Source organism: Pseudomonas sp. LBUM1663, assembly GCF_059695905.1.
Window position 1 is genome coordinate 1,711,716 of sequence record NZ_CP166792.1, and the last position, 458,059, is coordinate 2,169,774.

General features: G+C 58.2%; 411 protein-coding genes, 5 tRNA genes, 28 pseudogenes and 1 riboswitch (2 of these 445 only partly in view). Of the genes and pseudogenes, 260 read left to right on the plus strand and 184 right to left on the minus strand.

Annotated elements, in window-relative coordinates; translation table 11 throughout:
* The 4 genes from lapD to ACA075_RS07655 all read right to left on the minus strand — a co-directional run.
* A protein-coding gene (gene lapD, locus ACA075_RS07640; RefSeq protein WP_497297968.1) for a cyclic di-GMP receptor LapD crosses the window boundary here: on the minus strand, window positions 1-612 show its 5' end (the start). Its footprint begins 1,362 nt before the window's first position; only the first 612 of its 1,974 coding nucleotides appear in the window; it begins with the start codon at window positions 610-612; the stop codon falls past the left edge of the window.
* Between the two features lie 22 nt (window positions 613-634).
* Window positions 635-1,342, minus strand: coding sequence for a cysteine protease LapG (lapG, locus tag ACA075_RS07645; RefSeq protein ID WP_497297970.1), 708 nt, complete (start codon window positions 1,340-1,342; stop codon window positions 635-637).
* A gap of 269 nt (window positions 1,343-1,611) precedes the next feature.
* Entirely contained in the window at window positions 1,612-2,007 is a 396-nt protein-coding gene (locus ACA075_RS07650; RefSeq protein ID WP_497297971.1) for a YbaN family protein, read from the minus strand.
* 10 nt (window positions 2,008-2,017) lie between these two features.
* Window positions 2,018-2,605, minus strand: coding sequence for a UPF0149 family protein (locus tag ACA075_RS07655; protein ID WP_010461974.1), 588 nt, complete (start codon window positions 2,603-2,605; stop codon window positions 2,018-2,020).
* 409 nt (window positions 2,606-3,014) lie between these two features.
* Between ACA075_RS07655 and recQ the strand changes: the two genes are divergently transcribed.
* From recQ to ACA075_RS07675, 4 genes are all read left to right on the plus strand, one after another.
* Window positions 3,015-5,141 carry a DNA helicase RecQ gene (recQ, locus tag ACA075_RS07660; protein ID WP_131062539.1) on the plus strand — a complete coding sequence of 709 codons (2,127 nt, stop codon included), beginning with the start codon at window positions 3,015-3,017 and terminating at the stop codon, window positions 5,139-5,141.
* 120 nt (window positions 5,142-5,261) lie between these two features.
* Window positions 5,262-5,696 carry a MarR family transcriptional regulator gene (locus ACA075_RS07665; RefSeq protein ID WP_497297972.1) on the plus strand — a complete coding sequence of 145 codons (435 nt, stop codon included), beginning with the start codon at window positions 5,262-5,264 and terminating at the stop codon, window positions 5,694-5,696.
* Window positions 5,697-5,824: 128 nt separating this feature from the next.
* The gene (locus tag ACA075_RS07670) at window positions 5,825-7,609 is read left to right on the plus strand and encodes a motility hub landmark protein FimV (RefSeq protein WP_497297973.1); all 1,785 of its coding nucleotides are present in this window, start codon (window positions 5,825-5,827) and stop codon (window positions 7,607-7,609) included.
* A 45-nt stretch (window positions 7,610-7,654) separates the two neighbouring features.
* On the plus strand, window positions 7,655-7,942 hold the full coding sequence (locus ACA075_RS07675; RefSeq protein ID WP_497297974.1) for an Rdx family protein: 288 nt from the start codon (window positions 7,655-7,657) through the stop codon (window positions 7,940-7,942).
* Here the strand turns inward: ACA075_RS07675 and ACA075_RS07680 are convergent.
* Window positions 7,936-8,826 carry a DMT family transporter gene (locus ACA075_RS07680; protein ID WP_497297975.1) on the minus strand — a complete coding sequence of 297 codons (891 nt, stop codon included), beginning with the start codon at window positions 8,824-8,826 and terminating at the stop codon, window positions 7,936-7,938. The two genes, ACA075_RS07675 and ACA075_RS07680, sit on opposite strands and share 7 nt — an antisense overlap.
* 72 nt (window positions 8,827-8,898) lie before the next feature.
* Window positions 8,899-9,663 carry a helix-turn-helix transcriptional regulator gene (locus tag ACA075_RS07685; RefSeq protein WP_497297976.1) on the minus strand — a complete coding sequence of 255 codons (765 nt, stop codon included), beginning with the start codon at window positions 9,661-9,663 and terminating at the stop codon, window positions 8,899-8,901.
* A gap of 129 nt (window positions 9,664-9,792) precedes the next feature.
* Here ACA075_RS07685 and ACA075_RS07690 point away from each other — a divergent pair, with 129 nt between their 5' ends.
* Window positions 9,793-10,608 (plus strand): UDP-2,3-diacylglucosamine diphosphatase, encoded by an 816-nt coding sequence (locus ACA075_RS07690; RefSeq protein ID WP_283190225.1) that lies wholly within the window; start codon window positions 9,793-9,795, stop codon window positions 10,606-10,608.
* Window positions 10,609-10,752: 144 nt separating this feature from the next.
* Here the strand turns inward: ACA075_RS07690 and ACA075_RS07695 are convergent, their stop codons facing one another.
* Window positions 10,753-11,343, minus strand: coding sequence for an HD domain-containing protein (locus ACA075_RS07695; protein ID WP_497297977.1), 591 nt, complete (start codon window positions 11,341-11,343; stop codon window positions 10,753-10,755).
* Window positions 11,344-11,442: 99 nt separating this feature from the next.
* Entirely contained in the window at window positions 11,443-11,754 is a 312-nt protein-coding gene (locus ACA075_RS07700; RefSeq protein WP_497297978.1) for an Mpo1-like protein, read from the minus strand.
* A gap of 163 nt (window positions 11,755-11,917) precedes the next feature.
* On the opposite strand from ACA075_RS07700, the gene ACA075_RS07705 reads away from it, so the two are divergent.
* Window positions 11,918-12,979, plus strand: coding sequence for an AraC family transcriptional regulator (locus tag ACA075_RS07705; RefSeq protein WP_497297979.1), 1,062 nt, complete (start codon window positions 11,918-11,920; stop codon window positions 12,977-12,979).
* On the opposite strand, the gene ACA075_RS07710 is transcribed toward ACA075_RS07705, so the two are convergent.
* Window positions 12,936-14,390 carry a TrkH family potassium uptake protein gene (locus ACA075_RS07710; protein WP_497297980.1) on the minus strand — a complete coding sequence of 485 codons (1,455 nt, stop codon included), beginning with the start codon at window positions 14,388-14,390 and terminating at the stop codon, window positions 12,936-12,938. The two genes, ACA075_RS07705 and ACA075_RS07710, sit on opposite strands and share 44 nt — an antisense overlap.
* A gap of 122 nt (window positions 14,391-14,512) precedes the next feature.
* On the opposite strand from ACA075_RS07710, the gene ACA075_RS07715 reads away from it, so the two are divergent.
* A complete protein-coding gene (locus ACA075_RS07715; RefSeq protein ID WP_497297982.1) occupies window positions 14,513-15,079 on the plus strand; it encodes a nitroreductase family protein in 567 nt (188 codons plus the stop codon).
* 107 nt (window positions 15,080-15,186) lie between these two features.
* Here the strand turns inward: ACA075_RS07715 and ACA075_RS07720 are convergent, their stop codons facing one another.
* The 6 genes from ACA075_RS07720 to ACA075_RS07745 all read right to left on the minus strand — a co-directional run bounded on the left by ACA075_RS07720 (window position 15,187) and on the right by ACA075_RS07745 (window position 19,603).
* The gene (locus ACA075_RS07720) at window positions 15,187-16,527 is read right to left on the minus strand and encodes a sensor histidine kinase (RefSeq protein ID WP_497297983.1); all 1,341 of its coding nucleotides are present in this window, start codon (window positions 16,525-16,527) and stop codon (window positions 15,187-15,189) included.
* A 202-nt stretch (window positions 16,528-16,729) separates the two neighbouring features.
* Window positions 16,730-17,179 carry a Spy/CpxP family protein refolding chaperone gene (locus tag ACA075_RS07725; RefSeq protein WP_497297984.1) on the minus strand — a complete coding sequence of 150 codons (450 nt, stop codon included), beginning with the start codon at window positions 17,177-17,179 and terminating at the stop codon, window positions 16,730-16,732.
* A gap of 318 nt (window positions 17,180-17,497) precedes the next feature.
* On the minus strand, window positions 17,498-18,175 hold the full coding sequence (locus ACA075_RS07730) for a response regulator transcription factor (protein WP_010461945.1): 678 nt from the start codon (window positions 18,173-18,175) through the stop codon (window positions 17,498-17,500).
* 7 nt (window positions 18,176-18,182) lie between these two features.
* Window positions 18,183-18,596 carry an SH3 domain-containing protein gene (locus ACA075_RS07735; RefSeq protein ID WP_497297985.1) on the minus strand — a complete coding sequence of 138 codons (414 nt, stop codon included), beginning with the start codon at window positions 18,594-18,596 and terminating at the stop codon, window positions 18,183-18,185.
* Window positions 18,597-18,705: 109 nt separating this feature from the next.
* A complete protein-coding gene (locus ACA075_RS07740; protein WP_008156126.1) occupies window positions 18,706-19,005 on the minus strand; it encodes a YciI family protein in 300 nt (99 codons plus the stop codon).
* A 1-nt stretch (window position 19,006) separates the two neighbouring features.
* Window positions 19,007-19,603 (minus strand): septation protein A, encoded by a 597-nt coding sequence (locus tag ACA075_RS07745; protein ID WP_219095129.1) that lies wholly within the window; start codon window positions 19,601-19,603, stop codon window positions 19,007-19,009.
* 87 nt (window positions 19,604-19,690) lie between these two features.
* On the opposite strand from ACA075_RS07745, the gene ACA075_RS07750 reads away from it, so the two are divergent.
* From ACA075_RS07750 to ACA075_RS07785, 8 genes are all read left to right on the plus strand, one after another.
* The gene (locus ACA075_RS07750) at window positions 19,691-20,554 is read left to right on the plus strand and encodes a PHP domain-containing protein (RefSeq protein WP_497297986.1); all 864 of its coding nucleotides are present in this window, start codon (window positions 19,691-19,693) and stop codon (window positions 20,552-20,554) included.
* A gap of 13 nt (window positions 20,555-20,567) precedes the next feature.
* Window positions 20,568-21,197, plus strand: coding sequence for an L-threonylcarbamoyladenylate synthase (locus ACA075_RS07755; RefSeq protein WP_219095127.1), 630 nt, complete (start codon window positions 20,568-20,570; stop codon window positions 21,195-21,197).
* Complete coding sequence (locus tag ACA075_RS07760; RefSeq protein ID WP_497297987.1) at window positions 21,198-22,019, plus strand: segregation and condensation protein A; 822 nt, start codon at window positions 21,198-21,200, stop codon at window positions 22,017-22,019. It abuts the gene before it with no gap.
* Window positions 22,020-22,030: 11 nt separating this feature from the next.
* Complete coding sequence (scpB, locus tag ACA075_RS07765) at window positions 22,031-23,017, plus strand: SMC-Scp complex subunit ScpB (protein WP_497297988.1); 987 nt, start codon at window positions 22,031-22,033, stop codon at window positions 23,015-23,017.
* 144 nt (window positions 23,018-23,161) lie between these two features.
* Window positions 23,162-23,353, plus strand: coding sequence for a DUF1289 domain-containing protein (locus tag ACA075_RS07770; protein WP_497297989.1), 192 nt, complete (start codon window positions 23,162-23,164; stop codon window positions 23,351-23,353).
* Window positions 23,354-23,510: 157 nt separating this feature from the next.
* On the plus strand, window positions 23,511-24,809 hold the full coding sequence (gene rluB / locus ACA075_RS07775; protein ID WP_497297990.1) for a 23S rRNA pseudouridine(2605) synthase RluB: 1,299 nt from the start codon (window positions 23,511-23,513) through the stop codon (window positions 24,807-24,809).
* 857 nt (window positions 24,810-25,666) lie between these two features.
* Entirely contained in the window at window positions 25,667-26,500 is an 834-nt protein-coding gene (locus ACA075_RS07780; RefSeq protein ID WP_094467956.1) for a glycosyltransferase, read from the plus strand.
* Between the two features lie 60 nt (window positions 26,501-26,560).
* Entirely contained in the window at window positions 26,561-27,364 is an 804-nt protein-coding gene (locus tag ACA075_RS07785; RefSeq protein ID WP_497297992.1) for a 2OG-Fe(II) oxygenase, read from the plus strand.
* Window positions 27,365-27,489: 125 nt separating this feature from the next.
* Here the strand turns inward: ACA075_RS07785 and ACA075_RS07790 are convergent, their stop codons facing one another.
* Together ACA075_RS07790 and ACA075_RS07795 are read right to left on the minus strand one after the other, a co-directional pair.
* Window positions 27,490-28,455, minus strand: a complete 966-nt coding sequence (locus ACA075_RS07790; protein WP_497297993.1) for a M29 family metallopeptidase — start codon at window positions 28,453-28,455, stop codon at window positions 27,490-27,492.
* Window positions 28,456-28,524: 69 nt separating this feature from the next.
* Window positions 28,525-28,662, minus strand: coding sequence for a hypothetical protein (locus tag ACA075_RS07795; protein WP_010461921.1), 138 nt, complete (start codon window positions 28,660-28,662; stop codon window positions 28,525-28,527).
* Window positions 28,663-29,593: 931 nt separating this feature from the next.
* Between ACA075_RS07795 and ACA075_RS07800 the strand changes: the two genes are divergently transcribed.
* On the plus strand, window positions 29,594-31,009 hold the full coding sequence (locus ACA075_RS07800) for an amino acid permease (protein ID WP_497297995.1): 1,416 nt from the start codon (window positions 29,594-29,596) through the stop codon (window positions 31,007-31,009).
* Window positions 31,010-31,232: 223 nt separating this feature from the next.
* A complete protein-coding gene (gene arfB / locus ACA075_RS07805) occupies window positions 31,233-31,646 on the plus strand; it encodes an alternative ribosome rescue aminoacyl-tRNA hydrolase ArfB (protein WP_201201699.1) in 414 nt (137 codons plus the stop codon).
* Here arfB and ACA075_RS07810 read toward each other — a convergent pair.
* The 7 genes and pseudogenes from ACA075_RS07810 to phhA form a co-directional block, all read right to left on the minus strand.
* Window positions 31,643-32,842: an MFS transporter gene (locus ACA075_RS07810; protein ID WP_497297996.1), complete on the minus strand. Its 1,200-nt coding sequence runs from the start codon at window positions 32,840-32,842 to the stop codon at window positions 31,643-31,645. The two genes, arfB and ACA075_RS07810, sit on opposite strands and share 4 nt — an antisense overlap.
* Window positions 32,843-32,943: 101 nt before the next feature.
* Window positions 32,944-33,129, minus strand: coding sequence for a hypothetical protein (locus tag ACA075_RS07815; RefSeq protein WP_094468531.1), 186 nt, complete (start codon window positions 33,127-33,129; stop codon window positions 32,944-32,946).
* Window positions 33,130-33,205: 76 nt separating this feature from the next.
* Entirely contained in the window at window positions 33,206-33,337 is a 132-nt protein-coding gene (locus ACA075_RS07820; protein WP_010461912.1) for a hypothetical protein, read from the minus strand.
* A gap of 295 nt (window positions 33,338-33,632) precedes the next feature.
* Window positions 33,633-34,016 (minus strand): annotated as a pseudogene (locus ACA075_RS07825) (DUF6124 family protein).
* Window positions 34,017-34,574: 558 nt separating this feature from the next.
* Window positions 34,575-35,768, minus strand: a complete 1,194-nt coding sequence (locus ACA075_RS07830; protein ID WP_497297997.1) for an amino acid aminotransferase — start codon at window positions 35,766-35,768, stop codon at window positions 34,575-34,577.
* Window positions 35,768-36,124: a 4a-hydroxytetrahydrobiopterin dehydratase gene (locus tag ACA075_RS07835; protein ID WP_008030478.1), complete on the minus strand. Its 357-nt coding sequence runs from the start codon at window positions 36,122-36,124 to the stop codon at window positions 35,768-35,770. Before ACA075_RS07835 ends, ACA075_RS07830 begins: the two co-directional genes overlap by 1 nt.
* 104 nt (window positions 36,125-36,228) lie before the next feature.
* Window positions 36,229-37,017 (minus strand): phenylalanine 4-monooxygenase, encoded by a 789-nt coding sequence (gene phhA, locus ACA075_RS07840; protein WP_497297998.1) that lies wholly within the window; start codon window positions 37,015-37,017, stop codon window positions 36,229-36,231.
* A 376-nt stretch (window positions 37,018-37,393) separates the two neighbouring features.
* Between phhA and ACA075_RS07845 the strand changes: the two genes are divergently transcribed.
* From ACA075_RS07845 to flhB, 50 genes are all read left to right on the plus strand, one after another.
* Window positions 37,394-38,959: a sigma-54-dependent transcriptional regulator gene (locus ACA075_RS07845; protein WP_497297999.1), complete on the plus strand. Its 1,566-nt coding sequence runs from the start codon at window positions 37,394-37,396 to the stop codon at window positions 38,957-38,959.
* Between the two features lie 368 nt (window positions 38,960-39,327).
* Complete coding sequence (locus ACA075_RS07850) at window positions 39,328-40,068, plus strand: flagellar basal body rod protein FlgF (protein WP_010457018.1); 741 nt, start codon at window positions 39,328-39,330, stop codon at window positions 40,066-40,068.
* 45 nt (window positions 40,069-40,113) lie between these two features.
* Window positions 40,114-40,899: a flagellar basal-body rod protein FlgG gene (gene flgG, locus ACA075_RS07855; protein ID WP_219097700.1), complete on the plus strand. Its 786-nt coding sequence runs from the start codon at window positions 40,114-40,116 to the stop codon at window positions 40,897-40,899.
* Window positions 40,900-40,950: 51 nt separating this feature from the next.
* On the plus strand, window positions 40,951-41,646 hold the full coding sequence (flgH, locus tag ACA075_RS07860) for a flagellar basal body L-ring protein FlgH (protein ID WP_219097699.1): 696 nt from the start codon (window positions 40,951-40,953) through the stop codon (window positions 41,644-41,646).
* 27 nt (window positions 41,647-41,673) lie between these two features.
* A complete protein-coding gene (locus tag ACA075_RS07865) occupies window positions 41,674-42,762 on the plus strand; it encodes a flagellar basal body P-ring protein FlgI (RefSeq protein WP_219097715.1) in 1,089 nt (362 codons plus the stop codon).
* A gap of 11 nt (window positions 42,763-42,773) precedes the next feature.
* On the plus strand, window positions 42,774-44,072 hold the full coding sequence (gene flgJ, locus ACA075_RS07870) for a flagellar assembly peptidoglycan hydrolase FlgJ (protein ID WP_497298000.1): 1,299 nt from the start codon (window positions 42,774-42,776) through the stop codon (window positions 44,070-44,072).
* A 23-nt stretch (window positions 44,073-44,095) separates the two neighbouring features.
* Complete coding sequence (gene flgK / locus ACA075_RS07875; RefSeq protein WP_497298001.1) at window positions 44,096-46,162, plus strand: flagellar hook-associated protein FlgK; 2,067 nt, start codon at window positions 44,096-44,098, stop codon at window positions 46,160-46,162.
* 13 nt (window positions 46,163-46,175) lie between these two features.
* The gene (locus ACA075_RS07880; RefSeq protein ID WP_497298002.1) at window positions 46,176-47,741 is read left to right on the plus strand and encodes a flagellar hook-associated protein 3; all 1,566 of its coding nucleotides are present in this window, start codon (window positions 46,176-46,178) and stop codon (window positions 47,739-47,741) included.
* A gap of 93 nt (window positions 47,742-47,834) precedes the next feature.
* The gene (locus tag ACA075_RS07885) at window positions 47,835-51,407 is read left to right on the plus strand and encodes a glycosyltransferase (protein WP_497298003.1); all 3,573 of its coding nucleotides are present in this window, start codon (window positions 47,835-47,837) and stop codon (window positions 51,405-51,407) included.
* A gap of 1,147 nt (window positions 51,408-52,554) precedes the next feature.
* On the plus strand, window positions 52,555-53,328 hold the full coding sequence (gene rfbF / locus ACA075_RS07890; protein ID WP_461957774.1) for a glucose-1-phosphate cytidylyltransferase: 774 nt from the start codon (window positions 52,555-52,557) through the stop codon (window positions 53,326-53,328).
* Window positions 53,310-54,392, plus strand: coding sequence for a CDP-glucose 4,6-dehydratase (rfbG, locus tag ACA075_RS07895; RefSeq protein ID WP_497298005.1), 1,083 nt, complete (start codon window positions 53,310-53,312; stop codon window positions 54,390-54,392). Before rfbF ends, rfbG begins: the two co-directional genes overlap by 19 nt.
* On the plus strand, window positions 54,389-54,949 hold the full coding sequence (locus tag ACA075_RS07900) for a dTDP-4-dehydrorhamnose 3,5-epimerase family protein (protein WP_497298006.1): 561 nt from the start codon (window positions 54,389-54,391) through the stop codon (window positions 54,947-54,949). Before rfbG ends, ACA075_RS07900 begins: the two co-directional genes overlap by 4 nt.
* On the plus strand, window positions 54,946-56,172 hold the full coding sequence (locus ACA075_RS07905; RefSeq protein WP_497298007.1) for a methyltransferase domain-containing protein: 1,227 nt from the start codon (window positions 54,946-54,948) through the stop codon (window positions 56,170-56,172). Before ACA075_RS07900 ends, ACA075_RS07905 begins: the two co-directional genes overlap by 4 nt.
* The gene (locus ACA075_RS07910) at window positions 56,169-57,026 is read left to right on the plus strand and encodes an NAD-dependent epimerase/dehydratase family protein (RefSeq protein WP_497298008.1); all 858 of its coding nucleotides are present in this window, start codon (window positions 56,169-56,171) and stop codon (window positions 57,024-57,026) included. Before ACA075_RS07905 ends, ACA075_RS07910 begins: the two co-directional genes overlap by 4 nt.
* Window positions 57,016-58,086, plus strand: a complete 1,071-nt coding sequence (locus ACA075_RS07915; protein WP_497298009.1) for a class I SAM-dependent methyltransferase — start codon at window positions 57,016-57,018, stop codon at window positions 58,084-58,086. The genes ACA075_RS07910 and ACA075_RS07915 overlap by 11 nt, the downstream gene beginning before the upstream one ends.
* Window positions 58,087-58,103: 17 nt before the next feature.
* Complete coding sequence (locus ACA075_RS07920; RefSeq protein WP_094471212.1) at window positions 58,104-58,841, plus strand: cephalosporin hydroxylase family protein; 738 nt, start codon at window positions 58,104-58,106, stop codon at window positions 58,839-58,841.
* 51 nt (window positions 58,842-58,892) lie between these two features.
* Window positions 58,893-61,826 (plus strand): TIGR00180 family glycosyltransferase, encoded by a 2,934-nt coding sequence (locus ACA075_RS07925; RefSeq protein WP_497298010.1) that lies wholly within the window; start codon window positions 58,893-58,895, stop codon window positions 61,824-61,826.
* A gap of 103 nt (window positions 61,827-61,929) precedes the next feature.
* Window positions 61,930-63,099 carry a UDP-4-amino-4,6-dideoxy-N-acetyl-beta-L-altrosamine transaminase gene (pseC, locus tag ACA075_RS07930; RefSeq protein ID WP_497298011.1) on the plus strand — a complete coding sequence of 390 codons (1,170 nt, stop codon included), beginning with the start codon at window positions 61,930-61,932 and terminating at the stop codon, window positions 63,097-63,099.
* A gap of 37 nt (window positions 63,100-63,136) precedes the next feature.
* Window positions 63,137-63,832 (plus strand): pseudaminic acid cytidylyltransferase, encoded by a 696-nt coding sequence (pseF, locus tag ACA075_RS07935; protein ID WP_497298012.1) that lies wholly within the window; start codon window positions 63,137-63,139, stop codon window positions 63,830-63,832.
* A complete protein-coding gene (gene pseG, locus ACA075_RS07940) occupies window positions 63,829-65,334 on the plus strand; it encodes a UDP-2,4-diacetamido-2,4,6-trideoxy-beta-L-altropyranose hydrolase (protein ID WP_497298013.1) in 1,506 nt (501 codons plus the stop codon). The genes pseF and pseG overlap by 4 nt, the downstream gene beginning before the upstream one ends.
* Window positions 65,327-66,379 (plus strand): pseudaminic acid synthase, encoded by a 1,053-nt coding sequence (pseI, locus tag ACA075_RS07945; protein ID WP_497298015.1) that lies wholly within the window; start codon window positions 65,327-65,329, stop codon window positions 66,377-66,379. The genes pseG and pseI overlap by 8 nt, the downstream gene beginning before the upstream one ends.
* Window positions 66,380-66,607: 228 nt before the next feature.
* Window positions 66,608-67,534 carry a ketoacyl-ACP synthase III gene (locus ACA075_RS07950; protein WP_497298016.1) on the plus strand — a complete coding sequence of 309 codons (927 nt, stop codon included), beginning with the start codon at window positions 66,608-66,610 and terminating at the stop codon, window positions 67,532-67,534.
* A gap of 96 nt (window positions 67,535-67,630) precedes the next feature.
* Complete coding sequence (locus tag ACA075_RS07955) at window positions 67,631-68,923, plus strand: motility associated factor glycosyltransferase family protein (RefSeq protein ID WP_497298017.1); 1,293 nt, start codon at window positions 67,631-67,633, stop codon at window positions 68,921-68,923.
* Window positions 68,920-69,189 (plus strand): hypothetical protein, encoded by a 270-nt coding sequence (locus ACA075_RS07960; RefSeq protein ID WP_497298018.1) that lies wholly within the window; start codon window positions 68,920-68,922, stop codon window positions 69,187-69,189. Before ACA075_RS07955 ends, ACA075_RS07960 begins: the two co-directional genes overlap by 4 nt.
* A gap of 253 nt (window positions 69,190-69,442) precedes the next feature.
* Window positions 69,443-70,294: a flagellin domain-containing protein gene (locus ACA075_RS07965; RefSeq protein WP_461988420.1), complete on the plus strand. Its 852-nt coding sequence runs from the start codon at window positions 69,443-69,445 to the stop codon at window positions 70,292-70,294.
* A gap of 74 nt (window positions 70,295-70,368) precedes the next feature.
* On the plus strand, window positions 70,369-70,734 hold the full coding sequence (locus ACA075_RS07970; RefSeq protein ID WP_497298019.1) for a flagellar protein FlaG: 366 nt from the start codon (window positions 70,369-70,371) through the stop codon (window positions 70,732-70,734).
* Window positions 70,735-70,816: 82 nt separating this feature from the next.
* A complete protein-coding gene (fliD, locus tag ACA075_RS07975; RefSeq protein ID WP_497298020.1) occupies window positions 70,817-72,220 on the plus strand; it encodes a flagellar filament capping protein FliD in 1,404 nt (467 codons plus the stop codon).
* 128 nt (window positions 72,221-72,348) lie between these two features.
* Window positions 72,349-72,744, plus strand: coding sequence for a flagellar export chaperone FliS (gene fliS, locus ACA075_RS07980; RefSeq protein ID WP_094471224.1), 396 nt, complete (start codon window positions 72,349-72,351; stop codon window positions 72,742-72,744).
* A gap of 10 nt (window positions 72,745-72,754) precedes the next feature.
* Window positions 72,755-73,051, plus strand: coding sequence for a flagellar protein FliT (gene fliT, locus ACA075_RS07985; RefSeq protein WP_094471225.1), 297 nt, complete (start codon window positions 72,755-72,757; stop codon window positions 73,049-73,051).
* Window positions 73,052-73,224: 173 nt separating this feature from the next.
* Window positions 73,225-74,700, plus strand: coding sequence for a sigma-54 dependent transcriptional regulator (locus ACA075_RS07990; protein WP_131061623.1), 1,476 nt, complete (start codon window positions 73,225-73,227; stop codon window positions 74,698-74,700).
* A gap of 128 nt (window positions 74,701-74,828) precedes the next feature.
* On the plus strand, window positions 74,829-76,034 hold the full coding sequence (locus ACA075_RS07995) for a sensor histidine kinase (protein ID WP_497299211.1): 1,206 nt from the start codon (window positions 74,829-74,831) through the stop codon (window positions 76,032-76,034).
* Between the two features lie 5 nt (window positions 76,035-76,039).
* Window positions 76,040-77,419: a sigma-54-dependent transcriptional regulator gene (locus ACA075_RS08000; RefSeq protein ID WP_497298021.1), complete on the plus strand. Its 1,380-nt coding sequence runs from the start codon at window positions 76,040-76,042 to the stop codon at window positions 77,417-77,419.
* Between the two features lie 289 nt (window positions 77,420-77,708).
* A complete protein-coding gene (gene fliE, locus ACA075_RS08005) occupies window positions 77,709-78,038 on the plus strand; it encodes a flagellar hook-basal body complex protein FliE (RefSeq protein WP_010456962.1) in 330 nt (109 codons plus the stop codon).
* Window positions 78,039-78,052: 14 nt separating this feature from the next.
* Entirely contained in the window at window positions 78,053-79,840 is a 1,788-nt protein-coding gene (fliF, locus tag ACA075_RS08010; protein WP_219095685.1) for a flagellar basal-body MS-ring/collar protein FliF, read from the plus strand.
* Window positions 79,833-80,852 (plus strand): flagellar motor switch protein FliG, encoded by a 1,020-nt coding sequence (fliG, locus tag ACA075_RS08015; RefSeq protein ID WP_007894195.1) that lies wholly within the window; start codon window positions 79,833-79,835, stop codon window positions 80,850-80,852. Before fliF ends, fliG begins: the two co-directional genes overlap by 8 nt.
* Window positions 80,853-80,859: 7 nt before the next feature.
* Complete coding sequence (gene fliH / locus ACA075_RS08020; protein ID WP_497298022.1) at window positions 80,860-81,669, plus strand: flagellar assembly protein FliH; 810 nt, start codon at window positions 80,860-80,862, stop codon at window positions 81,667-81,669.
* Window positions 81,659-83,017 carry a flagellar protein export ATPase FliI gene (gene fliI, locus ACA075_RS08025; protein ID WP_077748627.1) on the plus strand — a complete coding sequence of 453 codons (1,359 nt, stop codon included), beginning with the start codon at window positions 81,659-81,661 and terminating at the stop codon, window positions 83,015-83,017. The genes fliH and fliI overlap by 11 nt, the downstream gene beginning before the upstream one ends.
* A 6-nt stretch (window positions 83,018-83,023) precedes the next feature.
* A complete protein-coding gene (fliJ, locus tag ACA075_RS08030) occupies window positions 83,024-83,473 on the plus strand; it encodes a flagellar export protein FliJ (protein WP_403099448.1) in 450 nt (149 codons plus the stop codon).
* A 216-nt stretch (window positions 83,474-83,689) separates the two neighbouring features.
* Window positions 83,690-83,995, plus strand: coding sequence for an STAS domain-containing protein (locus ACA075_RS08035; RefSeq protein WP_219095681.1), 306 nt, complete (start codon window positions 83,690-83,692; stop codon window positions 83,993-83,995).
* A gap of 5 nt (window positions 83,996-84,000) precedes the next feature.
* A complete protein-coding gene (locus ACA075_RS08040) occupies window positions 84,001-85,707 on the plus strand; it encodes an ATP-binding SpoIIE family protein phosphatase (RefSeq protein WP_497299212.1) in 1,707 nt (568 codons plus the stop codon).
* 30 nt (window positions 85,708-85,737) lie between these two features.
* Window positions 85,738-86,085: an Hpt domain-containing protein gene (locus tag ACA075_RS08045; RefSeq protein WP_497298023.1), complete on the plus strand. Its 348-nt coding sequence runs from the start codon at window positions 85,738-85,740 to the stop codon at window positions 86,083-86,085.
* A gap of 105 nt (window positions 86,086-86,190) precedes the next feature.
* On the plus strand, window positions 86,191-87,567 hold the full coding sequence (locus ACA075_RS08050) for a flagellar hook-length control protein FliK (protein ID WP_497298024.1): 1,377 nt from the start codon (window positions 86,191-86,193) through the stop codon (window positions 87,565-87,567).
* A 210-nt stretch (window positions 87,568-87,777) separates the two neighbouring features.
* Window positions 87,778-88,275: a flagellar basal body-associated protein FliL gene (gene fliL / locus ACA075_RS08055; RefSeq protein ID WP_403099460.1), complete on the plus strand. Its 498-nt coding sequence runs from the start codon at window positions 87,778-87,780 to the stop codon at window positions 88,273-88,275.
* Between the two features lie 9 nt (window positions 88,276-88,284).
* Window positions 88,285-89,253, plus strand: coding sequence for a flagellar motor switch protein FliM (gene fliM, locus ACA075_RS08060; RefSeq protein ID WP_219095679.1), 969 nt, complete (start codon window positions 88,285-88,287; stop codon window positions 89,251-89,253).
* Window positions 89,254-89,318: 65 nt separating this feature from the next.
* Window positions 89,319-89,777, plus strand: a complete 459-nt coding sequence (gene fliN / locus ACA075_RS08065; RefSeq protein ID WP_497299213.1) for a flagellar motor switch protein FliN — start codon at window positions 89,319-89,321, stop codon at window positions 89,775-89,777.
* Entirely contained in the window at window positions 89,778-90,224 is a 447-nt protein-coding gene (fliO, locus tag ACA075_RS08070; RefSeq protein ID WP_497298025.1) for a flagellar biosynthetic protein FliO, read from the plus strand.
* Complete coding sequence (gene fliP, locus ACA075_RS08075; protein ID WP_010456947.1) at window positions 90,224-90,982, plus strand: flagellar type III secretion system pore protein FliP; 759 nt, start codon at window positions 90,224-90,226, stop codon at window positions 90,980-90,982. Before fliO ends, fliP begins: the two co-directional genes overlap by 1 nt.
* Window positions 90,979-91,248 carry a flagellar biosynthesis protein FliQ gene (gene fliQ, locus ACA075_RS08080; protein WP_219095676.1) on the plus strand — a complete coding sequence of 90 codons (270 nt, stop codon included), beginning with the start codon at window positions 90,979-90,981 and terminating at the stop codon, window positions 91,246-91,248. The genes fliP and fliQ overlap by 4 nt, the downstream gene beginning before the upstream one ends.
* A gap of 3 nt (window positions 91,249-91,251) precedes the next feature.
* Window positions 91,252-92,037, plus strand: a complete 786-nt coding sequence (gene fliR / locus ACA075_RS08085; protein WP_219095675.1) for a flagellar biosynthetic protein FliR — start codon at window positions 91,252-91,254, stop codon at window positions 92,035-92,037.
* A 3-nt stretch (window positions 92,038-92,040) separates the two neighbouring features.
* Window positions 92,041-93,180, plus strand: a complete 1,140-nt coding sequence (gene flhB, locus ACA075_RS08090; RefSeq protein WP_219095674.1) for a flagellar biosynthesis protein FlhB — start codon at window positions 92,041-92,043, stop codon at window positions 93,178-93,180.
* Between the two features lie 95 nt (window positions 93,181-93,275).
* Here flhB and ACA075_RS08095 read toward each other — a convergent pair whose 3' ends face one another.
* Window positions 93,276-94,556, minus strand: coding sequence for an Ig-like domain-containing protein (locus tag ACA075_RS08095; RefSeq protein ID WP_497298026.1), 1,281 nt, complete (start codon window positions 94,554-94,556; stop codon window positions 93,276-93,278).
* 310 nt (window positions 94,557-94,866) lie between these two features.
* Here ACA075_RS08095 and ACA075_RS08100 point away from each other — a divergent pair, with 310 nt between their 5' ends.
* From ACA075_RS08100 to ACA075_RS08170, 15 genes are all read left to right on the plus strand, one after another.
* Window positions 94,867-95,358, plus strand: a complete 492-nt coding sequence (locus ACA075_RS08100; protein ID WP_497298027.1) for a hypothetical protein — start codon at window positions 94,867-94,869, stop codon at window positions 95,356-95,358.
* Window positions 95,359-96,132: 774 nt separating this feature from the next.
* Window positions 96,133-98,262 (plus strand): flagellar biosynthesis protein FlhA, encoded by a 2,130-nt coding sequence (gene flhA, locus ACA075_RS08105; RefSeq protein WP_438662298.1) that lies wholly within the window; start codon window positions 96,133-96,135, stop codon window positions 98,260-98,262.
* 11 nt (window positions 98,263-98,273) lie between these two features.
* Entirely contained in the window at window positions 98,274-99,608 is a 1,335-nt protein-coding gene (gene flhF, locus ACA075_RS08110) for a flagellar biosynthesis GTPase FlhF (protein WP_497298028.1), read from the plus strand.
* Between the two features lie 116 nt (window positions 99,609-99,724).
* The gene (gene fleN, locus ACA075_RS08115; RefSeq protein WP_003222917.1) at window positions 99,725-100,555 is read left to right on the plus strand and encodes a flagellar synthesis regulator FleN; all 831 of its coding nucleotides are present in this window, start codon (window positions 99,725-99,727) and stop codon (window positions 100,553-100,555) included.
* Window positions 100,552-101,292: an RNA polymerase sigma factor FliA gene (fliA, locus tag ACA075_RS08120; protein ID WP_007894214.1), complete on the plus strand. Its 741-nt coding sequence runs from the start codon at window positions 100,552-100,554 to the stop codon at window positions 101,290-101,292. The genes fleN and fliA overlap by 4 nt, the downstream gene beginning before the upstream one ends.
* A gap of 167 nt (window positions 101,293-101,459) precedes the next feature.
* Window positions 101,460-101,831: a chemotaxis response regulator CheY gene (locus tag ACA075_RS08125; RefSeq protein WP_003183998.1), complete on the plus strand. Its 372-nt coding sequence runs from the start codon at window positions 101,460-101,462 to the stop codon at window positions 101,829-101,831.
* Window positions 101,832-101,853: 22 nt separating this feature from the next.
* Window positions 101,854-102,642 (plus strand): protein phosphatase CheZ, encoded by a 789-nt coding sequence (locus ACA075_RS08130; protein ID WP_497298029.1) that lies wholly within the window; start codon window positions 101,854-101,856, stop codon window positions 102,640-102,642.
* Window positions 102,643-102,697: 55 nt separating this feature from the next.
* Window positions 102,698-104,929, plus strand: a complete 2,232-nt coding sequence (locus ACA075_RS08135; RefSeq protein ID WP_497298030.1) for a chemotaxis protein CheA — start codon at window positions 102,698-102,700, stop codon at window positions 104,927-104,929.
* A 50-nt stretch (window positions 104,930-104,979) separates the two neighbouring features.
* Window positions 104,980-106,125 carry a protein-glutamate methylesterase/protein-glutamine glutaminase gene (locus ACA075_RS08140; protein ID WP_497298031.1) on the plus strand — a complete coding sequence of 382 codons (1,146 nt, stop codon included), beginning with the start codon at window positions 104,980-104,982 and terminating at the stop codon, window positions 106,123-106,125.
* A complete protein-coding gene (locus tag ACA075_RS08145) occupies window positions 106,125-106,865 on the plus strand; it encodes a flagellar motor protein (RefSeq protein ID WP_007946769.1) in 741 nt (246 codons plus the stop codon). The genes ACA075_RS08140 and ACA075_RS08145 overlap by 1 nt, the downstream gene beginning before the upstream one ends.
* Before the next feature lie 15 nt (window positions 106,866-106,880).
* Window positions 106,881-107,771: a flagellar motor protein MotD gene (motD, locus tag ACA075_RS08150; protein ID WP_497298032.1), complete on the plus strand. Its 891-nt coding sequence runs from the start codon at window positions 106,881-106,883 to the stop codon at window positions 107,769-107,771.
* Between the two features lie 43 nt (window positions 107,772-107,814).
* On the plus strand, window positions 107,815-108,603 hold the full coding sequence (locus ACA075_RS08155; protein ID WP_109628602.1) for a ParA family protein: 789 nt from the start codon (window positions 107,815-107,817) through the stop codon (window positions 108,601-108,603).
* A 1-nt stretch (window position 108,604) separates the two neighbouring features.
* Window positions 108,605-109,510: a CheW domain-containing protein gene (locus ACA075_RS08160; protein ID WP_497298033.1), complete on the plus strand. Its 906-nt coding sequence runs from the start codon at window positions 108,605-108,607 to the stop codon at window positions 109,508-109,510.
* Window positions 109,511-109,599: 89 nt separating this feature from the next.
* Window positions 109,600-110,085 carry a chemotaxis protein CheW gene (locus ACA075_RS08165; RefSeq protein WP_010456928.1) on the plus strand — a complete coding sequence of 162 codons (486 nt, stop codon included), beginning with the start codon at window positions 109,600-109,602 and terminating at the stop codon, window positions 110,083-110,085.
* Window positions 110,086-110,478, plus strand: a complete 393-nt coding sequence (locus tag ACA075_RS08170) for a DUF2802 domain-containing protein (RefSeq protein ID WP_219095664.1) — start codon at window positions 110,086-110,088, stop codon at window positions 110,476-110,478. It begins immediately after the preceding gene.
* Between the two features lie 114 nt (window positions 110,479-110,592).
* On the opposite strand, the gene ACA075_RS08175 is transcribed toward ACA075_RS08170, so the two are convergent.
* Both ACA075_RS08175 and fliK read right to left on the minus strand, forming a co-directional pair.
* Window positions 110,593-110,922: an EscU/YscU/HrcU family type III secretion system export apparatus switch protein gene (locus ACA075_RS08175; protein WP_497298034.1), complete on the minus strand. Its 330-nt coding sequence runs from the start codon at window positions 110,920-110,922 to the stop codon at window positions 110,593-110,595.
* Window positions 110,919-112,493, minus strand: coding sequence for a flagellar hook-length control protein FliK (fliK, locus tag ACA075_RS08180; RefSeq protein ID WP_497298035.1), 1,575 nt, complete (start codon window positions 112,491-112,493; stop codon window positions 110,919-110,921). Before fliK ends, ACA075_RS08175 begins: the two co-directional genes overlap by 4 nt.
* Before the next feature lie 197 nt (window positions 112,494-112,690).
* Here fliK and ccmA point away from each other — a divergent pair, with 197 nt between their 5' ends.
* The 10 genes from ccmA to ACA075_RS08230 all read left to right on the plus strand — a co-directional run bounded on the left by ccmA (window position 112,691) and on the right by ACA075_RS08230 (window position 120,059).
* On the plus strand, window positions 112,691-113,326 hold the full coding sequence (gene ccmA / locus ACA075_RS08185; RefSeq protein WP_497298036.1) for a cytochrome c biogenesis heme-transporting ATPase CcmA: 636 nt from the start codon (window positions 112,691-112,693) through the stop codon (window positions 113,324-113,326).
* Entirely contained in the window at window positions 113,323-113,991 is a 669-nt protein-coding gene (gene ccmB, locus ACA075_RS08190) for a heme exporter protein CcmB (RefSeq protein WP_219095660.1), read from the plus strand. The genes ccmA and ccmB overlap by 4 nt, the downstream gene beginning before the upstream one ends.
* A 76-nt stretch (window positions 113,992-114,067) precedes the next feature.
* Window positions 114,068-114,823 carry a heme ABC transporter permease gene (locus ACA075_RS08195; RefSeq protein WP_438662309.1) on the plus strand — a complete coding sequence of 252 codons (756 nt, stop codon included), beginning with the start codon at window positions 114,068-114,070 and terminating at the stop codon, window positions 114,821-114,823.
* Window positions 114,820-114,996 (plus strand): heme exporter protein CcmD, encoded by a 177-nt coding sequence (gene ccmD / locus ACA075_RS08200; protein ID WP_497298037.1) that lies wholly within the window; start codon window positions 114,820-114,822, stop codon window positions 114,994-114,996. Before ACA075_RS08195 ends, ccmD begins: the two co-directional genes overlap by 4 nt.
* Window positions 114,993-115,448, plus strand: a complete 456-nt coding sequence (gene ccmE / locus ACA075_RS08205) for a cytochrome c maturation protein CcmE (RefSeq protein ID WP_008026817.1) — start codon at window positions 114,993-114,995, stop codon at window positions 115,446-115,448. The genes ccmD and ccmE overlap by 4 nt, the downstream gene beginning before the upstream one ends.
* 3 nt (window positions 115,449-115,451) lie before the next feature.
* On the plus strand, window positions 115,452-117,440 hold the full coding sequence (locus ACA075_RS08210) for a heme lyase CcmF/NrfE family subunit (RefSeq protein ID WP_497298038.1): 1,989 nt from the start codon (window positions 115,452-115,454) through the stop codon (window positions 117,438-117,440).
* Window positions 117,437-117,973, plus strand: coding sequence for a DsbE family thiol:disulfide interchange protein (locus tag ACA075_RS08215; protein WP_497298039.1), 537 nt, complete (start codon window positions 117,437-117,439; stop codon window positions 117,971-117,973). The genes ACA075_RS08210 and ACA075_RS08215 overlap by 4 nt, the downstream gene beginning before the upstream one ends.
* The gene (locus tag ACA075_RS08220; RefSeq protein WP_129442231.1) at window positions 117,970-118,443 is read left to right on the plus strand and encodes a cytochrome c-type biogenesis protein; all 474 of its coding nucleotides are present in this window, start codon (window positions 117,970-117,972) and stop codon (window positions 118,441-118,443) included. Before ACA075_RS08215 ends, ACA075_RS08220 begins: the two co-directional genes overlap by 4 nt.
* Window positions 118,436-119,638, plus strand: a complete 1,203-nt coding sequence (gene ccmI, locus ACA075_RS08225) for a c-type cytochrome biogenesis protein CcmI (protein ID WP_497298041.1) — start codon at window positions 118,436-118,438, stop codon at window positions 119,636-119,638. The genes ACA075_RS08220 and ccmI overlap by 8 nt, the downstream gene beginning before the upstream one ends.
* A 13-nt stretch (window positions 119,639-119,651) precedes the next feature.
* Window positions 119,652-120,059, plus strand: a complete 408-nt coding sequence (locus ACA075_RS08230) for a hypothetical protein (protein WP_109628612.1) — start codon at window positions 119,652-119,654, stop codon at window positions 120,057-120,059.
* 63 nt (window positions 120,060-120,122) lie between these two features.
* Here ACA075_RS08230 and ACA075_RS08235 read toward each other — a convergent pair whose 3' ends face one another.
* Both ACA075_RS08235 and ACA075_RS08240 read right to left on the minus strand, forming a co-directional pair.
* The gene (locus tag ACA075_RS08235; RefSeq protein WP_497298042.1) at window positions 120,123-121,010 is read right to left on the minus strand and encodes a LysR family transcriptional regulator; all 888 of its coding nucleotides are present in this window, start codon (window positions 121,008-121,010) and stop codon (window positions 120,123-120,125) included.
* A gap of 130 nt (window positions 121,011-121,140) precedes the next feature.
* A complete protein-coding gene (locus ACA075_RS08240; RefSeq protein ID WP_497298044.1) occupies window positions 121,141-121,860 on the minus strand; it encodes an SDR family oxidoreductase in 720 nt (239 codons plus the stop codon).
* A 268-nt stretch (window positions 121,861-122,128) separates the two neighbouring features.
* On the opposite strand from ACA075_RS08240, the gene ACA075_RS08245 reads away from it, so the two are divergent.
* Both ACA075_RS08245 and ACA075_RS08250 read left to right on the plus strand, forming a co-directional pair.
* A complete protein-coding gene (locus tag ACA075_RS08245) occupies window positions 122,129-122,341 on the plus strand; it encodes a type II toxin-antitoxin system HicA family toxin (protein ID WP_497298045.1) in 213 nt (70 codons plus the stop codon).
* The gene (locus ACA075_RS08250) at window positions 122,341-122,745 is read left to right on the plus strand and encodes a type II toxin-antitoxin system HicB family antitoxin (RefSeq protein ID WP_497298047.1); all 405 of its coding nucleotides are present in this window, start codon (window positions 122,341-122,343) and stop codon (window positions 122,743-122,745) included. Before ACA075_RS08245 ends, ACA075_RS08250 begins: the two co-directional genes overlap by 1 nt.
* Window positions 122,746-122,855: 110 nt before the next feature.
* Here the strand turns inward: ACA075_RS08250 and ACA075_RS08255 are convergent, their stop codons facing one another.
* Window positions 122,856-124,061: an MFS transporter gene (locus ACA075_RS08255; protein WP_497298048.1), complete on the minus strand. Its 1,206-nt coding sequence runs from the start codon at window positions 124,059-124,061 to the stop codon at window positions 122,856-122,858.
* 234 nt (window positions 124,062-124,295) lie between these two features.
* Between ACA075_RS08255 and ACA075_RS08260 the strand changes: the two genes are divergently transcribed.
* Window positions 124,296-124,925 (plus strand): hypothetical protein, encoded by a 630-nt coding sequence (locus ACA075_RS08260; RefSeq protein ID WP_497298049.1) that lies wholly within the window; start codon window positions 124,296-124,298, stop codon window positions 124,923-124,925.
* 185 nt (window positions 124,926-125,110) lie between these two features.
* Here ACA075_RS08260 and ACA075_RS08265 read toward each other — a convergent pair whose 3' ends face one another.
* The 8 genes from ACA075_RS08265 to gcl all read right to left on the minus strand — a co-directional run bounded on the left by ACA075_RS08265 (window position 125,111) and on the right by gcl (window position 134,738).
* Window positions 125,111-126,109 (minus strand): sulfate ABC transporter substrate-binding protein, encoded by a 999-nt coding sequence (locus ACA075_RS08265; RefSeq protein WP_150702741.1) that lies wholly within the window; start codon window positions 126,107-126,109, stop codon window positions 125,111-125,113.
* A 106-nt stretch (window positions 126,110-126,215) separates the two neighbouring features.
* Window positions 126,216-127,040 carry an ion transporter gene (locus ACA075_RS08270; RefSeq protein ID WP_219095641.1) on the minus strand — a complete coding sequence of 275 codons (825 nt, stop codon included), beginning with the start codon at window positions 127,038-127,040 and terminating at the stop codon, window positions 126,216-126,218.
* Between the two features lie 21 nt (window positions 127,041-127,061).
* Complete coding sequence (locus ACA075_RS08275) at window positions 127,062-127,976, minus strand: urea transporter (RefSeq protein ID WP_497298050.1); 915 nt, start codon at window positions 127,974-127,976, stop codon at window positions 127,062-127,064.
* A gap of 186 nt (window positions 127,977-128,162) precedes the next feature.
* On the minus strand, window positions 128,163-129,578 hold the full coding sequence (gene pyk / locus ACA075_RS08280) for a pyruvate kinase (protein ID WP_219095640.1): 1,416 nt from the start codon (window positions 129,576-129,578) through the stop codon (window positions 128,163-128,165).
* Complete coding sequence (locus tag ACA075_RS08285) at window positions 129,568-130,848, minus strand: glycerate kinase type-2 family protein (RefSeq protein WP_497298051.1); 1,281 nt, start codon at window positions 130,846-130,848, stop codon at window positions 129,568-129,570. Before ACA075_RS08285 ends, pyk begins: the two co-directional genes overlap by 11 nt.
* Before the next feature lie 151 nt (window positions 130,849-130,999).
* Window positions 131,000-131,890, minus strand: coding sequence for a 2-hydroxy-3-oxopropionate reductase (locus ACA075_RS08290; RefSeq protein WP_497298052.1), 891 nt, complete (start codon window positions 131,888-131,890; stop codon window positions 131,000-131,002).
* Window positions 131,891-132,041: 151 nt separating this feature from the next.
* The gene (gene hyi / locus ACA075_RS08295; protein WP_010456880.1) at window positions 132,042-132,824 is read right to left on the minus strand and encodes a hydroxypyruvate isomerase; all 783 of its coding nucleotides are present in this window, start codon (window positions 132,822-132,824) and stop codon (window positions 132,042-132,044) included.
* Window positions 132,825-132,962: 138 nt separating this feature from the next.
* The gene (gene gcl, locus ACA075_RS08300; RefSeq protein WP_109628623.1) at window positions 132,963-134,738 is read right to left on the minus strand and encodes a glyoxylate carboligase; all 1,776 of its coding nucleotides are present in this window, start codon (window positions 134,736-134,738) and stop codon (window positions 132,963-132,965) included.
* Between the two features lie 267 nt (window positions 134,739-135,005).
* Between gcl and ACA075_RS08305 the strand changes: the two genes are divergently transcribed.
* Window positions 135,006-135,446 carry a GlcG/HbpS family heme-binding protein gene (locus ACA075_RS08305; protein WP_497298053.1) on the plus strand — a complete coding sequence of 147 codons (441 nt, stop codon included), beginning with the start codon at window positions 135,006-135,008 and terminating at the stop codon, window positions 135,444-135,446.
* A gap of 96 nt (window positions 135,447-135,542) precedes the next feature.
* A complete protein-coding gene (locus tag ACA075_RS08310) occupies window positions 135,543-136,610 on the plus strand; it encodes an alpha/beta hydrolase (RefSeq protein ID WP_497298054.1) in 1,068 nt (355 codons plus the stop codon).
* A gap of 63 nt (window positions 136,611-136,673) precedes the next feature.
* Here the strand turns inward: ACA075_RS08310 and ACA075_RS08315 are convergent, their stop codons facing one another.
* A complete protein-coding gene (locus ACA075_RS08315; RefSeq protein ID WP_497298055.1) occupies window positions 136,674-137,294 on the minus strand; it encodes a TetR/AcrR family transcriptional regulator in 621 nt (206 codons plus the stop codon).
* A 134-nt stretch (window positions 137,295-137,428) separates the two neighbouring features.
* Between ACA075_RS08315 and ACA075_RS08320 the strand changes: the two genes are divergently transcribed.
* Both ACA075_RS08320 and ACA075_RS08325 read left to right on the plus strand, forming a co-directional pair.
* Window positions 137,429-138,343, plus strand: coding sequence for a DUF808 domain-containing protein (locus ACA075_RS08320; RefSeq protein WP_497298056.1), 915 nt, complete (start codon window positions 137,429-137,431; stop codon window positions 138,341-138,343).
* A gap of 129 nt (window positions 138,344-138,472) precedes the next feature.
* A complete protein-coding gene (locus ACA075_RS08325; RefSeq protein ID WP_497298057.1) occupies window positions 138,473-138,835 on the plus strand; it encodes a DUF805 domain-containing protein in 363 nt (120 codons plus the stop codon).
* Between the two features lie 72 nt (window positions 138,836-138,907).
* On the opposite strand, the gene ACA075_RS08330 is transcribed toward ACA075_RS08325, so the two are convergent.
* Together ACA075_RS08330 and ACA075_RS08335 are read right to left on the minus strand one after the other, a co-directional pair.
* On the minus strand, window positions 138,908-139,696 hold the full coding sequence (locus ACA075_RS08330) for an MlaA family lipoprotein (RefSeq protein ID WP_497298058.1): 789 nt from the start codon (window positions 139,694-139,696) through the stop codon (window positions 138,908-138,910).
* Window positions 139,689-140,987 carry a serine/threonine protein kinase gene (locus ACA075_RS08335; RefSeq protein WP_497298059.1) on the minus strand — a complete coding sequence of 433 codons (1,299 nt, stop codon included), beginning with the start codon at window positions 140,985-140,987 and terminating at the stop codon, window positions 139,689-139,691. The genes ACA075_RS08330 and ACA075_RS08335 overlap by 8 nt, the downstream gene beginning before the upstream one ends.
* Before the next feature lie 224 nt (window positions 140,988-141,211).
* Between ACA075_RS08335 and ACA075_RS08340 the strand changes: the two genes are divergently transcribed.
* Window positions 141,212-141,580, plus strand: a complete 369-nt coding sequence (locus ACA075_RS08340) for a hypothetical protein (protein WP_497298060.1) — start codon at window positions 141,212-141,214, stop codon at window positions 141,578-141,580.
* A 123-nt stretch (window positions 141,581-141,703) separates the two neighbouring features.
* Here the strand turns inward: ACA075_RS08340 and ACA075_RS08345 are convergent, their stop codons facing one another.
* A complete protein-coding gene (locus ACA075_RS08345; RefSeq protein ID WP_497298061.1) occupies window positions 141,704-143,299 on the minus strand; it encodes a glycoside hydrolase family 17 protein in 1,596 nt (531 codons plus the stop codon).
* Between the two features lie 299 nt (window positions 143,300-143,598).
* On the opposite strand from ACA075_RS08345, the gene ACA075_RS08350 reads away from it, so the two are divergent.
* The 3 genes from ACA075_RS08350 to ACA075_RS08360 all read left to right on the plus strand — a co-directional run bounded on the left by ACA075_RS08350 (window position 143,599) and on the right by ACA075_RS08360 (window position 146,686).
* Window positions 143,599-144,450 (plus strand): glycine betaine ABC transporter substrate-binding protein, encoded by an 852-nt coding sequence (locus tag ACA075_RS08350; protein WP_109628631.1) that lies wholly within the window; start codon window positions 143,599-143,601, stop codon window positions 144,448-144,450.
* Window positions 144,451-144,719: 269 nt separating this feature from the next.
* Window positions 144,720-145,031, plus strand: coding sequence for a DUF485 domain-containing protein (locus tag ACA075_RS08355; protein ID WP_017337238.1), 312 nt, complete (start codon window positions 144,720-144,722; stop codon window positions 145,029-145,031).
* Window positions 145,028-146,686, plus strand: coding sequence for a cation acetate symporter (locus ACA075_RS08360; RefSeq protein WP_497298063.1), 1,659 nt, complete (start codon window positions 145,028-145,030; stop codon window positions 146,684-146,686). Before ACA075_RS08355 ends, ACA075_RS08360 begins: the two co-directional genes overlap by 4 nt.
* Before the next feature lie 751 nt (window positions 146,687-147,437).
* On the opposite strand, the gene gltA is transcribed toward ACA075_RS08360, so the two are convergent.
* Window positions 147,438-148,727: a citrate synthase gene (gene gltA / locus ACA075_RS08365; RefSeq protein ID WP_131062225.1), complete on the minus strand. Its 1,290-nt coding sequence runs from the start codon at window positions 148,725-148,727 to the stop codon at window positions 147,438-147,440.
* Between the two features lie 363 nt (window positions 148,728-149,090).
* Between gltA and sdhC the strand changes: the two genes are divergently transcribed.
* The 12 genes from sdhC (at window position 149,091) to ACA075_RS08425 (ending at window position 163,654) form a co-directional block, all read left to right on the plus strand.
* Window positions 149,091-149,465, plus strand: a complete 375-nt coding sequence (gene sdhC, locus ACA075_RS08370; protein WP_010456855.1) for a succinate dehydrogenase, cytochrome b556 subunit — start codon at window positions 149,091-149,093, stop codon at window positions 149,463-149,465.
* Window positions 149,459-149,827 carry a succinate dehydrogenase, hydrophobic membrane anchor protein gene (gene sdhD / locus ACA075_RS08375; RefSeq protein WP_007945134.1) on the plus strand — a complete coding sequence of 123 codons (369 nt, stop codon included), beginning with the start codon at window positions 149,459-149,461 and terminating at the stop codon, window positions 149,825-149,827. Before sdhC ends, sdhD begins: the two co-directional genes overlap by 7 nt.
* Before the next feature lie 3 nt (window positions 149,828-149,830).
* On the plus strand, window positions 149,831-151,606 hold the full coding sequence (gene sdhA / locus ACA075_RS08380; protein ID WP_497298065.1) for a succinate dehydrogenase flavoprotein subunit: 1,776 nt from the start codon (window positions 149,831-149,833) through the stop codon (window positions 151,604-151,606).
* An 11-nt stretch (window positions 151,607-151,617) separates the two neighbouring features.
* Entirely contained in the window at window positions 151,618-152,322 is a 705-nt protein-coding gene (locus tag ACA075_RS08385; RefSeq protein ID WP_497298066.1) for a succinate dehydrogenase iron-sulfur subunit, read from the plus strand.
* Window positions 152,323-152,582: 260 nt separating this feature from the next.
* Window positions 152,583-155,414, plus strand: coding sequence for a 2-oxoglutarate dehydrogenase E1 component (locus tag ACA075_RS08390; RefSeq protein ID WP_497298067.1), 2,832 nt, complete (start codon window positions 152,583-152,585; stop codon window positions 155,412-155,414).
* Between the two features lie 42 nt (window positions 155,415-155,456).
* On the plus strand, window positions 155,457-156,677 hold the full coding sequence (odhB, locus tag ACA075_RS08395) for a 2-oxoglutarate dehydrogenase complex dihydrolipoyllysine-residue succinyltransferase (protein WP_497298068.1): 1,221 nt from the start codon (window positions 155,457-155,459) through the stop codon (window positions 156,675-156,677).
* Window positions 156,678-156,787: 110 nt separating this feature from the next.
* Complete coding sequence (gene lpdA / locus ACA075_RS08400; protein ID WP_403099562.1) at window positions 156,788-158,224, plus strand: dihydrolipoyl dehydrogenase; 1,437 nt, start codon at window positions 156,788-156,790, stop codon at window positions 158,222-158,224.
* Window positions 158,225-158,424: 200 nt separating this feature from the next.
* Entirely contained in the window at window positions 158,425-159,591 is a 1,167-nt protein-coding gene (gene sucC, locus ACA075_RS08405) for an ADP-forming succinate--CoA ligase subunit beta (protein ID WP_008148602.1), read from the plus strand.
* Window positions 159,591-160,472 carry a succinate--CoA ligase subunit alpha gene (sucD, locus tag ACA075_RS08410; RefSeq protein ID WP_008148605.1) on the plus strand — a complete coding sequence of 294 codons (882 nt, stop codon included), beginning with the start codon at window positions 159,591-159,593 and terminating at the stop codon, window positions 160,470-160,472. The genes sucC and sucD overlap by 1 nt, the downstream gene beginning before the upstream one ends.
* Window positions 160,473-160,935: 463 nt before the next feature.
* A complete protein-coding gene (brnQ, locus tag ACA075_RS08415) occupies window positions 160,936-162,249 on the plus strand; it encodes a branched-chain amino acid transport system II carrier protein (RefSeq protein WP_219095625.1) in 1,314 nt (437 codons plus the stop codon).
* Window positions 162,250-162,515: 266 nt separating this feature from the next.
* Window positions 162,516-163,253, plus strand: coding sequence for a DUF599 domain-containing protein (locus ACA075_RS08420; protein WP_461957848.1), 738 nt, complete (start codon window positions 162,516-162,518; stop codon window positions 163,251-163,253).
* Complete coding sequence (locus ACA075_RS08425) at window positions 163,253-163,654, plus strand: MAPEG family protein (RefSeq protein ID WP_497298070.1); 402 nt, start codon at window positions 163,253-163,255, stop codon at window positions 163,652-163,654. The genes ACA075_RS08420 and ACA075_RS08425 overlap by 1 nt, the downstream gene beginning before the upstream one ends.
* A gap of 67 nt (window positions 163,655-163,721) precedes the next feature.
* On the opposite strand, the gene ACA075_RS08430 is transcribed toward ACA075_RS08425, so the two are convergent.
* Window positions 163,722-163,955 carry a hypothetical protein gene (locus tag ACA075_RS08430; RefSeq protein ID WP_064679026.1) on the minus strand — a complete coding sequence of 78 codons (234 nt, stop codon included), beginning with the start codon at window positions 163,953-163,955 and terminating at the stop codon, window positions 163,722-163,724.
* Window positions 163,956-164,112: 157 nt separating this feature from the next.
* On the opposite strand from ACA075_RS08430, the gene ACA075_RS08435 reads away from it, so the two are divergent.
* The 4 genes from ACA075_RS08435 (at window position 164,113) to ACA075_RS08450 (ending at window position 167,821) form a co-directional block, all read left to right on the plus strand.
* Complete coding sequence (locus tag ACA075_RS08435) at window positions 164,113-164,589, plus strand: PaaI family thioesterase (RefSeq protein ID WP_497298071.1); 477 nt, start codon at window positions 164,113-164,115, stop codon at window positions 164,587-164,589.
* Window positions 164,586-165,038, plus strand: a complete 453-nt coding sequence (locus ACA075_RS08440; protein WP_403101016.1) for a PaaI family thioesterase — start codon at window positions 164,586-164,588, stop codon at window positions 165,036-165,038. The genes ACA075_RS08435 and ACA075_RS08440 overlap by 4 nt, the downstream gene beginning before the upstream one ends.
* Window positions 165,039-165,119: 81 nt before the next feature.
* On the plus strand, window positions 165,120-167,024 hold the full coding sequence (gene htpG / locus ACA075_RS08445) for a molecular chaperone HtpG (RefSeq protein WP_497298073.1): 1,905 nt from the start codon (window positions 165,120-165,122) through the stop codon (window positions 167,022-167,024).
* A 68-nt stretch (window positions 167,025-167,092) separates the two neighbouring features.
* Window positions 167,093-167,821 carry a dienelactone hydrolase family protein gene (locus tag ACA075_RS08450; protein ID WP_497298074.1) on the plus strand — a complete coding sequence of 243 codons (729 nt, stop codon included), beginning with the start codon at window positions 167,093-167,095 and terminating at the stop codon, window positions 167,819-167,821.
* A 159-nt stretch (window positions 167,822-167,980) separates the two neighbouring features.
* On the opposite strand, the gene ACA075_RS08455 is transcribed toward ACA075_RS08450, so the two are convergent.
* Together ACA075_RS08455 and ACA075_RS08460 are read right to left on the minus strand one after the other, a co-directional pair.
* Window positions 167,981-168,841: a pirin family protein gene (locus tag ACA075_RS08455; RefSeq protein WP_497298075.1), complete on the minus strand. Its 861-nt coding sequence runs from the start codon at window positions 168,839-168,841 to the stop codon at window positions 167,981-167,983.
* 61 nt (window positions 168,842-168,902) lie between these two features.
* Window positions 168,903-169,319: an OsmC family protein gene (locus ACA075_RS08460; RefSeq protein WP_497298076.1), complete on the minus strand. Its 417-nt coding sequence runs from the start codon at window positions 169,317-169,319 to the stop codon at window positions 168,903-168,905.
* Window positions 169,320-169,461: 142 nt separating this feature from the next.
* Here ACA075_RS08460 and ACA075_RS08465 point away from each other — a divergent pair, with 142 nt between their 5' ends.
* The 3 genes from ACA075_RS08465 (at window position 169,462) to ACA075_RS08475 (ending at window position 173,170) form a co-directional block, all read left to right on the plus strand.
* The gene (locus tag ACA075_RS08465; protein WP_497298077.1) at window positions 169,462-170,472 is read left to right on the plus strand and encodes an amidohydrolase family protein; all 1,011 of its coding nucleotides are present in this window, start codon (window positions 169,462-169,464) and stop codon (window positions 170,470-170,472) included.
* A 146-nt stretch (window positions 170,473-170,618) separates the two neighbouring features.
* The gene (locus ACA075_RS08470) at window positions 170,619-171,995 is read left to right on the plus strand and encodes a pyridoxal-phosphate dependent enzyme (RefSeq protein ID WP_497298078.1); all 1,377 of its coding nucleotides are present in this window, start codon (window positions 170,619-170,621) and stop codon (window positions 171,993-171,995) included.
* The gene (locus ACA075_RS08475) at window positions 171,992-173,170 is read left to right on the plus strand and encodes a trans-sulfuration enzyme family protein (protein ID WP_219095616.1); all 1,179 of its coding nucleotides are present in this window, start codon (window positions 171,992-171,994) and stop codon (window positions 173,168-173,170) included. The genes ACA075_RS08470 and ACA075_RS08475 overlap by 4 nt, the downstream gene beginning before the upstream one ends.
* A gap of 64 nt (window positions 173,171-173,234) precedes the next feature.
* On the opposite strand, the gene ACA075_RS08480 is transcribed toward ACA075_RS08475, so the two are convergent.
* The 3 genes from ACA075_RS08480 to purM are packed head-to-tail and all read right to left on the minus strand — an operon-like array spanning window position 173,235 to window position 175,665.
* A complete protein-coding gene (locus tag ACA075_RS08480) occupies window positions 173,235-173,948 on the minus strand; it encodes a DUF3108 domain-containing protein (protein WP_497298079.1) in 714 nt (237 codons plus the stop codon).
* An 8-nt stretch (window positions 173,949-173,956) separates the two neighbouring features.
* Window positions 173,957-174,607 (minus strand): phosphoribosylglycinamide formyltransferase, encoded by a 651-nt coding sequence (gene purN, locus ACA075_RS08485; protein WP_219095614.1) that lies wholly within the window; start codon window positions 174,605-174,607, stop codon window positions 173,957-173,959.
* Window positions 174,607-175,665, minus strand: coding sequence for a phosphoribosylformylglycinamidine cyclo-ligase (purM, locus tag ACA075_RS08490; RefSeq protein WP_497298080.1), 1,059 nt, complete (start codon window positions 175,663-175,665; stop codon window positions 174,607-174,609). Before purM ends, purN begins: the two co-directional genes overlap by 1 nt.
* Window positions 175,666-176,049: 384 nt before the next feature.
* Between purM and ACA075_RS08495 the strand changes: the two genes are divergently transcribed.
* The 6 genes from ACA075_RS08495 to ACA075_RS08520 all read left to right on the plus strand — a co-directional run bounded on the left by ACA075_RS08495 (window position 176,050) and on the right by ACA075_RS08520 (window position 181,443).
* On the plus strand, window positions 176,050-177,111 hold the full coding sequence (locus ACA075_RS08495; RefSeq protein WP_497298081.1) for a DUF8605 domain-containing protein: 1,062 nt from the start codon (window positions 176,050-176,052) through the stop codon (window positions 177,109-177,111).
* 38 nt (window positions 177,112-177,149) lie between these two features.
* Entirely contained in the window at window positions 177,150-178,223 is a 1,074-nt protein-coding gene (locus ACA075_RS08500; protein WP_497298082.1) for an AI-2E family transporter, read from the plus strand.
* 230 nt (window positions 178,224-178,453) lie between these two features.
* Window positions 178,454-179,158 carry a DnaA regulatory inactivator Hda gene (hda, locus tag ACA075_RS08505; RefSeq protein WP_010456804.1) on the plus strand — a complete coding sequence of 235 codons (705 nt, stop codon included), beginning with the start codon at window positions 178,454-178,456 and terminating at the stop codon, window positions 179,156-179,158.
* Between the two features lie 214 nt (window positions 179,159-179,372).
* Window positions 179,373-180,011, plus strand: coding sequence for a C40 family peptidase (locus ACA075_RS08510; RefSeq protein ID WP_497298083.1), 639 nt, complete (start codon window positions 179,373-179,375; stop codon window positions 180,009-180,011).
* A 219-nt stretch (window positions 180,012-180,230) separates the two neighbouring features.
* Window positions 180,231-180,767, plus strand: coding sequence for a C40 family peptidase (locus ACA075_RS08515; protein WP_497298084.1), 537 nt, complete (start codon window positions 180,231-180,233; stop codon window positions 180,765-180,767).
* A 22-nt stretch (window positions 180,768-180,789) separates the two neighbouring features.
* Window positions 180,790-181,443 carry an O-methyltransferase gene (locus ACA075_RS08520; RefSeq protein WP_497298085.1) on the plus strand — a complete coding sequence of 218 codons (654 nt, stop codon included), beginning with the start codon at window positions 180,790-180,792 and terminating at the stop codon, window positions 181,441-181,443.
* 102 nt (window positions 181,444-181,545) lie between these two features.
* Here ACA075_RS08520 and ACA075_RS08525 read toward each other — a convergent pair whose 3' ends face one another.
* Window positions 181,546-182,859, minus strand: coding sequence for a PQQ-dependent sugar dehydrogenase (locus ACA075_RS08525; RefSeq protein WP_497298086.1), 1,314 nt, complete (start codon window positions 182,857-182,859; stop codon window positions 181,546-181,548).
* Window positions 182,860-182,926: 67 nt separating this feature from the next.
* A complete protein-coding gene (locus ACA075_RS08530; protein WP_497298087.1) occupies window positions 182,927-183,511 on the minus strand; it encodes a hypothetical protein in 585 nt (194 codons plus the stop codon).
* Between the two features lie 155 nt (window positions 183,512-183,666).
* A riboswitch (cobalamin riboswitch) is annotated at window positions 183,667-183,897 on the plus strand.
* An 81-nt stretch (window positions 183,898-183,978) separates the two neighbouring features.
* On the opposite strand from ACA075_RS08530, the gene cobO reads away from it, so the two are divergent.
* The 14 genes from cobO (at window position 183,979) to ACA075_RS08600 (ending at window position 195,516) form a co-directional block, all read left to right on the plus strand.
* Window positions 183,979-184,590 (plus strand): cob(I)yrinic acid a,c-diamide adenosyltransferase, encoded by a 612-nt coding sequence (gene cobO, locus ACA075_RS08535; RefSeq protein ID WP_497298088.1) that lies wholly within the window; start codon window positions 183,979-183,981, stop codon window positions 184,588-184,590.
* 10 nt (window positions 184,591-184,600) lie between these two features.
* Window positions 184,601-185,926 (plus strand): cobyrinic acid a,c-diamide synthase CobB, encoded by a 1,326-nt coding sequence (locus ACA075_RS08540; RefSeq protein ID WP_497298089.1) that lies wholly within the window; start codon window positions 184,601-184,603, stop codon window positions 185,924-185,926.
* On the plus strand, window positions 185,923-186,573 hold the full coding sequence (gene bluB / locus ACA075_RS08545) for a 5,6-dimethylbenzimidazole synthase (protein WP_497298091.1): 651 nt from the start codon (window positions 185,923-185,925) through the stop codon (window positions 186,571-186,573). Before ACA075_RS08540 ends, bluB begins: the two co-directional genes overlap by 4 nt.
* Complete coding sequence (cbiB, locus tag ACA075_RS08550) at window positions 186,570-187,478, plus strand: adenosylcobinamide-phosphate synthase CbiB (RefSeq protein ID WP_219095607.1); 909 nt, start codon at window positions 186,570-186,572, stop codon at window positions 187,476-187,478. The genes bluB and cbiB overlap by 4 nt, the downstream gene beginning before the upstream one ends.
* Complete coding sequence (gene cobD, locus ACA075_RS08555) at window positions 187,471-188,463, plus strand: threonine-phosphate decarboxylase CobD (protein ID WP_497298092.1); 993 nt, start codon at window positions 187,471-187,473, stop codon at window positions 188,461-188,463. The genes cbiB and cobD overlap by 8 nt, the downstream gene beginning before the upstream one ends.
* Window positions 188,460-189,911, plus strand: coding sequence for a cobyric acid synthase (locus ACA075_RS08560; RefSeq protein WP_497298093.1), 1,452 nt, complete (start codon window positions 188,460-188,462; stop codon window positions 189,909-189,911). Before cobD ends, ACA075_RS08560 begins: the two co-directional genes overlap by 4 nt.
* Window positions 189,912-190,057: 146 nt before the next feature.
* Window positions 190,058-190,579: a bifunctional adenosylcobinamide kinase/adenosylcobinamide-phosphate guanylyltransferase gene (gene cobU / locus ACA075_RS08565; protein WP_497298094.1), complete on the plus strand. Its 522-nt coding sequence runs from the start codon at window positions 190,058-190,060 to the stop codon at window positions 190,577-190,579.
* Entirely contained in the window at window positions 190,576-191,631 is a 1,056-nt protein-coding gene (gene cobT / locus ACA075_RS08570; RefSeq protein WP_497298095.1) for a nicotinate-nucleotide--dimethylbenzimidazole phosphoribosyltransferase, read from the plus strand. Before cobU ends, cobT begins: the two co-directional genes overlap by 4 nt.
* Window positions 191,628-192,203, plus strand: a complete 576-nt coding sequence (gene cobC, locus ACA075_RS08575; RefSeq protein WP_219095602.1) for an alpha-ribazole phosphatase family protein — start codon at window positions 191,628-191,630, stop codon at window positions 192,201-192,203. Before cobT ends, cobC begins: the two co-directional genes overlap by 4 nt.
* A 2-nt stretch (window positions 192,204-192,205) precedes the next feature.
* Window positions 192,206-192,937 carry an adenosylcobinamide-GDP ribazoletransferase gene (locus ACA075_RS08580; RefSeq protein WP_497298096.1) on the plus strand — a complete coding sequence of 244 codons (732 nt, stop codon included), beginning with the start codon at window positions 192,206-192,208 and terminating at the stop codon, window positions 192,935-192,937.
* 187 nt (window positions 192,938-193,124) lie between these two features.
* Complete coding sequence (locus ACA075_RS08585) at window positions 193,125-193,529, plus strand: MarR family winged helix-turn-helix transcriptional regulator (RefSeq protein WP_497298097.1); 405 nt, start codon at window positions 193,125-193,127, stop codon at window positions 193,527-193,529.
* Window positions 193,530-193,581: 52 nt separating this feature from the next.
* On the plus strand, window positions 193,582-194,790 hold the full coding sequence (locus tag ACA075_RS08590) for an MFS transporter (protein WP_497298098.1): 1,209 nt from the start codon (window positions 193,582-193,584) through the stop codon (window positions 194,788-194,790).
* Complete coding sequence (locus ACA075_RS08595) at window positions 194,787-194,909, plus strand: hypothetical protein (RefSeq protein ID WP_497298099.1); 123 nt, start codon at window positions 194,787-194,789, stop codon at window positions 194,907-194,909. The genes ACA075_RS08590 and ACA075_RS08595 overlap by 4 nt, the downstream gene beginning before the upstream one ends.
* A 55-nt stretch (window positions 194,910-194,964) precedes the next feature.
* Complete coding sequence (locus tag ACA075_RS08600; protein ID WP_497298100.1) at window positions 194,965-195,516, plus strand: glutathione peroxidase; 552 nt, start codon at window positions 194,965-194,967, stop codon at window positions 195,514-195,516.
* Window positions 195,517-195,605: 89 nt separating this feature from the next.
* On the opposite strand, the gene ACA075_RS08605 is transcribed toward ACA075_RS08600, so the two are convergent.
* The 3 genes from ACA075_RS08605 to ACA075_RS08615 all read right to left on the minus strand — a co-directional run bounded on the left by ACA075_RS08605 (window position 195,606) and on the right by ACA075_RS08615 (window position 198,008).
* Window positions 195,606-196,877 (minus strand): OmpP1/FadL family transporter, encoded by a 1,272-nt coding sequence (locus ACA075_RS08605; RefSeq protein WP_497298101.1) that lies wholly within the window; start codon window positions 196,875-196,877, stop codon window positions 195,606-195,608.
* A gap of 146 nt (window positions 196,878-197,023) precedes the next feature.
* Complete coding sequence (locus ACA075_RS08610; RefSeq protein WP_140670565.1) at window positions 197,024-197,506, minus strand: hypothetical protein; 483 nt, start codon at window positions 197,504-197,506, stop codon at window positions 197,024-197,026.
* Between the two features lie 277 nt (window positions 197,507-197,783).
* A complete protein-coding gene (locus ACA075_RS08615) occupies window positions 197,784-198,008 on the minus strand; it encodes a hypothetical protein (RefSeq protein WP_008031832.1) in 225 nt (74 codons plus the stop codon).
* A 940-nt stretch (window positions 198,009-198,948) separates the two neighbouring features.
* On the opposite strand from ACA075_RS08615, the gene ACA075_RS08620 reads away from it, so the two are divergent.
* Window positions 198,949-199,272: a sel1 repeat family protein gene (locus tag ACA075_RS08620; RefSeq protein ID WP_497298102.1), complete on the plus strand. Its 324-nt coding sequence runs from the start codon at window positions 198,949-198,951 to the stop codon at window positions 199,270-199,272.
* A gap of 175 nt (window positions 199,273-199,447) precedes the next feature.
* The gene (locus tag ACA075_RS08625) at window positions 199,448-200,812 is read left to right on the plus strand and encodes a DNA recombination protein RmuC (RefSeq protein ID WP_497299214.1); all 1,365 of its coding nucleotides are present in this window, start codon (window positions 199,448-199,450) and stop codon (window positions 200,810-200,812) included.
* 178 nt (window positions 200,813-200,990) lie between these two features.
* On the opposite strand, the gene ACA075_RS08630 is transcribed toward ACA075_RS08625, so the two are convergent.
* Both ACA075_RS08630 and ACA075_RS08635 read right to left on the minus strand, forming a co-directional pair.
* Window positions 200,991-204,461, minus strand: coding sequence for a hybrid sensor histidine kinase/response regulator (locus ACA075_RS08630; RefSeq protein WP_497298103.1), 3,471 nt, complete (start codon window positions 204,459-204,461; stop codon window positions 200,991-200,993).
* A gap of 181 nt (window positions 204,462-204,642) precedes the next feature.
* Window positions 204,643-205,182 carry a TetR/AcrR family transcriptional regulator gene (locus tag ACA075_RS08635; protein ID WP_497298104.1) on the minus strand — a complete coding sequence of 180 codons (540 nt, stop codon included), beginning with the start codon at window positions 205,180-205,182 and terminating at the stop codon, window positions 204,643-204,645.
* A gap of 91 nt (window positions 205,183-205,273) precedes the next feature.
* Between ACA075_RS08635 and ACA075_RS08640 the strand changes: the two genes are divergently transcribed.
* The 4 genes from ACA075_RS08640 (at window position 205,274) to ACA075_RS08655 (ending at window position 210,052) form a co-directional block, all read left to right on the plus strand.
* Window positions 205,274-206,467, plus strand: coding sequence for an MFS transporter (locus tag ACA075_RS08640; RefSeq protein ID WP_497298105.1), 1,194 nt, complete (start codon window positions 205,274-205,276; stop codon window positions 206,465-206,467).
* A gap of 42 nt (window positions 206,468-206,509) precedes the next feature.
* A complete protein-coding gene (locus ACA075_RS08645; RefSeq protein ID WP_010456760.1) occupies window positions 206,510-206,821 on the plus strand; it encodes a cupin domain-containing protein in 312 nt (103 codons plus the stop codon).
* Window positions 206,822-206,926: 105 nt separating this feature from the next.
* Window positions 206,927-208,078, plus strand: coding sequence for a TDT family transporter (locus ACA075_RS08650; RefSeq protein WP_497298106.1), 1,152 nt, complete (start codon window positions 206,927-206,929; stop codon window positions 208,076-208,078).
* 99 nt (window positions 208,079-208,177) lie between these two features.
* Window positions 208,178-210,052 (plus strand): MFS transporter, encoded by a 1,875-nt coding sequence (locus tag ACA075_RS08655; RefSeq protein WP_497298107.1) that lies wholly within the window; start codon window positions 208,178-208,180, stop codon window positions 210,050-210,052.
* 52 nt (window positions 210,053-210,104) lie between these two features.
* On the opposite strand, the gene sugE is transcribed toward ACA075_RS08655, so the two are convergent.
* The 3 genes from sugE to rdgC form a co-directional block, all read right to left on the minus strand.
* Entirely contained in the window at window positions 210,105-210,419 is a 315-nt protein-coding gene (gene sugE / locus ACA075_RS08660) for a quaternary ammonium compound efflux SMR transporter SugE (protein WP_497298108.1), read from the minus strand.
* A gap of 119 nt (window positions 210,420-210,538) precedes the next feature.
* Complete coding sequence (locus ACA075_RS08665; RefSeq protein ID WP_497298109.1) at window positions 210,539-211,504, minus strand: bile acid:sodium symporter family protein; 966 nt, start codon at window positions 211,502-211,504, stop codon at window positions 210,539-210,541.
* Between the two features lie 143 nt (window positions 211,505-211,647).
* The gene (rdgC, locus tag ACA075_RS08670) at window positions 211,648-212,568 is read right to left on the minus strand and encodes a recombination-associated protein RdgC (protein WP_219095593.1); all 921 of its coding nucleotides are present in this window, start codon (window positions 212,566-212,568) and stop codon (window positions 211,648-211,650) included.
* Between the two features lie 160 nt (window positions 212,569-212,728).
* Here rdgC and ACA075_RS08675 point away from each other — a divergent pair.
* The 4 genes from ACA075_RS08675 (at window position 212,729) to ACA075_RS08690 (ending at window position 213,258) form a co-directional block, all read left to right on the plus strand.
* Window positions 212,729-212,804, plus strand: a tRNA-Val gene (locus ACA075_RS08675).
* A gap of 18 nt (window positions 212,805-212,822) precedes the next feature.
* Window positions 212,823-212,899, plus strand: a tRNA-Asp gene (locus ACA075_RS08680).
* Window positions 212,900-213,086: 187 nt separating this feature from the next.
* A tRNA-Val gene (locus ACA075_RS08685) sits at window positions 213,087-213,162 on the plus strand.
* A gap of 19 nt (window positions 213,163-213,181) precedes the next feature.
* Window positions 213,182-213,258, plus strand: a tRNA-Asp gene (locus tag ACA075_RS08690).
* A gap of 85 nt (window positions 213,259-213,343) precedes the next feature.
* Here the strand turns inward: ACA075_RS08690 and ACA075_RS08695 are convergent.
* Both ACA075_RS08695 and ACA075_RS08700 read right to left on the minus strand, forming a co-directional pair.
* On the minus strand, window positions 213,344-214,477 hold the full coding sequence (locus tag ACA075_RS08695) for a catalase family protein (RefSeq protein WP_497298110.1): 1,134 nt from the start codon (window positions 214,475-214,477) through the stop codon (window positions 213,344-213,346).
* A complete protein-coding gene (locus tag ACA075_RS08700; RefSeq protein WP_497298111.1) occupies window positions 214,474-216,282 on the minus strand; it encodes a di-heme-cytochrome C peroxidase in 1,809 nt (602 codons plus the stop codon). Before ACA075_RS08700 ends, ACA075_RS08695 begins: the two co-directional genes overlap by 4 nt.
* Before the next feature lie 269 nt (window positions 216,283-216,551).
* Here ACA075_RS08700 and bamJ point away from each other — a divergent pair, with 269 nt between their 5' ends.
* The 6 genes and pseudogenes from bamJ (at window position 216,552) to ACA075_RS08730 (ending at window position 220,060) form a co-directional block, all read left to right on the plus strand.
* Window positions 216,552-217,265, plus strand: a complete 714-nt coding sequence (gene bamJ / locus ACA075_RS08705) for a BamJ family beta-barrel-assembly machinery protein (RefSeq protein WP_109628686.1) — start codon at window positions 216,552-216,554, stop codon at window positions 217,263-217,265.
* 293 nt (window positions 217,266-217,558) lie between these two features.
* Window positions 217,559-218,014, plus strand: coding sequence for a YkvA family protein (locus ACA075_RS08710; protein WP_497299215.1), 456 nt, complete (start codon window positions 217,559-217,561; stop codon window positions 218,012-218,014).
* 114 nt (window positions 218,015-218,128) lie between these two features.
* Complete coding sequence (locus ACA075_RS08715; RefSeq protein ID WP_497298112.1) at window positions 218,129-218,470, plus strand: helix-turn-helix domain-containing protein; 342 nt, start codon at window positions 218,129-218,131, stop codon at window positions 218,468-218,470.
* Window positions 218,467-218,838, plus strand: a complete 372-nt coding sequence (locus ACA075_RS08720; RefSeq protein WP_003223109.1) for a hypothetical protein — start codon at window positions 218,467-218,469, stop codon at window positions 218,836-218,838. The genes ACA075_RS08715 and ACA075_RS08720 overlap by 4 nt, the downstream gene beginning before the upstream one ends.
* On the plus strand, window positions 218,839-219,246 hold the full coding sequence (locus tag ACA075_RS08725; RefSeq protein WP_497298113.1) for an SEL1-like repeat protein: 408 nt from the start codon (window positions 218,839-218,841) through the stop codon (window positions 219,244-219,246). It abuts the gene before it with no gap.
* A 488-nt stretch (window positions 219,247-219,734) separates the two neighbouring features.
* Window positions 219,735-220,060, plus strand: a pseudogene (locus ACA075_RS08730) (hypothetical protein).
* A gap of 139 nt (window positions 220,061-220,199) precedes the next feature.
* Here the strand turns inward: ACA075_RS08730 and ACA075_RS08735 are convergent.
* Both ACA075_RS08735 and ACA075_RS08740 read right to left on the minus strand, forming a co-directional pair.
* On the minus strand, window positions 220,200-221,990 hold the full coding sequence (locus ACA075_RS08735) for a bifunctional diguanylate cyclase/phosphodiesterase (RefSeq protein ID WP_497298114.1): 1,791 nt from the start codon (window positions 221,988-221,990) through the stop codon (window positions 220,200-220,202).
* A gap of 120 nt (window positions 221,991-222,110) precedes the next feature.
* Complete coding sequence (locus ACA075_RS08740) at window positions 222,111-224,192, minus strand: carboxy terminal-processing peptidase (RefSeq protein WP_497298115.1); 2,082 nt, start codon at window positions 224,190-224,192, stop codon at window positions 222,111-222,113.
* A 140-nt stretch (window positions 224,193-224,332) separates the two neighbouring features.
* On the opposite strand from ACA075_RS08740, the gene ACA075_RS08745 reads away from it, so the two are divergent.
* The gene (locus ACA075_RS08745; protein ID WP_497298116.1) at window positions 224,333-225,295 is read left to right on the plus strand and encodes a zinc-binding dehydrogenase; all 963 of its coding nucleotides are present in this window, start codon (window positions 224,333-224,335) and stop codon (window positions 225,293-225,295) included.
* A 138-nt stretch (window positions 225,296-225,433) separates the two neighbouring features.
* On the opposite strand, the gene ACA075_RS08750 is transcribed toward ACA075_RS08745, so the two are convergent.
* From ACA075_RS08750 to ACA075_RS08775, 6 genes are all read right to left on the minus strand, one after another.
* The gene (locus tag ACA075_RS08750; RefSeq protein ID WP_497298117.1) at window positions 225,434-226,087 is read right to left on the minus strand and encodes an HAD family hydrolase; all 654 of its coding nucleotides are present in this window, start codon (window positions 226,085-226,087) and stop codon (window positions 225,434-225,436) included.
* Window positions 226,088-226,121: 34 nt separating this feature from the next.
* Window positions 226,122-227,111: an ABC transporter ATP-binding protein gene (locus ACA075_RS08755; protein WP_497298118.1), complete on the minus strand. Its 990-nt coding sequence runs from the start codon at window positions 227,109-227,111 to the stop codon at window positions 226,122-226,124.
* On the minus strand, window positions 227,108-227,908 hold the full coding sequence (locus ACA075_RS08760) for an ABC transporter permease (RefSeq protein ID WP_497298119.1): 801 nt from the start codon (window positions 227,906-227,908) through the stop codon (window positions 227,108-227,110). The genes ACA075_RS08755 and ACA075_RS08760 overlap by 4 nt, the downstream gene beginning before the upstream one ends.
* Window positions 227,895-228,731, minus strand: a complete 837-nt coding sequence (locus tag ACA075_RS08765; RefSeq protein ID WP_497299216.1) for an ABC transporter permease — start codon at window positions 228,729-228,731, stop codon at window positions 227,895-227,897. The genes ACA075_RS08760 and ACA075_RS08765 overlap by 14 nt, the downstream gene beginning before the upstream one ends.
* A 5-nt stretch (window positions 228,732-228,736) precedes the next feature.
* Window positions 228,737-229,543, minus strand: a complete 807-nt coding sequence (locus ACA075_RS08770; protein ID WP_497298120.1) for an alkaline phosphatase family protein — start codon at window positions 229,541-229,543, stop codon at window positions 228,737-228,739.
* Window positions 229,544-229,723: 180 nt separating this feature from the next.
* The gene (locus tag ACA075_RS08775; RefSeq protein WP_497298121.1) at window positions 229,724-230,788 is read right to left on the minus strand and encodes an ABC transporter substrate-binding protein; all 1,065 of its coding nucleotides are present in this window, start codon (window positions 230,786-230,788) and stop codon (window positions 229,724-229,726) included.
* 349 nt (window positions 230,789-231,137) lie between these two features.
* On the opposite strand from ACA075_RS08775, the gene ACA075_RS08780 reads away from it, so the two are divergent.
* Entirely contained in the window at window positions 231,138-231,851 is a 714-nt protein-coding gene (locus ACA075_RS08780) for a UTRA domain-containing protein (RefSeq protein WP_010456716.1), read from the plus strand.
* Between the two features lie 141 nt (window positions 231,852-231,992).
* Here the strand turns inward: ACA075_RS08780 and ACA075_RS08785 are convergent, their stop codons facing one another.
* The 8 genes from ACA075_RS08785 to minC all read right to left on the minus strand — a co-directional run bounded on the left by ACA075_RS08785 (window position 231,993) and on the right by minC (window position 239,925).
* A complete protein-coding gene (locus ACA075_RS08785) occupies window positions 231,993-234,161 on the minus strand; it encodes a mechanosensitive ion channel family protein (protein WP_497298122.1) in 2,169 nt (722 codons plus the stop codon).
* Between the two features lie 77 nt (window positions 234,162-234,238).
* A complete protein-coding gene (locus tag ACA075_RS08790; RefSeq protein ID WP_178082289.1) occupies window positions 234,239-234,415 on the minus strand; it encodes a hypothetical protein in 177 nt (58 codons plus the stop codon).
* Window positions 234,416-234,680: 265 nt separating this feature from the next.
* On the minus strand, window positions 234,681-235,970 hold the full coding sequence (locus tag ACA075_RS08795) for a M18 family aminopeptidase (protein ID WP_027922480.1): 1,290 nt from the start codon (window positions 235,968-235,970) through the stop codon (window positions 234,681-234,683).
* A 76-nt stretch (window positions 235,971-236,046) separates the two neighbouring features.
* Window positions 236,047-237,153 (minus strand): hypothetical protein, encoded by a 1,107-nt coding sequence (locus tag ACA075_RS08800; protein WP_497298124.1) that lies wholly within the window; start codon window positions 237,151-237,153, stop codon window positions 236,047-236,049.
* Window positions 237,154-237,203: 50 nt separating this feature from the next.
* Window positions 237,204-237,839 carry an RluA family pseudouridine synthase gene (locus ACA075_RS08805; protein ID WP_030131660.1) on the minus strand — a complete coding sequence of 212 codons (636 nt, stop codon included), beginning with the start codon at window positions 237,837-237,839 and terminating at the stop codon, window positions 237,204-237,206.
* 90 nt (window positions 237,840-237,929) lie between these two features.
* Window positions 237,930-238,184 (minus strand): cell division topological specificity factor MinE, encoded by a 255-nt coding sequence (gene minE, locus ACA075_RS08810; RefSeq protein ID WP_007898843.1) that lies wholly within the window; start codon window positions 238,182-238,184, stop codon window positions 237,930-237,932.
* A complete protein-coding gene (minD, locus tag ACA075_RS08815) occupies window positions 238,184-238,996 on the minus strand; it encodes a septum site-determining protein MinD (protein ID WP_219095579.1) in 813 nt (270 codons plus the stop codon). Before minD ends, minE begins: the two co-directional genes overlap by 1 nt.
* A gap of 191 nt (window positions 238,997-239,187) precedes the next feature.
* Complete coding sequence (gene minC / locus ACA075_RS08820) at window positions 239,188-239,925, minus strand: septum site-determining protein MinC (protein WP_497298125.1); 738 nt, start codon at window positions 239,923-239,925, stop codon at window positions 239,188-239,190.
* 118 nt (window positions 239,926-240,043) lie between these two features.
* Between minC and ACA075_RS08825 the strand changes: the two genes are divergently transcribed.
* Both ACA075_RS08825 and ACA075_RS08830 read left to right on the plus strand, forming a co-directional pair.
* Window positions 240,044-240,976, plus strand: coding sequence for a lipid A biosynthesis lauroyl acyltransferase (locus tag ACA075_RS08825; protein WP_010456694.1), 933 nt, complete (start codon window positions 240,044-240,046; stop codon window positions 240,974-240,976).
* 36 nt (window positions 240,977-241,012) lie between these two features.
* Window positions 241,013-242,185: a patatin-like phospholipase family protein gene (locus ACA075_RS08830; RefSeq protein ID WP_497298126.1), complete on the plus strand. Its 1,173-nt coding sequence runs from the start codon at window positions 241,013-241,015 to the stop codon at window positions 242,183-242,185.
* Window positions 242,186-242,301: 116 nt separating this feature from the next.
* Here the strand turns inward: ACA075_RS08830 and ACA075_RS08835 are convergent, their stop codons facing one another.
* The 8 genes from ACA075_RS08835 to puuE form a co-directional block, all read right to left on the minus strand.
* On the minus strand, window positions 242,302-243,087 hold the full coding sequence (locus ACA075_RS08835) for an outer membrane protein OmpK (RefSeq protein WP_497298127.1): 786 nt from the start codon (window positions 243,085-243,087) through the stop codon (window positions 242,302-242,304).
* A 376-nt stretch (window positions 243,088-243,463) separates the two neighbouring features.
* Window positions 243,464-244,249: an outer membrane protein OmpK gene (locus ACA075_RS08840; protein ID WP_497298128.1), complete on the minus strand. Its 786-nt coding sequence runs from the start codon at window positions 244,247-244,249 to the stop codon at window positions 243,464-243,466.
* A 161-nt stretch (window positions 244,250-244,410) separates the two neighbouring features.
* Window positions 244,411-245,769, minus strand: coding sequence for a nucleobase:cation symporter-2 family protein (locus tag ACA075_RS08845; RefSeq protein WP_497298129.1), 1,359 nt, complete (start codon window positions 245,767-245,769; stop codon window positions 244,411-244,413).
* Between the two features lie 171 nt (window positions 245,770-245,940).
* On the minus strand, window positions 245,941-247,233 hold the full coding sequence (locus ACA075_RS08850) for a urate hydroxylase PuuD (protein ID WP_497298131.1): 1,293 nt from the start codon (window positions 247,231-247,233) through the stop codon (window positions 245,941-245,943).
* A gap of 50 nt (window positions 247,234-247,283) precedes the next feature.
* Window positions 247,284-247,787: an ureidoglycolate lyase gene (locus ACA075_RS08855; protein WP_010456681.1), complete on the minus strand. Its 504-nt coding sequence runs from the start codon at window positions 247,785-247,787 to the stop codon at window positions 247,284-247,286.
* A gap of 144 nt (window positions 247,788-247,931) precedes the next feature.
* Complete coding sequence (gene alc / locus ACA075_RS08860) at window positions 247,932-248,927, minus strand: allantoicase (RefSeq protein WP_348123679.1); 996 nt, start codon at window positions 248,925-248,927, stop codon at window positions 247,932-247,934.
* Between the two features lie 90 nt (window positions 248,928-249,017).
* Window positions 249,018-249,533, minus strand: coding sequence for a 2-oxo-4-hydroxy-4-carboxy-5-ureidoimidazoline decarboxylase (gene uraD / locus ACA075_RS08865; RefSeq protein WP_497298133.1), 516 nt, complete (start codon window positions 249,531-249,533; stop codon window positions 249,018-249,020).
* On the minus strand, window positions 249,530-250,456 hold the full coding sequence (puuE, locus tag ACA075_RS08870) for an allantoinase PuuE (RefSeq protein ID WP_497298134.1): 927 nt from the start codon (window positions 250,454-250,456) through the stop codon (window positions 249,530-249,532). The genes uraD and puuE overlap by 4 nt, the downstream gene beginning before the upstream one ends.
* A gap of 419 nt (window positions 250,457-250,875) precedes the next feature.
* On the opposite strand from puuE, the gene uraH reads away from it, so the two are divergent.
* Window positions 250,876-251,229, plus strand: coding sequence for a hydroxyisourate hydrolase (gene uraH, locus ACA075_RS08875; RefSeq protein ID WP_010456673.1), 354 nt, complete (start codon window positions 250,876-250,878; stop codon window positions 251,227-251,229).
* Between the two features lie 156 nt (window positions 251,230-251,385).
* On the opposite strand, the gene ACA075_RS08880 is transcribed toward uraH, so the two are convergent.
* The 10 genes from ACA075_RS08880 to ACA075_RS08925 all read right to left on the minus strand — a co-directional run bounded on the left by ACA075_RS08880 (window position 251,386) and on the right by ACA075_RS08925 (window position 264,454).
* Entirely contained in the window at window positions 251,386-253,245 is a 1,860-nt protein-coding gene (locus tag ACA075_RS08880; protein ID WP_497298135.1) for a hypothetical protein, read from the minus strand.
* A gap of 109 nt (window positions 253,246-253,354) precedes the next feature.
* Window positions 253,355-255,244, minus strand: coding sequence for a hypothetical protein (locus ACA075_RS08885; protein WP_497298136.1), 1,890 nt, complete (start codon window positions 255,242-255,244; stop codon window positions 253,355-253,357).
* Window positions 255,245-255,476: 232 nt separating this feature from the next.
* Window positions 255,477-259,076 carry a calcium-binding protein gene (locus ACA075_RS08890; RefSeq protein ID WP_497298138.1) on the minus strand — a complete coding sequence of 1,200 codons (3,600 nt, stop codon included), beginning with the start codon at window positions 259,074-259,076 and terminating at the stop codon, window positions 255,477-255,479.
* Between the two features lie 208 nt (window positions 259,077-259,284).
* Window positions 259,285-259,914 carry a LysE family translocator gene (locus ACA075_RS08895; protein WP_497298139.1) on the minus strand — a complete coding sequence of 210 codons (630 nt, stop codon included), beginning with the start codon at window positions 259,912-259,914 and terminating at the stop codon, window positions 259,285-259,287.
* 72 nt (window positions 259,915-259,986) lie between these two features.
* Window positions 259,987-261,336, minus strand: a complete 1,350-nt coding sequence (locus ACA075_RS08900; protein WP_042932677.1) for an NCS2 family permease — start codon at window positions 261,334-261,336, stop codon at window positions 259,987-259,989.
* A gap of 335 nt (window positions 261,337-261,671) precedes the next feature.
* A complete protein-coding gene (locus ACA075_RS08905; protein ID WP_129436949.1) occupies window positions 261,672-262,043 on the minus strand; it encodes a glutathione S-transferase N-terminal domain-containing protein in 372 nt (123 codons plus the stop codon).
* Window positions 262,044-262,144: 101 nt separating this feature from the next.
* Window positions 262,145-262,690, minus strand: coding sequence for a GTP cyclohydrolase I FolE (folE, locus tag ACA075_RS08910; RefSeq protein WP_003204506.1), 546 nt, complete (start codon window positions 262,688-262,690; stop codon window positions 262,145-262,147).
* A gap of 77 nt (window positions 262,691-262,767) precedes the next feature.
* On the minus strand, window positions 262,768-263,325 hold the full coding sequence (locus tag ACA075_RS08915; protein ID WP_497298140.1) for a Smr/MutS family protein: 558 nt from the start codon (window positions 263,323-263,325) through the stop codon (window positions 262,768-262,770).
* Between the two features lie 87 nt (window positions 263,326-263,412).
* Window positions 263,413-263,733, minus strand: coding sequence for a hypothetical protein (locus ACA075_RS08920; protein ID WP_010456650.1), 321 nt, complete (start codon window positions 263,731-263,733; stop codon window positions 263,413-263,415).
* A gap of 130 nt (window positions 263,734-263,863) precedes the next feature.
* The gene (locus tag ACA075_RS08925; protein WP_497298141.1) at window positions 263,864-264,454 is read right to left on the minus strand and encodes a cysteine hydrolase family protein; all 591 of its coding nucleotides are present in this window, start codon (window positions 264,452-264,454) and stop codon (window positions 263,864-263,866) included.
* Between the two features lie 238 nt (window positions 264,455-264,692).
* Between ACA075_RS08925 and prmB the strand changes: the two genes are divergently transcribed.
* Window positions 264,693-265,601: a 50S ribosomal protein L3 N(5)-glutamine methyltransferase gene (gene prmB / locus ACA075_RS08930; protein ID WP_497298143.1), complete on the plus strand. Its 909-nt coding sequence runs from the start codon at window positions 264,693-264,695 to the stop codon at window positions 265,599-265,601.
* Window positions 265,602-265,761: 160 nt separating this feature from the next.
* Here prmB and ACA075_RS08935 read toward each other — a convergent pair whose 3' ends face one another.
* Window positions 265,762-266,553: a hypothetical protein gene (locus ACA075_RS08935; protein ID WP_497298144.1), complete on the minus strand. Its 792-nt coding sequence runs from the start codon at window positions 266,551-266,553 to the stop codon at window positions 265,762-265,764.
* Window positions 266,554-266,652: 99 nt separating this feature from the next.
* Window positions 266,653-267,606, minus strand: a complete 954-nt coding sequence (locus tag ACA075_RS08940) for an alpha/beta hydrolase (protein ID WP_497298145.1) — start codon at window positions 267,604-267,606, stop codon at window positions 266,653-266,655.
* 129 nt (window positions 267,607-267,735) lie between these two features.
* On the opposite strand from ACA075_RS08940, the gene aroC reads away from it, so the two are divergent.
* The 5 genes from aroC to mtnC are packed head-to-tail and all read left to right on the plus strand — an operon-like array spanning window position 267,736 to window position 271,912.
* Window positions 267,736-268,827: a chorismate synthase gene (gene aroC, locus ACA075_RS08945; protein WP_497298147.1), complete on the plus strand. Its 1,092-nt coding sequence runs from the start codon at window positions 267,736-267,738 to the stop codon at window positions 268,825-268,827.
* Between the two features lie 34 nt (window positions 268,828-268,861).
* On the plus strand, window positions 268,862-270,007 hold the full coding sequence (locus tag ACA075_RS08950; RefSeq protein ID WP_497298149.1) for an MFS transporter: 1,146 nt from the start codon (window positions 268,862-268,864) through the stop codon (window positions 270,005-270,007).
* A complete protein-coding gene (locus ACA075_RS08955; RefSeq protein ID WP_497298151.1) occupies window positions 270,004-270,630 on the plus strand; it encodes a methylthioribulose 1-phosphate dehydratase in 627 nt (208 codons plus the stop codon). The genes ACA075_RS08950 and ACA075_RS08955 overlap by 4 nt, the downstream gene beginning before the upstream one ends.
* A gap of 48 nt (window positions 270,631-270,678) precedes the next feature.
* Complete coding sequence (locus ACA075_RS08960) at window positions 270,679-271,224, plus strand: 1,2-dihydroxy-3-keto-5-methylthiopentene dioxygenase (protein WP_259150911.1); 546 nt, start codon at window positions 270,679-270,681, stop codon at window positions 271,222-271,224.
* A gap of 4 nt (window positions 271,225-271,228) precedes the next feature.
* On the plus strand, window positions 271,229-271,912 hold the full coding sequence (gene mtnC / locus ACA075_RS08965; protein ID WP_497298152.1) for an acireductone synthase: 684 nt from the start codon (window positions 271,229-271,231) through the stop codon (window positions 271,910-271,912).
* A gap of 142 nt (window positions 271,913-272,054) precedes the next feature.
* Here the strand turns inward: mtnC and ACA075_RS08970 are convergent, their stop codons facing one another.
* A complete protein-coding gene (locus tag ACA075_RS08970) occupies window positions 272,055-272,333 on the minus strand; it encodes a DUF3509 domain-containing protein (RefSeq protein ID WP_010456630.1) in 279 nt (92 codons plus the stop codon).
* Between the two features lie 344 nt (window positions 272,334-272,677).
* Here ACA075_RS08970 and ACA075_RS08975 point away from each other — a divergent pair, with 344 nt between their 5' ends.
* From ACA075_RS08975 to ACA075_RS09020, 10 genes are all read left to right on the plus strand, one after another.
* On the plus strand, window positions 272,678-274,504 hold the full coding sequence (locus tag ACA075_RS08975; RefSeq protein ID WP_497298153.1) for a long-chain-acyl-CoA synthetase: 1,827 nt from the start codon (window positions 272,678-272,680) through the stop codon (window positions 274,502-274,504).
* 96 nt (window positions 274,505-274,600) lie between these two features.
* Entirely contained in the window at window positions 274,601-275,119 is a 519-nt protein-coding gene (locus tag ACA075_RS08980; RefSeq protein ID WP_497298154.1) for an ankyrin repeat domain-containing protein, read from the plus strand.
* A gap of 244 nt (window positions 275,120-275,363) precedes the next feature.
* Window positions 275,364-275,894: a hypothetical protein gene (locus ACA075_RS08985; RefSeq protein ID WP_497298155.1), complete on the plus strand. Its 531-nt coding sequence runs from the start codon at window positions 275,364-275,366 to the stop codon at window positions 275,892-275,894.
* 64 nt (window positions 275,895-275,958) lie between these two features.
* A complete protein-coding gene (locus ACA075_RS08990) occupies window positions 275,959-276,150 on the plus strand; it encodes a PLDc N-terminal domain-containing protein (RefSeq protein ID WP_010456621.1) in 192 nt (63 codons plus the stop codon).
* 248 nt (window positions 276,151-276,398) lie between these two features.
* The gene (gene speE, locus ACA075_RS08995) at window positions 276,399-277,274 is read left to right on the plus strand and encodes a polyamine aminopropyltransferase (protein ID WP_094471407.1); all 876 of its coding nucleotides are present in this window, start codon (window positions 276,399-276,401) and stop codon (window positions 277,272-277,274) included.
* Between the two features lie 228 nt (window positions 277,275-277,502).
* Entirely contained in the window at window positions 277,503-277,736 is a 234-nt protein-coding gene (locus ACA075_RS09000; RefSeq protein ID WP_477793103.1) for a hypothetical protein, read from the plus strand.
* 213 nt (window positions 277,737-277,949) lie between these two features.
* Window positions 277,950-278,291 carry a ribonuclease E inhibitor RraB gene (locus ACA075_RS09005; protein WP_219095560.1) on the plus strand — a complete coding sequence of 114 codons (342 nt, stop codon included), beginning with the start codon at window positions 277,950-277,952 and terminating at the stop codon, window positions 278,289-278,291.
* A 399-nt stretch (window positions 278,292-278,690) separates the two neighbouring features.
* Window positions 278,691-280,100, plus strand: a complete 1,410-nt coding sequence (locus ACA075_RS09010) for a circularly permuted type 2 ATP-grasp protein (protein WP_497298156.1) — start codon at window positions 278,691-278,693, stop codon at window positions 280,098-280,100.
* A gap of 12 nt (window positions 280,101-280,112) precedes the next feature.
* Entirely contained in the window at window positions 280,113-281,063 is a 951-nt protein-coding gene (locus tag ACA075_RS09015) for an alpha-E domain-containing protein (RefSeq protein ID WP_131062458.1), read from the plus strand.
* Window positions 281,060-281,869 carry a transglutaminase family protein gene (locus tag ACA075_RS09020; protein WP_150630097.1) on the plus strand — a complete coding sequence of 270 codons (810 nt, stop codon included), beginning with the start codon at window positions 281,060-281,062 and terminating at the stop codon, window positions 281,867-281,869. The genes ACA075_RS09015 and ACA075_RS09020 overlap by 4 nt, the downstream gene beginning before the upstream one ends.
* A 152-nt stretch (window positions 281,870-282,021) precedes the next feature.
* On the opposite strand, the gene ACA075_RS09025 is transcribed toward ACA075_RS09020, so the two are convergent.
* Window positions 282,022-282,849, minus strand: coding sequence for a c-type cytochrome (locus ACA075_RS09025; RefSeq protein ID WP_497299217.1), 828 nt, complete (start codon window positions 282,847-282,849; stop codon window positions 282,022-282,024).
* 598 nt (window positions 282,850-283,447) lie between these two features.
* On the opposite strand from ACA075_RS09025, the gene ACA075_RS09030 reads away from it, so the two are divergent.
* From ACA075_RS09030 to ACA075_RS09040, 3 genes are all read left to right on the plus strand, one after another.
* Complete coding sequence (locus ACA075_RS09030) at window positions 283,448-284,653, plus strand: acetyl-CoA C-acetyltransferase (RefSeq protein ID WP_497298157.1); 1,206 nt, start codon at window positions 283,448-283,450, stop codon at window positions 284,651-284,653.
* Window positions 284,654-284,678: 25 nt separating this feature from the next.
* Window positions 284,679-286,823 (plus strand): 3-hydroxyacyl-CoA dehydrogenase NAD-binding domain-containing protein, encoded by a 2,145-nt coding sequence (locus ACA075_RS09035; protein ID WP_497298159.1) that lies wholly within the window; start codon window positions 284,679-284,681, stop codon window positions 286,821-286,823.
* Window positions 286,824-286,918: 95 nt separating this feature from the next.
* Entirely contained in the window at window positions 286,919-287,647 is a 729-nt protein-coding gene (locus ACA075_RS09040) for an amidotransferase (protein WP_497298160.1), read from the plus strand.
* A gap of 54 nt (window positions 287,648-287,701) precedes the next feature.
* On the opposite strand, the gene ACA075_RS09045 is transcribed toward ACA075_RS09040, so the two are convergent.
* The 3 genes from ACA075_RS09045 to ACA075_RS09055 form a co-directional block, all read right to left on the minus strand.
* Complete coding sequence (locus ACA075_RS09045) at window positions 287,702-288,673, minus strand: magnesium and cobalt transport protein CorA (RefSeq protein WP_497298162.1); 972 nt, start codon at window positions 288,671-288,673, stop codon at window positions 287,702-287,704.
* Between the two features lie 146 nt (window positions 288,674-288,819).
* Window positions 288,820-289,542, minus strand: coding sequence for a lysophospholipid acyltransferase family protein (locus ACA075_RS09050; protein WP_497298163.1), 723 nt, complete (start codon window positions 289,540-289,542; stop codon window positions 288,820-288,822).
* 214 nt (window positions 289,543-289,756) lie between these two features.
* Window positions 289,757-290,446, minus strand: coding sequence for a crotonase/enoyl-CoA hydratase family protein (locus tag ACA075_RS09055; protein ID WP_497298164.1), 690 nt, complete (start codon window positions 290,444-290,446; stop codon window positions 289,757-289,759).
* 308 nt (window positions 290,447-290,754) lie between these two features.
* Between ACA075_RS09055 and ACA075_RS09060 the strand changes: the two genes are divergently transcribed.
* The 8 genes and pseudogenes from ACA075_RS09060 to ACA075_RS09095 all read left to right on the plus strand — a co-directional run bounded on the left by ACA075_RS09060 (window position 290,755) and on the right by ACA075_RS09095 (window position 294,124).
* Window positions 290,755-290,844, plus strand: a tRNA-Ser gene (locus tag ACA075_RS09060).
* Window positions 290,845-291,172: 328 nt separating this feature from the next.
* A pseudogene (locus ACA075_RS09065) lies at window positions 291,173-291,354 on the plus strand (hypothetical protein).
* Between the two features lie 122 nt (window positions 291,355-291,476).
* Window positions 291,477-291,797, plus strand: a complete 321-nt coding sequence (locus tag ACA075_RS09070; protein WP_461957940.1) for a YbjQ family protein — start codon at window positions 291,477-291,479, stop codon at window positions 291,795-291,797.
* 187 nt (window positions 291,798-291,984) lie between these two features.
* The gene (locus ACA075_RS09075; protein WP_497298165.1) at window positions 291,985-292,170 is read left to right on the plus strand and encodes a hypothetical protein; all 186 of its coding nucleotides are present in this window, start codon (window positions 291,985-291,987) and stop codon (window positions 292,168-292,170) included.
* A gap of 336 nt (window positions 292,171-292,506) precedes the next feature.
* Complete coding sequence (locus tag ACA075_RS09080; RefSeq protein WP_010456583.1) at window positions 292,507-292,878, plus strand: hypothetical protein; 372 nt, start codon at window positions 292,507-292,509, stop codon at window positions 292,876-292,878.
* A 193-nt stretch (window positions 292,879-293,071) separates the two neighbouring features.
* Entirely contained in the window at window positions 293,072-293,500 is a 429-nt protein-coding gene (locus ACA075_RS09085) for a glycine zipper domain-containing protein (RefSeq protein ID WP_497298166.1), read from the plus strand.
* Window positions 293,501-293,625: 125 nt separating this feature from the next.
* Window positions 293,626-293,808: a hypothetical protein gene (locus tag ACA075_RS09090; RefSeq protein WP_438660683.1), complete on the plus strand. Its 183-nt coding sequence runs from the start codon at window positions 293,626-293,628 to the stop codon at window positions 293,806-293,808.
* 106 nt (window positions 293,809-293,914) lie between these two features.
* Entirely contained in the window at window positions 293,915-294,124 is a 210-nt protein-coding gene (locus tag ACA075_RS09095) for a hypothetical protein (protein WP_497298167.1), read from the plus strand.
* Between the two features lie 581 nt (window positions 294,125-294,705).
* On the opposite strand, the gene ACA075_RS09100 is transcribed toward ACA075_RS09095, so the two are convergent.
* Window positions 294,706-295,101, minus strand: coding sequence for a hypothetical protein (locus ACA075_RS09100; protein ID WP_497298168.1), 396 nt, complete (start codon window positions 295,099-295,101; stop codon window positions 294,706-294,708).
* Between the two features lie 2 nt (window positions 295,102-295,103).
* Complete coding sequence (locus ACA075_RS09105; protein ID WP_497298169.1) at window positions 295,104-299,960, minus strand: RHS repeat-associated core domain-containing protein; 4,857 nt, start codon at window positions 299,958-299,960, stop codon at window positions 295,104-295,106.
* 252 nt (window positions 299,961-300,212) lie between these two features.
* On the opposite strand from ACA075_RS09105, the gene ACA075_RS09110 reads away from it, so the two are divergent.
* A complete protein-coding gene (locus ACA075_RS09110; RefSeq protein WP_094471427.1) occupies window positions 300,213-300,908 on the plus strand; it encodes an HAD-IA family hydrolase in 696 nt (231 codons plus the stop codon).
* Window positions 300,909-301,026: 118 nt separating this feature from the next.
* Here the strand turns inward: ACA075_RS09110 and ACA075_RS09115 are convergent, their stop codons facing one another.
* From ACA075_RS09115 to ACA075_RS09140, 6 genes are all read right to left on the minus strand, one after another.
* The gene (locus tag ACA075_RS09115) at window positions 301,027-301,773 is read right to left on the minus strand and encodes a 3-oxoacyl-ACP reductase family protein (RefSeq protein WP_497298170.1); all 747 of its coding nucleotides are present in this window, start codon (window positions 301,771-301,773) and stop codon (window positions 301,027-301,029) included.
* Window positions 301,774-302,306: 533 nt separating this feature from the next.
* Window positions 302,307-304,268: a hypothetical protein gene (locus ACA075_RS09120; RefSeq protein ID WP_497298171.1), complete on the minus strand. Its 1,962-nt coding sequence runs from the start codon at window positions 304,266-304,268 to the stop codon at window positions 302,307-302,309.
* Window positions 304,265-305,236, minus strand: a complete 972-nt coding sequence (locus ACA075_RS09125; protein WP_497298172.1) for a TniB family NTP-binding protein — start codon at window positions 305,234-305,236, stop codon at window positions 304,265-304,267. The genes ACA075_RS09120 and ACA075_RS09125 overlap by 4 nt, the downstream gene beginning before the upstream one ends.
* Complete coding sequence (locus tag ACA075_RS09130) at window positions 305,233-307,122, minus strand: TnsB C-terminal domain-containing protein (protein ID WP_497298173.1); 1,890 nt, start codon at window positions 307,120-307,122, stop codon at window positions 305,233-305,235. The genes ACA075_RS09125 and ACA075_RS09130 overlap by 4 nt, the downstream gene beginning before the upstream one ends.
* Window positions 307,115-307,777, minus strand: a complete 663-nt coding sequence (locus ACA075_RS09135; protein ID WP_497298174.1) for a Tn7 transposase TnsA N-terminal domain-containing protein — start codon at window positions 307,775-307,777, stop codon at window positions 307,115-307,117. Before ACA075_RS09135 ends, ACA075_RS09130 begins: the two co-directional genes overlap by 8 nt.
* A 263-nt stretch (window positions 307,778-308,040) precedes the next feature.
* Window positions 308,041-309,168 carry a hypothetical protein gene (locus tag ACA075_RS09140; RefSeq protein WP_497298175.1) on the minus strand — a complete coding sequence of 376 codons (1,128 nt, stop codon included), beginning with the start codon at window positions 309,166-309,168 and terminating at the stop codon, window positions 308,041-308,043.
* A gap of 294 nt (window positions 309,169-309,462) precedes the next feature.
* Here ACA075_RS09140 and ACA075_RS09145 point away from each other — a divergent pair, with 294 nt between their 5' ends.
* Window positions 309,463-310,497, plus strand: coding sequence for a hypothetical protein (locus ACA075_RS09145; RefSeq protein ID WP_497298177.1), 1,035 nt, complete (start codon window positions 309,463-309,465; stop codon window positions 310,495-310,497).
* Window positions 310,498-310,774: 277 nt separating this feature from the next.
* Here the strand turns inward: ACA075_RS09145 and ACA075_RS09150 are convergent, their stop codons facing one another.
* Window positions 310,775-311,725 (minus strand): DNA-binding protein, encoded by a 951-nt coding sequence (locus ACA075_RS09150; protein WP_497298178.1) that lies wholly within the window; start codon window positions 311,723-311,725, stop codon window positions 310,775-310,777.
* A 114-nt stretch (window positions 311,726-311,839) separates the two neighbouring features.
* Here ACA075_RS09150 and ACA075_RS09155 point away from each other — a divergent pair, with 114 nt between their 5' ends.
* The 5 genes from ACA075_RS09155 to ACA075_RS09175 all read left to right on the plus strand — a co-directional run bounded on the left by ACA075_RS09155 (window position 311,840) and on the right by ACA075_RS09175 (window position 315,226).
* Window positions 311,840-312,763 carry a site-specific integrase gene (locus tag ACA075_RS09155; RefSeq protein ID WP_497298179.1) on the plus strand — a complete coding sequence of 308 codons (924 nt, stop codon included), beginning with the start codon at window positions 311,840-311,842 and terminating at the stop codon, window positions 312,761-312,763.
* A 333-nt stretch (window positions 312,764-313,096) separates the two neighbouring features.
* A complete protein-coding gene (locus ACA075_RS09160; protein WP_497298180.1) occupies window positions 313,097-313,315 on the plus strand; it encodes a BPSL0761 family protein in 219 nt (72 codons plus the stop codon).
* A 187-nt stretch (window positions 313,316-313,502) separates the two neighbouring features.
* The gene (locus ACA075_RS09165) at window positions 313,503-313,979 is read left to right on the plus strand and encodes an Xre family toxin-antitoxin system antitoxin (RefSeq protein WP_497298181.1); all 477 of its coding nucleotides are present in this window, start codon (window positions 313,503-313,505) and stop codon (window positions 313,977-313,979) included.
* Window positions 313,980-314,295: 316 nt separating this feature from the next.
* Window positions 314,296-314,463, plus strand: a complete 168-nt coding sequence (locus ACA075_RS09170) for a type II toxin-antitoxin system prevent-host-death family antitoxin (protein WP_497298182.1) — start codon at window positions 314,296-314,298, stop codon at window positions 314,461-314,463.
* Between the two features lie 574 nt (window positions 314,464-315,037).
* Window positions 315,038-315,226 (plus strand): AbrB/MazE/SpoVT family DNA-binding domain-containing protein, encoded by a 189-nt coding sequence (locus ACA075_RS09175; protein WP_497298183.1) that lies wholly within the window; start codon window positions 315,038-315,040, stop codon window positions 315,224-315,226.
* 792 nt (window positions 315,227-316,018) lie between these two features.
* Here the strand turns inward: ACA075_RS09175 and ACA075_RS09180 are convergent.
* From ACA075_RS09180 to ACA075_RS09225, 10 genes and pseudogenes are all read right to left on the minus strand, one after another.
* Window positions 316,019-316,603, minus strand: a pseudogene (locus ACA075_RS09180) (MFS transporter); the annotation flags it as partial.
* 21 nt (window positions 316,604-316,624) lie between these two features.
* Complete coding sequence (locus ACA075_RS09185) at window positions 316,625-316,864, minus strand: hypothetical protein (RefSeq protein WP_497298184.1); 240 nt, start codon at window positions 316,862-316,864, stop codon at window positions 316,625-316,627.
* A gap of 494 nt (window positions 316,865-317,358) precedes the next feature.
* Window positions 317,359-317,721, minus strand: coding sequence for a hypothetical protein (locus ACA075_RS09190; protein ID WP_497298185.1), 363 nt, complete (start codon window positions 317,719-317,721; stop codon window positions 317,359-317,361).
* 302 nt (window positions 317,722-318,023) lie between these two features.
* Complete coding sequence (locus ACA075_RS09195; RefSeq protein ID WP_497298186.1) at window positions 318,024-319,391, minus strand: DUF1329 domain-containing protein; 1,368 nt, start codon at window positions 319,389-319,391, stop codon at window positions 318,024-318,026.
* A 17-nt stretch (window positions 319,392-319,408) separates the two neighbouring features.
* Window positions 319,409-321,361: a DUF1302 domain-containing protein gene (locus tag ACA075_RS09200; protein ID WP_497298187.1), complete on the minus strand. Its 1,953-nt coding sequence runs from the start codon at window positions 321,359-321,361 to the stop codon at window positions 319,409-319,411.
* 135 nt (window positions 321,362-321,496) lie between these two features.
* Entirely contained in the window at window positions 321,497-322,051 is a 555-nt protein-coding gene (locus ACA075_RS09205) for a hypothetical protein (protein ID WP_497298188.1), read from the minus strand.
* Window positions 322,052-322,054: 3 nt separating this feature from the next.
* A complete protein-coding gene (locus tag ACA075_RS09210) occupies window positions 322,055-323,296 on the minus strand; it encodes a sterol desaturase family protein (protein WP_497298189.1) in 1,242 nt (413 codons plus the stop codon).
* A gap of 94 nt (window positions 323,297-323,390) precedes the next feature.
* Entirely contained in the window at window positions 323,391-324,410 is a 1,020-nt protein-coding gene (locus ACA075_RS09215) for an AraC family transcriptional regulator (RefSeq protein ID WP_497298190.1), read from the minus strand.
* Between the two features lie 84 nt (window positions 324,411-324,494).
* Window positions 324,495-325,190, minus strand: a complete 696-nt coding sequence (locus tag ACA075_RS09220) for an SDR family NAD(P)-dependent oxidoreductase (RefSeq protein ID WP_497298191.1) — start codon at window positions 325,188-325,190, stop codon at window positions 324,495-324,497.
* A gap of 234 nt (window positions 325,191-325,424) precedes the next feature.
* Window positions 325,425-325,760 (minus strand): hypothetical protein, encoded by a 336-nt coding sequence (locus ACA075_RS09225; protein ID WP_497298192.1) that lies wholly within the window; start codon window positions 325,758-325,760, stop codon window positions 325,425-325,427.
* A 234-nt stretch (window positions 325,761-325,994) separates the two neighbouring features.
* Between ACA075_RS09225 and ACA075_RS09230 the strand changes: the two genes are divergently transcribed.
* Window positions 325,995-326,585, plus strand: coding sequence for a c-type cytochrome (locus ACA075_RS09230; protein WP_497298194.1), 591 nt, complete (start codon window positions 325,995-325,997; stop codon window positions 326,583-326,585).
* A gap of 13 nt (window positions 326,586-326,598) precedes the next feature.
* Window positions 326,599-327,657, plus strand: a complete 1,059-nt coding sequence (locus tag ACA075_RS09235; RefSeq protein ID WP_497298195.1) for a c-type cytochrome — start codon at window positions 326,599-326,601, stop codon at window positions 327,655-327,657.
* 216 nt (window positions 327,658-327,873) lie between these two features.
* On the opposite strand, the pseudogene ACA075_RS09240 reads toward ACA075_RS09235, so the two are convergent.
* Window positions 327,874-329,245, minus strand: a pseudogene (locus tag ACA075_RS09240) (transposase).
* Window positions 329,246-329,411: 166 nt separating this feature from the next.
* Window positions 329,412-330,314 carry a LysR substrate-binding domain-containing protein gene (locus ACA075_RS09245; RefSeq protein ID WP_497298196.1) on the minus strand — a complete coding sequence of 301 codons (903 nt, stop codon included), beginning with the start codon at window positions 330,312-330,314 and terminating at the stop codon, window positions 329,412-329,414.
* A gap of 124 nt (window positions 330,315-330,438) precedes the next feature.
* Between ACA075_RS09245 and ACA075_RS09250 the strand changes: the two genes are divergently transcribed.
* The 8 genes and pseudogenes from ACA075_RS09250 to ACA075_RS09285 all read left to right on the plus strand — a co-directional run bounded on the left by ACA075_RS09250 (window position 330,439) and on the right by ACA075_RS09285 (window position 336,986).
* Window positions 330,439-331,752 (plus strand): polyamine ABC transporter substrate-binding protein, encoded by a 1,314-nt coding sequence (locus ACA075_RS09250; protein WP_497298197.1) that lies wholly within the window; start codon window positions 330,439-330,441, stop codon window positions 331,750-331,752.
* A gap of 118 nt (window positions 331,753-331,870) precedes the next feature.
* Window positions 331,871-331,988 (plus strand): annotated as a pseudogene (locus ACA075_RS09255) (hypothetical protein); the annotation flags it as partial.
* Between the two features lie 109 nt (window positions 331,989-332,097).
* Complete coding sequence (speB, locus tag ACA075_RS09260) at window positions 332,098-333,054, plus strand: agmatinase (RefSeq protein WP_497298198.1); 957 nt, start codon at window positions 332,098-332,100, stop codon at window positions 333,052-333,054.
* A gap of 372 nt (window positions 333,055-333,426) precedes the next feature.
* Complete coding sequence (locus ACA075_RS09265) at window positions 333,427-333,627, plus strand: rubredoxin (RefSeq protein ID WP_497298200.1); 201 nt, start codon at window positions 333,427-333,429, stop codon at window positions 333,625-333,627.
* 37 nt (window positions 333,628-333,664) lie between these two features.
* Window positions 333,665-334,414: a pirin family protein gene (locus ACA075_RS09270; protein WP_497298201.1), complete on the plus strand. Its 750-nt coding sequence runs from the start codon at window positions 333,665-333,667 to the stop codon at window positions 334,412-334,414.
* Window positions 334,415-334,439: 25 nt separating this feature from the next.
* Entirely contained in the window at window positions 334,440-335,021 is a 582-nt protein-coding gene (locus ACA075_RS09275; protein WP_497298202.1) for a tautomerase family protein, read from the plus strand.
* A 660-nt stretch (window positions 335,022-335,681) separates the two neighbouring features.
* Window positions 335,682-335,864, plus strand: coding sequence for a hypothetical protein (locus tag ACA075_RS09280; protein ID WP_497298203.1), 183 nt, complete (start codon window positions 335,682-335,684; stop codon window positions 335,862-335,864).
* A 24-nt stretch (window positions 335,865-335,888) separates the two neighbouring features.
* Complete coding sequence (locus ACA075_RS09285) at window positions 335,889-336,986, plus strand: metal-dependent hydrolase family protein (protein WP_497298204.1); 1,098 nt, start codon at window positions 335,889-335,891, stop codon at window positions 336,984-336,986.
* Between the two features lie 255 nt (window positions 336,987-337,241).
* Here the strand turns inward: ACA075_RS09285 and ACA075_RS09290 are convergent, their stop codons facing one another.
* Entirely contained in the window at window positions 337,242-337,424 is a 183-nt protein-coding gene (locus ACA075_RS09290) for a hypothetical protein (protein ID WP_497298206.1), read from the minus strand.
* Between the two features lie 677 nt (window positions 337,425-338,101).
* Window positions 338,102-339,496, minus strand: a pseudogene (locus ACA075_RS09295) (IS1182 family transposase).
* Window positions 339,497-339,714: 218 nt separating this feature from the next.
* Between ACA075_RS09295 and ACA075_RS09300 the strand changes: the two are divergent.
* Window positions 339,715-340,157 (plus strand): annotated as a pseudogene (locus ACA075_RS09300) (IS66 family transposase); the annotation flags it as partial.
* Between the two features lie 262 nt (window positions 340,158-340,419).
* On the opposite strand, the gene pruA reads toward ACA075_RS09300, so the two are convergent.
* The 3 genes from pruA to ACA075_RS09315 all read right to left on the minus strand — a co-directional run bounded on the left by pruA (window position 340,420) and on the right by ACA075_RS09315 (window position 346,996).
* Window positions 340,420-342,033, minus strand: coding sequence for an L-glutamate gamma-semialdehyde dehydrogenase (pruA, locus tag ACA075_RS09305; RefSeq protein WP_497298207.1), 1,614 nt, complete (start codon window positions 342,031-342,033; stop codon window positions 340,420-340,422).
* Between the two features lie 74 nt (window positions 342,034-342,107).
* A complete protein-coding gene (locus ACA075_RS09310; protein WP_497298208.1) occupies window positions 342,108-343,562 on the minus strand; it encodes a short-chain fatty acid transporter in 1,455 nt (484 codons plus the stop codon).
* A gap of 44 nt (window positions 343,563-343,606) precedes the next feature.
* Window positions 343,607-346,996 (minus strand): molybdopterin-dependent oxidoreductase, encoded by a 3,390-nt coding sequence (locus tag ACA075_RS09315; RefSeq protein ID WP_497298209.1) that lies wholly within the window; start codon window positions 346,994-346,996, stop codon window positions 343,607-343,609.
* A 122-nt stretch (window positions 346,997-347,118) separates the two neighbouring features.
* Here ACA075_RS09315 and ACA075_RS09320 point away from each other — a divergent pair, with 122 nt between their 5' ends.
* Window positions 347,119-347,805 (plus strand): GntR family transcriptional regulator, encoded by a 687-nt coding sequence (locus ACA075_RS09320; RefSeq protein ID WP_497298210.1) that lies wholly within the window; start codon window positions 347,119-347,121, stop codon window positions 347,803-347,805.
* 133 nt (window positions 347,806-347,938) lie between these two features.
* Here ACA075_RS09320 and ACA075_RS09325 read toward each other — a convergent pair.
* Window positions 347,939-348,199 (minus strand): annotated as a pseudogene (locus ACA075_RS09325) (transposase domain-containing protein); the annotation flags it as partial.
* Between the two features lie 770 nt (window positions 348,200-348,969).
* Here ACA075_RS09325 and ACA075_RS09330 point away from each other — a divergent pair.
* Window positions 348,970-349,160: pseudogene (locus ACA075_RS09330) on the plus strand (IS5/IS1182 family transposase); the annotation flags it as partial.
* Here ACA075_RS09330 and ACA075_RS09335 read toward each other — a convergent pair.
* Window positions 349,128-349,559, minus strand: coding sequence for a response regulator (locus ACA075_RS09335; protein ID WP_497299363.1), 432 nt, complete (start codon window positions 349,557-349,559; stop codon window positions 349,128-349,130). The pseudogene ACA075_RS09330 and the gene ACA075_RS09335 sit on opposite strands and share 33 nt — an antisense overlap.
* A 489-nt stretch (window positions 349,560-350,048) precedes the next feature.
* On the opposite strand from ACA075_RS09335, the pseudogene ACA075_RS09340 reads away from it, so the two are divergent.
* A pseudogene (locus ACA075_RS09340) lies at window positions 350,049-351,270 on the plus strand (IS3 family transposase).
* Between the two features lie 443 nt (window positions 351,271-351,713).
* A complete protein-coding gene (locus ACA075_RS09345) occupies window positions 351,714-352,058 on the plus strand; it encodes a hypothetical protein (RefSeq protein WP_497298211.1) in 345 nt (114 codons plus the stop codon).
* A gap of 96 nt (window positions 352,059-352,154) precedes the next feature.
* On the opposite strand, the gene treR is transcribed toward ACA075_RS09345, so the two are convergent.
* Entirely contained in the window at window positions 352,155-352,859 is a 705-nt protein-coding gene (gene treR / locus ACA075_RS09350; RefSeq protein ID WP_497298212.1) for a trehalose operon repressor, read from the minus strand.
* Window positions 352,860-353,095: 236 nt separating this feature from the next.
* Between treR and treP the strand changes: the two genes are divergently transcribed.
* The 21 genes and pseudogenes from treP (at window position 353,096) to ACA075_RS09455 (ending at window position 373,501) form a co-directional block, all read left to right on the plus strand.
* Window positions 353,096-354,538 (plus strand): PTS system trehalose-specific EIIBC component, encoded by a 1,443-nt coding sequence (gene treP, locus ACA075_RS09355; RefSeq protein ID WP_497298213.1) that lies wholly within the window; start codon window positions 353,096-353,098, stop codon window positions 354,536-354,538.
* 44 nt (window positions 354,539-354,582) lie between these two features.
* Window positions 354,583-356,229, plus strand: coding sequence for an alpha,alpha-phosphotrehalase (gene treC, locus ACA075_RS09360; RefSeq protein ID WP_497298214.1), 1,647 nt, complete (start codon window positions 354,583-354,585; stop codon window positions 356,227-356,229).
* 106 nt (window positions 356,230-356,335) lie between these two features.
* Window positions 356,336-357,559, plus strand: a complete 1,224-nt coding sequence (locus ACA075_RS09365) for a maltoporin (protein WP_497298215.1) — start codon at window positions 356,336-356,338, stop codon at window positions 357,557-357,559.
* 62 nt (window positions 357,560-357,621) lie between these two features.
* Window positions 357,622-360,156 carry a phosphoenolpyruvate--protein phosphotransferase gene (gene ptsP / locus ACA075_RS09370; RefSeq protein ID WP_497298216.1) on the plus strand — a complete coding sequence of 845 codons (2,535 nt, stop codon included), beginning with the start codon at window positions 357,622-357,624 and terminating at the stop codon, window positions 360,154-360,156.
* A 2-nt stretch (window positions 360,157-360,158) separates the two neighbouring features.
* A complete protein-coding gene (locus tag ACA075_RS09375) occupies window positions 360,159-360,443 on the plus strand; it encodes a PTS sugar transporter subunit IIB (protein ID WP_497298217.1) in 285 nt (94 codons plus the stop codon).
* A gap of 671 nt (window positions 360,444-361,114) precedes the next feature.
* Complete coding sequence (locus ACA075_RS09380; protein WP_497298218.1) at window positions 361,115-361,723, plus strand: response regulator; 609 nt, start codon at window positions 361,115-361,117, stop codon at window positions 361,721-361,723.
* 23 nt (window positions 361,724-361,746) lie between these two features.
* The gene (locus ACA075_RS09385) at window positions 361,747-363,492 is read left to right on the plus strand and encodes an ATP-binding response regulator (protein ID WP_497298219.1); all 1,746 of its coding nucleotides are present in this window, start codon (window positions 361,747-361,749) and stop codon (window positions 363,490-363,492) included.
* Between the two features lie 323 nt (window positions 363,493-363,815).
* Window positions 363,816-364,757 carry a sigma 54-interacting transcriptional regulator gene (locus ACA075_RS09390; protein ID WP_497299218.1) on the plus strand — a complete coding sequence of 314 codons (942 nt, stop codon included), beginning with the start codon at window positions 363,816-363,818 and terminating at the stop codon, window positions 364,755-364,757.
* A 70-nt stretch (window positions 364,758-364,827) separates the two neighbouring features.
* A pseudogene (locus ACA075_RS09395) lies at window positions 364,828-365,103 on the plus strand (type III secretion system major pilin HrpA); the annotation flags it as partial.
* A 66-nt stretch (window positions 365,104-365,169) separates the two neighbouring features.
* The gene (locus ACA075_RS09400; protein WP_497298220.1) at window positions 365,170-366,090 is read left to right on the plus strand and encodes a DNA-binding protein; all 921 of its coding nucleotides are present in this window, start codon (window positions 365,170-365,172) and stop codon (window positions 366,088-366,090) included.
* Between the two features lie 32 nt (window positions 366,091-366,122).
* A complete protein-coding gene (sctI, locus tag ACA075_RS09405; protein WP_497298221.1) occupies window positions 366,123-366,479 on the plus strand; it encodes a type III secretion system inner rod subunit SctI in 357 nt (118 codons plus the stop codon).
* A 9-nt stretch (window positions 366,480-366,488) separates the two neighbouring features.
* Window positions 366,489-367,283 carry a type III secretion system inner membrane ring lipoprotein SctJ gene (gene sctJ / locus ACA075_RS09410; RefSeq protein WP_497298222.1) on the plus strand — a complete coding sequence of 265 codons (795 nt, stop codon included), beginning with the start codon at window positions 366,489-366,491 and terminating at the stop codon, window positions 367,281-367,283.
* The gene (locus tag ACA075_RS09415; protein WP_497298223.1) at window positions 367,280-367,924 is read left to right on the plus strand and encodes a hypothetical protein; all 645 of its coding nucleotides are present in this window, start codon (window positions 367,280-367,282) and stop codon (window positions 367,922-367,924) included. The genes sctJ and ACA075_RS09415 overlap by 4 nt, the downstream gene beginning before the upstream one ends.
* The gene (gene sctL / locus ACA075_RS09420; protein ID WP_497298224.1) at window positions 367,875-368,477 is read left to right on the plus strand and encodes a type III secretion system stator protein SctL; all 603 of its coding nucleotides are present in this window, start codon (window positions 367,875-367,877) and stop codon (window positions 368,475-368,477) included. Before ACA075_RS09415 ends, sctL begins: the two co-directional genes overlap by 50 nt.
* A gap of 65 nt (window positions 368,478-368,542) precedes the next feature.
* Window positions 368,543-368,764, plus strand: a complete 222-nt coding sequence (locus tag ACA075_RS09425) for a serine kinase (protein WP_427632282.1) — start codon at window positions 368,543-368,545, stop codon at window positions 368,762-368,764.
* Window positions 368,751-369,158 (plus strand): type III secretion system chaperone, encoded by a 408-nt coding sequence (locus ACA075_RS09430; RefSeq protein ID WP_497298225.1) that lies wholly within the window; start codon window positions 368,751-368,753, stop codon window positions 369,156-369,158. Before ACA075_RS09425 ends, ACA075_RS09430 begins: the two co-directional genes overlap by 14 nt.
* Window positions 369,151-371,163 (plus strand): type III secretion system outer membrane ring subunit SctC, encoded by a 2,013-nt coding sequence (gene sctC / locus ACA075_RS09435; protein ID WP_497298226.1) that lies wholly within the window; start codon window positions 369,151-369,153, stop codon window positions 371,161-371,163. The genes ACA075_RS09430 and sctC overlap by 8 nt, the downstream gene beginning before the upstream one ends.
* A gap of 302 nt (window positions 371,164-371,465) precedes the next feature.
* Window positions 371,466-371,816, plus strand: coding sequence for a negative regulator of hrp expression HrpV (locus ACA075_RS09440; protein ID WP_497298227.1), 351 nt, complete (start codon window positions 371,466-371,468; stop codon window positions 371,814-371,816).
* A 99-nt stretch (window positions 371,817-371,915) separates the two neighbouring features.
* Complete coding sequence (locus ACA075_RS09445) at window positions 371,916-372,314, plus strand: type III secretion system chaperone (RefSeq protein ID WP_497298228.1); 399 nt, start codon at window positions 371,916-371,918, stop codon at window positions 372,312-372,314.
* Between the two features lie 147 nt (window positions 372,315-372,461).
* Window positions 372,462-373,175: a hypothetical protein gene (locus tag ACA075_RS09450; protein ID WP_497298229.1), complete on the plus strand. Its 714-nt coding sequence runs from the start codon at window positions 372,462-372,464 to the stop codon at window positions 373,173-373,175.
* Entirely contained in the window at window positions 373,172-373,501 is a 330-nt protein-coding gene (locus ACA075_RS09455) for an HrpW-specific chaperone (RefSeq protein ID WP_497298230.1), read from the plus strand. Before ACA075_RS09450 ends, ACA075_RS09455 begins: the two co-directional genes overlap by 4 nt.
* Window positions 373,502-373,559: 58 nt before the next feature.
* Here ACA075_RS09455 and ACA075_RS09460 read toward each other — a convergent pair whose 3' ends face one another.
* From ACA075_RS09460 to sctW, 13 genes are all read right to left on the minus strand, one after another.
* The gene (locus ACA075_RS09460; protein WP_497298231.1) at window positions 373,560-374,180 is read right to left on the minus strand and encodes an aspartyl/asparaginyl beta-hydroxylase domain-containing protein; all 621 of its coding nucleotides are present in this window, start codon (window positions 374,178-374,180) and stop codon (window positions 373,560-373,562) included.
* A 66-nt stretch (window positions 374,181-374,246) separates the two neighbouring features.
* Complete coding sequence (locus ACA075_RS09465; protein ID WP_497298232.1) at window positions 374,247-379,202, minus strand: AvrE-family type 3 secretion system effector; 4,956 nt, start codon at window positions 379,200-379,202, stop codon at window positions 374,247-374,249.
* A gap of 115 nt (window positions 379,203-379,317) precedes the next feature.
* Entirely contained in the window at window positions 379,318-380,409 is a 1,092-nt protein-coding gene (gene sctU, locus ACA075_RS09470) for a type III secretion system export apparatus subunit SctU (protein ID WP_497298233.1), read from the minus strand.
* Between the two features lie 49 nt (window positions 380,410-380,458).
* On the minus strand, window positions 380,459-381,259 hold the full coding sequence (gene sctT, locus ACA075_RS09475; RefSeq protein WP_497298234.1) for a type III secretion system export apparatus subunit SctT: 801 nt from the start codon (window positions 381,257-381,259) through the stop codon (window positions 380,459-380,461).
* A 1-nt stretch (window position 381,260) separates the two neighbouring features.
* Window positions 381,261-381,521 (minus strand): type III secretion system export apparatus subunit SctS, encoded by a 261-nt coding sequence (gene sctS, locus ACA075_RS09480; RefSeq protein WP_427632303.1) that lies wholly within the window; start codon window positions 381,519-381,521, stop codon window positions 381,261-381,263.
* 7 nt (window positions 381,522-381,528) lie between these two features.
* Window positions 381,529-382,182 carry a type III secretion system export apparatus subunit SctR gene (gene sctR, locus ACA075_RS09485; protein WP_497298235.1) on the minus strand — a complete coding sequence of 218 codons (654 nt, stop codon included), beginning with the start codon at window positions 382,180-382,182 and terminating at the stop codon, window positions 381,529-381,531.
* Window positions 382,179-383,249: a type III secretion system cytoplasmic ring protein SctQ gene (gene sctQ / locus ACA075_RS09490; protein WP_497298236.1), complete on the minus strand. Its 1,071-nt coding sequence runs from the start codon at window positions 383,247-383,249 to the stop codon at window positions 382,179-382,181. Before sctQ ends, sctR begins: the two co-directional genes overlap by 4 nt.
* A gap of 1 nt (window position 383,250) precedes the next feature.
* Window positions 383,251-383,715: a type III secretion system HrpP C-terminal domain-containing protein gene (locus tag ACA075_RS09495; protein ID WP_497298237.1), complete on the minus strand. Its 465-nt coding sequence runs from the start codon at window positions 383,713-383,715 to the stop codon at window positions 383,251-383,253.
* Between the two features lie 86 nt (window positions 383,716-383,801).
* Window positions 383,802-384,266 (minus strand): type III secretion protein, encoded by a 465-nt coding sequence (locus ACA075_RS09500; RefSeq protein WP_497298238.1) that lies wholly within the window; start codon window positions 384,264-384,266, stop codon window positions 383,802-383,804.
* Window positions 384,253-385,608, minus strand: coding sequence for a FliI/YscN family ATPase (locus ACA075_RS09505; RefSeq protein ID WP_497298239.1), 1,356 nt, complete (start codon window positions 385,606-385,608; stop codon window positions 384,253-384,255). The genes ACA075_RS09500 and ACA075_RS09505 overlap by 14 nt, the downstream gene beginning before the upstream one ends.
* The gene (locus tag ACA075_RS09510) at window positions 385,608-386,531 is read right to left on the minus strand and encodes an FHA domain-containing protein (RefSeq protein ID WP_497298240.1); all 924 of its coding nucleotides are present in this window, start codon (window positions 386,529-386,531) and stop codon (window positions 385,608-385,610) included. The genes ACA075_RS09505 and ACA075_RS09510 overlap by 1 nt, the downstream gene beginning before the upstream one ends.
* Window positions 386,532-386,543: 12 nt before the next feature.
* Window positions 386,544-388,637 (minus strand): type III secretion system export apparatus subunit SctV, encoded by a 2,094-nt coding sequence (gene sctV, locus ACA075_RS09515; RefSeq protein ID WP_497298241.1) that lies wholly within the window; start codon window positions 388,635-388,637, stop codon window positions 386,544-386,546.
* Entirely contained in the window at window positions 388,634-389,743 is a 1,110-nt protein-coding gene (gene sctW / locus ACA075_RS09520; protein WP_497298242.1) for a type III secretion system gatekeeper subunit SctW, read from the minus strand. Before sctW ends, sctV begins: the two co-directional genes overlap by 4 nt.
* A gap of 262 nt (window positions 389,744-390,005) precedes the next feature.
* On the opposite strand from sctW, the gene ACA075_RS09525 reads away from it, so the two are divergent.
* Both ACA075_RS09525 and ACA075_RS09530 read left to right on the plus strand, forming a co-directional pair.
* Window positions 390,006-390,563: an RNA polymerase sigma factor gene (locus ACA075_RS09525; RefSeq protein WP_497298244.1), complete on the plus strand. Its 558-nt coding sequence runs from the start codon at window positions 390,006-390,008 to the stop codon at window positions 390,561-390,563.
* On the plus strand, window positions 390,560-391,105 hold the full coding sequence (locus ACA075_RS09530; protein ID WP_497298245.1) for a GNAT family N-acetyltransferase: 546 nt from the start codon (window positions 390,560-390,562) through the stop codon (window positions 391,103-391,105). The genes ACA075_RS09525 and ACA075_RS09530 overlap by 4 nt, the downstream gene beginning before the upstream one ends.
* Before the next feature lie 166 nt (window positions 391,106-391,271).
* Here ACA075_RS09530 and ACA075_RS09535 read toward each other — a convergent pair.
* Window positions 391,272-391,382: pseudogene (locus tag ACA075_RS09535) on the minus strand (sensory protein TspO); the annotation flags it as partial.
* Window positions 391,383-391,392: 10 nt separating this feature from the next.
* Window positions 391,393-391,740 (minus strand): DUF6790 family protein, encoded by a 348-nt coding sequence (locus tag ACA075_RS09540; protein ID WP_497298246.1) that lies wholly within the window; start codon window positions 391,738-391,740, stop codon window positions 391,393-391,395.
* Window positions 391,741-391,795: 55 nt separating this feature from the next.
* On the opposite strand from ACA075_RS09540, the gene ACA075_RS09545 reads away from it, so the two are divergent.
* The 4 genes and pseudogenes from ACA075_RS09545 to ACA075_RS09560 form a co-directional block, all read left to right on the plus strand.
* Entirely contained in the window at window positions 391,796-392,317 is a 522-nt protein-coding gene (locus tag ACA075_RS09545) for a hypothetical protein (protein ID WP_497298247.1), read from the plus strand.
* Window positions 392,314-392,706 carry a hypothetical protein gene (locus ACA075_RS09550; RefSeq protein ID WP_497298248.1) on the plus strand — a complete coding sequence of 131 codons (393 nt, stop codon included), beginning with the start codon at window positions 392,314-392,316 and terminating at the stop codon, window positions 392,704-392,706. Before ACA075_RS09545 ends, ACA075_RS09550 begins: the two co-directional genes overlap by 4 nt.
* Before the next feature lie 129 nt (window positions 392,707-392,835).
* Window positions 392,836-393,657, plus strand: a complete 822-nt coding sequence (locus ACA075_RS09555) for an AAA family ATPase (protein WP_497298249.1) — start codon at window positions 392,836-392,838, stop codon at window positions 393,655-393,657.
* Window positions 393,658-393,778: 121 nt separating this feature from the next.
* Window positions 393,779-393,967, plus strand: a pseudogene (locus tag ACA075_RS09560) (IS5/IS1182 family transposase); the annotation flags it as partial.
* Window positions 393,968-394,023: 56 nt separating this feature from the next.
* Here the strand turns inward: ACA075_RS09560 and ACA075_RS09565 are convergent.
* From ACA075_RS09565 to ACA075_RS09625, 13 genes and pseudogenes are all read right to left on the minus strand, one after another.
* Window positions 394,024-394,377, minus strand: a complete 354-nt coding sequence (locus ACA075_RS09565) for a cupin domain-containing protein (RefSeq protein WP_497298250.1) — start codon at window positions 394,375-394,377, stop codon at window positions 394,024-394,026.
* 28 nt (window positions 394,378-394,405) lie between these two features.
* Window positions 394,406-394,726: pseudogene (locus tag ACA075_RS09570) on the minus strand (aldehyde dehydrogenase family protein); the annotation flags it as partial.
* Window positions 394,727-394,892: 166 nt separating this feature from the next.
* Window positions 394,893-395,942 carry an NAD(P)H-dependent flavin oxidoreductase gene (locus tag ACA075_RS09575; protein ID WP_497298251.1) on the minus strand — a complete coding sequence of 350 codons (1,050 nt, stop codon included), beginning with the start codon at window positions 395,940-395,942 and terminating at the stop codon, window positions 394,893-394,895.
* Between the two features lie 99 nt (window positions 395,943-396,041).
* A complete protein-coding gene (locus ACA075_RS09580; RefSeq protein WP_497298252.1) occupies window positions 396,042-397,160 on the minus strand; it encodes an acyl-CoA dehydrogenase family protein in 1,119 nt (372 codons plus the stop codon).
* Between the two features lie 16 nt (window positions 397,161-397,176).
* Window positions 397,177-398,430, minus strand: a complete 1,254-nt coding sequence (locus tag ACA075_RS09585; protein WP_497298253.1) for a CaiB/BaiF CoA transferase family protein — start codon at window positions 398,428-398,430, stop codon at window positions 397,177-397,179.
* Window positions 398,427-399,662 (minus strand): acyl-CoA dehydrogenase family protein, encoded by a 1,236-nt coding sequence (locus ACA075_RS09590; protein ID WP_497298254.1) that lies wholly within the window; start codon window positions 399,660-399,662, stop codon window positions 398,427-398,429. The genes ACA075_RS09585 and ACA075_RS09590 overlap by 4 nt, the downstream gene beginning before the upstream one ends.
* 339 nt (window positions 399,663-400,001) lie before the next feature.
* On the minus strand, window positions 400,002-401,204 hold the full coding sequence (pcaF, locus tag ACA075_RS09595; protein WP_497298255.1) for a 3-oxoadipyl-CoA thiolase: 1,203 nt from the start codon (window positions 401,202-401,204) through the stop codon (window positions 400,002-400,004).
* 53 nt (window positions 401,205-401,257) lie between these two features.
* Window positions 401,258-402,763 carry a 3-hydroxyacyl-CoA dehydrogenase PaaH gene (gene paaH, locus ACA075_RS09600; protein WP_497299219.1) on the minus strand — a complete coding sequence of 502 codons (1,506 nt, stop codon included), beginning with the start codon at window positions 402,761-402,763 and terminating at the stop codon, window positions 401,258-401,260.
* A gap of 2 nt (window positions 402,764-402,765) precedes the next feature.
* A complete protein-coding gene (gene paaG, locus ACA075_RS09605; protein ID WP_497298256.1) occupies window positions 402,766-403,551 on the minus strand; it encodes a 2-(1,2-epoxy-1,2-dihydrophenyl)acetyl-CoA isomerase PaaG in 786 nt (261 codons plus the stop codon).
* Window positions 403,552-403,555: 4 nt separating this feature from the next.
* On the minus strand, window positions 403,556-404,335 hold the full coding sequence (locus tag ACA075_RS09610; protein WP_497298257.1) for an enoyl-CoA hydratase-related protein: 780 nt from the start codon (window positions 404,333-404,335) through the stop codon (window positions 403,556-403,558).
* 23 nt (window positions 404,336-404,358) lie between these two features.
* Window positions 404,359-406,008: an electron transfer flavoprotein-ubiquinone oxidoreductase gene (locus ACA075_RS09615; RefSeq protein WP_497299220.1), complete on the minus strand. Its 1,650-nt coding sequence runs from the start codon at window positions 406,006-406,008 to the stop codon at window positions 404,359-404,361.
* A gap of 100 nt (window positions 406,009-406,108) precedes the next feature.
* Window positions 406,109-407,047, minus strand: a complete 939-nt coding sequence (locus tag ACA075_RS09620) for an electron transfer flavoprotein subunit alpha/FixB family protein (RefSeq protein WP_497298258.1) — start codon at window positions 407,045-407,047, stop codon at window positions 406,109-406,111.
* A 1-nt stretch (window position 407,048) separates the two neighbouring features.
* Entirely contained in the window at window positions 407,049-407,801 is a 753-nt protein-coding gene (locus ACA075_RS09625; protein WP_497298260.1) for an electron transfer flavoprotein subunit beta/FixA family protein, read from the minus strand.
* Between the two features lie 335 nt (window positions 407,802-408,136).
* Here ACA075_RS09625 and ACA075_RS09630 point away from each other — a divergent pair, with 335 nt between their 5' ends.
* The gene (locus tag ACA075_RS09630) at window positions 408,137-409,117 is read left to right on the plus strand and encodes a LysR substrate-binding domain-containing protein (RefSeq protein ID WP_497298261.1); all 981 of its coding nucleotides are present in this window, start codon (window positions 408,137-408,139) and stop codon (window positions 409,115-409,117) included.
* A gap of 64 nt (window positions 409,118-409,181) precedes the next feature.
* On the opposite strand, the gene ACA075_RS09635 is transcribed toward ACA075_RS09630, so the two are convergent.
* Entirely contained in the window at window positions 409,182-410,540 is a 1,359-nt protein-coding gene (locus ACA075_RS09635; protein ID WP_497298262.1) for an aromatic ring-hydroxylating oxygenase subunit alpha, read from the minus strand.
* Between the two features lie 393 nt (window positions 410,541-410,933).
* On the opposite strand from ACA075_RS09635, the gene ACA075_RS09640 reads away from it, so the two are divergent.
* The 3 genes from ACA075_RS09640 to ACA075_RS09650 all read left to right on the plus strand — a co-directional run bounded on the left by ACA075_RS09640 (window position 410,934) and on the right by ACA075_RS09650 (window position 413,408).
* Window positions 410,934-412,160: an NAD(P)/FAD-dependent oxidoreductase gene (locus ACA075_RS09640; protein ID WP_497298263.1), complete on the plus strand. Its 1,227-nt coding sequence runs from the start codon at window positions 410,934-410,936 to the stop codon at window positions 412,158-412,160.
* A 49-nt stretch (window positions 412,161-412,209) separates the two neighbouring features.
* Window positions 412,210-412,530: a 2Fe-2S iron-sulfur cluster-binding protein gene (locus ACA075_RS09645; RefSeq protein WP_497298264.1), complete on the plus strand. Its 321-nt coding sequence runs from the start codon at window positions 412,210-412,212 to the stop codon at window positions 412,528-412,530.
* A 194-nt stretch (window positions 412,531-412,724) separates the two neighbouring features.
* On the plus strand, window positions 412,725-413,408 hold the full coding sequence (locus ACA075_RS09650; protein ID WP_497298265.1) for a TetR family transcriptional regulator: 684 nt from the start codon (window positions 412,725-412,727) through the stop codon (window positions 413,406-413,408).
* A gap of 301 nt (window positions 413,409-413,709) precedes the next feature.
* Here ACA075_RS09650 and ACA075_RS09655 read toward each other — a convergent pair.
* Window positions 413,710-414,860 (minus strand): annotated as a pseudogene (locus ACA075_RS09655) (IS3 family transposase).
* 271 nt (window positions 414,861-415,131) lie between these two features.
* Between ACA075_RS09655 and ACA075_RS09660 the strand changes: the two are divergent.
* The 9 genes from ACA075_RS09660 to tnpA all read left to right on the plus strand — a co-directional run bounded on the left by ACA075_RS09660 (window position 415,132) and on the right by tnpA (window position 425,720).
* Complete coding sequence (locus tag ACA075_RS09660) at window positions 415,132-417,249, plus strand: oxidoreductase (RefSeq protein WP_497298266.1); 2,118 nt, start codon at window positions 415,132-415,134, stop codon at window positions 417,247-417,249.
* Window positions 417,250-417,299: 50 nt separating this feature from the next.
* Entirely contained in the window at window positions 417,300-418,409 is a 1,110-nt protein-coding gene (locus ACA075_RS09665; protein WP_497298267.1) for an S-(hydroxymethyl)glutathione dehydrogenase/class III alcohol dehydrogenase, read from the plus strand.
* Between the two features lie 95 nt (window positions 418,410-418,504).
* Window positions 418,505-418,888, plus strand: a complete 384-nt coding sequence (locus ACA075_RS09670) for a VOC family protein (protein WP_497298268.1) — start codon at window positions 418,505-418,507, stop codon at window positions 418,886-418,888.
* Between the two features lie 398 nt (window positions 418,889-419,286).
* The gene (locus ACA075_RS09675; RefSeq protein WP_497298270.1) at window positions 419,287-420,792 is read left to right on the plus strand and encodes an aldehyde dehydrogenase; all 1,506 of its coding nucleotides are present in this window, start codon (window positions 419,287-419,289) and stop codon (window positions 420,790-420,792) included.
* 108 nt (window positions 420,793-420,900) lie between these two features.
* Window positions 420,901-421,809, plus strand: a complete 909-nt coding sequence (locus tag ACA075_RS09680) for an ABC transporter permease (protein WP_497298271.1) — start codon at window positions 420,901-420,903, stop codon at window positions 421,807-421,809.
* Window positions 421,809-422,633 (plus strand): ABC transporter permease, encoded by an 825-nt coding sequence (locus ACA075_RS09685; protein WP_497298272.1) that lies wholly within the window; start codon window positions 421,809-421,811, stop codon window positions 422,631-422,633. The genes ACA075_RS09680 and ACA075_RS09685 overlap by 1 nt, the downstream gene beginning before the upstream one ends.
* On the plus strand, window positions 422,630-423,736 hold the full coding sequence (locus tag ACA075_RS09690; protein ID WP_497298273.1) for an ABC transporter ATP-binding protein: 1,107 nt from the start codon (window positions 422,630-422,632) through the stop codon (window positions 423,734-423,736). Before ACA075_RS09685 ends, ACA075_RS09690 begins: the two co-directional genes overlap by 4 nt.
* Window positions 423,737-423,923: 187 nt before the next feature.
* Complete coding sequence (locus tag ACA075_RS09695) at window positions 423,924-425,009, plus strand: extracellular solute-binding protein (protein WP_497298274.1); 1,086 nt, start codon at window positions 423,924-423,926, stop codon at window positions 425,007-425,009.
* 333 nt (window positions 425,010-425,342) lie between these two features.
* The gene (gene tnpA / locus ACA075_RS09700) at window positions 425,343-425,720 is read left to right on the plus strand and encodes an IS66-like element accessory protein TnpA (protein ID WP_497298275.1); all 378 of its coding nucleotides are present in this window, start codon (window positions 425,343-425,345) and stop codon (window positions 425,718-425,720) included.
* A 662-nt stretch (window positions 425,721-426,382) separates the two neighbouring features.
* Here the strand turns inward: tnpA and ACA075_RS09705 are convergent.
* Window positions 426,383-427,414, minus strand: a pseudogene (locus tag ACA075_RS09705) (IS110 family RNA-guided transposase).
* Between the two features lie 581 nt (window positions 427,415-427,995).
* Between ACA075_RS09705 and ACA075_RS09710 the strand changes: the two are divergent.
* Together ACA075_RS09710 and ACA075_RS09715 are read left to right on the plus strand one after the other, a co-directional pair.
* Window positions 427,996-429,252 (plus strand): annotated as a pseudogene (locus tag ACA075_RS09710) (IS110 family transposase).
* Window positions 429,221-429,481: pseudogene (locus ACA075_RS09715) on the plus strand (transposase); the annotation flags it as partial. The pseudogenes ACA075_RS09710 and ACA075_RS09715, both read left to right, overlap by 32 nt.
* Window positions 429,482-429,741: 260 nt before the next feature.
* On the opposite strand, the pseudogene ACA075_RS09720 reads toward ACA075_RS09715, so the two are convergent.
* Window positions 429,742-429,867, minus strand: a pseudogene (locus ACA075_RS09720) (IS110 family transposase); the annotation flags it as partial.
* A 15-nt stretch (window positions 429,868-429,882) separates the two neighbouring features.
* Here ACA075_RS09720 and ACA075_RS09725 point away from each other — a divergent pair.
* Window positions 429,883-430,782: pseudogene (locus tag ACA075_RS09725) on the plus strand (IS3 family transposase); the annotation flags it as partial.
* Window positions 430,783-430,788: 6 nt separating this feature from the next.
* On the opposite strand, the pseudogene ACA075_RS09730 reads toward ACA075_RS09725, so the two are convergent.
* From ACA075_RS09730 to ACA075_RS09755, 6 genes and pseudogenes are all read right to left on the minus strand, one after another.
* A pseudogene (locus ACA075_RS09730) lies at window positions 430,789-430,970 on the minus strand (TetR/AcrR family transcriptional regulator); the annotation flags it as partial.
* 116 nt (window positions 430,971-431,086) lie between these two features.
* A complete protein-coding gene (locus ACA075_RS09735; RefSeq protein WP_497298276.1) occupies window positions 431,087-432,442 on the minus strand; it encodes a Xaa-Pro dipeptidase in 1,356 nt (451 codons plus the stop codon).
* Window positions 432,443-432,478: 36 nt separating this feature from the next.
* Window positions 432,479-433,759 carry an OprD family outer membrane porin gene (locus ACA075_RS09740; RefSeq protein ID WP_497298277.1) on the minus strand — a complete coding sequence of 427 codons (1,281 nt, stop codon included), beginning with the start codon at window positions 433,757-433,759 and terminating at the stop codon, window positions 432,479-432,481.
* 201 nt (window positions 433,760-433,960) lie between these two features.
* The gene (locus ACA075_RS09745) at window positions 433,961-435,463 is read right to left on the minus strand and encodes a CaiB/BaiF CoA transferase family protein (protein ID WP_497298278.1); all 1,503 of its coding nucleotides are present in this window, start codon (window positions 435,461-435,463) and stop codon (window positions 433,961-433,963) included.
* Window positions 435,460-436,602 carry an acyl-CoA dehydrogenase family protein gene (locus ACA075_RS09750; protein ID WP_497298279.1) on the minus strand — a complete coding sequence of 381 codons (1,143 nt, stop codon included), beginning with the start codon at window positions 436,600-436,602 and terminating at the stop codon, window positions 435,460-435,462. Before ACA075_RS09750 ends, ACA075_RS09745 begins: the two co-directional genes overlap by 4 nt.
* 620 nt (window positions 436,603-437,222) lie before the next feature.
* Window positions 437,223-438,142, minus strand: a pseudogene (locus ACA075_RS09755) (acetyl-CoA C-acyltransferase); the annotation flags it as partial.
* On the opposite strand from ACA075_RS09755, the gene ACA075_RS09760 reads away from it, so the two are divergent.
* Window positions 438,102-438,599, plus strand: coding sequence for an NAD(P)/FAD-dependent oxidoreductase (locus tag ACA075_RS09760; RefSeq protein ID WP_497298280.1), 498 nt, complete (start codon window positions 438,102-438,104; stop codon window positions 438,597-438,599). The pseudogene ACA075_RS09755 and the gene ACA075_RS09760 sit on opposite strands and share 41 nt — an antisense overlap.
* Window positions 438,600-438,607: 8 nt before the next feature.
* Here the strand turns inward: ACA075_RS09760 and ACA075_RS09765 are convergent.
* The 4 genes and pseudogenes from ACA075_RS09765 to ACA075_RS09780 form a co-directional block, all read right to left on the minus strand.
* Window positions 438,608-439,597 (minus strand): annotated as a pseudogene (locus tag ACA075_RS09765) (IS30 family transposase); the annotation flags it as partial.
* A 188-nt stretch (window positions 439,598-439,785) separates the two neighbouring features.
* A complete protein-coding gene (locus ACA075_RS09770) occupies window positions 439,786-440,079 on the minus strand; it encodes an antibiotic biosynthesis monooxygenase family protein (RefSeq protein WP_497298281.1) in 294 nt (97 codons plus the stop codon).
* A 42-nt stretch (window positions 440,080-440,121) separates the two neighbouring features.
* Window positions 440,122-441,097, minus strand: a pseudogene (locus tag ACA075_RS09775) (zinc-dependent alcohol dehydrogenase family protein).
* A gap of 61 nt (window positions 441,098-441,158) precedes the next feature.
* Window positions 441,159-441,461 carry an ArsR/SmtB family transcription factor gene (locus ACA075_RS09780; RefSeq protein WP_123509004.1) on the minus strand — a complete coding sequence of 101 codons (303 nt, stop codon included), beginning with the start codon at window positions 441,459-441,461 and terminating at the stop codon, window positions 441,159-441,161.
* Between the two features lie 212 nt (window positions 441,462-441,673).
* Here ACA075_RS09780 and ACA075_RS09785 point away from each other — a divergent pair.
* Window positions 441,674-443,102 (plus strand): annotated as a pseudogene (locus ACA075_RS09785) (IS1182 family transposase).
* 247 nt (window positions 443,103-443,349) lie between these two features.
* On the opposite strand, the gene ACA075_RS09790 reads toward ACA075_RS09785, so the two are convergent.
* From ACA075_RS09790 to ACA075_RS09800, 3 genes are read right to left on the minus strand one after another with little or no spacing between them, the layout of a single operon-like run.
* A complete protein-coding gene (locus ACA075_RS09790) occupies window positions 443,350-443,916 on the minus strand; it encodes an SCO family protein (RefSeq protein ID WP_497298282.1) in 567 nt (188 codons plus the stop codon).
* 3 nt (window positions 443,917-443,919) lie between these two features.
* On the minus strand, window positions 443,920-445,056 hold the full coding sequence (locus ACA075_RS09795; RefSeq protein ID WP_497298283.1) for a hypothetical protein: 1,137 nt from the start codon (window positions 445,054-445,056) through the stop codon (window positions 443,920-443,922).
* 12 nt (window positions 445,057-445,068) lie between these two features.
* A complete protein-coding gene (locus ACA075_RS09800) occupies window positions 445,069-446,610 on the minus strand; it encodes a multicopper oxidase family protein (RefSeq protein ID WP_497298285.1) in 1,542 nt (513 codons plus the stop codon).
* A gap of 672 nt (window positions 446,611-447,282) precedes the next feature.
* Here ACA075_RS09800 and ACA075_RS09805 point away from each other — a divergent pair.
* A complete protein-coding gene (locus tag ACA075_RS09805; protein WP_497298287.1) occupies window positions 447,283-447,564 on the plus strand; it encodes a hypothetical protein in 282 nt (93 codons plus the stop codon).
* A 916-nt stretch (window positions 447,565-448,480) separates the two neighbouring features.
* Here the strand turns inward: ACA075_RS09805 and ACA075_RS09810 are convergent.
* Window positions 448,481-449,488, minus strand: coding sequence for a hypothetical protein (locus tag ACA075_RS09810; RefSeq protein WP_497298288.1), 1,008 nt, complete (start codon window positions 449,486-449,488; stop codon window positions 448,481-448,483).
* Window positions 449,489-449,687: 199 nt separating this feature from the next.
* Between ACA075_RS09810 and ACA075_RS09815 the strand changes: the two genes are divergently transcribed.
* On the plus strand, window positions 449,688-450,611 hold the full coding sequence (locus ACA075_RS09815) for a LysR family transcriptional regulator (RefSeq protein ID WP_497298289.1): 924 nt from the start codon (window positions 449,688-449,690) through the stop codon (window positions 450,609-450,611).
* 145 nt (window positions 450,612-450,756) lie between these two features.
* On the opposite strand, the pseudogene ACA075_RS09820 reads toward ACA075_RS09815, so the two are convergent.
* The 4 genes and pseudogenes from ACA075_RS09820 to ACA075_RS09835 all read right to left on the minus strand — a co-directional run bounded on the left by ACA075_RS09820 (window position 450,757) and on the right by ACA075_RS09835 (window position 453,978).
* Window positions 450,757-451,485 (minus strand): annotated as a pseudogene (locus tag ACA075_RS09820) (aspartate/glutamate racemase family protein).
* Between the two features lie 57 nt (window positions 451,486-451,542).
* Window positions 451,543-452,488: pseudogene (locus ACA075_RS09825) on the minus strand (cytosine permease); the annotation flags it as partial.
* Window positions 452,449-452,664 carry a hypothetical protein gene (locus ACA075_RS09830; protein WP_497298290.1) on the minus strand — a complete coding sequence of 72 codons (216 nt, stop codon included), beginning with the start codon at window positions 452,662-452,664 and terminating at the stop codon, window positions 452,449-452,451. The pseudogene ACA075_RS09825 and the gene ACA075_RS09830, both read right to left, overlap by 40 nt.
* Window positions 452,665-453,237: 573 nt before the next feature.
* Window positions 453,238-453,978 carry a phosphoadenylyl-sulfate reductase gene (locus ACA075_RS09835; RefSeq protein ID WP_010456562.1) on the minus strand — a complete coding sequence of 247 codons (741 nt, stop codon included), beginning with the start codon at window positions 453,976-453,978 and terminating at the stop codon, window positions 453,238-453,240.
* A gap of 173 nt (window positions 453,979-454,151) precedes the next feature.
* Between ACA075_RS09835 and thrH the strand changes: the two genes are divergently transcribed.
* On the plus strand, window positions 454,152-454,769 hold the full coding sequence (gene thrH, locus ACA075_RS09840; protein ID WP_033055708.1) for a bifunctional phosphoserine phosphatase/homoserine phosphotransferase ThrH: 618 nt from the start codon (window positions 454,152-454,154) through the stop codon (window positions 454,767-454,769).
* A 129-nt stretch (window positions 454,770-454,898) separates the two neighbouring features.
* Here thrH and pabB read toward each other — a convergent pair whose 3' ends face one another.
* The 3 genes from pabB to rloB form a co-directional block, all read right to left on the minus strand.
* Window positions 454,899-456,236 carry an aminodeoxychorismate synthase component I gene (gene pabB, locus ACA075_RS09845; protein ID WP_497298291.1) on the minus strand — a complete coding sequence of 446 codons (1,338 nt, stop codon included), beginning with the start codon at window positions 456,234-456,236 and terminating at the stop codon, window positions 454,899-454,901.
* 248 nt (window positions 456,237-456,484) lie between these two features.
* The gene (locus tag ACA075_RS09850) at window positions 456,485-457,471 is read right to left on the minus strand and encodes an alpha-L-glutamate ligase-like protein (protein WP_497298292.1); all 987 of its coding nucleotides are present in this window, start codon (window positions 457,469-457,471) and stop codon (window positions 456,485-456,487) included.
* Window positions 457,471-458,059, minus strand: partial view of an osmotic stress tolerance membrane protein RloB gene (gene rloB, locus ACA075_RS09855; protein WP_497298293.1) — the 3' portion only. The gene runs 947 nt beyond the window's last position; the window shows 589 of its 1,536 coding nt (coding positions 948-1,536); its start codon lies off the right edge, out of view; its stop codon occupies window positions 457,471-457,473. The genes ACA075_RS09850 and rloB overlap by 1 nt, the downstream gene beginning before the upstream one ends.

A 458,059-nucleotide genomic window follows, 5' to 3' on the forward strand; every position in this document is an offset into this window, starting at 1 on the left:
CAGTTCAGGGGTGCGTGGCAGTTTTGGCAGGCTGAGGAACTCGCGTTTACTGATGGCTTCAGCTTGCCGGACCATTTTATCGAGCGGGCGCAATTGCCGGCGTAACAACCATCCACCGAATACGGCGCTGAGCAGGCCGCAGATCAACAGCCAGATCAGGCAGCCGAGGGTGCTGTCCCAGAGTTTGGCCAGGGCGAACTGCGGATTGCTCTGAACTTCGACCCGCGCCACCTGCTCCCAACCGCGCATGATCAGCGCATCGCCACCTTCCGGGCGCAGGTTGACCAGACTCACAAACCAGCCGGGCACGCCTTCGATCTGCGCCGATGCGCTGCGCTCCACCAGCACCTTTTCATCAACGATATTGACGACGCGGATGCTGCGGAAATAGCCGCTGTCAAAAATCGAGCTGACCATCAATTCGGTCATTGCCGAGTCGTCGATCTGCGCGGTCAACGACAAACCCAAGGCGGTGGCAGCGTCCTGGGCGTGGGAGCGCAACTGGCCGAGCATCTGTTCTCGGGAGCTTTCCAGGCTGACAAAAAAACTGCCACTGAAGGCCACCAGCAAGAACAGGCAAATGGCGAGAAACAACTGTTTGCGCAGCGACATAAAACGCTCCTTGCGATGGCGGCTAGCCTTCGCCCACAGCGAACCCTTCGGCTTGCATCTTTTTCAATACGTCCTGCCACCGCGACAATTTCTTCGAGTCACTGCTGCGTTTGCCGCCATTGGCCCCAGGCAAGTACAGGCCTTCGGCATTGAAGGCGTACACCGGCAACAGGTCTTTGCGTTGGGAGGCAGGGCGAATTTCGCCGATCAGGTTGTCGAGCACCAGCGGCTCGGCCGTGGGGCTGCTGTAGAAGGTCAGCACCATGTGCGCCTGGTTTTGGGACAGTGCCTTGACGTAGGTAATGCGCAGTTTCTCGCTGGGAATCCCGAGTTGGCGCAGGCTGAAATATTTCGCCAGGGCGTAGTCTTCGCAGTCGGCAGCCCCCTTGATCAAGGATTCTTCCGGCGTGGCCCAGTAATCGATCTGACGCCAGATGCGCGTGTCGTCCTGAAAGTTCAGCTGTTGATTGAAGAAGCGATTGACCGCGTCCAGTTGTTCGCGCTCGGGTTGGTTGAGTTCGCTTTTAAGCATTTGACTCCAGGCCTCGATTCTTCCTTGGGCGGGGCCGAGCGGGCCGTAGCGCTTTTCGGCGATTTGCAGGATCTGCGTAAAGTTCCAGTCGGCCCAGACACTGCTGAGCCCGGTCAGCAGAAAACTCGCCAGCAGCAGCCATCCGCCGAGCCGAAGTCGGAGCGTTGGCCATCCTGGACTACGCCGGCGACGGGACATGTCTGGCTGCTCGGGTGCAGATGACTGAAGTCTAGGCGGTGTTTTCAGCGAGGCAGGACAAATTCTCGGAGGATGGGATGTTGGCAGGTTGCTTTTGTGGCGAGGGGACTTGTCTGTGGCGAGGGGACTTGTCCCCGTTCGGCTGCGCAGCAGTCGTCAAATCAGGCAATGCGGTGTTTCAGAGGGAAATGGGTTGCAGGCTTTGGGGCTGCTTCGCAACCCAACGGGGACAAGTCCCCTCGCCACAGAAGCTCCCTCGCCACAGAAGCTCAGGGCTTGCGCAGGGTTTTCTGTTTGAGGATGTAGATCGTCACCAGCACGGCGCTGGTCAGCATGAACCCCCGCGCCCATGGCAGGGGCACCAGGTAGCAGGAGAACAGGATGCTCACCCACATCAGGCCGATGGCGTAGACCTTGCCCCTGAGCGGGATGCCGTTGCCGTCGAGGTAGTCGCGAATCCATGGCCCAAGCCGTGGATGCCCCACCAGCCACTGATAAAACCGTGGCGAACTGCGGGCAAAGCAGGCGGCGGCCAACAGCAGGAAGGGCGTGGTGGGCAACACCGGCAGGAAAATCCCGATCACCCCCAGCGCTACGCTCAGCCAGCCGATGGCCAGCAGTACGTAACGCAACATCAGGGAGCGGTTGCCTATGGTTTTGTCCATAGGCAAAACCTTAGTGGTGACGTGGCTTGAGGATCGCCGGTTTTTCGTCTGGCGCCTGGCACAGCAGGTACAGCGCGGTCAGGGCTTCCGGGATCTGAACGATCATGTCGTCCATCAGGTTGGCGTCTTTGGCGATGTCTTCGAACTCAGGCTGTTCGTCGAACAGACCCGAACCGACCATGATCGGCAGCAGCATTTCGCTGACTTCGTCTTCTGCGGTTTCGAACCAGGCCGCTTCGCGCAGGAACACGCCTTCCATGAAACCGATGCACCAGCCGCGCAGGTCGGAATCGTCCGGCTCTTCGCCCAGGTCCAGGTCGCATGGCAGCTCGAACTCTTCATCGGAAGCCAGTTGGCGCGCGATGTGAGCCTTGAGGGCCAGCAGGGTGGATTCGATCGCTTCACGCTCGGTGTCGTCGGCGTAATGCGGTTCTTCGGCGAAGAGGGCGTCGATCCATTCACGATCCGGAACCTCTTCGGAACAGATCGAAAGCGCAGTGAGGTAGCCGTGGGCGGCCACGTAGTCCAGCGCCTCGTCATGCAGTTCGTCGGCGTCGAGGAAGACTTGCAAACGGGTTAGTTGCTCAGCGAAGGACATTAAAGGGCTACCTTGGGAATTAACAGATGCGGGAATTCTAGGCCTTCTTGAGCGCTCAGGCCAGCCGCGCGGGATATTTGCCCCCCTGGGGCCTCACAAACACCGCAATCCCTGTGGGAGCGAGCCTGCTCGCGATGAGGCCGGTACATCCAATACATTTATCGCCTGACACGCCGCCATCGCGAGCAGGCTCGCTCCCACAGGTTGTGCGGTGTTTGTCCTCATGTGTCTTCTCAGCGGTGCCCTTTGCAAGTGAGGCCTCGGGTATACTCGCGCGTTTTGTGATGCCCTGCTGGCGTCGCGGCTGAGATGTGAAGCGTCATGCAATGCGCACTTACGATTTGTCGGTGCAGCCTGCGTGGTTCTGAACCAGCCTTGCAGGGATGTTTCGGTGATTTTTGGAGTTTTTATGCTCGAACAGGCTCAACGCGTCCTCAAGGACATCTTCGGCTACGACAGTTTCCGTGGCCGCCAGGGTGCAATCATTGAGCGCGTGGCCAGTGGCGGCGACGCCCTGGTGCTGATGCCTACCGGTGGCGGCAAATCCTTGTGCTTCCAGGTGCCGGCGCTGCTGCGCGAAGGCCTGGCGGTGGTGGTATCGCCGTTGATCGCACTGATGGACGATCAGGTCGCGACCCTCGAAGAGCTCGGCGTCGCCGCCGCTGCATTGAACTCCACCCTGAGCGCCGAGCAGCAGCGCGATCTTGCCGCGCGGATCAAGCGCGGCGAAGTGAAGATGCTGTATCTGGCGCCCGAGCGTCTGGTCCAGCCACGCATGCTGGCGTTCCTGCAAAGCCTTGAAATCGCCTTGTTCGCCATCGACGAAGCGCACTGCGTGTCCCAATGGGGTCATGACTTCCGTCGTGAATACCTGCAACTGGGCCAGTTGGCGGAGCTGTTCCCCAACGTCCCGCGCATTGCCCTGACGGCCACGGCCGACAAGCGCACCCGCGAAGAAATCGTCGACCGTTTGCATCTGCAGAACGCCGAGCGCTTTCTCTCGAGCTTCGACCGTCCGAACATTTTCTACCGCATCGTACCCAAGGAGCAGCCGCGCAAGCAGTTGCTGGCGTTTCTTGCCGAGCGCCGCAGCGATGCCGGCATTGTCTATTGCCTGTCGCGAAAGAAAGTCGACGAAGTCGCAGTGTTCCTCAGCGAGCAAGGCTTTCCGGCGCTGCCGTACCACGCCGGGTTGCCCAACGATACCCGGGCCCATCACCAGAAGCGCTTCCTCAACGAAGAAGGCCTGATCATGGTCGCCACCGTGGCGTTCGGCATGGGCATCGACAAGCCCAACGTGCGCTTTGTCGCCCACCTCGATTTGCCGAAATCCCTTGAGGCTTACTATCAGGAAACCGGTCGCGGCGGTCGTGATGGCCTGCCGGCGGATGCCTGGATGGCCTACGGCCTGCAAGACGTGGTGATGCTCAAGCAGATGCTGCAAAACTCCGAAGGCGACGAGCGCCACAAGCGTTTGGAGCAGCACAAGCTCGACGCCATGCTCTCGCTCTGCGAAGAAACCCGCTGCCGTCGGCAAACCTTGCTGGCCTACTTCGACGAAGACATGCCCGAGCCGTGCGGCCATTGCGACAACTGCGTCGATGGCGTGCAGACTTGGGACGCCACCGAGCCGGCCCGTCAGGCACTCTCGGCAATCTACCGCACCGGCCAGCGTTATGGCGTCGGGCATCTGGTGGACGTGCTGCTGGGCAAAGACAACGAAAAGGTCCGCAGCTTCGGCCATCAGCACCTGTCGGTGTATGGCGTTGGCAAGGCCATGGGCGAGAGTGAATGGCGCTCCCTGTTCCGCCAGCTGGTGGCCCGTGGCCTGGCAGACATTGACCTTGAAGGCTACGGCGGCCTGCGCCTGAGCGACACGTGCCGGCCGCTGCTCAAGGGTGAAGTGACCCTGGAACTGCGCCGCGACCTCAAGCCGCAGACTACCGCCAAAAGCAGCAAGAGCCAGGCGAGCCAGCTGGTTCGTGGCGAAGAACGCGAACAGTGGGAAGCCTTGCGCGCCTTGCGTCGCAAGCTCGCCGAGGAACACGGCGTGCCGCCGTATGTCATCTTCCCCGACTCGACACTGTTGGAAATGCTCCGCAGCCAGCCGACCTCGCTGGCGGAAATGGCCACGGTCAGCGGCGTCGGCGCGCGCAAGCTCGAACGTTACGGCGAGGCCTTCCTCGAAGTGCTGGGCGGTCAGGTCGAGGCGCCGAAAGTCGTCGCCGACGTGCGCCACGAGTTGATCACCCTCGCTCGCGCCGGCATGACGCCGCTGCAGATCGCCGGTCAGTTGCAATGCTCGGAAAAGAATGTCTACACCATGCTCGCCGAGGCCATCGGCAAGCAGCAGTTGTCGCTGGAGCAAGCGCTGGACCTGCCCGAAGAGTTGATGGGCGAGGTGCAGGATGCCTTCCTCGATGGCGAGGGCGAGTTGCCACCGGTGTCGGAGATTGCCGCGCTGTTCGCCGGGCGAGTACCGGAAGGTGTCTTGTACTGCGTTCGGGCGGCACTGCAATCCGAATTCGAGGTTTAAATGACCTGTTACAGTGATGTAACGATTCACTACAGACCAGACCTTGCCTCAAGCCAACGGTCATGCTTAGCTGACTAATAATTAGTTTTTCTCTATTTTCAGTCTAATCATGAGTTTTTTATGCCGTTAACCGATCAACACCGTTTTGGCATGCAACTGGCCCAGATGTCGCGCGGCTGGCGTGCCGAACTGGATCGCCGTCTGGCTGGCCTGGGTCTGTCCCAGGCGCGCTGGCTGGTGCTGCTGCATCTGGCGCGCTTCGAAGAAGCACCGACCCAGCGTGAACTGGCGCAAAGCGTCGGCGTCGAAGGGCCGACCCTGGCCCGGTTGCTCGACAGCCTGGAAACCCAGGGCCTGGTCCAGCGCCAATCCGTGCTGGAAGACCGCCGGGCGAAAAAAATCGTCCTCTGTGCCCCGGCCCGTCCTCTGATCGAACAAATTGAAACCATTGCCAATCAACTGCGCCGCGAGCTGTTCGACGGCGTCGATGAGGCGGATTTGAAGGTGTGCATGCGAGTCCATGGGCACATTCTGGCCAACCTGGAAAAATCTTGAGGCATAACCGCGCGTCAGCTTTTTGAGATACCCCGTTGGGCAGACTATAAAGAACTACTAGGCAATATCGTGTTCGTACCGGATGTGCGAACGCGTACAGGTTGGTTCTGGTTATCTAAGGGATGCTCATGCTCGAGAGTTGGCACGTTGTATTGCGGTGTTGCGCCAGGCTGCTTCTGGTTGGTGGTGCTGTCACTTACTCGGCATTGGCCCCTGCGCTCGGATTGGGCGACATTGCCCTTCATTCCGCGCTGAATCAGCCGTTGCGCGCCGACATCGCTCTGGTGGATGTCGGTGGGCTGGAGGAGGATGAACTCTCTGTCAGCCTGGCGACAGCGGAGGAATTCACCCGCGCCGGCGTCGATCGGGTGTTCTTCCTCAACGACCTGAAGTTCACACCGATCCTGCGAGGCAACCGTAGCCTTATCCGGGTGACCTCGAACAAACCGGTCAATGAACCTTTCCTGAATTTCCTGGTGCAGCTCAATCAGCCCAATGGGCGCTTGCTGCGCGAGTACACGGTGTTGATCGATCCACCGGGTTCACCGGCGATCGTGCCGGCAGAAGACGAACCTGCCGCCAGTCCACAAAACTCTCCATTCCCGAGCGTCAAACCGGCCACTGCGCCGGCACCGGCGGCGAAGAAGTCCGCGCCGGCGCCGGCCGTCGTCCAACCCGCCGCGCCTGCGACCGATCCCTCTGCCGAACAACTGGCCGCCAGCGTGTTGCAAAACCAGCAGCTGCAAAAAACTATCGATGAGTTGAATGCAAAGCTTCAGGCTCAGGATGAACAGATCGCTGGCCAGAAGAAACAGGTGAGCGAACTGCAAACCCGGCTGTCGGAGGTCAACCAGGCGCCGCCGGTGACGCCGGTAGCGGTGGCACCTGCCCCCGTCGTTGTTGAAGAACCCGAGGCCAGCCATTGGCCGCTGATTATCGGCTTGCTGGCGCTGATCGCTCTGGTGTTGCTGGGGCTGTTTGTTCGACGTCAACGCCAGCAGGTTCAGGCGTTGCCCGAGTCTTCGCCCGTTTCACCCTCGAAACATGAGCCGGTACTTGAGCGTGCGGCGCACCCGTCGGTGCAACAGTCTATGCTGAAACCCGCTCCCGATCATCGTGAAGAGACGCCGCCAGGCGATGTGCTTGAAGGGGTCGGTATCTACTTGGCGTATGGCCGTTTTTCCGAAGCCGCGGGTTTGCTGCGAGAAGCGTTGGTCAAGGAACCGCAGCGCACGGATCTGGGCGTGCAACTGCTGGAAGTCCTCGGCAAGCAGGGGGATGTTCCCGCCTATGACGCGCAGGAAAAAAACCTGCGTGACGGCGGGTTCGACGAAGAAAAGCTTCAGGACATCCGCGCCCGCCACCCGAAACTGAACAATGCGGCACCAGCACCAGCACCAGCACCAGCACCAGCGGCAGCGGCAGCCGTGGCAGTCATCACCCCCGTGCAAGCGGCATCTGCCGACGAGTTCCAGTTGAATCTGGATGACCTGTCCATGGATTCCAGCTGGGACATGATCAGCCCTTTCGACAATGCTAAAACTTCAGACGAATCACCAAAGGCCGTAGAGCCGGTGTTCACCTCGAATCTGCACATGTCGCCCGATGTATTCGAGATGCCTGAAGAACCGACGCTGGATGAGCCAGAGCTTGAGTGGGTCGCCGAACCGGACTCACAGGCGCTGAGCGACGACTTCCTCGACGAGTTCAGCGATGCCGGCCCGTCACTGGAGCTTGAGCCGTTAAATCCGCAGCCGGCCGAGCCGTCCAGTGCCCGTAAACTGGAACAAGCCCAGACCTGTATCGATGACGGCGATCTGGACAGCGCCATCGAACTGCTCAACGAGCTGCTGAAGGAGGGCGATGAGCCGCTCAAGCAAACTGCCCGGAGCCTGTTGGCCGGAATCCGCTGAGCCACTACTATAGCGGCGCCCTCTGGCAAAGGAGTCTTGCCCATCATGACCACGCATAAAGCGGAAATCATCATCACCTATTGCACGCAATGCCAATGGCTGTTGCGTGCGGCCTGGTTGGCCCAGGAACTGCTCAGCACCTTCGGCGACGACCTGGGCAAAGTGTCGCTGGTGCCCGGCACCGGTGGGGTTTTTCATGTTTTCTGCGACGATGTGCAGATCTGGGAACGCAAGGCCGATGGCGGTTTCCCGGAAGCCAAGGTGCTCAAGCAGCGGGTCCGCGATCAGATCGACCCGGACCGCGACCTGGGCCACAACGACCGCACTCAGTGAGACGCAGCTTCTGCTGCCACGGTCTTTTTGCTTGAACCGGACAGCCTGCTGGAGACCACAATCGCGACGATGATCAAGGCACCGCCGAGCAGCATGCGCAACGTTGGGTTTTCATCGAACAACAACCACGCCACAGTGATCCCGTACACCGGTTCCAGAGCGAACACCACGGCCGCGGTGCGCGCTTTTATCACCGCCAGGCTGGCGACGAACAGGCTGTGCGCGACGCCGGTGCAGAACACTCCGAGCAAACCGATCCACAGCCAGTCGATGGCGCGGACGTCGCTCAACTGCGGCGCCGCCACCGGCAGCAGGCACAGCGCGACCACCACGTTCTGACACAGCGCGGCCTGCACCGGCGGGATTCTGCCGGAGCTGGCGCGGTTGGTCAGCGACAGCAGGGCGAACAGCAAGCCTGAACCGACCGCCCAGAGCAGGCCCGTGGTGGCGCCACTCGCCAGATCGAAGTCAGGCGTGACCAGCACCAGCCCGGCACTCACCAGCACCACCAACAGGATTTCATTGGCGCGGATCCGCTCACGGAATATCAGCCCTTCGAGGATCACGGTAAACGCCGGGAAGCTGGCGAAACCCAGGGTCGCGATCGCCACCCCGGCCACTTTCACCGCAATGAAGAAACTCACCCAATGCCCGGCCAGCAGTAAACCGCTGAGCAACAGACGGCGCCAGTCCAGCGCTTCGAGTGTGTACCAGCGCGTGTTGCTGGCGAACCGCGCGAACACCGCCAGGGCGAGCACGGCAAATGCCGCACGGCCAAACACGATGACCGCGGGCGAGGCGGCAGCGAGTTTGCCGAACACACCGGTCAGGCCGAACATCAATGCGCCAATATGCAGGGCGCCAAGGGCGGTACGGGGAGTCATTGCGATCCTTAACAACAAGACAAACAGAGGGGGACATTGAACCGCGCCATACTCGCTGAGTCTGTCGGCAAACTATCGACTTTTGTCGCCAGCCTCGCGCCGCAGTTTGCCCGGAGTCGCCCCAAACTCGCGCAACACTGCCGCTGCAAATGCACTCTGGGAACTGTAACCGACCCGGCTGGCAATCTCGCCGATCGGTAATGGCGAATCCCGCAACAGTCCCACCGCACTATGCAGCCGCCGACTGCGGATGTAATCCATAGGTGTCTGCCCGCATTCAGCGACAAACCGCGCATGCAACCGGGCGCTGGACAGCCCGGCAACACGCGCCAGATCGGCGACCTGCAATGGATAAGCCGCGTACTGATCGATATGCGCATTCAGCGCCGCATACGGCAGGCGCCGACCGCCCACGATGTCGGGCTTGGCGTTGTTGAGGTTGGCCAATAACAGCACCGCGCCCTGCTGGGCAATCAACGGGTCACTGACCTGGCTGCCCGCCAGCCAGCTCACCAATTGGCTTTGCCCAGCGTCCAGCGGCAGGCGCCCGGCGTTGTCGAGCAAACGGCGGCTGGCGTCGGCGTGATCCCCAAGGGACTGCGAAACCCATTGATCGCTCGGTATATCCAGCACCAGGCAACGGCTGCCATTGCTGCTGCCGCAGGCGTGATGAAAGCCCGACGGCACCACCACGAAACTCTGCTGAACCACCTGGCTGCCATGCCCGCCGACTTCAAAGTCCAGCGCACCCGACAACCCGAACACCAGTTGCGCGTGGTCGTGGCTGTGGACGATCAGGTCCTTGGTGTACTGGCGCAGCGTGAGGATCGGTCTCATCGCAGGTCTCCCGGTCAAGATGCGGCCAGTCTACACCGGCCGGGCGTTGTCACAGGATTGACTCGCAGCTGTCATGGGCCATTAACCCAAACCACGCAAGCTTGCCAAAACTTGTCCTGAGGGTTGCCCATGACCAGCGCCGAGCTCGCCAAACCCAGCCGTAAGCAACGTGTGCGGACCTTGTGGATTTCCGACGTGCATCTGGGCACGCGAGACTGCCAGGCCGAACACCTGTCGCAGTTTCTCAAGGGCTACCACGCGGACAAGATCTACCTGGTCGGCGACATCATCGACGGCTGGAAACTGCGCGGCGGCATGTACTGGCCTCAGGCGCACACCAACGTGATCCGCCGCCTGCTGACCATGAGCAAGCGTGGCACCGAGGTGATCTATGTCACCGGTAACCACGACGAATTCCTGCGCCGCTACTCGAAGCTGATCTTGGGCAACATCCAACTGGTGGACGAAGCGGTGCACGTGACCGCCGATGGCCGCCATCTGCTGGTGATTCATGGCGACCAGTTCGACGTGATTACCCGGTATCACCGCTGGCTGGCCTTTCTCGGCGACTCGGCCTACGAATTCACCCTGACCCTCAACCGCTGGCTGAATCACTGGCGCGCGCGTTATGGCTACGGCTACTGGTCGCTGTCGGCCTATCTCAAGCACAAGGTGAAAACGGCGGTCAGTTTTATCAGCGACTTTGAAGAAGCCATCGCCCACGAGTGCGTCAAACGCGAGTTGCATGGGGTGGTGTGCGGGCATATTCACCATGCCGAGATTCGCAAGGTCGGTGGGGTGGACTACCTCAATTGCGGGGATTGGGTGGAGTCGTGCACGGCGTTGATCGAGCATTGGGACGGGTCGATCGAGTTGTACCGGTTGGCGGATGCACAGGCGCGGGAGGCAGAGTTGAAGGCTATTAAAGTCGCAGAGCCGGCATAGTCTGTTAGCAATGTAGTGTCTGAGCTGGCCTCTTCGCGGGCAAGCCCGCTCCCACAATTTTCACCGTATTGACCTGAACGGACTCGGACACCTGTGGGAGCGAGCCTGCTCGCGATGGACCGCGCAGCGGTCCCCCCGGATCTATCAGGCTGGCGAATGTTCTTCCATCGCCGCCTTGTAGATCGAATGCTTGGGGTGCGCAAACAAGCGCTCCATCATCGGCTCAAAGAAACTCAGCGGTAATGTCTCGTAGGCCGGATCAAACGCCGCCGCGTCATATTTGGCGCAGAACTCGATGGTCGCCTGATACTGCGGATGCCCGCTGAATTGTTCGCGCAAATGCCGATCCATTCCCAGGTGATGGAAGAAGTAATACCCTTGGAATATCCCGTGTTTCTCCACCATCCACAGGTTCTCGGGGCTGACGAACGGCTTGAGGATCGCCGCGGCGATGTCCGGATGGTTGTAGGAACCGAGCGTGTCGCCGATGTCGTGAAGCAGCGCGCAGACCACGTATTCTTCATCCCGGCCATCGCGCCAGGCACGGCTGGCAGTCTGCAAGGAATGGGTCAGCCGATCCACCGGGAAGCCGCCAAAATCACCCTCCAGCAATTTCAGGTGCGCCACAATCCGTGACGGCAACTGCCTGGCGTAGGCACTGAAGTCGGCGGCGATGATCGCCCAGTCTTCCTGCGTGCCATCCTGCATGTGGGTGAATCGTGCATTGGCGTTCATCAGCTATCCTCTTGTTCTAATCGAAAGGGATGTCTTGAGTGTAGGACTTGGATCCAATGTCGCACTGGCTGCGCAGGACGCTTTGATGGCCAGTGGAGCCTAGAACGGCACGCGACCCAGGATCATGTCGCGATACATGACAAAGTCGCCGAGCAGGCTGTAAAGAGGATGCTGAAACGTGGCGGGACGGTTTTTCTCAAAAAAGAAATGCCCGACCCACGCGAAGCTGTAACCCGCCAGCGGCAAGGCGAGCAACATCAACCAGGCGCCTTTGCCGATGGTCAGCACCAGAATGAAGATGACCAGGCTGGTGCCGACAAAGTGCAATCGTCGACAGGTGCTGTTGCTGTGTTCACTGAGGTAGTACGGGTAAAACTCAGCGAAGCTGGTGAAACGTTTGACGTTTTCCACGACTGCGATCTCTGTGGTTGTTGTTCTGATTGCAAGTTGTTCTGCGGGTAGCCTATTTGAGTCTAGAGTGATCATTGGCATCAGCCAGTGACAATGGGCGCCACTTTAGTATCCTTCGAAAACTTGCCGCGGTAGACGGCTCACTAATCAGTAAGAAAACGCCATGAGCGAACGAACGACTTCTGCAAGCTGGGCGATGGGGATTGTCAAAGCTCTGGAGATGGACGGCCTGGATTGCCGGGTTCTGTTCAAGCAGCTGGGGCTCGACTACGCGTCTCTGAATGATCCGGATGCGCGCTTCCCGCAAGATTCCATGACACGCCTGTGGCAGCGCGCGGTCGAGCTGTCCGGCAACCCGGCGATTGGCCTGAACATGGGCAAGGTGGTGCGACCGGCATCCTTCCATGTCGCCGGCTACGCGCTGATGTCCAGCCAGACCCTGGCCGAAGGCTTTCAGCGGCTGGTGCGTTATCAGCGCATCATTGCCGAAAGTGCCGACCTGAGTTTCCGACTGCTGGATGAAGGTTATGCGCTGATTCTGACGGTGCATGGCGATCACTTGCCGCCGACCCGACAGAGCGCCGAAGCGTCGCTGGCCTGTGCGTTGGCGCTGTGCGGCTGGTTGACCGGGCGCACGCTGCAACCGCGCAAGGTGCTGATCCAGGGCGATCAGCCTGTCGATCTCGAACCCTATAAACAAGCGTTCCATGCGCCGTTGGTGTTCAACGCGGCCTATGACGCCTTGATCTTCGAACGCGCCGACATGGAAGCGCCGCTGCCGACGGCCAACGAGGCGATGGCGCTGTTGCACGACCGCTTTGCCGGCGAATACCTGGCGCGGTTTTCCGAGAGCCGCGTGACCCACAAGGCGCGCCAGGTGCTGTGCCGGTTGCTGCCCCAGGGCGAACCCAAGCGCGATACGGTGGCGCAGACGCTGCACCTGTCGCAACGCACCTTGCAGCGCCGTTTGCAGGAAGAAGGCACGAGTTTTCAAACCTTGCTCGACGACACGCGACGTGAACTGGCCGAGCAGTACCTGGCGCAGCCCACCATGACCCTGCTGGAAATTGCCTACCTGTTGGGGTTTGCCGATCCGAGCAACTTCTTCCGCGCCTTCAGGCGCTGGTTCGACGCCACGCCCGGCGAGTACCGGGCGCGGCTGATGGAAACGCCGGCGGTTGTCAGTGCCGCCAGAACGCAGGAATACACAGAACAAACACCGTAATGATCTCCAGTCGGCCCAGCAGCATGCCGAACGAGAGAATCCACTTGGCGGCGTCCGGCAGGGTGGCGAAGTTGCCCGCCGGGCCGATGGTCTCGCCCAATCCCGGGCCGACACCGGACACAGTGCTGGCCGCGCCGGTGAGGGCAGTCATCCAGTCGACGCCGAGCAGCGACAGCAGCAATGCAATCACGCAGATGGTGATGGCGAAGAAGAACGAGAAAGTCAGGATCGAACGTACGATCTCTTCGTCGAGACGGTGGCCGTTGTACTTCTGCTTGATCACCGCGCGTGGGTGAATCAATTGGTTAAGGTTGGCCTTGAGCAGGATATAGGCGACCTGGAAACGGAAGATCTTGATTCCGCCAGCCGTCGAGCCCGAACAACCGCCGACAAACCCCAGATAGAAGAACAACATCAGCGAGAAGTTGCCCCAGAGGCTGTAGTCCCCCAGTGCAAATCCTGTCGTGGTGACGACCGAGGTCACGTTCAGCGCCACATGCCGCAACGCCTCCAGCCAATGCAGTTGGGTGGTCCACCAGTACCAGGTGCCGAGCACCAGCCAGGTCACCAGCAACATGCCGAGCAAGCCTTGAACCTGCTGATCCTTGATCAGTGCCCGACGGTTGCCGCGCAAGGTCGCCACGTACAAGGTGAACGGCAGGCTGCCGAGAATCATGATGACAATCGCCACCCAGTGCACCGCCGGTTGCGTCCACTTCGCCAGGGACTGGTCCGAGGTGGAGAACCCACCCGTGGAGATCGCCGACATCGCGTGGTTGATCGCGTCGAACGGGCTCATCCCGGCCCACCAGAACGCCAGGCTGCCGAGAATGGTGATGCCCACATAAGCCGCGACGATCAAACGCGCCACCATGTGCGAACGGGGCATGACCTTTTCGGAGCGATCCGACGACTCGGTCTGGAACAGCCGCATGCCACCGATGCGCAGCAGCGGCAGAATTGCCACCGCCATGCCGATAAAGCCGATGCCGCCGATCCAGTGCAACAACGAGCGCCACATCAGGATGCCGGGGGACATGGTGTCCAGGCCCGTGAGCACCGTTGACCCGGTGGCCGTGATGCCGGACATGCTTTCGAAGAACGAGTCGGTGTAGCTGATGCGCTGGGTCAGCAGGAACGGCAGCGCAGCGAAGATGCACACCACCACCCAGCTGCTGACAGTCAGCAAGTACATGTCTCGCGGGCGCAGATGAATGTGTTCGGGACGGCCGGGGATGACCAGGGCTAATCCCGCGAGGAAGGTAATCATGCTCGCCCAGAGGAACGACGGCAGATCGCTCGTGCGCTCGAAAATCACCAGGGTGGCCATGGGCACGACCATGGCGATGGCCAGCGTGATCAGGAAGATGCCGATGATGAAACCAATAATCCGTAAGGTCGGCAACGCCATGAAGTCCGCTCGGGCTGAAGAAGGGAAGGCCGCCATTCTACCTGCGGGGCAGGGCATGTAAACCGGCACTGCCACGGCAGTTGAAGCTAGAATAGCCGCACATATTTTTCTGGAGGTGGCCGATGCAGGCTCTCGACGCTTTGCTCAACCGTGTTTCCGTTCCACGACTGCTCGAACCGGCACCTACCGCAGCGCAGCGTGAAGTGCTGTTTTCTGCCGCGATGCGTGCGCCGGACCACGGCCATTTGCAGCCTTGGCGTTTCCTGACAGTCGAAGGTGCGGCGCGCGAGCAAATGGGCGAGTTGCTGGCCGAAGCGGCGAAGCTGCAAGACAGCGAGGTGTCCGAGGCGGCGCTGGACAAAGCGCGTAACGGTCCGTTGCGCGCACCGCTGGTGGTTGTGGTGATCGCGCGATTGCAGGACCACGTCAAATACCCGAAATCCGAACAATTGCTGGCAGCGGGGTGTGCGGCTCACGGAATTCTGCTGGCCGCTTACGCGCAAGGCATTGGCGCGGTTTGGCGCACAGGGGATCTAGCCTATTCGGCGCATGTGGCCAAGGGGCTGGGGTTGGCGGAAGGGGAAGAGGTGATCGCTTTCCTGTACCTGGGCACGCCGCAGAAAGAACCGCGTGTGGCAGAGAAAGTTGACCTGGCCGAGTTCGTCAGCGCCTGGCCGGGAAGTAACTGAAGAAACGATTTCCCTGTGGGAGCGGGCTTGCCCGCGATAGCGTAATGTCAGGCACTGATATGTTGAAGGTGCCACCGCCATCGCGGGCAAGCCCGCTCCCACAGGGATTACGGCTGAACTACCGCTCCCGGCACCAACGGTAATTCCAGGCTGGCAATGAACCCGCCTTGCGGATGATTGGCCAGTACCAGACTCCCGCCATGCCGCTCTGCCGCGCGTCGCGCAATGGCCAATCCCAAACCATGCCCGGCCGCCGTCTGCCCGGGCGCCCGATAGAATGGCTCACCCAACTGAGTCAGATGCTCGGCATCGACACCGGGCCCATGGTCCCTGACGCTGACCACAATCCGCTCGCCCTGGCGCACCGCCTGCATTTCTATCGACTGCCCCACGGGGTTGAAGCGTTGAGCGTTGCGCAGCAGGTTGTCGACGGCGCGCTCGATCATCGTAGGCCAGCCCTTGAGGTTCAGCTGCGGTTCGGCGTTGAGGTGAACAGTCTGCTCAGGTGAACCCAATTGCGCATCCTTTTGCAGTGTATTGAGCAGCGCATTCAGATCCACTTCTTCAGCGCTGGCGTTGTCGGCATCGACCCGCGCCAATACCAGGATTTCGCTGATCAAGGCCTCCAGTCGATCGCATTCACGGGTCAAGCGTGGCGCGAGCTTCTCCCGTTCTTCGGGTGTGGCCCGTTCGGCCAGTGCCAGGGCAATGCGCAGTCGCGCCAGCGGTGAACGCAGTTCATGGGACACATCGCGCAGCAATTGTCGTTGGCTGCCGATCAGACTTTGCAGGCGCGCACCCATGCGGTTGAAGTCGTTGGCCAATACACCAAATTCGTCGCGCCGGTTGGCCAGTTTCACCAGGCTGTTCTGCTGATAGGTGGTTTGCCCAAGGTCATGCACCGCGCCGCGCAAGCGGTTCAGCGGGCGAGTGATGGAAAGGGTCACGAACAGGCTGAAGAGGGTCAGCACCACCAGCGCAATGCCCAGCGCACTCAGCGGCCAGAGCAGGCTTTCGCGGTGCCAGGCGTCCAGTTCCGGGTGCGGGATGCGGTAGATCAGCAGGTAGGTGTCGCCCGTCTTGGCGCTGGTGTATTCGTCGGTCAGACGTCGCCACGGCAGGCGACGATCATCGTTGTTCTGTCGTGCTTCGAAAGCGGCCGCACGCCGGGGGAAGGTGCCGCGCACCACCGGATCCCCACTTTCGTTGAGCACCTGAACGTCGATGTGATACTGGCGCTTGCGCTGTTCCAGAATGTCCTGGGCTGCTTCCTCTCCCTGGGCTTCGTAGGTTTGCGTCCACTGTTCGGCCAGGGTGTTGAGGCCCGGGTGGCGGCTGAGAATCCACGCGTCCTGGTTGAGCATATGCCCCAGCAGAATGGAAAGCCCTGCAACCAGAGCGATGGCCAGCCAGAAGCTGGCCAGGATACGCCAGAACAATGAGCGCACAGAAAATCCTCAAACAATCACAAATCCCATGGGGGAGCGGGCCGACCTGTAGGAACGAGGCTTGCCCGCGAAAACGATTTTATGATCAACAGAGGTGTTGAATGTTAAATCGCTTTCGCGGGCAAGTCGGATCGCCGCATCGCTCGCTCCTACAATGGCAAAAGACCCGACGGGGTTAGCCGTCGGGTCCGGGGTCAGCGCATTATTGCGCTTTTTGCGGTTGTTGCGCTTTCCACGCCTTGAACTCGGCCCATTCGGCGCGGCGTTCAGCCTGTTTCTTCTGGATCTCGTCGAATTTCTTCTGTTGATCCGGTTTCAGCAGGCCACGGACATCGGCTTCGGCTTTTTTGTGGTTGGCGGCCATTTCGTCCTTCATGGCTTTCTGGTCGGCTGGCGAGAGTTTCTCCAGGTACTTCTCGACCACTTGCTTACGCTCGTGCATCTGCTCGCCCATGATTTTGCGGATCTGCTCACGCTGTTCGCGGCTCAGGTCCAGCTGGCTGTACGGGCCTTTACCGTGCATGCCGTGCATCTGACCGCCGTGGCGCGGGCCGTCCATCGGGCCACCCATCGGGCCGGCACCTTCAGGCATGGCCATGGCAACGGTCGGCAGGGCGGCAGCGAACATCAGAGCGATAAGAGTCTTGCGCATGGTGAATCTCCTTGTCTCGTTCCCGGTACGTTCCGGATGAGTTCAGATTACGGAGATCAAGGTCAGCGGCGGTCAGCGGAGCGTAAAGCTTGGGTAAAGACGATTTCTCACCGAACTGACAAATCCCTATCCCTGACGAAACATGACCGTCGTAGCAGCTGTCGAGCCCCGGCGAGGCTGCGTTCGGCTGCGAAGCAGTCGTGAAATCAGGCGATGCGGTTTTTCAGGTAAACCTCGTGCTCAGGTTTTACGACTGCTACGCAGCCGAACGCAGCCTCGTCGGGGCTCGACAGCTGCTACGACGGACCGTATTCGGATTCAGAGGCTGTAGTAATAGCCGCGACTGCGCAGGGCAACGATGCGCGGGCGGCCGTCGGGGTGCGGGCCGATTTTTTTGCGCAGGTTGCTGACGTGCATGTCCAGGCTGCGGTCGTACAGGGTCAGCTTGCGGCCGAGGGCGATTTGCGCCAAGTCCTGTTTGTCCAGGGGCTCGCCTGGTTGCTTGAGCAGGGCTTCCAGCAGACGGCTTTCGGAGACGGTGAGGGTGAATTCCTGTTCGTCGATGCTGACCACTCCACGCACCGGGCTGAAGCACAGGTCGCCCAGTTCGAGCTGGCTGGACACCGCCGTCGGATGACTGCGGCGCAGTACGGCGCGCAGACGGGCTGTCAGTTCCCGTGGGTCGCACGGCTTGGCCAGGTAATCGTCGGCGCCGAGTTCCAGGCCGAGGATACGATCCAGTGGTTCGCCACGGGCAGACAGCATCAGCACCGGCAGGTCCGGGTGGTCGCTGCGCAATTGCTTGAGCAGTTCCAGACCGCTGCCGTCCGGCAGCATCACGTCCAGTACCACGGCGGCGGGGGAGGTTTCGGCCAGCGCACGGCGAGCACTCTGGCCGTCGTGACAGGCACGGACCTGAAAGCCTTCCTGGCTCAGCCAACTGCTCAGGAGCTCGCACAGCTCCTGGTCATCATCAATTAATAACAGCTCGCTCATCACTCACTCAATTTAGCCATTGCCGACGTTTTCTGGTGGCACCACTGGCGAAGATACCGCAGAGAAGGGCCAATAGCGCAACTCCACCACCGATTACAAACCATTGCTGCTGATCAGTCAGCAGACGTGGCAGCGGGTTGCTGGCCTGGGTTTCCTTAAGTTGCAGCTTGAGGCGCTGGTTCTCTTGGCGCAACCGGCCCAGCTGAGCGCTTTCACGTTCACTGTCGGTATTTTGCAGTTGTTTGCTCAGTTCTTCTCGTTGCTGCTCACTTGCCTTCAAGCGCTGCTGCAACTCAGTGATCTGGCTCCCGGCGCTCAGCGACAGCGGCGTCGAACTGTGGCCCTCGGCGCTTTCTTCACCGTGGGCAGGCGCCACCATCGACAACGTCACCAACATCAGACACAACGGACCTTTGCGCATCGCCACTCCTGATTCCAATACGAGTATTGGGCAGGTTGTCGGCCGGCAAACGAGAATAATGAGCGTTGAGCGCGCGATGAACCGGCAGGGTTCATCGCGCGGGCGCGATTTACGGCAGGACTTGCTTGAACGGCTTGACCGAAACGTTGGCGTAGACGCCCGCGGCGATGTACGGATCCGCATCGGCCCAGGCCTGGGCGGCGCTCAGGGAATCGAACTCGGCGACGATCAGGCTGCCAGTGAAGCCCGCCGCGCCCGGGTCATTGCTGTCGACCGCCGGGTGCGGACCGGCCAATACGATACGACCTTCGCCCTTGAGCACTTGCAGGCGCTCAAGGTGGGCAGGCCGTGCGGCCAGGCGGGCTTCCAGGGAGTTGGCGACGTCTGTGGCAATGATTGCGTAAAGCATGTCAGTCCTCGGTTTTTGGCGTGGTGGTATCGGCGTCGTGCAAGTGGCGGGACAGGTAAATGCCCTGGGCGACCAGGAACAGCAACGTCATGCCCAGGCTGCCGAAGACTTTGAAGTCGACCCAGTAGCTCTGGAACGTGAACGCGACGAACAGGTTGGCAGCACCGCAAAACAGGAAAAAACCGATCCAGGCGATGTTCAGACGCGTCCAGACCAGGTCTGGCAGGGTCAGTGCGTGGCCCATGATGCGCTTGATCAGCAGTTGATCACCGATGAAGTGGCTGCCAATGAACGCCAGGGCGAACAGCCAGTTGACCACCGGCGCTTTCCACTTCAGGAAGGTTTCGCTGTGGAACGCCAGGGTCAGGCTTCCGAAGACCAGGCAGGCGATGAGGGTCAGCCATTGGCTCTTTTCCAGCTTGCGCTGCTTGATGAACAGCGCACCGTAAACCACCAGGGAGCTGATGATCAGCATCGCGGTGGCGCTGTAAATACCGCCTACAGTCAATTGATGACCGCCGATGTCGACGACCCGTGGATCAATTTTGAAAACGATGAAAAACAGCAGGAGCGGGATGAAATCGATGAATTGTTTCACAGTGGCAGCCAGAAGCAGGATGTGGCGGCATAATAACAAACATATGGGCGCGCGATAGCGCCAGCTGATTTGAGGTAACACATCCCCGTGAATGTCGACTTGCACTGCCATAGCACCGCCTCTGATGGCGCTCTCGCGCCTGCTGTCCTGGTGGCGCGTGCGTTCGAAAAAGGCGTGCGAGTCCTGGCCTTGACCGATCACGACACCCTTGAGGGCCTCGATGAGGCCCGTAGTGCGGCGACCGCGCTGGGGATGCAACTGGTCAACGGCGTCGAATTGTCCTGCACCTGGGGCGGCGCGACCATTCATGTGCTCGGCTACGGATTTGATGTCAATGCCGAACCGTTGGTCGAGGCGATCGCCAAATTGCACGACGGCCGCTGGCTGCGGTCCGAAGAAATAAGCCGCAAGCTGGCATTGAAAGGCATGCCCGGCGCGCTGGAAGGTGCCCGGGCCGTCCAGCAGGAACTGGGCGACAGTGGCAATGCGCCGGCCCGCCCGCACTTCGCCGACTGGATGGTGCGTGAAGGTTTCGTCAAGGATCGCGCTGAAGCGTTCCGTAAATGGCTGGGTGCCGGCAAGCTGGGCGACGTCAAGCAGCACTGGCCGACCCTGGAAGACACGGTCGAAACCCTGCGAGCCGCGAAAGCCTGGGTCAGCCTGGCGCATCCGTGGCACTACGATTTCACTCGCAGCAAGCGTCGCCGCCTGATTTCTGACTATATTCAAGCCGGGGGCCACGCCATTGAAGTGGTCAATGGCCATCAGCCCGCCGAGCAAGTGGGCAGCCTGGCGATTCTTGCCCGCGAGTTCGGTCTGCTGGTCAGCGCCGGCAGTGATTTTCATGGCCCTGGAGGCTGGTCCGAGATCGGCGAGTACCGTCCGCTCCCGGAGGATCTGCCACCACTGTGGTGTCGATTCAAACATGACCCAATTATTGCCGCCGTCTGAACAGGTAGAGAATGTGAGTCAATTTTTCCAGATTCATCCGGAAAACCCGCAAGCGCGCCTGATCAAACAGGCTGTCGAGATCATCCGCAACGGCGGGGTGGTGATTTATCCCACAGACTCGTCCTACGCCATTGGTTGCCAGATCGGCGACAAGAACGCCGTGGACCGCGTGCGCCGTTTGCGCGGGCTGGACGACAAACACAACTTCGCACTGATTTGCAGCGACCTGTCGCAACTGGGGGTGTTCGCCAAGATCGACACCGGCACCTTCCGCTTGCTCAAAGCGCACCTGCCGGGGCCTTACACCTTCATTCTCAACGCCACCCGTGAAGTCCCGCGGCTGTTGTTGCACCCGAAAAAACGCACCATCGGTCTGCGGGTACCGAGCCATCCGATTGCCCTGGCGCTGCTGGAAGAACTCGGCGAGCCCTTGATGAGCGTGACCCTGATCATGCCCGGCGACACCGACCCGATGAGCGATCCTTACGAAATGCGCCAATTGCTTGAGCATCAGGTCGACCTGATCATCGATGGCGGTTTCGGCGGGATCAAGGCGTCCACCGTGATTAACCTCGCCGACGGCGAACCGGAAGTGATCCGCGTCGGTTGCGGCGACCCTACGCCGTTCATGGCCGAGGCGTAGATGTCTGCAGTAGAACCCGTTGTCGACAGTCAGGCCGGTGCCCAGCAAGAGCTGCCCTTCGCCATGGTCTATGGCCAAGCGGTCATGGAAATGCCGCTGGACCTTTACATTCCGCCGGATGCGCTCGAGGTGTTTCTCGAAGCCTTTGAAGGCCCCCTCGACCTGCTGCTGTACCTGATCCGCAAACAGAACATCAACATCCTCGACATCCCGGTGGCGGAAATCACGCGCCAGTACATGGGCTATGTCGAGCTGATGCAGTCGGTGCGGCTGGAACTGGCCGCCGAGTATCTGGTGATGGCCGCGATGCTGGCCGAGATCAAGTCGCGGATGCTGTTGCCTCGCGCCGAAACCATCGAAGACGAAGAAGACGACCCGCGCGCCGAACTGATCCGTCGCTTGCAGGAATACGAACGCTTCAAGGCGGCGGCCGAAGGCATCGATGGCCTGACTCGCGTCGGGCGTGACGTGGTGGTGCCCAAGCTGGATGCCCCGGAAGCCCGGGCACGCAAGCTGTTGCCGGATGTGCGTTTGTCTGAGCTGCTGCTGTCCATGGCCGAGGTCCTGCGCCGTGGCGACATGTTCGAAAGTCACCAGGTCAGCCGCGAGGCGTTGTCTACCCGCGAACGCATGAGCGATGTGCTGGAGCGGCTCAAGGGCGGCGGTTTCGTGCCCTTTGTCGAGCTGTTCACTGCTGAGGAAGGACGTCTGGGGGTGGTGGTGACCTTTATGGCGATCCTCGAACTGGTCAAGGAATCTTTGGTCGAGCTGGTGCAGAATGAGCCGTTCGCGGCGATCCACGTGCGAGCCCGAGCCGAATAACGAGTTGAATCATGAACCTGACTGAACCCCGCGAGCTGGCGCCATTGCTTGAAGCCTTTCTGTTGGCCTCGGGAAAACCGCAATCGCTTGAACGCCTGTTCGAACTCTTCGAAGAGGGCGAGCGCCCTGAGCCGCCAGTCTTCAAGAAAGCGCTGACGATTCTGGCCAAGTCCTGCGATGGCCGCGCCTTTGAGTTGAAGGAAGTGGCCTCCGGGTATCGCCTGCAGATCCGCGAAAAGTTCTCACCGTGGGTAGGCCGTTTGTGGGAAGAACGCCCGCAGCGTTATTCCCGCGCCATGCTCGAAACCATCGCCTTGATTGCCTATCGCCAGCCGATCACCCGGGGCGAGATCGAAGACGTGCGGGGCGTGGCGGTCAACAGTCACATCGTCAAGACTCTGCTGGAGCGCGAATGGATCCGCATCGTCGGGTACCGCGACGTGCCTGGCAAACCGGCGATGTTCGCCACCACCAAGGCGTTTCTCGACCACTTCAACCTGAAGAATCTCGACGATTTGCCACCACTGGCTGAGTTGCGTGAGCTGGAGCCTGATCCGGTACTCGATTTCGACGATGCGCCGGTGCCGGCAGGCTTGCAGGACCTGGCCGATGCCAGCGCCGAACCGGAAGAGCCCAAGGAGGAGACCAGTTTCCATACGCTGTTGCTGGAACTGGACAACATGGAGGAGGGGATCAAGACCGACTTCGATGACATCCTGCGCGATAGCGCGGTGACGGATTCCGAAGAGGTGCTGGATCAGCCTGAGCCTGAGATCGAAGTTGAACTTCAGGCCGAGCCCGAAGCCACAGTCGAGGAAGAGCCGGAAGAAGAGCTTGAGGATGACGTGCTTGGCGTCGCCGAAGCGCGCGAGAAACTCCTGGCTGCTGTTGCCGCTCTAGAACAGCACAGACATGAGCCCGAATTAAGCGACGAAGAAGCAGAAGCGCGCGCCCTGGCCGAAGCAATCGAAGCCGAACGCCGCGAATTCGACGACTGACCCCAACCCTGAGAACAAATGAGATCCCTGTGGGAGCGGGCTCGCCCGTGATGAGGATGTGTCAGTCGACATCATTGTTGTCTGATCCACCGCAATCGCGGGCAAGCTCGCTCCCACAGGGGAATGTGCGGTCTGGAGTGATTGATGAGTTCTACCAAAGACCCGTGCATCAGCGTCTGCAAATTCGCCGACGACATCTGCCTCGGCTGCGGCCGCAGCAAGCGCGAGATCAAGGCCTGGAAGAAGCTCGACAAGGCTGACAAGCGCACGGTGCTCGCGGAGTCGGCGCTCAGGCTGATCAAACTTGGCGCCACCGGTCGGCGGAAAGGCAAGTAAGTCTCCATTCATCAGCTAGTCTTTGATGCGCGAACGCTTCCATGAGCGTATGATTCGCGACCCTTTGGCGATCCCTTTGCCAAAGTACCCAGTTTTACATCGCTTCAGGACGCTCAATTCAGGGCCGCCTGAACAGACCACACCGGGAGGTGCCCAGATGAGTATCAACGACCAGAAAGACGACCAGGAAATCGGCCCAGCAGGCGAAAAACTGCAGAAAGTCCTCGCCCGTATCGGCGTCGGCTCGCGCCGTGACGTAGAAGCCTGGATCAGCCACGGCCGCATCAAGGTCAATGGCAAAGACGCCACCCTTGGGCAGCGCGTCGACATGCACGACGCCATCACCATTGATGGCAAGGTGATCAAGCGCGAAGAGGCCGCCGAGTCGGTCCGCCGCGTGATCATGTACAACAAGCCTGACGGCGAAATCTGCACCCGCCTTGATCCGGAAGGCCGTCCGACCGTTTTCGACAAGATGCCGCGCCCGAAAGAAGGTCGCTGGATCAACATCGGTCGTCTGGACATCAACACTACCGGCCTGCTGATGTTCACCACCGACGGTGAGTTGGCCAACCGCCTGATGCACCCGTCCTACGAAATGGACCGTGAATATGCGGTACGTGTGCGTGGCGAAGTCGATGACGAGATGATCGAGCGTCTGAAAGCAGGCGTCGTCCTAGAAGACGGCCCGGCAAAGTTCACCGACATCAAGCAAGCGCCAGGTGGCGAAGGTTTCAACCACTGGTACCACTGCGTGGTGATGGAAGGTCGCAACCGCGAAGTTCGTCGTCTGTGGGAATCCCAGGGCTTGGTGGTCAGCCGGCTGAAGCGCGTGCGTTTCGGTCCGGTGTTCCTCAACTCCGACCTGCCGATGGGCCGCTGGCGCGAAATGAGCCAGTACGAAGTCGACATTCTGAGTGCTGAAGTCGGCCTGACCCCAGTGGCCATGCCGCAGATGAACGCCAAGAGCAAAGACAAGCTCGACCGCATGCAGCGTAAATCGTCGCGTCCAATGGGCAAAACCGAGCGCGTGCGTTCGTTGCGTCCAGCCATCGGTAACCAGACCGCTGCTACGCCACGTGATACTCGTGAACCGCACATCGAAGGCGAGCGTCCAGCCCGCAAACCAGCAGCACCTCGTGCTGACGGCGAGCGCGGTCCACGCACGCCACGTCCGGCCAATGGTCGCACCGAGCGTGGCGAAGGCCGTGGTGCGCCAAGCGGTGGTCGCGGTGATCGCGGTGCTCCAGCCGGTCGTGGCGAGTCTCGTGGTGAGTCGGGTCGCGGTACGCCAGTGGCAGACCGTCCTTCCGACACCAAGCGTCCGGCCAAGGCGCCGGCGAAAAAGCGCCCAGGCATAGTTCTGGTCGACAAGGATGCGCCATCGGGCAAACGCCGTGGTGCGCCGGCCGGTTCGGGCCAGCGTCCGGGCTTTGGTCGTCGCAAGCCTGAGTAATCGGTAAGCGCCGCATAAAAAACGCAAACCCTCGGTTCTTTGCCGAACAATCGGTTATATAAGAACTACCAATAGCCCTCGCTCAGAGGGCTATTTTGTATTCAACATTTGTTGTATTTGACAGCTCTAGATCTACTACCTATACCGAACGGACGATTAGGCGAGGATTGCTTGATGCCCGTAGTGAATGCATACGCAAAGGTCGTAGTCGATGATTCAAGGTTTCGGAGTGAAATTCCCAGTCCTCTTGACCGAGATAGGGGGTGTCCTGCCCCAGCTGAACTATCTGCAGAACAAGCAAACCGAGCGCAGGCTTGCCAGGCAACACAATGTCGTCATCTCCTTGCGCCCCCGATATGCTTTTTTTAGGAAAAACCGGAGAGGCGACATCCTAACACCGGGGGTAACCTAGGATCCATTCAGTGATGTGGTCATCCCTACAAACTAACTCGCGTGCGCCCTCGAGTGCCGGATTGGTGCGACTACGCGACGTGTGACCTTCCTGATTGGGAACGCTCTGTAGGTGTCTGGATGCCGTATGACGAAACGAGTGTGCTGAATGCCTTACCGATACCCAGCTCATCACTACTCAAGAACCTTTGACTAATGAGTCTTTTGATGTAACGAATTATTTCAGCGAGGTTTACCTATAGACTAGCCCCTTATACGATGCAAACCGCATTTACTACTCTCCATTAGGTCTGAGTCAACGATGATTAGACACTGACTGTTAACGGTGTAACAAAACGATGATTTCTGGCCACGCAAAGTTTGCGCGTGAAAAAATAAACAGCAGCTGGATACAGGCGCGATTATTTTTAGCATCTATTTCCAAGCTATTATTGAGTGTGTGAACAATGGGTGGCACTGATTTTCTGGCTGAAAAAACTAAAGTTTTCAGTATTGTTGTAGTTAACTACAAGACACCCGAAATAACCAAAATATGCTTAGATCTACTGCATCAGCATGTGGGCAACAGCGGCGTCCCGATATGGGTGGTTGACAACTATTCCGCCGATGAAAGCACAGAGTATTTGCGTACACTTGACTGGATCAACCTGATCGAGCGAACCACTCCCGAACCAGAACAGGGCCATATCGCGCATGGTAAAGCACTCGACATGGCGTTGGAACGTATTGATACCGACTACGTATTTCTGCTGCACACCGATACGTTTATTTTTGATAAAAATGTGTTTTCGATGATGCTGAACAAATGCATGAAGAACCCGAAGGTCATAGCCGTTGGTTGTGTAGAACAATTAAACCGCGGCATCACTAGAACCCTCTGGCGCTTTAGTTCACGACTATTCAAACACCACTTCAGACGTACGAAACTTTCCCTTGGGCTACGCTCCAGAGAGCCAAAGCCGTACAGGGAAGTTTACCTGAAGAGCTTCTGTACGTTATGGAACTGCAAACTGATCAAACAGCACGACATGCATTTTTTGATGGATGATCGTGTGCCTGGCTATACCCTCCAAGACCGCATGACCGAGCTTGGTTATGTTGTTGAACTTTTGTCGCCGCGTAAGATATTCAGTTATCTCGATCACATTCAGTCCGGCACTGTAGCTGCAGCTGGAGGCTATGAAACGACTCATAGACGCACCAAGATGTACAACAACGTCCTGGAGCGTCTGAGCAAGGACGATAGCAAAGGTCAAACGTCGCAGGCACGAAACAAGTAGTGTGGGCAACACTACCAAAAGTCATCCATAGGTCTTTATGTTCAGGTTATTGGAGCGGTAATGACACCCATCACTAAAACACTACCCATCACCCTCTCCCCGGAGCTTGATTTCGACCAGAACGCCGCCAGCACTTTTGGTCACTCACTAGCCAGTTGCTATGTCCAGGCCACGCCATTTCCACACATCGTCATTGATGATTTTTTACCGGAAGACCTGATTGCGAGTATCTGCGCGCACTTCCCAGTCGAGCCAACCAACAACGAAATGCTCTACGAGCGTGGCTATAAAGGTCAGCACAAACGGCAAATCAGCCCCAACGAATGCGATCCCTATCTGAAGACGGTGTTCAATGCCTTTAACTCGGCACCCATGTTGCAGTTTCTTGAAAAGCTGACGGGCATCGAAGGTTTGATACCCGACCCATACTTTACCGGTGGCGGGCTGCATGAAACAAAAAAGGGTGGTTTCCTGGGTGTGCACTCGGACTTCAGACTTAACAAAAAGCTTAATATTGAACGCAGACTGAATGCCATTATTTATCTTAACGAAGACTGGCAAGAGGAATACGGCGGCAACCTGGAGCTTTGGGATGTCAACATGAAGACTTGTCTTAAAAAAGTCCTGCCGATTTATAACCGCTGCGTCATTTTCAACACAGACAAAGACAGCAACCATGGGCACCCAGAGCCTCTAACGACTCCGCAGCACATCACGCGCAGGTCTGTAGCGCTTTATTACTACACCGCAGCAACCGTGGCGGCCGATCCCGCACAAAGAAACAAAACCCATTACAAGCCAAGGCCCAAAGATCGTTTAAGCCTCAAGTACTATATGAGCAAGCTGATCAAGAAGAAAAACTAAACGCCAGGATGGGGTGTTTTTGCCGACCCCTTCGCGGGCAAGCCCGCTCCCACAGGTACGGCGGCGTCCCTGTGGGAGCGGACTGGCTCACATAGACATCAGTCGCATCACCACGAAAATGGTTGCTAAAACACAAACCGCCCATCAAACACCGGCTCATCATCCAGTGCCAATACGCCACTGGAGAAGATCAGGTCCAGATGATGGCTGCCCTTGGCCCCCCCACCCAACCCCAGATGCAGCCCGCAATGGCGCTCTTCGAACCCGGCATTTCTGGCATACAGTGCCTTCACACCTTCATTGGTGCCGATCCCCAACTCCTCAATGCGCCGGTTCGACGGATTAGCCTCCAGGTACTTGTTGAAATCATGTTCCAGCCCCGGCACATCCGTGGCGATCTTGTGGATGGTCGAGTTCTCGATCCATAACTCCAGAGGCGAACCCAGCACCCCGTACTTGCGGGCAAACGGAATCGTACTGAGGAACGTCCCCATGAACTTCACCCGGCCGTTGATTGCTTCGCTGTGCGTGGCAATTTCACCGGGGGCCAAATCAAAGTTGCCGATGCCGTTGATGTCGGTCCACTTCTTGATGCTGTTCAGCGGTGTTTCAAACCACGAGCCATGATCATCTTTGAAACTCAGCGTTGTCGCGTGAGACATGCGCTGGATCAAGTGGCTGTTCAACCCCGCTATGCGCTGTGGAGTGACGCTGAAAGTGTCGTAGAAGTAATCGCCGTAATCCTTGAACAGCAGCGACTTCTTCCAGTTCTCGGCCATCACACCTTGCAGCGCACGGACAAACTCCGGGCCGTCGGGGCGAGGATTGGGCAGGGTGGAAGAGTCGTAGAAGAAAATGTACAGATCGCTGTCGGCAATCGCCTGGGCCAGCTTTTCTGTCGGCTCAATGTCCAGGCGCATGGCGTTGAAACGGAAGGGCTGGCTATCACCGGCCTGTTCGGCGATGGCGCCGGTCAGTGCCTCGTAATCAGCGGTGTGGCCGAGCAAGACCTTTGCCGGGTTGATGCCGGCAACGGCAGGGTGGTGTTCGAGGTAGTAAAGGAAATGCGAAATGGCGCGTTGCTTATCCATGTAGTCCTCCCTGACAAACCGAGAAAAAGTGGCAGGCACAACCGGCCGGATCGTGCCTGCCGAGGTGCCTTACAGAGGCCACATCGCCGTGCCGAACGGAACAACCGCATCGGCTTGCATCATTTCAACGGCGGCTTCATGGGTCGGTGCTTCAAACCAATCGTCCAGTTGCAGTTCAGTTTCCAAGTCTTTTTCAAGTGCTTGCATTGTGAATCTCCTAGATGACTTTTTCGGTAAGTGCAGCGGCGTGTTTTTCAGTCATTGAATAACCCGCCAACTTGCCGGTCGATGCGTCTCGGCAAGTCGCTGAAAACCTAGTTCAGAGGTTTTTAAATTGCAAAAAAATAATCAAATTAGATTTAGTTGAACTTTTTATTCTGTTTTTTGGCGAGGCTTTTATCGATAAAAAACAGAAAACTAACTCGACCTTTTCCTTAGGAAGCTTCCTACCGTCAATTTGCAGTCGTCCTACAGATTGATCTGATTTGGAAAATATGCGTTACAGCTTGTAAAGAAAAGCTGACGGAATCGCGCCTCAAAGCGCTTGGATTGACGCATGCGGAAGGGGTGTAAGGAAAACCTGCCGAAAATACCCGGGTCGGCGATCCTGCAAGGCTCTGGCCCGCTTGTTTCAGCGGCGCTGGAAGGGTGAGATGCCCTCCATGCCTGTCGTGCAGGTGCATAACAAGAAGGAGGCGCAATGAACGCCGTGAATCATTTCCACTTCTCCCCAAGGGGCGATTTTTCCGTCGCCCTTATCGAAGACCCGCAAAGGTCTGACCCAGTTTTTGCAGCCGCCCGAGACCCTCGGGGCGGACACAGGCAATCCCGGCAAACGACGCGCTGATCCAGCGGTGTCTGGCAGCAGGGGGTTACAGGTGTACAATGCGCCGCGTTTTAACTGTGACCTCCTGCGCACCTGCGCAAACCTCAAGGCTATCCGCCTTGTTCACTCCGCCGCGCCACAAGCGTGTCGGGTTCGATTTCGTCACAGATAAAAACAAACAGGTGACGCATGACCGTTGTAAAAACGCTGAACTCCTTTTGCCTTCGCTGGGGTTTGATCGGCGCTGCTTGAAATCGCAACCGAGCAGCAACGTCTAACAAACATCATCAAACCTTGCGTGAGACCCTTTTCATGAGTGGACAAAACTCGCATTCAGGCGAGCTGAAACGCGGCCTGAAAAATCGCCATATTCAACTGATCGCCCTCGGTGGCGCGATCGGTACCGGGCTGTTCCTGGGCTCGGCCGGCGTACTGAAATCTGCCGGCCCGTCGATGATCCTCGGCTACGCCATCTGCGGCTTCATTGCGTTCATGATCATGCGCCAGCTCGGCGAAATGATTGTCGAAGAACCGGTGGCCGGTTCCTTCAGCCACTTCGCCCACAAATACTGGGGCGGGTTCGCCGGCTTCCTGTCGGGCTGGAACTGCTGGATCCTGTACATTCTGGTGGGCATGTCGGAGCTGACTGCGGTCGGCAAATACATCCACTACTGGGCGCCACACATTCCGACCTGGGTCTCGGCCGCCGGCTTCTTCGTCCTGATCAACCTGATCAACCTGGCCAACGTCAAAGTCTTTGGCGAGGCCGAGTTCTGGTTCGCGATCATAAAGGTCGTGGCGATTGTCGGCATGATCGCGCTCGGCAGCTACCTGCTGGTCAGCGGCCATGGCGGCCCGCAAGCCTCGGTGACCAACCTGTGGGCCCATGGCGGTTTCTTCCCGAACGGGGTGAGCGGCCTGGTAATGGCCATGGCGATCATCATGTTCTCCTTCGGCGGCCTGGAAATGCTCGGTTTCACCGCAGCAGAAGCCGACAAGCCGAAAACCGTGATCCCGAAAGCCATCAACCAGGTAATCTACCGGATCCTGATTTTCTACATCGGTGCGCTGGTCATTTTGCTGTCGCTGACGCCGTGGGACAGCCTGTTGGCGACCCTGAACGCGTCGGGTGATTCCTACAGCGGCAGCCCGTTCGTGCAAGTGTTCTCGATGCTTGGCAGCGACACCGCCGCGCACATCCTCAACTTCGTGGTCTTGACTGCGGCGCTGTCGGTGTACAACAGCGGCACTTACTGCAACAGCCGCATGCTGCTGGGCATGGCCGAGCAGGGCGATGCGCCGAAAGCCTTGGCGAAAATCGACAAGCGCGGCGTGCCGGTGCGTTCGATCCTCGCTTCGGCGGCGGTGACGTTGATTGCGGTGTTGCTGAACTACCTGATCCCGCAAAACGCGCTGGAACTGCTGATGTCGCTGGTGGTTGCCACCCTCGTGATCAACTGGGCGATGATCAGCTTCTCGCACTTCAAGTTCCGCCAGCACATGAACAAGACCCACCAAACGCCGTTGTTCAAGGCCCTGTGGTACCCGTATGGGAACTACGTCTGCCTGGCGTTCGTGGTGTTCATTCTCGGCGTGATGCTGTTGATCCCGGGCATCCAGATCTCCGTGTATGCGATTCCGGTTTGGGTCGCGTTCATGTGGGTGTGCTACGGCATCAAGAACAAACGTCGTGACCTGCATGCGTTGCAGGCTGCAAACGCGAAGTAAGCGCAGTATGCAGAAACAACAAACCCGGCCAATGTGCCGGGTTTGTTGTTTTGAGGGCTTACACAAATCCCTGTGGGAGCGTGGCTTGCCCGCGATTCAGGCACCGCGGTTCATCAGGCATACCGGGTCATCGTTCTTCGCGGGCAAGCCACGCTCCCACAGGGGCAGCATTCCTTCAGTCTATTCGCGGTATCCTGCGCGTTCTGAATACGGACGGTTTTCCATGCTGGTGATTTCCAACAACGTGCATCTGCCGGATGCCGAGATCGAGTTGACGGCCATTCGCGCGCAAGGCGCCGGGGGGCAGAACGTCAACAAGGTCTCCAGCGCGATGCACCTGCGCTTCGACATTCCGGCCTCGTCCTTGCCTGAGTTCTACAAGGAGCGGCTGCTGGCGCTGCGTGACAGTCGCATTACCAGCGAAGGGGTGCTGATCATCAAGGCCCAGCAATACCGCACGCAGGAAGCCAATCGCGCCGATGCGCTGGAACGGCTGACCGAGTTGATTCTCAGTGCCACCAAAGTCGAGAAGAAACGCCGCCCGACCAAGCCGACCCTCGGTTCGAAGAAGCGTCGGCTGGAATCCAAGACCAAGCGTGGCAGCATCAAGGCCGGGCGCGGAAAAATTGATTTCTAGCGAGCGTCGCGCTCTTCGCGATACTTCGGCGCCTGCCGGTACAAATAAACGCTCAGTGCCAAACCGCTCAATGCGGCAATGGCGGCAAACAGGAAGATCGAAGCAAAGCCAAATCCGGCAGCAATCGCACCAGCCAGCGGTCCAGTGATCCCCAGCGACAAATCGATGAACAGCGAGTAAGCCCCGACCGCAGCACCGCGACTGGAGGCGGGCACCAGGTTGACCGCTTCCACGCCCAGCGCCGGGAACACCAGCGAGAAGCCGAAACCGCTCAATGCCGCACCGGCCAGTGCCCAATGAGCATCCGGCGCCAGCCACAGCAGCAACAGCCCCAGGGTTTCCACCGACAGGCAGGCAATCGCCACGCGAAAGCCGCCGAGGCGGTTGATCAGGTTGCCGAACAGCAGTCGCGCGCCGATGAAGCTGGCGCCGAACAGGCTCAGGCACAGCACCGCGTTGTCCCAGTGTTGCGTGGCGTAATACAGCGTGATGAAGGTGGCGATGGTGCCGAATCCGATCGAGCCCAGGGCCAGGCCGCAACCATGGGGCAGCACCCGTCCCAATACATGCATGAACGGCAGCCGTTCACCGACCACAATCGGTGCGGCGGTTTTTGGCCAGGCCAGTGCCAGGCCGAGGACGGCCAGCAGCACGATGCTCACGCCCATGCTCCACAAACCCAATTGACTGACCAGCAACACGCCCAGCGGCGCGCCGACTGCCAGTGCGCCGTAACTCGCTATGCCGTTCCAGGAGATGACTTTGGCGGTGTTCGCCGCACCGACCCGGCCGATGCCCCAACCAATCGAGCCCGAACCCACCAGGCTTTCCGCGCTACCCAGCACCAGACGGCCGATCAGCAAGCTGATCAGGCTCAGCATCGGCAGGCTCTGGGTCCAGGCTGAAATCAGCATGAACACGCCGCTCAAACCGCAACCGGCGAGACCGTACATCACCGCGAGTTTGCTGCCCTTGTTGTCGATGATTTTCCCGGCATAAGGGCGACTCAGCAGGGTGGCCAGGTATTGCACGCTGATCACCAGCCCGGCGATCACGGCGCCGAAGCCGAGTTCGCTGTGGACGTAGCCGGGTAATACGGCGAGGGGGATGCCGATGTTCAGGTAGCCGATGAAGGTAAAGAGAACGATGGAAACGACTTGCAGCGTGACCGCCAGGGGGCGCTGGTTTTCAGACATGGGTAAAGGTCCACGGGAAAGCAGGATAGATAGGCTGCTTATGATAGCGGCGCGAGCGGCCGTGGGGCGTGGAAAAGTAAAACTATTTGCCGGGCGGGCGATTATTCAGGGTTTTGCGGGGCAACCAGTTGCGTCGTGACCAGGGCGGCCAAGGCGTTTTCTTCGGTGCCGAAACGGGCGAGCAACGCGGCTTGTTTCTCGGGGGAGAGGCGATTCCAGATCTCGATCATCTTCTCGGCGGTGCCGATCAGGACGCTGGCCTGGGTTTCAGAGAAGTCATCAGTCATTGTGTGGAACTCGGGGTTCAGGCGGTGTGGAAAGCGCATGTTAGCGCTTTCCACACGGTCTGGCATTGCAGGTGTTTCAGTCTTCGCTGTCGGCCTGGCGGCGTTCAGTGGCTTCTTTCGGCTCGGGCTGTTGGGCACCGGCTTGTTGCGTGGTTGTCTGCTCAGTTTCGTGCAGGCTTGGGAAGGGGAGATTAGGGATCTCGTGCATGTTTCGCGCTCCTCGCAAAGTCTGTTGATAGATCTGGTAGATCCGCGCTTTTAAAAAGCTTGGGCAGGATACAGCAGGAGAAATGACAAATAGACTTTTATATCCATTTGTTTCGACGGATGGAGTTGTCTAGACAGGACAGTAGCAGCACCGCAAAACAATTGTGGGAGCGAGCCTGCTCGCGATAGCGGCGCCACATTCGACAACAGTGTGGCTAATGAACCGCAATCGCGAGCAGGCTAGCTCACACCTTTCGTTACTTGCAGACTTTGGAAATTGCTTGAGCCTGCGGGTATTACTCAGTCGGTACCAGGTTATCCAGCACCTGATTAACCGCCAATTCTCCCAGCATGACGATTTGGGCGATCCCTAACAGCGTTTTGCGGTGGGTTCCCTCGAGCAGGGCGGCGAAGTCGTTGAGCATGACGTTGGCGGAGCCGAGGGTTTCGCTGGCGTCTACAAGTAGGGATTCGTTGCTGGACTTCGGGTTGGCCATGTAGAGGCGATTGGGGCAGTAGGGCGCCGCCATGATTTGGGCGGTTGGAGGGCTCAAGTAATAGTCGAGGGCGCGCTCGGCGGCTTCGTTGAATTATTTCGAGTCAGGGCATTCGTAGGGGGATGCTGGATCGGTGACGGAGGCCGGTTCGGTGACTGGCGGGTTTGGCGTTACCTTGAACATGGGTGACTAACCTCTGGTGAGGCTGCAGCCCTCTCGCCGCTAAGCAAAGGGTGGCAGCTGTGCGCAAGTTAGCGGACCGGTAGTCACCTAAAACCCGGTGCACCCGAAGGTGCCATGCGCACAGCCACCATCAAGTGCAGGCATGTGCCTGACTGGATTCGACATGTGCAACCGTAGACGACTAGCCGAGCCGCTAAGCTCGATCACTGGAATCAGTGACGCAATCAAATTACCCAGCAAGCACCAGGCGCACAAGCCAGCGGATTCTGGCGTAGCTGTAGGCAACGGCGCAAGGTTTTGTAGCCCTTGGGACGTATCACGGCGTGTCGATAAACAGACGTGGCTGATCGTGTTTATTGGCTTGAGATTTTTTTAGAAAGGTCTGACGCGGCCGGGCGCGACTTCAGCGATTGGCTCGCTGGAAGGGCCAACACAAAACAAATGTGGGAGTGAGCCTGCTCGCGATAGCGGTGTGTCAGTCAACAGATGTATCGACTGACTTTCCGCTATCGCGAGCAGGCTCACTCCCACAGGAGAAGGGCTTTGCAGGGCCTGAGGTTACTTGCAGACTGCGGCGATGGCCTCGGCCAGCAGATCAAGACGCGTCGCATCGATCCCGGCCACGTTCGCCCGGCCGGTGCCGACCATGTAGACGCTGTGATGATCACGAAGCTGTTTCACTTGCGCCGGTGACAGGCCGGTGTAGGAAAACATCCCGCGTTGCACACCGATATGCGCAAAACGCTCACGCAAACCATGGGGTTCAAGCGCTTCCACCAGGCCGCTGCGCAATTGCGCGATGCGCAAACGCATGGCTTCCACTTCCTCGGCCCAGAGGCTTTTCAACTCGGGATCGCCAAGAATCGTCGCGACTACGGCAGCGCCATGATCCGGCGGCGTCGACCACAGGTTGCGGGCGATGTTCGCCAGTTGGCTGCGGATATCCACCAGCTTCTCAGCGGTTTTCGCACAGACAATAAGCGCGCCCGTGCGATCGCGATACAGCCCGAAGTTCTTCGAGCAGGAGCTGGTGATCAGCACCTCCGGCAACTCGGCCGCGAACAGTCGGGTCGACCACGCATCCTGTTCCAGGCCATCACCGAAACCTTGGTAGGCAAAGTCAATCAACGGCACCAGATCGCGGCTGCGCACCACGTCCAGCACGCGGCGCCAATCGTCATGGGACAGATCGAAACCGGTCGGGTTGTGGCAGCAGGCATGCAGCAACACCACATCGCCCTTCGGCGCGTCTTTGAGCACTGCCAGCATGGCTTCAACGTCGAGGCGGTTGTCGCCGCCGACGTAGGGGTAATGACTGACCTTGACTCCGGCCGCCGCGAAGATGGTCTCGTGGATCGGCCAGGTCGGGTTGCTCAACCACACGCCACGGCCCGGCAGGCACTGGGCGATGAAGTCGGCGCTCAAGCGCAGCGCGCCGGTGCCGCCCGGGGTTTGGGTGGCGCCGGCCCGTTGTTCGGCGATCAGCGGGGAGTCAGCGCCGAGCACCAACGCATTGATCGCCTTGCCGAACGCCGGTTCGCCGTGACCACCGATGTAAGTCTTGGTGGTCTGACGATCCACCAGGCGCTGCTCGGCGAGCTTCACGGACTGGGGAATCGGCGTCAGGCCCTGAGCATCTTTATAGACGCCCACGCCAAGGTCGAATTTGCGCGGGTTTGGGTCCTGCGCATAGGCCTCCATCAGGCCGAGAATCGGGTCGCCGGGAACTCGACCTATGGCGTCGAAATGCATTATTTGCGGCCCTCGGCGTCCTTGGCCACTTCGTCAGTGCGAGCGGCCATGATGAAATCATTGCGGTGCAGACCCTTGATGGAGTGGCTCCACCAGGTCACGGTGACTTTGCCCCACTCGGTCAGCAGGCCTGGGTGGTGACCTTCGGCCTCGGAGATTTCACCGACTGCGTTGGTGAAGGCCAGGGCGTGCTTGAAATTCTTGAACAGGAACACTTTTTCCAGCTGCATCACGCTGTCGCGCACTTCGATGTTCCAGTCCGGGATCTGCTTGATCAATACCGGCAATTCTTCGTCGCTGACCTGGGGGGCATCGGCGCGGCAGGCTTCGCAATGGGCTTGGTTCAATGTGGACATGATGGGTTCCTGAAATCGAATTATTGGAAATCGGCCGTCAATGACACCACGCTAAACCAAAGCGTCGGTTCCTGACAGGCTCACTTGATTCTAAAAGCTGCGGATCACGCGGCTTTTTTGGGTGGAAATTTAGGCGCGTGCAAACCCATCTGCATGCCTTGCTTGACCATGGCCATGATGTCTTCATGAGCCACATCGAACAGGCGCTTGAGGTTCGGCAGGACAAAGTACAGCGGCTGCAGGATGTCGATGCGGTAGGGCGTGCGCATGCATTCCAGCGGATCGAAGGCCTGATGCTCAGGTTCGTCCGACAGGCAGTAAACGGTTTCTTTCGGCGAGGAGAGAATACCGCCGCCGTAAATGCGCAGGCCTTCTGCTGTATCGACCAGGCCGAATTCGATGGTCATCCAGTACAGACGCGCCAGGTACACGCGCTCTTCCTTGGTCGCCTGTAGGCCGAGTTTGCCGTAGGTGTGGGTAAATTCCGCGAACCAAGGGTTGGTCAGCAGCGGACAGTGGCCAAAGATCTCGTGGAAAATGTCCGGCTCTTGCAGGTAATCCAGCTCTTCGCGGGTGCGAATAAAGGTCGCCACTGGAAACTGCTTGTTGGCCAGCAATTCGAAAAAGGTTTGGAAAGGGATCAGTGCCGGTACCCGGGCCACTTGCCAGCCGGTGGTTTCACCGAGGACTTTGTTGATCTCGCCCAGTTGCGGAATGCGGTCGTGGGGCAGGCCGAGTTTTTCGATACCGTCCAGGTATTCCTGGCACGCACGACCCTCGATCACTTTCAGTTGGCGAGTAATCAGCGTGTTCCACACCGCGTGTTCTTCAGCGGGGTAGTCGATAAAACCTTGCGCATCGGGCTCGCGAGCCACGTACTGCGTCTGCTTCATGCTGCTCTCCTGCTAGGGGATTTCGTTCTTGTTATGTGCTGCTATGGACTTAGAAATACTCCAAGGTGTGCGGTGTTGCAGCAGGTGACCCGATCTTGTCGTAGGAAAATTCGCCAATTTTCGTAAAGTATTCGTTACGGATTAACGCCTGTGGCGCAGCTATTGAGATTTTCGGGGTTGAAATGGCGCGCAGGTGTCACATAATCTTGACGACTATCTGAGTGCCCCATCAGAAAAATCGGGCGCTAACCCTGTGGGAGCCAGCCTGCTGGCGATAGCGGTGTGTCATTTGACATCAACATCAACATCGCTTGATGCGACGCCATCGCCAGCAGGCTGGCTCCCACAGGTCAATCATCGTTTATCAGGCCTTTATATGCGTATCAAAGTCCACTGCCAGAACCGCATCGGCATCTTGCGCGACATTCTCAACTTGCTGGTCGAGTACGGGATCAACGTCGCTCGCGGCGAGGTCGGCGGTGAGCATGGCAATGCGATTTACCTGCACTGCCCGAACCTGATCAACATTCAGTTCCAGGCGTTGCGTCCGAAATTCGAGTCGATCGCCGGGGTGTTTGGCGTCAAGCGTGTAGGGCTGATGCCCAGCGAGCGTCGGCACATGGAACTCAATGCCTTGCTCGGCGCCCTGGAGTTTCCGGTGTTGTCGATCGACATGGGCGGCTCCATCGTCGCGGCCAACCGTGCGGCGGCGCAGTTGCTGGGTGTGCGGGTCGATGAAGTGCCGGGCATTCCGCTGTCGCGTTATGCCGAGGATTTCGACCTGCCGGAACTGGTGCGCGCCAACAAGTCGCGGATCAACGGTTTGCGGGTCAAGGTCAAGGGCGATGTGTTTCTCGCCGATATCGCACCGCTGCAATCGGAGCATGACGACAGCGAAGCTATGGCCGGTGCGGTGTTGACGCTGCACCGGGCTGACCGGGTCGGTGAGCGCATCTATAACGTGCGCAAACAGGAGCTGCGTGGGTTCGACAGTATCTTCCAAAGCTCCAAAGTGATGGCAGCGGTGGTGCGCGAGGCCCGACGCATGGCACCGCTGGATGCGCCACTCTTGATAGAAGGCGAAACCGGCACTGGTAAAGAGTTGTTGGCGCGTGCCTGTCACCTGGCGAGCCCCCGCGGCCAGTCACCTTTGATGGCACTCAACTGCGCCGGTCTGCCGGAATCGATGGCCGAGACCGAGCTGTTCGGTTACGGCCCCGGTGCGTTCGAAGGCGCACGGGCCGAAGGCAAGCTCGGGCTGCTGGAACTGACGGCGGGCGGTACGCTGTTTCTCGATGGCGTCGGGGAAATGAGCCCGCGCTTGCAGGTGAAACTGTTGCGCTTCTTGCAGGACGGTTGCTTCCGCCGTGTGGGCAGTGATGAGGAGGTTTACCTGGATGTGCGAGTGATCTGCGCGACGCAGGTGGACTTGTCCGAGTTGTGCGCACGCGGTGAGTTTCGCCAGGATCTGTATCACCGCTTGAACGTGCTGTCGCTGCACATCCCGCCCCTGCGTGAATGCCTCGACGGTTTGACGCCGCTGGTGGAGCACTTCCTCGATCAGGCCAGCCGGCAGATCGGTTGCCCTCTGCCGAAGCTGGCGCCGGCGGCGATGGAGCGGCTGAGTCATTACCATTGGCCGGGCAATGTCCGGCAGTTGGAGAACGTGTTGTTCCAGGCGGTCTCCCTGTGCGAGGGCGGGACCGTGAAGGCTGAGCACATTCGCTTGCCGGATTACGGCGTGCGTCAGCCGCTTGGCGATTTCTCCCTCGAAGGTGGGCTGGATGCGATTGTCGGGCGCTTTGAGAAAGCGGTGCTGGAGCGGTTGTATTCCGAGCACCCGAGTAGTCGGCAACTGGGCAAGCGGTTGGGGGTTTCCCATACGACGATTGCCAACAAGTTGCGCGAGTATGAAGTCGGTAAAGAACCCGGCAACACCTAGGTCCCTGTAGCAGCTGTCGAGCAACGCGAGGCAGCGTTCGGCTGCGCAGCAGTCGTAAGTCCGGTATGCAAGGTATTCCTGATACACCGCAGTGTCTGGTTTTACGACTGCTGCGCAGCCGAACGCTGCCTCGCGCTGCTCGACAGCTGCTACAAGGGTTCGGTTGAGCCCGAGGGGTCAACACTTGCCGTTAGCGGCATAACACCGCCGGTTTTTCGTCTCCGATACATTTCCCCAATCTCCGCAAAACCCCTCAAGTCCTTTGTTTGCCGGGCCTCGCGCCGTCAGAAAAAAGTTGGTCTGTAAATTGCTTATCGCTCAGCAGTACAGCGGTGGGCGGCAAACGTCCGGCATGCAGAGGAAAGAGCGTGGATAAGTACCTTTATGTGGCAATGACCGGCGCCAGCCAGAATGCACTGGCGCAGAAGGCTCATGCCAACAACCTGGCAAACATCTCCACCAACGGTTTTCAGAAGGACCTGGAACAGGCCCGTTCGATGCCGGTGTTTGGTGACAGCTTTCCGGCGCGTGCGTTTGCCATGACCGAGCGTCCGGCCACCGACTTCTCGCCAGGTTCGCTGGTTGAAACCGGTCGCGACCTCGACGTCGCGGTGCAAGGCAATGGCTGGATCGCCGTGCAGACCCCCGATGGCGCTGAAAGCTACGTGCGCACCGGCAGCCTGAACGTGGACGCCCTGGGCGTGCTGCGTGCCGGCAACGGTATGCCGGTGATGGGCAATGGCGGACCGATCGCCGTGCCGCCCGAGCAGCAAATCGAAGTGGGCGAAGACGGCACCATCAGCATCCGTGCGATGGGCGAAGGCCCGCGCGTGATGGCTGAAGTCGACCGCATCAAACTGGTCAACCCTGACCTCAAGAACATGACCAAAGGCCTGGACGGTTCGATCCACACCAAGGACGGCAAGCCGGCGCAAGCCGATGCAGGCGTCAAACTGGTGTCCGGGTTCCTTGAGTCGAGCAACGTCAATGCCGTGGAAGAGATGACCTCGGTGCTGGCCTTGTCGAAGCAGTTCGAGCTGCACATCAAGATGATGAACACCGCCAAAGACGACGACCAGGCCATGGCTCGGGTCTTGCAGATCAGCTAATTATCAGAACGTCGCGCCGTAAAACAGGCGCACGAGGAGAATCGAATGCTTCCGGCTCTATGGGTTGCCAAAACAGGTCTGTCCGCCCAGGACACCAACCTGACGACCATTTCCAACAACCTGGCAAACGTGTCGACCACGGGTTTCAAACGTGACCGCGCCGAGTTCCAGGACTTGCTCTATCAGATCAAACGCCAGCCAGGCGCTCAGTCGACCCAGGACAGCGAACTGCCGTCGGGTCTGCAAGTGGGTACCGGTGTGCGCATCGTCGGCACCCAGAAAAACTTCACCGCCGGCAGCCTGCAAACCACCGAGCAGCCGCTGGACCTGGCCGTCGACGGTCGCGGTTTCTTCCAGATCCTGCAGCCGGACGGCACCACGTCCTACACCCGTGATGGCACGTTCCACCTCGATTCCAATGGCCAGATCGTCAACGCCAGTGGCTTCGCCCTGGAACCGGCCATCGTCATTCCGAACGACGCGCAGACCTTCACGGTCGGTCGCGACGGCACCGTGTCCATCACCGTTCCGGGTAACCCGGCCAACCAGGTGATCGGCAACCTGCAAACCGCCGACTTCATCAACCCGGCCGGTCTGCAAGCCGTGGGTAACAACCTGTTCCTGGAAACCGCTGCCAGCGGCGCGCCGCAAATCGGCACACCGGGCCTCAACGGTTTCGGTACCACGCTGCAGAACACCCTGGAAACGTCCAACGTCAGCACCGTTGAAGAGATGGTCAACATGATCACCACTCAGCGCGCTTACGAGATGAACTCCAAGGTGATCTCCACCGCCGATCAGATGCTCTCGTTCGTAACGCAGAATCTGTAATCAGTCTATGAGGCGACCATGAGGTCGCCTGCAACACCGTGAGGTAGGGTCATGAATCGCTTTGTATCTGTTCTGGCACTGAGTGGGGTCGTCGTGCTCGCGGGCTGCGTCGCTCCGCCGCCCAAGCCCAATGACCCTTACTACGCCCCGGTGTTGCCGCGCACGCCGTTGCCGGCTGCCGCCAATAACGGCTCGATCTATCAGGCCGGTTTTGAACAGAACCTGTACAGCGACCGCAAGGCGTTCCGGGTCGGTGACATCATCACCATCACCCTGAACGAGCGCACCCAGGCCAGCAAGAACGCCAACTCGCAAATTGGCAAGAACAGCAAAACCGACATCGGTCTGAGCTCGTTCTTTGGCGGCGGTCTGAGCACCAGCGATCCGGTGGGCAGCGGTAGCTTGAGCCTGGACGTCGGTTACGAAGGCGACCGTGCGACCAAGGGCGACAGCAAATCCGGGCAGAGCAACAGCCTGACCGGCTCGATCACCGTGACCGTCGCTGACGTGCTGCCCAACGGCATCATCGCCGTGCGCGGCGAGAAGTGGCTGACGCTCAACACTGGCGATGAGCTGGTGCGGATTGCCGGCATGGTTCGCTCCGATGACATCGCCACTGACAACACCGTGTCGTCGACCCGTGTCGCCGATGCACGCATCACCTACTCGGGCACCGGTGCGTTCGCCGATGCGAGTCAGCCAGGCTGGTTCGACCGTTTCTTCCTCAGCCCGCTGTTCCCTTTCTAGGTGGCTACGTTGAATCTTAAACACCTGATGGTGGCCGCCCTGATGCTCTCGGCTGCGTTCAACGCGCAAGCCGAGCGGCTGAAGGATATCGCCAGTATTTCCGGCGTTCGTTCCAACCAATTGATCGGCTACGGCCTGGTGGTAGGGCTTAACGGCACCGGCGACCAGACAACGCAGACCCCGTTCACCCTGCAGACCTTCAACAACATGCTCTCGCAGTTCGGCATCAAGGTGCCGCCGGGTTCGGGCAACGTGCAGTTGAAGAACGTCGCCGCCGTGTCGATCAGTGCTGATTTGCCGGCGTTCGCCAAGCCGGGCCAGCAGGTCGACATCACCGTTGCGTCTATCGGTAACTCCAAGAGCCTGCGCGGCGGCACCTTGCTGCTGACGCCACTCAAGGGTATCGACGGCAACGTCTACGCGATCGCCCAGGGCAACCTGGTCGTCGGCGGTTTTGATGCCGAAGGCCGCGACGGTTCGAAGATCACCGTCAACGTTCCGTCGGCCGGTCGTATCCCCGGCGGTGCTTCGGTGGAACGTTCGGTGCCGAGCGGTTTCAACCAGGGCAACAGCCTGACTTTGAACCTCAACCGTTCGGACTTCACCACCGCCAAGCGCATCGTTGACAAGATCAACGACATGCTCGGCCCTGGCGTGGCCCAGGCCATCGATGGCGGTTCGATTCGGGTCAGCGCGCCGCTCGATCCAAGTCAACGCGTCGACTATTTGTCGATCCTCGAGAACCTTGAAGTCGACCCGGGTCAGGCGGTGGCGAAAGTCATCATCAACTCGCGCACCGGCACCATCGTGATCGGCCAGAACGTCAAGGTTTCACCCGCTGCCGTCACTCACGGCAGCCTGACGGTGACCATTACCGAAGACCCGATTGTCAGCCAGCCCGGCCCTCTGTCCAATGGCCAGACCGCCGTCGTGCCACGCTCGCGGGTCAATGCTCAGCAAGAAGCCAAGCCGATGTTCAAGTTCGGCCCGGGCACCACCCTCGACGAAATCGTGCGTGCGGTGAACCAGGTTGGCGCGGCACCGGGTGACTTGATGGCGATCCTTGAAGCACTGAAGCAGGCCGGCGCGTTGCAAGCCGACCTGATCGTGATCTGAGGACAGCAACCATGGATATGCGCAAGGGCGGTCTGGGTGTCAGCAGCAACGATTCGGGGTCCTATTCGGACCTGAATCGTTTGAACCAGCTCAAGGTCGGCGACAAGGACAGTGACGCGAACATGCGCAAGGTAGCGCAGGAATTCGAGTCGCTGTTCCTCGGTGAAATGCTCAAGTCCATGCGCTCGGCCACCGAAGCGCTGGGCAAGGACAACCCGCTCAACACCCCGGCGGCCAAGCAATACCAGGAAATGTACGACCAGCAGTTGGCCGTTTCCATGTCCCGCGAGGGCGGCGGTATTGGTCTGGCAGACGTGCTGATGCGCCAGATGTCGAAGAACAAACCGCTGGCGCCAGGCGAGGCTGCGGCCTTGTCCGCCGCCAAGCAGGAGGCGGCGAAAGCGGCCGTGCCAACACCAATTGCTGCGGGCACCGTGGCCACCGACGGCCCGCTGTCTCGGCTCAATGGCCAGCGTCCGTTGTGGGCTTCGCGTTCGGTGAAAGCGCCGACAGGCGAGGGTACCCATCACAATGACATGGAGCTGATCAACCAGCGCCGTCTGGCCTTGCCGCCGAAATTGGCCGATCGCTTGCTCGCCGGTCTGGTGCCTTCGGCAACGACGACCGTCGCGACAACTCCGAACAAGACCTTGCTGCCTGAACGCGCCGCGACGCCGGTAGTGACCGGTGCCGGGCCGCTTTTCAATGGCGACTGGCTGCCTTCGCCAACCGATAACAAATCGAGCGGACGCTTGCAGGTTTACGGCCGTGCGATGGCACAGATTCCACTGGCGCCGCCGAAGAAAGCCTTCAGCTCCGCCGACGAATTCGTCAACACCATGCTGCCGATGGCCAAGGAAGCCGCTGACCGTATCGGCGTCGATCCGCGTTACCTGGTGGCCCAGGCTGCCCTCGAAACCGGCTGGGGTAAATCGGTCATGCGCGCCCAGGATGGCAGCAGCAGTCACAACCTGTTCGGCATCAAGGCCAGCAGCAGTTGGAAGGGTGAATCGGCGCGCGCGATCACCAGCGAATTCAGGAATGGCGAGATGGTCAAGGAGACGGCCGAGTTCCGCTCCTACGATTCGTACAAAGACAGCTTCCATGACCTGGTGACTTTGCTGCAAACCAATAATCGCTATCAAGATGTTCTGAAGTCTGCCGATAACCCAGAACAGTTTGTACGCGAGCTGCAGAAAGCCGGGTATGCAACAGACCCGGCCTACGCAAGCAAGATTTCGCAGATAGCCAAGCAGATGACGAGTTACCAAAACTACGCTGCGGCGGGCGCTTCCACTACGCCTCTATAGGCACAAGGCATAAGGTCTGAACCATGAGTTTGCTCAATATCGGGATGTCGGGTCTGGCCGCTGGCCAATCCTCGTTGATGACTACCGGCAATAACATTGCCAACGCCGACACCGCCGGTTACTCGCGCCAGCAAACCGTGCAGGGCACCAAAGCCTCGAATCAGTTCGGTAATGTCTACATCGGCACCGGTACGACCCTGGCCGATGTGCGCCGCGTCTACAACAGCTACCTTGATGCGCAATTGCAGACCACCACATCGCTCAACAGCGATGCGGCCGCCTATGCCGGGCAGGTCAGCCCGCTCGACGCCTTGCTCTCGGACAGCGGCACTGGCCTCAATGGCGCCCTGACCAAGTTCTTCGCCTCGGTGCAGAACGTCAACGCCAAGCCGGGTGACGACGCATCGCGCCAACTGCTGCTCAGCGATGCCCAGGCCTTGAGCAATCGTTTCAACTCAGTGTCCAGCCAGTTGACCCAGCAGAACGCGAGCATCAACGGCAACCTGACGAACATGGCCGATCAGGTCAACAAACTCGCCGCCACCGTGGCGCAGTTGAACCAGAAGATTTCCGAAGTTTCCAAGTCCGGCGGCATGCCGAACGAGCTGCTTGATGCGCGTAACGAAACCGTGCGTCAGCTCTCCACCTTCACCGGTGCGCAGGTCATCGAGCGCGACGGTAACCTCGACATTTATCTGGGCAGCGGTCAGCCGCTGGTCATGGGCGGCACCGCCAGCACCCTGTCCGTGGTGCCGAGCCCGAACGATCCTTCGCGCATGGGCATTCAGCTCGATCGCAACGGCAGTACCATCGACATCACCTCGGTGATGACCGGTGGTGAAATGGGTGGCCTGCTGCGTTATCGCAACACCGTGCTGGACCCGGCGATGAACGAACTGGGCCGCGTAGCCCTGGTTGTCGCCGATCAGATGAACAGCCTCCAGGCCCAGGGCATCGACAAGAACGGTGCGTTCGGCTCGAACCTGTTCAACAGCATCAACAGTGCCGCGCAGATGGCCCAGCGCAGCGTTGCTACGGTCGGCAACAGCGCCGGCTCGGGTAACTTCGATGTGAGCATCGAAGACAGCGGCAAGCTGACCATCAACGATTACAAGGTCACCTTCACCAGCGGCACCAACTACACCGTGCAGCGTCTGCCGGAGGGCACGTCCATGGGCGCTTTCAGCACCCTGACCACGCCGCCGCCAGTGATCGATGGTTTCTCGCTGACGCTTTCCGGCGGCACCGCCGCGGCTGGCGACACGTTCAAGATCACTCCGACCCGCAACGCGGCGGCGAATATCAAGACCGAGATGACCGACAGCAAGCGCCTGGCCATCGCGGCACCGTTGAGCGCGGCTATTGTGCCGGGCGGCAGCGGCACCTTGACGATTCCGGCCAGCGGTCAACCGACCCTGACCACTAAGTTTGATATTTACGATGCCGCCACCACCACGGCGATCCAGAACGGCATCAAGACTTCGATGCCAGTCAAGGTGGTGTTCGGTGCGACCAGTGCCGGTGGCACCAGCCAGACTTACCAATTGCTGGATGCCAAGGGCGTCATGATCAGCAGTGGCACTATCAAGCCAAACCAGAACAACACCCTGAGCCTGAGCGTGCCGCTCAAGGATGCGTTGGGTGCGCCGATCATGGATCCGGGCCCGCCCGCCGTGCAGCGTACCGCGACCTTCGACATGACCGTGGCCGGTTCGCCAGGTAATGGCAGCGCGATCGACATCAACGTCGCGCAGCCAGGCACCATGGACAACCGCAACGGCACCGCACTGGCCGGTTTGCAAACCAAGCAGGTCGTCGATACCGGGAGCGCCAGCAAAGGCATTTCCCTGACCGACGCCTACGGCAAACTAGTCGAAGGCGTGGGCGCCAAAGCCGCTCAGGGCAAGCTCGACAGTGCCGCAACCGGCGCCATCCTGGCCAACGCCAAAGGTGCTCGCGACTCGTTGTCCGGTGTCGACCTCGATGAGGAAACCGGCAACCTGGTCAAATATCAGCAGTACTACACCGCCTCTTCGCAGATCATCAAGGCTGCGCAGGAAATCTTCAGCACACTGATCAACAGTCTTTAAGGAGTCGTAGCCCATGCGCATTTCTACCGCCCAGTTTTACGAGTCCTCTGCTGCGAACTACCAGAAGAACTTCGCCAACGTGGTCAAAAGCAGCGAAGAGGCCAGCAGTCTGGTTCGCGTCAACACCGCCGCCGATGATCCGGTCGGTGCCTCGCGCCTGCTGCAATTGGGTCAACAGGCTTCGATGCTCGATCAGTACAAGGCCAACACCAACACCCTCAAGGCGACCCTGGGTCAGACCGAAGCGGTGATGACCAGCATCAATAACGTGCTACAGCGCGCCCAAGAGCTGGCCATTGGTGCTGGCAACGCCGGTTACACCGACGCCGACCGTCAGGCCAACGCCAAAGAGCTGGGTCAGATCGAAGAGCAGTTGCTGAGCCTGATGAACAGCAAGGACGAGAACGGCAAGTACATTTTCGCCGGTTCCAAGGGCGATACCGCGCCGTTCTCGCACAACGACGATGGCACCTACAGTTACAATGGCGACCAGGTGACCCTCGACCTGGCGATTGGCGACACCATGTCGATGGCAACCAATAGCACTGGTTGGGAAGTATTCCAGCAGGCGATCAATACCAGCCGCAGCCAGGTCACCATGACCGCACCGGCCGTGGATGACGGTCGCGTAGTCCTGTCCAATGGTCAGGTTTCGTCGAGCGTCACCTACAACAACACATTCCGTGCGGGCGAACCGTATACCGTCGATTTCATCAGCGGCACCCAGTTGAAAATCACCGATTCAGGCGGTAACGACGTGACCGCCGAAGCCAGCCAGGGCGGTGCGTTCGACCCGGCTGCCAAAGGCGGCCAGGGCGTGTCGTTCCGCGGTGTCGAGTTGACCCTCAACATCAACTTGTCGGCTGGCGATACCGCAGCCACCGTGTTGCCGGGCCACAGTTTTACCCTGGCGGCCAAGCCTGACACCTTCACCGCAACTCGCAGCCCGGGCAACCCGTCGCCAACTCAAGTGACCGGCAGCAGCATCACTAACCCAGCGGCTTACCATGCCAGTTTCCCGACCGGTTCGGCGGTCATGAAGTTCACCAGTGCCACTACGTTCGACTTGTATGCGGCCCCCTTGACTGCCAGCAGTCAGCCGGTGTCTGCCGGCACGGTTGCGGCTGGCGTTGCTACGGCCTCGGGCGTGAGCTTCAACCTGTCCGGTGCACCGGCGGCAGGCGATCAGTTCAGCGTGTCCGTCAACACTCACGAAACCCAGAACATTCTGGACACCGTGAACCAGTTGAAAACCGCATTGAACACGCCAACCAATGGCAACAAGATCCTGACCCAGAAGCTTCAGGCCTCGCTGGATTCGGGCATTGGTAACCTGAAAAGCGGCAACGATCAGTTGTCTAGCTCGCTGAGTTCAGTGGGCGGTCGTGGTTCGGCCCTGGATACCCAGAGCGACACCAACCAGAGTCTGGTCCTGGCCAACACCCAGACCCAATCGGCGATCCGCGATTCCGATCCGGCCTCCGTGATGACTCGCCTGACCTTGCAACAAACCATGCTGCAAGCATCGCAACTGGCTTTCAGCAAGATTGCTCAGCTGGGCTTGTTCAACAAGATCTGAGCCTGTGCCTGTCGAGCTGCCAACCGTCTTTTCCTAAGCGGTTACGAAGCCTCTGCCTGAAAGGGCAGGGGCTCGCCGCTCGAGAGTTTCGCCGTGAATCAACACCCTCTAGTCAGCATCGTCATCCCCGCCTTCAACCCGCGCTTTTTCAGTCAGGCGCTGGAAAGTTCGCTCGCCCAAACGTACTCGAACATCGAGATCGTCATCTGTGACGATTCGTCCGGCGATGAGATTCGTGACATCGTCGAGTCGTTTGCCAGCCCTGTGTACCCCGTTCGTTACCTGCGTAACCCGAAGCGTCTTGGTCTGCAAAAGAACCTGCTGCGCTGCGTTGAATCAGCGCGTGGCGAGTTCATCAAAGTGCTGTGCGACGACGACCGTCTGTTCGCGCCAAGCATCGCAATGCAGGCGCAGGTATTGATCGATCATCCCGAGGCCACCCTCGTTTGCGCCCTGCGCATGATGAGCGATGCCAACAACTTCATCTTGCCGCCCCGGATTGATAACTGCCGTTTTTCGCCCATTGACTCGTTGCTCAAGGGCGATGACATGCTGGCGATTTTCGAGGGTACGCCGAAGAATTTCATCGGTAATTTCAGCTCGACGCTGATGCGTCGCGCCGATGTATTGGAGCTGTTGCCGGCGCTAACCCAGGAAGGCTCCGGCTTTGTCGCGATGCTCGATTTTGCCTTGTTCGTGTGCCTGTTGCGTCGCGGAAACCTGGCAGCGCTGAACACCGTGCTGAGCACCGAGCGTCAGTACCCGGAGCGCCTGAGCAAGACCCTGGAAATGACGCGGGCCGCGGTGCAGGAATGGGAATGGCTGACGCAAATGCTGACTGCGCGCGGTGGCGAGTCGGCACCGGCCTCGGGTTGGGTGCGCAGCGTCGAACTGAGCAAGGCTTCAGAAGAACCGCGCAAGTGGGAAGAGTTGTGCGTGGTTCGTGTGCTCGGCAACCGCAACACCGTGGTCAACGGCCGAGTCGGCGGGAACAGCGACAGCTATGCCGATTTTTACCGCGAGTGGTTGTCGGTGCGCACCTTCAATCCGGCGGAAGCGCGGCACATGCCGGAGCGTATCAGCCGCTGGGCGGTGCGTCCGAACCTGGTGCCGATCGTCATCGACACCGAATCCGACAGTGCCGGGTTGAAATCCACGCTGGCCAGCCTCGCCCGTCAACTGTACGCACCGCAAGCAGTCGTGGTGCTTTCAAACGCTGACTGCGATGGCGACGATAAAGTGCTGCAGCTGCCGCTTGAGGAAAACTGGGCGCAACAGCTCAATGCCGTGGTGCCGCAACTGGAAGGTGCGCATTGGTTCTATCTGCTGCGGGCGGGTGACACGCTGCGCGAGTCGGCGCTGCTGGTCCTGGCCGAGCGCATCGCCAACACGCCGGACATGTTGTGTGCCTATAGCGATGAAGGCGCGCTGGTCGAGGGTGAGTCCGTCGACCCGGTGTTCAAGCCTGACTTCAACCTCGACCTGATGCGTTCCTACCCTTACGTCGGCCGAACCCTGGCGTTCGAGCGTCAGCGCTTTTTGACGGCGGGCGGTTTCGATTCGGCGCACGGCGAACTGGCGCCGCAGGATTTGCTCTGGCGCCTGGTGGAAGAGACCGGGTTGCACACCATTGAGCACATCGCCGAGATTCAGGTGGAGTCGACCCAGACATTCCCCGACTGGATGTCGTTGCCTGAGGTGATCGAGGGCAGTGAGGCACTGGTCAGTGCGCACCTGACCCGCATCGGTCTGGAACACCGGATTCGCCACGAAGAATTGCCGCTGCTCAATCGCATCGATTACCTGCACGGTCAGCGGCCTCTAGTGTCGATCATCATTGCCGCGGGCACGTCGCTGGGCGCGTTGCAGCGCTGCACCGAAAGCCTGATCGAAACCACCGCGTACACCGAATACGAAATCCTGATTGTCGATGACGGTCGCGGCGATCCGGCGATGGCCGATTGGCTGGACGCCATGGCTCAGATGGGCGCGGCCATGCTGCGAGTGCTGCGTTATGCAGGCAGTGGCGGTGAAGCGACCCTGGTCAACTTTGCTGCCGAGCACGCCCGGGGCGAATACCTGTTGACGCTCAGCCCGCGCAGTGTGATTTGCGCGGGCGACTGGCTAGCCGAACTGCTCAATCACGCTCAACGCCCGGAAGTCGGCGTGGTCGGTGCGCGGCTGCTCGGTCCCAACAATGCGATCGTCTCCGCGGGTTTGATCCTGGGGCTCGCCGGACCTGCCACTTCGCCGTTTCTCGGCGAGCACGCCAGTGCCCGCGGTTACATGCAGCGTCTGCAAGTGGCGCAGAACTGGAGTGCGGTCAGCAGTGATTGCCTGATGGTGCGCAAAGACGTGTTCGACAGCCTGGGTCAGCGCGATGATGCTGAGTTCAACCTCGGGCTCAGCGGCGTTGATCTGTGCCTCAAGGCGGGTCAAAACGGTTACCTGGTCGTCTGGACGCCATTTTCGACCGTGATGATGGGCGAAGACCCGTCACCGGCGGCCACGCAGGCCACTGTCCAGGCGCAGGTGCTTGAGCAGGATACCTTCTACAAAAAGTGGTTGCCGACGATCTCTCGTGACCCGGCCTACAACCCGGCGCTGACGCTCGGCGTTGCGAGTTTCAGTCTGGAGCCTTCGCTGCGTAATAACTGGAACCCGTTCTGCCATCGCGACCTGCCGCTGATTCTCGGTTTGCCGGTCAATGAATCAGCGATCGGGCATTACCGTGTGACGGCGCCGCTGGCAGAGCTTGAGGCTGCCGGGCGAGTCATCTCCCGGGTGGCCTACGAGTCGCCGTCGTCCGTGGAAATCGAGCGTCTGTCGCCTGACACCATTATCTTGCAGGGTCGTTATAGCGAAGGCTCGGCGGCCGACATTCTGCGCATGAAGAAATACTCCAGCGCTCTGCGGATTTTCGAGTTGGACGACTACATCGTCAGCACGCCGAAAAAGAACAGCCACGCCCGGAACAAGCCGACCAACACCGAACAGATGCTGCGTGACGGTATTGCCTTGTGTGATCGGGTGGTGGTGACCACTCAGGCGCTGGCCGATGTGTTGTCGAGCATGCACAGCGAGATTCGCGTGGTGCCCAACATGCTGCCGCCCGAGCCGTGGGCGACGCTGACCAGTCAGCGCCGTACCTCGAAAAAGCCGCGGGTTGGCTGGGGTGGCGGTACGAGTCACACCGGCGATCTGGAAATCATTGCTGACGTGGTTCGTGAGTTGGCCAATGAGGTGGATTGGGTGTTCTTCGGTATGTGTCCGGATGCGTTGCGCCCTTACATCCATGAGTTCCATGGCACGATCGATTTGCAGAGTTATCCCTACAAGTTGGCGAGCCTGAATCTTGACCTGGCATTGGCACCGTTGGAGTTTCATATCTTCAATGACTGCAAAAGCAATCTGCGGTTGCTGGAATATGGCGCCTGCGGTTATCCGGTGATTTGCACTGATACCCGAGCCTACGACGGGTTCCTGCCGTGTACCAAGGTGTTGAGTAACAGCACTGAGGAGTGGTTGCAGGCGATTCGTATGCACTTGGCTGATCCGGATGCGAGCTATCGCATGGGGGATCAATTGCGGGAGGCGGTGCATCGGGACTTTATGTTGCGGGGGGATAATTTGCAGCATTGGCTTTGGGGGTGGTTGCCGGATTGATTGATTGATTGATTGATTGTTCGGTGTACATATCCGTTCCTGCGGTAACGGCGGCTGGCGGTTTCGCCCTTACGGCGACTCACTTTTTTTTCAAACGCCAAAAAAAAGTAAGCAAAAAAAGGCTCGCCCCGAGCGTCCGGCCCCTCGCTTGGGCTCGGCGTTCCTTCGTTCCGGTATCCATCCGGGGACACTGCCCTCCGGTCTGCTTCGCGACGACCTACATGCAGCGTGTTCGACTGCGTCGAACGGCGCTGCGCGCCACTCCCCGGATGAACACCTCCACTCAGCCTCCCGAAGGGGCGGGCAGATCAAAAGCTGAAGGCGAGCTAACGCTCGGCCTGATGAGTGGTGAGAAGCAAAAGCCGTACGCTGATCTGCTTTTCGTGGGAGTGAGCCTGCTCGCGATGGCGGCCTGACAGCCGACCAACATCTTGCAGATGTACGCCGAACCCTGTGGGAGCGGGCTTGTCGGGTCGCCGCATCGCTGCGAAGGCGGCTTGGTAGTCGACCTGTACTTTGCGGATGTACGCCAGCTTCCCAAAGGCTGTGATCCTTGTGGCTTTGGCTTTGGCTTTGGCTTTGGCTTTGGCTTTGGCTTTGGCTTTTGACGTTGATCTTGATCTTGATCTTGATCTCTCGCCCCTTCGGCAGGCCGAGCGTAGGTGTTCATCAGGGGGTTAGGCGCTTAGCGCCGTGCGGCGAAGCCGCACACATCGAGAGGAGGTCGTCGCGAAGCAGACCGTAGGCGATGCCCCCTGATGGACACCGTAGCGAGGGAACGCGGAGCCTCAGCGAGGCGCCGTACGCCGGGGCGAAGACTTTTTGGTTACTTTTGAGGCGTTTGTCAAAAGTGACTCGCTGTAAGAGCGAAACCATAAGTCGCCGTTACCGCAGAAACGGATATGTACACAAACCCAAAACCCAAAACCTAAAACCCCAAATCCCAGACCCCAAATCCCTCGAAACCCCACCAGTCGCCGACCCCAGACAATTGGCTCACTTCCTGCAAGTCCCCCGCATATCGCCATAAAACCTTCACCCCAAAACGCGTGAAGGCCCCAGTGGCTGCGGGTAAATGATGTGCATCTGACGGTTCGCCGACCCTCGCGGGGGGTGGCAGGGCCGCGCGAAGAGCAAGAGGACAGCGATGAAGGCAGTAATTCTGGCAGGTGGTCTCGGTACGCGGATCAGCGAAGAGTCGCACCTCAAGCCCAAGCCAATGATCGAAATCGGCGGCAAGCCAATTCTTTGGCACATTATGAAACAGTACTCCGCCCACGGGATTCATGACTTCGTGATCTGCCTTGGCTACAAGGGCTACGCGATAAAGGATTTCTTCGCCAACTACTTCCTGCACACCTCCGACGTCACCTTCGACATGTGCAACAACCGCATGGACGTTCACCAGAACTACAGCGAGCCGTGGCGCGTGACCCTGATCGACACCGGCGAAGACACCATGACCGGTGGCCGCCTGCGCCGCGCCGCCCGTTACCTGGAAGGCGAAGAAGCGTTCTGCTTCACCTACGGCGACGGCGTCTCGGACCTCAACATTGGCGCGTTGGTGGACTTCCACCTGACCCACGGCAAGCTCGCGACCGTGACCGCCGTGCAGCCGCCGGGCCGTTACGGCGCCCTGGAGCGCGACGGAGACAGCGTCAAAGGCTTTATTGAAAAACCACGCGGTGATGGCGGCTGGATCAATGGCGGCTTCTTCGTGCTGTCGCCCAAAGTGCTGCCCTACATCGCCGACGATCAAACCTCCTGGGAAGCCGAGCCGCTGGCTGCGTTGGCCAGCGAACAGCAACTGCAAGCCTTCCAGCACGACGGTTTCTGGCATCCGATGGACACCTTGCGCGACAAAAATCACCTTGAGCAGTTGTGGCTGAGCGGGGAGGCCCCATGGAAACAATGGGATTGAGCCCGGAGTTCTGGCGCGGCAAGCGGGTCCTGCTCACCGGCCATACCGGTTTCAAAGGCAGCTGGCTGACGTTGTGGCTGCAAAGCCTGGGTGCCGAGGTCAGCGGTTTTTCGCTGGACCCGTCGACCGAGCCGAGCCTGTTCGAGCTGGCGCGGGTGCACGAAGGCATCAACGATCAGCGCGGCGACCTGCGTGACCTCGGCGCACTGCTGGAACTGATCGCCGAGACCCAGCCGGAAATCGTCCTGCACCTGGCAGCCCAGCCGCTGGTGCGCGAAGGTTATCGCGACCCGCTGGGGACTTACTCCAGCAACGTCATGGGCACGCTCAATCTGCTCGAAGCGATCCGCCAGGTCGGCGGCGTGCGCGCCTGCGTGCTGGTGACCACCGACAAGGTCTACGCCAACCAGGAATGGCTGTGGCCGTACCGTGAAAACGAAGCCCTCGGTGGACACGATCCCTACAGCAGCAGCAAAGCCTGCTGCGAGTTGTTGGCGCAGTCCTACGCGGCGTCGTTCTTCCCGGCCGAGAAGCATGCCGAGCACGGTCTGGCCCTGGCCACGGCGCGTGCCGGCAACGTCTTGGGCGGCGGTGATTTTGCACCAGAGCGTTTGATTCCCGATGTGCTCAAAGCCTGGTCCGCCGACGAACCTGTGACCCTGCGCTACCCGCAAGCCGTGCGCCCGTGGCAGCACGCGCTGGAGCCGCTGGCCGGTTACCTGCAACTGGCCGCCGGGCTCTATGAGCAAGGTCCGGCGTTTGCCGGTGCGTGGAACTTCGGCCCGAGCGAAGCGGACATGTGCAGCGTCGGCGAAGTCGTCGAATTGCTCGCCAGCCGCTGGCCGCAAGCCCGTGGCCTGCGCATCGAACCGAGTGATTTGCATGAGGCCGGTCTGCTGCGCCTGGACAGCAGCCGCGCCCGTCAACTGTTGGCCTGGCAGCCGCGCTGGTCGTTGCAGCAGTGTTTGACCCAGACCCTCGACTGGCACTTGGCGTGGCAAAACGGCGATGACATGCGTGAAGTCACGTTGGGCCAGTTGAACCTGTACCGAGGCGCGCTGTGAGCGAGTTTGTGTTGAAGCCATTGCCGCTGGCCGGGCTGTTCAGCGTGCAGCACAAACGCTTCGAAGATGATCGCGGGCACTTTGCGCGGCTGTTCTGTGAAGGCAGCCTCAGCGCCTTCGGACAACCGTTTCATATCCGTCAGATCAACCATTCCTGCACACGTTTACGCGGCAGTGTGCGCGGTCTGCATTACCAAAACGCCTGCGCGCCGGAAGCCAAGCTGATCACCTGCCTGCGCGGTGAAGTCTGGGACGTGGCGGTGGATCTGCGGCCCGACTCCGAGACCTTCCTGCACTGGCACGCTGAACACCTGCGGGCCGGCGACGGTCGCAGCCTGTTGATCCCGGCCGGGTTCGCCCATGGTTTCCAGAGCCTGACCGACGATGCCGAATTGCTCTACCTGCACAGCGCTGATTACACGCCGGTGCACGAGGGTGGTTTGAGCGTGAACGATCCACGGCTGGCGATTGCCTGGCCGTTGCCTGTCAATAATCTGTCGGCACGGGATTCCAGCCATCCCTTGCTCGATGAACACTTCGCTGGAGTACGTGTATGAACTGCCGTGGTTGCGGGACTTCTCTGGCCTTGCCGCTGATCGATCTCGGCACCTCGCCGCCGTCCAACGCTTATGTGCGCGCCGATCAGCTGGAACAGGCCGAGCAATGGGTGCCGCTGAAAGTGGCGGTGTGTCAGCAATGCTGGCTGGTGCAGACCGAGGATTACACCAGCGCCGACAGCCTGTTCGACGCCGAGTATGCGTATTTCAGTTCGTTCTCCAGCACCTGGCTGGCCCATGCCGACAAATACGTCGCCGAGATGGTCGAGCGTTTCGGCCTGACCGCCGACAGCCGCGTGGTGGAAATTGCGGCCAACGACGGTTACCTGTTGCAGTACGTGGCCGGGCGCGGCATCCCATGCCTGGGCGTCGAGCCGACCCGCAGCACCGCACAAGCGGCGCGGGAAAAAGGCCTGGAGATCCGCGAGCTGTTCTTCGGTCGCGACACGGCATCGCAATTGATCGCCGACGGTTGGTCCGCCGACCTGATGGCGGCCAATAACGTGCTGGCCCACGTGCCGGACATCAATGATTTTCTCGGCGGTTTCGCGACATTGCTCAAGCCGACCGGTGTGGCGACGTTCGAGTTTCCGCAGTTGCTGACCCTGATGGCCGGGCAGCAGTTCGACACGCTGTATCACGAGCATTATTCCTATCTGTCGCTGACCGCTGTCCAGACCCTGTGCGCACGCAACGGTCTGGAAGTGTTCGACGTCAGTCAGCTGTCGACCCATGGCGGATCGCTACGGGTCTTTGTCCAGCGCGCCGACGGTGTGCGCCGCGAGGTGCAGCCAGCCGTTGCTCGGCAGCTGCAAACCGAACTCGCCGCCGGGGTGAAAACTCCCGAGTACTACGCGACCCTCGCGCCCGCTGCCGAACGCATCAAGCACGAACTGCTGCGTTTCCTGTTGCAGGCAAAAGCCGACGGCAAGCGCGTGGTCGGTTACGGCGCGGCGGCCAAGGGCAACACCTTGCTCAACTATGCCGGGGTCAAGCCGGACCTGCTGGCCTGGGTCGCCGATGCCAACCCGCACAAGCAGGGCAAGTACTTGCCGGGCAGCCGCATCCCTATTGTTTCGCCGGCGCAGATCGACCTGGAAAAACCCGATTACGTCCTGGTCCTGCCGTGGAACCTGCTGCACGAAGTCAGTCAGCAACTGGCTCAGGTACGCGAGTGGGACGGCCGCTTTGTCATCGCCGTGCCTGAGTTGACCGTCCTGTGAAGGTCCTGGTCACCGGGGCGACCGGGTTCGTCGGCAGGCATCTGGTCGAGGCCTTGCTCGCCTGTGGCTGCGAAGTCCGCGCCGTGGCGCGTAACGCCGAGACCGCCGCGAACTTGCCGTGGATCAATGCCGTGGAATTCGTTGCGGCGGATATTCACGCCGCCGACCTCGATATCGCCGCGCTGACCGATGGCATCGACGCCTTGGCGCACTTGGCCTGGCCAGGGTTGCCGAACTATCAGGCGCTGTTTCACTTCGAGCACAACCTGATGGCCGATTACCGGTTCATCAAGGGCGCGGTCGAGGCGGGCGTTTCGCAAGTGCTGGTCACCGGCACCTGTTTTGAATATGGCTTGCAGAGCGGGCCGCTCAGTGAGCAGACCGCGCCGCAGCCGGGCAACCCTTACGGCTTGGCAAAAAACACCCTGCGCCTGTTCCTGGAAAGTCTGCAGCGGGTTCAACCGTTTACCCTGCAATGGGCGCGGTTGTTCTACCTGCACGGCGAGGGGCAAAACCCGAACAGTTTGCTGGCGGCGCTGGACCGGGCCATCGATGCCGGCGACGCCAGTTTCAATATGTCGGCTGGCGAACAGTTGCGCGATTACCTGGCCATCGACACGGCCGCGGGTTACCTCGCCGCCATCGTGCAACAGCGTGAATTCGACGGCGTGATCAATTGTTCCAGCGGCCAACCGGTTTCGGTCCGGGCGCTGGTCGAGCAGCGACTGCGCGAACGTGGCGCAGCGATCCGCCTGAACCTCGGTCATTACCCATACCCGACCCACGAGCCAATGGCGTTCTGGGGCGTGGCGGACCGTTTGCAACAGCTACTGGGAGCAGAGCATGAGGCATGAGTTGTATCGGGTCGCCGACCTGCCGGTGTTGCAGAACCGTACCTTTGCCGACCCTGCGTCGGCGAAAGCGTCGGCGTGCGCCGACATGGTCTTGGTGCAGGACGAAAAGAGCGGGTTGATCTTCAACCAGGCCTTCGATGCCGACAAGCTCAGCTACGACGCTGACTACCAGAACGAACAGGCGCACTCGGGCCAGTTCCAGAAGCACCTGAGCGATGTCGAAGGCATCATTGCCCGTCACTTCAAGGGTCAGGAACTGATCGAAGTCGGCTGCGGCAAAGGCTACTTTCTCGAGCTGCTGAAAAGCCTGGGCTACGCCATCACCGGCATCGACCCGGCCTACGAAGGCAGCAACGCCGATGTGATCAAGGCGCCGTTCACCCGTGGCCTGGGCCTGGCGGCGGACGCCATTGTGCTGCGCCATGTGCTGGAACACATTCAGGACCCGGTGAGTTTCCTCGCCGAGATGGCCGACGCCAATCAGGGCGGGCAGATCTACATCGAAGTGCCGTGCTTCGACTGGATCCTGGAACACCGTGCCTGGTTCGACCTGTTCTACGAGCACGTCAATTATTTTCGCCTCGATGACCTGCGCCGGATGTTCGGCACGGTGCACGAGGCCGGTCACCTGTTCGGTGGCCAATACCTGTACATCGTGGCGGACCTGGCAACTTTGCGCCTGACCCCGGAGCAACCGGTGCCGCGCCTTGAGCTGCCGCCAGGTTTCACCAGCAGCCTCGAGCGTGCGGTGCAGATTATCCAGGCCGCCCCCGAGCAAGGTTCGGCGATCTGGGGCGCGTCGTCCAAAGGCGTGATCTATTCGCTGTTCCTGCAACGGGCCGGCGTGGCGGTGGATCGCGTGGTGGATATCAACCCGGCCAAACAGGGTCGGTATCTGCCCCTTAGCGGCGTGCGGGTGTCCTCGCCGCAAGAGGCCATGGACGCTCTGCCCGAAGGTGCCAACCTGTTTGTGATGAACTCCAACTACCTCGAAGAAATCAAGCGGATGACCGATGGACGCTACGTCTATCACGCCGTCGACAGCGCTTCGTTCCAGTGACTATTGAGATTAGAAAAATGACCGACAACACCATCAATACAGCCTTCGAAGCCGAATGCCAGGCAGAAATCGCCGCCCAGGGCGATGACCAGAAACTCACCGGCCTGGCCCAGGATTTCTTCAACCAGTCGGCCAAGCACAAGTACAGCTACCACTTCTCGTGGATGGGCCGTCCGATCATTCAGTTGCCGCAAGACATGATGGCGATGCAGGAAATCATCTGGCAGGTCAAACCTGACCTGGTGATCGAATGCGGTATCGCCCATGGCGGTTCGATCATCTACTACGCCTCCTTGCTGGAGCTGCAAGGCCACGGTGAAGTGCTGGGCATCGACCTCGACATTCGCCCGCACAACCGCGAAGCCATCGAAAGCCACCCGATGAGCAAACGCATCAAGATGATCGAAGGTTCGAGCATCGACGCCGCCATCGCCGAACAAGTGCGCGCCGCGGCCGAAGGCAAGAAAGTCATTCTGGTACTGGATTCCAACCATACCCACGACCACGTACTGGAAGAACTGCGCCTGTACGCACCACTGGTCTCGGTCGACAGCTACTGCGTGGTCATGGACACCGTGGTTGAAGACATGCCGGCCGACTTCTTCCCGGATCGTCCATGGGGCCCGGGCGACAACCCGAAGACCGCCGTGTGGAAATACCTGGAAGAAAACGCTGACTTCGAAATCGACCGTCAGTTGCAGAACAAGCTGCTGATCACCGTGGCGCCGGACGGCTATCTGCGTCGCGTTCGTTAATCATTATTGAATCTGGGTTCTCGGCGCTTGGCCGGTTGTGGGGATAGAGATATGCACGTTCAAAACACTGCTCGTAACGATTTGGCACCGCTGAATGAACGGTTGACGGTGGTGGTGATTTCCCACAACCGCAACGCCTACCTGCGACGCACCTTGCAGTATTACAGCAGCTATCCCTGCACGATTCTGGTCCTGGATTCTTCGCTGAAAAGCGACGACGACATCACCCGCGATTACCCGATGGTCGATTACCGGCACCTGCCGCAGTTCACCTACACCGGGTTGCAGGAAAAACTCGCCTATGGCGTGAATCAGGTCACCACGCCATACATGGTGCTGGCGGCCGATGATGATTTCCTGCTGCACGATGCGATCACCGAGTCGCTCGAATTCCTCGAAGACAACGCCGACTACGGCATGGCCCACGGCTACGGGATCATGTACCTGGCCCGCGCCACGGAAGTGAATTACTTCCGTCGTGATCGCAAGGGGCCGGAAGATTACTGCTCGGATCGGGCCGAAGATCGCCTGATGCAATTCATGGGGCACTTCCTGCCGCCGTTCTATGCGGTCAGCCGTACCGAGTTGCTGCAAGACTGGCACAACGCGCTGCTGCCGGGCACCAGCTTCGAGTGGCAGGAAATCGGCCATGCCTATTACATGCTCGCACGGGCCAAGGCGCGGATCTTGCCGATCCCGTTCGCCGTGCGGGAGATCCCCTACGGCTCTTCGGAGCACAACACCAACGTCCTGACGGTATTGACGCTCAAGGACGCCAAAACCGTGGCCGACCGCGAGCGCTTCGCCGAGTTTCTGGCTTCGTTGCCCACCGGCATGAGCCACAAGACGCTGGCCGAGGGCAAACAGGTGGCACTGGACAGCTTCGCCACCATGGCTGACTGCCTCAACAACATGCGCTCGCTGAAGGGCACGCTAATTTTCACTTCGGCCTGGCTGGAGTCCGGCAAAGAGCCAGTGCGCACGTTCAATACCGAGCAGTTCGTCGAAATGCCGTTCTACAACCAGCCGGTGTTCGACCTGCTGACTGAATTTGAATTCCTCCTGCACACCATGCCCGCCGGTAAATTGCAGTTGCAGGAGCTGGAAGGCATCTTGCTCAAGCAACATGAACTGATGCGCGTTCATCCCAACGATAACGACCGCACCCTGCGTGCCCGTTTGTGGGAAGCGCTGAGCCTCTATGCGTTCAACCGCACCGTGGTTGCACGTCTGGCCGAGTCGTTGCAGGGCACCGAAGATGAGGAAGAGGGCGTCAAGCTGCAAGTCTGGGCCAAGCGCCTGGCGTCGGTGCCGAAACAGGACGAACAGTCGTTGCTCGAGAACATGCCGTCCGGTCGCCTGCTGAACTGGATCGAAGCGCGCAACCCGGATGCCAAACAACTCAAGTCGATTACTGCGCACCTGGCCAAACACAACGGCGGCCCACAATTCGGCATCCTGCTGCTGGACCTGGACGCCGACATGGTCAAGTTGCAGACCACCTTTGACAGCTTGGTCAGTGGTCACTGCAAGGCGTTCAAAGTGGTGGTGTTCACCACCGGTGATTTGCCGGCAACCACCACGCCGCGAGACACCGTGCATTTTGTCAAAGTCACCGCCACCAATTACGTTGAACGCATCAACCAGAGCGTCGCCCAGTCCACCGTTGACTGGCTGGTGCTGGCTGAGGCCGGTGATCAGTTCACCGCCAGCGGTCTGCTGCGTGCCAGCCTCGAGTTGCTCGGTGCCGAAGGCGTGCGGGCAGTCGCCATGGACGAAATCCATCGTCAGGAAAACGGTTCCCTGAGCGATGTGTTCCGTCCAGGCGTCAACCTTGATCTGCTGCAAAGCGTGCCGTCGCTGATGGCTCGTCACTGGTTGATTCAGCGTGACGTCTTGGCCGAGGCCGGTGGTTACTCGACTGAATACGCGTCGGCGCTGGAATTCGATCGGGTGCTGCGCCTGATCGAAGACGGCGGCCTGGGTGGGCTGGCTCATCTGGCCGAACCACTGCTGATCTGCAACGCGCCGTCGACCGAGGAAAACGCTCACGAACGTCAGGCCCTGACCCGCTCCCTGGCAGCTCGCGGTTATCGCGGTCAGGTCGGCTCCGAATTGCCGCACACCTGGCAGATCAACTACCAGCACGCCGAACGGCCGAAGGCGTCGATCATTCTGCACAGCCAGGACAATTTCGAGTCGCTGCAACAAGCCGTGGTCAGCGTACTGCAACGCACCCGTTATCAGCCGCACGAAATTCTGATCGCCGATAACCACAGCCAGTCCGAAGAATTGCTGACCTGGCTGGCCAGCCTGGAAGGTAAGGACGATCGCCTGCGCGTCCTGCGTACCGGCGAGCGTCTGAGCGCCTCGGCGCTGCATAACTTTGCCGTGCGTGAGGCCAAGGGTACCTACGTGGTGCTGATGTCTGCTGACGCCGTTGTGGTCAACGCCAACTGGCTCGACAGCCTGTTGAACCAGGCCCAGCGTCCGGAAGTCGGGATTGTCGGCGCTAAGCTGATGGACATTCGTGGCGTCACCACGCAAGCCGGTCTGGTGCTGGGCCTCAATGGCGTGCTGGGCTCGGTGTTTATCGATGAGCGCAAAGATGCCAAAGGCTACATGAACGGCCATCAGGTGGAGCAGAACTACTCGGCGGTGTCCGGGGCTTGCATGATGGTGCGAAAAGAGCTCTACGAAGCCGTCGGCGGTCTGGACGAAGAGCATTTCGACGAAGCATTTGCAGACATCGACCTGTGCCTGAAAGCCGCTGACGCCGGTTACCTGATTGTCTGGTGCCCTCAGGCGCAGTTGCTGCACCCGGGCCTGTTGCCTGACGCGCCGCAGACCGCCGCGGCCCTGCAAGACAAGTGGCAGGCGCGCTTCGCCCAAGATTCGGCTTACAACCAGAACCTGGCCTTGACCGGCAAGGGCTTTACCCTCGGCGATGCTTCCAGTGTGAACTGGGCGCAGTTGCTTGCTTAAGCTGTCTGATCAGCAAAAGGACTCAACACATGTGCAACCGCAAAATGAAGTTCAAGGACACTTGTGTCTGCCGGTTGGTTGGGCATTGTGTTGAGTCACGGTCATGATGCCGTACCGGATTCCCTATGGGCGGCAAAACATCGATCAGAGCGATATCGACGCAGTCATGGAGGTGCTCAACTCGCCCTGGCTGACGCAAGGGCCGACCATTGAACGCTTCGAAAAAGCCTTGGCCGAACACTGCCAGGCGGAGTACGCGGTAGCGGTGTGCAACGCCACGGCGGCGTTGCACATTGCCTGTCTGGTCGCCGGTCTGGGGCCGGGCGACTCACTCTGGACCAGCCCGAACACGTTCGTCGCGTCGGCCAACTGTGGTCGTTACTGTGGCGCCAGTGTCGATTTCGTCGACATCGACCCGCAGACGTTGAACCTGGATGCACGGCTACTCGCAGCGAAACTTGAGATCGCCGAAGCGGCCGGGAAGCTGCCCAAAGTGGTGGTGGCGGTCGCGTTCGCGGGACAAAGTTGCGACATGCGCACGATTGCCCAACTGTCCGAACGTTATGGTTTCACGCTGATCGAGGACGCTTCCCATGCGGTGGGTGCCTCGTATCTGGGGCGGCCGGTGGGTTGTGGCCAATACGCGGCAATGACGATTTTCAGCTTTCACCCGGTCAAGATCATCACCAGCGCCGAGGGCGGTATGGTGCTGACCAATCGCCCGGAGTTCGCCGACCGTTTGCGGCGCTTGCGCAGCCACGGCATTACCGGCGATCCGGCGCAAATGAACATGCCGGAGACGGGGTTGTGGTACTACCAGCAATTGGAGCTGGGTTTCAACTACCGCATGACCGACCTGCATGCCGCCTTGGGGCTGTCGCAAATGGCGCGGCTCGATGCGTTTGTCGCTCGACGTCGTCAATTGGCTGCGCGTTATGCAACGCTGCTGGCGGATATCGCAGTGACACGGCCGTTGGCCCAGCCGGGTGCAGAGTCGGCCTGGCACCTGTACGTAGTTCGGTTGCAGTTGTCGCAGATCAAACTCAACCAGACCCAGGTATTCGAAGCGTTACGGGCTGCCGGGGTGGGGGTGAACCTGCATTACATTCCGGTGCATTTGCAGCCCTATTACCGTGAGCAGGGTTTCAAGGATGGCGATTTTCCTCAGGCCGAACGTTATTTTTCCGAGGCCATCAGCTTGCCGTTGTTCCCCGATCTGACGGATGAAGAGCAGGATGAAGTGGTGGAACATTTGAGGCGGATTCTGGGTTGAACATCTTGATTTATCGTCGGACGAGGGGGCAGGGGCGTTGAGCTGCGTAGCCATCATCCCGGCCCGGGGCGGCAGCAAGCGAATCCCGCGCAAGAACCTCAAACCGTTCGATGGCGTGCCGATGATCGTCCGCTCGATCTGTACGGCGCTGGATTCGCAGCTGTTCGATCAGGTGGTCGTCAGTACCGACGATGAAGAAATCGCCGGGGTTGCGCGGGCGCACGGTGCTCAGGTGCCGTTCATGCGTCCGGCGTCGTTGGCCGACGATTTCACCGGCACGGCGGCGGTGATGGTGCATGCCTTGAATGAGCTTGCGGCATTCGACTATGCCTGTTGCCTCTACGCCACCGCGCCGCTGTTGCAGGCGCGGTTCCTGCGTCAGGGCTTTGAATTGCTGGAGCGGCACGCGGATAAATCCTTCGCATTTTCCGTGGCCGGTTTCGGCTTTCCCGTTCAGCGTGCCTTGACCCTCGACGAGCGCGGCGCGTTGACGTCGTTGTACCCGGAGTTTCGCAACACCCGCTCGCAGGATCTGGCCGAAGCCTTTCAGGACGCCGGGCAGTTCTACTGGGGGCGCAGCGAGGCCTGGTTGCGCGGCGATGTGTTGTTTTCCCCGGCGAGCCTGCCGGTGATTCTTCCGCGGCATCTGGTGCAGGACATCGATACCCTCGAAGACTGGAAACGCGCTGAATACCTTTACGCCGCGTTGAAGGCTGGAGGTGAACTGCAATGAGGGTGCTGATTCGCTCCGACGCGTCGCCGACCATTGGCAGCGGGCATATCGCTCGCTTGTTGCCGCTGGCCAGAACGTTGCGCAAGCAGGGCTCGCATGTTGCCTTTGCATGCCGGCTGCTGCCGGGTCATCGGTTGGACAGTTTGGCGGCCGAAGGTTTTGAAACTTTTGCGCTGCCGGGACGTTATCCCGATGAAGACCCGCAGCAAGGCATCGAATCGATGTTGCCCTGGCAGGCGGACATCGACGCGCTGGCGCACGCATTGGAAAACCATCCGGCGTTCGACTGGATCATCGTCGACCACTATGGCCTCGACCATCACTGGCAGACGGCGGCCCGGCGCTGGGCGCCACGGATCGCCGCGGTGGATGACCTTGCCGCCCGTCAATACGCTGTCGATCTGTTGCTCAACCAGAACCTGTCGGGCACGCCGGCGGCTTATGCCTCGCTGCTCGCGCCCGGCTGTCAGACCTTATTCGGCCCACGTTTCGCGATGCTGCGCGATGAGTTCCGCTGCCCGGCGATCCCCATCAGGCCTCAGGCCAAGCGGGTGCTGGTGAATTTCGGCGGCTTCGATGCGGCGATGCAGACTCATCAAGCGATGTTGGCGATGGCCGATTTCGATGCGCTGGAAGTCGATTTTGTTGCCGGTGCCGACAACCCGGCCTGGGACTCAATGCAGGCCATGGCGGCGACTCGGCCGAACTGGCGCTTGCACAGTTTTGTCAGCGAGTTCTACCGGCTGATGACGGAGGCTGACCTGTTTGTCGGCGCCGGTGGCGGCACCAGTTGGGAGCGGGCGGCCATGGGGCTGCCGACGATTTGCATCGCGGTCTCGAACAATCAGCAGGCCAACGGCGAGGTCATGGCCGCCTCGGGTGCCCATGTCTACCTGGGCGCTCGTGAACAGGTGAGCGTTGAACAGCTGCGCCAGGCCATCGGTTTTGTCGCGGGTAATCAGGGGATACGCCAGAGCCTGGCCGAGCATTCGCGGCAGTTGGTGGATGGTCGGGGCGCGCAGCGGGTGGCGGCAGCGTTGGCCGGTGCGGTGTTGCAGATCCGTCTCGCGACCGCAGACGATGCAAAGCTTCTGTTCGACGGACGCAATGCCGAGGCGGTACGGCGCTGGTCGCTGGACGCCGGGGCGATTGAATGGTCGTCGCATCAACACTGGCTGACTGCGAGTTTGAATAATGCGCAGCGCTTGCTGTTGATCGCCGAAGCCGATGATGGTCCGGTGGGTGTGTTGCGTTATGACCTGCGCGGCTTTGCTGCCGAAGTCTCGATTTATCTGTTCGACGATCGCATCGGCTTGGGCTGGGGCAGGGCGCTGCTGGCCCGCGGCGAGGCGTTCGTGAAGGCCCACTGGCCGCAACTGACGACCATCACCGCCCAGGTGTTGCCGGCCAACCAGCCTTCGCTGAAGGTCTTTCGCGAAGCCGGTTTTACTCAGAGTGCTTGCGCGTTCACGCGCGTATTGAAGGAACGCAGCAATGACTAGTTTCAAGATCGGCAACCGCTCCATCGGTGCCGACGCGCCGCCGTTCATCATCGCCGAGATGAGCGGCAACCATAACCAGTCGCTGGACATGGCGCTGCAAATCGTCGAAGCGGCGGCCAAGGCCGGCGCGCACGCCTTGAAGCTGCAAACCTACACCGCGGACACCATGACCCTGGACCTGGCCGAAGGTGAGTTCTTCATCAAGGACCCCAAGAGTCTGTGGGCCGGAACCTCGTTGTACGCGTTGTACGAGAAAGCGCATACGCCGTGGGAATGGCACGCGCCGATTTTCGCCCGGGCCAAGGAGCTGGGCATGCTGGCCTTCTCCACGCCGTTTGATGACAGCGCCGTCGACTTCCTCGAAAGCCTCGATGTGCCGGCCTACAAGATCGCCAGTTTCGAAAACACCGATCTTCCGCTGATTCGCCGGGTCGCGGCCACCGGCAAGCCATTGATTATCTCCACCGGCATGGCCAGCATCGCCGAGCTCGACGAAACCGTGCGCGCTGCCCGTGAGGCGGGATGCAAGGACCTGGTGCTGCTCAAATGCACCAGCACGTACCCGGCGACACCGGCCAACAGCAATGTGCGCACGATTCCACATTTGCGTGAATTGTTTGGCTGCGAAGTCGGCCTGTCCGATCACTCCATGGGTGTCGGCGTGTCCGTGGCGGCCGTGGCGCTTGGAGCGACGGTGGTGGAAAAACACTTCACCCTCGACCGTTCGGCCGGTGGTGTGGACGCCAGTTTCTCCCTGGAGCCGGCCGAACTCGAAAGCCTGGTGATCGAAACCGAGCGTGCCTGGCAGGCCATGGGTCAGGTGCATTACGGCGTAACCGAGGCCGAGCGCAAGTCCTTGGTGTACCGACGCTCGCTCTATGTCACGCAAGACATGGCGGCCGGCGAGCCGTTCACCGTCGCCAATCTGCGTGCGATCCGTCCTGGCCTGGGGCTGGCGCCCAAACACGCTGAAACCCTTCTGGGCCGCCGCGCCCGCCACGCCATCAAGCGTGGAACCCCGCTGGACTGGTCATTGGTCGAATAACGCCTTATAGCTCTGATTCGGCAAAATAGCGTGACCTGCGAGTCATAACGCGCATCTTCACTGTATTGTATTAATCGGGGAGGTGGCGCCTGGTCTCTGTTTGGCCCAGTGATAGCCTTTTATTCTTCCCGTTGTCGCCTCCATGGGGCGACGTTTTTCTCTGTTTGTCGGCGCCCCTCGAATCATTACGAGCGGTGGTATTGGGCTGTTTATTATTGGGAAGCCGTAATGATTGGCATAAAAAGCATTGCGAGCTACGTTCCTGTAGCCGGCGTGGACAATTACGCACAAGGTGCAAAATTCGAAAAGGATGAAGAGTTCATCCTGGGCAAAATCGGTTCGGCCTTTCTGCCGCGCAAAGACGCCGAGCAGGAAACTTCGGACCTGTGTGTCGAAGCAGCCAATGCGCTGTTCGCCAACAACCCCGATCTGAAGCGCGAATCCGTTGACGTACTGATTGTCGTCACTCAGAACGGCGACGAAGAAGGCTTGCCCCACACCGCAGCCATCGTTCAGGACAAGTTGGGCCTGCCGACCACCGTGGCGGCGTTCGATATTTCCCTGGGCTGCTCCGGCTACGTCTACGGCATCTACGCGATCAAGGGCTTCATGGAAGCCGCCGGCCTGAAGAATGGCTTGCTGATCACCGCCGACCCGTATTCGAAGATCGTCGACCCGGAAGACCGCAACACCACCATGCTCTTCGGCGACGCCGCCACCGCGACCTGGATGGGCGAAAACGCGCCATGGCAGCTGGGAAAAGCCAAGTTCGGCACCGACGGTTCCGGTGCGCCGCACTTGAAAGTCACCGACGGCGTGTTCTACATGAACGGTCGTCAGGTGTTCAACTTTGCGCTGCTCAAAGTCCCGGCGCACTTGCATGAACTGCTGGAGGACTCGCAGCTGACGGCGGCCGATATCGATGCCTTCTGCATTCACCAGGGCAGCGCAGCAATCGTCGACGCCGTGGCGCGTCGCTTCGAAGGCGAGCCGGAGAAGTTCATCAAGGACATGGTCGAGACTGGCAACACCGTGTCCTCGAGCATTCCGTTGCTTCTGGAAAAGCACGTGCTGGACTCCGACTGGAAGCGCGTTGCGCTGAGCGGTTTCGGCGTTGGCCTGTCCTGGGGCTCGGCGATCCTCTACCGCCCTTGAACCCGGTGCTTTAGTCAAAGAAAGCCAGACACAAAAAAAGCGCTCAAGGTGTAATCTTGAGCGCTATTTTTTTGCCCGAACAAACTGCGAGGCGCCATGAGCGAGTTCTTTGAGCACAACGTCAAGGTCATCGAGCAACACTGGCCGGCGTTGGCGGTGCGTTTGCTGATTGAAGACACGAGCCAATTGCAGGCTGACCTGGTGGAAGGTCTGGGTTCGACGTTGAGCATCAACGGCATTCAGCTCACCAGCCGCCATGACCGCAGCCGCGAGGCTGCGCTTCAGGCCGACAGCTTGCCGGTCGACAGTCCAGTGGTGCATGTCTACGGCACCGGGCTGGGCGATCTGCAAATGGAGTTGCTGCAACGCGCCGGTCTTGAGCGCTTGTACGTGCACATCCTCAACGGTGCCGTGTTTGCCCTGGTGCTGCAACTGCTCGATCAACAGCCGTGGCTCAGCGATCCGCGGGTCGAGTTGTTGTATGCCGGTGACCTGGGGGAAATCCAGCTACCGTTTTTTGCACTGCCTTCCGAGCTGGTACTGGCCGACGATTTCAGCGCGAAGATCCGTGATCGCCTGATCAGTGAAACCCATCTGACCTTCAATAATCGTGAGTTCGATCCGCAGTCGCCTGACATCGTGGAGCGCTTGCAGGTCAGTCTCAAGTGGGTGGAGGGCGATCGCGATGTGGCCGAGTTGTTCGGTTCACAGTCGGGGCGGGAGGTGTTTGTCATCGCCACCGGTCCGAGCCTGGAACAGCACTTTGCGACCTTGCGCGCGATTCGCAATGAAGCCGCACGACCGTTGTTCATCTGCGTCGATACGGCCTATCGTCCGCTGCTCAAGCACGGCATTCGTCCCGACATGGTCGTCAGCATCGATCAGCGCATCTCGGACCGGCACCTGCCGGCTGAAGGCACGTCCGACATCACGCTGGTGTACATGCCCATGCTTGATCCGGCGGTGATCGAGGCCTGGCAGGGCGCGCGTTATGCTGGTTACTCCGCGAGCCCGATCTATCAGCAGTTGCGTCGGCAACTGCCCCGGGGCGAGTTGTACGTCGGTGGCAGCGTGATTCACCCGGCGGCGGACCTGGCGGTGAAGATGGGCGCGGCGCAAGTCACGCTGTTCGGCGCCGACTTCGCGTTCCCGGGCGACAAGACCCACGCGGGATGGAGCGATGGCGATCTGGGGCCGCAATTGGGCGCCGCCAGGCACTGGGTGCTGGACGGTCACGGCCAGCGCATCAAGACGCAGCTCAACTTCCGCAGTTACCTGTGTGAACTGGAGCGTTTTATCGCGGGCCATCCAAAGGTGCGCTTCTATAACAGCAGCCGGGCAGGGGCAATGATCGCCGGCACGGTTTTTCATCCGGAGTTTGCATCGTGAGCGCGCTTGAAACCTTCGTTGCCGATGCGCAGCACTGCGCAGCCTTGTTTCGCCTGGGTCGTGATGTTGAAGCCGGGCTGGCGATGATCGAGTTGGCCGGTGCGGTCCACCCGGCGTTCGATTCGAAGCCGCAGGAGGCTCAGCAGCAGTGGGCGTTTGTGCTCGGCCAGATGTTCGCGTGTCAGGAAGCGCAGAACTGGCTCGCTCTAGCCGATTACCTGGAATATGAACTGGTCCAGTTGCTGAATAACACGCTGTCCATTTAAGCAATTTCCCCTCAGTCGGTGCCGGCGAGTCCTCGCCAACCTGTCGCTGGCATTTCCCTGACGTCATTTTTTCGCTGTCGGATCGTCGCCAACCCCTTGATTTGCGGGGGGTGGCAACGTGATGGCAAATAATTTTGAAAATCCCCTAAAGCAAGTTGCGTTGGCGACGATAACTATTACGAAGGTTCTCTAGGCCATACCCGGCGGTTGCCAGGGCCGGAAGCCGCAGTACCCAACCAACGAGGAATTCGTCATGGCTTTAACAGTAAACACTAACGTCACGTCGTTGAACGTTCAGAAGAACCTCAACCGCGCTTCCGACGCTCTGTCGACTTCGATGTCTCGCCTGTCTTCCGGCCTGAAAATCAACAGCGCCAAAGACGACGCCGCCGGCCTGCAAATTACCACTCGTATGACCTCGCAAATCCGCGGTCAGACCATGGCGATCAAAAACGCCAACGACGGTATCTCGATCGCTCAGACCGCTGAAGGCGCGATGCAGGAAACCACCAACATTCTGCAGCGTATGCGTGAACTGGCCGTACAAGCTCGAAACGACTCGAACGGTACTCAAGACCGCGTTGCTCTGAACAAAGAATTCGCGGCAATGTCGGACGAGATCACTCGTATCGCCAACTCCACCAACCTGAACGGCAAGAACCTGCTGGACGGTACTGCTGGCACCATGACCTTCCAGGTTGGTTCCAACACTGGTTCGGCTAACCAGATCACTCTGACCCTGGCCTCCGGTTTCGGCGCTGCAACCCTGTCGGTTGACTCGGCTACCACTCAGATCACTGGTAACAGCTCGGCTACCGCTCAAGCTTCGTTCTCCGCTGCCATTACCCGTATCGATGCTGCTCTGCAGACCATCAACAGCGCGCGTGCTGACCTCGGTGCCGCACAAAACCGTCTGACCAGCACCATCTCCAACCTGCAGAACATCAACGAGAACGCTGAAGCTGCTCGTGGTCGCGTACAAGATACCGACTTCGCTGCTGAAACTGCACAGCTGACCAAGCAACAAACTCTGCAACAAGCTTCCACCGCAGTTCTGGCTCAGGCCAACCAACTGCCATCCGCTGTACTGAAACTGCTTCAGTAATAGCTGATTGAGTTTTGGCGAGGGGTGTGCGCTGGTCGTGCCCTCTCGCTTTTTTACTTTTAGAGGTGATGGACATGGATATGAGCGTGAAGCTGAACTTGTCTTATCCGACAGCGAAGCACGCAACCACGGTTGCCGACAAGACTGCGGAAAAGCCTCGAGCGGAGCCCGCGAAAGTGGTCGACGTCAAGGAGGTGCGCAAGAGCGCACAGACTGAGCAGGACAAGCTGAAAATGGCTGTTCAAGAAATTGAAAAGTTCGTTCAGTCGGTCAAGCGTAATCTGGAGTTCTCGATTGATGAGCCTTCAGGTCAGGTTGTTGTGAAGGTCATTGCCAGTGAGTCCGGTGAGGTGGTCCGTCAGATCCCCAACGAAGAAGTCCTGAAACTGGCCAATAGTTTGAATGATGCAAGCAGCCTGTTGTTCAGCGCTAAAGCCTGACAGTTGGCATGAATTTTGTTGCTATGTTCTTTTGGGCGTTGTAGTGGTCAAAAGGCCGGCGACACACTGAAGGGAGTTCCACATGGCAAGTCCAATTTTACCGGGCACGGGTTTAGGCTCTGGCCTTGATACCGGTGCTATCGTCAAGGCCTTGGTGAACGCTGACAAAGCGGCCAAGCAAGGTCAGATCGACCGTGGGACCACGACCAACACGGCGAGCATCTCCGGGATCGGTACGCTGAAGTCGCTGCTGGCCACGTTCCAGAAAGCACTCACCGATCTGGGCAGTACGACTACCCCCCAGTTCACGGGTTTTTCTGCGACGTCCTCCGATGCCAAAGTACTGACCTCCACGTCCAGTAACACGGCTGTTGCCGGTAATTACGTCGTCAAGGTAACCAGTCTTGCCACTTCGTCGAAAGTAGCCTCTGCGGCATTTGCCGGCGGAGCGACCAGTGCTGTCCCGGCGGGCACGCTGACTATCACCCAGAACGGCACCAGCTACCCTGTCACCGTAGGTGCGGGCGCCACGCTGCAGTCGGTGCGTGACTCGATCAACACTCAGTACCAGGCCAGTGGCCTGAGCGCTAACATCGTGACCGACAGTTTTGGTTCGCGCCTGGTCTTGGGTTCTACCGCGACCGGTGCAGGTTCCGATATCTCCGCCAGCGGTATCGCCGGCCTGACAATCGACGGGACGGCCCCAATGGGCGCACCGACCGCGAGCTCTTCGGGTGCCATCGGCGGCCTGGCTGCGGATGCGGTGTTCTCGGTCGATGGTCTGGCGATGACCAGCAAGTCCAATACCGTCGCCAACACGATCTCCGGCCTGAGTCTGACCCTGACCGGCGCAGGTACATCGACTGTTAACGTCGCTTCCAACAACGATGGTTTGAAGGCATCGATCCAGAAGTTCGTTGACGCCTATAACGCCATCGCAAATGCTGTGACGTCCTTGACCAAGCCGTCCCTGGATGACGATGGCAAGCCGACAGTCGCTGCTGCGCTGACCGGTGACCCGTTGCCACGCTCGCTGCTGGCCGCCATTCGTGGTCCGTTGTCCCAGACCGGTGCTGGCGACAAGCTGACCGTGCTCTCGCAGTTGGGGATCACCACCGATCAGAAAACCGGTGCGCTGAACTTCGACTCCGTCAAGTTCACCGCAGCGATGAATGACAAGAAGCTCGGTGGCGAGGTTCAGACCCTGTTTGCCGGTACCAACGGTCTGCTCGAACGCATGAACAATGTGATTAAGCCTTACACCGATACGGGCGGTATTCTTGATACTCGCACCACCAACCTGAATGTGACCAAAACCAGGCTGACCGCTGATCAGGCTAATTTGGATCGTCGGGTCGAAACACTGACTGCGGTATTGACCAAAAAGTACAACGACATGGATACACTCGTTGGTAAGTTGAAGGCGACAGCCAGCAACATCACCTCGATGTTTGAGGCGATGAGCGCGCAGCAGAAGAACTCGTAACACGCACAACGCCAAAAGCCCGGCAGCGTTTTCAAGCGCTCCGGGCTTTTTGCATTTGAATCTAAAGTTTTTTGACGCGTCGTCGATACACTGGTTAGACGAACTACTGAATTTTGATGAGGTACAACATGAATCCAATGTTAGCCCTTCGCCAATACAAGAAGATTGGCGCTCAAGCGCAAACTTCCGAAGCCAGCCCGCATCGTCTGGTTCAGATGCTAATGGAAGGCGGGCTTGACCGTATCGCCCAGGCAAAGGGCGCGATGGAACGCAAAGACATTCCGAACAAGGGCGTACTGATCGGCAAGGCCATCGGCATCATTGGTGGTTTGCGTGAAGGTCTGGACCTTGAGAACTCCGTCGAAACCGTGGGTGAACTGGACAACCTGTACACCTACATGATGAAGCGCCTGGCCGAGGCCAACATCAAGACCGATCCTGCGATTCTCGACGAAGTCGCTGATTTGCTTCGAACAGTCAAAGACGGTTGGGATGCGATTGCCGCACCGGGTCCGCAGTTTTAAGGAGATCACCATGAGTCTTGTATTGCAGCGAATCGAGCACACCCGCGAAGCCCTGGTCGGTGCATTGGCCGAGCGAAACTGGGAGGCCATCGGTGAGTTGGACCTGGCGTGTCGTTCCTGCATGGAAGACGTCTTGAGTGAGGCTTCGGTGGACGAAGCTGCTCTGCGCGATAATCTTGAGGAGTTGCTGGGGGTGTACAAGCAGCTTCTGGAGGCGGCGACGGGGGAGCGGCAAGCGATAGTCGACGAGATGTCGCAGATCCATCAAGCGCAGAGCGCGGCAAAGGTTTACCATCTGTTTGGTTAATTAATCCTCAGTTAATCCAAACATAGTGCGCCATAAATTTGACTGTGCACGGTTTTTTGACTTAACTAGTGGCTGGTTCCAGATTTCAGGCGTCTACAGGCATAACGTGTCTGCAAGCGTCTAGCTTGCCCCATCATTTTGGGCATTGAGTTGACTAGGGAAGTTGCTATTGCATGTGGCGTGAAACCAAAATTCTGCTAATTGATGACGATAGCGTCCGCCGCCGCGATTTGGCGGTGATTTTAAATTTTCTCGGTGAAGAAAATTTACCCTGCGGTAGCCATGACTGGCAGCAGGCTGTCGGCTCTTTGTCATCAAGTCGTGAAGTGATCTGTGTCCTCATCGGGACGGTCAATGCTCCTGGCGCACTTCCGGGCTTGTTAAAGACACTCGCAACCTGGGATGAGTTCCTTCCGGTTTTGTTAATGGGTGATAATTCTTCCGTTGACTTGCCCGAAGACCAGCGTCGCCGAGTGCTTTCGACCCTGGAAATGCCACCCAGCTACAGCAAATTGCTCGACTCGCTGCACCGTGCCCAGGTCTATCGCGAGATGTATGACCAGGCCCGCGAGCGCGGTCGTCATCGCGAACCCAATCTTTTCCGCAGCCTTGTCGGCACCAGCCGGGCGATTCAACACGTCCGTCAGATGATGCAGCAAGTGGCCGACACCGACGCCAGCGTGCTAATCCTTGGTGAGTCCGGCACCGGCAAGGAAGTGGTCGCGCGCAACCTGCATTACCACTCCAAGCGTCGTGACGCGCCGTTCGTTCCGGTCAACTGCGGGGCGATCCCGGCCGAGTTGCTGGAAAGCGAATTGTTCGGCCACGAGAAGGGCGCTTTCACCGGGGCGATCACCAGCCGCGCCGGGCGTTTTGAGTTGGCCAACGGCGGCACCTTGTTCCTCGACGAAATCGGCGACATGCCGCTGCCGATGCAGGTCAAGTTACTGCGCGTGTTGCAGGAGCGCACCTTCGAACGCGTGGGCAGCAACAAGACCCAAAGTGTCGATGTGCGCATCATTGCAGCGACTCACAAGAATCTCGAGAGCATGATCGAGATCGGCACCTTCCGCGAAGACTTGTACTACCGCCTGAACGTGTTCCCGATCGAGATGGCGCCGCTGCGCGAACGTGTCGAAGACATCCCGTTGCTGATGAACGAGTTGATCTCGCGCATGGAGCACGAGAAGCGCGGTTCGATCCGCTTCAACTCGGCGGCGATCATGTCGCTGTGCCGTCACGGCTGGCCGGGCAACGTTCGCGAACTCGCCAACCTGGTGGAACGCATGGCGATCATGCACCCATACGGGGTGATCGGCGTGGTCGAGCTGCCGAAAAAATTCCGCTACGTCGATGACGAAGACGAACAACTGGTCGACAGCCTGCGCAGCGATCTTGAAGAGCGAGTGGCCATCAACGGTCATACCCCGGACTTCACCGCCAACGCTTTGCTGCCGCCGGAAGGCCTCGACTTGAAAGACTACCTCGGTGGTCTGGAGCAGGGGTTGATTCAGCAGGCGCTGGATGATGCCAATGGCATCGTGGCTCGCGCTGCAGAACGCCTGCGTATTCGTCGCACCACCCTGGTGGAAAAGATGCGCAAGTACGGCATGAGCCGTCGCGACGGTGATGAACAGGCGGATGATTGACGCCTGTTTTTCAAGTCGTTCATTTATAGGCGGTTTTTTTTAGGCACGGGTATTGCTACATCCCTCGCAACGTTCCGTTTAACTGACGGTCAGCCTAGCGAGAGAGCACGATGCCCCAAGCCGCCCAGATGTCTCCTGTCCCTGATGCTTCGGGGCAACCGTCGTCCGTAGAGCAGGCAAGCCGGCTTGGCCTTGAGCAGGCGTTCTCGCTGTTCAACCAGATGTCGAGCCAGTTGACCGACTCCTACAGCATGCTGGAAGCCCGGGTCACCGAGCTCAAGGGCGAACTGGCGGTAGTCAGCGCTCAGCGCATGCAAGAGCTGGCAGAAAAGGAACGCCTGGCCAACCGTCTGCAAAACCTCCTCGATCTGTTGCCGGGCGGCGTCATCGTCATCGATGCCCAGGGCATTGTGCGTGAAGCCAACCCGGCGGCCTGCGAGTTGCTCGGTCTGCCCCTCGAAGGCGAGCTCTGGCGCCATGTCATTGCCCGCTGCTTTGCCCCTCGCGAAGACGACGGTCACGAAATCTCCCTCAAGGACGGTCGGCGTCTGTCGATCGCCACTCGCTCGCTGGATGCCGAGCCTGGGCAGTTGGTGTTGCTCAACGACCTGACTGAAACCCGTCATCTGCAAGATCAACTGGCTCGCCACGAACGCCTGTCGTCTCTTGGGCGAATGGTCGCCTCGCTGGCCCATCAGATTCGTACACCGTTGTCCGCCGCCTTGCTCTACGCCAGTCATTTGACTGAACAGGAATTGCCGGTCGCCACACAGCAACGTTTTGCCGGGCGCCTGAAAGAGCGATTGCATGAGCTGGAGCATCAGGTTCGTGACATGTTGGTGTTCGCGCGCGGCGAGCTGCCGTTGACCGACCGCGTCACGCCCAAGCAATTGATGCAGTCCCTGCAATCGGCGGCGCTGACTCATGTTCAGGACCTGCCGATTCGCTGGCAGTGCGACAGTCATGCCGGTGAGCTGCTGTGCAATCGCGACACCCTGATCGGCGCGATCCTCAATCTGATCGAGAACGCTATTCAGGCCAGTGCCGGTGCTGTCCGCTTGAAAGTGCATTTCTATGCCAGGGGAAACAACCTGCGCGTGTGCGTCAGTGACAGCGGCAGCGGCATCGACGGCAAAGTTCTGGCACGCCTGGGTGAGCCGTTTTTCACCACTAAAACCACTGGGACTGGCCTGGGTCTGACCGTGGTCAAGGCCGTGGCCCGTGCTCATCAGGGAGAATTGCAGTTGCGCTCGCGGCCGGGTCGCGGCACCTGCGCGCAGGTCATCCTGCCGCTTTTTTCCGGTGAACAGCCCAGCGCTCAGGGAGCGGAGTGAAGGACATGGCAATCAAGGTTTTGCTGGTCGAGGACGACCGCGCGCTACGCGAAGCACTGGCCGATACGCTGCTGCTCGCGGGGCACGATTACACGGCCGTCGGTTCGGCGGAAGAGGCGCTCGCAACGGTCGGCAACGAGGCCTTCAGCCTGGTGATCAGCGACGTCAATATGCCGGGCATGGACGGCCATCAACTGCTCGGTTTGCTGCGAGCGCGTCAGCCGCAGTTGCCGGTGTTGCTGATGACCGCTCACGGTGCCGTCGAGCGGGCGGTCGATGCGATGCGCCAGGGCGCGGCGGATTATCTGGTCAAGCCGTTCGAGCCCAAAGCCTTGCTCGACCTGGTGGCGCGGCACGCATTGGGCACGCTCGGCGCGACCGAGAGCGAAGGGCCGATCGCCTTCGAGCCAGCCAGCGTGCAATTGCTGGAACTGGCCGCGCGAGTCGCGCGCAGCGATTCGACGGTATTGATCTCCGGTGAGTCCGGGACCGGTAAAGAAGTGTTGGCGCGCTACATCCATCAGCACTCCCATCGCGCCAGTCAGCCGTTCATTGCGATCAACTGCGCGGCGATCCCCGACAACATGCTTGAAGCCACCTTGTTCGGTCACGAAAAAGGTTCGTTCACCGGCGCCATCGCGGCGCAGGCCGGCAAGTTCGAACAGGCCGACGGCGGAACGATCCTGCTCGATGAAATTTCTGAAATGCCCCTCGGGCTCCAGGCCAAATTGCTGCGGGTGTTGCAGGAGCGCGAAGTCGAACGAGTCGGCGCTCGCAAGCCGATCTCCCTGGACATACGGGTCGTGGCGACCACCAACCGTGACCTGTCCGGTGAAGTGGCGGCGGGGCGGTTCCGTGAAGACCTCTTTTATCGGTTGTCGGTATTTCCGTTGGCCTGGCGTCCGCTGCGCGAGCGTACCGCCGACATCCTGCCGCTGGCCGAGCGTCTGCTGGCAAAACACGTCAATAAAATGAAGCATGCCGCGGCGAAACTGTCGCCCGAGGCGCAGGCGTGCCTGATCGGTTATCCGTGGCCGGGCAACGTGCGTGAGCTGGATAACGCGATCCAGCGCGCCTTGATTCTGCAGCAGGGTGGTTTGATCCAGCCCCAGGATTTCTGCCTTTCCGGGCCGGTGGCTTGTGCGCCGTTGCCGGCGTTGTCGCCGGTGCGGGTTGTGGAGGTCGAGGCTGAATCGGCCGGTGCGTTGGGTGATGACCTGCGTCGGCGTGAGTTCCAGATGATTATCGACACCTTGCGCACCGAGCGCGGCCGCCGTAAAGAAGCCGCCGAGCGATTGGGCATCAGCCCGCGCACCTTGCGCTACAAGCTGGCGCAGATGCGTGATGCCGGAATGGATGTGGAAGCTTACTTGTTTGCCACCTGACACGGTTTTGTAGCAGCTGGCGAAGCCTGCGTCCGGCTGCGCAGCAGTCGTAAAGCTTAAACACGCGGTCTTTCTGAAACTCCGCGCTGGCTGATTTCACGACTGCTGCGCAGCCGGACGAAGGCTTCGCCAGCTGCTACAGAATTGAGATACGGCTCGAAAGATTGGAATGAGGGCTAAGGAAGAGCTTTTGTTCAGAGCAGCCACGGAGCTGGCACCCTTGTTGCTAACACCTCACTACCCGCCGAGTGAGTGTCAAAAAATTGCGGGTCGCCAATGAGAGTAGACCATGAGCCAAGGTATTGAATTTAATCGGTTGATGCTGGATATGCGTTCCATGCAAATGGATGCCATGTCTGCGCCTAAATCGACTGCCGCAGTTCCTGAACTGGGTGGCAGCAGCTTTTCCGACATGCTCGGTCAGGCTGTCAATAAAGTGAACGACACCCAGCAGGCGTCCAGTCAGTTGGCCAGTGCCTTCGAGATTGGCAAAAGTGGCGTCGACCTGACGGATGTAATGATTTCCTCGCAGAAGGCCAGCGTGTCTTTTCAAGCGTTGACCCAAGTGCGCAACAAGCTGGTTCAGGCATACCAAGACATCATGCAGATGCCGGTTTAAGGACGAATTGAGTCATGGCAGAAGCAGTCGCTGATAACGTTCCGGCCAAGGCCACCCCGATAGACGGCAAACCGCCGCTGTTCGGCTTGTCCTTCCTGGAAAACCTCTCCGAGATGACCATGTTGCGTCAGGTGGGCCTGTTGGTCGGCCTGGCTGCGAGCGTGGCGATTGGTTTTGCCGTGGTGTTGTGGTCGCAGCAGCCGGACTACCGGCCTCTGTACGGCAGCCTCGCCGGTATGGACGCCAAGCAGGTCATGGATACCCTGGCCGCCGCCGATATTCCCTACACCGTTGAACCCAACTCCGGTGCCTTGCTGGTCAAGGCCGATGACCTGTCCCGTGCGCGGCTCAAGCTCGCGGGCGCTGGTGTCACTCCCAGCGATGGCAACATCGGTTTTGAAATCCTCGACAAGGACCAGGGCCTGGGGACCAGCCAGTTCATGGAAGCGACCCGTTATCGTCGCGGCCTCGAAGGTGAGCTGGCCCGGACCATTTCCAGCTTGAACAACGTCAAGGGTGCCCGTGTGCACCTGGCGATTCCGAAAAGCTCGGTGTTCGTGCGCGACGAACGCAAGCCAAGCGCTTCGGTGCTGGTTGAACTGTATTCCGGTCGCTCGCTGGAGCCGGGTCAGGTGGTGGCGATCATCAACCTGGTCGCGACCAGCGTTCCGGAGCTCAGCAAGTCCCAGATCACCGTGGTCGACCAGAAGGGCAACCTGCTGTCGGATCAGGCGGAAAACTCCGAACTGACCATGGCCGGCAAGCAATTCGACTACAGCCGTCGCATGGAAACCATGCTGACCCAGCGCGTGCACAACATCCTGCAACCGGTGTTGGGCAACGACCGCTATAAAGCCGAAGTCTCGGCTGACGTGGACTTCAGCGCTGTCGAGTCGACCTCCGAGCAGTTCAACCCGGATCAACCGGCGTTGCGCAGCGAGCAGTCGGTCAACGAACAACGCACTGCCAGCAATGGCCCGCAAGGTGTGCCGGGTGCCCTGAGCAACCAACCGCCATCGCCAGCCTCCGCGCCGCAGACCACCGGTGGCAGCACCGCGGCAGCCGGCATGGTTCAGCCAGGCCAGCCGTTGATCGATGCCAACGGGCAACAAATCATGGACCCGGCCACCGGTCAGCCGATGCTGGCGCCGTACCCGGCGGACAAGCGTCAACAATCCACCAAGAACTTCGAACTCGACCGTTCGATCAGCCACACCAAGCAACAGCAGGGTCGTTTGAATCGCCTGTCGGTGTCGGTGGTGGTGGATGATCAGGTCAAGGTCAACGCCGCCAATGGCGAAACCACGCGTGCGCCGTGGAGCGCCGATGAATTGGCGCGCTTCACTCGCCTGGTGCAGGATGCGGTCGGTTTCGACGCGAGCCGTGGTGACAGCGTCAGCGTGATCAACATGCCGTTCTCCGCCGAGCGCGGTGAAGTGATTGCCGATATTCCGTTCTACTCCCAGCCTTGGTTCTGGGACATCGTCAAGCAAGTGCTGGGTGTGTTGTTCATCCTGGTGCTGGTGTTCGGTGTGCTGCGTCCGGTGCTCAACAACATCACCGGTGGTGGCAAAGGCAAGCAGTTGGCCGGTATCGGCAGCGACGTGGAACTCGGTGGGATGGGCGGCCTGGACGGCGAACTGGCCAACGACCGCGTCAGCCTCGGTGGTCCGCAAAGCATCCTGCTGCCGAGCCCGAGCGAAGGCTATGACGCACAGTTGAATGCAATCAAGAGTCTGGTGGCAGAAGATCCGGGTCGCGTGGCCCAGGTCGTGAAAGAGTGGATTAACGCAGATGAGTGATAACCGAGCCGTTGCCGCCAAACTGACCAAGGTCGACAAAGCCGCGATTCTGCTGCTGTCCCTGGGTTCGACCGATGCTGCCCAAGTGTTGCGCCACATGGGGCCCAAAGAGGTCCAGCGCGTCGGCGTGGCCATGGCGCAGATGGGCAACGTCCATCGCGAGCAGGTCGAGCAGGTGATGAGCGAGTTCGTCGACATCGTCGGCGACCAGACCAGTCTGGGCGTCGGCTCCGACGACTACGTGCGCAAAATGCTCACCCAGGCACTGGGCGAGGACAAGGCCAACGGCCTGATCGATCGCATCCTGCTGGGCGGCAACACCAGCGGCCTCGACAGCCTGAAGTGGATGGAACCGCGCGCCGTCGCCGACGTGATCCGTTACGAGCACCCACAGATCCAGGCAATCGTGGTCGCGTACCTCGACCCGGATCAGGCCGGCGAAGTGCTCGGCAACTTCGACCACAAGGTGCGTCTGGACATCATTCTGCGGGTCTCCTCGCTGAACACTGTGCAGCCAGCCGCCCTGAAAGAACTCAACCAGATTCTCGAGAAGCAGTTCTCCGGCAACTCGAATGCCTCGCGCACCACCCTGGGTGGTATCAAGCGCGCGGCCGACATCATGAACTTCCTCGACAGCTCGATCGAAGGTCAGCTGATGGACTCGATCCGCGAAGTCGACGAAGACCTGTCCGGTCAGATCGAAGACCTCATGTTCGTGTTCAACAACCTGTCCGATGTCGACGACCGCGGGATTCAGGCGTTGTTGCGCGAAGTGTCCTCCGACGTGCTGGTGCTGGCCCTCAAGGGTTCGGACGAAGGCGTCAAGGAAAAGATCTTCAAGAACATGTCCAAACGAGCGGCCGAACTGTTGCGCGACGACCTCGAGGCCAAAGGCCCGGTGCGCGTCAGCGACGTGGAAACCGCGCAGAAAGAAATCCTCACCATTGCCCGCCGTATGGCCGAAGCCGGAGAAATCGTTCTCGGCGGGAAGGGCGGCGAAGAGATGATCTAAGGTCACTATGTCGTCCAAACATGATGAGTCCCAGACCGACCTTATCCGAGGCAAGGCCGTCGCCGGTTTCGACGTCTGGGCGTTGCCCAGTTTCGATCCGTTTGTACCGGAGCCCGAGCCGGAGCCCGAGCCTGAACCGCCGGAAATGGAAGAAGTGCCGCTGGATGAAGTCCAGCCACTAACCCTCGAAGAGCTCGAAAGCATCCGTCAGGAGGCTTACAACGAAGGCTTCGCCATCGGCGAGAAAGAAGGCTTCCACAGCGCCACACTCAAGGTCCGTCAGGAAGCCGAAGCCGTACTGACGCCGAAAGTTGCGGGCCTGGAGCAGCTGATGGCCAACCTGTTCGAGCCTATTGCCGAGCAGGACACCCAGATCGAGAAATCCCTGGTCGACCTCGTGCAGCACATCACCAAACAGGTGATTCAGCGCGAACTGGCCATCGACTCGACGCAAATCGAACACGTCATGCGTGAAGCCCTCAAGCTCTTGCCGCTGGGCGTGGGTAATGTGCGGCTGTACATCAATCCGCAGGATTTCGAACAGGTCAAAGCCCTGCGCGAGCGCCATGAAGAAACCTGGCGCATCGTCGAAGACGAATCCCTGCTGCCCGGCGGTTGCCGGGTCGAGACCGAACACAGTCGCATCGACGCCACCGTTGAAACCCGCGTCGCCCAAGTCATGGCCAAGCTGTTCGATCAGTTGCATGACCAGGCCTTGCACCCGGCTGCGCCGGATCTGAGCCTGGAGCTGCCGGTCGACGAAAAGCCTGCGGTCGCTGCGGTCGAGCCGACACTGGACGAACCTGATGCGCCTTGATCGCACCAGCTTCGCCAAGCGCCTCGGCAGCTACGCCGAGGTCACTACGCTGGCGGGAGCTCCGATCCTTGAAGGCCGTCTGCTGCGCATGGTCGGTCTGACCCTCGAAGCCGAAGGTTTGCGTGCCGCCATGGGCAGCCGCTGCATGGTCATCAACGACGACAGTTATCAACCGGTGCAGGTCGAAGCCGAAGTCATGGGCTTCTCCGGCAGCAAGGTGTTCCTGATGCCGGTCGGCAGCGTCGCCGGCATTGCGCCCGGTGCCCGAGTGGTTCCTATGGCAGACACTGGCCGCTTGCCGATGGGCATGAGCATGCTCGGGCGGGTGCTGGACGGCGCCGGCCGTGCGCTGGACGGCAAGGGCGGCATGAAGGCCGAAGACTGGGTGCCGATGGACGGCCCGACCATCAACCCGCTCAAGCGCGAACCGATCAGTGAGCCGCTGGACGTGGGCATCCGCACCATCAACGGTTTGTTGACGGTCGGTCGCGGTCAGCGTCTTGGGTTGTTCGCCGGTACCGGCGTCGGTAAATCCGTGCTGCTGGGCATGATGACCCGCTTCACCGAGGCCGACATTATCGTGGTCGGGCTGATCGGTGAACGGGGTCGTGAAGTTAAAGAATTCATCGAGCACATCCTCGGTGAAGAAGGGCTCAAGCGTTCGGTGGTCGTCGCCTCGCCTGCGGACGATGCGCCACTGATGCGTCTGCGCGCTGCGATGTACTGCACGCGAATCGCCGAGTATTTCCGCGACAAGGGCAAGAACGTCCTGTTGCTCATGGATTCGCTGACCCGTTTCGCCCAGGCCCAGCGGGAAATCGCCCTGGCCATTGGCGAGCCGCCCGCGACCAAGGGTTATCCGCCGTCGGTGTTCGCCAAGTTGCCGAAACTGGTGGAGCGGGCCGGTAACGCCGAGAAGGGCGGCGGTTCGATCACCGCGTTCTATACCGTATTGTCCGAAGGCGATGACCAGCAGGACCCGATTGCCGACTCGGCGCGAGGCGTGCTCGACGGGCACATCGTACTGTCCCGGCGCCTGGCGGAAGAAGGTCATTACCCGGCCATCGATATCGAAGCCTCTATCAGCCGGGTCATGCCGTCGGTGGTCAGCCCCGAGCACATGGCGCGGGCGCAGATGTTCAAGCAGTACTGGTCGCGCTATCAGCAGAGCCGCGACTTGATCAGCGTCGGTGCCTACGTGCCGGGGGGGGATCGCGAAACCGATGTTGCGATTTCCCTTCAGCCAGCCATGACCACTTACCTGCGCCAGGGCTTGAACGACAACATCGGCATGGGCGCCAGCGAAAACCATCTCGCCTCGATCTTCGCCCCGGCAGCGGGCGGCTAACCGGCCATGGCCCTGAGCCGCGCGGCACGCCTGGCACCCGTGGTGGAAATGGCCGAAAAGGCCGAAAAAACCGCGGTCATGCGCCTTGGGCACTTCCAGGGCCAGGTTCGTGTGGCGGAAAGCAAGCTCGCCGACCTCGAAAACTTCCGCCTCGAATACCAGGAGCAATGGATCGTGCGCGGCAGTACGGGCGTTTCCGGCCAGTGGTTACTCGGCTATCAAGGCTTTCTGGCGCAACTGGGCACTGCCATCGATCAGCAGCGCCAAAGCCTGAACTGGCACCAGAACAACCTGAACAAGGCGCGCGATTCCTGGCAGCAGGCGTTTGCCCGGGTCGAAGGCTTGCGCAAACTTGTACAGCGCTACATGGACGAGGCGCGGAAGTTGGAAGACAAGCGCGAGCAGAAGCTGCTGGATGAGTTGTCCCAGCGGTTGCCGCGGCATGATCCGTATTGAATCAGTTGGATCGCGTTATCGTTCTTCGCGGGCAAGCCTCGCTCCTACAGGTTATGCGTCCACATTACTCGCAAACGACACAAAACCTGTAGGAGCGAGGCCTGCCCGCGAAGGCGATTTCACAGGCTGTACAGCTTTTCCCACCTTGCTCCCGCCCCCGCCAAGTGCTAAACCTTGTACACGTAAGTTCCCCCATGACAAGGAAGCCGTTAAAAAATGTCAGTCCATACAGAAACATCCCAGGAAGGGAAAAAGCTGACGATCTCGATCAAGGGACGATTCGATTTCGCCAAGCATCAGGAGTTTCGTGAATCCTACGAAAATCTTCAGCCAAAACCCGAGTCCTTCGAGGTGGATTTGAAGGACGCCACCTACCTCGACAGTTCCGCACTCGGCATGCTCTTGCTGTTGCGTGATCACGCCGGCGGCGAGAATGCCGAAATCACGTTGACCAACGCCAACGCCGACGTGCGCAAGATTCTCGCCATCTCCAACTTTGAACAAATCTTCGACGTTGCATGACCGCCATGCAACCGTCGCTTGAACCGCTGACCATCCTCATCGCCGAAGACAGCGCGGCCGATCGCATGCTGCTGTCCAGTATCGTCCGTCGTCAGGGCCACCAGGTATTGACGGCCGCCAACGGTGCCGAAGCCGTCGAAGCGTTTCGCGAGCAGCGGCCACACCTGGTGTTGATGGACGCCATGATGCCGGTGATGGACGGTTTCGAGGCCGCACAACAGATCAAGGCGCTGGCCGGGGAAACCCTGGTGCCAATCATCTTCCTGACCTCGCTGACCGAAAGCGAGGCCTTGGCCCGTTGCCTGGAGGCCGGTGGCGACGACTTTCTGGCAAAGCCCTACAACCAGGTGATCCTCGCCGCCAAGATCAAGGCCATGGATCGCCTGCGTCGGTTGCAAGCCACGGTGCTGCAGCAGCGTGACCTGATCGCCAAACATCATGACTACTTGCTCAACGAGCAGCGTGTGGCCAAGGCCGTGTTCGACAAGGTGGCGCATTCGGGCTGCCTGAGTGCGCCGAACATCCGCTACCTGCAATCGCCTTATGCGCTGTTCAACGGCGATCTGCTGCTGGCGGCGTTCACCCCGGCTGGCGACATGCATGTACTGCTGGGTGATTTCACCGGCCACGGTCTACCGGCCGCGGTGGGCGCCATGCCGCTGGCTGAAGTCTTCTACGGCATGACCGCCAAGGGTTACGGCCTGGCTGAAACCCTGCGCGAGATGAACGCTAAGCTCAAGCGCATCCTGCCGGTGGACATGTTCTGCTGCGCCACCTTGCTGTGTCTGAGCTTTCAACGACGTTCGGTGGAAGTCTGGAACGGCGGAATGCCGGACGGTTACTTGCACAGCATCGCCAGCGGTAAACGCACACCGCTGACGGCGCGGCACTTGCCACTGGGCGTGCTCAGCCCGCAAACCTTCAATGACCGCACTGAGGTATTTCCGATGGCCGTTGGCGATCGGGTGTTTCTGCTCTCCGACGGGGTCATCGATACCTGCGATGCCAACGAACAGTTGTTTGGTGTGGAGCGGTTGCAGCGGGTGTTTGCGGCCAATCGCCAGCCAGACGCGCTGTTCGAAGAGATCGAGCAGGCTTTGCGGGATTTTCGTGGCGAGGCTCGGGATGACGTGAGCATGGTCGAGGTCAGTCTGCTGGATGCGGCGCAACTGAGCCCGCCGGCACCGGTGTATTCCGACAGCGGCCAGTCCTGTCCGCTGGACTGGTCGGTGAGTTTCGAGTTTCGCGCCGCGACCCTCAAACGTTTCAATCCGCTGCCGTACCTTTTGCAATTGTTGCTTGAGGTCCACGGCCTGCGGGCTCAGAGTGGCGCGCTCTACAGTGTGTTGGCAGAGCTTTATTCCAATGCCCTTGAGCACGGCGTGCTGGGCCTGGATTCAAGCCTCAAACGCGATGCTTCGGGGTTCGCGCGCTATTATCAAGCGCGCAATGAGCGGCTGGAGGCGCTGCAAGACGGCTATGTGCGGGTGCATTTGCAGGTCGTGCCGACGGGCAAGGGCGGCAGCCTTATTGTGCGGATCGAAGACAGTGGCAAGGGTTTCGATGTGGCGCGGGTGATGGAGCGCCCCGTCGATGGCGGCCGTCTGTCGGGGCGCGGTGTGAGTCTGGTCCGCCAATTGAGCCGTAGCTCGAGCTGGTCCGACGATGGTCGTAGTGCTCGCGTGGAGTTTTTCTGGGAGGCTCTGGCATAATTCACCCATTCTTGATCAAGGAGTGAGCAAGTGGCTGACAAACATCTGGACCGCGACGTGCTGAGTGCGTTGCAGGAAGTCATGGAGGATGAGTATCCGACGTTGTTGGATACTTTCATCGCCGACTCCGAAGAGCGCTTGCGCATTTTGCGAAAGGCTAACGATGCCGCGCAACTCATGAACGCTGCCCATAGTTTCAAGGGTAGCAGCAGCAATATGGGCGCCGTTCGTCTCGCCGAGCTGTGCAATGAACTTGAGCAGCGTGCCAGGCAAAAAAGCCTCGCCGGTATTGAAAAACTGGTCGGAGAAATCGACGGCGAATTCGCCATTATTCGCCCTTTGTATGAAGCGGAGCGACAGCGCTCTCTGGCTGACTGACGCAACCGTCCGGCGCTTTTAACCTCTATCGAGCCAACCTGGCTCGACCTTTGCAATCAACTCACTCAACTGTACCTACGATCCCAGTGCAGCGGAGACCGTTTTATGCCCGTTACCCCCAATTCGCTAATGCAGGCCGCCGCGACGGCCAAGACTCAAGTCGCCTCCGCCAATACCCCGGCGCCGGCCGCTGAGCCAGGGGACAAGGCGTCCAGCTTCGCTGATGTTTACGCCGATCAAACCCAGAACAAGCCTTCTGTGGTCGCTGATAAATCGGCTGTACCCGCAACCGAAAATGCCTCGCAAGACCCCGGCAAAACGGATGTCAGCGGTGAGAAGCCTGCCGCCCCGGAACTGTTGGTTGCCGATAGCGGCAATTCCTTGCCCGCCGATAAACCGGCGCCGACCGATGACACAGTTGCCAGCGACGAGCAGCCCGAGACCGCTGAAGCGCCGGTGGCCGATACGGCGCCTGTTGATCCGAGCTTCGACCCGGCGCTTGATCCAGCGTTGATGCAGGCGGTACAGCCGATGGTAACCGTGCCGGTCGTGCAAACCGCTGCGCCAGTTGTCACGACCACACAGCCACAGGCTGAAACGCCGGTTGCCACCGCCGTCGTGGCCGCGTCTGCGCCAGCGGCGACTGCCATCGATAGCGATTTCGATCCCGAAGCTGATCCGCTCGACGCATTGCCCGCCGTGCGCATGGCCATGGAGCAGAGCGGCCACGTATCCGCCAGCAGCCAGGCCCAGCCAAAAGCCACGTCTGCCCAGACCCAGGCTGATGGTGAGCTGACGTCGGCGCAGAACTTTGCCGCCGGCATGGCCAGCATGCTCGACGTACACACCGACAAGGACAGCACCAGTCAGGGCGGCGAGAAAGCCTTCAGCGGTCTGATTGATGGTGGGCTCAAGGATTTGACGTCCGCCAGCAGCGATACCCGTGTCGATGACTTCGCCAACCGTCTGGCGGCACTGACTCAGGCGGCCACCCCGAAAACCGCCAATGCCTTGCCGGTCAACCAGCCGATCGCCATGCATCAGAGCGGCTGGACCGAGGAAGTGGTCAACCGCGTCATGTACCTGTCCAGCGCCAACCTCAAGGCGGCCGATATCCAGTTGCAACCGGCTGAACTGGGGCGTCTCGATATCCGGGTGAACATGGTTCCCGACCAGCAGACCCAGGTCACCTTCATGAGCGCCCATCCAAGCGTTCGCGAGGCGCTGGACAGTCAGATGCATCGCCTGCGTGACATGTTTTCGCAGCAGGGCATGGGCCAGGTCGACGTCAATGTGTCCGACCAGTCTCGTGGCTGGCAAGGTCAGGGCCAGAATCAGGCTCAGCAGGGGCAGGGCGGTCGGACCAGCGCCAATGGCGGTCGTCTTGACGCCATGGATGAAGAGGTTGCGCCAACAGTCGCCGATGTGGCGGCAACCGCTACCAGCCTGATCGGCTCCAGCGCCGTCGACTACTACGCCTGATCACACTTCTCCTGTAGGAGCGAGGCTTGCCCGCGAAGAGCGATGACGCGGTCTGGCTGATAAACCGCGGCGCCTGTTTCGCGGGCAAGCCTCGCTCCTACAATTGATAGCCATTCGCTGTCTCCCATACCTCCTCGACACTTCTGGCATAACACTTGCTCTTGCCTTGCCGTGCGACTGTGAAAACCCGAATAGTGACGGATTATTGGCATGGCGAAGAGCGACGCAGTAGTAAAAGACCCCGCAACCAAAGGCAAGGTCAAGCTGATCATTGTGATCGTGGTGGCCCTGTTGCTGGCGGTCGGCATGTCCGTGGGGGCGACCTGGTTCTTCATGCACAGCGCCCAAAGCAAGCCTGCCGCCGCTGAAACCGCTGTGGTCGGCAAGCAGCCAGCGATTTTCGAGCCCATGGCTCCGGCCTTCGTGGCCAACTACAACGTGAACGGTCGCCAGCGCTACATGCAGGTGAGCATCACCCTGCAAGGCCGCAATCAGGTTGATCTGGAGGCGCTCAAAGTGCACATGCCGGTGATCCGCAACAACCTGGTCATGCTGTTCTCCGGACAGGACTTCGCCACGCTGGCGACCCCGGTCGGCCAGGAGATGTTGCGTCAGAAGGCCACGGCCAGCGTCCAGGAAGTGGCGCAGAAAGAACTCGGCAAAGTGGTTATCGAACAGCTGCTTTTTACTAATTTCGTACTGCAGTAGGAACACGACATGGCCGTGCAGGACCTGCTGTCCCAGGATGAGATCGATGCGCTGTTGCATGGCGTCGACGATGGTCTGGTACAGACCGATAACGTTGCTGAACCCGGCAGCGTCAAAAGCTACGACCTGACCAGCCAGGATCGCATCGTCCGCGGACGCATGCCGACGCTGGAAATGATCAACGAGCGTTTCGCCCGCTACACCCGCATCAGCATGTTCAACATGCTGCGCCGTTCGGCGGACGTTGCCGTCGGTGGTGTGCAGGTGATGAAGTTCGGCGAGTACGTGCACTCGCTGTACGTGCCGACCAGCCTCAACCTGGTCAAGATCAAGCCGTTGCGCGGCACCGCGCTGTTCATCCTCGACGCCAAACTGGTGTTCAAGCTGGTGGACAACTTCTTCGGCGGCGACGGCCGTCACGCGAAGATCGAAGGGCGTGAATTCACCCCGACCGAACTGCGTGTGGTGCGCATGGTGCTGGAGCAGGCCTTCATCGATTTGAAGGAAGCCTGGCAGGCGATCATGGAAGTGAACTTCGAGTACATCAACTCGGAAGTGAACCCGGCCATGGCCAACATCGTCGGCCCGAGCGAAGCGGTGGTGGTGTCCACTTTCCACATCGAACTCGATGGTGGTGGCGGCGACCTGCACGTGACCATGCCGTACTCGATGATCGAGCCGGTGCGCGAAATGCTCGATGCCGGCTTCCAGTCGGATCTGGACGATCAGGACGAGCGCTGGGTCAACGCCCTGCGCCAGGACGTGCTGGACGTGGACGTGCCGATCGGTGCCACGGTTGCCCGTCGCCAGTTGCGTTTGCGCGACATCCTGCACATGCAGCCGGGGGATGTGATCCCGGTCGAGATGCCGGAAGAAATGATCATGCGCGCCAACGGCGTGCCGGCCTTCAAGGTCAAGATGGGCTCGCATAAAGGCAACCTCGCGTTGCAAGTGATCGAGCCGATCGAGCGCCGCTGACCGGCGCTCCAACCCCCTATTAATTGGCTGCTCTTGATTGAGCAGTTGCCCGCCGAGGACAAATGATGAACGACGATATGAACGCCCAGGACGACCAGGCACTGGCTGACGAATGGGCTGCCGCCCTGGAAGAAACCGGTGATGCCGGCCAGGACGACATCGACGCCTTGCTGGCCGCCGACGCCGCCAGTTCGCCGTCCAACCGTCTGCCGATGGAAGAGTTCGGCAGCGTGCCAAAGAGCCACGACCCGGTCACCCTGGAGGGTCCGAACCTCGACGTGATCCTCGACATTCCGGTGTCGATTTCCATGGAAGTGGGCAGCACCGACATCAACATCCGCAACCTGCTGCAACTCAACCAGGGTTCGGTGATCGAGCTGGACCGCCTGGCCGGTGAGCCGCTGGACGTGCTGGTCAACGGCACCCTGATCGCCCACGGCGAAGTGGTTGTGGTCAACGAGAAGTTCGGCATCCGCCTGACCGACGTGATCAGCCCAAGCGAACGCATCAAGAAGCTGCGCTAAGTGAAAAAGGTTCTGGGGCTTCTGCTTGCGTTGCCGTTCAGTGTTCTGGCAGCCGAACCTGTGGCCACGGCTGCAACGGCCGCTGCTGCACCGGCCAGTAGCGGTGTGGCCGGGCAATTGACGCAGTTGGTATTCGGCTTGCTGCTGGTGCTGGGGTTGATCTTTTTCCTCGCTTGGCTGCTGCGCCGGGTCCAGCAGGCCGGGCCGGCCGGCAAGGGGCAGGTGATCGAGATTGTCGGTTCCCGTGCCTTGGGGCCCCGCGACCGTCTGATGCTGGTGCAAGTCGGCAACGAGCAGATCCTGCTTGGCCTGAGCCCCGGCACGATCACCGCACTGCATGTGCTTAAAGAGCCGATTGAAGTGCCGACCACCACCGAGAAAGCGACCCCGGAGTTTGCCCAGCATCTGTTGAAGATACTTGGCAAGGATCAGAAGGATAAGAAGTAATGGGTGCGTTACGCATCGTCTTGACGCTGGCCCTGATGCTGGTCGCGCCGCTGGCGTTCGCCGCCGATCCGTTGTCGATCCCGGCGATCACCCTGGGCACCAACGCCAATGGCGCTCAGGAATACTCGGTCAGCCTGCAAATTCTGCTGATCATGACCGCGCTGAGTTTCATCCCGGCGTTTGTCATGCTGATGACCAGTTTCACCCGGATCATCATTGTGTTCTCGATCCTGCGTCAGGCCCTGGGCCTGCAGCAGACGCCGTCGAACCAGATTCTTACCGGCATGGCGCTGTTCCTGACCCTGTTCATCATGGCGCCGGTGTTTGACCGGGTGAATCAGGACGCCTTGCAGCCGTATCTGGCGGAAAAACTCACCGCTCAGGATGCCGTGGCCAAGGCCCAGGTGCCGATCAAGGACTTCATGCTGGCGCAGACGCGCAGCAGCGATCTCGAGTTGTTCATGCGCCTCTCCAAGCGCACGGACATCGCTTCGCCGGATCAGGCGCCGCTGACCATTCTGGTGCCGGCCTTCGTCACCTCCGAGCTTAAAACCGCGTTCCAGATCGGCTTCATGATCTTCATTCCGTTCCTGATCATCGACCTGGTCGTGGCCAGTGTGCTGATGGCCATGGGTATGATGATGCTCTCGCCACTGATCATTTCCCTGCCGTTCAAGATCATGCTGTTCGTGCTGGTGGATGGCTGGGCGTTGATCATCGGTACCCTGGCGAGCAGCTTCGGCGGTGTGTCGCCATGACGCCGGAAGTGGCGGTAGACATCTTCCGCGAAGCGCTGTGGCTGACCACGATGATGGTGGCTGTGCTGGTGATTCCGAGTCTGCTGGTAGGCTTGCTGGTGGCGATGTTCCAGGCCGCCACGCAGATCAACGAACAGACCTTGAGCTTCCTGCCGCGCTTGCTGGTCATGCTGGTGACGCTGATTGTCGCCGGCCCGTGGATGGTGCAGACGTTCATGGAATACATCCTGCAGCTGTACGGCAGTATTCCTCAGGTCATCGGCTAAACCATGCCGTCGCTGCTGCAGCTGACCGATACCCAGATCAGTACCTGGGTGGCGACGTTCATGTTGCCGTTGTTTCGCATCGGCGCCTTGCTGATGGTCATGCCGGTGTTTGGCACGTCCCTGGTGCCCACGCGCGTGCGCCTGTACTTCGCCCTGGCGATCACGGTGGTGATTGCGCCGGGCCTGCCGCCGATGCCGCCGATCAATGCGCTGGATCTGAGTGCGCTGCTGCTGATCGCCGAGCAGATTCTCATCGGCGCGTTGCTGGGTTTCTCCTTGCAACTGTTCTTCCAGGCGTTCGTGGTGGCGGGGCAGATCGTCTCCATTCAGATGGGCATGGGCTTCGCGTCTATGGTCGACCCCACCAACGGTGTCTCGGTGGCGGTGATCGGGCAGTTCTTCACCATGCTGGTGACGCTGCTGTTCCTGTCCATGAATGGCCATCTGGTGGTCTTCGAAGTCCTGACCGAAAGCTTTACCACGATGCCGGTGGGCAGCGGCTTGATGGTTAACCATTTCTGGGAGCTGGCCGGCAAGCTTGGCTGGGTTTTGGGGGCCGCACTGTTGCTGGTGCTGCCAGCGGTCACCGCATTGCTGGTGGTCAACATTGCGTTCGGCGTGATGACTCGGGCCGCGCCGCAACTGAACATCTTTTCCATCGGTTTCCCGCTGACCCTGGTACTCGGGCTGTTCATCGTCTGGGTCGGGCTGGCGGACATCATCAATCAGTATCAACCGCTCGCCACCGAGGCCTTGCAGTTGTTACGCGAACTGGCACGGGCGCGCTGAGTCATGGCTGAGAGCGAAAGCGGTCAGGACAAAACAGAAGACCCCACGGAGAAACGTAAAAAGGACTCTCGGGACAAGGGCGAGATTGCGCGCTCCAAGGAGCTCAACACCCTGGCGGTCATGCTCGCCGGCGCTGGCGGGTTGTTGATTTTCGGTGGAGCGCTGGCGCAGGACCTGATGGAACTGATGCGCATGAACTTCACGCTGTCGCGGGAAGTGATTCTGGATCAGCGCAACATGGGCACCTTCCTGCTGCACTCGGGGCAGATCGCCCTGGTGGCGATTCAGCCGGTGATGATCACCTTGTTGCTGGCCGCGTTGATCGGCCCGATTTCCCTCGGTGGCTGGCTGTTCGCGGCAGGCTCCCTTGCGCCGAAATTCAGTCGCATGAATCCCGGTGCGGGGCTCAAGCGAATGTTCTCGGCCAAGGCGCTGGTCGAACTGCTCAAGGCTCTGGCAAAGTTTTTCATCGTGCTGTTCGTGGCGCTGGCGGTCTTGTCTTCCGACATCGACGACCTGATGCGCATTGCCCACGAACCCTTGGACATGGCGATCATTCACAGCCTGCAAGTGGTCGGCTGGAGCACGTTGTGGATGGCCTGCGGGCTGATCATCATCGCCGCCGTCGACGTGCCGGTGCAGCTGTGGGAAAGCCACAAGAAACTGCTGATGACCAAGCAGGAAGTGCGCGACGAACACAAGGATCAGGAAGGGCGTCCTGAGGTCAAGCAGCGCATTCGCCAGTTGCAGCGCGAGATGTCCCAGCGCCGGATGATGGCGGCCATTCCCGAAGCCGACGTGGTCATCACCAACCCGACGCACTACGCCGTCGCCCTCAAGTACGACCCCGACAAGGGCAGTGCGCCGGTGTTGCTGGCCAAGGGCAGCGACTTCCTCGCCTTGAAGATTCGTGAAATCGCCGTGGCCAACAACGTGCTGTTGCTCGAATCGCCGGCCTTGGCGCGTTCGATCTACTACTCCACCGAGCTGGAGCAGGAAATCCCCGGTGGGTTGTACCTGGCGGTCGCCCAGGTACTGGCCTACGTCTACCAGATCCGCCAGTACCGCGCGGGCAAGGGCAAGCGTCCGGATCCGCTGAAAGACAACTTGCCGATCCCGCCGGATTTGCGGCGTGATTCTTGAGTTTTTTGCTGGAAAGTCCGGTTTCGTCACGAGCAAGTTCAAGCGCGGTTTTGTGGAGGTCGCGCTTGCCTGCAAGTCACCGGTTTTACGCCAGGCTATACGAACGTCATTTGTTTGCTGAATCGAGTCCAGCTCCCGAGTGCAAGAATCTCAAACGTCACTATGACTGTTTCCCGGACCGTGTTTACCACGTCAAAAGTGCAATCCCAACTTGGCCGGTAGAGTGGAATATTCGCTACCTGAGCTGAGTATGCCGGCAGGCGAGCACTGCCAGATACTTGGACTCTGAGGGTGATTGGTTGATTGAGTGCCGAAGTGTCATAGGTGACTCGGTTGGGTGATACGCCGTTAGCTGTAGCTCCTGAAGATACGTTGGCTCTCACACTTGCCGAACCCGATGAGGCATCTGCTGGAAAGGATGCTGAAAAAATCATTGAGCCCGTGGCGCTTGGTCCGGTGCCATAGGAGGCCGTCAAGCTGACCGTCTGTGCCGTCGTGTTGGAGACCGGTTGTATTGATTGTCCTTGCGAGTCCAGATTGATGACAATCTCATTGGAGGCATTGTTGAATCGCGCATTACCCGAGAGCTTGGCGTTGACTTGTCTATTGGGTTCTCCAGTTATCGTGGCGGAGTTCGTCGCGCGAGTGTGGGGCCAGTCAGACGGCAGAGCCTGTCCTGCCAATCCACCCGAAGAAATATTGATTAGAGGTGCCGGCAGTACTTGTTCTCCTATGCGCACTCTTAACACCTTCGAAAACATAAACCGCTGCCCACTTCCAGATTTGTAAACGCTGTAATTGATCAGGGCGTCGATGCCTCGATTTACTTCGAGCCAGTTCGACGGGAGCGTGAAGGTCGGAGTGACGCCGGTCTGCACATCCCGCTCGTCGCTGTCCCATGTGGTTTTGCCGGTAGCGCGTATGCGAACGGTGTATCCGGTCACCATGCCCACGTATCTGACGCTGAGGGTTTTTTGATCTGTCGACAGGGTTGGTGCCAGTAAATCGAACTCGTAGGGGTCGATATACAGCTGCAGAGTTCTGGAAGGAATCAGCGGGGTGCCCGGTGCGGTACGCACGGTGTAGTAGACCTTGACCGTGTGGCCGATGGCATCGATTACTTCAATGCGTGGGATCGGGATATTAATCACCCCCGGTGTACCAACGGTCACCACCCCTGAATGATAGGTATGCCGAGGATTCTCCCAGGTCATGCGAACCGTATGGCCCCGAGCCATGCCGGTGTAATAAGGGACTTGAGCGGTGATGAAATCACGGTGGTAAACGCTGTCGAAGTCGAGCCGATCGCCTGCGGCGCCATAGGCTTCGAGTACTTTGGGAGGTGCAGGATCGATTACGGAAGTGATCGAATTCATGAGGTTTCTCTCCGGTCGGGCGTATTGCTCTGTTAGTCATCAGCTTTATCTAGCGTCTGAAGCGCTATGCCCGGCTACTGTCAGATCTGACAGTGGCGACGAGCGGTGGGTTCGAGCCGTCCGCGCTGCCTGTAAGTTCTGACAGTAGACAGTCAGTTCCCTCTCGCGCTGTCATGCCCGTGGGACTTCTCCCGATCAATGTCCTTGCAGTGGTGGTTCCGGTCATTCGACTGGAGCGCCAGGGATTGATGTTTGCGTCAGTTTTAGAGGGAATAATCATGACAAAACGTCTATATCGGAAACTGCAGGTATGGATCTGAAATTTGTTTCGGGTGTTCTGAAGGATAAACCGGCAGAAAGCGCTATCGGTTATTCGGTCACGTTCAGAATGCCGCTGGATTTCACGCACTTTGTGCAGGTGGCCAATGCCTATATACCTGAATATTTAAACTTTCAGGACAATGCCATCAGGCCCGTGTTGGACGGGTTCGCCAACCATGACAGCTTCAACTATCTCGCAGGCTCGGCCGGAAATATTCATAGCGCAGAGGCGCTGTGCCGCATCTTTGATGATCCAAAATATTACAACGATCAGTGGTCAAACGGAGGCTTGGAGCGACGTTATTACAAACCTGAATTCTCATTTGTCGATGGGGAACTTCAAGTGGTCGCAACGCAGGATTTTCGTCATTCGAAAAAGCGCGAGCTCCTGGTGAGTGATTTGCCTGTCATCACATTTCAATGGGCGTTGGACCTGATGCTGCGCGACGTGGCGGTGAATCCCGCGCGCCGGGGACAGTAGTGATGCTTGGCTATGCCCATGAGGAATTGGTGGAGGCGGAGGGATCACTGATGAATCGAGGTACACGGTACATGGTTGGCAGGACGCTTGATTTTGGTGACATCCTTGAAGAGCAGATTCTGACGGCGGAGTAATGGGTGCGTGACTCTTTTGTGCCTGGCTCCCCTGACTTGGCTCCTTCTATTTCGAACCTCGGTAGCCGCCCGGCATCCGCACAGGCTTCAAAAGTTTGCTTTAAAGAATCTGGCAAACTGGCGGATCGCCCTCGGCAACGCTGGTGGGAGACAACAAAGGGAGGCGCTACTCGATCGTCGCCAATGAAGTGGGGCGGGTTCGACAGCTTCAGGGTTGAGTTAGAAAGGCCAACCTGCAGTTTAAACCGCAGTTTGAGTAGGTTTTAGCCTTGGCTGAGACTGGACTGGCTAATGACTGTCCCCCCTTTGCCTTAAAGGGAGGCAAGCCTGATTCCAGTGTCTTTCCAGTCGAGAGTGCCGTGATCAACTTTCACTGCGATTGCAGTCAGTGGCGCGGGAGTGCTGTTCATGGGGTTATTCCTGTCGCTGCGAATGGTCTTTCATTGAAGGTCAATGCGCGGCACGCGGCTACTGTCAGAACTAACAGGTACGAGCGCTTTTTCGATCAGTGGTCACACAGGTTGTGCCTGCAATCCACCGCGTATTCCCCGCTCCGGCAAAAGTTGGAAGGTTTCTTGCAGTAGCCGCCCTGCGCCTCTTTCAGGCGTCAAAAGTTTGCTTTAAAGGAACGGGGAAAACCGTGGATCGCTCTCAGTTATTCAACACTGCACGCACAAACGTTGCCGACTTGAGTCGGGGCAACCTGGGTGTGCCGTTGTTGCTGCTGGTCATGCTGGCCATGATGATGCTGCCGGTGCCGCCGTTTCTGCTGGACGTGTTTTTCACGTTCAACATTGCGCTGTCCATCGTCGTGCTGTTGGTGTGCGTGTACGCGTTGCGGCCGCTGGATTTTGCGGTGTTCCCGACCATTCTGCTGGTGGCGACGCTGTTGCGACTGGCGCTGAACGTGGCCTCCACGCGAGTGGTGATGCTCCACGGTCAGGACGGTCATGCCGCCGCCGGTAAGGTGATCCAGGCCTTCGGCGAGGTGGTGATCGGCGGTAACTACGTGGTCGGTATCGTCGTCTTCGCGATTTTGATGATCATCAACTTCGTCGTGGTGACCAAAGGTGCCGGGCGGATTTCCGAGGTGAGCGCACGTTTCACCCTCGATGCGATGCCCGGCAAACAAATGGCGATCGACGCCGACTTGAACGCCGGCCTGATCGACCAGAATCAGGCCAAACTGCGCCGCATGGAAGTCGCCCAGGAAGCCGAGTTCTACGGCTCCATGGACGGTGCCAGCAAATTCGTGCGCGGTGACGCCATCGCCGGCCTGCTGATTCTGTTCATCAACCTGATCGGCGGTATGGCGGTCGGTATCTTCCAGCACGGCATGACCTTTGGTGATGCCGGCCGGGTGTACGCCTTGCTGACCATCGGTGACGGTTTGGTGGCGCAATTGCCATCACTGCTGTTGTCGACAGCGGCGGCAATCATGGTGACCCGTGCTTCCGGTTCGGAAGACATGGGCAAGCAGATCAATCGCCAGATGTTCGCCTCGCCGAAAGCGTTGGCCGTGGCGGCGGGTTTGATGGCAGTGATGGGCCTGGTGCCCGGCATGCCGCACTTCTCCTTTCTGACCATGGCCGCACTGGCGGCCGGTGGCGCATACCTGTTCTGGAAGAAGCAGAACGTGGTCAAGGTTCAGGCCCTGCAGGAGGTCAAGCGTCAACAGGAGCTGCTGCCATCGCCGGCTCGCGCCATGGAAACCAAGGAGCTGGGCTGGGACGACGTGACGCCGATCGACATGATCGGGCTGGAAGTCGGCTATCGCCTGATTCCGCTGGTGGATCGCAACCAGGGTGGTCAGTTGCTGGCGCGGATCAAGGGCGTGCGCAAGAAGCTGTCCCAGGACCTGGGCTTCCTGATGCCGACTGTGCACATTCGTGACAACCTCGACCTGGCGCCGAGTGCTTACCGCCTGACCCTGATGGGCGTGATCCTGGCCGAAGCCGAGATTTACCCGGATCGCGAACTGGCGATCAACCCGGGGCAGGTCTACGGCACGCTCAACGGCATAACCGCCAAAGATCCGGCTTTTGGCCTTGAGGCGGTCTGGATCGAAATCAGCCAGCGTGCCCAGGCACAATCGCTGGGTTACACCGTGGTCGACGCCAGTACGGTCGTGGCAACGCACTTGAACCAGATTCTGTACAAGCACTCCAGCGAACTGATCGGTCACGAAGAAGTCCAGCAACTCATGCAATTGCTGGCCAAAAGCTCGCCCAAGCTGGCTGAAGAGCTGGTGCCGGGTGTGGTCTCGCTGTCGCAGCTGCTCAAGGTGCTTCAAGCGTTGTTGGCCGAACAGGTGCCGGTGCGGGACATTCGCAGCATCGCCGAGGCCATCGCCAACAATGCTGCCAAGAGTCAAGATACTGCCGCTTTGGTGGCCGCGGTGCGCGTCGGCGTATCCCGCGCAATCGTCCAAAGCATTGTAGGGACTGACTCCGAGCTACCAGTTATCACTCTGGAGCCAAGGTTGGAACAAATATTGCTCAATAGTCTTCAGAAGGCAGGACAAGGCTCGGAAGAGGGTGTTCTGCTGGAGCCAAGCATGGCTGAGAAACTGCAACGCTCGTTGATCGATGCGGCGCAGCGTCAGGAAATGCAAGGTCAACCGGTGATTCTGCTGGTAGCCGGTCCGGTTCGCGCAATGCTTTCGCGATTCGGCCGACTGGCAGTCCCGGGTTTGCATGTGTTGGCTTACCAGGAAATTCCTGACAACAAGCAAGTGACCATCGTTGCGACAGTAGGGCCCAACGGCTGAGGTAGTGGTTTATGCAAGTTAAGCGTTTTTTCGCCGCCGATATGCGTCAGGCCATGAAACTGGTTCGTGATGAGCTGGGCGCTGATGCCGCCATTATTGGCAATCGCCGGATCGCCGGTGGTGTCGAGCTGACGGCTGCCCTGGATTACAAATTGTCGGCGCTGGCCCCCCGTGTTCCGAACATGGAACTCGAGGATGAGCTGCGCAAGACCCAGTCGCGGATCGTCACCGCCCAGGCCGAATTGAGCCTGCGTGGCGACGGCGAAACCGAAGGCGACAAGACCACCAATCGCCAATTGTTCGCCGGCCTGCCGTTGACCGCCGCCGAGCCGCTGATCGAGCCGACGTATGCCGAACCTCGTCGCTCGGCACCAGCCCCGGCACCTGCCGCTGGCGGCGTCGATCCACGGGCGTTCGATTCGATGCGTTTCGAACTCAACAGCCTGCGCGAATTGATGGAAGTACAACTCGGCTCCCTGGCCTGGAATCAGCTGCAAGGCAGCCGTCCAGCCCAGGCCAATCTTTGGCGTCGCCTGCAACGCATCGGCCTGTCCGGTCCGTTGTCCCGCGACTTGCTGGCGATGATTGCCGACATTGACGAACCCCGTCAGGCCTGGCGCATGTTGCTGGCGCACCTGGCGCGGATGATTGCCACACCGGAAGTCGAGCCACTGGAAGAGGGCGGCGTGATTGCCATGGTCGGCCCTGCCGGCATGGGCAAGACCACCACCCTGGCCAAGCTCGCGGCCCGCTACGTGCTTAAATACGGCGCGCAAAACATCGCGCTGGTGAGCATGGACAGCTACCGTATCGGTGCTCAGGAACAATTGAAGACCCTGGGCCGGATTCTCAACGTGTCGGTAACCCACGTCGATCCGGGCCAATCGCTGGTGCAGGCGCTGGAGCCGTTGCTGCGCAAACGCGTTGTGCTGATCGATACCGCCGGCCTCCAGGCCAGCGACCCGGCCCTGCGCATGCAGCTCGAAAGCCTGGCCGGACGTGGCATCAAGTCAAAAAATTATCTGGTTTTGGCAACCACCAGCCAGAAACAGGTTCTAACTGCCGCTTATCACAGTTACAAGCGCTGCGGGCTCGCTGGCTGCATCCTGACTAAACTGGATGAAACGGCAAGTCTGGGCGAGGTGTTGAGCCTGGCGATCAGTCATGAATTGCCGGTGGCCTACCTGACCGATGGCCCGCGTATTCCGGATGATTTACATCTGCCGCGTCGTCATCAGTTGGTCAGTCGCGCCGTAAGCGTTCAAATGCAAGAAGAACCCAGCGAAGAAGCCATGGCTGACATGTTCGCTGATATCTACCACAGCCCGACCAAGCAGGTTGGCTGAGGTACTAATGAACAGTTTTTGTACCTACATCGATGGTCTGCCATGCATTGTTCAGTTATTGAGCGCGCAGCCAGTAATGTGGCCTCCGTCTATGCAAGACAAGGTAAAGAAATAACATGGGCAGCATGCATCCCGTACAGGTGATCGCGGTGACCGGCGGCAAAGGTGGCGTCGGGAAGACTAACGTGTCAGTGAACTTGTCCCTGGCTCTAGCTGAGCTCGGCCGGCGCGTCATGCTGCTGGACGCCGATCTGGGGCTGGCGAACGTCGACGTCCTGTTGGGGCTGACACCCAAACGTACCCTGGCCGACGTGATCGAAGGCCGCTGTGAGCTGCGCGACGTTCTGTTGCAGGGCCCTGGCGGTATTCGCATCGTTCCGGCCGCGTCCGGCACTCAGAGCATGGTTCATCTGAGCCCGGCCCAGCACGCCGGTCTGATTCAGGCCTTCAGTGATATCGGCGACAACCTCGACGTATTGGTGATCGACACCGCTGCGGGTATTGGTGACTCAGTAGTCAGTTTCGTTCGCGCAGCGCAAGAAGTCTTGCTGGTGGTGTGCGACGAGCCGACCTCGATCACCGATGCCTATGCGCTGATCAAACTGCTGAACCGCGATTACGGCATGAACCGCTTCCGCGTCCTGGCCAACATGGCCCAGAGCCCGCAGGAAGGCCGCAACCTGTTCGCCAAGTTGACCAAGGTCACGGACCGCTTCCTCGACGTCGCCCTACAATACGTAGGCGCGGTGCCATACGACGAAAGCGTGCGCAAGGCCGTGCAGAAACAGCGCGCCGTCTACGAAGCTTTCCCGCGGTCCAAGTGCGCCCTGGCGTTCAAGGCGATCGCGCAGAAGGTCGACACCTGGCCGCTGCCTGCCAATCCGCGTGGGCACCTGGAGTTTTTCGTCGAGCGCCTCGTGCAACAGACCGCAGGACCCGTCCTATGACAGCCAGTGGCTACAACCTCTACAAGAAGTCGGCACGTGACGCGCAGTACGAGCTGATCGAGCGTTACGCGCCACTGGTCAAACGCATTGCTTACCACTTGCTGGCCCGTCTGCCGGCCAGTGTCCAGGTTGAAGACCTGATCCAGGCCGGGATGATCGGCCTGCTTGAAGTATCGACCAAATATGACGCCAGCAAAGGCGCGAGTTTCGAGACCTACGCGGGCATTCGAATCCGCGGCGCGATGCTCGATGAAGTACGCAAGGGGGACTGGGCGCCACGTTCGGTTCACCGCAATACCCGCATGGTCAGCGACGCAATTCGCTCGATTGAAGCTAAAACCGGTCGTGACGCTAAAGATCATGAGGTTGCGGCCGAACTCCAATTGAGTCTCGACGATTATTACGGGATTTTGAACGACACCCTGGGCAGCCGGTTATTCAGTTTCGACGATCTGTTGCAGGACGGCGAACACGAAGGGCTGCACGAGGATGGCGCGAGTGCACATCTGGAGCCGTCACGCGATCTGGAAGATGAACGCTTCCAGGCCGCGCTGGCGGACGCGATTGCCAATTTGCCGGAGCGTGAGCGACTGGTGTTGGCGCTGTACTACGACGAAGAGCTGAACCTCAAGGAAATCGGTGAGGTCCTGGGGGTCAGCGAATCGCGGGTCAGCCAGTTACATAGCCAGTGCGCGGCCCGTTTGCGGGGGCGTTTGGGGGAGTGGCGAGCGCGCTGAAGGCAGTGTGGGGACACTGCGAACGAGGCCGGTGGGGTGTTGAACTGCACCGGTCGCGATCTGTTGTGCTCCAGACAGTCATCGAGTGCATTGCCGGATTGATTGAAATGGCGCGTCCAGGTGCTGGGCGCGTTTAAGACTGCTTGGAGGTCGAATTGGACAAGAACATGAAAATCCTCATCGTTGATGACTTCTCAACGATGCGGCGGATCATAAAAAACCTGTTGCGTGACCTTGGGTTCACCAACACGGTCGAGGCCGACGATGGCACTACTGCCATTCCGGTTCTCAACAGCGGGAGCATCGACTTTCTGGTAACGGACTGGAACATGCCTGGCATGACCGGTATCGATCTGCTGCGTCACGTGCGCGCCGATGAAAAGCTCAAGCACCTGCCGGTTTTGATGGTGACTGCCGAAGCCAAGCGCGAACAGATTATCGAAGCGGCCCAGGCCGGTGTTAACGGCTATGTGGTCAAACCCTTCACGGCCCAGGCGTTGAAAGAAAAAATCGAGAAGATTTTCGAACGCATCGGTTGATCCACTGCGCCACGGGGGAGCTATGGAGCATAAAGAATCTTCACTGGGCGATTTTGAATCGACCCTGAAAAAACATGCCCGCGAACTGGTCGACAGCCTTGAAAAAGGCAAGTTCGGCGACGCTGTGCAACTTATCCATGAGCTCAATCAGACCCGTGACCGCGGCCTGTATCAGGAAGTGGGCAAGCTCACTCGCGAGCTGCATAGCGCGATCGTGAATTTCCAGATTGACCCGAACATGCCGCAAGCCGAGGAAGTGTCGCAGATCACGGACGCCACCGAGCGTCTGGGGTATGTGGTCAAGCTGACCGAAGCAGCCGCCAATCGCACCATGGACCTGGTGGAAAACGCCACGCCGCTGGTCAACAGCCTGAGTGAACAAGCCCAGGCGTTGAGCACGGATTGGGGGCGGTTCATGCGTCGCGAAGTCGGGGCTGAAGAGTTCCGCGAACTGGCCCGGCGCGTCGACGGTTTCCTGACACGCAGCAGCGAAGACAATCGCACAGTGTCCAGCAACCTCAATGACATTCTGCTGGCTCAGGATTACCAGGACCTAACCGGTCAGGTGATCAAGCGCGTGACCCAGTTGGTCACCGAAGTTGAAAGCAACCTGCTCAAGCTCGTGCTCATGGCCAGTCAGGTAGACCGCTTTGCGGGTATCGAACATGACCGTGATGCGATGCTGGCTGAAAAAGATCCGCAAAAACATCTCTCTCAGGGTGAAGGTCCGCAGATTCATGCCGATAAAAGAGAAGACGTTGTGTCCGGTCAGGACGATGTGGACGATTTGTTATCCAGCCTAGGATTTTAGAGTTTTAGCATTTTAGGTTTTTTAGGTTTTTAAACCTGTTAGGAGCACCCCCTTAATGAGCTTCGGCGCCGATGAAGAGATCCTTCAGGATTTCCTGGTTGAGGCCGGCGAGATTCTAGAGCAACTGTCCGAACAGCTGGTTGAGCTTGAAAGCCGACCGGATGATGCGGACTTGCTCAATGCAATTTTTCGCGGTTTTCACACTGTAAAAGGGGGCGCCGGCTTCCTCCAGCTCAACGAGCTGGTGGAGTGCTGTCACATCGCCGAGAACGTGTTCGACATCCTGCGCAAGGGTGAGCGTCGCGTCGACTCGGAACTGATGGACGTGGTTCTCGAAGCGCTGGACGCGGTGAACAGCATGTTCACCGAAGTTCGCGAACGCAGCCCGATTACGGCTGCCACGCCTGAATTGCTCGCGGCACTGGCCCGTCTGGCCGAGCCGCAAACGGCTGATGAATCTGCACCGGTTGCTGAAGTGGTCGAAGCACCTGCCGCTGAAGAATCGGGCGACATCACTGATAACGAATTCGAACAATTGCTGGACTCGCTGAACGCCGTCAAGGCTCAAGCCGAAGCGCCGGCGGTTGCTCCAGTGGCGGCTGCCGATTCGGCGGCCAGCGACGAAATTACCGATGCCGAGTTCGAGTCGTTGCTCGATCAACTGCACGGCAAAGGCCAGTTCGCCGTCGACGCGGTGGCACCGGCTGCTGCACCGGCTGCTCCGAAAGCGGCCGGCGACAGCTCCGATATTACCGACGACGAATTCGAAGCACTGCTCGACCAGCTGCACGGCAAGGGCAACTTTGCGGTGGACGCGCTGGAATCGGCCATTGCCGCCGTACCCGCAGCGGCTGCGCCAACCGCGAAAGCGGCCGGCGGTGATCTGATCTCCGATCACGAGTTCGAATCGCTGCTCGACGAATTGCATGGCAAAGGCAAATTCACTGAAGTCGGCACAGGTGCTGCGGTGGCTGCTCCAGCCGCCAAGGCTGCTGCGCCGAAACCGGTTGCCAAAGCGCCCGAGCCAAAAGCCGAAGCGCCGAAACCGGCGGCTGCCGCTGCACCGGCTCCAGCCCGCGCACCGTCCGCGCCGCCACCGGAAAAACCGGCCAGCGAAGCCGAGACCACCGTGCGGGTTGATACCGCGCGTCTCGACGAAATCATGAACATGGTCGGCGAACTGGTATTGGTGCGTAACCGCTTGGTCCGTCTGGGCCTCAACAGCGGCGACGAAGCCATGTCCAAGGCCGTGTCGAACCTCGACGTGGTCACGGCCGACCTGCAAACCGCGGTCATGAAGACCCGGATGCAACCGATCAAGAAGGTCTTCGGGCGCTTCCCGCGTCTGGTTCGCGACCTGGCTCGCCAGCTCAAGAAAGAGATCAACCTGGAACTGGTCGGCGAAGAAACCGACCTCGACAAGAACCTCGTCGAGGCACTGGCCGACCCGCTGGTCCACTTGGTGCGCAACTCGGTCGACCACGGTATTGAAGAGCCGGCCGAGCGCGAAGCGATGGGCAAGCCTCGCAGCGGCAAGGTGATCCTTTCCGCTGAACAGGAAGGCGACCACATCCTGCTGTCCATCTCCGATGACGGCAAGGGCATGGACGCTGATGTCCTGCGCGGCATTGCCGTGAAGAAAGGCTTGATGGACAAGGATGCCGCGGATCGCCTCAGCGAGTCCGACTGCTTCAACCTGATCTTCGCGCCGGGTTTCTCGACCAAGACCGAAATTTCCGATGTCTCCGGACGCGGCGTGGGCATGGACGTGGTGAAAACCAAAATCGCCCAGCTCAACGGCACCATCAATATTTATTCGACCAAGGGCAAAGGCTCGAAGATCGTCATCAAGGTCCCGTTGACCCTGGCGATCATGCCGACGCTGATGGTCATGCTCGGCAACCAGGCGTTCGCGTTCCCGCTGGTGAACGTCAACGAGATCTTCCACCTCGACCTGTCGCGCACCAACGTGGTGGACGGTCAGGAAGTGGTGATCGTGCGGGACAAGGCACTGCCATTGTTCTACCTCAAGCGCTGGCTGGTCAGCTCCGCTGCTCACGAAGAGCAGCGCGAAGGCCATGTGGTGATCCTTTCGGTGGGTACTCAGCGGATCGGCTTCGTCGTCGACCAGCTGGTGGGCCAGGAAGAAGTGGTCATCAAGCCATTGGGCAAAATGCTCCAGGGAACCCCGGGCATGTCGGGCGCCACCATTACCGGTGACGGTCGCATCGCGCTGATTCTCGATGTTCCGAGCATGCTCAAGCGTTACGCCGCACGGCGTATTTGATTCTGGTGGAGCGGGGCGACTAAGCCTCGCTCCGTCCTAACGGAGTGTTTATGGCAGTCAAAGTCCTGGTGGTGGACGATTCGGGGTTTTTCCGCCGCCGCGTCTCGGAAATTCTTTCAGCGGATCCGAATATCCAGGTCGTCGGTACGGCGACCAACGGAAAAGAGGCGATCGATCAGGCGCTGGCCCTCAAGCCAGACGTGATCACCATGGACTACGAGATGCCGATGATGGATGGCATCACGGCGGTGCGGCACATCATGCAGCGCTGCCCGACCCCGGTATTGATGTTCTCCTCGCTGACCCATGAAGGCGCCCGGGTAACCCTCGATGCGCTGGACGCCGGCGCGGTGGATTTCCTGCCGAAGAATTTCGAAGACATCTCCCGTAACCCGGAGAAGGTCAAGCAACTGCTGTGCGAGAAAATTCTCAGCATCTCGCGCAGTAACCGTCGTGCCAGCACCTACAGCGCACCGGCCCCGGTCGCCGCACCTGCCCCGACGCCTGCGCCTTCGAGCGTCAGCAGTTACGGCAGCAGCACGCCTTCGCGTCCGGCAGCGGCACCGATTCCGGCGCGTAGCTACGCCCCGGCCCCGGCATCTTCCGGCCCGTCGTCGCCAGCGCCAAAACGCAAAGCGTACAAACTGGTGGCTATCGGTACGTCCACGGGCGGTCCGGTTGCCCTGCAGCGGGTGTTGACCCAGTTGCCGGCCAACTTCCCGGCCCCGATCGTGCTGATCCAGCACATGCCGGCCGCGTTCACCAAGGCCTTCGCCGAACGACTGGACAAGCTCTGCCGCATCAGCGTCAAGGAAGCCGAGGATGGCGACATCCTGCGTCCGGGCCTGGCGCTGCTGGCGCCGGGTGGCAAACAAATGATGATCGACGGCCGTGGCGCGGTGAAAATCCTGCCGGGCGACGAGCGTCTGAACTACAAACCGTGCGTGGACATCACCTTCGGTTCGGCAGCCAAGTCCTACGGCGACAAAGTTCTGGCGGTCGTACTGACCGGCATGGGCGCCGACGGTCGTGAAGGCGCGCGTCTGCTCAAGCAGGGCGGCAGTGCGATCTGGGCTCAGGATGAAGCCAGCTGCGTGATCTACGGCATGCCGATGGCCATCGTCAAAGCCGACCTCGCCGACGCAATCTACGGTCTGGACGATATTGGCAGGCACTTGGTCGAGGCGTGTATCTGATGGATGTTTTAAGCCTAATCGGGATCATCATGGCGTTTGTCGCCATCATTGGCGGCAACTACCTTGAAGGCGGTCACCTCGGCGCATTGGCCAACGGCCCGGCGGCGCTGATCGTACTCGGTGGGACCATCGGCGCGGCATTGCTGCAATCGCCGATGAGCGCCTTCAAACGTGCCATGCAAATCCTTGGCTGGATTCTGTTTCCGCCTCGCGTTGACCTGGCCGGCGGCATCGACCGCGTCGTCAACTGGAGCCTGACCGCGCGCAAGGAAGGTCTGCTCGGTCTGGAAGGGGTGGCCGATGCCGAACCTGACAGCTACTCGCGCAAAGGCCTGCAACTGCTGGTCGACGGCGCCGAGCCGGAAGCGATTCGCAGCATTCTGGAAGTGGATTTCTACACCCAGGAAAGCCGCGACATCGAAGCCGCAAAAGTCTTCGAAAGCATGGGCGGTTATGCGCCGACCATCGGCATCATCGGCGCGGTAATGGGCCTGATCCATGTCATGGGCAACCTGGCCGATCCGACGCAACTGGGCAGCGGCATCGCCGTCGCCTTCGTCGCGACCATCTACGGCGTGGCCAGTGCCAACCTGGTGTTGCTGCCGATTGCCGCCAAGCTCAAGTCGGTTGCCTTGCGTCAGTCGCGTTATCGCGAAATGTTGCTGGAAGGGATCCTGTCGATCGCCGAAGGTGAAAACCCTCGCTCTATTGAGTTGAAGCTTCAGGGCTTCATGGATTGATGGGAGTAACGGACTATGGCTCGTCGTCGGCAACCTGAAGAACACGTCAATCACGAACGCTGGCTCGTTTCCTACGCCGACTTCATCACGTTGCTGTTCGCATTCTTCGTGGTCATGTATTCGATCTCTTCGATCAACGAAGGCAAGTACAAAATCATTTCGCAAGCGCTGATCGGGGTCTTCGCCGACGCCGATCGCTCCCTCAAGCCGATCCCGGTTGGGGAAGAGCGGCCGATGACCGTGACCCCGGCCAAGCCCTTGGTCAAGGACAGCGAGCAGGTCGATGCCGGTGTCGCTGGTGCCAGCGATCCGCTGAAAAGCATCGCCGATGACATCAGCGCGGCGTTCGGCGACTTGATCAGCTCCAATCAGATGACCGTGCGCGGCAACGAGTTGTGGGTCGAGATCGAGCTCAATTCCAGCCTGTTGTTCGGCAGCGGCGACGCCATGCCCAGCGACATGGCGTTCAACATCATCGACAAGGTCGCCGGCATTCTGAAACCGTTCGACAACCCGATCCACGTCGAAGGCTTCACCGATGATCAACCGATCCGTACCGCGCAGTACCCGACCAACTGGGAGCTGTCCTCGGCCCGGTCGGCGAGCATCGTGCGCATGCTGGCGATGCAGGGCGTGAACCCTGGCCGCCTGGCCTCAGTGGGTTACGGCGAATTCCAGCCGGTGGCCAATAACGCCACCGCCGAGGGCCGGGCGCGCAACCGTCGCGTGGTGCTGGTCGTGTCTCGAAATCTCGATGTACGCCGCAGCCTCACCGGTACCGGGACCGCCCATGCGCAACCGGACGCGGCGTTGAAGCGTGCTGGCACACAAACTGCACCGACCCCGGGCAAGTCGCCGGTACGAGAGAGCGCCGTCAATTCTCCGTCGCCTGCATTAACACGTTGAGCTATTTCTCGGTCGAGCGTATCGACCGGGAGGAACATTTCGAATGAGAGTCTGGGCCGTTGCCAATCAAAAGGGTGGTGTTGGTAAAACCACTTCCTCTATCGCTTTAGCCGGTTTACTGGCCGAGGCGGGCAAGCGCGTGGTTGTGGTCGATCTCGATCCGCACGGCTCCATGACCAGCTACTTCGGCTATGACCCCGACAGCCTGGAACACAGCAGCTACGACCTGTTCCTGCACAAGGGCAGCGTGCCGCAAGGCCTTCCCGGTCAGTTGCTGTTGCCGACCAGCGACGAACGCATTTCGCTGTTGCCGTCGAGCACCGCATTGGCCACGCTCGAGCGTCAATCGCCGGGCCAGAGTGGTTTGGGCCTGGTGATTGCCAAGAGCCTGGCGCAACTGTGGCAGGACTTCGATTACGCCGTGATCGACAGTCCGCCGTTGCTCGGCGTGTTGATGGTCAATGCCTTGGCGGCGAGCCAGCAGTTGGTGATTCCGGTGCAGACTGAGCACTTGGCCGTCAAAGGCCTGGAACGCATGGTCAATACGCTGGCGATGATCAACCGATCACGCAAAGTGGCGTTGCCGTTCACCATCATTCCGACCCTGTTCGACCGCCGCACCCAGGCGTCCCTCGGGACCCTTCGCGTGCTGCGCGACAAATACCCGGAAGAAATCTGGCAAGGCTACATCCCGATCGACACGCGCCTGCGGGACGCGAGCCGGGCCGGGCTGACGCCTTCGCAATTCGACGGCAAGAGCCGTGGGGTTCTCGCTTATCGCGCCTTGCTCAAGCATTTGCTGGCAGCACAACTTGTCCCGCAGGTGGCCTGAGATGAATCGGCCGGTGAAAATCACCTCGCGTCCGCAACTGGCGCTCCAGTCGTATCTGGACAGCCTGCTGATGGAGGCGACTGAAGAGTTGCCGCTGGAAGTCGACGCGGTGACTGAAGTCATTGAGGTTGTTGAAACGGTCGAGGTCGAGGCTGCGCTGGACGAGTTCCAGGCAGCGGTGCTTGAGGAGCAAGCGCGTGATGCGCAGAAGTCCGTTGTCGCTGCCGCGCCTGTCGTGGCGCCAGTGGTTGCTCCGATTGCTCCGGTTGCAAAAGCGCCTGTGGTGATCGAGGACGCGCCGGCACCGATTCTGGCGTCGGTCTCGACCCTCGCACCGTTGCTGCAAACCCTGGTGCCGCCGCTGGTCGAAGTCCATCTGCCGCCGAGCAACACGCCGCCACCGGTAGAAACTGACGGTCGCCCAGCGTGGGCCGCCGAGCCGTTCGAATGCCTGCTGTTCGATGTCGCCGGGTTGACCCTGGCGGTGCCGCTGGTGTGCCTGGGCTCGATTTATTCGCTGGCCGGTCACGAGCTGACGCCGCTGTTCGGTCAGCCAGAGTGGTTCCTCGGGATCCTGCCGAGCCAGGCCGGCAACCTGAAAGTCCTGGACACCGCGCGCTGGGTCATGCCCGACCGCTACCGCGACGACTTCCGCCAGGGCCTGCAATACGTTATTTCGGTGCAGGGCTACGAGTGGGGGCTGGCGGTGCATCAGGTCAGCCGCTCGTTGCGCCTGGACCCGAACGAAATCAAATGGAGAAGTCATCGAGGTCAGCGGCCATGGCTCGCCGGCACGGTGATTGAGCACATGTGTGCGCTGCTGGACGTTTCCGCCCTGGCCGAGTTGATCGCCAGCGGTGGGGCAAAGCACATGGGCGGCAGCAAGCCGCTACACAAACCGACATAGCTGCCGACATAACAAGTATGCGACGGCATTGTTGAATGCCGCCACACAGAACACACACCGCCAGAAGCGGTTTTTCGAGGGGTCAGGGTATGAGTAGTCAAGCGACGAATGCAAAAGGTTCCGAAGATCCGATCCTGCAATGGGTAACCTTCAAACTGGACAATGAAACCTACGGCATCAACGTGATGCGCGTTCAGGAAGTCCTGCGTTACACCGAGATCGCCCCGGTCCCGGGTGCCCCGAGCTACGTGCTGGGCATCATCAACCTGCGCGGTAACGTGGTTACCGTGATCGACACCCGTCAGCGCTTCGGCCTGATGAATGCCGAGATCAGCGACAACACCCGTATCGTCATCATCGAAGCCGACAAGCAAGTGGTCGGGATCATGGTCGACAGCGTGGCCGAAGTGGTTTACCTGCGTCAGTCGGAAATCGAAACCGCACCAAACGTCGGTAACGAAGAGTCCGCCAAGTTCATTCAAGGCGTGTGCAACAAGAACAACGAACTGCTGATCCTGGTCGAACTGGACAAGATGATGAGCGAAGAAGAATGGTCGGACCTGGAGAACATCTGATTGATTCTTGAGGTAGCGGTCATTGTCCTGTTCCTTTTCTGGGCAGGCACGCTGGCAATGTTCCTGGCGTACATTCGCGCTCAACGGCAAATTGCCGCGCAACAGGCCCAGGGTGATGCGCTGCGCGATCAGCGCATCAAGGACCTGGCCAAGCGAGTCGACGACTATCAGAGCGGCAACGTGCGCATGGGTGAAGACCTGCACGAACTGCGCGCCGTCGTCGGCCCCTTGCCGGACAAACTGGCCCAGCTGGAACAGCGCGATCCGTCGAGCCTGTCGTTTGCCCAGGCGGCACGATTGGTCGGCATGGGGGCTACCGTTGACGAACTGACCCAGTCTTGCGGGTTGACCCAGGCTGAAGCGGAGTTGATGCGCAAGCTTCACAAGAACTAGAAGATCAAAAGATCGCAGCCCCGTTTCACTCGACAGCGCCTACAGGGATACGCGATCCCAATGTAGGCGCTGTCGAGTGAAACGAGGCTGCGATCTTTTGCATTCAACCCAAAATCAATAATCATCCCCGCGCTCAGTCACATCCTTCTCCACCATCCCCACATCCGGATCATGCCCCGCCGGGAACTTGCCCTTCAAATTCCACGCAAACGCAATAATCTCGGCAATCGTGCGGTACAACTCCTCCGGAATACTCTCGCCCAACTCCATCCGCGCCAGCAGCTTCACCAGCTCGGCGTTTTCATAGATGGGCACTTCATAATCCCGGGCAATCTTCAGAATGGCTTCAGCCAGTTCCTCGTCACCCTTGGCCGTGAGGGTAGGGGCGTGGGTGCCGTCGTATTTGAGGGCGATGGCCTGGCGTGGGGTGTTGGGGTTTCTCATGCGGTTTCGTCGACCCAGCGTTGTTCGAGGCGGGTTTGTGGGCCTTGCGGTGGCGTGCCGAGGTGGCAGTCGAGATCCCCGACGTTCAGCCCGGAGTCCAGCAGACGCTGGCGCAGCCCGGCCAAATTGCTTTCGATAAGGCTGGCGGTGTAAGGGCGTTCGGCCCAGAGCTGGCTGGACAGGCTGCCTTTGATCAACTGCGCCTGAATCTGCAACGGGCCCAGCGGCTCCATGTCGAACGCCAGGTCCACGCGCCACAGTTGCTGTTTCGGCTCGCGTTCGTCTCGCCGTTCGTGGGGCTGGTCTTTCTCGGGCGCTTCTTCGCGCTGGAACTTGACCTGCAACGGCACGATGTCCTGCAAGTTGCGCATCGGGATTTCCAGCTGCCAGGTGCTGAGCAGTCGACCGTCGTCAGTGACACCTGTTTGCTCGAGACTCGACAATTGATGGCTTTGCAGGCGCGAAACGGCCGCTGCGGCCAGTCGCAGCAAATGCTCCAGATCGTCTTCGCCGTCGTGGCTTTGCAGCAGCCGTTCGGGCAACGGGAAACTGGTCGGCAACGGCTTGGCGCTGACCTGACCGAGCATGCCGAGGGCACTGCGCACGAAACTCGGCATGGACTGGACCAGCGTGTTGGCGGCAATGATCGCATTGAGATTGGTGTTGGCCGGCAGCCCTGGCGTCAGTTGCGCGATCAGTTTGAGCAGATCGCCTTTCATGTCCGGCGCCAGTGTCGGGTTCTGCCCGATGAGCAGCTTCGCTTCGAGGAACACACCGCTATTGGCCAGCGCCTGGGCGAGGCCTTTTGGCGAACTCAGTTGCTGAACGTCCGGCAAACCGGCCAGCAGTTTTTCCACGGCAACCCGCAGGTCGCTGGAGGTCTGGTCCGACGGTGGCAGGTTTTGCAGGACTTTGATCAAACCATCCAGCGAGCCTTGGCGGCTCTGCTGACTGACCAATTGCTGGGTAACCGCCAGCTGCTCCTGACGATTGCTCAGCGGCACGAATTTCAAGGTTTGCGTGTCCTGCACCAGGGCGCTCAACAACGTACCGATGCGCAGCGGCGTCGGGCTCTCGATGCTCAGCGTGCTGCCGCTCAAGGCGGTGTTGAGCAGGCTCACCATCGAACGAAACACCGTCGGCTGGCCCGGCACCTGAGGCAGCACTTGCGAGGTCAGCACTTTGCCCTGCAACAACGTCCCGACCGGCAATTGCGCCGTGTCGATGCGGGTGAGGGTGGCGACGCTGGAAGCAATGGCCTGTTGCACCGTGATCGCCAGGTTGCTCGCTGACGGTTGAGTGATCGCCAGGCTGGTGCCTTGAGGCAGCGGCTGGGTGCTGGTGGCCTGGACCGTGGTCTGGCGGCCGCTGTCGAGAGTGACTTTGAGCAACAGTTCAAAGCTCTGATCCGCCTGCTTGAGCGACAGCACTTCGGCCTTGGCGGTCTGGCCGGGTGTGATCAGGCCCTCCATCGGCGTCAGCAGCTTGAGCAGGTCGCCACTCACCACCAGCGGCCGCGAAGTCGCGGGCGTGGTCGGTGGTAGCGGGAGGATGTTCATTTCGCCTGTCATACGCGGTCACAACCTGAGGAAAATGCACTCTTTAGAGTAGGGCATGGCATGTATAATGCCGCCCGTCTTTCGGGGAGTGGCGAAAACATTGCATTTGTTTGACGCAGCTCTCTAGAACAGGCCGCCAATGCATCTATGCTGCATCTCTTTAGCGGCCGTTCCGCCGCCGACTTGAACCGCAAAAGGCCCGTGATCTCTTGACCAGTCCTGTCCTGCAAACCGTTGCCCTCGCTTGTGAGCGAGACCTTCGGCTGCTCTTCGAAAATCTCGAATTGAGACTGGCCAGTGGCGAAATGGTGCAAATCAGCGGCCCCAACGGCAGCGGCAAGACCAGCCTGCTGCGTCTGTTATCCGGCCTGATGCAGCCGACCGCCGGGCAAGTGCTGCTAAACGGCCAGCCGCTGAACGATCAGCGCCTTGAACTGGCGCGCAACCTGCTGTGGATCGGGCATGCCGCCGGGATCAAGGACTTGCTGACGCCGGAGGAGAACCTGACCTGGCTCTGCGCCCTGCATCAACCGGCTTCCCATGAAGCGATCTGGCAAGCGCTGGCCGATGTCGGACTGCGCGGTTTCGAGGATGTTCCCTGCCACACGTTGTCCGCCGGCCAGAAGCGCCGCGTGGCGTTGGCTCGGCTGTACCTGAACAGCCCGCCGCTGTGGATCCTCGACGAGCCGTTCACCGCGCTCGATAAACAAGGCGTGGCGCAGCTCGAAGAACACCTGGCCGCCCACTGTGAGCGCGGCGGCATGGTGGTGCTGACCACCCACCACACGCTGAGTCGGATGCCGGCCAGCTATCGCGATATCGATCTGGGGAAGTGGGCCGTATGAGTGTTTTCGGCCTGTTGGTCGCCCGTGAGGCCCGTCTGCTGTTCCGCCGTCCGGCTGAATTGGCGAATCCGCTGGTTTTTTTCGCGATCGTCGTTTCGCTGTTCCCTTTGGCGGTCGGTCCAGAGTCTCAATTGTTGCAAACCTTGTCTCCGGGACTGGTCTGGGTCGCGGCTCTTTTATCGGTCCTGCTCTCGCTGGACGGGCTCTTCCGCAGTGATTTCGAAGACGGATCGCTTGAACAGTGGGTCCTTTCGTCGCACCCCCTGCCTCTTCTGGTTTTGGCCAAGGTACTGGCACACTGGGCCTTCTCAGGCCTGGCACTGGTTTTGCTCGCTCCACTGCTGGCGTTGATGCTCGGTTTGCCAACCGCCTGTCTGCCGGTGTTGCTGCTTACTTTATTGCTGGGTACACCGGTGCTGAGCCTGCTCGGTGCGGTGGGCGCAGCCCTGACGGTAGGATTGAAACGCGGCGGCCTGTTGCTGGCGCTGCTGATTCTGCCGCTGTACATCCCGGTGTTGATTCTTGGCAGCGGCGCCTTGCAGGCGGCGTTGCAGGGCATGCCGGCGACCGGTTATCTCTTGTGGCTTGGTAGCCTGACCGCCCTGGCGATAACCCTGACACCGTTTGCAATAGCTGCTGGCCTGAAGATCAGCGTCGGCGAATAATGAGGTCTGGTTAAATTTTAACCAGTAAAGACCCTTTGGCTCTTCAAAGCGAAGAGCAACCGTGATGGAAACAGTAATGAACTGGACCTGGTTTCATAAGCTCGGCTCGCCCAAATGGTTTTACGGCATCAGTGGCAAATTGCTGCCGTGGCTGAGCATCGCTGCGTTGTTGCTGATCGGCATCGGTGTCGTTTGGGGCCTGGCCTTCGCGCCGCCTGACTACCAGCAAGGCAACAGCTTTCGCATCATCTATATCCACGTTCCGGCCGCCATGCTGGCGCAGTCCGTTTACGTCATGCTGGCGGTGTGCGGCATCGTCGGGCTGGTCTGGAAAATGAAACTGGCCGACGTCGCCCTGCAATGCGCGGCGCCCATCGGTGCCTGGATGACCGCCGTGGCGCTGGTCACCGGCGCGATCTGGGGCAAACCGACCTGGGGCTCGTGGTGGGTCTGGGATGCGCGACTTACGTCCATGCTTATTCTGCTGTTCCTGTACTTCGGTCTCATTGCGCTGGGCAACGCGATCAGCAATCGTGACAGCGCGGCCAAGGCTTGCGCGGTGCTGGCGATTGTCGGCGTGATCAACATCCCGATCATCAAATACTCGGTGGAGTGGTGGAACACCCTGCACCAGGGCGCGACCTTCACCCTCACCGAAAAACCGGCCATGCCCGCCGAGATGTGGCTGCCATTGTTGCTGACGGTGCTGGGTTTCTACTGTTTCTTCGGCGCCGTGCTGTTGCTGCGCATGCGCCTTGAAGTGCTCAAGCGCGAAGCCCGGGCGAGCTGGGTGAAAGCTGAAGTGCAGAACAGTCTGGAGGCCGCGCGATGAGTTTTGCTTCATTCAGCGACTTCCTTGCCATGGGCCATCACGCCCTGTATGTCTGGTCAGCCTATGGCATCTGCCTGGCGGTGCTGGCCCTCAACGTGGCGGCGCCGATCCTGGCCCGCAAGCGGTATCTGCAACAAGAGGCGCGTCGTTTGCGCCGGGAGAACGGCAAGTGAATCCGCTGCGCAAAAAGCGTCTTATCATCATTCTCGCGATCCTGGTGGGTGTCGGCGCTGCGGTCGGTCTGGCCCTGAGCGCTCTGCAGCAGAACATCAATCTGTTTTACACCCCGACCCAGATCGCCAACGGCGAAGCCCCGCAAGACACGCGCATCCGCGCCGGTGGCATGGTCGAGAAGGGCTCGCTGCAACGTTCCGGCGATTCGCTGGACGTGAAATTCATCGTCACCGACTTCAACAAATCCGTGACCATCAGCTACCGCGGCATCCTCCCGGACCTGTTCCGTGAAGGGCAGGGCATCGTGGCGCTGGGCAAACTGAACGCCGACGGCGTGGTGGTGGCCGACGAAGTGCTGGCCAAGCACGATGAAAAGTACATGCCGCCGGAAGTGACCAAGGCTTTGAAAGACAGCGGTCAATCTGCTCCAACGCCCGCGAAGGAGGGTTGATCGATGACATCCGCACTGTTTATTCCTGAACTCGGCCACCTGGCCATGATCCTGGCGCTCTGTTTTGCGCTGGTCCAGGCCATCGTGCCGTTGCTCGGCGCCTGGCGCGGTGACCGTTTGTGGATGAGCCTCGCGCAGCCAGCGGCCTGGGGCCAGTTCGCCTTTTTGCTGTTCGCCTTCGGTTGCCTGACCTACGCGTTCATGGCCGACGACTTCTCCGTCGCCTACGTGGCCAGCAACTCCAACAGCGCCTTGCCGTGGTACTACAAGTTCAGCGCGGTGTGGGGCGCCCACGAAGGTTCTCTGCTGCTGTGGGCCTTGATCCTCGGTGGCTGGACCTTCGCGGTGTCGGTGTTCTCCCGGCAGTTGCCGCGAGTGATGCTGGCCCGGGTGCTGGCGGTGATGGGCATGATCAGCACGGGTTTCCTGCTGTTCCTGATCCTCACCTCAAACCCGTTCAAACGCATCCTGCCCCAAGTGCCCAGCGACGGCGCGGACCTCAATCCGCTCCTGCAAGACATCGGTCTGATCGTTCACCCGCCGATGCTGTACATGGGTTACGTCGGTTTCTCGGTGGCATTTGCCTTCGCTATTGCGGCGCTGATGGGCGGTCGCCTTGATGCGGCGTGGGCGCGCTGGTCGCGTCCATGGACCATCGTTGCCTGGGCCTTCCTCGGTATCGGCATCACCCTGGGTTCGTGGTGGGCCTACTACGAACTCGGCTGGGGCGGCTGGTGGTTCTGGGACCCGGTGGAAAACGCCTCGTTCATGCCTTGGCTGGTCGGTACGGCGCTGATTCACTCGCTGGCGGTCACGGAAAAACGTGGCGTGTTCAAGAGCTGGACCGTGTTGCTGGCCATCGCCGCGTTCTCGTTGAGCTTGCTCGGTACGTTCCTGGTGCGTTCCGGCGTGCTGACCTCGGTTCACGCGTTTGCCTCCGACCCGGAGCGCGGTGTGTTCATCCTGATTTTCCTGCTGTTCGTGGTCGGCGGCTCGCTGACGCTATTCGCCCTGCGCGCCCCGGTGGTGAAGAGCCACGTCGGCTTCAACCTGTGGTCCCGGGAAACCCTGCTGCTGGGCAATAACCTGGTGCTGGTGGTGGCGGCGTCGATGATTCTGCTCGGCACCTTGTATCCGCTGATTCTCGATGCGATGACCGGCGCCAAGCTGTCGGTCGGCCCGCCGTACTTCAACGCGTTGTTCATTCCGTTGATGGCGTTGCTGATGATGGTGATGGCCGTCGGCATGCTGGTGCGCTGGAAAGACACCCCGGTCAAATGGCTGATGAGCATGCTCACGCCGGTGTTGCTCGGCAGTGCCGCGTTGGCCGTGGTGGCCGGCGTCGCTTATGGCGATTTCAACTGGGCGGTGATTGCCACGTTCATGCTCGCGGCCTGGGTGTTGCTGGCCGGTGTCCGCGACATCCTCGACAAGACCCGCCACAAAGGCCTGATCAAAGGCCTGCCGACTCTGACCCGCAGCTACTGGGGCATGCAGATCGCGCACTTGGGCATCGCCGTGTGCGCCCTTGGCGTCGTGCTGTCGAGCCAGAACAGTGCCGAGCGCGATTTGCGTCTGGCACCGGGCGAGTCCATGGACCTGGCCGGTTATCACTTCGTGTTCGAAGGCGCCAAGCACTACGAAGGCCCGAACTTCACCTCCGACAAGGGCACCGTCCGAGTGATCAAGGGCGGCAAGGAAGTCAGCGTGCTGCACCCGGAAAAACGCCTCTACACCGTGCAGAACTCGGTGATGACCGAAGCCGGGATCGACGCCGGTTTCACCCGTGATATCTACGTCGCACTCGGCGAACCGCTGGGCGATGGCGCCTGGGCCGTGCGCGTGCACGTCAAACCGTTCGTGCGCTGGATCTGGTTCGGCGGCCTGCTGACAGGTTTCGGCGGGTTGCTGGCGGCGCTGGATCGCCGTTATCGGGTCAAGGTGAAAAGCCGCGTGCGTGAAGCGCTGGGCATGACGGGAGCCACTGCATGAGACGTTGGTTAATGCTATTGCCACTGGCGATTTTTCTGGTGGTGGCTGTTTTCCTGTATCGCGGGTTGTACCTGGACCCGGCCGAGTTGCCTTCGGCGATGATCGGCAAGCCGTTCCCGGAGTTTTCCCTGCCAGCGGTGCAGGGCGACAAGACCCTGACCAAAGCCGACATTCTCGGAAAACCGGCACTGGTCAACGTCTGGGGCACCTGGTGCATTTCCTGCCGGGTCGAGCACCCGGTGCTGAACAAACTGGCCGATAAGGGCGTGGTGATTTACGGCATCAACTACAAGGACGTCAACGCCGACGCCTTGAAGTGGCTGGCGGAATTCCACAACCCGTACCAGTTGGACATTCGTGATGATGCGGGCTCCCTTGGCCTGAACCTCGGTGTGTACGGCGCCCCGGAAACCTTTTTCATCGACGCCAAAGGCATCATCCGCGACAAGTTCGTCGGGGTGATCGACGAGCAGGTCTGGCGCGAAAAACTGGCGGCCAAGTATCAGGCACTGGTCGATGAGGCCAAGCCATGAAGCGCTGGATAGCCGCCGCTGTATTGGGTTTGAGCATGGCCGGTGTTGCCCATGCCGCCATCGACACCTACGAGTTCGCCAAAGAAGGCGATCGCGAGCGTTTTCGCGAGCTGACCAAAGAGCTGCGTTGCCCCAAGTGCCAGAATCAGGACATCGCCGATTCCAACGCTCCGATCGCCGCCGACCTTCGCAAAGAGATTTTCCGCATGTTGGGCGAGGGCAAGGACAATCAGCAGATCATCGATTTCATGGTTGATCGCTACGGTGATTTCGTCCGCTACAAACCCGCTCTGAACGCCAAGACCGCTTTGCTCTGGTTCGGCCCCGCCGGCCTGTTGCTGGGCGGTTTTGTGATCATCGCCGTGATCGTCCGCCGTCGTCGCGTGCAACGCGCTGACACCAAGGATGAGCTCTCTGCAGAGGAGCGTGAGCGCCTCGACCACCTGTTGGATAAAACCAAGAATGATTGATTTCTGGCTCGCTGCAGGTCTGCTACTTCTGGTTGCCCTGAGTTTTCTGCTGATCCCCGTTTTGCGTGGCCGTCGTGCACAGCTCGAAGAGGATCGTACTGCCCTGAACGTCGCGCTGTATCAGGAGCGCGTGGCTGAGTTGCAAACCGAGCAGGAAGAGGGCGTGCTCAACGCTGCGCAACTGGAAACCGGTCGCGCCGAAGCTGCCCGTGAACTGCTCGCCGACACCGAAGGCGTCGAGGCACCGCGCGTGGCGCGCCTGGGCAAACTGTGGCCCTTGCTGGCTGCGATTCTGGTGCCGGTCCTGGGGCTGGGCTTGTACCTGCATTACGGTGCCAGCGACAAGGTTGAACTGACCCGCGAATTCGCCCGGGCGCCGCAGTCGATGGAAGAGATGACCCAGCGTCTGGAGCGCGCGGTCGCGGCGCAGCCGGATTCGGCTGAGGGCTTGTACTTCCTCGGTCGCACGTACATGGCTCAGGACCGTCCTGGCGACGCGGCGAAGATCTTCGAGCGCACGGTGAACCTGGCCGGTCGTCAGCCGGAGCTGCTCGGCCAATGGGCCCAGGCCCAGTACTTCGCCGATGGCAAAAAGTGGTCGGACAAGATTCAGGCGTTGACTGACGAAGCGCTGAAAGCCGATCCGAAAGAAGTCACCAGCCTTGGCCTGCTGGGCATCGCGGCGTTTGAAAGCCAGCGGTATCAGGACGCTATCGACTACTGGAATCGCCTGTTGGCGCAACTGCCGCCGGAGGACAGTTCCCGTGCCGCGCTGCAAGGCGGCATCACGCGGGCCACCGAGAAACTCGAAGCCAGCGGAGGCAAAGTCGCCCAGGCCCCAGTGGCCAAAGCGGCAGCGAAGCTTAAGGTCACCGTCGATCTGGCGCCCGAGTTGAAAGCCAAGGTCCAGCCCGGCGACAGCGTGTTCATATTCGCCCGCGCCACCTCAGGTCCACCGGCACCACTGGCCGCCAAGCGCCTGACCGTTGCCGACTTGCCGGCCACCGTCGAACTGGGCGATGCCGACGCAATGATGCCGCAGTTGAAACTGTCGAACTTCCCTGAAGTCCAACTGGTTGCGCGCATCTCCCGCGCCGGCCAACCGACTGCCGGCGAATGGATCGGTCGCAGCCAGCCCCTGGCCAGCACCACCACCGCAGCGCAAAAACTGACCATCGACAGCCCGGACAAATAACAGGAAATCGCCCATGACCGCCATCGCTCGTATCACCCTGCTCAGTCTGGTCCTGGGGTTAAGCGCTTGTGCGGTCCAACGGCCCCCTGAGCAGCCAACCCCGCCACCGATCCCGCCGTCGCAGCCAAGTACCAAACCGGCGCCCTCGACAGCGCCGAGTAAACCGACCACCCCGGCCAAACCCGCCAAGCCGCTGCCACGCACTTCCGCCAGCTTCGCGCCGCCACCGGGGGGCAACAGCCATTGGGATGCCAAGCTTGGCGTCTATGTGCTTGATGACCAACCCAACACCTTCTACCGCCAGCGCACCTACTACCGCTGGAACAACGGCTGGAGCCGGTCGATCAGCCCGAACGGGCCATGGGAAGAGACCAATATCCATGGTGTGCCGGGTGGGTTGGGGCGGCAGTTCGGGGAGTAAACAGAAACGGCGATCTTCGGATCGCCGTTTTGCTGTCTCGGGTTTGCAATGATCCTCAGTGATTCAGGTCTCCCTGGCCATCAACCCCAGCACAAACTCCACAAACGCCCGAGCCTTCGCGCTGGCCATCCTGCCGGTGGGAAATACCGCCCAAAGGTCCTGATTCGGCAAGGTCCACTCCTTCATCACTTCCCTGACCGCACCGTTGGCCAGTTCCGGCGCAAACATCCACTCCGAGGCCAGGGTCAGCCCTTGATGGGCGAGCACGGCTGCACGCAGGCCTTCGGCGGCGTTGACGCGGATTCGCCCGCTGATGATGACTGACTGCTCATCTGTTCCGTTGCGGAACTGCCAGTTGGCACCGCCACCCAAGGTGTAGGCGATTGCCTGGTGTTTGCTCAGGTCTGTCGGGCAAGTGGGCTCGCCGTGTATATCAAAATAGGCGGGCGTGCCTAGCACGACGCGCCGGCATTCGGCGATTTTGCGGGCGGTGAGGCCGGAGTCGCTCTGGGCGCTTATGCGCAGGGCGATGTCGATGCCTTCCTCGACCAGATTGACGTTACGGTCGTCGAGCATCAGGTCGATGTTCAGGTCCGGATTCTGATCGAGAAACGGTCCGAGGTGCGGAACGATGTGCAGTCGGCCGAAGGTCACGGCAGCGCAGATCCGCAGGTTGCCGGTCAGACCGCTGGCGGCACCGCGTGCTGCGTTGTCGGCCTCATTGGCTTCTTCGATGGCGCGCTTGGCGCGTTCGAAGAAGGCCAGCCCGGCTTCGGTGGGCGTCAAGCCGCGAGTCGAGCGCAACAGCAGTCGAACCGCGAGACGCGACTCCAGTTGTGCAATGGTTTTCGACACGGCGGGCTGGCCGATATTCAGGCGCCGGGCGGCGGCGGAAAACGAGCCGGTTTCCACCACGTAGACGAAGGTTTCCATTGCGCCGAGGCGGTCCATCTCAGGTCCTTGTGAAGATCAAACTGTGGGAGCGAGCCTGCTCGCGATGATGGCGGCACATCCAACATTAATGTGACTGACAGTCCGCCATCGCTAGCAGGCTAGCTCCCACAGGGATTTGTGTTGTTGGTCAGAACGCGGCTTTGCCGATTGAAGAACCGCCGTCGACAAACAACGTTTGCCCGGTGATAAATCCACTCTGCTCCGACAACAAAAACGCAATCGCCGCCGCGATCTCATGCGGCTGCCCCAGACGCCCCATCGGCACACCCGCCAGATACCGCGCTTCGCCTTCGCTGCCCGGCGGATTGTTGGTGCGGAACAGTTCCGTTTCCGTCGGCCCCGGCGCCACGGCATTCACCGTCACACCGGTTTGCGCCAGTTCCAGCGCCCAGGAACGCGTGAAGCTGATCAGCGCCGCTTTGGCCGCCGCGTACGCCGTGCGTTGGGTGATGCCAAGCACGGTCAAACTGGAAATATTCACCACCCGACCCCAGCCCTTGGCGCGCATGTTCGGCAGCAGCGCCTGGGTGGCCTGCAACGCCGAATGCAGGTTGACCCGCATCACGTCATCAAACGTATCGAGGTCGATTTCGCCCAGCACTTGCGGGCGAACCAGGCCGACGTTGTTCACCAGTCCATCAAATTCATACGTCCTGGACAGATCCGCCAGCACTTCCTGGGTCAGCGCTCGGTCACTCAAATCCAGTGGAAACAAAATGCCGGGGAAGGACAGGTCCGGGGTCCGGGCAATCCCGACCACCCGATGCCCCGCACGGTCCAGATGTTCGGCCACTGCCCGGCCGATGCCTTTGCTGGCACCGGTAATGAGAAAGGTACGTCGGGTCATTGCAAACTCCTTGAAAGAACAGGCCGCCGGGGCAGGTGGCCGTTGAACGGGTCAGCCGCGAATCGCATCCGGCATCGCTTCAGGCTCTGGGCGTTGAGTGTAATCCGGGTTGGCCCCGGCGTTACAAATCACACGGAGCAAAAGGATCCATTCCTGGGCCTGTGATAACACTCTGTAAAACAACCGAGCGTCGTTATCCTGATTTCTGTGCTTGAGTAAAGATAACTCTAGGGTTACTTTTGTTTGGGCCTGAGCAAGGAGGCTATTGGTGCAGAGCAGGCTATTGATCAAGGCGTTGGAGGACGCAGGATGGGTACTGGATCGGATTGCCGGCAGTCATCATATCTTCAAACACCGATACAACCCGTACACGATACCCGTCCCACATCCGAAGAAGGATTTACCGATCGGGACGGTCAAGAGCATCAGGAGGCGAGCCGGGCTGTACTGCCCAGGAGCCAGCAACGCAGGAGATCCATAATGCAATATCCAATCTGTATCGAGTGGGGAGACGAGAACACCGCTATCGGTATTCAGATCCCCGATATTCCGGGCGCTGTTACGGCTGGGGATACGTTTGAAGATGCTTACAACGCGGCGGTCGAGGTTGCTCACATCATGCTTCAAGAGATAGCGTCTGACGGGGAGCTGATTCCGATGCCGACTTCAGCAGCTACTCACCGAGCAAACCCGGACTTCGCCGACATGGGGTGGGGAATGCTGGAGCTGGATATCTCGTCGTACATGGGCAAAACCGAGAAGGTCAACGTGACGCTGCCTGGCTTTGTGATTCAGCGTATTGATCGGTATGTGCGCGAGCACAATGTCAAAAGCCGCTCGTCCTTTCTGGCCGATGCGGCGATGGAGAAGTTGGTTCGGTACTGAGTCGTGTCAGATACATCGCTATCGCGAGCAGGCTCGCTCCTACTGGTTTGGCGAACAACCAGTGGGAGCGTGCGATGCGGCGATCCGACTTGCCCGCGAAGCTTTTGACCTTATGCAGTTGTCAACGCAACCTTCGGCGAAACACTCAAAAACCGCAACAACGCCAACAGTGGAAACGCGCTGCCCACGATCACGATCCACAGCCAGCCGCCATGTTCATACACTGCGCTGGCCAACGACGAACCAAATGCGCCGCCGATGAAGATGCTGGTCATGTACAACGCATTCAAGCGGCTGCGGCTTTTGGCATCGAGGGCGTAGACCGCGCGTTGGCCGAGGACCATGTTCATCTGCACGCAGAAGTCGAGCACCACGCCGGTGACTGCGAGGCCGATGACGCTGTAGACCGGGTGGATGAACGCCGGCAGGAAGCTCAGGCTGGCGAACAACAGCGCCAGCAAAGAGGCGATGCGGGTGTGGCCGGCATCGGCCAGGCGTCCGGCGATAGGCGCGGCAATCGCACCGATGGCACCGACCAGGGCGAAGATCGCGATCTGCGTCTGTGACAGGCCGTGATTGCGTGCCAGTTCCAGCGGCACAGCGGTCCAGAACAGGCTGAACGTGGCGAACATGCAGCCCTGGTAGAACGCGCGCTGACGCAACACCGGTTGCTGACGCAACAGTGTCCACAGAGACCCCAGCAACTGGCCATAAGAGGCGCTGTGATCAGGCTGACGCTTGGGAATCGTCAATGCCAGCACCACGCTGATCGCCGCCATCAACACCGCCGCGATTACAAACATTGCGCGCCAGCCAAAGTGGTCAGCCACCACGCTGGACACCGGCCGCGCCAACAGAATCCCCAGCAACAACCCGCCCATGATCCCGCCGACGACCCGACCGCGTGACTCCTCTGGCGCAAGGTGCGCCGCCAGCGGAATCAGGATCTGCACTGACACCGAACTGAAACCCACCAGCAACGAGATCAGCAGAAACACATTCGGCTGATCGGTAAACGCTGCGCCCAACAGGCTGGCAATCGCCACCACGGTGGTGATGATCATCAGTCGACGGTTTTCCAGCAGGTCGCCCAGCGGCACCAAAAAGAACAAGCCAAGCGCGTAACCAATCTGGGTCAGCGACACAATCAGGCTGGCCATGGTGCTGGTCAGGCCGATGTCCGGCGCGATCAGGCCGATAATCGGCTGGGCGTAGTAGATGTTGGCCACAATCGCGCCGCAGCAGAAGGCGAACAGCAGCACCATGCCTTTGGTCATTGTCGCGGTGCCGTGGGGCACCTGAGTCGCTGGGTTCATAACGTGTCTCGCTGAACAGAAGGGAATGCGCGCAGGCTAAAGAGGTAACGGATTCGGCAGAAGAGGGATTGGAGTGATAGCAATCATTCCTTTGCGGAATGAGTGACGGACGTGAGTGCTGTCCATCGATAAACCTTGCGTCAAAATATCAAGGTCCGATGATACATTCACTTACATCCTGTTCGATAGCGTGCTTATGTTCTCCTTCACGATTTACAACCGGAAGGCACTTCCATGAATGCGATGTTTCGTCACCTTATACGCGGTGCTTCAGTGGTTACCTTGATCGGCGTGTTCACGGCGGGTCTGGCCCAGGCCGCAGACGCGCCGGGCCTGCGCATCGGTGTGCGCGGCGAGATCACCGGGGTCAGCCCCGACGTCTTGAAAGTCCACGTCAACACTGGCGAAAACGTGGTGATCAACCTGACCAGCGACACCAAGGTCAGAGCCGTTACCCTGGCCAATATCGAAGACATCAAACCCGGTAGCTACATTGGTTCAGCGGCCATTGCGCAAGACGATGGCACCTTGAAAGCGCTGGAGGTCCACGTCTTTCCACCGGAGCTGGCGGGCAGCGGCGACGGACATCGGCCGTTCGATTTGGTCAAGGGCAGCAGCATGACCAACGGCAGCGTGGGCGATCTGGTGGTCAGTAATGGCCGGGTGTTGACCGTCAACTACAAGGGCGGCCAGCAGAAGATCCTGGTGCCGGAGGATGTGCCGATCGTGAATCTGATGCCGGGAGATCGGAGTTTGCTGAAGGTAGGGGTGAAGATCGTAACGTTTGTGAGCCAAAGTGCTGACGGGACGCTCACCGCGCAATCCATTTCTGCGGGCAAGGATGGCGTCACACCGCCAATGTAACGGCGAATCGAAATCCCTGTGGGAGCGGGCTTGCTCGCGAAAGCGGTGTGTCATTCAACATTGATGTCGACTGACACGGCCTCTTCGCGAGCAAGCCCGCTCCCACAGGGGATTATCAGTGAACACAAATCTTGTGCCACAAAAAAGGCGACCTCATCAGGTCGCCTTTTCGTTGGGCTCAGGAATTACTGACCGCTGTAAATCTGATCAAACACCCCACCGTCATTGAAGTGAGTCTTCTGTACGGTGCGCCAGTCACCAAAGGTCTTCTCCACCGACAGGAAATCCACTTTCGGGAAGCGATCGGTGTACTTGGCCAGCACTGCCGGATCACGCGGACGCAGGTAGTTGGCCGCCGCAATTTCCTGACCTTCCGGCGACCACAGGTACTTCAAATATTCCTCGGCCGCGGCGCGGGTGCCTTTCTTGTCGACGGTTTTGTCGACCACCGATACTGGCGGCTCGGCTTCAGCGGAGACGCTTGGGTAGATCACTTCAAACTGGTCACGACCAAACTCACGGGCGATCATTTCCGCTTCGTTTTCGAAGGTCACCAGCACGTCGCCGATCTGGTTGGTCATGAACGTGGTGGTGGCTGCACGGCCACCGGTATCCAGTACTGGCGCTTGCTTGAACAGCTTGCCGACGAAGTCTTTGGCCTTGTTCTCGTCACCGCCGTTTTTCAGCACGTAACCCCAGGCGGACAGATAAGTGTAGCGACCGTTGCCCGAAGTCTTGGGGTTCGGCACGATCACTTGCACGCCGTCCTTGAGCAGGTCCGGCCAGTCTTTAAGGGCTTTCGGGTTGCCTTTGCGGACGATGAACACGGTGGCCGAGGTGAACGGTGCGCTGTTGTTCGGCAGGCGGGTGACCCAGTTGTCCGGGACCAGTTTGCCGTTGTCCGCCAGGGCATTGATGTCGGTGGCCATGTTCATGGTGATGACGTCTGCCGGCAGGCCATCGATCACCGACCGCGCCTGTTTGCTGGAGCCGCCGAAGGACATCTGCAGGGTGATGTTTTCGTTGTGCTCGGCTTGCCAGTGTTTCTGGAAGGCAGTGTTGTAGTCCTTGTAGAAATCGCGCATCACGTCATAGGAAACGTTGAGCAGGGTTGGTGCGGCCTGAGCCACGCTGGTCAGTGCCAGGCCAGCGGCCAGAAGTGAGGCGCCAAAGAGTTTTTTCACTGCGCATTCCTTGTTCTAAAAAGATGTTTTTATTTAAAAGTGAGTCAATTTGCCAGCGACTATAACTGGGCTCACATAGGCCTTTAAAGATTAAAAAGCACTTTGCTTATTCCAGTTTCTTAAAGAGTGCGTTGCCGCAACGGGAGCAAAATGCTGCGCCATGTTCGTGGCTGTTCTTCTTGCACACCGGGCAGTCGTGTTGCAGCTGTTCACCGCGCATGGCGTTGGCCAGTTCGGCGGTGAAAATCCCGGTGGGCACGGCGATGATCGAGTAACCGGTAATCATCACCAGCGACGAAATCACCTGGCCCAACGGCGTCTTGGGCACGATGTCGCCGAAGCCCACCGTGGTCAGCGTGACAATCGCCCAGTAGATACCTTTGGGAATGCTGGTGAACCCGTGTTCCGGGCCTTCGATCACGTACATCAGCGTGCCGAACACCGTCACCAGCGTGCAGACGCTGACCAAAAACACCACGATTTTCTGCTTGCTGCCGCGCAACGCCGACATCAAATAGTTGGCTTGCTTGAGGTACGGGCTGAGCTTGAGCACGCGGAAAATCCGCAGCATCCGAATGATCCGGATGATCAACAGGTACTGCGCATCGGCGTAATACAGCGCCAGGATGCCGGGCACGATCGCCAGCAAATCCACCAGCCCGTAAAAGCTGAACGCATAGCGCAATGGCTTGGGTGAGCAGTACAGGCGCAAGCCGTATTCGATGACGAAGATGACGGTGAAGCCCCACTCGATGTTCGCCAGCACGTTGGCGTAGTTCTGGTGAATGGAGTCGATGCTGTCGAGCATCACAATCACGATGCTGGCGAGGATGATCAACAGCAGGATGCCGTCGAAGCGCCGCCCCGCTTTGGTGTCGCTCTGGAAAACCATGACGTAAAGCTCTTCACGCCAGTTTTTGCTGCTGTCCATGGATACCGCCTGAACCAATGATCAGCGAAGCCTAGGTTGATTCTCCTCAATAGTGCAAGGCGTAAGGGCGACAGGGCGCTTGCCGAGCATTTGAACAACCGTGCGGATCAGCCAACCGGAGAGGATGAACGGCGCGGTCAGCGTTGGCAGACCGATGGCGGCAAACACCGGGGTCAGCAACAGCGCTGATGCAATGCCGACCAGTGGCAGCCACGGATGCTGGCGCAGCGAGTTCAAGGCGAGGGCGGCGAGTACGGCGTTATAGCCACCGAGGCCGATCAATGCGCTGTAAACGTCATGATGCAGCAGGCTCCAGCCCATGCCCGCGACAGACGCCAACAACGCCCAGCAGAATGCGCGGCGATCAGCGATCAGCAAACCCACGGCAATCATCGCACCGGCCAGCGGATGACCGAGGAACATCACCTGGCCGAAGCCTTTCAGCGGTGCGGCGAGCATGTTCAGCGTGTTGATTTCGATTAGATGCGCTTTTGTCGAGGGGGTGGCGAAGCACAGGAGCAACCAGCCCAGCCCTACGAAGGGCGCCGTATAGGCAGGCAGGTAGTGGCTGACCCGGACGCGTTTGAGCCACTGTTGAGTGAACATCGCGCTCAGTCCACCCACAGCGATGATCAGCGGCGGCAACATCGCTGACCAGGGGAAATACAGGCTCAGCAGCAAGCCGAGCAAAATACCGTTGTAACTGAAGAGCCCGGCCTGTCGATCGGCCTTGGCGTAGCCGCGTCGTTGCGCGGTGAGCAGCCCCGCGACACCGCCCAGCAGTGCACCGCCGAGCAGGGCGGGCGCGGTGAAAAGAATGGCCAGCAGGCACAGCAGACCGCACAGCGGATGGCGCTGGAGAAAGATCTGGCTGAAGCCGTTGAGCAGGGCAGTCGCCCAGTCCGGGCAGTGGGTGTTGAAGTGGTTGGCAGGCATGATGAAGTCTGGGGGCAGAGGGAAAATCAAAAGGTCTTGCACAAAACCTGTGGCGAGGGGGCTTGCCCCCGTTGGGCTGCGGAGCGGCCCCAATTGGGCAAATGCGGTTTTTCTATTGGAACCGTCATGCCAGACGACTGCTGCGCAGTCGAGCGGGAGCAAGCTCCCTCGCCACAGGGTGATTTGTTAAATCAGGGTTTCGATACGCAACGAGTTAGTCGACCCCGGCTGCCCAAACGGCACACCCGCCGTGATCAACAAGGTATCCCCACGCTGCGCCATGCCTTGGGCCTGCGCAATCTCCAGCGCTGTCGAGCACACTTCATCCACTTGGCGCAGCCGATCATTGACCACCGAATGCACGCCCCACGCCACCGTCAAGCGGCGCGCCGTCTGCAGGTTCGGCGTCAGGTTGAGGATCGGCACCGTCGGCCGCTCCCGCGCCGCACGTAGGCTCGACGTCCCGGACTCGCTGTAATTCACCAGCACCGCCACCGGCAGCACATTGCTGATGCGGCGGATCGCGCAGCTGATTGCGTCAGAAACCGTCGCCTCGGCCTTTGGCCGGCTCACGTCCAGTTGCGCCTGATAATCCGGCCCGTTTTCCACCTGGCGAATGATCTTGCTCATCATCTGCACGGCTTCCAGCGGGTACTCACCGGAGGCGGTTTCCGCCGACAGCATCACCGCATCGGCCCCTTCAGCCACGGCGTTGGCCACGTCAGTGACTTCGGCGCGGGTCGGGGCCGGGGAGAAACGCATCGATTCGAGCATCTGCGTCGCCACCACCACCGGTTTGCCGAGTTCGCGGCAGAGGCTGATGATGTTTTTCTGAATCTGCGGCACGCTTTCCGCCGGCACTTCCACGCCCAGGTCACCGCGCGCGACCATGATCGCGTCGCTCAACTCGGCAATTTCCCGTAGCTGAGTCACTGCCGATGGCTTCTCGATCTTGGCCATCAAGAACGCTTTGTCACCGATCAGTTCGCGGGCTTCGCGGATGTCTTCCGGTCGCTGCACGAACGACAGCGCGACCCAGTCCACACCCAGCTCCAGACCGAAGCTCAAATCGCGGCGATCCTTGGCGGTCAGCGGGCTCAATTCCAGCACCGCTTGCGGCACGTTCACGCCTTTGCGATCCGAGAGTTCGCCGCCGTTGAGCACCGTGGTGTCGATGGCGTCGGCGTACTTGGTGACCACGCGCAGACGCAGCTTACCGTCATCCAGCAGCAGGTCCATGCCAGGCTCGAGTGCGGCGATGATTTCCGGGTGAGGCAAGTTGACCCGGCGCTCATCCCCCGGCGTCGGGTCAAGATCCAGACGCAGCGCCTGACCGCGATGCAATTGCACCTTGCCCTCGGCAAACTTGCCGACCCGCAGTTTCGGGCCTTGCAAGTCCATCAGGATGCCCAGCGGGTAATTGAGCTGGCGCTCGACTTCACGAATCCACTGATAGCGCTGGGCGTGGTCGGCGTGATCGCCGTGGCTGAAGTTCAGGCGAAAGATGTTGACCCCGGCCTGCACCAGCTCACGGATGTCATCGATCCCGTCGGTGGCAGGGCCGAGGGTGGCGAGGATTTTGACCTTTTTATCAGGCGTCATGTTTAGGGCTCTCGAGGATCAGGATGGCGCGGAAGTCGTTGACGTTGGTGCGGGTCGGTTCGGTGACGATCAGTGCGTCCAGCGCCTCGAAATAGCCGTAGCCATTGTTGTTGTCCAACTCGTCGCTGGCGCTCAGGCCGAGGGCGGCGGCGCGGTCGTAGCTGTCCGGGGTCATGATGGCGCCGGCGTTGTCTTGGGAGCCGTCGATGCCGTCGGTGTCACCGGCCAGGGCGTAGACACCGGGCAGGCCTTTGAGGCTGTCGGTCAGGCTCAGCAGGAATTCGGCGTTGCGCCCGCCACGGCCATTGCCGCGCACGGTGACGGTGGTTTCGCCGCCCGAGAGGATCACGCACGGCGCTGCCAATGGCTGACCGTGCAGCACGACCTGACGAGCGATGCCCGCATGCACCTTGGCCACTTCGCGGGATTCGCCTTCCAGATCGCCGAGGATCAGCGGGCTGAAACCGGCCTGACGTGCTTTCACGGCCGCCGCTTCAAGCGATTGCTGCGGACGGGCGATCAACTGGAAATGACTGCGCGCCAGGCTTGGATCGCCGGGTTTGACCGTCTCCGATTCCGGGCTTTGCAGCCAGGTGCGCACCGAGGCCGGGACGTCGATGCCGTAGCGTTTGAGGATTGCCAGCGCTTCGGCGGAAGTGCTCGGGTCGGCCACGGTAGGGCCGGAGGCGATGACCGTGGCGAGGTCGCCCGGCACATCGGAAATCGCATAGGTATAAACAGTGGCCGGCCAGCAGGCCTTGCCGAGGCGCCCGCCCTTGATCGCCGAGAGGTGCTTGCGCACGCAATTCATCTCGCCGATGGTCGCGCCGGATTTGAGCAGGGCTTTGTTGATCGATTGCTTGTCGGCGAGGGTGATGCCGGCCGCCGGCAAGGCCAGCAGCGCAGAACCGCCGCCCGAGAGCAGGAAGATCACGCGGTCGTCTTCGGTCAGGTTGCTGACCAGTTCAAACACACGCTTGGCGACGGCCTGACCGGCAGCGTCCGGCACCGGGTGAGCCGCTTCGACGACTTCGATTTTTTCGCACGGGGCGCCGTGGCCGTAACGGGTGACCACCAGACCGGAGACTTCACCCTGCCAGCAACGCTCCACCACTTGGGCCATGGCCGCGGCGGCTTTGCCGGCGCCAATGACGATCACCCGACCGCTGCGATCGGCGGGCAAATGGGCTTCGAGGACTTGCTGCGGATGGGCCGCGTCGATGGCTGTGGCAAACAGCTCGCGCAGGAATTGTTGCGGATTGACCGACATGGCGGGCTCCCGGATTTCTTGTTATTTGAAAGGGCAACACAGATCCCTGTGGGAGCTAGCCTGCTAGCGATTCAGGCGCCGAGGTCTATCAGACACACCGCGTTGGTTTCATCGCTAGCAGGCTAGCTCCCACAGGTTGGGGCAGGGTGGCTTACTTATCGCGAATCGAGAAATTCGCCATGTGTTCCAAGCCCTTGATCAGCGCCGAGTGGTCCCAGTTGCTGCCGCCGATGGCCGCGCAGGTGCTGAACACTTGCTGGGCGTTGGCGGTGTTCGGCAGGTTGATGTTCAGCTCCTTGGCGCCTTGCAGGGCCAGGTTCAAATCCTTTTGGTGCAGACTGATGCGGAAGCCCGGGTCGAAGGTGCCTTTGATCATGCGCTCGCCGTGCACTTCGAGGATCTTCGACGAAGCGAAACCGCCCATAAGCGCTTCACGGACCTTGGCTGGATCAGCACCGTTTTTCGCGGCGAACAGCAGCGCTTCGGCCACGGCCTGGATGTTCAGCGCCACGATGATCTGGTTCGCCACTTTTGCGGTCTGACCGTCGCCGTTACCACCGACCAGGGTGATGTTCTTGCCCATGGCCTGGAACAGCGGCAGCGCGCGTTCGAAGGCATCGGCATCACCGCCGACCATGATGCTCAGGGTCGCGGCCTTGGCGCCGACTTCACCACCGGACACTGGCGCGTCGAGGTATTGAGCGCCATTTTCGTTGACCTTGGCCGCGAAGGCTTTGGTGGCCGTCGGCGAAATCGAGCTCATGTCGATGACGATTTTGCCTTTGCCCACGCCGGCCGCAACGCCATCGGCGCGGAACAGCACGTCGTCGACCTGCGGGGTATCCGGCACCATGATGATGATGACTTCAGCTTCCTGGGCGACTTCTTTCGGGTTCGCCAGGGCAATGGCGCCACCGGCAATCAGGTCGGCCGGTGCGGCGTCGTGGTGCGCCGACAGGAACAGGCTATGACCGGCTTTCTGCAGGTTCAACGCCATTGGGTGGCCCATGATGCCGGTGCCGATAAATCCGATTTTAGCCATGAGAAATTCCTCTTGTTTTTATTGCTGCTTCAAGCAATGGGGGAGTACTGCTTTTGTAGGAGCCGGCTTGCTGGCGATCCGGGCGACGAGGTCTGTCATAGACACCGCGGTGAGGCGATCGCCAGCAAGCCGGCTCCTACAAGGATCTGTGTCAGATCGCGTTATGGGTTTTTAGCCAGCCCAGGCCCGCTTCAGTGGTGGTCAGCGGCTTGTATTCGCAGCCAACCCAACCCTGATAACCGATGCGGTCCAGGTGTTCGAACAGGAAGCGGTAGTTGATTTCACCGGTGCCCGGTTCGTTGCGCCCAGGGTTGTCGGCCAACTGGATGTGGTTGATCTCGCCCAGGTGCGCAGCCATGGTGCGGGCCAGGTCGCCCTCCATGATTTGCATGTGGTAGATGTCGTATTGCAGGAACAGGTTTGCGCTGCCGACCTGTTCGCGAATCGACAGGGCTTGCGCGGTGTTGTTCAGGTAGAAACCCGGGATGTCGCGGGTGTTGATCGCTTCCATCACCAGTTTTATGCCCGCCGCTTGCAGCTTGTCGGCGGCGTACTTGAGGTTGGCGACGAAGGTTTTTTCCACAGTGGCATCGTCGACGCCTTGTGGACGGATACCCGCCAGGCAGTTGACCTGGGTGTTGCCCAGCACTTTCGCGTAAGCGATCGCCAGATCGACACCGGCGCGGAACTCTTCAACCCGATCCGGCAGGCACGCTATACCGCGTTCGCCCTTGGCCCAGTCACCGGCCGGCAGGTTGAACAGCACCTGGGTCAGACCGTTGGCATCGAGCTTGGCCTTGATCTCGGCAGAGCTGAAGTCGTAGGGGAACAAGTATTCGACACCACTGAAGCCGGCCTTGGCGGCCGCTTCGAAACGGGCAAGAAAATCCTGCTCAGTGAACAGCATGGACAGGTTGGCTGCGAAACGCGGCATGGTGGTCTCCCGAAAGTATGTGCAGATCCCCTGTGGGAGCCAGCCTGCTGGCGATAGCGGTGGGACAGTCAACATCAATGTTGAATGTGCCAGCCTCATCGCGAGCAGGCTCGCTCCCACAGGGAGAGCGTTCAGCTGTTAGTCCAGCAACGAAATCGCAGTCGGCGCATCGTTGCCGACCAGCGCCAGGTCTTCGAATTCGTTGACGGCGTTGATCTCGGTGCCCATGGAAATGTTGGTCACGCGCTCCAGAATAATCTCGACGATCACCGGCACCTTGAACTCTTCGATCAGCTCTTGGGCCTTGCGCAGGGCAGGCTGGATCTGACCCGGTTCGAACACCCGCAGCGCCTTGCAACCGAGGCCTTCGGCCACCGCGACGTGGTCGACACCGTAACCGTTGAGTTCCGGAGCGTTCAGGTTATCGAAGGACAGCTGCACGCAGTAGTCCATGTCGAAACCGCGCTGGGCCTGACGAATCAGCCCCAGGTACGAATTGTTGACCACAACGTGGATGTACGGCAGCTTGAACTGCGCGCCCACCGCTAATTCCTCGATCATGAACTGGAAATCATAGTCGCCCGACAGCGCCACGACCTTGCGGGTCGGATCGGCCTTGACCACGCCCAGTGCTGCCGGAATGGTCCAGCCCAACGGGCCGGCCTGGCCGCAGTTGATCCAGTGACGCGGCTTGTAGACGTGCAGGAACTGCGCGCCGGCAATCTGCGACAGACCGATGGTGCTGACGTAGCAGGTGTCTTTGCCGAACACCTGGTTCATCTCTTCATAGACCCGTTGCGGCTTGACCGGCACGTTGTCGAAGTGAGTCTTGCGCTGCAGGCTGGCTTTGCGCTGCTGGCAGTCTTGCAGCCAGGCGCTGCGGTTTTTCAGCTTGCCGGCGGCTTGCCATTCGCGAGCGACTTCGATGAACACGGTCAGCGCGGCAGCAGCATCGGAGACGATGCCCAGGTCCGGGTTGAATACGCGGCCGATTTGCGTCGGCTCAATGTCAACGTGAATGAACTTGCGGCCTTCGGTGTACACATCGATCGAACCGGTGTGGCGGTTGGCCCAACGGTTACCGACGCCCAATACAACGTCGGACTTCAGCAGGGTCGCGTTGCCGTAGCGGTGCGATGTCTGCAAACCCACCATGCCGACCATCAGCGGGTGGTCGTCCGGAATCGTGCCCCAGCCCATCAAAGTCGGGATAACCGGAATACCGGTCAGCTCGGCGAATTCCACCAGCAATTCGCTGGCATCGGCATTGATGATGCCGCCACCGGCCACAAGCAATGGACGCTCGGCCTGATCGAGCATGGCCAGGGCCTTCTCGATTTGCACACGGTTAGCGGTTGGCTTGGCGAGCGGCAGTGGTTGGTAGGCATCGATGTCGAATTCGATTTCAGCCATCTGAACGTCGAACGGCAAGTCGATCAGCACCGGGCCTGGACGGCCGGAACGCATTTCATAGAAAGCTTTCTGGAACGCATACGGCACCTGGCCCGGCTCCATGACGGTGGTTGCCCACTTGGTCACTGGCTTGACGATGGTGGTGATGTCGACGGCCTGGAAGTCTTCCTTATGCATACGGGCGCGGGGGGCTTGCCCGGTGATGCACAGAATCGGGATCGAGTCGGCCGAGGCGCTGTAGAGCCCGGTGACCATGTCGGTGCCGGCAGGGCCAGAAGTGCCGATGCACACGCCGATGTTGCCGGCCTTGGTGCGCGTGTAGCCCTCGGCCATGTGCGAGGCGCCTTCAACGTGGCGCGCGAGGACGTGATCGATGCCACCGACCTTTTGCAAGGCGGAGTACAGCGGGTTGATCGCGGCGCCCGGGATGCCAAAAGCGGTATCAACCCCTTCACGGCGCATCACCAGAACGGCGGCTTCGATTGCTCTCATTTTGCTCATGGTTTTGTGCCTCTTACGTTTTGTAATTGTATACAAGTGGCTTTGCGCAGAGTGTATTCACGGCGGACGGCGCAGGTCAATCCATTTTCTCAAGCGACTGTTTCATTTGTCGGAAGCCCGTTCTGCTGTGGCTTTTCGTCGCATGTGGCGCTTTTCGAGAATTATTGTATACAAAAAAATAACTAATTGTGTTCTATTTGTTGCATTGGGCTGCGGCGCAAGCGCGCAGTCCATCCGCTTTCCCTATAACAAAATGAGGACGGCACCATGAGCGCTTTAACCTTGAAAGTTGCAGTCAACCTGATCAGTCAGGCCATCACCGCCGGGCGTGCTATCTCCGCGGCTCCACTGACCATCGCGGTGCTGGATGCCGGCGGGCACTTGATTACCTTGCAGCGTGAAGACGGCGCCAGCCTGTTGCGCCCGCAAGTCGCCATCGGCAAAGCCTGGGGCGCCATCGCCCTCGGCAAAGGCTCACGCCTGCTGGCGCTGGACGCCCAACAACGCCCGGCATTCTTCGCCGCGCTGAACAGCCTGGGGCAGGGCAGCGTCGTGCCGGCACCGGGCGGTGTGTTGATACGGGATCAGGACGGGAACGTGCTGGGGGCGGTGGGGATCAGCGGCGATCTTTCTGATGTTGATGAGCAGTGTGCGATCAGTGCGATCGAGGCGGTGGGGTTGAGGGCGGATGCTGGGGTGGTGGCTTGATAAATAAATCGATACTGCCGGTAGAGCGGTGGTGACGAAGAGGGGTGGCGTCGATAGACTGCCGCCCCTCTCGTTTTTTTATCAAGGAAGATATGCGTGAAGACGCTTCTTGGCATCACTTTGGCTGCGGCCATGACCTTCAGTACTCCCTTTCTGCGTGCCGAAACGCTGGACGCCGATGACATCGCCTTCCAGGCACTCAGCCCGGTGGTCACCGCGTTACTCAACAGCGAAGACGCTGACGAATTAATGGCCCGAGCCGAGAAGCTCGAGGACACCGATACCTTGCAGGCCATCGCTGTTTACCTGGCGGCCAGCCGTGAAGACCCAAAGCAATTGTTGGCGCCCTATCAGGTGGCGGCGCTTTTTGCCCGTCGCGGCGATGACAAACTGGCGGAGCGCTTTCTGAAGGAGGCCGATGATCGAGGGATGTGGTTCGGCCCGTTGTTGGCGGGTGACGAAGACTTCGCCGATCTGCGCCAAACGTCCACCTACAAAAGCGTGTTGGCCAATGCCCAGCAGCGCTATCAAAAAATCGCGCCAGGCAAGGTCGGTGCTATTTCGGTGCTCAATCCTCCCGCCAGTGTTCCCGTGCCTGCGGCTTGCCGGCCGGTGCTGGTCTGGCTGCATGGTTATGGCGTCAATGGTGAGGTCGATGAGGATTATCAGCCGCTCGCGGACACCGGGGCGATCGTCCTGGGCATCAACGGCACCGAAATGATCAACGCTGTCGACAGCTTCCGCTGGATCGGCCCAGGCTTTGAAGGCACGCATAAAGCGGTACAGAACGGCCTGAAAGAATTGGCGGCGCAGCAATGCATCGACCGCAAGCATGTTTACCTGATGGGATTCTCCCAAGGCTCGCAACATGCCGGTGCGCTGTTGGCGCAGCACCCGGACGATTACGCTGGCGCGCTGCTGCTGTCGCCCGGAGGTATGCAACCGACACCAACGACGAGCAAAGCTCATGGGAAAAAGGTGTTCGTGATCAATGGCAAACTGGAAGGGCCAGGCAATCAACAGATGAGTGCTGATTTTCGAAAGTTGTTCAGTGACGGAAACGAGGTTAAATCCACCACTCATGATGCTGGGCACACGTTCCCTGACGACTGGCGCACATCGTTGCCGCAAGCGTTGCGCTGGATGATGGGTAGCGAAGCTTAAGATCAACAGATCGTCAGCTCCTACCCAAGCGTTAGCTCGGTGCAGGTGTTGGCGATCTTTTCGTTAGGCCGTGGTCTGGCGGTCCGGTTCACACCCCTTCAGCACCAACCGGATAATCGTCTGCGCCGCCGCTTCATAGTCCTCTTCATCCAGCTTGGCCTTGCCAGTGATGGCCGTGATCTGCCAGTCAAAGTCGGCATAGGTCTGGGTCGCGGCCCAGATGCTGAACATCAGGTGGTTGGGGTCGATCGGGGCGATTTGCCCGCGGTCGATCCAGGTCTGGATGCAGTCGATGTTGTGCTTGGCCTGGCCGTTGAGTTGCTCGACCAGGTCGGCGCTCAGGTGCGGGGCGCCGTGCATGATCTCGCTAGCGAACACTTTCGAGGCAAAGGGCAGGTCGCGAGAGATTCGGATTTTCGAGCGAATGTAGCCGCTCAGCACTTCGCTGGGCACGCCGTCGGCGTTAAACGGCGTCGAGGCCTGCAGAATCGGCTCGATGATGCTTTCCAGGACCTCGCGGTAGAGGTTTTCCTTGGATTTGAAGTAGTAATAGACGTTGGGCTTGGGCAATCCCGCCTTGGCTGCGATGTCACTGGTTTTGGTCGCAGCGAAGCCCTTGTCCGCAAATTCTTCACTGGCGGCACGCAGGATCAGTTCTTTGTTGCGCTCGCGGATAGTGCTCATAAACCAGGGGGTTCCTTGCCTGTTCTGGCGGTTGCGCATGGTAGCACCGGGCTCGCGCGGCGCTCAAGAATGCCCCGTGTGGCGCTCGGTCGCGCTATGCTGCGCGGCATTCATTCAAGAAGGAAACCTGATTCATGGCAGGAAGCAGTTTGCTGGTGCTGATCGACGACATCGCCGCCGTTCTCGACGATGTGGCGTTGATGACCAAAATGGCCGCCAAGAAGACCGCCGGCGTGCTCGGCGACGATCTGGCGCTCAATGCCCAGCAGGTCAGCGGCGTACGCGCCGAGCGGGAAATCCCGGTCGTGTGGGCCGTGGCCAAGGGCTCGTTTCTCAACAAACTGATCCTGGTGCCGTCGGCGCTGGCGATCAGCGTGTTCATCCCGTGGCTGGTCACGCCGTTGTTGATGGTCGGCGGCGCCTACCTGTGTTTCGAAGGTTTCGAGAAACTCGCCCACAAATTCCTGCACAGCCAGGCTGAAGACCACGCCGAACATGCAGAGCTGGTCGAGGCCGTGGCCGATCCTGCGGTCGATCTGGTGGCGTTCGAGAAAGACAAGATCAAGGGCGCCATCCGCACCGACTTCATCCTGTCGGCGGAAATCATCGCCATCACCCTTGGCACCGTGGCGGATGCGTCGTTGACCCAGCAGGTCATCGTGCTGTCGGGCATCGCCATTGTCATGACCATCGGTGTTTATGGCCTGGTTGCGGGTATCGTCAAGCTCGATGACCTCGGCCTGTGGCTGACCCAGAAGCCTGGACAGATGGCTAAAAGCATCGGCGGCGGGATTCTGCGTGCGGCGCCGTACATGATGAAAAGCCTGTCGGTGATCGGCACGGCAGCGATGTTCCTGGTGGGCGGCGGAATTCTCACCCACGGCGTGCCGGTGGTTCATCACTGGGTTGAGAGCGTCAGCGCAGGGGCTGGCGGTGCCGGGTTTATCGTGCCGACGTTGCTGAATGCGGTGGCGGGGATTTTGGCGGGTGCCGTTGTGTTGGCCGGTGTGATGGTTGCTAGCAAAATCTGGAAAGCGGTGAAAGGTTAAAAACTCTAAGTGCCCACAGTTCTTTCAGACTTACCCTACAAGGCAATTTTTGGTGTTCTCGTAAACTGCGCTCCGCTATTTGGGCTGTGATGGCCTGAATAGATTTTCCGGTAGCGAAAGGGTTTAGGGATGAAGTGGTATTTGCAGGTGTTGAGGAAGTACGCCGTGTTTAAAGGGCGTGCCAGCAGGAAAGAGTATTGGATGTTTGCTCTTGTCGAATATTGCTTGATTTCATTCTGGTGGGCGTTTGGAGTATGGTCGGATTTGCTCCATGAACGAGTTTACTTGCTGCTCTTGCCTGTGTATTCGGTGTGCGTTATCTGCCCTAGGTTGGCGGTTACGTGGCGGCGCTATCATGACTTGAACAAAAGTGGGATTAACATTTTATGGTTATTTGCTCCATTGGTTGGTCCGATTTTGGTTCTTATATCTATGGTTACGCGAGGAACGAAGGGTGAAAATGACTACGGCGCAGCCCCCCAAGAATCGTAAATAATCTATGGGTAATTGAATAAAAAAGGCCATTCGATTCGCATCGAATGGCCTTTTTTGTTGCCGATGGAATTACTCGGCGATCTGCAACTTGCGTGACTCGGTATACACGTAACGCACTTTCTCGTATTCGAACGGCGAGTTCAGCTGGCCGTAGCGGAAGCTGTTCTGGTAGCGCTTGTCGACGCCGCGCAGGACCCAGACTTCAGGATGGTTGGAGCTGACTTCCGAGACGTTCAGGAAGTTGATCGCCGATTCGGCGCTGAAGTCCACCACCAGGCCGCCGGTGTCGCGGATGTTCGATGGGCCGAGGATCGGCAACACGAAGTAAGCGCCGCCCGGTACACCGTAGAAGCCCAGGGTCTGACCGAAGTCTTCGCTCTGGCGCGGCAGGCCCATGGCGGTGGCAGGGTCCCACAGACCGGCGATGCCGATGGTGGTATTGAGCAACAGGCGCGCAGTGGTTTCCATCGAACGCTTGCCTTTGAACTGCAACAGGCTGTTCATCAGGTTCGGCACATCGCCGAGGTTATTGAAGAAGTTGCTCACGCCGGTGCGCAGGAAGCTCGGCGTGATGTAGCGATAACCGTCGACCACCGGCAGGAACACCCATTGGTCGAAGCGGTAGTTGAAGTGATAAACCCGGCGGTTCCACTCTTCCAGCGGGTCGTAGACGGCCAGCGCGTTGAGCGTCGAACGCTCGAACTCGCGCTGATCCAGCCCCGGGTTGAACTTGAGTTTGCTCAGCGGTTCCTTGAAGCCGTCACTGTCGACCACGACAGGGGCGTTAGCTTTGCTGTTGTCTGCATTGGCGACGCCTGCACAGAGTAACGCAGCGATAAGCAGGAGGTATTTAGCCACGGAAGAACTCCAGCATAGCGTCGCTGTTGACGCGGTAATTAAGGTTGCCGCAATGGCCGCCCAGTGGATAAACGGTCAAACGATCGCCGAAGGTCTTGCGCAGGAAACCGAGGTCGCCCGGGCCGAGGATCACGTCGTCGGCGTTGTGCATGACGGCGATTTTCGGGCTGTCGTGCAGGTAATCCTTGAGCGCATACAGGCTGACCTGGTCGATCAGTTGCAGCAGGCTGCCGCCGTCGGTGCGGGCGCGCCACATCGGGATAACCTGCTCGGTGATGTAGCAGTCGAAGTCGCATTGCAGCGCACGCTTGAGGAACGGTGTGAGGCTGGTGCCTTCGGTGATCGGGTATTTCGGCGGGGTGATCAGGCCGCGGCGGTTGATCAGGTCCGAGGTGAAGGCAATGTCGGCCGCCGAAAAGCGGAACGAAGTGCCGATCAGCATGGCCATCTGTTCGTTGGTCAGGTGCTGCTTGGACTGCTGGAAGTCGTAGAGCAGGGCATCGTTGAGGTCGATGTAGCCTTTTTGCTGGAAGTAGCGGGTCAGCTTGTTCAGCACCAGTTCATAGAAGGTGGTGCTGTTGTTGATGCCCTTGACCTCGGTCTGGACCAGCTTGTCGAGGTTGGTGATCGAGGTGTAGAGGTTGACGGGCGGGTTGAGCAGCAAGACTTTCTTGAAGTTGAAGCTGCGACGGGTTTCGTCCAGATGCGCGACGAAGGCCGCGTCCAGCGCACCCAGGCTGTAACCGGTCAGGTAGTAGTCGGTGACGGCGACGTGCGGGTTTTGCGCCCGCACGGCCTGCATCACCCGGTACATGTCTTCGGCGTCTTCCTTGGTGATACCGGGTGTGGCAAAGCGTGAAGCCGCGCTCATGAAGTCGAAACTGGTGGGCGACGACAGTTGCACTACGTGATAACCGGCCTTGTAGTAGAGCTTTTTAAGGTACTCATTGAGGCTGCTGTCATAACGCGCGCCGGTGCCAGCGATCAGGAAGATCAGCGGCGCGGCCTTTTCTTGCGTGGCGATGCGGTAGGTCAGCTTCTTGACTGGCCAGAAGTTGTCCGGCAATTGGAATTCACGCTCCGGGCGCAGTGTCACGCTGCGTGTCTGCTGATCGATGTCGTCGTCCAGCGGCAACTCCGGACGCAGGTCCGGCGGAGTCGTGGCGATGGTCGCCTCGAACGGGTTGGTCAAGGGGTAGCCATAACTGGCGGCGTCGATATCGACCGCCAGTGCGGACGCACTCAAAATAAGGCCGCCAAACAGGGCGGCGAAGCGCAAGGAACGGAGCATGACTAGATCCCTTAGAGGAAGGTGCCGAATGAAGTTCGCAGGCTATGACCACGGGGTTTGCGCCAAAGTGCCATGCTGCGGCACCAATCAGGGCGAATTTCGGATCAATAGTAGCTGGACGATACACTTTGCAGCTATTTGGTGAACAATTATCTGTTGCGCGCGTTTGCTTGACGCTGTCGGGGGATTAAGCTGGCCGCCGTTTTCGTTTATTGGAGTGCTTCATGTCCCGCCGTCTGCCCGTGACTTTGTTACTCGTTTTGCTGCCGTTATGGCTCGCTGCCAGTTATGGCGCGCGTTATGGATTTATGGAGGATGCGCAGTGGGTCGGCATCTGCGTGGACGAGGCGAGCCGCTGGGAATGTCAGATTCGTTCGAGCCTGGGCTTGATGATTCATTTCAAGGTGTTGGGCTTCGCCGCACTGGCCGCCGCGATCATCGGTTTTGTGGTGCCGGGCCGGGCCGGGTGGTGGCTGGCGGTGTTGGCGCTGGTGTTCGGGTTTCCGGCGCTGGCGTTGTACAACACGACCTTGGCCGTTTTTGCGGTGGTGATTGCGGGGTTGCGGCTGGTTCGGGCGTCTCGTAGCGCCTGATAGTCCGTCTTCGCGGGCAAGCCACGCTCCCACAGGGTTCTACAGTGCATACAACTTTTGTGTACGACAAAGATCCTGTGGAAGCGGGCTTGCACGCGATGAGGCCAGTCGCGGCGCTGAAGATCAGGCCTTTCGAACCCGCAAACTGCGCCACAACGCCGCCACCATCAACACACTCACCAGCGCCCAACCCCAGGCCTGCTGGTTCTGCAAGCCTTCAACGAACAACTGCGGCGCAATGCCGGCGCCGATGATGAAGGTCAGCAGGGCGATTTCACGGCGTGGCACGCTCACCGGACGGCACAGGTAAACCAGCGCCGGCAGGATAAATGCGACGCTAGGAAAACTGCGATAGCGCGGATCGAACACCAACTCCAGCATCATCACCGCCGCCGCAAAACCTGCCGCAGCGACCAGCCAGCCCGCTCGACGCTCCAGCGCGTTGAACGCACGCTCACGCCAACCAGTACGAGCGCTCAGGGTCAGCGCGGCATGTGCCAGCACCAACAGATTCAAACCCGTCAGCAACGCCACCCACAACCATTCACTGGCAAAACGCGTCGTCACACGCGCCAGATCGCCCCAGGCGCCAATTGAGCAAGCCGCCAGTGCGCCGAGCAGCGGCAGCACCAGTGCAGCGCGGGTGGTGCGTACACGCCCGCCAATGATCAGCGTGCCAAGAAAGATCAAGCCGCCAACGGCCAGCCACTGCGACCAGTACGGCACGTTCGACACGGGACCGGCCAGCACACCCTTGTCCTGGCGATCGGCATCGAACAGCCCCCAGTAACCACCGACCGCACCTTCGCTGGCACGCTTCCAAGGCTGGTCGAAGGCTTCGATCAGGTTGTAATGCCAGCCTTGTTGCTCGGCCATGATGACAAAACCGCGAATGAACTTGGCTTCGTTAACCCGGCTCGGCAGGGCGGTTTCGCGCTGACGGCCTTCGCTCGGCCAGCCGGTTTCGCCAATCACCACGTCCTTGGGCGCGAATTTGTTGCCGAACACCTGACGCACTTCGGCCACATGCTGCAGCGCGGCATCGATGTTCGAGGGATCATCTTCCCAGTACGGCAGCAAATGGATAGTCAGGAAATCCACCGCCGGGGCGATTTCCGGGTGCTTGAGCCAAAACTCCCAGACATCGGCGTAAGTGACCGGCTGCTTGACCTGGCTTTTGACTTTATTGATCAGCTTCGCCAGTTGCGCACCGGTGACTTCCTTGCGCAGCAGGGTTTCGTTGCCGACGATCACCGAGGTCACCACGTCCGCGTTGGCGTTGGCCGAGGCGATCAGCAGGTCGACTTCTTTCTCGGTGTCCACCGGGTTGCTGTTGACCCAGGCGCCGATCATCAGTTTCAGCCCATGTTTGCGCGCCAGATCGGGTAACGCCTCGAGGCCGGTCATGGAATAGGTGCGGATGCACTCGAAGCTTTTGGCCAGCAGCGCGAGGTCGGCGTCCATGCGTTCGGGGCGCAACTTGAACGGCACGTCGAACGGCGACTGGTCCTTGTCGAACGGGGTGTACGAGGCGCATTGCAGCTTGTGCGTCGCGCTGGCCACGTCCGGCAGAATCACCGGTTTGCCGAGGCCGTACCAGAAGCCGCCAAGGGCAAACAGCCCCAGCAGGCAAGCGAAGAGATAAGCCAGAAAAGGAAAGCGGGATGTCGCGGGCATGGTCAGGCCGTCTGGGAGCAAAGCCGCGCATGTTACCTGCATTTGCCCCGCGCTTGGGCTCTTGCATGATTTTGACATGCAAAGTTCAGGCGGATTGGTCGGCGCATTCGAGGCGGTCGTGATTAATGGCGTTCTGATGTCGTTTCTCGATGCCTTGAGGTCGTTGACAGCACAGGTTCGGGTTGTCGTCAGGTTGATTATCGAGGCATCAGTGCTCCCATGGAAAATCACGCTGATGTTCGAACGAGTTTGCGGTGGGCGTGATGGGGGCGCTGTGCACCATAACAATACGTTGACGCGACTCGGCACCCGTCGAGCGCAGCACTTTCGGGGAAGTAACGATGAAGATGCGACGACTTTTAGGCGCAGGTGCCGCTCTGGTGCTTGCGATTGGCTCCACGATGGCCAATGCCGAGAGCAAAACCCTGAGCATCGGTTACGTTGACGGTTGGTCCGACAGTGTCGCGACCACGCATGTGGCCGCCGAAGTGATCAAGCAAAAGCTGGGTTATGACGTGAAACTGCAAGCCGTCGCCACCGGGATCATGTGGCAGGGCGTGGCCACCGGCAAACTCGACGCCATGTTGTCCGCCTGGCTGCCGGTGACTCACGGCGAATACTGGACCAAGAACAAGGATCAGGTCGTCGATTACGGTCCGAACTTCAAGGATGCAAAAATCGGCTTGATCGTGCCGGAGTACGTCAAGGCTAAAACCATTGATGACCTGAAAACTGACGACACCTTCAAAAAACGCATCGTCGGCATCGACGCCGGTTCGGGCGTGATGCTTAAAACCGAGCAGGCGATCAAGGATTATGATCTGACCGGGTATCAACTCAAGGCCAGTTCCGGCGCCGGCATGATTGCCGAGCTGACCCGTGCCGAGAAGAAAAACGAATCCATTGCCGTGACCGGTTGGGTGCCGCACTGGATGTTCGCCAAGTGGAAACTGCGCTTCCTGGACGACCCGAAAGGCGTTTATGGCGCGGCTGAAACCGTGAATAACATCGGCAGCAAAGAACTGGCGACCAAGGCACCGGAAGTTGCCAAGTTCCTGAAGAACTTCCAGTGGGCCTCGAAAGACGAAATCGGCGAAGTCATGTTGGCGATTCAAGACGGCGCCAAGCCTGAAGCCGCAGCGAAAGATTGGGTGGCCAAACACCCTGAGCGCGTTGCAGACTGGATCAAGTGATTTGAGCTGACGGCTCTAGTCAGCACCTCTCAAGGCCCCTTGGCATATTGCCAAGGGGCCTTTTGTTTTTTTGTAGGAGCCAGGCTTGCCGGCGAAAGCGATCGTGAGGACGCCTTCGCCGGCAAGCTTGGCTCCTACAAAAGTTGCGTCACACCAGAAAATGGCGATTCTGTCATGTCGTTCTAATACTAAGGTCGTCTGGAACCTGCCCCGCAGCCGCATAGAGTGGATAACGTTCCAACTTCATCTGTGCTGCGAGGATAAAAACAATGAACGACAGCATTTACCTCTCGATTCAAAACAGCCCGCGCTTCAAGGAGCTGGTTAGTAAGCGAGAAAGGTTCGCCTGGATTCTTTCGGCGATCATGCTTGGGCTTTACTCCGGATTCATCCTTTTGATTGCTTACGGGCCTCATATTCTGGGGGCGAAAATCAGCCCCGAGTCTTCGATTACCTGGGGGATACCGATTGGTGTCGGGCTGATTCTCTCGGCCTTTATCCTGACTGCAATCTATGTGCGACGCGCCAATGGCGAATTCGACGACCTGAACAATGCGATTCTCAAGGAGGCTCAGCAATGATCCGGCGTCTAATGGCTCTATTGAGCATCGCAGCCTTTGCACCTGGCGCCTGGGCGGCTGAAGCCCTGACTGGCGAAGTGCACAAACAACCCCTCAACGTTTCTGCGATCCTGATGTTCGTGGCGTTTGTCGGTTTGACCCTGTGCATCACTTACTGGGCTTCCAAGCGTAACAACTCGGCGGCCGACTACTATGCGGCTGGCGGCAAGATCACCGGTTTCCAGAACGGTCTGGCAATTGCCGGTGACTACATGTCGGCGGCGTCCTTTCTGGGTATTTCCGCTCTGGTGTTCACCTCTGGCTACGACGGCCTGATCTACTCGATCGGCTTCCTGGTGGGCTGGCCGATCATTCTGTTCCTGATCGCCGAGCGCCTGCGTAACCTGGGCAAGTACACCTTTGCCGACGTGGCGTCCTATCGCCTCGGGCAAACCCAGATCCGCACGCTGTCCGCTTGCGGTTCGCTGGTGGTGGTGGCGTTCTACCTGATCGCGCAAATGGTCGGTGCCGGCAAGCTGATCCAGCTGCTGTTCGGTCTCGACTACTACGTTGCGGTAATCCTGGTCGGTATCCTGATGTGCATGTACGTGCTGTTCGGCGGCATGCTGGCGACCACTTGGGTGCAGATCATCAAGGCTGTGTTGCTGCTGTCCGGTGCCTCGTTCATGGCGCTGATGGTAATGAAGCACGTCAACTTCGACTTCAACGTGCTGTTCTCCGAGGCGATCAAGGTTCACGCCAAAGGTGAAGCGATCATGAGCCCGGGCGGACTGGTGAAAGATCCGGTGTCCGCGTTCTCCCTTGGCCTGGCACTGATGTTCGGTACCGCGGGCCTGCCGCACATCCTGATGCGCTTCTTCACCGTGAGTGACGCGAAGGAAGCTCGCAAGAGCGTGCTGTATGCAACCGGCTTCATTGGTTACTTCTACATCCTGACCTTCATCATCGGCTTCGGCGCGATCTTGCTGGTGAGCACCAACCCTGCCTTTAAAGATGCGGCTGGCGCGCTGTTGGGCGGCAACAACATGGCGGCGGTGCACCTGGCCAACGCGGTGGGTGGCAGTGTGTTCCTGGGCTTCATCTCGGCGGTGGCGTTCGCGACCATCCTGGCAGTTGTAGCTGGTTTGACCCTGGCCGGTGCTACGGCGGTGTCTCACGACCTTTACGCCAGTGTGATCAAGAAGGGCAAGGCCAACGACAAGGATGAAATCCGCGTCTCGAAAATCACCACCGTTTGTCTGGGTGTGTTGGCGATCGGTCTGGGCATTCTGTTCGAAAGCCAGAACATTGCGTTCATGGTGGGCCTGGCGTTCTCCATCGCGGCGAGCTGCAACTTCCCGGTGCTGCTGCTTTCCATGTACTGGAAGAAGCTGACCACACGTGGTGCGATGATTGGCGGCTGGTTGGGGCTAATCAGTGCTGTTGGTTTGATGGTGCTTGGGCCAACCATTTGGGTGCAGATCCTGCATCACGAGAAGGCTATCTTCCCGTATGAGTACCCGGCGCTGTTCTCCATGGCCATTGCGTTTATCGGGATCTGGTTCTTCTCGATCACTGACAAGTCGACGGCTGGCGCTAACGAGCGGGCTCTGTTCTTCCCGCAGTTTGTTCGTTCGCAGACTGGGTTAGGGGCGAGTGGGGCGGTTGCTCACTAAGGCTTCGAGTTTGTCTGTGTAAGTTGCGTTAAGCGAAAAATGCCCCGGTCGAGAGATCGGGGCATTTTTTGTGGGTGATGGTTTTTACTGTAGGAGCGAGGCTTGCACGTGAAGGCGGCCTGATAGCTGACCAATCTCCCTCCCTGGATGTACACCATCCAACTGTGGGAGCTGGCTTGCCTGCGATGGCGGCCTAGTAGCGACCAATCTCTCTCAGGTGTACATATCCATTTCTGCGGTAACGGCCACTTAGGGTTTCGCTCTTACGGCGACTCACTTTTTTTTCAAACGCCAAAAAAAAGTAAGCAAAAAAAGGCTCGCCCCGAGCGTCCGGCCCCTCGCCTGGGCTCGGCGTTCCTTCGCTCCGGTATCCATCCGGGGACACTGCCCTCCGGTCTGCTTCGCGACGACCTACATGCAGCGTGTTCGACTGCGTCGAACGGCGCTGCGCGCCACTCCCCGGATGAACACCTCCACTCAGCCTCCCGAAGGGGCGGGCAGATCAAAAGCTGAAGGCGAGCTAACGCTCGGCCTGATGAGTGGTGAGAAGCAAAAGCCGTACGCCGATCCATTGTGGGAGCTGGCTTGTCGGGTCGCCGCATCGCTGCGAAGGCGGCTTGGTAGTCGACCTGTACTTGCGGATGTACGCCAGCTTCCCAAAGGCCCACTGAGTGCACACAAACAAAAACGGCCTCTATATAAATAGAGGCCGTTCCCGGTACAACTTTAAGACGTTATCGCAAGACAGGTCTTATTTGCGGTCTTCCAGCTTGGTAATGTCACGCGACTCGTAGCCGGTGTACAGCTGGCGTGGACGGCCAATCTTGTACGGGCTGGAGAGCATTTCTTTCCAGTGGGAGATCCAGCCGACGGTCCGCGCCAGGGCGAAGATCACGGTGAACATGCTGGTTGGAATGCCGATCGCCTTGAGGATGATCCCCGAGTAGAAGTCGACGTTCGGGTACAGCGAGCGTTCGATGAAGTACGGGTCGGTCAGCGCGATCTCTTCCAGGCGCATGGCCAGTTCGAGTTGCTTGTCGTGCTTGATGCCCAGTTCCTTCAACACTTCGTCGCAAGTCTGCTTCATGACGGTAGCGCGTGGGTCGCGGTTTTTGTAAACCCGGTGACCGAAGCCCATCAGCTTGAACGGATCGTTCTTGTCCTTGGCCTTGGCGATGTACTTGTCGATGTTCGACACATCGCCAATTTCATCGAGCATGGTCAGAACAGCTTCGTTCGCGCCGCCGTGGGCAGGGCCCCACAGTGCAGCGATGCCGGCGGCGATACAGGCGAACGGGTTGGCACCCGAAGAACCGGCCAGGCGTACAGTGGAAGTCGATGCGTTCTGCTCGTGGTCGGCATGGAGGATGAAGATCTTGTCCATGGCCTTGGCGAGCACCGGGCTGATCGGTTTGATCTCGCACGGGGTGTTGAACATCATGTGCAGGAAGTTTTCCGCGTAAGTCAGGTCGTTGCGCGGGTACATCATGGGTTGGCCCATGGAGTACTTGTAAACCATCGCTGCCAGGGTCGGCATCTTGGCAACCAGGCGGATCGCGGAAATTTCGCGATGCTGCGGGTTATTGATGTCGAGGGAGTCGTGGTAGAAGGCCGAGAGGGCGCCGACTACGCCGCACATGACGGCCATTGGGTGGGCGTCGCGACGGAAGCCGTTGAAGAAGGTCTTCAGCTGCTCGTGAACCATGGTGTGGTTCTTCACGGTGCTGACGAACTGGGCCTTCTGTTCTGCGGTCGGCAATTCGCCGTTGAGCAGCAGATAGCAGGTTTCCAGGTAGTCCGACTTTTCAGCCAGCTGTTCGATCGGGTAACCGCGGTGCAGCAGGATGCCGTTGTCGCCGTCGATATAGGTGATCTTCGACTCGCAGGAAGCTGTCGACATGAAACCAGGGTCAAAGGTGAAACGGCCCGTGGCCGTGAGGCCCCGAACATCGATTACATCGGGACCAACGGTGCCGGTTAAAATGGGCAGCTCGACGGGGGCTGCGCCCTCGATGATCAACTGCGCTTTTTTGTCAGCCATGTGGCCTCCTATTTATGCTTGAAATCATCAGACAGACCCCCCACGCAGGGCCCGCACCACTATAGTGAGATAAATTCGAATGTCAATTTGCCTAAAGTCTTGCTCCAGAAGGCTTTAACCGGACTTTTTCCTCGAAATTGACTGCCATTTACGCCTTTTATCCAACTTGTGCAATGAGCTATTAGGGGAAGGTGAACGCGTTGTCATTAGTAGCCTAACTGTCTATACTCGGCCTCCGACCGCCAGGGGCTTTTGGGCCTGCTTTACTGGGGGTCGCACTCCCTGGGTGGTGGGTACCTGACCAGTGCACTCCCCAACAACTTTGCCCTGATTGTTAGGGGCTCTTCAGTGTGAAAAAAAGCCGTGAATAGCCAACGACCTGTAAACCTAGACCTAAGGACCATCAAACTCCCAGTCACTGCTTACACGTCCATTCTTCACCGAATCTCCGGAATCATCCTCTTTGTCAGCCTGGCCATCATGCTTTATGCATTGGACAAGTCGCTCGACTCGGAAGAAGGCTTCGGCCAGGTGAAAGCGTGTCTGACCAGTCCGCTAGCCAAGCTAGTGATTTGGGGCATCCTGTCCGCCTTGCTGTATCACCTGGTTGCCGGTGTGCGCCATTTGATCATGGACATGGGCATCGGCGAGTCGCTTGAAGGCGGTAAACTGGGCTCGAAAATCGTTATCGCCGTTTCCGTGGTGGTAATCGTTCTGGCAGGAGTTTGGATATGGTAACTAACGTCACGAACCTGTCCCGTTCGGGCCTCTATGACTGGATGGCACAACGTGTGTCTGCGGTCGTTCTCGCGGCTTATTTCATTTTCCTGATCGGATACGTCGTCGCCAACCCTGGCATCGGCTATGCCCAATGGCATGAACTGTTCGCAAGCAACTGGATGCGTATTTTCAGTCTCCTGGCTCTCGTTGCCCTCGGCGCTCACGCCTGGGTCGGCATGTGGACCATCGCGACCGACTACCTGACGCCAATGGCGTTCGGCAAGTCCGCGACTGCAATACGTTTCCTCTTCCAGGCAGTATGCGGCGTCGCGATGTTCGCCTACTTCGTCTGGGGTGTGCAGATTCTTTGGGGTATCTGATTCATGTCTACTACAGTTAATACGCTTTCGTTCGACGCCATCATCATTGGCGGCGGCGGTGCCGGCATGCGCGCTGCGCTGCAGCTGGCACAAGGTGGTCACAAGACTGCCGTAGTTACCAAGGTTTTCCCGACTCGCTCGCACACTGTATCCGCCCAGGGTGGCATCACCTGCGCCATCGCCTCGGCAGATCCGAACGATGACTGGCGCTGGCACATGTACGATACCGTCAAGGGTTCCGACTACATCGGTGACCAGGACGCTATCGAATACATGTGTTCCGTAGGCCCGGAAGCCGTTTTCGAACTCGAGCACATGGGTTTGCCGTTCTCCCGTACCGAACAGGGCCGCATTTATCAGCGTCCGTTCGGCGGTCAGTCGAAAGACTTCGGTAAGGGTGGACAGGCTGCGCGTACATGCGCCGCTGCCGACCGTACCGGTCACGCACTGCTGCACACTTTGTACCAGGCCAACCTCAAGGCCGGCACCGTGTTCCTCAACGAATACTACGGTGTCGACCTGGTGAAGAACGAAGATGGTGCCTTTGTCGGCATGATCGTCATCTGCATCGAAACCGGCGAAACTTCCTACGTACGCGCTAACGCCACCGTATTGGCGACCGGCGGTGCAGGTCGTATCTACTCGTCCACCACCAATGCCCTGATCAACACCGGTGACGGCGTCGGCATGGCTCTGCGTGCTGGCGTGCCGGTACAAGACATTGAAATGTGGCAGTTCCACCCGACCGGCATCGCCGGCGCCGGTGTACTGGTGACTGAAGGTTGCCGCGGTGAAGGCGGTTACCTGATCAACAAGCACGGCGAGCGTTTCATGGAGCGATATGCTCCGAACGCCAAAGACCTTGCAGGTCGTGACGTTGTTGCCCGTTCGATGGTTAAGGAAATCATCGCCGGCAACGGTTGCGGTCCGGATGGCGACCACGTAATGCTGAAACTCGATCACCTCGGTGAAGAAGTTCTGCACAGCCGTCTGCCAGGCATCATGGAACTGTCCAAGACCTTCGCCCACGTCGATCCAGCCGTGTCGCCGATTCCGGTCGTTCCAACCTGCCACTATATGATGGGCGGCGTTGCCACCAACATTCATGGCCAGGCAATCACCCAGGACGCCGACGGCGTCGACCAGATCATTCCTGGTCTGTTCGCAGTGGGCGAAGTGGCGTGCGTATCGGTTCACGGTGCCAACCGTCTGGGCGGCAACTCGCTGCTCGACCTGGTGGTGTTCGGCCGTGCGGCCGGTCTGTTCCTGGAGCAGACCCTGAAAGAAGGCGTTGATTACGCCCGTCCTCGCCAGTCCGACATCGACGCAGCCCTGGCTCGTCTCGATGGCCTGAACTCGCGTACCGAAGGCGAAGACGTCGCCACTCTGCGTAAAGAACTGCAAAGCTGCATGCAGAACTACTTCGGTGTATTCCGTACCGGTGAATACATGCAGAAGGGTATTGCCCAGCTGGCTGATCTGCGTAGCCGTATCGCCAACGTCAAGATCAATGACAAGAGCCAGGCGTTCAACACCGCCCGTATCGAAGCCCTGGAACTGCAGAACCTGCTGGAAGTGGCCGAAGCTACCGCCATCGCCGCAGAGATCCGTAAAGAGTCCCGCGGTGCGCACGCCCGTGAAGACTTCGAAGAGCGCGATGACGTTAACTGGCTATGCCACACCCTGTATTTCCCGGGTGAGAAGCGCGTCGCCAAGCGTGCCGTGAACTTCTCGCCAAAAACAGTCCCGACCTTTGAACCAATGATTCGGACTTATTAAGGGTGGCCGCCATGTTGCAAGTCAGTGTTTATCGCTACAACCCTGATCAGGACGCCGCGCCGTTCATGCAGGAATTCCAGGTCAATACCAACGGTAAAGACTTGATGGTGCTGGACGTGCTGGCCCTGATCAAAGAGCAGGACGAGGGTTTCTCCTATCGTCGCTCTTGCCGTGAAGGTGTTTGCGGTTCCGACGGCATGAACATCAACGGCAAAAACGGTCTGGCGTGCGTCACGCCGCTGTCCGCTGTCGTAAAAGGTAACAAGCTGATCGTTCGTCCGCTGCCAGGTTTGCCGGTTATCCGTGACCTGGTCGTCGATATGAGCATCTTCTACAAGCAATACGAGAAGGTGAAGCCATTCCTGCAGAACGACACGCCGGCTCCGGCCATCGAACGTCTGCAGACCCCGGAAGAGCGGGAAAAGCTCGACGGTCTGTACGAGTGCATCCTGTGCGCTTGCTGCTCGACCTCTTGCCCGTCCTTCTGGTGGAACCCGGACAAGTTCCTGGGTCCAGCTGCTCTGCTGCAAGCGTACCGCTTCCTTGCAGACAGCCGCGACACCAAGACTGCCGAGCGTCTGGCTTCGCTGGATGACCCGTTCAGCGTATTCCGCTGCCGCGGGATCATGAACTGCGTCAACGTCTGTCCGAAAGGCCTGAACCCGACTAAGGCCATCGGTCACGTGCGTAACATGCTGCTGCAAAGCGGCGTGTGATACAGGCTGTAATCGCAGGACCGTTGTACCCGTAGATGCTACGGCGCAGGCTTCAACCGGCGCCGTAGTCTTAACCTGAGCAGCAGCTTATAAAGCTGCGGCTCTTATTTTGAAGAAATGAGACAAGCAGGGGCATCCGGGCTGGTACCCGGACTATCAGCGTGATCCTAAGTGGCTTGTTTTGGTCGCTGCATTCGGACTTCTGCAAGCGTGCTCGGTGTCGACGCCGGTGGTGTTCCCCTAACCGAGGGTGACCAAGCATGCAAGAAAGCGTGATGCAGCGCATGTGGAACAGCGCCTACCTATCCGGTAGTAACGCTGCCTATGTGGAAGAGCTCTACGAGCTCTACCTGCACGACCCTAACGCTGTGCCAGAAGAGTGGCGCACCTACTTTCAGAAGTTGCCTGCTGACGGCAACACTGCCACCGATGTTTCGCACTCCACAATTCGCGATCATTTCGTCTTGCTGGCAAAGAACCAGCGCCGCGCCCAACCGGTTTCCGCCGGCAGCGTGAGCAGTGAGCACGAGAAGAAGCAAGTTGAAGTGCTGCGATTGATCCAGGCCTACCGTATGCGTGGCCACCAGGCAGCCCAGCTTGATCCGCTGGGGCTGTGGCAGCGTCCTGCACCTGCAGACCTGTCGATCAATCATTACGGCTTGACCAATGCCGATCTTGATACGACCTTCCGTGCCGGCGACCTGTTCATCGGCAAAGAGGAGGCGAGCCTACGCGAAATTCACGAAGCGTTGCAGCAGACATATTGCCGCACCATCGGCGCTGAATTTACGCATATCACCGATTCCGAGCAGCGCCAGTGGTTCCAGCAGCGTCTGGAAAGCGTGCGTGGTCGTCCGACGTACTCCGCCGACATCAAGAGCCACCTGCTCGAGCGCGTCACCGCCGGTGAAGGCCTGGAAAAATACCTGGGGACCAAATACCCGGGTACCAAGCGTTTCGGCCTGGAAGGCGGCGAGAGCCTGATTCCGATGCTCGACGAGTTGATCCAGCGTTCCGGTTCCTACGGCACTAAGGAAATCGTTATCGGCATGGCCCACCGTGGCCGTCTGAACGTGCTGGTCAACACCTTCGGCAAGAACCCGCGCGAGCTGTTCGACGAGTTCGAAGGCAAGAAGAAGGTCGAGCTGGGTTCCGGTGACGTTAAGTATCACCAGGGCTTCTCGTCCAACGTCATGACCACCGGCGGTGAAGTTCACCTCGCGATGGCCTTCAACCCGTCCCACCTGGAAATCGTATCTCCAGTGGTCGAGGGTTCGGTTCGCGCCCGTCAGGATCGTCGTAACGACCCTACCGGCGAGAAGGTTTTGCCGATCTCCATCCACGGTGACGCGGCATTCGCCGGTCAGGGCGTGGTGATGGAAACCTTCCAGATGTCGCAGACCCGCGGTTTCAAGACCGGCGGCACCGTGCACATCGTGATCAACAACCAGGTTGGTTTCACCATCAGCAACCCGCTGGACTCGCGCTCCACCGAGTACGCGACCGACGTTGCGAAAATGATCCAGGCACCGATCCTCCATGTGAATGGCGATGATCCGGAAGCCGTGTTGTTCGTGACCCAGCTGGCCATCGACTACCGCATGCAGTTCAAGCGTGACGTGGTGATCGACCTGGTCTGCTACCGTCGTCGCGGCCACAATGAGGCCGACGAGCCAAGCGGCACCCAGCCGATCATGTATCAGCAGATCACTAAACAGCGCACCACCCGTGAGCTGTATGCCGATCGTCTGACCCAGGGCGGTGTACTCGACGCAGAGCGTGTTCAGGCGAAAGTCGACGAATACCGCAACGCGCTGGACAACGGTCTGCATGTTGTAAAAAGCCTGGTCAAAGAGCCGAACAAAGAGCTGTTCGTGGACTGGCGTCCGTATCTGGGCCACGCCTGGACTGCGCGTCACGACACGCGTTTCGACCTGAAAACCTTGCAGGAACTGTCCGCCAAGCTGCTGGAAATCCCGGAAGGCTTCGTGGTTCAGCGCCAGGTCTCGAAAATCTACGAAGACCGTCAGAAGATGCAAGCTGGCGGCCTGCCGATCAACTGGGGTTACGCCGAAACCATGGCGTATGCGACCCTGGCGTTCGAAGGTCACCCGATTCGCATGACGGGTCAGGACATCGGTCGCGGTACGTTCTCGCACCGTCACGCTGTCTTGCACAACCAGAAAGACGCGGGGACCTACGTCCCGCTGCAAAACCTGTACAAAGGCCAGCCACGTTTCGACCTGTACGATTCGTTCCTGTCCGAAGAAGCCGTGCTGGCGTTCGAATACGGTTACTCGACCACCACGCCTGAGGCACTGGTGATCTGGGAAGCCCAGTTCGGCGACTTCGCCAACGGTGCCCAGGTGGTTATCGACCAGTTCATCACCAGTGGCGAGCACAAGTGGGGCCGTCTCTGCGGTCTGACCATGTTGCTGCCGCACGGTTACGAAGGTCAGGGGCCGGAGCACTCGTCGGCACGTCTGGAGCGTTACCTGCAGCTGTGCGCCGAGCACAACATTCAGGTAGCGGTACCGACCACGCCGGCCCAGATCTACCACTTGCTGCGTCGTCAGGTGATTCGCCCGCTGCGCAAGCCATTGATCGTTCTGACTCCGAAGTCGCTGTTGCGTCACAAGCTCGCCATATCGACCCTGGAAGATCTGGCCGAAGGTTCGTTCCAGACCGTGATCCCGGAAATCGATGCCCAAGACCCGAAAAAGGTCGAGCGCATTGTTCTGTGTAGCGGCAAGGTCTACTACGACCTGCTGGAAAAACGCCGTGCCGAAGGTCGTGATGACATCGCCATCGTGCGTATCGAGCAGCTGTACCCATTCCCTGAGGACGACTTGAACGAAGTCCTGGCTCCGTACACCAACCTCAAACATATCGTTTGGTGTCAGGAAGAGCCGATGAACCAGGGTGCCTGGTACTGCAGCCAACACCACATGCGCCGCATCGTAGGCAATCACAACAAGGCGCTCGTTCTCGAGTACGCCGGCCGTGATGCTTCTGCTGCACCTGCTTGTGGTTATGCATCGATGCACGCTGAGCAGCAGGAAAAACTGCTGCAAGACGCCTTTACTGTTTAACGCCTTCGCGCACCTGAAACCGAATTTAAGGACCCACAGATAATGGCTATCGAAATCAAAGCCCCCACTTTCCCGGAATCGGTTGCCGATGGCACCGTTGCCACCTGGCACAAAAAACCGGGCGACGCTGTAAAGCGTGACGACCTGATCGTCGACATCGAAACCGACAAGGTTGTGCTGGAAGTGTTGGCTACCGCTGACGGCGTGCTGGGCGCTATCGTCAAGAACGAAGGCGACACCGTTCTGTCCGACGAAGTGCTGGGCTCCATCGAAGCGGGCGGCGCTGCTGCCGCGCCAGCTGCTGCCGCTGCTCCGGCTGCTGCACAAGCTGCTGCCCCAGTCGCTGAAGGCGAAGACGATCCTGTTGCTGCACCGGCTGCTCGCAAGCTGGCTGAAGAAAACGGTATCAACATCGCTTCCGTTGCCGGCACCGGCAAAGGCGGTCGTGTGACCAAGGAAGACGTGGTTGCAGCCGTTGCTGCCAAGAAAGCCGCTCCGGCTGCCGCGCCTGCCAAGGCTGCCGCTCCGGCTGCCGCTGCTCCTGTGTTCGCTGCTGGCGACCGCATCGAGAAGCGCGTTCCGATGACCCGCGTTCGCGCTACCGTGGCCAAGCGCCTGGTAGAAGCCCAGTCGAACATGGCGATGCTGACCACGTTCAACGAAGTCGACATGACTGAAGTCATGGCCCTGCGTTCGAAGTACAAGGACCTGTTCGAGAAGTCCCACAACGGCGTGCGCCTGGGCTTCATGTCGTTCTTCGTCAAGGCTGCCACCGAAGCGCTGAAACGCTTCCCGGCCGTCAACGCGTCGATCGATGGTGCCGACATCGTTTACCACGGTTATGCCGACGTCGGTGTGGCTGTTTCCAGCGACCGCGGCCTGGTTGTACCGGTTCTGCGTAACGCCGAACTGATGAGCCTGGCTGAAATCGAAGGCGGCATCGCCACCTTCGGCAAGAAGGCTCGCGACGGCAAACTGTCGATGGACGAAATGACCGGCGGTACGTTCACCATCACCAACGGTGGTACCTTCGGTTCGATGATGTCGACTCCGATCGTCAACCCGCCGCAAGCGGCCATCCTGGGCATGCACAACATTCTGCAGCGTCCTATGGCGATCAACGGTCAGGTCGTGATCCGTCCGATGATGTACCTGGCTCTGTCCTACGATCACCGTCTGATCGATGGCAAAGAAGCTGTGACCTTCCTGGTTACCATCAAGAACCTGCTGGAAGACCCGGCTCGTTTGCTGCTGGATATCTGATTTCGTTGCACGGGCCGCTCAGTGATGGGCGGCCCTCCTGTAATGACCAGCTTCGTCCCACGACAGTCCCCACAAGGGGTTGTCCGGTTTGATTCGAGAAGGAATGACACATGACTCAGAAATTCGACGTGGTAGTGATTGGCGCGGGCCCTGGCGGTTACGTGGCTGCCATTAAAGCAGCGCAACTGGGCCTCTCCACTGCCTGCATCGAGAAATACACCGACAAGGAAGGCAAACTGGCCCTCGGCGGTACTTGCCTGAACGTCGGTTGCATTCCATCCAAGGCGCTGCTGGACAGCTCCTGGAAATACAAGGAAGCCAAAGAAGGCTTCGCGATCCACGGTATCAATCACGCTGGCGTGACCATGGACGTGGCGGCAATGGTTGGCCGTAAAGCCAACATCGTCAAAGGCCTGACCTCTGGCGTAGCCACCCTGTTCAAGGCGAACGGCGTCACTTCCCTGCAAGGCCACGGCAAACTGCTGGCCGGCAAAAAAGTCGAACTGACCAAGCCAGACGGCACCGTCGAAATCATCGAAGCCGAGAACGTGATTCTGGCTTCGGGCTCGCGTCCGATCGACATTCCACCGGCTCCGGTTGACCAGAACGTGATCGTCGATTCGACCGGCGCACTGGAATTCCAATCCGTTCCCAAGCGTCTGGGCGTGATCGGCGCTGGCGTGATCGGTCTGGAACTGGGTTCGGTCTGGTCGCGTCTGGGTTCGGAAGTGGTTGTCCTGGAAGCGCTGGAGAAGTTCCTGCCAGCAGCTGACGACGCCGTTTCCAAAGAAGCCTTCAAGACCCTGACCAAACAAGGTCTGGACATCAAGCTGGGCGCTCGCGTCACCGGTTCGAAAGTGAACGGCAACGAAGTTGTCGTGAACTACACCGATGCCAACGGCGAACAGAACATCACCTTTGACAAGCTGATCGTTGCCGTTGGTCGCCGTCCAGTGACCACCGAACTGTTGGCTGCCGACAGCGGTGTGAACATCGACGAGCGTGGGTTTGTATTCGTTGACGACCAGTGCGCCACCAGCGTACCGGGCGTTTACGCGATCGGTGACGTGGTTCGCGGCATGATGCTGGCGCACAAGGCGTCCGAAGAAGGCATCATGGTGGTTGAGCGCATCAAGGGCCACAAAGCCCAAATCAACTATGACCTGATCCCGTCTGTTATTTATACTCACCCGGAAATCGCGTGGGTCGGCAAAACCGAGCAGGTCTTGAAGGCTGAAGGCGTTGAAGTTAACGTTGGCACCTTCCCGTTCGCAGCCAGTGGCCGTGCCATGGCAGCCAACGACACCGGCGGTTTCGTGAAAGTCATTGCTGATGCCAAGACTGACCGCGTATTGGGCGTCCACGTGATTGGCCCGAGCGCTGCAGAACTGGTTCAGCAGGGCGCGATCGGCATGGAATTCGGCACCAGCGCTGAAGACCTGGGCATGATGGTTTTCTCCCATCCGACCCTGTCCGAAGCCTTGCACGAAGCAGCTCTGGCTGTGAATGGCGGCGCCATCCACATTGCCAACCGCAAGAAGCGTTAAGACAAGACAATAAGAAACCACGGCGGAAGGCCCGTCGTGAGCCTTGCGTGCAAGACTCACCGCGGAATGTCCGCCGGACGCAGCCTTGCGTAGTCTCACCGGTTATCCGGAACACCTACGCAAGCAGCAGTCACAGGTGGTGCGGCACTTGAACAAGTGCAGCACCGAATGCGCAGTACCTAACGAAGACGGTAATAAGCATGAATCTTCACGAGTATCAGGGTAAGCAGCTGTTCGCTGAATACGGCCTGCCAGTATCCCAGGGTTTCGCCGTAGACACCCCGGAAGCAGCAGCAGAAGCGTGCGACAAAATCGGCGGGACCGAATGGGTTGTCAAAGCCCAGGTCCACGCTGGTGGTCGCGGTAAAGCGGGCGGCGTAAAGCTGGTTCGCAGCAAAGAAGACGCCAAGGCCTTCGCACAGCAGTGGCTGGGCAAGCGTCTGGTGACTTACCAGACTGACGCCAATGGCCAGCCAGTCACCAAGATCCTGGTTGAATCGTGCACTGATATCGCTAAAGAGCTGTACCTGGGCGCTGTCGTTGACCGTTCGAGCCGTCGCATCGTGTTCATGGCTTCCACCGAAGGTGGCGTGGACATCGAGAAAATCGCTCACGACACCCCTGAGAAAATCCTCAAGGCCACTATCGATCCACTGGTTGGCGCTCAGCCATTCCAGGGTCGCGAGCTGGCATTCCAGCTGGGTCTGGAAGGCAAGCAAGTTGCTCAGTTCGCCAAGATCTTCGTAGGTCTGGCCAAGCTGTTCAAGGATCACGACCTGGCTCTGCTGGAAGTGAACCCGCTGGTGATCAAGGCTGACGGCGATCTGCATTGCCTCGATGCCAAGATCAACATCGATGCCAACGCCATGTACCGTCAGCCTAAGCTGAAGACTTTCCACGATCCGTCGCAAGACGACCCGCGCGAAGCGCACGCTGCCAAGTTCGAACTGAACTACGTAGCGCTGGAAGGCAACATCGGTTGCATGGTCAACGGTGCTGGCCTGGCCATGGGTACCATGGACATCGTCAACCTGCATGGCGGCAAACCAGCCAACTTCCTCGACGTGGGCGGCGGTGCTACCAAAGAACGCGTTACCGAAGCGTTCAAGATCATCCTGTCCGACACTAACGTCGCTGCAGTATTGGTCAACATCTTCGGCGGCATCGTTCGTTGCGACATGATTGCCGAAGGCATCATCGGTGCAGTGAAAGAAGTCGGCGTGAAAATCCCGGTTGTTGTTCGCCTTGAAGGCAACAACGCTGAGCTGGGCGCTAAAGTACTGGCAGAAAGCGGTTTGAACATCATCGCTGCAACCAGCCTGACCGACGCTGCTCAACAAGTCGTTAAAGCTGCGGAGGGCAAATAATGAGCGTCCTGATCAATAAAGACACCAAAGTTATCTGCCAGGGTATTACCGGTTCGCAAGGTAGTTTCCACACCCAGCAAGCCATCGAATACGGCACCAAGATGGTTGGCGGAGTAACTCCAGGCAAAGGCGGCACCGAGCACCTGGGTCTGCCAGTGTTCAACACCGTGAAAGACGCTGTAGCTGCCACTGGCGCCACCGCCAGCGTGATCTACGTTCCGGCTCCTTTCTGCAAAGATTCGATCCTGGAAGCTGCTTTCGGCGGCATCAAGCTGATCGTCTGCATTACTGAAGGCATTCCTACCCTGGACATGCTGGACGCTAAAGTTAAGTGCGACGAGCTGGGTGTAGTCCTGATCGGTCCTAACTGCCCAGGCGTGATCACTCCAGGCGAATGCAAGATCGGCATCATGCCAGGTCACATTCACTTGCCAGGCAAGGTCGGTATCGTTTCCCGTTCCGGCACCCTGACCTACGAAGCTGTCAAGCAGACCACTGACGCCGGTTTCGGTCAGTCGACTTGCGTCGGCATCGGCGGTGACCCGATCCCGGGTTCGAACTTCATCGACATCCTGAAGCTGTTCCAGGAAGACCCGAAGACCGAAGCGATCGTCATGATCGGCGAGATCGGCGGTTCGGCTGAAGAAGAAGCGGCTGCCTACATCAAGGCACACGTGACCAAGCCGGTTGTTTCCTACATCGCTGGTGTGACTGCCCCTGCAGGCAAGCGCATGGGCCATGCTGGCGCAATCATCTCTGGCGGCAAAGGCACTGCAGACGAGAAGTTTGCTGCCCTGGAAGACGCAGGCGTTAAAACCGTGCGTTCGCTGGCAGACATCGGCAAGGCTTTGTCCGAGCTGACCGGTTGGGCGATCAAGTAAGCCTCGCGCTTAGCTGACGCTTCACCAAACAAAGGCCACCTTCGGGTGGCCTTTGTCGTTTCTGGTGTTTAGCTACTTGCAGCGCTTTTTGTGGCGAGGGAGCTTGCTCCCGCTGGGCTGCGAAGCGGCCCCAAAGCAGGCCATCGAAGTTTGTCTGGTACGCCGCATGCAATGGATTTACGACTGCTGCGCAGCCGAGCGGGGGCAAGCCCCCCCGCCACAGGGTTCTGTGCAGTAAATAAGATATGTAAACGCGACACGGAAATGTCGCGTATCGGATAGATCGCCCCTTAACAGTGCGTTTGTCGGGCAAATTCGTTAGGCTAGCCGCCATTTTTGCGTTTGCGTCCCACAAGGAAGCGTCGCGCTAAACGGGTCAGTCCTATACGGACCGACAGCATTTCCCTCACCCCTCAGGGAAATCCCTCTCTAAATTCCGATTCAGTAGTGTGGTATTTCCTTAATGAAAGTTTTGAAAGGTCAGGACATCCTGGCACTTGGTTTTATGACGTTTGCCCTGTTCGTCGGGGCCGGCAACATCATCTTCCCGCCTATCGTCGGTTTGCAGTCCGGGCCCAATGTCTGGATGGCGGCGCTAGGCTTCTTGATCACCGCAGTCGGTTTACCGGTGATCACCGTGGTTGCGTTGGCCAAGGTCGGTGGTGCGATGGATGCCTTGAGCAGCCCGATCGGCAAAATCGCCGGTGGCCTGCTGGCCGCCGCGTGCTACCTCGCGGTCGGCCCGCTGTTCGCCACGCCGCGCACCGCGACCGTATCGTTCGAAGTGGGTCTGGCGCCGCTGACCGGTGAAAGCCCGCTGGCGCTGTTCCTCTACAGCTCGGTGTACTTCCTGCTGGTGTTCTTCATTTCGCTCTATCCGGGCCGTTTGCTGGATACCGTAGGACGTTTCCTCGCCCCCCTGAAGATCATCGCCCTGGCCGCACTCGGCATCGCCGCATTCGCGCTGCCTGCCGGTGACATCGGCGTGGCGACGCCTGAGTATGTCGCGGCGCCGTTCTCCCAAGGGTTCATCAACGGTTACCTGACCATGGATACCCTGGGTGCACTGGTGTTCGGCATCGTCATCGTCAACGCGATCCGCTCCCGTGGCGTCGAGTCGCCGGCGTTGATCACCCGCTACGCGATCATTGCCGGGCTGATTGCCGGCGTGGGCCTGGCGCTGGTGTACGTCAGCCTGTTCCGTCTTGGTTCGGGCAGCCATGAAGTGGCGGCCGGTGCAGCCAACGGCGCGGCGGTGTTGCACGCCTATGTTCAACACACCTTCGGTTCGTTGGGCAGCGGTTTCCTGGCGGTGCTGATCTCTCTGGCCTGCCTGGTGACAGCAGTCGGCCTGACTTGCGCTTGCGCTGAATACTTCAGCCGTGTGCTGCCACTGTCCTACAAGACGCTGGTCATCATCCTGGCCGTGTTCTCCCTGTTTGTGTCCAACCTGGGCCTCACCAAGCTGATTGCGTTCTCGATCCCGGTGCTGACTGCGATCTACCCGCCGTGCATCGCCCTGGTAGCGCTGAGCTTCTGCAAAGACTTCTGGCATGAACAGGGCCGCATCGTCGGCCCGGTGATGTTGGTCTCGTTCATTTTCGGCATGATCGATGCGCTCAAGGGCGCAGGTCTGGCGGACTGGATGCCAACACAGCTGTCTCACTTGCCGCTGAGCGAGCAGGGCCTGGCCTGGCTGGTGCCGTCGGTGATGACCTTGGTGGTTGCGGTGGTGTGCGACCGTCTGCTGGGCAAGCGCGAAGAAGCGCTGGCTTAACCTGCTTCATGGCCCGCCACAAGCGGGCCAATCAAGCAGAAAACAGAAATGCCCCGTATCAATCGATACGGGGCATTTTTTATGCGCGAGATGCGGTGTCTTTTTTTGTCAGCTAACGTCGAAGCACTGCAATTCCCCTGTGGGAGAGAGCCTGCTCACGATAGCGGTGTGTCAGTTAGCGTTGATATCGACTGACTCACCGCTATCGCGAGCAGGCTCGCTCCCACAGGGTTTCGGTGTACCGATCTCACATCACAAGGACCTGCATGTCGTTCATCCACGCCAACATAATCCACATCCTCGCCGCCGTCTGGTTTGTCATCTGCTGGGGCGGCTACACCCGATACGCCTCGTGGAAAGGTCGCGACACCGCGTGCCTGGCCAGTGTGCTGCACTTGTACCGTGAAGACTGGATGCGCCGCATGCTGCTGCGCGATAACCGCATCGCCGACGCCAGCGTGGTCGGCAACCTGGAGCGCAACGCCTCATTCTTCGCCTCCAGCACGCTGATTATCCTGGCCGGCATTCTCACTGTACTCGGCGCGTCCGAGCGGGCCGTGTCGTTGCTGGCGGATATACCGATGGTGCAACAGGCGTCGCAGGGCATGTCCGAGATCAAATTGCTGTGCCTGGCGTTGGTGTTTGTCTACGCGTTCTTCACCTTCAGTTGGTGCATGCGCCAGTACAACTTCGCCGCCATTTTGATTGGCTCGGCGCCAATGATCGGCGAGCGCCACGTGTCCGAACAAGAGCGAAAAGCCTTTGCTGCCCGCGCGGCCCGGGTCATCTCCATGGCCGCCAACCAGTTCAACTTTGGCCTGCGTTCTTACTACTTTGGCATGACCATGCTGGCCTGGTTCGTCAGCCCATGGCTGTTCATGTTGATGAGTGCCGGCGTGGTGCTGGTGTTGTATCGCCGGGAGTTTCATTCCGACGTTCTCGATGTGATGGTCTATACCCCTACAGAGGCGCCATTGCCCGAAGCCAATAAAGAGGCCGCTTGATGAGTATTCCGTTCTGGTGCGTGTTTATCAGCGCCTTGTTGATCTACGTGGCCCGCATGCCCGTTGCCAAGGCCATGAAAGAGCAGGGCGGTTACAACAATCACCTGCCGCGTCAGCAACAGGCGCAACTCAAAGGCTTCGGCGCCCGTGCCGTGGCAGCGCATCAAAACTGTTTCGAGGCGTTCATATTATTTGCGGTGGGAGTGTTGATGGCGCACACCACGCAAACGGCGGGATGGCTGATTGATTCGCTGGCAATCATCTTTGTGATTACCCGAATCCTTTATTTACTGTGTTATTGGGCTGATCTTGCCTGGCAGCGCAGCCTGGTTTGGATCATCGGACTAGTGTGTTCGTTGTTGCTGATGATTAGTCCGACTTTTAGAACTATATTGCTCTAACGGGCCGAATGACAGGCAAAAGAAAACCCGCACTTGGCGGGTTTTCTTTATCACGCTAAAAACTATTTTAGTTTTTAGGTGCTTCTTTTGCGGCGGCTTCGTTCGATTCAGCCTGAGCTTTGGCAGCTTCGGCGTTTTCTTTCGCAGCGTCGTTCACTTTATCCTGAGCTTTGTTCATGTCTTGCTGAGCTTGCTCAGCATGTTGGTTAGCATCTTGAGCTTTGTCCTCGGATTTTTTATCGCAGGCAGCGAGACCGAGGGAAGCGGTCAACATCAAGGCAATAGCTAAAGTCTTACGCATGGGGTGTATCTCCTTATGGAAAATATCTACTGGCCTTTCGAGCACAGCCACTAGGGTTAAGTTCCTCAATTCGTTCAGATATATAAGATTATTCCCACGGGAACTTTTACGAATTCACTGAATACGATTTTCGACTACTAAGAAGAGTGTTTATCACATGGCCGAAAACCCCGTTTTTGAGCGCGCGACGCGATTCCTCTCGGCGCTCAGGCATTGTCAGGTACTGGGTTTGCGCGTTCACAGCGCCAGCACCGACGGACTGACGGTCATCCTGCCGTACAGCCCGCAAATCGTCGGCAACCCGCAGACCGGGGTGATCCATGGCGGGGCGCTGACGTCCCTGATGGACACCGCGTGCGGCATGTCGACCCTCTGCGTCCTGCCCGAATTCGAAGTCTGCCCGACCCTCGATTTGCGCATCGACTACATGCACGCCGCAGAGCCTCACAAGGATGTCTACGGTTTCGCCCAATGCTACCGGGTGACCACCGACGTGATCTTCGCCCGAGGCTTTGCCTACCAGGACGACCCCGAACAGCCCATCGCCCATGTCGTCGGCACCTTCATGCGCATGGGCAAAGCCGTCAAAGGCGCCAAGGGTTTTGGCGGTGCGATCGCCGGAGGTGTGAAATGACTGACACTTTCAAAGAACAACTTCAGCAGGCCCACGAGCAGGGAGACTACGCCTCGCTGCTGCACCTGCTGCCCTACGCCAAACTGATCGGCGTCGAGTGTTCCCGTGTCGGGGATGAGTTGCTGTTCCGCCTGCCGGCCAACAAGGACAACATTGGTAACCCTTTACTGCCGGCGATACATGGTGGAGTGATCGCCGGGTTCATGGAGCTGTCCGCAGCGCTGCACCTGCTGATTTTCACCGGTTCGCCCGGTGTGCCGAAGATCATCGACTTCTCCCTCGACTACCTGCGAGCCGGGCAATTTCGCGATACGTGGGCCAAATGTCAGGTTTGCCGCCAGGGCCGACGCGTGGCAAACGTGGCGATTACCGCCTGGCAGACCACCGAAGCCGAGCCGATTGCCACGGCCCGCGGCCATTTCAAAATTGAAGAGCCCTTGAAATCCTGAACTCAGCCCCAAACTCTGATGACAACCCGCCGCCGACCCTTTAGGTCGCGGCCACTGCCATCTGATTGGAGTTTGATGACCATGAGTGTGGAAACTCAAAAGGAAACCCTGGGCTTCCAGACCGAGGTGAAGCAACTGCTGCACCTCATGATCCATTCGCTGTATTCCAACAAGGAAATTTTCCTTCGCGAATTGATCTCGAACGCCTCTGACGCTGTCGACAAATTACGTTTCGAAGCCCTGTCCAAGCCTGAACTGCTGGAAGGTGGCGCCGAACTGAAAATCCGTGTGAGCTTCGACAAGGACGCCAAGACCGTCACCCTCGAAGACAACGGCATCGGCATGAGCCGTGAAGACGCGATTACCCACCTGGGTACCATCGCCAAATCCGGCACTGCCGACTTCATGAAGCATCTGTCTGGCGATCAGAAGAAAGACTCGCACCTGATCGGTCAGTTTGGTGTCGGTTTCTACTCGGCCTTCATCGTCGCCGACAAAGTTGACGTATTCAGCCGTCGTGCCGGTGCTGCTGCTTCCGAAGGCGTGCATTGGTCGTCCAAAGGCGAGGGTGACTTCGAAGTTGCCACCGTTGAGAAAGCCGAGCGCGGCACCCGTATCGTCCTGCACCTGAAATCCGGTGAAGATGAATTCGCCGATGGCTGGCGTCTGCGCAACATCATCAAGAAGTATTCCGACCACATCGCTTTGCCGATCGAGTTGCCGAAAGAAGTGGCAGCCGTTGAAGGCGAAGAGCAACCGGCCGTTGAATGGGAAACCGTCAACCGCGCCAGCGCCCTGTGGACCCGTCCTCGCACCGAGATCAAGGACGAGGAATACCAGGAGTTCTACAAACACATCGCTCATGACTTCGAAAATCCGCTGAGCTGGAGCCACAACAAGGTCGAAGGCAAGCTCGAATACAGCTCGCTGCTGTACGTGCCGCCCCGTGCTCCGTTCGATCTGTACCAGCGTGAAGCGCCGAAAGGCCTGAAGCTGTACGTACAGCGCGTATTCGTCATGGACCAGGCCGAGTCGTTCCTGCCGCTGTACCTGCGCTTCATCAAAGGTGTGGTCGATTCCAACGACTTGTCGCTGAACGTGTCGCGGGAAATCCTGCAGAAAGACCCGATTATCGATTCCATGAAGTCGGCGTTGACCAAGCGCGTTCTGGACATGCTGGAAAAACTGGCGAAAAACGAGCCTGAGCAATACAAAGGCTTCTGGAAGAACTTCGGTCAGGTCATGAAAGAAGGCCCGGCAGAAGACTTCGCCAACAAAGAGAAAATCGCTGGGCTGCTGCGTTTTGCATCGACCAACGGTGATGAAGGCGAGCAAGTGGTGGGTCTGGCCGATTACCTGGCTCGCGCCAAGGAAGGTCAGGACAAGATCTACTACCTGACCGGCGAAACCTACGCGCAAGTCAAAAACAGCCCGCACCTGGAAGTCTTCCGCAAGAAAGGCATCGAAGTGCTGCTGCTGACCGACCGCATTGACGAGTGGCTGATGAGCTACCTCATCGACTTCGACGGCAAGAGCTTTGCCGACGTGGCGCGCGGTGACCTGGACCTGGGCAACCTGGATTCGGAAGAAGACAAGAAAGCTGCGGAAGAAGTCGCCAAGTCCAAAGAGGGCCTGGTTGAGCGTCTGAAAACTGCTCTGGGCGATTCCGTCGCTGAAGTACGGGTTTCCCACCGTCTGACCGATTCTCCGGCGATTCTGGCCATCGGCGAGCAGGACCTGGGCATGCAGATGCGTCAGATCCTCGAGGCCAGCGGTCAGAAGGTTCCGGATTCGAAGCCGATCTTCGAATTCAACCCGGCTCACCCGCTGATCGAGAAACTCGACAACGAGCAGAGCGACGAGCGCTTCGGCGACCTGTCGCACATTCTCTTCGATCAGGCGGCCCTGGCGGCCGGCGACAGCTTGAAAGACCCGGCCGCGTATGTGCGCCGCCTCAACAAGCTGTTGGTTGAACTGTCGGTTTAACTGAAGTTGTACAAAAAACCCGCTTCGGCGGGTTTTTTCATTCTGGTGTCTTTTACTGGGAGTTAGTCATGAGCCAAATCACTGTTCGTTCCGTCGCTTATCAGATTGATGGCCAGGCGTATGAAGGCCGTCTGGCGTTCGATGCCGATCACAAAAGCCCGCGCCCCGGTCTGTTGATGGCGCCGAACTGGATGGGCGTCAGCGCCGGAGCCGAGGAAATCGCCAAGTCGGTGGCGGCCAAGGGTTATGTGGTCTTGATCGCGGACTTGTACGGTCAATCGGTCCGTCCGCAGAACGCCGATGAGGCGGGCGCGGCGATGATGCCGTTGAAGAATGGTCGCGCGTTGCTGCGCAAGCGCATGCAGGCGGCGTTCGAACAGTTGCAAGGGCAAGGCGAGGCGGCGGTTGATACCTCGAAACTGGCGACCTTCGGTTTCTGCTTCGGCGGTTGTTGCGCACTGGAACTGGCCCGCACGGGCGCGCCGGTAAAAGCGGCGGTTTCGTTCCATGGCACGCTGGATACGCCAAACGTCAACGATGCGAAAACCATCAAGGGCTCGGTGCTGGTGCTGCATGGCGCATCAGACCCGCTGGTGCCGAAAGAGCAATTGCCGGCGTTTGAAGAGGAAATGAATGCGGCGGGCGTGGATTGGCAACTGCTGAGCTACGGTGGCGCGGTGCATTCGTTTACTGATCCGCATGCGAACGTGCCGGGCAAGATGATGTATGACGCGAAGACGGCGGGGCGGGCGTTTACTTCGATGCACAATCTGTTGGATGAAGTGTTTAGCGGCTGATAGCTGTTTCAGCCTTGGCACCGTCGTTGGCAGGGCTGGCCTCATCGCGGGCAAGCCCGCTCCCACAGGGAATTGTCTCGTATGCAACTTTTGAATACGACTCGGCAAACTGTGGGAGCGGGCTTGCCCGCGATGGCGGAATGACTGACGCAGAAGAACTTAAGGCAGTTCAATCCGCTCAACTTCCCCCGGCACCGTCGGCCAATCCCCGGCCGCCCAGCGTCGTCGGGCTTCATCGATCGCCGCCGGATCGCTCGCCACAAAATTCCAGTTGATTCGCCGCGGCCCGTCCAGCGGTGCGCCGCCAAACAGCACGGCATGACAGTCGCTTTCGGCGAACAACGTCATTTCCTCTCCAGCAGGCAGAACCACCAGCGCATGCGGCTCCAGCAGTTCGCCATCAAGCTGTGCTTCGCCACTCAGCACATACAGCGCCCGCTCTTCATGCTCGATCGGAATCAGCAAGGTGGTCGCGGTTTGCAGGTTCAACTCCGCATACAACGTAGGAGAAAGCACCGGAACCGGTGATTCCAGGCAAAAGCCTGACCCGGCAATCATCCGGATCTTCACACCAAGGTTATCACTGACCGGCAACGTCGCCGCCGGGTGATGGCTGTAGTGGCCCGGCCCCTGTTCATGCTCTTTCGGAGAGGCTAGCCAAATCTGCAAGCCGTGCATCGTGAAACCGCTTTCCTTCAAGGCTTCAGGGGTACGTTCAACGTGAGCAATTGCGCTGCCCGCCGTCATCCAGCTGACATCGCCGGCCTCCACCACCTGATCGGAGCCGAGGCTATCCTTGTGCTGGATTTTTCCTTCGAACAAATAGGTAAGGGTGGACAAGCCAATGTGCGGATGCTGACGGATATTCATGCCTTTACCCGTTGGATAACGGGTTTCAAGCATGTGGTCGAAAAACACGAAAGGCCCGACGCTGCGGCATTTGGCCGACGGCAGCGGGCGCAAAATCGGCTGACCTTCTACATCTTCGGCGCGAGGGCGGATCACGAGTGGCGTGTTCATGGTGCATTCCAGGCTGAGCGGGCGACGCGTGGAGCATAACCCGCTTGTGCAGCCCTTGCCGCTATTGGCTGAAGGCACCTTCGGACAGATGGGTTTCGATGCTCACCTCGGTGCTGGTCATCAGCTTGTGGACCGGGCAGCGGTCGGCCACGCGGCGCAACTCGTCGCGCTGGGCGTCGGTGAGCACACCCTTGAGGGTCAGTTTGACGTGCAGGGCATATTTGCCTTTCTGCTCTTCGCTGTTGTCACGTTTGACTTCGACCGTGACGCCGGTCAGCGGGATGTCTTTCTTCTTTGCGTACATCTTCAATGTCAGGGCCTTGCAGGCACCCAGGGCAGCGTCGAAGTAGTCGTGTGGCTCAGGGGCCGTGCCTTCGCCGCCGGACGTGGTCGGTACATCGGCAAAGAGTTCATGGTCATCGATCTGTACGCTGTGGCGAAAACCTTCGGCGGAAACGGTATTGACGGTAACGGTCATGGGGAGCCTCCCAGGCTAAAAAGTCATTCGATCAAAATGGACCTCGAAGTTATAGAGCATTCCTGATGATGCGCGTTCCACTTTCTTACCGGCTGAACCGTCTCGAGTGTGCGGAGGTCTACGTTTCTCCTGCCCCCGGAGAATGCCCGTGCCCTTGTTTCGTTTGAGCCTTGCCTGTTTGTTGGCGCTATCCAGTGCTCACGCCACTGCACGTGAATACGCTTACAGCGACGCGCACCTGCATTACGTGGACTTTTTCCAGGAAACCGCCGGCATGCCAGCATTGCTCAAGGCCATGGACGACAATGCCATTGAGCATGTGATGATTTCCGGGATCCCGGTGGCGAAGAAATGGCACGAAGACGAACCGAAGCGCCCGCGCTATTACGCCGGTGATGATGCCGATGCCTATTGGTACAGCGCGACGGATGTGATCGTCGCGGCAGCGGTAAACAAAGTGTCACCCGAGCAGCGTCAGCGCTTTCACCCGTTCCTGTCGGGCTTCAACCCTAACGACAAAAACTCCGCAGCGCATATCCAGCGCATGCTCGATCTCAATCCGGGGCTGTGGCAGGGGATCGGCGAAGTGTTTACCCGCCATGACGACCTGACCGCGTTGACCTCCGGCGATACGCCACGGGCCAACAACGAGGCGATGACACGGATCTATCACCTCGCGGCCGAGAACGATTTGCCGGTGATGCTGCACTCCAACATCACCTCCAAGCGTGAGAAGAATCCGTTGTACCTGTCGGAAGTCGAGGAGCCACTGCGTAATCATCCACATACGCGATTCATTTGGGCTCACGCAGGTACCAGCGCCGAGGTCCATCGGCATCAGACCCAGCTGGATTTTCTGTTGCCGACCCTGACCCGCATGCTCGAGGCTTACCCCAATCTGTACATCGACCTGTCCTGGAGCATGCTGACGCCTTATCTGCTGGATGAGCAGGGCAAGCCTTCAGAAGCCTGGTTGAAGCTGGTGGAGCGCTTCCCGGATCGCTTCATGCTCGGCTCCGATGTGGTGGGACGTTTCAACAAGCTCGGTAAAGAAATACGCAGCTTCGATCCGTTTCTCGACGCCTTGCCTGAAGAGGTTGCGAGGAAAGTCGCACGGGACAATTTCCTGTCGATTCTGCCGCGTAACCATTAGGCGCTCGGGCGACCGATTGGCTGCGCACGGTTGCGAATGGTGCATTCCCTGCCTATGTTCCAAGCGAGGCATTACTGGCGACTGGCGCGCGATGACGCCGCAGGTTGCTGTCCATCCAGTGCGGATTCTCGCAGCGAGGTAACGACATGCCAAACGACTCCCGCCCTGCCGTGCTTGAACTGATCGGCAATACGCCACTGGTGCGCGTCAGCCGCTTCGATACCGGCCCGTGTACGCTGTTTCTCAAACTCGAATCACAGAACCCCGGCGGTTCGATCAAGGATCGCATCGGTCTGGCGATGATCGACGCCGCCGAACGCGATGGCCGTCTGCAACCCGGTGGCACCATCGTCGAAGCCACCGCCGGCAACACCGGCCTCGGCCTGGCCCTGGTCGGCCGTGCCAAAGGTTATCGAGTGGTGCTGGTGGTGCCGGACAAAATGTCCACCGAGAAGGTCTTGCACCTCAAGGCCATGGGCGCCGAGGTGCACATCACCCGCTCCGACGTCGGCAAGGGCCATCCCGATTACTATCAGGACGTGGCGGCGCGGCTGGCGCAGGAGATTCCCGATGCCTTCTTCGCCGACCAGTTCAACAACCCGGCCAACCCGCTGGCCCACGAGTGCAGCACCGCGCCGGAGATCTGGGCACAGACCCAGCACGATCTGGACGCCATCGTCGTCGGCGTCGGTTCGGCCGGCACGCTGACCGGACTGACGCGCTTCTTTCAACGTGTGCAACCGAACCTCGAAATGGTGCTCGCCGATCCGGTCGGTTCGGTGATGGCCGAGTACAGCCGCAGCGGCATCCTCGGCAAGGCGGGTTCATGGGCAGTGGAGGGCATCGGTGAGGATTTCATTCCGTCGATTGCCGACCTTTCCAGTGTGCGCCACGCCTATTCCATCAGCGACGAGGAAAGCTTCGATCATGCCCGCCAATTGCTGCGCGCCGAAGGCATTCTCGGCGGTTCCTCGACCGGCACTTTGCTGGCGGCGGCGCTGCGTTACTGTCGCGAGCAGACCGAGCCGAAACGGGTGGTCAGCTTCGTCTGCGACACCGGCACCCGCTACCTGTCGAAGGTCTACAACGACCAGTGGATGAACGATCAGGGCCTGCTGCAATACAAGCGCTACGGCGACCTGCGCGATCTGATCGCGCGGCGGTTCGAGGATGGCCGAGTGATCAGCGTCGGCCCTGACGACACGCTGCTCACCGCCTTCCAGCGCATGCGCCTGGCCGATGTCTCGCAGCTACCGGTGCTGGCGGACGGAAAGCGGCTGGTCGGCGTGATCGACGAGTCCGATATTCTGCTGGGCGTGCACGAAGACGCTTCGCACTTGCGCATGCCCGTGGCCAGCGCCATGACTGACAAGTTGCAAACCCTGCCGGCAGACGCCAGTCTGGCCGAACTGCAGGCGGAGCTCGATCGTGGGCTGGTGGCGATCATCGCCGACGCCTCGGGCTTCCATGGCCTGATTACGCGAGTCGACCTGCTCAATCACTTACGGAGATCGCTTACATGAGTCAGCACGATGAATCCGGCGCGCCTCGCGCCTTCGGTACCCGTGTGATCCATGCCGGACAGACACCGGATCCTTCCACCGGGGCGCTGATGCCGCCGATCTACGCCAACTCCACGTATTTGCAGCAGAGCCCCGGCGTACACAAGGGTTTCGACTATGGGCGCTCGCACAACCCGACGCGCTTTGCGCTGGAGCGTTGCGTGGCGGACCTCGAGGGCGGGACCCGGGCGTTCGCTTTCGCCTCCGGGCTGGCGGCGATTTCCACGGTGCTCGAATTGCTCGATGCCAACGCGCACATTGTCTCCGGCAACGACCTGTACGGCGGAACATTCCGGCTGTTCGACAAGGTGCGTCAGCGCAGTGCCGGGCATCGTTTCAGCTACGTCGACCTGACCGATCTGTCGGCCTTCGAAGCGGCGTTGCAGGACGACACGCGCATGGTCTGTGTCGAGACGCCGAGTAATCCTTTGCTACGCCTTTCTGATCTTGCCGCCATTGCACGCATCTGCCGCGAGCGCGGCATCCTCTGTGTCGCCGACAACACCTTCGCCAGCCCGTGGATTCAACGCCCGCTGGAGCTGGGTTTCGATATCGTGGTGCACTCGACGACCAAGTACCTGAACGGCCACTCCGACGTGATCGGCGGCATCGCGGTGGTCGGGCAGAACGCCGAACTGGCCGAGCGCCTGGGCTTTTTGCAGAACGCGGTGGGCGCCATCGCCGGGCCGTTTGACGCGTTCCTCACCCTTCGCGGCGTGAAGACCCTGGCGTTGCGCATGGAGCGCCATTGCAGTAACGCGCTGGAGCTTGCGCAATGGCTAGAGCGTCAGCCGCAGGTGGCACGCGTTTACTATCCGGGCTTGCCGTCGCACCCGCAGCACGAATTGGCACGACAGCAGATGCGTGGATTCGGCGGGATGATTTCCCTCGACCTGAACAGCGACCTGGCCGGCGCCAGACGCTTCCTCGAAAATGTTCAGATTTTTGCCCTGGCCGAGAGCCTGGGCGGGGTGGAAAGCCTGATTGAGCACCCGGCAATCATGACGCATGCCACCATCCCCGCAGACACCCGCGCGCAACTCGGGATCGGCGATGCGCTGGTGCGTTTGTCCGTGGGGGTCGAGGATGTTGAAGATCTGCGCGCCGACCTGGCTCAGGCACTGTCGCGGATTTGACGTTCAGCAGGCATAAAAAAATCCGGAATCCTTGTCGGATTCCGGATTTTTGTGTCGAGCTGGATCAGCTGCCTTTGACAGCCTTGCCGTTGACCTTACCGTCGAGGAGCATGATGTTGTACTCCTTGCCGTCGGTTTCGACCTGTTGCAGGCGAACCAGCAGGTAATCCCAATCCTTGGCGAACCACAGGACGGTGATGCGCTTGCTTTGTGTCGGGTCGCGCACGCGCTCGACCTTGATCGCATCGATCTGGCCGGCCTTGGTGTCGACTTTTTCCGAGCCCAGCACGCGGAAGTCATACGTATCGACTTCGCCATCATCGACGACCTGATAGCTCATGCTTTTTTTGCCAGCGGCTACGTCATGCTGCAGGGCCAGTTGATAGGTGGATTTGTCGACCATACCGCGATTGAGCGGGATCTTGACCGCATCACCGCGATCAGTGCCGGTGACCATCTTGTTGGTCCAGTCGAAGTCCAGGTCGGCTTTCTTGGCTTTACCCAGACCACCGCGTTCGAAGTGGTAGGACTGGGGCAGTAACGTGTCCTTGTCCAGGGTCAGGGTGCTTTCTTCAGTCAGGCTGGCGATCATCATCGAGGCCTTGAAACTGAGCTTCCAGACGCCGTTGGCACCCTGGGTCAGGCTGCGTTCAGCCGTGCCACTCATGGGCAGCTGCTTCCAGTCGGCGGTGTAGCTGGCGGAGAAAGGTTGAAGTTCTGAAGCCTGCGCAAAAGGCAGGGCAAACAGAGCGCAAGCGAAGAGCAGGGCGCGACGCATAAAATCTCCTAGTTTCGAATCAAGTGGCCGCTGGCCGCGAGTAACTTTCCATCCAGTAAAGCACCTTGTTCACCTAGCGATAAACGGCCTTCGGCAAACCAGCGTACAGCCATCGGGTAGATCAGGTGTTCCTGAGCATGGACCCGCTGCGCCAGACTCTGCGGCGAATCGTGCAACTCTACCGGTATTACTGCCTGTACGACCAGTGGTCCGCCATCAAGTTCCTCGGTGACGAAGTGCACGGAGCAGCCATGTTCCGTGTCGCCGGCTTCCAGCGCGCGCTGATGAGTGTGTAACCCTTTGTATTTGGGTAGCAGCGAGGGGTGGATGTTGAGCAGGCGACCCGCGTAGTGGCGCACGAAGTCAGCGCTGAGGATGCGCATGAAACCGGCCAGTACCACGAGTTTGGGGTTGAAGGCGTCGATCAGTTCGATCAGCGCGGCATCGAAGGCTTCGCGACCTTCGAAAGCCTTGTGATCCAGGGAGCGGGTGTCGATACCCGCATCCCTGGCGCGTTGCAGGCCGTAAGCGTCGGCGCGGTTGGAAATCACCGCGGCGATGCGGACCGGGCTGTCGCCGGTCCGCGTGCTGTCGATCAAGGCCTGCAAGTTACTGCCGGTGCCGGACAACAGCACCACCACATCACAGGTCTGGGACATCAATGAGCCTTGAGGTTCTTCAGTTCTACCCGGGCCGCGCCTTCGGCAGCGGTGGCGATCTGACCGATGACCCATGGCTGCTCGCCGGCTTCACGCAGGACGTTCAGCGCCGTCTCGACGTGCTCCTGGGCAACGCAGATGACCATGCCGACGCCGCAGTTCAGCACGCGGTGCATTTCGTTTTCGTCGACGTTGCCTTTCTCTTGCAGCCAGTCGAATACGGCAGGACGGGTCCAGCTCGCGACGTCAACCACGGCTTGGGCGCCTTTTGGCAGTACGCGCGGGATGTTGTCCAGCAGGCCGCCACCGGTAATGTGGGCCATGGCTTTGACCGCGCCGGTGTCCTTGATCAGCTTGAGCAGCGGCTTCACGTAGATGCGGGTCGGGGCCATCAGCAGGTCGGTCAGCGGTTTGCCGTCGAGCTGGATGTTTTCGATGTCGGCACCGGACACCTCGATGATCTTGCGGATCAGCGAGTAGCCGTTGGAGTGCGGGCCGGAAGACGGCAGGGCGAGCAGGGCATCGCCGGCAGCGACTTTCGAACCGTCGATGATTTCGGATTTTTCCACGACGCCGACGCAGAAGCCGGCCAGGTCGTAGTCTTCGCCTTCGTACATGCCAGGCATTTCAGCGGTTTCGCCGCCGACCAGGGAGCAGCCGGACAGTTCACAGCCAGCGCCGATGCCCGTCACGACCTGAGTCGCTGTTTCGACGTTCAGCTTGCCGGTGGCGTAGTAATCGAGGAAGAACAGCGGCTCGGCGCCGCAGACCACCAGGTCGTTCACGCACATGGCCACCAGGTCGATGCCGATGCTGTCGTGCTTGTTCAGGTTCAAGGCCAAGCGCAGCTTGGTGCCCACGCCGTCGGTGCCGGAAACCAGTACGGGCTGCTTGTAGCCGGCCGGGATTTCGCAGAGGGCGCCGAAACCGCCCAGGCCGCCCATGACTTCCGGGCGCGCAGTGCGCTTGGCGACGCTCTTGATGCGTTCGACCAATGCTTCACCGGCGTCGATGTCTACACCGGCGTCCTTGTAGCTCAGGGAGGGTTGCTTGCTCATGATCCAGGCCTTTAGGGGGGATTCAGGGGTAACGACCGAGTCCAGTGGGACCGCCGAAATAAACGAAGGCGAGCGCCTTGCACGAATTTCAGGGTGCCCGGCTGTTGCCGGTCTGCGAAGGCGCGCGATTTTATCAGGCTTGAAGGGCAGCGGCCATCCTCACGCCGACGGCAGGGGCATATCGGCTGAAAAAAAACCGTTAATGCCCGTGTTGGTCGCCGCCTCGATGGCTGTATAAGGTATCGCGATTAACCGTCTATCGTTATGACAGTGCGAAAACTAAGTCAGATCGTGGTGAGTGTTTTGCGCAGGGATGTGGTCACAGCCTTGCTCGATCATCTTCATGCGGTCTGTTCCAGCCGCTCTCGTCGTCAGGAATCTTCCATGCGTTTTTTTTCCAGATTTTTATTTGCAGGCTGTTTTTCACTGGTCAGCCTGGCGAGTCATGCCGAAACCGTCAAAGGCTTGTATCAAGTGCGCGAGCCTGTCAGCAGTCAATCGACTGAGGAGCGCGATCAGGCGACCCAGCGCGCGCTGGACACCCTGGTGCTGCGCCTGACTGGCGATCCCAAGGCTGTGCAAAGTTCGGGGTTGGCGGCGCTGCGCAAAGATCCGCAACAGATCATCAGTCAATACGGTTTCGACGCTGGCCCGCCGGAAGTACTGAAAGTCGATTTCGACCCGGCCAGCACCGAACAAGCCTTGCGCCGCGCCGGGTTGTCTTTGTGGGGGGCGAATCGGCCGTCGATCCTGAGTTGGTGGTTGAACGACTCCGCCGAGGGATCGAGCCTGGTGGGTGATGGTCAGGCCAGCGCCGCGCCGTTGCGTCGCGCGGCACAACACCGTGGTCTGCCGTTGCGTCTGCCATTGGCGGACCTGAGTGAGCAACTGGTGGCTACGGCGCCGAACCTTGAAGGCACGGATGCAGCGCCACTGCGCGGTGCATCGGACCGTTACAACGCTGACGCCTTGCTCGCGGTGCATGCCCGTGAAGAGGGCGGCCAGTGGCAGGCCAAGTGGAATTTGTGGCTGGGCGACAAGAAAGAGGCGGGCAGCGTACAAGGGGCGGATCAGGCCGCTGTGACCGATGCGGTGATGTTGGCTGTCAGTGAGCGTCTGGCGCCGCGGTTTGTCGTCAAACCGGGGGCGTCGGGCGAACAATTGCTGGAAGTGCAGGGCATGAACCTGGAGCGCTACGCCGCCCTTGGGCGCTTGCTGGAGCCTTTTGGTGCGCGCCTTCAAACGGTCGACGGCGAGCGCATTCTTTATCGGGTCAATGGCAGCGCCGAGCAGTTACGCTCGCAGCTGTCCCTGGCGAAGTTGCAGGAGGTTCCGGCCGGTGAGGCACCCGCTCCGGCAGCGCCTGTGCAGCCGGTGGCCGAAGGTTCGGCGCCGGTGGTTGCGCCAACACCGGCGCCGGTGCCGCAGCTGAGATTCCGTTGGTAAGGTTTTCTTTCTTTATATAGATGCATATGGAGTGGTACATGGCCGATACGCGGCGTTGGTTCTGGTTGGGTGGGGTGGTTCTGCTCTGCGTGTTTGTCTGGTTGTTGCATCCGATCCTGACGCCCTTTCTGGTCGCGTTGCTGCTGGCCTATCTGTTCGATCCGCTGGTGGATCGGCTGGAAAAGGCCGGCCTGTCACGCACCTGGGGCGTGGTGGCGGTGTTTGCGCTGTTCACCTTGATCTTCACCACATTGCTGTTGGTGCTGGTGCCGATGCTCGCCAAGCAGTTGTTTCGCTTGTATGAACTGGCGCCGCAGATGCTCGACTGGCTGCAGCACACCGCACTGCCATGGGCGCAATCTAAATTCGGACTGTCGGATAACTTCTGGAAGTTCGACAAGCTCAAGGCTGCGATCAGCGAACACATGGGTCAGACCACCGACATCGTCGGGGTGGTGCTGAGTCAGGCGACGGCTTCCGGGCTGGCGCTGATTGGCTGGTTGGCGAATCTGGTGCTGATCCCTGTTGTGAGTTTCTACCTGCTGAGGGACTGGGACCTGATGATGGCCAAGATCCGCAGCCTGCTGCCTCGTGATCGTGAAGAGCGTGTCATGACCCTGGCGGGTGAATGCCATGAGGTGCTGGGTGCGTTCGTGCGTGGTCAGTTGCTGGTGATGCTGGCGCTTGGCGTGATCTATGCCGCGGGCTTGATGCTGGTGGGGCTGGAACTGGGGCTATTGATCGGTCTGATCGCAGGCCTGGCGGCCATTGTGCCGTACATGGGGTTTGTCATCGGGATCGGCGCGGCGTTGATCGCCGGCCTGTTCCAGTTCGGTGGCGATTTGTATCCCATGATCGGCATCGTCGCGGTGTTCATGGTCGGGCAGGCACTGGAAGGCATGGTGCTGACGCCGCTGCTGGTGGGCGATCGTATCGGCCTGCACCCGGTGGCGGTGATCTTCGCCATTCTGGCGGGGGGCGAACTGTTCGGCTTTACCGGCGTGTTACTGGCGTTGCCGGTGGCGGCGGTGATCATGGTGCTGGTGCGCCATGTGCATGATTTGTATAAGGATTCTGATATCTACAGTGGTGTCGACGAACCGGAGCTATAAGAGTCGTTGAAGTCATGTGGCGGGCGGCCTGGTTTCATGCCAGGTCGGTCCGTATCCCCCGCGCTGCTGTCACATGCGCCGCCAAAGAAACTGGCATCAAACCAGGGCGTTAACGCAAACCTTTGATTTTGCTTGTGGTCTGTCGCATTGTGCGACCCGCCTCACGGGTATAAACTTCGCAAACTTTACACAGAGGCCACTAACGGTTCCTTTGGAACTGTTCAGTCAGCATGAAACCGATTCAGCTGCCCCTAGGTGTGCGTCTGCGTGATGACGCTACCTTTATCAACTACTACCCAGGCGCCAATGCCGCTGCACTCGGCTATGTCGAGCGGCTATGCGAAGCCGACGCCGGCTGGACCGAAAGCCTGATTTATCTCTGGGGCAAGGACGGGGTAGGGCGCACGCACTTGTTGCAGGCAGCCTGCCTGCGCTTCGAACAACTGGGGGAGCCGGCGGTGTATCTGCCGCTGGCCGAGCTGCTGGATCGCGGCATCTCGATCCTCGACAACCTCGAACAATACGAACTGGTCTGCCTTGATGATTTGCAGGCGGTGGCCGGTCGGGCGGATTGGGAAGAGGCGCTGTTCCATCTGTTCAACCGTCTGCGCGACAGCGGTCGGCGTCTGCTGATTGCTGCATCAACCTCGCCACGGGAATTGCCGGTGAAACTGGCTGACCTGAAATCGCGCCTGACCCTGGCACTGATCTTCCAGATGCGTCCGCTTTCCGACGAAGACAAATTGCGCGCCTTGCAACTGCGCGCCTCCCGTCGCGGCCTGCACCTGACCGATGAAGTCGGGCATTTTATCTTGACTCGCGGTACCCGCAGTATGAGCGCGCTTTTCGAGCTGCTTGAACGTCTCGATCAGGCCTCCCTTCAAGCCCAGCGCAAGCTGACGATCCCCTTCCTCAAAGAAACTCTAGGCTGGTAAAACCTAAGCCTGGCGGGGGTTTTGACATGTTTCAGGCGCCAGAAAATCCGCTTTCCTACAGGGTTGCAGGCTGCGCGAGTGTCTAAATGGGGCTTAAGCGCTTAGATGTAATCGCGAAACCGGGAAGTCACATAAAGTTCGATTGAATTTGCAAATGAGGATGATAGCGGGCATAGTCTCGGCTTCTTTACAACTATCAGCCACGGTCGTGCCCATGCTAAAGCGCTTCGCACCCCTCGTGCCTCTCGCACTCGTCACCCTGTTGTTCGGTTGCGCTGCCCACTCCCCAGTGACTCAGCAAGAGCAACAACAGCAGGTCAAGAATTCAGTTACAGCGCAGTCTTCTTCCGTTCTTTTCCAGGAAGAGCTGGCCACCGATAAGGAACTGGCAGACTTCGCCGATGGCAAGTCGTACCAGCTTCCGGTTCTGGCCGACAGCATCCTCGAACGTGGCATGTCCCTGATCGGTACCCGTTACCGTTTCGGCGGTACCTCCGAGGCTGGCTTCGATTGCAGCGGTTTCATCGGTTATCTGTTTCGTGAAGAAGCCGGCATGAACCTGCCGCGCTCCACTCGCGAAATGATCAACGTAGACGCTCCGCTGGTCGCTCGCAGCGCGCTGAAGCCGGGTGATCTGCTGTTCTTCGCCACCAATGGTCGTCGCGGTCGTGTCAGTCACGCCGGGATTTACCTGGGTGACAATCAGTTCATCCACTCCAGCAGCCGCAAAAGCGGGGGTGTCCGGGTCGATAGCCTGGGCGACAGCTACTGGAGCAAGACCTTCATCGAAGCCAAGCGCGCTCTCGCGATGGCCCCGACCCCGACCCCGACCGTGGTCACTGCACGCAAATAAGGCTTAACCTGTCGCCACGTTGGTGGCGACAACTGCCTCTTCGCAACGAAGTAGGCGGACAGTTTGTAAGGCGAACTTAAAGTCTTACTTGAAGTTTGGCGTATAGCCGCTAGAATCCAGATCTATTATTGATGGCAAACCGCCTGCGTCCTGCGCAGGCGGTTTTCTTTTCTGTCTTCCCGGCAGAAAAAGCCGCAGCCAGATCAGGATGTTCTGCTTATGACAATGTCGGCCCGCCTCGCACTCATGTTCTTCGCAGCCCTGCTCAGCGCCTGTGCCAGTCGCACACCGCCGCCCGCGCCGGTGGTTCGCGCGCCCATTGTTTTCGGCAACCCGCAACCCTTTTCCCCAGAGGCTGAAGACGTGCTGTTCCGCGCGCTGGGCCTGGTGGGCACGCCGTATCGTTGGGGTGGCAACACGCCGGATTCGGGCTTCGATTGCAGCGGCCTCATCGGTTACGTCTACCGTGACGTCACCGGCATTTCCCTGCCGCGTACCACCCGCGAGATGATCAGCATGCAGGCGGCGAGCGTCGGCAAGGAAGGCTTGCAGACCGGTGACTTGATCTTCTTCGCCACCAATGGCGGCTCCCAGGTCAGCCATGCCGGTATCTACGTCGGCGAAGGCCGCTTCGTTCATGCGCCGGCCACTGGCGGCACGGTGAAGCTGGACAGCCTGTCCAAGGCTTACTGGCAGAAGGCTTATCTGAGCGCCAAGCGCGTTCTGCAGCCTGAACACTTGGCGCGCAACCCGTAGCGTCCTGTCCGAAGAGGTTGTCATGACCGCTCGCACCCTCAATCTCGATGATTCCCTGTACCAATACCTGCTCGACGTTTCCCTGAGGGAAACGCCGCTGCTCAAGCGCTTGCGCGACGAAACCCAGGCGCTGCCCATGGCGCGCTGGCAGGTGGCGCCGGAGCAGGGGCAGTTCCTCGCGTTACTGGTCAAACTCATTGGCGCCAAACGCTTGCTGGAAGTCGGCACGTTTACTGGTTACAGCGCTTTGTGCATGGCCGCTGCGTTGCCGGAGGGCGGTTCGCTGATCTGCTGTGATATCCCCGGCGACTACAACGCTATCGCACGCCGTTATTGGCAGGAAGCGGGGCTGGCCGAGCGAATTGACCTGCGTCTGGCACCTGCACTCGAGACGCTCGCCCTGTTGAATCAGCCGGAGGCGTTCGACCTGATCTTCATTGATGCCGACAAGTCCAACTATCCGCACTATCTGGAGCATGCCCTGAGTCTGCTGCGCGTCGGCGGGCTGGCGGTGTTCGATAACACGCTGTGGAGCGGGAGGGTGCTTGAGGAAAACGCTGAGAGCGCAGACACCCGAGCCATCCAGGCGCTCAATCACGCCTTGAAGGATGACGCGCGTGTGGATCTGTCGTTGTTGCCGTTGGGTGATGGGCTCACGCTCTGTCGCAAGCGCTGATCCTTGTAGGAGCGAGGCTTGCCCGCAAAGGCTGTAGGTCAGGCAACATCAATGTTGGATGTGCCGACGCCTTCGCGGGCAAGCCTCGCTCCTACAGGGCTGCTATTTAGTGGCCGACACCCGCCACACCTTGTTCCCCACATCATCGGCCACCAGCAAATCGCCCTGCTGATCAATCACCACGCCCACGGGCCGGCCCATGGCTTTCTCATCCTCGTTGAGGAACCCTGTCAGTACATCAACCGGCTGCCCGGTTGGCTTGCCTCCCGCGAACGGGACGAAAATCACTTTATAACCACTGTGCGGCTTGCGGTTCCATGAGCCGTGCTGGCCGATGAAGGCGCCTTCCTTGAATTGCGCGGGAAGTGTGTTGCCCTCGGCAAACGACAGGCCCAGCGATGCGGTATGCGGGCCGACCGCGTAGTCCGGTGCAATGGCCTTGGCCACCAGATCAGGGTTTTGCGGCTCGACGCGAATATCGACATGCTGGCCGTAGTAGCTGAAGGGCCAGCCGTAGAACCCGCCGTCCTTCACCGACGTGATGTAGTCCGGCACCAGGTCGCTGCCAATTTCGTCTCGCTCATTGACCGCCGTCCACAGGGCGCCGGTCTGAGGTTCCCAGGCCAAGCCGTTTGGATTACGAATCCCCGAAGCGAAGATCCGGTGATTGCCGGTGGCGCGATCCACTTCCCAGATCGCCGCGCGACCTTCTTCCTGATCCAGGCCGTTTTCGCCGACATTGCTGTTGGAGCCGACAGTGACGTACAGCTTGCTGCCGTCCTTGCTGGCGATAACGTTTTTGGTCCAGTGGTGATTCAACGTACCGCCCGGTAAATCGACTACCTTTATCGGCTGCGACTTGATCGCGGTGTCGCCATTTTCATAGTGAAAGCGCAGCAAGCGGTCGGTGTCGGCAACGTACAGGTCATTGCCGACCAGGGTCATGCCGAACGGCGAATTGAGGTTTTCCAGGAACACCGTGCGGGTTTCGGCGATGCCGTCGTGGTCCTTGTCCCGCAGCAACGTGATGCGATTCGGGCTGGGAACGGCGGCGCCGGCACGGCCCATGACTTTCTTCATGACCCAGCCTTTAACGCCTTTGCCGTCATCGGGTTTCGGTGGCGCGTTGGTTTCGGCTACCAGCACATCGCCGTTGGGCAGCACGTAGAGCCAGCGCGGGTGATCGAGCCCTTCGGCAAATGCCGCCACTTGAGTGCCCGCCGCAGCGGTGGGTTTCGCGCCATCCGGCCAGCCGATCGCCGGGGCGATGTTCACCGTCGGGATCAGGGTCTTGTTCGGTTCGGGCAGCTTGGGTGACGGGCCGGTGCCGTCGGAGACTTGCAGGCTGGAGGTTTCACCACAAGCGGCGAGCCCTCCGGCGAGCGCGATGACGAGAACGAGCTGGGGCTTGTGCATGCTGGACTTCCCTATGAGTGCATTGTCTTAATCATAGAGAAGCTTAAGCACGCGATGGTTCAACCAGTCAGCCGCGGGCTTCCTTGAGCAGCACGGCGATGCCGGGGTGATAGTTGCCCGCTTCGTTGCGCAACTTGCGGTAGGCGTATGGGAAATACCAGGCCACGGCGCAGCTGTGTTCCTTTTGCAGGTCGTCGACCATGTCCTGGAGTTCTTCCGGTGTCGCGCTCTGCTGTGCCTTTTGAGGCGCAACGAACAGGCAGCCGAGTCTCAGGTCGCTGGCGTAGCTGATGCGCTTGGCGTTGCTGGTGATGTCCTGCAGCGCTTGAGTCAGGTTCAGGCTATTGACCCGCGGCCAGCGTTGAGTAGTCTGAAGGTAGGCGCGTTGTTCGGGGGTGGCGATATACAGATCGGCGCGGCCGTTGCGTTCCCCTTCTTCGTTCTGTTTGCGCGTCGGTGTTTGTTGCAGTGTGACCATTTCCGCCATCCAGGCTGCTGCAGAGAGCAGGCCGAGGTTGGCTTTTTCGTCGTGCCAGTAAGGCGTGTCGTTATCGCCGCGCACCGTGTTGTAGCGGTCGATACAGTCAAACCAGCGTTCCAGCACCGGTCGCAGGAATTCCAGCTTCGGATTGCTGATAATCATGCCTTGCATGTTGCTCACCCTTGTAATTGTGTTGTTGGGTTTGTGGCGCTTTGATATCACTGCTGACAGTGTGGTGCAAGATTGGTGTCAGGTAATTGATCGGCGGCAGTATATCGCTCGCGCGCGCTTTGTCTTCAATTGACGCTCCACCCCCAACCCTCTAACCTTCGCGGCTTGTTTCAGGTGCTCTGTGGCGGTGGCCGACAGAGTGAAACAGGGAAGCCGGTGAGTGACTATCACCAAGCGACGAAACGTCACGATCCCGGCGCTGCCCCCGCAACGGTAAATGAGTAAAGACTGCGTCTTGAGCCACTGTGTCGACTGACATGGGAAGGCGCGCAGTCCGGCGCGAGCCGCTCATGAGCCCGGAGACCGGCCTGATTCATCCAACGGCATCACGGTGGGCGATGCCAGGCTTCTTGCCGTCTATTCTTGTGCCTGCCCGCCGTTATCCAGCCTCAACGGAGAGCTCCCCCATGACTGATTCCCCTGATCGTGACGAACGCCACCTGGCGCGCATGCAGCGCAAAAAAGCCGTCATCGACGAACGCATCGCCAACTCGCCGAATGAGTGCGGCCTGCTGCTGGTGCTGACTGGCAATGGCAAAGGTAAGAGCAGCTCGGCCTTTGGCATGCTCGCCCGGTCCATGGGCCACGGCATGCAATGCGGCGTGGTGCAGTTCATCAAGGGCCGTAACAGCACTGGCGAAGAGCTGTTCTTCCGGCGCTTTCCGGAGCAGGTGCGTTTTCATGTGATGGGCGAGGGCTTCACCTGGGAAACCCAGGACCGTCAGCGTGACATCGCCGCTGCCGAGGCCGCGTGGACGGTGTCCCAGGAGCTGTTGCGTGACCCGTCGATCGGTCTGGTGGTGCTGGATGAGTTGAACATCGCCCTCAAGCACGGCTACCTCGACCTCGATCAGGTACTCAGTGATTTGCAGGCGCGTCCGCCGATGCAACACGTGGTGGTCACCGGTCGCGGCGCCAAGCCGGAGATGATCGAGCTGGCCGACACGGTCACCGAAATGGGCGTGATCAAGCACGCGTTCCAGGCGGGGATCAAAGCGCAAAAAGGCGTCGAGTTGTGAGCTGCGCTTTATGAATAGCCATCGTCAATGCCCAGCGGTATTGATTGCCGCGCCGGCCTCCGGTCAGGGCAAGACCACCGTCACCGCCGCGCTGGCTCGTTTGCACCGCAATCAGGGGCGCAAAGTGCGCGTGTTCAAATGCGGCCCGGACTTTCTCGACCCGATGATTCTCGAGCGCGCCAGCGGTGCGCCGGTGTATCAATTGGACATGTGGATGGTCGGCGAGCAGGAAAGTCGTCGTCTGTTGTGGGAAGCGGCCGGGGAAGCCGACCTGATCCTCATCGAAGGCGTCATGGGCTTGTTCGACGGCACGCCGTCCAGCGCTGACCTGGCGCGGCACTTCGGTGTGCCGGTGCTCGGCGTGATCGATGGCACGGCGATGGCGCAGACCTTCGGTGCGCTGGCGTTGGGGCTGGCGAAGTATCAGCCGGACTTGCCGTTTGCCGGTGTATTGGCCAACCGCGTGGGCACGCTGCGTCATGCGCAATTGCTCGAAGGCAGCCTGACTGAAGGCTTGCGCTGGTACGGCGCCTTGTCGCGGGAAACCGGGATCGAATTGCCGAGTCGGCATCTCGGTCTGGTCCAGGCCAGCGAGTTGAACGATCTCGACCTGCGCCTCGATGCAGCGGCCGAATCACTGGCCAGCAGTTGCGATGTGGCGCTGCCGCCGCCCGTGGAATTTGCGGCGCCTGAAATAATCGTCGCCGAGCCTTTGCTGGCCGGTGTGCGGATCGCCGTAGCCCGTGATGAAGCGTTCGCCTTCACCTACGGCGCGAGCCTGGATTTGCTGCGGGCCATGGGCGCCGAATTGCTGTTCTTCTCGCCGATCCGCGATGCTGATTTGCCGGAAGCTGACAGCCTTTATCTGCCGGGCGGTTATCCGGAACTGCACCATGTGGCGCTGTCGCAGAACACCTCGATGCTCGACGCGATCCGCGCCCATCATGCTACCGGCAAACCGTTGCTGGCCGAGTGTGGCGGGATGTTGTATCTGCTCGATTCGTTGACCGATGTCGAAGGCACTCGCGCCGAACTGGTGGGCTTGCTCAAAGGTGATGCGGTGATGCAAAAGCGTCTGGCCGCGTTGGCGTTGCAAGCGGTTGAGTTGCCGGAAGGGTCGTTGCGTGGCCACACCTATCACCATTCGTTGACCAGCACCGAACTTGATCCGATTGCCCGTGGACTCAGTCCAAATGGCGGGCGTGGGGCGGAGGCGGTTTATCGTGCGGGGCGGATGACGGCCTCGTATGTGCACTTTTATTTTCCGTCCAATCCCACCGCAGTCGCTGCACTTTTTGCGCCTGACCGTGAGGGCGCCTTCGCGAGCAGGCCATGACCGACAACGCATTCTCCGAAGCCGAACGCGAAGCGGTCTACCGGGCCATCGCCGAACGTCGCGACATGCGCCACTTCAGCGGCGGCACGGTCGAGCCGTCGTTGTTACGACGCCTGCTCGAAGCCGCCCATCAGGCCCCCAGCGTCGGCCTGATGCAGCCCTGGCGGTTCATCCGCATCAGCGACCGGGTCCTGCGCGGCAAGATCCAGCAGTTGGTGGAAGAAGAACGCATCCGCACCGCCGAAGCCCTCGGCGAGCGCACCGACGAATTCATGAAGCTCAAGGTCGAAGGCATCAATGACTGCGCCGAGGTGTTGGTCGCCGCGCTGATGGACGATCGTGAGCGCCACATCTTCGGTCGTCGCACCTTGCCGGAAATGGACATGGCCTCGTTGTCCTGCGCGATCCAGAACCTCTGGCTGGCCTCCCGCGCCGAAGGTCTGGGCATGGGCTGGGTGTCGCTGTTCGAGCCGCAAGCGCTGGCGGACCTGTTGGGTTTGCCGCCCGGGGCGAAGCCGTTGGCGGTTCTTTGCCTCGGCCCGGTCAAGGAATTCTATCCGGCGCCGATGCTGGTACTCGAAGGGTGGGCGCAGGCGCGTCCGCTCAGTGAGTTGCTGTATGAAAATTATTGGGGAGTGAGTCAATGAGTGTGGCGTTATTGAGTGTCGCCGCGGTTGCGCTGGACGCGCTGCTGGGTGAACCCAAACGCTGGCATCCGCTGGTGGCGTTCGGCCGTTTTGCAGACCGCATCGAGCAACGTTTCAACGGTGAGGGACGTGGCTGGCGCAGCCATGGCGTCACCGCGTGGGTGATCGCGGTCGTGCCGCTGACCTTGCTCGCCACGGCGTTTTCCTGGGCGCCCTATGTTGGCTGGATTGTCGAGATTCTCGCACTCTATTGCGCCCTCGGCATGCGTAGCCTCGGTGAGCACGTCGAGCCGGTGGCCAAGGCTTTGCGCAGCGATGATCTGGACGAAGCCCGCAAGCGCGTGGGTTATTTGGTCAGCCGTCAGACCGCCGAACTGGATAAAACCGAAGTGGCCCGCGCCGCCACCGAATCAGTCCTGGAGAACGGCAGCGACGCGGTATTCGCCGCACTGTTCTGGTTTGCCGTGGCCGGCGCGCCCGGCGTGGTGCTCTATCGCTTGAGCAACACCCTTGATGCCATGTGGGGGTATCGCAACGAACGCTTCGAACGTTTCGGTTGGGCGGCGGCGAAGATCGACGACGTCCTCAACTACATTCCTGCGCGTCTGGTGGCGTTGACCTACGCGCTGCTGGGCAAAACCCGACTGGCGTTGAAATGCTGGCGCACCCAGGGCCCGACCTGGGACAGCCCCAACGCCGGGCCCGTCATGGCGGCCGGCGCCGGTGCGCTCGGCGTCGAGTTGGGCGGGGCGGCGATCTATCACGGTGAACTGCATCAGCGTCCGCAACTGGGCGAAGGCGTGCCGGCGGATGCCGATTCCATCGACCGTGGCTGGCAATTGGTTCAGCGCGGGGTATGGTTATGGCTGCTGATTCTCTGCGTGGGAGCTGAATTCTATGCTTGAGCACGGTGGTCGCTTGCGCAAGGCAGCGCTCGAATACGGCATTGCTGAAGCTGACTGGCTGGACCTGTCCAGCGGCCTCGCGCCGTGGCCATTCCCGATCCCGGACATTCCGTCGCGCGCCTGGGCGCGCTTGCCGGAAACCGATGACGGTCTGGAGCAGGCCGCTTGCGATTTTTACGGCACCGGACAGGTGCTGCCGGTGGCCGGTTCGCAAATGGCCATCCAGTTGCTGCCGCGTTTGCGTCGGGCCGGTAAGGTCGGCGTGCTGTCGCCGTGTTACGCCGAACACGCGCACGCATGGCGCAGCAATGGTTACATCGTGCGTGAGGTGCTGGAGCAGGAAGTCGACTTCTATATCGACAGCCTCGACGTGCTGGTGGTGGTCAACCCGAACAACCCGACGGGCCTGAGCTTGAGCCCGAGTCGCTTGCTCGACTGGCATGCCCGACTGGCCTCACGCGGTGGCTGGTTGGTGGTGGACGAAGCGTTCATGGACAACACGCCGACGTCAAGCCTGGCGCCGTTTGCCCATCAGGTCGGCCTGATCGTGCTGCGTTCCTTCGGCAAGTTTTTTGGCCTGGCGGGTGTGCGATTGGGCTTTGTGCTGGCTGAGCGCAAGCTGCTCAAACTGCTCGCCGAGCAGGTGGGCCCGTGGGCGGTCAGTGGGCCGACACGCGTGTTGGGTCAAGCCTGTTTGCTGGACACAGAAGGCCACGCAAGGCAGCGCGTGCGCAGCGAAGAGGCCAGCAAACGCCTGGCGCTTTTGCTTGGGCAGTATGGTTTGCAGCCGCAGGGTGGTTGCGCCTTGTTTCAATGGCTGATGACCGAGCATGCCGAAGCGCTTCACGAATTCATGGCTCGGCGCGGCATCTTGCTGCGGTTGTTCAGCCACAACAGCAGCGTGCGTTTCGGCTTGCCGGCGGATGAAGCCGATTGGCGGCGTCTTGAGCAAGCGCTTCAAGCCTTCGTAAAGGACAACCAATGACAACGTTGATGGTGCAGGGCACCACTTCCGACGCCGGTAAAAGCACGCTGGTGACGGCGTTGTGCCGCTGGGTCACGCGTCAGGGTGTGCGCGTCGTGCCGTTCAAACCGCAGAACATGGCCCTTAACAGTGCCGTGACCGCCGACGGTGGCGAGATCGGCCGCGCCCAGGCGGTGCAGGCCCAGGCGGCCAACCTAGAACCGCACACCGACATGAATCCGGTGCTGCTCAAACCCAACAGCGACACCGGCGCCCAAGTCATCATTCATGGTCGCGCGGTCACGACCATGAACGCGGTCGCCTATCACGACTACAAAGCCATCGCCATGCAAGCGGTGCTGGCCTCCCATGAACGATTGAGCGCGGCGTATCCGGTGGTCATGGTTGAAGGCGCAGGCTCGCCGGCCGAGATCAATCTGCGTGCCGGCGACATTGCCAACATGGGCTTTGCCGAAGCGGTGGATTGCCCGGTGGTGTTGATTGCCGACATCAATCGCGGTGGGGTCTTTGCGCATCTGGTGGGGACGCTGGAACTGCTGTCGCCGACCGAGCAGGCGCGGGTCAAAGGCTTCATCATCAACCGTTTTCGCGGCGACATCGCCTTGCTGCAACCCGGCCTCGATTGGCTGGAAGCGCGCACTGGTAAACCGGTGATCGGCGTGCTGCCGTATGTGATGGATTTGCACCTGGAAGCCGAGGACGGCATCGATCAGCGCCAGGCCGACAAGGCCGAACGCGTGCTCAAAGTGCTGGTGCCGGTGCTGCCGCGCATCAGCAACCACACCGATTTCGATCCGCTGCGCCTGCATCCGCAAGTCGACCTGCAATTCGTCGGCCCCGGCCAGGCGATACCTGCGGCCGACCTGATCATTCTTCCCGGTTCTAAAAGCGTGCGCAGTGACCTCGCGTACCTGCGGGCCAATGGTTGGGACGCGGCCATCAATCGTCATCTGCGCTATGGCGGCAAAGTGCTGGGGATTTGCGGCGGCCTGCAAATGCTCGGTGAGCAAGTGCACGATCCGCTGGGCCTCGAAGGCGCGCCGGGTTCCAGTGCCGGCCTGGGTTTGCTGGCGTTCGAAACACAGCTCGAAGAAGAGAAGCAATTGCGCAATGTGCGCGGTCGATTGGCGCTGGAGGATGCGCAGGTCAGTGGCTACGAAATTCATGCTGGCGTCACCACGGGGCCGGCGCTGGAAAACGCCGCGGTGCAGCTGGACGATGGTCGCTGCGATGGCGCGCAAAGTGTTGACGGGCAGATTTTCGGCACTTACCTGCATGGCTTGTTCGAGTCTCCGGCAGCGTGCAGTGCACTGCTGCGCTGGGCGGGTTTGCAGGAGGTGCAGGAAGTGGATTACCACGGGTTGCGCGAGCGGGATATCGAGCGGTTGGCGGATTTGGTGGAGAAGCATTTGGATACCCGGTTGCTGCGTGAACTCTGCGGGATTTGAGTGGCTGTGCCGGCCTCATCGCGGGCAAGCCCGCTCCCACAAGGATCGAGGCTGCTCACAAATATTGTGTCCACGACAGACACTGTGGTAGCGGGCTTGCCCGCGATGAGGCCAATCGCCTCGCCAATGATTTTAAGGAATGAACCATGCTGCAACTGATCCTCGGCGGCGCCCGCTCCGGCAAAAGCCGACTGGCTGAAAAACTTGCGTTAGACAGTCAACTCCAAGTGACTTACATCGCCACCAGCCAACCGCTGGACGGTGAAATGAACGAACGGGTCGCCCATCACCGCGCCCGTCGTCCGGCCGAATGGGCGTTGATTGAAGAGCCCGTCGAACTCGCCCGCGTATTGCGCGAAAGCGCCCGCGCCGAGCGTTGTCTGCTGGTGGATTGCCTGACCCTGTGGATGACCAATCTGCTGATGCTCGACGATGCCGAACGTCTGAACGCAGAACGCGAAGCCCTGCTGGACTGCCTGGCGTCATTGCCGGGTGAAATCATTTTTGTCAGCAACGAAACCGGAATGGGTGTCGTGCCGCTGGGCGAATTGACTCGCCGCTATGTCGATGAAGCCGGTTGGCTGCATCAAGCCCTGGCCGAGCACTGTCAACGTGTCGTCCTGACCGTCGCCGGTCTGCCCCTGACTTTGAAAGGAACCGCGTTATGACTCAATCCTGGTGGCTGAACCCGTGCAAGCCGATCGACGGGCAAGTCGTCGAGCAGGCGCAGGCACGTCAACAGCAGCTGACCAAACCCGCCGGTTCCCTCGGCCGACTGGAATCGGTGGCCGTGCAATTGGCGGGGCTGCAAGGGCAGGTCAAACCGAGTCTCGATCAGCTGTGGATTGCCATTTTTGCCGGCGATCATGGTGTGGTTGCAGAAGGCGTATCGGCGTTTCCTCAGGAAGTCACCGGGCAGATGCTGCACAACTTCGTCAGCGGTGGTGCGGCGATCAGCGTGTTGGCGCGCCAGCTTGGGGCCTCCCTCGAAGTGGTCGACCTCGGCACGGTAACGCCGTCGTTGAACCTGCTGGGCGTGCGTCATCTCAACATCGGCGCGGGCACCGCCAATTTCGTCGAAGGCCCGGCCATGACGGCTGCCCAGGGCGAACTCGCCTTGCAGGCCGGTCGCGACAGCGTGCTGCGAGCGGTCGCCAATGGTGCGCAGTTGTTTATCGGCGGCGAGATGGGCATCGGCAACACCACGGCGGCCAGCGCCCTGGCTTGTGCCTTGCTCGATTGCCCGGTGGTGCATCTGGCCGGGCCGGGCACCGGTTTGAACGCGGCGGGGGTCAGCCACAAAGCCCAGGTCATCGAACGCGCTCTGGCATTACACGGCGCTCAGCGCGGTGATGCGTTGCAAACCCTGTTCAACCTTGGCGGTTTTGAGATCGCGGCGCTGGTCGGTGCGTATCTGGCCTGCGCCCAGGAAGGCGTTGCGGTGCTGGTGGACGGCTTTATCTGCAGCGTCGCCGCGTTGGTGGCGGTGCGCTTGAACCCTGGCTGCCGTGAGTGGCTGCTGTTCGGCCATCGCGGAGCCGAGCCGGGTCATCGTCATGTGCTGGAAACCCTCAATGCCGAGCCGCTGCTGGATCTGGGGCTGCGTCTGGGCGAGGGCAGTGGCGCTGCGTTGGCCGTGCCGTTACTGCGTCTGGCCTGCGCTCTTCACGGGCAGATGGCAACCTTCGCCGAAGCGGCGGTGGCGGATCGCCCGGCATGACGTTGCGACTGGATCTTCTGCGCCACGGGGAAACTGAACTCGGTGGCGGTTTGCGCGGCAGCCTCGACGATGCGCTGACCGACAAGGGCTGGGAGCAGATGCGCGCGGCGGTGGTCGAGCAAGGGCCGTGGGATCGGCTGATCAGTTCGCCGCTGCAACGTTGCGCGCGGTTTGCGGATGAACTCGGCGAACAGTTGGGGCTGCCCGTACACCTCGACAAGGATTTGCAAGAACTGCACTTCGGCGCCTGGGAAGGGCAGAGCGCGGCGGCGCTGATGGAGACTGACGCCGAGGGGTTGGGCCTGTTCTGGGCCGATCCGTATACCTTTACGCCGCCGGAAGGTGAGCCGGTCGAGGATTTCTCAACGCGGGTGCTGGCGGCGGTAGCGCGTCTGCACGCGGCGTATGCGGGTGAACGGATCTTGCTGATCAGCCATGGCGGCGTCATGCGTTTGTTGCTGGCTCAGGCACGAGGTTTGCCCCGTGAGCAGTTGTTGAATGTCGAGGTCGGCCATGGCTCGCTGTTTTCATTGAGCGTCGAGTCAGGCGTCCTCCTCAAGGAAGCGATCTGACCATGTTGCCCTTCTGGATCGCCCTGCAATTTCTCAGCAGTTTGCCGATTCGTCTGCCAGGCATGCCCGCACCTTCGGAACTGGGTCGATCGCTGCTATTTTATCCGCTGGTCGGGCTGCTGTTCGGCGCGCTGTTATGGGCACTGAACTGGCTGCTACTGGGCACGCCTTCGTTGCTTCACGCCGCGCTGCTGCTGACCGCTTGGGTATTGCTCAGCGGCGCGTTGCACCTGGACGGTCTGGCTGATAGCGCCGATGCATGGCTCGGTGGTTTTGGTGACCGCGAGCGCACGCTGACCATCATGAAAGACCCGCGCAGCGGACCGATCGCGGTGGTGACGCTGGTGTTGGTGTTGCTGCTCAAATTCGCCGCGTTGCTGGCGCTGATCGAGCAGCAGCACAGCGTTTTCCTGATGATCGTTCCGCTGATTGGCCGCAGCGCGATGCTGGGATTGTTCCTTACCACGCCGTATGTGCGTGCCGGCGGGTTGGGGCAGGCGCTGGCGGATCATTTGCCGCGTTCGGCGGGTCAGCAGGTGTTGGCGGTCAGTGCGTTAGTTTGCGTGTTGATCGCTGGAGTCGGCGGTGTTTGGGCGCTGGTGCTGGCGGGGGGGATGTTCGTCTGGTTGCGGCAGGTGATGCTGCGGCGATTGGGTGGGACGACGGGGGATACGGCCGGGGCGATGCTGGAATTGCTGGAGATGGTGGTGCTGGTGGGATTGGCGTTGGTCTGATGTTTGTGTGGTGGGTGTGCTGGCCTCTTCGCGAGCTGGCTCGCCCCCACATTGATTGGTGTGATCACTGAAGATCCACTGTGGGAGCGAGCCTGCTCGCGAATGCGGCCGACCAAACACCTCAATATTTCCTGAATGAACCCATCTGTAACTTGATTTAACAAACTCGCGGGTATATACACGCACCATGCTCGACTCTCAATGTTTATGCATCAACCTGCGTCGCGCCGCTCGTGGCGTCAGCAGGCATTACGACGGCGCTCTCGACGGCTTCGGGATCAACGTTGCCCAGTATTCTTTGCTGTGCAATCTGCAGCGTCTGAATGAACCGAGTATTTCCACCCTGGCCGAAGCCATGGGCCTGGACCGCAGCACCCTGGGACGCAATCTTCGGGTGCTGGAAGGTGAGGGCCTGGTGGCGCTGGTCGAGGGTGAGGACATGCGTAATCGCATCGTCCGGTTGACCGAAGCGGGCGCAGATCGCCTGACCGCCGCCTTGCCTGCGTGGGAAGCGGCGCAGCAGCGGTTGGTCGACCGTCTGGGCGCCGAAAAACGCGAAACCTTGTTGCGACTGCTGGACGAACTGGCGTGATGCCGGTTTTTTCGATCTTAAGCGGGTATATACCCGCTACCGGAGAATAAGAATGACCTCGATGTGGCGTACTTGCGGTTGGGTGTTGGTGGGGAGTGCGCTGATCCTGGCATTGTCTTTGGGCGTGCGACATGGCTTCGGCCTGTTCCTGGCACCGATGAGTGCCGAATTCGGTTGGGGGCGTGAGACGTTCGCTTTCGCCATCGCCCTGCAGAACCTGATCTGGGGCCTGGCGCAGCCATTCACCGGCGCGCTGGCCGACCGCTTTGGCGCGGCGAAAGTGGTGCTGGTCGGTGGTGTTCTGTACGCAGCGGGCCTAGTGTTCATGGGCTTGTCCGACTCCGCGGTGACCTTGTCCCTGAGTGCGGGTCTGTTGATTGGCTTGGGTCTGTCGGGCACGTCGTTCTCGGTGATCCTCGGCGTGGTCGGTCGCGCCGTGCCGCCGGAGAAACGCAGCATGGGCATGGGCATCGCCAGCGCCGCCGGTTCTTTCGGTCAGTTCGCCATGTTGCCCGGTACGCTGGGGTTGATCGGCTGGCTCGGCTGGTCCGCGGCATTGCTGGTCCTGGGCCTGCTGGTGGCGCTGATTATCCCGCTGGTGAGCATGCTCAAGGACAAGCCGCTGCCAGTGCTCGGCCATGAACAAACCCTCTCTGAAGCGCTGCGTGAAGCCTGCTCTCATTCGGGGTTCTGGCTGTTGGCGTTCGGTTTTTTTGTCTGCGGTTTCCAGGTGGTGTTCATCGGCGTGCATTTGCCGGCGTATCTGGTGGATCAGCACCTTCCGGCCACAGTGGGCACTACGGTGCTGGCGCTGATAGGGTTGTTCAATATTTTCGGCACGTACACCGCAGGATGGCTCGGAGGGCGCATGTCCAAGCCACGCTTGCTCACCGGTTTGTACCTGCTGCGGGCGGTGGTGATTACGCTGTTCCTGTGGGCGCCGGTCACTACGACCACTGCGTACCTGTTCGGCATGGCCATGGGCTTCCTGTGGTTGTCGACCGTGCCATTGACCAACGGCACAGTGGCAACCTTGTTTGGTGTGCGAAACCTGTCCATGCTCGGGGGGATTGTTTTCCTCTTCCATCAGCTCGGTTCGTTCCTCGGCGGCTGGTTGGGTGGCGTGGTGTATGACCGAACCGGGAGCTATGACTTGATCTGGCAAGTGGCGATTCTCTTGAGTCTGTTGGCAGCCGCCCTGAACTGGCCGGTGCGTGAGCAGCCGGTGGCGCGCCTGCAAACCCGGTTGAGTGCGATATGAACCGTCTGTGGCCGCGAATAGCGGTGGTCGCTGTCGGCGCCTTGCTGCTAGCCCTGGCCTGCTGGGGCTGGCATCAGGGCGGATTGGCGCTGATGCAGTTGGGTATGGGCGCTTGCTAGGAACAGGCGAGGGCGAGTAACTTCGTTTGTGACCATTAATCAAGGATGCACCGACATGCTGATGCGCTGGATTGCAGTCCCCGCGTTGCTGGTGGCGTTTACCGGATTGGCACAAGCGGCCGAGTGCCCGGAGCTGTTGCAGGGCTCGTTGCCCAAGCTGCGCGCCAAGGAATCCATCGACCTGTGCCAGCGGTTTGAGGGTAAACCGCTGGTGGTGGTCAATACGGCAAGCTTCTGTGGCTTTGCCCCACAGTTCAAAAGCCTTGAGGCGCTGAATCAGCGATACAAGGATCAGGGGCTGGAGGTGATCGGCGTTCCGTCCAATGACTTCAAGCAGGAGTCCAAGGACGGCGCTGAGACCGCCAAGGTCTGCTACGTGAACTATGGCGTGACGTTCACCATGACTGAGCCGCAGAAAGTCCGTGGCGATGACGCGACTCACCTGTTCAAGATCCTCGCCAAACAGACCAGCGCGCCGAAGTGGAATTTCTATAAATACGTGGTCGATCGCAAGGGTATGGTGATTGCCAATTTCTCCAGCCTGACCAAGCCCGACGATCCCGAGTTCATCGCCGCGGTGGAAAAAGCCCTGGCCTCGCAACCCTGATTGACGCCCATGAAAAAGCCCCGCCTCTGTGCAAGAGAGCGGGGCTTTTTTGATTCAGGTGGCGAGCGTTTCAGGCACGCCGTGAATCATCAGAAGCGGTAGGTTGCACCAACACCGAAGCCGTTCGCATAGTTTTCATACTTGGCGTTGTAGTTCTGGCCACGGTTGTTGCTGTTGCTGACCTTGACCGACTCTTCACGCAGGTACGAGTACGCCACGTCGATGGTCAGGTCGTCGGTCGGGCTCCAGCCAGCGCCCAGGCTGAAAATCTTGCGATCGCCAGTCGGAATGCGCGGGGAGCGGTCGGCGTTGTTGGTCGGCGCCTGGTCGACGGACAGGCCGGTACGCAGCACCCATTGCTTGTTCAACTGGTAGGACGCGCCGATGGCGTGAGCCCAGGTGTCGTGCCAGTTCTGTTCTTCGGTGATGGTGCCGAACTGACCGTTCAGGATGGCCGGAACGCCCTTGTTGTCGACGGTGATTTCTTTCAGGCGGCTCCAGCGAGTCCAGGTGCTGCCTGCGTACAGCGTCCACTGGTCGTCCAACTGGTGAGTGACCGAGAAATCCACCGATTCAGGCGTGGTCAGGTCCAGCGAGGCGTCGTACTTCTGGCTTGGATTCTGGCCCACAGCGGCGAGCACGTTGTAGTTGACCTTGGTGTCACCCTCGAGCTTGTACTTCACTTTCGAGTGGTAGGTCAGGCCGACGCGAGTGCTGTCGGTGGCTTGCACCAGGACGCCGATGTTGTAGCCCAGTGCGGTGTCATCACCCTTGATCTTGACCTTGCCGTCCGGTGCGGCCTGGGTAATCGACAGGTTCGATTCCAGGGTGCCGTCGATACGGTTGATGGTCGGGCCGAAACCGATGGAGACCTTGTCGTTGAAGGCGTAGCTGACAGTCGGTTGCAGGGTGACGATCTTGACTTCGCTCTTGCTGCCGAAGTAACGGCCGGCGAAGCCGTTCTCGTAATCGGTCACCAGGCCGAACGGAGCGTACACACCGATACCGAATGCCCAGTGGTCGTCGATTGGCTTGACGTAGTAGCCCATCGGCACGCCCATGAAAGGGACCATGTCACCTTTGTTGGTACCGCCATTTGGACGAGAGCTGGCGTCACTGATGTCAGTGTGCGCGTCGATGAATGCAACACCGCCGGTCACTTGTTCGCGCTTGATGCGAGACATGCCGGCAGGGTTGCCAGCAATGGTGGATGCGTCGTCGGCAGCAGAAGATCGCCCGGCAAAACCTGTCCCCATCCCGCTGATGCTTTGTTCGTTGAGGGCAAAGCCACTTGCGAAGATCTGGGTGGATGCCATGGCAACGGCGAGGCTAATGGTGGTTTTGAGCATTACTTTTTTCATTATTAGAACTCCTGGTGATCACCGGGGCGAAAATTACCAACATTTTCGTCCCAGCGCTATAGGCTGTATGGCTTGAGTTAGAGCGGTTTTGTAGGACAATCCGACCAGATTCGCGACCCGTTGCAGGATCTTTGGAAACCGGCGGGTCAGCAGGCGACCTGATTCAGGGGTGAAACACAGGTTTGCCAGGCGTAGGTGAAATCGCGCAGACGTCCTTGAGGCTGAAAAGTCTGGCGCCAGATTCGGGCCATTCCCAACAAGTCATCCGCGGCGGGGAGGGGAGTGTTCTGTTCTTCTACCAGCAGCCAGGCGATGGCAGTGGCGTAACGCAGGTTGACGGTCAATTCCAGGTGAGGACCACTGAGAAAGGCATGCTGACTGGCGAGGCCGCGCACGAGGCTCGCGCGCTCCGGGTCCAATGCCAGGTAATGATCCCAGAGCGCCTGGTGGCGCGGTTCGGCAATTCGGTACAGGCCGTGTCCACGGCGGTCATGCAGGGCGGAACCAAGGGCTGACTGGCTGGCGGCGATGCCCAGCAGCAGGGATTCGGCGGTTGCGCTATGGCGCCCGAGGTAAATCAATGTCGGACGGATCACATAACGGCACAGTTCGCTGGCAGCGATACCCATAAAGCCCTCGAAACATGAAATGGGCGGCGAAACCTGAAGGGAGCGTTGGCAGCAGGTGAATCGACTCAGGCTCGCCGGAAGCGGATCAAGCCGCTTGAGTTGAAGTGTAGTGTCATATTCGCGCTGTAAAGGCCTGTTTTTAAAATATTTCTGGCTGCGAGTTATAACCGTTATATCGGTTAGTAATTAGTGGAAGGCTGCGCAATGAGAAATATCGGGCAATAAAAAGCCCCGCTTTTTGAGCAGGGCTTTTGAGGTTTTCAGTCTTTCTGGCGTATCAGGCAACCAGTGCCTGACGGGTACGCTCGATCACGGCCTGCAGCGGTTCTGCGCTGGAGTATTGATCGGGGTACAGGCGTTCGCTGTGACGAGCGATGCCGTGTTCGTTGACCAGGGTGAAGCTGAAGCAGCCTTTGCGAGCAGCCATGATCAGGCAGTTCATTGGTGCAAAAGCGTTGGTTAGGGTGCGGATTGCATCCTGAGTGTGGATTTGAGTAGTCATTAAATGGTGTTCCTACAAGCGACACGGATAAGAACCGTGCAAAATTTAAACGTTCCAGTGACGACGACCACCATTGGTCGAACGAAGAACCCGACTGGAACAAAGCAGCCAGTTTGAAGCGCTGATAATTGGCGCGCTTGGGCTGGCAGGTAGGTACTTAGGAGGGCAGGCAACACATCAAGGGCAAAGGTTCTGGGCCCGGGGTGAAGATCCTGATCAATTTGCAGGCTGGTTCGGTCAGAGTAAGTGAGCTTCGCAACACCCTTTGCTTTCGTTTCAAAGGCTGTGTTGGCGCAAGGTTTACCTGGAAACCATCGAGGTGGTCGATCCCGCTTGTTCGGTAGAGGCTTCCGTTGGGAAGGCTGACCGGGAGGATTTGTTCGACCAGAATTGACTTTCAGCTTGGTACTAACGCCGCGGATAGTAACGGATCGAGTTTGCGAAGGGAAGCGCGAAGGCAAAATAATTCCAGCACCGCGCAATCTTGCTCCGTAACAGGACAATTTCCGACCACTGGTCGTCGCTCGGGCATAAGCCTGGGACAAGGGTTTACGAAGGTTATCCCCAGAAACCCTCCACAAAACGCTCCGAAAAAGAGCATCGATATAACTGCCGCGAAGGTACTTGTGCACATAAGTTGCGCAGACTGTAACTGGACTGTCATCCGCGTCCCGACCACAGTGGGTGCCTGTACTGAAAATTTAAGTCAATGAAAAACATCGCTTTTTTTTACTGGTGAAAAAATCGTCAGTTTGACTGCGAGCCCCATTCCACAGGGCTTTGCGCGAGTTCAAGGGCGGTTGTCCACTGAGTTATCCACAGCTTCTGTGGATTGTCCCGAGCGCTTGCTCTAGGACGGGCGTGCCGGGTTTTTTTAGGCTTTACCTGTAAGAAAAAAAGAGTAGAGTGGCGCGCCTTCCGATCTGCCCCACAGAGCTTTATGAAGTTTCGCTCCGTATCAGTTTCCGCCGCCTCAACACCTCCCAGTGTTACCCCTCCCAAACGCTTTTCGATGCGAGTGGCGGAGTGGTTGCTCGATAGCCCGCGCCTGGGTGAAAACACCAACATCAAACATTTCGCCGGACGCTTGCTCAAACAGCCTGCCCGCGAAGGTGTGGTGGCCGCGCAAAGTCGTCTCGGCCAGTTGATGTGCCGTGAATGCGGCAATGCCCGCGATCGCCGCATTGGCCAGAACCTGTTGCGTCAGGCCGCGCGAGCAGGGGACCGGCGCGCTCAACAGGAACTGGGCCTGGTCGAAGACTGAGCTGTCCAAGTCCTGACGCCTTGGTTACCCTTCAAGCTTTATTTCATCGGCAGGAGTCGCTATGGCTATGGACTTGACCAGCATTTCGCTGGGTCTGGCGGGCGCCGCACTGCCCTTGCTGGTATTGGCCTGGCAAATCCAGCGCCGGGCGAGCACGGGCCAAGCCGAAGTGGCGTTGCTGGAAGAGCGTCTGGCCATGTCGCTACTGGCGCAGGATGGCTTGAACGCTCAGCTCGAAGCCTGTCGCGATGAAATCGGTGATCTGGGCCAGGCCAACGCCGCCAAGCAGGCAGAGCTGGCCGCCATGCGCCGTGAAATCGAACTGCTACAGATAGAGCGCGACGATGCCCGCGATGCGGCTCACGCCTGGAACATCGAGCGCGCCGGCAAAGATGCCGAGCTGCGGCGCCTGGACGCCCGTGCGGCCTCGCTCACCGCCGAACTGCGTGAGCAGCAGGACAGCCATCAAAAACGCCTCGACGACCTGCAAGGCTCACGAGACGAGCTGCGAGCACAGTTCGCCGAACTGGCGGGCAAGATCTTCGACGAGCGCGAGCAGCGTTTCGCCGAAACCAGCCAGCAGCGCCTGGGCCAGTTGCTCGATCCTTTGAAAGAACGCATTCAGTCTTTCGAAAAGCGTGTTGAGGAAAGCTATCAGGCCGAAGCCCGCGAACGGTTTTCCCTGGCCAAGGAGCTGGAGCGCCTGCAGCAACTGAACCTGCGTCTGAGCGACGAAGCCACCAACCTCACCCGTGCGTTGAAAGGGCAGAAAACCCAAGGCAACTGGGGCGAGTTGATTCTTGAGCGCGTGCTTGAACACGCCGGGCTGGAGAAGGGCCGCGAGTACCAGACCCAGGTCAACCTCAAGGGGCCGGACGGTGAGCGTTTCCAGCCGGATGTGATCATTTATCTACCAGGCGACAAGCAGGTGGTGGTCGACTCCAAAGTCAGCCTCACCGCCTATCAGCAATACGTGGCGGCCGAAGACGATGCCATCGGCCAGATCGCCATCAAGCAGCACGTGCTGTCGCTGCGCAATCACGTCAAAGGCCTGTCCGGCAAGGATTACAAGCGACTCGACGGCTTGCACAGCCTGGATTTCGTCTTGCTCTTCGTGCCGATCGAAGCGGCGTTCTCCGCTGCGTTGCAGGCTGAGCCGACGCTGTTTCAGGAAGCCTTCGACCGCAACATCGTCATCGTCAGCCCGACCACGTTGCTGGCGACCCTGCGGGTCATCGACAGCCTGTGGAAGCAAGAGCGACAGAGCCAGAACGCCCGGGAAATCGCCGAGCGCGCCGGGTGGCTGTACGACAAGTTCGTGTTGTTCATCCAGGATCTGGATGAAGTCGGCAATCGCTTGCAGCAACTGGACAAGGCCTACAGCTCTGCGCGCAACAAGCTGACAGAAGGACGCGGCAATCTGGTCAGTCGCAGTGAGCAGTTGAAGCTGCTGGGGGCACGCGCCAGCAAGAGCTTGCCGGCTGATCTGCTGGAGCGGGCGATGACCGATGTCGATGGCTTGGCGGAGTTGCCTGAGTAAACCAGGCACCACCTGGACTTTGGGGCGAGGGGGCTTGCCCCCGTTCGGCTGCGCAGCAGTCGTCAATCAGGCCGCGCGTTATTACCTGAAGGAATCGCGTTAAGGGTTCTGGGGCCGCTGCGCAGCTCAACGGGGGCAAGCCCCCTCGCCACATTGATGTGTGTTGAACCCTCCTGCGCTACAACGGCAAATGCCGACTCAACAACGCCCGCAACGCCGCCGGTTTCACCGGTTTGGCGAGGTACTCAAGGCCCGCCGCATGGACCTGGGCCACCGTCTCCGGCCGGCCATCGGCACTGATCACCACCCCCGGCACCGGCTCACCCAGTTGGGTGCGCAACCACGCCATCAACTCGGTCCCGGTCTCGCCATGGTCCAGGTGGTAATCCACCAGCGCCAATTGCGGTCGTACACCGTCCTTCAGCAGCGCCGCGCATTCGTCGCGGTTGCGTGCGGTCCAGACCTGGCAACCCCAGCGTGTCAGCAGGCTGTTCATGCCGATCAGGATGCTGTCTTCGTTATCGATACACAGCACCTGTGCACCGCTCGGCACATGGCCATTGAGCTCGCTGACCTGGGTCGGCGTGACGACTTGAGCCCGCGCCAGCGGCACGCTGACACTGAACACACTGCCGCGCCCCGGCCAGGACCTAACGCGCAAGGTGTGTCCCAGCACGCGACATAGACCATCGGCAATCGCCAGCCCCAGTCCCAGGCCTTTCTCGGCGCGCGTCTGATGGCTGTCGAGGCGTTTGAATTCTTCGAAAATCACTTTCTGCTTGTCTTCAGGGATTCCCGGTCCTCGGTCCCACACCTCCAGGCACAACTCGCCCTTGTGCCGCCGGACGCCGAGCAGCACGGGTCCTTGGGCGTAGCGGAACGCATTGGTCAGGAAATTCTGCAGGATCCGCCGCAGTAATTTGATGTCGCTGTCGATCCGCAGCGTGCTGCCCCGAACACGGAATTTCAGCCCTTGTTCCTGAGCCAGTGCCTTGAACTCGGCACCGAGCGCATCGAACAACTCGTTGAGCACGAAGGGCTTGGGGTCCGGGTTGATCTTGCCGTTCTCCAGGCGGGAAATGTCCAGCAGATCGCTGATCAGGTCCTCGGCCGAGCGCAACGAGCTGTCGAGGTGATGCACCAGTTTCTGCGCCTCGCTGGACAGGCCATCGTCTTGATGGGAGAGGGCGGCGGAGAACAGGCGTGCGGCATTCAGCGGCTGCATCAAGTCATGGCTGACCGCCGCCAGAAAGCGGGTTTTCGACTGGTTGGCCGATTCGGCGGTGCCCTTGGCTTCGGTCAAGGCCACGTTGAGTTGGGACAGTTCATGGGTCCGCGCGGTGACCCGCTGTTCCAGGCCTTCGTTGGCTTCGGTCAGCGCCTGCTCGGCCTCGCGGAACGCGGTGATGTCGGTGAAACTCATGACGAAACCGCCGCCGGGCATCGGGTTGCCGATCAGTTCGATGACACGCCCGTTGGGGAACAGTCTTTCAGAGGTGTGGGCGCGGCCCTGACGCATCCAGTGCAGGCGGCGGGCGACGTGCACTTCGGCTTCACCGGGGCCGCACAGTCCGCGCTCGGCGTTGTAGCGAATGATGTCGGCAATCGGTCGGCCAAGCCTGATGAGCCCGTCCGGGTAATTGAACAGTTCCAGATAACGCCGGTTCCAGGCCACCAGTTTCAGCGACTGGTCGACCACGCTGATGCCTTGGGTGATGTTTTCGATAGCGCCTTGCAGCAGGGCGCGGTTGAACTGCAGCACTTCCGAGGCTTCGTCGGCGATCCGCACGACATCCTCCAGTTGCATTTCCCGACCTTCGATGGCGGCCTTGACCACCGCGCGCGTCGAAGACGCACCGAGTACGCCGGCCAGCAAACGTTCGGTATGGGCGATCCACTCACCGTCGGCGTTCTGGTTCGGGTTGAAGCCTTTGCCTTGGCGGTAGGCAAAACGGATGAAGCTCTGCCGCGCCCGTTCTTCACCGACGAAGCGTGCGGCCAGTTTCAGCAAGTCGTCGATCTGCACCGCGAGCATCGAGCGGGCGCTGGGGCGCGCGCTGATTTCCTGACCGATGAAACGACCCGCCTGCCAGTGCTCCGACACCCTCGTGCGTGACAGCACCGACACCCAGGCGAACAGCGTGAAGTTAGCCGCCAGCGACAGTACCACGCCTTGGGTCAGCGGGGTGAGCGGCAGGTTCAGCGGGTTGCTGTGCAGCCAGGCCAGCCCCGGGAAACTGCTCAAGGACAAACCGAGGCTGTGGGCCGCGATCGGCAGAATGAGGGTGTAGAACCAGAGGAATGTCCCGGCGGCGAGACCGGCAAATACACCCCGGCGGTTGGCCTGTTTCCAGTACAGCGCGCCGAGCATGGCCGGGGCCAGTTGGGTCACGGCGGCGAAGGCGATCTGGCCGATGGTTGCCAGGCTCGCGGTCGAGCCGAGCAGGCGGTAACTGACGTAAGCCAGCAACAGAATCACCACGATGCTGACCCGGCGCACCGACAGCATCCACTGGCGGAACACTTCGAACGGTCGCTCGGCATTGTTCCGGCGCAGCAGCCACGGCAGCAACATGTCGTTGGAGACCATGGTCGACAGCGCAACGCTGGCGACGATCACCATGCCGGTCGCCGCCGAGGCGCCACCGATAAAGGCCAGCAGTGCCAGGGCCGGGTGGGCTTGGGCCAGTGGCAGGCTGATGACGAAAGAGTCCGGCAGTACCGAACTGGGTAGCAGCATTTGACCGGCGAGGGCGATGGGTACGACGAACAGCGCTGCCAGCGCCAGGTAGGCAGGGAATACCCATTTCGCCAGGCGCAAGTCCTGAGGGTCGATGTTTTCCACCACCGTCACGTGGAACTGCCGGGGCAGGCAGATGATCGCCATCATGGCCACGCCGGTCTGCACCACCATCGACGGCCAGTTGATGGTTTCCTTCCAGTATTCCTCCAGACGCGGGGCGAGCATGGCCTGGTCAAACAGGTCGTCGAATCCGTCGTACAGGCCGTAAGTGACGAACGCCCCGACCGCGAGAAACGCGAACAGCTTGACCAGCGATTCAAAGGCAATCGCCAGCACCATGCCACGGTGGTGTTCCGTGGCGTCGAGGTTGCGGGTACCGAAGACAATGGTGAACAGCGCCAATACCAGCGACACGATCAGAGCCGTGTCCTGGGCGCGGGTGCCCATGGCGTCGGCACCGGCGCCGATCAGCAGGTTTACCCCGAGCACGATGCCCTTGAGTTGCAGCGCGATGTAGGGCAACACGCCCACCAGGCAAATCAGCGCCACTACCACCGCCAGCGATTGGGATTTGCCATAGCGGGCGGCGATGAAATCGGCGATGGAGGTGATGTTCTCCTGTTTGCTGATCATCACCATTTTTTGCAGGACCCACGGCGCGCAGACCAGCAGCAGGATCGGCCCGAGGTAGATCGGCAGGAATGACCAGAGTTGCTCGGCGGCCTGGCCGACGGCGCCAAAGAAGGTCCAGCTTGTGCAATAGACCGCCAGCGACAGGCTGTATACCCACGCGCGCACTCGCGGCGGCAACGGTGTGCTGCGACGGTCGCCGTAAAAGGCAATGGCGAACATGATGGCCATATAGGCCAGGGCGACGGCGGCGATCAGCCCGCTGGACAGCGACATGGGAACTCCCGGCAAAAGACACCCGGGACTCCCGCCCGGTCAGACAGTCTCGCACGATGGCCGGGGTTAGTCAGTGTCGACCAAGGTCGTGGCGTGGTGGGGTGTCGCAGGGTGTTTGTCTGCTGGATTTTTGGCGTTAGTGCTGGCCTCTTCGCGGGCAAGGCGGGTCGCGAAGGCGGCCTCACTGATTCAACGCAATCTCGATCAACTGATGCAGCTCCTCAAGCTCCAATGGCGTCGCCGAAAACAGGATGCGAAACACCGTCGGTGCCGCCACCAGGTTGATCAATCGATCAACACTCGGCTTCGGCTGATCGGGGTAACGGTCCAGAATCGTCTGCAACTGCCCACCAATGATCGTCGTGCAGTAGACCGGTGTGGTGCTGCATTGCACGTCGCGAAGCATGTTGCGGCCAGGCTCGGAACTCATCTCGTCCAGGTATTGCTCGGCCCAGGCTCGCACGTCACCGCGCAGGCTGCCTGTATTGGCCGGCTCGCTGTCGGGTTGCATGCGCGCCAGCGCGACGTCTGCCAGCAACACCGATAAATCGCCCCAGCGTCGATAAATGGTCGACGGCGTCACCCCCGCGCGCGCAGCGATTTGCGGGACGGTCACGGTCGAGCGGTCCTGCTCTTCAAGCAGATCGCGGACAGCCGAATGAATCGACTCTTGCACCCGGGCGCTTCGACCGCCCGGGCGTAAACCTTCTTTAATAGCCATACGGCGGACCTTAACACAAAGAATTTGCTTTAAGCGCGGGCCAGTAGCACACTCCGCAAAAGCAATAAATTAGCTTTTGCGGAGTGTGCGCATGTCCAGCTCGATATCAAACCGTTCCAGCCTGTGGTTCCTGGCGATCACTTTACTGAGTTTTCTCGCCGCTTCCACTGCGCCGACACCCCTGTACCACTTGTATCAGGAACACCTGCAGTTTTCGGCAGCGACCCTGACCCTGATCTTCGGTGTGTACGCCATCAGCTTGCTCGCCGCGCTGCTCACCGTCGGTTCGCTCTCGGATTACCTGGGACGCAAACCGGTGATTTTCACCGCTGTGGTGCTGAACATGTTGGCCATGCTGCTGTTTATCAATGCAGACAGCGTCGCCTGGTTGATCAGTGCCCGGGTGCTTCAGGGTTTTGCTACCGGGATGGCCACGGCTGCGTTGGGCGCCGCGCTGCTCGACACCGATCGCCAGCAAGGTCCGCTGGTCAATAGCGTCGCGCCGCTGCTCGGCATGGCGGCGGGCGCCATGGGTTGCGGCTTGTTGGCCGAGTTTGCGCCGCTGCCGCTGCAATTGACCTTTTGGGTGCTGCTCGCGCTGTTCGGGTGGCAGGCGCTGTACGTCTGGCGTCTGCCGGAAAGCGTCAGTGCGCAACCTGGCGCGTTGGCGTCGCTGCGCCCGACCCTGCATGTGCCCATCCAGGCACGGCGTGCGTTGTGGCTGGTGCTGCCGATCAACACCGCCGCCTGGGCGCTCGGTGGTTTTTACGCGTCCCTTGCTCCATCCCTAGTGCGGACGGCCACCGGGTCGACTTCCAATCTGATTGGCGGTGCGACAGTCGCCGTGCTGACTGTCACCGGTGCGCTGATGATCTACACCTTGCGCAGTCGCCCGGCCGACAAAGTCTTGCGGGTCGGCGCGAGCATTCTGCCCGTCGGTGTGGCGCTGATTTTACTGGCGGTTCACAGCGCCAGCCTGCCGTTGTTTTTCATCGGGACGCTGGTCGCCGGATGCGGGTTCGGCGCCAGTTTCCTCGGCTCGTTGCGCAGCGTCGTCCCGCTGGCCTTGCCTCACGAACGGGCCGGATTGATGTCGGCGTTTTATGTGCTCAGCTATCTGGCCTTCTGTCTGCCGTCGTTGCTGGCGGGGTATCTGACACGGGCCTTTGGTCTGGTGGCCACGACCGATGGTTATGGCGCGGTGCTGATTGTCCTTTCGCTCGGCGCTCTGCTCGCGTTGATGCGTCGACAGCCTGTCAAAGTCTGTGGCGCCGATGTTCGATGATCGCTAGCCTTGGCACCGCCACTTCTTTCGACGGAATGCCCCATGAAGATCATCCGCAGCAAATCCTTCACCGCTGACCGTGCCTGGGGCGCCTTGGATATCGCCAACATGAACGGCATCACCACCCGTTTGCACTGGACCGATCAGCCGTATAAATGGCACGTCAACGATGGGCAGGAAGTGTTCGTCGTGCTCGATGGCCAGGTGCAGATGCGCTATCGCGAAGACGGTGTTGAAAAGGACACGCTGCTCGACATCGGCGACATTTTCTACGCCTCGGTGGGCACCGAACACGTTGCCCATCCACAAGGTGCGGCCAGGATCCTGGTGATCGAGACGGAAGGCAGCGTCTGACGCTATATCTACAAAACAGATAACAGTTAGAGATATTACCCGTTATATAGATATTCGATTCGGATCTACCATGAATTCCACCTCACAAGAGGAGAGGAATTCGCCATGACATGCCCCAACACCACCACACCCGGTTTCAAACCGTTCAGCCATTTGCAGCATCCGCTCGAGGCCATTCGCCAATTCACGCCCAACTGGTTCGCCGCGATCATGGGCACGGGGGTACTGGCATTGGCGCTGGCACAATTGCCCGTCGCCATACCCGGTCTGCGCGCGGTGGCCGAAGGTCTCTGGCTGCTCAATATCTGCTTGTTCGTATTATTCACCGCCGCCTACACGGCACGCTGGGTGCTGTTCTTCGATGAGGCTCGACGGATTTTCGGCCACTCCACGGTCTCAATGTTTTTCGGCACCATCCCCATGGGCTTGGCAACCATCATCAATGGCTTCCTGCTGTTCGGTTTGCCGCGCTGGGGCGACGGAGTGATTCATGTCGCCGAGGTGCTGTGGTGGATCGATGTGGTCATGTCGTTGGCCTGCGGCGTGCTGATTCCCTACATGATGTTCACCCGTCAGGAACACAGCATCGACCAGATGACAGCGGTCTGGCTGTTGCCTGTGGTCGCGGCGGAAGTGGCGGCCGCCAGCGGGGGGCTGTTGGCACCGCACCTGGCCGATGCCCATTCGCAACTGGTGGTGCTGACGACCAGCTACGTGCTGTGGGCCTTTTCCCTGCCGGTGGCGTTCAGCATTCTGACGATTCTGTTGCTGCGCATGGCGCTGCATAAACTGCCTCACGAAAACATGGCCGCCTCTAGCTGGCTGGCGCTTGGACCGATCGGCACCGGGGCGTTGGGCATGTTGCTGCTGGGCGCCGACGCGCCGGCCATCTTCGCGGCCAACGGCTTGCCGGGCATCGGTGAAATTGCGGCTGGGCTGGGCCTGGTGGCCGGGATCACGCTGTGGGGCTTCGGCTTCTGGTGGATGCTGATGGCGGTGCTGATTACGGTGCGCTACCTGCGCGACGGTATCCCGTTCAACCTGGGTTGGTGGGGCTTCACCTTCCCGCTGGGCGTCTATTCTCTGACGACGTTGAAACTGGGCAGCACCTTGAACCTGGCGTTTTTCAGTGTCTTTGGCTGCGTGCTGGTGGCGATGCTGGCGGTGATGTGGCTGATCGTCTCCACACGCACGGTGCAAGGCGCGTGGCGCGGCGAGTTGTTTGTCTCGCCGTGCATTGCAGGATTAAAGAAATAAGCGGCAAAGATTAGGTAATGTGTGGCCTGGATCGACGTTCGACATTCCAATAACAAATCGCCAAGCCACTCTCTACCCAACATCAGGGACACATGGAAGATGAGCCACCCCTCACAGTTCACCTTGCTTCGCACCCGGCGCTTCCTGCCGTTCTTTGTCACGCAGTCCCTCGGGGCGTTCAACGACAACATCTTCAAGCAGTCGTTGATCCTCGCCATTCTGTACAAGCTGACCCTCTCGGGTGACCGTTCGATCTGGGTCAATCTGTGCGCGCTGCTGTTTATCCTGCCGTTCTTTCTGTTCTCGGCGCTGGCCGGCCAGTTCGGGGAAAAGTTCGCCAAGGACGCGCTGATTCGTCTGATCAAACTCGGGGAAATCGCCATCATGGCGGTCGGCGCGGTCGGATTCCTGTTCGATCACCTGTCGTTGATGCTGGTGGCGCTGTTCGCCATGGGCACCCACTCGGCGCTGTTCGGGCCGGTGAAATACTCGATCCTGCCCCAGGCCCTGCGTGAAGAAGAGCTGGTGGGCGGCAACGGGCTGGTGGAAATGGGCACGTTCCTGGCGATCCTTGCCGGCACCATCGGCGCCGGGATCATGATGTCGTCCAGTCATTACGCGCCCATCGTGTCCACCGCGATCATCGCTGTCGCGGTGCTCGGATACCTGGCCAGTCGCAGCATTCCCCGGGCGGCGGCCTCATCGCCGCAAATGCGCCTGAATTGGAACATCTTCAGCCAATCCTGGGCGACCTTGAAGCTGGGCCTGGGGCAAACGCCTGCGGTGTCGCGTTCCATCGTCGGCAACTCATGGTTCTGGTTTGTCGGGGCGATTTATCTGACGCAGATCCCGGCCTATGCCAAGGAATGGATGCACGGCGACGAGACCGTGGTGACGCTGATTCTGACGGTGTTCTCGGTGGGTATCGCCCTCGGTTCGATGCTCTGCGAGAAACTCTCCGGGCGCAAAGTCGAGATCGGACTTGTGCCGTTCGGCTCGTTTGGCCTGACGGTGTTTGGCTTGCTGCTGTGGTGGCATTCCGGCGGTATTCCAGACAGCGTTGACGGCCACGGCTGGATCGAAATCCTTGGGTTTGGCCACACCTGGCTGGTGTTGATCGACATTCTGGGCCTGGGGATTTTTGGCGGTTTCTACATTGTGCCGCTGTATGCGCTGATTCAATCGCGCACCCCCGAGAACGAGCGGGCGCGGGTGATTGCCGCCAACAACATTCTCAACGCACTGTTCATGGTGGTGTCGGCGATTGTCTCGATCGTTTTGTTGAGCATGGTCGAGCTGTCGATCCCGCAGCTGTTTCTGGTGGTGTCGCTGCTGAACATCGGCGTTAACGCCTACATTTTTAGCATCGTCCCGGAATTCACCATGCGTTTCATGATCTGGCTGCTGAGCCATTCCATGTACCGCGTGGAGCATCGCAATCTCGATTTGATCCCGGATGAAGGCGCGGCATTACTGGTCTGCAACCATGTTTCGTTTGTGGATGCGTTGCTGATTGGCGGTGCGGTGCGTCGGCCGATTCGCTTTGTCATGTATTACAAGATCTACAACCTGCCGGTGCTGAACTTTATCTTCCGCACGGCGGGGACGATTCCGATTGCGGGGCGCCAGGAAGACATTCAAATCTACGAAAAGGCCTTCACGCGTATCGCTCAATACCTGAAGGACGGTGAGCTGGTGTGCATCTTCCCGGAAGGCAAGTTGACCGCTGACGGGGAGATGAGTGAGTTCAAGGGCGGGCTGGTGCGCATTCTCGAAGAGACGCCGGTGCCGGTGATTCCGCTGGCGTTGCAAGGGTTGTGGGGGAGTTTCTTCAGCCGCGATCCGGGCAAGGGCTTGTTTCGTCGGTTGTGGTCGCGGGTGACGTTGGTGGCAGGGCCGGCGGTGGCGGTTGAGGCGGCGGAACCGGCGAAGTTGCAGGCGATGGTCGGGGATTTGCGTGGGACCGTTAGATAGTTGGCGAGTGTGGGGGCCTCATCGCGGGCAAGCCCGCGATAGCGGTAGTGGCCTAGGCGCTGACCTTCAGGCCAATCAACCCGGCAATAATCAACGCCACGCTGGCCAGCCTGAACAGCGCCATGGATTCATCAAACAGAATAATCCCCGCGATCACCGTGCCCACGGCACCCACACCGGTCCAGATCGCATAGGCCGTGCCCAGCGGTAATTCCTTCATGGCAAGGCCCAGCAAGCCAAGGCTGATGGCCATGGCGGCAACGGTCAATGCGGTCGGGAGGGGGCGGCTGAAACCGTCGGTGTATTTCAGGCCGACGGCCCAGCCGACTTCGAACAGGCCGGCGAAAAACAGAATGATCCAGGACATGAGAGACCTCCATCGATTGACGGGGTCGTCCCCAGATTAATGACTCGATCGAGCCGCGAGGTCGTCCTCGCGTTGCGCCACAGAGTGCCCATCATTAACCCGGGGATCAAGTTTGCGGATTACTCGGCCACTTGCTGAGCCGCGATTTCCCGGTCCTGTTTCTCGCTCATGCGGCGGAAATACGTCGAAAGCAACGCCCCGGAAATGTTGTGCCAGACGCTGAATAGCGCGCTAGGCACCGCCGCCAAAGGCGAGAAGTGCGCACTGGCCAGCGCGGCACCCAAACCGGAGTTCTGCATGCCGACTTCCAGCGCCAGGGATTTACGCTGGGCCAGTGGCAACTTGAACAGGCGCCCGGTGAAGTAACCCAGCAGATAACCGAAGCTGTTGTGCAGCATCACCACGGCCATGATCAGCAGGCCCGACTCGGCAATCTTCGCCTGGCTGGCGGCCACCACGGCGGTGACGATGATCACAATGCTCACCACCGAAATCAGCGGCAACACTTCCACCGCATGGCGCACCCGGCTGCCGAGCACGCGCTGGGCAACCACACCCAACACGATCGGCAGCAGCACGACTTGCAGGATCGACCAGAACAGTTCCATGAAGGACACCGGCAGCCACGCCGAAGCCAACAGCCAGATCAATGCCGGCGTCAGCAGCGGAGCGAGGAGGGTGGTGACCGCGGCGATGGCCACCGACAGCGCCAGGTCGCCGCGCGCCAGCCAGGTCATCACGTTCGACGAGGTGCCGCTTGGGCAGCAGCCGACCAGAATCACGCCGACGGCGATTTCCGGCGGCAGATGAAACGCCTGGCAGAGCAACCACGCCACGCCGGGCATGATCACGAAATGTGCAACCACGCCCAGGGCCACGCGCCACGGATGACGAGCGACTTCGGCGAAGTCTTCGAGTTTGAGGGTCAGACCCATGCCGAACATCACCAGGCCCAACAGCGGCACGATCGCGCCTTTCAGGCCGATGAACCACGCCGGCTGCAAGAACGCCACGACGGCGAAAATCAGAACCCAGTAAGCGAAGGTGTTGCCGACAAAACGACTCAATGCAGCGAGGGCGCGCATGGCCTGATCCTTATTATTGAGTAAGCACCACAAACAAATGTGGGAGTGAGCCTGATCGCGATGGCGGAGTGTCAGTCAACTCAATGTTGAATGTCAGGCCCTCATCGCGAGCAGGCTCGCTCCCACAGTGACATCACATGCTTTTAGATCCCTTGCGGAAGCTCTTCACCGCCCAACGCTTCAATCAGCGCCGGCAGGAAGTCGCCGAAGGTCAGCATCATCAAGGTGAAGCTGGCGTCCAGCTGGCCGAGAGCTTCTTCGCCACCGTCCTGTTCCGCCTGGTCTTGCAGCAGGTCTTCGAACTTCAGGCGCTTGACCACCATCTTGTCGTCGAGGACGAAAGACAGCTTGTCTTGCCAGGCCAGTGACAGCTGAGTCACCACTTTGCCGGTGCTCAAGTGCAGCTGGATTTCTTCGCTGGTCAGGTCCTGACGCTTGCAGCGCACGATGCCGCCGTCTTCGTGGGTGTCGCGCAGTTCGCACTCGTCCAGCACAAAGAAGTCGTCCGCGGCTTTCTGGGTGGTGACCCATTCGGTCATGGTCGCGGTCGGCGACATTTTAACGGTCAGCGGACGTACTGGCAGGGTGCCGATCACTTCACGCAGGGTGGACAGCAGGTCTTCGGCGCGTTTCGGGCTGGCCGAGTTGACCAGGATCAGGCCCTGTTTCGGCGCGATGGCGGCGAAGGTCGACGAACGACGGATAAAGGCACGTGGCAGGAACGCCTGGATGATTTCATCCTTGATCTGGTCGCGTTCCTTTTTGTAGACCTTGCGCATTTGTTCGGCTTCGATCTCTTCGACCTTTTCCTTTACGGCGTCACGCACGACGCTGCCCGGCAAGATGCGTTCTTCTTTACGGGCGGAGATCAGCAGGAAGTCGCCGCTGACGTGCACCAGGGGTGCATCTTCGCCCTTGCCGAAGGGCGCGACGAAACCGTAGGTGGTCAACTCCTGGCTTGCACATGAACGCGCCAGTTTGGTGGCCAGTGCAGTTTCCAACGCCTCGGCATCAAAAGGCAGATCTTGGGTCAGGCGATAGATAAGCAGGTTTTTGAACCACATGGGGCGAGTCTCTCCTTTATACAAAGGGGGGCATTATTCTCTTAGCGAAGCCATAGGCCAACCCTTCTCTAAGCCTTTGGAAGGCCTGCAAAAATTATTGTAAAAAGTGCTTGCCAGAGGTGGGGTCGCTCCGTAGAATGCGCGCCACACCGAAAGTGAAGGGTGATTAGCTCAGCTGGGAGAGCGTCTGCCTTACAAGCAGAATGTCGGCGGTTCGATCCCGTCATCACCCACCATTCGCTTTAGTGTTACGCGCAGCGGTAGTTCAGTCGGTTAGAATACCGGCCTGTCACGCCGGGGGTCGCGGGTTCGAGTCCCGTCCGCTGCGCCATATTCGGTAACCTGGAATGCTGAACGCCAGGTCACCACGGAAAAGCCCGCTAACGCGGGTTTTTTTCTGTCTGTTGTTCCTGCGGTATGTGTTGTTTCACCGGTTTTCAGATTTTTTTGACAAAATATCAATTAAATCAACACTTTACGAAAATCTGTGGCACAATGCGCCCCGCAACGAAGGTAAAGGGTGATTAGCTCAGCTGGGAGAGCGTCTGCCTTACAAGCAGAATGTCGGCGGTTCGATCCCGTCATCACCCACCACTTACTTTCAACGCTACGCGCAGCGGTAGTTCAGTCGGTTAGAATACCGGCCTGTCACGCCGGGGGTCGCGGGTTCGAGTCCCGTCCGCTGCGCCATATTCGGTAACCTGGAACGCTGAACGCCAGGTCACCACACAAAAAGCCCGCTTGATGCGGGCTTTTTGCTGTCCGGGATTTGGCTTTATTGCTCGGCATTGCGTCTGTGGCGGTAATCGCTGACCGCTTCATACACCGCCTTGCGCAGGCGGTTGATACCGCCAATCGGTCGATGAGCCTCAAGCCCGAACCACGGGTTGAACGACTGGTTATCGCATTGCACGTTCAGCGCCGGCGTGTCGAAGTCCTGGGCGGGCAGTTTGATCCGCGCCACGGTTTCGAACGGCGCATCCTTTTCCTTCCATTCGATACTCGTGTTCTCGATCGGCATGTACTTGCCCGGATCCTGCCGCTGAATCTGCAAGACAAAGCATGCTGGCACCCGATCCGTCGACAATTGCTGATTCAGCGCATTCCGTAAAAAATTCGGCAGCTTCTGGTTCTGCGCCGGCAACGTGTAGGCCGGGCAACTGTCAGGGTCTGGCGTCACCCGAAACTTCGCATTGGCGTTACCCAACTTGTAGGGCGAGACCGAAAAGTACGTCGTCTGCGTCGGGCTTTCTGGGGCAGGGGAGAGTGTCGCCAAAGCGATGAATAAATGACGAACCTGCCACGTGCGCGGATCCCAGCCGGGGAAAAACGCCATCAGCTTTTTGCCATCGGCCTGAGCAGCCACATTCTGACGGTATTCGGCGACATCGCTGACGAAGAAGTTCGGGTGGCTGAACATCACAAAGTCCTGTTCGCCACGGCTTTGTTGATCGGTGAGCAGTTGTTTACCGGGCACGTCGTGCAACTTGATCGCCATGCCTCGGGCGTCACGAATACTGTCGAACTGTGGATAGGCATTGCCGTTGGACAGCCGCATCGTCGCTTGCCAGGTTTTGCCGGGTTCGCTGAACACGCCCTGACGCAGCTCATCCGTCAGATTCGGCAGCACCTGAACCTCGGCCTTCACGCACCCGTGCGCCTTGGCATGCGCATCACGCAGGTAGCGGGTGCTCTCACGATGCTGATCGACGATGCGCACGGCCGTCTGAATGATGTCCTGCGTCATCGCCGCTTCGCCGTTCGGGATCAGTTCTTCAGCGGATACCGGTCCCCGGTGCTGCCAGGCAAACCACGCCGTGGCCAGCGCCCACCCGAGCACTCCCACGCCCAGTAACCACAACAGGGTTTTGCCGAGGAAGGCGCCAAACCACATCCACAGTCTTCTCATGGCAATTGTGCCTCCAACGGGCCGCCCAACACTTTCAGATACTCCAACAGCGCCCAGCGCTCCTCCGGTTGGAGCAGGCGACCGATGACGCCGTTACCCAACTTGCCAGCCCGGAATTCGTGGCCGCTGTTGTGATTGCCGGTGATGCGCGTGTCGAACTTGAAGCCATTGGCAAAGGCCTCGGTGCGATAGCCCAAGTGCCTGGGGTCGTACTCGAACGTGCCTTTGAAGAAGGTCGTTGCGCGTTCATCCTGGGGCGAGAGCAGTTGATAGATGCTCGGCACCGAACCGTTGTGCAGAAACGGCGCCGTCGCCCAGACGCCGGCCAATGGGCGGGCCTTATAGGCGCGCAATTCACGCACGCCAATCGGCAGGCCGAAGCCATCCATGTCCGGGCGCTCGGCGTCGGGGATTTTCGCCTCGCGGTAAGCCCTGTTTCCTACGAACGCGGTGACGTAGGCCAGGCCTTTGGCTGACGAGAGTTTGCTCATGTCCAGCGGTTCGGCGGGCGGCGGCTGCAACTGCACATCCAGTTTCGCCAGCTCCGCCGGATCCCATTGCAAGGCGCTGAGGTCGAAGCGATGGTCGGCGATGTTATTGGTCGCGCCGGGGTCTGTGCCGATGTAGTCCACCGGCAGCATTTTCAGGTGTTGCACCCAACGTCCGTTGGTCTGGAGCGATCGGGGCACGTGGCAGTCGGCGCAGTTTTCGCTGAACAATTCGCGACCTTTGGCGGCCAGGGGTTTGTCGACAGCACCGAGCAGCTCCTCTGGCCAGGCCGGTGCTTTGAGCCGTTGCAGGGTTTGTTCGATCTGGTGCAAGTCGCGCAAGCGGACACTCGACGGATAGCGCTCGTCACCTTTGAGCGGTTGGCCATTGGCGTCGAAGAAATTCAGGGTGGCACCGACGCCCAGCGCTTCGCCGATGTTGCGGGCCATCGGTTGCTGCGCCGAACCGTTCCATTGCACCCAGTCAAAGGTCCACATGTCCCACAGTTGCGGGTAGTCCACCGGGGCATCCGCCACGCGGTAGTTATCAGGTGAAATCGCATCGCCGAAGCTGGCGTTGGCGATCCGCCCGAATGCGTCGGTGCGACCGGGGCCTTCCTCGGTCGGGTAGAGCCCTCGATGGGTGTCGTTCCAGGCCACTTTCGCGAACGTATTGAGGGAGGCTTTGAAGTCTTGGCGCAACTGTTGGCGGCGAGTTTCGTAGTCCTCGCCCAACACGTTGCGGGCGAAACGTTCGAATTTCCACGGGTTGTAATACGTCGAGACCAGACTGGCGACAAGTGCTTGTCCGAAACTGCCGCCCCGTAGTGTAGGAACACTGGAAGGCAGTACATGTTGCGCCGAACCTCCGTCGATGCGCACGGCCTGGCCATTGAAGCGCAATTCACCGGTGTGGCAGGCGGCGCAGGTGATGTCGAGGAATGCGTCCTGGCTGCCGGGGTTTTGATGGCGGGCAAAACCCACGGGCAAGTTGTCGGGGTTGCTCGGTGTGTCCTTCTGGTCGGGGTCGATCAGAAAACCAAAGCGTGCGAGATACTCGGGGGCGGCGAAGCGTTGTTTCGAGAAGGGCAGTTCGAGTTCCTTGAACCAGTCATAGCGTAAGCCTTTGACCTGAGTGCCCTGGGGAGTGAAGTAGTAAGTCTGGCGGTCGGCGGCGCTCCACTGTTCCAGGTAATGCACCTGTTGTGCGGGTGACCAGGTCGGCAATTTCGGGTTGGCGACGTAGTACAGCACTACGGCCAGGCCCAGCCCCAGCAGCACAGCGAACAATACCAGCAGGCGTAATAAGAGGCGCAAGATAAACATCCTTGTCGATTTGTAGCTCTCTTATGCCTCAGTGCTTCAGGTGCGGCAAGTGGCCATTACGCCAGATGTTGTGGGATCCGGTACCCGTCTCAGTGGGCCCAAGATGACATAAGCTTCATCATTGCAATCCCGAAATGCGTTAAAACACCTGAACTTATCAGAAGTTTCCCGCTCTCATGCCGGTAGCCATTGGTCGTGGCCGCCTGATAAGCTCGCGGCTTTACTCGATTGCCCTTTAGGCGCATGAACAAGGAAATAGCATGAAACAGCATCGGTTGGCGGCGGCGGTGGCCCTGGTTAGCCTGGTACTTGCGGGTTGTGACTCGCAGACCAGCGTAGAGCTGAAAACCCCGGCGCAAAAAGCTTCCTACGGGATTGGCCTGAACATGGGCAAGAGCCTGGCTCAGGAAGGCATGGATGACCTGGACTCCAAAGCCGTAGCCCAAGGCATCGAAGATGCCGTCGGCAAGAAAGAACAGAAGCTGAAGGATGATGAGTTGGTCGAAGCCTTCGCAGCACTGCAGAAGCGTGCTGAAGAGCGTATGGCCAAAATGAGCGAAGAGTCGGCAGCCGCCGGCAAGAAATTCCTCGAAGACAACGCCAAGAAAGCCGGTGTCACTACCACTGCTTCGGGCCTGCAATACGAAGTGGTCAAGAAAGCCGATGGCGCACAGCCAAAGCCTACCGACGTAGTGACTGTTCACTACACCGGCAAGCTGACCGACGGCACTACCTTTGACAGCTCCGTCGACCGTGGCAGCCCGATCGATTTGCCGGTCAGCGGCGTGATTCCGGGTTGGGTCGAAGGCCTGCAACTGATGCACGTTGGTGAGAAGTACAAGCTGTACATCCCTAGCGAGCTGGCCTACGGCGCCCAAAGCCCAAGCCCGGCGATTCCAGCCAACTCGGTGCTGGTATTCGACCTGGAACTGCTGGCGATCAAGGATCCAGCAAAAGAAGACGCCGCCAAGTAATCAGCGTCTGCTTTAAAAACAACGCCTCGCTTTATGCGGGGCGTTGTTGCATCTGGCGTTCAGCGAGGGTAAACAAAGCGAACGGACGCTGTACGGTGCAGTCATAGCCATTGAGGACGCCGTGCTAGCCGCGCCGGCGCTCCAAGTCAATGAAATCTTGGGTTTTTTTATGTGAGTAAAAAACGCCCGATCTGAGTTGAGCCCTTATGAAACGGGGCTTTCAGCGGTGAAAAATAGCTCTGTTCACAAGGTTATCCACAATTTGTGTGGATAACATTTCAGCGGGAGGAATGATGAAAGCACCCTGGAATTTCGCTCGTTTCCTGCCACTCGCCGGACGCCTGCTTGCCCGTGGGCGTTTGCCGACCCTGCTGTTCGCCGTCGCCAGCAAAGGTGCCAGTCAAGGCAACCGCCTGGGCAAGCTCAAGGACGATTTGCGCCTGTTGCAGGCACTGTGCCTGTCTTACTGGCGCGGCGAATACCGCGCCATCAGCCCGAAGGCAATAATCTCGGTGGTGGCCGGCCTGATGTACTTCCTCAGCCCGGTGGATGCGATTCCGGACTTCATCCCGATGTTCGGCATGCTCGATGACATCGCCGTACTCGCCTGGTTGATGAAAGTCCTCGACGACGAACTCAATGCTTTCCGTGCCTGGCGCAAACGCCAGTTGCCGGAGAAGCTTGCGGTGGTCGAGCGTCTCCCCGATACCCCCGAGCAACTTCAGCTTCAGGGGCCGAAAAAAACCTGATTCGATTGAGGATCGTCCTTATATTCATACCCCCCGCGACCGTGGCCGCTGTTAGGATTACACTTCTATGGAAAAGTGCCGACTCGCTAAGTGTCGTTGTCCTACGGGGAAGTCATGGATATTCAGATAATCACACGCGAAGGCGAGCCCGAATACGCGGTTTTGCCGTGGGCTCAGTACCAGGCTCTACTGAAAGCAGCAGGCATCAACCAACAACCGGCGCCCGACACGCCGGCGCGTCAAGCAACATCACCAGACCCGATACTTCCAGGTCTGGATCAACTACGCAGTTTGCGCGAAGGGAAGGGCATCGCCATTGAGGCGCTCGCCCGCACGGTAGGCATCAGCCCGTCTTATCTGGCCTTGATCGAAAGTGGCGAGCGTCTACCCGACGCTGCGATTCGCCGCAGCCTGGCCTGGGAGTTGACGGTGCCAGGGTGGAGGGATGAATCGTGAGCGTACGCATCAGTCGTCAACATTGGGATGGGTTGCTGGGTGAGTTGGATCAGGCCCGCCGTCAGCGCCATCTGCTGACTTATCGAGCTTTACTGGAACGTTTGCAGTTGCCCACGCCGGCCATGCAAACCCTCACTGCTGCGCTTGAGCATCTGGCCGCGCTGGACGCCAAGGCCGAGCAGCCGCTGCGCAGTTCGCTGGTGATCAGCCAGGGTGCCAGCCGCCTGCCACGCACTGGTTTCTTCGAATGCGTCGAGCGTCTGGGTCGTTTTTCCGGGCCGTCCGACGGTGTTGCTGCCGCCTCGTGGCACGCCTCGGAAGTGGTGCGCGTGTTTGAATACGAGTACCCGGAATCGGCGGAGGCCTGAGTGTTCTTGAAGCTCAAGGCGCGAGCCAGTTACTGGCTGGCCCGCCGGTTATTTCACTGGTCGTGGTTCGTACGACAGCCTCGCGGCTGGAGCTGGCTCGAAGGCCAGTTCGCGCGCATGGCCAACCTCGGTGATGTCGGCGCGCAAAGCTTCTATGGCCACATCCTGGCCTTCCGCGGCGTTGGCCTTGGGGCTCGCGAGGAGGGTGTGCGATTGCTGCGCCTGGCGGCTTTGGCGGGGGATGGCAAAGCGGCGTATCAGGTGGGAGTGATTAGTTTGGCGGGGACGCCGAGCAAGGCGCCGGACCCCGTGGAAGCAGCGCGGTTTTGGCGGATTGCGGCGCAGGCTGGGCATCCGTTGGCTGAGATGAAGCTTAAAGAGCTGGCGTCTCGCGATGCTGCGAAGTAACCCCATCATTTGTTCGCAGAACATAACGTGGCGTGAGGGAAACCTCTCGCCACGTTTGCGTTTCTGAGCGTTCGTTAATTCGTGGCGACGTATTAGAGAATTGCCCTACGCCAACATCGTCCATTCCTTACTTCTTTCCTGATTGATCACCCGCAAAGTGCTGCGCGTTTATTGCTGTGTAAATCCATCGGAGATTTCCTTCGAGTTGTGGCGGCTTTCATGAACTGGTGCGCGACGTGTCTCATCGATAGTCTTCCGGCTGTCACTGCAAATTCAGTGACAGGGTGTGGAAGCCCTTCTATCGTTAGGCGCGTCAAGCGCCACCAATTCGGCATTTTTCGTCTGTGTTTTATGGTGGCTGTGCGCGGGGCGCTTTCGAGTGCGCCGAGTGCCTAACGTCTCGGTCTTCCACACCCGCGTTCAGCCGCCACCTATCGCGTGGAAGTAATTACTTGGCGGCTCCAATCCATACGTTAGGAAGTAAACCAATGAAAACACTTATGCCAGATCCGCCTTTACCCCTCTAACGCCTCATCCCGACAACCGCTTCATGGTGCTGACCAGCAACTGCAGCGACATGCCCACCTTGTTCGTCGACACCCAAGCACCGCTCGATATCCTGACCGACGCCGCCCGCTATCGAATCCGAGCCGTCACCCAAGTACTGGAGAACCTCTCAATGCGCGGTTCGATTGAGTGCGATTCCATGATTCTCAGCGACTTCGCGTTGCTCTGCGCGATTCCGTTGCGCGATGGCTGTGATGTGCTGGATGTGGTTGGGCGGCGGTTGGGGGCGCGGTCAGCCGCTGATTAGATTCGCAGATTTTGGTTGTCTGGTCTGGCCTCTTCGCGGGAAAGCCTCGCTCCTACAGGGCTTGGTGTCGTTTGTGACTATTATGAACGACACAAAAACCCTGTAGGAGCGAGGCTTGCCCGCGAAGGCGTCAGTACAATCAACGATGCCCCAACAGCAGCTCATCCTCTCGCCCCGGCACCACCAAACTATCAATCACATGCACGCTATACCCCGGCACATTCTTCGCGTGATGCTTGGCCTGCGAAGCCATCTCCGCCAACTGGCTCGCATCGAGTTGTCCACAGGCCTGTGGATGCAAATGCACCACGCCGATCGACAATGACAGCAACGGAAATTCCTGGCGCACGCCCTGGCGATTCGGTGCAATAAAGCAGCCGGCTTCCAGGTGTTCGCTGCGGTAGAAGCGTCGGCACTGGCTCTGGAAGTCGTCCAGCAACTGGTTCAAACGTTTGCGCCAATCTTCCGGGCCGAGCACCAGCAGAAAGTCATCACCGCCGATATGGCCGACGAAGTCGCGGGACGGGTCGACGCGATCGTTCAGGCATTGCGCCAGGCACAGCAGGACTTCATCCCCACGGCCGTAGCCGTAGATGTCGTTGAAGGGTTTGAAACTGTCGATGTCGACGTAACAGATCACCGATTCCCGCTCCTGTTGCAACAGCCGCGTCAGGCATTGCTGGATGGGCACGTTGCCCGGCAACAGGGTCAGCGGGTTGGCGTAGCGGGCCTGCTGGATTTTCAGTTCGGTAATCAGCTTGAGCACATCGATCACCCGGCCCAATCCCAGATAGCCGCCGTTGAGGGTGATGATGAAGTCTTCCTCGATGCGCTGCCGCGCGCGGCTGGTGATCAAGCGGCTGACTTGTTGCAGCGACTGGCTCATCTCCACGGCGAGGAAGTCGTCGTTCATCAAGCGGCTGATGGGCTTGCGTGCAAACAGGTCGGTAGCAAACGGCTTGAGCAGTGCGTCCGAGAGCGAATGCCGATGGACGATGCCGCAAGGATGGCCTTGCTCGTCGAGCACCGCCAGTGAGTTCAGGTTGGCCTGGCGGCGGAAGGCTTCCAGCACCGTGGCCGTCGGTGTGTCCCGGGCCACGGCCGGTTGGTCGTTGAGCAAGGCGCTGAGGTCGCTGCCTTCGTCATTCAGCGCCACGGCGGTGCTGTCGTGTTTTGGCATCAAGGATCGCGCCTCGCGCGGTGGATGCTCTTGAGGCCGACACAGCAAGTAGCCTTGCACCAGATCGACGCCCATCTCCGTCAGCACCGCGAGCTCTTCCGGCAGTTCGATCCCTTCGGCGATCACCTGAGCCCGCGAGGCTTTGGCGATTTGCAGGATCGAGCCGACGAACTCACGCTTGAGCGCGTCCTGGTGAATACCGTCGATGAAATGCCGGTCGATCTTCACGTAGTCCGGACGCAGCTCGGACCACAACCGCAAGCTCGAGTAACCCGCGCCCAGATCATCCAGCGCAATGGAAAACCCCATCGCCCGATAGTGATGCAAGGCGTTTTGCAGTAGCTGGAAATCGTCGGTCGGGGTCTGTTCGGTGAGTTCGATCACCACCTGGCTCGGCGGGATGCCGAAGTCCTGCAGCAATTGCAGGGTCCGACCCGGTTGATGGGCGGCTTCCAGCAGGGATTCAGGAGAGACGTTGAGAAACAGTTTGCCGGGCAGCTGTTGTTCATTGAAGCGTCGGCAGGCACTTTCACGGCAGGCGATTTCCAGCTCGCTCAAGCGACCGGCCTGGCGGGCGACCGCGAACAATGCGATAGGGGAGTGCAGCGGGCTGTTTGATGGGCCGCGAGTGAGGGCTTCGTAGCCGACAATGCGTCGCTCAGAGACGGAAATGATCGGCTGGAACAGGCTGTGCAAACCGCTTTGAGCCAGAATGGAACTCAAGGCACTCAGCTGTTCAGTGGTGGTCATGGCGATCTCTGGCGATAAAAAAAGGACTGGGAGCCATGAGCTCCCAGTCCTTTATTTCACGACAGAATGATGACTGTTTGATGACGCTCCGGGGAGCGTCAGCATTAAATTGCCATCATTTTAGTGCTTGGCGACCGCGGTGTTGAGTTTCAGGTAGTCCAACAGAATCCGCCCGGTCTCGCTCAAGTAGGCATCGTCTTCTGGCTTGGTCTTGTCCGGCTCGGCCGCGATGGCGTCTTCGTCTTCTTTCTTCAGCTCTTTGAGCGGCTCTTCGCCCTTGGCCTTGCGACGGATGTTTTCCATCACCAGTTGCTTGGCTTCGATATCGGCGTGTTGCGCACGACGATCGGCTTCATTGAGGCTGACGGTTTTTTCCGCCATCAGCTTCTGCGCCAGGGCCAGTTTGTCGCGGATGAACACGAACTCTGCGTCTTTGGCCGAACGCACGTCATGCTCGGACTTGAGCTGCGTGATGTATGGTTTGAACGGATCGACCGCCGGCTTGATGGCCGCACGGATGGTGTCCCACGGCATGGCTTCCGGCAGGGCGCTTTCGCCGATTTCCTTGGTGTCAATGATCGACGGGTAATCGATGTCCGGCAGTACGCCCTGATGCTGGGTGCTCTGGCCGGAAACCCGGTAGAACTTGGCCAGCGTCAGTTTCAGTTCGCCATGGTTCAGCGGCTGAATGGTCTGCACGGTGCCTTTGCCGAAGGTCTGGCCGCCGATGATCAGCGCGCGGTGATAGTCCTGCATGGCGCCGGCAAAAATCTCCGAAGCCGAGGCCGACAAGCGGTTGACCAGCAACGCCATCGGGCCTTTGTAGAACGCACCCGGATTTTCATCTTCCAGCACATCGACCCGGCCGTCGGCGTTACGCACCAGCACGGTCGGACCTTTGTCGATGAACAGACTGGTCAGCTCGGTGGCTTCCTGCAAGGAGCCGCCGCCGTTGTTGCGAAGGTCGATGACCACGCCGTCGACTTTCTCTTTCTGCAACTCGGTCAGCAGTTTCTTGACGTCGCGAGTGGTGCTCTTGTAATCCGGATCGCCCGCACGGAACGCCTTGAAGTCGAGGTAGAAGGCCGGGATCTCGATGACGCCGAGCTTGTAGTCCTTGCCATCCTGTTTCAGGTTGAGGACCGACTTCTTCACCGCCTGGTCTTCAAGCTTCACTGCTTCACGGGTGATCGGCACGATTTTGCTGGTCTGGTCGTTTGGCGCGTTGTTGGCCGGAATCACTTCCAGACGCACCACGGTGCCTTTCGGACCACGGATCAGCTTGACCACTTCGTCCAGGCGCCAGCCAACCACGTCGACCATCTCTTTGTTGCCTTGGGCAACGCCGATGATCTTGTCGGCCGGTGCAACCTGCTTGGTCTTGTCGGCTGGGCCCGCGGGCACCAGGCGCACGACTTTCACCTGATCGTTATCGCTCTGCAACACGGCGCCGATGCCCTCGAGGGACAGGCTCATGTTGATGTCGAAGTTTTCCGCGTTATCTGGCGACAGATAGTTGGTGTGCGGGTCGTAGGACATGGCGAAGGTGTTGATGTACGCCTGGAAGATGTCTTCCGCACGGGTCTGGTCCAGGCGCGCCAACTGGTTCTTGTAGCGCTTGGTCAAGGTTTCCTGAATCTGTTTGGAATCCTTGCCCGCGATCTTCTGCCGCAAGACTTCGTCCTTGACGCGTTTGCGCCACAGGTCGTCGAGTTCGGCGGTGGACTTGAGCCAAGGGGCGTCCTTGCGATCGATCAGCAAGGTTTCCTTGGTGGTGAAGTCGATTTTGTCGACGCCCTTGTTCAGCTCGGCAAGGGCAAAGTCCAGACGCGCTTTGACGCGGTCCAGGTAGCGCTTGTAGATGGTGAACCCGGCGTTGAGGTCACCGCTTTTGAGGAAGTCGTCGAACTGGGTCTTCCACTTGTCGAACTCGGCAATATCGCTGGCCATGAAGTAGCTGCGCGACGGATCCAGCAGCTTGAGGTAGCTGTCATAGATGATCACGGAGCGCGCGTCATCGAGCGGCGGCTTGCTGTAGTGATGGCGCTTGAGCAGTTCGACGACGTTCAGGCTGGCGATCACTTCATCACGATCAGGCTGAAGCTTGTCCCAGCTATTGGCTGCGAATGTATTGCTCGACATCGGCAACAGGCCGATACCAATGAATAGGGCTAGGGCGGTGCTGGGAAAAAAATGCTTCATGCTGATTCGACGCGGGGACAATTGATCACGCATATTAGGCCGTCTTTGAAGTCGCCGGTTCCACAAAGGGCCGGTCACATAATGCAAGAAAGCCCGGCGCTACAGCTACGGGCTCAGTCCAGACTCACTATGGAGGCACTGTGAAAGCATTGCAAGGCGTGGAAGGTCAAGTGGAGTGGGTTGAAGAGCCCAGTCCTACATGCGATGTAGGACAAGTTCGGATTCGAGTGGCGGCGGCGGGCCTCAATCGCGCCGATTTGTTACAGAAAGCGGGGCTTTATCCGCCACCGCCGGGAGCCAGTCAGGTACTGGGTCTTGAGTGTTCAGGGGTGATCAGCGAGGTCGGCCCGGGCTCGTCCTGGCAGGTCGGTGATCGGGTCTGCGCCTTGCTGGCCGGGGGTGGGATGGCCGAGGAGGTAGTTGTCGACGGACGGCATGTGCTCCCGGTCCCCGAAGGTTTGTCCTTGGCCGAGGCGGCAGCGTTACCGGAGGTGTACGCGACCGTCTGGCTGAATTTGTTTCAACTGGCTGCGCTCAAACCGGGTGAGAAAGTTCTTCTGCACGCCGGAGCAAGTGGAATCGGTTCAGCGGCCATTCAGCTATGCAAAGCCTTTGGCAACCCGTGCTGGGTCAGCGTCGGTTCTGCCGAGCGTCTGGCTTATTGCGAAGCGCTGGGTGCGCAGGGAGGTGTGGTGCGCTCGGGCGACCTGGACAGCTTGCGTGACCTGGGGCCGTTCGATGTGATTCTCGACCCGGTGGGCGGCAATTACGCCGCACTGAACTTGAAAATGCTGGCCCTGGATGGTCGCTGGGTGCTGATCGGCTTGATGGGCGGTCGTGAAGCGAACCTGGACCTGGCGCAGGTCCTGGCCAAGCGCGTGCAACTGCTCGGCTCGACCTTGCGCAGTCGCGATGAGCAGTTCAAGGCGGATTTGTTCAGTGATTTGAGCCAGCACGTGTGGCCGTTGTTTGCTGAAGGGCGGTTGAGCCCTCAGTTGGCGAAGACCTACCCCATCAAGGACGCCGAAGCGGCGTTTGCGGAGTTGGCGAGTAATAAGGTGGCGGGGAAGTTGGTGTTGATCATCGACCCAAGCCTGACCTGATCCCCGGCTAAACGAAATCCTTGTGGGAGCGTGGCTTGCCCGCGATTCAGGCGGCGCGGTGTGTCAGTCAGACCGCGTCATCGTTCATCGCGGGCAAGCCACGCTCCCACAGGTACGGCGTAATTCTTGAGAGAGCGGTTACTTCCAGATATGGATCGGCCAGCCGGCTTTTTCGGCGTGCTCAAGCAACACCGGATCCGGGTTCACTACGTGTGGGAAATCCACCTTCAACAGCAGCGGTAAATCGTTACGCGAGTCGGAATAGAAACTCGCGCCTTCCAGGTTTTCCTCTTCCGCATCCAGCCACTCCAGCAACCGGACGATCTTGCCTTCGCGGTAGGTCAGGGTGCCGACGGTGTGGCCGCTGTAAACGCCGTGCGCCACTTCCAGTTCGATGCCGAGAATCTCGTCGATGCCCAAACGGTCGGCAATCGGTCTGACCAGGTGCGTGCCCGACGCCGAGATCACCAGAATCCGGTCGCCGGCCTTGCGATGGGCCGCAATCGCTTTGGTGGCGTCACTGAAAATGATCGGCTCGATATAGTCCTCCACCCAAGGCCCGACCAGATGATCGACCTCTTCCGGTGTGCGCCCGATCATCGGCTCCAGGCTGAAGGTCATGTAATCCTCCATCCGCAGCTTGCCGTGGCTGTAGGCGTCCATCAATTCGTTGTTTTGACGCATGAACGACTCGGGATCGACCCAGCCCAGGCGGCCCATTTGCTCGCTCCAGAGGGTGGCGCAGTCGCCGTGGATCAGGGTTTCGTCCAGATCAAAAATTGCCAGGGCCATCAGTGCAGTTCTCTCTTCGACATCAACAAAGGCATCAGGCTACCTCACACAGGGCAGTCGGATCGATGGAAAGTGCCAGGCGCTGACCATCGGGGTGCAGATCGGCCGCCGAGCGGTTCAGTACATCCACCACCAATTCCACGCCCCGGGCTTCGACCCGATAGCGAATCACGTTGCCCAGCAAGCTGTGGCTGCGGATTTGCGCATCTAGCTCGCCATTGAGGCTCAGCTCGATGGCTTCCGGGCGAATCGCGATGCGGTGGTTGATCGGCCGTTGCAGCAGTTTCGAGGCGCTATCGGCGTCCAGCAGGTTGTAGTTGCCGATGAAACCGGCGGCAAACACATCCACGGGCGCGGTGTACAGGGTTTCGGCGTCGCCGCTCTGTACGATCTTTCCCTGATTCATCAGGAAAATCCGGTCAGACATGGTCAGGGCTTCTTCCTGATCGTGTGTGACGAAAATCGTGGTCAGGCCGAGTTCACGCTGGATCTGACGGATCTGTTCGCGCAAGTGCTTGCGAATCCGCGCATCGAGGGCCGACAACGGTTCATCCAGCAGCAACAGCCGTGGCCGCGTGACCAATGAACGGGCGAGGGCCACGCGCTGGCACTGGCCGCCCGACAATTGATGCGGATAACGGGCGGCGAAGTCATTGAGCTCCACCAGTTTCAGTACTTCGGCGACACGCTTCTGGCTGTCGTCGGCGTTGACCTTTTGCATGCGCAGACCGAAGGCGATGTTCTGCTCCACGGTCATGTTGGGGAACAGCGCATAACTCTGGAACACCATGCCAATCCCGCGTTTCTGTGGGCTCATCGGAACCAGATCGACGCCCTCCAGCAGAATCTTGCCGCCATCTACCGACGTCAGGCCGGCGATGCAACGCAACAGCGTGGACTTGCCGCAACCGGACGGGCCGAGGAGGGTGACGAACTCACCTTTCTGGATTTCGCAGTTGATGTCGCTGAAGACGGTGGTGCCCGCGTAATTTTTTTGAAGATGTTGGACGCTGACATAGCTCATTCGCTTTTGTCCTTGTTCAAGATATTGGCCGCCCAGGTCAGAACCAGCACAAAAAAGAAGTAGGAAATCACCAGCGCACTGGTGAAGTGGCCGCTGCTGTTACGCATGTTGTTGAGGTAGACCTGCAGGGTTTCGTAGCGGGTGCCGACCAGGATGTTGGCAAACACGAATTCACCGAACAGGAACGAGAAGGACAGCAGCAACGCCACCATCAAGCCCTTGCGCAGGTTCGGCAGCACCACCAGGAATGCCGCTTGCCAGGTGCTGGCGCCGAGCAGTTGCGCGGCGTCCATCAGGTCGCGCAGGTTGATCGCTTGCAGGTTGTTGGTGATCGCCCGGTACATGAACGGCAGTGCGATGGTGAAGTAGCAGCCGATCAGAATCCACGGCGTACCGACCATCGCAAACGGCCCGGAACCGTAGAGCTGCAGCAGCCCCACCGACGACACTACCGGCGGAACCGCAAAGGGCAGCAGGATCAGGATGTTCATCAGCGCATCCAGTTTGGGGAAGTGGTAATGCACCACGAACAGCAGCGGCAGAATCAGCACCACCGACAGAATCAGCGCGCCGACGCAGACCAGCAGCGACTGCCCAAAGGCATTCAGGAAGCGCGGATCGCTCCACAGCTGGATGTACCACTTGAAGGTAAAGCCGCTGGGCAGAATGGTCGCCGACCAGCTGCTGGCGATCGAGTAGATCAACGTCCCGGCCAGCGGCAACAACAGAATGGCAAACAGCACGTACACCACCACCCGGTGATAGACACCGGCGGGGCCCAGTTCAGCGCGAGACATGGTAGCTCCTCTTCAACAGCAGCTGATGCACGATGGTCACCAGGGTCATCAACGCCACGAGCACCACGGCCAGGGCGCTGGCCAGGTTCGGATCCAGGGAAATGTCGCCGGACACCATCGCCGCGATGCGGATCGGCAGCACGTTGAAGTTGCCGGTGGTCAGCGCGTAGACCGTGGCATAGGCGCCAAGCGCGTTGGCCAGCAAGATCACGAAAGTGCCGAGCAGCGCAGGGGTAAGCACCGGCAAACCGATGTGGCGCCAGTACTGCCAGCCGTTGGCGCCAAGCAATTCGGCGGACTCACGCCAGTCTTCGCGCAAGGCGTCGAACGCCGGGTAGAGCAGCAGCACGCCCAATGGAATCTGGAAGTAGGTGTAGAGAATGATCAGCCCGGTTTTCGAATACAGGTTGAAGTCCTGAATGATCCCGGCCTGCTTGAGCATGATGGTGAAGCTGCCGTTGAAGCCCAGCAAAATGATGAAGGCAAAGGCCAGGGGCACGCCGGCGAAGTTGCTGGTCATGTTGGCGAAGGCGTTGACGAAGTTACGCAGTTTCGAGTCGACCCGACGCAGGGAATAGGCGCCGAGCACCGCGATGATGATGCCGAATACGCTGGACCAGAAACTGATTTCGAGGCTGTACTGGATCGCCTGCAAATAGAACTTCGAATTGAAGATCTTGGTGAAGTTGGCCAGGCCCCAACCGAACTCTTCCGATTGCAGGCTGTTGATCATCACCCAGACCAGCGGGGCGATCTCGAACACGATAAAGAACAGGGTGAAAGGCACCAGGCACAATGCTGCCAGCCATTTACCACGGGTCATGGCGTTCACTTGAGCAGCTCCCGGCAGACAGGTTTGTCGTGGGCCACGCCCAACAGTTCGCAGACCGTGCCACAGATGTCCGTCTGTTTTGGCGCGGCGCGGGTGTTGAAGCTGAAGGCATCGCCCAGGACAAACAGCGGCACTTCGCGTTCTTCCGGCAGCAGGCCGTTGTGCGAGCGGTCGTTGTTCATGCCGTGGTCGGCGGTCACCAGCACTTGGTAGCCGGCGTCGAGCCAGGTTTGCAGGTAGTCAGCCAGGATAATGTCCACCGAGCGGGCGCTGTTGCGGTATTGCGGGGTGTCGAGGCCGTGCTTGTGCCCGGCGTCGTCGATGTTCATGGGGTGGATCAACAAAAAATTGGGCGCATGGCGTAGACGCAGGTTTTCGGCGTCGGCGAACAGGTGCGAATCCGGGTAGTGATCGTTCCAGTAGAAGTGACCGTGCTGGATCGGCAGGTCGGGGCTGTCGGTGTGACGATCCCGTGCGGCCACGAACGGCGAGCGGTTATACAACTCGCTGACCCAGTGATAGGCCGCGGCGGCCGTGGTCAGGCCGGCATCCGTGGCGTAGTGATAAATGCTGCGCTGGTTGGACAGGCGCGAGACGTTGTTGTGGACGATGCCGCTCTCGATGGGCGGGACGCCGGTGAGGATGCATTCGTAAAGCGGTCGGGACAGGGCCGGCAGTTCGCACTCCAGTTTGTAGAGCGCCGCGCGTCCTGCGCCGACGTAAGCCTGCAGGTGCCCCAAGGCGTGGCGCGCGACTTCATAATTGAGGCCGTCGAGCACGACAAGGATGACGTTGTGCTTCATAGGGGCGGGACTCCGCGAAACAGATGATTCAGGTACGCAACCAATCCCCCTGTGGGAGCGAGCCTGCTCGCGATGGCGGCGTGTCAGTCAACATATGTGCTGAATGTAAGTCCGCTATCGCGAGCAGGCTCGCTCCCACATTGAATCTCCAGTGGATTTCCAATGTGGGGATCTGCAGGGTTACTTCATTTCCACGAGAACTTCTTCGTTCCACTTCTGAGGCAGGGCCTTGGAAGTCTTTTCCCATGCATCCGCGTCTTTGATCGGCGTGACCTTTTTGTACTGCTCGTTAGGCAGCAGCTTGGCCTGGACGTCGGCCGGCAGCTTGATGTGTTCGGCGCGGATTGGACGGGCATTGCCTTTCGCCAGGTTGATCTGGCCGGCATCGCTGAAGATGTATTCGCGGGTCAGTTTGGCGGCGTTCGGGTTCTTCGCGTATTTGTTGATGATGGTGGTGTAGCCGGAAATCACCGAGCCGTCGGATGGGATCAGCACCACGTAATCGTCCGGGTTCGCCATCTTGGCCTTGTAGCTCAGGCCGTTGAAGTCCCAGACCACGCCGACTTCGATTTCACCCTTTTCCATCGTGGCGATGGTCGGGTTGGCCATGGACAGGCGGCCCTGCTTGGCGATATCTGCGAACAGCAACAGCGCTGGCTGCAGGTTCTTCTCATCGCCACCGTTGGCCAGTGCCGCGGCCAGTACACCGTTGGCGGCCTGGGCGGCGGTGCTCACATCACCGATCGAGACTTTGTATTTGCCGGTTTTCAGGTCAGCCCATTTGGTCGGAGCTTCGGAACCGTGCAGCAGCTTCTTGTTGACGATGAACGCGATGGTGCCGGTGTACGCCAGCGCCCAGTTGCCGTCCTTGTCTTTGGCCCAGTCCGGGACCTGATCCCAGGTGCTTGGTTTGTAAGGTTGCACCACGCCCTGTTTGACCGCGATCGGTCCGAAGGCTGCGCCGACGTCGCCGATATCGGCGCTGGCGTTGTCTTTCTCGGCGGCGAACTTGGCGATTTCCTGGGCCGAGCTCATGTCGGTGTCGATGTGTTTCAGGCCGTAAGTCTTGGCCAGGTCTTCCCAGGTGCCTTTCCAGTTGGCCCAGTCATCGGGCATGCCGACGCTATTGACCGCGCCTTCCGCTTTCGCAGCGGCTTCCAGGGTTTTTAAATCATCAGCCGCCATGACGGCGGTGCACATGGCAATGGTCGAGCCTAACAGTGATGCCAGGAAAAGCTTTTTCATCCGAAGCTCCTTTGGGCGTTTTCAACGCTGCGATTGCGGTTGTGTTGGTCTAGGTCAGCAATACCTGAGCCAATTTAGGCGCCGCTGATGACATTTTGATGTCGACGATCGGTTGGCCTACATTTTTCAAACGGTAATGCTCAGGCTTGCGAGTAAGCGTAGACCATGGCTAAAGGGCTGATACGAAAGGACTTGGCCGTGAATTTGCAGGTGTCTGGCGCAACCGTTCGGCGGCTTTGTCATCTGCCAGTCACAAGCAGTGCCTAGGCTTGCAGGAAGTTGATGGAGCCGGTTTGAATCACGGTTCTGCCCCGAAACAGTGCTGGTCTAGTCCAGATAGGTAACGTTGATGCGCATCGAGACAACCAAAGCGGTGACAGCCATCGGGCAGGTTCTGCAAGAACAGCTCGACCACGGCCTGTTGGCGCCCGGGAGCAAACTGCCGGCCGAGCGCAAGCTCAGTGAGTTGTTCGGTACCACGCGTATCACCGTGCGTGAAGCCTTGTTGCAACTGGAAGCCCAAGGGCAGATTTATCGGGAGGAGCGCCGAGGCTGGTTCGTATCGCCGCCGCGCCTGGCTTACAACCTGATGCAGCGCAGTCACTTTCACGCGATGGTCAGTGCGCAGGGGCGGGTGCCGTCCACCGAGGTGATTTCGGCGCGGTTGCAACCGGCGTCGGCCGCGGTGTGCGCGTGGTTGCAGTTGCCGGCGTTGTCCAGCGTGATTCAGATCTGCCGGGCGCGGCGCATTGATGAGCGGCTGGTGTTGTACGTGGAGCACTACCTGAATCCGCAGTACTTTCCGGGGATTCTGGATTTCGATCTGAATCAGTCGATCACCGAGCTGTACGCCAGGCATTACGACTTGCATTACGGGCGGGTGCGGTTCGAGATCGTGCCGACCGCGTTGTCGGTGGATGCGGCGGCAGCGTTACGGGTGTCGGTAGGAAGCCCGGGGTTGCGGATTGCCCGGGTCAATTACGACCAGCATGAGCGGCTGATCGATTGTGACCTGGAGTTTTGGCGGCATGACGCGATTCATGTCGGCGTTGATGTGGTTTGACGGGCGTGGTTTGTTTGTATGACCGTGTCGACCCCATCGCGGGCAAGCCCGCTCCCACAGGGTACGGTGTTGTATCTACAAACGCATATCCTTGTGGGAGCGGGCTTGCCCGCGATGGGGACATGACAGCCACCCTATGAATCAAGTAGCAGACACATCCTTCTGCGGCCCACCACCGGCCGTAATCACCTGCACACTCATCCGCGGTGTCGCCAGGTCCATTCCCGCCTCATCCAGATGCCGCTTCAGCGACAGATTGAATGCCCGTGAAACTTCCCACTGCTTGATCGGCGCGGTCTTGAACCGTGCCCGAAGAATCGCATTGCCCGACTCGAAACTCTCGACACCCTGAATCTCCAGTGGAGACCAGATATTGCGCCGTTGCAGCGGGTCGCTGCGCATTTTCTGTCCGACTTCGCGCATCAGTTTGATCGCCTCGTCGATGTCCATGCTGGCGGGCACCGCCACCCGGAAGATCGCGTAGCCGAATTCCCGGGAGTAGTTCTTGATGCTTTTGATTTCGCTGAACGGAATGGTATGCACGATGCCGTCGATGTCCCGCAGGCGAACGGTGCGGATGGTCAGGCCTTCGACGGTGCCAAGGTGGCCGCCGACATCCACGTAGTCGTCGATGGCCAGGGAGTCTTCGATGATGATGAACAGGCCGGTGATCAAGTCCGCGACCAGCGACTGCGCACCGAAACCGATGGCCAGGCCGATCACGCCGGCACCGGCCAGCAGTGGCGTGACGTTCATGCCCATGTTCGCCAGCGCGACGATCAGCGCAATGATGAAGATCGCCACGAACAGCACGTTGCGAATCAGCGGCATCATCGTCTGTGCGCGGGCGTTGGCCAGTCCTTTGCGCGAACGGGTGAGGGCGTGGTGCACCGCGGTGTCGCTGAGGATCCAGATCAGCCAGGCAAAAATCAGCGTACCGGCGAGGCTGAACAGTTTGACGCTGACTTCATGGCCTTCGCCCTCGGTGAACGCGATCAGCGACATGCCCCAGACCCGCAGGCCCAGTTCGATGAAGACCAGCCAGACCACGAGATGGGCGAGGGTGTAGAAGAAACTTTTCAGTCGCTCCGAATACAGCGCATGACGCTTCACACCCTTTTGCGGTTTAAGCGAATGACGACGAACCAGGCCGTTGATGACCATGCACAACACCAGCAACACGGTGCAAATCAGCGCCTGGCGCAGTGCGGTGCTGGTGTCACCGGCCGAGACGAAGGTGGCGAACAGCGAGATGGCCACCAACACCAGGGCCGGCACGTACCAGAAGGTGCCGAGAATATCGATGGTGTCGCTGAGCGCGCGGCGCGTCAGGCGTCGGGACAACGGCTGGTTGCGGATCAGGTGGGCGATCGGCCGGCGGAAACGCAGGATGAACAGCCCGGTGGACAGCGCCGCCAGGACGTTGGCGACGGTGGCGGCAGTGTGGGCCAGGTGACTGCCCAGGCTGGCGACCAGGCGCGGGTCGCTCAGCGCTTCACCGAACGCCGCGAAGCTGCCGATCAGCCACAACGGCCGAAAGGCTTGATGGCGCAGGATGTACAAGGCGCGGTGGCGATGCGGGCCGTCGAGCACGGAAAACGCAATCACGCAGATCGCCGAGAAACAGGTGCCGACCACCAAGGCATAAGCCAGCACCATGGCCAGGCTTTTGCCCAGTGACGAGGGCAGGGCGTAGCTCATGTAGACCGTCATAACCAAGGCAATCAGCCACGGCCCAAGTTTGCGCAGGGCGAAGCGCAACATGTCGAGAGCCTTGGGATGTTGCGGCAGTTCTTCGGTCAGGCCGAAGCGCATGCGCACCCGGTGACTGACCCAGATCAGCGCAGCGGCCAGCAGGCTCCAGACCATCAGAATCATGGCGAAGGCAAAGATGATCGGCAGCCATTCGTTGGCCGGCAGCATCAGCTCGGTCAGCTCGTCTTTGGCCAGGTCAAACTCTTCGGACCAGCGCGTGAGGGGACTGTCGGCCCCGGAAAACTGCTTTTCGAAGTTGGCCAGTGTGCCGCCGATCAGGCCGAGCACACCTTCTTCGGTGGCGGGCTGCGCCTTTTTGGTGACGTCGCGCAGCTTTTTCAGGTCCGCCAGCAGTTTGGTCCGCTGCTGATCGTTCTCCAGCGACTTGATGACTTCGTCCAGCGATTGGCCCAGCGGTTCTTGCGCTTCTGGCTGGGCTTTTGCCGAGCTGTTGAGCAAGCCCGGCAAACCGACCGCCTGGGCAGGCGCCATCGGAAGCAGCGTCATCAGGCAGACAAGGAAGAAACACGGCAGGGCGAAAAGACGAGCGAACACTAGGCGGTCAACCTCGGGATGAACAGATCGGCCGAGTGTACGAGCCCGTCAAAATCAATGCGAGCCAGGGGGAGGATTTATTCGTTGAGTTTGGCGAGGATCTTGAACACCACGGTGGCGAGGATCGTCAGCATGCCGATCCACATGGCGAACACGCCGGCGTTTTTATCGCGAAAATTGAAGCCGATGGCCAGCATGATCATCCCGGCAAGAATGGGGATCAGCATGGCGTGGAATGAGGACATAGAGATCATGGGCGACTGCCTTGTCGGAAGGGATATTTAAAGTCTAGGTGGCTTTTGGGCGACCGGTGGTGATGTGTGTCACATCTGATTCAGGGATGCGGCGCGAACCTTGTGGCGAGGGAGCTTGCTCCCGCTGAGCTGCGAAGCAGCCCCAAACCGAGCAATCGCGATCCTTCAGGCAGACCGCATTCACCGGTTTTGCGACTGCTGCGCAGTAGAGCGGGAGCAAGCTCCCTCGCCACAGATAGCATTCCAGCCATTCATTGGCGCGAAATTACGGCAATTCCTGACAGGCGTAGAACGCGCTCAGCACTTTGACCAGGTGTGCCAGGTCGTGGCTGCCGCACAGTTCGCGGATCGAGTGCATGGCGAACGTCGGCAGGCCGATGTCCACGGTGCGCACGCCCAGGTGGCTGGCGGTGATCGGGCCGATGGTTGAGCCGCAGCCCATGTCGCTGCGCACCACGAAGCTTTGCACCGGCACTTCTTCGGCCATGCACAGATGGCGGAAGAAGCCGGCGGTTTCGCTGTTGGTGGCGTAGCGCTGGTTACTGTTGACCTTGATTACCGGGCCGGCGTTGAGTTTTGGGCCGTGGTTAGCGTCGTGCTTTTCCGCGTAGTTGGGGTGCACGCCGTGGGCGTTGTCGGCCGAGACCAGCAAGGACTTTTGAATGGTGCGCACGAATTCGTCGCCTTCAGGCAGCAGGCGACGCAAGGTTTGCTCAAGCATCGGGCCATCGGCACCGCACGCCGAACAGGAGCCGACTTCTTCGTGGTCGTTGCACACCAGCACGCAGGTTTCGTCGGTTTCAGCGGTCAGCAAGGCTTGCAGACCGGCATAGCACGACAGCAAGTTGTCCAGGCGCGCGCCCGCGATGAAGTCGCCATGCAGGCCGATGATCGCAGCGCTTTGCGTGTCGTAGAAGCTCAGCTCGTAATCGAGCACCACGTCCGCATTCAGGCCATGTTCCAGCGCCAGCTGATTGGTGAGCACGGCGCGGAAGTCCACGCGCTCGTCACCGGCAAATTGCGCGAGGATCGGTGGCAGTTCGGTCTGGGCATTGATGGCCCAACCCATATTGGCTTCACGATTGAGGTGGATTGCCAGGTTCGGGATGGTGGCGATCGGCGCCTTGAAGTCGATCAACTGGCTCTCGACCTTGCCGTCGCGGCGGAACGTCACGCGGCCGGCCAGGGACAAGTCGCGGTCAAACCACGGCGCCAGCAGCGCACCGCCATAGACTTCGACGCCCAGTTGCCAGAAACCCTGGCGCTGCAGTTCAGGCTGGGGCTTGACCCGCAGGCATGGGCTGTCGGTGTGGGCGCCGACCAGGCGAATACCGCCATGCAACGGCGAATGACGTCCCATCTTGATCGCGACGATCGACGAGTCGTTACGGGTGACGTAATAACGACCGTTGGCTTCGGTGGTCCAGGGCTCGCGCTCGTCAAGGCGCACAAAACCCGCCGCTTCCAGACGCTGAACAAGGCTGGCAGTGGCATGGAACGGGGTAGGGGAGGCCTTGAGGAAGTCGATCAGGCCTTGGTTCAACTCTTCGCGCATAAGAAGCTCCAGACAGCAGTGGGCGGGAGTTTAACGTATTGGTCGGGGCCTTTGGGCATGACGTGAACCGGTCACGTCAGCTGGCAGCCTCTACCCGCTTTTTCAGGTACTTCATGATAATCCGCTCATCTTCAGGCTTTTCTGGCTTGGGCAATTGCGGGGGCCAGGCGTTCTGATGAGTCTCCAGCAGTTTTTTCTGTCGAGCCTTGTCCCAACGAAGGATCTCCCGCGAGGCACATTCCCACCATTCGTGGCGGCAGGCCGTGTAGTACGGGTGATCGGGGGCCGCGCTGCCGTAAAGCAGATCGCGGCCGACCTTGCGCAGGGCGCCACTCTGGTTGCGCAGCTTCCATTTGATTTTCAGCCGCTGCCAGGCGGAAGGGAAGGGTTTGACCCGCGGCACGTCCCGGCACAGTTCGACCAGCTCAGCGCTGAACTGCTCGCCATGCTGAGAGAAGAAATACGCCTGCATCGCATGGAAAAAGCGTTTTTCCGCGAAGTAGTGATAGATGTATTTTTTCGCTTCATGAACCGGTTTGTCGCGCATCGCGAACGACAGGGCTATCTGCTCGATGGTGTGGATATCGAAGCCGTCCCGGGTCCATTCGTCGATGAGCTTGATGGACTCTTCGAACAGCGCGGTGTCGCGGTCGGTCACGCCGCATAATCCGCTGTTGTACAGCTTGAAACCGTTGTCCGCGCTGACGCCGTGCGCGTGCAGGCAACCGCCGAGCTTCACGTAGTCGGGACGTTCACACACGTCCTGCCAGTCGTACTCGAAGCGATCCATCAAGTAGTGCTGCGGCTGAATCTGGTTGAAGATCAGGTTCGGGTCGCTGGTGAACAGGGTGTCGGTGTCGACGAACAGGGTTTTTTCGGCAAACTGCAGACCGGCGGCAATCGCACAGGCCTTGCGACGATGGTGATAGCCGTTTTCGCCTTGCCACAGGGTCAGGGTTTCCTGGGGCAGCGTGACGGTTTCGACCGGCCAGCCGACGTAGTCCTGAGGGCGATCCGTGAGGATTCGGATGCTTGGGAGCTTGTCGTTCTTCGCGTGGGACAGCGCGGTCAAGATACTGAATTTGGCTTCGCGTCGGTAAACGTCCTGGTTGCCGTAGATCAGGTAAAGCAGTTGGTGTCGGGTTTTCTTGACGGGTGTTGCCGGGAACTCGGTAAAGCTCATCGGGATGGGGATCCTTTTGCTAAAGCAGGCGACTGCGTGTCAGGCAGTGCTTAAAACGGTGCGGGGCATTCGAAGCGCAAGCGTTCACCAGTTTGCGGATGGGTGAAGCTGAGCATGCTGGCGTGCAGGCACAAACGCGGCCACGCGGCCAGCGCCTGTTCGTGGGCATAAAGCCCGTCACCCAGCAGCGGGTGGCCGATGGAAAGCATGTGCACGCGCAACTGGTGGGAGCGGCCGGTGATCGGCGTCAGTTCGACGCGGCACCAGTCGCCACAACGCTCCAGCACTCGCCAGAAGGTCAGGGCGTGTTTGCCGAACTCGTGGTCCACCACATGGCGTGGCTTGGTCGGCGGATCATAGCGCAAGGGCAGGTCGATGCTGCCGCTGTCCAGTTCCGGTTGTCCCCAGCACAGGGCGGTGTAGGCTTTTTCGGTTTCGCGGTCGTGAAATTGCCGGGACAGCTCGCGATGAGTGTCCGGGTCACGGGCCAACAGAATGATGCCGGACGTTTCCCAGTCCAGGCGATGGACGATTCGCGCTTCCGGGTAGCCGTTTTCTTGCAGGCGGGTGATCAGGCAGTCCTTGTTGTCATCGGCCCGGCCGGGGACAGAGAGCAGCAGGGTCGGTTTATCCACCACCAGTACGGCGGCGTCCTGATGGATGATGCGGATGTTGGACAACGGCATTAAAACAGTCTCGTAACAAACGCCAACGGCGACTCAGGCCCCGTCCAGTGGCAGAAGGGCCCTGAGCCGCCGTGGCTCCCGCTGGATCGACTAGCGATCCGGCAGGGTGATATTGAGTTCCAGAATCGAGCAGCTGCCCTGGTTTTCCAGCGCGACATGCACGTCGTCGGACCCGATATTGACGTACTTGCGGATCACTTCCACCAGTTCTTTCTGCAAGGCTGGCAAGTAGTCCGGCGTACTGCGCTGGCCGCGTTCATGCGCCACGATGATCTGTAGACGCTCTTTCGCTACCGACGCGGTGCTGACCTTTTTGCTGGCACGAAAGAAGTCAAAAAGATTCATTATCTACCTCCAAACAGGCGCTCGAAGAAGCCCTTCTTCGTCACATCGAGGAAACGATGCTCCACGGTTTTGCCCAGCAGACGATCGACCGCATCGCTGTACGCCTGACCGGCGTCGCTCTGGTCGTCGAGAATCACGGGCACGCCCGAGTTGGAAGCCTTGAGTACCGCTTGGGATTCCGGAATGACACCCAACAGGGCGACCGCCAGGATTTCCTTGACGTCTTCGACGCCCAGCATTTCGCCATCACTGACACGCTGCGGGTTGTAGCGGGTCAGCAGCAGGTGTTCCTTGATCGGGTCTTCGCCGTTTTCGGCGCGACGGGATTTGCTGGCCAGCAGGCCCAGCATGCGGTCCGAGTCACGTACCGAGGACACCTCCGGGTTGGTCACGATAATCGCTTCATCAGCGAAGTACATGGCCAGGTGGGCGCCTTTCTCGATGCCGGCAGGGGAGTCGCAGACCACGTATTCGAAGTCTTCTTTCAACGCCATCAGGACTTTTTCTACGCCTTCCACGGTCAGCGCGTCTTTGTCGCGGGTCTGACTGGCGGCCAGGACGTAGAGGTTTTCCAAGCGTTTGTCTTTGATCAGGGCTTGTTGCAGGTTGGCTTCGCCGTTCACAACGTTGACGAAGTCATACACCACGCGGCGCTCGCAACCCATGATCAGGTCGAGGTTACGCAAACCGACGTCGAAGTCGACGATCACTGTTTTGTGGCCGCGCAGTGCGAGGCCGGTACCGATAGCGGCGCTGGTGGTGGTCTTACCCACACCACCCTTGCCGGATGTAACCACTAGAATCTTGGCCAAGGTGTTTCACCCCTAAGGAAAAAGGACTTTTAGCCCCTGAAAAACATCTCTTGAAAAACTACTGCAGTCGGACAGCCTTGGCTGGAATCCGGTCCAGAACAGCGATAAACACTGCGTTTGGCCTTTTTCCTACTTCGTTTGAGCCGTTTTCGCTACGTTTTAGAGATGCTTGGAAAATGCGGCAGTATCCGTTAAAGCCGAATGATGTTCAACACGTCGCCTGACAGGCTGACTTGCACGCCCGCGCCCCACAAAGGGTCGCGGCGCAGATCCTCGGAAACCTTGTAGTGGCCGGCGATGGAGACCAGTTCAGCGCTCATCTGCTGACAGAAAATCCTGGCTTTCGTGTCGCCTTTGACCCCGGCCAGCACGCGACCGCGCATCGGGCCGTATACATGGATGTTCCCATCGGCGAGAAGTTCCGCACCCGGGCTGACCGAGGAGATCACCACCAGATCGCAGCCCTGGGCATAAATCTGCTGGCCACCGCGTACTGGCGACGTGATGATTTTCGTCGGTTTGATGGTGGGCTCGGGCGGTTTTTCCGGCTTTTTCTTCACCTGGCCTTCGAGCGGGTCCAGGGGACGCTCACGGGCGCCGGACGGCGGTAGCACCGGCAAATCAACGGCGATGGCTGCGGCGATGTCTTCGATGCGGCTGGCACGGATCGCCAGGGTGCGCAGGCCATGCTGGCGGCACACGCGCATCAGGCCCGGCAGATCAACGGCGCCTTCACTGGCCGGGAGTTTGTCCAGGGCCAGCACCAGTGGCGCATTGCTGAAGAAGTTAGGCGCCTGCGCAACCTTGGCGGCCAATTGCCGATCAAGGCTCTCGAGGTCGTTGCGGGCCAGTTCCAGCACCGTAATGGCGAGCATGCTGCCCTTCAACTGGAACACGGGATCCTGGTCTTGCGGTTCGGTTTGGCTCATGGTCGGCATACAACGGCTTGTCACTAAAAGTGCCGAGACTTATAACGAGAACGCCCGCAAGCCGCAAGCCGGGTCGAACGATGTAGAATGCGCGGCCATTGTCTTTCCGGAACCTTTAATGGATCGCCCGCGTTTTCGAAAAACATTTCTTATGCCGCGTTTCTGGCCGTTGTGGTGTGGCTTGGGGCTGTTGTGGCTGATTGTTCAGTTGCCGTATCCGGCGTTGCTGTTTATCGGTCGCCTGCTCGGCGCACTGATGTATCGGCTGGCCGGCGACCGACGGCGCATTGCCAAGCGCAATCTGGAACTGTGTTTCCCTGAAAAGTCCGCCGACGAGCGCAAGCGCCTGCTGAAGGAAAATTTTGCCTCCACCGGCATCGCCTTCTTTGAAATGGCCATGAGCTGGTGGTGGTCGCGTCAGCGTCTGGCGAAGCTGGCCCATGTCGAAGGCCTGGAGCACCTGAAAAAGGCCCAGCGCGAAGGCAAGGGCGTGATCCTGATGGCGGTGCATTTCACCACGCTGGAAATCGGCGCGGCGCTGTTGGGACAGCAGCACACCATCGATGGCATGTACCGCGAGCACAAAAATCCGTTGTTCGACTACATCCAGCGCCGGGGCCGCGAGCGGCACAATCTCGATTCGCTGGCCGTGGAACGCGACGACGTGCGCGGCATGCTCAAATTGCTGCGCGCCGGTCGGGCGATCTGGTACGCACCGGATCAGGACTACGGCGCCAAGCAAAGCATTTTTGTGCCGCTGTTCGGGATTCAGGCTGCGACGGTCACGGCCACCAGCAAATTTGCCCGGCTGGGCAAGGCGCTGGTGGTGCCGTTCACCCAGGAGCGTCTGGCGGATGGCAGCGGCTATCGGTTGATGATCCACCCACCGCTCGAAGGTTTCCCCGGCGAGACCGAAGAGGCTGATTGCCTGCGTATCAATCAATGGGTCGAAGGCGCTCTGCGTGAGTGCCCGGAGCAGTACCTCTGGGCTCATCGTCGCTTCAAGAGCCGTCCACCGGGCGAGCCGAAGTTGTACAAGAAACGCGGCTGATCCCCTGATCCCTTTTTTGCACCATGGAGTGTTGCGATGAGTCCTGCTGAACCGGTTACAGGGTTGATTCTTTCCGGCGGTGGGGCTCGGGCGGCGTATCAGGTGGGCGTGCTGGCGGCGATTGCCGAGTTGCTGCCGCTGGGCGCGGCGAATCCGTTTCCGGTGATTGTCGGCACCTCGGCCGGGGCGATCAATGCGGTGAGCCTCGCCAGTGGGGCGATGGACTTTCGTGGCGCGATCGAGCGCCTGACCACGTTCTGGCAGGGCTTTCGCAGTCACTTGGTGCTGCGCAGCGACTGGCCGGGCGTGATCAGCCAGGCCAGCCGCTTTGTCAGCCACAGTCTGCTCGGGCTTGGCGCCCAGGTTCCGGTGGCACTGCTCAACAGTTCGCCGCTGCGCGGTTTGCTCGACGACAAACTGCACATGAATGGCATCGCCGAGGCCATCGCCCAGAAGCAGTTGCAGGCGGTGGCGGTCACGGCATTCGGTTACGAGTCCGGGCAGGCTGTCACGTTCTATCAGGGCGGCGGCACCATCGATGCCTGGTTGCGCCATCGGCGGATCGGCGTTCCCACGCAATTGACCGTCGATCACTTGCTGGCCAGTTCAGCGATTCCCTTGTTGTTCGCACCGGTAAAAATCGGCGAAGAGTATTTCGGCGATGGCGCGGTGCGCCAGTCGGCACCGATCAGCCCGGCCCTGCACTTGGGCGCCAGCCGCGTGCTGGTGGTGGGTGTCAGCGGCAATCCGCGCGGGGTCGACCCGGAGCAGCCGCTGCAACGCGCCTACACTGGTCAGCAACCGACCCTGGCGCAGATCGGCGGGCACATGCTCAACAGCACGTTCATTGACAGCCTGGAAAGTGACATCGAGTTGCTGCAGCGTCTGAATCAGTTCAGTCACTTGCTGCCCGATGGCACGCCGACGCGCGCGTTGGGCGTGGCGCCAGTGGACGTGCTGGTGATTTCGCCGAGTCAGCCGATCGATGAAATTGCCGCGCGGCATCGGCAGGAGTTGCCGGCGGCGCTGCGCCTGTTTCTGCGCGGGCCGGGGGCGACCAAGACGAGCGGGGCGGGGGTGTTGAGTTATCTGCTGTTCGAGGCGGGGTATTGCAGCGAGCTGATTGATCTGGGGCGGCGGGATGCGTTGGCCAAGCGCGGGGAGTTGTGCCGGTTTCTGGGGTTGTCGGAGCCTGTTGTTTCGGCTTGAGATTGGCGGTGTTGCTATCGCTAGCAGGCTAGCTCCCACAGGAGATCTTCAGCGCGACGAAGATCAACTGCGGGAGCTAGCCTGCTAGCGATGGCGCCTTTACAGACGCCGACGGATCAGAAGTGAACCTTGACCAGGAAGCTGGTCACGCTCTGATCAGTCTTGAAACCCTGGCTGTCTTCGATGCCGTACTTGTCTTTCCAGTAGTCATACTCGACGCCGACGTACAACTGCTTTTCGCCCAGGTTCAGTGCCTTGCCCAGGTCGTATTTGATCTGCGGATTGAAGTGCAGGTTGGCGTGATATTCGCCTTTTTTGTTGACGTCGTTGTCGACCACCCAGTCCATGAAACCATCGATCAGGATGTTCGAATCGCCGACCGGAATGGTGTAGGACCAGACCGGGGTGATCTGCCAGATGTTGTCACCCGGACGGTCGCCTTCGGTATGGCGGTTGTAGAAATTCAGCTGGAAGTAGTCGAACCCAGGGATCGCCAGGTCGAAACCAGGACCGATCAGGTAGGACTCGGTATCGTCTTCACCGAACTCGTAAGTCATGGCCAGCAGCACGTCTTTGATCGGGCCAAATTCGAGTTTCTGGTCGAAGATCTTGTTGAACGACAAGCGGGGGCTGAACTCACCGTAGTGGGTGTTCTTGCCCGCGAAGGCGTCTTCCTTGCCGTTGTAGAAGATCTTGTCGATGAAGAAGAAGTTGTCGCCGTATTTCCAGCCATCGGCGTGTTCGAAGGTCACCGTCTGCTGAATGCGCGGGTTGACCTGGAAGTCCTTGCCATACAGATAAGTCAGGCTGTTGTTCTGCCATTGCAGCAGGTCGCCGGCCATTGCCTGGCCCCCGGCCAGTAACGATCCCGCAAGCATCAGGCTGGTGCACGTGCGTTTCATTCGGTTGCTCCCAAAAAGTAGGTGGTTCCACGTTATTTTTCTAAGGTCGACGCTCTGGTGTGGCGCCTTTTTCTGTATCGGTAAAAAATCATCCAGTCGGTCAGCTTCAGTGCTGTTAGCAAGAGCTGAGCCAAGGCGTTCGAAAAGCCAAAAAACTCCCGCTCGGCTGCTCAAGAGCAGTCGATTGAGAGGGGTTTTGGAGTGCCTTGGTACCGTGCAGAGCCGGGATAAGTTGGCTTTCTGGTCAGGAATTAAATCCGGGCTTTTTTTTAAAGCGGATTCAGGCGGCCGCGGAGAATACTGACTCCTTGGCCAGGTCTCAAGTGCCCCGCAACAGCGCACCGACGACAGGTTTGGAGCACGGTTGCGGGCCATCTTAAAAGTGCACCTTCACCAGCAGGCTGGTGGTGTTTTCATTGGTGTCGAAGTTGCCGTTGTTTTCGATACCGTACTTGTCTTTCCAGTAGCTGTACTCAACGCCGACGTACACCTGTTTCTCCCGCCAGCCCAAGGCTTTGCCCAGGTCGTACTTGATCTGCGGGTTGACGTGCAGGTTGGCGTGGTAAGTGCCATGTGAGTTCTGGTCGTTATCCACGACCCAGTCGATGTAGCCGTCGATCAACAGGTTCGAGTTGCCCAATGGCAGGGTGTAGGACCAGGCCGGCGTGATCTGCCAGACATCGTCGCCGGGACGCGAGCCTTCGGTCTGGCGATAGTAGAAATTCAAGGTGAAAAAATTGAAGCCCGGTACCGCGAGGTCGAACCCGGGGCCGATCAGATAGGCTTCGGTGTCGTCTTCGCCATTCTCGTAGGTCATGGCCAGCAACACGTCCTTCACCGGGCCGAATTCAAAACGGCGGTCGAGGATTTTGCCGAAGGAGAGGCGCGGACTGAACTCGCCGTAATAGGCGTGAACGCCTTTGTTCCGGTCTTTCTCGCCGTTGTAGTAAGTGCTGTCGACGAACAAAAAGTTGTCGCCGTACTTCCAGCGGTCGGCGTGCTCGAAGGTTATCGTCTGCTGGATCGACGGGTTGACCGCGAAATCCTTGCCGTACAAGTAGCTCAGGCTGTTGGTCTGCCACAGCAGTAAATCGCCGGCCATGGCTTGGCTCGCGGCCAACAGGCTACCGCCCAACAGCAGGTATTTCTCTGTCCGAATCATCTGTTGCTCCCTCTTGTTTTTATTTTTGCAAGGCGCAGGCAGTCCCCGACCTTGTAGGAGCCGGCTTGCTGGCGATGAGGTCAGAACATCCAACATTGATGTCGTCTGACACGCAGCCTTCGCCAGCAAGCCGGCTCCTACAGGGTTCGTGCGTTGCTGACTTAATGCGGGTGAGCGTGGCAGTCGTTGATCGCCGCGCGTTCGCGGCCGCCAAGAATGTTGAACAGCAGGTTCAGCGACAGCGCACTCAACGTCGCCATCGCAATGCCGCTGTGGGTGATCGGACTCATCCACAACGGCAAGTGCGCGAAGAATTCCGGACGCACCACCGGGATCAGCCCCATGCCGATGCTCACCGCCACCAGCAACTGGTTGCGACGGTCACCGATGTCGGCTTCCTGAAGAATTTTGATCCCGGTCGCGGCCACCATGCCGAACATCGCAATCGCTGCGCCGCCCAGTACCGCCGGTGGAATCGAGGCCACCAGGAACGCCGCTTTCGGCAGCAGGCTCAGCACCACCAGTAAACCGCCGGCAACGATGGTCACCGAGCGGCAACGCACGCCGGTCATCTGCACCAGGCCGATGTTTTGCGCGAACGAAGAGTGGGTGAAGGTGTTGAAGAATCCGGCGAAGAACGAGGCGCCGGCATCACACAGCAAGCCGCGGCGCAGCATCCGTGGGCAGACTTCCTGACCGGTTATTTTGCCCAGCGCGAGGAACATTCCGGTGGACTCGACGAAGATGATCACCACCACCAGGCACATGGACAGGATCGGTGCGAGTTCAAACTTGGGCATTCCGAAGTGCAGCGGGGTGACGATCTGCACCCAGGGTGCATCCGCCATGCCGCTGAGGTCGACCATGCCAATCAGCCCGCAGATTACGTAGCCCAGGCACATGCCGATCAGCACGGAAATATTGACCCAGAACCCGCGCATGAAGCGGTGGACCAGCAGAATGGTGGCAAGCACCAGCGCGGCAATGGCCAGGTAAATCGGTGAACCGAATTGAGTGGCGCCGTTACCGCCGCCCGCCCAATTGACGGCCACGGGAAACAGCGACAAACCGATCGAGGTGATGACCGTGCCGGTCACCAGCGGCGGGAAAAAGCGCACGACCTTGGACATGAACGGCGCGATGATCATGCCGAAGAAACCGGCGGCGATGGTTGCACCGAAGATTCCTTGCAGGCCGATCCCGGGCATGCCGGCCATGGCGACCATGCTGCCGACGGCGGCGAAACTGGCCCCCATCATCACCGGCATGCGGATGCCCATCGGACCGATGCCCAACGATTGCACGATGGTCGCGATCCCGGCCACCAGCAGGTCGGCGTTGATCAGGAAGGCGATTTCCTCACGACTCAGGCCGGCTGCCTGCCCGATGATCAGCGGCACCGCGATGGCGCCGCCGTACATCAGCAGAACGTGTTGCAGGCCGACCAGGATCAGTTGCAAAAGGGGCAAACGCTGAATAGCGGGTGCGTCGGGGATGCGCGCTTCGGATAGCTCGGACATGCAACACCTCGGATCTTTTTTATTCTTGTGGTTTTTGTATCAGGGGACCTGTGGCGAGGGAGCTTGCTCCCGCTGGGTCGCGAAGCGGCCCCACAATGGGACTGCTGCGCAGTCCAGCGGGAGCAAGCTCCCTCGCCACAAAAGCCCCCTTGTCACAGGCTTTTGTGTTGCTTAGTTGGTGGGAGCTCCCTGAACAATCCACGCACCGATCAGGTCACGTTCCTGCTGGGTCATCTGGGTAATGTTGCCCAGTGGCATGATCTGGCTGGTAACGGCCTGAGCCTGGATGCGCGCGGCGTTCTGGCGGATCTGCTCTGGGGTGTCGAACATCACGCCGGCCGGTGCCGCGCTGAACAATGGGCTGGTCGGTTTGGCCGAATGGCACACCGAGCAACGTTCCTGGATCACGCTGTGCACCTTGTCGAAACTCGGGCCGGCGTTGGACGCCTGGACCGGTGCTTCTGCAGGCTTCGCAGCGGCAGGTTTAGCACCGCCACCGACGGCGGTTTCCGGCAGCGGCTGGTACTCGATGGTGCCAGGCGCCTTGGCCACTTCAGGTGCGCTCGGCATTTGCGCCGGGCCCGTCACGTAAGCCAGGCAGATCATGCCAACAGCCGCGACAGGCAACGTCCAGGCGAACTTGTGACTGTCATGACGGGTGTTGAAGTAGTGACGCACCAACACCGCCAGCACCGCGATCCCGGCCAGGATCAGCCAGTTGTATTGGCTGCCGTAGGTGCTCGGGAAGTGGTTGCTGACCATGATGAACAGCACCGGCAAGGTGAAGTAGTTGTTGTGCCGCGAGCGCAGCAAGCCTTTGGCCGGGAGTGCCGGGTCCGGCGTGCGGTTTTCGGCAATCGCCGCCACCAGTGCGCGTTGCGCCGGCATGATGATGCGGAACACGTTGCCGACCATGATGGTGCCGATGATCGCGCCGACGTGCAGGTACGCACCGCGACCGCTGAACACTTTGCTGAAGCCGTAGGCGGCGCCAATGATCAGCACGAACAGGATGAAACCGAGCAGGGCAGGGCGTTTGCCCAGGGTCGAGTCGCAGAGGAAGGAGTAGACGAACCAGCCGACGAACAACGAGGCGATGCCCAGTGCGACCCCTTCAGGGCCGGTCAGGCTGCTGCCCGGTGCCAGCAGGTACAGCGTCGGGTTGGAGTAGAACACCACGCACAGCAGCGCGATCCCCGACAACCAGGTGAAGTAGGCTTCCCATTTGAACCAGTGCAGGTTGTCCGGCATGGTCGGTGGGGCCAGTTTGTATTTTTCCAGGTGGTAGATACCGCCGCCGTGGATCGCCCACAGATCGCCGGCCAGACCACTTTTCGGGTTGACCCGATTGAGGTTGTTTTCCAGCCAGACGAAATAGAACGACGCACCGATCCAGGCCACGCCAGTAATCATGTGAACCCAGCGCACGCTCAGGTTCAGCCATTCCAACAGATGTGCTTCCACAGTCTTTACCTCTCGCCCGTCACTCTGTTGTCGAGTGATCGGACCTTCTCTTATTGGTGGGGGGCAAGGATCAAACGCTCATCCTCTTTGAAAAAATGCTCATCGCAGTTATTGCCTGTGCCACTGCGATCAACCACCAGGAAGTCATCCCGCTTTTCGATCGTCAGCACCGGATGGTGCCAAACGCCGCGATGGTAATTAATGCCCTGCCTGCCGTTGGTGACGAAGGCGCGGACCAAGCCTGATACAGGTTCATCGCCAAGTGGCGCGACCACGATCAGAAAGGGGTTGCCGAGCAGCGGAATGAAAGCCTGGCTGCCCAGCGGGTGACGCTCCAGCATGCTGACGGTCAGCGGCATGTCCTGCGCGTCGGCGCGGAAAATGCTGATGATCGCGTTGTCCTCTGGCGTGGCGGTTTGCACCGTCGCCAGTTTGTGAAAGCGCATGGTCGAACCGTTGTTGATCATGAAGTGATCGCTGCCGTCGGTTTCGATCACGTCACCGAAAGGGGCGAAGGCTTCTTTGGTCAGCGGTTCAATCGTCAGTGTGCGCATGCTGTTTTTATCCGAATTCTGTGTTGTTGGTTCTGCTTTTGTGGCGAGGGAGCTTGCTCCCGCTGGAGTGCGTAGCGCTCCCCAGCTTTTGGGGCCGCTTCGCAGCCCAGCGGGAGCAAGCTCCCTCGCCACAGGGTTCAACGCTTATTTAGCGACCTTGCCGAGAACGCGCAAGCGGCTCACACCACCATCCGGGAACACGTTCAGGCGGATGTGGGTGATCGGGCCCAGGGCCTTGATCTGCTCGGCGAAGGTGTGTTCGGCGTGCATTTCCAGTTTTTGCGCCGGCAGCAGTTCACGCCAGAACAGCGACTGGGTTTCGATCTGGCTGTCGGTGCCGCCCTTCACGAACGCGCCCTGGATCGAGCACGTGTCCGGGTAGTTACCCTTGAAGTGCAGGGTGTCGACGATAACTTTCTCGATCTCGCCGGCATGACCCAGCGCGACGATGACCCAGTCATTACCTGGCGTGCGACGACGTGCAGTTTCCCAGCCGTCGCCCATGTTGATGCCACGGCCCGGGTTGAGGATGTTGCTCATGCGACCGAAGTGTTCGTCGGAGCAGGCGAGGGCGCGGCCACCGTTGAGGGCAGCAGCCAGGTCGACCTGCTCGTTGTCGCCGACAGCGGACCAGTCGCGGAACGGAACACCGTACACCCGCAGACGGGCCACGCCACCATCCGGATAGATGTTGAAGCGCAGGTGGCTGAACGCCTGGTCGTTGCTGATTTCGTGGTAGTGGTGGCTGTTGCCTTGCAGCTCGACGGCCGACAGCACTTCAGTCCACTGGGTGTTGTCGTCCGGCTCGCCCGAGGCCAGGAAGCAGGCTTCCAAGGACGCCGACGGCGGGAAGTTGCCGGTGAAGAATGAAGTGTCGATGTCCACGCCCTTGATCGAGCCCGGAACGCCCAGGCGGATCACCGCGCTGTCGTAGCCTTCAAAGCGCTTGCGGCGCGACTCCCAGCCATCCATCCACTTGCCGTTGTCATCGAACACGCCTTCTTTCCACACAGCCGGGGTCGGCTGGAACAGGCGGTTGGCATCAGCGAACCAGTCATCGGTGACCGAGATGATTTTGGTGCCCAGGCGGGCGTCGGCCAGGTTGACGAACTTCTCGAAAGGTACGGCGTAAGCTTTCATTCTTCTTGTCTGCCTTTAATTAGTTGGCTTGGGATGCTTGCGAGGCCCTGGGTGTTTCTTCGCGTTTAAGAACACTCGGGCCAGGCTCGCTTATAGGGTCAGTAATCGGAACAGGGCGATCTTGTTGATCTCCGCCAGCGCGCATTTGAATTCGGTATCCGCCGAATTGTGAATGCGCGTTTCGAACGCCGCGAGGATCTGATGCCGGTTGCTGCCTTTTACCGCCATGATGAAGGGAAACTTGAACTTGGCTTTGTAGGCGTCGTTCAGCTCGGTGAAGCGAGAAAACTCTTCGGCCGTGCATTGGTGGATACCCGCGCCAGACTGTTCTTCAGTACTGGCCGCGGTAAGCTGGCCCTGGACGGCGGCTTTGCCGGCCAGGTCCGGGTGAGCGTTGATCAGGGCCAGTTGGCTTTGCTGATCGGCGCTCAACAGGATGTCGCTCATGCGCTGGTGCAGGGTTTCGATCTCGTCGATCGAGGCGTCCTGGCCCAGGTCGAAGGCCTTCTCGGCCACCCATGGCGAATGTTCGTAGATGTCGGCGAAAGCGGCGACAAACGCGTCGCGGCTCAGGCTCGAGGGTTTGACGGTCTGGAAGGTGCTCATTGGGCAGCCCCTTGGTACGGGTGGGTTTCATGCCAGTGGCGAGCGATGTCGACGCGACGGCTGAACCACACCTGTTCATGACTTTTAGCGTATTCGATAAAGCGTTTGAGCGAGGCCAGACGCGCTGGACGGCCGATCAGACGGCAGTGCAGGCCGATCGAAAGCATTTTCGGTGCTTCGGCGCCCTCGGCGTACAGCACGTCGAACGCGTCTTTGAGGTATTCAAAGAAATCGTCGCCCTTGTTGAAACCCTGGACCTGGGTGAAGCGCATGTCGTTGGTGTCCAGCGTGTACGGGATCACCAGGTGCGGCTTGCCGGTCGGGTTGTTCGGTTCCCAGTAGGGCAGGTCATCGTCATAAGTGTCGCAGTCGTAGAGGAAACCGCCTTCTTCCATCACCAGGCGACGGGTGTTCGGACCGGTGCGACCGGTGTACCAGCCCAGCGGGCGTTCGCCGGTGAGTTCGGTGAGGATGCGGATCGCTTCGAGCATGTGCTCGCGTTCCTGCGCTTCATCCATGTACTGGTAGTCGATCCAGCGGTAGCCGTGGCTGCAGATCTCGTGGCCGGCATCGACCATCGCGCGGATCACGTCCGGGTGGCGCTGGGCAGCCATGGCCACGGCGAAGATGGTCAGCGGAATGTCGAATTCCTTGAACAGTTTCAGAATCCGCCAGACGCCGGCACGGCTGCCATACTCGTAAAGGGATTCCATGCTCATGTTACGCGCGCCTTGCAGCGGCTGCGCCGAGACCATTTCCGAGAGGAAGGCTTCGGATTCTTTATCGCCGTGCAGGATATTGCGCTCGCCACCTTCCTCGTAATTGAGCACGAACGACAGGGCGATGCGGGCATTGCCGGGCCAATGTGGGTGAGGAGGGTTACTGCTGTAACCGATCAGGTCGCGTGGGTAGTCAGCGCTCACTGCAGTCTTCCTTCTTGTTCGTTGACAGGTTGTGTGGCGGCCTGGCGGTGAGATGACAGGCTGGCGTCACAGCGATGGGCTGATTGTATACAACTTTATGTTCGCTTTGTAAGCCTGATTTTTTGCATTTTTCATCAGTTGTCATCTTCAGGTGATAGTGCAAGAAACCTGCCTGATTGGTCAGCTAATGGATAGAAGGTGCATTGCTCTCATGGTTTAACGGCAGATTTGCTGCAAATCTCCGACTGACGGGGATAGCGCTAAAAATGTCGCTTTTATTGTGTACAATTTTTTTTAAAAGTGTCTTAATCAGTCCCTCGCCGCAGCGTTTCGTGCTCCGAATCGGTGCGGTCTCCTTTTCAACTGACTTCGGGAGGCGCGAGGTCTGACTGCTCCGTGCAGGCAGGCGCGCAGAATCAATGGGACGTTTGACTACACACGTTTTGGACGCTGCACACGGTTGCCCGGGCAGCTCGATCAAGGTCGAGCTGTACCGCGTTGAAGGCTCGCAGCTGGAATTGGTCGCCAGTGCGATTACCAACAGCGACGGCCGTGTCGATGCGCCGTTGCTGCAAGGCGATGACTACCGTTCCGGGGTCTATCAGGTTCAGTTTCATGCGGGCGATTACTACCGCGCCCGAGGTGTTCAGCTGCCGGAACCTGCGTTCCTGGACGTGGTAGTGCTGCGGTTCGGCATCTCTGCGGAACAGGATCACTACCATGTGCCATTACTGATTTCGCCTTACAGCTATTCCACGTACCGCGGCAGCTGATCCCCCAAGTAGCTGCCTCAACCTGGAAGCGACTGCGCATATAGCTTCTTTGGTCTTTCGCCCGCTCACACTGCGGGCTTTTTTTTGCGTCGTGTTTGACCCAACACATTTTGGTTGCACCCCGCTAACCGACGGCGAGGTGCACACGTTTCTCTGTCATCGTTCCTTGATAATGAAAACAGAAGGATTTCCAGCGAGCAGGTGCTGGACGCCACCTATCAGCCATACCACATCACCCTTCGCATTGGCGGCAAGTAGCAACTGGTGGGCTTCGGCACCCACTCGTGCCCTCAGCAGAGGGTCGGCAAGCTCTGGTATGGCCGGCGGCTTGATTTCAATCGCATCGGTCTCCACACGTCCCAGTTTAAGAAAGTAGACCTTATTGTGATTGGGCCTTTTAAATACCAGCGTTGGGGGCGAGAGCTGAACATTCTCAACGTTTGCAGGAAGGAAGACTTTGTAACCGCTGTGTCCCAGTATCGAGGCGAGCAATAACGAAAGTTGACCCGGTCCGTTGGGCAACTCGGCGTAGGACTGCCAGGCATGAGTGCTCTCGGGTCTGAAGTTCAACTGCTGTAAGGGCGCTACGGAATCCGGAGCGAGCAATTCGACGATCCGTCTGACGCCTTCATTGCCGGACGCGACAGGCAACATATCCAACGGGTCGCCGAGTCGTGGCACGCCGATGGTCGACTTGCCCTGCCAATGGCGAAAGGTTTGCATCATTAGCGCCAACCCGCGGCCATTGAACAGCTGCGACTCATTGGAAAGCTCAAATAGTCGCTTGGCAACGGCGCGCGAAGTCGGCTCCGTGAAACCCTTGTAGACATCCGCGACCTGTTGCGTCAGTGATTTCTCAAAGAGGCGAGCCGCACCGTCGACCTTTCGGGTATTTGTTCCTGCGTGGAGAGCCGTGGCAACGGGTTGCAACGAAGGTGCTTCCTGCAACATGCGTTCGAATGCCTCGAAACGGGAAGGCGCAAATCCCGGGTGTTGAATGAAAACGAGGGGTAGCTGATCGGCCATCGGCCCCTTTGGCACGATCGGGTAGTGGAGCTGACCAATTTTTATGGATTCGACCGAATCAGGTTTGGTTATTTTCCCCCAGGAGGCCCACAAATACGGGTTTTCATTCAAGGTGGCGGCAGGTTGGCTGTTATCTGCCACGGGGTCGGACACCTCGGTATTTTGATCCAGGCGAGGGCGTTTGCCTGGCGTGGGGCCTGACTCTTCAGCGTCTGAGGCTGCGGTGTTGATTGCCTTGCGTTGCCATAGCGTCATCCCATCAATGCCTTCGAGTACCGGGCCCGAAGGGGTCAATTCGCTCGTTGAGGAAGCCTGGTAGTCCCCGTCCGTATTTTTACGAACCATGACCGTGCCTTCTTCCGCAAGGTCGACATAGGTTCTTTTCAGCTTGTCGTAGCGCAGGCCGTTGGCATTGGGTGGCGTCAGTTTGTCGGCCAAGTGCCGGGGAATGATCTCCAGCGCTTCCGGCCTCGCTGGTACGCCTGCGGTGGCAAGAACCAGGCCCTCCCGGGCGATTCTCCACTGTGGCTGGCCAGGGATTTTCTTGAGGATCGGGCCGGGTTGGCCCGGGGCAAACGGGAGGGGAACCTGGTAATCGCCTTTCTCATTTGTTCTGATCAGAAAAATGCCCTCCTCTCCAATATCCGCGTAAAGCTGTTGCCGGCTGCTCATGAACAGCCCGGTGTTGGCGATCTTGAAGAGCTCATCGACCTTGTTTCGAGGCCAGGAAATCATGTTGGCAGCGATTTCGGCGGCGCTTGTTGCGGTAACCGGCATGTCGGTAACGACGACTGGCTGACGAGGCACGGTACTTTGCGATGAACTTGACACATTGGCGTCGGAAACGGGATTGGCATCTCCCTGCAGTCGGCCGACCGTTGCGGCGTGACTGCTTCCTCGTACCCGACTGTCTTCTGATGAAGACCTTGGAAGGGTTGTCGAAGTGGCGGGTGTATTGGAAGTTGAAACTGTTTTTGGCGGTTTAGCCATGAGCAGTGTTCCTTAAAATTTATATAAGTTGGTGATGTCTAAGCGATAAGGATCGAAGATCTGATAAGGAGCTTTAGTGGGTTTCGGCTGTATATGAAGATGGCTGTTATTAACGCTCTCTGATAATGAAAACGGACTGCCAGCCTAGCGGGGTTGTTTGAAATCCACCTAATAGCCAGACGATGTTGTTCTGTTGATTGGCGGTGGTGAGTGCTTGCTGGGCTTCATTACCCACTTGTGAAAATAAATGCGGGTCGGAAAGTTCAGGCGAGGGAGGCGAGTTTATTGCAATCGCATTTCTCTCCACGAACCCGAGTTTCAGGAAGTAAACCTTGTCGTGGCCCGCACGTTTGAATATCAGCTTGGGATTGCGATGCTCATTCAGTAAAGGAAATACCTCATACCCGTTACGTACCAACGCGGTGCTGACTAACCGTTTGAGGTTATAGTCAGACCGGTCCGCGACAAAGTTGTCCCATTCCATCTGGAAATGTCCGGGAAGGAAGTCAAGCCTGCGTAATGGTTCGCCAAATGTCGGAGTCTCCATGGAGATGATTCGTCCTTCATGATCCATGCGCGAAGCGACAGGCAATAAGTCAATTGGATTCTCGAATTTTGCATCAAAGATGCCCACTTGTTCCTTCCAGTGATCAAGGGTAAGTGTGGTGGTGTACAAACCCTCTCGGGCGATCACTTCGGAATCCCCGGAATGTTCGAATAGCTTCTTTGCGACAGCACGCGAAGTGATCGGCGAAAAGTCCGGGAATACAGCCGAAACAGATTCCGTCATCGGTTTTTCAAACAACAGGCGAGTGCTATTCACAATCCATTTGCCGTCGCTATTCAGAACGACTGGTACGGGTTGTAACCATGGTTTTGCGTGCAACATCTGTTCGAACAGGTCGAAGCGTGAGGGTGGGAATTCGGGGTGCTGGAGGTAGTTCAAGACTTTTTGTACGTTTTTTACCTCGGGTACAGTTTGATAATGAAGTTCTCCGATTTGAATGGATTCGTATGAAAGGGGCTTGTTGACCTTTCCCCATGATACCCACAGGTACGGATGTTCATTTATCGGATGGGTGGGATTGAGGGGAATAATCTGTTGCGAGGGTCCGTTTGTCTCTGGATGCTCTGCATTCCCCCCTAGGCGCTGACGCTTGCTCGGACCGGCCTCTTCGACGGTAGATGATTGTTGAGGAGCCGCCAGCTGATCAGTGGCCTGCGTCTGAGGTTTACGTCGCCAGAATCGTGTCAGTCCAATCCTCTCAAGTAGGGGGCCGGAAGGTGTCCATTCCTGGCCGAAGGTCGCCTGGTAATCTCCGTTCGCGTTTCTGGCGACTTGAACAATGCCCTCATCTATTAATTCGACATAACTTCTCAGGTTGTGCCAGCGTATGCCGAGCCTGTTGGCGGCCGGTAGCTTTTTAATCACGACCGGATTTCTGATGAGGTGGGCAGGCGCAGCGACGTTCAAAGTGGTCGCGCGTGAACCACCTGCTTGCAAGCCCGGAGTTGACGGCAAGACGGCCCACAGGGGCTTGCCTTCGACTTTCCTCAGCACCGGTCCTGCATGTTCGGGGGAGAAAGGGAAATAGACTTGGTAGTCTCCATTGGCGTTGGGTTCCACTCTGCCAATGCCTGCTTTTTCAAGGTTGGCATATAACCGTTGCTCTTTGCTCATGAAGAGCCCGGTGTCATCGACGCGTATCAGTTGATCAACCTGATCAAGAGGCCAGGACACCAGATTTTCGGGTTGCACGAAGGGGGCGTAATTACGGGCAGGCATATGGGTGACAACAACGGACTGTTGTTGTGAAGTGTCGCCTGGCAACGTATTTGGCGCAGGGGTGTCTGTAGGGTTTTCGCCTCCACGTACAGGCGTGGCAGCACGGGCAGATGAGCCGACCCTGGCCACGTCATCCTCAGGTGAAGGTCTGGGGAGGGTCGATGAAGTGCCAGGCGTATTGGGGCTGGAAACTTTCTTGGGTGGTTTAGCCATGACCGCTGTTCCGATAAATTATCTATTGAAGGTCTAAATCAGTAAGGGCACCTGAAACAGACGAACAGTTAGTTGGGTGAAAGGCAGGGCTCGTGAAGGTGCACGGCCCTGTACATCGCAGTGGTCAGTTTTGATTGAATCAGCTGTCGAGAAGCTATAAATATTTATAGGGTATGGCGGTATTTGCTACAAAAGGCTTCAGCTTAATAGTGATATATGTCTTGAATAGGCTCTATAAAAGTTTGCAGGTGTCTAAAAGCATCCGCAGATCGGCAGCGCTTACAGGAGGGGTGGATCGGGTGCCAAACTCCATTAATTCGTAACAGTGTTCTAGTTGGTGGGCGCACCGGTGTATTGGGACCAGGTCGGCGTGAACGACAGTGCGGAGCTTGTCTGTATCAAGTATCCAGCGACGGTCCGACAGGTTGTAAGAAAGACTGCCGGCAGTACCGTCTCTCATGGCTATATTTCGAACGGCGAGGTCGTCCATTTGTAAGGATGTCAGTTCTGCCGCTAGGGCTCCTTCGTTCAAAAGGAGGCCTTTAAAGTACCTGCCATCCAGCGAATCAATGTAGACCTCGTCGAAATCAAGATCGACTTTGTAGACAACCCCGTCTGGCGTGATGACACGTATTTGATCGATCAAATCCTGGGGATCATCGTAGTGGGGTAGATGAATGACGGTATGTCCGATCAGCAGATGGTTATCCACCCGTTTGATGCGGGTGTAGGCGAGGCCCGTTGCATCGAATTCCCAGGTAGACGCTGATTGCGATTTGAGGATGGCGTTCGCACGAGCACCTGGCGTTGAAATGCTTAACGTCATTTCGGAGGTGAGGTGGACAAGGTACGTCGAGCCGTCGCCCTCCAGATGTTCGATGGCTGTTTGATCCGGGTAAGCGATAAGTTTGACGCATTTCTCCCGGTTGCCCAGCTTATGGCCTTCGTTGTCCAAGGGGTGACGAAAAATATACTTTCCATCTCTAGCCGCTAGTGGCAGCGGTACTTCGCTGGTGCGCTGCATCGGGCCGTTCATCTGGAACTGATCGTTGGAAAATGCTGTATCGGGTAGGGAGGGTGGGCCGACTCTATAAGAAACGCCATCCTTCATGATCAGAATAAAATGCTGGTTCAACAGGTTGGCGGGGCGCGTTAGTCGGCTTGTTATTCTATGGTCTCCGCTCCAGATAGAGCTGGCCAGGTTCTTGATAGTCAACCGCTTATTGTCAAAGTGAAAGGTCATGCCGCATTCTTTATACATGATGCGGTCGAAATCAGGCTGGCGCATCAGGTCTACGTTGTAGTAAGCCTCGGCCCGGGTCAGTTCATGGCTGGCGTAATCCAGATAAAGGGTCGCAAGCGTGTTTGTGCTTCGTTGCTTTACTGCAAGGGTCGTATGCTCATTGAATTTCGAAATGCAATAGCTCGTGTCTTTGTCGTGTGCAACGGTATATTCGCGGTTGTAAAGTATGACCGGGTTTTGTGTTGTTCCCTGTTGGGTAATGACAGTTTTGATGTCGAACGGGTCAGCCGTCTCAAGGGTGTCAGGAAGTTCAGGCATCAAATGAAACCCGTCCTTTGTAACAAAAGTCAGTTTCCTGTTCTGCAGGTGTCGTTGATTGTTGAGTGTTTTATAGACGCCCTTGATGTACACATCCCTCTCGCTGATGTCATCGAGATCAAATCCTGAGGTGATGACCAGCTCCTGTTCTTCGATCTTCCAGCCTTTGATCAGGTCCATTCTCCAGTCCAGTGCAATGACGCTTTCGTCCACACCATCTTCAGTGATAAATACGCTGCCGGATTTATGGGCCACTGCATAGTGATCCTTTCCCGGCCCTCCGGAGGCCGACCCTTGATTGTTCAGAAGGTAGATTTTGTCATCCCCGGCGCCCGCCTCAATGGTGTCGCGACCCCGAGACTTGATAGTGTTCGGCCCATCGGTACCTATGACCTTGTTTTCCGCACCAGCCAGGGTTTCTACGTTCTCAATGCTCTCTAGAAGCGTGTGTCGATAGTTAAAGCGGCTGTCATTGGTCTGGTCACGGGTGATGATAGAAAGCCGCCCATCGTCCAGATCGATGAAATATCCAAATCTTTGTTGGTTACGCCCGGTGTAGCTGCCGGTGACGACTAATGTGTCGTTGCCCAAGCCACCTTTCAATGTAGTGGGTAGAGCGTCTTTTGGGCCGTTTTTGAGGAGTTCGGCAGCGCCCTCGAAGACGAATTCATCCTCTTTTTCGCCCCCGGTCAGGTTCTTGATACCTGCGCCGTAATAGAATCTGTTCGGCTTTTTTTCGATGCCAAGAATGGTGTCGTTTCCGCCGCCAATAAACCACACCGCTCCTTTGTTCTCTCCGGGTGCTCCAAACTCCGCCCCCGGCATATTTGCAGTCACTCCGCTGCGCGCATCAAGAGTGTCGTCACTGTCAATAACATGGGGTTTTTGGACGGTTTTATACGTGTAGTGTTGGGCATCCCAATCGAAGCTCGGCACCCGTGTTGGTGTCAGTTCTACCGTAAACCTGCCGTTTACAATGACCTCGGTACTGTCCTTTAACCTGCCTTCCAGTAATTTTCGGGCGGTCGCTTGTAACAATCTCGAATGCACAACGGTTGATTTGGCAATCGCGTGGCGGGTTTGTATGTTTTCGTCGGGACTGATTCCCCAAAACGCGAACCAGCCCGTGCGCAGGCGTTCGTGGGTAGTGAGTTCGATGTAATCATCGATATCGTCGACAACACGTACCGCCGCATAGACCTGTGATCCTGCAACCAGCAGAAGTCCGGCTGCCAGCCCCACCGGGCCGATAAAGGAGAAGCCTGCCAACGCGGCGGCCCCCAAAATCAACGTCATTGCCGCGCTGGTCACGCTCAAGCCCGCGGCGACATAGTGATCCATGGCTTCTTTGCCTGTCGCCGTCGCTGCATGGTTAAAGGATTTAACGGCGGAAATAACATCGAAGGGCAGCGTCAGTGCGCTTGCGATCAGGCCGGCACCACGCCCCAGTCGAACGCCGAAGCTGGTTTTGGCAAAATCCTTGTAGGCTTTTTGCCCCGCCTCGATCATGTATTTTGCTTGCTTGGTTACCGCAACTTCGACGGCTAACGAAGTGACTTCCGCTGAAGTGCTGAGGCTATTGAATACAACTTCGCCGTGGTCTTTTCGTGCAATGGCGTCTTGAAGCCCACGTAATCCACTGTAAATTCCAAAGGCCTGAAGGCCGGTGCCCATACTGACCATGCTGCTGCTCTTGATCCGATTCACCCACGGGGGCGTACTTTTGGATAAGTGTGCGTGGCGTATATCAAGCTTCTGTGCCGCTTTCAGAAGTTTGTCCAGTTTGTGTCGGTACTGTTCAGGATCGGCAGGCGTATCGAGTTTGTCACTTAACAGTGGCGGAGCCGTTAGCGGGCGTTGTGACGCCATTTCAAACAGTAATGAAGGAAGTGCGTAATCGTCTTTTGTACCGGTGGAGCTCATACGGGCTTCAATGTACAAAGGGTCAAACTGCAACGCGTTGACAAAAGATCGCTTTGGATGGCGAAAGAACGTATTTTGACCGTTCAAACGCTGACCATTCGATGTCGCACCCAATGCATCCAGCGCGCATCGGGTAATTGAATGGGAGCCTATCTTGATAGGACCGAATAGCTCATCTATAACCCTTAGCTGGCTTTTATTGGCGTTTGTTTCTTGCCGGGCCGAGGTGATGCTTTCTTTATCGACATCAATTGTGGTCGGTGAGTACTCATTCGCTTGCAGGTCAATGTCCGTAACTTCGACGGCGTTATAGTGATCAGGGTTGGCGGGTTGGAAAACAATTGCCATAAGAACTTCCTTTTTCAGGCGTTGTGTGCGAAGTCGCTGCGCCATGTTAGGGGGAGTTCTGAAAAGACAACTATATATATGTATATCGCGTGTTGCTGTTTGTTGCGGGGCGGGGTTGAAGTGTTGCCATCCTTGGCAAAACGGTTCCTGGTGCGGTGACGTCAATAAAGCCTTGTTGAAATTAAGTGTGAGGGTTAACGCGAGCCGATCAGTGATTGCTTAATAAGGAGGCTGCGCCCGCTCCACTGAAGAGTCCTGCGCTCACCCGGTTAAACCAACTTTGTCCTTTGCCACTGCGCAGATATTTCGCTGCGCCATGAGCGCCCAGCCCATAGGCCAACTTGCACAGCAGATCCAGCAAAGTCCAGGTCGCGATCATCACCAGCAATTGCGGCAGGAACGGTTGTTCGGCGCTCAAAAACTGTGGCAGGAAAGCAGCAAAGAACAAAATATCCTTCGGATTGCTCGCGCCTAACACGAATGCGCGTCCGAACAGGGCGCGAAAACGCGGCACCGGCGCCGCCTGGGGCACTTCAGCGCCAACCGATGGCTGGCGCGATTGCTGCCAGCTTTGCCAGGCAAGGTAGAACAGGTACAGCGCACCAACGATTTTCAGCGCGCTAAACAATTGTTCCGATGCCAGCAGGAGGGCGCCCAGGCCCAGCGCCGAGGCACTGAGCAAGCAGATCGAGGCAATCACTCCACCCAGGAACGCGGGGTAAGAACGGCGCAAACCGTAATTCAGACTGTTGCTGATCATCAGCAAAGACAGGGGCCCCGGGATCAGGATCACCACCAGCGCAGCGCCGCTGAACAGCAGCCAGGTTTCCAGACTCATCACTTTCCTCCATTTGTGCAAAAGCCCCACCCAACGGGGTGAGGCTGATTTGAAACGCTTACGCCGTAACGCTTACAAGAAAATAAACTTCGCGATGAAGATCGCGCACAGCACCCACAAACTGACGGAAATTTCCTTGTGCTTACCGGTGAAAGCCTTCAGCACCACGTAGGTGATAAAGCCTAGCGCGATACCATCGGCGACCGAAAAGGTCAGCGGCATCATGATCGCAGTCACGATCGCCGGAATGCTGTCGGTCGCTTCATCCCATTCGATGTGCGCCATGCCGCCCATCATCAGCATCGCCACATAAATCAGCGCACCAGCCGTTGCATAAGCAGGGATCATGCCCGCCAGTGGAGCGAAGAACATGGCTGCAATAAATAACACACCTACGGTGACGGCGGTAAGACCAGTCCGACCACCCGCCGCTACGCCAGCGGCACTTTCCACATAGCTTGTGACGGGCGGGACCCCGACCACCGCACCAAACACGCTGGAAGCACTGTCGGCTTTCATGGCGCGGGAAAGGTTTTCGATGCGGCCGTCCGCGTTCACCAGATTGGCGCGCTGGGCGACGCCCATCAGGGTGCCGGCGGTGTCGAACATGTGCACGAAGAGGAAGGCCAGCACCACGCTGATCATGCTGACGTTGAACACGCCCGCAACGTTCATGGCCATCCAGGTCGGCGCCAGGCTTGGCGGGGCAGACATGATGCCTTCGTAATGGACGAGGCCCAGGCCCCAGCCCGCGAGGGTCACGGTAATGATGCTGATGAGGATCGCACCGAACACTTTGTGGTAGCTGAGCACGGCGATCATCAGAAAGCAGATGGCGGCCAGCAGCGGGCCGGGTTCGCGCAGGGAGCCGAGCTTGATCAGGGTGGCCGGGCTATCCACGACGATGCCCGCGGTTTTCAGGCCGATCAACCCAAGAAATAACCCCACGCCGGCGCCCATGGCGTAGCGCAGACTCACGGGAATGCTGTTGAGCAACCATTCGCGAATCCGCGAAAAGGTCAGGAACATGAACAACACACCGGAAACAAACACCGCGCCAAGGGCGGTTTCCCAGTTGTAGCCCATGGTGCCGACCACGGTGTAGGTGAAGAAGGCGTTCAGACCCATGCCCGGTGCCAGGCCAACCGGCCAGTTGGCGTACAGGCCCATCAACAGGCAACCCAGCGCTGCCGCGATGCAGGTCGCGACGAACGCGGCACCGTGATCGATCCCGGCGTCGGCCATGATGTTGGGGTTGACGAAGATGATGTAGGCCATGGTGATGAAGGTTGTCAGACCGGCAATCAGCTCGGTCTTCACCGTGGTGCCGTGCAAGCTGAGTTTGAAAATGCGCTCAAGCAAGCCATTGCGTAACGGCGGTGAGAGTTCCAGCGTCGGGGCTTCGGATTTGCGGCTTTCCACAGCGAATACTCCTCAAGAGTTTTATTGTTATTTCCAGGGCCGGACCCATGAGGGTGGCAGCGGCCCTTTGAGGCACTTGCAAATTTGTTGACCGGCTGGTCAGAAACTCGCACGAAGTGGATTATGCTTTTGTATACAAATAAAGCAAATAATGTTTTTGATTTTGTAGACGAAAAGTTTGGCAATAGGGATATATCGCCGGGACGGATGCCTTCGTCGTACCGCTGGCCGAACCCGGTTCGCATCAGAAACAGGCGGCGAAAACGGTTTGAGGGGAGGGTAGAAACGAATAAACCGGCCAATGGGCCGGTTTATTTTGGTTCGAAATCTGCGTGTCAGGCAGCTGCGAACCGCTTATCCAGATAATCAATAATCACCTTGGACTCATACATCCAGGTGGTCTGCCCATTTTCTTCAATGCGCAGGCACGGCACCTTGATTTTGCCGCCTTGCTCCAGCAGGGCCTGGCGATCCTGTTCGTTGTTCTTCGCATCGCGCAACGCCACCGGCACATTCAGGCGACGCAGGGTGCGACGGGTTTTCACGCAGAACGGGCAGGCGTGGAACTGATACAGCGTCAGGTCCTTGGCGGCCGTTTCGACCTGAGCCTGAGCGGCAGCCGGGCGCTGCTTCTTGCCGGGGCGGGTAATGAAGTCGATGAAGATGATCAGTTGGCCAAGGCCGACACGAAGCGCTTTTACGAACACGGAATAAGCCTCACAGGGCGAACGGAAGGCGCGCAGCTTACCTGATTTTTCACGGGCGAAAAAAAACCGGCGATGAATGCCGGTTTTCTTCGTGTAACCAATTACTTGATCAAGCTGAGAAACTCGCTGCGTGTCGCGGCGTTTTCGCGGAACTCACCCAGCATCACCGACGTGATCATCGACGAATTCTGCTTCTCCACACCGCGCATCATCATGCACATGTGCTTGGCCTCGATCACCACCGCAACGCCCAGGGCGCCGGTGACTTGCTGGACCGCATCGGCGATCTGGCGGCTGAGGTTTTCCTGGATCTGCAGACGGCGGGCGTACATATCGACGATCCGCGCGACTTTCGACAGGCCCAACACTTTGCCGCTCGGGATGTAGGCGACGTGAGCCTTGCCGATGAACGGCAGCAGGTGGTGTTCGCACAACGAGTAGAGCTCGATGTCCTTGACCAGCACCATTTCGCTGTTGTCGGAGCTGAACAAGGCACCGTTGGTGACTTCTTCCAGTGTCTGTTCATAGCCGCGGCAAAGGTACTGCATGGCTTTGGCGGCACGCTTTGGCGTGTCGAGCAGGCCCTCGCGGGAAACGTCCTCGCCCAATTGGCCGAGAATCGCGGTGTAATTCTGTTCCAGGGACATGAAACTACCTGTGGGGATTTTCGCAAAGGGCAAGGGTACGGTGGCAAACACGGCGCTGCAAGCGTGAAGCGACAGCTTTACTCGTCACGCCCTTCCATCATGGTCCGTTTGAGCATCACATAAACCGCTCCGGCGCCGCCGTGTTTCGGTTGGCACGAGGTGAAGCCGAGCACCTGGGAATGCTGACGCAACCACGTGTTGACATGGCTTTTGATCATCGGCCGCTTGCCGTCCAGGCGCACAGCCTTGCCATGGGTGACGCGTACACAGCGGATTTCGAATTTGGTCGCTTCGGCCAGGAACGCCCAGAGGGTCTCCCGGGCTTTCTCCACTGTCATGCCATGCAGGTCGAGGCTGCCTTCGAACGGAATCTGTCCGACCTTGAGCTTGCGTATCTGGCTTTCCTGAACGCCGTCACGGGCCCACATCAACTCGTCTTCCGGGCCGACATCGATCACGAACTGATCGGAAAGACCATCAACGGTGGTGGCATCGGTGCGAACGGTCGCGGCTTGGCGCAACTTGGCGATTTGCGCGCGGTCGGCTTTGGGTTTGCCGGTGTCGGCGCGATCGTGCTTGATCGGCTTGACGCCTTGGATCGCACTTTTGAACAGGGAAAAATCGTCGTCTTGCATGTCAGCCTCCGCGAAGGGCGGCCAGTTTACCCAAGTCGAGGCGCTATCCATAACAATTGAGGCCCGCCAAAAAGTCGGGCCTTCGATTCAATCGTGTTTTTTCATCAGGTGCGGGGACATGTTCAGCTCTCGCGACTGGCGCGAGCGGCGACGGCAGCGACGCCACAGCCACACACCGATATAGAGCACGAACAGGCCAACCGCCAGAATGATCGCCGAACCCAGCGGGCTGGCGTTCAACTCGCCCAGGGCCGGGGGACGGCCGAGCAGGCTGGCGGCGCCGGCCATTGCCAGCAACACACCGCAGGTCGCCAGCAAGGCAGCAAAGGCTGCGCCGAATCGAAAACGCCAGTTGCGTTGGCCCTTGGGCCGCAAGCGGCGTGCATCAAAACCATCGGATAACTTCATTCCGACCTTCCTCAATGGGTATCGGCCCTTCGACCGGGAGTTGTCCGGGTTGTTCCTGAGGCTAAGTCAATTGCAGCAAATGAGAGGCTTTTGCGGATGAGCGGCGGTATTGACCGCTCTTCGCGGCCGATCAGATCAGTTCGTGAGTGAGGGCGAGGGTGGCGAAGTTGTCCGCCATGATCGCCATTTCAGTCTGTTGAACGTGCTCGGCCGTCAGTACGCCACCCTTGTAGGGCAAATCGCGAGTCGCGCAGGCGTCTTCTACCAGGGTGCAGCGAAAGCCCAGGTTCTTCGCCGCGCGCACGGTGGTGCTGACGCTGGAGTGACTCATGAAGCCGCATACGATCAGGTCCAGGGAGCCCAGGTTCTGCAAGCGTTCCAGCAATTCTGTGCCGTGAAACGCGCTCGGCAGCAGTTTGCCGATAATGGTTTCGTCCGTCTGTGGCTCCAGGCCCGGGATGAACTCACCGCGTTCGCCCTGTGGATCGAACAGCCCGCCGACGGTGCCGAGATGGCGCACATGCACGATCGGACGACCGGCTGCACGGGCAGCGGCGACCAGTTGCTTGATGTTCGCGACGGCAGCATCCATGCCGCTCAGGGCCAGCGGGCCGCTGAGGTATTCTTTCTGGGCATCGATGATGACAAGGGTCGCATGACCCAGATTGGCTGCTGCGTAACCGCGGCCGCTGAGTTGAAACATCGTTTTTGGAACGGACATTCTGGGGCTCCTTGGAGTGGGGCTTTTGCGACATTGTCCTCTGGCTGAGCGGTTCTGTGAATCGCTACTATCGTAGGCGCCGTCGTTGCTGGCGTGCAGCCTTGTCAAGATGCAGGTTTTGTTCAATAGCCAACAGCAAAAATGGATATGTCCTACATCTGATCCGCTGTTTTCCCGCGTCGTCGTGGCGCGTTTTGGCTGTTAGAATCGCCAGTCGTTTTTTCTGGAGTTTGCCCCCGTGATCACTTCCCGCCTTCGTACCCTGCGTGACCATATCCGTTGGGCCGTCAGCCGCTTCCATGGGGAGGATCTGTTTTTCGGCCATGGGACCGACAACGCTTGGGACGAAGCCCGTCAACTGGTGTTGGGTGCCTTGCACTTGCCGTGGGAAATCGCCGACAGCTACCTCGACTGCAATCTGGAAGAGGACGAGTTGGTCAACCTGCAACGCCTGCTCAAACGCCGTATCGAAGAACGCATTCCGACCGCTTACCTGCTGGGCGAAGCGTGGTTTTGCGGCATGTCGTTCATCGTCGACGAGCGCGTGCTGATCCCGCGTTCACCGATTGGCGAGCTGATCGAAAAACATTTCGAGCCTTGGTTGGGCGCCGAGCCTGCGCGGATTCTCGACCTGTGCACCGGTTCCGGTTGCATCGGCATCGCCTGCGCCTACGAATTCCAGAACGCCGAAGTGGTGCTGGCCGATCTGTCGTTCGAAGCGCTGGAAGTGGCCAACCAGAACATCGAGCGCCATGGTGTTGATGAGCGGGTGTACACCGTTCAGGGTGATGGGTTTGACGGCTTGCCGGGTCAGCGTTTCGACCTGATCGTGTCGAATCCGCCTTACGTTGACGCGGAAGATTTCGCCGACATGCCGGACGAATATCAGCATGAACCTGAACTGGGCCTGGCCTGCGGTGATGATGGTCTGAACCTGGTGCGACGGATGCTCGCTGAAGCAGCGGATCATTTGACCGAGAAGGGCTTGCTGATAGTTGAAGTGGGCAACAGCCAGGTTCACGTCGAGGCGCTGTACCCGGAAGTCGACTTCGCCTGGCTCGATTTCGAGCGCGGCGGGCATGGTGTGTTCATGTTGAGCGCGGAGCAGTGCCGCGATCATCAGGCCTTGTTCGCGTCCCGCGTCTGACCCCAATCATTGTGGCGAGGGAGCTTGCTCCCGCTGGGCTGCGAAGCGGCCCTGAAACCAGATACCAATTAATTGCAGATCAACTGCGGTCGCCTGTCTGGCGACCGCTTCGCGCTCGAGCGGGAGCAAGCTCCCTCGCCACCGTTGGTTTCGACACCGATTACCGGTGCGTAGCAATCCAGATCAACAACCCCGCCTGAAACACCGCAAATGCCACCAGGCACGTAATGGTAAAGCGCAGCCCGGCGTCTTCACGCTTGTACTTGCTGACCTTCTCTTCGTGCTTCTTCAGCTTCACTTCCTGCTCGGCCAGATTCTGCTCGGCCTGTTGAAGCATCTGCGCGGCTTCGAGAATTTCCACAACTTGCAGCTTTTCGCTGTTCCAGTCACCCACCAGATCTTCGACCCGAACTTCTTTGACGCTGCCTTTCAGATGCTGGGCGTCGGCGTAGACCACCTCAAACCCATGCGACTTCAGGAAGTGATCTCGGCGCAGGCGCGTGTCTTCGTTCAACGCATCTTTATTGTTCAGATCCGTGCCGTCGACGGTGTAGCCGGGCCAACGCTTGTTCGCCCAGGTAATCCCTTGCGCGGCCATGAACCGGCCGATGCCACGGTTCATCGGTTCAATCTGCAAGCCGCTTTCTGGCTCGAAATGCACACGCTTGGCGGTGTGATCGACCCACACGTCCAGATGATTCTGCTCTTTGCGCACGCGCTGGCCGGGCAGCTTGATGCTCATGCGCATCAGGCTGTGGTCCTTGCTGTGGCGGTCGGCGTAACCGAATTCGACGAAGCGCAATGGCCGCCCACCGGTATTGCGGTCGGTTTGCAGCGGTGCCAGACGGAGCATTTTGTGGTGCTCGACTTGAACGTCCGCCCACGGCAGCTCGACCGCTGGCGGTGCGTCTTTTTCAGCGGTCTTGTCGGGTGAAGTCTGGGTATCAGTCATAACGGCGAGATCCTGTCCAAGCTCTGCTTGTCGTCAGTCATAGCGCTGGCGACAAAGGCTTATCGGCCGTTTTTTTCAGGACTGGAGGGTGAGTAGTGGCTAACTGGTGCGAAGTCCGTCAATAAACCCGAGGATTCGTGCGCCGAGTTCGGCGGCCAACGGCAATTGCGGGTCCTTGTAAGAGGCCATTTGCCGTTTTACATCGTTGGGCACGATGCGCATGACGTGGTTCATGCCTTCGATCAGCGCAAGTTCAGCGTCCGGTTTGGCCGCCTTGAGCATCCTGGCGTCACCGACGCCGACTTGGATGTCGTTGCTGCCCTGGATGATCAACGCCGGCATTTTCAGTTTGGCGAACGCCGCCGCCGGGTCCTGGCGGAACAGCGAAATCAGATACGGCTGCACGCTCGGGCGGAAAATCACCTGCAATTGCGGTGGCACGTTGTCGTCGGTGTGGCCGGCCTTGAGGCTGTCGAGCAGTTCATTGCTGCGCAGCATCAACGGCGGTGGCAGGCGATTGCTCAATTGCTGACGTAACACCTGGTCGATCGGCCGGGCGCTGCCAGACATCGAGATGACGGCGGCGGCATCGACGCTGGGCGCCGCAAGACTGGCGATCAAGGCGCCTTCGCTGTGGCCCAGCAGAATCAGCTGGCCAAAGCGCGGATCGGTTTTGAGTTTGCGACCCCAGGCCTCGGCATCGGCCACATAGGCTTCCACCGACAGATTGCGCTCGTCCGGCGTCGCCGCGAGGCTCGCCGCCACGCCGCGCTTGTCGTAACGCACGCTGGCGATGTTGTGTTTGGCCAGCACCCAGGCCAGCCGCTTGAGGCTGTCGTTACGTCCGCCGTCCGGGTTGTTGCCGTCACGATCCGTAGGACCGGAGCCGGAAATGATCAGGACAACCGGCACCGGGGTCTCGGATTTAGGCAACAACAGCGAGCCGAAAAGCTCTCCGGTGCCGGTATCCAAAGTGATCGGACGTTGCAGGACAGTGGCCTGGGCAAAGCCGGTAAACAGGGTAAGGCTCAAGGCTAGAACTCGCAGCATCATCACGCCATCATTCACAAAGGTGCCGGTTGGACTCGCGGGCACCCATAAGGTTCGAGGATGAACTACTTGGGTAGCCTGCGTATACTGGCGCGCATTACGTATTCAGGTTCATTTCACGGAGCGTCCTGCATGTCCGGCAATACCTACGGCAAGCTGTTCACTGTCACCACCGCGGGCGAAAGCCATGGTCCGGCGTTGGTCGCCATTGTCGACGGCTGCCCGCCGGGGCTGGAGATTTCCCTTGAGGATCTGCAGCGCGATCTGGATCGCCGCAAACCCGGCACCAGCCGCCACACCACGCAGCGCCAGGAAGCCGACGAAGTCGAAATCCTCTCCGGCGTGTTCGAAGGTCGCACCACCGGTTGCGCCATCGGCCTGTTGATCCGCAACACCGACCAGAAGTCCAAGGACTACTCGGCGATCAAGGACCTGTTCCGCCCGGCCCACGCCGACTACACCTATCACCACAAATACGGCGAACGCGATTACCGCGGTGGCGGACGCAGCTCGGCCCGTGAAACCGCCATGCGCGTGGCCGCCGGGGCGATTGCGAAGAAATACCTGGCCACCCTGGGGATCGTTATTCGCGGCTACATGAGCCAGCTCGGCCCGATCGACATCCCGTTCAAGACCTGGGATTCGGTGGAAGATAACGCGTTCTTCTGCCCTGACCCGGACAAGGTGCCGGAGCTGGAAGCCTACATGGACCAGTTGCGCCGCGACCAGGATTCGGTCGGCGCGAAGATCACCGTCGTCGCCGAGGGCGTGATGCCAGGCCTCGGCGAGCCGATCTTCGACCGCCTCGACGCCGAACTGGCCCATGCGCTGATGAGCATCAACGCCGTGAAAGGCGTGGAAATCGGCGCCGGTTTCGCCAGCGTCGCCCAGCGCGGCACTGAACACCGCGACGAAATGACCCCGGAAGGCTTCCTCAGCAACAACGCGGGCGGCATTTTGGGCGGCATCTCGTCCGGTCAGCCGATCGTTGCGCACCTGGCGCTCAAGCCGACCTCGAGCATCACCACGCCAGGCCGCTCGATCGACATTCATGGCAACCCGGTGGATGTCATCACCAAGGGCCGTCACGACCCATGCGTCGGCATCCGCGCCACGCCGATCGCCGAAGCGATGATGGCCATCGTGCTGATGGATCACCTGTTGCGTCATCGCGGGCAGAATGCCGACGTGCGCGTGAGCACGCCGGTGCTGGGTCAGCTTTAATGGCTGACCTCACAGCCGCTTTGGTCTGAGGACTATGGCGGCGCTCCCGTACTGGCGGCTTTCCAGTTTCTACCTGTTCTATTTCGCCTTGCTCGGATCAACAGCGCCATTCTTGGCGCTGTACTTCGATCACTTGGGCTTTTCCAGCGCGCGCATCGGCGAACTGGTGGCGATCCCGATGCTGATGCGTTGCGTGGCGCCGAACATCTGGGGCTGGCTCGGTGATTACACCGGCCGGCGCCTGGCCATCGTGCGCTTCGGCGCCGTCTGCACGCTGCTGACGTTTTCGCTGATTTTTGTCAGCAAGACCTACGCCTGGCTGGCGATGGTCATGGCGTTGCATGCGTTCTTCTGGCACGCAGTGTTGCCTCAGTTCGAAGTCATCACCCTGGCGCACTTGAAAGGGCAGACGTCGCGCTACAGTCAGATTCGCCTCTGGGGCTCCATCGGTTTCATCATCACCGTGGTCGCGCTTGGCCGGATGTTCGAATGGCTGAGCCTCGACATCTATCCGGTGGCGCTGGTGCTAATCATGGCCGGCATTGTCATCAGCAGCCTGTGGGTGCCCAACGCGCAACCGGTTCAGGGCGAGCGAATTGCCGGAGATGGGTTTCTCAGGCAATTGCGCAATCCCGGCGTGTTGTCATTTTACGGCTGCGTCGCGCTGATGCAGGTGAGCCACGGGCCGTATTACACCTTTTTGACCCTGCACCTTGAACGGCTCGGTTACAGCCGGGGCGTGATCGGCATGCTCTGGGCGGTCGGCGTGGTCGCCGAAGTCCTGATGTTCCTGGCCATGATCAAGATCCTCGCGCGCTTCTCAGTGCGTCGGGTGCTGCTGGTGAGTTTCCTGCTGGCGGCCGTGCGCTGGTTGCTGCTGGGCTCGCTGGCCGAATTCCTTTGGGTGCTGCTGTTTGCCCAGGTGCTGCACGCTGCAACATTCGGCAGCTTTCACGCCGCTGCCATCCAGTTCGTGCAACGTAGCTTCGGTGCACGTCAGCAAGGTCAGGGCCAGGCGCTTTACGCCGCGCTCGCCGGCACCGGCGGCGCATTGGGCGCGTTGTATTCCGGCTACAGCTGGAATGCCCTCGGGGCCACGTTCACCTTTAGTATTGCCAGTCTCGCAGCCTTCGCCGCTGCCGTTATCATTGCCACACGCATGCAAGAGGACAGGCCATGAGCCTTACCCGTGAACACCTCGCCCAGGAAATCATCGACGCCGGGCGTTTTCTGTATGGCCGCGGCTGGTCGCCGGCCACCAGCAGCAACTACTCGACCCGCCTGTCGCCGACCGAAGCGCTGCTGACCGTGTCCGGCAAGCACAAAGGCCAGTTGGGTGTGGATGATGTGCTGGCCACCGACCTGTCGGGCAATAGCCTGGAACCTGGCAAAAAACCGTCCGCCGAAACCCTGCTGCACACCCAGCTTTACAGCTGGCGCCCGGAGATCGGCGCGGTGCTGCACACCCATTCGGTGAACGCCACGGTGCTGTCGCGCCTGACGCCGCAGGATTTCATCGAGTTCGAAGATTACGAACTGCAAAAAGCCTTCAGCGGCGTCTCGACCCACGAGTCCCGGGTGCGCGTGCCGATTTTCGACAACGACCAGGACATCGCGCGTCTCGCCGCCAAGGTGCAGCCTTGGCTTGAAGCCCATCCCGATTGCGTCGGCTACCTGATTCGCGGCCATGGTCTCTACACCTGGGGCGCGCGCATGAGCGACGCACTGCGGCAGATCGAAGCATTTGAATTTTTGTTCGAATGCGAGTTGAAGATGCGCTCACTCTTGAACCATAAAAGCTGAAGCGTCACGCATGAACCGCAACGCATGAACCGTTAAGGAGTTGCCCTGATGAGCAGCCTGTCCGTTTACCACGTCTCAAGCCCTGATATTCCGAACAAGGTGCTGACCCATTTCGAAGACATCGCCTCGACCCTGGCCGAGCAGGGCGTGCGTTTCGACCGCTGGCAAGCCACGGCGAAAATCCAGCCGGGCGCCAGCCAGGAAGAAGTGATCGCGGCGTACCAGGAACAGATCGACAAGCTGATGACCGAGCGCGGTTACGTTACCGTCGACGTGATCAGCCTGAACAGCGATCACCCGCAAAAAGCCGAACTGCGCGCCAAATTTCTCGACGAACACCGCCATGGCGAAGACGAAGTACGATTTTTCGTCGCCGGCCGTGGGCTGTTCACCCTGCACATCGACGATTACGTCTACGCCGTGCTGTGCGAGAAGAACGACCTGATCTCAGTACCGGCCGGCACGCCACACTGGTTCGACATGGGCGAGCATCCGCACTTCGTCGCGATCCGTCTGTTCAACAACCCTGAAGGCTGGGTTGCCAACTTCACCGGCGAAGACATCGCCAGCCGCTTCCCGCGTCTTGAGGACTGAGTCGATGCCGATCAAAGCGATTCTCACCGACATCGAAGGCACCACCAGCGCGGTGAGTTTTGTGTTCGACGTGCTGTTTCCGTATGCCGCCAAACACCTGCCGGACTTTGTTCGCCAGCACGCCGAGCGCGCGGAGGTGGCCGAGCAACTGGCCGCCGTGCGCCGCGACAGCAAGGAACCGGGCGCCGACGTCGAGCGGGTGATCGAAATCCTGCTGGGCTGGATTGCCGAAGACCGCAAGGCCACGCCGCTGAAAGCATTGCAAGGCATGGTCTGGGAGCAGGGTTATCAAGCCGGGCAGTTGAAAGGCCACGTTTACCCGGACGCCGTTGAAGCGCTCAAGCGCTGGCATCAGGACGGTTTCAAACTGTTTGTGTATTCCTCGGGCTCGATCCAGGCACAAAAGCTGATCTTCGGCTGCTCGGAGGCGGGTGATTTGTCGCCCCTGTTCAGCGGTTACTTCGACACCACGTCGGGGCCCAAGCGTGAAGCGCAATCTTACGAGCGCATCACCCAGGCCATCGGAGTGGAGGCGGCGCAGATTGTGTTTCTGTCAGACATCGTCGAGGAATTGGACGCGGCGCGCATGGCCGGCATGGCCACCTGCGGGCTGGCCCGAGAAGGCGGGGAGCTGGCGGGGCATGTGACCGTCGACAGTTTTGCGCGGATTGATCCCTCCACCTTTTAACGTCGAAACGCCTTACCTATCGGAGCGAGCAAGCTTCGCTCCTACAAGGGTTCGATGCAGGCTCAGAAACTAAACAGGCCGTGAAGCGAAAGCTTTCACGGCCTGTTTGTTTACAGCGCGTTTATTGACACAACCGCAGGGTTCACGCCGAGTGATAGGTCGGCAGGGCAAACCGCTGCTGGCTTTGCAGCATGGAAATCTGCGGCAGTTCGCTGGCCTGTTCGGCCAGGTCACGACGAATCGCACTGATTACCCACGACAACTGATCGCCGGCATGCAATTGCTGGTACGAAATCGAACGCTTGAACACTTTGCCTTCGGTGCTGCGCAGGGTCAGCAGAATGCCACCGTCCGGACGCGGCTGGGTGTTCACTTCGAAGTTGGAGAACAGGGAGGTAAATTTTTCTTGGATCAGGCTCATGTCTATCAGCTCCGTTAGCACTTGATTGGCAAGCATGGAGAGGTAGTTGCAGTGATTGTGCCAGCACCTGATATTTTTAAAATCGTTATAAATCAATAGCTTATATTTTTGGTGGATTTTTGCTTTCGTGCAATCTGCATGAATGGCCATCGTGCATCCTGCATTTTGCGTGGTCGGCCATGATTCGATGGAACCAATCACCCGCGCTGAGGTTCCCGATCTCGAACACTAGGGGCGCGGATACAAAACATTTCAAAAACCGCGTGTACAGCTCAAGAACCGCTGACGTATTTTCGGACTCATAGACCGCCGCCCGACAATAAAAAGATCGAACGGGAGCAATCATGAGCGACACGATTACCTGGGGCATGATGCTCCGCAAGCTGCCTTCCATTGCCAAAGCCATTCCTCGCGTGGTGAAGGGCATGAAGGTTGCCAACGTCAAGGACCCGACCCAACCGTGTGGCCTCGGCTGGACGTTCGAGCAAGCGACCTTGCGCAATCCCGACGGCCCGGCGTTGCTGCAAGGCGACGTTGCGCTGAGTTATGCACAGGTCAACCAGTGGTCGAATCGCATCGCCCATCATCTGATTGCCCAAGGCATCCAAAAGGGTGACGTGGTGGCGGTTTTTCTCGAGAACCGTCCCGAACTGCTGGTGACGATTCTGGCAGTGGCCAAGGTCGGTGCGATCAGTGCCTTGCTCAATACCTCGCAAACCCGCGACACCCTGGCGCACAGCCTGAACCTCGTGGCGCCTGCGGCGATCATTGTTGGCGAAGAACTGGCCCCGGCTTTCAGTGCAGTCCGCGAACGGGTAGCGATCGAGCCGATGCGCACCTGGTTCGTCGCAGATCAAGACACTCACCGGCATCCCGGCCATGCGCCCGACGGTTTCATCAACCTGATGAGCGCCTGTGCCCAGGCGTCCAGTGAGAATCCGGCCAGCGCCCAGCAGGTTTTCTTCGACGATCCTTGCTTCTATATCTACACCTCAGGCACCACCGGGTTGCCCAAGGCGGGCGTGTTCAAACACGGTCGCTGGATGCGCAGCTCGGCGAGCTTCGGCCAGATCGCCCTGAATATGCAGCCCGAGGATGTCGTCTATTGCACCTTGCCGCTGTATCACGCCACCGGACTCTGCGTGTGTTGGGGTTCGGCGATCAGCGGCGCCGCAGGATTTGCCATCCGCCGCAAGTTCAGCGCGAGCCAGTTCTGGAACGACGTGCGCAAATACCAGGCGACCACCCTTGGTTACGTCGGCGAATTATGCCGCTACCTGGTGGATCAACCGCCCATGGCCGACGACAGCAAACACCGCGTGACCAAAATGATCGGCAATGGCCTGCGTCCCGGCGCCTGGCGCGAGTTCAAGACGCGCTTTGCGGTAGAGCACATCTGCGAGTTGTACGCCGCGAGCGACGGCAATATCGGGTTCACCAACATTCTCAACTTCGACAACACCATCGGTTTTTCCCTGATGGCCTGGGAGCTGGTGGCCTACGACCACGACAGCGGCCTGCCGATTCGTGACGCCAAAGGCCTCATGCGCAAAGTCGCCAAAGGCGAGCAGGGCTTGTTGTTGGCGAGAATCGATGACAAGGCGCCGCTGGACGGTTACACCGATCCGCAGAAGACTGAAAAAGTCGTGCTCCACGACGTGTTCACCCGGGGCGACCGTTACTTCAATACCGGCGATCTGTTGCGCAACATCGGTTTTGGCCATGCACAGTTTGTTGATCGGTTGGGGGACACCTACCGCTGGAAGGGGGAGAACGTCTCGACCACAGAGGTCGAGAACATCCTGCTACAACACCCGAATATTTCTGAAGCCGTGGCGTATGGCGTCGAAATTCAAAACACCAACGGGCGTGCCGGCATGGCCGCGATCACGCCAGCCGAATCTTTGGCGACCCTGGACTTCAGCGAGTTGCTGGCGTTTGCCCGCCAGCAAATGCCCGCGTATGCGGTGCCGCTTTTCCTGCGGGTAAAAGTGAAAATGGAAACCACCGGGACCTTCAAATACCAGAAGACCCGGCTCAAGGACGAAGCCTTCGACCCCGGCAAAACCGGCGATGACCCGATCTACGCCTGGCTGCCCGGCACCCAGACTTACGTGCAAGTCACCGACCAGGTCCTGGCGGATATTCGCGACGGCAAGTACCGCTATTGAATGTGGCTATGGCAGTTCTTGAGAAAAAAGAAGTGACAGCCTCGGGGCTGCTCGGGAAACTGTCGGCTTTCCGAATGACAGACAGTGGAGTCCCCCATGTCAGACCAAAGCCGCCAGATGACCCCCGAAGAAGCCGCTGAATTTGCCGAACAGGTATTCAACAAGGCGCGCGAGGGCGATGCGGCCATGATGGCTGCGCTGCTGACCAAAGGCCTGCCGCCGAACCTGCGTAACCACAAGGGCGACACCTTGCTGATGCTCGCTGCCTACCACGGCCATGTGGAGACGGTAAAAGTGTTGCTGGAACACAAGGCCGACCCGGAAATCCGCAACGATAATGGCCAAAGCCCGATTGCCGGCGCCGCGTTCAAGGGCGACCTGGCGGTGGTCAAGGCGTTGGTCGAGGGTGGCGCACAAGTGGAAGGCTCGTCCTTCGACGGCCGCACAGCGCTGATGATGGCCGCGATGTTCAACCGCGTTGAAATCGTCGATTACCTGATCAGCAAAGGCGCCGATCCGAAAGCCAAGGATGCCAATGGCGTCACCGCGCTGGACGCCGCGAAAACCCTGGGCGCTGTCGACACCACCGCGCAGCTGCAAAAACTGCTGGCCTGATCGTACACGGTCCTTGTGGTGAGAGGCTTCTGTGGCGAGGGAGCTTGCTCCCGCTGGGCTGCGAAGCAGCCCCAAAACCAGTCACCGCAGAGGTTCAGATAGACCACAAACACCGGGATTACGACTGCTTCGCAGCCGAGCGGGAGCAAGCTCCCTCGCCACACAGTTTTGGTCTGCTCGGTAACTCTCTCCGAATGCGCTATCCTTCGCGCCCCCAAAATTCACTCGCTACAGGATCCGCCCCATGAAAGCCGCACTCGTCGAACTCATCACTAAAATCAGCTCCGGGTGCATGAGCGAAGAGGCAATCCTGAACGTCGCTGACGAAGCGGCTCAGGCCTACGCCGATCCCGAGGCTTTTCTGACGGCCAATCCGGATATCAACTACGACGACTCCTTCCCGATTCCACTGGGCGAGTGGGTTGTGGTCGGCAGCCTGCCGGAAACCGTGCTGTTCCAGGCCGACACCTACGTCGACCTGTTCGCCCAGATCGTCGCCTCGTTCGGCCCCAGTGTTGATTTCAACATCAAACCCAAGCAACTGGCCAAGACCGAAGCCCTGACCGCGCTCAACCGCATTCAGGTGCAGATGGGCAGCATGAACAAGGAAAACGGCGGTTACACGCTGATGAACTTCAGCCAGTTGCTCGACGACGAACTGCAAGTGGTATTGGTCTACGGCAACGACGTACCGCGCGTACTCGAGTTGTGCGCACAAGTGGGTATCACCGCCGCGCCATCGCTCGAAGCCCTGAAAATCGCGGTCCACGTTTAAAAAACGGAACCCTCGCAAGGCCCGGCTATCCTAAGAGTGCACACCACTCTTAGGGAGCGACACCATGGGTTCCACGTTCAATGGCCTGATTGGCCTGATTATTCTTGTCCTGGACATCTGGGCCATCATCAACGTGCTCAAAAGTGGCGCCGACACAGGGATGAAAATCATCTGGGTGCTGCTGATCCTGCTGCTGCCGGTCCTGGGCCTGATCATCTGGGCCATCGCCGGGCCACGGGGCAATGTGCGGATCTGACCCCAACACCGCCCCCGCTGTAGGAGCGAGGCTTACCCTCGAAGAACGATTACACGGCTTAACAAAAAGCCCGAGTTATCGTTCTTCGCGGGCAAGTCTCGCTCCTACAGGCATGTGGGTGTCAGAAGGTTCGACCTGTCATCTTCCGCAACGTAGAATGCGCGCCTTTCCCGGTTAATCGAGTCGATCGATTGGCCATCATGGGCGGGTAACCGTCCGTTGCCACCGCATTCATCGGAGCACTTCCCATGAGCAACATCACCACCAGCGAATACCTGGAAACCCTCTACGAAGGCTACGGCCAGCGTTTTCGCATGGAAAAACTGCTGCACGAAGTGCGCACCGAACACCAGCACCTGGTGATTTTCGAAAACCCGCGCATGGGCCGGGTCATGGCGCTGGACGGCGTGATCCAGACCACCGAGGCCGACGAATTCATCTATCACGAGATGCTCACCCACGTGCCGATCCTGGCGCACGGCACCGCCAAGCGCGTGTTGATCATCGGTGGTGGCGACGGCGGCATGCTGCGTGAAGTGGCCAAGCACCGCAGCATCGAGCACATCACCATGGTCGAGATTGACGGCACCGTGGTCGACATGTGCAAGGAATTCCTCCCGAACCACTCCAAGGGTGCGTTCGATGATCCACGCCTGAACCTGGTGATCGACGACGGCATGCGTTTCGTCGCCACCACCACCGAAAAATTCGACGTGATCATTTCCGACTCCACCGACCCGATCGGTCCGGGTGAAGTGCTGTTCTCCGAAAACTTCTACCAGGCCTGCCGTCGCTGCCTGAACGAAGGCGGCATCCTGGTCACCCAGAACGGCACGCCGTTCATGCAGATCGAAGAAGTCAAAACCACCGCTGGCCGCCTGCGCAGCCTATTCCCGGACTGGCACTTCTATCAGGCCGCAGTGCCGACCTACATCGGCGGCGCCATGACCTTTGCCTGGGGCGCGACCAACACCGCCTATCGCAAGTTGTCCCGCGAAACCCTGCAACAGCGTTTCGCCGGCAGCGGCATCATCACCCGCTATTACAACCCGGAAATCCACATCGGCGCCTTCGCCTTGCCGCAATACGTGCTGCAAGCGGTGAACAAGCCAAGCAACGACTAAACTGAAGATGTGCGCATAACCCCCTTGTAGGAGCGAAGCTTGTTCGCGAAAGCGGTGCATCAGGCAATACACACGTTGACTGATGCACCGCTTTCGCGAGCAAGCTTCGCACCTAAAGGATCCTGTATTTTTTTCATACCTGCATGCGGTAATCCGTTTGAACGATCACTCAGGCCAAAAGTCCAGATGGTTGTAAGCCCATTTGCGGGTTTGTTCGAGGAGGCACTGATGCAAAAGTGGAAAATCACTTTCGTGGATGATCACGGTGAAACAGTCGATGAAGTCTTTGAGTGCGACGAGTGCCCGGATAACGAGCAAGCCGCGAAACTCATCAAGGCCCGGCTCCTTCCTGTCGCCGCCGAACTGGATCTGAATGATCTGGAAGGGCGAACCGCTGATGCCAGCGTCAAAAGTCTCAAAGCCCAGAACAGCATTCAAATCCTCGGCATCACGCCAATCTGAACAACACCTGTCTCATTCTTATCCAGGCCTTGGCAGCGCCTCTGTCTTGGGGCTACTCTGCAATCGAGATCAGCGAACGGATCGCTAAGGTCTGGTCTTGTCAGCACATGCTTGCTTCCCACCGGCAACCTGGTTGCCGCATCACTCGCACCAATCGGTTGCGCGTGCCGGGAATACGGAAAGTCTATCCATCATGATTGAGGGGGACGTTTCATGAGCACAGCCTATCAAGAAGACATCAGCAGCAGCGTGTTGCGCCGCATGAAAGAAGGCGGCTTCGATTTTTCACGATTCCATCCCATCGAGTTCTACGCCATTTTCCCGGACGAGGAGCGGGCACGCAGGGCGGCAGGGCAATACAAAGGTGAATCCTTGAACGCGCAAATCAGTGTGCGCGATGACGGCGCATGGGCGCTCGAACTGAGCAAAGTCATGTACGCCACCTACGATGATATCGGCGATTTCGAACAGGGTTTCGAGGCGGTGGTCGAGCCTCTGGGCGGCATCCTCGAAGGGTGGGGCGTCAAGCAGGAAGTACGAGGGCGACTCGCATAAAGTTATGAACAGTGACAACGCTCAGCAACGGCTGACCTTCGGGTTGGCCGTTTTCGTTTATGGCGCTCGGAATATCCCCTCGGCAAAACCCTGAAACAAGAATCCCGGCGCAAAAAAAACCGCCTGAGCAGGCGGCTAAAGGGAAGTTCGATCAGGTTTTGCAGCGAATGCGCGGATTATCCGCACCGCCGGACGGGCAGTGAAATCAACTCTGACTATGCTGGTGATAGGCGACAACGTCGCCTTGTAATGAAGCGGGGGCGATCAGCTGGGGGCGTTTGCTGCACAGGATTGGTGCGGTGCAAACAGCGTGATTATCCAACTGATTGATAACAAAGCGTTTCTGCCGATGGCACGGGCCTTGCGAAGCCTAGATGTCCGGGTGACAAGGAGTACGGCATGATCCGCACCTATTTTGATGAGATGTACGATGCCGGCGGCCAGGTCCGCCCGCATTATCGGGAGTTTGCCCGTTGGCTGGCCGAGACGCCTGACGAGCTCTTGGCACAACGGCGACGCGAGGCCGATCTGTTATTTCATCGCGCCGGGATTACGTTCACGCTCTACGGTGATGAGCAGGGGACAGAGCGCCTGATTCCTTTCGATACCATTCCGCGCAGCATCCCCGCCAGTGAATGGCGGATCGTCGAGCGCGGCTGTATCCAGCGGGTCAAGGCGTTGAACATGTTCCTCGCCGACCTCTATCACGAGCAGCGCATCATCAAGGCCGGCATCATCCCGGCCGAGCAAGTGCTGGCCAACGAGCAATACCAGTTGGCGATGCAAGGGCTCGATCTGCACCGCGATATCTACTCGCACATCTCCGGCGTCGATCTGGTGCGCGATGGCGACGGCTCGTACTACGTGCTTGAAGACAACCTTCGTACACCCAGCGGCGTGAGCTACATGCTCGAAGACCGCAAGATGATGATGCGGTTGTTTCCCGAGTTGTTCTCGGCCCAGCGCATCGCACCGATCGACCATTATCCGAACCTGCTGCTCGACACCCTGAAAAGCTCCAGCCCGATCGATAACCCGAGCGTGGTGGTGCTGACGCCGGGTCGTTTCAACAGCGCGTTTTTCGAGCATGCATTCCTGGCGCGGGAGATGGGCGTTGAGTTGGTGGAAGGTGCGGACCTGTTCGTGCGCGACGACAAGGTGTTTATGCGCACCACGGACGGGCCGAAGGCGGTCGACGTGATTTACCGTCGCCTCGACGATGCATTCCTCGATCCGCTGGCGTTCAACCCGGATTCGATGCTCGGGGTTCCTGGGCTGCTGTCGTCTTACCGATCCGGCAACGTGGTGTTGGCGAATGCCATCGGCACGGGGGTGGCGGACGACAAGTCGGTGTATCCGTTTGTCACGGACATGATCCGTTTCTACCTGGACGAAGAGCCGATCCTCAAGAACGTGCCGACGTTCCAGTGTCGCAATCCTTCTGAGCTTTCCCACGTGCTGGCCAATCTGCCAGACCTGGTGGTCAAGGAAACCCAAGGCTCCGGCGGTTACGGAATGCTGGTGGGGCCGGCGGCGACTGCGGCGGAAATCGAGTCGTTTCGCGCGCGGATCAAAGCCAAGCCCCACGCGTATATCGCGCAACCGACGTTGTCCCTGTCGACCTGTCCGACCTTTGTCGAAAACGGCATCGCGCCACGCCATATCGACCTGCGTCCGTTTGTATTGTCTGGCCGCGAAACCCGGGTTGTGCCCGGCGGTTTGACCCGTGTCGCCCTGCGTGAAGGCTCTCTGGTGGTGAATTCTTCCCAGGGCGGCGGAACCAAGGACACCTGGGTGGTCGAGGATTGAAGGAAGCTTGCCATGTTAAGTAGAACTGCCTCGGATTTGTATTGGATGTCGCGTTACCTGGAGCGGGCGGAAAACCTCGCACGGATGCTCGACATCAGTTATTCGCTGTCGCTGATGCCGCAGGATGGTCGCGGTGACGGTCTGCACGAACTGGCCATGCCGCTGCTGATTACCGGCACCCTGGACGATTACCTGGAGCGCCACGGTGATTTGCACGCCGAGCGGCTGCTGCATTTCTTCGCGTTGGACGCGGCCAACCCGGCGAGCATCTACAGCTGCCTGGGCTCGGCGCGGGCCAGTGCCCATGCGGTGCGTGGGCGAATCACCGCCGACATGTGGGAAAACATCAACGCCACCTGGCTGGAAATTCGCGGGATCGCCGAGCAAGGCCTGAGTCGCTACGGCATGAGCCGTTTTTGCGAGTGGATCAAGGAGCGTTCCCACCTGTTCCGTGGTGCGTCCTACGGCACGATCATGCGCAACGATGCGTTCCGATTCATTCGCCTGGGGACGTTTATCGAACGGGCCGACAACACGTTGCGCCTGCTCGACGCCCGCTACGAAATGGCCGGCGATCAGGCCGAAGCGGTCAGCGATGGCACGGCTCACGCGTATTACCAGTGGAGTGCGTTGCTGCGGGCGCTGTCCTCTTTCGAGGCCTACACCGAGATCTACCGGGATGCACCCGGTGCCCGGCATGTGGCCGAGTTGCTGTTGCTGCGCGCCGATGTGCCGCGGTCCCTGCGCGCCTGCACCGAAGAAATCGACCAGATCCTTGCCCAGTTGCCGGGGGCCAATGGCCGTCCCGCGCAACGTCTGGCGGCGGAGATGGACGCTCGCCTGCGCTACACCGGCATCAACGAAATTCTCGACGAAGGCCTGCACGCCTGGCTGACCGAATTCATCCCGCTGGTGCGCCAGTTGGGTAACGCCATTCACAGTTCCTACCTGGAGGCTGCATGAGACTTTCCATTAGCCACGAAACCACCTATCACTACGAAGATCAGGTGCGGGCGAGCATCCAGTACCTGCGACTGACACCCCACGACAGCGAGCGTCAGCACGTGCTCAGCTGGCAACTCGACCTGCCGCGCCCGGTGCGCGCGCAACTCGATCCGTTCGGCAACATCCTGCATGTACTGACCATGGACGAGCCCCACGAGGCAATCATCATCGGCGCCCGTGGTCAGGTGGACATCGACGAGCTGCGCGAAGCCGAACATGAAAGCCAGTCGGCACTGCCGTTCCTGCGCTTCACGCGCTTGACCGAAGCCGACGAGGCTCTACGTGCGTTCGCCGAGAAGGAATGTAAAAAACGCCGGGATCGCACGGCGTTGATCGACTTGATGCATGGCCTGAATTCGCACATGACCTACACGCCGGGCTCAACCGAAGTGGACACCAGCGCCGCCCAGGCCTTCGCCGGGCGTTCCGGTGTCTGTCAGGACCACACCCACGCGTTTCTCGCCTGTGCCCGCAGCCTGGGCATTCCGTCGCGTTATGTGTCGGGGTATTTGTACAGCGAGAACAGCGAACACCTGGCCAGTCACGCCTGGGCCGAAGCCTGGCTCGATGACGCCTGGTACAGCTTCGATGTGACCAATGAACTGGCCCGGCCGGAACGGCATTTGAAACTGGCCGTAGGCCTGGATTACCTGGATGCCTGCCCGGTACGCGGGATGCGCCGGGGCGGTGGGTGTGAGCAGATGCACGCGAAGGTGTTTGTTTCGCCGACGCCGATGCCAGTGATCTCAGTACAACAGCAGTAATTGCGATTCCCTGTGGCGAGGGAGCTTGCTCCCGCTCGGCCGCGCAGCAGTCGCAAACCCGGCGGATGCGGTTTACCTGAGGGACCGCGTCGCCTGATTTGAGGGCCGCTTAGCGCCCCAGCGGGAGCAAGCTCCCTCGCCACAGAACCGTGCTATTTGGCTGAATTCTGCTTACGCCCAGCCATATGCTTCAAATACCCCACCAGCATCTCCAGATCCCCCTCCGGCAACACCGTCGGCGCAAAGCCCGGCATCTTCGCCTGAGGCCACTGGCGCAAGCTCTGCGGATCTCGAATGTAGCGCTTCAGAAAGTCCGCCCCAAAGTATTCGGTCGGGTTAAACGGAATATTCAGATCCGGCCCGAACTGCGCATCCCCGGCACCGTTCAATCGATGGCACGCCAGGCAATTCTTCTGAAACAGCGCGAAGCCTTTATTCACCGGGTCATCCGCCTTCAAGGCAGGATCCGGCAGCAGGGCAGGGAAGCGCTCGGCCACGGGCGCCAAGCGCTTGATACTCGCCACTTGAAACGGCCATTGCTCCGGGCTGATGTTGCCGGCTTGCGGATCGACCCACACCAGATAAAACGGCCCGGCACCCTGTTTCCCTTCAGATAACGCAGGCCATGGTTTGGCCGGGTCTTCAATCGCCAGCCACGCGCGCGCGCCCTTAGCGTTCAGCAACGGCGCCGCGGACAGCTCTGCGGCAAAGCCGTCCAGCGCGACGGCTTGCAGATGGTCGTCAGGCTTGATGCCGGTCAACAGGGCTGCCAAGGGAACAGCGCGATAACTCATCTCCCGCTTGTAGGAAACGTCGTCGCTGATGGTGATGGTCTGGACCTGAGGATGCTTGAGCAACTCCTCTGTCTGCCAGGTGCGACTGCTCGCGCCCAGCTCGAGGTTCAGCTGTGCGGCATACAAGGGCGTGCTGAGCAGCAAGGCCCCGAACAGAATGAGCGTTTTCAAATGATCGCCGTCCATGTCGTGGAAGTGCCGCAAAGGTTGGCACACCCACGCTGGCCCGGGTAGCGAGCCAGTCACATTTTTAAGAGGGCGATGTAAAAACCTGGCGCCGTATTTTTTGAAGTCCGACTAGCCGATCACCTTGGTCAAGTTCGGCAAAATCAACAACAGCGTAGTGGCGAAAAGAATGAGCCCGGCTTGACGTACTTTCGAATGCTTGAACATGGCTTGACCGCCTTTTTTGTTATTTCCCGATGCTTGCCTGCATATCTCCATGACGGCAGAGCGCTGAACGTCCTGTAAGACGAGTGCCTCGGCAAAACCCGACGACAACTTCGTACATGTTCACCTTAGAGCCCGCGTCACGCTTGGTTTAGATCCATTTCGTATGCTTCGCTAACTTAAAGCTTTTAAAAAGGCATGAGGCCTATTGCCAGCTTCTTGGGCGCCCGTTTGCTAGACAGCTTGGTGACGTGAATCGGTTAATCCGCACCCGAGCGACCGTCCGTCTGAGCGTGTCCGTCAACGCCAGTGAGCACTGCGGTCATTGAATCCATGGCGGCTCGGCCTAAGGTGGAAGCTCAGTATTTACTCACCGCCCAGGTTCGAGGACGTCATGACCCAAGCTTTGATTTTCGACGCGTTACGCACGCCCCGTGGCAAAGGCAAGGCTGATGGCGCCTTGCACAGCGTCAAACCGGTGAATCTGGTGGCCGGGTTGCTCACGGCGTTGCAGCAGCGCACTTCGCTGGACACCAGTCAGGTCGATGACGTGGTGCTCGGCTGTGTCACGCCCATCGGCGATCAGGGTTCGGATATCGCCAAGACCGCGGCACAGGTCGCCGATTGGGACGTCAGCGTGTCTGGCGTGCAGATCAATCGCTTCTGCGCCTCGGGGCTGGAAGCCGTGAACCTCGGCGCGATGAAAGTCCGTTCCGGCTTCGAAGATCTGGTGGTGGTCGGCGGCGTCGAATCCATGTCCCGTGTACCCATGGGCAGCGATGGCGGCGCTTGGGCGCTGGACCCGGAAACCAACCTGCACAGTCATTTCACCCCGCAAGGCGTCGGTGCCGACCTGATCGCCACGATTGAAGGCTTTAGCCGTCAGGACGTCGATGCCTACGCGCTGCATTCCCAGCAAAAGGCCGCGCGGGCCCGGGCCAACGGTTCGTTCAATAAGTCGCTGGTGCCGGTGCAGGATCAGAACGGCATCATCCTGCTCGATCACGATGAGTTCATCCGCGCCGAATCGACCCTGGAAGGCCTGGGCAAACTCAAGCCAAGCTTCGAGATGATGGGGCAAATGGGCTTCGACGCCACCGCGTTGCGCGTGTACAGCCAGTTGGAGCGGATCAACCACGTCCACACACCGGGCAACAGTTCCGGCATCGTCGATGGCGCCGCCCTGATGCTCATCGGCTCCGAGGCCAAAGGCCGGGCGCTGGGTCTGCAGCCACGGGCGCGGATTGTCGCCACCGCAGTCACCAGCACCGACCCGACCATCATGCTCACCGGCCCGGCGCCGGCCACCCGCAAAGCATTGGCCAAGGCCGGTCTGCGGGTCGAAGACATCGACCTGTTCGAAGTCAACGAAGCCTTCGCCTCGGTGGTGCTGAAATTCATCAAGGACATGGCCATCGATCCGGACAAAGTCAACGTCAACGGCGGCTCTATCGCCATGGGCCATCCGCTGGGCGCCACCGGCTGCGCCATTCTCGGCACGCTGCTCGATGAGCTGGAAACCCGGCGTCTGCGCTATGGCCTCGCGACCCTGTGTGTCGGCGGCGGCATGGGCATTGCCACCATCATCGAACGCCTCTGAGCCCCGACCTTAAGGAACAAGTGACATGACTGAAGCCATTCGTTACGAAAAAGGTCAGGACCAGATCGTGGTCCTGACCATCGACATGCCGGGCCAGAGCGCCAACACCATGAGCGCGGTCTATCGCGAGGCGATGGCCGCCTGCGTTGCCCGCCTGGTGGCCGATAAGGACAGCATTGCCGGTGTCATCATCACCTCGGGCAAGAAAACCTTCTTTGCCGGCGGCGACCTCAATGAACTGATCAAGGTCGGCAAACCCGAAGCCAAGGCCTTTTACGACATGGTCCTGACGCTCAAAGGCCAATTGCGCACCCTGGAAACCCTCGGTAAACCGGTAGTGGCCGCGATCAATGGCGCAGCGCTGGGCGGTGGCTGGGAAATCTGCCTCGCCTGCCATCACCGCGTCGCGCTGGACAATCCATCCGTGCAACTCGGCCTGCCGGAAGTCACCCTTGGCCTGCTGCCGGGCGGCGGCGGGGTGGTGCGAATGGTGCGCATGCTGGGCATTGAAAAAGCCTTGCCGTACCTGCTCGAAGGCAAGAAAGTCCGGCCGCAGCAGGCCTTGCAAGCGGGTTTGATCGATGAACTGGCCGCGGATCGCGATGAACTGCTGAGCAAGGCGCGCGCCTGGATTATTGCCAATCCGACCGCCGTACAGCGGTGGGACGTGAAGGGTTATCAGATTCCCGGCGGCACGCCGTCGAACCCGAAAGTCGCGCAAATGCTCGCCATTGCGCCGTCGATCTTGCGCAGCAAAACCCAAGGCTGCATGCCCGCGCCGGAGAAAATTCTTTGCGCGGCGGTTGAAGGTGCCCAAGTGGATTTCGATACCGCGCACGTGATCGAAACCCGCTATTTCACGGAACTGACCACCGGACAAATCTCGAAAAACCTGATCGGGACCTTCTGGTTCCAGCTCAACGAGATCAACGCCGGCGGCTCGCGGCCCAAGGGGTTTGCCCCTTGCGTCACGCAAAAAGTCGGCGTGCTGGGCGCCGGGATGATGGGCGCGGGCATCGCCTTTGTCAGCGCCTCGGCCGGCATTGAAGTGGTGCTCAAGGACATCAACCTCGCAGCAGCGGAGAAGGGCAAGGCCCATTCGGCGGCGCTGCTGGACAAGAAAGTCGCCCGCGGCCAGATGATTGCGGAGCAGCGCGAGGCGATTCTGGCGCGGATCCATACCACAGAAAGCGATGCAGACTTGGTCGGCTGCGATCTGATCATTGAAGCGGTATTCGAAGACCGCGAGCTGAAAGCCAAAGTCTCCTCGGCGGCACAGAAAGTTGTCGGCCCGTCCGCGGTGATCGCCTCCAACACCTCGACCTTGCCGATCAGTGGCCTGGCCACCGCGGTGCCGGATCAAACGAAGTTCATCGGCCTGCATTTCTTCAGCCCGGTGGAGAAGATGCCATTGGTGGAAATCATCAAGGGCGCCAACACCAGCGACGAAACCCTGGCGCGCGGGTTCGATTTCGTCCTGCAAATCAAGAAAACCCCGATTGTGGTCAACGACAGTCGCGGCTTCTTCACTTCGCGGGTGTTCGGTACCTTCACCAACGAAGGCATCGCCATGCTCGGCGAAGGCGTGAGCGCACCGATGATCGAGACGGAAGCGCGCAAGGCCGGCATGCCGGTCGGGCCTCTGGCGATCTCTGACGAAGTTTCCCTCAGCCTCATGAGCCATATCCGCCAGCAAACCGCCAAAGACCTGCAAGCAGAAGGGAAATCGCTGATTGAGCACCCCGCATTCGCCGTGATTGACTTGCTGCTCAACGAATACAAGCGGCCCGGTAAAGCCGCAGGAGGCGGGTTCTACGAGTACCCGGTCGGTGGCCAGAAACATCTGTGGCCCGAGCTCAAAACCCGTTTCGAGAAAGCCGACGGGCAGATTTCGCCAAAGGATGTGCGCGATCGCCTGCTGTTCGTGCAAGCCATCGAAACTGTGCGTTGCGTGGAGGAGGGCGTGCTGACCTCGACGGCGGACGCCAACGTCGGCTCGATCTTCGGTATCGGCTTCGCGGCCTGGACCGGTGGCGCGCTGCAGTTCATCAACCAATACGGTGTGAAAGACTTCGTCGCCCGCGCCCAGTACCTGGCCCAGCAGTATGGCGAGCGCTTTGCGCCGCCGGCGTTGTTGCTGGAAAAAGCGGCCAAAGGGGAGGCCTTCTAAGGGACGTATGACGCCTTCCGGGGCTTGCCTTGTCACGGTGTTTCGAGGCAGGCTCTGGGGTGTGCATTATTCCCATCACGTGTCAGGTATTTTTTATGTCGTTACGCATCTGCATTCTGGAAACCGACATCCTGCGTCCGGAACTGGTCGATCAATATCAGGGTTACGGGCAGATGTTCCAGCATCTGTTTTCGCAGCAGCCGATCGCTGCCGAGTTCACCGTGTACAACGTGATGCAGGGCGAGTACCCGAGTGACGATCTGACCTTCGACGCCTACCTCGTCACCGGCAGCAAGGCCGATTCCTTCGGCACCGATCCGTGGATTGAAACCCTGCGGGCCTACTTGCTGAAGCGCTATGAGCGTGGCGACAAGTTGCTGGGCGTGTGTTTCGGCCATCAGTTGTTGGCGCTGCTGCTGGGCGGCAACAGCGAACGAGCGACCCAAGGTTGGGGTGTCGGCACGCACAAATACAAACTCGCTGCCAAGGCGCCATGGATGAGTCCGGTTCGAGAAGAGCTGACCTTGTTGATCAGCCACCAGGACCAGGTGACGTCGCTACCGGAAAACGCCACGGTCATCGCCTCCAGCGATTTCTGCCCGTTCGCCGCGTACCACATCAACGATCAGGTGCTGTGCTTCCAGGGGCACCCTGAATTCATTCACGATTATTCCCGTGCGCTGCTGGAAATTCGTCAGGAAGCGCTGGGTCAGCAGGTGTATACGAAAGGTGTGGCGAGCCTTGAGCAGGAGCACCATGGCACGACCGTTGCGGAGTGGATGATGCGGTTTGTGGCGCACAAGCCAGAAGCTAAAGCGGTTTAAAACCTTGCAGTGACTGTGTGGCGAGGGAGCACGCTCCCTTGCCACAAAAGCGTTTCAAAGCCACCCCGACTTCTTGAAACTCGCCCACAAACTTACACACCCCACCGTAATAAACCCCAACACCGCAAAATACCCGTAATGCCAGGTCAACTCCGGCATGTTCTGGAAGTTCATCCCGTAAATCCCCGCCACCGCCGTCGGGAACGCCAGAATTGCCGCCCACGCCGCAAACTTGCGCTGCACCACGCTCTGCCGTGACGCCTCCAGTAACACCCCGACCTCAATGGTCTGGCTGGCAATGTCCGCCAGGGTCGTCAGGTCTTCCATCTGCCGTGTGACGTGAATCTGCACATCGCGAAAGTACGGGCGCATGTTCTTGTCGATAAACGGAAAGCTCAGCTTCTGCAGCTCCTCGCCAATCTCCACCATCGGCGCCGCATAACGACGCAGGCGCAAGACGTCCCGGCGCAGGCCATGCAGCTTCTGGATGTCATGTTCATTCAGCGCGCTGCATATGACGTTGCGCTCCAGCTCATCGATCTCCGCATGAATCGCTTCGCCCACTGGCTGGTAGTTTTCAATCACAAAATCGAGGATGGCATAGAGGACGAAATCTTCCCCGTGCTCCAGCAATATTGGACGCGCCTCACAACGCTGGCGGACGAGGGCGTAGGACGCCGAGTGACCGTTGCGGGCGGTAATGATGTAACCGTTGCCGGCAAAGATATGAGTCTCGATGAACTCCAGTTTGCCTTCGTGCCGGATCGGCGAATACGTGACGATAAACAAGGCGTCGCCGAAGGTTTCGAGCTTTGGTCGGCTGTGTTTTTCCAGGGCGTCTTCGATGGCCAGTTCATGCAGGTTGAACTGGCGTTGCAGGTTGGCCAACTCCTGAGCATTCGGCTCTTCAAGGCCGATCCAGACAAAGTGGCCAGGCTTTGCAGCCCAGGCAGCGCCTTCGTCGAGGGTGATATTGGTGACTTTTTTACCGGCGCTATAAACCGCAGCAGCAACAACTCTACCCATGATTCAGGTTCACTTCTTATTTGCAGGTGGCAGTGGCAGGCAGTGCTCAGCTTAGCCTTGTCTGCTGCTTGAGAGTCAGTGAAATCTGTCGAGTTCGCCGGCAGAAGCTCGCAGGCGAAAAAAACCCGCACTCGGCGGGTTTGTTGTCAGGCGGCTTGCAGTTGCCGATCCATCGACTCAATGCACTCGCGCATCTGCTCGCGGCACTGGGCCATCAGCAGGGGCATGTCGTCCAGGCTCAATCCCGCCGTAGGAATCGCTGGGAGCGAGCGGATCAGAATTTTCCCACTGCGCCAGCGGTTCAGTCGCATGTGTTTGACGTAACTGCTGACACACACCGGCACGATTGGTACGCCCGCGGCGATCGCCATTTGGAACGCGCCTTTCTTGAACGGCAGCAACTCTTCACCGAGGTTGCGCGTGCCTTCCGGGAAAACCCAGATCGACGTGTCTTCATGCTGCAAGGTGTGCGTGGTGGTCAACATCGACTGGCGCGCCTTGTGCGCATTGCCGCGATCGATCAACACATTACCGGCCAGCCAGAACAACTGCCCGAACAGCGGCACCCACTTCAGGCTCTTCTTGCCGATGCACACGGTGCGGCGGGGCACCACGTTGCCGAACACAAACAAATCGTAGTTGGACTGGTGGTTGGCGATGATCACGCAGCTGTCGGGTTTATCCATCAACGGCCCGACATCGGCCTTCACCCGCAAACGCAAAATACACATCGCCGGCCACGCATACAGGCGCGCGCACAATCGGCTGTTGTCCGGGTTGAACGGACGGCACAGGCCCAGAATCACCCCAAGCACACCGGCCAGAATAAAGTGCAGGCCCATCAATAACATACGAAACACGAACAGCATTTACAGGCCCCACCGGGACAAAAGGTGGCGCAGTGTACGGATGTGCACTGTTTTCGGCAATTGCCGCTATAGAGGGAGGAGATAGGCGATGTTTGTGCACATGTTTCCGACTTGTGGGTCAGACGCGTGCTAGAGCGGTTGTGGGATTTTCAACAGCGAGCGTATGAAAAAGCCCGACACGACGGTCGGGCTTTTCTGTGCAGCCTGTCCGGGCTTAACCCATGTGTTCCTGATCCAGGATGATCGCGTTGTCCAACGTATCCAGCAGCGCCTTGCGCACTTTCAGCTTGGTGTTCTTGTGCGCGGTCATGTTGATCTTCTTCAACTGACGCGCCGCCGCCAGCGCAGCAACTTGCAGCTCTTCGGCCGACACCACCACGTCGAGGAAACCGGCATCCACGGCGCTCTGTGGATTAAACATCTCACCGTTGATGACGGAGCGGTGGAACGCCGACTTGCGCAGACGATCACGCGCGATCTCGATACCGGCGTGGTGCATGGTCATGCCGATCTGCACTTCGTTCAGGCCAATGCTGAACGGGCCGTCGACACCAATGCGGTAGTCCGCCGACAACAGCAGGAACGCACCCTTGGCCACCGCATGCCCAGGGCACGCCACAATCACCGGGAACGGGTGCGACAACAGACGACGAGCCAGCGTCGAGCCGGCCGTCACCAGCGCGACCGCTTCTTTCGGGCCGGACGTCATCACCTTCAAGTCATAACCGCCGGACAGAATCCCGGGCGTACCGGTAATGATCACCACCGCACGATCAGTCACCGCCTGATCCAGCGCAGCATTAAACGCAGCAATCACGTCCGGGGAAATGGCATTGACCTTGCCGTTGCTCAAGGTCAGGGTCGCGATACCGTCTTCGAGATGGTAGGAAATCAACTCACTCATGACGCTATTCCTTGTATGAAAGTTGGGGCAGACGTTACCCACCGCCGCAGGCCAGGTAAAGCGCCGTGACTGACCCGCCAGTCACCCTTTCCCCGCCGGGCAAGCGTAGCTCGCCACTCCCGCCGTGCATTCCTCTCCTTATAGAAGAGGGTGCGAAGCCGGAGATTGGCAGGTTTGCCATCGCCCGGAACTGACAGGAACGACTAAAACGCTAAGCGCATGAAAATTCTGCAAAAAAAGTTTGCCATCAGAAAAGCTTTCGACTACATTAGCGCGCCTCGACAGACAGAACATGTTTGACGAGATACGGTGAAGTGTCCGAGTGGCTTAAGGAGCACGCCTGGAAAGTGTGTATACAAGAAATTGTATCGAGAGTTCGAATCTCTCCTTCACCGCCAAATTCGATGTAACCAGAACCCCTGATTTCGAGAGAAATCAGGGGTTTTGTGGTTTCTGGGGGCTGGAACTCAAAAAGTCCTGATACCGGCCAACGGACTTTAGGCATAGAAGCATCTGAACTTGATGTAGGAAAAAAGAAGGTTGTGTGGGACGGAACGCTGGAACGCCAAGTGGTTGGGTGCTTTCATGGGTTATGGCTCCTCCGATGATCCGTCTCGAGAGGGGGGGGGCGCTCTGCGCCTTGAAAGTACAAAATTAATCAAAGGGCATCAGACAAGGCACGCCCACTACAAGGACGGAAATGCGCACGTTATGCAGGAACTCACCATGGAACAGGCTGAACTGGAAAAGATTCATGTGAAATCGTCAAGCTGATGGCTGAGCAGCGAAAGCTGAACGCTGAAGCCGGAAAGATGACCCGTGAAACCTTTTGGTATCCCGTGGCTGTTGCGACCGGACTGATTGGCACGGTGGCGACTATCACGACGTTGGTGGTCAAGCTTCTTTGACTCGTTAACTATGCCTGAGGTCTGCGATACCCGAATTTCGAAGCCCTGCCGTTGCTGGGCTTTTTGTTTTCATCGATTGGCTGCCGAGGAATAATGCGCGCCACTATGAAGAAGGAATCCCCATGATCACCACCACAACCCACGCCATCGAAGGCCGCCAAATCACCGCGTATCTGGACATCGTCAGCGCCGAGTCGGTGCAGGGCGTCAACGTTATCCGCGACTTGTTTGCCGGCATGCGGGATTTTTTCGGTGGGCGTTCTCAGACGCTGGAGCGGGCGTTGAAGGAAGCGCGGATTCAGGCGACCGACGAGATCAAGGAGCGGGCGCGGGCGCTTCAGGCGGATGCGGTGGTGGGGCTCGATTTTGAGATCAGCATGCCGGCCGGCAAGGGCGGGATGGTCGTGGTATTTGTGACCGGGACGGCGGTCAAGCTGAGGTGAGTGACGGAATGAATCTATTTAATCGCCAACTGATTTTGTAGGAAGCGGCGGGGTCCATTCGTCGGGCATGCGGAAAACTGAATTACAAGTCCAGTAATGACCGGCTAGTCTCAAAAGCCTTGGTGGTCGATATTTTTCAGGCAATAGGGCTTGCCGGTATCGATCCCGCTTTGAGAGGGGAAGGGCTATGGCTGATCCGTATATCGAAGACGACGGGGCAGAATTTCCAATCAACAATTGTGTGCAGTGTGGCCAGACGGAGTATGTGTCTGGCTTCGGTGAAGATCCGATCCAGATCAACAAAGTGAAATCCACCGCGACCAAAGTGGTCAGGTCGAAGTTTTTGCCCAAAAGGGTGACATCCAGGAAGTAACGGACAACCGGACGAACCCCGCCAATGAGTGGGGTTTTTTATTTTTAGAGGGGCTCGACACCCCTCAATTGGCCCACAGACCAACGTTAATTTTTCTGTTGATGTTTTTTCACAAACTTTTCACACCGTCTTACGTAGGCTCAACTCATCCGTTAGAAAGCAGTATCTGGCCCGTTCCCCAGCGGGCTTTTTTTTGCCTGTCATAAAACCTTTTCCATAAAAGCTGTCCAACCGTCGCCAATGGTGAGGAGCGGCGGTTTTTGTGTGGACGTTTCCTTCTCGAAAGTATTCAATCCCCGGCTTTTCGGTTTCCCCCAATTTTTGAGGTTTTTCGTCATGCGTTTAACACTGCCTGCTCTGGTTCTGGGACTTCTGGTGACTCAAGGTGCGATGGCTGCCGGTGACGGCACCGCTGCGATCGGTGGTGGTCTGGGTGGTGCGTTGGGTAACGTAGTCGGCCAGAGCATGGGCGGCAGCACCGGCGCGGCAATCGGCGCAGGTGTTGCGGGCGCAGCCGGCAGTGCCGTGGCCGCACGGAAAGGCAGCCGCACCAAAGCGGCCATTGGTGGCGGTGTCGGCGCGGCCGGTGGTTCGGTGATCGGCAACAGCCTGGGCGGCAAGACCGGTTCGACCATTGGCGCAGGCTTGGGCGGCGCATTGGGCGGCGGCGTGGGCAGCAATCTGGCCAAGGGTCACAAGCGTCACTGATCCTGAACGGTCACATCGAAATGCCCGGCTCAATGCCGGGCTTTTCGTATCTGGATGTTTCGTTTTTCACAGACTTCGAATTTGCAGCTGTCCAACCTTCATCGCTGGCCGGATTCAGTGGGTGCAGGTGCTAGACTCACGCCCATCCGCAATGCGTACTCTTACCCCCGATGCGGAATTTGAGGTTCATATCATGCGTTTGACATTGTCCACGTTGTTTCTGGGACTTTTGGTCGCTCAAGGTGCAATGGCTGCCGGTGATGGCACTGCGGCAGTGGGTGGCGGCCTTGGCGGCGCACTGGGTAACGTAGTGGGCCAGCAAATGGGCGGCAGCACAGGCGCAGCGATTGGCGCCGGCGTTGGCGGCGCTGCGGGCAGTGCGGTTGGTGCGAACAAGGGCAGTCGCACAGAGGCAGCGATTGGCGGTGGATTAGGCTCGGCAGGCGGCTCGGTGATTGGCAATAGCCTCGGCGGTTCTACCGGCTCGACCATTGGCGCAGGCCTGGGCGGCGCAGCAGGTGGGGCGGTTGGCAACAACCTGGGCACTGACAGCGGCAAGTCTCATTCCGGTGGCGGTCACAAAAACAATCACAAGAACAAACATAGAAATAAAAATCACTGATTCGACATCGAGTGAAACCAGAAACCCGGCCAAGGCCGGGTTTTTCGTATCTGCTCGCTCGACCCCGGAACGTTTGGTCGCAGGCCGCCTCGAACGTCATACACCCCAACGTTGTGAGGACTGCCATGACTCCTGAAACCGAAGGCAAGGAAGAAAAAGGCCCGAGCGGGCTTCCGTTCATCAATGACCCCGGCAACGAAGATCCGGGTTCTCTGATGGATGACGCAACGGTGCCGCTTAACGATTCCGATGACGCCGGCGATGTGGGAAACCTCGAGTATGAAGAAGAGGAAGAAGACGAAGACTGACCGGCGTTGTAGTGCTATCGACCGATCGTCTTTCTGATCGAACGCAAGCATTGCCCAGCCCTCGAAATTTCAGGGCCTGCTTTTCAGGCCCTTCGAGAGGTGCTTTATGAATGCTGATCCGAAAGTCGACGATGACGACACCCCTGAATACCCGCTGCCGTCGCCCACCGATGCCTTGAGTCGCGATCAACGTCCGCCAGACGACGACACTGCGGTTGAGCAAGTGCCGACTGATGATGTGAAACGTGGCGATGTCGAGGCCACGCCCGAAGATCCGGATATTGCCGGTAACGATGCATCCGGTGAGCCGAGTTGAAAAACCATTCGTCGATTGAGCGGCACCATTAAAAAGCGATCGCTGCCAGATATCAGGTACGCACCTTTTTAAAGGAGATGCACCATGATCAGGTCAACATTGATGGTCCTGACGGTGAGCGGCGTGTTGTCGGTCAGTTCAATAGCGGCGTTTGCTCAATCTTCCGGTAATGATGCGCCGGTGGATAAGGGCGGGATGCCGCCGTCTACTGAAATGAATGCGGGTTCTGGCGATGGGAAGACGCTGCCGCCAGGCTCTATTGGCGGAGGGAGTGCTGGTGAAGCGAACGGGAGTAGCACGAGCCCGGGAGCGGGAAGCGGGTCGATGAGTGGTGGAAGTTCGATGGGGAGTGGTTCTGGGAGTGGGTCTGGAGGATCCGGTAGTTCTGGTGGTTCGGGGATAAGTGGTGGGGGGAGTGGTGGGAGTTCGGGGAGTGCGGGAGGAGGGACGGGTGGTGCTGGTGGTGGGACGAGCGGTTCCGGCGGTTAATCCAAGTTCTTCTTGGAGGATAAGCCCAGTCCGAACTGGGCTTTTTTGTTAATAGCGTGCTGTGGCTAAATATGATTGTTAACTTCCGCCGGCTAGTGCGTGAACGATGCAAGCCAACGCTTATAGAAGTCCCTTTGTTGTTGAATATCAGTTGTGATGTCTTTGTCTTCAAAATCGAAGATATTAACCACGTCTTCAGTTTCAGCTGGGCGTCCCATATGAAGCTCATACGCCACTATGCCGCCGGCCATTTGCGATGCCATACGCGAGGGATACACGTTGAGCTTAGCGCCTTTGCATAGAAAATTTATTTCCTGAAAATCGGCTCGCAACAGCCCAAAGCATTCGTAAAGATCATGAGCGGTGTATGTTTTTTTCAAGCCGTTTTTCGTTGTGAAAACCAATGTCAGATTTTTTCGGTCGCATTCGATTGAAACTTTCTCGGTTACTCCGCAGGAGTTTATGGATATTTCTATTGTTTTGTTCACGATCACTTCCTGCGTGGGTTGGGGGTTGAGTAGCCCTTGTAGCTGCCATCGGCGTTGACGGGGGTCACACCGAGAATGTCTCGACTGTCTACTCCGCCAGGCAAAGCTATTTCAACCTCACCTCTATGAGGCGAAATCATGCCGAGTTTTTTATTCACATCTATCCCGCGAATGTTTTTTATTACATAGACGAACCCGTCTTCATATCCATAACCTGTTGCAAATTTTATAGCTTCCTTTTCCGAAGTCGAGGTACTGACAAAGAAGCTGGGAGGGCTTCGGTTGTCCAGTGCGTGTAAGTAAAGGTCCATGCTGTCTCCCAAGGGCTCAAAGCCGGCTTCAAATATCTCCCACGATTCCCGTGAATCTCCGCGATATAAATAACGATTTTTCGGTTTAGGTGATGGAGCGCTAGGCTCCCCCTCATCAACCTTCGCCTTCCCCGCCGGATCCTCATCCCCAAACGAAGGCCTCTTACATCCATCCGCTCCAGGACAATCATTCAACCCCAACGGATCAACCCACCCCGTGGGATTGCGCGTGTACTGATATCCGTTTAACCCACCCGCCAACTTACTCGGATCCGGCGTCAGATACCGTCCCACATCCGGGTTGTAGTACCGGTGCCGGTTGTAATGCAGTCCCGTCTCTGCATCGTAATACTGCCCCTGGAACCTCAATGGCTGATCCAGAACCTGATGGGTATCACGATTGAGGCGAGTCAGGCGGCCATAGGCGGTGTACTGGGCAGCCCAGATAATGTCGCCGCCGTAGTCGGTGAGTTCTTGCGGTGTCCCAAGGTGGTCGAGTTGGTAGTAGAACGGGCAGGCCTGGCGCGGGCCTTTGCCGTCGAGCATGGCCAACGGGCGGAAGGTGCCGGGTTCGTAGACGTAGCTGCGGTAATGCTCGCGGCCACTTTCGGCGACGAGGTTGTCGCCCTGCCAGAAGTACTCGGTGGTATGGCCGTCGACGGTTTTGCTGATGCGGCGGCCGAAGGCGTCGTAGCGGTAGCTGGCGGTGTTGCCGTTCGGGAGGGTGACGCCGGTCAAGCGGTGCTGGCAGTCGTAGCGGTATTCGGTGACGAGTTTTTGGGCGGTGCCGCGGCGCTCGCGGATCAGGTTGCCGAAGGCGTCGTAGTCGAAATGGCGATCGCCTTGCATCAGCAGGCGATTGCCTTTGAGGGTGACGGGGCCTGGACGGTCCTGCATCAACAGGTTGCCGGCGGGGTCATGGGCGAAGCTTTCGGGCTGCTGGTCGCGGGAGTGGCGGACGCGGATCAGACGGTCGAGCGGATCGTATTGATAGCTGCGTTGGCCATGACGGGTGTCGGCGATGTGCTCGAGATTGCCGTTGGCGCTGTAGGCATAGTCGCGGCGATACAGTGGCTGGTGTTGCTGGCTGACGGCGTGGCCTTTAAGGCGGCCTTGTTCGTCGTAGTCATAGTGGTTGAGCAACAGGCCTTGCTGGCGTTGAAACTCGCGGCCGGACTTGTACGTGTGGCTTGTAAGGCGTGTGCCGTTGAGATCGATGGCTGTCAGCGCGCCGCCCTTGGCGTGGTGATAGTCGAGTTTGCTGTTGTCTGGCAGACGCAGATAGTTGAGTTTTCCGCAGGCGTCGTAGGCATAGCGCAGCGTGCCCCACCCCTGATGCTCGGTGATCAGGCGATTCTGCTGGTCGTACTCGAACTCCAGCGGATGGTCCTGGCCGTCATCGACGCTGACCAATCGACCGAGGCGGTCATGGCGATACTCGACGTTGACACCATTGGGCAGGTTTTTCACCAACAGGCGTCCGGCCGTATCCCGCTGATAACTCGTAAACAGCTGCGAGCCGTCATCACCGAATTCGGTTTTTTCCAGTAGATGGCCGTTGAGGTCGTAGGCATACGCTGTGCGCCGGCCATCGAAGCCGGTTTCCTGTCGGATCAATCCGCCGGGCGTGTAGTCCAGTCGATAGTGTTCGCCGGATTCGTTTTCGATATCTGTCAGGAGCATCCGGGCGTTGTCGTAGCGATAACGCAGCTGCGTGCCGTCGGGATTGATTCGGCGGCTGACCAGGTGCAGGTCATCGTCGTATTCAAAACGGGTGACGCGCCCCAGTTCATCGCGTTCGGTGGTGATTTTGCCGTAGGCGTTGTAACTGAACGCGCGGCTGGCGCCTGTAGGGAGAATCGTCTGGATCAATCGGCCAACGGCGTCCCATTGGTATTGAGTGACGGCGCCGTGTTCGTCCTGGCGGGCTATCTGCCGACCCAATACATCGTAGGAAAAACGTCGCTGACTGCCGTCCGGCAACGTCTCTTCGACCAGTTGCCCGATGGCATCCCACACGAACACATGACGGCTGGTGTCCGGGCAACGGATAGACAGCAGCCGTCCTTGAGCATCGTAGTGGTAGTGAGTGATGTGACCGTCGGGATCGATGGCCTCGGTGACATCCCCTTGAACATTGCGTCGGTATTTCCACACCGCTTTACCGCGATATCGCGCATGCAGGAAACCGTAGCGATATTCGTAGGACGTTGGTTCGTCTTCCGGTGGAATCAGCGCGATCAGCCGCCCGACCTCGTCGTAGCGATACTGGGTGATCGCCCCTGATGGACCGCGCTCGGTCGTCAATCGGCCCTGGTCGTCGTAAGCCTTGAAATGCTCGCCACCATCCGGCTCAACCCGACGCACCAATCGCGCCTTATCGTCATGGACATAAACTTCTTCGCTGCCATCGACGTTTTTAACCAGCACTGCGCCGTCGTCATCCCAGGCATAACGCGTATCCATCTGCGAAAAGGTCGCCCAGTGCCTGACACATCTGGCCGCCTTGCCAGACCTTTCCCACTCCCAAAAGAAACTTGCCCCACCGGCCAGTTGCCGCTGGAGAATCACGTGTTGATCGTCGTAGTCGTACCGCTCGCTTTCGCCGGCAGCATTGGTCGCTTCGATCAGGCGGTGACGGGCGTCGTACCGGTAGGCAATCAGCGTTTGCTCGGTATGCCAGGCATCCACCAACCCGTCGGCGGAGTGAAACGACTGATACTCGACCGTCATGATGTGCCGGCGTTCGTAACGCAATAGCAGTGAACGTCCCGCGCCGTTGTCGATGCGTTGAATGCGATCCTGACGGTCGCGGGTGATGTGCAGCCGGTTGTCGTAGGCATCACTGATGGTCGTCAGCCGACCCTTCACAAAGTGATAGAACCGCGCCGTCTCACCGGCCAGTGCGAGGACCAGTTCTTCAGGTTTGTTCCCCAGGTAAATTGCGGCCCGGGACAGGCTGTTATGAATCGCCGGACGCAAAAGACTGGGCATTGGAAACGTCGTGCGACGGTTTTCATGGTCGGTCCAGACGACCTGTTCTGCGTCCAGCTCCAGGCGATGCGCCAGCGAATGACTCCATCCCCAACCCAGCCCGCAATCCATTTCCACGGCGCTGGTTCGGTACAACCGGGTAAACGCGAAAGGCAGCAAGCCGTTAAGCGATCCATCGTCGAGTGTCAGCAATTCTTCGCCGGTGACCATCGACACCGGGCATCCGTTGGTGCAAGTCAGCGGCCCGCAATCGGCGCTGTCGCCGTTGGGGTTTTTCGCTTGATCGGGAACGTCGTCACGGTATTCCTGCCGGCCCAGTCGGGTCATGGCTGCGGATTTGTCGCGAGCAATGGCGACCGGATTTTTCACTAACAAAACTGGCGTAGTGCCCGTGCTGATCTGCAACGGCACGGCGGGCGCGGGGTTTAGCGGAGCATTTCGGACATTGACCGCGAGGGGTTTTAGTACGCCCGCGTGGGGCGTCAGGTCGGATTTGGCCTCCAGCCCGGCCAACCTCAGGCTCGCGGCGGCCAGCCATTTGCGCGCACGCTCGGATTTGACCTTGTCCAGTACCTTGGCGCTGATGCCGAGCTTCAGTCCGGTAGGGCCCGTGAAGCGCGCGAGCAGGAAGCCGATCAGTATTCCTGTGCGAATCTCCGCCACAACTTCGGCGATGAACTGCGGCGGCAACATCCTCAGCCAACTGGTGATCGCCGCCAGATGAATGAACATCAGCGGCTCATCACTCAACACCAGCAGCAGGTTGGCGATGGATTCCGCTGAAGCCTCCAGCAGCGTTTCAAGTTCGGTTTCGGTCAGGTACTCAAGGAGTTTTTCACTGTTCGCTTGCAGGTCCGCGATCAACTCGTAGATCTGCTTCACGTCATCCCACAACCCGTTCAGCGAATTCTCGAAACCGCGCCAGTCGGCCTGTTGCAGCAGGCCGTAACGCTTGATGAAACCGGCCTCGGCGAACTCGGCCCATGAGGGTTCGAATTCGGTCGTCCACTCGTTACGCAGCCAGCCTTCCAGACCTCTGATGACGCCTTGATAAGAGGCATAAAGCGCTTTGACATGTTCAGCGGAAACATTCGGGAAGAAGGTGATGCGGTAACGCAGGCTGCGTTCGCACTCGCGGATTTCGAGGATGCCGCTGGGGCCGATCTCGTCATAAACCGGCTTGCCGAACGTACCGTCAGCGTTCAAAGGCTCAAGCATCACCGGGGTGTTGCCGATCGGCACGAACCGCGCTGCGTCGAACATGTGCACCAGCGTCAGGGGACCCGCCGCCCGGCACGCGGCGACGGTGGAACTGACAGGCGTGGTGGAATTCTTCGGCGCGACCAGTCGGACTTCGTTGCCGACCTTGAACACTTGCTCGATATCCAGCGCCTTGCCGGTCCAGAAACTTTCGGCCCAGGCGTCGTAGTCATTGAGGCAAAGCCGGAAGTCACCGAGCAGTGCTTCGACATTCGGCTGCTCGGGGTCCATGGCGGCAACCACCAGCAAGCCGATGGCGTTATTCAAGGCCAGTACCTTGTCAGGTACGAACATTCGCAGTCCCTCGCGCAGATCAAGTTTGAGCGCGAGACTTTGCTTGGGATCAACGGGTAAAGAAGTCGGGAAAGGAGGCTTTTTATGTAGGGAAAATCGCTAAATGACGACGAGCACTTTTTGTATCTGTCAGGGATTGCCCGTTGCTCGATGGCCGCCGCGCTCGCTATGCTGCTGAATCCTTTAATCGATCACGGACCCGGCCGCACCTGAGCCGCCTCTGGGATGTCATTAGAAAACGGATCAGATGCGATGAATGCACCGCTGAATGAATACGGCCCGATCAAGGCCGTGATTTTTGATATGGACGGCTTGCTGCTGGACACCGAGGGCATTTATACCGAGGTCACGTCCATGATTGCCGCGCGCTACGGTCGGGTCTTCGACTGGAGCATCAAGCAGAACATCATCGGCCGTGGCGCGGGTGATCTGGCGCGGTACGTGGTCGAGGCGCTGGAGTTGCCCATCACCGCCGAAGAGTTTCTGGTGATTCGCGAACCGCTGATGCGCGAGCGTTTTCCGCAAGCGCTGGCGATGCCCGGCGCCGAGGAACTGGTCAGGCACTTGAAAGCCAACAACATTCCAATCGCAGTCGGCACCAGTTCTTCGCGTCAGTCGTTCGGCCAGAAAACCACCTTGCACCGCGACTGGTTCGCGCTGTTCGACTTTGTTGTGACGGCCGATGACCCTGAAGTGGGCGCGGCCAAACCGGCGCCGGACATCTTCCTCACGGCGGCGCGGCGCCTGGGCGTTGCGCCCGAAGACTGCCTGGTGTTCGAAGATTCGCCGTTCGGTGTCACGGCGGCGAAAGCGGCGGGGATGACGGCGATTGCGATTCCCGACGCGGCGATGGCTGACGAAAAGTATGCGCACGCCGATGGCATTCTTCGTTCGTTGAAGGCGTTCAAGCCGAGTGCTTGTGGTTTGCCAGCCCTCGAATGGGCTTGATGTAGAAATGTGGGAGTGAGCCTGCTCGCGAAAGCGGAAGGTCAGACGACATCAATGTCGCCTGACACACCGTTTTCGCGAGCAGGCTCGCTCCCACATTTTGATTGCGTCTAGCGCATCAGGCGCCAAAACCACCGTCGATGGTCAGGCTCGCCCCTGTGATGTAACCGGCTTCCGGCCCTACCAGGTAGGCGACAAAACTGGCGATTTCCTCTGCTTTGCCGTAACGGCCCACAGCCATCAGCGGGATCAGGCTGTCGGCGAAGTCACCGTCGGCCGGGTTCATGTCGGTGTCGACCGGGCCCGGTTGCACGTTGTTGATGGTGATGCCGCGCGGGCCGAGGTCGCGGGCCAGGCCTTTGGTCAGGCCGACCAGCGCCGACTTGCTCATGGCGTAAGGGCCGCCACCGGCGAAGGGCATGCGGTCGGCGTTGGTGCTGCCGATGTTGATGATGCGACCGCCTTCAGTCATGTGCTTGGCGGCGGCCTGGGTGGCGATGAACACGCTGCGCACGTTGATGGCCAGTGTCTGGTCGAAATCTTCGAGTTTGAAATCCTCCAGTGGTGCAACAGCCAGCACGCCAGCGTTGTTGACCAGGATGTCCAGGCGGCCAAAGGCTTCTACCGTGGCGTTCACGGCGCTGCGAATGGCCCCGGCGTCGGCGCTGTCGGCCCTGATGGCGAGGGCTTTGCCGCCATTGCCAGTGATGCTGTCTTGCAAGGCTTCGGCTTTGGCCGTGGAGCTGACGTAGGTGAAGGCAACAGTCGCGCCTTCAGCGGCCAGGCGTTTGACAATGGCGGCGCCGATGCCGCGGGACCCGCCTTGAATCAAAGCCACTTTGCCGCTGAGGTTTTGAGTAGTCATAACGATCTCCGAAGTCCCGAGGCGAGATGTCTCGGTTGATGGAGCCTAGTATCGATTGCGGATTACACGCTGTCTTCGGTGGTCATCAGAAAATAAAATTGCCTTGTTTCAGATCAATGGGTTGAGGCCCGTAGGTCATTAAAGGGTAAAGAATAAAAGCACTAGTTTGTAAAAAAATAATATCCGGAGTCATTTGAAGTTAAAATTCTGAGAGCGGCAGATATGACGTTTTTAATTATTTTATAAGTTGAAACCTGGGCGTGGGAATTTGATTGAGGGTGGCCCATAAAGCGACTCTCTGTTGCTATGGATAACGTTGAAATTTTCTTTGGAGGGGAGAGGAGAAGGGGAAGTGTACGATGATAGGGGGGGAGGAGGTAAGCCAGTGGATAGAAATGTATTTATCCACGGAAGTCCGCACGTGTCTCTACAGATTGCGTGTGGGGTGTGCTTCTCATTTGGAATTGTTTAAGTAGATTGTAGTTCGCTCTGAATTGATGTATCTGTTGCATTGAAAAAAATGTCAATGTTGTCTAGTCACGAAACGGTGGGGGGCAGTCATAAGTAGAAGTTCGTTTTTTTAAGTTACCCTTACTCTTGATCGTTCCTTTGCGTTTTTTTGTTGTTGGGCGAGTGCTAAGATTATAAATTTCAGCTTTGCTGTAAAGTGATTGTTTGTCTCCGTTAGAATAAAGTAGTATGCACGACGGTTTGAGGTTGAATGAATTCAGCAGTCTGTTGGTTTTATTTCGTCCACATCTAAATATTCTAGTGATCTGTTCTATGGATAGGTGTTGCTGTAAGTGGCTGCTCATAGTGTTTATGTGAGCTAATGAATAACGGGGGGTGCAATCGATAAATTCTGGTGTAATTAGACCTGTAAGAACAAATCGATACTGTAAAAGTTTGCCTGAGATATTTAAAAATGTAGCAGCTTCATTGGTTGTGTAGCAGCACCTGTTATCTTCGGGTGTGCGCTCTGTAATAAATACAGGCTGCTGGAGCAAATTCTCTTCAGTGACGTTGCTATTCAAGTTAATTGTTTTAAAGGAGTTGTGGACGCCTTGAGTCGGAGGCAGAACGATTGGGAAAAGGGAAGGGGGGTTTTTCAACGCCTTCTCTAATTTTTCCCAGGCGGCATGTATTATATATTGCTCGTAAACATACGGGCCGAGTTTGTCATGATCCGAAGAGATACCAAGTTGGTTAAGTAAGCGAACTGTTTTTATCGGCGTTGTTTTCAGAAGATTTGAAATCTGTCCCACGAGGATGAATTTGTCGCGAAAGTGCTTTACCGAGAGTTTAGTGATTAAGGCACGATGCCCGCTTCCTGATTTTTGATTTTGGCTGGATCTCTGTAAGTATCCCAATTCGGCTAACTGCAGTACTGTCCCGCTGCTGCATTGTAGTAGTTTGCCCGCTTCTGGTGTAGATAGATAATTTAATTCGCTGATTTCCTTTTCGGATTTAAGATGAAGTTTGCTTTCGCGTAAAAAATGGATAATTCTACAGATAGGGGTAAAGCTATGATAGTAACATTTTCCTGTGGGGCGCCGATTTAGATGAAAGTTTTTATAGACGAAAGATCTGTCTTTTGGCCAATCTTCCCAGTTGCCTATGGAGTAAATAATTTCATTTATGGTTAGTTGGACGTCCGCGCAGCATCGTTCGGTAAGGCAAATTTTATTGAAGGTTGATTTTTCTATAATCATGCCACCGGCGATTTCTGCTAACAGAGGATGACCTGAAACCCAAGGTGATAAGTGCATGGGGCGTGTGAATCCAGGGTATTTCGCTACTTGTGTATTGATCATCGTCTTTGCATGTTGCCGAACAGTGTCTAGGAGAAAGCAAGGTTTTTGTTCGTTTTCAGATTGTCTTGAGTGCCAGATATTTTCACATATTTGTGCTATCTCGGTTATTCGTGAAAGCTGTGGTAAGTAGGTGTCAGGGCCAAATGTCTCGAGGTTCTGCTCTTGGAGTAATTTAGCGTTTTTGCATGTAGTATTTCGCCGGTCAGATCCACACTTGCAGAATAACAAATTAGCTGTTGTCCAATGTTCAGTCTGATGGCAGTCGGGGCACTTTGTGATAATCCGCGTTCTATGGATAGGGCAGATGGTTAATCCATGGATGTCCTGAAATACAGTAATAAGCTCTTCACTCAAACATTTCGGGCAGTACGCGAAGTGATGTAGAAAATTCGAGCGGCAGACGGAAAGCTCATCAATAATCCATAGTGCAACCCCAGTATTTTTCACCGCGTAAGTATTTGCTATGATTGATTGCTCGATTGTTGGCGTAACCATAGCTAAAATTTTCATGATAGGTGATTCTTCTGTCAATAAATCTAGTCCGTTCCCAGTACAAGGAACTTTCAGAGCCGTACACATAAATGCGACATTTCGGTAACCGTTGTGAAGTGCTGTGCGCATTAGAACGCCTTTGGGACTTTCCCACTGCTGAGGTTTTGCAACATAACAAAGTTTGTTCATTTTTCAGCCTTCAATAATTGGTTGGCTTTGGCTTTTAATTCTTTATTAAGTTGTTGAGAGCTCATGCGAAAATAGTTTGGGCTACAACAAAATGCCAGGTCATCAGCAGCATTCGCAAAATCCGATATTGTCAGGATGAAGTCCCCTCGAATCAGGGCGAGTCGGAAGCTATCATGTAGCAAGTTACTTAATCTTCTAAAATTTCCCTGGGTTGCCAGGTATATGGCATTGTAGTGGTTTGGATCCGTTAAATGAGGGTAGCTTTTCAAACTTCCTAATCTGACAATTTCCCGTTGCAAACCTGCAAGTACACCAAGCAAAACAGGTTTTGTTTGCTCTTCAGCTAAAGGAAGAGTTTTCAGGCGGGCGCGATAGGGGAAGCGGTCACTTAACTCTTGAATTGTATTGATAGTACTTTCGGCTCCGGGCGATCCTGATATTAAAAACGGTATGCCAGAGTTGTTCATAAGTTTAATTAACCAGTTGCATAGCGAGTTTTTTGTTTTTGATCCGCCTTTTTCAGCAATATGGTGAAAATCATCAAATATCACCAGTTTTACTTCCATTGTAATAAGTCTTTCTATGATCATAACCTCTAGAGATGTAACACTTTGCATGTCGTTTGGGTGCTCATTAAGAGTTCTGGCCATCACCATGGATAAGCTTCTTATCGTAGCGGATTCAGGTAGTTCAATATAAACGCAAGGACGTTTTTCTTTCACGCATTGGTCGTCCTCAACGTTATTAGCTAGTCCTAGCTGTTTTTCAATCATGTGGCATAGTCTGGTTTTTCCAACTCCAGTGGTACCTATCAACATGGCGGAAGATGGGTCTTTTCGGTTATGTGTGGTATCGATGCATTTTGTAATCAGCCGCATGGCTTCCTGATAATCCGGGTACCAAACCGTACAGGCGGATAAGGATTCCAAGATTTCGTTGATGTTAGTTTCTTGAGCAACATTGTTCATAACTTCTCTACCTCGAAGTTAGGAATATCTTCAATATTATGCTGGGCATTGTCGGTCTCTGAAATATCAGTCTGGTTGTTCGCTGTTGGGTCTTTGGGTTTGGAAACGTTTTGTTTTCTCGCCTTATTGCGCAGTCGACGTGTATCCCGATATTCCTCGGCCATTTGTTGTCGAAGCTCCAATAAGGCGGCGTCGGGATTGCTGTCGTCGAATGTGCGACCCTCTGCCAAGTATTTCGCGTGCAAAGTCTGATGTTCTGAGAGAGTTAAATTATTTTGGTACTCTGGCTGGGTGGCATATGCTCGCTCTCTCTCTCGAGGCCTATCCGGGTGCGCGATCCATATTTCGCCTAAATCTAAAGGGTTGTAATAACATATTGCCTTTTGCCCGCTTTTTAGTTTCGAACGGATTTCCTGAAGGCCCGGGCCATACCAACTTAAGCATAAAAACTGTACTCGCCCGGCAGCGGTGATGTTGGCATACTGAACACGTCGGCATAGGATATTTAGGTCTTCCTCAGAAAACTTTTCCGGCGGCAGCCTATTTTTCATTCCTCGTTCCCACGCAATTGCCGGAGGCATATTTAACGCGCGATGCTTGCGTTGGTGGTATACGTTCTCTAACCAGTATTCGACGTGTCGATTCAGGCTTTCTATTGTGTACGCCGCTTCCCGTTCAGAATTGTAATATTCACAGTCCGAAGGATTAGACATAGTGGTTCCCGCTTGTTCATGTAACCATAGTTCAAAGGTTTCAAAAAAACGTTCTAGGCGCGCCCGTGCATTTGGCGCATAGGGGGGACCTCGAGTATGAATAATGTTCAATCGATCTAAAAACTCATGGATTACGATGTTGATAAATTCAGAGCCATTGTCGCTGTGCAGTGCGCGCGGTTTGCCTCGACGACGTTCTTCGCCGATCACCGCCTGAAGTGCTTTATTCAGTGCGCGAATAGTTTTTTCTGCACAGGGGTACGTAGCTGACAGCTCCCAGCCAATAACGCATCGAGTCTTGATCTCTAGGATAACGGTCCAATATACGATATGCCCGAGTAGATTTCCTTCCTTATCAATAACGTTTATGTCTAACTGATGTGTATCTATTTCAGCGAGATCCAGTATCTCGTCCGGTTCTGCGCCGAGCTTGCTCGAATGATGGTGTTTTTTTACATATTCCGAGCCATGCCGCGCACTATCAGCGGATAACTGACACAATCTGGCTATCTTTCGCTGGACAGTAGACAGTGCAGGCTTTTTCAACAGTAATGTCGAGTAACCCTCTCGGCGGCGATTAATTACGGCGATCTGGCCGCAGACATAGCTGTGTATACTTTTTACTTTTGCTGGCGGCGCTCTGAAATACCACATTTCAATCATTTCTTGGATTATCGCTTCAACTTCTGGATCTAGGCGTTTACCACGCGGCGCTGAGCTATGTTCTTTCAGTAAACAAAATCGGTCGCAATTATGCTCACGATAGCGTTTAGACCATTTGTACAACGAGTTGTAGCTGGGGGGTGAGGGGTCATTTATTTCATTTTTTAGTTTAAGGATAAGTGCTTTGGTTGCCTGTTCAGGAAGGGACCCACCTAGTTGTTTGAGCGCAGAATCGACATAATAGTGTTTTCGCTTGGCGGCGATGACCTGAGGGTCTTCTGGATTGAGAAAAGCTAAGGCCTTGGATCCCGCTCCTGGCGGGCGTGCGAATTGGACAATGTTTCGATGGACCAGATCCTTAACTAGTGCACTGACGGTCATGGATAGGGTATATAGGCGCTCCAAGTCCCTTAGTGTCACCAGTTCCTCGTCGACATAAATGACCTCCATGACCCGGCCATTAATGAGGTATTGGCTGCCGACCGCGATGTCTAATGGTTTTTCATTCATGTGAGATGGCCGGATTGACTACGAGGTTCAACGTCAAACGCTGGGTCAAATCAGCGATTAATTGTCCTGTGAATAGGTTGTAGCAAATGGTTCCGATGTCCGGAGCGGCGCTATCTTGCATCAGATCACCCAACGTCGTCGGCCAGCTCCGCTTTTGCAAATAGTGAAAAAAGTACATTTGCTGTTGTTCGTTGTAAGGCCTTATTCGACTGTACAGGTCTTTGAGAGTCTGAAATTTCGGCGAACCGGTGATACTCTGCTGGTCGCAGCGGTGAAAGGCCCAACCTTCCTGAATGCAAAGCGCATTGAAGCTGTTCATTTTGTCCAGTCGACTTAACCGTTGTTTGTTGAAATCGTACTTTACCTCCGTAAAGTAGCTGTCACCGTGCGTGAGTACGACGAGAAAGTCCGGCGTATAGACATAGTGCTGATCGTCATCAATCCAGGTAAAGGTATGCGGCTGCGTGTAATACTGGACGACCTGTGCGTCGTACTCCAACCAGATGCAATAGTCCGATTCCAGCACCGCATCACACTCCATCGAATGGCCATTCTTCAAGGATGGAAAAACCGAGATGAAATTTTGACGTCGCCGCCGAATCGATTTACGTGCAGGCCCATCGTCGAGGTTGATTTTTCCTGACGTGATGATCATCTTGCGATCTCCCGCTGCAGAGCTTCGTTAAACGATAGTTTGGTTTTTAGCCAAGAGCTTTAGCCGGGCCACTAAGTGTTCGCGGGGGCTCACGAGAGGCACTTGTGCTAAGTAAGTCCCTCACTTTGAATTACGATCCGAGTTGCCATTGTTTGTTTTGGGTAAGTCAGAGTTCCTTGGAGCACGTAAAGTCGAGCGCAGAGTGCAGAGTGCAGAGTGCACGCTCTTTTTCCATACTTAGTAAATCAATCTGTAAGTTTACGCTAGTGTGTGCGCTTACGTTTCTGTAACTTAGAATGGCTGTGGCGGTACACCATCTCAACTTTATTTTTCGATGGGCGGCGCACCTGGCCTAATTTTATATAGACAGTATGGTTAGGGGGGATGGCGGATTGTATTCCTGATAACACTCCGGTTCTACTAGATTTCATTTCGAGTTCTTGAAGTATCAGGTACAAAGTACTGCGGCTGAGTACCTTGACTTGGTCATTGACAATAAGTAATTGATTGCGGCGCGTAAGTTCCATGACGATAACTCGAACCAATGCGCTGTAACGAGAACGCACTGGGTAGATCCAGCTCGCATTGGCGTGGTGCCTCACAATATCTTGAACCACTTTCGGTTGGCGATCGATCCGCTGGCGCCTTGGAGCGTTTTTTGAGGAACCCGTAGCAACCCTCTGTGGTGGAGTCTGGTGTGTGGGTATGGAGATTGCTTTTAGCTCGCGGAAATGTTGTGGTGGGAGGCGCGATGGTGCATCCGCACGTAGCTCAGCGTACCCATCAGCAAATTCCGTCGAACACAGCAAAAAAGATCCTTCTAGAGAATCGACTACCTCAAAGTCGGTACCACGGTACTTGTAGCGTTGTGCAACTCGAGCATGCATGGATACCCCACCAAGCACTTTTTCAAACATCAAGTCCGCGGCCTTGAGGGTGGCTTGCTTGAGCGTCGCGCCGGAAAAATATCGGCATGCAAGGATGTTGGAGGACCGGAGCTCCGTCGCCGTCGTCATGTAGTACGGGTCACTTAGGCGGGTATCAACGTTCTTCAGTTTTATTTCCATGAAGGGGGAGTCGATTTTGGTCGTTGTCGGGGCAAAGAACGGCGTGCAGGTGCGTGGGTTCCTGGTCCACGTAGGTTGAGTACGATCGAAGTGTCTCTCATGCGAGAGCGAATGACGCGAAAGCAGGTTCAGCGGCGCTGACAATGCGCTGAAGTCTATCCGACTGTCGACGATCCGACGGTTCCGACGCAACTGGCCGTTATCGCTCCTAAAGCTATCATCCCGTACCAAAGGGTTTGGTTGTAACGGCCATTGTTTTGCCACTTGACGCAGAAGCTTCGGCTTCAAGCGTTCATTCGGCAGAAATAGGTATGTGATCTTCATTTCCGTACTCCGTCGCCAATATGGGGCACCGCCTCCTTGTGGTAGGTGTCGCCATTATCAGCCGTAAACTCCATCGATCCAAAAGATTGTTTTTCTGGAAAATGCACAAACTCGTGGACCTAAGTGGTGTGCTAGACATATATATGTTTTTTTTATATGCGATGGATGGTTCTATTACATAATAATTACGTATTGCCTGTTATGTCGTTTAGTTATTCACTAGATAGCGAAGTGTTTCTGACGCCTGTTTTGGCCAGGTGTTTAATAATGTGAAAATTTTTGTAGTATCACTACATGATGAAAGACCCTGACAGAGCGGCAAATAAGCTAGATCTGCGCCCGTATCGAAAGGCGATCAACCGCGTACGAGCGATCGTATTTATCAATACCTTAATCATTGCCGCCAAAATCAAGCGCGAACCTAGCTCACTCATGCGCTGGGGGCAGGACTTCGAGCGACAGTTTTTGGGGTTTAGGTGCGATGATCCGAGTATGAAATGGAGGCGTTACTTGCGCGGTGTTTTAGTCGCGCCAAGTTTACGAGCGGCCCTGTGCAAACGCTTTACTATCGTATTTATGGTGCTAATTAACCCATTGTGGGTGGTGTTGTTCCAACTGGAGGCGTTTTCGCACGAATTAGACAAGCTTGTACGACTCGGTGCGGGCAAGCTTGAATGGCGCAAACTGCATGAACGCAACCGGCGCACACGGGAAAGGTTGGCTGGAAGCATCCAGAGTGATGACCATTACCTGGACAAGTGCTCGCTCAAGCACTGGCAGCCGATCGCATATAGTGATTGGGGATGTTTGTGTTTTGCGCTCGTTATCCTTTGGAGCCGCTCGTCTCGTTTGGAAGCGCAGCGGGTTTGGCTGAGTCGGCGCTTTTCCCAGTTTTTTTTGTTGGTGTGCCTACATCCTGAGATGACGGGAGCAACGCGCTTGTTGTTTCAGATTGTAGATCGCCTGATTCGTCAGGTCGTTCTTTGTCCTGTTCGCGGTTGGCCAAGTAGTCTGCAGCAGTTCAAGCGCCGATTGAAAAATCTACGTCGCCTTGTTCGCGCACTTCAGCGGCAATGTGGAATGAAGGAGAATCAAGCATTAAAAATGGTGCACGCTATGTTCATTGATTTGGACAATGTGGTACCGCGGCTGACAGACGAAGATGTGTGCGCACCCCGCACGCCCATCAATTTTTGTTCACCAAAATTAGCCCCGCTATTCAAGCGATGTCGCAAACAGATGCGCAGGAAAAATGGAAGGTACTTTTCCTTCAAACGGTGGAAGCTGGATGTTAAGGCGGTGCAGGGTTGGAAAATATCCACAATCTAATTGGCGGTTTACCAAATCGCTGCTGTAGCGATAGATGGCGCGCTCAGTGGTGTTAATCTGCGCAAGGTGTGCACAGCAGCGGCGTAGTGTCTGCCGTTCTGCCGTTCTGCCGTTCGAAGTGGGATTCAGGCGCTGCGCGTCGCGTGTTCACGCCCTCTCAATCTGAACGCGTTAATCAGCGTTCTGATTAACGAGCGAGACGCGAGCTCGGCAATCAAGCGGTGAACACAGATGCGGCGTATCTTTCGCGACCGATAACCGAGTGGAATGCCCCGTTTTAGGCGGGAGGCGCCAATTGACTCAGGAGGGTTCGCAGCGTTTCAATCTGACGTGTCTGTTCCCGCAACTGCCGCCGGTTTTCGCGGTGTTGCAGCAGATAAGGTTTCACCCGCTCCCGCAATACCGCTTGCTCAGTCAGCGATTGGCGCAATTGTTCGCTCAATACGTCGTTGGTGTGCTGACTGTCACGAACAGTCTTGGTTTGTTGTCGAAGCAGCTCCTGCTGCGCCCGGTGTTCATTGAGCATGCGTTCGTGCTCGCGGTACACAGTGACCAACTCTTCTTGTTTGGCCAGTTGTGTGCTCTGAAGGCTCCGCAGTTCTTGGCGTAGCTGCTGGGTTTGCTCGTCATGCCGGCGCAGTTCCTGCCTACGCTGGGTCCGTTGCTCCTGTCGATAGTGCTCCAGTCCTACTCGAGCATGTTTATGTTTGTCCTCCAGTGATTGCAGCTGATTAGCTCGGTCTTCAAGTAGTTGTTGCTGGCCCGTCACCATCTGTCGCAATTGCTGACGCTCTCCTTCACCTTCTTGTAGCTGCTCGCGCAGTAGCCGTTCGCACTCGCGTTGTTGCTCTAGTTCGTTTGTCAGGTGGGTGATGGTGGACTGTGCTTGTTCAAGACGTTCGCGCAGCTGCACACGTTCTTGTGTGTAGCCGACATTCAGGCGGTCGAAGTACTCGCGTTCTTCGGCCACAGCATCCTGAGCTTGCTGAGTCAGGCGTTCGGCTAGACTACTGACTAAGGTGAGTAGTTCTTCATTGATGCTTGGCGGCGTTTCTTGATTGACCGAGTGGCTGCCGTTCAGTTCTTTCAAGTACCGTTGAATGGTGCTTTTCGAACCGGTGTTGCCCAATTCGACCCGCACCAGGTCGATGCTCGGATGCAGCCCGCGAGCCAGCAGGGCGTCACGCGCCGCGTGCACCAGAGCTTTGTTGATACCGCCGCGGGCCATGTCAGGAGCTCCTGTAGGATTCCCGGTAGTTATGGAGTATGGCGCATAGCGGCTGACATGCCTGACTTGTACTTCAGTCGGGTAGCCATCCGCAGTTGGAAGGAGGGCACTTGCATGACGACGGCAGAGCGTTACCTGCAGGCCGCGCGCCGGGAAAGTACGACGCGGCGCTATCAGCAAGCCTTGGCGCATTACGAAGTCGGCTGGGGCGGTTTTCTCCCAGCCTCCAGTGACAGCATCGTGCGCTACCTGGCTGAGCATGCTGAGCTGTCCATCAATACCTTGCGCGGTAATCTGGCGGCCCTGGCGCGCTGGCATTTGAACCATGGATTTACTGATCCGACCAAAGCCCCGCAGGTGCGTGACGTGTTGCGTGGTATTCAAGCCTTGCACCCGAGGCCGGTGCGCCAAGCCGAACCCTTGCAACTGCGGGAGCTGGAGCAGTGTGTGACGGCCCTGCTGCTGGAGGAGACGTCGCCGAATCCGACGGTGCGTTTGCGCGCCTGTCGCGATCGGGCGTTGTTGTTGCTGGGCTTTTGGCGGGCTTTTCGCAGCGACGATCTGTGTCGCCTGCGGATTGAAACCAACCAGTTGGTGGTGGGTGAAGGGCTGAGCCTGTTTTTGTCCAGCAGCAAATCCGACCGTGAACATCAAGGCCGCACCGTCAGTGTGCCGGCGTTAAAACGGCTGTGTCCGGTCCAGGCCTATGAAGAGTGGCTGGCGCTCAGTCAACTGCAGGCGGGGCCGGTGTTTTGCAGTATCGACCGCTGGGGCCATCTCGCCCCGACCGCCTTGCACCCCTACAGCGTAGCGCGGGTGCTGCGTCGGGCGTTGACCCGCAGTGGGGTCGCGGGAGAGCGCTACAGCGGCCATTCGCTACGTCGCGGTTTTGCCACCTGGGCCACGCGCAATCAATGGAGCCCCAAAGCCTTGATGGAATATGTTGGCTGGCGCGATGTGCACAGTGCGCTGCGCTACGTCGATGCTGGCGAGGCTTTTGGTCACTGGCGAAGCGACAGTACGCCAGAGTCAAAATGACTGCGCGAACGCCGATTTCGTACTGCGCTACGGCCTACGATATTACACCTGTACAAAACCGCCAGTGATCGGAAAAGCGGGCCAATCCTGAGGTTTGAGAATGTAAGATTCTCAAACCTCACTGCGGTTTTTGCCCGGTGGCCTTGATGGACGGTACGCCGAGGAGGACAGGGGCCTGATTCTCGAAAAGCCCGGGCCGATCCCGGCGATAGACTCAATGGGCCGTCTTGGTTTAGGTGTAGGCTGTAGACGATTTACCAGGCAGAAAACTACGTCGGACGCCAGCGAGCTCAGACCGGCTGGACCGTGCACGGTGTGTGCGAGGAGGACACCATGACAATGCCCAACGAGCGCACGCGCGCACTCATCCAGACGCGAGACTTTCTGGTCGAGCTTGCAGAAGATTCCGCGCTTTCAGCGTCCATGCGACGTCAGGCCCGCCAGCTGTTACGGCATTATCCCCATGCAAACGAGATCCTGCGGGCCGGGCAGCTCGAAGAGCGAAGGGTCGACCGACTGACCGAGCCCTTCCTGGGCTCCAGCATCGATTGACCGCCGTGGCAACTCATCATCAGCCCAAAGCCGCTGATCCTGGTCTGTGGATACGGAGAGGCTAAATAGCTCCATCGCCTTATCGACCTAGGGCGTTATGGAATTCCACTGGCGCTCAATGGCGCTTCCGGTTAGACCGGCGTTAGCTCATATTCCATTGGATGGGCAATCATTGGGAGGACGTTTGATGGGCACTTCACCTGCGACTCGACGTCCGGCAAAAAAGAAAGCTGTGTCCCGAGAGGAGGGCATCGCTGCCTTTTGGCGATTCAGTTCCGATCAAGAGCCGCTGACGGAATCGGAGCGGCTGCACCAAATAAAAGTTGGTTTTCCCGCTGATCTCATCCAGGTTGTTCGTTTGGCCTTCGACCTTCAAGACCGCCACCTGGAAACGCTGCTCAATGCATCAACTTCGGCGCTTGAACGACGACGGCGCGCTCACAAGAACCTTGATCCTGTGGCCTCCGAGCGTTTGGACAGAATTGCTGTGGTCAGTCACTTGGCCGAGGCGATATTTGAGACAAAAGTGACTGCCACACAGTGGATGTCGACACCGAATAAAGCGCTCGGTGGGACTGCACCGATCATGCTCTGCGAAACCGAGATAGGAGCTAAACAAGTTCGTCGTATTCTTCAGGCACTGGAGTGGGGCGGTGCTGCCTGATGGCACCTGGCGACGACCCGCTGGTACGAAATGTGCGACCGATCTTCGGGGATTCATCCTGGGAAATCCGACGGGTCGGTATTGCCATGGTCGACCAACCACTGCCAGTCGAGTGTTGAGAGAAAAACGAAAGTTTCATCGAGACCCGCTTACGCGGCGTCAGCTAAATGACTGGGCAGGTGCGGATTTTCGGCTTTTCCTTTAGGGGACGCTGGAGCGTGTTTGCCTAACGATTACGATTATAGCGGTTCGTTGCATGCAAGTGAGGGGTACATGACGCTATGCTCTAGAACCCCATACACAAGGTGCCTCAGTTATGTTTACAACCGTCAGCTGTAGCCAAGCTCGCCGGCGACTCCGACGCCTTATTGCGCTGGTCGCCCACGGACACAGTTTCGTCATAACCAAGAACGGGCGAGCAATTTGCCGCTTGGAGGGGGCCGAAGCGATTCAGCTTGATCATGGCTCCTCATACAAGGCCTGATTGTGATGCCTACAAGACGAGTCTACGCAACTTGGGAGTAAGCGTCCGTCCAGCTCACCTTGCACAATTTAAGGTGTGTACCCACATGCACCGTAAGCCCAACCTTTCCTAGCCAACCTAGAGCTGTTTATCGTATTCGCTCAGAGCAGATGAGATTGACAGCCGATTTCTGCCTGTCGCCGCCATCTCTTTGGGTCGACTTCGACTACTCGTGATACCGAGAAACCAAATGACGACGAGACTCATCGCGCGTGCTGGTTGATGCGTCGTTTTGTTTCTCCACTTTGCACTTAAATATCAGCTCTAAGGGAAAGGAATCTTTTCTCTAAATGCATAAATCACCCGCAATGACAAAATTTCTTTACTTAATCCTAAAGCTTTACGCGCAGCGTAAGCTGCGCGCCTAGATACGAAATGCAGCGCCGAACCACCCGAATGCATCGAAATTCACCATTATTCCCACAGTGAAGACCGGCAAAGAACGGCCAGAAGAAGTTAGCATCACGCTTCAACTGGAGAAGACATTTCGAGCATAATGAATTATGCCCGACAAGACCAAAGTGTGAGTAACCTCATGACCGAAGCCCAACGCTGGACAGTGAAATGCCAAGATCCGGCGGATGGAAGTGGCGACGTCATCATTGACTTGCCGCCTGACCTACTCGCCAGCTTAGGACTGAGCATCGGTGACGTACTGACCATTGAAGTGATCGACGGTGCGATAGTTCTGACGCCGAAATCGAGCGACTTTACTACACCCTGAATCGCGTCGGTGCCCTTGATCTGATCTTCAAACAAGCATAAGCGAACGGCACATCTCAGAGGTTGCGACAGTCCGCTTTGCCGAAGCTGCCTGTCGTGATGGGAACCTAACTCTTTCTAGCTCACCTAGATTTGCTCAAACACGTTGCCTGGTTGCAGAGCCGTTTGCAGATGTCCCCGGTGTAAGCATCATGTAGTGCATGATGGAGGAAGACGGCTTCGCTGGACCTGACGCGATGATGTAGCTTAAGCGTGGTGTTGGCATCGCCTTCATTATCAAAAAAGAATCGTTTTTTTGCGTCGTTCCATGGGTATCTGAGAAGCATGCGGATCGTTTCCGTGCTCCTGCCATAGCCACGCGTAAAGAACTCCGTGCAAGGTACGAGTATCGTTACGCCGTCGTCGCTCGTGAGCTTGATCAACATGGTTCGGCGGTCTGAATTTTGAAGTTTCAGAGGGCCGACCAAGCCTACTTCCTGAGCGGAGACGGAACTCCAATCATCCGTGTTGAAAGACACTTTTTTTCGGTAAGGTAAGACAGGGGAAGGTGACCCACCAAGGCACCACCGGACCATACGCTGCCGAATCTCAAGCTGCCTAAATGGGTCATGGCCGCGGGAATCCGAACCACCTGGCCCAACATGCCGTTCGGGAGGAATTCTCGGAAGAGTACAGTTCGAACCTGCCATGGGACACCAATATAATCAGGTAGTTAGCGCAATTGTGCGCTGGCTTTCTCGATCTTGCCTCCTGTCTGGTCCCCACTTCTCCAAAATGCTCAAGCCGCTGGCTATCAGCGTTCAAAGGTTGTCAGCTGATGATCAGGCTCAGCAACCACAGCCCTAGCAGTAACATGATCGTGCCCACTGAGACCGGATCGTCTAGTGGCGAAAAGGAGCCAGAGGATTGCTACAGCGGCAAGTCCAAGCCAAGGTAGCAAGAGTGCATTTAGCGTTTGCCAGCCAAGGACATTGAGCAATCCTCCTGCACCGAACGAGCAAGACAGACCCACTGTGAAGATCGTCATGTCATTGGTGGCTTGTGCACGACTTTTTTCAGCAGGACTGTAGGTGGTCGTGAGAAGAGTTGTACCGCCAATGAAGAGAAAATTCCAGCCGATACCGAGCAGAATTAGTGCACTGGCGAAAGCGCTGAGGCCGGTGCTGCTCCAACTGGTTAGTACGTGCAGTGCCAAGAGCGCAACTCCCAGCAACATCACCCGTAAGGCGCCGATTCGGGAGATCAGCATCCCGGTGAAAAATGATGGAAGAAACATGCCTAGAACATGGAGCTGAATTACCGTCGTAGCATTGGCCAATGAGTGATGATGGTGAAGCATGGCGAGGGGCATTGCCGTTATCGCTAGAATCATTATTCCATAGCCGGTTGCAGCTCCAAACTAGGCAACGAGATAGGTTGGCTGCGAGACGATACGTCGCCACGGACGTCCCTGGCCGAATGCGATCTGTGCATCTTCTTTTTTTGGCATCTTCAGAAGCAGCAGCACGAGGAAGCCAAGTGCGGCGACCACCGAAAGCAAGAGAAACGATCCAAGGTACAGCGGTTGAAAGAGCGATCCACCGTAACGTGCCAAAGTGGGGCCCAGCAGCGCAGCGACAATACCGCCAGCGAGTACCAAAGAAATGGCTCTGGGGCGAAATGATGTTGGCGCCGAAGCTGAATTGACCTAATTGCCGAGATTTCACTGACCCAGTCTGATCCCTCGCGAATCATTGTCTGTGCTGATTTAAGCGGGTTTGGAGATGGGTCAGTCTTGCCTCGGCACGTGGGACAATTCGGCTACGGCGTCAACACCCTTATCGGATGAGCGACTCCTGCGGGTGGATTACTGCCCTTGGTGATAGGCAGAAATCGGCCAGAATGTGTAAAAACGCTCCGTCAAAATTGGAGTTTGCGCATCTATGCGAAATCTGAAAATTATCAGCTGCTCAGCCGATTAGTTTTGTACGTAGAAACGCGTTTTTCAGTCGAACACTGGGCTCCAATTGCGCTGAAAAACATTTTTTTACACAGCGTCTGCGGGAAGCAGCCTGTCATGAAAGGCAGATTCGGACCGTTACCGTCATTGGGAAGGTATGCAAAATCTTCGCAGTGGCAGCCCGCGATGAGCAATCACGCCGTGCTTCTGCTGCGCAAGGCGCGCCAGGTCCAGACGCCACCGCAAAAATCCACGACCCCGAATAGCATCAGCACCGGTTCGCTCAACTGTAACGCTACGAAAACCGTGAAGCTCACCAGCACCAGGGCGCGGGTATAGACTGACGCCCAGTAAACCTCAAGGCATTCACTGCGAGCGGCGAACCAGTAATAGGTCCCGATGTTGAAAGCGAGCACGCCGACCACGCGGATCCACACTTCAGATGTCGGTGCCATCCCGAATAGCGTGATGATTAGGTTGGGCACCAGCACGAGCGCCAGCCCCAGCAGCATGAGATAAACCGCGAAGTATCTGAGAGAACGGGAGGCGCGAGACATGGTCTTCCTCGGGGTACGATAGGATGGCAAAGTTTAGCGTTACACCAAGCGCCGGGTATGTTGGCGGACGTCCTCTGCGTGTGCGAACGCATCGTCCAAGTCAGCGACAGGAAAGTTAAATTGCTAAGTGCAGGGTCGGCTCCTGTCAGAACAGCACCGGAATCGAAGAGGCGTTCGTTTTTGATCCATGCCGTCAGCAGCCGTGCTGCGCAACATGATGAGCGCCCCGCAAACCAGGGAAGCCGCAACTCGCCACGCCATCGAGGATGCCTTGGTGCGGCGAGTGTTGGGCTACCGTCGAATCATCGGGTCCCGCGACGCCGCAGCGCGGCCGGGCTGAAGTATTCGCCATCCGGAATCGCCTGGCCGAAGTCGATGCCGGTCGGCTCCTCGTTGTCCAGGTTCAGCGCGACATAGCGACGCGCCTGCAAGTCATGGAAGGCATCGATGGATGTCCACGTCGTGGGCAGTTCATAGTGGTTTTTCAGATAGGCCAGCGATACACGCCACAATTCGCCACGGCCGTCATATTGGTCGACCTCCGCCGCGCCCCAGCTGTCTTCGTCGAGGAACATCACCCGCTTGGAATAAATGTGCCGGGACCCTGGTTTCAGCGTGCCCTCGACCACCCACACCCGGTGCAGTTCGTAGCGCGTGTATTTCGGGTTCAGATGATTGGGTGTGAGCAGATCCTTGTACTTCACATCAGCCGCAGACAACCGGTAGTTGTTGTAGGGAATGTAGATCTCTTTCTTGCCCAGCAACTTCCAGTTGAAGCGGTCAGGGGCTCCGTTATACATGTCGGTATCGTCAGCCGTACGCAGCCCGTCGGAGGAGGCGATGGGGGTGTCGTAGGCCAGAGTGGGCGCGCGTCGTACGCGACGCTGACCGGCGCTGTAGGCCCAGGCCTGACGCGGTTCCTGGACCTGATCAAGGGTTTCATGAACCAGCGAGGCACTGCCCGCCAGACGCGCCGGGCTCTTGGTGAAGGCCAGGTAATAAAACATGATGTTGCCCAGGTCGGCGTAGCTTGCACCCGGCTGGTAGTACTTGAATAACGCTTCTTGCTCACTGATCACAGGGGTGAAGTCGCCGTTACGCTGGACTGCTGCTTCGGCGGAGCGACGTATGGCGTAAACGCCCCGGTAGCGAGCGATGTGGTTCCACACCGCTTCCACACCGCTCTGCGGGATCGGGAACGGAATGCCGCCAACGGCATCGACGAAGCCGTTGCCATCGGCGACCAGTTTCGCCGTAGTGGCATTTTTAAAGGTGTTGTCGTACACCGACTGCGGCGCCGAGCCACTGCGACGGCTGGTATAGACCGGCATCTGGTAAGTTTCTGGATAGTTGTTGAACAGGGCAATTTGCCCGGGCGTCAAGTTGTTCTTGTACTGCTCCAGATTGGCTTTGGTGATGGTGAATAGCGGCTTGTCGTCCTTGAAAGGATCGATGTGGTGTTGCCCCGGCTTGAAGCCTGCCGGCGCCTGCGTTATTCCGCCGGTCCAGGCCGGAATGGTGCCCGTCGCGTTCCCAGATTTCTCCGCGCCCAGTGGCGTCAGGGATGACTGGAGAGTGGCCGCGACTTGCGGGGAAACCGCCGCCATCGCGCTGGCGCTGGCCAGGGCCAGGGCCAACGCGCTGCTGACCAGAATGCGCATATTGCTCATGATTTTTCTCCTTGAACTCAGAAGGAATACTTGACGTTGAAACCAACGTTGTCGCGGTCGCGCGCAGCGTTTTCCTGCCCGGCGCCATAGAACGAGGTGTACTGCAACTCCGCCTCCAGGCTGTTCATGTAGGCGGCCTTTAAACCCAGCGTGTAGGCCTTGCGCCCGGCGATGAAATTGCCGGCCTGGTAGGAGTTACCACTGAAGTCATCCTTGTAGACGGCGTATGGCGAGAGGTTCACCCCGGCGAAGACGTCGTTCCACGTGCCCGTCAACATGACGGTGGCGCCATAGGCGTTGCGGTTGACTTGATCGCTGCGGTCAAAGCCCGAGACATAGGCGCCGTTGGAGCGCCCGGAGTAGTAGCGGGTCGACCCGTCATAGGCGGTGTATTGCAGGCTGCTGCCGCGTATCTGCTCGGCCGCGACCTCGATCACTCCCATCAACGAGCTGAACGACAGCGCCGGGCCGAAGTTGTAAAGGCTGCCGATGGAGCTGTTGAAAGCCTCCACGCGCTCGTAGTCGTGGATTTGGCCGCCGAGGGCAACCTGCTGCCCGCCGACGTTGACCGTCTGACCACTGACGATCTTCCCTGCCTGGGCCAGCATGTCCCCCAGCAGGTCGTTGGTGGTGGCGACGCCGATTGGCATGTTGGGGCGATAAGCGATCTCGCCGAACAGCGAGGCATCGCCAAGTGTGGTGTTGAAGCTCAGGCCGTACATGCGGATGTTTTCAACGTATTCGCGCTTGGCCGTGGTCTGGTTGGCCAGGTCCACCGCCGCTGCGCCGTTGACCAGGCCCAGTGTCTGAATCGCGTTGGCGTTGCCCGTGGCGGCCGCGTTGATCAGGCTGTTGTACGAAGAGAAACCACCCAGGCCCGCCATCTGGTTCATGTTGACGCCGGCATACGCAGGGTTCAAATCGGCATAGATCACCGGATCCTTGGCGTGGTAGTTGACGAAGTAGAAACCGAACTCGGTCGAGTTGAGTTGCTCGGCGATGTAGTGGAAGGCGGCACCGAACTGGCCATCGTTTTTCGCATTGATGTCCTGGCCGATGTTGGAGACTTTGAAGTAGCCGTTGGGGTCCAGGTAATTGGTACCCTGCAATCCGGCAAAATGGCTGGCGGCCAGTTGCGGGTAGAGGCGCTGGAACGTCGGGTTGGAGAATGCGTTGACGCGGGTATACCCGGTGTTGCCGCCGTCGGCGAACAGGTCGGTCTCGGAGAAAAATGTCCCTACGGGATCGAGACGGGTTTCTTGCCAGTTCCACTGGTAAAACGTGTCCATCGACAGGTTATCGGTCAAGCCGATGTTGAAGCTGACAGCTTCCACCGGCATCAGTACTTCCTTGATTTCGGCGCCTGGTAGGCGGAATTTGGAAGAGTCCACCGGGTTGGTCGTGTTCACCCCGCCACGGTAAAAGAGGCCTTCACCCCAGTTGAACACCTGGCGACCCAGGCGTGCTGTCACCGGGTGCTCGGCAATGTCCCAGTTGCCGTAGACGTAGGCGTCTAGGATGTCCACGCGACTGCCGGCAATGTCGCGGGTCTCCTGGGTGAAATGATCGTTCTGCGGATAGGACTGGCTCGGCTGCGGCGGCTGGTTGTGGTCGTAATAGTTGTTGCGCTTGTCCATGATCTGCGTGTCATAGAACGCTGAACCACGCACGAACAGACCGTAATTGTCGTAGGTCGCCCCCAGGTCGGAGGTGATCTTGTACACCTCTGAAGCGAGGCCGGGACTGAAATTCCTGTTGCCGTCGTTTGAGTTGACGTCATTGTTGGTCTTGTCCTGGCCTTGCACACGCCACAGCGCGCCGTAGGACACCGTCGTGTCCAATGAGCCGGTGACCTGATTGTCGAGGAAACTGAATTCGGCAGCCCTTGACTGTCCGCTGAGGATCAAGGGGAAAACACAGGCTAGGGCGGACCCGGCCTGCAAGCATCGCTTGCGGGAATTGGATTCCATCTGAACTGCTCCAACGACTGATTATTATTGTTTGCGTCATTAGCCGGGGCGCCATTTTGGCGCCCGGAGGTACTTATTGAAGCGGCGTGTCGCTTTCACATCGTGATGGTTTCCTCCATTCGATCCGCGCAGCCGTCAGCGAGACGGGGTCGCAGGCGAGCGCGATAGCGGTCGTGTACTGACAAGGCGGGCCATCCCCCAGGAAAGCGCCGCCAGCATTAATGTCAGGTGATAGATATCGAGGCGAGCGATGCCATGCCATTCGCCACGGGTACCGACCACCAGTCCGGCAAAAATGAACAGCAGGCTGCCTGCGACCGCCAGTAGCCAGCGTCGCGAGCGGCCTGGCCAGGCGATGGCGACCAGTGCGAGCAGGTTGCCGGCCAAGGCCAGTTGCTCCGGGACCCACAGCAGGACTGCGGCGCTGGCGATCAACAGCAGCCGATGGGGCGTTCGCTGCAAGCAGCCAACGGCGATCAACAGCAGGGCGATGCGTCCGGAAACAGCCGACATGGCTTGATGCGCAGGCTGCACCTGCTCAAGTTCGGCATACACCAGGGCGCCGGCCGTTGCGGTAGTCGCAATCAGCAGGAAGCCAATCGCCCGCCAGCCTTGTCGGTCTTTAAAGCTGATTGCGCATGCCCAAAGGCACGCGATGCACAGCAGCAGTTCGCACATCACGCTGGTCATGACTCACGCCTCCACTGGCAACGGACGGCGCAGCGAACGCACAAGCGTACCCAGCAGCACCAGACTGGCCACACAGAACAGCGTCGCTACCCAGGCAATCGGCAAACCCCATTGCAGGTGGGCGATTGCAGCTGGGATGGCCAACGAGCAAAGCCATAACACTTGCCACCGACCATGGCCCGGTGCGTTTTCGAGGGTGCGCCCCAGTACCCACAGCGAGGCCAGAATCCACGCCGCGCCGAGCACTTGCCAGGGCAGGCCGAGCTGGAAAGCCAGGGCAATGAAACTCAGCCCCAAAGGCATGACCAGCACCATCTGTAGCAAGCAATAGAGCGCAGTTGCGCTGGAAATACGCGGACGGTAGATGCGGAACGCGCTGATGTCATGTGGCGGGTGGGGCTTGAGGCGATGCGCTGCGGCAGGCCTCCAGCCGGGTGGGGCGAACCACATTTTGAAGCGATCTGCCCAGTTGTCCGCCAGCCGGAAATCCTCCAGAAGGCCCAGGTATTTGTGCAGGTTTGCCTTGATCGGATCGAAGGTTTTGAGCTGCCCATGGATGCCATAAATGATCGGCTCCTCATGCGCCGGCCGTTCCTTGGCAAAGCTGCCGAAGAGGTGATCCCACAGCATCAGGACACCGCCGTAATTGCGGTCCACGCAGTAGTCGTTCTGACCGTGATGCACGCGGTGATTGGAAGGCGAGGCGAAGCAATAGTCGAACCAGCCGAGGCTGCCGATATGCCGTGTGTGAATCCAGAACTGGTAGCCCAGCACGACGGCACCGCTGACGATAAACACGATCGGTGGCAGACCGATGATCGCCAGCGGCCAGTAGAAGAACCAGTTGGTGAAAAAACCCGTGCTGGTCTGACGCATGGCGGTCGAGTAGTTGAACTCTTCGCTGGAGTGATGCACGACATGGGACGCCCAGACCAGATTGGTTTCATGGCCCATGCGGTGATGCCAGTAGTAGCAGAAGTCGTAGCCGATCAGGCCGATGGCCCAGACCCACCAGTGCGAGGCGGAAAGTTCGAAGACTGCGAGGTATTTGTACGCCAGCAAATACAGTCCGATGTTAAGCCCTTTGGCAAAGATGTTCAGAACCTGGCCACCCAGGCCGAGGGAGATACTCGAGAGGCTGTCGCTCAAGGCAAAGGTCTGACGGCGACGCCAGAAGCTCCAAAGCAACTCCAGCAGAAGCAGCATGATGAACGCGGGGATCGCGTAGACGATGGCATTGGGCATTTTCTGCCTCCTTGTTATGTAGCAAGGAAGCTAACCTGATCCTCGTCCAACGGCTTGACGCTGGGCGTCAGGGTGCATGTTGAATGGCGCCAATTTATTGTTTGGGAAGTGCCTTGCGAAAATCCGCCGGCGAAATACCCCGAGCTTGACGGTAGGCATGACTGAAAGCGCTGGCCTGCGAGAAGCCAAGCGTCAACGCGATATCCATGATGCTGGTATCGGTGCTGCGCAGATGATGGTCAGCCAGTTCCATGCGAATGGTCTCCAGCACCTGGGTGAAGCTTTCGCCTTCGGCTGCCAGTTTGCGCTGCAGCGTGCGCGGCGACATGGCGAGGTGGCTGGCGAGGTTTTCGAGGCTGAAGTCGCCGACGGACAGGTTCTCCACCAGTAATGCACGCAGGCGGCCAATCACGGACAACGGGGCGTAGGAGCGACCCAGTTGCAAGGTGGCCTCCAGCAACAGACTTTTGTGAGTGCGCAGATCTGCGCCCTGCACCCGGGTTTTGAGCAACGATTCGGGAAATACCAGGGTGTTGCTACTGGCGCCGAACTGCACCGGGCAACCGAAGAAACGTTCGTAGTGGGAAGGGTCCCCTACCGCCGGATGCATCATCGTGACTTCGAGCAAGGGGGCGTTACTGGCAATCAACCAGCGACCAAAAGCGGCCCACCCAGTCAGTATCGCTTCCTGGTAGAAGGCACAGTAGGGCTCCAGTTCGCTGATGCGCTGGTCTTCTATCAACGCGCGGCCGTCGTTGATAGCAATGTGCGTCTGGCTCGACGGGCTGTCGAAAACGATCTTGCCGAATCGCCGGATCATGCTCATCGACTCGCCGAGGGTGGCGCAGGTCATCGACACATAACCAAGCACGCCATAGGTCCCCGGGCGCACCGCTGCACCCACCAGTAATCCGAAATGCGGCAGTCCGCTCATGGACGCCGAAAGCGCCAGCAGTGTTCTGAGTTGATGCATGGGAATGCGCAGGATCGGATCGGACAAACGCTCCCGTTGCAGGCCGATTCTGGCAAGCAACACTTCACCGTCGCAGCCATGCTGCTCGGCGATATCAAGGACGTGATTGACGAAAGCTGCACTGGAAGTAGCGGGACGCATGGGGTACAGAAGTCCGGTGATCCGGTTGGGGCCCGGATTCTAACAGCACGGGCATCGCCACGGCGAGCGACGCCCGTCTGCGAACTAGACCCGACCCGTGACCGGAATACCAGCACCCGTGACGGCCGATGCCGCGTCCGAAAGCAGGAACAGGATGACCGCTGCAAGCTGTGCTGGCGTCACCCAGCGATCATGCTCGGCATCGGGCATGGCGTGGCGATTTTGCGGTGTGTCGATGATGCTCGGCAGCACGGCGTTGACGGTGATTCCCTTGTCTTTGAGCTCTTCGGCGAGGGTTTCAGTGAGACGCAAGACGCCGGATTTGGACGCAGCATAGGCCCCCATTCCCAGCCCGGCTTTTGCCGCTGCGCCGGCACCGATATTGACGATGCGACCATTCGATGACTGAAGGATCAGCGGCAGCATGGCCTTGCTGGCATTCAATGCCGTACGCACATTCAGCTCGAAGAGCCGATCCCATGTTTGTGTTTCGCCATGTTGCACGGTTTCCCAGGCGAAGCCTCCCGCCACGTTGACCAATCCGTCGAGCCGACCGAAATGCGCCTGGATGCGTCTCGCCACTTCCTCGCAGTCGGCAAAAGCAGTCAGGTCGACACCGGGTAGCACTAGCAGCTCCGACGATGAAGGTATCGCCGATGCTGCTTGATCGATCAAGACCAGATGGGCGCCCTGGGCCGCGGCCATCCGGGCCAGGGTTTCGCCCAGATTACCCAATGCCCCGGTGATTGCTACGACTCTTTGGGAGAGTGGATGAGTCATCAATGCCTTCCTTCTTATTGGTGTGCACACACGCTAATCAGGCCGGTGCTCTGTGTCATGCGTCAGTGCGCCAGATTGATTGCGTTCTCACGCCAGATTCCACCGATAGCCAGACCGGCTTCCTTTTTTGCCCATTTTGGAGGCGCTGAAGGGTGAGCATTGGTCAGCAGATAATTGTATCTACTACTGCTCCGATAGTTGAAGTAGCGCTGTTCAGGCGGTGTTTTTATATAACTACGTAAATGTCATCGCCCATGTGATAAAGCCTGCAACTCCCGTCGTCCAGGTCAAAGCGGCCAGAAAAAGCCCGTCAGTAAATTTTTCCAACAGGTGATTACGGTTGGACTGTCTGGTTCGCAATGACCAGTACGACAGAATCGTTGTGATCAGGTAGAAAATGGCATTGATCGCAAGCAAGTCATCACCCAGCGTTCCCTCTTTTCTCAACGTGGTCACCACTTGAAAAATCCCGATTACCGTAATGCAGACGCCGACCATTGCGGATGAGGCGACAAAAATATGAACACAGATGTCTTCATTCAGACTGATGGAAGACTTTGTTTCTTTCATGGCATTTCCCCTCCCAGGAATTAAAAAACCTGATATCAGACACGGTAGGGCCAGCCGTCTGGGCGAGAGTAGCGTGGTTAGGGATACGGACTTAGTTAAAACATTCGTGGGATTTCACTATAGGTCAAAACAGGAGTTGTGCATGGCAGCCGCCTTTGGTGATCAACAGTGGAGCCCACTTCAATTATCTGTACTAGGTTATTAGTGACTTCGCTCATGAGCTGGAGAAGCGATATGCCGATTTCAAAGGTGATCGTGCTTTTGGTGTGCGTGGTAGCAGAGGTGAGGGCGCTCGAAACACCGTCAGACGTTCAGGCCTGCATCGCCTGTCACGGCGCAAACGGTGAAGGAACGCCCCTAGGCCCAATGCTTGCCGGACTTTCCGTGCCCTACATCAGTGCCCAGATCGAGAATTTCATTGCTGGACGGCGTAGCAATCCGGTGATGTCGGCCGTTGCGCAAGGCTATAGCGATTTGAACTTACGCAATCAAGTCGCAGCGTATTTCGCCGGGCAGGGCACAACGCCCAAGTTGCGACTACGTGGCGAGCAAATAGAGAACACGCTTGCTGGGCAACTTTACTACCAGGGTGATCTGCTGCGCGATCTCCCGGCTTGCTATAGCTGCCACGGTCCCAGCGCCATCGGTAGGGGGCCATTCCCTCGATTGGCCGGACAACGAGCGGCTTATTTGAAAGAGCAGCTAATGGCCTGGAAACAGGGGCAGCGAAGCGGTGATCCCGACAACATGATGGGCAACATAGCTCAGAAGTTGAGCGCGGATGACATAGATGCATTGTCTGGCTACCTCTCAAACATTCGATAAGGAGCAGAGGTCGATGACGACATGGCATGTGGTGATGGCGGTGTGGATAGCTTTTCCATTACTGGCGATGGCGGAGGGGCCAGACATGAGTGCTCAAGTTCCGGCACAGGCCAAGGGCGTTGCGCCCGTCGACTTCGTACCTCGGGAGCTGACAAAGGTCCCCGAAGGAGAATTTGGCGACAAGGTGCGCCGAGGATATGAACTGTTTGTTGACACTCAACAACTGAAGGGCAGTTACGTCGGCAATCAACTCAATTGCACCAATTGCCATTTGAGCAACGGCGCAAAAGCCTATTCGGCTCCGTTATGGGCAGCTTATCTCGCCTATCCATTATTTCGCGCAAAAGATAATCATGTCGATACTTTTGCAGAGCGCGTCCAGGCCTGTTTCATTTACTCCATGAACGGCAAGGCACCGGCATTGGGCTCGCCGGAAGTGTTGGCGATATCCGCTTATTCGTACTGGATGCTGATGGGGGGATTGCTTGATAAATCCGGTATGGCCGACACACCCGTTCCTGAACTTACTGACAGCGAGTTGCAATTGGGTGGAAACGAGAAAACATTTGAGCTACCTGAGCTGATAGCGCAAAAGATTAAAACTATCGGCCGTCAGAACATCCTTGGTCGAGGGTTCGCTGCTTTGCCGGCATCCCAGTCACCGCCTTCTCCTGACCGAGGGCGCCAGGTATACGTTGATTACTGTGCTGTTTGTCATGGCGCGAGAGGAGAGGGCACCAAGATGGGACCCGTGCCGATCATGCCTGCGCTGTGGGGTGATGACTCCTATAACTGGGGGGCCGGCATGCATCGCATCGATACAGCCGCCCAATTCATTTTCGACAATATGCCGCTGGGAAAGGCTGTACAACTCACTCCGCAACAGGCTTGGGATGTAGCCGCCTACGTTAACAGTCAGGAGCGCCCGCAAGATCCGCGTTTCAAGGGTAACGTTGCCACCACGGCCAAAACGTTTCACCGCGGGGATCAATGTTTTTACGGGCAAACTGTGGAGGGTGCGATTTTAGGGATTGAAGCGCTTCCGCCCACGAAAAAGCCGAAGGGCAACTGAGTTATTACGGGCATTGGCGGGCTACAGGTTTCAGTTCTTTGAAGGTCTGCTTCTGGCCGATTCTGTTGAAAAAGTCGGATTTTCAGTTCGCCTGAACTCAGGCACGACCAACATTGGAGAACCTACTCATCACATTGAGTGGTTTCTCGGCCCTTCGTTGACTTTGCTGCTCTGTTACTGGGTTAGTTTGAGGGTTTTTGCTTAGTGCAGGCGCACCTATCCCGTGACCGGTGGCCCTTGAGATGTAAATTTTGCCAGCCGTCGCAGGTTCTGCACCGCGGCGGCCAGCGTGAACTCATCGGTCGCTCCCCTCAAGCCACGTAGTCATAGGCGATCCAATTTTCAGGATGCGCTTGAGGTGGGCAAACGACATTTCGACCTTTTTACGTTCGTGGCAAGAGCTGATACGCCGGCGTCGCTGCAATGGGCCGAGCCACATCACGAGCGGCTTCATGGACGCTGCGAGCATTCTTGCGGAACGCAGTGTTCGGGCAGCACTTGGTTTTCATCGGACACGCTACGCAGTCGGTCTGACTGGATCGGAAGATGATGGTGTTGGCTTTCGTGACGTGCGAACGCTCATGCTTGAAGGCTCGCCATTCGCTGCGCAATGCGTTGCCGGCCGGACAGCGGTATTCCTCAGCTTCTTCATTCCAGTGGAAATCATTGCGTGAAAAGCTGTCGTTCTTGCGCTCGGTTTTGTCCCATACCGGCACATGCAGCTAGATGTCTTTTTCCTCCACCATCCAGGCCAACATCGGCGCTGTGCCGTAAGCGGTATCGCCGATGAGGCGTTCCGGCTTGATGTCGAACCGCTCTTCGACACGATCACCATTGTCTTGGTGCTCTCGACCTTGGCCGTTCGATGAGCCGGTGTGGGTTCCACATCCACGATGACGCCGTGTTCGGTATCGATCAGATAGCTCGTGGAATAGGCGAAGAACGCTGGGCCTCCCGGAGCAGCGGTCCAACGGGCTTAAGGATCAGTCAGCGACAGGCGCTTCGGTAGCGTTTCGGCCAGAGCCTCTTCATCGAGTGCCTCAAGGTACTCACGCACGGCGCGGGTGCTCAGGGACGGTTCGCTCCCGTTGACCGGTTCATCACCCGCTACGCCGCGCTGCCGACTCGCATCCGCTTTGATGATGCTGGCGTCCACGGCAAAGCCTTCGTCCTTGACCAGGCCTGCGTCCATGCAGCGACGCAGCACTTCATTGAACAACCAGCGAAACAGGTCACTGTCCCGAAAACGGCCGTGTCGATATTTGGAAAACGTCGAATGGTTGGGACTTCATTTTCAAGGCTCAATCGGCAGAACCAACGATAGGCCAGGTTCAAATAGGCCTCTTCGAACAACCGCCGTTCTGAGCGAATGCCGTAGCAATAACCCGCGATCAGCATGCGAATCATCAGTTCGGGATCAATCGACGGCCGCCCAATCGGGCTAATAGAAATCGGCGAGATAATGGCGCAGGTCGCTCAGATCAAGACACTGATCAATGCTGCGCAGGAGGTAATTGGCTGGGATGTGATCTTCAAGGTTGAACGAGTAAAACAGTCGCCCCTGCCCACTCGATAACTGTCCCATCATGCTGTGTGATCCCCGCCGGCCAATGATGAGATTTTGCCGCAGGCCAGGCAAGGGAGCTACTTTTTCAACAGAATCGGCCAAGAGTAGCCGCTCAAGCCCCATGAAAATCCCGAGACCATTCAGCCTTGTGCTGAACCATGTGAACTTTAAACCGCCGTAACGACGCTTACGGATAGACCGGGACTATCTTTGCCTGCTCGATCAGCCAATCGATGAGCAAAACTATTTCAGGGATATCGCGACTCTCCTCGTTGCAGATGCAGAAATAGTCCATTCCTGTCGGCACCTTCAGTGCAAAGGGCTGTACCAGGCGTCCCTCATCCAAATCGCGTAACGAGTTGATCTCGTCGCTGAGTGCTACACCATAGCCATCTCGCGCCGCCTGCAGGGCAATGCCGAAGTCTTCCAGATGGACGTCGGCATCACCTGGGTAAGGCAAGCGCGCCTCAAGCAGCCAACGCCGCCATTGAGCGCCGTCATCCTCATGCAACAGGCGGTGATGAATTAGGTCGGACGGCTGCTTGAGCGCGCGTGGTCCACGCAGCAATTGCGGGCAGCAGACAGGAAACATATGCAGGCTTTGCAGTGGCCGCCACCAGAAACCCTCCCACGTCGGAGCGTCGTAGAGCACGGCGATATCGGCCCTGCGCCAGTCCACCTCGCTGATGTCGTCGGCAGTAATGACGCGCAGGTGAATGTGCGGATGGTCTGCACGAAAGGCGAACAAGTTCGGCATCAGCCAGGCCGCGCCAAAAATCGGCTCCGTGGAAATGGTCAGAATTTTTTTCGCCGGTTCCTGGAAGTACGCCTCGGAAATCTGTCGCACTCCCTCGGTGATCTCGCCAATGCCGCGGGCTACCGAGCGTTGTAGCGCTAGGCCTCGTTCGGTCAGCACCAAATGGCGGCCCTGCTTGTAGAAAAGACTAATGCCGAGTGAGCTCTGTAACGCTCTTATCTGCTGGCTAACAGCCCCGGCGGTGACATGCAGTTCAGCCGCGGCCGCACCGACATGGCCCAGCCTTGCAACACATTCAAATACGCGAAACGCATGGAGCGGAGGCAAGGGCATTTGGGCCTACTATTTAGTTTTTCTGCCTGTTTTCTCGGTAATTTATATAGATTGATTGTGCTTCGAGCAACCGCAACAATTCATGTGGAGCTAGGCCAAAGACAATAATTCAAAAGGTGGTTCTATGAAGTACAAGCAACAACAGCCGTGGCAAAAAATCGCTAAAGCAGCGGACTATTTGTCCTGGCACACCGCCCGCATTGGAGTCGGCAACCTGCGTGCCGTCCTGCTGAAAGCTGTGACGATGCTTTTTAGCCCGGCGCTGGCAGCCGAACGAGTGAGCACTACCACCCAACGCTGTGAGAAATTGATCAAGCATCAACTCCCCCGTTCGCTCCTTGCTACGATCTGCAGCCTAGGCCTGCTGGCCGCTAACGCTAACGCTAACGCTAACGCTAACGCTAACGCGCAAGAGCGCACCCTGCGTGTCTACAACTGGTTCGACTACGTCGCCCCGCAGACCCTGGACAACTTCAAGAAAGAGAATGGCGCAAAGCTTGTCTACGACATCTTCGACAGCAACGAAACCCTAGAGGCCAAACTACTCACCGGCAACTCCGGCTATGACGTGGTGGTCCCGTCCGATAGTTTCCTCGCCAAGCAGATTCAGGCCGACGCTTTCCAACCACTTGACCGCAGCAAGCTACCCAACTGGAATCATCTGGACCCCCAACTGATGAAGCTGATCGAGGCCAATGATCCGGGCAACCGCTTCGCCGTGCCTTACATGTACGGAACCGTACTGATCGGTTTCAACCCGGCCAAGGTCAAGGCTGCACTCGGCGAGAACGCGCCGGTGGACAGCTGGGATCTGATTTTCAAGGAAGAGAACATTGCCAAGCTCAAGCAGTGCGGCGTAGCCCTTCTCGATTCGCCGACGGATATGTTCCCCATCGCCCTCCACTACCTGGGCCTGCCGCCCAACAGCACTCAGGCCAAGGACTACGAGAAGGCCGAGGACCTGCTGAAAAAAATACGCCCCAACGTCGCTTACTTTCACTCCTCAAAATACATGACCGATATCGCCAATGGTGACATCTGCGTGGCCGTGGGTTATTCCGGCAGTTTCTCCCAGGCGGCCAATCGCGCCAAGGAAGCCGGTAACGGCGTGGTGGTGGACATGCGTTTGCCCAAGGAAGGCGCACCGGTCTGGTTCGACGTACTGGCCATCCCCAAGGATGCGAAGAACCCGGATGATGCCCATGCCTTTATCAACTACCTGCTGCAGCCGCAGGTGATTGCCCCAATCAGCGACTTCGTCGGCTATCCCAACCCGAACAAGGACGCCACTGCCCTGGTCAGCCCGGAAATACGCAACAACCCCAATCTCTACCCCGCCGCCGACATCCAGACTTCTCTATTCACACTGGTGCCACTGCCGTCCAGTGCAGAACGCGCTCGCACCCGTGCATGGACCAAGCTCAAGTCGGGAACCTGACAGTAAATTGCGCTGCGCCAATGAAACTCGACGGAACCCGGCACATGGCCGATACCGTTTCGCTGGTACGCGGCGTCAATTAAGTCACCTTGCAGACCCAGTAGCCAGTGGTAACAGAATGATTGAAGTAACCGAAGTTTCCACTGCCGAGTTGCGCGCATCCCTGGGAGCTGGCCGCACCACGGCAGTTGAGCTGGTCCAGGCCTAATCTCTCATGGATCGATGCCTACGACGGCTGGCCCGCCACGGCGAGCCCGAGCAACAAAAACCAACCTTTAGACCATCGAGCAGTGCGTGAGCGTACGCCTGCCTGGGTCAACTTCAGTAACCCGCATTGAGAATCCCATGCTGAATGACAATTCGATTATTGATCAGGCGATGACGCGTGAAAGCCTGTATGGCACCGAGGGTGAACCGACCTACGGTGGTATCACCAGCTTTATGCGGCGTCGCTACACCCGCGATTTGCGTGGCGTGGATATCGCCATCAGCGGCATCCCGTTCGATACCGCGACTAGCAATCGACCGGGGAGCCGCTTCGGACCGCGGGCCATCCGCGAGGCATCGGTACAGTCCGCCTGGGCGCGTCACTGGCCCTGGGAATTTGACCCATTTGATCTACTGGCTTGTGTCGATTATGGCGATTGCTATTTCGATTACGGCACACCGGAGCAGACCCCAGCGGCGATCAGGGCCCATGCCGAGCGGATCCTGGCAGCGGATACTGCGATGCTGACCCTAGGCGGCGATCACTTTATCAGCTATCCGCTACTACAAGCTCACGCGGCCAAGTATGGTCCGCTTTCCTTGATCCATTTCGATGCGCACCATGACCTAGAGTCCGACGGCGAGGACAAGCGCATCGATCACGGTTCGATGTTCTATCACGCCGTCCGCGAAGGGCTGGTTGATCCTGCACGGTCTATCCAGATTGGCCAGCGCACGACCAATGACAACGTCATGGGCTTTCAGGTGCTGAATGCCGATGAAGTACATGATCGATCTACCAAAGAACTGGCGGAGATTATCCGGGCGCGCGTTGGCGACCATCCGGTCTATCTCACCTTCGATATCGACTGCCTCGACCCAGCATTTGCCCCAGGCACGGGGACGCCGGTCTGCGGTGGACTATCGAGCCATCAAGCCTTGGCGATTCTGCGAGGCCTGCGCGGTATTCACCTGATCGGGATGGACGTGGTAGAGGTCGCACCACCCTATGACCACGCGGAGATTACTGCGCTTGCCGGGGCCGCGTTGGCGATGGAGATGATATGCCTGTACGCCGCAAGGCATAAGCTGTAACCCAATGGCTTGGACATGCATGTCACCACCCGGGGTTACTCGACTGCCAAAGCGTTGCTTTCCACGTTCGGCTAAGCGCTCAAGCCGAACGGACGTTGGAGTCACAACAAACACAATCAGATCGACATGGTTATCAGCGCGTCTCCCAACCCATATAAGAATCGGTCAGCACCGTCTTCGTCAGATAATTTTTGCTGGATCAGTGGCACGCGCTCGAAGGGAGGTCGCTTGAGGCGTTCGGAGATGGCCGTGCGTCAACAAATGAGGATTGTTTGTGGAGAGAAGCTACGCTCTATTTGGCCGATGATTTCGGACAAGTTTACGACCACAAATAAGTTGATTTATTCGGATCATATTCCTGAGGAGGAAGAAATGAACGAACGCCTCAAGCGTTTCGTCTGTCTGGGATGCGGCTTCCTCTACGATGAGGCATTGGGCCTGCCTGAGCATGGGATTGCTCCCGGTACCCGATGGGTCGACATCCCCGACGACTGGCGTTGCCCGGACTGCGGTACGCCGAAACATCATTTCGAAATGTTGGAGCTTCCCTACGCGGTTGGCCAACCGATGTGAACACTGCTTCAAGCGCGGGTTAACTTGGTGAATTGATATGAACAACTCTTTCGTTTTGCGTGCTCACGATCGCGGATATAACAAGTTTCTTTCGACCGGGGAGGCATCTTCCTATATCGGAGGCCATCCGGACGCTGTGCTTACCCGCCACTCCAGTTTCAATTTTGGCCCCTATCAAAGCGGCCAACCAGGCTTTGGCCGATTACGCGTCTTTGGCGATGAGACCTTCAGTGGCACCGGATGCGGATACAACATCCATCCGCATCACAACTTCATCATTTGCGCCTTCGTGCTGCAAGGAGAGCTGACCCATATCAACACGGTAGGCAATATCGACCAGCTGAGGGCCGGGGATTACTACGCATTTTCTGCCGGCTCCGGTGGCAAGCACTGCGAGGTAAACCTGAGAACGGACGATATGCACGTCGTTTACATCTGGATGCTGCCTGACCAGCTACTGTTGCCGCCCAGCTACCACCGCGCGCATTTCAATGCGCTGGCCCACCGTAACTCGCTGGTGACATTGATTGGCAATGCAGACGACGCCCTGCGAGTCTCCCAGGACGTGACCGTCTCGAGACTGGTCAGTGACCGTGAGGGCGTAGTGGAATATCGGCCTAAATCGCCTGCCCACGGCGTTTATGTATTCACCCTGGATGGCGAGGTGGGTTGCAACGACACGCTCCTGGGGCGTCGGGACAGCGCCGGTATCTGGGGCGCTGAATGCATTTACTTGAAAACGGGCTTGGAGGAAACCGATGTGTTGATTGTTGAAACCGCGCCTTGAATCCCATTGTTTAGGAGTACACAGCATGCCGGTCATTCATGTTTATCATTCCGAAGGGGCACTTAATTCCGAACGTAAAGCGGCACTGGCGCAACGCCTGACTGATGTCATGCTGGAGATGGAAGGCGGCGCCCGGACGCCCGGCGGAATCGCCTTTGCCAGCGTGCTGTTTACCGAAGTGCCCACTTCTGACTGGTGGGTGGGCGGTCACACCGACTCAACCTATGTGCGTCCTCCCGGCAAGTTTCTCGCCCGGGTTGAGGTCCCGGAGGGCTACATGAGTCAAATGGATAAATCCAATGTCCATGTCGCTGTAGATAAGGCGATTGTCGAGGTGGTACGTACCAGTGATACACCCAACAATGGCGCCAGCATCATGGTCATCATCGATGAGATAACCGAAGGGAATTGGGGCGCTCAAGGCAAAACCATCAGCCTCGCAAACATCGCAGATGCTGTCGGTCTTCCCAAGGATGGCGAACGATTCCGTTGGGTGCGCGATTATTTCGCGGCTAAGGCACGACTGTTCAGGTTTGCCAAGTTTCCGCCGAATACCGGTGGTTTGTTTAAAGACGAGGCGACTCCGCCCGACGGTGGCAATCCATGACGTTGGTGGCAGTCGATGTAGCCACGCAGGCATAGAGTTTGCGGTAGGTGTCGTTTCTGCAGTGGAACTGTCAGAGCGGGCAGGGCGCCTCGGGGCCCGTTTGACGCCAGTCGCCCGGCGAAACGAGGGTGCTTGTCGAGCCATGCATGGATAGCCATCCCAGGGGAAGAAATCTTGGGTCATCCTATTTCTGTTGTGGATGTATACTGCGGCGACACATCGCGTTACTTCTAGTTTGATACCTAAAAGTTTCGTGCCCCCTATCGTCCTCTCTACGTGCTTTTCGCCTGATTTTGTTACAAGTAAGAACAAATTAGTCAATTCAGGCGGTTTACTCCCTATTGTTTTCTGTATAGTTACATTTCCACCTCTGCGGAGACAAATAGACGAAATTACACGGCTTCTTAGTGGGGTTGCCATCCTGCTCGGAAAGTTTTACTTGTTATCTAGATGATGCCGGCAATGCGCAAGCATGAGGTGCATTATATATATATATATATATATATATATATATATATATCCTGCGGGCAATGTTGCGTGGCTAATTATATTGGCTAGATAACTTCGTGGGGTCTCGTCTAACTCGCCTAAATACGGGGGGACTCTGCGCGTGTGTGCGTAATCGATTAATAACGTCCAAATAGTAAGAGAGTTATAAAAATGGGATGTAATAAAACTAATCGTCTTATGTTAACAGTTGTACTGTCGTCGCTGGCGTTGTCCGCACACGCGGATATTGTGTATATCCATGCAGGTCGTCTGGTGGATGTGGAACGAGGCAAAGTACTTACCGATCAACGCATCACGATTGATGGCGAGCGTATCGTTTCCGTTGAGCCGTGAAGCGCCCCGTCAGCCAACAGCAAAGTGATCGATTGGTCGGCCAAGACCGTATTGCCAGGTCTCATCGATATGCACACTCATATCGCTGATTGGGACATGACCAATAACGTGGCTGAGCCGCTTCTGCATTCACCGCAGAGCTATGCACTGCTGGGTGCGAAACATGCGTATCAAACTTTGCGTGCAGGGTTCACCACAGTGCACGATGTCGGATCGTACCGAGCCTTTACGGATGTCGCGCTGCGCGATGCGATCAATGCCAATCATGTCCTAGAGCCTAGGATGAACGTTGTCAGGGCTTATATGTCAGTGCCGGGGGTCGGCGGCCAGGTGACGGGCTTTGCGCCGGGAGTGACGCTTCCGGATGACATGCGAGTCGGGGTGTTTGCTGATGCCAATGAAGCGAAGATCAAAACCCGATATCTGTTTCAGCGTGGTGTCGACAACATCAAGATGATAGGCACGGGAGCTGTACTGGCCGAAGGGACAGAACCCGAACAGATGGAAATGTCCGAAGATGAAATGCGGGCTGTCGTACAGGAAGCCAAAGTTCACAAAAGTTATGCCACCGTCCATGCCCATGGCGCGGAGGGTATTAAGGCCGCTATACGCGCCGGCGCAAAATCCGTCGAACATGCGTCGCTACTGGATGACGAAGGCATCAAGTTGGCGAAGGACAACGTAACCTATCTCGTGATGGACATCTACAACGGTGACTACATCGATAAAGTCGGCCGCGAGGAAAGGTGGCCAGAAAGTTACTTGCGCAAGAACACCGAAACAACGGAAGTACAGCGTGTGGGGTTTCGTATGGCAGTCAGCGCCGGAGTAAAAATCGCCTATGGCACAGACGCAGGCATTTACCCACATGGGAAAAATGCTCGTCAGTTTGCTTATATGGTGAAGTACGGCATGACGCCAATGCAGGCAAACCAGTCCGCAACCATAGTTGCCGCTGACCTGCTGAACTGGAAGCAAGATGTAGGGGCCATCAGTGCCGGCCGCTACGCTGACATTATCGCCGTCGATGGCGATCCAAATGCCAACATTTCAATTGAAAATGTGCCCGTTGTAATGAAGGGCGGTGCGATTGTTCCGCCTGACGTACTTGCGGACCTGTAGTGGCTGCGAAATAACCTCCCGCAGAGTTTTAGGGCATTCTTTCGAGAATGCTCTAAACGCTGCGTGGGCAATGGCCGCTGTCCAAGCGGTGTTTTTCATACCACTACGTAAATGTCATTGCCCATGTGATAAAGCCTGCAATCGCCGTCGTACACGTCAAGGCGGCCAGAAAAAGACCGTCAGTAAATTTTTCCAGCAGGTGATTACGGTTGAACTGCCGGGTTCGCAATGACCAGTAGGACAGAATCGTAGTGATCAGTAGAAAACGGCATTGACCGCAAGTAAGTCGTCACCCAGGGTTCCCTCTTTTCTCAACGTGGTCACCACTTGAAAAATCCCGATAACCGTAATGCAGACACCCACCATGGCGGCTGAGGCGACAAAGATATGAACACAGATATCTTCATTCAGACTGGCGGAAGACTTTGTTTCGCGCATGGCATTTTTTCCTCGCAGAGCTTAAAAAACCGGGTATCAGAAACGCTAGGCCCATCGGTCTGGCCGATGCCGATACAAGTTATCCCGCGCACGCGCATCAGGCCGTGTAGCGACTACCTGTTTTTCTATCGCTTATGCATCCATTCGTCTGCCCAAATCCTTAAGGTAGTGGACCCGATCAGCCCTTTGTCAACATCGGCGACTGCCATGGCAATTTGCTCGAGGCCAAGGAAATTATCGTCCAGACTTGGCTATTGGTGGATGAAGCCAGCGTGACAACAATAACCACTTGGGCGGCCATGCTGGACGAGCGAAAGAACTGCCTGCCCAGGCAAATGAGGAGCTACGTTTAGCGGCAGACACCGCGAATGAGCGTTAACCCACAGTTGACTCAATAATAAACTAATGATGATTGAACCGATCATGGCGCTTTACTGACGCAGCGTTCACGTCGTTGTGGGATGGAAAAATAACGGAACGTTGAGTGTAGCGCTCGGGGTGAATGTTTTTTTAGCAGCGATAAGGCAGGTTCGGGGGACTGACGGCTTTTGGCCCAGAGTGTGTAAAAACGCGCTGATGCACTGTCGGCGCGTAGCGCTGGCGGTTGTTAGCTGAGTAATTGCTCGCAACAAGTCCTGCGGATCATCACTAGGGCCTAGAAGCCCCCACCGCCGCTTCTACCTTGCTGGGTGGCCAAAATACAGACCTCTTCTGGCCGACAGCGCCTTCATTAAACCGCTGGTACCGAGAATTTTCATCACCCGCTTCAAGTTGAAGGCGAGGACGTTCAAACTCATCTCCGCACTTACTCCGTTCAGCTTTCGTGTCAGGAAACGCGTGGCGCCCATCCATTGGTTGAGTGTCCCGAAGGGATGCTCGCCCGTACGCTTGTGGACTCGCATCATGTCCGGCGCGTTGCTCAGTCTGTTCTGCATCTCCTCCAGTATGGCTTCATGCTCCCAGCGTCGAACCCGCCGTTCCGTGCTCGGTGCGTACTGCGGTTTCATTGCGCAGCCCTGCATTTCGAACTCCAGTAACGGTGCAGCGTCAGGCCTTTTTCAACGTTGGTATAGCGCCAGATCAGTGCTTCTCCAGCCGGGCAAATATATTCGTTCTTTGCCGCGTCATAGACCAAGGCATCATTATTGAAACGCCCGTCCGCTTTGGCTCCAGAGGTCATCGGCTTGGGCACATAGGCAGTGATGCCTGCATCGTGACAAGCCAGGATCTCTTCGCTTTTGAAGTAACCTCGATCAGCCACTACCGACAACGTTTCTAACGCCATAGTCTCGCGGGCCTGCTTGGCCATCGAGCTGAGTTGATCGCGGTCGGAACCGACGTTGGTAACCTCATGTGCAACGATCAAATGGTGCGGGGTATCGACCGCTGTCTGCACGTTGTAACCGACGATTCCAGTGCCGCGAGTCATCATGGAACGGGCGTCTGGATCGGTCAGTGATACCTGTTTACCGGTGATTCGTTGAGCTGAGTTTCAATGACCTGTATCTCTTTCATCTGAGCTTTGAGCTTGTCGATTTTCTCTTGCCAACGAGCAGCCTTGGGCTGAGCGATCGAGGGTTCTTGCCGATCGGCTTCGTCGAGCGCAGTCAGGTACCGATTGATACTCGATTCAATCTCTTCCATCCGCCGCTTCAGCTTGGCGCTAGTGAAATTGCGGTCGCGGTTGTTGACGGCCTTGAATTTACTGCCGTCGATGGCGACCAGATTTTCTCCGAACAATCCCAACTGCTGGCACAGCCCCACGAATTGGCGGCAGACGCGGTCAGTTACATCAGCTCGACGTTGCGTTGGGCTTCTCGTTCAAGACGCCGACTCGATGGAATGCGGTTCAGGTAGCCGTAGATGTAAATCTTTAGCAGGATCGCGGGATGTTAAGCCGGCCGGCCAGTATCAGCCGGTATGGCGCCTTCGAAACCCAGTTTGACCAGGTCGAGTTAGTCGACAAAGACGTCGACTCCGCGCACCGGATTGGTATCCGTGACGAAATCGTCGAGGCTTTCCGGAAGGAAGGTTCCTTGGCCTTGATGTTCACCTTGGATAAAGCGCTTCATGGGCGATCCCTGCGATGAAGTCCTCAGAAATTAAAGCAAGGGTTTACGAAAGCGTTTTTACCCACTCTGGGCCAGAAGCGGTCACTCGCAGACCCTTTGGGGTAATGTGTCGAATTGAACCATTGAAGCTTTCGCCCCTTCACTTGAGGATCTCTAATGGCAAATCAATCCGCGATCGTCGAGGTGGTTCAAGAAACCGGTTCTACACTGCTCAGAGAGTTGGACGAGAGGCACGCGAGCTGGAACCGGGAATCCGACAGCGAATACGGCTGGAAGAAGCAGCGCCGATCATCGATGCACTTCATACCTGGGTGATCGCCCAGAGGCAGCTTGTGCCTGAGGGATCGGCCATCGCCAAAGGGTTGGATTACAGCCTCAAACACTGAATAGCGCTGACGCGTTATCTCGATGATCGTGCTGTGCCGATAATAATTGGTGCGAGAATCAGATCGGGCCGTGGGCTATTGGACGCTTGAATTGGCTGTTCGCGGGCTCGTTACGCAGCGGTAAACGTGCGGCGGCGATCATGAGTTTGATCCAATCGGCGCGGCTCAATGGGCACGATCCGTATGCTTACTTAAAGGATGTTCTTACACGCCTACCAATGCAGCGGGCGAGTGAGTTTGCCGAGCAGTTGCCGCGCAGGTGGGCGCCCGTTTAATCACGCAAGGTGTGTTGGGCGGACGCTTACGACTTATCCACAATTTTTGGAAATCAGCAATCCGCCTCTACTGGCTCAGTTTTGGGTCAGCGGCAACACGCGGTGCTGGAAAGTTACACGATAGTTCGGTTAGGAAAAGCGGCAGGTAACTGCCGCTTTTTTAGATCAAAATGCTGAGTGATAAGCTACCTGGCTTCACTTGCTCTGACAGCTGTCGCCAAGGCTCAAAATAGCTGTTAGATCAATTGCGACCGTTTATTCTTTATCGCATGTGTGGGTATCCATATTCCATCGCCGGCCCCCAGGTTTCTTTGATAGTCCGCGGTGATGTCCAACGAAGTAGATTTAGAGGCGAGCCGGCCTTGTCGTTTGTGCCACTTCGGCGTGCACCGCCGAAAGGCTGTTGGCCAACTACCGCTCCGGTTGGTTTGTCGTTTACGTAAAAATTGCCGGCAGAGAAGCGCAACCTGACAGAGGCCGCCCTAATAATCGCACGGTCTTGTGCAAACACCGCGCCCGTCAACGCATAGTCACTTGTCGTGTCTACCAAGGTGCAGACGTCATCCCATGTATGATCGTCATAGACATAGACAGATAACACGGGGCCGAAGATCTCCTCGCGCATCGTCACAGCATGGGGATCGCTTACTTCGATAATGGTTGGTTGAATGAAGTACCCGACGCTATCGTCATAACCGCCGCCCGCAATGATTGATGAGTGTTCGCTATTAGAGGCTTGATCGATATAGCGTGTAATTCTCTGGAACGCACGCTTATCGATAACAGCGCCCATAAAGTTGGAGAAGTCTGAAACATCACCCATTTTTACGCTCGCAAGCTCGTCAAGCAGGCGTGTTTTTACGGCTGGCCATATCGACGCAGGGATGTATGCACGTGACGCAGCGCTACATTTCTGTCCTTGGTATTCGAATGCGCCGCGCAACAATGCAATCGCTAGGGCGTCAATATTAGCGGAGGCATGGGCGAGAATGAAGTCTTTGCCTCCGGTTTCGCCGACTAGTCGCGGATAGGAACGATAGGTCGAAAGATTATTAGCTGTATTTTTCCATAGATTATCGAAAACAGAGGTTGATCCGGTAAAGTGCAGACCCGCAAAATATGGAGATGCAAGAACGGCGTTTGAGACTGTTGCTGCGTCTCCGGGTACAAAATTGATTACACCTGGCGGGAGCCCTGCTTCTTCTAACAGTTGAAAAAACAGGTAATTACTTAATGCAGCGGTAGCAGCAGGCTTCCAGACAACAGTATTTCCCATTAATGCCGGCGCACACGCAAGATTCCCACCGATAGCTGTGAAGTTGAAGGGGCTTACAGCGTACACAAAACCTTCTAGCGGTCGATACTCAAGGGTATTGTGCATCCCGGCAGATGAAATGGGTTGCACGCTCTGCAACTGCTCTGCGAATTGCACATTAAAACGTAGAAAATCGATTAGTTCACACGCTGAGTCAATCTCAGCCTGTTGCGCAGTCTTGCTTTGACCTAGCATCGTCGCGGCATTGATCTTTTGCCGCCAAGGGCCTGCCAGTAAATCGGCCGCCTTCAAGAAAACACCTGCGCGCTCTGCGAATGTCCATTGTGACCAATCACGTTGAGCACTGACGGCCGCTGAAATGGCGGATTGAATACCTTCCGAGGTCGCTTGTGATGTGCGCGCGAGCAGCTCTTGGTGCGCATGTGGCATCACCACAGGAACCACATTGCTGGACTCAATGCGTTGGCCTCCTGCGACGACTGGGATCAGCAGTTCATTGGATTGACGTTCCCGCAGAGCAGCTTCGAGGTTTATACGCTCAGGGGTTGTCGCAGCGTACGAAAGAACCGGTTCATTAATGGCGGAATAAACGGTAGACATGGGAGATCCTTAATAAACTGTAAGAGAGACCAGATTAATGTTTTGTATTGATGCTTTTTTAGTTCTTGTCGCTATTAGTGACCTGGAATGACTGGTGGCGTGTAAGTAAACGTCGCCATAAGAAGTGCGCTGGCGATAATGACGATAGGCAGGTGCACAAAGAACTGCATGGCCGTATACCCAATAAGATCCTTGGACTTAAGTTTCAAAACTCCAAGTAATGGAAGCATCCAGAATGGATTGATGAAGTTTGGAAGCGTCTCGGCGATGTTGTAGATCATGACCGTCCAACCGAGATGAGCGTGTAAATCATTTGCCGCTGTCATGATATAGGGTGCTTCGATTAGCCACTTTCCACCAGCAGAGGGTATGAAAAAGCCAAGCGTTGCAGAGTACAAACTTACAAGAACAGAGAAAATCCCTGTGTTTTGACCCATGCTGACGAACCAAACCGCGATAGAGTCGGACAGTGTGTGATGATCACTGTTTACGACTTTGGTCAACATGTAGCCGATGCCGCCATAAAATGGGAACTGTAGCATTACTCCGCTGATGCTGGGCATGGAGCGTACGAAGCTCTCTAGAAAAGAGCGTGGCCGCCAATGAAGAAGCAAACCCACAAGAAGAAACACGAAGTTATAGGTGTTTAGCTGCGACAGTGCGATAAGCGGATTGCCAGACTTAAAAGTCTCCCATAGCCACCCTAACGCGAGTACGCCGATGACCAAGGTCAGGGTTGGATTGAATTCAAAGAAATCCCCCGGACGCTGACGTTTTAATGCTGTAAATTTTCCCTCGTCAAGGTCGACGCCTAGGTCGTGTGCGGTCTTTGCATTTTCATCGCTCGGTGCAGTGACATAGCAGACGATTGCTGAAACTACCGTCACCAAGATAATCAGTAGCAAGTTTTGCCATGTCAAAATGGTTTCTCCGAAACCAATGACCCCCGTTATCGGCATCAACGACGCAGGGATACTTGCTGCGGTGGCTTGAAGTTGGGCGGCAGAGGAGCTCATTCCCAATGTGAACCCACACCCTAGTCCCAAGTAGCCCGCAGCACCAGCGGCACGGTAGTCCAGGCGAAAATCCTTTCGACGTGCGATCTCTCGCACGAGAAGACCTGAATAGATAAGGCTTATCCCCCAGTTAATGAGCGATAGCATGATGCTCAGTACGCCGATGAATACGATAGCCCCGCGTGGCGTTTTGGGTATTCGCGCCATCCAGCGTAGCAAGCGTGCGATCGGTGGCGACATCGCAAGCACATACCCTGTGATAGCAACGAGCGCCATCTGCATAGTGAACGGAATGATGCTCCAAAAACCGTCGCCGAATGCCTTGCTTACTTCAAGAGGGGATCCTCCATGAGCAACTACCGCAAGCGCGACGATTGCGCATGCCGCCACTACAAAGACATAAGCATCGGGAAACCATCGCTCTGCCAAGTCGACGATGCCTATTGAGATTCGCTCGATCACACCCCGCGATTTACGCGGCGCGACTACATTACCTTTTTGATTCGTTGACATGATGTCTCCCCTGAACGGGTTTTTGTTGGTTGTTAATTAATTTATCAACGGCGTAGTATTAGAGGTGTTATGGGGACAGCTCGACAGATCAGGCAGCTTGTCGGCGGCCCGTCATAGGAGGAAAGATGTGCAACCTCTCCTGATACAATTTGCATTTCACAACTTTCGCACTGACCTACACGACACCCGCTAGGTAGATTGATACCTGCTTCATCGGCGGCGTCGAGTAATGTCCCGAGACTGGATTTCCATTCGAAGCTGGCAGTTTCGCCTTCGATTTGCACCAATTGCGGTTCCAATGTGGTGGGAACTCGAGTTTCTGCGCTAAACGTCTCAGCAAAGATGTCAAAGCGAGGGATGTCTCTCGTGACCAATCCGCTTTTCGCTTGCTCAATGAATGTTGGTGAACCACACAAGTAGGCAAGTGGTTGCCTGTGAACGAGGTTCATGTCGATCCATTCAAAATCCGGCCCGCGTGTATAGTCGTAATCGTCACCCAGCCTGTCGGTAGAAAGTGCCTGCCAATAAACTGTAATGATCTTTACACAGGGCAATTGCTCGGCGAGTTCGCGTAAGCGTTCTTTGAATGGGTGCGATTGTCCATTGCGGCAGATATTGATAAGGAGGACGTCAGGTGCCGGTGTGCCGCGCTGTGCTAACGCTTCCAAATACCCTATAAACGGCGTGATACCAATTCCGCTAGCCATCAAAATAATGGGCCGACTCGTCACCGTTGGAATCGTGAACACCCCGGACGGTTGCGTCAGATAAACTTTGTCCCCTATATTCAATTTGGTGACGCGTGAAGACATAACCCCATCGGGCTGACCATCGGTGCGCGCTCGGCGCACGCAAATGCTGAGCGTCGTGGGTAAATGATTGGGGCCCGTCAAGGAGTAGGCTCTTCTCACGTCAAAGTCAGGCAGTGAAATGATGATGTGCTGGCCTGGTAGGAAGCTGGGGAGGGGACCTCTGTCCACCGGTGAAAAACTGACGGAGACTATATCTTCAGCTTCGAGTCCGCATGATGCGACTTCAAACTCTCGACGTCCTTGCCAGTGGCCGCGATTCATTTCTTCGTCGCGAGAAATGCGACAAAGTACGGCTCGAAGGGGTACAGACCCACTCACCGGATCGCGATCAGTATCAGTCAGAATGGCGTTCACGTTGGAAGAGCCTGAACCTATGCCTTCTGTATCTGCGTGCCCCATAGGCTCGCAACCTTGCCACCAGCCAAATTCGGCCACGGCGACATTGTCGTGAATGTGCTCATCGATCTTTGCCTGCAGGGCGACATGTCCCGCCCGTGTATGGATTTGAACCCAGTCACCTTCACCAATTCCGTGCTTAAGCGCTAACGAAGTGCTGATCTGAACCTGCGGCTTATGGGATTTTTTACGCAAGCTCGCAATATGTCGATGTGAGGTATGGACATACCATCCACTCTTCGCGGTAGTGAGTACCACGGGATAGTCTTTGGCAAACTCCTCGTTTGCGGGGGATTGCACAGGCTCAATAAATTTGGCTATCGGCGGTTGATTGATACCTAGAAGTGCCTCCGAGTAGATCTCCACTCGGCGAGAGGGCGTGCGAAAACCTTGGGATTCGCCGCTTGAGTTGGATTTTTCGTATTTTCGATGGGAGAAAGGCTGGGCAAAGCGCAAGCCGTTTGGGTTTGCGCGCAGATCTTCGATCGTAATTCCTAGCGGGGCGAGCTGGTAATTCCAGCCAGCTTCAATGCTGCCGTTGAAAAACGCGCTTTTCATTCCAAGCCGCTCAGCGAGTGCGAAGGCGATTGCATAGTCAGGTCGGGAGTCCCCAAGCGGATTTAGCATCTGTTGCCGTAACTGCACGTGCTCTACAGCTTCTTGCGTAATCTCGAAACCAAGCTTTAGCGCCTCTCGTTCCCACGGCATGTTCGCCGGAAGCACGATGTCGGCGTTATCAGCTGTTGGATTCATAAACATATCTACGTGCACATGGAAGTCGAGAGCATTCAGTGCCCGTTCATTTCGAGCCGCATCGGCCTGAGACACGAGAAAGTTTGTGCCAAAGCTCATTAATGCACGCACTGCATAGGGCTTTTCTTCGAGAACGGCTTTCGCAAAGTCGCGGGCCGTTATCCATCCGTACGCTGGTGGGCCGAGCGGAAGTTCTTCAATACCGAGTGCTTTTGCACGTTGTTCTGGCGAAAGCAAAGTTTGATAGTCGTTAACAATTCGGTATGGCGGTGCAACGGTCCAAAGATTTCCCCCTTCGCGATCACAAGCGCCTGTCAACGCGTACAAAGTTGCCACTGCGCGCTCGGTTTGAGTGGCATTGGTGTGTTGCCCCAAACCGGTCCACGCGTGATAAGCCATCTTGGGACTGTTAGCGAATAAAGCGTTGAACTCGGTAATCTTTTCTGTACTTTCCCACGTTAGCTCTGCCACCCGTTCAACCGTATATTGTCCGGTTTCATGTGCCAGTAAATCAAAAACAGTGGAATAGCGTCGAACGTTGCCCAGTCGATCTATGGTTTCGCCCGTAGATCGTAGGAGTACCTGTTCGGATATTTCGTGCTTTGCGTCATACGGACGTAACTTGCCAGATTGGTCGAGACACACAAAACTTGAATCGGAACAGTCCTCAAAGAACTCGATCGCGCGTAAAAGCAATCCTGAGGAGTTGTCGACAAGCAGGGGAGCGTTTGTCCACCGGGTAACGAAGGAGTGATCGAAGCTTTCGTTCTCAATGAGATAACGGATAGCGCCGAGTGCGAGTGCCCCATCAGCACCAGGGCGTATACGAATCCATAAATCTGCTTGCTCGGCAGAACCGTCCACCTTTGGGTCTACAACGACTAACTTGGCACCGCGTTGCCGACTTGCAGCGATACGAGAAGCCTGTGCGAGCCATGTTCTCGCCGGATTATGTCCCCACAGAACCATGACTTCCGTTTTATCTAGGTCTGGTACACCGATTCCACGGCCGAACGTCAACGCATGCGCGTAATCCTTGTGCCAACCACAAACTTCAATCGCATAAATCAAATTTGGGCTGCCGAAACATCTTACGAATCGCTCTACCCATTCATAACTATCAACCATTGGGGTGCCGCTTGGCGTCGTGACTGCAAACGCCACGGCCTCGGCACCTCGCTCATCCCTGATATTGGACAAGCGTGTAGCCACTTCATCGAGGGCCTCATCCCATGAAATTTCAATCCACTCGGGATTTTTGGAGCCTCGCGGTGAAATCCGCCTAAGAGGCTTGGACAAACGGAGGGGGCTTGCTAATAGCTCGGGAGCGGCTCGACCCTTTGCACAAAGAGCGCCACCAGTTGGGTGGTCAGAATGTGGTGAAACACTGACTAGGCGGCCATTCTCAATGCGATTGATTGATCCGCAGCGTGACCTGCATAGCGTGCAATATCCGGCCAAGTTTTTGTTCATGTTTTATGCCTGGGTAAGGTAGTGCGTGACGCATTATACCCCCAGAATCGAGACGCGCGTCACGCGTTACAAAAAAATAATGTAAAATCGGCTATCGCTAATGGACAAAGGCTTTGAGAAAAATGGGAACGAGTGTTTTCGACGAGGGTGCATTTGCGAGTCTGGCGTCCAACGACGAAAATCTCAGGTCATCAGTGCTGCAGCGCATACGCTTAGGGATCGTCTCTGGTAAGACGGGCCCGGGAGAGATTTTGACGGTGCCAACATTGGCAAAGGCGTGGGGCGTATCGACGACGCCAGTTCGTGAAGCACTGCTTGAGCTCACAAACACAGGGTTGCTTGAGCCGTTACGCAATCGTGGATTCAGAGTGCGGATGCCTTCGGCGAGCGACCTCATGGATCTTTTTGCAATCCGTGTTCAATTAGAGCTGTTCGCGCTAACTACTGTCAGATCTGTGCCAGATGTGGAAAAAGCTTTGCTTCGCGAAGCAGCGCAGCAGGTTGCAGATGCAGTTGCTGTCGGGGACACCATAGGTTATTTATCCGCTGATCGTACCTTCCACTTCGGGCTGGTTTCGCTTGGTGGAAACCCGCGTCTCACAGCCATTATCATGGGCCTTCGTGACAACATGAGGCTCTATGGAATTGAGTCATCCGCTGGAATTGAGAGGCAGAAAAGGTCGGTGTCAGAACACTTTGAGCTCATTGAGCTTGTAGCTAGCGGCCAAACCGAGGAAGCGTCAGCGCTTTTACGAAGTCATATACTCGATTGGGAAGCGGTTTTTTTGGCTCCGATTGAGACTGATTAAACGACTTGCGCATTATTTCAGTCGTTTATAAGCAAGCCACAAAAATATTTACTACTTCGTCTGTACCTGGAGACTAATCAAGGGTAATGCAGTGGCGCGAGGTTTAGCGCCGCATTTGTGTTGTTGAACGCGGCTAATACGGCATGAGTAAAGAAGGGCGTTTGTAAGCGAACGGGGATGACAGATTGCGCAACGCATGCGGCAACAACTCGGCGATCTCACTTGCTCGCTGCGTTGGGAGTCGCGCCAGAATGTTTTTCAGGTAAGCATATGGATCATATCCGTTGAGTTTGGCCGACTGAATCAGGCTCATCAGCGCCGCCGCGCGCTTGCCACTGCGCAACGATCCTGCGAAGAGCCAATTCTTGCGTCCAAGATCCCATGGCCGGATCTGCTTGGCGGGTAGTCAAACGCGGTTACCCGCGCCCAACCCCTAGGAATCGTGCATGCGAGTTTTCCCAGCACACGGCTCAAGCCTCTGCTAAGGCGCCTCTAGGCACCCGGTTGGATATCATCGGCATAGGCAAATTGCACATCCCTCGGGCAGCGCAGGTAGTAGATCTTAAGATTAGCGGTTGCGTCTGTCCCTCCATGACCTAGCTTCACAACATGGCGATTGTGCCACGGTGTGTCTTTGGTCACCGGCTTTAAGCAGGCGCAGCACTTGCCGCCCTGTTGCATCCATAAGGGCCCCGAATTTCTTGGCGATATCTTTGGTCATTACAGACGCTGATTGGCAGCTCGGACACTGGATGGTCATCGGCGCTTTCCTTATAGAGAGATGAAGTCATTGCACGGGCATAGGGCCCCATCAAGCAAGCCGCTTATGCGACCTGCTTGCCTGGCGGCGATCGAGGCTTGGGTTGTGATGCTCAATGCGGAGAGATGCAAATTCGTGATATATGACTGAGATTTTGTTGGCCGTGATTAGACGGGGAACGAGTCTCATGAAGCGATGAGCGCAATGGGCCGAATCCCCGGCGGTCTTGTAGACCGGTCAATGACCATATTGAGTTGAGTCGATACTGACCATTCAAAATTGACCACAGCGCCCTAGGCCAATCTGTCTCGCTAACAGCAGAAAACGGCCCAGGCTGTGTGAAAACATCTGCAATTGTCTAATTGTCTAATTTTCTGATCTTCGAGATCGTAGCGGGGGCGATCATGAAGCGATTTATCGAAGGTGAGGCTCGGACGCAAGTCACATTGCTGCCGGAGTGTCCGGACGATTACGTAACCGAACAATTCCAGTCCGAGTGGTCGACGTTTTCGTCGATGAACTCGACCTGGGCGCGCTTGGTTTTGAGGGGGTCGATCCTGCCTCAACGGGTCGTTCGGCCTACTACCCAGCGATGTTCAAAATCGAATCCAGTCAGCTCCAGATCTTGGTCGTTCATACACGACGCCCTTACTCTTTCCCAAAACGCTCGTGAAAATCTCCAGCGTGGGAGAATTGGAATACTAGCTCGTTCGCCCGCTAACCATGACTGATCAATTAAAGCAGCACTGACTAAATCATCCAGGCTATAAGGTTTACTCAGTACGCCGATTGACTCAAAACCTCGCTCACGAGCAGCAGTCACCTGCCCAGTGACGAGAGAGAAAACGCCTTTTTTCTCACGCAGAATCTTTGCCACTTGAATACCTTCCTCGTGCCCATTGAGGTTGATGTCAACGAAGGCGACATCCACTGGGATTTTCTCAGCGAGTCTTAGGGCCTCTGCTGGGTCGTACGCAGGGCCGACGATTTTCATGACCCTCATCTTCGAGGGTTTCAGCAAGCAGCAGCGCCAGTATGGGCTCGTCCTCAATGATCAAGATTCGCATTTTTTCCTTGGAACACTGAACATCCGGTCAGATGAGATTCGTTTACTAGGTGACCCTACAGGGAAACGACAGTTTCATAAAATCGCAGCAAGGAGCGACATGTGCCACAGCGGTGGAATCAGTAATTCCACCGCTGTGGCACATAGAGATTTACCGGGTTACTACGAGAGCAACAGTCCCCAAAAGAGCCAAATCAGATCCGAGGAAGTAGCCCAGAATAAACTAGGGTCCAAGCTACAAAGCATTTGCGACTGCCATCACGCTGACATGAGTTTCGGGCATCTCGCAACGAGGCTCCATGATGCATTGCCAAGTGACCTGTCTTTTCGCTCCTGACCTCATACTGTGAACGAGCCCCATGAAAGACAGAACACCGTTTTCACCTTACGATAAGGGATAGGCAAACGGTTATGTTTATGACTAACAGCAACGATAAGAGTGGGGAGCTTTTGGGCCAGGAGCGGCGGCGCCGCTGGAGCCCAGAGCAAAAACTGGCCATGGTTCGCGAGAGTCTTTAGCCAGGGCAAAGCGTTTCGGTGGTGGCTCGGCGAAACGGCATCAATGCCAACCAGTTGTTCCTGTGGCGCAAGCTGTACCAGGACTGCAGCCTGTCGGCGGTCACAGTGCTGGCGAAGCCGTGGTACCGGCCTCCGAGCTGAGCGATGCGCTCAAGCAGATCCGTGAACTGCAACGGATGCCGGGCAAGAAAACGATGGAAGCCGAAATCCTCAAAGAGGCCGTGGAGATCGCCCGGTCGCGAAAATGGATTGCGCACTCACCCTTGTTGCCGGGGGACGACGAGTGAAGCTGGTCAGCGAATGTCTCGGTGTGGCGCGCTCGCAATTAACGGTTCGAATCAAGCAATTGGTATCGCCCAAAGTACGGCGAAGCAGGCCGGTGGACGATGCTGCGCTGGTGGTCGAAATCCAGCAACAGGTCAGCGAGCTGCCCAGCTATGGTTACCGTCGTGTCTGGGGATTGTTACGTCGCACCCGTGAAACCCAGTTGCTGCCTTCGATCAACGTGAAGCGGGTCTACCGGATGATGCGTGATCACAACTTGCTGCTTGAACGCCGAATCAAACAGCCCGACGTGCCGCGTCGACACGAAGGCCGTATTGCAGTGGAAACCAGCGATACGCGTTGGTGCTCGGACGGCTTTGAGTTCCGCTGTGAGGACGGCGCCAAACTGAGCGTGACCTTCGTCCTGGATTGCTGTGATCGTGAAGCCATCGGCTGGGTCGCGAGCCCTACCGGGTACAGCGGCGATGATATCCGCGAATTGATGCTGGAGAGTGTGGAAAAGCGCTTCGGTGATCAACTGCCTGCAACGCCAGTGCAGTGGCTAAGCGACAACGGCTCGGCGTACACCGCCGAACAGGCGCGTCTGTTTGCTCGGCAGATCGGTTTGCAACCGGTGACCACGCCGGTTCGAAGCCCGCAGAGCAACGGCATGACAGAGAGCTTTGTGAAGACGATCAAGCGTGACTACGTGGCGCACATGCCCAAGCCAGATCGAGAAACGGCGCTGCGCAACCTGGCAATTGCCTTCGAGCACTACAACGAGCAGCATCCGTACAGCGCCTTGAACTATCGCTCGCCGAGGGAATTCAGGCGCTTGGCAGCAGCATCAATTTAACGGGGAGTTGGTGTCCGGTTTTGTAGGGGCAAGTCCAGTCGGTACAGCCCTCGCCGGACGAGGTACCTAGAGTGCGTGTAAGCGATTGAGGCGCTGACCAGCAGAACCCATCAGGGACAGCGAGCACGTCTCGCGGTAAAAGTCCGAATGTACGGGTGCAATCTTTACCTTCAAACCGTTTCTAAATGAAGGCTTGGCAAACAGGGGGCGTCCATGTAGGTCCGGCGAACACGTCTTGCTTAGGGCTTCGAGTAAGAGTGACTTCGAAAAGGATCCGCCGAATGCCACCCTATCTGTGACGGTCGATGACAAGCCACAGCTTTCTGTGGTCGAACTGACCAACCCGCAGCTCAAGGGTGACACCCTGACTTATACTGTCAAGTTGCTCGACGGCACACCGCCTGCTGCAGGCAAGCCTGCAACCCTGTTTATCGATTGGTGGTATGGGCCGGGTTGGCGACCACGTCATTATTGGCATCCCGGACCTTGGGGGCCGCACGCCGGCAGTCGCTGCTGGCGTGGTCCGTATGGCGGGCTTCACTGCCGGCAGGCATGGGCTTATTGAGCCTCGTTGCTTGTTCTTTCGCTGCAAGAAATCACAATCCGATGCTCTCGGCAGGCATCGGATTTTTCACAACGTTGTTTCAACTCCAAAAAGGAAAAAGGGGGAAAGCATCGAAAATAAGTCCGTCTCACTGGAACGCCAAGTACAGCTCAACATTGACGTCATCACGGCGGGTGGCGGGGTATTCATTGTGGCCTTGGCGAGTCATCAGCCGATCGTTTGATCAGGCGGGCAGCGAAGGTGCAATGCCTTCGTTTCAAAGGTCTCAATGTATAAGCGGGCGTAATGCTACGGCGCTGTTCAAGCGTTTTCGGCATCGTCAACGACGGGCGATATCCGAAAAATAGAATTTGTCCAGGGTATGCCGTGACTCGGTGTATTCAAACTGGCGGCCGTCCTGCAGGAAAGTCTGGTTACTGACCACAATGACATGGCTCTGGCCGTCAAGATCCAGGTGCTGCTGGTCGTCCTTGCTCCGAGGTACCGCTTCGATCGTGCGCCGGGCATAGGCGATTTGCAGCTGCAGGTTTTGCTCTATGAAGGCGTAAATCGATTGCTCGGCAATGTTGCGGGAAAGCCCTGGGATGACGTCACTGACGAAATGGTTGATATCGAGGATGACGCGTCGACCGTCGATATGCCGCACTCGTTTGATGCGGGTAATCAGGCTGCCTTCTTCGGCCTGAATGTGTTCTAGCAGCGTTCCGCCAAGGGCGACCTGACTGAATTCGACCACCTCAGTCCTGACGTCATTGCCCAGTCGCGGATAGGTCTCCTGGAAACTGACAATACCACCGAGCTGAAATTCAATCGGATTAGTCGCCAATACAAACGCGCCTTTGCCGTGGATTTTGTGAGCGAAACCGCGCTCCTGCAATTGTTCGATGGCTTTGCGTACCGTGCCGCGACTGGCTTGGTACGTTTCCATCAGCTCGGTCTCGGAAGGCAATCGCGCACCGCGCTCCAGCCGTTTGGTCGTGATGCTGGCAAGCAGATCGCTGTAGATCTGGTTGTATTTACTCATGGGGATGGCTCTATACCGAGCTGCGCTTAAGGTTTCGAACCATAAGGGCAGGGTGGGGAATTGTCCATGTGGGTTTGAATTTCGAGCTTGCGGAACTGAAAAACCTTCCCCTTCCACTCATAGAGTAGAAGAAAAAATGTAACTCGTCTGTACGAGATATTGCTTTAACTCGTACAGACGAGTACTTTTCACGTCGGCGTGCTGCCAAAAACAAAAAACTACAGCGGAAGAAAAGCATGAGCCACGACTATCCGAACATCGCCTGCGAGCTGCTGCAAAGCCTCGGTGGCAGCGACAACCTAGAGCAGGCCGCGCACTGCGTCACGCGCCTGCGCCTGGCCCTCAAGGACCCAAGCCTGGTTGACAGCGCCACGCTGAATCAGATCGACCTGGTGAAAGGCTCGTTCTTCACCGGTGGCGTGTTCCAGGTGGTCATCGGCCCCGGCGAGGTTGAAAAGGTGTACGCCGAACTGCGCCGTCAAACGGGTCTCGCAGCCTCAACCATCGCCGACGTTAAACAAAAAAGTGCCGACAAGATAAACGCCATGCAGCGTCTGGTGCGGGTGTTTTCCGACGTGTTCATGCCGATCCTGCCGGCGTTGATCATTGCGGGGTTGTTGATGGGCATCAACAACCTGATCGGCGCCAAGGGCATGTTCATCGAAGGCCAGACCCTGCTGGACGCCTACCCGAAACTCGACGGGCTCTGGAGCCTGATCAACCTGATGGCCAACACGTCTTTCGTGTTTCTCCCGGCGCTGGTGGGCTGGTCGGCGGCCAAGCGGTTCGGTGGCAGCGAAATCCTCGGCATCGTGCTCGGCCTGATGCTGGTTCACCCGGACCTGCTCAACGCCTGGAACTACGGCAAAGCGGTGGCCGGGCTGGACGGTCAGAGCCTGCCGTACTTCGACATCCTCGGGCTGTTCCAGATCGAGAAGGTGGGTTACCAGGGACAAATCCTGCCGATCCTGCTGGCGGCCTATGTGATGAGCGTCATCGAGAAGTGGCTGCGGGCGCGGGTGCCGAATGCCGTGCAGTTGCTGGTGGTGCCGATTACCACCATCGTTGTCACTGGCGTGTTGGCGTTGGCCGTGATCGGCCCGGTGACCCGGCATCTGGGGATTCTCATCACCGAAGGCGTGGTCATGCTGTTTGACCTCGCGCCGATGGTCGGCGGGGCGATTTTCGGGCTGCTCTACGCGCCGCTGGTGATCACCGGCATGCACCACATGTTCCTCGCGGTCGACTTGCAGCTGATTTCCACCCAGGGCGGCACGTTCATCTGGCCGATGATCGTCATGTCCAACCTCGCCCAGGGCAGCGCGGCACTGGCGGTGTTCTACATGACCCGCAATGTGCGAGACAAAAGCATGGCCTCGACCTCGGCGATTTCCGCCTATTTCGGCATCACCGAGCCGGCCATGTTCGGGGTCAACCTGCGCTACAAGTTTCCGTTCTATGCGGCCCTGTGCGGCTCGGCGCTGGGTTGCATCTTCCTGTCGCTGAACAAGGTCCAGGCCTCGGCCATCGGTGTCGGTGGCTTGCCCGGTTTCATCTCGATCATTCCGCAGTTCATCCCGGTGTTCGTGACCGGGATGGTCATCGCCATGGTTGTGCCGTTTGTTCTGACCTGTGGGTTGAGCATGAAGATTGTGCGGCCGGGGTATCGTGTTGCCTGACAGGCTCCAAAGGCCAGTACAAAAACTATTTGAGGAATAGCGCCATGCAAGACTGGCAACGTTCGGTGATCTACCAGATCTACCCGAAGAGTTTTCACAGCCACGCCGGCAACCCCACGGGTGATTTGCTCGGCGTCGTGGCCAAGCTTGATTACCTGCAATGGCTGGGTGTCGATTGCCTGTGGATCACGCCGTTCCTGCGTTCGCCCCAGCGCGACAACGGTTATGACATCAGCGATTACTACGCCATCGACCCGAGCTACGGGACAATGGCCGATTGCGAGTTGCTGATTGCCGAGGCGGGCAAGCGCGGGATCAAGTTGATGCTCGATATCGTGGTCAACCACACCTCGATCGAACACGCCTGGTTCCAGCAGGCCCGTAGCAGCCTCGACAACCCGTACCGCGACTTTTACATCTGGCGCGATCAGCCAAACAACTGGGAATCCAAGTTCGGCGGTTCCGCTTGGGAATACGAGGCGCAGACCGGTCAGTACTTCCTGCACCTGTTCGATCACACCCAGGCCGACCTGAATTGGGACAACCCGAAGGTGCGCGCCGAAGTCTTCAAAATGATGCGTTTCTGGCGCGATAAAGGCGTGGGTGGTTTCCGTCTGGATGTGATCAACCTGATCTCCAAACCAGCGGACTTCCCTGAGGACAACACCGACGGTCGACGCTTCTACACCGACGGCCCCAACGTGCATGAGTACTTGCAGCAGATGCACCGGGAAGTCTTCGAAGGTCACGACCTGATCAATGTCGGCGAGATGTCGTCCACCCGTCTCGAACACTGCATTCGCTATTCGAAACCGGAATCGAAAGAACTGTCGATGACCTTCAACTTCCATCACCTGAAGGTCGATTACCCGAACCTGCAGAAGTGGATTCGTGCCGACTTCGACTTCCTGGAACTCAAGCGCATCCTCTCGGACTGGCAGACCGGCATGCAAGCTGGCGGTGGCTGGAACGCGCTGTTCTGGTGTAACCACGACCAACCGCGAGTGGTCTCGCGTTTTGGCCATGACGGCGAGCATCGTGTGGTGTCGGCGAAAATGCTTGGCACCGCGCTGCACTTCCTTCAGGGCACACCGTTTGTGTATCAGGGCGAAGAGCTGGGCATGACCAATCCGGGGTTTGATCACATCGATCAGTACCGCGATGTCGAAACGCTGAACATATTCCGCCTAAAGCGTGAAGCCGGTGCGACCGATGCCGACAACATGGCGGCGATCATGCAGAAGTCCCGGGACAACGGCCGTACACCAATGCACTGGAACGCCGAGCCGAACGCAGGGTTCAGCGCTGCAGAACCCTGGATTGGCGTGTCGGCCAACGTGACGCAGATCAACGTCGCCACCCAGCTCGACGACCCGAACTCCGTGCTGCATCACTACCGTCAGTTGATTGCCCTGCGCCGCAGCGAAGCGCTGATGTCCGATGGCGTCTATCGGCAATTGCTGCCGGAGCACCCGCAAATCTGGGCGTATGTGCGTGAAGGTCATGGCGAGCGTTTGCTGATATTGAACAACTTCTACGGTACGCCGTGCGAAGTCGAACTGACGGATGACGTGATCAGCGAAGCGATGGCTCAACGCTTGGTGATCAGCAACTACCCGGACTGTCCGCCGCGAAACCGGCAGATTTCTTTAAGGCCCTATGAGTCGTTCGTTCTGCACCTGACCGACTGACCGACTACTAAAAAACACCGACTTTAAAAAACACGCAGAACGCTGCGCGGGGGAGTTTTGCGCGCCGAATTTGCGGAACAACACAATAAAAATAATGGGGTGGTTCTTGAAATCAACACTAAATCGCAGCCTTGCCGCTGCGAGCGTATGCCTGGCGTTGCCATTGTCGGCGCAGGCCCTGGAGTTCGGCGGTTATTTGCGCAGCGGCGTCGGGACATCGGTCAACAGTGGAAAACAGCAGTGTTTCCAACTGCCCGGTGCGCAGACCAAATACCGCTTGGGCAACGAATGCGAGCAGTACGCCGAACTCGAACTACGCCAGGACCTTTACACCCTGGACGATGGTTCGGTGCTGAGCGTCGACGGCATGGCGTCGCTGTATAACCAGTACGACAAGGACCTGACGTTCAACGGCGATAATGGCTCAGTACGCATGCCGCAGATGTACGCCCAGTGGTCGAACATGCCGAGCCTCAACGGCGGTTCGCTGTGGGCCGGGCGGCGTTACTACAAGCGGAATGACATCCACATTTCCGACTTCTACTACTGGAACCAGAGCGCCACGGGCGGCGGTATCGAAGACGTGCTGATCGGCGATCTGAAATACAGCTATGCCTTTTCGCGCAAGGACAACCTGTACCAGAAGGACTACATCAATCGTCACGATTTCAACGTCGCCGGTTTCAACACCAACCCCGGCGGCGAACTGGAATTCGGCCTGAGTTACATCGACAAACCCGACAGCCGCGATGCCCACCGCGGCTGGGCAATCACCACCCAGCATGTGCAGAAAGGCTTCCTGGGCGGCAAGAACAAACTGGCCTTCCAGTATGGCGAAGGTCCCGGCACCGGGTTGGGCTATACCGGTAACGTAAAACTGGACGACAGCAACAAAAGCTATCGGTTGGTGGAGTTTTTCGACTGGCAAGTGACACCGCGGTTCGGTGGGCAAGTCGAGGCGGTTTACCAGAAAGACATTCGCCCGGACGGTGCCGATCAGAACTGGGTCTCCCTGGGGATTCGCCCGGCGTATGCGATTACCGAGCAGTTCAAACTGGTCGCCGAACTGGGTCACGATCAGGTCGAAGCCGAGGGCGGCACACGCAAGCTGAGCAAGTTCACCTTCGCCCCGACGTGGTCGCCCAAAGGCCCGGAATTCTGGGCGCGACCGGAGGTGCGTCTGTATTACACCTATGCCAGCTGGAACGAGGCGGCCAAACGCGCGGCCAATGAACTGGCGGCGGGTTCGGCATTGTCCGATACCGGCTCATTCGGTACTGCGCGGCACGGTTCGAATGTCGGATTGCAGGTCGAGTATTGGTGGAAATAAGCGATGCTGTCGGAGCCTCGCGCTCCATCGGCACTTCAAAGAACAAAACAGCAGGTGACGTCATGGCCACACCCCAACAACTGCAACTGCACGCCCCGTTGTCCGGCGTATTGATGCCACTGGACCTCGTGCCCGATCCGGTGTTTTCCAGCCGCGTTATCGGCGATGGGCTGTGCATCGATCCGACCTCAAATACCTTGTGCGCGCCGTTGGCCGGGGTTGTCAGCAATGTGCAGGCCAGTGGGCACGCCATCACCATCACCGACGAACAGGGTGTGCAGGTGTTGATGCACATCGGCCTCGACACGGTGAACCTGGCAGGCAAGGGGTTCACCCGGCTGGTCAAGGAGGGCCAGCAGGTTGACGTCGGGCAGGCGCTCATCGAGTTCGATGCCGATTTCGTTGCGTTGAACGCCCGCAGTCTGCTGACACTGATGCTGGTGGTCAGCGGTGAGCCGTTCACCTGGCTGACGCCGGAAACGGGTCTGGTAGACAGTGGCCAGCCGCTCCTGAGTTTGAGCCCGGTCGAGCAGTCAACCGATGCGCCGCTATCGGAAGAAGCCGACGCAGTGTTTTCCAAACCGGTGACACTGGCCAACCCGAACGGTTTGCACGCTCGTCCGGCAGCGGTGTTCGCACAAGCGGCGAAAGGTTTTTCGGCAAGCATTTACCTGCATAAAAAACAGGAGAGTGCGAACGCGAAATCCCTGGTGGCGATCATGGCGTTGCAGACGGCGCACGGTGATGTCATGCAGGTCAGTGCGGCCGGCCCGGATGCGGAAGCGGCGATCAAGACACTGACCGAACTGCTGCTGACTGGATGCGGTGAAGGGGTTGCGGGCCCGATGCAGGTTGAGGTGAATGTGGTCGAGGCTTCATCGCTGACGGTGCTGCGCGGGGTTTGTGCATCTCCCGGATCGGCGTTTGGCCAAGTGGTACAGATCGCCGAACAAAACCTGGAAGTGAATGAGCTCGGCGCCACACCGCAGGTGGAACGCGATCACCTGTCTCGCGCCCTGGCCGAGGCGCTGGTGGCCCTGCAACAGTTGCGTGACAACGCCATTGGCGACGCGCAGTCCGACATCTTCAAGGCGCATCAGGAACTGCTCGAAGACCCGGGTTTGCTGGAAGTGGCTCACGTGCTGATCGATGAAGGCAAAAGCGCCGGGTTCGCCTGGCGCGCGGCCACCGAGTCGGCAGCCACCTTGTTCAAAAGCCTGGGTAACGCCTTGCTCGCGGAGCGGGCGGCGGACCTCGCCGATGTGAGCCAGCGGGTGCTCAAACTGATCCTCGGTGTACGGGATCAGGCGATGAAGCTGCCTGAAGGGGCGATCCTGATCGCCGAACAACTGACGCCGTCGCAGACTGCCGGGCTCGATACTCGCAAGGTACTGGGGTTCGCCACGGTCGGTGGCGGCGCCACCAGCCATGTCGCGATCCTCGCCCGGGCGTTCGGTTTGCCGGCGATCTGCGGGCTGCCGGTGCAATTGCTGGCGCTGGTCAACGGAACCCAGGTGTTGCTCGATGCCGACAAGGGCGAATTGCAGCTGGATCCGGATCTGCAGGCCATCGAACAGCTGCAAGCCAGGCGCCAGCTTCAACAGCAACGCCGGCAGCATGAGTTGGCCCACGCAACGCTGGCCGCCTGCACCCGCGACGGTCACCGTTTTGAAGTGACGGCAAACATCGCTTCGCTGGTAGAAACCGAGCAAGCCATGGCGCTGGGAGGCGAGGGTGTCGGTTTGCTCCGTTCGGAGTTTCTTTATCTGGATCGCAACCATGCGCCGAGCCATGACGAGCAGGCGTCCACCTACAGCGCGATCGCCAAGGCACTCGGGCCGACTCGCAATCTGGTGGTGCGCACCCTGGATGTCGGCGGCGACAAACCGCTGGCCTACGTGCCGATGGACAGCGAAACCAACCCCTTCCTCGGCATGCGTGGGATTCGTTTGTGTCTGGAGCGCCCGCAGCTGTTGCGCGATCAGCTCAAGGCCATCCTGAGCAGCGCCGGACTGGCTCGCTTGCACATCATGCTGCCGATGGTTACGCAGCTGTCGGAGTTGCGTCTGGCCCGGCAGCTGCTCGAAGAAGAGGCGCTGGTTTTGGGCCTCACGGAACTGCCCAAGCTGGGCATCATGATCGAAGTCCCGGCGGCGGCACTGATGGCTGATCTGTTTGCGCCCGAGGTGGATTTTTTTTCCATTGGCACCAACGATCTCACGCAATACACCCTGGCCATGGACCGCGATCACCCGCGTCTGGCCAGTCAGGCCGACAGCTTTCATCCGGCGGTACTGCGCTTGATTGCCAGCACCGTAAAGGCCGCGCACGCCCACGGTAAATGGGTCGGTGTGTGCGGCGCCATGGCCTCCGAGACATTGGCCGTGCCGCTGTTACTGGGGCTTGGGGTGGATGAGCTGTCAGTGAGCGTGCCGTTGATTCCGGCGATCAAGGCAGCTGTTCGTGAGCTGGACCTGGTGGACTGCCAGGCCATCGCCCAGCAAGTGCTGGGCCTGGAAAGTGCCGGACAGGTGCGCGAAACCTTACGCGTGTATCAAGTGTCCACAGTCGATACCTCACTGGTTCTGGAGAACTGAGCATGTTCGAAAAAATGCAACGAGCGTTTTGGAAAGCCTTGACCCCGGATCTAATCGTGGACAATTCGCCGGGGTCTACCCGGCCGGCTTCTGGTCTGGCACAGGGCATCGTGACTGCCTTGGGGGGGCTGGAGAACCTCAAATCGCAGCAACTGGTGGCACTGACGCGGGTCCGGGTGGAGTTGCGAGACGTGCAACGAGTGGATCGGCAAGGGCTGAGTGCGGAAGGTGTGACGGGGTTGATGTTGCTGGAGGGAGGTGTGCTGCATTTGATCACCCCCAAGTAGCACCAAGCATCTGGACAGCGCGCGGGCGCTCGGAACCTCTGTTGATGATTGATGCATAAAAAACCGGCCAATGTGGCAGTGATGTGGCCGGTTTTTTTGTACTGCGATGAAGCGGCCTCTACAGACGGGTGGGGATTGTCATGCTCTAAAAAAATGACGGTCTAAGCCCGGATAAAAAAAGTGGCGGCCGTATTTATCGCATCATTAGCCAGGGGTAGTGCATCCATCATATGGTTACCGACATCTGTTATAAATCGCGCTGTCGAGAAGTGTCACTCGCTTCGTATTAGGGCGCAGTGTGCCAGGCCGTTGCGTAACAACCAGTCTTTGTGAAATGTCTTCGACACCCTGTTTGCGAAACCACCTCTCTCCACTGCCGGAGTTGCGGGTTTTATTGCGTGGGGGTCACTTTGGAATAATAGTTTTCAATAATCTTCTCGCGTACCTCCGGAACCCAAATACGTTCGATGAATAAGCCGAGGAAAAGATGTCTACAATGCGCACCCGCGTGAACTCGACACCTGAATTGACCCCCTTTCGACTGCTGGGTATTTGGTTGTTATAAAAAGAAATTTCTTTAAGGTAGGGCAGCTGTCGAGAAATTTATATAGTCCATAAGGACTATATCTAAGCGCTTGCTGGTTGCGAGCGGACGCGCTATTCATACGGCTATGAATACAACTTCGATACTTCTCATTGATGACCACGCATTGTTCCGTTCGGGCATAGCAATGGTGCTGGAAACGGGGCTGGAGAATATGCGCGTGTTCGAAGCTGGAACGCTCCAGGAAGCGCTTCGGCTCGAAGGTTGCGTACCTGCGCTGGTGTTGCTTGACGTGCAGTTGCAAGGGGTGAGCGGGCTCGAGGGTATCGGGTCGCTGAAACGTAAATGGCCGCTGACGCCCATTGTTGTTGTCTCTGCATTTGATCTGCCGCAGTCAGTCAAAGAAGCCGTTGAACACGGGGCCGCGGCGTTCATTTCTAAAACGGAGAAAGCCGAGCGGATGCTGGAGCTCGTACGTGCACTTCTCGAAGATGGCAACGCCTCGACGCCATCGAATCTTGTAAGTAATGAATCGAACCGACCGAGGCTCACGCCGCGGCAGTGCGAAGTGCTTGATCTCCTTTGTCAGGGTTTGTCGAACAAAATGATCGGCAGAAGGCTTGATCTGTCGGAGCACACGGTTCGCGGGCATGTGCAGGCGATGCTAGCGACTCTGCGAGTCTCGAGCCGTTCCGAAGCCACGTATGCAGCTCGCCAGCTTGGGCTCATTCGTTGAACTCGGAGCAGGATGAAATCTCAATGTTCTCCGAGCAGTTGCGGTTGATACTGACGGGCGTGCGCGAGTCGATTGTTGTCGGAATGTTGTTGGCGTGCATGCTTTTGTGGGCGCTGTATCACCCTGGCGACAACCTGCTGTTAGTGATTTGGTTTGTGACTTTTCTGGTGATCCGCCTCAGTGGCGTCATGTACTCGCATCACATGTTGCGGCATTGCTTCATCGGTTGGGATGACACCTATCTAAAAAGCATTCAGAGAACGCTGGTGCTTAACAAGATTCTCGAGGGCCTTTCCTGGGGAGCGCTGGTATGGATCAGTTTCGACAGTGCAACGTTAGCCGAGAGAATCTTGCTGATTTCGCTGATGGCCGCGATTAGCGGCAACGCCGTTTCGCTGCTATCGCCGATCATTGCGGTTTATCTTTCGCTGGTGTTGCCCATGCTGGTATTGGTGGCCACAAAACTCTGGCTTGAAGGCGACAGTGCTTACCTTGTCTTGGCCGTCGCATGCCCTTTGTATGTAGGGGCACAGTTCGGCCAGGCGAGAACTTACCGGCGTTCTCTGCGTGAATCCATTGCTTTGCGCTTTCAGAACCTTGGACTGATTGCCAATCTCAAATCTGAATCGGAAACCGCCGCACAAGCGCGAGATCAAGCGGAAGAGGCAAACCTGGCCAAGTCCAAGTTCCTTGCGTCCGCCAGCCACGACCTGCGTCAACCCATTCACGCGCTGGGGTTGTTTCTGGAAGTGCTTTCGCGCAGCAATCTGACGCCCAGCCAACGGCAGATACTCGACAACGCAAGCGCCGCCGCGTTAGCTTCTGCCGAAATGCTTAACACACTGCTGGATTTTTCACGCATTGAAGCAGGCGTGATAGAGGCCAGGTTTCGCGAGTGTCAGTTACAGCCGTTGTTGAACAAACTGGAAAATGAACTGGCGCCTCAAGCGGATTCAAAAGGATTGATTTATCGCTGCCGGGAAACTCGACTAACGGTCCGCTCCGACGCGGCCTTACTGGAACTTATCCTGCGCAATTTGATCTCCAATGCGATTCGTTACACCGATATCGGCGGAATACTGATTGCCTGCAGACGACGTGGCGGTGAAGTGCTGATCGAAATCTATGACACCGGCATCGGAATTGAGCCTGCGCAGCAACTTAATATATTTCGTGAGTTCTACCAGTTGGGCAACCCGGAAAGGGACCGGCGAAAGGGGCTGGGGTTGGGGCTGGCGATTACGGATGGGCTTATCCGATCGCTGGGTCATCAGCTCTCACTCAACTCGAGGTTGGGCAGGGGCAGTATTTTCCGGGTGATTGCGCCGCTGGTCGATCCGCTTGTCAGCGGCAGCCTTTCTGCTGTGGATGAGCCGTCACATCAACTTGATATTAATGATCAGCAGCTCAGGGGCAAATACATGCTGGTCATCGACGATGACGAAGCGGTCAGGCTAGGCATGTATCTCTTGTTGAAAGGATGGGGGTGTGAATGTTTTACAGTCGAAACGCTCGATCAGGCAAAACAACTGGGAACACAGACCCCAGACGCCATCATTTGTGATTACCGTTTGCGCGAAGGTTTCAGTGGCGGTGATGTCATCCGCTTGCTCAGAGACTATTACGAACATGACGTACCGGCCTTGTTGGTTACGGGTGATACCGCGCCTGAACGACTACGGAAGGCTACTGAAACGGGTATACCTTTACTGTATAAGCCGCTGTCGCCCCTCCTGCTCAGAAAAACGCTGGTCGGTCTGTTGGGATGATTCAACGGCAGGTTATTTGGTGAGCATACTTGTTTCACCCCGTTGAATTTACGTCGTACAGGAAATCCCCTTAAGCATCTTTGACATTTCCTTTTCGTCGTTCATCCAGTTGTTCATTTACATGACATTAACGATCAATTGACAGCTCCCATACCTGATTCCTGGACGATGTCTGGTGTGAGTACTCTAAAAATAAAATCATGGTGAAACAGGAATACCTCGAGCAACTGCTGCTCCGTGTTTTTGCACTGGCGGACCGGTGCGTGACGCAGGGTTCGGTATTCCTCGATCCAAGTGACGGCAATTATAATCGGGGGGGGGAAATGACTGGGGAGCTGCCGCACGATCTCGCGCCAACACTCGAACATGAAGTCCTCGACATCATAGGTGCGTTGCAACATTTCATACGCAAGGCTGCGCCACTCAAGGTTGACATGGTATTGCAGGGGGAAACCGGAACCGGCAAAGACACGCTCGCCAGATGCATCCATAAGCTATCCCGGCGTGAGGGGCCATTGATCGCGTTGAATTGCGCAGCAATTCCCGAACAATTGGCCGAAAGTGAATTGTTCGGAGTGATCGCCGGCGCCTATACCGGCGCTTCAAAATCCCGGGCCGGTTACATCGAAGCGTCCAATCACGGCACCCTGTATCTCGACGAGATCGACAGCATGCCGTTGTTGCTCCAGGCCAAACTCCTAAGGGTGCTGGAGATGCGCGGCATTGAGCGACTGGGTTCGACACGTTTTGTGCCCCTGGATCTGCGAGTGATCGTCGCCACCCAGACACCGCTGGAAAAACTGGTGGAAGAGGGCAAGTTTCGCCGAGATCTCTTCTTTCGGCTGAACGTCATCAAGGTGCTGCTACCGACCTTGCGTTCGGAGTTGCACCACATCCAGCCGCTGTTCCAGCGCTTCGTGCATGAAGCCGCCAAACGCCACCACCAACCCATCCCGGATCCCGACCCCCACCTGCTTAAACAACTGCTCTGCCATCGGTGGTCGGGAAATATTCGAGAGTTGAAATGCGCCGCCGAACGCTTTGTATTGGGCATGCCACCGATCCAGACGGAGAATGACGAGCCTGACTTCGAGGGCGCCGAGAATCTTAAAAGCTATTTACGGCTGTTTGAAAAAGCCCTGATACAGGATTGCCTGACCCGTCACCCCAAATGCATCGACGCGGTGGTCAACGAGCTGGGAATCCCACGCCGAACCCTCTACCACCGAATAAAAACCCTGAGCATCGACTGCTCCGAGCTCTAGCTAAGAGCATCGGTGTGCCCCCATGAAATGTAATCAAGCTATTTGCCGTTAACCATGGAACTGCTTTGGAAAACAGGCCACTCAATCTTCGAGCATCAATCCGGTGTTCAAACCATTATCGATGATCAGGAGAATAACTATGGCCGGTGCCGCATCCCTTGGCGCTTCGATGGCAGCAATGACAAAGATGGACGCCACTGCCGCTGCAACTACCACGATGAACGCAGAAGCCCAGTCCAACAAGATGATGACCGATACCGTTAACGGTATTTCTTCCGCCTATCAAGACTCTGCAACTAAAGCGCAAAACGCTGCTCAGCAAAACGGCAAGGCGATCAACTACTAATAGGTCCCGCCCCCTCGACATTAGTCGAGGGGGCGAAGGCTTGCGCAGTCAATCAGGAGTGAGTCTATGAATGCTAATTCGATAAACATGCCCCAAGGCGCTACTTTTCAAGCCAGCCTGGGCACTGCTTCCAATATGTCGGATTTCAAAAGCAGTTCCGATGGTGCAGCGGGTCAGATTGCGTCTTTGTTAGGCGACGCCTTGTTCAAGAAATCCGGGAGTGGCTCCACGATCGGCGATGCGAAAAATCCATTGCTGGGCATGATTGCTGATTACATGGACAAGAGCCCTAGCGAGTTCGGAAAACCCGACGACGCCAATGGCAAAGTTCGTAACTGGCGTGATGAGCTCGGCGAGGACAACTACCTTGATGCCAATGAAACCAAGGCATTCACCAAGGGGTTGGAAGGACTGATCAAGGACATCCTTGGCGGCGGCACTCAAGACACCAAAGGCCTCGGCACCAATAACAACGGTGGCTGGGACCAGAAGCAGAAGGCTGGCGACGCTGGCGGCTCGGATGACATCCAGGCGCTGCTATCGGCGCTGTTGGGCAGCCTGGGCGAGGAGAAACTCGACAATTTGCTCAAGCCTACCGGCGACGCCGCGCGGGACGGGCGCGGGGAGATGGAATTTTCGAACGACGACAAAGATGTCCTCAAGGAAGTTTCGCGCTTCATGGACATGCACCCCGAGGAGTTTGGCAAGCCGGATGGCAAGTCCAAGGACTGGATGGGTGAGTTGTCCGAAGGCGATCAGTTCATGTCTCGCGGCGAAAGCGAACAGTTCCAGAAAGCGATCAACATGATCAAGGCCGAAGTCAAAGACAGCGCCCAAGGCAATTCACTGGGCGGCTTGTTTCCCGATGCCGAGCAGAACTTTGCCAATGGCGGCGCCGGCAACACGTTGAAGACCGATGCCAGCATTACCGCCGGCAATGTGCTGTCGGTGCTGACTCAACAGAGTGCAACCAGCTACCGCAGCTGACTGTGAAATTTTGTCCTGGCAGGAGAGCGTGAATGGCGATTTCAGGGGTAACAGCTAACCACTCGGGTCTATCTGGTTCCGAAGCGGTGCCGAGCGCAGCTCCTGCCCAGGCGGACATTGCCTGGTTCAATGTGCAGATGCAGCAGGGCGCGAGTCGCCCCGTGCATGAGGAATCGGCAAAATCGTCGATTGCTCAGGCATCGACCAGCTTGCTGAAAGATGGCGAGAAAGCGAATCGGGATTTGCAACGAGCCGCTCGGTCCATTGACCCGCAGCAGGCGCTACAGGCCAACCGATCGCTGTCGTCGTTCTATCTGGAAAGCCTGCTCAGCGCCAAGCTGGTGAGCAAGGCGACGCAGAGCGTGGAAAAACTCACAAGTCTTCAATAAGGCGTGACCATGCATCCCAAGGTATTCAGGCCGATCGAGATGGCCTTGATGATCTTGCTGTTGACGGGCTGCGGCGAGCGTATGGAGTTGCATCGTGGCTTGTCCGAACAGGACGCTAACGAAGTACTGGCTGAGCTGGCAAACAAGCATATCGATGTGCAAAAACGTTTGGACAAAAATGGCGTGGCAGTGCTGGTAGCGACGGGCGACTTGTCTCGAGCCGTTCGCATCCTCGAGGCTGTCGGTCTGCCTCGCCGTTCGCGTTCGAGCCTGGGTGATGTGTTCCGCAAGGAAGGTGTCATTTCCTCGCCGCTCGAAGAACGTGCCCGGTATCTTTACGCGCTGTCCCAGGAACTGGAGCAGACACTGTCGCAGATCGATGGCGTGGTGGTCGCGCGAGTACACGTAGTGCTGCCCGAGCGAATTGCACCGGGTGAACCGGTAATGCCGGCCTCCGCCGCCGTGTTCATCAAGCACCGGGCTGAGCTGGACCCCGATAGCGTATTGCCGCGCATCCGCCGCATGGTGGCCAGCAGTATTCCCGGCATGAATGGCGCCGATGACAAGAAGCTTGCCGTGATCTTCGTGCCTGCACAGGACTATCTGGAAACCGAGGAGCTCATCAACATTGGTCCCTTCAGCCTGACGCCTGAGCGTCTGCAATTCTGGCAGTGGATCGGGGGCCTGTGTGCTGTTGCGTTGTTGATGCTGCTCGGCGGGCTGGTCGCCATCAACCCGGCCTGGCGCAAACGCCTGACGGGTGCCACCGGCGAGACGAATCGTCCGCCGCCCGATCCCTCATGAGTTTGATCAACATCAGCGATGAGCAGGCGCTGGCGTGGGTGCAGTGGTGGGTGAGCGGAGCACGCGTCGCCGATTCGAGTTGGTGTTTGGGTGACGTGCTGGTGCGGCCTGAGCTTTGGGCATGGCTGCAACGCCACCCGAGTGCAGGACTCGATCGATACGTGGGCATCACGGCGACTTTACCGCCGACACCTCAAGCCAACTTGTTGCCGTTGCTGCGTTTGAACACAGCGCAGTGGTCGCGTGTCTTGAATCTGGTGGTGCAGGTGTGTGCGGGCAATGATCCGCTGCGAGAGACAGACCTCGACGCCGCTGACCTGATTTGGTGCCGCCGGCTGGGCAGGGCATTACAGCCGGGGCGCTGGTTGCCGGCGCAATGGCGTGACAGCGCTGCGCACGTGCAAGGTTTGCGCCTGTTGCGCGCCTGGGTGGGCGAGCCAGTCTGGCAGCGCCTGCGCCTGCATTTTGACCGTCGCCGGATCGAAGGTGCCGAGTGCGTTGCTTTCGACAATTTGCCCGCGTCGCGGCTGGAAGCCTTGTGGCAAGCGGTTGCGTGGTACGCCATTACTCTATTTGCAGAAGGACCGCCCCATGCTGACCCATCGCAGCCTGACCCTCAGTCGACTTCAGGTTCTGCCTGACGGCCTGGTGTTACGTCGCGAGATTCTCAGCGACAGTGTGCTCGCCGAGCAGTTGCTGGTGACCGCGCAGGCGCAGGCCGATGCGCTGCTGGAGAGTGCGCGCGTTGAAGCCGATCGTTTGCGTGAAGATGCGCAGAGTGAGGCCGTCGCGGAGGTCTGGCGCCAGGCCGATGCGCTTTTGGAGAACTGGCAGCTTCAACGCCGGCGGATGTGGGAAAACATCACCGCCACGGCGGAAGCGCTCGTGGGTACTGCGTTGCACCAGTTGCTGGCAGAGCAAACGGACGGAGCGCGCATCAGTGCCCTGGTGCAGCAACTCCTCGCCGCGCAGCCGGAAGATGACGCCGCCGTGCTTTATTGCCATCCAGATTGGTTCGAACCGGCCACCGAGAGGTTGCAGCAGGCCAGTGCGGCGTGGACCTTGCGTGCTGACCCGTTGTTGCCCCCGCAGATGCTTTGTCTGCGCACCGAACAAGGCGAGTTCAGCCTGAGCTGGAACGCGCTCACACAAGCCTTCTGGCCGGAAGGAACGGTCGATCACACGATTGATTGATGCCATGGAACCAACTCTCGCGAAGCGCCACTCAGTGAGTAGTTCTCGGACCTGGAGTAATTACGATGATTTCTGCCGACGCTCTGCGCCGCCGCCTCGACAACAACTTTGAGCAGGCACAAAAGGACTTGGGCACTGCCGCGACCAATATGGATGCGTTTTCCCCGGATGACTGGCACGCCTTCAACTCCGCCATTCGCCAATCCTCAACGGCCAGTTGGGCTGCCAACCAGGAGATCGTGGTCAAGCACAACCTGGCAAAGGCAATCATCAATGAAATCCGCTGAGCTGAAGTTGAGCTTATTGCACTGGCTTGACAGTGGCGACAGCGAGTTGAAGTTGTTGATCGATCAGGCATCGTTTCGGTTGCAGCGGCGTCCAGGCGGCGTGGTGTGCATTGCAGTGCTGAGTGTTGCATGGCGAGGAGACGATGCCGGACTGGAGGCGGCGTTGCACCTGTCCGGCCCCAGCCTCGGGCGTTTCAGCGCAGCCCTGGCGCTTGACCCGGTGGAGCGGAGGCTGTGCCTGATGCGTTACCTGACATTTGTCGATGTGGCAGTGATTCTCGCTGCCCTCGAAGAATTGGCCAATCAATGGGATGTCTGGGGAGTGATGCTTGAACGCAGCACTGCACCGTCTCGTCCGGTTCATCGCCCAACCTTGGGAAGCCCTTATGTTTAAGCAACTCTGCGGGTTTTCGCTGTTGGCGGTTTTGTCCTGGCCGGTAGAGGCCGTGGTGCCCGAAGACTGGCGCCAGTCGGCGTACGGCTATGAAGCCTCGCAAACCCCGCTGGAAACCGTCCTCAAAGACTTCGCCGATGCCTATGGCGTCGGTCTGAGCATGCGAGGCGTCAGCGGCGTGGTGGACGCCAAGCTTCGCGCGCCCAACGCCGAGGCGTTTCTTGACCGCCTGGCGCTGGAGCATCAGTTCCAGTGGTTCCTCTACAACGGCAAGCTGTACGTGAGTCCGCAATCGGCGCAAGTGTCCCAGCGTCTGGAAGTGTCAGCCGACGCCGCCCCGGATCTGAAGCAGGCATTGACCGATATAGGCCTGCTGGACAAACGTTTCGGCTGGGGCGAGCTACCTGATGAAGGCGTGGTACTGGTCAGCGGGCCGGCGCGTTATGTGGAGTTTATCCGCAGCTTCAGCAAGGAAAAGGTCAAGCCCGATGAAAAGCAGCAGGTGATGATGTTTCCACTGCGCTATGCCGCCGTGTCCAACCGGCATATCACCTACCGCGAACAGCAAATCACTGTCCCCGGCGTGGCCGGCATTCTTGAAGGCCTGTTGGACAGCCAGCGGTCGCCCATACCGTCGGCTCAAAATCCCAGAGCCAATGTCGAGGCGTTGCAAGGGATGGCCGATATGGCCCGGGGCAAAATCATGAATCTGGCTGCCGGGGCCGCCAACGGTCAGTCCGGCAGCAAACCCGTCACCGGAGGCGGTGGCAAGCGCCGTGTGGCGGCGGATGTGCGCAATAACGCCGTGTTGATTTACGACGATCCGGAAAAACGCGCGCAGTACCAGCAGTTGATTGAGCAATTGGACCTGCCCAGTAACCTAGTGGAAATCGACGCCATCATTCTCGATATCGACCGCAGTCAGTTACAGAGCCTCGGTTCTCGCTGGTCGGCTCGAGCCGGTGGCGTGGACTTTGGCAGCTCGTTGCTTGGCAGCGGCTCGTCGACGTTGTTCATTCGCGACTTTGATCGCTTTTATGCCGATATCCAGGCGCTGGAGGGGCAGGGCGTCGCCTCGGTAATCGCCCGTCCTTCGGTGTTGACCCTGGAAAACCAGCCCGCGGTGATCGACTTCAGTCGCACCCAATACATCACTGCCACTGGTGAGCGTGTCGCCGACATCATGCCCATCACGGCGGGCACCAGCCTGCAGGTGATTCCCCGCACGATTCCTGGGGAACAGCACAACCGTTTTCAGTTGATTGTCGACATCGAAGACGGACAGCTGGAACAACAAGCCGACCAGCAAACCCCGACGGTAAAGCGCGGCACGGTCAGCACGCAGGCGGTGGTCAGTGAGAACCGCTCGCTGGTCATCGGCGGCTTCCATGTCGATGAGCGCGGCGACCATAAGGACCAAGTGCCATTCCTGGGAAAACTGCCGCTGATCGGGTCGTTGTTTTCATCGACGCGACGCGAAGTGTCCCGGCGCGAGCGCTTGTTTATTCTGACCCCTCGGCTGATCGGTGATCAGGTCGACCCGTCACGCTACGTCGCCAGCGAAAATCGTGCTCAGCTGGACAGCGCACTGGCATCGGGCAGACAACCGGGGCAAGCAGCGGATTTACGCGCGCAAATCGGTACGACGTTTGCTGACTTGGTCCGGGGGCGGATTTCCAGCAACATCAAACCGGCATCTTCCGGCGTCGCGCTGCGCGATGTGTGCAGAGTGAGCGCTTCGTTTGCACTGGATCGAGAGCGAGTGCAGTGGTTCAGCGCGGAGCGATTTACGGTGGCGGTGGGTGTGATCAAAAACATCAGCGACAAACCGCAATACCTTTCGCCAACGATGTGCGCGGGGCCGCAAACACTGGCGGTTACTGCTGCCCCCCAATTTCAGATCCAGCCGGGTGAATCGACAGAGATTTTCGTCGCCACGCGGCCCGTGGCAGTGCCTTCGACCCCCGGTGCCCCGGCACGGATGTCGATGTTGCCCGAACGCTGAGGGTGGGTACAGCAAGACACAGTAACGCGACGCCCCGGTGACGGGGCGCGTGGTCCATAAACGTTGCTCCGCGACAGAGTAGGGTGTTCAAAAAACAAACAAGGAAGGTGAAGCTATGAAGTTTTCCCATGCCGCAGTCCTGGTGATCAGTCTGCTTTGTTTGAATGGTTGTGCTGTTGCGCCGGACAGTTCCTGTACGGCGCAAAACTGTCCGCCCTACGAGGCCGACATCCCAGGGTTGAGCGTGTGGTGGTCTCCGGTACTGCGTGACGGAGGTGGCGAATACAGTACGGTATCTCTCAATGACTGAATCTACCCTGCAAATGAGTGATCAGCAGCGCTTCCTTAACCAGGTGAGTGAAAAACGCGCGAGCAAATGGCAATGGGCGCCGGGTATCGAGTTTGTCTGCCGCGAGGAAAGTCTTGGCTGGGCATTGATGCTCAATATCGAGCGTCAGGCGCAGCGTCCTGACCTGTTTTCGGAAACGCTTAAACGACGTTTTGAAAACGCCGAATCGTACGAGGGCTACTACATCTGTCTCGATAGCCGGCGAACGTTTGTGGTCTGGCACGAGCTGGACCACACCTGCCAAAGCGCTCAGCTCCAATCGTTGGTTTCTCAACTGTTGTCGCTGGCCGGGTTGAAGTCCTGACGCCAGAAAAATTGTTCAGGGCGGAACTCTCCTCCCTGTTCTCTCCACTCAGGCTGCAAGCCGGCATCAGCTTGGCGACTTCAACCTGAGGAGCATTACATGGCGAACTCCCGACCGGACATCCAGCGCTTCATTGCCCATTTGGGCGCGCAACTGGGTGTTCCTTTAAACCTTCAAGATGGCGTGTGCGCGTTGAATGACAGTGCGCAGCAGCAGGCGGTTGTCATCGAGGTCCCGGACCACAGCGACGGTGTCATCTTGCATTGTCGACTGGGAGGTTTGCGCCCTGGGCCGAATAACATGCAACGCCTCCTGAGCATGAACTTTGATGTGGCCAACCTGCGTGGCTGCTGGCTGGCTCTGGACCAACAGGATGTGCGCCTGTGCACCCAACATGCGCTGGCGCAACTTGACGAGCAGAGGTTTTGCGACCTCGTCCAGGGTTTCATCGTACAGGCGCAAGCCACACGCACCGAACTCGCCCGAGTAATCAGCTGACGCTCGAAGGAACCACCTGGCCCCGTGGACCACTCAGTGACGGTGAACCTTTGGAATTTCCGGAGCGTGCTGCCGGATCATTAGCCAACAGGTATAGCGACGAGGGTGGTCGCTTTCGGACAACTTCAGAAGTGAGGTGCGAAGCAAATGGCAGACATGAGTGTACTTTCCGGTTCATCACAGAGTCTTGTAGGCCTCGCGGGCGGTGGCGCGGCGCCTGAGCAAGGTGCCAAAGGCGCCACGAGCGGCCAGTCGGGACTTCAGGAACTCGCCGGCATGCTGGCCGACATGTTGTTGGGGTCGTCCTCGGACAAGGCCGGCGGTGGTGGCGGTTCTGGCGGTGCTACCGGTGCCGACAAGAATTCCGGTGAAGACTTGCTGAAAAGCCTCAAGGGGGAAGACGACGCGTCCGGCGAGGACGAGAAATCCGCCGATGGTACGGGTGGCGGATCGGCCAAGGACGTTCTGACCCAGGTGCTGATGGCGCTGTTCGAGAAGATTCTCGGTGGCGACGGTTCCAAGGGTGCCGATGGCAATAAATCCGCCGAAAACGGCGGCGTTTCAGGGCTTGGCGGGGCGAAGGGCGCCTCAGGCACCGGGGGTGCTGACGGTGGCTCTGGCGTCGAAGAGCAGGCCAATTCCCTGTTGAAAAGCCTGGGCGAAGGTTCGCTGGATAAGTCCATCAGCCCTACCGACGATGGCGGCGGCCAGGTGTCTCAGGACGACAAGCTCAAGGAGTTGCTGGAGATGATCGGCCAGTTCATGGACAGCCACCCGGAAACGTTTGGCACACCTGCGGCCGGGGCCGGGGCTGGGGGCGGCGCTGAGGCTGGCGGTGAGGGCGGAGGACGGCTGAAATGAGTTCGGAACATGCTGACAATGGCTTTTCTGCGGACAGTTGGCGGAGTCTGGTCCAGGGCGATGGTTACCTCGATCCCGCCCAGTGCCAGGCGTTCAGACAAGCGATTGGCATGGTCAGCGACTCTTTGCACAGCACTTTGGGGAAACCACCGGAGCGCCTTCATGGACGCTTCGATCTGTCGGCCCACGTCGACAGCCTGGAGACCGATTTCCAGAGAAATGCCGGTACAGACCAGGTCAATGCAGCGGCGGCCGTGACCGCGTTCTGGATCGTGCGGATTCTCGCCGACCGCTTGCTCGAAGCCGCGGGCGACAAGACCCGCTAACCGTCTGCGATCACTGGAATCTTGAGGGCTCGTCGAATGATGAGCCCTTTTTTTGTCGCTACTGCACACCGGTGTCGAGGGCCAGGCGTGCCTGTTCAAACTCCAGGTAAAGAATCGTTCGAGGCGCATCGCTGGCATTGACCACAAAGTGATCCTGGGAACCGTCGAAGATCACGGCCGCGCCGCAATGGTGCTGATGAAATTCCCCCGCGACGTTGAGGTAGGCGTAGTTGCGGTCGGACGCGGCGCTCAGGGTCAAGTGCATTTGCAACAACCCCTCATCCAGCACCTCGGGGTGACGGTGGGTGCTCAGCCATGAATGCGCTTCCAGACGCGCCAGAGCCGCCACTTTCACCCCGCTCACGGCACTCAGCAGCGCCAGCGTCCTGGGCAGCGCGGCCAGGGCCGGGGCGATCGGCTGATCCCTGAACACCAGAGGGAATTGCACCCAGTCACGATTGCCGCCGGCATCCCCCCAACCCTTGAGCCAGCCATAGCGGCCGCCCTGATTCAGGTGCGCGATGACTTCGCCGTGAACTTGCTGGTGATCCTTGTCGGTACGGTCGATATCCAGCAGCGGGGCCTGCAAATCCAGCAGTTCTTGTTGCATCAGTTGCCAGTGAGCCGCCAGGTTGGCTAGGGCGGGGAAGGTGTCGAGGGCGTAAAACGCAGGGCGCATGAAAGTCTCCTTGAAAAACGCAAACCCCGCCCTTGTGGGGCGGGGCGGATGTGTTTCAACCCGGGATCAGCTCTTGAATTGCATGCCCTCGTTTTTCAATCCCGACGTGGTCGCCTTCTGGTTCGTTGTCGGTTTGCCAATTTCACCCGAGACGGTGCTTCCCTTTGGAATGTCTTGATTCCTGCCATAGCTGAAGTCGATTTTGCCGAGTGTCCTGCTTTCGCTCAATGAGGCGGCGCTGGAGTAGCTGAGCAATGGCAACGGCGAAGTGAAGCTCTCTTGCTTACCGACGTTGCGTGACACGGTAATGGATTTGATCCGCATGTTGTCGCGATTCGACACCAGCGAATCAATACCTTTTTGCGTCAGCGTGCCGTCGTGAATACCGGCATTTATACGGTCTTTGACATCATACTTGAGCTCCAGCTGGACCTTGGCTTCGGTCCCGGGGGTAGCCTGCATCCGTTCGATGGCAGCCTTGAGGTTGGGCGCTCTTAGCAGCAGGTCGGCTACATGTTCGGCATTGCTTTGCGAATGATACGGGCTGGCCAGGCTCATCAGTTTGGAGGCAACGCCTTGGTGGTCCAGACGAGACAAGTTGGTGTAGTTAGTAGCAAAGCCGGCGTCCGCGACCAAGCTGCGATTCTGCCCGGCAGTGGCTTGTTGAACGGAACTGTTTCTCAGCTCGCGCAATGCCGCGTACCGATCTTCGCTATCTGGCGCCTTGTTCGAGAAGTGACGCTCAAGGCCTTGCAGATGGGTGTTCAGCGCGTCCTTGGGGCTAGCACCGGCGTACTCCGGCTGGTTGCGGTCGGCCAAGCGGGCCAGTTCTCGTTGCGAGGTAGGGTCCTTGAACGCGGCACCCAGACTTTTACTCAGCTTGCTGAGGTTGTCGGCAGTCAGCGGTTCAGCTTGCTTGTAGGTGACATTGCCGACTTTGGTGGTCTTGTTGTCGACCTTGGCCGTCACGCCGCCGCCTAACGAAATACCAATCCCTTGCTGGGTGTGCTCTGACTTGTGACCACCCGCCAGCGTGGCTTTTAAAGATGCCGACGCCGAGGCTCTGGTGAACGCGCGAGGCCGGTTATGACTGTTTTCCAGCGTATCGCCTTTGTACGTGTGCTTTTCGGTTGCCTGGCTGTTGAAGTTCAACAGATTGACGGAAGCACCGGCGGCCAATCCGGCACGGGTGCTCGACGATGGATTGGCGCCTTTGCCCGTCAGGTCCATACCGCCGCGAACCTCCGCATTGGCGCCGGCATTGAGATCGACATTGACCAGGCGGCCTTGTTGGGTCGAGGAGTCCTGGACTTTTTTCATCAACTCCAATGGATTCGTTTTACCGTTGAAAAGGTCGTGGCAAAACTGGTCGATTTCTTCATTGGGCACCGTGAATGTCATCGCTTCCCGATGCGTGGCGCTGGCGGAGGCGGTGACGTCGGCGCCAAAACGCACCTGTGGCGTCAGGGTTCGCTGGCCAATGCCCAACCCATAATTTTCATGACCGACCATACCCGGCAAGAAGTCTTTGCTAGCCCCGACACCGCCAGTCGCAGATCCGATGCCATCGCGTTGCAACGTGACCGTCACGCCGTCCTCGCCACGTGAGGCCGAGAGTGAGTAATTGCGTGAGGCGCCAACGGAGGCACTGGGAAATGGACCGACCGCCTTACTGAGGATGCCAACGAACGGTGCGCTGAGGTTTCCACCATAGCCGCGTTGCATGGTGAGTGATTCGCCGGGCTCCAGGCGGTTGAGCTCGTTTTTGAAATTATCTTCCGTTTCGACCTTTGTCTTGCTACCGGTCGCCGCGCGAAAACTGGTGTAGGTGGCGCTGTTTTCGTTACTGAAACCCTTGGTGAAGGATTTGATCGCGTCATAGTGGGCTTCAAGCCCGACATGATTGGTTTCACCCGCGTCAGTGACCACTTTGATCGGGTTGTTGTCGTATTCCTTGGCCAGAAGCCGCTGATCTTTGAGCAGGTTATTTATGCCTTCCTGATCTCCCGGCTGGAGGCCCTTGGTTCTGTCCACCAGCGGGCGAAGTTTGTCCAGCGTAACGACGTCCAACGCCAATCGCGATTTGATCAGGGCCTGATCGTCGCCGCGGTCTCGGCGTTGTCCAAAAGGCACCTGTTCCTTCTGATGGGAGATCCTCATCCCGTTGTCGTGCATTTTCACGATTAAATGAGCGGTGGGGTTTGCAGCCGACGGTGCCACATGGTTAACGGCGTGCAGCGTATCCTGGAGCATGTCACTCCCGGTGCTTTTGGGATTGATTTTATCTGCGACATGATGGAGCTTCGATTGCATGTCCCTTCGGTGCGAAGGCGCCGACACTTCACCCTGTTTGTTCAGCACCCCCTCGTTCTGATGCAGCAGCCTCGACTTGCCATGTTGCTCGCCCAAATACTGAGTGGCGCGAAGGCTGCTGTCCTCCAGCTCGCCACGAAAGGTTTCCAGTTGGCTTTTCAGCTCTGCACCTTCAGGGTGCAGCCTGTCGAGTCGGCCAATAACCGACTGCATGTCCTCTCCCCAAGCCGCGGGAAGTTTTTTGGCTATGTCATCCAGTTTTTTAAGCACCTCTCCCTCTTGCTTGTACACCGGGTCCAGTCCATCGCGCCCCTGATGCCGATGCTGAATATTGTCAGCGGCATGCTGTACGGGCCTTGGGGTTTTTCCATGCGGATCGAAAATGTGAGCCTTGACAAATTCCCGGTTGGTCGACATGACATTGCCACCCGAGGCGCCGCGCCCCATCCACTCGGTGGTGACTCGCCCCGTCAGGCTGGTGCCGGGAATGCGTTTGGCATGCTCCGCATTGCCCAGGCGGTCGAACAGATCGGGCGCTTTTTTCTGGTCTGTCGGATCACTGGCAGGCAACTGTTTCCAGTGTCCGTCTTTAACGTTTATCAGGGGGTCTTCCGGTGGTCCGCCCTGGAGTTTCGCCGTCAGCGTGTTGTCATTGCCGGTACGGATACTTTCCAGTTGACGATTGTCGGGGGTCTGGGCTTTTGTCCAGGGCGCGTCGGGGCGGGCCTCGTCCTGATTGGCCCGCCAGTTGGTGGGGTGCATCATGTGCAAATCACCCGCGGCGGACTTTGCATACAACGTCCCGTCTGCACCTATGGCCAGATAGCCCACCTCGAAGTTGAGCTTGTTCACTTCGGTGGGTGCACCTTTTTTGTGGTGTGCGTTGAGCGTGCCCTTATCGTCGAGCGTCACGAATTCCTTGTCGTTGAGCACGGCGCAGGCCTTCACCACGCGGTTATCCAGCCCTGGAAGTTTTTCCCCTATCGAGACCTCGTTGGAGGAGGGCGCCTGCTTCAACGCGTGATTGCCATCCACCGCAAACTGAGCGTGCACGCGTTTGACGTCGAGCTTTTTCACCGTGCCTTCGTGCACCACGTAAGCCTTGCCGTTCAGCCCGCGCAGCAGCTGTGAGACATCCTTGATGCCGGTGTCTTTCCAGTCCTGGCTGTTGGCGTCCCAGCGCTTGACCTGGCCATCGGTGATGCCGATCTTGCCCAGGTGACCGAGGTCGACGGTATTAAACTGGCTAACGCTCGTATCGGCTGGCAGACCGCGGTTATTGACCACCACTGACACATCACTCAGGTTCCAGCCACCCCCCAGGCGCTGCGCCGGTTCATCGAGGGCATGACTATGAGTCTGACCGCTGCCATCACGGATCAACGCATGCACATTGCCGTTGTTGCCACTGAGAAAACCCGTCACCTGTTTGTCGCCACCCAGGGGCGCGCCGTCGGGTTGAAAGTGTTGCTCCGGCATCAACGGCAAGTTCGGAGAAGGGCTGTTCAAGTCTGCATAGGTCGCGCTGTACAGCCGACCTTCGGTGTCACTGACAAACAGCCGCTCATGACTGAAACCGATGCTTTTCGGTTCGGCGTGGCCACCGTTGAGTTCCAGGGTCTTGTTGACGGCGCTCGCAGGTTGCGGCTGGTTGAAGTCAAACAGTTGCAGGGTCTGGGAGTGGTCACCGCTCAAGGTCACGGCATGATTGGACGGGTTGACCGCGAAGGCTTTGAGTTGTGGGACGTTCACAGTCGGGGTGTCGTGGCTGGAGAGGTCGATCAGGTTGTCGCCGGATTGACCGAAGAGTTTGCCGTTGCCCTGTGCGGCGATCTGGGTGAACTTCAGATCATCGGACGCCATATGTTGCCAGGCATCACCCGGTCGTTCTGACGCGTAAAGCTCGTTTTGATGCAGGCGCAACGCAACGCCATCGCGTTCCTGATGGATGCCGGTTAGATGGCCTTCGTGGGCGCGTCCTATGGTTTCCAGCGCCGGTCGAGGCTGCCCGTTCGGCGCGAGGAGTTGCTGTCCATTGTGCGTAACGTTGACCGACGTGGCATCGGCCTGCTGCATCATCCCCACCTGCTGGCCACTCTGGTGCGCCGCGCCTTCAGCCTGGCTGCTCCTCAGCGAGATTAACGCGGCCGGCGTCTGCTTCACATGCAAGACATGCCCTTGTTGTTCGAGCAGCACATGATCCTGGCGGTTATTGGCACTGAATGTATGTTGATAAGTCTGCTCCGGCCGGCCCAAGGCGTCCTTCAGGACAGTGCCGACGACTTCCGGTTTGAATCCTTGAAAGTCTGCGGCTCCGCCGGCGCCCAACTGCACCCTGGCGGGCGTATCGTTAACGGCAACCTGACGCTGGATCTGGTCGGCCTGACCGTTCAATTGCGCACCTGGCGCACCTGGCTGGCGTGGCGCTGCCGACGCGGCATTTTGCGGGTTGACCGAGTTGCGGTTGCCATCGCCGAGTCCGGTCGGCGCTTGCATTCGTTGGCTCGGTTGGGCGTTGACCTGAACCAGATTGCGATCGCTGGATCTGCCGAATTTATTCTTGAAGAAGTTGATCAACGAATGAGAGCTGCGCTGCGTCGGCTGCGCGTCTGTTTGCTGTAGCCCCATCGGGTTGCTACTGCTGCCTTGCATGCCGTCGGTGGACAAGGCGGTCGGGGCGGATGTTTGAGTCGAATTTATTGTTTGCATGCGTTAGCTCCGAGTCATCGACCATCAGGGCGAGCTCGTTGCACCCGCCTGAAACGTTAAGGAAAGAACCCTGCACGTTGAGTGGCAAGGCGCGTGGATTGGTTCCCAGCCCGGCTCAGTAAGGTGCCCCCGGTATTTCTATCAGCTCCTTGTTCGCGTGCTCATCGAGTTCGCGCAACAAGCGATAAACCTGTGCAACGGCTTGCAGCGTCTCACGCGGTATGAAACGACCGACGTCGGTGCGGTAGAGCGTGCGCGCCAGCCAGACGAAGCGGATCACCGGGACGCCGGCCTGCCGGGCGCGGTCGATCAGCTCACGGGCTTCGGCGTCCAGCCCCTTGCAGAGGATGCGCGGCAACGGCGTGATCTGCGGGCGGTAATACAGCGCCACCGCGAAGTGAGTCGGGTTGACCAGCAGCAGATCCGCTTCTTCGACGGGGGCCGACGCCGGTGTGCCGCTTGACGGTTGCTGGGTCAGTTCGAGCGCTAACGAGCGGCGATGCGACTTCATGTGCGGGTCGCCTTCCATCTGCTTGTATTCCTTGCGCACGTCTTCGTGGCTCATTCGCTGGCCCTTGAGGAAGAAGTATTTCTGCAGGGCGAAGTCGATCACGGCCAACACCAGCAGCACCCCCAGGCAGACGCGCGAGAGGTGGGTGAATAAGGCAATCATTGCGTGCCAGTAACGGTCCAGGTCGGTGTTGGCCAGTCCGATCAGATCCCCTAACGCAGGGGGTAACACCAGGTACAACACCACGCTGATCAGCACCGCTTTGCACACGCTGTTGAGCAGGTTGAACAGCTGGCGCGATGAAAACATCTGCTTGAATTGGTTCAGCGGGTTGAGCCGTTCGAAGTCCAGTTTCAGCGTTTCGGGCGCGAACAACAGGCCGAACTGAATCCAGCCGCCAATCAGTCGCATTACCACGGCAATGCCCAGCACCGGCAACATGAACAACAGCAAGTCCCATCCTGATTTGGTCAGCACCTCGCCGAGCCCTGCGCCAAAAGGCCGGTTCAGTTGGGTCAGGGGCAGGGCGACCAGCGCCTTGAGCCGGTCGATACCACCGTCGGCGAGGCCGAGAATCAGCTCCAGAAGCGCCGCAAAAATGAACAGCTTGGGCACGTCCTGGCTTTGCCCGACCTGGCCCTTCTTGCGTGCGTCCTCAAGTTTTTTGTGTGTGGGCTCTTCGGTTTTTTCGCTCACGGGCCAACCTCTGTGTGGGGATGTCGAGGGCAGTGATCAGGCTGATCCGTCAGGGCGCCGGTGTCAGCATCAGGGGCAGCAGATGCTTCAAATCGCTCAGTTGCGCCAGCTGGCCGCTGCCCAGCCAGCACAGCATCGGCAAATACAGCACTAGAAACAGCAGCCCCAGCAGACTCTTGGCTGGCATTGCCAACGTCGATACCTGCAATTGCGGGCTGTACAAACTCAGGATCGCCATCCCGAACTCGATCAGCAGCAACAGCCCCACCAGCGGCGCGGCGTACAACACCATGAAACGAAACATGCTGGCCACTAGCGCGAGGTAAACATTCAGGCCGTCAGCGGTGGGCATTGGCAGCCATTGGCTGGCTGGCCAGATCGCGTAGCTGTCCCAGATGATCTGGGTCAGGCTGGAATAACCGCCACCGAGAATCAGCAACAGAATCAGCAATTGCTTGAACATGTGCCCCAACTCGGAGGTGTTGTCGCCCAGTGCCGGGTTGATCTGCCCGCCAATCAGTGCGCCGCGCTGGTTATCAAACAGACAGCCCACTGACTCGAACATCCAGAAAGGCATGGCCAGCAGCAAACCAAGCAGCAGGCCGATGATGCTTTCCTTGAGCACCAGCCCGCCCAGCGCCAGCCAGTCGAGCGATTGGCCCGCCAGGCTGGCGCGGATGCCCGGCATCGGAATTAACGCCAGGGCCAGCACGATGGCGTTGCGCAGCATGCCTTTGATTTCGCGAAAGGCGAACGCCGGCACCAATAACAGGCACGGGTACAAACGCGCCATGCCCAGGGTCAGGGCGATGATCGATTGGGAGATTTCGGGGAAGGCCGCGGCGTACATTTCAGGCCCTCGTCTGCGCGATCATGCCGAATGCCAGCTGAGTCAGCTGGATCAGTTCGACACCGATCCATCGCCCGGTCAGCGCCAGTGCGATGCCCACCGCCACCAGTTTTATCGCGAAGGGCAGCGTCTGGTCCTGCAACTGCATGACCGCTTGCAACAGCGAGGTCAGCACACCCACGACCACCGCCACGATCAACGCCGGCGCCGACAGCACCACCACCAGTAACATGCCTTGCTTGAACAGGGTCAACGTATCCATGGAGCCCTCACAGGTAGCTGTAGAACAGCCCGTCGAGCAGCCGTGTCCAGCCGTCCACCAGCACAAAGAGCAAGATTTTCAAGGGTAGGGAAATGGTCATTGGCGCGACCATCTGCATGCCCAGTGCCAGCAGAATGTTGGACACGATCAGGTCGATGACGATGAAAGGCACGTAAATCAGGAAGCCGATCTGGAACCCGGCTTGCAGCTCCGAGAGCACGAAGGCGGGCACGATCAACAGCAAATCGTCACGGCTGGCCTTGGCCGACATCTCCGGGGGCCACATGCGTTGGGTGTTTTCGAGCAGGTGGGTCTGGATGTCCGGATTGACGTTGCGCGCCATGAACAGCCGCAACGGCTCCAGCACTTGCGTCGCCCCGGCCTGCATCGCCTCGAAGTTTTCCATGCGCTCGGGTAGTTGCTTGAAACGATGACCCATATCGCTGAACACCGGGGCCATGATGAACAGCGTTGCCGCCAGAGCAATCCCGTACAAGGCCATGTTAGGCGGCGCCTGTTGTACGCCGATGGCATTGCGCGTGATCAGCAACACCATGGAGATTTTCAGAAATGCGGTGCAAATCATCATCAACAGCGGCACCAGCGACAGGGCGCCGAGAAATAGCGCCAGCGTCAACGGGTCAACGTTTTGCAGGTTCACCGTAACGCTTCCAGCGCAGTGATTTGCAGGCCGAGACGTCCGTCAATGTTCACCAGCTCGCCGTTGGCCAGGACGCGTTCTCCCTGACACAGTTGCGCATGCCCCGGCGTGCATCCGACAAAGCTCAGCACCGAGCCCACGCCCAGCTGGCGCAATTGCCCGAGGCTCAATGTTAGGTGGCCGGCACGCAACGTCAGGTTCAGCGGCAAGTCGTCGAAACGATGGGGTGAGTCATCGTCAGGGGATGCCTGATCCTGATCCTGATCCTGATTGAAGGATTCAGGCTGCGACGTCAGCAGCGTCGATAGCTCACTGTCGTCGACGGAGAAAGTATCTGGCGAGGCATTCATGGGCAGGTCTTCCTGTTCGATAAGAGTGAAGCGCGTCGTGGCGCCCGGTATCAGGCGCAGGTGCAGGCGACAGGCGCCGACCTGCAAGCTGCCCAAGCCTTCGGGGGAAAACAGCGGTTGATCGGCCAGCACCACGTCGCCATGCCGCAACGACGCCAGTTGTGCGGTACTGAGCGGGCAGCGCCCGAGCACAAGGGGCAGGCGCAACGGCCAGTCAGCGAGGGGCGCCTGCAGCAAGGGCTGCCATTGCCCCTGATCCAGCAACTTCAGCAACACCTCTGACGCTATCCGCGCCTGGCTGAGGTGCCGGTGACCCTGGGCGGTTTTCAGCTCTATCAGGCAATCAAGGCCCCGGCCGGGCTTTGCTGCCACAGGACGCAAGGGGTTGAGCACCTGTTGTAATTCCGGTGCCAGGTATTGGTTGTACAGCGGCCAGTACCAGTCAGTGTCCGGCAGCTCAGTCAGTGGCTGCGCGATGATCGCCGGGCAACTGGAGAGTTGGCTGAGCAGAGCCTGCGCGTCGTCCAGCCACAACCGTCCGCAAGCGCAGTCCACGCCGTGCGCCGGCGGCGTGCTGAACGGCGCGGGGGCGAGGCGCAGGCTCAGCGTTGCGGGGTGTGGTTGAGTCAGCGCCAGGCTCAGCCCTGCACCCAAACGTTCACGGGCGTGCGCCTCTGCGTTGGACATCGACCGAAGTTGCAGGGCTTGGGCGCCCATCTCAATGCACCTCGCGATGCAGCGTGAGATTGACCAGGCGCCCCAGTTGCTTGCTCAGCCATGTCGCGCTGGCCTGCTGGTGTGCCAGGCAATGTTCCCAGGCGTTGTCCTCGGCAAAGCGCAGCGCGATGTCCAGGCCATCGCCACGCGGTACGACGCGCATCGCAATCCGCCCCATATTCGGCAGTTCCAGATGCACTTCGATCGGCCCGTCGTCCATCGCCGCGAGACGCTCTTCCAGACGCTGGAGCACGGTCTCCCACAACGCCGTGGTGCGATTGTTCGGCATCGCGCTGCCGCCGCCCGGCTGCCCTTGTCCCTGCTCTTGCCGGTCAGCGAAGCCGTCGTCGGAAAAATCCGCCAGGGTCGGCTGGCTGAAGCTGTCTGGCGGTGACAGCAACTGTTCGAAACTAGCGCTTTCATCGCACGTTTCATTGCGCCAGTCGCGGGAACGTTCATAGCGCACGGCCCCGGATCCAGCGCCGTCCTCGCTTCGCGCACGCGGGGGCTCGGTCGGGCGGACAGTCGGTTTGTGCAGCGGATGCCGCGGGTTCATGAAACCGCCCGCGACAGGTCGAGGAGGTAATCGAGTTTTTCCATGTCCCGTTGACGGCGGCGCAGTTGCTGCTGGCTTTCGTCAGTCCAGTGTTGCTGCTGCCGGCACTTCACCTGCAAGTTCTTGAGGTTTTGTTCGAAGCGCTCGATCTGTCGCAGCGCCTGTTGTTCGACGGCCAGCCATTCATTCATTTCATGAAGCGCCAGGCACCGGTTGAGGTGCTCGTCACGTTGCTGCTGGCGTGCCGCGCGTTGGCTGTCTTGCAGCTGCAGTAGTTGATCAGTCATCTCCGCCAGGCGCGAGCGCAGGGCAGTGAGCACACTGTAATGGCGTTGCCAGGTCTGTTCGGCCATGGTCAGCCGATGACGACGAATCGGTGCCAGCACGTCGAGGGTGGGTAACAGGTCGGTCAGTAACGGATCGTTGGCTGGAACCTGCGAGTCAGCATCAGAGTGGGACATCGGCAGTTACCTGTGAGAGGTGGTCGAGGGTTTCGTCGAAGGGCACCGGGTCATGCAACGATTGCTGCAAGAAGCCGTCTATCCGTGCGCGTGAATCCACGGCGCAATCGGTCAAAGGGTCGTTGCCCGGTTGGTACTCGCCGAGCTTGATCAACATTTCTACCTGCTGATAAGCCGCCATCAGTCGACGAAGCTGTGTGGCACTGTGTTTCTGTTCGGTTCCCACCACATTGCTCATTGTTCGGCTGAGACTGGCGAGGATGTCCACCGCCGGGTAGTGGCCGCGCTCGGCGAGTCGTCGTGACAGCACGATGTGGCCATCCAGCAAGGAGCGCACCTCGTCGGCCACCGGGTCGTTCATCGAGTCTTGCTCGATCAGCACCGAGTAAAGCGCGGTGATGACGCCTTGATTGGTGCGTCCGGCACGTTCCACCAAGCGTGGCAGCAAGCCGTAGACGGAGGGTGGCAAGCCTCCACGTCCTGCGGGTTCACCGCTGGCCAGGCCGATTTCGCGCTGTGCGCGGGCGAAACGAGTCAGGGAGTCGATGATCAGCAGGGTCGATTTGCCCTGCTGGCGAAAGCCTTCGGCAATGGCCGTCGCGGTGAAGGCGGCCCGGGCCCGCTCCATGCTGCTGCGGTCGGACGTGGCGCAGACCAGAACGGTGCGGCTGCGTAACTCGGCATCCAGTTCATAGTCCAGAAACTCCCTCAGCTCACGGCCGCGCTCGCCAATCAGGCCAAATACGATAGCGTGGCACGGGGTATTGCGAGCCAGCTCGGCGAGCAGGGTGGTTTTGCCGCAACCCGCGCCGGCGAAGATCCCCACGCGCTGGCCTTCGCCCAGCGTCAGCAGCCCGTCAATCGCGCGCAGCCCGGTGGTCAGCGGCGTGTCGATGCGAGGCCGCTCGGTGGCCATCGGGGCGTCGCGGATCACCGGTAATGCGCCCACCGTGCCGGCTGGCGCGAAGGCCTCGGGGCCTTCGCCGCTCAGCGCCCGGCCAAAGCCATCGAGGACAGTCCCGAGCAACTGGTCGCTCACCAGCAAACCATGGGGCTGGAACAGCGGTGTCACCCGCGCACCGATGGCGATCCCTTCAAGCGGGCCTAGCGCGGCGAGTAATGTGTGCTGACGATTAAAACCGACGATTTCAGCCATCACCTGGGTGTCATCGGTGCGCTGGACATGGCACAAATCGCCAATCCGCGCCAAGGGCATGCGACTGTGCAACAGGATGCCGTTGACGCCGGCAATGCGGCCGTGAATGTCCACCGGACGACAACCTTCCATGCGCCGTTGATGGTGTTGATGCCAATGGGCGAGGTTATCCAGATCGGCCTGCATTACCAGCTCACCTCAATGCGTTGATCACCTTCGAACACCACCCGGTGATCGGTGATATCCACTAATCGCACGCCGTCGACTTCATCGCCGAGAAACAGCCGGCGACCGTCACTGGTCAGCACGTTCGGCAGCCGCGTGTTGCTGATTTGCACGATGCTGAAGGGCAACAGAGGGGTGGCTTGGGGCAGGGCACTGAGTACCTGCATCGGGCTCTCGAATTGCTGTTCGAAACGCATCAGCATGCGTTCGGTGGATTGCAACAAATCGTCCTCTTCGAAGCGCCCATGAAGAAAGACTTTGCCCTGTTCGTCGACAATGTTGATGCGACTCTGTAGCTCGCGCTCCTTGAGCATTCGCTCCAGCACTTCGTGCACAGCGGCGGAGTCTTTGAGCACGGTGCGGCCCGGTGCGGGTTTGACGGCTGGCGGTTCCTGCCCTGTGAACGCCCAAAACAGTGCCCCCATAAAGATCAGCAGCGCGCCGAACATCAGCGTCGGGCCCAGCAGCGAGCGGCGTGCCGCTTGTGGCCGTGGCGTCGGCTTGTCGGTGACGGCAACGGGTTCCGCCGAGGATGCGGGCTTGGCGGGCGGTTCTTCGTCGTCCTGTTCCGACCACTCGGTGTTGGCACTGACCACCGACAACCACACACCATTGAGACCGAACGGCGTTCCTGGCTGCAACGTGACGATGGCATCGACCTTGTGCCCCTCGCTGTCGGTGACTGCGCCGTCCTTGCGAGCCAGCGACCACGTGCCCTCTACTCGCCGCAGCAGGCAGTGACGGCCCTTGATGCCGGGGTCGTACAACGCCAGATCGGCGCTGTTGGCTGAGCCGATTTCCCATTCGCCGCCGGTCAACGGCAGTGCCGCGCCACGGTGCAAGCCCGTGAGGACACGCAGTTCGTACATCATTTCGGGGTTCATTGTGCTGCTCCGTCAAGCCATCATGGCCTGCGCCTCTTCCAGATCGATTCGCCCCAGCACCAGCACCTGCACCGTGGAAAGCAGCTCGGCGAAGGACAACACCGGAACATGGTTGAACTCATCGTTGAGCAGGCCATGGAGCGGGCTGCGAAGGTCTTGGGCGACCAGCAACACCGGGGCTGGCTTGGCGCGCAACGGGAACGCGTTACGCAGTTGTTCCAGAAGGACACTGCCCACTTCGGGTTCGAGGGCGAAATAGGCTTCGTTCTGGGTTTGGCGCAGCGCATCACGCAGCAGCACTTCGGTTTCCGGAGTGACCAGCCACACGTTGAGCGCGCCGTGTTCGGCATGCTGATGGCAAATCTGTGCCTTTAACGCGATGCGCACGTAATCGGTAAGGGCGTTCAAATCGCGTTCGTGCTGGCCCTGTTCGATCAAAGTCTCGGCAATCGGGCGCACCGAGCGTAGCGATACCAGCTCCGCCGACAAGCGCTGCAACACTGCAGCGAACCGGGTCAAGGGCAGGGTGCGTTGCAGCTCTTGGGCCAGCTCCGGCTGTTCGGTTTCGAGCCATCCGAGGATTGCCTTGCTTTCCTGCAAACCGATAAATTGCGGGCCGGTCCGCTGAAAGGCCCGGCTCATGCGTTCAAGAATCAAGTCCTGGGCGCTGACAGGTTCGACGGTGCCGTCGCTGAGTATTGAGTGATCAAGGTCGAACCACACCCACTGGTCTTCGTTGCGCTCCGGCACTCCCGGAACACCACCGTCCACGGTGCTGACTTGACATTGGTCCACCGCCATCCGGGAGTTGCTGAACGTCGCCCGAACCAGTGGGACTTCATAGACGCAAAAACAGAACTCGTCTATCGCGCACTGCTCGTTGAAGTCCAGGTCGAAGGAGGGCAGCGTCAAGCCGAAATGGTGCACCAGCGTGTTACGCCGCTGACGAATGCCTTGCAGCAACTGGTCCAGCGGCGTGCTGCCCTTGTGGCTGGGGTGGAATTGCAACAGGTAAGCCCGCGACGGATTGAAGCGACGAATATCTTCGCGCCCGTTAAGCTCCGGGGCGCCGTTGCGCTCGGCACCGGCATTGTCCTGCGAGATCTGCTTCTGGCGGATACGCCACAGTTGAATCAAGCCACTGAACAGACACACCATGCTGATGCTGATAAACACCAGGCTCGGCATCCCGGGTATCGCGGCGAACCCGAGCATGCCGATCGAAGAAAATACCCAGGCCTTGGGTTGGCTGGTCAATTGCTCCGCGATTTCATGGCCGATGTTCGCATCGGCAGCGTTACTGTCCGGGGCGACGCGGGTGATGATCATGCCGGCGGTGAGGGAAATCAGCAACGCCGGTATCTGTGCGATCAAGCCATCGCCGATGGTCAATACCGAGTACAGGTGCATCGCGTCTGCCGGTTCCATGTCGTTTTGCAGAACACCGATCGAGAAGCCACCGATCAAGTTGATGAAAACGATCACCAGGCCCGCGATGGCGTCCCCCTTTACGAATTTCATCGCGCCGTCCATGGCGCCGAACAGTTGGCTTTCCTTGGACAACTGCTCGCGTCGCTGACGCGCTTCGCGAACGTTGATCAGGTTTGCCCGCAAGTCGCTGTCGATAGACATTTGCTTGCCAGGCATCGCATCAAGCGTGAACCGTGCGGCCACTTCAGCGACGCGCTCCGACCCTTTGGTTATGACCAGGAAGTTGACGATGGTGAGAATCAGAAAGATCACCAGCCCGACAGCGAGGTTGCCGCCAACAACGAAACTGCCGAAGGCCTCGACGATATGCCCGGCGTCTTGCTGAATAAGGATCAGGCGTGTGGTGGCGATCGACAGTGACAGACGAAACATGGTGGTCAGCAGCAACACTGCCGGGAATGTCGAGAACGCCAACGGCCGTGGCAAATACATCGCCAACACGATCAGCAGCGAAGAAATACAGATATTCAATGCGATCAGCACATCCACCAGGGCGGTGGGCAGCGGCAGAATCATCATGAACACAATGGCCATGACCATCATTGCGCCGACAATCTCTGTGCGACGCATAACGGCGAGCGCCAGCGCGTTAAGCATATGAATTAGCCGATTCATAGCGGGCCCCGATGCGGCTCGGTCTGACCCATGGACTGACGTTCCTGGCGTGCCAACTCATCCATCAGGTTTTGCAACAGGCGCATGCCGTTCTGGCGGGTTTTCAAGTCCTTCCATAACACCAGCGGCAGATTTCTCAACAGCGGATGGAAGGCGTTGAGAAACAGTGGATGCAGGTTGGGGTCGTTGCCGACCGCTTCATCGGTGAGTAGCGTCAGGTCTCGTGCAAAAAAGCCATTGGCACAAAAGCGCAGCACCCGCTTGCTCATGACCAGGGTCGTCAGATTGCCGTTCGAAGAACTCGATTTCAGACGATCGAGCAGCGTGTTGCAGGTTCTCAGCAGGTTACTCAGCTGACCGCACGAACCCAGGCCACGAAGCATAGAGCCCAGCACGGCGCCCGGCAACGAAGGCGAAAGTGCAGCAAGATCATCCGCCAGCGCACGCTGCAACGTGCGCAATCCTCGGGCGAAGTATTCTTCACTGAAGCGCTCAAGCAGTGCCTCCAGCAAACTTGCCAAGGGTTGTTGGCCGACGATCGCCTTGTAGTAGAGCTGGCGCATCAAGGCACGCTGTTGCGGGTCCTGGCTGAAAAGCGCAATCGCACTGGCGGTGTTGAACCCGGCGCGAATTTTGTCGCCGTGTACCTGGCGCAACTCGTCGATCAGGGTGCGCGTGGTGTCGACTTCGCTGTCGCGGCCTTCGGCGGTGGACAGCCGCAGGGCTTGCTGGAGCAGGATGTCGGTGCGCGCCGGGTCGTTATCACCCAGGCTCAGCGCGACCTGCAACGATGGCTCCTGTTGCAGTTGCCTTTGCATGCGCTGGGCTTGCTGTTCGAGATTGGGGCGGTCGCCTTGTTCAAGCAGGCGATAGAGTTCAACCAGTTTCTCGACCCGCTCAACCCGTTGTCCGCGGCCGCTTTCGCTGACGTTACGTTCGTCCAGGCTTTTGCTTTGGCGCTCTACGCTTTCACTGAACTTGAGCGCGACTTCCTCCATTGAGTCGATCAATGGGTTCTTCGCTATCGCCGATGCGGCGTCTGAGCCGATCACTGGGCGAGGAATCAGGTCCAGCGGCACCACATCGTTGTAGTTATTGATTTTCATGAAAACGCGCTATCCACCGCTGTGCAGGTGACAGTTGAGTGGCGTTTCACGGATGTCAGTTCCATCGTCGATTGTGCCGAGGAAGGCTGTGCAAGAAATGGCACTGGTTTTTCTCGGAAAGTGCAAGAACCTGCAAAAAACTCTGCTATCAATAAAATAAAACGATTAAAAACAACACGTTAAACATACTTCTGGATTGGTACATTCGATGCTCTCTCTACCTCGCCATTGTCGGCATTGCGTGAGTGAGGGGGCTGAAAATATGGAACTGACTACTTCCCGGACAGAGTCGAAAGTTATTGGGATCTTCAAACTGGACCTCGCAAGACTGGCCCGTAGCAGCGAGAAAAAGCTGAGGTGTTTCATCAAGAAGCGAGTATTCAATCGAGCGGATGTCGACGACTTGATGCAAATGACTTACCTCGAAGCCTGGCGTAACAAACACAAGTTTCTGGGCGCCTCAAAACCCGAAACCTGGCTCTTCGGCATCGCTTCCAACCTCATCAGTAATCACTTCAAGAACTTCTATAGCCGGCCTCACTGCGGGACGCTGGAAGACTCGGGCATCGAAAGCTTGCAGCAAGGACATGATCCGAGCCAGATCAGTGACCATCAGCGGGTGTTAATCCGCACGCTGGAAGCAATGGACCGATTGTCTGTGGATATGCGTGCGGTGATCGACCTGGTGGTGGATTCGGACATCAGCTATCAAGATGCGGCGCTGCAACTTGGGGTGCCCATCGGCACCGTACGGTCGCGTCTGGCGCGTGCCCGTGGTCAGCTGAAAACAAGTGTCTACGCGGGGAGGGCGGGAATATGAATGCTTTTATCGGGCGCATGCCTTCATCCTTGCCACGGGGTATTCGTGACTCATGCGACGCTGATTTGCCGATGATGATGCAGATATTCAACGAAACGGCTAATACAGGTGTGAACTCCCCGGTCACGCGGCCAATGACCCTGGAAGAAGTGACGTTCTACGTCAACTTGTACAAGCGAGATGGACTGCCGGTCTATGTGCTTGAGCGGGGCGGGGAGGTTGTTGGCTGGTTGTCTATCAACCGATTCAGTTGGGGCACACAGGCATGTCGCAACACTGGAGAAACCGCCATTTATGTACGCGCGGATCATCATGGCAGCGGGATCGGTGTACGGCTGGGTCATGCGACGGTATTGCTCGGTCGCCAGTTTGGGCTTGAAACGCTCGTTGCCTGGATCATGGCTGCCAACGTACCGAGTCAGCACATCGTAGAATCGATCGGCGCAACGCTGTGGGCACGGCTACCCAATATCGCGCGCTTTGGGGAGGAAACAGCTGACGTGCTGCTTTTCGGTTTGCCGTTGTACGAGCAGAAATGTTGATCGCTACCAGGCGCTAAGGGTGCCTGCAGAGTTGATGCGTTTTCAGGTGATGCGGGGTTTTGACCGAAACCCCTTATCACCTGCGTCATGCGGGTGTAATGCATGCTGCTGATCAGAGCTTTTAGGCTATGCACTGGCCTCGAGCCCTTGCGCCATTTCTCGTTCTCCACAGGGCCAAGGCGCTTAGGTGTCTAGGTATCAGGCTCAGCCGGCACCCGGCCCAGGCGAGCAACAGATAGATGATCGGCCAGGCGACTGGAATCAGCCAGTCGGGGGGGGGAGCCAGGTTAACGAGCGATTTCGCGCCGCCCCTTACGGGCCATAAACAGCAGCAACGGCAGCAAAAATACGTGGACGATCGTCAGTATTAGCAGAACCCCTGCGTTTCCCGGGGCATGGTTGCCTGCGCTGAGGGTCTGCTGGAAATGCCCAACGACCAGGCCCGCGAACTCCAGGGTCACTAACAAAACCACCGCAGACTTGAAAGCCAGCGAGCGCCAAAAAGCCACGATGGCCACGATACCCAACGCAATGTCTGATACGCCCATTTCGAACTGGAATGGACTGACCTCCCAACCGATGAATGCGGCTGCGGTTTGCGGCGATAGAGTGTGGTAAAGGCCGGCCCCACTCACAAGGTCGACATCACATCCTGATTGCGGGCGGCATCATGCAGGTAAAGTATACGAATTGGCGGGCGATGAGAGCTCCGCGATCGGCGTTCCTTTCGATACGGCTGTAAGGCAGTTTCTTGATGTGCGATCAGCTGCGATAAGAAAAGATGGCGTCTATTTCTACGGACGGAAATATAGGTCCCGTTCTTTGGAAGAAACGGGAGTGTTTGACCTGGTAGCTCGGCAAGGGGTTATCAACACTTCAGCATATGTTCTGGTCATGTGCGTTCTCCACATATGGATAGAAGTTAAAGGGATTTTGTATGAGTTAGATTTTGTGAGATCAGCGCGTACGTCGCTGGGCACCATCGATATCTCACTACGCCAACTGCAGGAAATTGACCAGATGCGCCGAGACGCCGCTGCTGATCTTCGAGAAGAGCGGCTTGCCCATGATCAACATTTCGAAGATAGATTCAAACTGAACACAGGCGAGGATTGGGACGCTGGTGAGCGGAAAATAGGACGGCCCTCGAAAGGCGGCGCTGCACTGCGCGACACTGCCGATTACAATCGCTTCAGAGGTGCAACGAAATGAACAAAACCATCGAATCTCGTTTCGACGGTTATATGGACATTGAAAGCATCCGTAAACGAGTTGTCGTGCGACCAGAGCCTGTGCCGGATTTGGAGACGCTTCACCTCTCGGTCGGCGCTCATCTCCTCGCTGAGAGGCTGATGGAGATGTACCTCCCTAACGAATTCTCTCTCAACTTTATTCATGAAATGACCGGTTTGGCGTATCTGCACCACCTCAAAGTGTTCAGCAGTGAGGCTGGGTACGCTGCCAGAATCTTCAAACCTCCAGAGGTGGAGGTTTCACCGATCTGCCTTACAGGCCTGGCGGGGGTTGGTAAGAGCCAGACGATTGCTGCTCTGTGGAGGGCTCTGCGTCCACCGGTAGAGCTCACTTGTGACCTATACTAGGGCACCGTCGAGCTGACCTCCCTGTGGTATGCGAGCGCCCGCGGCAAAGCGGGTGGTAAGCAGCTTCTCCTAGATTTCGTTCATGGTAGCGGCCACGACGGTCGAGGTGGCAATCTGAAGAAACTGCTCGTGGAGTGCCGCCGGCTGGCCAACCGGGACGGCGTCACGCTGGTCGTTCTGGATGAAACCCAGCACATCAACACCGGTGAGGGCGCGTCTAAAGTGACCGACATCCTGCTGACGATGGCAGTCATCGGGCCCCCGATGATCTTTGTGTCCAACTACAGCCTCGTGCATAAGCTGCTTCGTCGTAACAGTGAAGACAAGCAGAGGCTGCTTTCCGAGCCACGGATCATGCTGCCCGATGATCCCAAGAGTCAGGATTGGGCTGACTATGTGGACGAGTGCGTGAGGGGCGGCGGCCGTGTCAAAGCAGAAAAAGATGAATTTGCGACTGAGCTTTACCGCTCCACCTTCGGTATCAAGCGGCTCGCTGTGCAGTTGTTGAAGCTTGCTTACATCGAATGTCGTGCTGCCGGCAGAAATCGGATAGAAGTCGAAGACCTGCACAAGGCCTGCCGGTCCAGCGCTTACACCAGCAACGCAAGGGATGTCGAAGACCTGCAGCTGGAGGCAATCAACAAAGGATCCAGCAGAACGAGCTTGGACCTGCGTTGCCCGTTCGACTTACCCGTTGAGTTCAAGTCGAACGTGGTGAGCTTCACCCGGGCAGATCGTGACCAGCGTGTGCAGGCGAGGGTTTTTGATTCGTCGGCTACCGAGGTGGAGCGCTCAGTGCTAAAGCATATCGCCTTGCCAGAGGAGAAAACCCCAGCCAAATCCGCCCGGCGTGCGTCTGTCCCAAAGGCGACCGACGAGGAGTTAATGCGATCCATCCTTCAGTACATGGAGTCGCCGTCGCTGTCATCCATCCCCAAAAAGCCAAAGTGAATGACCATAAGGGATCTGATCTACGACGTCAGAAAAAGAACCTCCAACGAAATGTACGTCAAATCCTTTGTCTGACAACTCGTGAAACTTTGTTCAATAAGCACTTGAGCCATGGTGCCCCTTGGCGCAGGTCAAAGCCGAACCCCTCCACGACAAGATCGCGACCTTGAAAACTAAGCTGCAGGAACTCAAGGAAATCGAGGTTCAGCTCAACGAAACACCGGATAAACAGATCTCCCTGACCGATCCGGATGCCCGTTCAATGAAGACCCGGGGCACCGGAATGGTCGGCTACAACGTGCAGGCGGCGGGCTTACCGTAGCCGAGAACGGCGATCAAATGGGCCTAACTACTGGCACCTATTCACTATTCAAAACAGACATAAACTTTACGGCAAGGCTCGACCACCTCCCAGATACCGCAGAATCCAGCGGGAATGACGAAGCGGTCACCGCTGCTTACGGTCTTGACGTTGCCGTTTTCGTCATAGATCAGACATGTACCGCTCAGAATTTCACAGTATTCGTGCTCGCTGAAGCTCACGCGCCAGCGGCCCACCTCGCTTTCCCAGACCCCGGCGTTGAATCGGCTGCAGGCACTGGCGTAGTGGTTGATGAACCAAGGCTTGGGGCTGCCACTGATCAAGTCTGCTGGTATGGGTTGGCTGGATTGTGCGGCTTGTTTGGGGTGGGCGAAATCGATGATGTGGGTGATAGACATGACTTTTCCAGATTGGGAGGGAGTTTCTTCAGAGCTTGACCCAGGTGGCTTTCAGCTCGGTGTACTTGTCGAAGATGTGCAGTGATTTGTCGCGGCCGTTTCCGGACTGCTGGACGCCGCCGAGCGGCGCAGTCGTAACTCTGTCGTCGTACTCGTTGAACCACGTGCTGCCAGTGCGCAGGGCCTTGCCCATCAGGTGGGCACGCAACCGCGTGCTGGTCCACTCCGCTGCGGCCCGGCCGCAGACGGTGTCGTTGGCGATGGCTTCAGCTATTTCCTCCTTATCGAAACCGGTCACCGACTTCACCTGGGCGAAAATCTCCTCCTTGGTGATGCGCGTTGCACTGTTTTCCTGAAATTTCCGCACCTGCCACCAGGTGATTTAGAAAGCCGGTTATTTGACCGGCTTTTTGGCTCTTGGAGGAATGCAGGACTTTCGGTCCCGTCTCAGTTCGCTTGCGATATAGGTGAGGGAAAACGCAAATTGCGCCACAAACAAACCTTTGCTTCAGTGCTCACGTACAGCCATTTGAATGAGCGCTATGACTACTGCTGAGGAACAAAGGTGAGTGATTTGGCATAGTCTTGGCCCGCTGTACGCGATCGAACAGCCAATTCAGGCGCCCCAGGCTGTCATTTGCCTCGGCCATGATTCGATCAATCAACTGTTGGCAGGTCGGGATATCGTTGACCAGACCAACTGCCTGCCCGCAGGACCAAATCGCATCGTCGAGACGTCCTTCGGAGTACACCAACGGATTACGGGTGCCACTGATCAATGGCAGCAACTCTTCGAGGCTGGCGCCTTCGCTTTCTTTCTGCAGGACCTTGAGGGCTATCTCGTTGCGTGCGACCCGCATAGGCGATTTGATCGATCGCTGAATGATGACAGTGTCATCTTCCGAGGCTTCGAGCATCCAGCTCTTTACCGCTTCGTGTGCAGGACATTCCTGGGTGGCTAGGAAACGGGTGCCCATGATTATCCCTTCAGCTCCCAGGCTGAGGGCAGCCAGTAAGCCCTGGCCGTCGACGAAGCCGCCCCCGGCGATTACTGGGATGCTGACGTTATCCACCGCGCGGCGCAGCATCACCAATGAGCCTACGTCAGACATGCCAGGATGGCCGCCGGTTTCCGCACCGACCACACTGATGGCATCGCAGCCGACACGTTCGGCCGTGCGGGCATAGGCGGCGCCAGGCACCTTGTGAATGATTTTGATCCCCGCATCCTTGATTTGCTGCATGTAAGGTTCGGGGCTGCGACCTGATGTTTCGAAAACCGGCACGCCTTCCTCGATGCAGATGGCAATATAGTCTTCGGGCTGAAAGGCGCGGGCGCTGGGGAATAGATTGATGTTCACGCCATAGGGTTTATCCGTCAGTTTGTTCAGCTTTTTCAGTTCGGCGCGGAATGAATCCTCATCCTCAAATGTCGCCGCCGTGATAATGCCTAGGCCCCCTGCGTTGGATACGGCTGCGGCCAGCTCCGCCCGACCGAGTCGGAACATTCCGCCGCAGATAATTGGATGATCTATACCCAATAGTTCTGTGAGTCGTGTTTTCATCTTGCTGTTACTCCATCGAAAAGGGTGGCGGGTTTACGGCTATTGCCAGATCCCGTCCAGGTCGGAGCGGTTTCCCGCACCTGGGCAAGTTGTCGAAAATCAGTGAGGAACCAGATGAGTCCACACCTTCTCCTGAGTTTCCCAGGGGTGACCCAGCAACAGCTGCAGGGCACGTGCGCGGCGGAAATAGAGCTGTACGTCCACTTCCAAGGTGAAGCCCATCCCGCCCCAGATCTGTTGCGCGGTGAAGGTGGCCTTTTTCCCGGCCTCGGCGACTTGGATACAGGTGCTGGCAATCAATCCCGGATTACCTTCAATGGAGGCTTCCTGATACAGCAAACGCGCGGCGGCCACTTCCATGGCGGCTTCGGCCAAGCGGTGCTGCACGGCCTGCAAGGTGCCGAGCGGCTTGCCAAAGGCAATGCGTTCTTTGGCGTAGGCTACGGCTGAGTCCAGGGCCTGGGCCGACAATCCTACGATGTATGCGCAAGTGGCCAATCGGAAACGCTCAAAGGCTAAGCTCAGCTCGTCCCAAGTCAATTCATCCAGGCCAATCAAGGTGGCCTCGCCAGCCGCTAGATCGGTCTCGCTGACGAGCGACCATGAAGAGTTCGCCATGTCCGGTAACGGCTGGCCTTGCCAGCCAGCTGAGGGGCGAGGCAGTAGTAACAGGGCTAATCCAGATGCCGTATTGACCGGTACCAGTAGTACATCGGCGTGGCTAAGGTGGTTAGCGATCAGCTGCGTTGCCTCGCCGGTTAAGGGCCAGAGTGGGCAATCTTGGCGCTCATTGGGCAGACCGCTCACTGGTACAGCGATGGCCGCACTGCGAGCGCCAGAAATCAGATCAGGCAGTAAGTCGCGTTGCTGTTCTGCGGTGGCGTGGCGGCTCAGCAGAGGGAGCACCATAGCCGCCAGTTCGGTGAACGGCAGGGGATAGGCCGCTCGGCCCAGTTGTTCGGCAATCAGGCAGATCGCCGGTAGACCAATTCTGGAGCTGTCCTCATCGATGAGCAATTCGAGCCAGCCCAGCTCAGCCAGCTTCGGCCAGGTTGCGCGTGCCGGTTGCCAGTTACCGGCTTCTGCGGCGCGGACAAGAGAAGCTGGGCACTCGTGCTGGACAAAGGCACGGGCATTATCGGTGATCATGGATTCTTCAAACTCTGACATCAGGGGCAGAGTGTCGATGTCAGTGCGGCATGCGTTTTCGTTAGTCATAACATGTTCCTCTGGCTCAAGAGTGGGTCAATGCCGCTGCAGGCTGGGGTGCCGGTCCAAGGCCGAGTTCGGCAAGAATTTCGGCCGAGTGCTCGCCCAGACGTGGCGGTGGCAAACGAACGCCACCCCCGCTCTCGACTCGAACTCCGGTGCCGATGCTGCGCACCTTGCCGTAGCCACTAAAGTTGAACTCGTATAGGTAGTCACTGCTGACTACTTGTGGGTCTTGCAGAACGTCGGTTGACATTTGCACCGGTGCACAGGGAATTTGATAGGCATCAATGGCTGTGAACCAATCCGCAGTGGCGCGGGTCGCGAAAATCGCCTCGGCCTGGATAACCAGTGCGCGTCTGGTTTGGTCTTCTTCTGCAGAAACCGGAAGTTTGTCGGGGTTGGCCCGCCAGTGGTCTTCGATATTCAGCAAGGAAAGCAGTATTTCCCGCTGTGGGACGTTCAGGCAGCCCACGGTAATAAAGCCGTCGAGGGTCTGGTAGGTCCGATAGTAAAGCTCGCGTGCTCCGGCAGAGGCGGACTGAGCAGCGGCCGCGCGCATTTTCTCAAGCGTGTTGCCCGCAGGTGCCTTATTGGGCAACTGCTCGATGGTGATCAGCTTTTGCCGCTGCAGGCCTAAAGCAGCTTCCATCAGCGAACTGTCGACCCGTTGACCGCGACCGCTGCGCGCTTGTTCGAACAAGGCACAGGTGATGCCGTAAGCGAGCTTGTCACCGGCGGTAAAGTCGACGATGGCTACGCCGGCATAGCGCTTGGGCACTGCGCCATCAGGGGCCGGGTTAGAGGCCAGGAGGCCGCTGATCGACTGGATGACCAGGTCATAGCCGCCTTTCTTGGCCATAGGACCTTTGGGGCCATAGGCGGAATTGGTGGCATAGATTAAGCGCGGGTAACGGCTGCGCAGGTCTTCATAACCCAGTCCTAGTCGCTCCGCCACGCCGGGGCGCCAGTTGTGCACCATCACGTCGGCAGTGGCCAGCAACTCTAGGGCCGCGTGCAGGCCGGCGGGATCCTTGAGGTCAAGGGCAATGGAGCGTTTGTTGCGGTTGAGCGACATGAAGCTGCGGCTCAGGTTGCTCGCAAAAGGGTCTTGATGACGCCATTGCTCGCCACTCAGGGGCTCGACTTTAATCACGTCGGCGCCCATGTCGCCCAGCAACATTGTGCAGTAAGGTCCGGCCACGTAGCTCGAGAAGTCGATTATGCGAATGCCTCTGAGCGGGCCGACGCTGATGTCATTCTGTGCAAGATTGTTCATTTTGGCAGTCCAAGACCACGTATGGCGATAACAGTTTTTTGGATTTCACTGCTCCCCCCGGCCAACGTCAGGGCCGGGCTGGCGCGATACAGAGAGGCGGCTAAACCTTGGTATGGAGCGAGCTCTGCGCCGTGTTCAAATTGGGCACGCGGGCCGATGATTTCCATGCTGGCATCGGCCACGGCCTGGTTGAGCAGGCCGACGCAGAGTTTGCCGAAGGAAAAATCGGCGCTCACTTCCTTACCGGCATCCAAATGGCGGGCTACTTGATAGCTGAACAGGCGTGCGACGTAGAGTCGGGAATACAGGGCGCCGATTTTTTCCCGGACCGATTCGATATCGGCGAGGCGACCACCATTGCGCGCGGTGCCTTCTTTTTGCGTGTAGGCCACCAACTCGTCGATCGAACGCCAGGCGGAACCGACTCGATCCATGGCCGAGCGCTCCAGGTCGAGGCTGCGCATGGATTGATGGAAGCCGCGATTGAGTTCGCCGATGAGATTAGCCGCCGGCACCCGCACCTCATCGAGAAACACTTCGTTGAGCAAACCGCCGCCTAGAGTGGGGAAGGTCTGCACGCGGATGCCAGGGGTTTTCATGTCGACAATGAAGGAGCTGATGCCGCGGTGCTTGGGCGCGTCGCTGTCGGTTCTGGCGGCCAAGTACATGTATTGCGCGACTTCGGCGCTGCTGGTCCAGATCTTGTGGCCTGAAACTACAAAGTGGTCACCGTCGCGCCGGGCGGTGGTTTTCAGCGAGCCGAAATCTGAGCCGGCGGTGGGCTCCGAGAAGCCTTGGCAGAAGGTGATTTCACCGCTGGCGATGCGCGGGAGGAATGCCTTTTTCTGCTCTTCGGTGCCGAGGAGCATCAAGGTATTGCCGAAAACCTTGACCGAGAGCAGGTAGCCACTTAACGGTGCCCGCGCGTAGCCTAGGGCCTCGTCGGCAATGAACGTGTCCAAATGGCGCAGGTTACGCCCGCCGTACTCCTTCGGCCAGTGAGCGCCGATCCAACCCGCTTGGCCGAGGCGCCGATAGAATTCCGGGGAGTCGCCATCGCTCATCGTTCCCTGGCGTTCGAGGCCTGCGGTGGTCTGCGGCAATGTTTCGCGACAGAAAGACAAGACCTCTTCTCTCAGCGCCTCGGATTCATCTTTCGTAGGTAATATCCGCATATCCAATATCCTCCAGGTCACACACGATGTGGCTGCTTTAGGCCAGGTTCGGTTCACAACTGAATCGCACCATTTAAATGAATGGTCATTCATTATTCGTGGAGGGGCAAACGAATTAGTTTCAGTCGGGGTGAATAAAATTAGGCCTCGAGACAGCGCGTTTTTCTGTTCAGGAAAACGTCTAGCGCGTCCTCGTCTTCGGGCGCGGCGGCACAGAAATGCTGCTCTGTTGAGGGTGGTTTTTTGGTTTGACCAGAACAGGACGGCTGGCTTGCGAGAGAGGAATGGTCAGCGAGCATCCTCACGCCGGTCCGCAACCCATTGGTCCCTGACCGGCGGCAAAACTCGCGGACCATTGCGTTGCCCGTTCAAAACGCCTGCGATTGCAGGCGTGACTCAGACCCGCTCGAGGATCAGGGCGATGCCCTGACCGACGCCGATGCACATGGTGCACAGGGCATAGCGCTGTTGGCGTAGCTCGAGCTCATGCAGGGCGGTGGTGATCAGCCGGGCGCCACTCATGCCCAAGGGGTGCCCTAAAGCAATGGCGCCGCCGTTAGGATTGACATGTTCGGCATCATCTTCCAAGCCGAGATCACGTAATACCGCCAGGGCTTGGGCGGCAAAGGCCTCGTTGAGCTCAATCACATCCATTTCCGCCAGTTGCAGGCCGGTTTGTGCCAGCACCTTGCGCACGGCCGGGGCAGGACCGAAGCCCATAAGCGCCGGTTCGACGCCCGCGCTGGCCATGCCGACGATCCTGGCGCGGGGCTTGAGGGCATAACGCTCGGCACTGGCGGCGTTGGCCAGGAGCAAGGCACAGGCGCCGTCATTGACGCCCGAAGCGTTGCCGGCGGTAACGCTGCCGTTAGCGCGAAACGGGGTAGGCAAGCGGGCGAGGTCATCCAAGGTGGTGGTACGAGGGTGTTCATCGGTGTCGAACAGGCGGGGTTCGCCTTTGCGCTGAGCGATGGCCACCGTCACTATCTCGCGGGCCAGGCGCCCGGAGGCAATCGCCTTGGCGGTACGCTGTTGGCTGCGCAAGGCAAAGGCGTCCTGATCGGCACGCGAAATGTTGAAGTGGCTGGCGACGTTCTCGGCGGTTTCCGGCATTGAGTCTACGCCGTACATTTGCCGCATGAGTGGGTTAACGAAGCGCCAGCCGATGGTGGTGTCGAACATTTCGGCGTTGCGGCTGAAGGCCGTTTCGGCCTTGCCCATGACGAAGGGCGCGCGCGACATAGACTCTACGCCGCCCGCAATGATCAACCCGGCTTCGCCCGCTTTAAGCGTACGAGCGGCTAAACCTACCGCGTCCATGCCGGAACCACACAGGCGATTGACCGTGGAGCCTGTTACGTTCAGCGGGAGCCCGGCTAGCAGCGCGGACATGCGGGCAATATTGCGATTGTCTTCGCCAGCCTGGTTAGCACAGCCAAAAATCACGTCATCCACGGCCGCCCAGTCCACCCCGGAATTACGCTGTATCAATGCCTTTAGTGGCAGTGCCCCGAGGTCATCGGCGCGTATCGAGGACAAGGAGCCGCCGTATCGACCAATGGGGGTCCGGATCGCATCACAGATAAAGGCATCTTGCATGTTGTCTACTCCAGATTATTGCAGCGCCCCAGGGGCGACAGATTCACTCGTGATCAGGCTGTTTTGGCGGCCCATCGGCGTAACAGCGGCGAGGCGCGATAACGGTCCTCGCCATAGGTGGCGGCCAGATTGTCCAGGACGTTTAACACTTGCTCGAGGCCAATTTTGCGCGCCCACTCGATCGGCCCCCGTGGGTAGTTGACGCCGGATTTCATCGCGGTATCGACGGCGCTTTCCAGGCAAACCTGCTGGTTAACCGCGTCCACGCCAGCATTGGCCAGCATGGCGACGGTGCGCATCACGGCGACGCCGGGAATGTCATCCAGCAACGAAACGTCGATACCGATGGCCTGGAAAAAACCTACCGCCTGCTGCACTGCCTGGGTGGAGGCTTGATCGGCTGGCGACAAGGCAATACGGCTGCAGGCGGCGTAGTCGAAGGCCAGATCGTAGTGCAGGAGATTGTTGCAGCCCTCTAGCTTGGCGCGTTTGCTGGCGTACTGGCCATCGGTCAGGCGCAGGATGGCTTCACCTACCTGAATCTGACCGTCGCCGTCACTGCGTAGCACTTGGATGCCTGCTTGCTCGGCGCGTACCAGCAAGGGTTCGGCGACGCCCAGGTCGCCGGCGACCAGAATGCTTGCAGGGGCTGGGACTGGGGCAACGGTACTTGGCTCAGGCGCTGCCGTATTGGCCGCGTAGTCGTAGAAACCCTTGCCTGACTTGCGGCCCAGGTGGCCGGCCTCGACCAGCGCCTGTTGCAACAGGGACGGGAGGAAGCGCGGGTCGTGATAGAAGGCATCGAATACCGAACGGGTGACGGCAAAGTTGACGTCATGACCGATCAGATCCATCAGCTCGAAAGGACCCATGCGAAAGCCACCGCATTCGCGCATCAGGGCATCGAAGGTCGCGCAATCGCTGCCACCTTCTTGTACCACCCGCAGGCCTTCGGCATAGAATGGGCGAGCGACGCGGTTAACGATAAAACCCGGAGTCGAAGTGGCCGGCACGGCTTCCTTGCCCCAGGCAGTGGCCAAGGCGAGCACCTGCTCGACCACGGCACTGGCGGTATCCAACCCGCTGATGACCTCGACCAGTTTCATGATTGGGGCTGGATTGAAAAAGTGCATGCCCACCAGGTTTTCTGGACGCTGTAAGGCGCTGCCGATGGCAGTGATGGAGATGGACGAGGTATTACTGGCCAGGATGCAGTCCGCCGCGCAGATGCTTTCAAGTTCGCGAAACAGCGCTTGCTTGATATCGAGGCGTTCGACAATCGCCTCAATGACCAGGCTGGCCGAGGCCATCGCCTGCAGGCTGTCAACCACATGAATGCGCTCCAGCAGGTCGGCGGCGTCTTTGGCGTCGGCTTTACCTTTGGCGACCTGGCGTGACAGGCCGTCGCTCAACCGCTCTTTACCCGCTTGGGCAGCGCCTTCTTTTGCATCGTAGAGGAATACCGGGTGTCCAGCGGCCGCAGCCACTTGGGCGATGCCCGCACCCATGGTGCCGGCGCCTATTACGCCGATCGAATTTTTGGCTCTCAGTTGCTTCATCATTAGCGGCCTTGAAAATTAGGATCACGTTTGTCCATGAAAGCGGCAACGCCCTCGCGGTAATCAGCCGTGCGACCGGCCAGCTGCTGCAGGTCGCGTTCGAGATCCAGCTGCTGATCCAGGCTGTTGCTGGCGCTTTGTTGCAGCGCCCGTTTGATCAGGGCCAGTCCGCGGGTCGGGCGCAGGGCCAGGTCTTGTGCCAATTGGCGGGCTTCATCGAGCAGGACCGCGTCGTCTACGGCTTTCCAGATCATGCCCATCTGTTCCGCGCTGGCCGCATCGATCCTTTCGCCGAGAAGGGCCAGGGCCAGGGCACGCGCCGAGCCGACCAGGCGGGGCAGGAACCAGGTACCGCCACAGTCGGGAATCAGACCGATGCGGCTGAACGACTGAATGAAACTGGCGGAACGGGCGGCCAGGACGATATCGCAGGCTAAGGCCAGGTTAGCCCCGGCCCCGGCGGCAGTACCATTAACGGCGCAGATAACCGGTATTTCCAGGCGTCGCAGGCTGCGAATCAGTGGGTTGTAGCGTTGCTCAATCGACTCGCCGAGGTCGGGTATTTCGCTGTTCCCCCGGCGCTCGTTGAGATCCTGTCCAGCGCAAAAACCACGGCCAGAACCGGTGAGTAACAGCGCACGAACGCTGCAATTTCGCTTGATCTCGGCCAGGGCATCACGCAGTTCGGCATGCATGGTGCGATTGATGCAGTTCAGCGACTCGGGCCGATGCAGGGTGAGGCTGGCCACGCCGGCGCTGATCTCGAACTTAATGGTTTCATAAGGCATGGGCTTAACGTCCTTTGAAGATCGGTTGACGTTTTTCTTTGAAGGCGTTGATGCCTTCGGCGCGATCCTCGGTGGCCGCCAGCAGGGCAAAGGCTTTGCGCTCAAGGTCCAAGGCTGCCTCAAGGGGCATTTCGTAGGACTTGAGCAGTAGTTCTTTGGCCATGCGTAGCGCCAGCGGCGGCTGGCAAGCGATACGGGAGGCCAGTGCCAGGGCGCGCTCGATGGTCAGCTCGGGAGGACAGACCTCGCTGACCAGTCCGGCGCTCAGCGCCGTGGCGGCATCAATCCGCTCACCGGTCATCACCATGCGACTGGCCAGTGATTTGCCGACTGTGCGAATCAGGCGTTGAGTGCCGCCGGCACCTGGGATGATTCCAAGCCTGATTTCAGGCTGACCTAGCTCTGCGGTGTCGCCGGCAATCACGATATCGGCGTGCATCAGCAACTCGCAGCCCGCGCCCAGGGCCAAGCCGTTGACCGCTGCAATCAGCGGTTTAGGGAAGTTGCGGATGCTTTTCCAGTAGTTCGGTCGCCGGTCATTGAGCACGCCAACCGTGTCCAGGGCAACCATTTCCTTGATGTCAGCCCCAGCCGCAAAAACGCGCAGCCCGCCGGTTACGACCACGCAAAGAATGTCATCGTCCTCGGCCGCGTGCTCCAGTGCATCTGCCAGCTCGGCGAGCATCTGATTGCGCAGGGCATTGTGTACTTCGGGCCGGTTGAGGGTTATCAACAGGCGCTGGCCGTCGAGGCGCTCGGTAAGGATGTCGAAGTAGTTATCCATTAGTTTCTGCTGCCCTTGTCTGGTTACATGTTTGGGTAGTTCGGCCCGCCGCCGCCCTCGGGAGCGACCCATGTGATGTTTTGCGCGGGATCCTTGATGTCACAGGTCTTGCAGTGCAGACAGTTCTGGGCGTTGATGAGGAACTCGCGGCCGTCGTCGCCTTCGCTGATTTCATACACGCCAGCCGGGCAGTAGCGCTGTGCCGGTTCGGCATACAGCGGCAGGTTCTGCTGCAGCGGTAGCTCCGGTTGTTTCAGCACGAGGTGACAGGGTTGGTCGTCCTGGTGGTTGGTGTTGGATAAGAACACGGAGGAAAGTTTGTCGAAGCTGATCACCCCATCCGGCTTCGGGTAGTCAATGCGCGCGCAGTCAGTAGCCAGTTTCAATTGGTTGTGGTCAGGCTGTTTATCACGCAGGCGCAGGGGGAACCTGCCGTTGAATAGGTTCTGCTCAATAAAGTTGAAGGCGCCGCCCAGCAGCGGCCCAAAGCGGTGGATTGCCGGGCCGAAGTTGCGCGAGCGCTGCAATTCATCCCAGGCCCAGGAGGCTTTGAAAGCGCTTTCGAATTCGTCGAGGGATTGTCCACCCGAACAGCCGGCTTGCAGGCGGGCGAAGACACGTTCGGCCGCCACCATGCCGCTTTTCATGGCGGTATGACTGCCCTTGATTTTGGCGAAGTTCAAGGTGCCTGCATCGCAGCCGATCAGCAGGCCCCCGGGGAACGTCATCTTCGGCAGTGAATTGAGCCCCCCCTTGGCGATGGCGCGCGCGCCATAGGACACGCGCTTGCCACCTTCGAGGTAGTGACGAATCGCCGGGTGATGCTTGAGGCGTTGCAGCTCGTCGTAAGGGCTGAGGTAAGGGTTGGCGTAGTTCAGGTCGACGATTAGGCCCAGACTCACTTGGCCATGATCGGTGTGGTAGAGGAAAAAACCGCCGCTGGCCTGGCCAATCAACGGCCAGCCGGTGCCGTGCAGCACCAAGCCTTGCTCGAGCTTGCTCGGATCAACTTCCCAGAGCTCCTTGAGTCCGAGGCCGTAGTGCTGGGGATCACTGTCCTGGTCCAAATGGAAGCGAGCGATCAGTTGTTTACCCAGGTGGCCCCGGCAACCTTCGGCGAAAAGGGTGTATTTGGCGTGCAGTTCCAAGCCTGGGGTGTAAGAGTTTTTCGCTTGGCCATGCACATCGCGCCCCATGTCTCCGGTGGCCACACCTTTGACTGAGCCATCCTCGTGGTAGAGGACTTCGGCTGCGGCAAAGCCGGCAAAGATCTCGACGCCAAGCGTTTCGGCCTGCTCTGCCAGCCAGCGACAGAAGTTGCCCAGGCTGACGATGAAGTTGCCTTGGTTATGCATGGTTTTCGGAACCAGGGCATTGGGGATTCGGCGCGCGCGCTGCGCACTGGTCAGTAATACGACCTCGTCCCGGCTGACCGGGCAGTGCAGCGGTGCGCCCAACGCTTGCCAGTCAGGGAGCAGTTCGTTCAGCGCGCGCGGCTCCAAGATCGCACCGGAGATAATGTGCGCGCCCACTTCCGAGCCTTTTTCAATCACGCAAACGCTGAGTTCTTGACCCTGGTCGTTGGCCAGTTGCTTGAGCCGAATGGCCGCTGACAGTCCTGCTGGACCGGCGCCGACAATGACGACGTCATACGGCATTTGTTCGCGTTCCACCATGATTCCCCTTTTCCGGTTGCGGTTTAGTACAGGGCGCGGGCTGGGCACCTCCTGTGGCCATGGCCGCGAGATGCTGGTTATGGTCGGGTTGGCCGGGTCAACTCAGTTGCCGAGTGAGTTCAGGCACTATCTCGAATAGATCACCGACCAAGCCGTAGTCCGCTACCTGGAAAATTGGTGCGTCTTCGTCTTTGTTGATGGCGACAATGACCTTGGAGTCTTTCATCCCGGCCAGGTGCTGAATGGCTCCAGAAATGCCGATGGCGACATACAAGTCGGGCGCGACGATCTTGCCGGTCTGCCCCACTTGGTAATCGTTGGGGACAAAGCCAGCATCAACCGCGGCGCGGCTGGCCCCCACGGCAGCGCCGAGGCGGTCGGCGAGCGGCTCCAAGAGGCTGAAGTTTTCCTTTGAGCCCATGCCGCGCCCGCCCGAGACGACGATGCGGGCGGAGGTCAACTCCGGACGATCAGAAATAGTTAGCATCTGCTTGATGAATTGGGAGATGCCAACGGCCTGGGTGCTTTCGACTGACTCACTTGTCGCACGTTGTTGGCCGTCATTGGCGGCGGCAAAGGCGGTGCCGCGTACGCTGATGACCTTGATCGAATCAGACGACTGGATCTTGCACAGGGCATTGCCGGCGTAGATCGGCCGAGTGAAGGTATCGGGCGTATCGATACTGATGACGTCGGAGATTTGTGCCACGTCTAGCCCGGCGGCGACCCGCGGCAGCAGGTTTTTACCGAAGGCAGTGGCAGTGGCCACTATATGACTGTAACCACGCTGGCGCGCCAGGTCGGTAATCAGGGGCTGCAACTCTTCGGGCAGGCCGGCAGAGTAATGTGTGGCCTGCGCCAGTACTACCTTGTCGACGCCATCGATCAGGGCGGCCTGTTCGGCCACGGTTGTGCATGAATCCCCGGCAACCAGAAGATGCACTTCGCCGCCCAATTGGCGCGCCGCGCTAACCGCGTGGCGGGTTGCGGCATTCAGGTTCCTGTTGTCGTGTTCGGCTATGATCAGGACACTCATCTCAAATCACCTTTGCAGTTGTCTTCAGTTTTTCCAGCAACTCAGTGACGTTGGCCACCTTAATTCCGGCCTTGCGGGCAGGTGGCTCGGACACGCTCAGGGTCTTCAGGCGGGGGCTGATGTCCACGCCCAGGCTCGCGGCAGCTAGCACTGTCAGCGGTTTGCGCTTGGCTTTCATGATGTTGGGGAGAGAGGCGTAGCGCGGCTCGTTGAGACGCAGGTCTGCAGTGACCAGCGCAGGGAGTTGCAAGGCCAGGCTTTCCAGGCCGCCATCCACTTCGCGGGTTACCAACAGTTGTTGGTCGCCCGCCATCTCCACCTGGGAAGCAAAGGTGCCCTGTGGCCAGCCCAGCAGGGCTGCCAGCATTTGTCCGGTCTGATTGTTGTCGCTGTCGATAGCTTGCTTGCCGGTCAGTACCAGACCTGGATGTTCTTGTTCGACGATGGCCTTCAATAACTTGGCGATGGCCAATGACTCGAGCTCGGCATCGGTTTCGAGCAGGATCGCCCGGTCGGCACCAATGGCCAGTCCGGTACGTAAAATATCTTGGGCCTGGGAAGGGCCTACGCACACCAGAACCACCTCGGTAGCGATCGCAGCTTCCTTAAGCCGTACTGCTTCTTCGAGTGCAATCTCGCAGAAGGGATTGATGGCCATTTTGGCATTCGCCAAGTCCATGCCAGTTTGGTCGCTTTTGACCCGGACCTTAAAGTTGGCATCGACGACGCGTTTGATGGGCACCAGTATTCTCATAAGACCTCGCCTGTTGTTTGTAGTGTTAGCTGAATCTGCACTTGGGCTTGCTGCCGTGTGCGCCTGTTTTGTCTGTGGTCAGGAACCATGCTGTGGCATTCAAAGGGCGGCATCAAACGAAATACTTTCAGTCTGTGGTGAATTATTTTTAGGCGTCATATCCTCTCTAGTGCGGGCTTTTTAGAACTAAAAAATAATGTACGTACATTCAAAAAAATGGCAAGCTTAGCGCGCTTGCAGGTGGTTGATGTGCGGGAGAAAAGAGAGAAGGGGTCGAACGCCCGCGAGTAATGCCTTGGTTGGACGCAGGACATCTTGTTGCGAGGGCGCAGGCTGTGCAGGTGGATCTGGTTACAACGTATCTGGCAAGTGCATTAGTCGACTCTTTAAGCATTTATAAAGAGGTTTATTCCATGCGACGGTTACCTCCCTTTGCGGCCTTGCGAGCTTTTGAAGCGGCAGCACGACTAGAAAGTTTCAAAAGTGCGGCTGATGACATCTGTCTTTCAGCTTCTGCGATCAGTCATCAGGTGCGCTCGCTCGAAGAGTTTCTGGGGGTGCAGCTATTCCATCGCGAGCGCGGCAAGCCTCAGCTCACTGCTGCTGGGGCGAGCTATCTGGAAAGTATCCAAGATATTTTCAATCGCTTGGATTTAGCCAGCAGTGCGATTACCGCGCGGAGCAAGCGTCGCTCGTTGGTGGTTAACCTCTATCCGTCGCTGGCATCTTGTTGGTTGCTGTCGCGTCTTCCGGTGTTTCAGGCGGCAAACCCTGATGTGGATATCAAGTTCTTGAGCTCGATGACACCACTGGGTTTCGGTGGTGAGGACATCGACGTGGCCATTCGTTACGGCACTGGTGAGTGGCCGGGGATGTGCAGCGATTTCCTCTGTCATGATGATCTGTTTCTGGTTTGTGGGCGGCAATTGCTGGATAGCTTGCCGCCTCTGGACAGGCTCGAGGAATTGGCGTCACAAACCTTTCTGTATTGCAGTCACGACCTTAATGAATGGAATCAGTGGTTCGAGTTTGCCGGCTGCAAAACTCCGGAAATCAGGCGGCGCATGGACTTCGATAGTCGGGCGCAGGTCTTGGAGGCGGCGGCCGGCGGTATGGGCATTGCTATCGGACGGCAGCCCTATGTGGCCAATCTACTGGCCAGTGATCGCTTGTGTGCACCTTATCCGATGCGCCTGCGTACCGGGATGGGCTATTACCTGGTGTACCCCGAGCATCATGCTAGTTACGACAATGTGCAGAAGTTTTGCACTTGGCTGATGGAGGAGTGCCAGATGTTGAACGTGCCGCTGAGTTAATAACCACTCGCTGTTATGCGATGAAAAAATGGGGGAGCTTATCGCTCCCCCATTTTTGTCAGCCTCAGGCAACCCACATCTCTTCATGGATATGCTGTTCCGGGTCATGCTCCACTCGCGTGGTAGGACGATGTTCCGTTGCCAGCAGTTCTAGATAGTCTTGTACAAACTTGCGGCAGTAGCCCTCCAGCACGCTGTATGGGCCTGGTTGATAACGGTCGGAAAGAATGCCGTTCTGGTTGTTAACAATGATGGTGGCATCCTGCTCAGTGGTGACCTCCCACATCCACGTCAGGTTATCCACATCATAATCCCGGCCTTCCTCGGCTGCCGAATTAACCAGATAAATCAGGGTGACGTCGGTTTCCATGACGCTGATAGGATTGAAGTGCAGCACGGTGATGTAGTCGTTCGCGGCAAGCAGGAACATGTTGTCGCCGAACACCAGTGAACTGGTGCCGCCATCATGTTCTTTCAGATCGCCGAGCAGGACCTTGCAGGCAGGGCTGCCATCTTTGGTGGTGGACAGGCAGCCTTCCTTGATGGACTGGCGCGATGCGCGCATGACCTGATCTGGGAAGGGCACGTCCAGATAGCCAACACGGCGGCCTTGTGCCTTGGCGCGAGTGGCCCAGGCGTCATATTGCTCCTTGTATTTCTGGATGCCTTTTTCGGTGCCGTCGCCATCGTAGGTGACGTGGGCCATGGCGGCGGTGTATTCCGGGTGAGACGGGCGGCAGTGATAGCACTCGAGGAAGTTTTCGACGACCAGTTTCCAGTTTGCCGGGGTTGGGAATTTCTTGATTGCGGCGACTTTGGTGTCGGCGATGCGTAGTTCCTCCGCCCAGGGTTTATAGCTCTTGGCGATGTAGTCAAAGTCAGGCGCTTCGGCCTCTTTGCCCAGATATACGAAGATCAGGCCTTCGAATACTTTGACCGGGCAGGAGTGCAGATTGTGAGCTTGCGGATCAAAGTCTTCCGGCATTTGCCGGGCATTGAACAGCTTGCCGTTCAACTCAAATGTCCAGGCGTGGTACGGGCAGACCAGGCGATGCTTGTTGCCTTCCTGTTCCAGGCAAATGCGCGAGCCGCGGTGGCGGCAAACGTTGAAGTGCGCGTGTACTTCGTTGTTGTCGCCCCGAACGATAATCAGCTCTTCTCCGGCAATGGTGAACAGGAAGTAGTCGCCTTTATTCGGGATGCGATTCTTGTGGTCAACGAATTGCCACTGGCGAAAGAGCACCCGATCCTTTTCGAATTCGAAAATTTCAGGATCGGTATAGAAGGGCTGCTCTAGGGTGTAGCCAGGTTTCTGGCGTGAGACTAGTGCGTCGATTAGCCGAGGCATGTCGAGTTGGCGTGCGTTAATTGTTTTCATGTTGCGCTCCACTGTTATCAATACTGACTTGTCTTTCGCCTTCACTGCGTGGGTCGATGCTCAAGCTATGCCGTACTGGCAGGAGTACCCCGCACGCAATGTCGGCCCCAAACGTCCATCGATTGCGTCCGGATACCGCCCGTCGCATCGTGGATGGTTACGGCTTCAGTGGTGGCTGCTGCGTTTGCTATCCGGCTGCCGTGATGGCTGGGTACGCAGGCATAGCATTGACACTGATCGACCAAATCAGCCTATCACGGCATATTTTTAGCGGTCAATATAAATGAACGTACATATATTTTTGTGGACGAAAACGCGGCTTGGTGATAGCGTTCGAGGTGTGCCTAAGAAGGCTGCTGCACGGGTTGCGAGTACAACTCGAATTCTCCAGCCATAGTGACGGGCTGGGGGCTTTATAGTTAGCGTGGAGGCCGATCTATGAATGTTAAGACCTGTATCATCGTGGGAGCCAGCCACGCTGGCGCGCAATTGGCGACGAGTCTGCGCCAGGAGAAGTGGCCGGGGCGTATCCTGGTATTTGGTGACGAGCCAACCCCGCCCTATCACCGTCCGCCACTGTCCAAGAGCTTTCTGGCCGGAGACAAGAGCGTCGACGAACTGCTTATCCGTCCGCTGGATACCTACGAAGAACACGGTATCGAGCTCGTGCTAGGTACACGTGTCGAGGCCCTTGATGTGCAGGAAAAAACCGTCACCTTGGCGAATGGTGACGTGCACCATTTTGACAAGTTGGCGCTATGCACGGGTTCGCGGGCGCGGCTGGTCGATTTGCCCGGGGCCGATCTGGCCGGGGTTTTTTATCTACGTAACATCGCTGATGTGGAGCGCATTCGTGCTCAAGTTCGTCCCGGTGGGCGTGCGGTGATTATCGGCGCGGGTTATATCGGGCTGGAGACTGCCGCTCTGCTCCGGTCGCTGGGCATGCAGGTGACGGTGCTGGAAATGATGGGTCGGGTCTTGCAGCGGGTCACAGCCCCAGAGGTTTCGGTGTTTTACAGCCGCGTGCATGCTGAAGAGGGGGTGTTGATTAAAACGGGTGTCAGCGTGGAAGCGCTGCTTGGCAATGACAAAGTCGAGCAAGTAGTGGCCGTTGATGGCAGTCGCTACCCGGCAGATCTGGTGGTGATTGGGGTTGGCATCGTGCCGAATGTCGAGCTTGCACAAGCGGCAGGCTTGAATGTGCAGGATGGCATTGTCGTTGACGAGTTTGCCGTCAGCTCTGCTGCGGACGTGGTGGCGGCCGGCGATTGCACCAGTCACCCGAACGCGCACTACGCTCGGCGCCTGCGTCTTGAGTCAGTGCCCAATGCCAATGAACAGGCAAAGGCGGCAGCTGCAAGTATTTGTGGCAAGCAGCAAGCGTACAACAGCCTGCCGTGGTTCTGGTCTGATCAGTATGATCTGAAAATGCAGATAGCGGGCCTGAGCCAGGGCTATGACCAGGTGGTGGTGCGTGGGCGGCCAGAGGCTGGGCGCGATTTTGCCGTGTTCTATTTCAAGGAAGGAAGACTGATTGCCGCCGACTGCATCAATCGGCCACAGGAGTTCATGGTCAGCAAGCGCTTGATCGCCATGAACACAGGGATTCAAGCTGATGTGCTGGCTAATGAGTCCATCGAGCCCAAGGAGTGGCTGAAGACTTGAACCTTGAGTCTTGCAGTCGGTTGTAGATACGGTTGGAGGTTTGGAAAGTATGCCCATCATTAAGTTTGTTGAAGCCAATGGTGTAGAACATGAAGTGGACATTCCGGTAGGAAAAACCATTATGCAGGCCGCCGTCGATAACATGCTCCCTGGCATCATTGCCGAGTGCGGTGGTTCCTGTAGTTGTGGAACCTGTCATGTCTATGTGGATGCTGAATGGCTGGCTAAGTCCGGCGAGATCGATGACCTCGAGCAAGACATGTTGCAGATCATGGGTGGTGTCGAGTCCAATAGCCGCTTGAGCTGCCAGGTTCAGGTAACGGCCGAGATGCAGGGCATGATCGTGCATCTGCCGGAGTCGCAATACTGAGTGGCTATCCCCGGTCTCGGGGGGGGGGGCGGCATTTTGGTCGGATGCAATGCGTCCTTGACTGGGATGAGCAAGGTAGACGCTGGGCGTAATTTTGCGCAGGTTGGTGTTTCTTATCAGGCTGGCATGGTGCCTAGCTAGGATTGGTCAGATAATAGGCGTAACGTTTTGGTCTTGGTGGGTAGGAGAGATATATGACAGCGGGTAGTAAGGCCAAGCAGAAGCCGCAAGGACGTGATGCCATCAAGGCGTTTCATCGGCAGAAGATCATCGACGCTGCGATCGATAGTATCGCCAAATTTGGTGTGGTGGGCACCACGGTATCGCGCATTGTTGATCGGGCGGGTCTTTCGCGCGGGATGATCAATTTGCATTTCAATAGCAAAGACGCATTGTTTATAGAAACACTGGCCTATCTGTCTGAAATCTATGACACGACATGGTCGGAGGCCTTGGCGAGGGCGGCGGATACTCCTGCCGAGAAGGTTATGGCTCTGCTTGAGGCCGAACTCAGCCCTAAAATTCTGAACAAGAAGAATCTGCCGGTCTGGATAGCCTTCCGCAGCATGGCCAGACCTAACCCTGAATACATTGCATTAAGCAGTACCCGCAACAAGGACGTGCTGAATACCTATACGAACTTGTTCAGTGAAATTATCGAGGAAGGCGGCTACACCCACCTTCATGCTGCCTCGATTGCTCGGGGCGTGATGGCCATGGGTGAGGGGTTGTGGATGGATTTCATGATGTTCCCGAATAACTTCCGCCGTGAAAGTGCTTTAATGACTTATCAGATGTTCCTGGTTGCCCTGTTTCCGAAGCATTTTCGTTCTAATTTCCAGGCCTCTCCTGTGCAGGAAGAAGTTTCCCTGGCCTAATTTTTTTACCCGGCGGCGCTCGCCGAGAGAGCGCCAGTTGAACCGAAATTCTGGTTTTTATCCTCGAGTGACTGTCCGGTAGTTGGCCGCGCGTTGCTTGCCAGCAAAGCTAGTCCGAGCGCAGTGCTAGCAGACCATTGAAAAAAGCCTGAGCCCGTGTGGCTCCAGTAAAATGCTGGGCATCTTCTGCATGGCGAACGCAGTCCAAGTCGATTGGTGGGCCCGGCATCAAACAAAGCAACCTGTTCAGTTATGCGGCGCTGACGCAGCGCATCTTGAACGATCACCCGCTGCATCCACTTCAGGGTGGGGCATTTCCACGGACATTTTTTAAATGGTCTGAAAACTCCCGATCCTGCCGGGCGACTCTATGACGGATTCTCGGGTTATGAAATCGAATAGACCCGTTCATGCTTCATAACAGTTCGATACGACTGGTTGGCAACCCGCTTGCGGTTGAGCAGGCCGAGGAAGTCTGCACAGGCAGCGCTATCGCCACAATGCCCGACGGTAATCATGCTGCAAACCACCATGTTACGACTCAGAAAGTGTTGGTAATCAGCACTGGTGAACTGGGCTGCCTCGATCAGAATGCTGAATCACTGGCCAGTCACATAGGCGCTGCCAGATCGCCATCTCCAAGGCCTGGATCACCATCTGCCGATCCTGATGGTGATGCATCGGCCGACCGATCACCAACTTACTGTAGAGATGGAGTACCGCGCACAGGAATAACTTGCCTTCCAGGATGGCGGTTTCCGTGATGTCCGTGACCCATTTGCGTTCCGGCTTCAAGGCGGTGAAGTCTCGCTCCAACAAGTTGTTCACGCCTGCCCTACGGCCGGTGGCTGCTCGGCCAAAACCAAGCTTCTTCCGACTCGCACAGCCTTGAATTCGCTCTGCCGCCATCGGGCGAGCTACACGGTTCAGGCTTATGGTTTCGCCCTCGTCAAGAAAATCTTCGTGCATACATGGTGCTCCGGTCGCGCCACGAGTGTCCTCGTGAATCTCAAGAGAATGCGCCTCACCAAGTAAGCATTCTCTTGAGCGTGCGGACTTGGCTCGCGATCCTGCCAGGTGTAATAACCGCTGGCAGACACCTTCAAACATCGGCGCGTCAATCGCACCGGGTACTCGTTGCGGCAGCGCCGGATCACCGTGTACTGCTCGATGATTCCTTGGAACAGTACGCTGCCGCGTCTCTTAGAAGATCACGTGCCTTGGTCACTCGAACCGACTCACACTTGAGGCGGGCAAGTTTCTCATCCCCTGGGCTTCCCGTGCCGGGAAAGGCCTTCACTGCGCCTGGTCGTGCCTCTCGAACCCCGCGCGTGAGCAGGTTCGGGGCAATAACAATCGCCAAGGCCCCCTGCCGGCTACTCGCTCCCGAACGACGAACCAGTCAATGGCTTCCCGCTTGTATTCCTGGCTGTATTTCTTGCGCTTGGACATGAACGCTCCTTCAGCTCGACCTGAGCTTCCTCGAAAGTGTCCGCGCTAACGGGGTAGAACCCGACATGTTAGTGCGCAGGTACAAATTAATGTACTTTACAAAAAATGAATGTACGTATATATATTTATATAGGCGGATCCTGATCCTTGATGGTGTGTGACGGTGAGCTGTCGGCGGGAGCGCGTAGGCGCAAGACGCAGTGGTTACAGATGCCGGTCAAGCCCTGGTTTTCGGGTCTTACGTTTAACGATTTAACATGGAGCCACTGATATGGCGCGTGATCCACGATATGACATTCTGTTCGAGCCTGTTCGGATCGGCCCAGTCGTAGCACCGAATCGCTTCTTTCAGGTACCTCACTGTAACGGCATGGGTCACTTGCGTCCGAACATGCTGGCGGCCATGCGAGGTATCAAGGCCGAAGGTGGTTGGGGGGTCGTGTGTACAGAAGAGGTTGAGCTGCACCACACCAGCGATCTGTCTGGTGCAGCAGAAGGCCGGCTGTGGAATAACGGCGATATCGGCGCGCTTAAATTGATGACCCAGGCTGTGCACGAGCACGGCGCTTTGGCCGGCATCGAGTTGGTTCACAATGGTTTCCATGCGCCTAATCGGCTCAGCCGGGTAGCGCCTTTGGCGCCGCGCGGTCGGTCGGTGGCCAGCTACGATCCGATCCATGCACGCGCGATGGATAAGACCGATATCCGTAACCTGCGTAAGTGGTATCGCGAAGCAGCCTTAAGGGCAAAGCAGGCCGAGTACGACCTGATCTATGTCTACGCCGGCCATGGCATGACCCTGCCGTTTCATTTTATTTCCCGGCGCACAAATGACCGTACTGATGAGTACGGCGGCTCTCTAGAGAATCGCGTGCGTCTGTTACGTGAATTGCTTGAAGAGACCAAAGACGCTGTGGGTGATAGATGCGCGGTCGCCCTGCGTTTTGCTGTAGATGAGTTAATGGGTGACGACGGCATTAGCGCTGAAAGCGAAGGCCGTGAAGTAGTGGAGATGCTGGCAGAGCTGCCGGATCTTTGGGATGTGAACGTCAGCAACTGGGCTAATGACTCGGCCACCTCTCGTTTTGAGAAGGAAGGCTACCAGGAACCCTATATCAGTTTTGTAAAGGGGCTGACCAGCAAGCCGGTAGTCGGAGTGGGCCGCTATACCTCGCCGGATGCCATGGTGTCGTTGGTGCGGCGCGGCGTGCTGGACTTTATCGGCGCAGCGCGGCCGTCAATTGCCGACCCCTTTCTGCCCCAGAAAATTGCTGAGGGGCGAATGGAGGATATTCGCGAATGCATCGGCTGCAATATTTGCGCGAGCAGTGACATTCTGGCCGTGCCAATTCGTTGCACGCAGAACCCCACCATGGGTGAAGAGTGGCGCCGTGGCTGGCACCCGGAAAAAATAGCGTCCAAGGGTTCCGAAAGCAGCGTGTTGGTGGTGGGGGCCGGACCTGCGGGCCTGGAGTGCACGCGGGCACTGGCACAGCGCGGCTATCAAGTAATCCTGGCTGAGGCGACGAACAATCTTGGGGGGCGCGTGCATCTCGAGTCGCGTTTGCCCGGTTTGGCGGAGTGGGGTCGCGTCGTCGATTACCGGCAGGTGCAGATTGAAAAATCGCTGAATGTTGAAGTGTATCGGGGCAGTCTTTTGACCGCTGCGGATATCCGCGAATTTGGTTACGAACATGTCTACCTGGCCACCGGGTCCAAGTGGCGCCGCGATGGCATGGGCCGCCAGCATTACCGCCCAATCCCCGGGCATGACAGGCCCAGCGTGCACAGCCCAGACGATGTTATGGGCGGATTATCGCTGTCTGGGCATGTGGTGATTTTCGACGATGACCACTACTACATGGGCGGCGTATTGGCCGAAAAACTGCAGTTGGCCGGGGTCCAGGTCACTTTGATTACGCCGGCATCCGAGGTGTCCACCTGGACCCAGAACACCTTGGAGCAAGGCCGTATCCAGACGCGCTTAATGACGTTGGGTGTGGTGATCCGGGCCCAGACCAGTCTGGCCGCTATCGGTGAGGGACAGGTTGAGTTGGCCTGTGTCTATACCGATCGGCGCGAGTCGCTGGCGTGTGACCATGTGCTGTTGGTGTCTGATCGCTTGCCCAATGACGAACTCTATCAAGAGTTAATGCAGGACGAGGCGGCGCTCGTTGCAGCCGGGATCAAATCGGTCACGCGCATCGGTGACTGTTTGGCGCCGGGGACTATCGCCGCCGCTGTTTACTCCGGGCATCTGGAAGCGCGCCAGTTGGATGAGGCAGAGATTGAGGGGACGCCGTTTCGCTGTGAGCGCCCCACGGTTTTTGCCACCGACAGTCTGGATGCAAGGTTCTTGGGGCTTCCGGCAGAGCTGGTGAGTTCCTGAATCAGAACCATTAACAGATCGAGTCATTGCGTAATAACAACAGGTGAAATATGAAGTCACGTGCAGCGGTAGCCTGGCAAGCAGGCGAACCACTAACTATTGAAGAGGTTGACGTCCAGGGGCCTAAGGAAGGTGAAGTCCTGGTCCGAATGGTGGCGACAGGGGTCTGTCATACCGATGCCTTTACCTTGTCGGGGGCGGATCCTGAGGGGCTTTTCCCGGTCATTCTCGGCCATGAAGGTGGTGGTGTCGTCGAGGAAGTAGGGGCGGGGGTAACCACGCTTAGCGTGGGTGATCACGTTATTCCGCTCTACACCCCTGAGTGTGGGCGTTGCAAATATTGCCTGTCAGGTAAAACAAACCTATGTCAGGCCATTCGCGCTACCCAAGGTCGTGGCGTGATGCCGGACGGCACGAGCCGTTTTTCCCTGAACGGCAAGCAGATTCTGCATTACATGGGCACCTCGACCTTTTCTGAATACACCGTGGTGCCAGAGATTGCGCTGGCCAAAGTCAACAAGGCGGCGCCCCTGGACAAGGTATGTCTACTGGGGTGTGGAGTCACCACCGGAATCGGAGCGGTACTGAATACGGCCAAGGTAGAGTCAGGTTCCACCGTGGCCATTTTCGGTCTGGGTGGCATTGGTCTGAGTGCGGTGCAGGGTGCGGTGCTGGCGAAGGCGGCCCGTATCATCGTAATTGATATCAATGAAGACAAGTTTGAAATGGCACGCCTGCTCGGTGCCACCGACTTCATTAACCCGCGTAATTACGATGCGCCGATTCAAGACGTCATTGTTGAGTTAACTGGCGGTGGGGTCGACTATTCCTTTGAATGCATCGGACGGATAGAACTGATGCGTTCAGCGCTGGAGTGCTGCCATAAGGGCTGGGGCGAGTCGGTGATCATTGGCGTTGCCGGGGCGGGTCAGGAAATATCCACGCGTCCGTTCCAGCTGGTGACGGGGCGTGTTTGGCGTGGTACCGCTTTCGGCGGGGTCAAGGGCCGCACTGAGTTGCCCGACTACGTAGAAAGTTACCTGGCGGGCAAGATCAAGATCGACGAAATGGTGACGCATACCATGCAGTTGGAAGATATTAATCGCGCCTTCGATCTGATGCATGAAGGCAAAAGTATAAGGACGGTAATTAATTTTTAGATACTGCATAAGTATAAAAAGTGTTGGCTGTAGGTGGTTTTGTTGGTTTTGCGCAATAAATTTCAATAAACACTCGCATTGAAGGAGAGCAATAAATGTCCATCTTTACTCATGTTACGCTGGGGACTAACGATCTGCACAAGTCGCGCGCATTCTATGACAAAGCTTTGGGTGCATTGGGTTATAAACGAATCACTGATCTCGGGGAAATTGGTTCTATATGGGGAGAAGATACACCTTCGTTTTTTGTGCTGAAACCAGCCGATGGTGCGCCAGCCACTGTCGGTAACGGCGTGACAGTCAGTTTTCAGGCACCTAACCGGGCGGCAGTGCATGCCTTTCATAGCGCAGCGCTGACTGCCGGTGGGGTCGACGAAGGACATCCGGGGCCGCGTGGCTGGGCACCTAATGCTTATGCCGCCTACGCGCGTGATACCGATGGCAACAAGCTTGCGGTGTATTGTTTCGAAGCAGAGTGAAGCAGAGTTTCGCCGATTGACGTGCCAACTGTTTAGCGTCGCAACCCGTTGGATGCGACGCTAATTTGGCGCAATTAAGTGCCGCTCGACTTTATGTTGGGCTGCATTTGGGCCCCTTGGATAGGGCGCACATGTCCTTATTAACGTCGCTTATATGCTATGGGTATATGTCGGGAGTTAATGCTTGATTGTAATATTGGTTAGGTGGTCGCTAAGTGTGTGTCGTGATTTCATTGGGCGTTGAATTTGATTCATTTGTTGGTTTGTTGAGATTTGTTGATAATTGAATAAGGTCATCGCCAAACAATAACAATACATGAGGTCGACGCTAGGCAGTTAATTGCAGGTGTTCTGCAGTATTGTTTAGGTCAGACTAATCGAATACGGGAGACCCAGTTGTGCTGAACAATTTACGCACAAAAGATCATGAGTTTTGGCTTGCCAAAGCGCGCGCTGTGCGCATCGAGTCTGGTCTGTTTATTGATGGCGTCTATCGAGCAGGTAAGGGCGGCGTATTTGAGTGCCTGAATCCGGCAACAGGTGCCTTGCTGGCTGAGATGAGTGTTGCCACCGAAGCGGACGTAGATGACGCGGTACAGGTGGCCAAAGCGGCATTCCGCTCGGGTGTCTGGAGCGCGCTGGCTCCACGCGACAGGATGCAGATTCTAATGCGCTTTGCCGATCTGGTGCAGGAAAACGCTGCCGATCTCGCAGTGCTAGAGAGTCTGGACATGGGTAAGCCTATTACCCGGGTTTTAAGTGCTGATATTCCCGCCGTTATTAATGCCATTAATTACTATGCGGAGTGCATTGATAAGCTCGAGGGCATCGTTACCAATACGGCCTCGTCCGCCTTCCATTACATATTGCGTGAGCCTTTGGGAGTTGTAGCGGCCATTACGCCGTGGAATTTCCCCATGCTGATGGCGGTATGGAAGGTGGCTCCGGCGCTCGCAGCGGGCAACTCGGTAGTCTTGAAACCCGCCGAACAGGCACCTCTGAGCTGTTTGCGTCTGGCTGAGCTGTTCGTTGAAGCGGGTGGTCCTGCCGGGGTTTTCAACGTCGTCAATGGACCGGGCGAAATCACCGGCAAGGCGCTGGCCTTGCACCAAGATGTGGCCAAGATTGGTTTCACCGGTTCCACGGAAGTGGGGCGGCTAATGCTCTCTTATGCGGCCCAATCCAATCTTAAGAAAGTAGCTTTGGAGTGTGGCGGCAAGAGCCCGCAGATTATTTTGGCTGACGTTCCAGATATTCGGGCTGCCGCGAAGGCGGCGGTAGCCGGGATCTTCGGTAACTCCGGGCAGGTCTGCACGGCAGGTTCCCGTCTGCTGGTGGATCGCTCCATTCACCGTGATTTCGTCGAGCTGTTTCTGCAAGAGGCGCGTACCGCTTTTGTGCCGGGTGATCCTTTGCACCCTGGGACGACCATGGGCCCCATGGTCAGTCAGGGGCAATGTGCGCGGGTCATGGCCTATGTCCAGTCGGGGCGTGAGCAGGGAGCCCAGTTGCGTCTGGGAGGGGATCGACCGCAAGGATTTGCTGCGGGCGCCTATATCAATCCCACCATGTTCGACGATGTAAGCCCAAACATGACGATTGCGCGGGAGGAAATTTTTGGTCCGGTGGCAGCGGTTATTCCGGTCTCCGGGGCGCAGGAGGCGATACAGATCGCTAATGACAGCATCTATGGCTTGGCCGCCTCCGTCTGGACCCGCGATCTGAGCCAGGCGCATCGGCTGGTCCGTGAGATTGAAGCGGGGGTGGTCTGGGTCAACTGCTATAGCGAAGGCGACATGACGCAGCCCTTCGGTGGTTACAAGCAATCTGGGCAAGGCCGCGATTGTGGTTTTGAGTGTCTCTTGTCTTACACACAAACGAAGTCAGCTTGGATCAAGCTCTAGAGCGAGTACCGTAGAGGCGCAAGGAATAACGAAGTGATGCGCTTGTCGTGAGACGAGAGTTAAGAAAATTTGTTAGCTGCCAGCCAATGGCTGGCCAAGGGTCGCTAAGTGAAAGGTATAGAGTATTACCAAAAAACCAGTGTGTTCAGCTCAATAATGCGAATGCTGGGTTCGCCGAGCGGCAAGGGCTATGCGCTGACGGCGCCGGGTGTGCTGTATGTAGGCACCCTGATCGCCGCGCCATTGATCTTGACTATTTTGTACAGCTTTTGGACGCAGTCATATCTGGATGTGGATAAAACGCTGTCGCTGAAAAACTATCAGGCAGTCTTCGGCGATCCGCTTTATTTGCTAATCATCCTGCGTTCTTTGGCCATTTCACTGGCGGTCGCGGTACTTACCGTTGTCACAGCTTACCCGGTGGCCTACTACATTGCCTTTCGCGCCCAGCACAAAGCTTTGTGGCTGTTTCTGATCAGTATTCCGTTCTGGATCAGTTATCTGCTGCGGGTTTTTTCCTGGAAGATCATTCTTGGCTACAACGGTGTGCTCAATACCAGTCTGATGGCGATCGGGGTCATCGATCAGCCGCTGGATTTCGTTTTGTATGACGCCAACGCGGTGATCTTGGTGTTGGCGCACTCTTGGGCCCCCTTCGCCATTTTGCCGATTTACGTCTCTCTGCAAAAAATCGATCGAAGCTTGCTGGAGGTCGCCCGTGACCTTGGTGACAGCGACTTTGTGCGCTTTCTAAGGGTCACGTTGCCGTTGTCCATGCCCGGGGTCTTAGGCGCCAGTATGATCATCATGATTCCCACTGTGGGTGACTATGTGACGCCCGCGATGGTCGGAGGTTCGGAGGGACAGATGATTGCCAACGTTATCCAGGGCCAATTCGGTCGAGCCAATAACTGGCCGTTGGGAGCCGCACTGGCACTTATTGCGATGTCCGGCATCATCGTTGTCGCCCTTGCTTATGCGGCAGCGCTGAAACTCATCAGTAAGGGGGTTCGCTAATGTTCACGCTGACTGATTCAGGCAAATTAAGGCTGTCCAAACTCTGGATCTATACCGTTGTCTACTTGGCCTTCCTGTATCTGCCAATACTGTTTTTGCCGGTCTTTTCCTTCAACGACGGTACGATCATTGCTTTTCCTTTAAAAGGCTTCACCTTCAAGTGGTATGAGCAACTGGCCCACGCCGACGGGCTTTTCGTGGCGCTGAAGAACACCCTGATCGTCGCTAGTGTAACGGCGGTCGTCAGCACCTTTATCGGAAGTCTGGCCGCCTTTGCCATGGCGCGTTACTCCTACAGGGGGGCGAAAGTGGCCCACAGCATCATCATGACTCCCTTGCTTATACCGGGAATGATTATTGCCACGGGCTTGCTTATTTTGCTGGTCAACCTTGGTCTGAAGCCTTCCTTGTTCATGGTGATTTTGGGGCACGTCTTTTTGTGCATTCCCTTTGCCGTGTCGATCACCAAGGCCTCCTTTGATCAGTTCGACAATTCCTTGGAAGAAGCAGCCATTGATCTGGGGGAGTCGTTTTGGGGTGCGTTATGGCGTGTGGTGTTGCCGATCGTGATGCCGGGCATCACTTCCAGTTTGTTAGTGACCTTCACGGTGTCCTTTGACGAGTTTGTCCTGGCGTTCTTCCTGTCCGGTACGGAGCCCACGCTTCCGGTGTACATCTGGAGCCAAGTACGTTTCCCAGGAAAACTTCCCAGCATATTGGCACTGGGTTCCATCCTAATATTGGTTTCCATCTCGCTGTTGATGATCTCTGAGTGGGTCAAGCGGCGTGGAGTTTTGACTGATCAACGAGGCAGCAACTCATGAATGCATTCAATGAGACGGGCTTGAATAAAGCTATTTCCATCAAAAACGTCAGCAAGAACTTCGGCACTTTCGTTGCGGTGGAAAATCTTTCCCTAGACCTGCAATGCGGCGAGTTCTTCTCTCTGCTGGGGCCATCAGGGTGCGGCAAGTCCACGTTGCTGCGCATGATCGCGGGGTTTGAAGAGCCCTCCGAGGGCGTCATCGTGATTGAGGGCCAGTCCATGCTGGGGGTGTCTGCCAATAAGCGGCCGACCAATATGGTGTTCCAGAGCTATGCAATCTTTCCGCACCTCAATGTGGCCGAGAACGTGGCGTTTGGCCTGCGCAAGCAGAAGTTGCCGAAGCAGGAGCTGCGCCAGCGGGTTGAGGAAGCACTGGAACTGGTTGGTCTCGATGGCTTGGGTCAGCGACATGCCAACCAGTTGTCGGGCGGACAGCGGCAGCGGGTGGCCATGGCTAGGGCCTTGATCATGAAACCCAAGGTGCTGTTGTTGGACGAGCCGATGTCTGCACTAGATCGTCAATTGCGTGCACAAATGCAATTAGAGCTGCGCCGTCTGCAGCGTTCGGTGGGCATCACATTCGTAATGGTGACCCATGATCAGTACGAAGCCCTGACCATTTCCGATCGTGTCGGGGTCATGTTCAACGGCAAGTTGGTTCAGGTTGCCAGTCCAGAGGAGTTATACAGCCGTCCGGCTACTCGGCAGGTGGCGGAGTTCGTGGGTGGCATGAATTTCTTGCCTGCTGATGCGCAGGGTAAGGACGAACAACACTTGTTGGTGGATGTGTCCCATTTCGGTAAGGGCAAGGTACCGTTACTGGCGGCTCCCGTTCTGCAGGGTCAGTCACTAACCCTGGGCATTCGGCCAGAACAAGTCTATCTCAGCTTGCAACACGCGGATGACTGCGATTTTTCTGCGCAAGGGGTCATCGCGGATATCGCCTTTTATGGCGAAGTTATCCACTACTACGTACGTGTTCCCGGGCTGGATAAAACCATGATTGCGGCCGGTACCAACACCGTGTTTGGCGAAAATTATGCGGTGGGCGATGCTGTTTGGCTGGGTTTTTATACGGAGTCGATTGTCCCCCTCATATAACAAATAAATAGCTGGGGCACTATAAAAGTGGTGGCTGCAACCCCGCGGCCACTCATTTGAGTAAGTTACTGGGGTGGAGGGAACACCTTGGATAGAGAAGCGCAATTTTGTCCGTAGACCTTTGAAATAGGTGAAAAGCCGACGGCCTATTCGTCAACTCCCGTAGAGCAATATTGAGAGGAAGAAAATGAACAATAAAAAAATACTCGATCTGCGTGCCGGAAAGCAGCTTATGGCTGCTGTGTTATTGGTGTTCGGAGGATGGCAAGGCAGTGTCAGTGCAGACGACAGCAACCTGCTGGTTCTGGACTGGGCTGGTTATGAGGATCCGGGCTTCTATAGCGACTACATGGCTAAATATCACCGCGCGCCGGATTACTCCTATTTTGCCGATGAGGAAGACGCTTTCACCAAATTGCGCTCGGGATTTAAGGCCGACTTGGCACACCCTTGCGTGGGTTCAGTGCGTAAATGGGCGGATGCTGGTTTGATCCAACCCCTGGATCTTGACCGCCTCAAAGGCTGGGACAAGATATTACCGAGTATCAAGAGTATTCCGGGCGTCATCATGGACGGGAAAGTCTGGATGCTCCCTTTCGACTGGGGACGCGCAGGACTGATTTATCGCACGGATATGATCTCAGGCGATGCCATTAGCCTTGATCTTGCCACCAAGCCTGAGTTTAAGGGCAAGGTAGCAATCCCCGATACCGTGACGAGTGCCTATGCGATGGCGGCATTGGCGATCGGCATGCGTGACTGGACGAACATGACCGACGAGCAGTTCCAGCAGGCATCCGACTACCTGCGCAAGGTGCACAAGAACGTGCGCTTCTACTGGACTGACCCAGGTCAGCTGGACCAAGCGCTGGCGAGTGGTGAAGTGGTGATGGGCTGGGGTTATAACCAGACAACGCTGAACCTTGAAGCCAACAAAACTCCGGCGGCAATGATGTTGGATGCCGACAAAGGCGTATCGTCTTGGGTGTGCGGATATGTGCACCTGACCGGGGGTAAGGCGAGCAATGACAAGGTCTATGACATGCTCAATGCGCTGGGTGACTCCAAAAGCGGTAAGTATCTGATTGAGTCTTGGGGATATGCCCATGCCAACGGAGAGTCTTACACGCTTGCGGATCCTCAGAAAGTGCACAAATACGGTTATGAGGATGCTTCGAACTTTTTGAGCAAGAGCCTGGTAAGTTCGGCCCTTCCCGTTGAAATTGAGCGCAAGATGGTCAAGGAGTTTGAAAGAATTAAGTCTGGGTTGTAACAACTGCCAATCTGCACGGTGGTTGTTTGGTGATCATTAGAGTTGGGGCTTTCTCTCCGGATTTAAGGAAGGTCTGAAGTACCCACTGATTTTTTGATGCTCCAACCATTTGGAGTTCAAAAAATCGGTGGCCTGCCAAAAATCAGGCTTTGGCTCTTCTTAATTCATTGTTTTTCCTTGAGCAGCGACTTTTCTCCGCGCATCACAGGCGCACCTCTCCCGCAACCAACAGTATGCGTCCGGCCAAGTCATCTTCCAGCCCCGCAAAGCCAAGACATGGCGTGCACTTAAATTTAAGTGGGCACCAGTTCTAGCCTTTTAAGCGGGTATCTCATGCAGTCAAAACGCCGTTCCTGTTCCAAGTCCTTCAAGGCCCAGGTCATTCAAGAGTGTGCGCAGCCCGGCGCGTCGATTGCCAGCGTCGCACTCAGCCATAGCCTCAACGCAAACCTCGTCCACAAATGGATTCGGCTGCAAACGCCGATAAGCACGGCGCTGCAACCTGCATTTATTCAGATGCCCATGCCGCTGACCGGAGCAAATTCGCAAGCTGCATCGTCGAATATTTGCGTTGAGATCCAGCACCCGTGTGGCACCGTCAAAGTGAACTGGCCAACTGAAAGTGCTGCTGCCTGCGCGACCTTCTGCGATGATTCGCATCGACTCTATCTGGCTCGCTACCGAGCCGATGGACATGCGCGCAGGCACTGAAACGGCGCTAGCCAAGGTGATTGCGGTGTTCGGTGCGGCGCAGCCGCACTGTTCGACTTTAGGAAGTAGTGAAAATAGTGGTTGATGAACGACCAGTCAAATGGGGCGTTCAGTCCAACAAACACGGGAACACCGTCCACGCCTGCTATGTTTGCCACCCAATCCTGAAACATCCTCATCGCATTTTCTGGACTTAACCCTTCAAGAGCAAGTGTCTCCAGGGATAGTCCGGTCACTGCCAGCGCCTCGGGATCGACGTTGGTCGAAATTGGCTTGAGCTCACACGAAAACACCTGTCCGGGATCGTCGACGTTACAAGCTCCGATCGTAAGCATGCGATACACTCCGGGGATCGGGCCAGAGGTCTCGACGTCGACCGAGATATAAACTTCACGTATATGGACTCCTCCTCATTGCAAGCCCCGTTGCTTTGGCGCCCGTGCCGACTGCACACGTATATTCGGCCTCTAAATACGGCATCGTTTCGATGCAGGGCCATGATGGGCTATTCGCTCGCCGGCTCCCGATCGCTTTTTCGTGCTTTTCGCACTTGGACATTCGAGGGTTTTGCCGACGCCGGTTCGACCGGTTTGCCATCGTTCAGGTTGCTTCGCAATCGTGGTTAAGAGTTGTTTCTCTCGTAGAACACGTCGGTAAATAGATCAGGCCGCTGCCTGATTCGGTTGGTAATCAGTGCCGTGACGCAGCATTGCCCAAGCCATGCGTGCAGTTTTGTTGGCCAGCGCAATAGCGGCCACATTGGGGTGCGATCGCTCGGCTAAACGAACGGCCCACTGGCTGAGCCGATCCTCTTTGGATTTGGCTGTGCGTAGCGCCGAGCGTGCGCCATGCACCATCAATGCCGCAGATACGTATCACCGCGCTTGCTGATACCGAGCAGTCGATCCTTACCACACAGAACTGTGTTGCCTCGGTGTCAGTCGCAGCGAGGCGGCAAACTGTCGGCCATTGGCAAACTGACGGGCATCACCGAGAGCGACGACGAGCGCTGTGGCGATCATTGGACCGACACCGCGCAGCTGTTGAAGGCGAACGGCGGACGGCTCGTTTGTTGCGATCGCAGTGATCTCGCCGTCGAGCTTGCATACACGCCCATCCAGCGCACGAAGGTCGTCCCACAAACCATCCAGCAGACGACGAAAGCGTGCCGTCAAACCGTTATCCGTATCCTCTAGCCAGCACGGTATTGCACGACGCAGCATCAGCAATTCCTTCGGTGCAACGAGACCGTACTCGGCGACCAGCCCACGGATCTGATTGGCTTTGGCCGTCCGCTGTTCGATTAAGCCGGCCCGGATGCGATGCGTCGCCTGGATATCCTGTTGTTCGATCGTCTTGATGGCGACGAAGCGCATGCTGGGACGGCTCATCGCTTCGCAGATCGCATCGGCATCGTTCGCGTCGTTCTTGTTGCTTTTGACATAAGGTTTAACGAACTGGGGGGCGATCAGCTTGACTCGAAATCCGCGAGCTTCGAGTTGCCGCGCCCAATGATGGGCCCCTCCGCAACTCTCCATGCCGATCTCTCAACCAGGTTCGACCTTTTCCAGCACCGTTTGAAGCCAGCGATCACGTGGTAAGCGCTGCCGCCAGACCGGCTTCTCATGCAAATCCACACCGTGAATCTGAAACACGTTCTTGGCCAAGTCGACCCCAATGCGCATAAGCTTCATGTGTGGACTCCTTCTCACTATTGACTGTGGTTTGCACCTTCAGTCTGGCACTCAAGATGCCGAGGTGAGGAGGAGTCCATCCCATTGCTTTCGACCGTTCTCCACCGGTCATGTCTCCACGAATCTTGCTGGTCAAATTCGGTGCACATGACTGGTTAGGTCGATGTAAATGGGGGGCAAGTCCGTGCAGTTACTCAACGGTGATCTGAAAATGGCCGAGAGCAAAATTCTCATGCCCTGAGGAATCCATTCAAAGCATCTGGTCAAGTCCCATACAAACAGCTGGTCAGGTCCTATGCAAACAGCTGGTCAAGTCAGTGCAATTACCCACCAGTCGTAAAGGGTAGAAAACGACCCATTATAGGTAGTCCGTCCCACCTTCATCGATACTGGTAACGGTTGGCAGGTAGCTGTCAGCGAGGGTGGAACATGCACTTGTAGACTACGAATAAAACGACCCAAACGCATGACGTTTGCAGCTTTAGTTCCGAGTCTACAGGTGCGCTTGCGCTTGATAACGAATACTCAGGGTTCGCCGTCGCACCGGCTTACTATGTTGCCTTCGCTGAACGCAAGCATGCATGTCCCTAGCAGGTATTTTATCGCTTGCGGAGGTTCGCGTGACAGCGTACTTCAGTCAGCACTTCACAGCCTATGTCGGCATTGATTGGGCAGATACCAAACATGATATTTGCCTACAGGCTGGGGATGACAATCATCGTCAGTTCGACTGTATTCCGCACCAGGTGATCGCATTGATGAGTGGGCCAAGGCATTGCACCTGCGCTTCTGTGGCCCTATCGCTGTAGCTCTGGAGTTGGCTAAAGGGCCTATTGTGTCGGCTCTGCTGAAGTATGACTTTTCGTGCTGTTCCCGATCAATCCCTCGACGCTTGCCAAATATCGCGTGGCGTTCAAGCCGAGTCGCGCGAAGGATGATCCCACCGATGCGGAGTTAGCACTCGATCTACTGCTTCGCCATCCTGAACGGTTCACCGCGCTCAGGCCGCAGAGTGTGGCCATGCGTTCGCTGCTTAGCCTGATCGAACAGCGCCGGGATCTGGTCAACGACAAGACGCGTTTTACCAACCGTTTATGCAACACCCTCAAGCAATATTACCCGCAGGCACTGGAATGGTTCGAGCAGCGAGACACTCTGTTGTTTTACGATTTCCTCATTCGCTGGCCGACACTCCTGTCAGCCAAACGGGCGCGTACAACCACGCTTGAGGCGTTCTTTTATGCCCACAACGGGCGTCGCGCCACATTCATCGAGGCGCGTTTGGCGTCGATTCGTGCGGCATCTGCGCTCACCGAAGATGCCGGCATTTTCGAGCCTTGCCGCTTACACGCCCTCGCGTTGGTGGAGCAACTACGCACCGTCCTCACGGTGATCGATCGCTTCGATAAGGAAATCGAGCGGGTCGCTTCTGCACTACCGGATTACGCATTGTTTCCTGGCTTGCCGGGCGCAGGCCCGCATCTAGCGCCACGTTTACTCGCAGCCTTGGAGAGCAACGTGAGCGTTTCCATGGCGCGGACGAGTTGCAAAAATACTCAGGCATTGCCCCGGTGACGGAACGGAGCGGTAAGAAGAGCTGGGTGCATTGGCGCTGGCAATGTCCAACATTTCTTCGTCAGACCTTCGTGGAATGGGCGGGGCAGACCATCAATAAATCCTTTTGGGCTGGAGCTTTCTACCGGCAGCAACGCGCCAAAGGGAGCACCTATCAAGCTGCTGTATGTAGTGGTCTAATGAAACCGGACACCCATTTAGGCGAGAATGCTCGCCAGATCGAGGTGTCAGATGACCAAACAACGCCGCTCCTTTACTGCTGAATTCAAACGCGAGGCTGCCGACCTCGTGCTCAAGCAAAACTACAGCTACATCGAAGCCAGCCGCTCACTCGGCATTGGTGAGTCAGCGCTGCGCCGCTGGGTTGACCAGGTTCAGAAAGAGCACCAAGGCGTCACTCCGCAGAGCAAGGCGCTGACCCCGGAGCAGCAGAAAATTCAGGAACTGGAAGCTCGGATCGCTCGGCTTGAGCGAGAAAAATCCATACTAAAAAATCTATGGTCACCCCCGTTTTTGCAATGCTGATTAGTGGGCGAAGTGCTTGGCTTGCTTAAATCTATTCGGCGTCTATTGGGTGAGTCACCCGCGCCATGATGAGAGTCGCGCCTGACGATCCTGAAAAGGCTAACGGCTTCTTGCAGAGCCGATTTTTAAAGCAGGTTCTTCGCCAGGCCGGTGGGTCGTTCACGTCATCCATTGTTCAGCTATCGCAAAACCTGAAAGTGGTTCGTGGCACGAGAACAACAGCTGAGTCAGATAGCCACGGCATCTGGCCCTGCATTAAATACTCCATGACCAGCTGAGATCGCCCAAGCGATCCGAGCCAGTTTGTTGGCCAAGGCACAGGCCACCACGTTCGAGTGCCGTCGTATCAGCAGTATGGGGGTGACCATCTCATTAGGCTAGGCTACCGCGCTCTTGATGTCGGAAGATCACGAGCGTTTGCGCTGATTGATCAGTTGAGTGCCCATGAGCCGGTTGATTGGCTGTGCAAGGTGTTTGACGTCACCCGCTCGTGCTAGTACGCCCAGCGCCTGCGGCGCCGCACGCCCGATGTTGAACGGCTTCGATTGCGTAGCCGGGTCAGTGAGCTGTTCTCGCAAAGTCGCAGTGCTGCGGGCAGTCGCAGCATCCTGTCACTGATGCGTAAAGACGGTGAGCAACTCGGTCGATTCAAAGTGCGCAGTTTGATGCGCGAGCTTGACCTCGTGAGCAAACAGCCAGGTTCTCATGCCTATAAACGAGCGACGGTTGAACGGTTGGATATCCCGAACATCTTGAATCGGGAGTTTGATGTGCCAGCCTCCTATCAAGTCTGGTGCGGCGACATCACCTATATTCGGGCGCAAGGAAAGTGGCATTACTTGGCTGTCGTTCTGGATCTCTGCACACGCCGGATAGTGGGCTGGGCACTGTCGGAAAAACCGGACGCTGAACTCGTGATCAAGGCCCTGGATATGGCCTACGAGCAGCGTGGCAGGCCTTCGGGCTTGCTATTCCACTCGGATCAAGGGTCGCAAGGCGAATTCAACCGGTTGTGGCGATACCGCATACGCCAGAGTATGAGTCGCCGGGGAAATTGCTGGGACAATGCACCGATGGAGCTAGTGTTCCGGAGTTTGAAAACTGAATGGATACCGACCTTAGGCTACAGAACTGCGCAGGAAGCACAGCGTGACATCAGCCATTTTTTGATGCATCGGTACAACTGGATTCGGCCTCACCAATTCAACGGTGGGCTGGCGCCAGCTCGGGCCGAGGAAAAACTTAACGTCGTGTCCGGGATTAGTTGACCACTACAGTTCGTCCTTGCCGGAATAGCGATAGCTGATCAGCCCGACCGAGACACCGGCCTCGGGGGAGATTTTGCGGATAGACGCGCCCTAAAGCCGTGGCGCCTGAGGCACATGAGCGTGGCCTCAATGAGATTGGTTTTGCTCAGCGCCGGGGTCATTCTGGTGAATCGAACTTCCGGAGTCATGAGGCGATGTTCCCTAAGGTGAGAGTTGAGCCGGGAACAAGCCGTTCGCTAGCTGAACGACTTGTACAGCAACAACCCCCTCACCGACTCAAAGTTCTTCCCTGATTTTTGATCCTTTACAGTCCGGGCAACACATCAGGAGGAACAATCGCACCGCCTTTCATCACCACGGGGGTTTTCTCAAGAATCGAAATATCCGCAATCGGGTCGCCGTCGACGGCGATCATGTCCGCGAAACGACCCGAACTGACGGACCCAACGTCCGCCTGCCAATTGAGCAGGTCTGCCGCAACTACGGTTGCGGACTGGATCGCCTGCATCGGCGTCATTCCGAACTTCACCATGTAGGCGAACTGCCGCGCGTTTTTGCCAATCGGGTAGACGCCAGCATCGGTGCCGTAGGCAATTTTCACCCCAGCCTTGACCGCTTTACGAAATGCCTGGCGCTGCATGTCGGTTGTTTCGGTGTTCTTGCGCAGGTAACTTTCAGGCCAGTTCTCCTTGCGACCCACTTCTTCGATGTAGTCGCCGTTGTAGACGTCCATCACCAGATAGGTACCGTTGTCTTTCGCCAACTTGATGCCCTCGTCATCCAGTAGAGAAGCATGTTCAATTGAACGAGCTCCTGCACGGATTGCAGCCTTGATACCTTCTGCGCCGTGAGCATGCACGGTGGCATAGCTTTTATGCTCTTTAGCCTCTTCTACCACTGCACGCATTTCGGCCTCGGACATTTCCATCTGACCGGGTTCGGTTCCTTCGGCAAGTACAGCCCCAGTACCGATCATCTTGAGCGTATCTGCACCATGCTGGAACAAATACCGGGCCTTCAGTTTTGCATCATTAGCATCGCGATAGACCCCCACCCGCATATCGGCCGGAATCTCTATTCCCGGGGCAAGTCCTGTCACTTCGCCGCCGCCGCCCGCCACTGTTATATAGGCCCCAACGACGTTCATCCTTGGCCCTAAAACCCGATTAGCGTTGATTGCATCACGCAGCGCGACATCAGTGAACGCTCTGTACGGCCCAACATCGTGAACGGTTGTGAAACCTGCACGCAACGTTTGATATGCGTGATGAGCGCCCATCAACGCTACGTCCTGAGGAGAATGCAGAAGTGGTTCGGCCACATTGTTTGTCATGTCCCAATCTGAAAGATGCGTGTGCATATCAATAAGACCTGGCAAAACGGTCTTGGTAGACCAATCGATAACTTTGCTATCGGAGGGTGGAACAGTCCACGGTTCCACTGCAACGATGCGCTCACCGTCAATCTTGATGCGTTGATCTGTGAGCACCTTACCTCTTTCTACATCCACCAAGCGGCCTGCATGGATATAAACAGTATCTGCTTGCGCAGACAGCGCCATTGACGAGAACGTAATAGCTAGAATAGCGAATTTTATTGGATGGTTTTTCATATTAAACCTCTTATTTTTGACGCGGATATAAATATCAATAGGATCCATTTGGAACGGGTGTTACGTACTTGAAACGACAACGCCTTAAAAAATATCAAGAGGATATTCCGTTACGATACGAAACTGCTTAACACTGTCGCCAGTAAATGTATGCTCGGCGTATCGCATTCGGACGGATAGATTTTTTAAAGCGCCACTTTCAATAATGGTTTTCAGGTCAACATCTCGCTCTATCTGTTTATCCGCATTGCCGAAGTAGGCATACAGCCCGTCCGGATCGACTTGTTTGTTATCGATATCAAATCCATAAACATAACGCATTCCGAGTGTTGTCCGCAAATAGCCAGTGCTACCAAAATCAAATTCATAACCGAACCCTAATGACTGCTCCCCGGGACCGTTGAAATCCCCGTACTGTGAAGAGTTGGCCAAATAGATTGAGTCCATGTAAGTGCCATCTGAAGACATCAAGTAGTCAAACGGTTGACTGCCATGTATTTTTTGATAGGACAACGTGTAGGTGTGCGGACCATTCCCGTACGCAGTCGCTAGCGACCAGGCAGTGACGTTTATTGCACCAGCACGAGCCTGCCCTTCATCCAGCGAGCGATAAAGGTTAAAGTCGAAGCTTAGCGTTTGTTCTGTCGCCAAGGGCAGGCTGTAGTTCGCATTAATGTAGTACTGACGCCATAAATCCTCAGCGCGAGACACATAAAAACCGACGCCACCCTGCTCGATTGGTTGATACGTCAAACCGGCGTAATCGACGTCGCCAGCTTCTACGCCCGCGTACCCGGCCATGAAACCACCATTGTGGTCCGTGCTTGTATAGCCTCTGGAAGAATAAAAATGCCCGATGTCGATGCTGAGCTTGTCAATATCCTCATTTAACAACTGTATGCCTCTGGCTGTCATAGGCATCAATCGTGAGTCAGGCGTAGCAAATACCGGATTATAGGGGCGCAGATCACCGAATTTTATAACTGTGTTCGACAATTTCATTTTCACAGAGGCGTTGAGTGTCGACGACTCGGTTCTTTCACCCTCGCCTTCGTCGGGAAACATTTCCGTCCCTGCTGTGCCGCGCCCACCATCTAGCTTATAGGCGGTATAGGCACTTGCATCGACTCCGAATCCTATCTCACCTTGCGTGAAACCGGATTTATAATCCATCAAAAAACCCTGTCCCCACCCTCGCGAATCGGGATAGTGAGACAGTGAGTTACGATTAAAGTACATATTGCGTGCAATCAGCTTAGCTGCTCCACCCTCAAAAAAACCATCTTTTGGTTCGTCAGCCTGCGCTTCTAGAGAACTTGCAAAGATTGAAAATACAAACATGCAAAACAGGGGGCGTGTCTTCATTGGAGACCTCAGGGCTTGATTATTATTATTTTATGCAATACCTGTACAACATAAGGCTAATCAGCCCCAGTCCATAACTACAGCAAGAAAATGTATATAGTTGTCGATGATTTACGAATCAAGTAACAACATGTAACCTCACTAACACGTTAAGGTTAAACACGAAACCGTGCTTTCCGAGGTTCGCCCCCGGCGTCCGTATCAACCGGCATTAACAGCAGATCGGCGGTGGTCAGATGATTGGCGATCAGTGTGGGAGTGTCTTTTGTTAGAGGCCAGCGCGGGCACTCTTGTTGACTGGTTGGCAGGCCGGCCAGCGGCATGGCGATGGGCGAAGGCGCGGGCGTTGTCGCAGATCATGGTCTTTTCCAGTTCGGACATTAGCGTCTGAGCTTCGGTGTCCGGGCGAGATCCGTGTGCGATCATCATAAGGTAATCTCCAGTTAGCAAGAGTGCGTAAAGGGCGACGGGTGGCTGCGATGCTTGCTCGAAGCCGAGTTCGGCGAGGATTTCATCGGTATGTTCGCCCAGGTACGGCGGGGGGAGTTGGACGCTGTCCCGGGCGCCAACACGCACCCCGGTGCCAATACTGCGAACCTTGCCGTAGCCGGGCAGGTCGTATTCGAGCAGGTAGTCGCTGGCGACCACCTGTGGGTCTTGAAGCACATCGGACGACATCTGCACAGGCGCACAGGGAATGCCGTGCGCGTCTATGCAAATGCACCACTCTGTAGTGGTGAGAGTTGAGAAGATCGCTTCGGCCTGCTTTACCAGTGCACGCCGGGCTTGGTCCTCCTCTGCTGATGCGGGAAGATGATCGGGATTCGCCCGGCAGGGATCTTTGATATCCAGCAGGGAGAGTAGAATTTCCCGCTGGGGCACGTTCAGGCAGCCCACGGTGATAAAGCCGTCGAGGGTCTGATAAGTTCGGTAGTAGAGCTCACGCGCCGCTGATGCGGCAGAGCGAGTGGCCGCTAGGCGCATCTTTTCGAGAGTGTTACCCTCCTGAGAGTCATGAGGCACGATCTGTTCAATGGTGATCAGTTTCTGCCGTTGCAATCCCAGCGCCGCCTCCATCAGAGAGCTGTCTACCCGCTGTCCGCAACCGCTGCGTGCCCGCTCCAGCAGCGCGCAGGTGGTGCCGTAGACGAGCTTGTCACCAGCGGCAAAGTCGACGATGGCAACTCCAGCGTAGCGCTTGGGCACGCCGCCTTCCGGAGCGGGGTTGGAGGCCAGTAGTCCGCTGATTGACTGGATCACCAGGTCATAGCCGCCTTTGTTCGCCAACGGACCCTTGGGGCCATAGGCAGAGTTGGTGGCGTAGATAAGCTGGGGAACGCGAGCGCTGATAGTCTCGTAACCGAGCCCCAGCCGTTCGGCGACGCCGGGACGCCAGTTGTGGACCATGACGTCGGCGGTCGCCAGCAGTTCAAGCGCCGTCCGCTGGCCCTCGGGATCCTTGAGGTTCAGGGTGATGGAGCGCTTGTTGCGGTTCAGTGCCAAGATACTGCGGCTCAGGTTGCGGGCGAAGGGATCCTGATGGCGCCACTGTTCGCCAGTGGGGGGCTCGACTTTAATCACATCTGCGCCCATGTCCCCCATCATCATTGTGCAGTAGGGGCCGGCAACATAGCTCGAAAAGTCGATGACTCTGATACCGCTGAGTGGACCACTGTCCGACTTCATGTGTTCAAGGCTGTTCATTTTGGCAATCCAAGACCACGAATCGCGATCACTGTTTTTTGGATTTCGCTGCTCCCGCCAGCCAATGTCAGGGCTGGGCAGGCGCGGTAGAGGGAGGCGGCAAGACCGTCATAGGGCGCGAGTTCGGCACCTTGCTCGAACTGGGCGCGCGGACCGATAATCTCCATGCTGTCGTCTGCGACTGCCTGATTGAGTAAGCCGATACAGAGTTTGCCGTACGAGAAGTCAGCGCTAATTTCTTTGCCGGCGTCCAGATGACGAGCGACCTGGTAACCGAACAGGCGGGCGACCTGCAGACGCGAGTAGAGTGAACCGATCTTTTCCCGCCCCGACTCGATGTCACACAATCGGCCACCTCCCCGCGCGGTTCCCTCTTGCTGGGTGTAAGCGGCCAACTCGTCAAGGGAGCGCCATGCCGAGCCGACACGGTCCATTGCCGCGCGTTCGAGGTCGAGGCTGCGCATGGATTGATAAAAACCGTGGTTCAGCTCTCCGATCAGATTGACGGCCGGCACTCGTACTTCAGAGAGAAAGACTTCGTTGAGAAAACCGCCACCCAAAGTCGGAAAGGTCTGGACGGTGATGCCTGGTGTGTTCATGTCGACAATAAAGGAGCTGATGCCTCGGTGCTTAGGTGCCTCAAGGTCAGTCCGGGCTGCCAGGTACATGGACTGAGCCACTTCGGCGGTGCTCGTCCAGATCTTATGCCCAGACACAATGAAGTCATCACCGTCACGTTTTGCGGATGTTCTCAGTGAAGCGAAATCAGACCCCGCTGTGGGCTCCGAGAACCCTTGGCAAAAGGCTATTTCGCCGCTGGCAATGCGGGGTAGGTAGGCTTTTTTCTGTGCTTCGGTGCCGAGCAACATCAGCGTGTTGCCGAACACTTTCACCGAGAGCAGATAACCGCTTAAGGGGGCGCGGGCATAGCCTAAGGTTTCGTCGATGATGAAGGTTTCCAGGTGGCGAAGGTTGCGATCACCATATTCGCTGGGCCAATGGGCCCCTATCCACCCTGCTTGACCGGGACGGCGATAGAATTCAGGCGAGTCGCCATCACTCATGGTTCTCTGGCGCTCCAGGCCTGTGGTGGTCTGAGGCAGCGTTTCGAGGCAGAAAGACAAAACCGCCTCTCCCAACGCCGTACATTCGTAATTGGTGGGTCATATCCGCATAACCAATATCTTCGAGGTCAGCATCCGCGCTTGCCGTTTCGGCCAAGGGCGGAAGTTCAGCAATATGCTGCTTTGTAAATGAATGTTTGTTCATTTCGTTGAGATAGGCAAATGAATTAATTTCAGCCGCGATGTACAAAAACAGGTGCTGTTATGGGGTTGTCTCAGTGGGGTTTGCGAGGAGGCAGGAACTGGGTACGGGCGTCGGTGAGTGCCTGTCAGGCGCTGCCATATACGTCGTGGAGCGGTCTGTCGCGCAGAGGGATTTTGCGTGCTAAGTTGTGTGGGCTAGTGCTGGCATGGTGGGTCGAGGTCTATGGGGATAGTTGTACCGCCGTATAGTGAACGCTTGGTCAACCAGTGCTTGGCTCCCTGGCCATCAGAGTTGCCGAAGTAAGGCTGCGGGCGAGGGGGCGCGTGAGCAAATAGTCTGATCACGCGCGCTCGTCACTTGTCGGGGCAAGCCCGGTAGGCGCCAATGCACGCTCGCCGTTGGTGTTCTACCTTCTTGTTCGCATAGTCGCTGACATCCGGTACTGGATAAGCGTCGCGACAATGGTGTCGCGCTGTTGCTCAATCCCACACCGCTCCACAATCAGCGCGATTCCTTGGCCTACGCCGATGCACATGGTGCAGAGGGCGTAACGTTGTTGGCGCAGTTCGAGTTCGTTCAGCGCCGTGGTGATCAGGCGGGCACCGCTCATGCCCAGCGGGTGATCGAGGGCGATGGCACCCCCGTTGGGGTTGACCTTTTCTGTGTCGTCCGGCAGACCCAGGTCGCGCAGCACCGCCAGCGCCTGAGCGGCAAAAGCTTCGTTGAGTTCGATCACATCCATATCGGCAAGCTGAAGACCGGTTTGCGCCAGCACCTTGCGCACCGCTGGTGCGGGGCCGAAGCCCATGATGCGGGGTGCAACGCCGGCAGTGGCCATGCCGGCTACTCGGCCGCGCGGTTTGAGGCCATAGCGGTTAGCGGTCCCGACATTGGCCAGAGCAGGGCGCAGGCACCGTCGTTGACGCCCGAAGAGTTACCGGCAGTGACGCTGCCGCCGTCTCGGAGGGGTGTCGACAGCCGGGTTAGATCCTCAAGGCTGGTCGTGGCCCGGGGGTGTTCGTCGGTGTCGAAAAGCGACGGATCACCTCTGCGCTGTGCAATGGAGACCGGCACGATCTCAAGTGCTAGACGGCCGGACGCAATCGCCGCCGTGCGCTGCTGGCTGAGCAGCGCAAAGGCGTCCTGATCGCTACGCGAGATGTTGAAGTGGGCAGCGACGTTTTCTGCAGTTTCTGGCATCGAATCGGCGGCGTACATCTGCTTCATCAGGCGGTTGACGAAGCGCCATCCAATGGTGGTATCGAAGATATCGGCACTGCGACTGAAAGCCGTCTCGGCCCTGCCCATGACGAAGGGCGCGCGCGACATCGACTCGACGCCACCGGCAATCATCACCGCGCGCGCCGAAATGATCGTGACCGAACCGCTGCCGTTGATCGAGGTCGGTGGTGTGGATGGCAACGGTTTGTATGGGCGGCAAACCCTGCGCGGCAACCTGGCGTATGGTGGCGGTCCGCACGAATGGGTCGACCTCGCCGATCTGCGCGACACTCGTGCGCAGTCGACACCCCTGCAATGCAATATCGCCAAACGGCTCGCCGAGCTGTTCCACAAAATCGCTCACAAATGCGTGATTCGTAGTTGGGCAGGGTTCATCGAAAACACGCCGGACGGTCGCCCCGTCATCGATCGTCCCGCCGGGCTGGATAACGTCACCGTCGCGACCATGTCCGGTGTCGGTTTCGGACTCTCGCCGGCGAGTGGTCATGCCATTCGCGATCTCGTCGTCGACGGGACATGCAGTTTCGCCGACCTGTCCAGTTGCTCGCTCTCACGTTTTGCGTCCCTCGAGTCTGACTGGCAAGCCATCCAGGGATGGTTGCCGTTACCAGCATCCGGGGCGTAGAAAGGTTTCTCATTCGATCCCCGTTGCCAAGGACGATGAGGATCGCAGAAGTAGACCTTTATGTCGGTAGCCACCGTAAAGCGCTTATGGTCAGCCATCTTTTTGCCGCGATCCCACGTCAGCGATTTGTAGAGTTCTTGGGGTAAGTTGCGGGCGTTTTCGATCAGGGCGCTGATGACCGTCTCGCTATCCTTACCGTCCAATTTCACCAGCATTACGTAGCGGGTATGACGCTCCACAAGAGTGGCAATTTGGCTGTTCCTGCTACCGCAAGGCAGGTCGCCTTCCCAGTGACCTGGCACCGCCCGATCCTTAGCCGCAGCCGGGCGTTCGCGGATCGATACCGCGTCAGTGATTCGACCGTGATTTTCTTTCTTCTGCGTGTGATGGCGCGAGCGACGCATGGCCCGCGTGCGCCGTAAATGCTCTAGCAACTCCTTCTTCAGAGCCCCGCGAGCCTGTATGAAGAGCGTGCGATAGATCGTCTCGTGTGACACCTGATAGCTCGTATCGTCCGGGTAGGTACGCTTCAACCAACCGGCAATTTGTTCCGGCGACCACTGCAATTGAAGCTTGTCTGCAACAATTTGCGCCACCGTTCGGTTCTCAACAAGTTTGCAGACCTTGGGTCGATGTGCGCGATCCCAGGCAGCCTGATCAGCTCGATTAGCCCGGTAGCATCCTTGGCCACCGTTGCGTCTGATCTCACGACTGATCGTAGAGGCTGCTCGACCTAGCAGCGCAGCCATGGAACGGATCGAGTTACCTGCCACCACTGCACGCGAAATCTCTTCGCGCTCAGCCAACGTCAGCGCCAATCTGGACCTGCGGCGTACAGCGGGTCTGATACCGCCTGTTTCCGCCAAGATGCGCTGTATCGATGAATGGTTTCGATCAAATAGTTGGGCGATGTGCTGGAGAGAGTCGCCTTTCTGCCAGTGATCCCACATCAGTTTTTTCTGGCTTTCGGTGTAATAGATCCGAGGTCTCTGCTTCATCTGCAACACTCCTTCTGCTTACACAGAATTTAGTTGTGTTGCGTCGACCGGTTGAATCCACAGCCGAAAGTTGCCGGTCATGAACGTCTGTTTCCGACAAGGGCCAATTGCTTTAAAGCCACAAACCTCTTGAGACTCTAGCATTACCAATGCTAACGGTGCTGTTCGAATCATCATGTTCTCCAGTATTAAAAGCAGCCGCCTTCAATATGGTAGACCCTCGGTTCTTCCGAAAAATATTCCTCCAGGCCCAGCATGAACACCCGATGGTCTTCACTCTCTTCGAAGCCCGGCGTGTGATCCTCAAGTGAGGCCCAGCGCACGATCAGGTTGAATTGCTCGGGGATTTCAATCCCTTGCGAAAGCAAGTGGCCGCCGTAACCCTTTGCGCGGGTGAGCAAAGGAGCGACCTCGGCAAATGCACGTCTGAATGCTTCAATGCGTTCTTTGTGAACGGGGAGCAGAGCGATCTCATAAATCATGGCGTTTCCTCGAAAATGACTTAAACAGTTAAAAGTACGCTCTTACGGGATGAGCGATGGCTCGACTGCAATCACGATTTTTCCTTGAAGGCCATTGTTGGGACTCTCCAACCGGGCATGCGCGAGCGCAAGGTCGGCCAGCGAATAGACCGCGCCAACGTGCGGGCGCAGCTGACCGCGCGCTACCAATGCGCTCAGCTCATCAAGCTTGCCGCGGTTTTGTCGGGTGAAAACGAAGTGATAACTCGCGTTCTTGCCCCAGGCCTGAACGAGGTTTTGCGGCTGGGCAATGTCCACAATCGAGACCACGCGGCCCAGTTGGGCGAGCACGTCGGGGCTACGCGTCAGTGTGTTGCCGCCGATGGTGTCGAACACCACATCCACGCCGTGGCCGCCGGTTTCCCGTAGGATGGCTTCGACGTAATCTTCCTTTTCGTAGTCGATAAGCACATCGGCACCCATGCTGCGTGCGAACTCAAAGTTTGCTTCGCGCACAGTCGTGAAGACCCGCGCTCCAATGGCTTTGGCCACCTGGATCGCTACATGACCTACGCCTCCTGCGCCCCCGTGGATCAGAATGCTTTCCCCCACTCTGAGCGCTGCACGCACGGTCAGTGCTTCCCACACCGTCCCGCCAACCAGGGTCAGACTTGCCGCCTCAAGATGGCTCAGCGATGGCGGCTTCTTCCCGATGATGCTTTCGTCCGCAACGTGGTACTCGGCATAACTGCCTGGCCCGTCGAAAATTTGCGGGGTGTACCAGACTTCGTTTCCTGGAGCGAAGGCCGTCACACCCGGCCCAACTTCTTCGACAACGCCCGACACGTCGTGTCCGGTAATGGCCCGGCAGTGGCACCAGCTCGGCATAGTCGCCACGTCGAACCTGGTAATCCAACGGGTTGATGGAGGTTGCGTGTACCCGCACCAGGACTTGTCCCGCACCCGGCACTGGCTTGGGCACGTCGCAGAGTTCGAACGATTCCGGGCCGCCAAATGATTTAAGTATCATCGCTTTCATTGTATATCCTTGCATCTATAAATAGGGATATCGAGATATTTCGATATCATGCAGTAAAAAATTACAAATCTTTCCCAATGATCTCAGCAAGCGCACTGATGGTTGCTTCATTGCGCTTGTAGTAGGTCCACTGACCGATGCGCCTGACCTCGACCAGGCCCACTCGTTGCAGAGTTGCAAGATAGCCAGACACCGTTGACTGCGACAGTCCGATACCTTCTTGAATACTACTGACACAGACTCCAACCGTGAGAACGTCACCTTCATCCTGCGGAGGGAAGTTCTTTGCGGGGTCCTTCAAGCCTTTCAAGATTTCAAGGCGTGTAGGGTTTGAGAGGGCTTTGAATATTTCGAGTAATTCCATGGAGTAGATAATATCGAGATTTATCGATATATCAATACGAGAATTAACAGAGGACGAAATACGTAGGGTGGTGATTTTTCCCCGGGGCTTTATGGCGATAGGTTGAAGGCGCCGGCCGACGACCCGACTGACCGCTTTTGGCACAGAGTGTGTAAAAACGCCTTCGCGAACACTTGCTATGATTTCTGAGGATTTCATCGCAGGGATCGCCCATGAAGCGCTTTATCCAAGGTGAGCATCGAGGCCAAGGCACCTTACTTCCCGAGAGCCTCGACGACTACGTTAGCGATACCAATCCGGTGCGCGTAGTCGACGTCTTCGTCGACGAACTAGACCTGGTCAATCTGGGTTTGAAGTTGCCATTCCAGCCGATACTGGCCGGCCTGCTTACCACCCCGCGATCATGCTGAAGATCTACATCTACGGCTATCTCAACCGCATCCAGTCGAGCCGACGCTTGGAGCGAGAAGCCCAACGCAATGTCGAACTGATGTGGTTGACCGGGCGTTTGATGCCGGACTTCAAGACCATCGCCAACTTCCGAAAAGACAATAGCAAGGCCATCCGAGGCGTCTGTCGCCAGTTCTTAGTGCTGTGTCGGCAATTGGGACTGTTCGGAGAACATCTGGTCGCCATCGATGGCAGCAAATTCAAAGCAGTCAACAACCGCGACCGCAATTTCACCAGCGCCAAACTGAAGCGGCGAATGGAAGAAATTGAATCGAGCATCAACCGTTACCTGACGGCACTCGATGCTGCCGATCGGCAAGAACCAACAGCTTCCGAGCCCAGTGCCGTGAGGCTGGAAGAGAAAATAGCCAAGCTCAAGACTCAAATGAAAGAGCTTCAGGCGGTCGAAATCCAGCTCAATGAATCGCCGGATAAACAGGTCTCACTGACCGATCCAGACAGCCGCTCCATGATGACGCGCGGCACGGGAATCGTCGGCTACAACGTGCAGACAGCGGTCGGTACTCAGCACCATTTGATCGTTGCCCATGAGGTGACCAACGTCGGTTCCGACCGCGATCAACTCAGCTCGATGGCCAAGCAGGCCCGCGAAGCGATGGCGTCAGAAACGCTTTCGGTAGTGGCTGACCGAGGTTACTTCAAAAGCGAACAAATCCTGGCTTATCACGATGCAGGCATCACCGCCTATGTACCCAAGCCGTTGACCTCTGGAGCCAAAGCAGACGAGCGTTTCAATAACGATGTCTTCATCTATGACGCGGCAAAAAACGAATACATTTGCCCGCCTGGAGAGGCGCTGATCTGGCGCTATACCAACGTTGAAAAAGGCCTCACGTTGCATCGTTACTGGGGTTCGAAATGCCGGGCTGCGCAATGAAACCGCAGTGCACACCGAGCACGGAACGGCGGGTTCGACGCTGGGAGCATGAAGCCGTCCTGGAGGAAATGCAGAACAGGCTGAGCAACGCGCCGGAAATGATGCGGATCCGAAAACGGACTGTTGAGCATCCCTTCGGGACGCTCAAACAATGGATGGGTGCAACGCACTTCCTGACACGAAAACTGAACGGAGTAGGTGCGGAGATGAGCTTGAACGTCCTCGCCTACAACTTGAAGCGGGTCATGAAAATTCTCGGTACCAGCGGTTTAATGAAGGCGCTGTCGGCCTGAAGAGGTCTGATTTTGGCCACCCAGCAAGGTAGAAGCGGCGCTGGGGGCTCCCAGGACCAAGTGATGATCCGCAGGACTTGTGCGAGCCATTACTCTGCTAACTACCGTCGGCGCTGCGCGCCGACATTGCATCAACGCGTTTTTACACACTCTGGGCCGTTTACTGCCGTTGATGACAGGCCACAATCGTCCAGTCGGTGAACACAAACGGCGCTCTAATCGTCGGGATGTTGCACACTGACAAGCGTTACTGGTCCTGCGCTTCCCCCGCCAGTGCCGCGACCACCTGCTTCTCGATGTCTTTCTCATCCATGCCGCGACCGAAATGCTTGAGGTAGCGGCCCTGACTGTCGAGCAGGAACAGAAGGGTTGAGTGATCCATCATGTACTGGTCCGGTGTATCCCCGGACGGCACTTTCTTGTAATACACGTGAAAGGCGTCGGTGATGCGCGCGATCTCCTGCGCCGAGCCGGTGAGCCCGACGAAGTCGCTGGCGAAGTAGTTCACGTAAGTCTTGAGCTTGGCGGGCGTGTCGCGTTCCGGGTCGATGGTGACGAACACCGGCCGCACCGTGATGCCTTGCTGTTGCGCCAGTTGCCGACTGATGCGGGCCATTTTCGCCAGGTCCGTCGGGCAAATGGCCGGGCAGGTCATGAAGCCGAAATACAGCAGCGTCGGTTCGCCGAAACTGCGCTCGGTGACCCGCTGGCCATTTTGATTGGTCAGTTGAAACGGCCCGCCGATATCGGTGCGGGTGGTGGCCGTCGTGTGGGTTGCCAGCCCCATCAACAGCAGAGCGGCTAACCACTTCATCGCTCAATAACCCCCCGAGTACGTCAGCGCCAGGCCTATCAGATCAGACACCTGGCCGTCTTCTTTCTGGGTGCCGGCGGACAGCCCGAGTTTAATCTGGCCGGTGATGTCGTAGGTCACGCTCAGCTCATTGAGATAGTCCTGCCGATCCGCGCCACCTGTCGATTCGCGATGCTTGTCGGTGCGGGTCGCGCCCACGGCCCAGTCACCGAAATCGAAGGTCAGCGATGTGGTCAGGTAGCGGGTGTCATTGCCCTTGATGCCGTCTTCATTGTCGACATCGGCGAATTCGACAAAGGGCACGATATCGAAGTAACGCCCGGCCAGCGTCGGCTCAAGGTCCGTGCTCGGCTCATAGGCCCAGATGTACCGGGCGGAGGCGATCTTGATGGTTTCGTCATCTTCGCCAGGCGGATTGGCTTGTGTCTCGTCATCGGCCTTTTTGTTCAACATGTAGCCCGCCTGCATTTCGAGATAAGGCACCGCCGGAATCGCCAGCCAGTTCACCGTCAGCGCATAGGAGTCGAGTTTGCCGGTATTCGACGGACCGCCGTCGGTGCGCTGGAGTTTTTCGCCATGGCGCAGATAAGGTCGGCCGAGAAACGAATTGTCGGCGGTGTAGACACTGACGTTGGGTTCGATCATGCCCAGGCGCTGATCGAAAAACCGATACGCCACCGTGCCGCCGAGCATGCCGTCGAGGTCGTAGGTACTGACGAAATCTTGGGTGTAGAGCCCCGGCGCCTCATCCTGAGCACGACCGAACGGCACGTGGTATTTGCCGATCGAGAACGCCGAGTTGGCGTTGTTCTGGTAGTAGTTGAGGTCATTGATCACTAGTCCCACGTCTTCGAAAAAGCGCTTTTGCCCAGGTTCTGGTCCCTCGACGGGATTGATCTCGGTGGAAAACCGGATCTGCTGGTCGCGGGAAAAACGGAAGTAGAAGGTGGTATTGATGTCCGGGTAGGCGTCCGTGCTATTGCGATTGCCCCCTTGGGGGGCATCGGCGTGCACGTGGTCATATTGAAAGGTTGCGTCGTAATCCATGCCGACGTTGGGGTATTGCCCGTCGTCGGCCAGGCTCGACTCTACGGTACACACCGTGCCCACCAACAACACAGCCAAGCGATAGTTGCTCATGGCGCGCCTCCTTTAGTTGGTTCGCGGGATCAACGGTTTGGACGCTTTCGTATCCTGTCCGGTGTTGCGCAGGTAGGAGCACAACTGGTTGTTTTCACCGTACAGCCCGCCCAAGGGTTCGAGCTTGACCGCCTGCTCGTAGTCCTCGGGCCGGACCACCTGAATGGCCTGCATCATCCCGCCGTCCTCGTGTTCAAGGATGTGGCAGTGATAGACGAACTTGCCAAGGATCACCGGGTCGCGGAACGGAATGCGTACGGTGATCGAGCCGGTGGCCGGGATGAACACGTTGTCCCGATAGCCGCTGAACGCCACCGGTTTCCCGTTGATCTCGGTGACCTGGAAATCTACCTGGTGGATGTGGAACTGGTGCAACTCCTGGGACGGGTTGAACAGGCGCCACTCTTCGACATCACCAAGTTTCACCGTGGTGTTGACCCGGTCCAGCTCGAAGCGTGTGCCGTTGATCAGGAACGCCGTGGGGTCGGTGGCCGAATCCTGGAAGGCGAACTGACGCGTCTTGTTCACCGCGATCTTGCTGAAGTCCTCTGCCGGCGGATAGGCGCTGGTGATCTGCCGGGTCGCGACCCGTTCACCGCTGGAGCGCAACACCGCCAGTTTGGCCGCCGGGTAGTCATCGCCGGCCGGGCCGGTATTGCCGGAGCCTGTTTCGACTTCGTAGGTGCCTGCCGGTGGCCCGACCACCAACACGCTGAACCGCGCCGATGGCCCGATCAGCACCTGATCTGCGTCGACCCGGCGCGTAACGGTATTGCCGTCGCGCGACAACACCTGCACCGACTGGCCATTGATGCGAATCCGAAAGTACTGGTTGGCGGCAATATTGATGAAATGCCAGAGCTGGGTTTCCCCAGGCTTGATGTCAATAATCGGCACTTCCTGGCCGTTGACCGTGCGAATCGACGGCGCGCTGGTGATGATGTCGCTGGCGACTTTACCCGTCAGGGTTTTCTGAAAGTTACGCAGGACCAGCACTTGTTCCTTGATGCCCTTGAGTTCGGGAAACGGATCGAGCATGCCGTCGACCAGAATCGGCCCGGCGATCCCGGCCGACACCTGACGCTGGGCGCCACCATGGAAATGGCTGTGATACCAGTAGGCGCCGGGGCTGTGATCGAGTGGCAGTTTGACGTTGTAGTCGCCGACTTGATGGGGTTGGGTCATGCGGAAAATATTGTCGCCCTGATCCAGCGGCGACACTTGCATGCCGTGGAAATGCAGGTTGGTAATTTCATCCATGCGGTTATCCAGACGAATCGCCATGGTGCCGCCCGGTCGGGTGCGAATCAGCGGCGAATCGTAGTCGCCGTTGAACACCAGCGAAACATAACGCTCGTTCCCGACGTTGACCTGCTGTTCGGCCGCCGTCAGCGTGGCGTGCGTCACACCGCTGCCATCGTAGGTGAATTCGGGATTCTGCCGCAGAAGGGGAGACGCAGGTTCAGTGGACTGCTGTGTCGCACAACCGGCCAGGGACAGCGCAAATAGGCTCGCGCAGAGCACTGGGGGGCAGACGCTGAATGCTCTGGGCATGATCGCGACCTTCGTGGCGTGGCAATGAACTGCAAACGCAGTTCGCCTGTGCGCTGCCGAAGGGTGCTCAAAAGCCACCGCGCCAGGCCAAGGCCCGCGTAGCTTCGAGGTTCCGCGCGCAATTTTCGCAGTGTAGAACAGCTCGTAAGTTGCGCAAGCACTTGGATCCATGAAAGCACCCACCAACCGATGAACAGCACTTTTTGATAACCATTGCCTTAACAGTCAGAGGTGTTTCTTCGCTTCCTTGTCGAGAAGCCGAAATGCCGCTCTTCGTCTAATTTTTTGCCTCTTTATCGATATCTTTTCCGTCGCGATCGACATCTTTGTCTACATCACGAACGCTTTCTCTCACGTCTTTCGCAACATCGCCTTCGGAATGTAAAGCGTGCATGACACATCAAGCCCATCGCCGGGTTCGTATTTCGAGACTCCTTCCTCATCTACGCTATTGCGTAAGTGTGAGATGAAAAATAGGTGCAATGAACAAAGGTTGGCAACCCGCGAGCCGCGCCTGTGCAGTGATCGACGGGCCGCATTGCACGCATGTTGCGCAACCTGACGCCGAATATCTGTTTTTTCTGGTTCGCAGCCCACCGATTTTGCCGGCTGAGCCTACGCTTCACCTGACCAGATGAAAGACCCTTTTTCCAATCAATAGAGGAATTCGCAATGACCAGAAAATGGTTGCTTGTTGGCAGCGTTCTTTGCATCGGTCTGATCTTCGGGTGTGCAAGCCAGGCCGATCAACCCTCAGTGGATATCGGCGATCGCCACGGCAATTTGCGGTCGGCTCAAGAGCACATCGTTCAGGCATGGCGAATGGTGGGGGAGGCCCAGCGCGACAATAATTCCCGGCTGGGGGGCCATGCCGAGCGAGCTAAAGAGTTGCTCAGCCAGGCGAACGAAGAGCTGCGAGCGGCAGCAGACTTTGCGAATGAGCATGGTCGGTAACCATCAGTTGCGATGGTGAGGCGATGCGATGATTACCGAGCGAAACATCCATCTCGATGATGAGATCTCTGTCCATATCTTCACCTCGTCCGGGGCCATGGTGGGGGGCTACCGTAGCCGGAATACTTCGTGTGTGATCAATGTCCGGCAGGAGGACGTGATTCGGCAAACCTTCTGGCGATCAACGTTTGTTTGACGACGTGCCTGATTGCTTATGGGCGCTGCGGATACGTATGGCTAAACGCAATTATCAACTGGAGCGAATCACCGATGGGTGTTTTTGCTCGGGCTGACCTTGACCACCCTTACGACAGGGTTCATCACGTTTGCCATGTCGTAAGGGTTAACTGATGCACTAGCTCGAACGTTCATAATATCCTGCTGGATGGAATTTCTTCGATGTTTCCAATCTTCCGCAATCTCAGCGCGCAAACTTGGGAAGTAGAGCTCGAGTATCAGTGGGCCAGCCGCCGCTTGTATTATTCTCGGACGGTAGTCACCGCCGATGAAACAATTTTCATCGATATCAAGCCGGAGTAGCCGTCCGGCTAAACATCTACTCAAACCCGCAAAGCCAAGACATGGCGTGCGCTAAATTTAAGTGGGCACCAGTTCTAGTCTTTTAAGCGGGTATTCATGCAGCCACACGCCGTTCCAATTCCAAATCCTTCAAGCCCCAAGTCATTGCCGACAGTGAGCGTCCTGACTCGTCGATTGCGGCCAGCGTATTACCTTTCCGGGTTATGCGCCCTACAGGACTAACGATGGTTACAAATAGCGTTCGGTTAAGGACTGCAAGTGGGCGACGTAGGATTGCGTCTCGGCGTAGGGAGGCCTCCGTTTCGCTCGACCACGATGAGGAATGGGGGCGGATCTATTTTCAGCGCAGTAAATAAATCCCCTCCATTATTCGTAATTATGTATTGTCCTCTGGCTTGGCCGCTTGAGGTAAGGTGACCGAGCTCTCTAATTTTTCTTTCAATTCATTCTTGGGTATCGTTTCGGACACTTTACTTCCGATAGGGTGTGTTTTTAATCTAATTTCTCCAGTCACCTTTGCTAGCCTAAGGGCAATTGCCACAATCAGTGAGAGAGTTGACAGAATCTTAAGAAAAAGGAAATAGTTTTTATATTTGCTGGCAAGGCTTCTAATATCCTGAATTGATTGCGCCTGATTTTCATATTGAGTAAATGCTTGTTTAAAATTTTTCATCTTTGCAGCAAGAACCTGACTTTTTATTTTTTCAGCATCTATGTTCACTATTTCAAAATGCATAATAATACTCGAATCTACTACAGTGCTTCTGGGTTTGGCGGGACGAATTATTTGAAACTTCTTGCAAGCACCCGCTAGCTCCGCAGCTAAATCATTGGAATTTTCATCATTGTCAGCGGGAGATGTTTGCAGGCAAATTGACGAACCGCTTAGCTCCGACGCGGCAATGTTTAGATTCTGAGCATCAAGCCGACCGAACCTTTCTTCCATGCTTAAGCTAGCCATTTTAGAATCCAAGCCAATCTGAATGAATTGGAGCATTAGCCCCATCGAGCCTATAGCTATCCAGACATAGTCGACTTTTTTCCAGCCAATATCATCCAGCCGTCTTAGATACTTACGGCTTCCAGAAACGTATAGCCAGCAAAACAAGATATAAAGGCCAAAAATGCCTAATATCGCGAAGAGTGTATAACCAATCATCTCGCAAACTAACGAAAAATCCATATCAAACCTTTTCCTATAGAAATAAACAGTTCTTTTTCGACCGCGATATTGATAGCTTGAGCTCAATAAGTCCTTCGCATTAAAAAGTACAATCGAACTGTGCATTTGGACGTGGTTTTCACCGAGCAATAGGCTTACGGTGGAGAACCTGTCCTGACATGGGGTGTGCTGCGGGGACGGCGGGCGTTCAACCGCTGGCATGCAAAATAGACCTCCTTTGGTACGTAGCAGCTATTGTCGAACGACTGGTTCTGGCCGATGGCTGCCTGTTGCGAATGGGAAGGGCATGCTTACCCGTTTTAAAAACTAATGACTTCATTTTATTTTCTAGTGACCACTGAAGGCTGTGTAGACGGCAATTGCGATAGTCTGTGTAAACCAGAAGTTTATAGTGGCGCCTATGGAAACCTTCAGCAGTATCGAATGCTTCGTGCGTGGCGCCGAGGTTGGCAGCTTCGCCGAAGCCGCGCGACGCTTGAGCCTGACCCCGGCAGCGGTGGGCAAAAGTGTTGCAAAGCTTGAGGCCCGACTGGGTGTGCGGCTGTTCCAGCGCAGCACGCGCAGCCTGACGTTGACCGAGGCCGGTCATCTGTTTCTCGGCGAAGTCAGTTCCAGCTTGCACACAATCCAGAATGCGGTGGCCAACCTCGCCAGCGCCGAGGGTCGGCCGGCAGGAACACTGAAAGTCAGCATGGGCACGGTGTTTGGGCGTTTGTATATCGTGCCCTTGCTGGGCGAGTTTCTGCGGCGTTTTCCGGCGATCAACCCGGACTGGCATTTCGATAATCGTCAGGTCGACTTGATCGCTCAGGGTTTCGATGCGGCGATTGGTGGGGGATTCGAGCTGCCGCAAGGCGTGGTGGCGCGAAAGCTGACGCCGGCGCATCGGGTGCTGGTGGCGTCAGCCGGGTATCTGGCGGCGCGGCCTGCGATCGTCGAGCCCGATCAACTCAAGGACCACGACGGCATCCTGATCCGTTCCCCACAAACCGGTCGGGTGCGTTCCTGGCAATTGACCAGTCGTAATCAGCAACACAACCCGCTGACGCTCAAGGCGCGTATGACCATGAGTGATTCGGAAGCGGCGTGTGCGACAGCGGCCCAGGGGTTGGGCATCGCGTTGGTGAGCATGCCGTTTGCGGCGGGGTATCTGCAGGCCGAGACGTTGCAACGAGTGTTGCCGGACTGGTATGTCGACGACGGAAACATTTCTATCTATTACGCGGAGCACAAACTGCTGCCGGGCAAGACCCGGGCGTTTGTGGATTTCATCATTGAGCAGTTTGCGGAGCAGGGGTTGGGGCAGCGGTTCAGTGCGGTTTGAGTTTGGCTTGATACCGAGTCGTCCCCATCGCGGGCAAGCCACGCTCCCACAGAGTTTGCGTCGTTCCACGGTGATGTGAACAACGCAAAACCTGTGGGAGCGTGGCTTGCGCGCGATGGGGACGACTCGGTTTACCTTTGTAAACTCAGCGCCCGAATCGCCCCGGCCAACCAATAATGTTCTTCGGTCGCGGCGTCGCATATGTCCGCACCTTGGAAGTGGACAATCCCAACCGCACCAGCGATTCGGCAATGGTCACCGCCGCCGTCACGCCATCCACCACCGGAACCCCGGTGCGCTGGCGAATCTGTTCATTCAGCCCGGCCATGCCGCCGCAGCCCAGGCAAATCACTTCAGCCTTGTCTTCCTGCACCGCCAGTTCCGCCTGACGGACAATCGCCTCCAGTGCCCGCTGCGGATCGGATTCCAGTTCCAGCACTGCCAGGCCACTGGCCCGCACCGACGCGCAGCGGTCCCACAGCCCCGACAGTTTCAGCCGGTCCTCGATCAGGGGCACGGTGCGGTCCAGGGTGGTGACCACCGAATAGGCATGGCCCAGGAACATCGCCGTACTGGCCGCTGCATCGGTGATGTCCACCACCGGAACATTGAGCAATTCCTGCAAGCCTTCGCGACCGTGTTCGCCGTAACCGGCCTGGATCACGGCATCGAAGGGCTGGTCGTAGGCCATGACCCGGTCCATTACGGCAATGGCGGCCAGGTAGCTTTAGAAATTGCCTTCGATGGAGTCGGCGCCGAAGTAGGGCGTCAGGCCGACGATTTCCGTTCCCGGCGCGGCCACCGCCTGGGCGGAACGGGCGATGGCCTGGGTGATGGATTCGGTGGTGTTGACGTTGACCACGAGAATTCGCATGAGCAGTCCTTATTGCAGGGTGGTTCTGCGGCCCGACGCTGCCGGGCCGCCAGTGGATTAGTGGCAGACGTTGTCGACCGCGATGCTTTCACCGCTGACGTCGGCGTAATGGGGCTGTCGCTTGGCGATGATCAGGTAGAGCATTGCGGCGATCCCGGCGCCAACCAGCCACGAGAACGGTGAAACGAGGTGGAAACCCGGCGCCAGCGCCAGGACGATGGCGATCAACGCGGCAGGAATGAACGCCGCTACGGCGCGTAAATTGACCCCGCGGCTGTAGTAATAAGCGCCGCTGGGGTCTTCGCTGTACAACTGAGGCACGTTGACCTGGCCTTTTCGTACAAGCCAGTAGTCGACCATGATCACGCCGTACAACGGGCCGAGCAGGGCGCGGAGGCCTGACAGGAAATACACGATCACCAGCGGGCTGTTGTAGAGGTTCCACGGCAGGATCAGCACCGCGATGGTCGCGCTGATCAGGCCGGCGCGGCGGAAGGTCAGGTACTTGGGCGCCAGGTTGCTGAGCACGAAGGCCGGGGCGACGAAGTTGGCCATGATGTTCACCGCCACGGTGACGATCAGGAACGCCAGGCAGCCGAGCACCAGGAAGAAGGTATTGGGGATTGAGGATTGAGGCGATGATTTCAGTCGGGCTTTCGATGATCCGGCCATTGATCTGAAATTGCGCACCACAGAGCAGGACGGTGATGGCCGCGAATACCAGAATATTCACCGGCAGGCCCCAGAAATTTCCGACCTTGATGGTTTTGCGGCACGGCGATGAACGGGCGAAGTCGCAGAAGTTGAGGATCAACGTCCCGTAGATCGCCAGCCACAATGCGCCGCCGGCAAAAATATTGCGCCACATCTCACCACCGGTCAGTGGCTCGCGGATCGACCAGGCGATGGTTGCGTTGGCCTGGGTGTACATCCAGGCGGCGAGGGCGGCGACGGTCAGCAGAATCACCGGCCCGGCGAACGCTTCATAGCGCCGTACCATTTCAGGGCGAAGATGCTGTAGCGGCCCCAGCGTCGGCCTTCGGCCTTGGTCGGCGCGAGATCCTTGTTGTGCAAGCGAGGGCTGAGCACCACGGGTTCTTGAAAAGTTTGATCTTGAGCGGTGGGTGGAAAGGAGGGCAGATCCAGCGCGATGTTGTTATTGGAGAGGCTAGTACGCATTCCGGCAGGCTCCGAGCTTGGCGTCGCGATGACTGTGCATGAGCGTTGGCTCGACAAATCTTCGTCGCGGGCAATAAGCATCATTGGTTACGGGGCATCTGCAGCCTGTACGGGATAGGGCGCTTCAGGCTTGCGGATCTAAAGTGCGTGTATGTTTTGAAGTTATTGTATACAAAACATGTCTGCACTTAAGCCAGATCCATGCCAGTTACGGGGCTATGGAAGTCGTTGTTAATTTCGTTTTGTTAGATGGAAACGATAAGTGACTGAATAAAGGGCGATATAAATTGACCGATTGAACAGGTAGTTATTTTTCGGTACGGGTCGTGGGAAATCGCGACTGGGGAAGTCAGGAGAGAAGGATGTAACCTTTTGGGGCGATGAAACTAAAAGTGCACACATAAATGGCACCTACGGTGACATTCGTGTGTACACATTTATAAAGTCGTACATCAAACCTGTGGGAGCGAGCTTGCTCGCGATGACTGAGTTACATCCGACATAGATGTCGACTGATCTACCGCAATCGCGAGCAAGCTCGCTCCCACATTTGGATCTCCGCAAGGCTGGAGGTTATGCCTTGGACTTGCTGATGATATTCCCCGCATGCAGCCCGCATTCTTTCTGCGTCGCCTCTTCCCACCACCAACGGCCTTCACGTTCATGCTGGTTCGGCAGCACCGGGCGGGTGCACGGTTCGCAGCCAATGCTGATGAAGCCGCGCTCGTGCAGGCTGTTATACGGCAGTTCGAGCATGCGGATGTAGCCCCAGATCTCTTCGCTGGTCATCTGCGCCAGCGGGTTGAATTTGTAGAGGGTGCGTTCCGGGGTGGAAAACGCGGTGTCGATCTCCATCACCGCGACGGCGCTGCGGGTGCCCGGGCTCTGGTCCCGGCGCTGGCCGGTGGCCCAGGCGCTCACGCCCGACAGCTTGCGTCGCAGCGGTTCGATCTTGCGGATGCCGCAGCACTCGCCATGGCCGTCCTTGTAGAAACTGAACAGGCCTTTTTCCTTCACGAACGGTTCCAGTTTCGTGTAGTCCGGCGACACAAGCTCGATGTCGATCTTGTAGTGCTCGCGCACCTGATCGATGAAACGGTAGGTCTCCGGGTGCAGGCGTCCGGTGTCGAGGCTGAACACTTTGACGTTCTTGTTCAGCTTCCAGGCCATGTCCACGAGCACCACGTCTTCGGCGCCGCTGAAAGATATCCACAGGTCATCGCCAAACTCGGCAAACGCGAGTTTCAGGATGTCCTGGGCGGATTTGTTGGCATAGGTCGTGGCGAGTTCCACGACATCGAACGATGGGCTCATCAGGGCGGCTTCCTACAGGTCGGTGGCGCTGGGCGCTCTATATAGGGCTGATGGTAACAAAATCCTGCAGCGGCGGGCGCGCCCTGTGCGTTGCGCGGGGCAGCCTGAGTCGCTAGAGTTCGGCAGTCCTTTTACTCGCTCGACTCAATAATCAATACAAATGGGAGTGTCTTGTGGAAATTGCCTGTCTGGATCTCGAAGGTGTGCTGGTCCCGGAAATCTGGATCGCGTTCGCTGAAAAAACCGGTATTGAATCCCTGAGGGCGACCACCCGGGACATTCCCGACTACGACGTGCTGATGAAGCAGCGCCTGCGGATTCTCGACGAGCACGGCTTGAAACTCACTGATATTCAGGAAGTGATCGCCACGCTGAAGCCGCTGGACGGTGCCATCGAGTTCGTCAACTGGCTGCGTGAGCGGTTTCAGGTGGTGATTCTGTCGGACACGTTCTACGAGTTTTCCCAGCCGCTGATGCGTCAACTGGGCTTCCCGACACTGCTGTGCCATCGCCTGATTACCGACGATTCGGGACGGGTGACGAGCTATCAGTTGCGTCAGAAAGATCCGAAGCGGCAGTCGGTTCTGGCGTTCAAGAGTCTGTACTACCGGGTGATTGCGGCGGGGGATTCCTACAACGACACCACGATGCTGGGTGAGGCGGACGCGGGGATTCTGTTTCATGCGCCGGATAACGTGATTCGCGAGTTTCCGCAATTTCCGGCGGTGCACACCTTTGAGGATTTGAAGCAGGAGTTCATCAAGGCTTCCAACCGCGCCCTAAGTCTGTAAGAACAACCTGTGGCGAGGGAGCTTGTCGGATCGCCGCACCGTCCCGCTCGGCTGCGCAGCAGTCGCAAAGATTTTGGCGGCGCTTCGCACCCCAGCGGGAGCAAGCTCCCTCGCCACAAACGCCCGGAATCAAAGGTTTTGCAGGGTGTCGAGAAGGACCTTAACCTTGGTAATCGACTCCTGATACTCGGCCTGCCACTCCGAGTCCGCGACAATCCCGCCGCCGCCCCAGCAGCACACCTGCCCATCCTTGACCAGCAAGCTGCGAATCGCGATGGAGCTGTCCATCTCGCCGCGCACGTCCAGGTACAGCAACGAACCGCAATACAACCCACGTCGGGTCGGCTCCAGCTCGTCGATAATCTGCATGGCACGAATCTTCGGTGCACCGGTGATCGATCCACCCGGGAAACTGCCGGCGATCAGGTCCAGGGCATCCCGGTCATCCGCCAGTTCGCCGGTCACGCTGCTCACCAGGTGATGCACATTCGGATAGCTTTCCAGACTGAACAACTCCGGCACCCGCACCGAGCCGATGCGGCAGGTGCGGCCGAGGTCGTTGCGCAGCAGGTCGACGATCATCAGGTTCTCCGCACGGTCCTTGGGGCTGGCCAGCAGTTCGGCGGCGTTCGCAGCGTCTTCGGCAGCCGTCAGGCCGCGCGGGCGGGTGCCTTTGATCGGGCGGGTTTCCACATGACGTTCACTGACTTTGACGAAGCGCTCAGGGGACAGGCTCAACACCGCGCCGCCGTCGGGCAAGCTCTGGAAACCGGAAAACGGTGTCGGGCACGCGGCCCGCAGCGCGACATACGCGGCCCACGGATCACCAACACATTGCGCACGAAAGCGCTGGGCGAAGTTGACCTGGTAACAATCGCCGGCCTGGATGTATTGCTGAATGCGTTCCAGGGCGTGACGGTATTCATCGGCGCTCAGGTCGGCCTTCATCGGCGCTTTCAGTTTGAACGGCTCGATCGGTGCAGTCGGCGCCTGGCTGAACAAGGCGATCAGGCGCTGGCGCTCGCTGTCGATCAGTGTCGGGTGGAACACCAATTGACTGGTGGCCTGGTGGTGGTCGCTGATCAGTGCCCAGTCGTACAGCCCGAAACGCGCATCCGGTAATTGCAGGTCGTCCTGCGCCTGGCTCGGCAGGTGTTCAAGATGCCGTCCGAAGTCGTAACTCAGGTAACCGATCAGGCCGCCGGCGAACGGCAGTTCATCGGGGACAGCCGCTTCACCCAGTCGTGCCAGATTGTCGCGAAGGCGTTGCAGGAAATCGCTGCCACTTTCGTCAGGCAATACCGCTATTTGCTCCAGCGGCCAGGCGCTGAGCAGGTCATAACGCCCGCGATCAGCGGTGGGCCGGCCGCTGTCGAGCAGCACGGCGCCGGGGGCATGACGAATCGCCGCGAAGTACTCGGCGGGGTTGGCGCGATAGGGCAGCGGGTGTACGGAACAGGTCAACATGGGCGGGGCAGATCAGCCATCGAGGCGGGGTGGCGATTGTAGTCCTCTGCAGGATTTGCTCCTAGAGGGGATGTCGGGAACTGACCGATTAGCAGCGGCAACACGAAACCTGTGGCGAGGGAGCTTGCTCCCGTTGGGGTGCGAAGCAGCCCCCAGATCATTCACCTCGGGAGTATCAGGCAGATCGCATCAGCCGGTTTACGACTGCTTCGCAGCCGAGCGGGAGCAAGCTCCCTCGCCACAAAGGATCAGCCTTCAACCGCAGGAATATGCCCAAACATCTCTTGAACAAAATCCACCCGCTCGCGCACCGTCTCGGTAACCCCGCGCGCCTTCAATTCTTCCAGCCGCGCTTCAACCGCATGGGTGCGCAGCGTCAGGCCGCAATCGTTGGCAATCTGGATATTCAACCCGGGCCGGGCATTGAGCTCAAGAATCAGCGGGCCCTTTTCCTGGTCGAGCACCATGTCGACACCGATGTAGCCCAGCCCGCACAGCTCATAACAGCCGGCAGCGAGTTTCATGAAACCGTCCCAGTAGGGCAGTTGCACGCCGTCTACCGCGTTGGTGGTGTCCGGGTGTTTGGTGATGATGTTGTTCAGCCAGGTACCGCGCAGGGTCTGCCCGGTCGCGAGGTCGACACCGACGCCGATGGCGCCCTGGTGCAGGTTGGCCTTGCCGCCGGACTGGCGCGTCGGCAGGCGCAACATCGCCATCACCGGGTAGCCCATCAACACGATGATGCGAATGTCCGGGACGCCTTCGTAGCTGATGCTTTTGAAGATCTGGTCCGGGATCACGCGGTATTCAATCAGTGCGCGGTCACGGTGACCGCCAAGGGAATACAGGCCGGTGAGGATGCTAGAGACATGGTGCTCGATCTCCTCATGGCTGATGATCTTGCCGGACACCGTGCGATAGCGGCCCTCGAAACGGTCGGCAACCACAATGATGCCGTCGCCGCCCGCGCCTTGGGCCGGCTTGATCACGAAGTCGGTGCGCCCGCCGATGATCTTGTCGAGGTTATCGATTTCCTTCTCGGTGGAGATCACGCCGTACAGCTCGGGCACATGAATGCCAGCGGCGATCGCGCGCTCCTTGGTGATGATCTTGTCATCGACAATCGGGTACAGGCTGCGCTTGTTGTACTTGAGCACGTAGTCCGCGTTACGCCGATTGATCCCCATGATGCCCCGGGCTTCCAGGGCCTTCCAGGTCTTCCAGAAGCCGAACATCAGGCGTCAGCCTTCTTCAGGAAAGCCTTGAAGCGCACCAGTTCGGTCAGGCGGTAACCGCGATAACGCCCCATCGCCAGCATGAAGCCCACCAGGATCAGCAGGATCGCCGGGAAGGTGAACACGAAGTACACCAGCTCCGGCACGCTCATGATCAGGTGCGCCAGGGAGGCGGCAAACAGCGTACCGATTGCCACTTTCATTGCATGCCCGGAACCGCGTTCTTCCCAGGTAATCGACAGGCGTTCGATGGTCATGGTCAGAATCACCATCGGGAACAGCGCCACCGACAGCCCGCGTTCCAGGCCGAGTTTATGGCTGAACAGGCTGATCGCCGCGATCAGCACCACCACAAAGGTCAGCACCACCGACAGCCTCGGCAGCATCTGCAACTTCAAGTGTTCAAGGTAGGATCGCAGCGAAAGTCCCAGCGCCGTGATGATCGTGAACAGCACGATCCCGAAGCCGAGCTGGGTCTCGCGGAAGGCCAGGGCGATCAGCACCGGGGTGAACGTGCCGAGGGTCTGCAAGCCGATCAGGTTGCGCAGGATCAGGATCACCAGCACGCCGATCGGGATCATCACCATG

What these genes read in the sequence shown, in the direction of transcription:
- lapG (WP_497297970.1), bottom strand. Translation starts at nt 1,342, where the DNA reads ATGTCCCGTCGCCGGCGTAGTCCAGGATGGCCAACGCTCCGACTTCGG.
- ACA075_RS07650 (WP_497297971.1), bottom strand. Translation starts at nt 2,007, where the DNA reads ATGGACAAAACCATAGGCAACCGCTCCCTGATGTTGCGTTACGTACTG.
- ACA075_RS07655 (WP_010461974.1), bottom strand. Translation starts at nt 2,605, where the DNA reads ATGTCCTTCGCTGAGCAACTAACCCGTTTGCAAGTCTTCCTCGACGCC.
- recQ (WP_131062539.1), top strand. Translation starts at nt 3,015, where the DNA reads ATGCTCGAACAGGCTCAACGCGTCCTCAAGGACATCTTCGGCTACGAC.
- ACA075_RS07665 (WP_497297972.1), top strand. Translation starts at nt 5,262, where the DNA reads ATGCCGTTAACCGATCAACACCGTTTTGGCATGCAACTGGCCCAGATG.
- ACA075_RS07670 (WP_497297973.1), top strand. Translation starts at nt 5,825, where the DNA reads ATGCTCGAGAGTTGGCACGTTGTATTGCGGTGTTGCGCCAGGCTGCTT.
- ACA075_RS07675 (WP_497297974.1), top strand. Translation starts at nt 7,655, where the DNA reads ATGACCACGCATAAAGCGGAAATCATCATCACCTATTGCACGCAATGC.
- ACA075_RS07680 (WP_497297975.1), bottom strand. Translation starts at nt 8,826, where the DNA reads ATGACTCCCCGTACCGCCCTTGGCGCCCTGCATATTGGCGCATTGATG.
- ACA075_RS07685 (WP_497297976.1), bottom strand. Translation starts at nt 9,663, where the DNA reads ATGAGACCGATCCTCACGCTGCGCCAGTACACCAAGGACCTGATCGTC.
- ACA075_RS07690 (WP_283190225.1), top strand. Translation starts at nt 9,793, where the DNA reads ATGACCAGCGCCGAGCTCGCCAAACCCAGCCGTAAGCAACGTGTGCGG.
- ACA075_RS07695 (WP_497297977.1), bottom strand. Translation starts at nt 11,343, where the DNA reads ATGAACGCCAATGCACGATTCACCCACATGCAGGATGGCACGCAGGAA.
- ACA075_RS07705 (WP_497297979.1), top strand. Translation starts at nt 11,918, where the DNA reads ATGAGCGAACGAACGACTTCTGCAAGCTGGGCGATGGGGATTGTCAAA.
- ACA075_RS07710 (WP_497297980.1), bottom strand. Translation starts at nt 14,390, where the DNA reads ATGGCGTTGCCGACCTTACGGATTATTGGTTTCATCATCGGCATCTTC.
- ACA075_RS07715 (WP_497297982.1), top strand. Translation starts at nt 14,513, where the DNA reads ATGCAGGCTCTCGACGCTTTGCTCAACCGTGTTTCCGTTCCACGACTG.
- ACA075_RS07725 (WP_497297984.1), bottom strand. Translation starts at nt 17,179, where the DNA reads ATGCGCAAGACTCTTATCGCTCTGATGTTCGCTGCCGCCCTGCCGACC.
- ACA075_RS07730 (WP_010461945.1), bottom strand. Translation starts at nt 18,175, where the DNA reads ATGAGCGAGCTGTTATTAATTGATGATGACCAGGAGCTGTGCGAGCTC.
- ACA075_RS07735 (WP_497297985.1), bottom strand. Translation starts at nt 18,596, where the DNA reads ATGCGCAAAGGTCCGTTGTGTCTGATGTTGGTGACGTTGTCGATGGTG.
- ACA075_RS07740 (WP_008156126.1), bottom strand. Translation starts at nt 19,005, where the DNA reads ATGCTTTACGCAATCATTGCCACAGACGTCGCCAACTCCCTGGAAGCC.
- ACA075_RS07760 (WP_497297987.1), top strand. Translation starts at nt 21,198, where the DNA reads ATGTCTGCAGTAGAACCCGTTGTCGACAGTCAGGCCGGTGCCCAGCAA.
- scpB (WP_497297988.1), top strand. Translation starts at nt 22,031, where the DNA reads ATGAACCTGACTGAACCCCGCGAGCTGGCGCCATTGCTTGAAGCCTTT.
- ACA075_RS07770 (WP_497297989.1), top strand. Translation starts at nt 23,162, where the DNA reads ATGAGTTCTACCAAAGACCCGTGCATCAGCGTCTGCAAATTCGCCGAC.
- rluB (WP_497297990.1), top strand. Translation starts at nt 23,511, where the DNA reads ATGAGTATCAACGACCAGAAAGACGACCAGGAAATCGGCCCAGCAGGC.
- ACA075_RS07780 (WP_094467956.1), top strand. Translation starts at nt 25,667, where the DNA reads ATGGGTGGCACTGATTTTCTGGCTGAAAAAACTAAAGTTTTCAGTATT.
- ACA075_RS07785 (WP_497297992.1), top strand. Translation starts at nt 26,561, where the DNA reads ATGACACCCATCACTAAAACACTACCCATCACCCTCTCCCCGGAGCTT.
- ACA075_RS07790 (WP_497297993.1), bottom strand. Translation starts at nt 28,455, where the DNA reads ATGGATAAGCAACGCGCCATTTCGCATTTCCTTTACTACCTCGAACAC.
- ACA075_RS07795 (WP_010461921.1), bottom strand. Translation starts at nt 28,662, where the DNA reads ATGCAAGCACTTGAAAAAGACTTGGAAACTGAACTGCAACTGGACGAT.
- ACA075_RS07800 (WP_497297995.1), top strand. Translation starts at nt 29,594, where the DNA reads ATGAGTGGACAAAACTCGCATTCAGGCGAGCTGAAACGCGGCCTGAAA.
- arfB (WP_201201699.1), top strand. Translation starts at nt 31,233, where the DNA reads ATGCTGGTGATTTCCAACAACGTGCATCTGCCGGATGCCGAGATCGAG.
- ACA075_RS07810 (WP_497297996.1), bottom strand. Translation starts at nt 32,842, where the DNA reads ATGTCTGAAAACCAGCGCCCCCTGGCGGTCACGCTGCAAGTCGTTTCC.
- ACA075_RS07815 (WP_094468531.1), bottom strand. Translation starts at nt 33,129, where the DNA reads ATGACTGATGACTTCTCTGAAACCCAGGCCAGCGTCCTGATCGGCACC.
- ACA075_RS07820 (WP_010461912.1), bottom strand. Translation starts at nt 33,337, where the DNA reads ATGCACGAGATCCCTAATCTCCCCTTCCCAAGCCTGCACGAAACTGAG.
- ACA075_RS07830 (WP_497297997.1), bottom strand. Translation starts at nt 35,768, where the DNA reads ATGCATTTCGACGCCATAGGTCGAGTTCCCGGCGACCCGATTCTCGGC.
- ACA075_RS07835 (WP_008030478.1), bottom strand. Translation starts at nt 36,124, where the DNA reads ATGTCCACATTGAACCAAGCCCATTGCGAAGCCTGCCGCGCCGATGCC.
- phhA (WP_497297998.1), bottom strand. Translation starts at nt 37,017, where the DNA reads ATGAAGCAGACGCAGTACGTGGCTCGCGAGCCCGATGCGCAAGGTTTT.
- ACA075_RS07845 (WP_497297999.1), top strand. Translation starts at nt 37,394, where the DNA reads ATGCGTATCAAAGTCCACTGCCAGAACCGCATCGGCATCTTGCGCGAC.
- flgG (WP_219097700.1), top strand. Translation starts at nt 40,114, where the DNA reads ATGCTTCCGGCTCTATGGGTTGCCAAAACAGGTCTGTCCGCCCAGGAC.
- flgH (WP_219097699.1), top strand. Translation starts at nt 40,951, where the DNA reads ATGAATCGCTTTGTATCTGTTCTGGCACTGAGTGGGGTCGTCGTGCTC.
- ACA075_RS07865 (WP_219097715.1), top strand. Translation starts at nt 41,674, where the DNA reads ATGGTGGCCGCCCTGATGCTCTCGGCTGCGTTCAACGCGCAAGCCGAG.
- flgJ (WP_497298000.1), top strand. Translation starts at nt 42,774, where the DNA reads ATGGATATGCGCAAGGGCGGTCTGGGTGTCAGCAGCAACGATTCGGGG.
- flgK (WP_497298001.1), top strand. Translation starts at nt 44,096, where the DNA reads ATGAGTTTGCTCAATATCGGGATGTCGGGTCTGGCCGCTGGCCAATCC.
- ACA075_RS07880 (WP_497298002.1), top strand. Translation starts at nt 46,176, where the DNA reads ATGCGCATTTCTACCGCCCAGTTTTACGAGTCCTCTGCTGCGAACTAC.
- rfbF (WP_461957774.1), top strand. Translation starts at nt 52,555, where the DNA reads ATGAAGGCAGTAATTCTGGCAGGTGGTCTCGGTACGCGGATCAGCGAA.
- rfbG (WP_497298005.1), top strand. Translation starts at nt 53,310, where the DNA reads ATGGAAACAATGGGATTGAGCCCGGAGTTCTGGCGCGGCAAGCGGGTC.
- ACA075_RS07905 (WP_497298007.1), top strand. Translation starts at nt 54,946, where the DNA reads ATGAACTGCCGTGGTTGCGGGACTTCTCTGGCCTTGCCGCTGATCGAT.
- ACA075_RS07915 (WP_497298009.1), top strand. Translation starts at nt 57,016, where the DNA reads ATGAGGCATGAGTTGTATCGGGTCGCCGACCTGCCGGTGTTGCAGAAC.
- ACA075_RS07920 (WP_094471212.1), top strand. Translation starts at nt 58,104, where the DNA reads ATGACCGACAACACCATCAATACAGCCTTCGAAGCCGAATGCCAGGCA.
- ACA075_RS07925 (WP_497298010.1), top strand. Translation starts at nt 58,893, where the DNA reads ATGCACGTTCAAAACACTGCTCGTAACGATTTGGCACCGCTGAATGAA.
- pseC (WP_497298011.1), top strand. Translation starts at nt 61,930, where the DNA reads ATGATGCCGTACCGGATTCCCTATGGGCGGCAAAACATCGATCAGAGC.
- pseG (WP_497298013.1), top strand. Translation starts at nt 63,829, where the DNA reads ATGAGGGTGCTGATTCGCTCCGACGCGTCGCCGACCATTGGCAGCGGG.
- pseI (WP_497298015.1), top strand. Translation starts at nt 65,327, where the DNA reads ATGACTAGTTTCAAGATCGGCAACCGCTCCATCGGTGCCGACGCGCCG.
- ACA075_RS07950 (WP_497298016.1), top strand. Translation starts at nt 66,608, where the DNA reads ATGATTGGCATAAAAAGCATTGCGAGCTACGTTCCTGTAGCCGGCGTG.
- ACA075_RS07955 (WP_497298017.1), top strand. Translation starts at nt 67,631, where the DNA reads ATGAGCGAGTTCTTTGAGCACAACGTCAAGGTCATCGAGCAACACTGG.
- ACA075_RS07965 (WP_461988420.1), top strand. Translation starts at nt 69,443, where the DNA reads ATGGCTTTAACAGTAAACACTAACGTCACGTCGTTGAACGTTCAGAAG.
- ACA075_RS07970 (WP_497298019.1), top strand. Translation starts at nt 70,369, where the DNA reads ATGGATATGAGCGTGAAGCTGAACTTGTCTTATCCGACAGCGAAGCAC.
- fliD (WP_497298020.1), top strand. Translation starts at nt 70,817, where the DNA reads ATGGCAAGTCCAATTTTACCGGGCACGGGTTTAGGCTCTGGCCTTGAT.
- fliS (WP_094471224.1), top strand. Translation starts at nt 72,349, where the DNA reads ATGAATCCAATGTTAGCCCTTCGCCAATACAAGAAGATTGGCGCTCAA.
- fliT (WP_094471225.1), top strand. Translation starts at nt 72,755, where the DNA reads ATGAGTCTTGTATTGCAGCGAATCGAGCACACCCGCGAAGCCCTGGTC.
- ACA075_RS07990 (WP_131061623.1), top strand. Translation starts at nt 73,225, where the DNA reads ATGTGGCGTGAAACCAAAATTCTGCTAATTGATGACGATAGCGTCCGC.
- ACA075_RS07995 (WP_497299211.1), top strand. Translation starts at nt 74,829, where the DNA reads ATGTCTCCTGTCCCTGATGCTTCGGGGCAACCGTCGTCCGTAGAGCAG.
- ACA075_RS08000 (WP_497298021.1), top strand. Translation starts at nt 76,040, where the DNA reads ATGGCAATCAAGGTTTTGCTGGTCGAGGACGACCGCGCGCTACGCGAA.
- fliE (WP_010456962.1), top strand. Translation starts at nt 77,709, where the DNA reads ATGAGCCAAGGTATTGAATTTAATCGGTTGATGCTGGATATGCGTTCC.
- fliF (WP_219095685.1), top strand. Translation starts at nt 78,053, where the DNA reads ATGGCAGAAGCAGTCGCTGATAACGTTCCGGCCAAGGCCACCCCGATA.
- fliG (WP_007894195.1), top strand. Translation starts at nt 79,833, where the DNA reads ATGAGTGATAACCGAGCCGTTGCCGCCAAACTGACCAAGGTCGACAAA.
- fliH (WP_497298022.1), top strand. Translation starts at nt 80,860, where the DNA reads ATGTCGTCCAAACATGATGAGTCCCAGACCGACCTTATCCGAGGCAAG.
- fliI (WP_077748627.1), top strand. Translation starts at nt 81,659, where the DNA reads ATGCGCCTTGATCGCACCAGCTTCGCCAAGCGCCTCGGCAGCTACGCC.
- fliJ (WP_403099448.1), top strand. Translation starts at nt 83,024, where the DNA reads ATGGCCCTGAGCCGCGCGGCACGCCTGGCACCCGTGGTGGAAATGGCC.
- ACA075_RS08035 (WP_219095681.1), top strand. Translation starts at nt 83,690, where the DNA reads ATGTCAGTCCATACAGAAACATCCCAGGAAGGGAAAAAGCTGACGATC.
- ACA075_RS08040 (WP_497299212.1), top strand. Translation starts at nt 84,001, where the DNA reads ATGCAACCGTCGCTTGAACCGCTGACCATCCTCATCGCCGAAGACAGC.
- ACA075_RS08050 (WP_497298024.1), top strand. Translation starts at nt 86,191, where the DNA reads ATGCCCGTTACCCCCAATTCGCTAATGCAGGCCGCCGCGACGGCCAAG.
- fliL (WP_403099460.1), top strand. Translation starts at nt 87,778, where the DNA reads ATGGCGAAGAGCGACGCAGTAGTAAAAGACCCCGCAACCAAAGGCAAG.
- fliM (WP_219095679.1), top strand. Translation starts at nt 88,285, where the DNA reads ATGGCCGTGCAGGACCTGCTGTCCCAGGATGAGATCGATGCGCTGTTG.
- fliN (WP_497299213.1), top strand. Translation starts at nt 89,319, where the DNA reads ATGAACGACGATATGAACGCCCAGGACGACCAGGCACTGGCTGACGAA.
- fliP (WP_010456947.1), top strand. Translation starts at nt 90,224, where the DNA reads ATGGGTGCGTTACGCATCGTCTTGACGCTGGCCCTGATGCTGGTCGCG.
- fliQ (WP_219095676.1), top strand. Translation starts at nt 90,979, where the DNA reads ATGACGCCGGAAGTGGCGGTAGACATCTTCCGCGAAGCGCTGTGGCTG.
- fliR (WP_219095675.1), top strand. Translation starts at nt 91,252, where the DNA reads ATGCCGTCGCTGCTGCAGCTGACCGATACCCAGATCAGTACCTGGGTG.
- flhB (WP_219095674.1), top strand. Translation starts at nt 92,041, where the DNA reads ATGGCTGAGAGCGAAAGCGGTCAGGACAAAACAGAAGACCCCACGGAG.
- ACA075_RS08095 (WP_497298026.1), bottom strand. Translation starts at nt 94,556, where the DNA reads ATGAATTCGATCACTTCCGTAATCGATCCTGCACCTCCCAAAGTACTC.
- ACA075_RS08100 (WP_497298027.1), top strand. Translation starts at nt 94,867, where the DNA reads ATGGATCTGAAATTTGTTTCGGGTGTTCTGAAGGATAAACCGGCAGAA.
- flhF (WP_497298028.1), top strand. Translation starts at nt 98,274, where the DNA reads ATGCAAGTTAAGCGTTTTTTCGCCGCCGATATGCGTCAGGCCATGAAA.
- fleN (WP_003222917.1), top strand. Translation starts at nt 99,725, where the DNA reads ATGGGCAGCATGCATCCCGTACAGGTGATCGCGGTGACCGGCGGCAAA.
- fliA (WP_007894214.1), top strand. Translation starts at nt 100,552, where the DNA reads ATGACAGCCAGTGGCTACAACCTCTACAAGAAGTCGGCACGTGACGCG.
- ACA075_RS08125 (WP_003183998.1), top strand. Translation starts at nt 101,460, where the DNA reads ATGAAAATCCTCATCGTTGATGACTTCTCAACGATGCGGCGGATCATA.
- ACA075_RS08130 (WP_497298029.1), top strand. Translation starts at nt 101,854, where the DNA reads ATGGAGCATAAAGAATCTTCACTGGGCGATTTTGAATCGACCCTGAAA.
- ACA075_RS08135 (WP_497298030.1), top strand. Translation starts at nt 102,698, where the DNA reads ATGAGCTTCGGCGCCGATGAAGAGATCCTTCAGGATTTCCTGGTTGAG.
- ACA075_RS08140 (WP_497298031.1), top strand. Translation starts at nt 104,980, where the DNA reads ATGGCAGTCAAAGTCCTGGTGGTGGACGATTCGGGGTTTTTCCGCCGC.
- ACA075_RS08145 (WP_007946769.1), top strand. Translation starts at nt 106,125, where the DNA reads ATGGATGTTTTAAGCCTAATCGGGATCATCATGGCGTTTGTCGCCATC.
- motD (WP_497298032.1), top strand. Translation starts at nt 106,881, where the DNA reads ATGGCTCGTCGTCGGCAACCTGAAGAACACGTCAATCACGAACGCTGG.
- ACA075_RS08155 (WP_109628602.1), top strand. Translation starts at nt 107,815, where the DNA reads ATGAGAGTCTGGGCCGTTGCCAATCAAAAGGGTGGTGTTGGTAAAACC.
- ACA075_RS08160 (WP_497298033.1), top strand. Translation starts at nt 108,605, where the DNA reads ATGAATCGGCCGGTGAAAATCACCTCGCGTCCGCAACTGGCGCTCCAG.
- ACA075_RS08165 (WP_010456928.1), top strand. Translation starts at nt 109,600, where the DNA reads ATGAGTAGTCAAGCGACGAATGCAAAAGGTTCCGAAGATCCGATCCTG.
- ACA075_RS08175 (WP_497298034.1), bottom strand. Translation starts at nt 110,922, where the DNA reads ATGAGAAACCCCAACACCCCACGCCAGGCCATCGCCCTCAAATACGAC.
- fliK (WP_497298035.1), bottom strand. Translation starts at nt 112,493, where the DNA reads ATGACAGGCGAAATGAACATCCTCCCGCTACCACCGACCACGCCCGCG.
- ccmB (WP_219095660.1), top strand. Translation starts at nt 113,323, where the DNA reads ATGAGTGTTTTCGGCCTGTTGGTCGCCCGTGAGGCCCGTCTGCTGTTC.
- ACA075_RS08195 (WP_438662309.1), top strand. Translation starts at nt 114,068, where the DNA reads ATGAACTGGACCTGGTTTCATAAGCTCGGCTCGCCCAAATGGTTTTAC.
- ccmD (WP_497298037.1), top strand. Translation starts at nt 114,820, where the DNA reads ATGAGTTTTGCTTCATTCAGCGACTTCCTTGCCATGGGCCATCACGCC.
- ACA075_RS08210 (WP_497298038.1), top strand. Translation starts at nt 115,452, where the DNA reads ATGACATCCGCACTGTTTATTCCTGAACTCGGCCACCTGGCCATGATC.
- ACA075_RS08215 (WP_497298039.1), top strand. Translation starts at nt 117,437, where the DNA reads ATGAGACGTTGGTTAATGCTATTGCCACTGGCGATTTTTCTGGTGGTG.
- ACA075_RS08220 (WP_129442231.1), top strand. Translation starts at nt 117,970, where the DNA reads ATGAAGCGCTGGATAGCCGCCGCTGTATTGGGTTTGAGCATGGCCGGT.
- ccmI (WP_497298041.1), top strand. Translation starts at nt 118,436, where the DNA reads ATGATTGATTTCTGGCTCGCTGCAGGTCTGCTACTTCTGGTTGCCCTG.
- ACA075_RS08230 (WP_109628612.1), top strand. Translation starts at nt 119,652, where the DNA reads ATGACCGCCATCGCTCGTATCACCCTGCTCAGTCTGGTCCTGGGGTTA.
- ACA075_RS08235 (WP_497298042.1), bottom strand. Translation starts at nt 121,010, where the DNA reads ATGGACCGCCTCGGCGCAATGGAAACCTTCGTCTACGTGGTGGAAACC.
- ACA075_RS08240 (WP_497298044.1), bottom strand. Translation starts at nt 121,860, where the DNA reads ATGACCCGACGTACCTTTCTCATTACCGGTGCCAGCAAAGGCATCGGC.
- ACA075_RS08250 (WP_497298047.1), top strand. Translation starts at nt 122,341, where the DNA reads ATGCAATATCCAATCTGTATCGAGTGGGGAGACGAGAACACCGCTATC.
- ACA075_RS08255 (WP_497298048.1), bottom strand. Translation starts at nt 124,061, where the DNA reads ATGAACCCAGCGACTCAGGTGCCCCACGGCACCGCGACAATGACCAAA.
- ACA075_RS08260 (WP_497298049.1), top strand. Translation starts at nt 124,296, where the DNA reads ATGAATGCGATGTTTCGTCACCTTATACGCGGTGCTTCAGTGGTTACC.
- ACA075_RS08270 (WP_219095641.1), bottom strand. Translation starts at nt 127,040, where the DNA reads ATGGACAGCAGCAAAAACTGGCGTGAAGAGCTTTACGTCATGGTTTTC.
- ACA075_RS08275 (WP_497298050.1), bottom strand. Translation starts at nt 127,976, where the DNA reads ATGCCTGCCAACCACTTCAACACCCACTGCCCGGACTGGGCGACTGCC.
- pyk (WP_219095640.1), bottom strand. Translation starts at nt 129,578, where the DNA reads ATGACGCCTGATAAAAAGGTCAAAATCCTCGCCACCCTCGGCCCTGCC.
- ACA075_RS08285 (WP_497298051.1), bottom strand. Translation starts at nt 130,848, where the DNA reads ATGTCGGTCAATCCGCAACAATTCCTGCGCGAGCTGTTTGCCACAGCC.
- ACA075_RS08290 (WP_497298052.1), bottom strand. Translation starts at nt 131,890, where the DNA reads ATGGCTAAAATCGGATTTATCGGCACCGGCATCATGGGCCACCCAATG.
- hyi (WP_010456880.1), bottom strand. Translation starts at nt 132,824, where the DNA reads ATGCCGCGTTTCGCAGCCAACCTGTCCATGCTGTTCACTGAGCAGGAT.
- gcl (WP_109628623.1), bottom strand. Translation starts at nt 134,738, where the DNA reads ATGAGCAAAATGAGAGCAATCGAAGCCGCCGTTCTGGTGATGCGCCGT.
- ACA075_RS08305 (WP_497298053.1), top strand. Translation starts at nt 135,006, where the DNA reads ATGAGCGCTTTAACCTTGAAAGTTGCAGTCAACCTGATCAGTCAGGCC.
- ACA075_RS08315 (WP_497298055.1), bottom strand. Translation starts at nt 137,294, where the DNA reads ATGAGCACTATCCGCGAGCGCAACAAAGAACTGATCCTGCGTGCCGCC.
- ACA075_RS08320 (WP_497298056.1), top strand. Translation starts at nt 137,429, where the DNA reads ATGGCAGGAAGCAGTTTGCTGGTGCTGATCGACGACATCGCCGCCGTT.
- ACA075_RS08325 (WP_497298057.1), top strand. Translation starts at nt 138,473, where the DNA reads ATGAAGTGGTATTTGCAGGTGTTGAGGAAGTACGCCGTGTTTAAAGGG.
- ACA075_RS08335 (WP_497298059.1), bottom strand. Translation starts at nt 140,987, where the DNA reads ATGCTCCGTTCCTTGCGCTTCGCCGCCCTGTTTGGCGGCCTTATTTTG.
- ACA075_RS08340 (WP_497298060.1), top strand. Translation starts at nt 141,212, where the DNA reads ATGTCCCGCCGTCTGCCCGTGACTTTGTTACTCGTTTTGCTGCCGTTA.
- ACA075_RS08345 (WP_497298061.1), bottom strand. Translation starts at nt 143,299, where the DNA reads ATGCAGGTAACATGCGCGGCTTTGCTCCCAGACGGCCTGACCATGCCC.
- ACA075_RS08350 (WP_109628631.1), top strand. Translation starts at nt 143,599, where the DNA reads ATGAAGATGCGACGACTTTTAGGCGCAGGTGCCGCTCTGGTGCTTGCG.
- ACA075_RS08355 (WP_017337238.1), top strand. Translation starts at nt 144,720, where the DNA reads ATGAACGACAGCATTTACCTCTCGATTCAAAACAGCCCGCGCTTCAAG.
- ACA075_RS08360 (WP_497298063.1), top strand. Translation starts at nt 145,028, where the DNA reads ATGATCCGGCGTCTAATGGCTCTATTGAGCATCGCAGCCTTTGCACCT.
- gltA (WP_131062225.1), bottom strand. Translation starts at nt 148,727, where the DNA reads ATGGCTGACAAAAAAGCGCAGTTGATCATCGAGGGCGCAGCCCCCGTC.
- sdhD (WP_007945134.1), top strand. Translation starts at nt 149,459, where the DNA reads ATGGTAACTAACGTCACGAACCTGTCCCGTTCGGGCCTCTATGACTGG.
- sdhA (WP_497298065.1), top strand. Translation starts at nt 149,831, where the DNA reads ATGTCTACTACAGTTAATACGCTTTCGTTCGACGCCATCATCATTGGC.
- ACA075_RS08385 (WP_497298066.1), top strand. Translation starts at nt 151,618, where the DNA reads ATGTTGCAAGTCAGTGTTTATCGCTACAACCCTGATCAGGACGCCGCG.
- ACA075_RS08390 (WP_497298067.1), top strand. Translation starts at nt 152,583, where the DNA reads ATGCAAGAAAGCGTGATGCAGCGCATGTGGAACAGCGCCTACCTATCC.
- odhB (WP_497298068.1), top strand. Translation starts at nt 155,457, where the DNA reads ATGGCTATCGAAATCAAAGCCCCCACTTTCCCGGAATCGGTTGCCGAT.
- lpdA (WP_403099562.1), top strand. Translation starts at nt 156,788, where the DNA reads ATGACTCAGAAATTCGACGTGGTAGTGATTGGCGCGGGCCCTGGCGGT.
- sucC (WP_008148602.1), top strand. Translation starts at nt 158,425, where the DNA reads ATGAATCTTCACGAGTATCAGGGTAAGCAGCTGTTCGCTGAATACGGC.
- sucD (WP_008148605.1), top strand. Translation starts at nt 159,591, where the DNA reads ATGAGCGTCCTGATCAATAAAGACACCAAAGTTATCTGCCAGGGTATT.
- brnQ (WP_219095625.1), top strand. Translation starts at nt 160,936, where the DNA reads ATGAAAGTTTTGAAAGGTCAGGACATCCTGGCACTTGGTTTTATGACG.
- ACA075_RS08420 (WP_461957848.1), top strand. Translation starts at nt 162,516, where the DNA reads ATGTCGTTCATCCACGCCAACATAATCCACATCCTCGCCGCCGTCTGG.
- ACA075_RS08425 (WP_497298070.1), top strand. Translation starts at nt 163,253, where the DNA reads ATGAGTATTCCGTTCTGGTGCGTGTTTATCAGCGCCTTGTTGATCTAC.
- ACA075_RS08430 (WP_064679026.1), bottom strand. Translation starts at nt 163,955, where the DNA reads ATGCGTAAGACTTTAGCTATTGCCTTGATGTTGACCGCTTCCCTCGGT.
- ACA075_RS08435 (WP_497298071.1), top strand. Translation starts at nt 164,113, where the DNA reads ATGGCCGAAAACCCCGTTTTTGAGCGCGCGACGCGATTCCTCTCGGCG.
- ACA075_RS08440 (WP_403101016.1), top strand. Translation starts at nt 164,586, where the DNA reads ATGACTGACACTTTCAAAGAACAACTTCAGCAGGCCCACGAGCAGGGA.
- htpG (WP_497298073.1), top strand. Translation starts at nt 165,120, where the DNA reads ATGAGTGTGGAAACTCAAAAGGAAACCCTGGGCTTCCAGACCGAGGTG.
- ACA075_RS08450 (WP_497298074.1), top strand. Translation starts at nt 167,093, where the DNA reads ATGAGCCAAATCACTGTTCGTTCCGTCGCTTATCAGATTGATGGCCAG.
- ACA075_RS08455 (WP_497298075.1), bottom strand. Translation starts at nt 168,841, where the DNA reads ATGAACACGCCACTCGTGATCCGCCCTCGCGCCGAAGATGTAGAAGGT.
- ACA075_RS08460 (WP_497298076.1), bottom strand. Translation starts at nt 169,319, where the DNA reads ATGACCGTTACCGTCAATACCGTTTCCGCCGAAGGTTTTCGCCACAGC.
- ACA075_RS08465 (WP_497298077.1), top strand. Translation starts at nt 169,462, where the DNA reads ATGCCCGTGCCCTTGTTTCGTTTGAGCCTTGCCTGTTTGTTGGCGCTA.
- ACA075_RS08470 (WP_497298078.1), top strand. Translation starts at nt 170,619, where the DNA reads ATGCCAAACGACTCCCGCCCTGCCGTGCTTGAACTGATCGGCAATACG.
- ACA075_RS08475 (WP_219095616.1), top strand. Translation starts at nt 171,992, where the DNA reads ATGAGTCAGCACGATGAATCCGGCGCGCCTCGCGCCTTCGGTACCCGT.
- ACA075_RS08480 (WP_497298079.1), bottom strand. Translation starts at nt 173,948, where the DNA reads ATGCGTCGCGCCCTGCTCTTCGCTTGCGCTCTGTTTGCCCTGCCTTTT.
- purN (WP_219095614.1), bottom strand. Translation starts at nt 174,607, where the DNA reads ATGTCCCAGACCTGTGATGTGGTGGTGCTGTTGTCCGGCACCGGCAGT.
- purM (WP_497298080.1), bottom strand. Translation starts at nt 175,665, where the DNA reads ATGAGCAAGCAACCCTCCCTGAGCTACAAGGACGCCGGTGTAGACATC.
- ACA075_RS08495 (WP_497298081.1), top strand. Translation starts at nt 176,050, where the DNA reads ATGCGTTTTTTTTCCAGATTTTTATTTGCAGGCTGTTTTTCACTGGTC.
- ACA075_RS08500 (WP_497298082.1), top strand. Translation starts at nt 177,150, where the DNA reads ATGGCCGATACGCGGCGTTGGTTCTGGTTGGGTGGGGTGGTTCTGCTC.
- hda (WP_010456804.1), top strand. Translation starts at nt 178,454, where the DNA reads ATGAAACCGATTCAGCTGCCCCTAGGTGTGCGTCTGCGTGATGACGCT.
- ACA075_RS08510 (WP_497298083.1), top strand. Translation starts at nt 179,373, where the DNA reads ATGCTAAAGCGCTTCGCACCCCTCGTGCCTCTCGCACTCGTCACCCTG.
- ACA075_RS08515 (WP_497298084.1), top strand. Translation starts at nt 180,231, where the DNA reads ATGACAATGTCGGCCCGCCTCGCACTCATGTTCTTCGCAGCCCTGCTC.
- ACA075_RS08520 (WP_497298085.1), top strand. Translation starts at nt 180,790, where the DNA reads ATGACCGCTCGCACCCTCAATCTCGATGATTCCCTGTACCAATACCTG.
- ACA075_RS08525 (WP_497298086.1), bottom strand. Translation starts at nt 182,859, where the DNA reads ATGCACAAGCCCCAGCTCGTTCTCGTCATCGCGCTCGCCGGAGGGCTC.
- ACA075_RS08530 (WP_497298087.1), bottom strand. Translation starts at nt 183,511, where the DNA reads ATGCAAGGCATGATTATCAGCAATCCGAAGCTGGAATTCCTGCGACCG.
- cobO (WP_497298088.1), top strand. Translation starts at nt 183,979, where the DNA reads ATGACTGATTCCCCTGATCGTGACGAACGCCACCTGGCGCGCATGCAG.
- ACA075_RS08540 (WP_497298089.1), top strand. Translation starts at nt 184,601, where the DNA reads ATGAATAGCCATCGTCAATGCCCAGCGGTATTGATTGCCGCGCCGGCC.
- bluB (WP_497298091.1), top strand. Translation starts at nt 185,923, where the DNA reads ATGACCGACAACGCATTCTCCGAAGCCGAACGCGAAGCGGTCTACCGG.
- cbiB (WP_219095607.1), top strand. Translation starts at nt 186,570, where the DNA reads ATGAGTGTGGCGTTATTGAGTGTCGCCGCGGTTGCGCTGGACGCGCTG.
- cobD (WP_497298092.1), top strand. Translation starts at nt 187,471, where the DNA reads ATGCTTGAGCACGGTGGTCGCTTGCGCAAGGCAGCGCTCGAATACGGC.
- ACA075_RS08560 (WP_497298093.1), top strand. Translation starts at nt 188,460, where the DNA reads ATGACAACGTTGATGGTGCAGGGCACCACTTCCGACGCCGGTAAAAGC.
- cobU (WP_497298094.1), top strand. Translation starts at nt 190,058, where the DNA reads ATGCTGCAACTGATCCTCGGCGGCGCCCGCTCCGGCAAAAGCCGACTG.
- cobT (WP_497298095.1), top strand. Translation starts at nt 190,576, where the DNA reads ATGACTCAATCCTGGTGGCTGAACCCGTGCAAGCCGATCGACGGGCAA.
- cobC (WP_219095602.1), top strand. Translation starts at nt 191,628, where the DNA reads ATGACGTTGCGACTGGATCTTCTGCGCCACGGGGAAACTGAACTCGGT.
- ACA075_RS08580 (WP_497298096.1), top strand. Translation starts at nt 192,206, where the DNA reads ATGTTGCCCTTCTGGATCGCCCTGCAATTTCTCAGCAGTTTGCCGATT.
- ACA075_RS08585 (WP_497298097.1), top strand. Translation starts at nt 193,125, where the DNA reads ATGCTCGACTCTCAATGTTTATGCATCAACCTGCGTCGCGCCGCTCGT.
- ACA075_RS08590 (WP_497298098.1), top strand. Translation starts at nt 193,582, where the DNA reads ATGACCTCGATGTGGCGTACTTGCGGTTGGGTGTTGGTGGGGAGTGCG.
- ACA075_RS08595 (WP_497298099.1), top strand. Translation starts at nt 194,787, where the DNA reads ATGAACCGTCTGTGGCCGCGAATAGCGGTGGTCGCTGTCGGCGCCTTG.
- ACA075_RS08600 (WP_497298100.1), top strand. Translation starts at nt 194,965, where the DNA reads ATGCTGATGCGCTGGATTGCAGTCCCCGCGTTGCTGGTGGCGTTTACC.
- ACA075_RS08605 (WP_497298101.1), bottom strand. Translation starts at nt 196,877, where the DNA reads ATGAAAAAAGTAATGCTCAAAACCACCATTAGCCTCGCCGTTGCCATG.
- ACA075_RS08610 (WP_140670565.1), bottom strand. Translation starts at nt 197,506, where the DNA reads ATGGGTATCGCTGCCAGCGAACTGTGCCGTTATGTGATCCGTCCGACA.
- ACA075_RS08615 (WP_008031832.1), bottom strand. Translation starts at nt 198,008, where the DNA reads ATGACTACTCAAATCCACACTCAGGATGCAATCCGCACCCTAACCAAC.
- ACA075_RS08620 (WP_497298102.1), top strand. Translation starts at nt 198,949, where the DNA reads ATGAAGTTTCGCTCCGTATCAGTTTCCGCCGCCTCAACACCTCCCAGT.
- ACA075_RS08630 (WP_497298103.1), bottom strand. Translation starts at nt 204,461, where the DNA reads ATGTCGCTGTCCAGCGGGCTGATCGCCGCCGTCGCCCTGGCCTATATG.
- ACA075_RS08635 (WP_497298104.1), bottom strand. Translation starts at nt 205,182, where the DNA reads ATGGCTATTAAAGAAGGTTTACGCCCGGGCGGTCGAAGCGCCCGGGTG.
- ACA075_RS08640 (WP_497298105.1), top strand. Translation starts at nt 205,274, where the DNA reads ATGTCCAGCTCGATATCAAACCGTTCCAGCCTGTGGTTCCTGGCGATC.
- ACA075_RS08645 (WP_010456760.1), top strand. Translation starts at nt 206,510, where the DNA reads ATGAAGATCATCCGCAGCAAATCCTTCACCGCTGACCGTGCCTGGGGC.
- ACA075_RS08650 (WP_497298106.1), top strand. Translation starts at nt 206,927, where the DNA reads ATGACATGCCCCAACACCACCACACCCGGTTTCAAACCGTTCAGCCAT.
- ACA075_RS08655 (WP_497298107.1), top strand. Translation starts at nt 208,178, where the DNA reads ATGAGCCACCCCTCACAGTTCACCTTGCTTCGCACCCGGCGCTTCCTG.
- sugE (WP_497298108.1), bottom strand. Translation starts at nt 210,419, where the DNA reads ATGTCCTGGATCATTCTGTTTTTCGCCGGCCTGTTCGAAGTCGGCTGG.
- ACA075_RS08665 (WP_497298109.1), bottom strand. Translation starts at nt 211,504, where the DNA reads ATGCGCGCCCTCGCTGCATTGAGTCGTTTTGTCGGCAACACCTTCGCT.
- rdgC (WP_219095593.1), bottom strand. Translation starts at nt 212,568, where the DNA reads ATGTGGTTCAAAAACCTGCTTATCTATCGCCTGACCCAAGATCTGCCT.
- ACA075_RS08695 (WP_497298110.1), bottom strand. Translation starts at nt 214,477, where the DNA reads ATGAGAAGACTGTGGATGTGGTTTGGCGCCTTCCTCGGCAAAACCCTG.
- bamJ (WP_109628686.1), top strand. Translation starts at nt 216,552, where the DNA reads ATGAAACAGCATCGGTTGGCGGCGGCGGTGGCCCTGGTTAGCCTGGTA.
- ACA075_RS08710 (WP_497299215.1), top strand. Translation starts at nt 217,559, where the DNA reads ATGAAAGCACCCTGGAATTTCGCTCGTTTCCTGCCACTCGCCGGACGC.
- ACA075_RS08715 (WP_497298112.1), top strand. Translation starts at nt 218,129, where the DNA reads ATGGATATTCAGATAATCACACGCGAAGGCGAGCCCGAATACGCGGTT.
- ACA075_RS08735 (WP_497298114.1), bottom strand. Translation starts at nt 221,990, where the DNA reads ATGACCACCACTGAACAGCTGAGTGCCTTGAGTTCCATTCTGGCTCAA.
- ACA075_RS08740 (WP_497298115.1), bottom strand. Translation starts at nt 224,192, where the DNA reads ATGAAGCATTTTTTTCCCAGCACCGCCCTAGCCCTATTCATTGGTATC.
- ACA075_RS08750 (WP_497298117.1), bottom strand. Translation starts at nt 226,087, where the DNA reads ATGGCCCTGGCAATTTTTGATCTGGACGAAACCCTGATCCACGGCGAC.
- ACA075_RS08755 (WP_497298118.1), bottom strand. Translation starts at nt 227,111, where the DNA reads ATGAGCTATGTCAGCGTCCAACATCTTCAAAAAAATTACGCGGGCACC.
- ACA075_RS08760 (WP_497298119.1), bottom strand. Translation starts at nt 227,908, where the DNA reads ATGTCTCGCGCTGAACTGGGCCCCGCCGGTGTCTATCACCGGGTGGTG.
- ACA075_RS08765 (WP_497299216.1), bottom strand. Translation starts at nt 228,731, where the DNA reads ATGACCCGTGGTAAATGGCTGGCAGCATTGTGCCTGGTGCCTTTCACC.
- ACA075_RS08770 (WP_497298120.1), bottom strand. Translation starts at nt 229,543, where the DNA reads ATGAAGCACAACGTCATCCTTGTCGTGCTCGACGGCCTCAATTATGAA.
- ACA075_RS08775 (WP_497298121.1), bottom strand. Translation starts at nt 230,788, where the DNA reads ATGAAAAAGCTTTTCCTGGCATCACTGTTAGGCTCGACCATTGCCATG.
- ACA075_RS08780 (WP_010456716.1), top strand. Translation starts at nt 231,138, where the DNA reads ATGCGCATCGAGACAACCAAAGCGGTGACAGCCATCGGGCAGGTTCTG.
- ACA075_RS08790 (WP_178082289.1), bottom strand. Translation starts at nt 234,415, where the DNA reads ATGATCTCTATGTCCTCATTCCACGCCATGCTGATCCCCATTCTTGCC.
- ACA075_RS08795 (WP_027922480.1), bottom strand. Translation starts at nt 235,970, where the DNA reads ATGCGCGAAGAGTTGAACCAAGGCCTGATCGACTTCCTCAAGGCCTCC.
- ACA075_RS08800 (WP_497298124.1), bottom strand. Translation starts at nt 237,153, where the DNA reads ATGAGCTTTACCGAGTTCCCGGCAACACCCGTCAAGAAAACCCGACAC.
- ACA075_RS08805 (WP_030131660.1), bottom strand. Translation starts at nt 237,839, where the DNA reads ATGCCGTTGTCCAACATCCGCATCATCCATCAGGACGCCGCCGTACTG.
- minE (WP_007898843.1), bottom strand. Translation starts at nt 238,184, where the DNA reads ATGAATCTTTTTGACTTCTTTCGTGCCAGCAAAAAGGTCAGCACCGCG.
- minC (WP_497298125.1), bottom strand. Translation starts at nt 239,925, where the DNA reads ATGAGCCAAACCGAACCGCAAGACCAGGATCCCGTGTTCCAGTTGAAG.
- ACA075_RS08825 (WP_010456694.1), top strand. Translation starts at nt 240,044, where the DNA reads ATGGATCGCCCGCGTTTTCGAAAAACATTTCTTATGCCGCGTTTCTGG.
- ACA075_RS08830 (WP_497298126.1), top strand. Translation starts at nt 241,013, where the DNA reads ATGAGTCCTGCTGAACCGGTTACAGGGTTGATTCTTTCCGGCGGTGGG.
- ACA075_RS08835 (WP_497298127.1), bottom strand. Translation starts at nt 243,087, where the DNA reads ATGAAACGCACGTGCACCAGCCTGATGCTTGCGGGATCGTTACTGGCC.
- ACA075_RS08840 (WP_497298128.1), bottom strand. Translation starts at nt 244,249, where the DNA reads ATGATTCGGACAGAGAAATACCTGCTGTTGGGCGGTAGCCTGTTGGCC.
- ACA075_RS08845 (WP_497298129.1), bottom strand. Translation starts at nt 245,769, where the DNA reads ATGTCCGAGCTATCCGAAGCGCGCATCCCCGACGCACCCGCTATTCAG.
- ACA075_RS08855 (WP_010456681.1), bottom strand. Translation starts at nt 247,787, where the DNA reads ATGCGCACACTGACGATTGAACCGCTGACCAAAGAAGCCTTCGCCCCT.
- alc (WP_348123679.1), bottom strand. Translation starts at nt 248,927, where the DNA reads ATGAAAGCTTACGCCGTACCTTTCGAGAAGTTCGTCAACCTGGCCGAC.
- uraD (WP_497298133.1), bottom strand. Translation starts at nt 249,533, where the DNA reads ATGAGCACCTTCCAGACCGTCAAACCCTCGAGCCTGAGCCGCGACGCG.
- uraH (WP_010456673.1), top strand. Translation starts at nt 250,876, where the DNA reads ATGGGACGTTTGACTACACACGTTTTGGACGCTGCACACGGTTGCCCG.
- ACA075_RS08880 (WP_497298135.1), bottom strand. Translation starts at nt 253,245, where the DNA reads ATGGCTAAACCGCCAAAAACAGTTTCAACTTCCAATACACCCGCCACT.
- ACA075_RS08885 (WP_497298136.1), bottom strand. Translation starts at nt 255,244, where the DNA reads ATGGCTAAACCACCCAAGAAAGTTTCCAGCCCCAATACGCCTGGCACT.
- ACA075_RS08890 (WP_497298138.1), bottom strand. Translation starts at nt 259,076, where the DNA reads ATGGCAATTGTTTTCCAACCCGCCAACCCTGATCACTATAACGCCGTC.
- ACA075_RS08895 (WP_497298139.1), bottom strand. Translation starts at nt 259,914, where the DNA reads ATGAGTCTGGAAACCTGGCTGCTGTTCAGCGGCGCTGCGCTGGTGGTG.
- folE (WP_003204506.1), bottom strand. Translation starts at nt 262,690, where the DNA reads ATGTCCCTGGAACAGAATTACACCGCGATTCTCGGCCAATTGGGCGAG.
- ACA075_RS08915 (WP_497298140.1), bottom strand. Translation starts at nt 263,325, where the DNA reads ATGCAAGACGACGATTTTTCCCTGTTCAAAAGTGCGATCCAAGGCGTC.
- ACA075_RS08920 (WP_010456650.1), bottom strand. Translation starts at nt 263,733, where the DNA reads ATGAAGTTATCCGATGGTTTTGATGCACGCCGCTTGCGGCCCAAGGGC.
- ACA075_RS08925 (WP_497298141.1), bottom strand. Translation starts at nt 264,454, where the DNA reads ATGTCCGTTCCAAAAACGATGTTTCAACTCAGCGGCCGCGGTTACGCA.
- ACA075_RS08935 (WP_497298144.1), bottom strand. Translation starts at nt 266,553, where the DNA reads ATGACTGATACCCAGACTTCACCCGACAAGACCGCTGAAAAAGACGCA.
- ACA075_RS08940 (WP_497298145.1), bottom strand. Translation starts at nt 267,606, where the DNA reads ATGATGCTGCGAGTTCTAGCCTTGAGCCTTACCCTGTTTACCGGCTTT.
- aroC (WP_497298147.1), top strand. Translation starts at nt 267,736, where the DNA reads ATGTCCGGCAATACCTACGGCAAGCTGTTCACTGTCACCACCGCGGGC.
- ACA075_RS08950 (WP_497298149.1), top strand. Translation starts at nt 268,862, where the DNA reads ATGGCGGCGCTCCCGTACTGGCGGCTTTCCAGTTTCTACCTGTTCTAT.
- ACA075_RS08955 (WP_497298151.1), top strand. Translation starts at nt 270,004, where the DNA reads ATGAGCCTTACCCGTGAACACCTCGCCCAGGAAATCATCGACGCCGGG.
- ACA075_RS08960 (WP_259150911.1), top strand. Translation starts at nt 270,679, where the DNA reads ATGAGCAGCCTGTCCGTTTACCACGTCTCAAGCCCTGATATTCCGAAC.
- mtnC (WP_497298152.1), top strand. Translation starts at nt 271,229, where the DNA reads ATGCCGATCAAAGCGATTCTCACCGACATCGAAGGCACCACCAGCGCG.
- ACA075_RS08970 (WP_010456630.1), bottom strand. Translation starts at nt 272,333, where the DNA reads ATGAGCCTGATCCAAGAAAAATTTACCTCCCTGTTCTCCAACTTCGAA.
- ACA075_RS08975 (WP_497298153.1), top strand. Translation starts at nt 272,678, where the DNA reads ATGAGCGACACGATTACCTGGGGCATGATGCTCCGCAAGCTGCCTTCC.
- ACA075_RS08980 (WP_497298154.1), top strand. Translation starts at nt 274,601, where the DNA reads ATGTCAGACCAAAGCCGCCAGATGACCCCCGAAGAAGCCGCTGAATTT.
- ACA075_RS08985 (WP_497298155.1), top strand. Translation starts at nt 275,364, where the DNA reads ATGAAAGCCGCACTCGTCGAACTCATCACTAAAATCAGCTCCGGGTGC.
- ACA075_RS08990 (WP_010456621.1), top strand. Translation starts at nt 275,959, where the DNA reads ATGGGTTCCACGTTCAATGGCCTGATTGGCCTGATTATTCTTGTCCTG.
- speE (WP_094471407.1), top strand. Translation starts at nt 276,399, where the DNA reads ATGAGCAACATCACCACCAGCGAATACCTGGAAACCCTCTACGAAGGC.
- ACA075_RS09000 (WP_477793103.1), top strand. Translation starts at nt 277,503, where the DNA reads ATGCAAAAGTGGAAAATCACTTTCGTGGATGATCACGGTGAAACAGTC.
- ACA075_RS09005 (WP_219095560.1), top strand. Translation starts at nt 277,950, where the DNA reads ATGAGCACAGCCTATCAAGAAGACATCAGCAGCAGCGTGTTGCGCCGC.
- ACA075_RS09010 (WP_497298156.1), top strand. Translation starts at nt 278,691, where the DNA reads ATGATCCGCACCTATTTTGATGAGATGTACGATGCCGGCGGCCAGGTC.
- ACA075_RS09015 (WP_131062458.1), top strand. Translation starts at nt 280,113, where the DNA reads ATGTTAAGTAGAACTGCCTCGGATTTGTATTGGATGTCGCGTTACCTG.
- ACA075_RS09020 (WP_150630097.1), top strand. Translation starts at nt 281,060, where the DNA reads ATGAGACTTTCCATTAGCCACGAAACCACCTATCACTACGAAGATCAG.
- ACA075_RS09025 (WP_497299217.1), bottom strand. Translation starts at nt 282,849, where the DNA reads ATGGACGGCGATCATTTGAAAACGCTCATTCTGTTCGGGGCCTTGCTG.
- ACA075_RS09030 (WP_497298157.1), top strand. Translation starts at nt 283,448, where the DNA reads ATGACCCAAGCTTTGATTTTCGACGCGTTACGCACGCCCCGTGGCAAA.
- ACA075_RS09035 (WP_497298159.1), top strand. Translation starts at nt 284,679, where the DNA reads ATGACTGAAGCCATTCGTTACGAAAAAGGTCAGGACCAGATCGTGGTC.
- ACA075_RS09040 (WP_497298160.1), top strand. Translation starts at nt 286,919, where the DNA reads ATGTCGTTACGCATCTGCATTCTGGAAACCGACATCCTGCGTCCGGAA.
- ACA075_RS09045 (WP_497298162.1), bottom strand. Translation starts at nt 288,673, where the DNA reads ATGGGTAGAGTTGTTGCTGCTGCGGTTTATAGCGCCGGTAAAAAAGTC.
- ACA075_RS09050 (WP_497298163.1), bottom strand. Translation starts at nt 289,542, where the DNA reads ATGCTGTTCGTGTTTCGTATGTTATTGATGGGCCTGCACTTTATTCTG.
- ACA075_RS09055 (WP_497298164.1), bottom strand. Translation starts at nt 290,446, where the DNA reads ATGAGTGAGTTGATTTCCTACCATCTCGAAGACGGTATCGCGACCCTG.
- ACA075_RS09070 (WP_461957940.1), top strand. Translation starts at nt 291,477, where the DNA reads ATGATCACCACCACAACCCACGCCATCGAAGGCCGCCAAATCACCGCG.
- ACA075_RS09075 (WP_497298165.1), top strand. Translation starts at nt 291,985, where the DNA reads ATGGCTGATCCGTATATCGAAGACGACGGGGCAGAATTTCCAATCAAC.
- ACA075_RS09080 (WP_010456583.1), top strand. Translation starts at nt 292,507, where the DNA reads ATGCGTTTAACACTGCCTGCTCTGGTTCTGGGACTTCTGGTGACTCAA.
- ACA075_RS09085 (WP_497298166.1), top strand. Translation starts at nt 293,072, where the DNA reads ATGCGTTTGACATTGTCCACGTTGTTTCTGGGACTTTTGGTCGCTCAA.
- ACA075_RS09090 (WP_438660683.1), top strand. Translation starts at nt 293,626, where the DNA reads ATGACTCCTGAAACCGAAGGCAAGGAAGAAAAAGGCCCGAGCGGGCTT.
- ACA075_RS09095 (WP_497298167.1), top strand. Translation starts at nt 293,915, where the DNA reads ATGAATGCTGATCCGAAAGTCGACGATGACGACACCCCTGAATACCCG.
- ACA075_RS09105 (WP_497298169.1), bottom strand. Translation starts at nt 299,960, where the DNA reads ATGTTCGTACCTGACAAGGTACTGGCCTTGAATAACGCCATCGGCTTG.
- ACA075_RS09110 (WP_094471427.1), top strand. Translation starts at nt 300,213, where the DNA reads ATGAATGCACCGCTGAATGAATACGGCCCGATCAAGGCCGTGATTTTT.
- ACA075_RS09115 (WP_497298170.1), bottom strand. Translation starts at nt 301,773, where the DNA reads ATGACTACTCAAAACCTCAGCGGCAAAGTGGCTTTGATTCAAGGCGGG.
- ACA075_RS09120 (WP_497298171.1), bottom strand. Translation starts at nt 304,268, where the DNA reads ATGAACAAACTTTGTTATGTTGCAAAACCTCAGCAGTGGGAAAGTCCC.
- ACA075_RS09125 (WP_497298172.1), bottom strand. Translation starts at nt 305,236, where the DNA reads ATGAACAATGTTGCTCAAGAAACTAACATCAACGAAATCTTGGAATCC.
- ACA075_RS09130 (WP_497298173.1), bottom strand. Translation starts at nt 307,122, where the DNA reads ATGAATGAAAAACCATTAGACATCGCGGTCGGCAGCCAATACCTCATT.
- ACA075_RS09135 (WP_497298174.1), bottom strand. Translation starts at nt 307,777, where the DNA reads ATGATCATCACGTCAGGAAAAATCAACCTCGACGATGGGCCTGCACGT.
- ACA075_RS09140 (WP_497298175.1), bottom strand. Translation starts at nt 309,168, where the DNA reads ATGAAGATCACATACCTATTTCTGCCGAATGAACGCTTGAAGCCGAAG.
- ACA075_RS09145 (WP_497298177.1), top strand. Translation starts at nt 309,463, where the DNA reads ATGATGAAAGACCCTGACAGAGCGGCAAATAAGCTAGATCTGCGCCCG.
- ACA075_RS09150 (WP_497298178.1), bottom strand. Translation starts at nt 311,725, where the DNA reads ATGGCCCGCGGCGGTATCAACAAAGCTCTGGTGCACGCGGCGCGTGAC.
- ACA075_RS09155 (WP_497298179.1), top strand. Translation starts at nt 311,840, where the DNA reads ATGACGACGGCAGAGCGTTACCTGCAGGCCGCGCGCCGGGAAAGTACG.
- ACA075_RS09160 (WP_497298180.1), top strand. Translation starts at nt 313,097, where the DNA reads ATGACAATGCCCAACGAGCGCACGCGCGCACTCATCCAGACGCGAGAC.
- ACA075_RS09165 (WP_497298181.1), top strand. Translation starts at nt 313,503, where the DNA reads ATGGGCACTTCACCTGCGACTCGACGTCCGGCAAAAAAGAAAGCTGTG.
- ACA075_RS09170 (WP_497298182.1), top strand. Translation starts at nt 314,296, where the DNA reads ATGTTTACAACCGTCAGCTGTAGCCAAGCTCGCCGGCGACTCCGACGC.
- ACA075_RS09175 (WP_497298183.1), top strand. Translation starts at nt 315,038, where the DNA reads ATGACCGAAGCCCAACGCTGGACAGTGAAATGCCAAGATCCGGCGGAT.
- ACA075_RS09190 (WP_497298185.1), bottom strand. Translation starts at nt 317,721, where the DNA reads ATGTCTCGCGCCTCCCGTTCTCTCAGATACTTCGCGGTTTATCTCATG.
- ACA075_RS09195 (WP_497298186.1), bottom strand. Translation starts at nt 319,391, where the DNA reads ATGAGCAATATGCGCATTCTGGTCAGCAGCGCGTTGGCCCTGGCCCTG.
- ACA075_RS09200 (WP_497298187.1), bottom strand. Translation starts at nt 321,361, where the DNA reads ATGGAATCCAATTCCCGCAAGCGATGCTTGCAGGCCGGGTCCGCCCTA.
- ACA075_RS09205 (WP_497298188.1), bottom strand. Translation starts at nt 322,051, where the DNA reads ATGACCAGCGTGATGTGCGAACTGCTGCTGTGCATCGCGTGCCTTTGG.
- ACA075_RS09210 (WP_497298189.1), bottom strand. Translation starts at nt 323,296, where the DNA reads ATGCCCAATGCCATCGTCTACGCGATCCCCGCGTTCATCATGCTGCTT.
- ACA075_RS09215 (WP_497298190.1), bottom strand. Translation starts at nt 324,410, where the DNA reads ATGCGTCCCGCTACTTCCAGTGCAGCTTTCGTCAATCACGTCCTTGAT.
- ACA075_RS09220 (WP_497298191.1), bottom strand. Translation starts at nt 325,190, where the DNA reads ATGACTCATCCACTCTCCCAAAGAGTCGTAGCAATCACCGGGGCATTG.
- ACA075_RS09225 (WP_497298192.1), bottom strand. Translation starts at nt 325,760, where the DNA reads ATGAAAGAAACAAAGTCTTCCATCAGTCTGAATGAAGACATCTGTGTT.
- ACA075_RS09230 (WP_497298194.1), top strand. Translation starts at nt 325,995, where the DNA reads ATGCCGATTTCAAAGGTGATCGTGCTTTTGGTGTGCGTGGTAGCAGAG.
- ACA075_RS09235 (WP_497298195.1), top strand. Translation starts at nt 326,599, where the DNA reads ATGACGACATGGCATGTGGTGATGGCGGTGTGGATAGCTTTTCCATTA.
- ACA075_RS09245 (WP_497298196.1), bottom strand. Translation starts at nt 330,314, where the DNA reads ATGCCCTTGCCTCCGCTCCATGCGTTTCGCGTATTTGAATGTGTTGCA.
- ACA075_RS09250 (WP_497298197.1), top strand. Translation starts at nt 330,439, where the DNA reads ATGAAGTACAAGCAACAACAGCCGTGGCAAAAAATCGCTAAAGCAGCG.
- speB (WP_497298198.1), top strand. Translation starts at nt 332,098, where the DNA reads ATGCTGAATGACAATTCGATTATTGATCAGGCGATGACGCGTGAAAGC.
- ACA075_RS09265 (WP_497298200.1), top strand. Translation starts at nt 333,427, where the DNA reads ATGAACGAACGCCTCAAGCGTTTCGTCTGTCTGGGATGCGGCTTCCTC.
- ACA075_RS09270 (WP_497298201.1), top strand. Translation starts at nt 333,665, where the DNA reads ATGAACAACTCTTTCGTTTTGCGTGCTCACGATCGCGGATATAACAAG.
- ACA075_RS09275 (WP_497298202.1), top strand. Translation starts at nt 334,440, where the DNA reads ATGCCGGTCATTCATGTTTATCATTCCGAAGGGGCACTTAATTCCGAA.
- ACA075_RS09280 (WP_497298203.1), top strand. Translation starts at nt 335,682, where the DNA reads ATGGGATGTAATAAAACTAATCGTCTTATGTTAACAGTTGTACTGTCG.
- ACA075_RS09290 (WP_497298206.1), bottom strand. Translation starts at nt 337,424, where the DNA reads ATGCGCGAAACAAAGTCTTCCGCCAGTCTGAATGAAGATATCTGTGTT.
- pruA (WP_497298207.1), bottom strand. Translation starts at nt 342,033, where the DNA reads ATGTCTACCGTTTATTCCGCCATTAATGAACCGGTTCTTTCGTACGCT.
- ACA075_RS09310 (WP_497298208.1), bottom strand. Translation starts at nt 343,562, where the DNA reads ATGTCAACGAATCAAAAAGGTAATGTAGTCGCGCCGCGTAAATCGCGG.
- ACA075_RS09315 (WP_497298209.1), bottom strand. Translation starts at nt 346,996, where the DNA reads ATGAACAAAAACTTGGCCGGATATTGCACGCTATGCAGGTCACGCTGC.
- ACA075_RS09320 (WP_497298210.1), top strand. Translation starts at nt 347,119, where the DNA reads ATGGGAACGAGTGTTTTCGACGAGGGTGCATTTGCGAGTCTGGCGTCC.
- ACA075_RS09335 (WP_497299363.1), bottom strand. Translation starts at nt 349,559, where the DNA reads ATGAAAATCGTCGGCCCTGCGTACGACCCAGCAGAGGCCCTAAGACTC.
- ACA075_RS09345 (WP_497298211.1), top strand. Translation starts at nt 351,714, where the DNA reads ATGGGCCGGGTTGGCGACCACGTCATTATTGGCATCCCGGACCTTGGG.
- treR (WP_497298212.1), bottom strand. Translation starts at nt 352,859, where the DNA reads ATGAGTAAATACAACCAGATCTACAGCGATCTGCTTGCCAGCATCACG.
- treP (WP_497298213.1), top strand. Translation starts at nt 353,096, where the DNA reads ATGAGCCACGACTATCCGAACATCGCCTGCGAGCTGCTGCAAAGCCTC.
- treC (WP_497298214.1), top strand. Translation starts at nt 354,583, where the DNA reads ATGCAAGACTGGCAACGTTCGGTGATCTACCAGATCTACCCGAAGAGT.
- ptsP (WP_497298216.1), top strand. Translation starts at nt 357,622, where the DNA reads ATGGCCACACCCCAACAACTGCAACTGCACGCCCCGTTGTCCGGCGTA.
- ACA075_RS09375 (WP_497298217.1), top strand. Translation starts at nt 360,159, where the DNA reads ATGTTCGAAAAAATGCAACGAGCGTTTTGGAAAGCCTTGACCCCGGAT.
- ACA075_RS09380 (WP_497298218.1), top strand. Translation starts at nt 361,115, where the DNA reads ATGAATACAACTTCGATACTTCTCATTGATGACCACGCATTGTTCCGT.
- ACA075_RS09385 (WP_497298219.1), top strand. Translation starts at nt 361,747, where the DNA reads ATGTTCTCCGAGCAGTTGCGGTTGATACTGACGGGCGTGCGCGAGTCG.
- ACA075_RS09390 (WP_497299218.1), top strand. Translation starts at nt 363,816, where the DNA reads ATGACTGGGGAGCTGCCGCACGATCTCGCGCCAACACTCGAACATGAA.
- ACA075_RS09400 (WP_497298220.1), top strand. Translation starts at nt 365,170, where the DNA reads ATGAATGCTAATTCGATAAACATGCCCCAAGGCGCTACTTTTCAAGCC.
- sctI (WP_497298221.1), top strand. Translation starts at nt 366,123, where the DNA reads ATGGCGATTTCAGGGGTAACAGCTAACCACTCGGGTCTATCTGGTTCC.
- sctJ (WP_497298222.1), top strand. Translation starts at nt 366,489, where the DNA reads ATGCATCCCAAGGTATTCAGGCCGATCGAGATGGCCTTGATGATCTTG.
- ACA075_RS09415 (WP_497298223.1), top strand. Translation starts at nt 367,280, where the DNA reads ATGAGTTTGATCAACATCAGCGATGAGCAGGCGCTGGCGTGGGTGCAG.
- sctL (WP_497298224.1), top strand. Translation starts at nt 367,875, where the DNA reads ATGCTGACCCATCGCAGCCTGACCCTCAGTCGACTTCAGGTTCTGCCT.
- ACA075_RS09425 (WP_427632282.1), top strand. Translation starts at nt 368,543, where the DNA reads ATGATTTCTGCCGACGCTCTGCGCCGCCGCCTCGACAACAACTTTGAG.
- ACA075_RS09430 (WP_497298225.1), top strand. Translation starts at nt 368,751, where the DNA reads ATGAAATCCGCTGAGCTGAAGTTGAGCTTATTGCACTGGCTTGACAGT.
- sctC (WP_497298226.1), top strand. Translation starts at nt 369,151, where the DNA reads ATGTTTAAGCAACTCTGCGGGTTTTCGCTGTTGGCGGTTTTGTCCTGG.
- ACA075_RS09440 (WP_497298227.1), top strand. Translation starts at nt 371,466, where the DNA reads ATGACTGAATCTACCCTGCAAATGAGTGATCAGCAGCGCTTCCTTAAC.
- ACA075_RS09445 (WP_497298228.1), top strand. Translation starts at nt 371,916, where the DNA reads ATGGCGAACTCCCGACCGGACATCCAGCGCTTCATTGCCCATTTGGGC.
- ACA075_RS09450 (WP_497298229.1), top strand. Translation starts at nt 372,462, where the DNA reads ATGGCAGACATGAGTGTACTTTCCGGTTCATCACAGAGTCTTGTAGGC.
- ACA075_RS09455 (WP_497298230.1), top strand. Translation starts at nt 373,172, where the DNA reads ATGAGTTCGGAACATGCTGACAATGGCTTTTCTGCGGACAGTTGGCGG.
- ACA075_RS09460 (WP_497298231.1), bottom strand. Translation starts at nt 374,180, where the DNA reads ATGCGCCCTGCGTTTTACGCCCTCGACACCTTCCCCGCCCTAGCCAAC.
- ACA075_RS09465 (WP_497298232.1), bottom strand. Translation starts at nt 379,202, where the DNA reads ATGCAAACAATAAATTCGACTCAAACATCCGCCCCGACCGCCTTGTCC.
- sctT (WP_497298234.1), bottom strand. Translation starts at nt 381,259, where the DNA reads ATGTACGCCGCGGCCTTCCCCGAAATCTCCCAATCGATCATCGCCCTG.
- sctS (WP_427632303.1), bottom strand. Translation starts at nt 381,521, where the DNA reads ATGGATACGTTGACCCTGTTCAAGCAAGGCATGTTACTGGTGGTGGTG.
- sctQ (WP_497298236.1), bottom strand. Translation starts at nt 383,249, where the DNA reads ATGGGCGCCCAAGCCCTGCAACTTCGGTCGATGTCCAACGCAGAGGCG.
- ACA075_RS09500 (WP_497298238.1), bottom strand. Translation starts at nt 384,266, where the DNA reads ATGTCCCACTCTGATGCTGACTCGCAGGTTCCAGCCAACGATCCGTTA.
- ACA075_RS09505 (WP_497298239.1), bottom strand. Translation starts at nt 385,608, where the DNA reads ATGCAGGCCGATCTGGATAACCTCGCCCATTGGCATCAACACCATCAA.
- ACA075_RS09510 (WP_497298240.1), bottom strand. Translation starts at nt 386,531, where the DNA reads ATGAACCCCGAAATGATGTACGAACTGCGTGTCCTCACGGGCTTGCAC.
- sctV (WP_497298241.1), bottom strand. Translation starts at nt 388,637, where the DNA reads ATGAATCGGCTAATTCATATGCTTAACGCGCTGGCGCTCGCCGTTATG.
- sctW (WP_497298242.1), bottom strand. Translation starts at nt 389,743, where the DNA reads ATGAAAATCAATAACTACAACGATGTGGTGCCGCTGGACCTGATTCCT.
- ACA075_RS09525 (WP_497298244.1), top strand. Translation starts at nt 390,006, where the DNA reads ATGGAACTGACTACTTCCCGGACAGAGTCGAAAGTTATTGGGATCTTC.
- ACA075_RS09530 (WP_497298245.1), top strand. Translation starts at nt 390,560, where the DNA reads ATGAATGCTTTTATCGGGCGCATGCCTTCATCCTTGCCACGGGGTATT.
- ACA075_RS09550 (WP_497298248.1), top strand. Translation starts at nt 392,314, where the DNA reads ATGAACAAAACCATCGAATCTCGTTTCGACGGTTATATGGACATTGAA.
- ACA075_RS09565 (WP_497298250.1), bottom strand. Translation starts at nt 394,377, where the DNA reads ATGTCTATCACCCACATCATCGATTTCGCCCACCCCAAACAAGCCGCA.
- ACA075_RS09575 (WP_497298251.1), bottom strand. Translation starts at nt 395,942, where the DNA reads ATGAAAACACGACTCACAGAACTATTGGGTATAGATCATCCAATTATC.
- ACA075_RS09580 (WP_497298252.1), bottom strand. Translation starts at nt 397,160, where the DNA reads ATGACTAACGAAAACGCATGCCGCACTGACATCGACACTCTGCCCCTG.
- ACA075_RS09585 (WP_497298253.1), bottom strand. Translation starts at nt 398,430, where the DNA reads ATGAACAATCTTGCACAGAATGACATCAGCGTCGGCCCGCTCAGAGGC.
- pcaF (WP_497298255.1), bottom strand. Translation starts at nt 401,204, where the DNA reads ATGCAAGATGCCTTTATCTGTGATGCGATCCGGACCCCCATTGGTCGA.
- paaH (WP_497299219.1), bottom strand. Translation starts at nt 402,763, where the DNA reads ATGAAGCAACTGAGAGCCAAAAATTCGATCGGCGTAATAGGCGCCGGC.
- paaG (WP_497298256.1), bottom strand. Translation starts at nt 403,551, where the DNA reads ATGCCTTATGAAACCATTAAGTTCGAGATCAGCGCCGGCGTGGCCAGC.
- ACA075_RS09610 (WP_497298257.1), bottom strand. Translation starts at nt 404,335, where the DNA reads ATGGATAACTACTTCGACATCCTTACCGAGCGCCTCGACGGCCAGCGC.
- ACA075_RS09620 (WP_497298258.1), bottom strand. Translation starts at nt 407,047, where the DNA reads ATGAGTGTCCTGATCATAGCCGAACACGACAACAGGAACCTGAATGCC.
- ACA075_RS09625 (WP_497298260.1), bottom strand. Translation starts at nt 407,801, where the DNA reads ATGAGAATACTGGTGCCCATCAAACGCGTCGTCGATGCCAACTTTAAG.
- ACA075_RS09640 (WP_497298263.1), top strand. Translation starts at nt 410,934, where the DNA reads ATGAATGTTAAGACCTGTATCATCGTGGGAGCCAGCCACGCTGGCGCG.
- ACA075_RS09645 (WP_497298264.1), top strand. Translation starts at nt 412,210, where the DNA reads ATGCCCATCATTAAGTTTGTTGAAGCCAATGGTGTAGAACATGAAGTG.
- ACA075_RS09650 (WP_497298265.1), top strand. Translation starts at nt 412,725, where the DNA reads ATGACAGCGGGTAGTAAGGCCAAGCAGAAGCCGCAAGGACGTGATGCC.
- ACA075_RS09660 (WP_497298266.1), top strand. Translation starts at nt 415,132, where the DNA reads ATGGCGCGTGATCCACGATATGACATTCTGTTCGAGCCTGTTCGGATC.
- ACA075_RS09665 (WP_497298267.1), top strand. Translation starts at nt 417,300, where the DNA reads ATGAAGTCACGTGCAGCGGTAGCCTGGCAAGCAGGCGAACCACTAACT.
- ACA075_RS09670 (WP_497298268.1), top strand. Translation starts at nt 418,505, where the DNA reads ATGTCCATCTTTACTCATGTTACGCTGGGGACTAACGATCTGCACAAG.
- ACA075_RS09685 (WP_497298272.1), top strand. Translation starts at nt 421,809, where the DNA reads ATGTTCACGCTGACTGATTCAGGCAAATTAAGGCTGTCCAAACTCTGG.
- ACA075_RS09690 (WP_497298273.1), top strand. Translation starts at nt 422,630, where the DNA reads ATGAATGCATTCAATGAGACGGGCTTGAATAAAGCTATTTCCATCAAA.
- ACA075_RS09695 (WP_497298274.1), top strand. Translation starts at nt 423,924, where the DNA reads ATGAACAATAAAAAAATACTCGATCTGCGTGCCGGAAAGCAGCTTATG.
- tnpA (WP_497298275.1), top strand. Translation starts at nt 425,343, where the DNA reads ATGCAGTCAAAACGCCGTTCCTGTTCCAAGTCCTTCAAGGCCCAGGTC.
- ACA075_RS09735 (WP_497298276.1), bottom strand. Translation starts at nt 432,442, where the DNA reads ATGGATCCTATTGATATTTATATCCGCGTCAAAAATAAGAGGTTTAAT.
- ACA075_RS09740 (WP_497298277.1), bottom strand. Translation starts at nt 433,759, where the DNA reads ATGAAGACACGCCCCCTGTTTTGCATGTTTGTATTTTCAATCTTTGCA.
- ACA075_RS09745 (WP_497298278.1), bottom strand. Translation starts at nt 435,463, where the DNA reads ATGAACAGCCTTGAACACATGAAGTCGGACAGTGGTCCACTCAGCGGT.
- ACA075_RS09760 (WP_497298280.1), top strand. Translation starts at nt 438,102, where the DNA reads ATGATCGTGACCGAACCGCTGCCGTTGATCGAGGTCGGTGGTGTGGAT.
- ACA075_RS09770 (WP_497298281.1), bottom strand. Translation starts at nt 440,079, where the DNA reads ATGATTTATGAGATCGCTCTGCTCCCCGTTCACAAAGAACGCATTGAA.
- ACA075_RS09780 (WP_123509004.1), bottom strand. Translation starts at nt 441,461, where the DNA reads ATGGAATTACTCGAAATATTCAAAGCCCTCTCAAACCCTACACGCCTT.
- ACA075_RS09790 (WP_497298282.1), bottom strand. Translation starts at nt 443,916, where the DNA reads ATGAAGTGGTTAGCCGCTCTGCTGTTGATGGGGCTGGCAACCCACACG.
- ACA075_RS09795 (WP_497298283.1), bottom strand. Translation starts at nt 445,056, where the DNA reads ATGAGCAACTATCGCTTGGCTGTGTTGTTGGTGGGCACGGTGTGTACC.
- ACA075_RS09800 (WP_497298285.1), bottom strand. Translation starts at nt 446,610, where the DNA reads ATGCCCAGAGCATTCAGCGTCTGCCCCCCAGTGCTCTGCGCGAGCCTA.
- ACA075_RS09805 (WP_497298287.1), top strand. Translation starts at nt 447,283, where the DNA reads ATGACCAGAAAATGGTTGCTTGTTGGCAGCGTTCTTTGCATCGGTCTG.
- ACA075_RS09810 (WP_497298288.1), bottom strand. Translation starts at nt 449,488, where the DNA reads ATGCCAGCGGTTGAACGCCCGCCGTCCCCGCAGCACACCCCATGTCAG.
- ACA075_RS09815 (WP_497298289.1), top strand. Translation starts at nt 449,688, where the DNA reads ATGGAAACCTTCAGCAGTATCGAATGCTTCGTGCGTGGCGCCGAGGTT.
- ACA075_RS09830 (WP_497298290.1), bottom strand. Translation starts at nt 452,664, where the DNA reads ATGCGTACTAGCCTCTCCAATAACAACATCGCGCTGGATCTGCCCTCC.
- ACA075_RS09835 (WP_010456562.1), bottom strand. Translation starts at nt 453,978, where the DNA reads ATGAGCCCATCGTTCGATGTCGTGGAACTCGCCACGACCTATGCCAAC.
- pabB (WP_497298291.1), bottom strand. Translation starts at nt 456,236, where the DNA reads ATGTTGACCTGTTCCGTACACCCGCTGCCCTATCGCGCCAACCCCGCC.
- ACA075_RS09850 (WP_497298292.1), bottom strand. Translation starts at nt 457,471, where the DNA reads ATGTTCGGCTTCTGGAAGACCTGGAAGGCCCTGGAAGCCCGGGGCATC.